The organism is Paracoccus jeotgali (assembly GCF_002865605.1).
Lineage (GTDB): Bacteria > Pseudomonadota > Alphaproteobacteria > Rhodobacterales > Rhodobacteraceae > Paracoccus > Paracoccus jeotgali.
Window position 1 is genome coordinate 2,343,851 of record NZ_CP025583.1, and the last position, 454,818, is coordinate 2,798,668.

Annotated in this window: 411 protein-coding genes, 2 tRNA genes, 3 pseudogenes and 1 riboswitch (2 of these 417 only partly in view); of the genes and pseudogenes, 180 read left to right on the plus strand and 236 right to left on the minus strand. The window is 67.5% G+C overall.

All coding sequences use genetic code 11. The features are described 5' to 3' along the window. Positions 1–267, minus strand: the start of a protein-coding gene (gcvT, locus tag CYR75_RS11425; protein ID WP_225972703.1) for a glycine cleavage system aminomethyltransferase GcvT. The gene continues 864 nt to the left of window position 1, outside the view; 267 of the gene's 1,131 nt are visible here — the first part of the coding sequence; the start codon lies at positions 265–267; the stop codon falls past the left edge of the window. A gap of 122 nt (positions 268–389) precedes the next feature. Continuing rightward, a riboswitch (glycine riboswitch) is annotated at positions 390–478 on the minus strand. A gap of 92 nt (positions 479–570) precedes the next feature. Between gcvT and CYR75_RS11430 the strand changes: the two genes are divergently transcribed. The 3 genes from CYR75_RS11430 (at position 571) to rlmH (ending at position 2,926) form a co-directional block, all read left to right on the plus strand. Further along, positions 571–1,908: a mechanosensitive ion channel family protein gene (locus CYR75_RS11430; protein WP_101500153.1), complete on the plus strand. Its 1,338-nt coding sequence runs from the start codon at positions 571–573 to the stop codon at positions 1,906–1,908. Between the two features lie 111 nt (positions 1,909–2,019). Beyond that, positions 2,020–2,403 carry a ribosome silencing factor gene (rsfS, locus tag CYR75_RS11435; RefSeq protein WP_101500154.1) on the plus strand — a complete coding sequence of 128 codons (384 nt, stop codon included), beginning with the start codon at positions 2,020–2,022 and terminating at the stop codon, positions 2,401–2,403. A gap of 55 nt (positions 2,404–2,458) precedes the next feature. After that, the gene (gene rlmH / locus CYR75_RS11440; RefSeq protein WP_101500155.1) at positions 2,459–2,926 is read left to right on the plus strand and encodes a 23S rRNA (pseudouridine(1915)-N(3))-methyltransferase RlmH; all 468 of its coding nucleotides are present in this window, start codon (positions 2,459–2,461) and stop codon (positions 2,924–2,926) included. 81 nt (positions 2,927–3,007) lie between these two features. Here the strand turns inward: rlmH and CYR75_RS11445 are convergent, their stop codons facing one another. The 3 genes from CYR75_RS11445 to CYR75_RS11455 form a co-directional block, all read right to left on the minus strand. Next, positions 3,008–3,751, minus strand: coding sequence for a hypothetical protein (locus tag CYR75_RS11445; protein ID WP_225972704.1), 744 nt, complete (start codon positions 3,749–3,751; stop codon positions 3,008–3,010). Between the two features lie 65 nt (positions 3,752–3,816). Next, the gene (locus CYR75_RS11450) at positions 3,817–4,617 is read right to left on the minus strand and encodes an undecaprenyl-diphosphate phosphatase (RefSeq protein WP_101500156.1); all 801 of its coding nucleotides are present in this window, start codon (positions 4,615–4,617) and stop codon (positions 3,817–3,819) included. Between the two features lies 1 nt (position 4,618). Then, positions 4,619–5,605, minus strand: coding sequence for a complex I NDUFA9 subunit family protein (locus tag CYR75_RS11455; RefSeq protein WP_101500157.1), 987 nt, complete (start codon positions 5,603–5,605; stop codon positions 4,619–4,621). Between the two features lie 182 nt (positions 5,606–5,787). Between CYR75_RS11455 and CYR75_RS11460 the strand changes: the two genes are divergently transcribed. Beyond that, positions 5,788–5,872, plus strand: a tRNA-Leu gene (locus CYR75_RS11460). Between the two features lie 118 nt (positions 5,873–5,990). On the opposite strand, the gene CYR75_RS11465 is transcribed toward CYR75_RS11460, so the two are convergent. From CYR75_RS11465 to CYR75_RS11510, 10 genes are all read right to left on the minus strand, one after another. Next, a tRNA-Arg gene (locus tag CYR75_RS11465) sits at positions 5,991–6,067 on the minus strand. An 87-nt stretch (positions 6,068–6,154) separates the two neighbouring features. After that, positions 6,155–7,366: a cysteine desulfurase gene (locus CYR75_RS11470; RefSeq protein ID WP_101500158.1), complete on the minus strand. Its 1,212-nt coding sequence runs from the start codon at positions 7,364–7,366 to the stop codon at positions 6,155–6,157. A 3-nt stretch (positions 7,367–7,369) separates the two neighbouring features. Continuing rightward, entirely contained in the window at positions 7,370–7,963 is a 594-nt protein-coding gene (locus CYR75_RS11475) for a Yip1 family protein (RefSeq protein ID WP_101500159.1), read from the minus strand. Further along, on the minus strand, positions 7,960–8,466 hold the full coding sequence (locus CYR75_RS11480) for a hypothetical protein (protein ID WP_225972705.1): 507 nt from the start codon (positions 8,464–8,466) through the stop codon (positions 7,960–7,962). The genes CYR75_RS11475 and CYR75_RS11480 overlap by 4 nt, the downstream gene beginning before the upstream one ends. Continuing rightward, on the minus strand, positions 8,445–9,761 hold the full coding sequence (locus CYR75_RS11485; protein ID WP_101500161.1) for a SufB/SufD family protein: 1,317 nt from the start codon (positions 9,759–9,761) through the stop codon (positions 8,445–8,447). The genes CYR75_RS11480 and CYR75_RS11485 overlap by 22 nt, the downstream gene beginning before the upstream one ends. Further along, a complete protein-coding gene (gene sufC, locus CYR75_RS11490; protein ID WP_101501018.1) occupies positions 9,761–10,516 on the minus strand; it encodes a Fe-S cluster assembly ATPase SufC in 756 nt (251 codons plus the stop codon). Before sufC ends, CYR75_RS11485 begins: the two co-directional genes overlap by 1 nt. A 22-nt stretch (positions 10,517–10,538) precedes the next feature. Then, positions 10,539–11,162 (minus strand): SAM-dependent methyltransferase, encoded by a 624-nt coding sequence (locus tag CYR75_RS11495; RefSeq protein WP_225972706.1) that lies wholly within the window; start codon positions 11,160–11,162, stop codon positions 10,539–10,541. A 149-nt stretch (positions 11,163–11,311) separates the two neighbouring features. Continuing rightward, entirely contained in the window at positions 11,312–12,832 is a 1,521-nt protein-coding gene (gene sufB / locus CYR75_RS11500) for a Fe-S cluster assembly protein SufB (protein WP_101500162.1), read from the minus strand. Between the two features lie 12 nt (positions 12,833–12,844). After that, on the minus strand, positions 12,845–13,903 hold the full coding sequence (locus tag CYR75_RS11505; RefSeq protein WP_101500163.1) for a cysteine desulfurase family protein: 1,059 nt from the start codon (positions 13,901–13,903) through the stop codon (positions 12,845–12,847). Next, positions 13,900–15,189, minus strand: coding sequence for a bifunctional phosphopantothenoylcysteine decarboxylase/phosphopantothenate synthase (locus CYR75_RS11510; RefSeq protein WP_225972707.1), 1,290 nt, complete (start codon positions 15,187–15,189; stop codon positions 13,900–13,902). Before CYR75_RS11510 ends, CYR75_RS11505 begins: the two co-directional genes overlap by 4 nt. 114 nt (positions 15,190–15,303) lie before the next feature. Between CYR75_RS11510 and CYR75_RS11515 the strand changes: the two genes are divergently transcribed. Further along, positions 15,304–16,830, plus strand: a complete 1,527-nt coding sequence (locus tag CYR75_RS11515; RefSeq protein WP_101500165.1) for a YifB family Mg chelatase-like AAA ATPase — start codon at positions 15,304–15,306, stop codon at positions 16,828–16,830. Between the two features lie 210 nt (positions 16,831–17,040). Here CYR75_RS11515 and gshB read toward each other — a convergent pair whose 3' ends face one another. The 3 genes from gshB to rsmI form a co-directional block, all read right to left on the minus strand. Then, positions 17,041–18,000, minus strand: a complete 960-nt coding sequence (gene gshB / locus CYR75_RS11520) for a glutathione synthase (protein WP_101500166.1) — start codon at positions 17,998–18,000, stop codon at positions 17,041–17,043. A 71-nt stretch (positions 18,001–18,071) separates the two neighbouring features. Then, the gene (locus CYR75_RS11525) at positions 18,072–18,545 is read right to left on the minus strand and encodes a YraN family protein (RefSeq protein WP_318778985.1); all 474 of its coding nucleotides are present in this window, start codon (positions 18,543–18,545) and stop codon (positions 18,072–18,074) included. Next, on the minus strand, positions 18,545–19,438 hold the full coding sequence (gene rsmI, locus CYR75_RS11530; protein WP_101500167.1) for a 16S rRNA (cytidine(1402)-2'-O)-methyltransferase: 894 nt from the start codon (positions 19,436–19,438) through the stop codon (positions 18,545–18,547). The genes CYR75_RS11525 and rsmI overlap by 1 nt, the downstream gene beginning before the upstream one ends. A 109-nt stretch (positions 19,439–19,547) precedes the next feature. On the opposite strand from rsmI, the gene CYR75_RS11535 reads away from it, so the two are divergent. Genes CYR75_RS11535 through murJ form a run of 3 tightly spaced genes read left to right on the plus strand, consistent with a single transcriptional unit; the run spans position 19,548 to position 25,052 of the window. Continuing rightward, positions 19,548–20,738 carry a penicillin-binding protein activator gene (locus tag CYR75_RS11535; protein WP_101500168.1) on the plus strand — a complete coding sequence of 397 codons (1,191 nt, stop codon included), beginning with the start codon at positions 19,548–19,550 and terminating at the stop codon, positions 20,736–20,738. Between the two features lie 2 nt (positions 20,739–20,740). Next, on the plus strand, positions 20,741–23,521 hold the full coding sequence (locus CYR75_RS11540; RefSeq protein WP_225972708.1) for a [protein-PII] uridylyltransferase: 2,781 nt from the start codon (positions 20,741–20,743) through the stop codon (positions 23,519–23,521). Between the two features lie 4 nt (positions 23,522–23,525). Further along, positions 23,526–25,052: a murein biosynthesis integral membrane protein MurJ gene (murJ, locus tag CYR75_RS11545; protein WP_101500169.1), complete on the plus strand. Its 1,527-nt coding sequence runs from the start codon at positions 23,526–23,528 to the stop codon at positions 25,050–25,052. Positions 25,053–25,061: 9 nt separating this feature from the next. On the opposite strand, the gene CYR75_RS11550 is transcribed toward murJ, so the two are convergent. From CYR75_RS11550 to CYR75_RS11585, 8 genes are all read right to left on the minus strand, one after another. Further along, the gene (locus tag CYR75_RS11550; protein ID WP_101500170.1) at positions 25,062–25,805 is read right to left on the minus strand and encodes a cytochrome c biogenesis CcdA family protein; all 744 of its coding nucleotides are present in this window, start codon (positions 25,803–25,805) and stop codon (positions 25,062–25,064) included. Positions 25,806–25,946: 141 nt separating this feature from the next. Further along, positions 25,947–28,736: a ribonuclease E/G gene (locus CYR75_RS11555; protein WP_101500171.1), complete on the minus strand. Its 2,790-nt coding sequence runs from the start codon at positions 28,734–28,736 to the stop codon at positions 25,947–25,949. A 391-nt stretch (positions 28,737–29,127) separates the two neighbouring features. Further along, on the minus strand, positions 29,128–30,456 hold the full coding sequence (locus tag CYR75_RS11560) for a sigma-54-dependent transcriptional regulator (RefSeq protein ID WP_101500172.1): 1,329 nt from the start codon (positions 30,454–30,456) through the stop codon (positions 29,128–29,130). A 14-nt stretch (positions 30,457–30,470) separates the two neighbouring features. Continuing rightward, a complete protein-coding gene (locus CYR75_RS11565) occupies positions 30,471–32,264 on the minus strand; it encodes a sensor histidine kinase (protein WP_404825373.1) in 1,794 nt (597 codons plus the stop codon). A gap of 200 nt (positions 32,265–32,464) precedes the next feature. Then, positions 32,465–33,133, minus strand: a complete 669-nt coding sequence (purQ, locus tag CYR75_RS11570) for a phosphoribosylformylglycinamidine synthase subunit PurQ (protein WP_101500173.1) — start codon at positions 33,131–33,133, stop codon at positions 32,465–32,467. A gap of 345 nt (positions 33,134–33,478) precedes the next feature. Continuing rightward, entirely contained in the window at positions 33,479–34,690 is a 1,212-nt protein-coding gene (locus CYR75_RS11575) for an NADP-dependent isocitrate dehydrogenase (RefSeq protein ID WP_101500174.1), read from the minus strand. A gap of 95 nt (positions 34,691–34,785) precedes the next feature. Next, positions 34,786–35,400, minus strand: a complete 615-nt coding sequence (locus tag CYR75_RS11580) for an HD domain-containing protein (RefSeq protein ID WP_101500175.1) — start codon at positions 35,398–35,400, stop codon at positions 34,786–34,788. A 5-nt stretch (positions 35,401–35,405) separates the two neighbouring features. After that, a complete protein-coding gene (locus tag CYR75_RS11585; RefSeq protein ID WP_101500176.1) occupies positions 35,406–36,065 on the minus strand; it encodes an alpha/beta hydrolase in 660 nt (219 codons plus the stop codon). Positions 36,066–36,282: 217 nt separating this feature from the next. Here CYR75_RS11585 and CYR75_RS11590 point away from each other — a divergent pair, with 217 nt between their 5' ends. Together CYR75_RS11590 and CYR75_RS11595 are read left to right on the plus strand one after the other, a co-directional pair. After that, positions 36,283–36,747 carry a Fe-S cluster assembly transcriptional regulator IscR gene (locus CYR75_RS11590; RefSeq protein WP_101500177.1) on the plus strand — a complete coding sequence of 155 codons (465 nt, stop codon included), beginning with the start codon at positions 36,283–36,285 and terminating at the stop codon, positions 36,745–36,747. 242 nt (positions 36,748–36,989) lie between these two features. After that, the gene (locus tag CYR75_RS11595) at positions 36,990–37,862 is read left to right on the plus strand and encodes a ferredoxin--NADP reductase (protein ID WP_101500178.1); all 873 of its coding nucleotides are present in this window, start codon (positions 36,990–36,992) and stop codon (positions 37,860–37,862) included. Positions 37,863–37,914: 52 nt separating this feature from the next. Here the strand turns inward: CYR75_RS11595 and CYR75_RS11600 are convergent, their stop codons facing one another. After that, positions 37,915–39,123, minus strand: coding sequence for an acyl-CoA dehydrogenase (locus tag CYR75_RS11600; RefSeq protein ID WP_101500179.1), 1,209 nt, complete (start codon positions 39,121–39,123; stop codon positions 37,915–37,917). A 160-nt stretch (positions 39,124–39,283) separates the two neighbouring features. Here CYR75_RS11600 and CYR75_RS16435 point away from each other — a divergent pair, with 160 nt between their 5' ends. Then, the gene (locus CYR75_RS16435) at positions 39,284–41,503 is read left to right on the plus strand and encodes an OmpA family protein (RefSeq protein WP_225972709.1); all 2,220 of its coding nucleotides are present in this window, start codon (positions 39,284–39,286) and stop codon (positions 41,501–41,503) included. A gap of 51 nt (positions 41,504–41,554) precedes the next feature. On the opposite strand, the gene CYR75_RS11610 is transcribed toward CYR75_RS16435, so the two are convergent. Then, on the minus strand, positions 41,555–42,190 hold the full coding sequence (locus tag CYR75_RS11610; RefSeq protein WP_101500180.1) for a DNA-3-methyladenine glycosylase family protein: 636 nt from the start codon (positions 42,188–42,190) through the stop codon (positions 41,555–41,557). Continuing rightward, positions 42,181–42,819 (minus strand): GntR family transcriptional regulator, encoded by a 639-nt coding sequence (locus CYR75_RS11615; RefSeq protein WP_101500181.1) that lies wholly within the window; start codon positions 42,817–42,819, stop codon positions 42,181–42,183. The genes CYR75_RS11610 and CYR75_RS11615 overlap by 10 nt, the downstream gene beginning before the upstream one ends. Before the next feature lie 99 nt (positions 42,820–42,918). On the opposite strand from CYR75_RS11615, the gene CYR75_RS11620 reads away from it, so the two are divergent. The 3 genes from CYR75_RS11620 (at position 42,919) to CYR75_RS11630 (ending at position 45,102) form a co-directional block, all read left to right on the plus strand. Next, entirely contained in the window at positions 42,919–43,581 is a 663-nt protein-coding gene (locus tag CYR75_RS11620; RefSeq protein ID WP_101500182.1) for a pyrimidine 5'-nucleotidase, read from the plus strand. Positions 43,582–43,654: 73 nt separating this feature from the next. Then, positions 43,655–43,861, plus strand: coding sequence for a hypothetical protein (locus CYR75_RS11625; protein ID WP_158644644.1), 207 nt, complete (start codon positions 43,655–43,657; stop codon positions 43,859–43,861). A gap of 23 nt (positions 43,862–43,884) precedes the next feature. Further along, positions 43,885–45,102, plus strand: coding sequence for a UbiH/UbiF family hydroxylase (locus CYR75_RS11630; RefSeq protein WP_101501024.1), 1,218 nt, complete (start codon positions 43,885–43,887; stop codon positions 45,100–45,102). 69 nt (positions 45,103–45,171) lie between these two features. On the opposite strand, the gene CYR75_RS11635 is transcribed toward CYR75_RS11630, so the two are convergent. Beyond that, positions 45,172–45,486: a DUF1476 domain-containing protein gene (locus tag CYR75_RS11635; RefSeq protein WP_101500184.1), complete on the minus strand. Its 315-nt coding sequence runs from the start codon at positions 45,484–45,486 to the stop codon at positions 45,172–45,174. A 188-nt stretch (positions 45,487–45,674) separates the two neighbouring features. On the opposite strand from CYR75_RS11635, the gene purC reads away from it, so the two are divergent. The 4 genes from purC to CYR75_RS11655 all read left to right on the plus strand — a co-directional run bounded on the left by purC (position 45,675) and on the right by CYR75_RS11655 (position 48,169). Then, on the plus strand, positions 45,675–46,439 hold the full coding sequence (gene purC, locus CYR75_RS11640; RefSeq protein WP_101500185.1) for a phosphoribosylaminoimidazolesuccinocarboxamide synthase: 765 nt from the start codon (positions 45,675–45,677) through the stop codon (positions 46,437–46,439). Positions 46,440–46,449: 10 nt separating this feature from the next. Further along, a complete protein-coding gene (gene purS / locus CYR75_RS11645) occupies positions 46,450–46,689 on the plus strand; it encodes a phosphoribosylformylglycinamidine synthase subunit PurS (protein ID WP_101500186.1) in 240 nt (79 codons plus the stop codon). 79 nt (positions 46,690–46,768) lie between these two features. Then, positions 46,769–47,425, plus strand: a complete 657-nt coding sequence (locus tag CYR75_RS11650) for an alpha/beta hydrolase (RefSeq protein WP_101501025.1) — start codon at positions 46,769–46,771, stop codon at positions 47,423–47,425. A gap of 144 nt (positions 47,426–47,569) precedes the next feature. After that, positions 47,570–48,169 (plus strand): HNH endonuclease, encoded by a 600-nt coding sequence (locus CYR75_RS11655; RefSeq protein ID WP_101500187.1) that lies wholly within the window; start codon positions 47,570–47,572, stop codon positions 48,167–48,169. 6 nt (positions 48,170–48,175) lie between these two features. On the opposite strand, the gene CYR75_RS16240 is transcribed toward CYR75_RS11655, so the two are convergent. Beyond that, complete coding sequence (locus CYR75_RS16240) at positions 48,176–48,343, minus strand: hypothetical protein (protein ID WP_192876654.1); 168 nt, start codon at positions 48,341–48,343, stop codon at positions 48,176–48,178. A gap of 122 nt (positions 48,344–48,465) precedes the next feature. On the opposite strand from CYR75_RS16240, the gene CYR75_RS11660 reads away from it, so the two are divergent. Further along, entirely contained in the window at positions 48,466–49,545 is a 1,080-nt protein-coding gene (locus tag CYR75_RS11660; protein ID WP_101500188.1) for a PA0069 family radical SAM protein, read from the plus strand. Here the strand turns inward: CYR75_RS11660 and CYR75_RS11665 are convergent, their stop codons facing one another. Then, entirely contained in the window at positions 49,546–50,025 is a 480-nt protein-coding gene (locus tag CYR75_RS11665) for an Lrp/AsnC family transcriptional regulator (protein ID WP_101500189.1), read from the minus strand. Further along, positions 50,022–50,477 carry an Lrp/AsnC family transcriptional regulator gene (locus CYR75_RS11670; protein WP_101500190.1) on the minus strand — a complete coding sequence of 152 codons (456 nt, stop codon included), beginning with the start codon at positions 50,475–50,477 and terminating at the stop codon, positions 50,022–50,024. Before CYR75_RS11670 ends, CYR75_RS11665 begins: the two co-directional genes overlap by 4 nt. 128 nt (positions 50,478–50,605) lie before the next feature. On the opposite strand from CYR75_RS11670, the gene ilvC reads away from it, so the two are divergent. Beyond that, a complete protein-coding gene (ilvC, locus tag CYR75_RS11675) occupies positions 50,606–51,628 on the plus strand; it encodes a ketol-acid reductoisomerase (RefSeq protein ID WP_101500191.1) in 1,023 nt (340 codons plus the stop codon). Positions 51,629–51,676: 48 nt separating this feature from the next. On the opposite strand, the gene gndA is transcribed toward ilvC, so the two are convergent. The 3 genes from gndA to CYR75_RS11690 form a co-directional block, all read right to left on the minus strand. Beyond that, the gene (gndA, locus tag CYR75_RS11680; RefSeq protein WP_101500192.1) at positions 51,677–53,089 is read right to left on the minus strand and encodes an NADP-dependent phosphogluconate dehydrogenase; all 1,413 of its coding nucleotides are present in this window, start codon (positions 53,087–53,089) and stop codon (positions 51,677–51,679) included. A 140-nt stretch (positions 53,090–53,229) separates the two neighbouring features. Next, positions 53,230–54,141, minus strand: a complete 912-nt coding sequence (locus CYR75_RS11685) for an SDR family NAD(P)-dependent oxidoreductase (protein WP_101500193.1) — start codon at positions 54,139–54,141, stop codon at positions 53,230–53,232. Then, positions 54,141–55,091 carry a DUF1295 domain-containing protein gene (locus CYR75_RS11690; RefSeq protein WP_101500194.1) on the minus strand — a complete coding sequence of 317 codons (951 nt, stop codon included), beginning with the start codon at positions 55,089–55,091 and terminating at the stop codon, positions 54,141–54,143. Before CYR75_RS11690 ends, CYR75_RS11685 begins: the two co-directional genes overlap by 1 nt. A 433-nt stretch (positions 55,092–55,524) precedes the next feature. Between CYR75_RS11690 and CYR75_RS11695 the strand changes: the two genes are divergently transcribed. Genes CYR75_RS11695 through CYR75_RS11705 form a run of 3 tightly spaced genes read left to right on the plus strand, consistent with a single transcriptional unit; the run spans position 55,525 to position 58,680 of the window. Continuing rightward, a complete protein-coding gene (locus CYR75_RS11695; protein ID WP_158644645.1) occupies positions 55,525–57,204 on the plus strand; it encodes a class I adenylate-forming enzyme family protein in 1,680 nt (559 codons plus the stop codon). A gap of 48 nt (positions 57,205–57,252) precedes the next feature. Further along, complete coding sequence (locus tag CYR75_RS11700; RefSeq protein WP_158644646.1) at positions 57,253–57,684, plus strand: acyl-CoA thioesterase; 432 nt, start codon at positions 57,253–57,255, stop codon at positions 57,682–57,684. Positions 57,685–57,723: 39 nt separating this feature from the next. Beyond that, the gene (locus tag CYR75_RS11705; protein WP_101500197.1) at positions 57,724–58,680 is read left to right on the plus strand and encodes a winged helix-turn-helix transcriptional regulator; all 957 of its coding nucleotides are present in this window, start codon (positions 57,724–57,726) and stop codon (positions 58,678–58,680) included. A gap of 32 nt (positions 58,681–58,712) precedes the next feature. Here the strand turns inward: CYR75_RS11705 and CYR75_RS11710 are convergent, their stop codons facing one another. The 4 genes from CYR75_RS11710 to CYR75_RS11725 all read right to left on the minus strand — a co-directional run bounded on the left by CYR75_RS11710 (position 58,713) and on the right by CYR75_RS11725 (position 63,752). Beyond that, complete coding sequence (locus CYR75_RS11710; RefSeq protein WP_101500198.1) at positions 58,713–59,468, minus strand: SDR family NAD(P)-dependent oxidoreductase; 756 nt, start codon at positions 59,466–59,468, stop codon at positions 58,713–58,715. A gap of 2 nt (positions 59,469–59,470) precedes the next feature. Beyond that, positions 59,471–60,916: an aldehyde dehydrogenase family protein gene (locus CYR75_RS11715; RefSeq protein ID WP_101500199.1), complete on the minus strand. Its 1,446-nt coding sequence runs from the start codon at positions 60,914–60,916 to the stop codon at positions 59,471–59,473. A gap of 92 nt (positions 60,917–61,008) precedes the next feature. Further along, positions 61,009–62,505: a carotenoid oxygenase family protein gene (locus CYR75_RS11720; protein ID WP_101500200.1), complete on the minus strand. Its 1,497-nt coding sequence runs from the start codon at positions 62,503–62,505 to the stop codon at positions 61,009–61,011. Positions 62,506–62,552: 47 nt separating this feature from the next. Further along, positions 62,553–63,752, minus strand: a complete 1,200-nt coding sequence (locus CYR75_RS11725) for an acetyl-CoA C-acyltransferase (protein ID WP_101500201.1) — start codon at positions 63,750–63,752, stop codon at positions 62,553–62,555. Between the two features lie 209 nt (positions 63,753–63,961). On the opposite strand from CYR75_RS11725, the gene CYR75_RS11730 reads away from it, so the two are divergent. From CYR75_RS11730 to wrbA, 9 genes are all read left to right on the plus strand, one after another. Then, complete coding sequence (locus tag CYR75_RS11730; protein ID WP_101500202.1) at positions 63,962–65,701, plus strand: class I adenylate-forming enzyme family protein; 1,740 nt, start codon at positions 63,962–63,964, stop codon at positions 65,699–65,701. Further along, the gene (locus tag CYR75_RS11735; protein ID WP_101500203.1) at positions 65,698–66,531 is read left to right on the plus strand and encodes an alpha/beta fold hydrolase; all 834 of its coding nucleotides are present in this window, start codon (positions 65,698–65,700) and stop codon (positions 66,529–66,531) included. Before CYR75_RS11730 ends, CYR75_RS11735 begins: the two co-directional genes overlap by 4 nt. A gap of 40 nt (positions 66,532–66,571) precedes the next feature. Further along, complete coding sequence (locus CYR75_RS11740) at positions 66,572–67,582, plus strand: TRAP transporter substrate-binding protein (RefSeq protein ID WP_158644647.1); 1,011 nt, start codon at positions 66,572–66,574, stop codon at positions 67,580–67,582. 36 nt (positions 67,583–67,618) lie between these two features. Next, positions 67,619–68,149, plus strand: coding sequence for a TRAP transporter small permease (locus tag CYR75_RS11745; protein WP_101500205.1), 531 nt, complete (start codon positions 67,619–67,621; stop codon positions 68,147–68,149). Then, positions 68,139–69,449 carry a TRAP transporter large permease gene (locus CYR75_RS11750; protein ID WP_101500206.1) on the plus strand — a complete coding sequence of 437 codons (1,311 nt, stop codon included), beginning with the start codon at positions 68,139–68,141 and terminating at the stop codon, positions 69,447–69,449. The genes CYR75_RS11745 and CYR75_RS11750 overlap by 11 nt, the downstream gene beginning before the upstream one ends. Further along, on the plus strand, positions 69,446–70,402 hold the full coding sequence (locus CYR75_RS11755) for an NAD(P)H-dependent flavin oxidoreductase (protein ID WP_101500207.1): 957 nt from the start codon (positions 69,446–69,448) through the stop codon (positions 70,400–70,402). Before CYR75_RS11750 ends, CYR75_RS11755 begins: the two co-directional genes overlap by 4 nt. A gap of 115 nt (positions 70,403–70,517) precedes the next feature. Beyond that, positions 70,518–71,726, plus strand: a complete 1,209-nt coding sequence (locus CYR75_RS11760; protein WP_101501026.1) for a multidrug effflux MFS transporter — start codon at positions 70,518–70,520, stop codon at positions 71,724–71,726. A gap of 289 nt (positions 71,727–72,015) precedes the next feature. After that, on the plus strand, positions 72,016–72,435 hold the full coding sequence (locus CYR75_RS11765; protein WP_101500208.1) for a DoxX family protein: 420 nt from the start codon (positions 72,016–72,018) through the stop codon (positions 72,433–72,435). 84 nt (positions 72,436–72,519) lie between these two features. Continuing rightward, on the plus strand, positions 72,520–73,110 hold the full coding sequence (gene wrbA, locus CYR75_RS11770; protein WP_101500209.1) for an NAD(P)H:quinone oxidoreductase: 591 nt from the start codon (positions 72,520–72,522) through the stop codon (positions 73,108–73,110). A 73-nt stretch (positions 73,111–73,183) separates the two neighbouring features. On the opposite strand, the gene CYR75_RS11775 is transcribed toward wrbA, so the two are convergent. Together CYR75_RS11775 and CYR75_RS11780 are read right to left on the minus strand one after the other, a co-directional pair. Beyond that, positions 73,184–73,798, minus strand: a complete 615-nt coding sequence (locus CYR75_RS11775; RefSeq protein WP_158644648.1) for a hypothetical protein — start codon at positions 73,796–73,798, stop codon at positions 73,184–73,186. Further along, positions 73,710–74,249, minus strand: coding sequence for an FUSC family protein (locus CYR75_RS11780; RefSeq protein WP_101500211.1), 540 nt, complete (start codon positions 74,247–74,249; stop codon positions 73,710–73,712). Before CYR75_RS11780 ends, CYR75_RS11775 begins: the two co-directional genes overlap by 89 nt. Positions 74,250–74,500: 251 nt before the next feature. On the opposite strand from CYR75_RS11780, the gene CYR75_RS11785 reads away from it, so the two are divergent. The 3 genes from CYR75_RS11785 (at position 74,501) to CYR75_RS11795 (ending at position 76,699) form a co-directional block, all read left to right on the plus strand. Next, positions 74,501–75,463 (plus strand): pirin family protein, encoded by a 963-nt coding sequence (locus CYR75_RS11785; protein WP_101500212.1) that lies wholly within the window; start codon positions 74,501–74,503, stop codon positions 75,461–75,463. 80 nt (positions 75,464–75,543) lie between these two features. Continuing rightward, a complete protein-coding gene (locus tag CYR75_RS11790) occupies positions 75,544–76,218 on the plus strand; it encodes an alpha/beta hydrolase (RefSeq protein ID WP_101500213.1) in 675 nt (224 codons plus the stop codon). Between the two features lie 115 nt (positions 76,219–76,333). Beyond that, a complete protein-coding gene (locus CYR75_RS11795; protein WP_101500214.1) occupies positions 76,334–76,699 on the plus strand; it encodes an MliC family protein in 366 nt (121 codons plus the stop codon). 141 nt (positions 76,700–76,840) lie between these two features. Here CYR75_RS11795 and CYR75_RS11800 read toward each other — a convergent pair whose 3' ends face one another. Continuing rightward, complete coding sequence (locus tag CYR75_RS11800) at positions 76,841–77,773, minus strand: ring-cleaving dioxygenase (RefSeq protein WP_101500215.1); 933 nt, start codon at positions 77,771–77,773, stop codon at positions 76,841–76,843. Positions 77,774–77,883: 110 nt separating this feature from the next. On the opposite strand from CYR75_RS11800, the gene CYR75_RS11805 reads away from it, so the two are divergent. The 3 genes from CYR75_RS11805 (at position 77,884) to CYR75_RS11815 (ending at position 80,134) form a co-directional block, all read left to right on the plus strand. Beyond that, entirely contained in the window at positions 77,884–78,783 is a 900-nt protein-coding gene (locus tag CYR75_RS11805; RefSeq protein ID WP_101500216.1) for a LysR family transcriptional regulator, read from the plus strand. Between the two features lie 55 nt (positions 78,784–78,838). Continuing rightward, complete coding sequence (locus tag CYR75_RS11810; protein WP_101500217.1) at positions 78,839–79,291, plus strand: MarR family winged helix-turn-helix transcriptional regulator; 453 nt, start codon at positions 78,839–78,841, stop codon at positions 79,289–79,291. A 63-nt stretch (positions 79,292–79,354) separates the two neighbouring features. After that, the gene (locus CYR75_RS11815; protein WP_101500218.1) at positions 79,355–80,134 is read left to right on the plus strand and encodes a VOC family protein; all 780 of its coding nucleotides are present in this window, start codon (positions 79,355–79,357) and stop codon (positions 80,132–80,134) included. 85 nt (positions 80,135–80,219) lie between these two features. Here the strand turns inward: CYR75_RS11815 and CYR75_RS11820 are convergent, their stop codons facing one another. Genes CYR75_RS11820 through pobA form a run of 10 tightly spaced genes read right to left on the minus strand, consistent with a single transcriptional unit; the run spans position 80,220 to position 89,066 of the window. Continuing rightward, the gene (locus CYR75_RS11820; protein ID WP_101500219.1) at positions 80,220–81,539 is read right to left on the minus strand and encodes a TRAP transporter large permease; all 1,320 of its coding nucleotides are present in this window, start codon (positions 81,537–81,539) and stop codon (positions 80,220–80,222) included. Next, the gene (locus tag CYR75_RS11825) at positions 81,536–82,051 is read right to left on the minus strand and encodes a TRAP transporter small permease (protein WP_101501027.1); all 516 of its coding nucleotides are present in this window, start codon (positions 82,049–82,051) and stop codon (positions 81,536–81,538) included. Before CYR75_RS11825 ends, CYR75_RS11820 begins: the two co-directional genes overlap by 4 nt. A gap of 15 nt (positions 82,052–82,066) precedes the next feature. Continuing rightward, positions 82,067–83,092, minus strand: coding sequence for a TRAP transporter substrate-binding protein (locus CYR75_RS11830; RefSeq protein WP_101501028.1), 1,026 nt, complete (start codon positions 83,090–83,092; stop codon positions 82,067–82,069). Positions 83,093–83,114: 22 nt separating this feature from the next. After that, a complete protein-coding gene (locus tag CYR75_RS11835) occupies positions 83,115–84,395 on the minus strand; it encodes a lyase family protein (RefSeq protein WP_101500220.1) in 1,281 nt (426 codons plus the stop codon). Next, positions 84,392–85,225, minus strand: coding sequence for a BKACE family enzyme (locus CYR75_RS11840; protein WP_101500221.1), 834 nt, complete (start codon positions 85,223–85,225; stop codon positions 84,392–84,394). The genes CYR75_RS11835 and CYR75_RS11840 overlap by 4 nt, the downstream gene beginning before the upstream one ends. A 9-nt stretch (positions 85,226–85,234) precedes the next feature. Then, positions 85,235–85,927 carry a protocatechuate 3,4-dioxygenase subunit alpha gene (locus tag CYR75_RS11845; protein WP_101500222.1) on the minus strand — a complete coding sequence of 231 codons (693 nt, stop codon included), beginning with the start codon at positions 85,925–85,927 and terminating at the stop codon, positions 85,235–85,237. A 2-nt stretch (positions 85,928–85,929) separates the two neighbouring features. After that, positions 85,930–86,652 carry a protocatechuate 3,4-dioxygenase subunit beta gene (gene pcaH, locus CYR75_RS11850; RefSeq protein ID WP_101500223.1) on the minus strand — a complete coding sequence of 241 codons (723 nt, stop codon included), beginning with the start codon at positions 86,650–86,652 and terminating at the stop codon, positions 85,930–85,932. Further along, positions 86,649–87,116: a 4-carboxymuconolactone decarboxylase gene (pcaC, locus tag CYR75_RS11855; RefSeq protein ID WP_101500224.1), complete on the minus strand. Its 468-nt coding sequence runs from the start codon at positions 87,114–87,116 to the stop codon at positions 86,649–86,651. Before pcaC ends, pcaH begins: the two co-directional genes overlap by 4 nt. After that, positions 87,109–87,897: a 3-oxoadipate enol-lactonase gene (gene pcaD, locus CYR75_RS11860; RefSeq protein WP_101500225.1), complete on the minus strand. Its 789-nt coding sequence runs from the start codon at positions 87,895–87,897 to the stop codon at positions 87,109–87,111. The genes pcaC and pcaD overlap by 8 nt, the downstream gene beginning before the upstream one ends. Next, the gene (gene pobA, locus CYR75_RS11865; protein WP_101500226.1) at positions 87,897–89,066 is read right to left on the minus strand and encodes a 4-hydroxybenzoate 3-monooxygenase; all 1,170 of its coding nucleotides are present in this window, start codon (positions 89,064–89,066) and stop codon (positions 87,897–87,899) included. The genes pcaD and pobA overlap by 1 nt, the downstream gene beginning before the upstream one ends. Positions 89,067–89,166: 100 nt before the next feature. Between pobA and pcaQ the strand changes: the two genes are divergently transcribed. The 3 genes from pcaQ to CYR75_RS11880 all read left to right on the plus strand — a co-directional run bounded on the left by pcaQ (position 89,167) and on the right by CYR75_RS11880 (position 91,698). After that, the gene (pcaQ, locus tag CYR75_RS11870) at positions 89,167–90,081 is read left to right on the plus strand and encodes a pca operon transcription factor PcaQ (protein WP_101500227.1); all 915 of its coding nucleotides are present in this window, start codon (positions 89,167–89,169) and stop codon (positions 90,079–90,081) included. Positions 90,082–90,189: 108 nt separating this feature from the next. After that, positions 90,190–90,543 (plus strand): hypothetical protein, encoded by a 354-nt coding sequence (locus CYR75_RS16245; RefSeq protein ID WP_192876655.1) that lies wholly within the window; start codon positions 90,190–90,192, stop codon positions 90,541–90,543. 150 nt (positions 90,544–90,693) lie between these two features. Then, entirely contained in the window at positions 90,694–91,698 is a 1,005-nt protein-coding gene (locus tag CYR75_RS11880; protein ID WP_101500228.1) for a rhodanese-like domain-containing protein, read from the plus strand. A gap of 315 nt (positions 91,699–92,013) precedes the next feature. Here the strand turns inward: CYR75_RS11880 and CYR75_RS11885 are convergent, their stop codons facing one another. Together CYR75_RS11885 and CYR75_RS11890 are read right to left on the minus strand one after the other, a co-directional pair. Beyond that, the gene (locus CYR75_RS11885) at positions 92,014–92,478 is read right to left on the minus strand and encodes a DUF302 domain-containing protein (protein ID WP_225972710.1); all 465 of its coding nucleotides are present in this window, start codon (positions 92,476–92,478) and stop codon (positions 92,014–92,016) included. A 1-nt stretch (position 92,479) separates the two neighbouring features. Beyond that, positions 92,480–92,929, minus strand: coding sequence for a thioredoxin domain-containing protein (locus CYR75_RS11890; RefSeq protein WP_192876656.1), 450 nt, complete (start codon positions 92,927–92,929; stop codon positions 92,480–92,482). Between the two features lie 100 nt (positions 92,930–93,029). Between CYR75_RS11890 and CYR75_RS11895 the strand changes: the two genes are divergently transcribed. The 10 genes from CYR75_RS11895 to CYR75_RS11940 all read left to right on the plus strand — a co-directional run bounded on the left by CYR75_RS11895 (position 93,030) and on the right by CYR75_RS11940 (position 102,024). Next, entirely contained in the window at positions 93,030–93,767 is a 738-nt protein-coding gene (locus tag CYR75_RS11895; protein WP_101501030.1) for a cytochrome c biogenesis CcdA family protein, read from the plus strand. A 139-nt stretch (positions 93,768–93,906) separates the two neighbouring features. Next, positions 93,907–94,395 (plus strand): sulfur oxidation c-type cytochrome SoxX, encoded by a 489-nt coding sequence (soxX, locus tag CYR75_RS11900; protein WP_101500229.1) that lies wholly within the window; start codon positions 93,907–93,909, stop codon positions 94,393–94,395. A 45-nt stretch (positions 94,396–94,440) separates the two neighbouring features. Beyond that, positions 94,441–94,896 (plus strand): thiosulfate oxidation carrier protein SoxY, encoded by a 456-nt coding sequence (gene soxY / locus CYR75_RS11905; RefSeq protein WP_101500230.1) that lies wholly within the window; start codon positions 94,441–94,443, stop codon positions 94,894–94,896. A 35-nt stretch (positions 94,897–94,931) separates the two neighbouring features. Next, on the plus strand, positions 94,932–95,261 hold the full coding sequence (gene soxZ / locus CYR75_RS11910; protein WP_101500231.1) for a thiosulfate oxidation carrier complex protein SoxZ: 330 nt from the start codon (positions 94,932–94,934) through the stop codon (positions 95,259–95,261). A gap of 73 nt (positions 95,262–95,334) precedes the next feature. Then, a complete protein-coding gene (soxA, locus tag CYR75_RS11915) occupies positions 95,335–96,198 on the plus strand; it encodes a sulfur oxidation c-type cytochrome SoxA (protein WP_101500232.1) in 864 nt (287 codons plus the stop codon). Between the two features lie 67 nt (positions 96,199–96,265). Then, the gene (gene soxB, locus CYR75_RS11920) at positions 96,266–97,957 is read left to right on the plus strand and encodes a thiosulfohydrolase SoxB (RefSeq protein WP_101500233.1); all 1,692 of its coding nucleotides are present in this window, start codon (positions 96,266–96,268) and stop codon (positions 97,955–97,957) included. Positions 97,958–97,993: 36 nt separating this feature from the next. Then, positions 97,994–99,292, plus strand: coding sequence for a sulfite dehydrogenase (soxC, locus tag CYR75_RS11925; RefSeq protein ID WP_101500234.1), 1,299 nt, complete (start codon positions 97,994–97,996; stop codon positions 99,290–99,292). Beyond that, positions 99,276–100,094 carry a c-type cytochrome gene (locus tag CYR75_RS11930; RefSeq protein WP_101500235.1) on the plus strand — a complete coding sequence of 273 codons (819 nt, stop codon included), beginning with the start codon at positions 99,276–99,278 and terminating at the stop codon, positions 100,092–100,094. Before soxC ends, CYR75_RS11930 begins: the two co-directional genes overlap by 17 nt. A gap of 57 nt (positions 100,095–100,151) precedes the next feature. Continuing rightward, complete coding sequence (locus CYR75_RS11935) at positions 100,152–101,075, plus strand: MBL fold metallo-hydrolase (protein WP_101500236.1); 924 nt, start codon at positions 100,152–100,154, stop codon at positions 101,073–101,075. A 1-nt stretch (position 101,076) separates the two neighbouring features. Further along, positions 101,077–102,024 (plus strand): MBL fold metallo-hydrolase, encoded by a 948-nt coding sequence (locus CYR75_RS11940; protein ID WP_101500237.1) that lies wholly within the window; start codon positions 101,077–101,079, stop codon positions 102,022–102,024. Here the strand turns inward: CYR75_RS11940 and CYR75_RS11945 are convergent. Next, positions 102,002–103,093, minus strand: a complete 1,092-nt coding sequence (locus tag CYR75_RS11945) for a YeeE/YedE family protein (protein WP_101500238.1) — start codon at positions 103,091–103,093, stop codon at positions 102,002–102,004. The two genes, CYR75_RS11940 and CYR75_RS11945, sit on opposite strands and share 23 nt — an antisense overlap. A gap of 220 nt (positions 103,094–103,313) precedes the next feature. Between CYR75_RS11945 and CYR75_RS11950 the strand changes: the two genes are divergently transcribed. Both CYR75_RS11950 and CYR75_RS11955 read left to right on the plus strand, forming a co-directional pair. Then, positions 103,314–104,030 carry a DUF421 domain-containing protein gene (locus tag CYR75_RS11950; protein WP_101500239.1) on the plus strand — a complete coding sequence of 239 codons (717 nt, stop codon included), beginning with the start codon at positions 103,314–103,316 and terminating at the stop codon, positions 104,028–104,030. Between the two features lie 96 nt (positions 104,031–104,126). Beyond that, a complete protein-coding gene (locus CYR75_RS11955) occupies positions 104,127–105,599 on the plus strand; it encodes an MFS transporter (protein WP_101500240.1) in 1,473 nt (490 codons plus the stop codon). 8 nt (positions 105,600–105,607) lie between these two features. Here the strand turns inward: CYR75_RS11955 and CYR75_RS11960 are convergent, their stop codons facing one another. The 8 genes from CYR75_RS11960 to CYR75_RS11995 all read right to left on the minus strand — a co-directional run bounded on the left by CYR75_RS11960 (position 105,608) and on the right by CYR75_RS11995 (position 113,254). Continuing rightward, positions 105,608–106,804, minus strand: coding sequence for a baeRF3 domain-containing protein (locus CYR75_RS11960; protein WP_101500241.1), 1,197 nt, complete (start codon positions 106,802–106,804; stop codon positions 105,608–105,610). Between the two features lie 26 nt (positions 106,805–106,830). Beyond that, complete coding sequence (locus tag CYR75_RS11965) at positions 106,831–109,446, minus strand: cation:proton antiporter (protein ID WP_101500242.1); 2,616 nt, start codon at positions 109,444–109,446, stop codon at positions 106,831–106,833. A 277-nt stretch (positions 109,447–109,723) separates the two neighbouring features. Next, positions 109,724–110,521: a DUF1217 domain-containing protein gene (locus CYR75_RS11970; protein ID WP_101500243.1), complete on the minus strand. Its 798-nt coding sequence runs from the start codon at positions 110,519–110,521 to the stop codon at positions 109,724–109,726. After that, positions 110,518–110,919 carry a flagellar biosynthesis repressor FlbT gene (flbT, locus tag CYR75_RS11975; protein WP_101500244.1) on the minus strand — a complete coding sequence of 134 codons (402 nt, stop codon included), beginning with the start codon at positions 110,917–110,919 and terminating at the stop codon, positions 110,518–110,520. Before flbT ends, CYR75_RS11970 begins: the two co-directional genes overlap by 4 nt. After that, entirely contained in the window at positions 110,916–111,287 is a 372-nt protein-coding gene (gene flaF / locus CYR75_RS11980) for a flagellar biosynthesis regulator FlaF (RefSeq protein WP_101500245.1), read from the minus strand. The genes flbT and flaF overlap by 4 nt, the downstream gene beginning before the upstream one ends. Positions 111,288–111,381: 94 nt before the next feature. Continuing rightward, on the minus strand, positions 111,382–112,578 hold the full coding sequence (locus CYR75_RS11985; RefSeq protein ID WP_101500246.1) for a flagellin: 1,197 nt from the start codon (positions 112,576–112,578) through the stop codon (positions 111,382–111,384). 155 nt (positions 112,579–112,733) lie between these two features. Continuing rightward, positions 112,734–113,030 carry a hypothetical protein gene (locus CYR75_RS11990; protein WP_101500247.1) on the minus strand — a complete coding sequence of 99 codons (297 nt, stop codon included), beginning with the start codon at positions 113,028–113,030 and terminating at the stop codon, positions 112,734–112,736. Beyond that, positions 113,027–113,254, minus strand: a complete 228-nt coding sequence (locus CYR75_RS11995) for a rod-binding protein (RefSeq protein WP_101500248.1) — start codon at positions 113,252–113,254, stop codon at positions 113,027–113,029. Before CYR75_RS11995 ends, CYR75_RS11990 begins: the two co-directional genes overlap by 4 nt. An 80-nt stretch (positions 113,255–113,334) precedes the next feature. On the opposite strand from CYR75_RS11995, the gene CYR75_RS12000 reads away from it, so the two are divergent. Further along, positions 113,335–114,921 (plus strand): flagellar hook-length control protein FliK, encoded by a 1,587-nt coding sequence (locus CYR75_RS12000; RefSeq protein WP_158644649.1) that lies wholly within the window; start codon positions 113,335–113,337, stop codon positions 114,919–114,921. A 21-nt stretch (positions 114,922–114,942) separates the two neighbouring features. Further along, positions 114,943–115,614, plus strand: a complete 672-nt coding sequence (locus CYR75_RS12005; RefSeq protein ID WP_101500250.1) for a flagellar hook capping FlgD N-terminal domain-containing protein — start codon at positions 114,943–114,945, stop codon at positions 115,612–115,614. A 36-nt stretch (positions 115,615–115,650) separates the two neighbouring features. Here CYR75_RS12005 and CYR75_RS12010 read toward each other — a convergent pair whose 3' ends face one another. Together CYR75_RS12010 and CYR75_RS12015 are read right to left on the minus strand one after the other, a co-directional pair. Next, positions 115,651–116,535 (minus strand): SDR family oxidoreductase, encoded by an 885-nt coding sequence (locus tag CYR75_RS12010; RefSeq protein ID WP_101500251.1) that lies wholly within the window; start codon positions 116,533–116,535, stop codon positions 115,651–115,653. A 485-nt stretch (positions 116,536–117,020) separates the two neighbouring features. Continuing rightward, positions 117,021–118,013 carry an LLM class flavin-dependent oxidoreductase gene (locus CYR75_RS12015; protein ID WP_101500252.1) on the minus strand — a complete coding sequence of 331 codons (993 nt, stop codon included), beginning with the start codon at positions 118,011–118,013 and terminating at the stop codon, positions 117,021–117,023. Between the two features lie 93 nt (positions 118,014–118,106). Here CYR75_RS12015 and CYR75_RS12020 point away from each other — a divergent pair, with 93 nt between their 5' ends. From CYR75_RS12020 to CYR75_RS12035, 4 genes are all read left to right on the plus strand, one after another. After that, a complete protein-coding gene (locus CYR75_RS12020) occupies positions 118,107–119,585 on the plus strand; it encodes an AMP nucleosidase (protein ID WP_101500253.1) in 1,479 nt (492 codons plus the stop codon). A 177-nt stretch (positions 119,586–119,762) separates the two neighbouring features. After that, entirely contained in the window at positions 119,763–120,059 is a 297-nt protein-coding gene (locus CYR75_RS12025; RefSeq protein WP_101500254.1) for an HU family DNA-binding protein, read from the plus strand. A gap of 125 nt (positions 120,060–120,184) precedes the next feature. Next, positions 120,185–121,072: a DMT family transporter gene (locus CYR75_RS12030; RefSeq protein WP_101500255.1), complete on the plus strand. Its 888-nt coding sequence runs from the start codon at positions 120,185–120,187 to the stop codon at positions 121,070–121,072. A 78-nt stretch (positions 121,073–121,150) separates the two neighbouring features. Further along, entirely contained in the window at positions 121,151–122,245 is a 1,095-nt protein-coding gene (locus tag CYR75_RS12035; protein ID WP_101500256.1) for an IS110 family RNA-guided transposase, read from the plus strand. A 308-nt stretch (positions 122,246–122,553) separates the two neighbouring features. Here CYR75_RS12035 and CYR75_RS12040 read toward each other — a convergent pair whose 3' ends face one another. The 9 genes from CYR75_RS12040 to mutM form a co-directional block, all read right to left on the minus strand. Beyond that, a complete protein-coding gene (locus CYR75_RS12040; RefSeq protein ID WP_225972712.1) occupies positions 122,554–122,955 on the minus strand; it encodes a GNAT family N-acetyltransferase in 402 nt (133 codons plus the stop codon). A gap of 201 nt (positions 122,956–123,156) precedes the next feature. Then, positions 123,157–123,882 (minus strand): outer membrane protein, encoded by a 726-nt coding sequence (locus CYR75_RS12045; RefSeq protein WP_101500257.1) that lies wholly within the window; start codon positions 123,880–123,882, stop codon positions 123,157–123,159. Positions 123,883–124,058: 176 nt separating this feature from the next. Next, a complete protein-coding gene (gene gyrB, locus CYR75_RS12050) occupies positions 124,059–126,497 on the minus strand; it encodes a DNA topoisomerase (ATP-hydrolyzing) subunit B (protein WP_101500258.1) in 2,439 nt (812 codons plus the stop codon). Positions 126,498–126,598: 101 nt separating this feature from the next. Further along, positions 126,599–127,708: a DNA replication/repair protein RecF gene (gene recF / locus CYR75_RS12055; RefSeq protein WP_101500259.1), complete on the minus strand. Its 1,110-nt coding sequence runs from the start codon at positions 127,706–127,708 to the stop codon at positions 126,599–126,601. Continuing rightward, positions 127,705–128,823, minus strand: a complete 1,119-nt coding sequence (dnaN, locus tag CYR75_RS12060; protein ID WP_101500260.1) for a DNA polymerase III subunit beta — start codon at positions 128,821–128,823, stop codon at positions 127,705–127,707. The genes recF and dnaN overlap by 4 nt, the downstream gene beginning before the upstream one ends. 107 nt (positions 128,824–128,930) lie before the next feature. Further along, positions 128,931–130,292, minus strand: coding sequence for a chromosomal replication initiator protein DnaA (gene dnaA, locus CYR75_RS12065; protein ID WP_101501031.1), 1,362 nt, complete (start codon positions 130,290–130,292; stop codon positions 128,931–128,933). Positions 130,293–130,812: 520 nt separating this feature from the next. Then, positions 130,813–131,082, minus strand: coding sequence for a 30S ribosomal protein S20 (gene rpsT / locus CYR75_RS12070; RefSeq protein WP_101500261.1), 270 nt, complete (start codon positions 131,080–131,082; stop codon positions 130,813–130,815). Between the two features lie 149 nt (positions 131,083–131,231). Then, the gene (locus tag CYR75_RS12075; protein ID WP_101500262.1) at positions 131,232–132,008 is read right to left on the minus strand and encodes an enoyl-CoA hydratase; all 777 of its coding nucleotides are present in this window, start codon (positions 132,006–132,008) and stop codon (positions 131,232–131,234) included. A 76-nt stretch (positions 132,009–132,084) separates the two neighbouring features. After that, positions 132,085–132,927 carry a bifunctional DNA-formamidopyrimidine glycosylase/DNA-(apurinic or apyrimidinic site) lyase gene (gene mutM, locus CYR75_RS12080; protein WP_101500263.1) on the minus strand — a complete coding sequence of 281 codons (843 nt, stop codon included), beginning with the start codon at positions 132,925–132,927 and terminating at the stop codon, positions 132,085–132,087. Positions 132,928–133,003: 76 nt separating this feature from the next. Between mutM and ubiE the strand changes: the two genes are divergently transcribed. Together ubiE and ubiB are read left to right on the plus strand one after the other, a co-directional pair. Continuing rightward, positions 133,004–133,759, plus strand: a complete 756-nt coding sequence (ubiE, locus tag CYR75_RS12085; RefSeq protein ID WP_101500264.1) for a bifunctional demethylmenaquinone methyltransferase/2-methoxy-6-polyprenyl-1,4-benzoquinol methylase UbiE — start codon at positions 133,004–133,006, stop codon at positions 133,757–133,759. Next, complete coding sequence (gene ubiB, locus CYR75_RS12090; RefSeq protein WP_101500265.1) at positions 133,756–135,291, plus strand: 2-polyprenylphenol 6-hydroxylase; 1,536 nt, start codon at positions 133,756–133,758, stop codon at positions 135,289–135,291. Before ubiE ends, ubiB begins: the two co-directional genes overlap by 4 nt. A 4-nt stretch (positions 135,292–135,295) precedes the next feature. Here the strand turns inward: ubiB and CYR75_RS12095 are convergent, their stop codons facing one another. The 7 genes from CYR75_RS12095 to mutL form a co-directional block, all read right to left on the minus strand. Continuing rightward, a complete protein-coding gene (locus CYR75_RS12095; protein WP_158644650.1) occupies positions 135,296–135,919 on the minus strand; it encodes an SH3 domain-containing protein in 624 nt (207 codons plus the stop codon). 5 nt (positions 135,920–135,924) lie between these two features. After that, positions 135,925–136,641 carry a VIT1/CCC1 transporter family protein gene (locus tag CYR75_RS12100; RefSeq protein WP_101500267.1) on the minus strand — a complete coding sequence of 239 codons (717 nt, stop codon included), beginning with the start codon at positions 136,639–136,641 and terminating at the stop codon, positions 135,925–135,927. A 9-nt stretch (positions 136,642–136,650) separates the two neighbouring features. Continuing rightward, positions 136,651–138,567, minus strand: a complete 1,917-nt coding sequence (gene dxs / locus CYR75_RS12105) for a 1-deoxy-D-xylulose-5-phosphate synthase (RefSeq protein ID WP_101500268.1) — start codon at positions 138,565–138,567, stop codon at positions 136,651–136,653. Between the two features lie 22 nt (positions 138,568–138,589). Then, positions 138,590–139,456: a polyprenyl synthetase family protein gene (locus tag CYR75_RS12110; protein WP_101501032.1), complete on the minus strand. Its 867-nt coding sequence runs from the start codon at positions 139,454–139,456 to the stop codon at positions 138,590–138,592. Then, positions 139,456–139,689 carry an exodeoxyribonuclease VII small subunit gene (locus CYR75_RS12115; protein WP_101500269.1) on the minus strand — a complete coding sequence of 78 codons (234 nt, stop codon included), beginning with the start codon at positions 139,687–139,689 and terminating at the stop codon, positions 139,456–139,458. The genes CYR75_RS12110 and CYR75_RS12115 overlap by 1 nt, the downstream gene beginning before the upstream one ends. A 117-nt stretch (positions 139,690–139,806) precedes the next feature. Continuing rightward, entirely contained in the window at positions 139,807–140,178 is a 372-nt protein-coding gene (locus tag CYR75_RS12120) for a DUF3775 domain-containing protein (RefSeq protein ID WP_101500270.1), read from the minus strand. 66 nt (positions 140,179–140,244) lie between these two features. Beyond that, the gene (gene mutL, locus CYR75_RS12125) at positions 140,245–142,077 is read right to left on the minus strand and encodes a DNA mismatch repair endonuclease MutL (RefSeq protein WP_101500271.1); all 1,833 of its coding nucleotides are present in this window, start codon (positions 142,075–142,077) and stop codon (positions 140,245–140,247) included. A gap of 130 nt (positions 142,078–142,207) precedes the next feature. On the opposite strand from mutL, the gene CYR75_RS16250 reads away from it, so the two are divergent. Continuing rightward, a complete protein-coding gene (locus CYR75_RS16250) occupies positions 142,208–142,384 on the plus strand; it encodes a hypothetical protein (protein ID WP_192876657.1) in 177 nt (58 codons plus the stop codon). Positions 142,385–142,440: 56 nt separating this feature from the next. On the opposite strand, the gene CYR75_RS12130 is transcribed toward CYR75_RS16250, so the two are convergent. The 7 genes from CYR75_RS12130 to CYR75_RS12160 all read right to left on the minus strand — a co-directional run bounded on the left by CYR75_RS12130 (position 142,441) and on the right by CYR75_RS12160 (position 151,307). Further along, positions 142,441–143,754, minus strand: coding sequence for a M16 family metallopeptidase (locus tag CYR75_RS12130; RefSeq protein ID WP_101500272.1), 1,314 nt, complete (start codon positions 143,752–143,754; stop codon positions 142,441–142,443). After that, positions 143,751–145,403: a M16 family metallopeptidase gene (locus CYR75_RS12135; protein WP_101500273.1), complete on the minus strand. Its 1,653-nt coding sequence runs from the start codon at positions 145,401–145,403 to the stop codon at positions 143,751–143,753. Before CYR75_RS12135 ends, CYR75_RS12130 begins: the two co-directional genes overlap by 4 nt. Before the next feature lie 91 nt (positions 145,404–145,494). Beyond that, positions 145,495–146,001: a DUF3035 domain-containing protein gene (locus CYR75_RS12140; protein WP_101500274.1), complete on the minus strand. Its 507-nt coding sequence runs from the start codon at positions 145,999–146,001 to the stop codon at positions 145,495–145,497. 52 nt (positions 146,002–146,053) lie between these two features. Then, on the minus strand, positions 146,054–146,773 hold the full coding sequence (gene lspA, locus CYR75_RS12145; RefSeq protein WP_318778986.1) for a signal peptidase II: 720 nt from the start codon (positions 146,771–146,773) through the stop codon (positions 146,054–146,056). Beyond that, positions 146,773–148,362 carry a bifunctional phosphoribosylaminoimidazolecarboxamide formyltransferase/IMP cyclohydrolase gene (gene purH / locus CYR75_RS12150; protein ID WP_101500275.1) on the minus strand — a complete coding sequence of 530 codons (1,590 nt, stop codon included), beginning with the start codon at positions 148,360–148,362 and terminating at the stop codon, positions 146,773–146,775. Before purH ends, lspA begins: the two co-directional genes overlap by 1 nt. A gap of 33 nt (positions 148,363–148,395) precedes the next feature. Beyond that, on the minus strand, positions 148,396–150,075 hold the full coding sequence (locus CYR75_RS12155) for a heparinase II/III family protein (RefSeq protein WP_101500276.1): 1,680 nt from the start codon (positions 150,073–150,075) through the stop codon (positions 148,396–148,398). A gap of 8 nt (positions 150,076–150,083) precedes the next feature. Further along, complete coding sequence (locus CYR75_RS12160; protein ID WP_404825374.1) at positions 150,084–151,307, minus strand: RsmB/NOP family class I SAM-dependent RNA methyltransferase; 1,224 nt, start codon at positions 151,305–151,307, stop codon at positions 150,084–150,086. 150 nt (positions 151,308–151,457) lie between these two features. Here CYR75_RS12160 and CYR75_RS12165 point away from each other — a divergent pair, with 150 nt between their 5' ends. Beyond that, the gene (locus CYR75_RS12165) at positions 151,458–151,631 is read left to right on the plus strand and encodes a DUF1674 domain-containing protein (protein WP_101500278.1); all 174 of its coding nucleotides are present in this window, start codon (positions 151,458–151,460) and stop codon (positions 151,629–151,631) included. A 37-nt stretch (positions 151,632–151,668) separates the two neighbouring features. Here the strand turns inward: CYR75_RS12165 and folD are convergent, their stop codons facing one another. The 12 genes from folD to CYR75_RS12225 all read right to left on the minus strand — a co-directional run bounded on the left by folD (position 151,669) and on the right by CYR75_RS12225 (position 164,530). Next, on the minus strand, positions 151,669–152,547 hold the full coding sequence (gene folD, locus CYR75_RS12170; protein ID WP_101500279.1) for a bifunctional methylenetetrahydrofolate dehydrogenase/methenyltetrahydrofolate cyclohydrolase FolD: 879 nt from the start codon (positions 152,545–152,547) through the stop codon (positions 151,669–151,671). Positions 152,548–152,958: 411 nt separating this feature from the next. Continuing rightward, positions 152,959–154,860, minus strand: a complete 1,902-nt coding sequence (ftsH, locus tag CYR75_RS12175; RefSeq protein ID WP_101500280.1) for an ATP-dependent zinc metalloprotease FtsH — start codon at positions 154,858–154,860, stop codon at positions 152,959–152,961. A 57-nt stretch (positions 154,861–154,917) separates the two neighbouring features. After that, positions 154,918–156,177, minus strand: coding sequence for a tRNA lysidine(34) synthetase TilS (gene tilS, locus CYR75_RS12180; protein ID WP_225972713.1), 1,260 nt, complete (start codon positions 156,175–156,177; stop codon positions 154,918–154,920). Further along, the gene (locus CYR75_RS12185) at positions 156,167–157,186 is read right to left on the minus strand and encodes a tol-pal system YbgF family protein (RefSeq protein WP_101500281.1); all 1,020 of its coding nucleotides are present in this window, start codon (positions 157,184–157,186) and stop codon (positions 156,167–156,169) included. Before CYR75_RS12185 ends, tilS begins: the two co-directional genes overlap by 11 nt. 2 nt (positions 157,187–157,188) lie before the next feature. Further along, on the minus strand, positions 157,189–157,749 hold the full coding sequence (locus CYR75_RS12190) for an OmpA family protein (RefSeq protein WP_225972714.1): 561 nt from the start codon (positions 157,747–157,749) through the stop codon (positions 157,189–157,191). Positions 157,750–157,770: 21 nt separating this feature from the next. After that, a complete protein-coding gene (gene tolB, locus CYR75_RS12195) occupies positions 157,771–159,225 on the minus strand; it encodes a Tol-Pal system protein TolB (protein WP_158644651.1) in 1,455 nt (484 codons plus the stop codon). Then, positions 159,222–161,057 (minus strand): hypothetical protein, encoded by a 1,836-nt coding sequence (locus CYR75_RS12200; RefSeq protein WP_101500283.1) that lies wholly within the window; start codon positions 161,055–161,057, stop codon positions 159,222–159,224. The genes tolB and CYR75_RS12200 overlap by 4 nt, the downstream gene beginning before the upstream one ends. Before the next feature lie 4 nt (positions 161,058–161,061). Beyond that, positions 161,062–161,511, minus strand: a complete 450-nt coding sequence (locus tag CYR75_RS12205) for an ExbD/TolR family protein (protein WP_101500284.1) — start codon at positions 161,509–161,511, stop codon at positions 161,062–161,064. 4 nt (positions 161,512–161,515) lie between these two features. Then, complete coding sequence (gene tolQ / locus CYR75_RS12210; RefSeq protein ID WP_101501036.1) at positions 161,516–162,214, minus strand: protein TolQ; 699 nt, start codon at positions 162,212–162,214, stop codon at positions 161,516–161,518. An 83-nt stretch (positions 162,215–162,297) separates the two neighbouring features. Next, complete coding sequence (gene ybgC / locus CYR75_RS12215) at positions 162,298–162,699, minus strand: tol-pal system-associated acyl-CoA thioesterase (RefSeq protein ID WP_101500285.1); 402 nt, start codon at positions 162,697–162,699, stop codon at positions 162,298–162,300. Further along, entirely contained in the window at positions 162,699–163,487 is a 789-nt protein-coding gene (locus tag CYR75_RS12220) for an inositol monophosphatase family protein (protein ID WP_101500286.1), read from the minus strand. Before CYR75_RS12220 ends, ybgC begins: the two co-directional genes overlap by 1 nt. 116 nt (positions 163,488–163,603) lie before the next feature. After that, on the minus strand, positions 163,604–164,530 hold the full coding sequence (locus CYR75_RS12225; protein ID WP_101501037.1) for a LysR family transcriptional regulator: 927 nt from the start codon (positions 164,528–164,530) through the stop codon (positions 163,604–163,606). 83 nt (positions 164,531–164,613) lie between these two features. Here CYR75_RS12225 and metF point away from each other — a divergent pair, with 83 nt between their 5' ends. Then, positions 164,614–165,471: a methylenetetrahydrofolate reductase [NAD(P)H] gene (gene metF / locus CYR75_RS12230; protein WP_101500287.1), complete on the plus strand. Its 858-nt coding sequence runs from the start codon at positions 164,614–164,616 to the stop codon at positions 165,469–165,471. A gap of 60 nt (positions 165,472–165,531) precedes the next feature. Here metF and CYR75_RS12235 read toward each other — a convergent pair whose 3' ends face one another. The 7 genes from CYR75_RS12235 to CYR75_RS12265 form a co-directional block, all read right to left on the minus strand. After that, the gene (locus CYR75_RS12235) at positions 165,532–166,599 is read right to left on the minus strand and encodes a DUF2235 domain-containing protein (protein ID WP_101500288.1); all 1,068 of its coding nucleotides are present in this window, start codon (positions 166,597–166,599) and stop codon (positions 165,532–165,534) included. An 86-nt stretch (positions 166,600–166,685) separates the two neighbouring features. After that, positions 166,686–167,828 carry a type III PLP-dependent enzyme gene (locus tag CYR75_RS12240; RefSeq protein WP_225972715.1) on the minus strand — a complete coding sequence of 381 codons (1,143 nt, stop codon included), beginning with the start codon at positions 167,826–167,828 and terminating at the stop codon, positions 166,686–166,688. A 118-nt stretch (positions 167,829–167,946) separates the two neighbouring features. Next, on the minus strand, positions 167,947–168,525 hold the full coding sequence (locus tag CYR75_RS12245) for a hypothetical protein (protein WP_101500290.1): 579 nt from the start codon (positions 168,523–168,525) through the stop codon (positions 167,947–167,949). A 145-nt stretch (positions 168,526–168,670) separates the two neighbouring features. After that, positions 168,671–169,528, minus strand: coding sequence for a metal ABC transporter permease (locus CYR75_RS12250; RefSeq protein WP_101500291.1), 858 nt, complete (start codon positions 169,526–169,528; stop codon positions 168,671–168,673). Next, the gene (locus tag CYR75_RS12255) at positions 169,525–170,382 is read right to left on the minus strand and encodes a metal ABC transporter permease (protein WP_101500292.1); all 858 of its coding nucleotides are present in this window, start codon (positions 170,380–170,382) and stop codon (positions 169,525–169,527) included. The genes CYR75_RS12250 and CYR75_RS12255 overlap by 4 nt, the downstream gene beginning before the upstream one ends. Continuing rightward, a complete protein-coding gene (locus tag CYR75_RS12260) occupies positions 170,379–171,254 on the minus strand; it encodes a manganese/iron ABC transporter ATP-binding protein (protein WP_101500293.1) in 876 nt (291 codons plus the stop codon). The genes CYR75_RS12255 and CYR75_RS12260 overlap by 4 nt, the downstream gene beginning before the upstream one ends. Beyond that, positions 171,254–172,144, minus strand: a complete 891-nt coding sequence (locus tag CYR75_RS12265) for a metal ABC transporter substrate-binding protein (RefSeq protein WP_225972930.1) — start codon at positions 172,142–172,144, stop codon at positions 171,254–171,256. Before CYR75_RS12265 ends, CYR75_RS12260 begins: the two co-directional genes overlap by 1 nt. Positions 172,145–172,317: 173 nt before the next feature. Between CYR75_RS12265 and CYR75_RS12270 the strand changes: the two genes are divergently transcribed. Both CYR75_RS12270 and CYR75_RS12275 read left to right on the plus strand, forming a co-directional pair. Next, positions 172,318–172,749 (plus strand): Fur family transcriptional regulator, encoded by a 432-nt coding sequence (locus CYR75_RS12270; RefSeq protein ID WP_101500295.1) that lies wholly within the window; start codon positions 172,318–172,320, stop codon positions 172,747–172,749. A 99-nt stretch (positions 172,750–172,848) separates the two neighbouring features. Next, complete coding sequence (locus CYR75_RS12275; protein ID WP_101500296.1) at positions 172,849–173,871, plus strand: aspartate-semialdehyde dehydrogenase; 1,023 nt, start codon at positions 172,849–172,851, stop codon at positions 173,869–173,871. A gap of 27 nt (positions 173,872–173,898) precedes the next feature. On the opposite strand, the gene CYR75_RS12280 is transcribed toward CYR75_RS12275, so the two are convergent. From CYR75_RS12280 to ribA, 3 genes are all read right to left on the minus strand, one after another. Beyond that, positions 173,899–174,957 (minus strand): DNA topoisomerase IB, encoded by a 1,059-nt coding sequence (locus tag CYR75_RS12280; protein ID WP_101500297.1) that lies wholly within the window; start codon positions 174,955–174,957, stop codon positions 173,899–173,901. 62 nt (positions 174,958–175,019) lie between these two features. Next, positions 175,020–175,574: a L,D-transpeptidase family protein gene (locus CYR75_RS12285; protein WP_225972716.1), complete on the minus strand. Its 555-nt coding sequence runs from the start codon at positions 175,572–175,574 to the stop codon at positions 175,020–175,022. Beyond that, positions 175,571–176,629, minus strand: a complete 1,059-nt coding sequence (gene ribA, locus CYR75_RS12290) for a GTP cyclohydrolase II (protein ID WP_101500298.1) — start codon at positions 176,627–176,629, stop codon at positions 175,571–175,573. Before ribA ends, CYR75_RS12285 begins: the two co-directional genes overlap by 4 nt. A 127-nt stretch (positions 176,630–176,756) precedes the next feature. Between ribA and CYR75_RS12295 the strand changes: the two genes are divergently transcribed. Next, on the plus strand, positions 176,757–177,443 hold the full coding sequence (locus tag CYR75_RS12295) for a response regulator transcription factor (RefSeq protein ID WP_101500299.1): 687 nt from the start codon (positions 176,757–176,759) through the stop codon (positions 177,441–177,443). 313 nt (positions 177,444–177,756) lie between these two features. Here CYR75_RS12295 and CYR75_RS12300 read toward each other — a convergent pair whose 3' ends face one another. Next, positions 177,757–179,067 carry an MFS transporter gene (locus tag CYR75_RS12300; RefSeq protein WP_101500300.1) on the minus strand — a complete coding sequence of 437 codons (1,311 nt, stop codon included), beginning with the start codon at positions 179,065–179,067 and terminating at the stop codon, positions 177,757–177,759. Positions 179,068–179,196: 129 nt separating this feature from the next. On the opposite strand from CYR75_RS12300, the gene CYR75_RS12305 reads away from it, so the two are divergent. The 4 genes from CYR75_RS12305 to CYR75_RS12320 all read left to right on the plus strand — a co-directional run bounded on the left by CYR75_RS12305 (position 179,197) and on the right by CYR75_RS12320 (position 181,828). After that, positions 179,197–179,982, plus strand: coding sequence for an exodeoxyribonuclease III (locus CYR75_RS12305; RefSeq protein ID WP_101500301.1), 786 nt, complete (start codon positions 179,197–179,199; stop codon positions 179,980–179,982). A gap of 63 nt (positions 179,983–180,045) precedes the next feature. Then, complete coding sequence (gene trxA / locus CYR75_RS12310) at positions 180,046–180,954, plus strand: thioredoxin (protein ID WP_101500302.1); 909 nt, start codon at positions 180,046–180,048, stop codon at positions 180,952–180,954. Further along, on the plus strand, positions 180,951–181,589 hold the full coding sequence (locus CYR75_RS12315; protein ID WP_101500303.1) for an LON peptidase substrate-binding domain-containing protein: 639 nt from the start codon (positions 180,951–180,953) through the stop codon (positions 181,587–181,589). The genes trxA (CYR75_RS12310) and CYR75_RS12315 overlap by 4 nt, the downstream gene beginning before the upstream one ends. Continuing rightward, positions 181,586–181,828 carry a Trm112 family protein gene (locus CYR75_RS12320; protein ID WP_101500304.1) on the plus strand — a complete coding sequence of 81 codons (243 nt, stop codon included), beginning with the start codon at positions 181,586–181,588 and terminating at the stop codon, positions 181,826–181,828. Before CYR75_RS12315 ends, CYR75_RS12320 begins: the two co-directional genes overlap by 4 nt. A gap of 84 nt (positions 181,829–181,912) precedes the next feature. On the opposite strand, the gene CYR75_RS12325 is transcribed toward CYR75_RS12320, so the two are convergent. Then, on the minus strand, positions 181,913–183,139 hold the full coding sequence (locus CYR75_RS12325) for a UbiH/UbiF/VisC/COQ6 family ubiquinone biosynthesis hydroxylase (protein ID WP_101500305.1): 1,227 nt from the start codon (positions 183,137–183,139) through the stop codon (positions 181,913–181,915). A gap of 122 nt (positions 183,140–183,261) precedes the next feature. Between CYR75_RS12325 and CYR75_RS12330 the strand changes: the two genes are divergently transcribed. The 4 genes from CYR75_RS12330 to CYR75_RS12345 all read left to right on the plus strand — a co-directional run bounded on the left by CYR75_RS12330 (position 183,262) and on the right by CYR75_RS12345 (position 189,133). Next, on the plus strand, positions 183,262–184,590 hold the full coding sequence (locus tag CYR75_RS12330) for an amidase (RefSeq protein WP_101500306.1): 1,329 nt from the start codon (positions 183,262–183,264) through the stop codon (positions 184,588–184,590). A 78-nt stretch (positions 184,591–184,668) separates the two neighbouring features. Further along, positions 184,669–185,850: an aminotransferase class I/II-fold pyridoxal phosphate-dependent enzyme gene (locus CYR75_RS12335; protein WP_101500307.1), complete on the plus strand. Its 1,182-nt coding sequence runs from the start codon at positions 184,669–184,671 to the stop codon at positions 185,848–185,850. Between the two features lie 2 nt (positions 185,851–185,852). After that, the gene (locus tag CYR75_RS12340) at positions 185,853–188,447 is read left to right on the plus strand and encodes a DNA translocase FtsK (protein WP_101500308.1); all 2,595 of its coding nucleotides are present in this window, start codon (positions 185,853–185,855) and stop codon (positions 188,445–188,447) included. A 23-nt stretch (positions 188,448–188,470) separates the two neighbouring features. Next, positions 188,471–189,133 (plus strand): DUF2268 domain-containing putative Zn-dependent protease, encoded by a 663-nt coding sequence (locus CYR75_RS12345; protein WP_101500309.1) that lies wholly within the window; start codon positions 188,471–188,473, stop codon positions 189,131–189,133. A 35-nt stretch (positions 189,134–189,168) separates the two neighbouring features. Here the strand turns inward: CYR75_RS12345 and CYR75_RS12350 are convergent, their stop codons facing one another. From CYR75_RS12350 to CYR75_RS12365, 4 genes are all read right to left on the minus strand, one after another. Then, on the minus strand, positions 189,169–190,077 hold the full coding sequence (locus CYR75_RS12350; RefSeq protein WP_101500310.1) for a hypothetical protein: 909 nt from the start codon (positions 190,075–190,077) through the stop codon (positions 189,169–189,171). Positions 190,078–190,123: 46 nt separating this feature from the next. Continuing rightward, positions 190,124–193,237: an efflux RND transporter permease subunit gene (locus CYR75_RS12355; protein WP_101500311.1), complete on the minus strand. Its 3,114-nt coding sequence runs from the start codon at positions 193,235–193,237 to the stop codon at positions 190,124–190,126. A 36-nt stretch (positions 193,238–193,273) separates the two neighbouring features. Next, a complete protein-coding gene (locus CYR75_RS12360) occupies positions 193,274–194,641 on the minus strand; it encodes an efflux RND transporter periplasmic adaptor subunit (protein WP_101500312.1) in 1,368 nt (455 codons plus the stop codon). Between the two features lie 158 nt (positions 194,642–194,799). Next, the gene (locus CYR75_RS12365; protein ID WP_101500313.1) at positions 194,800–195,261 is read right to left on the minus strand and encodes an Lrp/AsnC family transcriptional regulator; all 462 of its coding nucleotides are present in this window, start codon (positions 195,259–195,261) and stop codon (positions 194,800–194,802) included. Positions 195,262–195,360: 99 nt separating this feature from the next. Here CYR75_RS12365 and putA point away from each other — a divergent pair, with 99 nt between their 5' ends. Continuing rightward, a complete protein-coding gene (gene putA / locus CYR75_RS12370) occupies positions 195,361–198,810 on the plus strand; it encodes a bifunctional proline dehydrogenase/L-glutamate gamma-semialdehyde dehydrogenase PutA (RefSeq protein ID WP_101501039.1) in 3,450 nt (1,149 codons plus the stop codon). Positions 198,811–198,941: 131 nt separating this feature from the next. Here putA and CYR75_RS12375 read toward each other — a convergent pair whose 3' ends face one another. From CYR75_RS12375 to CYR75_RS12425, 11 genes are all read right to left on the minus strand, one after another. Further along, entirely contained in the window at positions 198,942–199,904 is a 963-nt protein-coding gene (locus CYR75_RS12375; RefSeq protein ID WP_101500314.1) for a dihydrodipicolinate synthase family protein, read from the minus strand. Between the two features lie 104 nt (positions 199,905–200,008). Then, entirely contained in the window at positions 200,009–200,710 is a 702-nt protein-coding gene (locus CYR75_RS12380) for a GntR family transcriptional regulator (protein ID WP_101500315.1), read from the minus strand. 35 nt (positions 200,711–200,745) lie between these two features. Beyond that, positions 200,746–201,789, minus strand: coding sequence for a trans-3-hydroxy-L-proline dehydratase (locus CYR75_RS12385; RefSeq protein WP_101500316.1), 1,044 nt, complete (start codon positions 201,787–201,789; stop codon positions 200,746–200,748). Further along, positions 201,789–203,483: a cis-3-hydroxy-L-proline dehydratase gene (gene lhpI, locus CYR75_RS12390; RefSeq protein WP_101500317.1), complete on the minus strand. Its 1,695-nt coding sequence runs from the start codon at positions 203,481–203,483 to the stop codon at positions 201,789–201,791. The genes CYR75_RS12385 and lhpI overlap by 1 nt, the downstream gene beginning before the upstream one ends. Then, entirely contained in the window at positions 203,480–204,481 is a 1,002-nt protein-coding gene (locus CYR75_RS12395) for a 4-hydroxyproline epimerase (protein WP_101500318.1), read from the minus strand. The genes lhpI and CYR75_RS12395 overlap by 4 nt, the downstream gene beginning before the upstream one ends. A 4-nt stretch (positions 204,482–204,485) precedes the next feature. After that, positions 204,486–205,715: an NAD(P)/FAD-dependent oxidoreductase gene (locus tag CYR75_RS12400; protein WP_101500319.1), complete on the minus strand. Its 1,230-nt coding sequence runs from the start codon at positions 205,713–205,715 to the stop codon at positions 204,486–204,488. A gap of 9 nt (positions 205,716–205,724) precedes the next feature. Beyond that, complete coding sequence (locus CYR75_RS12405) at positions 205,725–206,447, minus strand: amino acid ABC transporter ATP-binding protein (protein WP_101500320.1); 723 nt, start codon at positions 206,445–206,447, stop codon at positions 205,725–205,727. Then, positions 206,440–207,093 carry an amino acid ABC transporter permease gene (locus CYR75_RS12410; RefSeq protein WP_101500321.1) on the minus strand — a complete coding sequence of 218 codons (654 nt, stop codon included), beginning with the start codon at positions 207,091–207,093 and terminating at the stop codon, positions 206,440–206,442. The genes CYR75_RS12405 and CYR75_RS12410 overlap by 8 nt, the downstream gene beginning before the upstream one ends. 10 nt (positions 207,094–207,103) lie before the next feature. Further along, positions 207,104–207,769, minus strand: coding sequence for an amino acid ABC transporter permease (locus CYR75_RS12415; RefSeq protein WP_101500322.1), 666 nt, complete (start codon positions 207,767–207,769; stop codon positions 207,104–207,106). Positions 207,770–207,846: 77 nt separating this feature from the next. Continuing rightward, a complete protein-coding gene (locus CYR75_RS12420; protein ID WP_101501040.1) occupies positions 207,847–208,656 on the minus strand; it encodes an ABC transporter substrate-binding protein in 810 nt (269 codons plus the stop codon). 217 nt (positions 208,657–208,873) lie between these two features. Continuing rightward, complete coding sequence (locus CYR75_RS12425; RefSeq protein ID WP_101500323.1) at positions 208,874–210,388, minus strand: aldehyde dehydrogenase (NADP(+)); 1,515 nt, start codon at positions 210,386–210,388, stop codon at positions 208,874–208,876. A 100-nt stretch (positions 210,389–210,488) separates the two neighbouring features. On the opposite strand from CYR75_RS12425, the gene CYR75_RS12430 reads away from it, so the two are divergent. Then, positions 210,489–211,511 (plus strand): Ldh family oxidoreductase, encoded by a 1,023-nt coding sequence (locus tag CYR75_RS12430; protein ID WP_101500324.1) that lies wholly within the window; start codon positions 210,489–210,491, stop codon positions 211,509–211,511. A gap of 77 nt (positions 211,512–211,588) precedes the next feature. Here the strand turns inward: CYR75_RS12430 and CYR75_RS16440 are convergent, their stop codons facing one another. Next, on the minus strand, positions 211,589–213,667 hold the full coding sequence (locus CYR75_RS16440; RefSeq protein ID WP_225972717.1) for a Hint domain-containing protein: 2,079 nt from the start codon (positions 213,665–213,667) through the stop codon (positions 211,589–211,591). 369 nt (positions 213,668–214,036) lie between these two features. Between CYR75_RS16440 and CYR75_RS12445 the strand changes: the two genes are divergently transcribed. Then, positions 214,037–215,359: an aspartate aminotransferase family protein gene (locus tag CYR75_RS12445; protein ID WP_101500325.1), complete on the plus strand. Its 1,323-nt coding sequence runs from the start codon at positions 214,037–214,039 to the stop codon at positions 215,357–215,359. Here CYR75_RS12445 and CYR75_RS12450 read toward each other — a convergent pair. After that, positions 215,356–215,862 carry a cell wall hydrolase gene (locus tag CYR75_RS12450; protein WP_101500326.1) on the minus strand — a complete coding sequence of 169 codons (507 nt, stop codon included), beginning with the start codon at positions 215,860–215,862 and terminating at the stop codon, positions 215,356–215,358. The genes CYR75_RS12445 and CYR75_RS12450 overlap by 4 nt on opposite strands. 309 nt (positions 215,863–216,171) lie before the next feature. Between CYR75_RS12450 and CYR75_RS12455 the strand changes: the two genes are divergently transcribed. From CYR75_RS12455 to CYR75_RS12465, 3 genes are read left to right on the plus strand one after another with little or no spacing between them, the layout of a single operon-like run. After that, positions 216,172–217,230, plus strand: coding sequence for a methionine ABC transporter ATP-binding protein (locus CYR75_RS12455; protein WP_101500327.1), 1,059 nt, complete (start codon positions 216,172–216,174; stop codon positions 217,228–217,230). Next, on the plus strand, positions 217,220–217,894 hold the full coding sequence (locus CYR75_RS12460; protein WP_101500328.1) for a methionine ABC transporter permease: 675 nt from the start codon (positions 217,220–217,222) through the stop codon (positions 217,892–217,894). Before CYR75_RS12455 ends, CYR75_RS12460 begins: the two co-directional genes overlap by 11 nt. A gap of 37 nt (positions 217,895–217,931) precedes the next feature. Further along, positions 217,932–218,708 (plus strand): MetQ/NlpA family ABC transporter substrate-binding protein, encoded by a 777-nt coding sequence (locus CYR75_RS12465; RefSeq protein ID WP_101500329.1) that lies wholly within the window; start codon positions 217,932–217,934, stop codon positions 218,706–218,708. Between the two features lie 209 nt (positions 218,709–218,917). Here CYR75_RS12465 and CYR75_RS12470 read toward each other — a convergent pair whose 3' ends face one another. From CYR75_RS12470 to CYR75_RS12480, 3 genes are all read right to left on the minus strand, one after another. Then, positions 218,918–220,675 (minus strand): ATP-binding protein, encoded by a 1,758-nt coding sequence (locus tag CYR75_RS12470; RefSeq protein ID WP_101500330.1) that lies wholly within the window; start codon positions 220,673–220,675, stop codon positions 218,918–218,920. Beyond that, positions 220,672–222,111, minus strand: a complete 1,440-nt coding sequence (locus CYR75_RS12475) for a 5-oxoprolinase subunit B/C family protein (protein ID WP_264080889.1) — start codon at positions 222,109–222,111, stop codon at positions 220,672–220,674. The genes CYR75_RS12470 and CYR75_RS12475 overlap by 4 nt, the downstream gene beginning before the upstream one ends. 112 nt (positions 222,112–222,223) lie before the next feature. Continuing rightward, complete coding sequence (locus tag CYR75_RS12480) at positions 222,224–222,982, minus strand: LamB/YcsF family protein (protein WP_225972718.1); 759 nt, start codon at positions 222,980–222,982, stop codon at positions 222,224–222,226. Between the two features lie 146 nt (positions 222,983–223,128). Between CYR75_RS12480 and CYR75_RS12485 the strand changes: the two genes are divergently transcribed. Then, positions 223,129–224,334 carry an alpha-hydroxy acid oxidase gene (locus CYR75_RS12485; protein WP_101500331.1) on the plus strand — a complete coding sequence of 402 codons (1,206 nt, stop codon included), beginning with the start codon at positions 223,129–223,131 and terminating at the stop codon, positions 224,332–224,334. On the opposite strand, the gene CYR75_RS12490 is transcribed toward CYR75_RS12485, so the two are convergent. Next, complete coding sequence (locus CYR75_RS12490; protein WP_101500332.1) at positions 224,331–224,849, minus strand: gluconokinase; 519 nt, start codon at positions 224,847–224,849, stop codon at positions 224,331–224,333. The two genes, CYR75_RS12485 and CYR75_RS12490, sit on opposite strands and share 4 nt — an antisense overlap. 213 nt (positions 224,850–225,062) lie before the next feature. Here CYR75_RS12490 and CYR75_RS12495 point away from each other — a divergent pair, with 213 nt between their 5' ends. From CYR75_RS12495 to CYR75_RS12505, 3 genes are read left to right on the plus strand one after another with little or no spacing between them, the layout of a single operon-like run. Next, on the plus strand, positions 225,063–227,243 hold the full coding sequence (locus CYR75_RS12495; RefSeq protein ID WP_101500333.1) for a glycosyltransferase family protein: 2,181 nt from the start codon (positions 225,063–225,065) through the stop codon (positions 227,241–227,243). Then, positions 227,240–228,316 carry a hypothetical protein gene (locus CYR75_RS12500; RefSeq protein ID WP_101500334.1) on the plus strand — a complete coding sequence of 359 codons (1,077 nt, stop codon included), beginning with the start codon at positions 227,240–227,242 and terminating at the stop codon, positions 228,314–228,316. Before CYR75_RS12495 ends, CYR75_RS12500 begins: the two co-directional genes overlap by 4 nt. A gap of 18 nt (positions 228,317–228,334) precedes the next feature. After that, complete coding sequence (locus tag CYR75_RS12505; protein WP_101500335.1) at positions 228,335–229,144, plus strand: Stf0 family sulfotransferase; 810 nt, start codon at positions 228,335–228,337, stop codon at positions 229,142–229,144. Positions 229,145–229,146: 2 nt separating this feature from the next. Here the strand turns inward: CYR75_RS12505 and CYR75_RS12510 are convergent, their stop codons facing one another. From CYR75_RS12510 to glpD, 11 genes and pseudogenes are all read right to left on the minus strand, one after another. Then, positions 229,147–229,956, minus strand: a complete 810-nt coding sequence (locus tag CYR75_RS12510; protein ID WP_101500336.1) for a Stf0 family sulfotransferase — start codon at positions 229,954–229,956, stop codon at positions 229,147–229,149. A 93-nt stretch (positions 229,957–230,049) separates the two neighbouring features. Continuing rightward, entirely contained in the window at positions 230,050–232,569 is a 2,520-nt protein-coding gene (locus CYR75_RS12515; protein ID WP_101500337.1) for a glycosyltransferase, read from the minus strand. 112 nt (positions 232,570–232,681) lie between these two features. Then, positions 232,682–233,829: pseudogene (locus tag CYR75_RS12520) on the minus strand (iron-containing alcohol dehydrogenase). Positions 233,830–233,834: 5 nt separating this feature from the next. Next, the gene (gene glpK, locus CYR75_RS12525; protein WP_101500338.1) at positions 233,835–235,325 is read right to left on the minus strand and encodes a glycerol kinase GlpK; all 1,491 of its coding nucleotides are present in this window, start codon (positions 235,323–235,325) and stop codon (positions 233,835–233,837) included. A gap of 78 nt (positions 235,326–235,403) precedes the next feature. Further along, positions 235,404–237,125 carry an ABC transporter substrate-binding protein gene (locus tag CYR75_RS12530; protein WP_101500339.1) on the minus strand — a complete coding sequence of 574 codons (1,722 nt, stop codon included), beginning with the start codon at positions 237,123–237,125 and terminating at the stop codon, positions 235,404–235,406. A gap of 68 nt (positions 237,126–237,193) precedes the next feature. Continuing rightward, a complete protein-coding gene (locus CYR75_RS12535; RefSeq protein WP_192876658.1) occupies positions 237,194–237,619 on the minus strand; it encodes a DUF2160 domain-containing protein in 426 nt (141 codons plus the stop codon). Positions 237,620–237,634: 15 nt separating this feature from the next. Further along, entirely contained in the window at positions 237,635–238,438 is an 804-nt protein-coding gene (locus CYR75_RS12540; RefSeq protein ID WP_101500340.1) for a carbohydrate ABC transporter permease, read from the minus strand. After that, positions 238,438–239,325 carry a carbohydrate ABC transporter permease gene (locus CYR75_RS12545; RefSeq protein ID WP_101500341.1) on the minus strand — a complete coding sequence of 296 codons (888 nt, stop codon included), beginning with the start codon at positions 239,323–239,325 and terminating at the stop codon, positions 238,438–238,440. The genes CYR75_RS12540 and CYR75_RS12545 overlap by 1 nt, the downstream gene beginning before the upstream one ends. Further along, entirely contained in the window at positions 239,325–240,410 is a 1,086-nt protein-coding gene (locus CYR75_RS12550; RefSeq protein WP_101500342.1) for an ABC transporter ATP-binding protein, read from the minus strand. Before CYR75_RS12550 ends, CYR75_RS12545 begins: the two co-directional genes overlap by 1 nt. 1 nt (position 240,411) lies before the next feature. Continuing rightward, entirely contained in the window at positions 240,412–241,494 is a 1,083-nt protein-coding gene (locus tag CYR75_RS12555; protein ID WP_101500343.1) for an ABC transporter ATP-binding protein, read from the minus strand. A gap of 55 nt (positions 241,495–241,549) precedes the next feature. After that, a complete protein-coding gene (gene glpD / locus CYR75_RS12560; protein WP_101500344.1) occupies positions 241,550–243,163 on the minus strand; it encodes a glycerol-3-phosphate dehydrogenase in 1,614 nt (537 codons plus the stop codon). Positions 243,164–243,359: 196 nt separating this feature from the next. Here glpD and CYR75_RS12565 point away from each other — a divergent pair, with 196 nt between their 5' ends. Continuing rightward, positions 243,360–244,133, plus strand: coding sequence for a DeoR/GlpR family DNA-binding transcription regulator (locus tag CYR75_RS12565; protein ID WP_101500345.1), 774 nt, complete (start codon positions 243,360–243,362; stop codon positions 244,131–244,133). A gap of 163 nt (positions 244,134–244,296) precedes the next feature. Here the strand turns inward: CYR75_RS12565 and cueR are convergent, their stop codons facing one another. From cueR to bhcR, 3 genes are all read right to left on the minus strand, one after another. After that, positions 244,297–244,737: a Cu(I)-responsive transcriptional regulator gene (gene cueR, locus CYR75_RS12570; protein ID WP_101500346.1), complete on the minus strand. Its 441-nt coding sequence runs from the start codon at positions 244,735–244,737 to the stop codon at positions 244,297–244,299. Between the two features lie 13 nt (positions 244,738–244,750). Further along, the gene (locus CYR75_RS12575; protein ID WP_264080923.1) at positions 244,751–247,168 is read right to left on the minus strand and encodes a heavy metal translocating P-type ATPase; all 2,418 of its coding nucleotides are present in this window, start codon (positions 247,166–247,168) and stop codon (positions 244,751–244,753) included. 184 nt (positions 247,169–247,352) lie between these two features. Then, on the minus strand, positions 247,353–248,204 hold the full coding sequence (gene bhcR, locus CYR75_RS12580) for an HTH-type transcriptional regulator BhcR (RefSeq protein WP_101500348.1): 852 nt from the start codon (positions 248,202–248,204) through the stop codon (positions 247,353–247,355). Positions 248,205–248,354: 150 nt separating this feature from the next. Between bhcR and CYR75_RS12585 the strand changes: the two genes are divergently transcribed. Further along, positions 248,355–251,426 (plus strand): glycosyltransferase, encoded by a 3,072-nt coding sequence (locus CYR75_RS12585; protein ID WP_101500349.1) that lies wholly within the window; start codon positions 248,355–248,357, stop codon positions 251,424–251,426. A gap of 263 nt (positions 251,427–251,689) precedes the next feature. Here CYR75_RS12585 and CYR75_RS12590 read toward each other — a convergent pair whose 3' ends face one another. The 3 genes from CYR75_RS12590 to hisD all read right to left on the minus strand — a co-directional run bounded on the left by CYR75_RS12590 (position 251,690) and on the right by hisD (position 255,629). Next, positions 251,690–253,159 (minus strand): nucleobase:cation symporter-2 family protein, encoded by a 1,470-nt coding sequence (locus CYR75_RS12590; protein ID WP_101500350.1) that lies wholly within the window; start codon positions 253,157–253,159, stop codon positions 251,690–251,692. Between the two features lie 258 nt (positions 253,160–253,417). Continuing rightward, entirely contained in the window at positions 253,418–254,197 is a 780-nt protein-coding gene (locus CYR75_RS12595; RefSeq protein ID WP_101500351.1) for an SDR family NAD(P)-dependent oxidoreductase, read from the minus strand. Positions 254,198–254,315: 118 nt separating this feature from the next. Next, a complete protein-coding gene (gene hisD, locus CYR75_RS12600; RefSeq protein ID WP_101500352.1) occupies positions 254,316–255,629 on the minus strand; it encodes a histidinol dehydrogenase in 1,314 nt (437 codons plus the stop codon). Positions 255,630–255,948: 319 nt separating this feature from the next. Between hisD and nhaC the strand changes: the two genes are divergently transcribed. Together nhaC and CYR75_RS12610 are read left to right on the plus strand one after the other, a co-directional pair. After that, on the plus strand, positions 255,949–257,307 hold the full coding sequence (gene nhaC / locus CYR75_RS12605) for a Na+/H+ antiporter NhaC (RefSeq protein WP_101501044.1): 1,359 nt from the start codon (positions 255,949–255,951) through the stop codon (positions 257,305–257,307). 85 nt (positions 257,308–257,392) lie between these two features. Continuing rightward, the gene (locus CYR75_RS12610) at positions 257,393–258,172 is read left to right on the plus strand and encodes an SDR family oxidoreductase (RefSeq protein ID WP_101500353.1); all 780 of its coding nucleotides are present in this window, start codon (positions 257,393–257,395) and stop codon (positions 258,170–258,172) included. A 384-nt stretch (positions 258,173–258,556) separates the two neighbouring features. On the opposite strand, the gene CYR75_RS12615 is transcribed toward CYR75_RS12610, so the two are convergent. The 6 genes from CYR75_RS12615 to CYR75_RS12640 all read right to left on the minus strand — a co-directional run bounded on the left by CYR75_RS12615 (position 258,557) and on the right by CYR75_RS12640 (position 265,998). Continuing rightward, positions 258,557–259,630, minus strand: coding sequence for a flagellar basal body P-ring protein FlgI (locus CYR75_RS12615; RefSeq protein WP_404825375.1), 1,074 nt, complete (start codon positions 259,628–259,630; stop codon positions 258,557–258,559). Between the two features lie 23 nt (positions 259,631–259,653). Then, positions 259,654–260,667, minus strand: a complete 1,014-nt coding sequence (locus tag CYR75_RS12620; protein ID WP_101500355.1) for a flagellin — start codon at positions 260,665–260,667, stop codon at positions 259,654–259,656. Positions 260,668–260,669: 2 nt separating this feature from the next. Next, the gene (flgK, locus tag CYR75_RS12625) at positions 260,670–262,127 is read right to left on the minus strand and encodes a flagellar hook-associated protein FlgK (RefSeq protein WP_101500356.1); all 1,458 of its coding nucleotides are present in this window, start codon (positions 262,125–262,127) and stop codon (positions 260,670–260,672) included. 12 nt (positions 262,128–262,139) lie between these two features. Then, positions 262,140–263,501, minus strand: coding sequence for a flagellar hook protein FlgE (locus CYR75_RS12630; protein WP_101500357.1), 1,362 nt, complete (start codon positions 263,499–263,501; stop codon positions 262,140–262,142). 82 nt (positions 263,502–263,583) lie between these two features. Then, complete coding sequence (locus tag CYR75_RS12635; RefSeq protein WP_101500358.1) at positions 263,584–264,339, minus strand: flagellar motor protein MotB; 756 nt, start codon at positions 264,337–264,339, stop codon at positions 263,584–263,586. A gap of 66 nt (positions 264,340–264,405) precedes the next feature. Continuing rightward, positions 264,406–265,998, minus strand: a complete 1,593-nt coding sequence (locus CYR75_RS12640; RefSeq protein ID WP_101500359.1) for a GMC family oxidoreductase — start codon at positions 265,996–265,998, stop codon at positions 264,406–264,408. Positions 265,999–266,115: 117 nt separating this feature from the next. On the opposite strand from CYR75_RS12640, the gene CYR75_RS12645 reads away from it, so the two are divergent. The 4 genes from CYR75_RS12645 (at position 266,116) to CYR75_RS12660 (ending at position 270,206) form a co-directional block, all read left to right on the plus strand. After that, positions 266,116–266,799 (plus strand): paraquat-inducible protein A, encoded by a 684-nt coding sequence (locus CYR75_RS12645; RefSeq protein WP_101500360.1) that lies wholly within the window; start codon positions 266,116–266,118, stop codon positions 266,797–266,799. Positions 266,800–266,888: 89 nt separating this feature from the next. Then, positions 266,889–267,515 carry a paraquat-inducible protein A gene (locus CYR75_RS12650; RefSeq protein ID WP_225972934.1) on the plus strand — a complete coding sequence of 209 codons (627 nt, stop codon included), beginning with the start codon at positions 266,889–266,891 and terminating at the stop codon, positions 267,513–267,515. Beyond that, positions 267,516–269,561: a PqiB family protein gene (locus CYR75_RS12655; RefSeq protein WP_101500362.1), complete on the plus strand. Its 2,046-nt coding sequence runs from the start codon at positions 267,516–267,518 to the stop codon at positions 269,559–269,561. A gap of 3 nt (positions 269,562–269,564) precedes the next feature. Further along, positions 269,565–270,206, plus strand: a complete 642-nt coding sequence (locus CYR75_RS12660) for a PqiC family protein (protein ID WP_101500363.1) — start codon at positions 269,565–269,567, stop codon at positions 270,204–270,206. Here the strand turns inward: CYR75_RS12660 and CYR75_RS12665 are convergent. The 3 genes from CYR75_RS12665 to CYR75_RS12675 all read right to left on the minus strand — a co-directional run bounded on the left by CYR75_RS12665 (position 270,203) and on the right by CYR75_RS12675 (position 274,145). Continuing rightward, positions 270,203–270,994 (minus strand): 3'(2'),5'-bisphosphate nucleotidase CysQ, encoded by a 792-nt coding sequence (locus CYR75_RS12665; RefSeq protein ID WP_101500364.1) that lies wholly within the window; start codon positions 270,992–270,994, stop codon positions 270,203–270,205. The genes CYR75_RS12660 and CYR75_RS12665 overlap by 4 nt on opposite strands. Beyond that, complete coding sequence (locus CYR75_RS12670; protein ID WP_225972719.1) at positions 270,981–272,333, minus strand: TldD/PmbA family protein; 1,353 nt, start codon at positions 272,331–272,333, stop codon at positions 270,981–270,983. Before CYR75_RS12670 ends, CYR75_RS12665 begins: the two co-directional genes overlap by 14 nt. 90 nt (positions 272,334–272,423) lie before the next feature. Beyond that, positions 272,424–274,145, minus strand: a complete 1,722-nt coding sequence (locus CYR75_RS12675; RefSeq protein WP_158644652.1) for a DUF2125 domain-containing protein — start codon at positions 274,143–274,145, stop codon at positions 272,424–272,426. A gap of 294 nt (positions 274,146–274,439) precedes the next feature. Here CYR75_RS12675 and CYR75_RS12680 point away from each other — a divergent pair, with 294 nt between their 5' ends. Further along, positions 274,440–275,450, plus strand: coding sequence for a TRAP transporter substrate-binding protein (locus CYR75_RS12680; RefSeq protein WP_101500367.1), 1,011 nt, complete (start codon positions 274,440–274,442; stop codon positions 275,448–275,450). Positions 275,451–275,788: 338 nt separating this feature from the next. Here the strand turns inward: CYR75_RS12680 and CYR75_RS12685 are convergent, their stop codons facing one another. From CYR75_RS12685 to CYR75_RS12695, 3 genes are read right to left on the minus strand one after another with little or no spacing between them, the layout of a single operon-like run. Beyond that, a complete protein-coding gene (locus tag CYR75_RS12685) occupies positions 275,789–277,285 on the minus strand; it encodes a fumarate hydratase (RefSeq protein WP_101500368.1) in 1,497 nt (498 codons plus the stop codon). Continuing rightward, positions 277,282–278,298 (minus strand): LysR family transcriptional regulator, encoded by a 1,017-nt coding sequence (locus tag CYR75_RS12690; protein WP_101500369.1) that lies wholly within the window; start codon positions 278,296–278,298, stop codon positions 277,282–277,284. Before CYR75_RS12690 ends, CYR75_RS12685 begins: the two co-directional genes overlap by 4 nt. Further along, positions 278,295–279,035 (minus strand): class I SAM-dependent methyltransferase, encoded by a 741-nt coding sequence (locus CYR75_RS12695; protein WP_101500370.1) that lies wholly within the window; start codon positions 279,033–279,035, stop codon positions 278,295–278,297. The genes CYR75_RS12690 and CYR75_RS12695 overlap by 4 nt, the downstream gene beginning before the upstream one ends. A 165-nt stretch (positions 279,036–279,200) precedes the next feature. Here CYR75_RS12695 and CYR75_RS12700 point away from each other — a divergent pair, with 165 nt between their 5' ends. The 5 genes from CYR75_RS12700 (at position 279,201) to CYR75_RS12720 (ending at position 284,660) form a co-directional block, all read left to right on the plus strand. Continuing rightward, on the plus strand, positions 279,201–280,556 hold the full coding sequence (locus CYR75_RS12700) for an MmgE/PrpD family protein (protein ID WP_101500371.1): 1,356 nt from the start codon (positions 279,201–279,203) through the stop codon (positions 280,554–280,556). A gap of 106 nt (positions 280,557–280,662) precedes the next feature. Then, the gene (locus CYR75_RS12705; RefSeq protein ID WP_101501045.1) at positions 280,663–281,823 is read left to right on the plus strand and encodes an acyl-CoA dehydrogenase family protein; all 1,161 of its coding nucleotides are present in this window, start codon (positions 280,663–280,665) and stop codon (positions 281,821–281,823) included. Next, the gene (locus CYR75_RS12710; RefSeq protein WP_101500372.1) at positions 281,823–282,929 is read left to right on the plus strand and encodes a CaiB/BaiF CoA transferase family protein; all 1,107 of its coding nucleotides are present in this window, start codon (positions 281,823–281,825) and stop codon (positions 282,927–282,929) included. The genes CYR75_RS12705 and CYR75_RS12710 overlap by 1 nt, the downstream gene beginning before the upstream one ends. Further along, on the plus strand, positions 282,926–283,765 hold the full coding sequence (locus CYR75_RS12715) for an FAS1-like dehydratase domain-containing protein (protein ID WP_101500373.1): 840 nt from the start codon (positions 282,926–282,928) through the stop codon (positions 283,763–283,765). The genes CYR75_RS12710 and CYR75_RS12715 overlap by 4 nt, the downstream gene beginning before the upstream one ends. Before the next feature lie 112 nt (positions 283,766–283,877). Then, complete coding sequence (locus CYR75_RS12720) at positions 283,878–284,660, plus strand: HpcH/HpaI aldolase/citrate lyase family protein (protein ID WP_101500374.1); 783 nt, start codon at positions 283,878–283,880, stop codon at positions 284,658–284,660. 210 nt (positions 284,661–284,870) lie between these two features. Here CYR75_RS12720 and CYR75_RS12725 read toward each other — a convergent pair whose 3' ends face one another. From CYR75_RS12725 to CYR75_RS16080, 16 genes and pseudogenes are all read right to left on the minus strand, one after another. After that, positions 284,871–285,758 (minus strand): dihydrodipicolinate synthase family protein, encoded by an 888-nt coding sequence (locus tag CYR75_RS12725; protein ID WP_101500375.1) that lies wholly within the window; start codon positions 285,756–285,758, stop codon positions 284,871–284,873. 84 nt (positions 285,759–285,842) lie between these two features. Then, complete coding sequence (locus CYR75_RS12730; RefSeq protein WP_101500376.1) at positions 285,843–286,175, minus strand: cytochrome C oxidase subunit IV family protein; 333 nt, start codon at positions 286,173–286,175, stop codon at positions 285,843–285,845. Then, entirely contained in the window at positions 286,172–286,816 is a 645-nt protein-coding gene (locus CYR75_RS12735) for a cytochrome c oxidase subunit 3 (RefSeq protein WP_101500377.1), read from the minus strand. The genes CYR75_RS12730 and CYR75_RS12735 overlap by 4 nt, the downstream gene beginning before the upstream one ends. Then, on the minus strand, positions 286,813–288,447 hold the full coding sequence (gene ctaD, locus CYR75_RS12740) for a cytochrome c oxidase subunit I (RefSeq protein WP_101500378.1): 1,635 nt from the start codon (positions 288,445–288,447) through the stop codon (positions 286,813–286,815). The genes CYR75_RS12735 and ctaD overlap by 4 nt, the downstream gene beginning before the upstream one ends. Next, positions 288,444–289,376 (minus strand): cytochrome c oxidase subunit II, encoded by a 933-nt coding sequence (coxB, locus tag CYR75_RS12745; protein WP_101500379.1) that lies wholly within the window; start codon positions 289,374–289,376, stop codon positions 288,444–288,446. The genes ctaD and coxB overlap by 4 nt, the downstream gene beginning before the upstream one ends. Beyond that, positions 289,373–290,125: a thioredoxin domain-containing protein gene (locus CYR75_RS12750; RefSeq protein WP_101500380.1), complete on the minus strand. Its 753-nt coding sequence runs from the start codon at positions 290,123–290,125 to the stop codon at positions 289,373–289,375. The genes coxB and CYR75_RS12750 overlap by 4 nt, the downstream gene beginning before the upstream one ends. After that, entirely contained in the window at positions 290,122–290,511 is a 390-nt protein-coding gene (locus CYR75_RS12755) for a hypothetical protein (protein ID WP_101500381.1), read from the minus strand. Before CYR75_RS12755 ends, CYR75_RS12750 begins: the two co-directional genes overlap by 4 nt. Then, a complete protein-coding gene (locus CYR75_RS12760) occupies positions 290,504–291,541 on the minus strand; it encodes a hypothetical protein (protein WP_101500382.1) in 1,038 nt (345 codons plus the stop codon). Before CYR75_RS12760 ends, CYR75_RS12755 begins: the two co-directional genes overlap by 8 nt. Beyond that, positions 291,538–292,053, minus strand: a complete 516-nt coding sequence (locus CYR75_RS12765; RefSeq protein WP_101500383.1) for a c-type cytochrome — start codon at positions 292,051–292,053, stop codon at positions 291,538–291,540. Before CYR75_RS12765 ends, CYR75_RS12760 begins: the two co-directional genes overlap by 4 nt. Beyond that, the gene (locus CYR75_RS12770) at positions 292,050–292,586 is read right to left on the minus strand and encodes a DUF3341 domain-containing protein (RefSeq protein WP_101500384.1); all 537 of its coding nucleotides are present in this window, start codon (positions 292,584–292,586) and stop codon (positions 292,050–292,052) included. The genes CYR75_RS12765 and CYR75_RS12770 overlap by 4 nt, the downstream gene beginning before the upstream one ends. Continuing rightward, the gene (gene nrfD, locus CYR75_RS16445; RefSeq protein ID WP_225972720.1) at positions 292,583–293,428 is read right to left on the minus strand and encodes an NrfD/PsrC family molybdoenzyme membrane anchor subunit; all 846 of its coding nucleotides are present in this window, start codon (positions 293,426–293,428) and stop codon (positions 292,583–292,585) included. The genes CYR75_RS12770 and nrfD (CYR75_RS16445) overlap by 4 nt, the downstream gene beginning before the upstream one ends. A 31-nt stretch (positions 293,429–293,459) precedes the next feature. Then, a pseudogene (nrfD, locus tag CYR75_RS16755) lies at positions 293,460–293,951 on the minus strand (NrfD/PsrC family molybdoenzyme membrane anchor subunit); the annotation flags it as partial. Next, a complete protein-coding gene (locus CYR75_RS12780) occupies positions 293,948–296,872 on the minus strand; it encodes a Fe-S-cluster-containing hydrogenase (RefSeq protein ID WP_101500385.1) in 2,925 nt (974 codons plus the stop codon). The gene CYR75_RS12780 and the pseudogene nrfD (CYR75_RS16755), both read right to left, overlap by 4 nt. After that, positions 296,856–297,515: a cytochrome c3 family protein gene (locus tag CYR75_RS12785; protein WP_101500386.1), complete on the minus strand. Its 660-nt coding sequence runs from the start codon at positions 297,513–297,515 to the stop codon at positions 296,856–296,858. The genes CYR75_RS12780 and CYR75_RS12785 overlap by 17 nt, the downstream gene beginning before the upstream one ends. 146 nt (positions 297,516–297,661) lie before the next feature. Further along, complete coding sequence (locus CYR75_RS12790) at positions 297,662–300,133, minus strand: membrane-bound PQQ-dependent dehydrogenase, glucose/quinate/shikimate family (protein WP_225972721.1); 2,472 nt, start codon at positions 300,131–300,133, stop codon at positions 297,662–297,664. Positions 300,134–300,501: 368 nt separating this feature from the next. Continuing rightward, on the minus strand, positions 300,502–301,107 hold the full coding sequence (locus CYR75_RS16080) for an SWFGD domain-containing protein (RefSeq protein WP_158644653.1): 606 nt from the start codon (positions 301,105–301,107) through the stop codon (positions 300,502–300,504). Between the two features lie 204 nt (positions 301,108–301,311). Here CYR75_RS16080 and CYR75_RS16085 point away from each other — a divergent pair, with 204 nt between their 5' ends. Together CYR75_RS16085 and CYR75_RS16090 are read left to right on the plus strand one after the other, a co-directional pair. Further along, positions 301,312–302,181, plus strand: coding sequence for a hypothetical protein (locus CYR75_RS16085; RefSeq protein ID WP_158644654.1), 870 nt, complete (start codon positions 301,312–301,314; stop codon positions 302,179–302,181). Between the two features lie 229 nt (positions 302,182–302,410). Further along, positions 302,411–302,569 carry a hypothetical protein gene (locus CYR75_RS16090; protein WP_158644655.1) on the plus strand — a complete coding sequence of 53 codons (159 nt, stop codon included), beginning with the start codon at positions 302,411–302,413 and terminating at the stop codon, positions 302,567–302,569. Positions 302,570–302,750: 181 nt separating this feature from the next. Here the strand turns inward: CYR75_RS16090 and CYR75_RS12800 are convergent, their stop codons facing one another. Further along, positions 302,751–303,311: a sigma-70 family RNA polymerase sigma factor gene (locus CYR75_RS12800; protein ID WP_101500388.1), complete on the minus strand. Its 561-nt coding sequence runs from the start codon at positions 303,309–303,311 to the stop codon at positions 302,751–302,753. A 402-nt stretch (positions 303,312–303,713) separates the two neighbouring features. Here CYR75_RS12800 and CYR75_RS12805 point away from each other — a divergent pair, with 402 nt between their 5' ends. The 3 genes from CYR75_RS12805 to CYR75_RS12815 all read left to right on the plus strand — a co-directional run bounded on the left by CYR75_RS12805 (position 303,714) and on the right by CYR75_RS12815 (position 306,446). Further along, entirely contained in the window at positions 303,714–304,718 is a 1,005-nt protein-coding gene (locus CYR75_RS12805) for a BON domain-containing protein (protein WP_101500389.1), read from the plus strand. A 171-nt stretch (positions 304,719–304,889) separates the two neighbouring features. Next, positions 304,890–305,384, plus strand: coding sequence for a YciE/YciF ferroxidase family protein (locus CYR75_RS12810; protein ID WP_101500390.1), 495 nt, complete (start codon positions 304,890–304,892; stop codon positions 305,382–305,384). Between the two features lie 327 nt (positions 305,385–305,711). Then, a complete protein-coding gene (locus tag CYR75_RS12815; RefSeq protein ID WP_101500391.1) occupies positions 305,712–306,446 on the plus strand; it encodes a pseudouridine synthase in 735 nt (244 codons plus the stop codon). A gap of 367 nt (positions 306,447–306,813) precedes the next feature. On the opposite strand, the gene CYR75_RS12820 is transcribed toward CYR75_RS12815, so the two are convergent. The 3 genes from CYR75_RS12820 to CYR75_RS12830 all read right to left on the minus strand — a co-directional run bounded on the left by CYR75_RS12820 (position 306,814) and on the right by CYR75_RS12830 (position 309,361). Further along, on the minus strand, positions 306,814–307,779 hold the full coding sequence (locus CYR75_RS12820; protein ID WP_101500392.1) for a cation diffusion facilitator family transporter: 966 nt from the start codon (positions 307,777–307,779) through the stop codon (positions 306,814–306,816). A 116-nt stretch (positions 307,780–307,895) separates the two neighbouring features. Further along, a complete protein-coding gene (locus tag CYR75_RS12825; protein WP_101500393.1) occupies positions 307,896–308,450 on the minus strand; it encodes a nucleotidyltransferase family protein in 555 nt (184 codons plus the stop codon). Further along, entirely contained in the window at positions 308,447–309,361 is a 915-nt protein-coding gene (locus CYR75_RS12830; protein WP_101500394.1) for an XdhC family protein, read from the minus strand. The genes CYR75_RS12825 and CYR75_RS12830 overlap by 4 nt, the downstream gene beginning before the upstream one ends. Positions 309,362–309,429: 68 nt before the next feature. On the opposite strand from CYR75_RS12830, the gene CYR75_RS12835 reads away from it, so the two are divergent. From CYR75_RS12835 to CYR75_RS12845, 3 genes are read left to right on the plus strand one after another with little or no spacing between them, the layout of a single operon-like run. After that, positions 309,430–309,948 carry a 2Fe-2S iron-sulfur cluster-binding protein gene (locus CYR75_RS12835; protein WP_101501047.1) on the plus strand — a complete coding sequence of 173 codons (519 nt, stop codon included), beginning with the start codon at positions 309,430–309,432 and terminating at the stop codon, positions 309,946–309,948. Further along, entirely contained in the window at positions 309,945–310,925 is a 981-nt protein-coding gene (locus tag CYR75_RS12840; protein WP_101500395.1) for an FAD binding domain-containing protein, read from the plus strand. Before CYR75_RS12835 ends, CYR75_RS12840 begins: the two co-directional genes overlap by 4 nt. Then, entirely contained in the window at positions 310,925–313,144 is a 2,220-nt protein-coding gene (locus CYR75_RS12845; protein WP_101500396.1) for a xanthine dehydrogenase family protein molybdopterin-binding subunit, read from the plus strand. The genes CYR75_RS12840 and CYR75_RS12845 overlap by 1 nt, the downstream gene beginning before the upstream one ends. A 14-nt stretch (positions 313,145–313,158) precedes the next feature. Here CYR75_RS12845 and CYR75_RS12850 read toward each other — a convergent pair whose 3' ends face one another. From CYR75_RS12850 to CYR75_RS12860, 3 genes are all read right to left on the minus strand, one after another. Next, complete coding sequence (locus CYR75_RS12850; protein WP_101500397.1) at positions 313,159–313,425, minus strand: hypothetical protein; 267 nt, start codon at positions 313,423–313,425, stop codon at positions 313,159–313,161. 72 nt (positions 313,426–313,497) lie between these two features. Further along, the gene (locus tag CYR75_RS12855) at positions 313,498–314,403 is read right to left on the minus strand and encodes an AEC family transporter (protein ID WP_101501048.1); all 906 of its coding nucleotides are present in this window, start codon (positions 314,401–314,403) and stop codon (positions 313,498–313,500) included. Positions 314,404–314,747: 344 nt separating this feature from the next. After that, on the minus strand, positions 314,748–315,299 hold the full coding sequence (locus tag CYR75_RS12860) for a DNA-3-methyladenine glycosylase (RefSeq protein ID WP_101500398.1): 552 nt from the start codon (positions 315,297–315,299) through the stop codon (positions 314,748–314,750). A gap of 98 nt (positions 315,300–315,397) precedes the next feature. Here CYR75_RS12860 and CYR75_RS16645 point away from each other — a divergent pair, with 98 nt between their 5' ends. Next, complete coding sequence (locus tag CYR75_RS16645; RefSeq protein WP_264080891.1) at positions 315,398–315,529, plus strand: hypothetical protein; 132 nt, start codon at positions 315,398–315,400, stop codon at positions 315,527–315,529. A gap of 146 nt (positions 315,530–315,675) precedes the next feature. Here CYR75_RS16645 and CYR75_RS12865 read toward each other — a convergent pair whose 3' ends face one another. The 10 genes from CYR75_RS12865 to CYR75_RS12910 form a co-directional block, all read right to left on the minus strand. Then, entirely contained in the window at positions 315,676–317,208 is a 1,533-nt protein-coding gene (locus tag CYR75_RS12865) for a VOC family protein (RefSeq protein WP_101500399.1), read from the minus strand. Between the two features lie 151 nt (positions 317,209–317,359). Continuing rightward, positions 317,360–318,550, minus strand: coding sequence for an MFS transporter (locus CYR75_RS12870; protein WP_101500400.1), 1,191 nt, complete (start codon positions 318,548–318,550; stop codon positions 317,360–317,362). A 375-nt stretch (positions 318,551–318,925) separates the two neighbouring features. Then, positions 318,926–320,320 (minus strand): bifunctional enoyl-CoA hydratase/phosphate acetyltransferase, encoded by a 1,395-nt coding sequence (locus CYR75_RS12875; RefSeq protein WP_101500401.1) that lies wholly within the window; start codon positions 320,318–320,320, stop codon positions 318,926–318,928. Between the two features lie 7 nt (positions 320,321–320,327). Continuing rightward, positions 320,328–322,166 carry a PHA/PHB synthase family protein gene (locus CYR75_RS12880; protein WP_225972722.1) on the minus strand — a complete coding sequence of 613 codons (1,839 nt, stop codon included), beginning with the start codon at positions 322,164–322,166 and terminating at the stop codon, positions 320,328–320,330. A gap of 461 nt (positions 322,167–322,627) precedes the next feature. Further along, complete coding sequence (locus CYR75_RS12885) at positions 322,628–323,740, minus strand: ABC transporter permease (RefSeq protein ID WP_101500403.1); 1,113 nt, start codon at positions 323,738–323,740, stop codon at positions 322,628–322,630. A 4-nt stretch (positions 323,741–323,744) separates the two neighbouring features. After that, entirely contained in the window at positions 323,745–326,477 is a 2,733-nt protein-coding gene (gene rbbA, locus CYR75_RS12890) for a ribosome-associated ATPase/putative transporter RbbA (RefSeq protein ID WP_101500404.1), read from the minus strand. Then, a complete protein-coding gene (locus CYR75_RS12895; protein ID WP_101500405.1) occupies positions 326,474–327,541 on the minus strand; it encodes an HlyD family secretion protein in 1,068 nt (355 codons plus the stop codon). The genes rbbA and CYR75_RS12895 overlap by 4 nt, the downstream gene beginning before the upstream one ends. 244 nt (positions 327,542–327,785) lie before the next feature. Continuing rightward, on the minus strand, positions 327,786–333,809 hold the full coding sequence (locus tag CYR75_RS12900) for a translocation/assembly module TamB domain-containing protein (RefSeq protein ID WP_101500406.1): 6,024 nt from the start codon (positions 333,807–333,809) through the stop codon (positions 327,786–327,788). Next, a complete protein-coding gene (locus tag CYR75_RS12905; RefSeq protein ID WP_101500407.1) occupies positions 333,809–335,725 on the minus strand; it encodes an autotransporter assembly complex protein TamA in 1,917 nt (638 codons plus the stop codon). Before CYR75_RS12905 ends, CYR75_RS12900 begins: the two co-directional genes overlap by 1 nt. Positions 335,726–335,806: 81 nt before the next feature. After that, positions 335,807–336,733: a glucokinase gene (locus CYR75_RS12910; RefSeq protein ID WP_101500408.1), complete on the minus strand. Its 927-nt coding sequence runs from the start codon at positions 336,731–336,733 to the stop codon at positions 335,807–335,809. A 116-nt stretch (positions 336,734–336,849) separates the two neighbouring features. Between CYR75_RS12910 and ahcY the strand changes: the two genes are divergently transcribed. Both ahcY and metK read left to right on the plus strand, forming a co-directional pair. Then, positions 336,850–338,238: an adenosylhomocysteinase gene (ahcY, locus tag CYR75_RS12915; protein WP_101500409.1), complete on the plus strand. Its 1,389-nt coding sequence runs from the start codon at positions 336,850–336,852 to the stop codon at positions 338,236–338,238. Positions 338,239–338,242: 4 nt separating this feature from the next. Beyond that, the gene (gene metK / locus CYR75_RS12920; protein WP_101500410.1) at positions 338,243–339,430 is read left to right on the plus strand and encodes a methionine adenosyltransferase; all 1,188 of its coding nucleotides are present in this window, start codon (positions 338,243–338,245) and stop codon (positions 339,428–339,430) included. 62 nt (positions 339,431–339,492) lie between these two features. Here metK and CYR75_RS12925 read toward each other — a convergent pair whose 3' ends face one another. The 3 genes from CYR75_RS12925 to hrcA are packed head-to-tail and all read right to left on the minus strand — an operon-like array spanning position 339,493 to position 341,743. Further along, positions 339,493–340,116 (minus strand): ATP-dependent Clp protease proteolytic subunit, encoded by a 624-nt coding sequence (locus CYR75_RS12925; protein ID WP_101500411.1) that lies wholly within the window; start codon positions 340,114–340,116, stop codon positions 339,493–339,495. A gap of 29 nt (positions 340,117–340,145) precedes the next feature. Beyond that, a complete protein-coding gene (locus tag CYR75_RS12930) occupies positions 340,146–340,682 on the minus strand; it encodes a nucleotide exchange factor GrpE (RefSeq protein ID WP_101501049.1) in 537 nt (178 codons plus the stop codon). A 5-nt stretch (positions 340,683–340,687) separates the two neighbouring features. Then, entirely contained in the window at positions 340,688–341,743 is a 1,056-nt protein-coding gene (gene hrcA / locus CYR75_RS12935) for a heat-inducible transcriptional repressor HrcA (RefSeq protein ID WP_101500412.1), read from the minus strand. 62 nt (positions 341,744–341,805) lie between these two features. On the opposite strand from hrcA, the gene rph reads away from it, so the two are divergent. Genes rph through CYR75_RS12955 form a run of 4 tightly spaced genes read left to right on the plus strand, consistent with a single transcriptional unit; the run spans position 341,806 to position 344,646 of the window. Next, positions 341,806–342,516, plus strand: a complete 711-nt coding sequence (rph, locus tag CYR75_RS12940) for a ribonuclease PH (protein ID WP_101500413.1) — start codon at positions 341,806–341,808, stop codon at positions 342,514–342,516. After that, a complete protein-coding gene (gene rdgB, locus CYR75_RS12945) occupies positions 342,513–343,124 on the plus strand; it encodes an RdgB/HAM1 family non-canonical purine NTP pyrophosphatase (RefSeq protein WP_101500414.1) in 612 nt (203 codons plus the stop codon). The genes rph and rdgB overlap by 4 nt, the downstream gene beginning before the upstream one ends. Positions 343,125–343,140: 16 nt before the next feature. After that, complete coding sequence (hemW, locus tag CYR75_RS12950) at positions 343,141–344,292, plus strand: radical SAM family heme chaperone HemW (RefSeq protein ID WP_101501050.1); 1,152 nt, start codon at positions 343,141–343,143, stop codon at positions 344,290–344,292. Beyond that, entirely contained in the window at positions 344,293–344,646 is a 354-nt protein-coding gene (locus CYR75_RS12955) for a YbaN family protein (protein ID WP_101500415.1), read from the plus strand. Here CYR75_RS12955 and CYR75_RS12960 read toward each other — a convergent pair. The 8 genes from CYR75_RS12960 to CYR75_RS16095 all read right to left on the minus strand — a co-directional run bounded on the left by CYR75_RS12960 (position 344,643) and on the right by CYR75_RS16095 (position 351,967). Beyond that, positions 344,643–345,512: a ParB/RepB/Spo0J family partition protein gene (locus CYR75_RS12960; protein WP_101500416.1), complete on the minus strand. Its 870-nt coding sequence runs from the start codon at positions 345,510–345,512 to the stop codon at positions 344,643–344,645. The genes CYR75_RS12955 and CYR75_RS12960 overlap by 4 nt on opposite strands. Next, positions 345,509–346,243 carry a ParA family protein gene (locus CYR75_RS12965; protein ID WP_404825353.1) on the minus strand — a complete coding sequence of 245 codons (735 nt, stop codon included), beginning with the start codon at positions 346,241–346,243 and terminating at the stop codon, positions 345,509–345,511. Before CYR75_RS12965 ends, CYR75_RS12960 begins: the two co-directional genes overlap by 4 nt. A 37-nt stretch (positions 346,244–346,280) precedes the next feature. Further along, positions 346,281–346,883: a 16S rRNA (guanine(527)-N(7))-methyltransferase RsmG gene (gene rsmG / locus CYR75_RS12970; RefSeq protein ID WP_101500418.1), complete on the minus strand. Its 603-nt coding sequence runs from the start codon at positions 346,881–346,883 to the stop codon at positions 346,281–346,283. Next, a complete protein-coding gene (mnmG, locus tag CYR75_RS12975; protein WP_101500419.1) occupies positions 346,877–348,718 on the minus strand; it encodes a tRNA uridine-5-carboxymethylaminomethyl(34) synthesis enzyme MnmG in 1,842 nt (613 codons plus the stop codon). The genes rsmG and mnmG overlap by 7 nt, the downstream gene beginning before the upstream one ends. 3 nt (positions 348,719–348,721) lie before the next feature. Continuing rightward, positions 348,722–349,981: a tRNA uridine-5-carboxymethylaminomethyl(34) synthesis GTPase MnmE gene (gene mnmE / locus CYR75_RS12980; protein WP_101500420.1), complete on the minus strand. Its 1,260-nt coding sequence runs from the start codon at positions 349,979–349,981 to the stop codon at positions 348,722–348,724. Between the two features lie 6 nt (positions 349,982–349,987). Then, entirely contained in the window at positions 349,988–351,259 is a 1,272-nt protein-coding gene (gene rho, locus CYR75_RS12985) for a transcription termination factor Rho (protein ID WP_101501051.1), read from the minus strand. Positions 351,260–351,373: 114 nt separating this feature from the next. Then, positions 351,374–351,820 carry a CopD family protein gene (locus tag CYR75_RS12990; protein ID WP_101500421.1) on the minus strand — a complete coding sequence of 149 codons (447 nt, stop codon included), beginning with the start codon at positions 351,818–351,820 and terminating at the stop codon, positions 351,374–351,376. A gap of 9 nt (positions 351,821–351,829) precedes the next feature. Beyond that, a complete protein-coding gene (locus CYR75_RS16095) occupies positions 351,830–351,967 on the minus strand; it encodes a hypothetical protein (protein WP_158644656.1) in 138 nt (45 codons plus the stop codon). A 218-nt stretch (positions 351,968–352,185) separates the two neighbouring features. Here CYR75_RS16095 and CYR75_RS12995 point away from each other — a divergent pair, with 218 nt between their 5' ends. The 4 genes from CYR75_RS12995 to CYR75_RS13010 all read left to right on the plus strand — a co-directional run bounded on the left by CYR75_RS12995 (position 352,186) and on the right by CYR75_RS13010 (position 355,320). Beyond that, positions 352,186–353,046 (plus strand): shikimate dehydrogenase, encoded by an 861-nt coding sequence (locus tag CYR75_RS12995; protein ID WP_101500422.1) that lies wholly within the window; start codon positions 352,186–352,188, stop codon positions 353,044–353,046. Continuing rightward, complete coding sequence (coaE, locus tag CYR75_RS13000; RefSeq protein WP_101500423.1) at positions 353,043–353,642, plus strand: dephospho-CoA kinase; 600 nt, start codon at positions 353,043–353,045, stop codon at positions 353,640–353,642. Before CYR75_RS12995 ends, coaE begins: the two co-directional genes overlap by 4 nt. Further along, on the plus strand, positions 353,635–354,354 hold the full coding sequence (dnaQ, locus tag CYR75_RS13005; RefSeq protein ID WP_101500424.1) for a DNA polymerase III subunit epsilon: 720 nt from the start codon (positions 353,635–353,637) through the stop codon (positions 354,352–354,354). The genes coaE and dnaQ overlap by 8 nt, the downstream gene beginning before the upstream one ends. A gap of 102 nt (positions 354,355–354,456) precedes the next feature. Beyond that, positions 354,457–355,320, plus strand: a complete 864-nt coding sequence (locus CYR75_RS13010; protein WP_101500425.1) for a YihY/virulence factor BrkB family protein — start codon at positions 354,457–354,459, stop codon at positions 355,318–355,320. Here CYR75_RS13010 and CYR75_RS13015 read toward each other — a convergent pair. Next, complete coding sequence (locus CYR75_RS13015) at positions 355,317–356,429, minus strand: THUMP domain-containing class I SAM-dependent RNA methyltransferase (RefSeq protein WP_101500426.1); 1,113 nt, start codon at positions 356,427–356,429, stop codon at positions 355,317–355,319. The genes CYR75_RS13010 and CYR75_RS13015 overlap by 4 nt on opposite strands. Beyond that, complete coding sequence (locus tag CYR75_RS13020) at positions 356,426–357,229, minus strand: response regulator (protein WP_404825376.1); 804 nt, start codon at positions 357,227–357,229, stop codon at positions 356,426–356,428. Before CYR75_RS13020 ends, CYR75_RS13015 begins: the two co-directional genes overlap by 4 nt. 93 nt (positions 357,230–357,322) lie before the next feature. On the opposite strand from CYR75_RS13020, the gene CYR75_RS13025 reads away from it, so the two are divergent. The 9 genes from CYR75_RS13025 (at position 357,323) to trxA (CYR75_RS13065) (ending at position 369,800) form a co-directional block, all read left to right on the plus strand. Beyond that, entirely contained in the window at positions 357,323–357,469 is a 147-nt protein-coding gene (locus tag CYR75_RS13025) for a NepR family anti-sigma factor (protein WP_101500428.1), read from the plus strand. 2 nt (positions 357,470–357,471) lie between these two features. Then, positions 357,472–358,062 carry an RNA polymerase sigma factor gene (locus CYR75_RS13030; RefSeq protein WP_101500429.1) on the plus strand — a complete coding sequence of 197 codons (591 nt, stop codon included), beginning with the start codon at positions 357,472–357,474 and terminating at the stop codon, positions 358,060–358,062. A 6-nt stretch (positions 358,063–358,068) separates the two neighbouring features. Further along, positions 358,069–359,853 (plus strand): histidine kinase dimerization/phosphoacceptor domain -containing protein, encoded by a 1,785-nt coding sequence (locus tag CYR75_RS13035; RefSeq protein WP_101500430.1) that lies wholly within the window; start codon positions 358,069–358,071, stop codon positions 359,851–359,853. A gap of 70 nt (positions 359,854–359,923) precedes the next feature. Next, the gene (locus CYR75_RS13040) at positions 359,924–360,982 is read left to right on the plus strand and encodes an aldo/keto reductase (protein WP_101500431.1); all 1,059 of its coding nucleotides are present in this window, start codon (positions 359,924–359,926) and stop codon (positions 360,980–360,982) included. Beyond that, on the plus strand, positions 360,964–362,397 hold the full coding sequence (gene tsaE, locus CYR75_RS13045; RefSeq protein ID WP_101500432.1) for a tRNA (adenosine(37)-N6)-threonylcarbamoyltransferase complex ATPase subunit type 1 TsaE: 1,434 nt from the start codon (positions 360,964–360,966) through the stop codon (positions 362,395–362,397). Before CYR75_RS13040 ends, tsaE begins: the two co-directional genes overlap by 19 nt. Beyond that, positions 362,385–363,065, plus strand: a complete 681-nt coding sequence (locus tag CYR75_RS13050) for a nucleotidyltransferase family protein (RefSeq protein ID WP_225972724.1) — start codon at positions 362,385–362,387, stop codon at positions 363,063–363,065. The genes tsaE and CYR75_RS13050 overlap by 13 nt, the downstream gene beginning before the upstream one ends. Then, the gene (addB, locus tag CYR75_RS13055; protein ID WP_101500433.1) at positions 363,055–366,009 is read left to right on the plus strand and encodes a double-strand break repair protein AddB; all 2,955 of its coding nucleotides are present in this window, start codon (positions 363,055–363,057) and stop codon (positions 366,007–366,009) included. The genes CYR75_RS13050 and addB overlap by 11 nt, the downstream gene beginning before the upstream one ends. A 1-nt stretch (position 366,010) precedes the next feature. Beyond that, a complete protein-coding gene (addA, locus tag CYR75_RS13060) occupies positions 366,011–369,400 on the plus strand; it encodes a double-strand break repair helicase AddA (RefSeq protein ID WP_101500434.1) in 3,390 nt (1,129 codons plus the stop codon). A 79-nt stretch (positions 369,401–369,479) separates the two neighbouring features. After that, complete coding sequence (gene trxA / locus CYR75_RS13065; protein WP_101500435.1) at positions 369,480–369,800, plus strand: thioredoxin; 321 nt, start codon at positions 369,480–369,482, stop codon at positions 369,798–369,800. Positions 369,801–369,831: 31 nt separating this feature from the next. Here trxA (CYR75_RS13065) and CYR75_RS13070 read toward each other — a convergent pair whose 3' ends face one another. Then, a complete protein-coding gene (locus CYR75_RS13070; RefSeq protein ID WP_101500436.1) occupies positions 369,832–370,719 on the minus strand; it encodes a hypothetical protein in 888 nt (295 codons plus the stop codon). Between the two features lie 92 nt (positions 370,720–370,811). Between CYR75_RS13070 and hslV the strand changes: the two genes are divergently transcribed. The 4 genes from hslV to CYR75_RS13090 all read left to right on the plus strand — a co-directional run bounded on the left by hslV (position 370,812) and on the right by CYR75_RS13090 (position 375,574). After that, a complete protein-coding gene (gene hslV, locus CYR75_RS13075) occupies positions 370,812–371,375 on the plus strand; it encodes an ATP-dependent protease subunit HslV (RefSeq protein ID WP_101500437.1) in 564 nt (187 codons plus the stop codon). A 67-nt stretch (positions 371,376–371,442) separates the two neighbouring features. Further along, on the plus strand, positions 371,443–372,747 hold the full coding sequence (hslU, locus tag CYR75_RS13080) for an ATP-dependent protease ATPase subunit HslU (RefSeq protein WP_101500438.1): 1,305 nt from the start codon (positions 371,443–371,445) through the stop codon (positions 372,745–372,747). Between the two features lie 98 nt (positions 372,748–372,845). Next, complete coding sequence (locus tag CYR75_RS13085; RefSeq protein WP_225972725.1) at positions 372,846–373,025, plus strand: PLD nuclease N-terminal domain-containing protein; 180 nt, start codon at positions 372,846–372,848, stop codon at positions 373,023–373,025. 233 nt (positions 373,026–373,258) lie between these two features. Beyond that, complete coding sequence (locus CYR75_RS13090) at positions 373,259–375,574, plus strand: glycosyltransferase family 2 protein (protein ID WP_225972726.1); 2,316 nt, start codon at positions 373,259–373,261, stop codon at positions 375,572–375,574. A 38-nt stretch (positions 375,575–375,612) separates the two neighbouring features. Here the strand turns inward: CYR75_RS13090 and CYR75_RS13095 are convergent, their stop codons facing one another. From CYR75_RS13095 to CYR75_RS13145, 11 genes are all read right to left on the minus strand, one after another. Beyond that, positions 375,613–377,196 (minus strand): glycosyltransferase, encoded by a 1,584-nt coding sequence (locus CYR75_RS13095; RefSeq protein WP_101500441.1) that lies wholly within the window; start codon positions 377,194–377,196, stop codon positions 375,613–375,615. Next, the gene (locus CYR75_RS16705) at positions 377,189–377,878 is read right to left on the minus strand and encodes an LbetaH domain-containing protein (protein ID WP_101500442.1); all 690 of its coding nucleotides are present in this window, start codon (positions 377,876–377,878) and stop codon (positions 377,189–377,191) included. Before CYR75_RS16705 ends, CYR75_RS13095 begins: the two co-directional genes overlap by 8 nt. Further along, positions 377,875–378,993 carry a DegT/DnrJ/EryC1/StrS family aminotransferase gene (locus CYR75_RS13105; RefSeq protein ID WP_101500443.1) on the minus strand — a complete coding sequence of 373 codons (1,119 nt, stop codon included), beginning with the start codon at positions 378,991–378,993 and terminating at the stop codon, positions 377,875–377,877. Before CYR75_RS13105 ends, CYR75_RS16705 begins: the two co-directional genes overlap by 4 nt. Next, positions 378,993–381,149, minus strand: a complete 2,157-nt coding sequence (locus CYR75_RS13110; protein WP_101500444.1) for a rhamnan synthesis F family protein — start codon at positions 381,147–381,149, stop codon at positions 378,993–378,995. Before CYR75_RS13110 ends, CYR75_RS13105 begins: the two co-directional genes overlap by 1 nt. Before the next feature lie 232 nt (positions 381,150–381,381). Next, positions 381,382–381,597: a formate dehydrogenase subunit delta gene (locus tag CYR75_RS13115; RefSeq protein WP_101500445.1), complete on the minus strand. Its 216-nt coding sequence runs from the start codon at positions 381,595–381,597 to the stop codon at positions 381,382–381,384. A 54-nt stretch (positions 381,598–381,651) separates the two neighbouring features. Further along, entirely contained in the window at positions 381,652–384,579 is a 2,928-nt protein-coding gene (gene fdhF, locus CYR75_RS13120; RefSeq protein WP_101500446.1) for a formate dehydrogenase subunit alpha, read from the minus strand. Next, positions 384,576–386,108, minus strand: a complete 1,533-nt coding sequence (locus tag CYR75_RS13125) for an NADH-ubiquinone oxidoreductase-F iron-sulfur binding region domain-containing protein (protein WP_101500447.1) — start codon at positions 386,106–386,108, stop codon at positions 384,576–384,578. The genes fdhF and CYR75_RS13125 overlap by 4 nt, the downstream gene beginning before the upstream one ends. Beyond that, entirely contained in the window at positions 386,105–386,578 is a 474-nt protein-coding gene (locus CYR75_RS13130; protein ID WP_101500448.1) for a formate dehydrogenase subunit gamma, read from the minus strand. Before CYR75_RS13130 ends, CYR75_RS13125 begins: the two co-directional genes overlap by 4 nt. Before the next feature lie 81 nt (positions 386,579–386,659). Beyond that, positions 386,660–387,547 carry a LysR family transcriptional regulator gene (locus CYR75_RS13135; RefSeq protein WP_101500449.1) on the minus strand — a complete coding sequence of 296 codons (888 nt, stop codon included), beginning with the start codon at positions 387,545–387,547 and terminating at the stop codon, positions 386,660–386,662. 218 nt (positions 387,548–387,765) lie between these two features. Further along, positions 387,766–388,779, minus strand: a complete 1,014-nt coding sequence (locus CYR75_RS13140) for a Gfo/Idh/MocA family protein (RefSeq protein ID WP_225972727.1) — start codon at positions 388,777–388,779, stop codon at positions 387,766–387,768. After that, positions 388,773–389,735, minus strand: a complete 963-nt coding sequence (locus CYR75_RS13145) for an MDR/zinc-dependent alcohol dehydrogenase-like family protein (RefSeq protein ID WP_225972728.1) — start codon at positions 389,733–389,735, stop codon at positions 388,773–388,775. The genes CYR75_RS13140 and CYR75_RS13145 overlap by 7 nt, the downstream gene beginning before the upstream one ends. Positions 389,736–389,961: 226 nt before the next feature. Between CYR75_RS13145 and CYR75_RS13150 the strand changes: the two genes are divergently transcribed. From CYR75_RS13150 to CYR75_RS13275, 27 genes are all read left to right on the plus strand, one after another. Continuing rightward, entirely contained in the window at positions 389,962–391,065 is a 1,104-nt protein-coding gene (locus tag CYR75_RS13150) for an NAD-dependent epimerase/dehydratase family protein (RefSeq protein ID WP_101500452.1), read from the plus strand. Continuing rightward, complete coding sequence (locus CYR75_RS13155; protein WP_101500453.1) at positions 391,062–393,071, plus strand: SDR family NAD(P)-dependent oxidoreductase; 2,010 nt, start codon at positions 391,062–391,064, stop codon at positions 393,069–393,071. The genes CYR75_RS13150 and CYR75_RS13155 overlap by 4 nt, the downstream gene beginning before the upstream one ends. An 11-nt stretch (positions 393,072–393,082) precedes the next feature. Beyond that, positions 393,083–394,156 carry a glycosyltransferase family 4 protein gene (locus CYR75_RS13160; protein ID WP_225972729.1) on the plus strand — a complete coding sequence of 358 codons (1,074 nt, stop codon included), beginning with the start codon at positions 393,083–393,085 and terminating at the stop codon, positions 394,154–394,156. Position 394,157: 1 nt separating this feature from the next. Continuing rightward, entirely contained in the window at positions 394,158–395,267 is a 1,110-nt protein-coding gene (locus CYR75_RS13165; protein WP_101500455.1) for a CgeB family protein, read from the plus strand. Continuing rightward, positions 395,264–396,355, plus strand: a complete 1,092-nt coding sequence (locus CYR75_RS13170; RefSeq protein WP_101500456.1) for a CgeB family protein — start codon at positions 395,264–395,266, stop codon at positions 396,353–396,355. The genes CYR75_RS13165 and CYR75_RS13170 overlap by 4 nt, the downstream gene beginning before the upstream one ends. Continuing rightward, positions 396,352–397,443 carry a CgeB family protein gene (locus tag CYR75_RS13175; RefSeq protein WP_101500457.1) on the plus strand — a complete coding sequence of 364 codons (1,092 nt, stop codon included), beginning with the start codon at positions 396,352–396,354 and terminating at the stop codon, positions 397,441–397,443. The genes CYR75_RS13170 and CYR75_RS13175 overlap by 4 nt, the downstream gene beginning before the upstream one ends. Before the next feature lie 19 nt (positions 397,444–397,462). Next, positions 397,463–398,479: a UDP-glucuronic acid decarboxylase family protein gene (locus tag CYR75_RS13180; RefSeq protein ID WP_101500458.1), complete on the plus strand. Its 1,017-nt coding sequence runs from the start codon at positions 397,463–397,465 to the stop codon at positions 398,477–398,479. Beyond that, complete coding sequence (locus tag CYR75_RS13185) at positions 398,479–399,222, plus strand: TIGR04290 family methyltransferase (RefSeq protein WP_101500459.1); 744 nt, start codon at positions 398,479–398,481, stop codon at positions 399,220–399,222. The genes CYR75_RS13180 and CYR75_RS13185 overlap by 1 nt, the downstream gene beginning before the upstream one ends. Positions 399,223–399,243: 21 nt before the next feature. Further along, the gene (locus CYR75_RS13190) at positions 399,244–399,513 is read left to right on the plus strand and encodes a hypothetical protein (RefSeq protein ID WP_101500460.1); all 270 of its coding nucleotides are present in this window, start codon (positions 399,244–399,246) and stop codon (positions 399,511–399,513) included. 536 nt (positions 399,514–400,049) lie between these two features. Next, entirely contained in the window at positions 400,050–401,054 is a 1,005-nt protein-coding gene (locus tag CYR75_RS13195) for a TRAP transporter substrate-binding protein (RefSeq protein ID WP_101500461.1), read from the plus strand. Next, a complete protein-coding gene (locus CYR75_RS13200; RefSeq protein WP_225972730.1) occupies positions 401,054–401,644 on the plus strand; it encodes a TRAP transporter small permease in 591 nt (196 codons plus the stop codon). Before CYR75_RS13195 ends, CYR75_RS13200 begins: the two co-directional genes overlap by 1 nt. A gap of 28 nt (positions 401,645–401,672) precedes the next feature. Continuing rightward, a complete protein-coding gene (locus tag CYR75_RS13205) occupies positions 401,673–402,977 on the plus strand; it encodes a TRAP transporter large permease (protein WP_101500462.1) in 1,305 nt (434 codons plus the stop codon). A gap of 12 nt (positions 402,978–402,989) precedes the next feature. Continuing rightward, on the plus strand, positions 402,990–403,409 hold the full coding sequence (locus CYR75_RS13210) for a VOC family protein (RefSeq protein ID WP_101500463.1): 420 nt from the start codon (positions 402,990–402,992) through the stop codon (positions 403,407–403,409). Between the two features lie 220 nt (positions 403,410–403,629). Then, on the plus strand, positions 403,630–404,838 hold the full coding sequence (locus CYR75_RS13215; RefSeq protein WP_101500464.1) for an aromatic ring-hydroxylating oxygenase subunit alpha: 1,209 nt from the start codon (positions 403,630–403,632) through the stop codon (positions 404,836–404,838). Further along, positions 404,838–405,803, plus strand: a complete 966-nt coding sequence (locus tag CYR75_RS13220) for a PDR/VanB family oxidoreductase (protein ID WP_101500465.1) — start codon at positions 404,838–404,840, stop codon at positions 405,801–405,803. Before CYR75_RS13215 ends, CYR75_RS13220 begins: the two co-directional genes overlap by 1 nt. A gap of 11 nt (positions 405,804–405,814) precedes the next feature. After that, complete coding sequence (locus CYR75_RS13225) at positions 405,815–406,714, plus strand: NAD-dependent epimerase/dehydratase family protein (RefSeq protein WP_101500466.1); 900 nt, start codon at positions 405,815–405,817, stop codon at positions 406,712–406,714. A 27-nt stretch (positions 406,715–406,741) separates the two neighbouring features. Further along, a complete protein-coding gene (locus tag CYR75_RS13230) occupies positions 406,742–407,347 on the plus strand; it encodes an NAD-dependent dehydratase (protein ID WP_101500467.1) in 606 nt (201 codons plus the stop codon). Between the two features lie 24 nt (positions 407,348–407,371). Next, positions 407,372–408,550: an oxamate carbamoyltransferase subunit AllG family protein gene (locus CYR75_RS13235; RefSeq protein ID WP_101500468.1), complete on the plus strand. Its 1,179-nt coding sequence runs from the start codon at positions 407,372–407,374 to the stop codon at positions 408,548–408,550. Then, on the plus strand, positions 408,547–409,836 hold the full coding sequence (locus tag CYR75_RS13240; RefSeq protein WP_101500469.1) for an amidase: 1,290 nt from the start codon (positions 408,547–408,549) through the stop codon (positions 409,834–409,836). The genes CYR75_RS13235 and CYR75_RS13240 overlap by 4 nt, the downstream gene beginning before the upstream one ends. 34 nt (positions 409,837–409,870) lie before the next feature. Further along, positions 409,871–410,761, plus strand: a complete 891-nt coding sequence (locus tag CYR75_RS13245; protein ID WP_158644657.1) for a LysR substrate-binding domain-containing protein — start codon at positions 409,871–409,873, stop codon at positions 410,759–410,761. Positions 410,762–410,851: 90 nt separating this feature from the next. Continuing rightward, the gene (locus CYR75_RS13250) at positions 410,852–411,670 is read left to right on the plus strand and encodes a universal stress protein (RefSeq protein ID WP_101500471.1); all 819 of its coding nucleotides are present in this window, start codon (positions 410,852–410,854) and stop codon (positions 411,668–411,670) included. Between the two features lie 363 nt (positions 411,671–412,033). Continuing rightward, a complete protein-coding gene (locus CYR75_RS13255; RefSeq protein ID WP_225972731.1) occupies positions 412,034–412,795 on the plus strand; it encodes a gluconate 2-dehydrogenase subunit 3 family protein in 762 nt (253 codons plus the stop codon). 11 nt (positions 412,796–412,806) lie between these two features. Then, entirely contained in the window at positions 412,807–413,310 is a 504-nt protein-coding gene (locus CYR75_RS16465) for a GMC family oxidoreductase (protein ID WP_225972732.1), read from the plus strand. 60 nt (positions 413,311–413,370) lie between these two features. After that, positions 413,371–414,564 (plus strand): GMC family oxidoreductase, encoded by a 1,194-nt coding sequence (locus CYR75_RS13260; RefSeq protein WP_225972733.1) that lies wholly within the window; start codon positions 413,371–413,373, stop codon positions 414,562–414,564. A 6-nt stretch (positions 414,565–414,570) separates the two neighbouring features. After that, positions 414,571–415,923, plus strand: coding sequence for a cytochrome c (locus CYR75_RS13265; RefSeq protein ID WP_101500473.1), 1,353 nt, complete (start codon positions 414,571–414,573; stop codon positions 415,921–415,923). A 173-nt stretch (positions 415,924–416,096) separates the two neighbouring features. Continuing rightward, entirely contained in the window at positions 416,097–416,684 is a 588-nt protein-coding gene (locus tag CYR75_RS13270; RefSeq protein ID WP_101500474.1) for a DUF2231 domain-containing protein, read from the plus strand. A gap of 282 nt (positions 416,685–416,966) precedes the next feature. Beyond that, entirely contained in the window at positions 416,967–417,605 is a 639-nt protein-coding gene (locus tag CYR75_RS13275; protein ID WP_101500475.1) for a hypothetical protein, read from the plus strand. Between the two features lie 134 nt (positions 417,606–417,739). Here CYR75_RS13275 and CYR75_RS13280 read toward each other — a convergent pair whose 3' ends face one another. The 5 genes from CYR75_RS13280 to CYR75_RS13300 form a co-directional block, all read right to left on the minus strand. Next, a complete protein-coding gene (locus CYR75_RS13280) occupies positions 417,740–418,039 on the minus strand; it encodes a PRC-barrel domain-containing protein (RefSeq protein ID WP_225972734.1) in 300 nt (99 codons plus the stop codon). Positions 418,040–418,266: 227 nt separating this feature from the next. Further along, positions 418,267–419,397, minus strand: coding sequence for an NAD(P)/FAD-dependent oxidoreductase (locus tag CYR75_RS13285; protein WP_101500477.1), 1,131 nt, complete (start codon positions 419,395–419,397; stop codon positions 418,267–418,269). After that, positions 419,397–420,125, minus strand: coding sequence for a methyltransferase domain-containing protein (locus tag CYR75_RS13290; protein WP_225972735.1), 729 nt, complete (start codon positions 420,123–420,125; stop codon positions 419,397–419,399). Before CYR75_RS13290 ends, CYR75_RS13285 begins: the two co-directional genes overlap by 1 nt. After that, positions 420,122–421,186, minus strand: coding sequence for a type III polyketide synthase (locus CYR75_RS13295; protein WP_101500479.1), 1,065 nt, complete (start codon positions 421,184–421,186; stop codon positions 420,122–420,124). Before CYR75_RS13295 ends, CYR75_RS13290 begins: the two co-directional genes overlap by 4 nt. A 140-nt stretch (positions 421,187–421,326) precedes the next feature. Next, positions 421,327–422,082, minus strand: a complete 756-nt coding sequence (locus tag CYR75_RS13300) for a phosphatase PAP2 family protein (RefSeq protein ID WP_158644658.1) — start codon at positions 422,080–422,082, stop codon at positions 421,327–421,329. Between the two features lie 339 nt (positions 422,083–422,421). On the opposite strand from CYR75_RS13300, the gene CYR75_RS13305 reads away from it, so the two are divergent. From CYR75_RS13305 to CYR75_RS13320, 4 genes are all read left to right on the plus strand, one after another. Further along, positions 422,422–423,048: a PepSY domain-containing protein gene (locus CYR75_RS13305; RefSeq protein WP_101500481.1), complete on the plus strand. Its 627-nt coding sequence runs from the start codon at positions 422,422–422,424 to the stop codon at positions 423,046–423,048. 59 nt (positions 423,049–423,107) lie between these two features. After that, positions 423,108–423,779, plus strand: a complete 672-nt coding sequence (locus CYR75_RS13310) for a winged helix-turn-helix domain-containing protein (protein WP_101500482.1) — start codon at positions 423,108–423,110, stop codon at positions 423,777–423,779. After that, on the plus strand, positions 423,776–425,098 hold the full coding sequence (locus CYR75_RS13315) for a sensor histidine kinase (RefSeq protein ID WP_101500483.1): 1,323 nt from the start codon (positions 423,776–423,778) through the stop codon (positions 425,096–425,098). The genes CYR75_RS13310 and CYR75_RS13315 overlap by 4 nt, the downstream gene beginning before the upstream one ends. A 140-nt stretch (positions 425,099–425,238) precedes the next feature. Then, positions 425,239–425,718 (plus strand): VOC family protein, encoded by a 480-nt coding sequence (locus CYR75_RS13320; protein WP_192876723.1) that lies wholly within the window; start codon positions 425,239–425,241, stop codon positions 425,716–425,718. 187 nt (positions 425,719–425,905) lie between these two features. Here the strand turns inward: CYR75_RS13320 and CYR75_RS13325 are convergent, their stop codons facing one another. Both CYR75_RS13325 and CYR75_RS13330 read right to left on the minus strand, forming a co-directional pair. After that, the gene (locus CYR75_RS13325; RefSeq protein WP_101500485.1) at positions 425,906–426,529 is read right to left on the minus strand and encodes a glutathione S-transferase family protein; all 624 of its coding nucleotides are present in this window, start codon (positions 426,527–426,529) and stop codon (positions 425,906–425,908) included. A 113-nt stretch (positions 426,530–426,642) separates the two neighbouring features. Then, positions 426,643–427,548, minus strand: coding sequence for a LysR substrate-binding domain-containing protein (locus CYR75_RS13330; protein ID WP_101500486.1), 906 nt, complete (start codon positions 427,546–427,548; stop codon positions 426,643–426,645). A gap of 139 nt (positions 427,549–427,687) precedes the next feature. Here CYR75_RS13330 and CYR75_RS13335 point away from each other — a divergent pair, with 139 nt between their 5' ends. Genes CYR75_RS13335 through CYR75_RS13350 form a run of 4 tightly spaced genes read left to right on the plus strand, consistent with a single transcriptional unit; the run spans position 427,688 to position 431,949 of the window. Then, on the plus strand, positions 427,688–428,983 hold the full coding sequence (locus CYR75_RS13335) for a hypothetical protein (RefSeq protein WP_225972736.1): 1,296 nt from the start codon (positions 427,688–427,690) through the stop codon (positions 428,981–428,983). Positions 428,984–428,997: 14 nt separating this feature from the next. Then, positions 428,998–429,960 (plus strand): Bug family tripartite tricarboxylate transporter substrate binding protein, encoded by a 963-nt coding sequence (locus CYR75_RS13340; RefSeq protein WP_101500487.1) that lies wholly within the window; start codon positions 428,998–429,000, stop codon positions 429,958–429,960. Positions 429,961–429,965: 5 nt separating this feature from the next. Further along, a complete protein-coding gene (locus tag CYR75_RS13345; protein WP_158644659.1) occupies positions 429,966–430,448 on the plus strand; it encodes a tripartite tricarboxylate transporter TctB family protein in 483 nt (160 codons plus the stop codon). Positions 430,449–430,461: 13 nt separating this feature from the next. Next, the gene (locus tag CYR75_RS13350) at positions 430,462–431,949 is read left to right on the plus strand and encodes a tripartite tricarboxylate transporter permease (protein WP_101500489.1); all 1,488 of its coding nucleotides are present in this window, start codon (positions 430,462–430,464) and stop codon (positions 431,947–431,949) included. 30 nt (positions 431,950–431,979) lie between these two features. Here CYR75_RS13350 and CYR75_RS13355 read toward each other — a convergent pair whose 3' ends face one another. Further along, positions 431,980–433,332: an ATP-binding protein gene (locus CYR75_RS13355; protein ID WP_101500490.1), complete on the minus strand. Its 1,353-nt coding sequence runs from the start codon at positions 433,330–433,332 to the stop codon at positions 431,980–431,982. Continuing rightward, positions 433,329–433,988: a response regulator transcription factor gene (locus CYR75_RS13360; protein ID WP_101500491.1), complete on the minus strand. Its 660-nt coding sequence runs from the start codon at positions 433,986–433,988 to the stop codon at positions 433,329–433,331. The genes CYR75_RS13355 and CYR75_RS13360 overlap by 4 nt, the downstream gene beginning before the upstream one ends. Before the next feature lie 143 nt (positions 433,989–434,131). Here CYR75_RS13360 and CYR75_RS13365 point away from each other — a divergent pair. The 8 genes and pseudogenes from CYR75_RS13365 to CYR75_RS13400 all read left to right on the plus strand — a co-directional run. Further along, positions 434,132–434,440: pseudogene (locus CYR75_RS13365) on the plus strand (PepSY domain-containing protein); the annotation flags it as partial. Positions 434,441–434,780: 340 nt separating this feature from the next. Continuing rightward, the gene (locus CYR75_RS13370; protein WP_101500493.1) at positions 434,781–435,887 is read left to right on the plus strand and encodes a transporter substrate-binding protein; all 1,107 of its coding nucleotides are present in this window, start codon (positions 434,781–434,783) and stop codon (positions 435,885–435,887) included. Beyond that, positions 435,884–436,474 (plus strand): ANTAR domain-containing protein, encoded by a 591-nt coding sequence (locus CYR75_RS13375; protein WP_158644660.1) that lies wholly within the window; start codon positions 435,884–435,886, stop codon positions 436,472–436,474. The genes CYR75_RS13370 and CYR75_RS13375 overlap by 4 nt, the downstream gene beginning before the upstream one ends. Further along, positions 436,471–437,370: an ABC transporter permease gene (locus CYR75_RS13380; protein ID WP_101500495.1), complete on the plus strand. Its 900-nt coding sequence runs from the start codon at positions 436,471–436,473 to the stop codon at positions 437,368–437,370. The genes CYR75_RS13375 and CYR75_RS13380 overlap by 4 nt, the downstream gene beginning before the upstream one ends. Further along, positions 437,370–438,290, plus strand: a complete 921-nt coding sequence (locus CYR75_RS13385; protein WP_101500496.1) for an ABC transporter permease — start codon at positions 437,370–437,372, stop codon at positions 438,288–438,290. Before CYR75_RS13380 ends, CYR75_RS13385 begins: the two co-directional genes overlap by 1 nt. Before the next feature lie 20 nt (positions 438,291–438,310). Then, a complete protein-coding gene (locus CYR75_RS13390; protein WP_101500497.1) occupies positions 438,311–439,936 on the plus strand; it encodes an ABC transporter substrate-binding protein in 1,626 nt (541 codons plus the stop codon). Further along, complete coding sequence (locus tag CYR75_RS13395) at positions 439,926–440,870, plus strand: acetamidase/formamidase family protein (protein WP_101500498.1); 945 nt, start codon at positions 439,926–439,928, stop codon at positions 440,868–440,870. Before CYR75_RS13390 ends, CYR75_RS13395 begins: the two co-directional genes overlap by 11 nt. After that, the gene (locus CYR75_RS13400; protein ID WP_101500499.1) at positions 440,867–442,645 is read left to right on the plus strand and encodes an ABC transporter ATP-binding protein; all 1,779 of its coding nucleotides are present in this window, start codon (positions 440,867–440,869) and stop codon (positions 442,643–442,645) included. Before CYR75_RS13395 ends, CYR75_RS13400 begins: the two co-directional genes overlap by 4 nt. A 105-nt stretch (positions 442,646–442,750) precedes the next feature. Here the strand turns inward: CYR75_RS13400 and CYR75_RS13405 are convergent, their stop codons facing one another. Then, on the minus strand, positions 442,751–443,362 hold the full coding sequence (locus CYR75_RS13405; protein ID WP_101500500.1) for a helix-turn-helix transcriptional regulator: 612 nt from the start codon (positions 443,360–443,362) through the stop codon (positions 442,751–442,753). 479 nt (positions 443,363–443,841) lie between these two features. Here CYR75_RS13405 and CYR75_RS13410 point away from each other — a divergent pair, with 479 nt between their 5' ends. The 6 genes from CYR75_RS13410 (at position 443,842) to CYR75_RS13435 (ending at position 449,193) form a co-directional block, all read left to right on the plus strand. Further along, the gene (locus CYR75_RS13410; protein ID WP_225972737.1) at positions 443,842–444,648 is read left to right on the plus strand and encodes a zinc-binding metallopeptidase family protein; all 807 of its coding nucleotides are present in this window, start codon (positions 443,842–443,844) and stop codon (positions 444,646–444,648) included. 78 nt (positions 444,649–444,726) lie between these two features. Further along, the gene (locus CYR75_RS13415; protein ID WP_101500501.1) at positions 444,727–444,984 is read left to right on the plus strand and encodes a hypothetical protein; all 258 of its coding nucleotides are present in this window, start codon (positions 444,727–444,729) and stop codon (positions 444,982–444,984) included. A 178-nt stretch (positions 444,985–445,162) separates the two neighbouring features. After that, positions 445,163–445,468: a PepSY domain-containing protein gene (locus tag CYR75_RS13420; protein ID WP_101500502.1), complete on the plus strand. Its 306-nt coding sequence runs from the start codon at positions 445,163–445,165 to the stop codon at positions 445,466–445,468. 79 nt (positions 445,469–445,547) lie between these two features. Next, positions 445,548–446,018 (plus strand): DUF2271 domain-containing protein, encoded by a 471-nt coding sequence (locus tag CYR75_RS13425; protein ID WP_101500503.1) that lies wholly within the window; start codon positions 445,548–445,550, stop codon positions 446,016–446,018. Between the two features lie 12 nt (positions 446,019–446,030). Beyond that, entirely contained in the window at positions 446,031–448,238 is a 2,208-nt protein-coding gene (locus tag CYR75_RS13430) for a PepSY domain-containing protein (protein ID WP_101500504.1), read from the plus strand. Next, positions 448,219–449,193 (plus strand): FAD:protein FMN transferase, encoded by a 975-nt coding sequence (locus CYR75_RS13435; RefSeq protein ID WP_101500505.1) that lies wholly within the window; start codon positions 448,219–448,221, stop codon positions 449,191–449,193. Before CYR75_RS13430 ends, CYR75_RS13435 begins: the two co-directional genes overlap by 20 nt. A 104-nt stretch (positions 449,194–449,297) precedes the next feature. On the opposite strand, the gene CYR75_RS13440 is transcribed toward CYR75_RS13435, so the two are convergent. From CYR75_RS13440 to CYR75_RS13465, 6 genes are all read right to left on the minus strand, one after another. Next, complete coding sequence (locus tag CYR75_RS13440; protein WP_101500506.1) at positions 449,298–450,563, minus strand: TRAP transporter large permease; 1,266 nt, start codon at positions 450,561–450,563, stop codon at positions 449,298–449,300. Further along, a complete protein-coding gene (locus tag CYR75_RS13445; protein ID WP_101500507.1) occupies positions 450,560–451,108 on the minus strand; it encodes a TRAP transporter small permease in 549 nt (182 codons plus the stop codon). Before CYR75_RS13445 ends, CYR75_RS13440 begins: the two co-directional genes overlap by 4 nt. 68 nt (positions 451,109–451,176) lie before the next feature. Then, the gene (locus tag CYR75_RS13450; RefSeq protein WP_158644661.1) at positions 451,177–452,133 is read right to left on the minus strand and encodes a TRAP transporter substrate-binding protein; all 957 of its coding nucleotides are present in this window, start codon (positions 452,131–452,133) and stop codon (positions 451,177–451,179) included. Positions 452,134–452,191: 58 nt separating this feature from the next. Then, entirely contained in the window at positions 452,192–452,851 is a 660-nt protein-coding gene (locus CYR75_RS13455) for a flavin reductase family protein (RefSeq protein WP_101500509.1), read from the minus strand. Positions 452,852–452,874: 23 nt separating this feature from the next. Further along, positions 452,875–454,692, minus strand: a complete 1,818-nt coding sequence (locus CYR75_RS13460; RefSeq protein WP_101500510.1) for a nitrilase-related carbon-nitrogen hydrolase — start codon at positions 454,690–454,692, stop codon at positions 452,875–452,877. Positions 454,693–454,696: 4 nt separating this feature from the next. Further along, positions 454,697–454,818, minus strand: partial view of a fumarylacetoacetate hydrolase family protein gene (locus tag CYR75_RS13465; protein ID WP_101501056.1) — the final stretch only. It continues 808 nt past the right edge of the window; only the last 122 of its 930 coding nucleotides appear in the window; the start codon falls outside the window, past its right edge; its stop codon occupies positions 454,697–454,699.

Consider the following 454,818-nt stretch of genomic DNA (forward strand, 5'->3'; position numbering starts at 1 on the left):
GGGCAGATCGACCAGATTGGCGGGCACCAGCGTTTCCAGCACCGCCGCCGCATCCGCCGCCTGCCCCGAGGGCGCGCGCAGCAGGATCTGGCCCATATGGCTGACATCGAACAGCCCGGCCTGATCGCGGGTGTGCAGATGCTCGTTCAGCACGCCCATCGGATACTGCACCGGCATGTCCCAGCCGGCAAAGGGCATCATGCGCGCGCCAAGCGCCACATGCAGATCATGCAGGGGGGTCTGTTTCAGGGTGTCGGTTTCGGTCACGGCATCCTCCTTGCGCCCGATTGCGCGGTTTGGCTGCCCCCTCTGTCCGTGCCCGGCCTTTGCGACCATGGGCGCCTGAGATCGTCATCCTTCGGCGGGCCAAGCGGCCTCTCTTCAGAGTTCATGCGGAACCGGTCCTGCTGCCTGAGAGTTTACCGGGGCGGTTGCTCCTTCGGCCCCGGCTCTGGCCGAAGTCTCCCGAATTCCGCGGACAGAGGTAGCCTTGGCCCGCCTTGCTGGCAAGGGGAATCGTCAGTTCGGCAGGGTCTTGCCCGCCGCGCCTTGCACCTGTCTAATCGCCTGATGAACGAACCCGCCGCCACATCCGACCAGATCATCGACGCGGCCGGAGGATTCTGGCACCAGCTCGACCTGACCTTCCGGCTGATGCTGCTGCCGTCGCGGATCAACCAGATCTGGACGGTGCTGTTCCTGATCGTGCTGGCCCATCTTCTGGCGTGGCTGCTGGCGCCACGGCTGCGCAAATGGCTGCGCCGGCGGCAGGGATGGCCGAAATGGCGGCTGCGGACCGGGCTGATGGTGGTGCAGCGGCTGCGGCTGATCCTGTTCTCGGCCATGGCCTGGACGGTGGTGCTGGTGATGCGCCAGATCACCTGGCCCTCGTTGAGCCAGCTGATCGCCGAGGCCGCGACCATCGCCACCGCGATCCTGGCCATCGCGTTCCTGGCCCGGCTGATCGTCAATTCGCTGTTTCGGCGCGTGGTCCGGTGGGCGGCGTGGATCTGGGCGGTGCTGTATCTGCTGGGGCTGACCGATGCGACCTATCGGCTGCTCGACAGCCTCGCGCTTGGCATCGGGTCGTTCCGGCTGTCGCTGCTGACCGCGCTCAAGGCGCTGGCCGTGATCACATTGCTGATCGCGGGCTCGCGGCTGATCACGCGGGCGGTGTCGCGGCGGCTGTCGACCTCGGCCTCGCTGACGCCCACCATGCAGGTGCTGGTGACCAAGCTGGTGCAGGTCATCCTGATCACGCTGGCCTTCGCCATCGGGCTGCGCGCCATCGGCGTCGATCTGACCGGCATCGCGGTGTTTTCCGGCGCGGTCGGCGTGGGCCTGGGCTTTGGCCTGCAAAAGGTGGTCTCGAACCTAGTTTCGGGGATCATCATCCTGCTCGACAAGTCGATCAAGCCCGGCGACGTCATCAGCCTGGGCGACACCTTTGGCTGGATCGACGCGCTTGGTGCGCGCTATGTCAGCGTCGTCACCCGCGACGGCAAGGAATACCTGATCCCGAACGAGGATCTGGTCACCAGCCAGGTGGTGAACTGGTCCCATACCAACGACTTTGTCCGGCTGGATGTCGAGTTCACGGCATCCTGCGGGGACGACCCGCACAAGGTCAGCAAGATCGCCATCAACGCCGCCCTGACCGTCAAGCGTGTGCTGGCGCAGCGCACCCCCGTCTGCTGGATCACCGGGCTGGAAGAGGGGCGCATCCAGTATGTGCTGCGGTTCTGGATTTCGGACGCGCAGCGGGGTCTGACCAATGTGCGCGGGCAGGTTTTTCTGGCGCTCTGGGATGCGTTTCAGGACAACGGCATCACCATTCCCTTCCCGCAGCGCGAGGTGCGGTTGCTGAACGACGACCCCTCGCCGCCGAAATTCATCGCAGGCGATTGAGAAAACCGGCATCAATGCTATATTGGGGGTGTCCCGGCGCCGGGGAGAACAGGCGCGATGACCGGAGGATGAACCCTGTCCCATCATGTCCAATCGGCCGATCAGCCGAATGTGACCGCCGCGCCGCAGGATCTGACCAGCGACGAAATTCTGGCGCGTATTCTTGGCTCGCTCGACGATGACAAGGCCGAAGACGTCGTGACGATCGATCTGCGCGGACGCTCTGCCATGGCCGATCACATGGTGATCGCGTCGGGCCGCAACGCGCGCCATGTCGCCACCATCGCGGAAAAGCTGACCCAGCGTCTCAAGGATGCCACCGGCCGCACGGCCCGGATCGAAGGCAAAGAGACCGGCGATTGGGTGCTGATCGACACCGCCGATGTCGTGGTCCATGTCTTCCGACCCGAGGTCCGCGACTTCTATCAGCTTGAAAAGATGTGGATGCAGGGCGATCAACTGCAATCCCTGCGCAGCCCCGCCAACCCGGCCTGAGCATGGCCGCTTGGGCTGCGCCGACCGTGCTGGCGCAGCCGGGCGGCGTTGACGCATGAAGATCACCCTGATCGCCGTCGGCCGGATGCGCGCCTCGCCCGAGCGCGCCTTGCTGGACGACTACCTCGACCGCTTCGCCAAGACCGGGCGCGGGCTGGGCCTGCCGCCCGTGCAACTGGTCGAAATCGACGACCGGCGCGGCGCAGGCATGGCAGGCGAGGCCGCGCTGATCGAGCGCGCTTTGCCCGCCGGTGCCTTTCTGATTGCCATGGATGAACGGGGCGAGCAGCCCTCTTCCCCCGAATTTGCCGCGCGGATCGCGGGCCTGCGCGATCAGGGCCGCGATCTGGCGCTGCTGATCGGCGGCGCCGATGGGCTGCTGCCCGCGCTGCGCGACCGCGCCGACTGGCAGATCAGCCTGGGCCGGATGGTCTGGCCGCATATGCTGGTCCGCGCCATGCTGGCCGAGCAGCTTTACCGCGCCGCCAGCATCCTCGCCGGCCAGCCTTATCATCGAGAGTGACGGCGGCGTGCCCTTGGTGTGGGGCCGGCACCCGTGGCCCTGCGCTTGCCGCGCTGTCATCACTCACCCGATGACCCGCACCTAGGACGCGCTGTCCCCGCCCCCGGCCCGCACCATCTGCATCTCACAGCCGAACAGCGGCGTCGTCGCGCCAAAGCCGGGATCGCCGGGGCCGGCAAAGCTGATCGGGCTGTCATTCGATTCGGTGACGGTGCCGGTCCAGTCCTCGGACCGCTCGATCCCGCCATAGAACCGGCCATGCGCGCGGCTGACGAATTGCTGGCCGCTGGCGGCGATCAGCAACTCGCCCTCGCTCGAAAAGGTGCGCAGGTCGAAGCTGGTCAGTTCCAGCGTTTGCCCGTCGATCTCGACCGCCTCGCCGGTCAGGACATCGCGGCCGATATGGCGCAGCCGCTCGCCATCGCTCGACACCGTCCAGAAGTCGAAATCGTCGCGGCCCTCGCGCTGCAGCGTGCTGAACGAGGCGTGATCCGCCGCATCCGGCGCCAGCACATCGCGCAACCCGCTGCGCAGATCGGTCAGCTCCAGCCACCGCGTCTCGGCATCGATGTGCGAATGAAAGCTGGGGCCGTCGCTGTCGAAATGGGTGACGTGCTGGTCGCCCGCGGGGTCGGCCTCGCAGATGAAATGCTGCGAGACGGTGCAACTGCGGTTCTGCACCGTCAGGGTCAGACGGCAGCCCTCGGGCGGGGTGAACCCCGCCGCCCCCGCCACCCCCGGCAGCAGGACCGCCAGCAGCAGGCCGCGCTCGACAAGAGGCGCGGGCGAAAGGGGGGAGTCGGTGTCAGGGGATCGGATCGGCATGGGTCACCCGCTATCTGGTGGCTCAGTCTGACGCCATGGCGGGGCGGTGACAATGCCGGACAGCGTCAGCCGCCAAGCGCCATGGCCAGCAGCGCCGCCGCGCCGACCCCGATCCGCCACCAGGCGAACAGCGCATAGCCATGCCGCGAGACATAGCCGAGCAGCCATTTCACCACCACGATGGCGGCCAGAAAGGCGCAGACAAAGCCGATGACGATATTTCCGGTCGCCTGCGCGTCCAGAATCTCGCGGTTCTTCATCAGATCATAGGCGAATGCCCCGGCCATGGTCGGCATCGACAGAAAGAACGAAAACTCGGCCGCCGCGCGCTTGCCTACCCCCAGCAGCATCGCGCCGACGATGGTCGCGCCCGAGCGGGAGACGCCGGGGATCATCGCCAGACACTGGATGAAGCCGATGGCGATGGCGGTTTTCAGCGGGATGCTCTCGGTCTCGGTGACGCGGACCGGGGGCGGGTTGCGGTCGACCAGCAGCAGGATCACGCCGCCCACGATCAGCATGCTCGCGATCAGGACGGGGGTCTCGAACAGCACTGTCTTGATGATCGGATGGGCCAGCACGCCGACGACCACCGCCGGCAGGAAGGCCAGCAGCACCGCCCAGATGAAGCGACGCGCCTGCGGGTCATGCGGTGCGGCGCGAAAGATCCCCCACAGCCGCCCCGCATAGACGCCCAGGATCGCGAGGATCGCGCCCAGCTGGATCAGCACCTCGAAGGCGCGGCCGGGGCTGTCGAAGCCCAGGAAATAGCCGGCCAGCAGGACGTGGCCGGTGGATGAGACGGGGATGAACTCGGTCAGGCCTTCCAGCAGGCCCAGCAGCGCAGCAACGATGGAGTTGGTCATTCTACCGCGGGCGCAGGTTCTTCGACGAGGCGGTGATCGCCGCATACTGCCCGCCGGGGCGGAAGCGCCACAGATAGTCGCCGATCACCGCGTCGGCGTCGATAGGCTTGATGCCCAGCTCGGCAAAGCCGCGCGCGCCCGGCGAGACCACGTTGTCGTGGCGCAGCAGCCGGACCTGATCGCGGGTCAGGATGCGGTTGGTCAGCAGCCCGCCGGTCAGCATCGCGCCGATATCGAAAACCCCGCCGACCAGCCCGGCCAGCCAGAAGGGCAGGTTGATCACCAGACGGCGGCGATAGATCTCGCGCAGGACCTGGCCGACGATCTGCCGCACGGTCAGGATGTCGGGGCCGCCCAGCTCATAGATGCCGGGCGCGGCCTCGCCCGTCGCGCCCATCTCGGCGGCGCGCGCGACATCGTCGACAAAGACCGGCTGCATCTTTGTGTTGCCGCCGGTGATGGCGACGACCGGACCCATGCTCGCCATGCGGCCAAAGCGGTCATAGATGCCGCCTTCGGGGCCGAACACGACCGAGGGGCGCAGGATCATCGCGGTGGGGAAATGCTTCAGCACCTCTTCCTCGCCCTGCGCCTTGGTGCGGGCATAGGTGCTGTTGGAATCGGAGTCCGCGCCCAGGGCCGAGATCTGCACCAGCCGCGGCACGCCCGTTTCCGCGGCGATGCGGGCGACGCGGCCCGCGCCTTCGCTCTGCACGGCCTCGAATCGGTTGCGGCCCTCATTGACCAGAATACCCACGCAGTTGATGACCGCATCGGCATCGGCCATGGCCGCGCGCACGGAAAGGTCGTCGCGAATGTTGCACGGCACCGGCTCGACCTGACCGACCGCGCCATAGGTGCGCACGAACAGCGCCTGGCTGGGGCGGCGGACGGCGACGCGGACGCGCCAGCCAAGCTGTGCCATGCGGCGCGCGATCTGGCGTCCGACGAACCCCGAGCCGCCATAAATCGTGACGATCTTCGACATCAGCTGGCATCCTTTTCCTTGGGCTTGCCCCCGCTGATAGCGCGCCACGCAGGGCCGGGCAAGCGCGACCCCCTGACGCGGCGGCCCGCTTCGCCAAGTTTCCGCCGACAGCCGCGAGATTTTTTCGCAAAGCCCGTTGACACCCCCCGGCACCCAGTCTAATCACCCGCCTCACGACACCTGCCCAGGTGGCGGAATTGGTAGACGCGCACGGTTCAGGTCCGTGTGCCGCAAGGCGTGGAAGTTCGAGTCTTCTCCTGGGCACCATCGTTCTGACAAGCCCCTGCCTCGGCGGGGGCTTTTCCATTGGTGCGACGCGCAAAGCCGCGACGAATCGCCACGCGCCGCGCGGGGGCATCAATATCAGGGGATTGTGGGGCTGATCTGGCGCACCCGACAGGATTCGAACCTGTGACCTCTGCCTTCGGAGGGCAGCGCTCTATCCAGCTGAGCTACGGGTGCGTGCGCGCCTGATTAGCCGGTATCCGGGGCCGCCGCAATGGGAAGCTGGCGAAAAAGGCGGGCTGACCATTGCGCCCGCGTGCGCCCTCAGGCGAAGAGTTCGCGGCTGAATTGCAGCCCATCGACCAGCGCATCGACCTCGGCCAGGGTGTTGTACATCCCGAAGCTGGCGCGGGCGGTGGCGGTGACGCCCAGAAAATCCATCAGCGGCATGGCGCAATGACTTCCGGCGCGGACCGCGATGCCGCGCTTGTCGAGAATCGTTGCGATGTCATGGGCATGGGCGCCCTGCATGGTGAAGGAAAAGATCGCCCCCTTATCCGGCGCGTCGCCCTGAACCTGCAGCCAGTTCAGATCGCGCAGCCGGTCGCGGGCGTGGTCGCGCAAGGCGCGCTCGTGCGCGGCGATGTTCGCCATCCCCAGGCCCATCAGATATTCCAGCGCCACGCCCAGACCGATCTGGTTGACGATGCCGGGGGTCCCGGCCTCGAACCGCAGGGGCGGGTCGGCATAATCGACGGCGTCGCGGGTCACGGTGCGGATCATGTCGCCGCCGCCCATGAAGGGGCGCATCTCGGCCTGACGCGCGCGGCTGATCCAGATCGCGCCCGACCCCGACGGCCCGTAAAGCTTGTGCCCGGTCACGCAGTAGAAATCGGCGCCGATCACCGCCAGATCGACGGGCATGTGAACCGCCGCCTGACTGCCATCGACCAGTAGCGGCACATCTGTCCCACGCGCCACGGCCGCCACATCGACCACGGTGCCGGTGACGTTCGACATATGGGTCAGCGCGATCAGCCGGGTGCGCGGGCCGACCGCATCCAGCACCTTTTGCGCGGGCAGGCTGCCATCGGCGTCCGGCTCGATCCATTTCAGCACCACGCCCTGCCGCTCTCGCAGGAAGTGCCAGGGCACGATATTGGCGTGGTGTTCCAGCACCGACAGCACGATCTCGTCCCCCGCCTGCAGGCGCGGCGCAGCCCAGCCATAGCTCACCAGATTGATCGCCTCGGTCGCGCCCGAGGCGAAGACGATCTCATCCTCGTGCGGGGCGTTCAGGAAGCGCGCGATGATCCCGCGCACGGCCTCGTAACGCTCGGTCGAGAGGTTGGAGAGATAATGCAACCCCCGGTGAACATTGGCGTATTCGTCCTGATAGGCGCGGGTGATGGCGTCGATCACGACCTGCGGTTTCTGCGCGCTCGCCCCGTTGTCCAGATAGACCAGAGGCCGGTTGTTCACCTGCCGCGACAGGATCGGAAAGTCGGCGCGAACGCGGTCGATGTCGAAGCTCATGTCTCAGGTTCCAGCACTAGGATCGGGCAGCACGCCAAGCGCACCGGCCAGCACGCTGAGAAACATCAGCGTCATCAGCCCGGTCGCCAGCATGCCCAGAAAAACCAGGCCCGCACTGGAAAACCCGTGCAGCGCCTTGATCAGTTGAACGCTCATCCACATCACCGCTAGCACTGCGATCAGCCCCAAGACGCTGCCGCCAAGGGGGAACAGCAGCATGATCAGCAGTTGCACCACCTGCGCGACCAGCAGCACGGTTTCCAGCCACATCACCACCAGCAGCGAGGTGCCAAAGCTGCCGCGCCCGCCAAAGGCCCGGCCCACCGTCGCAATCAGCCATGCCGCCAGCGCGATGCCCACGAACTGCAGCGCGGCGCGGGGGATGGGCGCGATCTCGGGCAGGTTCATGCCGCCATCGCCCAGGAAGGGGAAGGCGCGCATCACCAGCGTCGCCATGATCGACGACAGCGAGACCAGCACGACCAGCGCCATCCACCGGGCCGAGACCGGCAGGTTCAGCCCGTGCAACTGGCGCAGCGCCAGTTCCGGCTGGCGCAGGCTGTTGCGGAGAAGTTGAAGAAATCCGTCGAAATTCATGCGGCCCTCGACAGGGCGCGCAGTCCGGCGGCCCAGATGAACAGAAATCCCACGCCGGCGAGCAGCCGGGTGGCGAACAGGGCCGTGCCGGGGCCGATCAGCCCCTCGACCAGACCGGACAGCAGCATCGCGGGCGCAATCGCCAGCAGCGCCCAGAACAGCGCCAGACGCGAATCGGGGCCGCTCAGCCGCGATCCGGTCAGCCCGGCCACGGCGGCGACCAGCCAGGCCGCCGCATAGGCCAGCAGCGGCATCACGAAAATCACCGCCATGACCGCCCCCGCCATGCGCCCGCCAAGCGGCACCGAAGGGTCGAGCGCGGCCGCGCGGGCATGGCCCGGCGCCTGCGCGATCAGGAAAATCAGCATCGCGCCCATCAGCAGGGCGACCAGCGTGCCCTCGCCCAATGGCGACAGCTCGCGCACGACCTGTCCCGGCCTGCGCCAGCTGGCCAGGATTCGCGGCGCGATGCCGGGGCGGCTCATGCGTGCCGGGTCAGCCATGCGTCCAGACGTTCGCTGATCTGTTCGCGCAGGGTCTCATCCTCGATCTCGGCCAGGGCGTCGGCCAGGAAGGACAGCACCATCAGCACGATGGCCCGCGCGCGCGGCAACCCGCGCGAGCGCATGTAGAACAGCATCGTCTCGTCGATGGCACCGGTGGTCGAGCCGTGGCTGCACTTCACGTCATCGGCATAGATCTCAAGCTCGGGCTTGCCCAGAAACTGGCTGTTTTCGTCCAGCAGCAGCGCTTGGCTGATCTGATAGCCGTCGGTTTTCTGCGCGCCGGATTCGACAAGGATCTTGCCCTGAAACACGCCGCGAGCACCGTTCTTCAGCACCTTCTTGTAGACCTGACGCGATTCGCAGCGCTCGCCGGCATGGGTGATGAACACCGTGTCGTCATGGTGGAAATCGCCGCGATTGGCGTCGCCCAGCACGGCGGCCGCGACATGGGCCACGGCGTCGTCGCCAAGGATGTCCAGCACGGTTTCATAGCGCATCATGGTGCCGTTGACCGACAGCGCAAAGGATTTGAAATGCGCCTCGGTCGCGATGCGGGCGAAGATGCCGCCCCAGCTGTGCTTTTCATGCCCGGCGCGCTTGGCGCTGACATGGTGAAAGCGGGCCTGCGGGGCCAGATCGACCTCGATCATGTGGTTCGAGCGCGCGCCGCTCATCCCGGTTTCCAGCAGCGTCATTTCCGCGCCGGTCTCCAGACGGATGACATGGTGGAAATAGACATCGGCCGTGTCGTCGCGGCGGCGATAGATCAGATGGACCGGGCGCGTGGGCTTGCCGGTGACGCGGATCAGCACGCCTTCGCGCGCGGCCGCGGTGTTCAGCGCCGCCATCGGGCGGGGCACGCGCTTCTGGCTTTCCGCCTCGAGCGTGCCAAACAGGTCCGCGGCCCAGTGATCGGCCTGATCCTCGGCCGCGCGCAGGGTCGAGATTTCGATCCCCTCAAGGCTCAGATCGTCCGATTCGGCCGCGTCGAACACGCCATCGACAAAGACCAGCTTCAGCCGGTCGAGATCCTCGAACAGCGGGCGGTCGGGGCCGGGACCGGCGACGGGCAGCGGCGCGGGGCTTGCGGCGTTGAAGCTGGTCGGGTCGGTATAGCGCCAGTATTCGTCGCGCCGACCGGGCAGGCCCTGCTTGCGCAGGCGTTCCAGCGCGGCGGCCCGTGCCTTGGCGGTGAACCCACCCCGCGGCAGGTCGAGCGCGTCCAGACGCGCCTCTAGCAGCCGATCCGCGTTGGCGTCGCGCGGTCGGGTCAAAGCAGCCAGCGCCGTCATCAACTCACCTCCGCCAGAAGATCGGCATAGCCGTTCTGCTCGACCTCGAGCGCCAGTTCCGGCCCGCCCGATTTCACGATCCGCCCACCGGCCATGATATGCACGACGTCCGGTTTGATGTGGTCCAGCAGGCGTTGATAATGGGTGATGACCAGAAAGCTGCGCTCGGGGCTGCGCAAGGCGTTCACCCCGTCCGCAACCAGCCGCATCGCGTCCACATCAAGTCCCGAATCGGTTTCGTCCAGGATGCACATGCGCGGTTCGAGCATGGCCATCTGCAGGATTTCGTTACGTTTTTTCTCACCGCCCGAGAAGCCGACATTGACCGGCCGCTTCAGCATGTCGGCGTCGATGTTCAGCGCCTTGGCCTTTTCGCGGATCAGCTTGAGGAACTCTGCCGCCGACAATTCCTCCTCGCCGCGCGCCTTGCGCTGTGCGTTCAGCGCGGTGCGCAGAAAAGTCATGTTGCCGACGCCGGGGATCTCGACCGGGTATTGAAAGGCCAGAAACAGCCCGGCCGCCGCCCGCTGCTCGGGCTCGAGGCTGAGCAGATCGACGCCGTCCAGCGTCGCCGTGCCCTCGGTCACCTCGTAACCGCCGCGCCCCGACAGCACATAAGAGGTCGTCGACTTGCCCGAGCCGTTCGGGCCCATGATCGCGTGCACCTCTCCGGCCGGGATTTCCAGCGTCACCCCTTTCAGGATCTGCTTGTCCTGATCTTCCAGTTCTGCGTGCAGGTTTTCGATTTTCAGCATGTTCGTTCCCATCTCGAAGTGTTCAGCGCGGATCGGCATAGCTGCCGGCCACCCGCGTCATCAGTTGCGGCGGTATTGTTCGTGGCGTCAGCTCGAACACCGCCATGCGCCCTGCCATCTTGGACAGGGGGCAGATTTCCTCGACCCAGTGGTACTCGGGCCGAACCCCGTAATCATCGAACAGCAGCGTCACCGGCGCCGTGATCCGCGTAGCCGCGGCGACAAAGCAGGCCGTGCGGAAGCGTCCGTCGATCAGGATCAGGTCTGGGTGAGCGAACCCGTCCACATCCCAGATCTCGTGCGGATAGCGGTGATAGGTCTTGAACCCGCTGTGATCGAGCGGCCGCCCCCAAGCCTGCGTGGCGCCGATATCCGCGTGATGGACATGGAAGCGGTCCGGCGAGAACTCATTCGCCAGCTCTTCCCTGATGTTGTTCGCCCAGTCCCGGTCGCTTTCCACCGAAAACACCCGCCCTGCCCCCAGCCGCAGCGCCTCGAAGGTCGAGCCGCCGCTGCCATATTCCAGCACCGTCATCCCCTCGCGGATATGCGCGCGGAAGCAGGCGGCCTCGGCCTCTGGCAGGGTCAGGGTAAAGGCCGGCGGGTTCTCGGCCGGGACGGTCGGGGTCTCGTGAACGTCCATCATGGCGAAATCCGCGCCAAGCCAGTGCCGCCCGCTGCGGGCGAGGACGTCTGTCCCGCGCCCAAGGCGCGAGATCCCCCGGCCCGGAGGCAGGGGGATGTCACGTGAGACAAGATCGCGAGATCGGGCAAGCTGGTTCTCCTGGACGATGTTTAACCGACGGAACCTTCCAGCGAGATCGCGACCAGCGATTGCGCCTCCATCGCGAATTCCATCGGCAGGGCCTGCAGCACCTCGCGGCAGAAGCCGTTGACGACCAGCGCCACCGCTTCCTCTTCATCCATGCCCCGGCTGCGGCAATAGAACAGCTGATCGTCATCGACCTTCGAGGTCGTGGCCTCGTGCTCGACCCGGCTGCTGCTGTTGCGCACCTCGATATAGGGGACGGTATGCGCGCCGCATTTGTCGCCGATCAGCAGGCTGTCGCATTGCGTATAGTTGCGGCTGTCTGTGGCGCGAGGGTGCATGGACACCAGCCCGCGATAGGTGTTCTGCGCGCGGCCCGCCGAGATGCCCTTGGACACGATGCGCGAGCGCGTGTTCTTGCCCAGATGGACCATCTTGGTGCCGGTATCGGCTTGCTGCATGTTGTTGGTGATGGCGATGGAATAGAACTCGCCCTGGCTTTCGTCGCCGCGCAGGATGCAGGACGGGTATTTCCAGGTGATCGCGCTGCCGGTTTCGACCTGCGTCCACATCACCTTGGCGCGGGCCTCGCGGCAGTCCGCGCGCTTGGTGACAAAGTTGTAGATCCCGCCCTTGCCTTCCTCGTCGCCGGGGAACCAGTTCTGGACGGTGGAATATTTCACCTCGGCGTCTTCCAGAACGACGATCTCGACGACCGCCGCGTGCAGCTGCGCGACGTCGCGCTTGGGCGCGGTGCAGCCTTCCAGATAGCTGACATGGCTGCCCTTGTCGGCGATGATCAGCGTGCGCTCGAACTGGCCGGTGTTTTCGGCGTTGATGCGGAAATAGGTCGACAGCTCCATCGGGCAGGTCACGCCCGGCGGGATATAGACAAAGCTGCCATCCGAGAACACGGCGCTGTTCAGCGTCGCGTAATAGTTATCGGATTGCGGCACCACGCTGCCCAGATATTTCTGCACCAGCTCGGGATGTTTGCGGATCGCCTCGCTGATCGAGCAGAAGATGACGCCGGCCTTGGCCAGCTCGTCCTGGAAGGTCGTCCCAAGGCTGACCGAATCGAACACCGCATCGACCGCGACGCGGCGGCCATCGGCGGGGGTCGCCTCGGCGCCCTCGACCCCGGCCAGGATCATCTGTTCCTGCAGCGGGATGCCCAGCTTTTCATAGGTGGCGAGCAGCTTGGGGTCGACCTCGTCCAGCGATTTCGGCTTGACCGCCATGCTTTTCGGGCGGGCATAGTAATACTGGTCCTGAAAGTCGATCTTGGGATAGTTCAGCATCGCCCAGCTCGGCTCGGTCATGGTGACCCATCGGCGATAGGCGGCCAGCCGCCATTCCGTCATCCATTCGGGCTCTTCGTTCTTGCGGCTGATCAGGCGCACGATGTTCTCGGACAGGCCCTTGGGGGCATAGTCCATCTCGATCTCGGTTTCCCAGCCGTATTTATAGCTGCCCATGCTCGCGACGGTCTCGACCGTCTCGCGATCGACGCCTTCGCGCACTTCAAGATCGGTGTTCACGTTCATCATTTGTCCTTCCTATGCCCAAACCGCAGCCTGACCATTCCTGTCGCGCCAGCGTGAATACGCTTTTTCCCACGCATCCGCAAATCGGTTCACCTGATCGTCGCCCACCATCGGGCTGATCGAGATGCGGATCGCGGACTGCGCCAGCTCGTCATCGAAACCCATCGCCTGCAGCGTGCCACTGGCCCTGATCTTGCCCGACGAGCAGGCTGAACCCGCCGAGATCGCAAAGCCAGCCAAGTCCATCTGCATGACCTGGGTCTCACCTTTCCAGCCTGATGTAAGAAGACAGGTCGTGTTCGGCAAGCGCCGCGCGCCAATTCCGACAATTATTGTCGATTTCGCTGCGTCACGCAAGCGCGCCTCCAGCAGATCGCGGCGCTTTTCGGTCTGTTCCCACAGCCCCGCATCCAGATCGCGCAGGCTGGCGGTGGCGGCGGCGGCGAATCCCAGGGCGCCAATCAGGTTCTCGGTCCCGCCGCGCCGGCCCTGTTCCTGACCCCCGCCACGGATGCGGGCAGTGATATCGTGGCCCTTTTTCAGGATCAGCGCCCCGACGCCCTTTGGCCCGCCCAGCTTATGGGCGCTGACGAAACCGGCGGTGATGCCCAGCCAGTCGAAGGCCAGCGGGATCTTGCCAAAAGCCTGCGTCAGATCGCTGGAGGCCAGCCCCTGCGGCAGATCCTGAATGACGCCGGTCTCGTTATTGGCCAGTTGCAGCGTCGCCCGCACCGGGTCGGGGACAGTCACGATGCCGTGCCGGTCGACCGTCAGGCTCTCCTCGCACCACGCCTTCACCGCGCTGTGCTCGACGGGGGCGCAGGCAATATCCTGCCCGGCCAGCACCATCGCCGCCGCCTCGGTCGCGCCCGAGGTAAAGACCACATCCGCCGCCTCGGCCCCCAGCGCGGTGGCGAGTTCCTCGCGCGCGCGCTCCAGCGCCATCTTGGCCGCCCGCCCCTCGGCATGGACCGAGGACGGATTGCCGGTCAGGTCCATCGCCGCCAGCATTGCCGCCCGCGCCTCGGGGCGCAGCGGCGTGGTGGCGTTCCAGTCCAGATAATCTCTCATGCCAATGCCTCTGCGATGCGCCCGGCCAGCTTGCGGGCGACCTCTTCTTTGCTCATCCGGGGCCACGCCTCGGCCCCGCTTTCCGAAATCAGCGTCACCGTGTTGTCGGCCCCGCCAAAGGTGCCGCTGCCGGTCGAGACGTCGTTCGCCACGATCCAGTCGCAGCCCTTGCGGCGGCGCTTGGCGGTGGCGTTGTCGACCACGGCGTCGGTTTCGGCGGCGAAGCCCACGACCAGACGCGGACGGTCCGGGCCGCTGCGGCTGACCCAGGCGAGGATGTCCGGGTTCTCGGTGAATTCCAGCACCGGCATCCGGCCCGAACCGTCCTTTTTCATCTTCCGGTCGGCCTCGTTGGCGACCTTCCAATCGGCCACCGCCGCCGCCATGACGGCGGCATCGGCGGGCAGCGCGGCCTCGACCGCGTCCCGCATCTGGCGCGCGGTCTCGACCCGGATCACCTCGACGCCGTTCGGCGCGGCAACCTCGGCCGGGCCGGTGATAAAGCTGACCCGCGCCCCCAGATCGCGCAGCGCCGCGGCAATGGCCGTCCCCTGCGCCCCCGAGGAGCGGTTGCTGATGAAACGCACCGGGTCGATCGGTTCCTGCGTCGGCCCCGAGGTCACGACCACATGCCGCCCGCTCAGCGGCCCGACCTTGATCTCTGGCCCCAGCCGCAAGGGCGCGGGGCGCGCGGCATCGTCGCGGGCGGCTATCGGTTTCGAGGGCGGCGCAAGGCTCAGCGCCTCGCGGATCGCCTCGACGATTGCCTCGGGTTCCGCCGCCCGGCCGGGCCCGTATTCGCCGCAGGCCATGTCGCCGTCATCCGGCCCCACCACCAGCACCCCGTCGCCCTGCAGCGTCGCCAGATTGCGCTGCGTCGCCGGATGCTGCCACATCCGCACGTTCATGGCGGGCGCAATCAGCACCCGCTTGTCGGTCGCCATCAGCAGGGTCGAGGCCAGATCGTCGGCATGACCATTGGCCATCTTGGCCATCAGATCGGCCGTCGCCGGCGCGACCACCACCAGATCGGCGTCGCGCGACAGCTGGATATGGCCCATCTCGGCCTCGCGCGTCAGGTCGAAAAGGTCGCGGTGAACCGGCTGCGCCGCCAGCGCCGCCGCCGACAGCGGCGTCACGAACTGCTCGGCCGCGCGGGTCAGCACCGGCACCACCTCGGCCCCCAGCCGTCGCAGCTCGCGGATCAGCATCAGCGATTTATAGGCCGCGATCCCGCCGCCAATGATCAGAAGAATCCGGCTGCCCTGCATTCGCGCCCCCATCATGCTGCCCTTCGCAGATATGCGACTGGCCCGGCCACGGCAAGGAAGCGATGCCCGGTCCCGGTTAACCGCCCGTTAACCAATGCCGCGCTAGCGTGCGGCGAAACGGGGTAGAGTATGGTCGCAATCGCATATTCGGTCGCCTTTCAGGGGATCGAGGGCCGCCTGGTCGAGGTGCAGAGCGCGGTCAGCGACGGCCTGCCCGGCTTTACCATCGTCGGCCTGCCCGACAAGGCGGTGTCCGAGGCCCGCGAGCGCGTCCGCGCAGCCTTCGGCGCACTCGCCATCGCGCTGCCCTCGCGCAAGATCACGGTGAACCTCTCGCCCGCCGATCTGCCAAAGGAAGGTTCGCATTTCGACCTGCCCATCGCGCTGTCCGTGCTGGCGGCGCTGGAGCTGCTGCCCGCCGAATCGCTGGAGGGCGTGGTGTCGCTGGGCGAGCTGGCGCTGGACGGGCGACTGGCCCCCGTCACCGGCGCCTTGCCCGCCGCCATGACCTCGGCCGAGGATGGACGCGCGCTGATCTGCCCCGCCGCCTGCGGCGCCGAGGCGGCATGGGTGGGCAGCGTCCCGGTCTTTGCCGCAAGCCATCTGCGCCAGGTCCTCGACCATCTGGCCGAACGCGCACCCCTGACCCCGGCGCTTCCGGGTCAGGTCGCCGCGCCCCCACGCCCCGGCGATCTGCGAGACGTGCGCGGGCAGGAACGCGCCAAGCGGGCTCTGGAAATCGCCGCCGCGGGACGCCACCATCTGATGATGATCGGCCCGCCCGGCGCCGGCAAATCCATGCTCGCCTCGCGGCTGCCGGGCCTGATGCCGGAACTGAGCCCGGCCGAGGCGCTGGAGACCTCGATGGTCCATTCGCTGGCCGGGCTGCTGGAAAACGGCGGCATCCCGCGTCAGCCGCCCTTCCGCGACCCGCACCACACCGCCTCGATGGCCGCCATCGTGGGCGGCGGACGGGGCGCGCGTCCGGGCGAGATCAGCCTCGCGCATAACGGCGTGCTGTTCATGGACGAGTTTCCCGAGTTCTCGCGCCAGGTGCTGGACACGCTACGCCAGCCCATCGAAACCGGCGAGGTCGTCGTCGCCCGCGCCAACGCCCATATCCGCTACCCCTGCCGCTTCCTGCTGGTGGCGGCGGCGAACCCCTGCCGCTGCGGTCACCTCGCCGACCCCTCGCGGGCCTGCGCGCGGGTGCCGGTCTGCGGTCAGGATTATCTGGGCCGCGTTTCAGGGCCGCTGATGGACCGATTCGACCTGCGGCTGGAACTGCCGGCGGTGGGAATGGTCGATCTCGACCTGCCGCCCGCAGGTGAGACGACCGCCGAGGTCGCCGCACGCGTCGCCGCCGCGCATCGCGTGCAGCTAAAGCGATTCTCGGGGCTGACCGAGGGCAGACGCGTGTTGCGAACCAATTCCGACGCCCCCCCGCCGCTGCTGGAACAGATCGCCGCCCCGGATGCCGACGGGCGAGAGCTGATCCGCCGCGCCGCCGACCGCCTCGGCCTGACCGCCCGAGGCTATCACCGCATCCTGCGCACCGCCCGCACCATCGCCGACCTCGCCGAGAGCGACAAGGTCCACAGCGACCACCTCGCCGAGGCGATCAGCTTTCGGCTGCCGTTCCTGCCGGGTGGGTGAGGGGTGGTCAAGGCCGTGGAGTTTCTCGGTGGTGTTTGAAGCCGCACATGCGACGCTGAGCACGGGCATAGCCGCCGGATCTCGACACGCTGCGCATGCCCATCGACGACGGGGACATAATGGCCGACGAGCGGGGGGCGAAGATTCGGAATTAAAACGGAATCCGGCTGACCGGCCCGGCCCGCTTCGACTTCACCTCGGCCCTCGTCTTCAGTCTCGGATTCGGCGCTTCTCCAGCCGCGCCTCGATCGCGTCCCAGATCAGCGCAGCCGCGTTGATCCCGTCGAACCGTTCCAGTTCCAGCAGCCCGGTGGGTGAGGTGACGTTGATCTCGGTCAGCCAGCCGTCGATCACGTCGATGCCGGTGAACAGCAGGCCTTTTTCGCGCAGCGTCGGCCCGATGATCTCGCAGATCTCATGCTCGCGCTCGGTCAACTGAGTCTTTTCGGGCCGCCCGCCGACATGCATGTTCGACCGCGCCTCACCCGCGGCCGGAACGCGGTTGATCGCGCCGACAGCCTCGCCGTCGACCAGAATGATCCGCTTGTCGCCCTTGGATACCGCCGCCAGATAGCGCTGCACGATCACCGGCTCTCGGTTGACGCCGCCGAAGAACTCGATCAGCGCCGACAGGTTCGGGTCCTCGGGCCGCAGATGGAACACCGCCGCCCCGCCATTCCCGTAAAGCGGCTTGACGATGATGTCGCCGTGGCGGGCCCTGAACTCGCGGATCAGGTCGAGGTCGCGGGTGATCAGCGTCGCCGGCGTCAGCTCCGGAAAATCCAGAACCATCAGCTTTTCCGGGCAGTTCCGCACCCAGAACGGATCGTTGACGACCAGCACATCCTCGCTGACCCGGTCCAGAAGATGGGTCGAGGTGACATAGCCCATGTCAAAGGGCGGGTCCTGACGCAGCCAGACCACATCGAAGCGGCCGAGATCGACCGTCTGCCACTCGCCGAAGTCGACATGATTGCCCTGCTCGGCCTTCAACGACACCGGCCGGCCCACGGCCTTCACCCGACCCTCATCATAGCTCAGCCGGTCGAAGGTATATTGAAACAGCCGGTGCCCCCGCGCCTGAGCCTCGATCCCGATGCGAAAGGTGCTGTCCGCATCGACCGAGACATGCTCGATGGGGTCCATCTGCAGGGCGACATTCAGGCTCATGGCGGCATCCTTTTGCTGGTTGCCGACTTGTCGGACGAACGGCGTCGCAGTTCAACCCGCTTCAGAGCTCGTCAATCCGCGCAGAAGGCGTTTTCGATGATCTGGACCCGGCCGAACTGATCCACCAGAGCCGCGTCGAGCCGCATGGCGGTCAACTGCCCGGTTGGCAGGCTGCCGCAATATTCGCAGGCCGCGAGGCAGATGCGGTCCATCTGCCGTCGATTCAATCGCAGCGCCGCCCGGTCGAAATCGCGCGCCGCCTTCACCTCGACAAAGACGTGGATGCCATCCTTGCGCAGGATGAGATCCACCTCTCCCGCCTTTCCGCGCCAGCGCGTCGCCAGCAAGTCATACCCCGCCTGCGTGTAGCGGTCGGCAACGGCCCCCTCGGCCAGCAGGCCGGATTGATAGGCGGTTCGCCCCCGCGCCTGCCGGTTCGCGGACGGCTTCCGGGTCTTGGGCACAGCCGGCAGTCGCTTTCGCGCGTCTGTCGGCAGGATCACCGGCATCACCGCCACCCTGTCGAAATCGAATGCCAGTTGCATCACCGTTCCCTTTCGATGGAGAGGCCCAGTTGATACGCCTCTCGCTTCGGTATCCCGTATCGTTCCGCCACCACCGCCGCCGCGTCGCGCAGAGACATCTCGTCAAGCAAGCCTCTCAGGGCGCTTTCCAGATCGCCCTCATCCACGACCGTGGCGCCGGCCCGGTCGATCAGCAACACGACCTCTCCCCGCAGCCCCGCCTGCGGAATTTGCTGCATGACCTCGCTGGCGGGACCGCGAAACACCTCTTCAAATTTCTTCGTCAGTTCCCTGCACACCACTGTAAGGCGATTCGGGTCAATCTCGCACAAAATTTCCAATGTTTGCTTAATGCGCCGCGGGCTTTCGAAGATAATGGCCGTCGCATCCGTCGCCATTAGCTTTTCCAGCCAGTCGCGCCTTGCTGCCTTGGGCTGGGGCGCGAAGCCGGCGAACAGAAAACGGTCGCTCGGCAGGCCCGCGACCGCCAGAGCGGCAAGGATGGCCGAGGGGCCGGGCACCGCGTGGACGCGGCCGCCCTGGCTGATGCAATGCCGCGCCAGCCGAAAGCCGGGATCGGCGACCAGCGGCGTTCCGGCCTCGGAGCAATAGGCGACGGACTGTCCCGCCTCGATCAGGGACAGCACCGTGTTCGCCTGCTGCTCTTCGTTATGGTCATGGATCGCGATGATCCGCCGGCCCTGCAGCGGGATGCCGTGGATGCTCAGCAGATGCCGCAGCGTCCGCGTATCCTCGGCCACCAGCACATCCGCCGCGTTCAGCACATCAAGCGCGCGCAGCGTGATGTCCCGCGCCGTCCCGATGGGGGTCGAGACGAGGTAGAGCCCGGGGTCGAGCGGCGTCGCCTCGATCCTCGCTGGCAGCACCTGGGGATGTCGGTCGAGGGGTGTCATCGGGGCGCTCCTGCGCTTGGGTGCCTCGCGTTGCCAAGGCGGGGGCGAATGAATAACCTGCAGCAACAGCCAGACTTGCCACAACTCGGGACATAGGGAAATCACCGTCATGCTCAGCTTTGCCAAGCGAATCACCCGCCGGGCGCTTCAGGTTGCAGGTGTCCTGGGGGTCGGCGCCGCCCTGGCCGCCTGTGCGCCCACCGGCCTCGGGCGCGCAGGGCCCGGCATCGGGCCGCAGATCGACCCCGCGCAGCCGGTTCAGGTCGCCTTGCTGGTCCCCGGCGACACCGGGAACGCCGATCTGGACTGGCTGGGCCGGTCGCTGGCGAACTCGGCCCGGATGGCGGCGGCGGATGCGCGCGGGGCGCGGATCGATCTGCGCGTCTACAAGACCACTCCGTCGGAAGCCTCGGCCGTCAGCACCGCCGAACAGGCCGCCGCCGAGGGCGCCAAGATCATCCTCGGGCCGCTGTTCGCGGAATCCGCCAATGCCGTCGGCAAGGCGGTGAAGGACAACAATCTCAACGTCCTCTCCTTCTCGAACAACCCCGACATCGCGGGCGGCAACGTCTATGTGCTGGGCAACACCTTCCAGAACGTCGCCGACCGGCTGGTCAGCTATGGTGTCCGGCAGGGGCTTCGCCGCTTCCTGATGATCTATGAAAACGATCCCGCCGGCCAGATCGGCGCGGGCGCCATCCAGAGCGCCATTGCGCGCAACGGCGCCACCCTGACCGGCCGCCAGCAGCACGCACTGTCGCAAGAGGGGATCGACGCCGTCATCCCGGCGATCAGCGCCGCTGCCAAATCTGGCCAGATCGACGCCATCTTCATGACCGCGAACCAGCAGGCGGTGCTGCCCTATCTGACCGACAAGCTCTATGCCGCGGGCGTCACCTCGCGCACGGCGCAGATGATGGGGCTGACCCGCTGGGACACGCCGGCGGCGCGTCTGCAACTGCCGGGCGTTCAGGGCGGCTGGTTTGCGCTGCCCGACACCGCGCTGCAGTCGCAGTTCACGGCGCGCTATCGCAGCGCCTATGGCGAGGCCCCGCACGAGCTGGGATCGCTGGGCTATGACGGGGTCGCGGCCATCGCGGCGCTGGTCGGGTCGGGCAACAAGAACGCGGTGAACACCGCCGGGCTGACCCGCTCGGCCGGGTTCTCGGGCGTCAATGGCGTCTTCCGGCTTCGCGCCAACGGCACCAATGAGCGCGGCATGGCCATCGCCACGATCAACAACGGCAGGGTCGTCGTCATCGATCCGGCCCCGCGCAGCTTCGGCGGGTTCGGCTTCTGATCTTGACCCCGGCCGAAGATAATCTGCCGCAAAGCGCCCCGGCCCTGCCCGGGGCGCATTCCATATTCGACCCCGACCGCTTTCTGCCCGCGCTCGATCAGCGCCTGTCGGGCCTGCCCGACGCCCGTGCCATCCGGGCCGAGACGGTGGCCACGCTGCAGGCCGCACGCGATGCGGCGCTGTCGGACATCGTCGCGGGCTTTGCCACCCATCCCCGCGCCGCGCGTGAAACCGTCCGCGCCATCGCCAGCCTGACCGACGCCGTCGTCATCGCCATCCACCACGTCGCCACCACGCAGCTGCATCCCAGCCAAAGCCCGACCGAGGCCGAACACCTGGCCGTGCTGGCCGTCGGCGGCTATGGGCGGGCGGAAATGGCGCCCCATTCCGACGTCGATCTGCTGTTTCTGACGCCTTACAAGACCTCGGCCTGGGCCGAGAGCGTCGTCGAATCCATGCTCTACATGATGTGGGACATGCGGCTGAAGGTGGGCCACTCCATCCGCAGCATCGACGATTGCCTGCGGCTGGGCGGGCAGGACATGACCATCCGCACCTCGCTGGTCGAACACCGCCTGATCGCGGGCGAGGCGGTGCTGGCCGAGGATCTGCGCGAAAGGCTGTGGTCGGACCTGTTCGCCGACACCATCCCTGAATTCATCGAGGCAAAGCTGGCCGAACGCGACGCCCGCCACAAGCGGCAGGGCGGGCAGCGCTATGTGCTGGAACCCAACGTCAAAGAGGGCAAGGGCGGGCTGCGGGACCTGCAGACGCTCTACTGGATCGCGAAATACATCCACCGGGTCGAGCGCGCCGCGCAGCTCGTCGATCTGGGGTTCTTCAGCCGCGACGAGCATCTGAACTTCTGGCAGGCCGAGGATTTCCTGTGGGCCGTGCGCTGCCACCTGCACCTGATCGCGGGGCGGCTGACCGATGTGCTCAGCTTCGACATGCAGGTCGAGGTGGCCCGGCGGATGGGGTATGAGGACCGCCCCGGCCGCCGCGCGGTCGAGCTGTTCATGCAGGATTACTTTCGCCACGCCACCCGCGTCGGCGACCTGACCCGGGTCTTTCTGACCGCGCTGGAACAGCACCACGTCTTTCAGCAACCGCTGCTGAACCGCATCTTTCGCCGCCGCCGCCGGCTGCGGCCGGGCTTTACCGAGCAGGCCGGACGGCTGGCCTATGAAGACCCCGAAACCGCGCTGAAAGACCCGCTGAACATCCTGCGCCTGTTCGAAGAGGCGCTGCGCACCGGCATCCTGATCCATGCCGACACCATGCGGCAGGTCGCCGCCAATCTGGACCTGATCGACGACCGCACCCGCGAGAACCCCGAGGCGGTGCGCATCTTCCTGGACCTGCTGCTGAAACACGGCAATCCCGAACGCGCCCTGCGGCGGATGAACGAGCTGGGCGTGCTGTCGGCCTTCATCCCGGAATTCGAACCCATCGTCGCGATGATGCAGTTCAACGTCTATCATCACTATACCGTCGACGAACACACCATCCAGTGCATCGCCGCCCTGTCGCAGATCGAGCAGGGGCAAGAGGCCGACGATCTGCCGATCTCCAGCCGCATCACCGCCGCGCCCCTGAACCGCCGCGTGCTGTATCTGGCGGTGCTGCTGCACGACATCGGCAAGGGCCGGCCCGAGGATCACTCGATCCTCGGCGCGCAGATCGCGCGGCGCGTCACCGGCCGCCTGGGCCTGCCCGCGGATGAGGTCGAGACGGTCGAATGGCTGGTCCGCAACCATCTGCTGATGTCGGACGTGGCGCAGAAACGCGACATCTCGGACCCGCGGACCATCCGCGACTTCGCCAAGGCGGTGAAATCGCGGCGGCGGCTGGATCTGCTGCTGGTGCTGACCGTCTGCGACATCCGCGGCGTCGGCCCCGGCACCTGGAACAACTGGAAGGCCGTGCTGCTGCGCCAGCTTTACGAACAGACCGTCACGGTGCTGGAAAACGGGATGGAGGCGCTGAGCCGCGATCAGCGGCGCGAGGACGCCAAGCGCTCGCTGCGCCATCTGCTGATCGCGCAGGGCTGGGACCCCAAGGCGATCCGCACCGAAACCGGCCGCCATTATGCGAATTACTGGCAAGGCCTGCCGACCGACACCCACGCCGTCTTTGCCCGGCTGCTGCGCGGTCTGGGCGATGACGAGATCCGCATCGACCTGCATCCCGACCCTGACCGCGACGCCACCCGCGCGGCCTTTGCGCTGGTCGATCATCCCGGCATCTTCTCGCGGCTGGCCGGGGCGCTGGCGCTGGTCGGGGCCAATGTCGTCGATGCGCGGACCTATACGTCGAAGGACGGCTTTGCGACGGCGGTGTTCTGGGTGCAGGATGCCGGCGGGCATCCCTATGACGTCGAGCGCCTGCCGCGCCTGCGCAAGATGATCGACCGCACGCTGAAGGGCGAGGTCGTCACCCGCGACGCCTTTGCCGACCGCGACCAGCTGAAGAAGCGCGAGCGGGCCTTCCGCTTTCCGACCCATGTCTCTTTCGACAATGACGGCAGCGACATCTATACCATCATCGAGGTCGACACCCGCGACCGTCCCGGCCTGCTGCATGACCTGACCCGGACGCTGGCCGCGAACCATGTCCAGATTGCAAGCGCGGTCATTGCGACTTATGGCGCGCAGGTGGTGGACACATTCTATGTCAAGGATGCGTTCGGGCTGAAGCTGCTTCAGCCGGCCCGCCGCGAGGCATTGGAACAGAAACTGCGGCAGGCGATCCGCGAAGGCGCAGAACGGGCAGGAGCGTAAGCCGATGAAGACTGGACTCGTGCGCGGCTTTCTGGCCGTGGGCAGCTGGACCTTTCTGTCCCGGCTGACCGGCTTTGTCCGCGACATGCTGATGTTCGCATGGCTGGGCACCGGCCCGGTCATGGACGCGTTTCAGGTCGCGCTGTCCCTGCCCAACATGTTCCGCCGCTTTTTCGCCGAAGGGGCGTTCAACACCGCCTTCGTGCCGCTGTTTTCCAAAAAGCTGGAAGGGGGCGACAAACCGCAGGCCTTTGCCCGCGATGCTTTCTCGGGCCTCGGCTTCGTGCTGATCCTGTTCTGCGCGGTGGCGCTGATCACCATGCCGCTTCTGGTGGTGGCGATGGCGGCGGGCTTCATCGGGGATGAGCGGTTCGCCCTTGCCGTGCAATATTCGCGCATCACCTTTCCCTATATCCTGCTCATCTCGCTCGCCTCGATGATCGGCGGGGTGCTGAACGCCAATGGCCGCTTCACGGCGGCGGCGGCGGCGCCGGTGCTGCTGAACCTGCTGTTCGTGGTGGCGATGCTGCTGGGCCGCTGGCAGGGCTGGGATCTGGGGCTGACGCTGGCCTGGGCCACGCCCATCACCGGGCTGGCGCAGCTTGGGCTGGTCTGGTGGGACGCGCATCGCACGGGGTGGAGCTTTCGGCCCACCATGCCGCGGCTGACGCCCGACATGCGGCGCCTTCTGACCATCGCCCTGCCCGCAGTCTTTGCCGGCGGCGTGGTGCAGGTGAACCTGCTGGTCGGCCGTCAGGTCGCCTCGCAATTCGAGGGGGCGATTTCCTGGCTCTCGGCCTCGGACCGGCTGTATCAACTCCCGCTGGGCGTGGTCGGGGCGGCGGTGGCGGTGGTGCTGCTGCCCGAACTGTCGCGCCGCCTGCGCGCCGGGGACGAGGCGGGCGGCCAGCAGGCGCTGTCCCGCGCGACCGAGTTCGGGCTGTTCCTGACCTTGCCCGCCGCATTTGCCATCGCGGTGATCGCCGGGCCGATGGTCTCGACCCTGTTCGAGCGGGGGCGTTTCGACGCCTTCGACACGCTGCAGACGTCGCGCGCGCTGGTCGTCTATGCGCTCGGCCTGCCGGCCTTTGTCATGCAGAAGATCCTGCAACCGCTCTATTTCGCGCGCGAGGATACGCGCACGCCGTTCCGATTCGCGCTGATCTCGATGCTGGTGAACGCCGTCGTGGCCTTTGGGCTGATGCCCTTTATCGGCTTTCTGGCCGCCGCGATCGGGACCACGGTAGCCAGCTGGTTCATGGTCGTGCAGCTTTGGTGGGGGACGCAGGACATGGGTCAGGCGACACGGTGGGATGCCCGTCTGCGCCGGGTCGCGCCGCGCATCGTGCTGTCTTCGGCGGTGATGGCGGGGGTGCTGTGGGTGCTGAACGGCTGGACCGACCGCGTGGGCATGGCCCGCCTGCCGGAACTGGCGCTGCTGGTGCTGGCCGGCGCCGGGGTCTATTTCCTGATCAGCTTTGCAGTGCGGGCGATCACGCTGGCCGATCTGCGCCGCAATGTGCGGCGCTAGGCGCAGCGATCAGCCCAGAGTGGCGAGGCCGGGAAAGGTTTCCAGCATCCAATAGGACAGGTCCGCCATGCGCCCGCTGACCAGCATCAGCCCCACGGCGATCAGCAGCACGCCCATCACCCGCTCGATCATCTTCATATGCGGCTTGATCCGGTTCATCAGCCCGATGGCGCGGTTGATGAAGATCGCCGACAACAGGAACGGGATGCCAAGGCCAAGCGCATAGACCGCCAGCAGCGCTGTCCCGCGCGTCGCATTGGCGTCGGTGGCGGCCAGCGACAGGATCGTGCCCAGCAGCGGCCCGATGCAGGGCGTCCAGCCAAAGGCAAAAGCCAGCCCCAGCACATAGGCGCCAACCGCCGAGCCGCCCTGATCGCCGGTTTCCAGCCGCGCTTCCCGGTCCATGATCGGGATGCGGAAGACATGCAGGAAATGCAGGCCCATGACGATCACCGCCACGCCCGCGATTCGCGCCAGCCAGGTCTGATAGTCAAGGAAGATGCGCCCGAAGGTCGAGGCGGCAAAGCCCATGATCAGGAACACCGTCGACAGCCCCAGCACGAACATCAGCGCGGCAGGCACCGCGCTGCGCTCGCCCGCCTTCAACCCGTTGACGCCGACCCCGGTCATATAGGCCAGATAGGGCGGCACGATGGGCAGCACGCAGGGCGACAGAAACGACACCACGCCGGCCAGCAGCGCAACAAGGGCAGCGGGCATGAAGGCCGCGTCTATCAGGTCAACTCCGAACATGGCGGGACACTAGCCCCGATCCGCGGCGCAAGGCCAGAGGACAGTCGGTCACAGTCGCGTTTGGAGAGGGCGCGGGCGGTCGAAACGCAAAAGGCCCCGCCAGTGTGGCGGGGCCTTGCCAGGGTCTGATCTGGTCGCGGATCAGCCGACCGACCACCATCCGCGCCGCTTGGGCTGGCTGGATTGATCGGCCTCGGCGGGCTCGTCGGCCTCGGCCATGTGTTCCGGCTTGACCCCGTCGCCTGTGGCGGCCTCGGCGCTGTCAGCGGCCTCGGCTTCGGCGTCGGCTTCGGCGCTGTCAGCGGCCTCGGGTTCAGCGTCGGTCGAGGCGTTCTCTTCGACCGCAAGCTCGGCGTCAGGCTTGGCGCTTTCCTCGGCTTCCGAAGCGGCGGGCGTATCGTCTGCCTGCTGCGCCTTTGGCGCAGCGTCGGCAGGCTTGTCCTCGGCCGCCTCCGGCTTGGCGTCGGTCGAAGCTGCTTCCTTCACCGAAGCCGCCTGCTCGCGGTCATCACGCTCAGGTGCCGACACAGCGTCCGTCTGCGCCGCGTCCTCGCCACGCTTGCCCTCATCCGCCTTGTCGCTATCATCCGCGCTTTGCGTCTGCGCGTCCGTCGCGGCTTTGCTGGTCGGGCGGGTCCGGGTGCGGCTGCGGCTGCGCGAGGGCTGCGGCTCGGCCTTGGCGGCAGGCTTGCTGTCGGCCTTGGCCTTGGCCTCGGTCCCCGCGTCGCTGTCAGCTACCTCGCGCGCGGCACCGTCACGGCTGTCGCCGTTCTCGGTCTCGTCACTGTCGTCGCCATTGTCGTCGCAGTCCTGATCGCTGCCATTGCCGTTCTCGCCATCGCCGCGACTGCGACCGCCGCGACGGCGGCGGCGGCGGCGCTTGCTGCGGCTGCCATCGCCGTTCTCGCGGCCCGACTCGCTGTCATCGCCCGAATCGTCGCTGTCCTGATCGCCGTTTTCGGCGGTAGCCGTGTCGTCCTCATCCTCGAGATCCGTCTCGTCGTCATCGTCGATCTGCGCCATCAGCTGCGCGGTGGCCGAGACGACGGGGCTGGTGACTTCTGCCACCTGCCGCGTGGCGGTCTTGAACTTCTCGACCGCGAAATCGGGCGAGATCAGCACCGGATCAGCCTCGACCCGGACCGACATGCCGTAACGTGCCTCGATGGTGGCAATATGCTCGCGCTTGGCGTTCATCAGGAAGTTCGCGACCGCGACCGGGGCCTTGACCAGAACCTCGCGGGTGCGCTTGCGGGTGCCCTCTTCCTCGATGGCGCGCAGGATGGTCAGCGCAAGGCTGTCATCGGACCGGATCAGCCCTGTGCCGTGGCAATGCGCGCAGGGCTGCGTGGTCGATTCCAGCATCCCCGGCCGCAGGCGCTGGCGGCTCATCTCCATCAGGCCAAAGCCCGAGATGCGGCCGACCTGAATCCGCGCCCGGTCGGTCTTGAGCCGATCCTTCAGCCGCTTTTCGACGGCGGCGTTGTTCTTGCGCTCGTCCATGTCGATGAAGTCGATGACGATCAGCCCGGCCAGGTCGCGCAGGCGCAGCTGCCGCGCCACCTCGTCGCAGGCTTCGAGGTTGGTCTTGGTCGCCGTGTCCTCGATCGAGCCTTCCTTGGTCGCCCGGCCCGAGTTCACGTCGATGGCGACCAGCGCCTCGGTCACGCCGATGACAATATAGCCGCCGGATTTCAGCTGCACGACCGGGTTGAACATGCCCGCCAGATAGCCCTCGACCTGATAGCGCGCGAACAGCGGCATCTGGTCGGTATAGTGCTTCACGTTGCGGGCGTGGGACGGCATGATCATCTTCATGAAGTCCTTGGCGACGCGGTAGCCGCGCTCGCCCTCGACCAGCACCTCGTCGATCTCGCGGCTGTAGAGGTCGCGGATCGTGCGCTTGATCAGGTCGCCTTCCTCATAGATCGGCGCCGGCGCGACCGAGGCAAAGGTCAGCTCGCGGATCTGCTCCCACAGCCGCATCAGATATTCATAGTCGCGCTTGATCTCGGTCCGGGTGCGCTGGCTGCCGGCGGTGCGGATGATCAGCCCGGCGCCCTGCGGCACGCGCAGCTCGCCCGCGATTTCCTTCAGCTTCTTGCGGTCGGCGGCGTTGGTGATCTTGCGGCTGATCCCGCCGCCGCGCGCGGTGTTGGGCATCAGCACGCAGTAACGCCCGGCCAGCGACAGATAGGTGGTCAGCGCCGCACCCTTGTTGCCGCGTTCTTCCTTGACCACCTGGACCAGCATGATCTGCCGGACCTTGATCACTTCCTGGATCTTGTAGCGGCGGGCGCGGGCCTTGCGCGGCGGGTTGATCTCTTCGGTCACATCTTCGTCAGCGACCGATTCGATGCTGTCATCCTTCTGGTCGGCATTGTCGCGGCCGCGTCCGCGGTCGCCCTTGCCGCCATCATGGCGCGAGTCGTCGCCATTCCGGTCGTCAGCCGAATCGCCATCCTCGGCGCCTTCGACCGGGGCCGAATCCTCGGCGCCGGGATCGACGACCTGCATCCCCGGCACATCGTCGGACGAGACGGCGGGATCGCGCTTGTCGGCCTTTTCGGCCCGCGCGGGGCGGCGCGAGCGGCGCGACGAGCCGTTTTCGCGGGCGGTTTCCTCGGCCTCGGCGGCCTCGGCATTGGCGCGATCCTCGTCCAGCAGCGCCTGACGGTCGGCGGCGGGGATCTGGTAGTAATCGGGGTGAATTTCCGCGAAGGCCAGGAAACCATGCCGGTTTCCGCCGTAATCCACAAAGGCGGCCTGCAGCGAGGGTTCGACCCGCGTCACCTTTGCCAGGTAGATATTGCCAGCAAGCTGTCGCTTGTTGACTGTCTCGAAATCAAATTCCTCGACTTTGGTTCCGTCCACCACGACGACCCGAGTTTCCTCGGGATGCGTCGCGTCGATCAGCATTTTCTTTGCCATTGTTGATACTTTCGCGCAGCGAAGCGTGCCGACGGGGGACCGGCGGCAGGGGTCGGCTGCGATGTGATGGGGACGCGGTGGCGGCGACCAAGGCCCTGACAGCGGGGTGGCCCCGCTGCAGTTCGGCCTGATTCTGTCGCGCGCGTTGCATCGCGTCTGTTACCTCTTGGCTTCGGGCAGAACCGCGAAGCAGCTTGTGTCAGCCCCGCGCGGATGCGCTGAAGGGGCGGTTTTCTTGGCGAAGGACGGGCATGGTTTAGCTGTCCGCTTCGCTGCGAAACTGATGGCGACGTCGATCAACCGGCGGTTGAAATCACGCGCATAACCCGAACATAAGGGGGAAGGACCCGAAAGTTCAATGCCAAACTGCGTCAGGCTGCGACCAAACGTCCTAGAGATAGTCACCCCGGGCCAGCCCATACTTGGCCATCTTTTCGTTCAGCGTCCGGCGCGGCAGGCATAATTCGTCCATGACCGCGGCGATGCTGCCCTTGTGGCGGCGCATGGTGTTGTCGATCAGCATCTTCTCGAAACTCTCGACATATTCCTTCAGCGGCTTGCCCTCGGTGGTGGTCGCCTGGGCCTGATCCTCGTCGCCCTCGCTCATCAGAAGCGAGGTGATCGAGCCGCTGCCCCGGCGGTTCTGCAGCACCGCGCGTTCGGCCACGTTGATCAGCTGGCGGACATTGCCCGGCCACGGTGCCTGCAAAAGCTGCGCGGCCTCTTGGGCGTTCACCTGCGGCGGCTCGCAGCCATATTCATCGGCGAATTGCTCGGTCATGCGGGTGAACAGCGCGAGGATATCCTCGCCCCGCGCGCGCAGCGGCGGCACCGTGATCTGCAGCGCCGAGAGGCGATAGAACAGGTCCGGGCGCAGCAGATCCTCGGGCTTGCGGCCATCGCCACGGGCGTTCGAGATGGCGATGATGCGGGTCTCGGCGGGGCTGGCCTGATCGGCGATGAAGCCCAGCAACCGGGCCTGCAGCGCGTCGGGCAGCGCCTCGATATCCTCGAGACACAGGGTGCCGCCCCGCGCCTCTTCCACGGCGGGGATCATGTCCTCGGCCGGGCCGAACAGCCGCGCCGACAGCTTTTCGGCGTCAAAGGCCGCGCAGGCCACCGGCACGAATTTGCGCGAGGCGCGCGGCCCGACGGCGTGCAGCGCATGGGCGACCAGCGTCTTGCCGGTCCCGGTCTCGCCGTCGATCAGCACATGGCCGTCGGCCTGCCCGAGATCGAGGATATCCTCGCGCAGCCTTTCCATCGCCGCCGACTGGCCGACCAGCTTGGACATGACCTGCTGGCCTTCCGACAGGTCGCGGCGCAGCGCGCGGTTGTCCAGCGTCATGCGCCGCGTCTGCGTCGCCTTCTTGGCCAGTTCGGTCAGCCGGTCAGGCTTGAACGGCTTTTCCATGAAATCCATCGCCCCGATCCGCATCGCCTCGACCGCCATCGGCACGTCGCCATGACCGGTGATCATGATGACCGGCAGCGCCGAATCGATGCTCATCAGGCGTTTCAGGAACGCCATGCCGTCCATCCCCGGCATCCGCATGTCCGAGATGACGACCCCCGGCCAGTCCGGTCCGATCTCTTTCAGCGCCTCTTCGGCCGAGGGATAGGTGACGGTGTTGAACCCCGACAGGACCAGCCACTGGCTGATCGATTCGCGCATATCGGGTTCGTCGTCCACGATGGCGATGCGCAGGGTCTTGTTCATGCTGTCATTCCTTTTCATTCCGCCGCAAGCGTGCTGGGCGCACCCCGGCTGGCCGGATCATAAAGCGGCAGGACCAGTTCAAACACCGCGCCGCCGTCATCCTCGGCATTATGGGCGGTCAGGCGGCCGCCGAAATCGGACACGATCCCGGACGAGATGGCCAGCCCCAGCCCGGTGCCCTCGCCCGGTTTCTTGGTGGTGAAGAACGGCTCGAACAGATTGTCCAGATCGCTGACCCCCGGCCCGTTGTCGCGCACGGTGACAACGGCATTGGCGCCGGTTTCGATCCCGATCTCGATCCTTGCGTCGCGAACGCCCTTGGTGGCGTCGACGGCGTTGCGCAGCAGGTTGATGATCACCTGTTCCAGCCGGATGCGGTCGCAATAGACCATCACCGGGCGGCGCGGCAGGTTGCGCACGATGCGCACCGGGCGGGCGCGCAGCTGCGGCTCCATCATGGTCAGCGCGTTCGATACACCGGCCCGCAGATCGACCGGTTCGAACGCCTCGCCACCCTTGCGGGCATAGGATTTCAGTTGCCGGGTGATGCTGCCCATGCGGTCCACCAGATCGTCGATGCGCTGGAAACTGGACAGCGCCTCCTCGGACCGGCCGCGATCCAGCAGCAGGCGCGCGCCGGCCAGATAGGTCTTCATCGCGGCGAGGGGCTGGTTCAGCTCGTGGCTGACGCCCGCCGACATCTCGCCCAAAGCCGCGAGTTTCGAGGATTGCTGCACCGTCTGTTCGGCGACGCGCAATTCGCGCTGCATCCGCTCTCGTTCGGCGATTTCACGGGTCAGCCGCGCGTTCAGCGCCCGCAGATCGGCCGATTCGCGCATATAGGCGACCGAGCGCCGCTGCGCGCGCCGCGACAGCACATAAAAGATCGCGGCGGCCAGCATGGCAAAGCCCGTGGCCTCCATCGCCAGCACGGCAAAGACCCGTTCCCGCGTGGATTCATAGGTCGAAAAGCTGTACATCCGCCAGCCGCGGAAGGGGATGCGGGTTTCGGTCTGCATCACTGCGCGGCCCTTGACCCAAGCATCGCCGGGCGGGGTCGTCCAGTCGCTGGTGACCTGAAAGGCGCGCTCGATCGCGTTGGGCGCGGGCCGCAGGGCCAGCGCCTCGTCCAGCGGCAGCCCGCGCCAGCGCCCCTCGGTCGACAGGATCACCTGCCCGGTCGAATCCGTCACCGCCACCGCGTCGGAAATCCCGGCCCAGCTTTGCTCGAGCCGGCTGAGATCGGTGCCGACGACGATCACCCCCAGCGTCCGCGAACTGTCGGCGATGACGCGGGAATAGGTGAAGTCGAAGCCGCCATGATCCGAGGGCGAGACGGTGAACACCGTGTCGCGCGACCGCATGGCATCGACGAAATAGGGCGCGGCCACGAAATTCGCCCCAAGAATCTGCCGATCCGTCGCCGCCACCGTCCGCCCCGAGGCATCCAGAAGCCGTATCGAAGCCGCCCCGATTTCCTTCTGCGCGGTGATCAGCCTTGCCGAGGTGGTGGCGAAATCGCCCGAGGACAGCGCCGAGATCAGCGCCGGGTCGCGCGCCAGCATCATCGGCACGACCGAATTGCGCTGCAGTTCCGACTGCAACTGCCCGGAATACAGCGTCCCGCGCAGTTCGGCCCGGACGCGGGTGTTTTCGGAATAGCGCTCGGTCAGCCAGGCGCTGCTGGACCACATCACCGTCCCGGCCAGCAGCAGCAGGATCGCCAGCGCAAACCGCAGCAGCCAGGGGTTCGCCGCAGCATCGCCCTCGACCCCGCGCGCGGGGCGATCATCCTGTGGCGGGGTCAGGGGCAAGAGAAACCTTTTGCTGCGTGGGCCAATCGCACCAATCTAGGATCAGCGGACGCCGGTGCCAAGCGGGTGTCGGCCATGCGGGTTTCGCGCGACTTGGCGCGGGCGCTGCGAGGAAAGCGGGTGCGGGTCTCCCAGGCTCGGCTATGGCTCACGCGGCTGCGGTCCACGCGCGGCGGCGATCCCGGCGCCCGGCCTCAGGCCGCTTGCAGCGAATCGACCAGCCCCGCGAACATCGCGGTGCCGTCGGTGCCGCCATGGGCGGGGTCCACGGCGCGTTCCGGGTGGGGCATCATGCCCAGCACGCGGCGGTTTTCGGACAGCACGCCCGCGATATCCCCGACCGAGCCGTTGACCGGATCGGCATAGCGGAAGGCGATCCGGTCCTGATCCTGCAACTGCTGCAACCCCTCGGGGCCGATCTGGTAGTTGCCGTCGTGATGGGCAATCGGGATCGAGAGCGTCTGCCCCTGCTGATAGCCGCGGGTAAAGGCGCTGTCGGTCGTCACCACCTGCAACCCCACCGGCCGCGAGATGAAAGTCAGGCCAGAGTTCCGCATCAGCGCGCCGGGCAGCAGGCCAAGCTCGGTCAGCACCTGAAAGCCGTTGCAGACCCCCAGCACATAGCCGCCCGCCTGTGCATGGGCGCGCAGCGCGCGGGCGATGGGCGATTGCGCGGCAATCGCGCCGCAGCGCAGATAGTCGCCAAAGGAGAACCCGCCGGGGACGGCGACCAGATCGGTGCCGGGGGGCAGCGCGTCGTCCTTGTGCCAGACCTGCGCCACCTCGGCGCCGGCGGCGGCCAGCGCGACGCGCAGGTCGCGGTCGCAGTTCGATCCGGGGAAGGTGATGACAGCGGCTTTCATGGCGCAGGCTCCGGTCCGGGGGATGAAACGGGGAATCGGGCGTTATCCGCTGTCAGATAGCGTGCCGGACCCCGCAGGGGAAGGGGCGGGTGGATTATTCGCGGGGGGAGCTAGCGACGGACGGGATCGCCGGGCGGGGGTCTGAGGCCAGAGGCAGCCAAGGGCGTGAAGCGCGATGGTGCTGGAAGCCTTCGCGAGAACAGGGCGCGAGCCATGGGGCAGACGAGTGAGCCGCGATTTAGTGCTTGAGGGGTTAAGACGCTAGAAACAGTCCCGCCAACCCCGACACATCAAAAGGCCGGGCGCGATGGCCCGGCCTCTCTTGTCACTCAGCCGACTGAAATCTCAGGTCAGCGCCTTGTTCAGATACTCGTCGACCTTTTCCAGATAGCCCATCGTCGACAGCCATTTCTGGTCCGGCCCGACCAGCAGGGCCAGGTCTTTGGTCATGTAGCCATCCTCGACCGCCTGCACGGTGACCTTCTCCAGCGTCTCGGCGAAGGTCATCAGCGCCGCGTTGTCGTCCAGCTTGGCGCGGTGCTTCAGCCCGCCCGTCCACGCATAGATCGACGCGATCGAGTTGGTCGAGGTCTCGTTGCCCTTCTGATGCTCGCGATAGTGGCGGGTGACGGTGCCGTGGGCGGCCTCGGCCTCGACGGTCTTGCCGTCCGGGGTCATCAGCACCGAGGTCATCAGCCCCAGCGAGCCGAAGCCCTGCGCCACCGTGTCGGACTGCACGTCGCCGTCATAGTTCTTGCACGCCCAGACATAGCCGCCGTTCCATTTCAGGTTCGAGGCCACCATGTCGTCGATCAGGCGATGCTCATAGGTGATGCCGGCCTGCTTGAACTTGTCCTCGAACTCGGCCTCGTAGACCTCCTGGAACAGATCCTTGAAGCGGCCGTCATAGGCCTTGAGGATGGTGTTCTTGGTCGACAGATAGACCGGGAACTTGCGCAGCAGCCCGTAATTCATGCTGGCGCGGGCGAAATCGCGGATCGAGTCGTCCAGGTTGTACATCGCCATCGCCACGCCCGAGGACGGGGCGTCGAAGACCTCGCGCTCGATCGTCTCGCCATCTTCGCCGACAAAGCGGATGGTCAGCTTGCCGGGGCCGGGAAAGCGGAAATCGGTGGCCTTGTACTGGTCGCCATAGGCGTGACGGCCGACGACGACGGGCTTGGTCCAGTGCGGGACCAGACGCGGCACGTTGCGGGCGATGATCGGCTCGCGGAAGATCACGCCGCCCAGGATGTTGCGGATGGTGCCGTTGGGGCTGCGCCACATCTTCTTCAGGCCGAATTCCTCGACCCGCGCCTCGTCCGGGGTGATGGTCGCGCATTTCACGCCGACGCCGTATTCCTTGATCGCATGGGCGGCATCGACGGTGATCTGATCCTCGGTGCGGTCACGCTCTTCGATGCCCAGATCGTAATATTTCAGGTCGATGTCGAGATAGGGCAGGATCAGCTTTTGCTTGATGAAATCCCAGATGATCCGGGTCATCTCGTCGCCGTCCAGCTCGACGACGGGGTTGGCTACCTTGATCTTCGACATGGGACGTCCCTTTGCTTCAATGGCGGTTCCGCGGCGGTATAGCCGGTTCGGCCAAGAAACGGAAGATGGTATGCATTTGTATGCGGTGCGCGCGCCTAGCCGAAGAAGGCGCGCACCCGTTCATGCAGATGCGCCCAGACCTCGGGCAGGCCGCGGGTGATCCGGCTGCCGACGCGGGTCTCGATATCGGCCTGCGTCACGCCGAAACGCCGCCAGCCGACCCCGTTCGAGGCCAGGTTCTGGACCAGCGGCTGCGTTCGGTCCAGCGATTTGGCGAAGACCGCATCGGGGGTCTGCGCCTCTTCGAATTCCTGCCACAGCGCCAGAAAGGCGGAACCCTGCGGATCGGGCAGCAGGCCAAAGATCCGCTCGGCGGCGCGGGCCTCGGCGGCCTTGACCTCGGGCGCGTCATGGGCCTGACCGTTGGCAGCGTGCAGCGGCACGTCGCCCACGTCGATCTCGACCAGGTCATGCAGGATCAACATGCGGATGGCGCGGTCGACATTGACGCCGGGCTGGGCCTGCCCCTCCATCACCATCGCATAGAGGGTCAGGTGCCAGCTATGCTCGGCGCTGTTTTCCTGCCGCGACAGATCGTTGAGCGTATTCGCCCGCTCGACCGCCTTCAGCCGGTCGGCCTCGACCAGAAAGTCCAGCCGCTGCGCCAGCTCGTCGCGTGGCGCAGCCTGTCCGTTCAGGGCCGACGGCATCGGCCCTACCGCGAGGTTTCGGTAAGGCGCCGGCGCACATAATTCTGCACCGTGTCGATCATCGGGGCCATATGCGCCTCGTCATCGCGGAAGAAGTGGTCCGCGCCTTCGATGACCTCGTGGCTGATGGTGATGCCCTTCTGCTCGCGCAGCTTGCCGACCAGCGCCTCGGTATCCTTGGCCGGGGCCACCCGGTCGGCGCTGCCGTTGATGATCAGCCCCGAGGCCGGACACGGCGCCAGAAAGCTAAAATCATACAGGTTGGCCTGCGGCGAGACGCTGATGAAGCCGGTGATCTCGGGGCGGCGCATCAGAAGCTGCATCCCGATCCAGGCGCCAAAGCTGAAGCCCGCGACCCAGCAATGCTTGCTGCTGGGGTTCATCGCCTGCAGGTAATCAAGCGCGGCGGCGGCGTCGGACAGTTCCCCGATGCCCTGATCGAACTCGCCCTGCGAGCGCCCCACCCCGCGGAAGTTGAAGCGCATGACGGTGAAGCCGATCTTGTGAAAGGCATAGTGCAGATTATAGACGACACGGTTGTTCATCGTGCCGCCGAATTGCGGGTGCGGGTGCAGGATGATCGCGATGGGTGCGTCGGGCTTGGGCTGGGTATGATAACGGCCTTCAAGGCGGCCATCGGGACCGGCAAAGATCAATTCGGGCATGGGATCCTTCGCGAAACGGTTTTCCTGACGCAGTTTTCTTGACGCAGGCAGGGGCGACAACTATGGCAGACCTGAAGATGTGGGTCTGTTGCGGCCCGCGCAAGGGGGTCGGGTCGGGTGGCAGTTAGCCCAAGGCCCGTGCCCGCGTCAACATTGCCGCTAAGCCGGGGCGGCCGGTCTGCTGACCCGCGCCCCGTGCAGATCATGGGGTTCTGGCATGAAACTTTCGACCAAGGGGCGTTATGGGATGGTGGCGTTGGTCGATCTGGCGCTGCAGCCCGAGGGCCAGCTGACCTCGCTGGCCGAGATTTCCGAACGTCAGGACGTGTCGCTGGCCTATCTGGAACAGCTTTTCGTGCGGCTGCGCCGGGCCGGGCTGGTGGAATCGGCGCGCGGGCCGGGGGGCGGCTATCGGCTGGCCCGCCCCGCGACCGAGATCCGGGTGTCCGACATCATGGCGGCGGTGGATGAAACCGTCAGCGCGCTGCATGTCGGTGCCGGGGCCTCGGGCGGGGTGTCGGGGTCGCGGGCGCAGACGCTGTCGAACCGGCTGTGGCAAAGCCTGTCGGCGCATGTCTATGTGTTTTTGCACAACGCCACGCTGGCCGATGTGGCGCGCAACACGCTGCTGCCCTGCCCGGCGGTGCCGAATATCCTGGCCGTGGTGGACGATCAGTCCTGATCGCGGCGGGCTGGCGCGGGAACATCACGCCGCGCGGGTGGTTTCGGAACGCTGTCAGCGGCTTGCGCGGATCGGCGGGATAACGGCCTTATCCGCGCCGCCCCCGTGACAGATCGGGGAAAACCGTTCTAGAAATCAGGCAGAGGTCGGGCGGCGCGCGCCGGTCGACCGGGACAATATGCCACCTCGCCCGGCCTTCAATCATGGGCCGCCTTGCCTTACATGTTGCAGCAGGACCGCAGATGACACTGGATTTCGCCGTGAATGACGCCCCCGCCACAAGCACTGCCACGACCACCCCCGCCCCGAACCGCGGAAAGCCGACCCTGCCCGACGCGCAGACGGTGACGGCGGTGCGGCACTGGACCGACTGGCTGTTTTCGTTCCGCGTCACGCGGCCGCCCAGCCTGCGCTTTCGCTCGGGCGAGTTCGTGATGATCGGGCTGCTTGGCGATAACGGCAAGCCGCTGCTGCGCGCCTATTCCATCGCCTCGCCGAACTGGGATGACGAGCTCGAGTTCTATTCGATCAAGGTGCCGGACGGGCCGCTGACCTCGAAACTGCAGCATATCCAGGTCGGGGACGAGATCATCCTGCGGCCCAAGCCGGTCGGCACGCTGGTGCTGGACGCGCTGCTGCCGGGCAAGCGGCTGTGGCTGCTGGCCACCGGCACCGGGATCGCGCCCTTTGCCTCGCTGATGCGCGACCCGGAAAGCTATGAGCGTTACGAGCAGGTGATCGTCATGCACACCTGCCGCACCGCCGATGAACTTGCCTATGGCGCCGAACTGGTCGAGCAACTGCGCGACGACCCGCTGCTGGCCGAGATGTATGGCGAGGATTTCCACAAGCGGCTGCTCTATTACCCGACCACGACGCGCGAGGACTCGCCCCGGATGGGCCGGATCACCGACAACCTGACCTCGGGCAAGGTGTTCGCCGATCTCGACCTGCCGCCGATGGACCCGGAACATGACCGCGCGATGATCTGCGGCAGCCTGGCCTTCAACATCGACGTGAAAGCGGTGCTGGAAGGCTTCGGCCTGCGCGAGGGCGCCAATTCCGAGCCGCGTGAATTCGTCGTCGAAAAGGCCTTCGTCGGCGAAGGCATCTGATAGCGTAGATCAAACCGGCGCCGGAGGCTGACCCCCCCGGCGCCGAGCGCCGTCAGAAGAACGCCTGCAGCCCGGTGATCGCCCGGCCCAGGATCAGGGCGTGGACGTCGTGGGTGCCTTCATAGGTGTTGACGGTTTCCAGGTTCACCATGTGGCGCATGACCTGGAACTCTTCGGAAATCCCGTTGCCGCCATGCATGTCGCGGGCCATGCGCGCGATGTCCAGCGCCTTGCCGCAATTGTTGCGCTTGACGATCGAGATCATCTCGGGCGCGGCCTGGGCCTCGTCCATCAGCCGGCCGACGCGCAGGCTGGCCTGCATCCCCAGCGCGATTTCTGTCATCATGTTGGCCAGTTTCAGCTGCTGCAACTGGGTCTGGGCCAGCGGCTTGCCGAACTGGTGGCGGTCCAGCCCGTATTGACGCGCGGCGTGCAGGCAGAACTCGGCCGCGCCCAGCACGCCCCAGCTGATGCCATAGCGGGCGCGGTTCAGACAGCCGAACGGGCCCTTCAGCCCCTCGACGCCGGGCAGCAGCGCGTCCTCGCCCACCTCGACATTGTCCATGACGATCTCGCCGGTGATCGAGGCGCGCAGCGACAGCTTGCCGCCGATCTTGGGCGCCGACAGCCCCGGCATCCCCTTGTCGAGCACGAAGCCGCGGATCTTGCCGCCATGGGCCTCGGACTTGGCCCAGACCACGAAGACATCGGCGATGGGCGAGTTCGAGATCCACATCTTCGACCCGTTCAGCACATAGCCGCCCTCGGTCTTCTTCGCCCGCGTCTTCATGCCTGCGGGGTCCGAGCCGGCATCGGGTTCGGTCAGCCCGAAGCAGCCGATATATTCGCCGCTGGCCAGCTTGGGCAGGTATTTCCGGCGCTGTTCGTCCGAGCCATAGGCAAAGATCGGATACATCACCAGCGACGACTGCACCGACATCATCGAGCGATAGCCGCTATCCACCCGCTCGACCTCGCGCGCGACCAGGCCGTAGGCCACGTAAGACGCGCCGATGCCGCCGAATTCCTCGGGCACGGTGACGCCCAGCAGGCCCATCTCGCCCATCTCGCGGAAGATCTCGGGGTCGGTCGAGGCGTCGCGATAGGCGTCGATGATGCGCGGCTGCAGCCGGTCCTGCGCATAGGCGCGGGCGGCGTCGCGGATGGCGCGCTCGTCCTCGGTCAGCTGATCGTTCAGGCGGAACGGGTCTTCCCAGTCGAAACGGCCCAGATCCGGCGCGTCTTTCGGTTTCAGAGCCATCTGCGGCCTCCCTCATGTGACGTTGCCTTTGGGATAAGGCGGCGGCGGCAGTGACGCAAGCGCGGCGGCGCGATCACGCCCCGATCACGGCCATTTTGGGAACGATGCCGGTCCGGCTCCGTTACAGTCGCGACACCATCCCAGCATGAATGAGGAAGATATGCCCCGTCTCACTGCCAATTCGACCGCCATGGCGGCGATTCTGTCCCTGGGGCTTGGTCTGCCTGCGCATGCCCAGCCGGTGCTTGACGCAGCGCAGGCCCGCACCCAGCACGAGGCCCGCGTGCAGAAGATGCCGGGGCTGAGCCAGCTTCTGGACGCCGAACTCGCGGCCGGGCTGAACGCGGACCGGCTGCAATGCCTGGACGGCGCGCCGCGTCCCTGTGCCGACGACGTGCCGCTGATCACCCCTGCCGGCGTGGCCGTGCAGTTGAGCGATGCGGGCGACATCATCCTGGCCCCCGGCCCGACCCAGCCCTATCTGGTCGCCGCCGGTCAGCCGACGCCCCGCGACGGCAACCTGAAGTCGCTGGCCGAGGCGCGCTTGTCCGACGTGCGCGCCGCCGCCGCCAAGGTGCTGCCCGCGCAGGCCGAGGCCGCCCCCGAACCGGCGCCCGAGCCGGAGCCGAAGGCTGCCGCAGCACCGGCCCCGGAAGCTGCCCCGGAACCGCAAGCGCAAGCCGCGCAGCAGGCGCCAAAGGATGACGCCGAAAAGGTGCTCGACGCCTTCACCAACCCCGACGCGCAGACCGATTCTGCGGGTCTAGTCGATCTGGACGCCCCCGCGCCGCAAGCCAAGGCCGAGGCCGCGCCCAAGGCCAAGCCCGCGCAGCAACCCGCGCCAGAGGCACCGGCCAGCGTCGATGACCTGGCCGCCAAGTTGGCCGCCGCGGCCAAGGGCGAGGGCAAGCCCGCGCAAAAGCCGGAACAGCAGGCCGAACAAAATCCCGCCGATCCGCAGCCGACGCAGACCGCGACCAAAGACAGCCATGCCGATGCCGAACCCCGCCTGCCGGTGGACGAGGCGCAGCGCCTGAAGGCTGTGCGCGCCGATAACATCCCCATGCTCAGCGCCCGCCTGCAGCAGGAGATCGACGCCGGTCTGACGGCGGATCAACTGACCTGCAGCGACGGCTCTGCCCGGCCTTGTGCCGACAATGTCGCGCTGGTCAGCCCCAAGGGCATCAGCGCCGAGGTGGCCGAGGATGGCAGCCTGATCGTCGCCCCGATCAGCAAGCAGCAATACACCGTCGGCGAAGGCGGCAAGCTGCAGGCCCGCGGCTCGAACACCGAGGCCGCGAAAGAGGCCGCCGAGGCCACCGCCCCCGATGCCGAGGCGCTGAAGCAGGCCGGCAACGCCCAGCCGCAGGGCGAGGTGGTGACCGAGAACCTGGCCGAGAGCAATGTCCGCAGCTCGTCCGAGGATTTCGAGACCCAGCTTGCCGACGCCATCCGCAAGGCCGCCGATCAAAGCGCGCAGCCCAAGGAAAGCAGCGAGCGCGGCAGCGATCTGGCCAAGCTGGCGATTGCCGGTCTGGGCGCGCTGGCCGTCGGGCAGATGCTGAACGGCAACCGTCAGGTGGCGCTGAACACCGGCGACCGGGTCATCGTCACCCGCGAGGATGGCAGCCAGCAGGTGCTGAAGGACGACAACACCCTGCTGCGTCAGGCCGGGAACGAGGTGCGGACCGAGAACTTTTCGGACGGCTCGTCGCGCACCGTGGTCACACGGCCCGACGGCTCGCAGGTGATCACCATCCGCGCCGCCGATCTGACGGTGCTGCGCCGGGTGCATGTGGCCCCGAACGGGACTGAAACCTTGCTGATCGACGAATCGGTCGACGTGCCGCCGGTGCGGATCTCGGAATTGCCGCCCGCGCCCCGGCCGCAGTCGAACACCGCCCCCACCAGCGAGGCCGCGCTGCGCGAGGCGCTGGCGCGCGAGGCCGCCGTCAGCCGTGGCTTTACCCTCAGCCAGATCCGCTCGATCCCCGAGGTGCGCAACCTTGTCGCCCCGGTCGATATCAGCGCGATCACCTTCGAGACCGGCTCGGCCGCGATCCAGCCCGATCAGGCCAAGCAACTGGCGACGCTGGGTCAGGTCCTGCAGGAAAAGATCCGCGCCAACCCGCGCGAGATGTTCCTGATCGAAGGCCATACCGATGCCGTGGGATCGGCCACCTACAACCTCGCGCTGTCGGACCGTCGCGCGGAATCGGTGGCACTGGCGCTGTCGGAGTATTTCGGCGTGCCGCCTGAAAACATGGTCGTGCAGGGCTATGGCGAGGAATATCTGAAGATCGAGACCCAAGCGGCCGAGCGGCAGAACCGCCGCGCCAGCGTCCGCCGGATCACCGATCTGCTGGCATCTTCCCGCTAAGTCTGGCGCACGGCGCTTCAACGGACCCCGCTGTCATGGCGGGGTCTTTTGCTATCCGGCACCTTGGCTCGACACCCCCTGCCGCCCCTTGGCCCGCGCGTAATAGGCCCACAGCGCCCGCGCCGCGACGCCGCGCCATGGCCGCCACGGCTCGGCCAGTTGTTGCAGGCCGCGCGCGTCGGGACGGGCGGGCAAATCGTAAAGCAGCCGCGCGGCCTCTTGCAGGGCCAGATCGCCGGTGGGGAAGGCGTCGGCGCGGCCAAGCGCAAAAGCCAGATAGATCTCGGCCGTCCACGGCCCGATCCCCGGCAAGGCGGTCAGCGTGGCGACCACCTCGGCGTCGCTGGCGTCGCGCAGCGCGAGCCAGTCCGGCTGTGCCGCGGCGATGGCGGTCAGATAGCGCGCTTTCGGCCCCGACAGCCCGCAGCCGCGAAGCGCCTCGGCCCCGGCGGCGCGGATCGCGTCGGGCTGGGTCAGCCCGGCCGCCTGCAGCCGCGCCATCATCGACTGCGCGCGGGCCACCGAAATCTGCTGCCCCAGAACCGCCTCCAAGATCGCGCCGAAGCCGTCGCTGCGGCGGCGCAGGGGCAGGTCCAGTTCCGGCAGCGTCCGCGCCCAGACCGGGCAAGCGGCGGCCAGATGCGCACGGCCCTCGGCCAGGTCGTCATGACTTTCGATCAGTCGCAAGACGGGCCGATATCGCGGCGGGCATCCTCGCGCAGGCGGGTCTCGAACGCTTTCGAGATATGCGCCCGCAATGCCGTTTCGGCGGCGGCGGCGTCGCCTGATTGCAGCGCCTCGACGATGGCCTGATGCTCGGCAAGCGCGACCTTGGGCCGCCCCTCGATCGCCAGCGAACTGCGCGCCATCAGCGCCATGTTGCGGTGCACCACGTCCAGCTGCTGAACCAGATAGCGGTTATGTGAGGCCAGGTGGATCTGGTGGTGAAAGCGCCGGTTCGACCGCGCCAGCGTCTCGGGATCGTCCAGCGATTGCAGGTCGTCATCGACCATGGACTGCAGCACGCGCAGCTCTTCCGGCGTGGCGTGACGCGCGGCCAGCCGTGCCGCCAGCGCCTCAAGCTCGGCGCGGACGGTGTACAGCTCGGCCAGCTGGTTGTGATCCAGCGTCGCCACGATCAGCGAGCGGCCATCGCGCTTGACCATCGACTGCGTCTCCAGCCGTTGCAGCGCCTCGCGCACCGGGGTCCGCGAGACGCCGAACCGCTCGGCCAGTTCGGATTCGACCAGCCGGTCGCCGGGGGCGTAAAGCCCCTCGTCGATGGCGTCCACGATCAGGGAATAAGCGTCCTTCATATCAGCCAGTTGCGAATATGGCGGCGGGAATTGCAAGGCCCAAGCCCCGCGCCGCTGCGGCATTGTCAAGCGCAGGGCGGCGGCGTAGAACCCCCGGCCATGGCTTTCGATCACGTCACCACCTGGATCTTCGATCTGGACAACACGCTTTACCCGCCCGAGGCGGCGCTGTTTTCCCAGATCGAGGCGCGCATGACCGCGCATGTCAGCCGCCTGCTGGGCGTCGACGCGCCCGAGGCCGACCGCCTGCGCGCCCATTACTGGCGCGATTACGGCACCACGCTGGCCGGGCTGATGGCGCGGCACAAGATCGACCCCCACGCCTATCTGCTGGACGTCCACGACATCGATTTCTCGGTGCTGGACCCCGACCCGGACCTTGGGCACGCCATTGCCGCCCTGCCCGGCCGCAAGATCGTCCACACCAATGCCGACGCGCAATATGCTGGCAAGGTGCTGGGCCGGCTGGGGCTGGACGGGTTCGAGACCGTGATCGGCATCGGCGAGGTGGATTTCCACCCCAAGCCCGATCCGCGCGCATATGCCGCGGTGATCGCGGCGACCGGGCTGGACCCCAGCCGCGCCGCCATGTTCGAGGATGACCCCCGCAACCTGCAGGTTCCCGCAAGCCTCGGAATGGAAACGATTCTGGTGGGCGAAGGCCGCCTTGGCCCCGACGCACCGGCGGGGAACGGCCAGCACGGCGCCCATGTCCGCCACCACACCCGCGACCTGACCGCCTTTCTGCGCGCGCTTGTCTGAGCGGCCCCGCTCTGGCAATATTTGCGGCTGACCGAGACCCTCTGCAACCGCCCCTAATCGAGTGGAGCCGATCATGACCGAACACGCCATTTCCGACGACCCGCAGGCAACCTATGCCGAAAACCGCCTTGCCGCGCGCATCCTGACCGTGATCCTGATGCTGGCCGTGCTGGCGGCGGTGACGGTCGCGGTGTTCGGGCTGCCCGCGCTTGGCATCATCGGGCTGATCGGGACCGCCGTGGTCTGGGCCGGGCTGCTGGCCATCACGCTGGGGAACTAGGACCGGTGGCTGCCTCGGGGGCCGTGACAAGCGATTCCACCGCCCGCCGCAACGCGCCGGAACAGACCGATGTGCTGGTCTCGGGCGGCGGCATCGCCGGGCTGATTGCGGCCGCGGGCTTTGGCGCGGACGGGCATCGGGTGATCTGCGTCGATCCGGCCCCCCCGATCACGGTCGAGGGCGCGGCGGGTTCCGACCTGCGCAGCACCGCCTTTCTGCACCCCTCGATCCGGCTGCTGGAACGTGCCGGGCTGTGGCAGCGGCTGCGCCCCCACGCGACCCCCTTGCAGATCATGCGGATCATCGACGCGGGCGGAGCCGAGCCGGTGGCCCGGCTGACGCGGGAATTCGACGCCGCCGACCTGTCCGACGAGCCATTCGGCTGGAACCTGCCCAACTGGCTGCTGCGCCGCGAGATCGCCGCGCGGCTGGACGAGATGGACAATGTCAGCTTCCGCCCCGGCACCGCCACCGCCGGTCTGACCGCCCGCAGCGATGCGGCGATCGTGACGCTGTCCGACGGCAGCCGCGTCTCGGCGCGGCTGGTGGTGGGCGCGGATGGCCGCAACAGCGCCATCCGGCAGGCCTTGGGGATCGGCGTCCGCACCATCCGATACGGGCAAAAGGCGCTGGCATTCGCGGTGACGCATGAGCTGCCGCACCACAACGTCTCGACCGAGATCCACCGCTCTGGCGGGCCGTTCACGCTGGTGCCGCTGCCCGACCGCGAGGGCAAGCCCTCCTCGGCCGTCATCTGGATGGAGCTTGGCCCCGAGGTGAACCGCCTGATGGAGCTGCCGCCCGAGGCGTTTACCGAAGAGCTGAACGCCCGCTCGACCGGGGTGCTGGGGCGGCTGACGCTGGCCACGCGGCTGACCGCCTGGCCGATCATCAGCCAGATCGCCGACCGCTTCACCGGCCCGCGCACCGCGTTGGTCGCCGAGGCCGCCCATGTCGTCCCGCCCATCGGCGCGCAGGGGCTGAACATGAGCCTCGCCGATCTGACGCTGCTGCTGGACCTGTCGCGCGACGATCCCGGCAGCGCCGACAGCCTGAACCGCTTTCAGCGCCGGCGCTGGCCGGAAACCCGGCTGCGGGTGGCTGGCATCGACGCGCTGAACCGCGCCAGCATGATCGCCCCGCGCCCGCTGCGCGACCTGCGGGCGTTGGGGCTGGGCGCGATCTATGGCATCGCGCCGGTCCGCCGGATGATGATGAAGGCCGGGCTGAACGTCACTTGACCCGCGAGCGGCGACGCCAGCAAAAAGGCCCGGCGCAATGGCCGGGCCTTTCCGTATCCGTCGCGGCGATCAGATCTCGTCAATGACCTGCTGGCGGGCCACGTCGACCAGTTCGGCCATCTTGGCGCGGATCTGTGCCTCATCCGCCTTGCCGTCCAGATCGGCGGCGAGCTTGCGGTAGACGTCCTCGTCGCCGGGCTCTTCGAAGTTGCTGGCCACGACGGACAGCGCATAGGCATGCGCGTCCTCGCCGGTCTTGCCCAGCAGTTCGGCGGCCCATTCGCCCAGCAGACGGTCGCGGCGCGACTGCGCCTTGAACTGCAGCTCGGCATCATGGGCGAATTTCGCCTCGTAGGAACGTTGGCGGTCGTCAAAGGTGGTCATTCGCAGCTCCTTAGCGTTCGATGTCTTATATGGTGTTCAGAACCAGCCTATCACAAGTCCCCCGGTTGGTCCCCCCGCCCGGTCCCCCCGTCCCGTCCCGTCCTGCGGTGCCGCGCCCAGTATTGCCGCGCCTGCGCTTTGCGCCTATAGCCGGGGAAATCGTTCGGTCCCGAAAGGATGGCGCGTTCATGGCACCCCGGCGCAAGAAAGTTTACGAAGGCAAGGCCAAGATCCTTTACGAAGGCACCGAGCCGGGCACGCTGATCCAGTATTTCAAGGATGACGCGACCGCCTTCAACGCCCAGAAAAAGGCCACGGTCGAGGGCAAGGGCGTGCTGAACAACCGCCTGTCCGAGTTCTTCATGAACGGGCTGACCAATATTGGCGTGCCGAACCACTTCATCCGCCGCATCAACATGCGCGAGCAGCTGATCCGCCAGGTCGAGATCATCCCGCTCGAGGTGATCGTGCGCAACTTCGCCGCCGGCAGCCTGTCCAAGCGGCTGGGTCTGGAAGAGGGCACCGCCCTGCCCCGCCCCATCGTCGAATACAGCTTCAAGAATGACGAGCTCGGCGACCCGATGGTGTCCGAGGAATACATCATCGCCTTTGGCTGGGCGAGCCAACAGGATCTGGACGACATCGTCAGCCTTGCGCTGCGGGTCAACGACTTTCTGTCGGGCGTGTTCTTCGGCGTCGGCATCAAGCTGATCGATTTCAAGATCGAGATCGGGCGCATCTGGGACGGCGATTTCATGCGTCTGATCGTCGCGGACGAGATCAGCCCCGATTCCTGCCGCTTGTGGGACGCCAAGACCGGCCAGAAGCTGGACAAGGACGTGTTCCGCCGCGACCTTGGCAGCCTGACCGACGCCTATACCGAGGTCGCGCGCCGGCTGGGGCTGATGCCCACCAACGCGACCCCGATGAACAAGCCCACGCTGATCAACTAAGGTGCCAGAGATGAAAGCCCGCGTGACCATCATGCTGAAGGACGGTGTCCTCGACCCCCAGGGCGAGGCGATCCGCCACGCGCTTGCCGGCCTTGGCCACAAGGGCGTAGACGGGGTGCGGCAGGGCAAGGTGATCGAGCTGGACCTGACCGCCACCGACGCCGATGCCGCCCGGACCGAGGTCACCCGCATGTGCGAGACCCTGCTGGCCAACACCGTGATCGAGAAATACGCGGTCGAGATCCTCTGACCGCCGCGCCGGGGCGGGCCTGTGCCCTTGGCCCCGCGGCGCCCGATCCGACCACCCCCCGTTCAGCAAGGAGATGACGATGCCTCGCGCCCTGAAATCCGACCGCAAGGGACCGGCCAAGGCCCGCCAAGCCATCATCTTCCTGCATGGCTATGGCGCCGACGGCACCGACCTGCTGGGGCTGGCCGATGTGCTGTCGCCGCATCTGCCCGACACCGCCTTTTATGCCCCCGACGCGCCCGAGAAATGCGCCAACAACCCCTTTGGCTTCCAGTGGTTTCCGATCCCGTGGCTGGACGGCTCGACCGAGGCGCAGGCCCGCGAGTCGATGACGAAATCCATCGCGGACATCAATGCGTTCGTCGACAAGGTGCTGGCCGACGAATCGCTGACCCCGGACCGGCTGGCGATCGTCGGCTTTTCGCAGGGCACGATGATGGCGCTGCATGTCTTCCCGCGCCGCCCGCAGCCCGTCGCCGGGATCGTGGGCTTTTCGGGCCGGCTGCTGTCGCCCGACACCATCGCGACCGAGGCGGTCAGCCGCCCGCCGGTGCTGCTGGCCCATGGCGATCAGGACCCGATGGTGCCCTTTGCCGATCTGGCCGTCGCCGCCGATGCGCTGAGCGCCGCGGGCTTTACCGTGCTGACCCATGTCATGAAGGGCACCGGCCACGGCATCGCGCCCGACGGTCTGGGCGTGGCGCTGAACTTTCTGCGCGACCGGCTGGATATGTGACGGGGGTCGGGCGGCTGACCGCTGACAGCCGCCAACGGCCCGACCGCTGACCCCGCCCAAAAAACTGCAATCCCCCGCTTGTGCGAGGCTTCTGGCTATCTATAGTCGGTTTTGCCGGCACAGGCCGGACTGACGGGGTTGCGAATGCTCGACGACCACCACCCGGCAGAGTTTCAGTCGCAATTGCTGCGCCAATCCTCTGCCCTCGGATATTGTCCCGCGCTTGTGCTGAATGCGGATTACAGGCCATTGTCCTATTACCCGCTGTCGCTCTGGTCCTGGCCCGAGGCGGTCAAGGCGGTGTTTCTGGACCGAGTCAGCATCATCGCGGAATATGACGAGGTCGTGCGCAGCCCCAGCCACGCCATGCGCATCCCGTCCGTCGTGGTGCTGCGCGACTATATCAAGCCGCGCAAGCGGGTGGCCTTCACCCGCTTCAACCTGTTCCTGCGCGACGGGTTCGAGTGTCAGTATTGCGGCTCTCGCGGGGAACTGACCTTCGACCACATCGTGCCGCGCAGCCGGGGCGGGGCGACCAGCTGGGAAAACGTCGTCGCGGCCTGCGCGCCGTGCAATCTGCGCAAGGCCAACCGCTCGCTGCGTCATTCCGGGATGAAGCTGCGCCGCAAGCCGGTGATACCGAACTCGGAACACATGCACAGCGTGGGCCGGCGCTTTCCGCCGAATCACCTGCACAAAACATGGCTGGATTTTCTGTATTGGGATGCCGAGCTGGAAAGCTAGGCGGGCCTAATGCGGCTGATCGTCGGTCCAGGCCAGATGCGCGACCCCGGCCCCGATCAGCGCGACAAGCGCCACCGCGACCACGGACACGCCATTGGCCAGGCTGACCCAGATCGTCGTCGCCGCCGCAAGAATCACGGCCGCGAGCATCAGCAGGAAATGTGGAAGTGGCATGGGCACCCTCCTTGTCTTGCCAATATGGGGTTTGGCTGCGGGATTGGAAAGGGGCTGCGACAGGACGGCGGCGTGACGGCGGCGGGATGGACATTGTTCGCTGTCTGTTCTAGCCTTCCCCCATGCTGCCACCCCGCAATCCCGACGAAACGCTGAAGGCCCGCGGCGCCGATACGCGCCCGGCCAACCGCTTTGACCGCCTCTCGACCGAGCGCGAGCATGACGGCTGGGACATCCCCGAGGAAACCGGCCTGCTGCGGACCGAGGTGACCGAGGAGCGCCCCCGCAGCATCATCGCCCGCAACCGCTCGCCCGATGTGCCCTTCGACCGCTCGATCAACCCCTATCGCGGTTGCGAGCATGGCTGCATCTATTGCTTTGCCCGGCCCAGCCACGCCTTTTGGGGGATGTCGCCGGGCCTCGATTTCGAGACGCGAATCACCGCCAAGACGCATACGGCAGAGCTGCTGGCGGCCGAGATCGCGCGCCCCTCCTATCGCGTGGCCCCCATTGCCTTCGGGACCAACACCGACCCCTATCAGCCGATCGAGGCGAAGCGCGCGATCATGCCCGCCCTGTGGCGCGTCCTGCTGGACTGGAACCACCCCGCCAGTCTGGTGACGCGCGGCCAGACCGTGCTGCGGGACCTGCCGCTGCTGGCGGACATGGCCTCGCGCCAGTTGCTGCATGCGGGCGTGTCGATCACCACGCTCGACGCCGATCTGGCCCGCGCGATGGAGCCCCGCGCCCCCACCCCCGCCACGCGGCTGCGGATGATCCGCGAACTGGCGGGCGCGGGCGTGCCGGTGCGCGTCATGGTCGCGCCGGTCATCCCCGTCCTGACCGAGCCAGAAATCGAGCGCATCCTGACCGCCGCCCGCGAGGCCGGCGCGACCCATGCCAGCACCATTCCCCTGCGCCTGCCGCTTGAGGTCGCACCGCTGTTTCGCGACTGGCTGCACCGCCACCGGTCCGACGCGGCGGCCCATGTGATGAACCGGATCCAGGCCATGCGCGGCGGCAAGGACAATGATTCGCGCTTTGGCCACCGGATGCGCGGCGAGGGGATCGAGGCCGAGCTGATGCTGCAACGCTTCCGCCTCGCCAAGAAGCGGCTCGGCTATTCCGAGGTGACGCCCAAACTCGACTGCTCGCGCTTTGCGCCGCCGCCCGCGCCGGGGCAACAACTGGCGCTGTTCTGATCAGGCTGGTGGCGGCTCGGTGTCGCTGCCCAGCGGGCCGGGCCGGCGTTCCTCGGACAGCAGCACATTCGCCTCGACCTGGCCGATGCCGGGCAGGGTCATGATCCGGCGCCGCAGGATGCGTTCGAAATCCGCGATGTCGCGGGCAAGGATGCGCAGCCGATAGTCGAACTGCCCCAGCACATGCTGGACGGTCTGAACCTCGGGGATGGCGGTCACGGCGCGTTCGAACTCGTCAAGGCTGGTGCGCCCCTTGGTCGCCAGCCGGATGCCCAGAAACACCGTCACCCCGAAACCCAGCGCGGCGGTGTCGATCTGCACCCGCTGCCCGGCGATGATGCCGTGATCCTGCATCCGCCTTATGCGCCGCCAGATCGCCGGCTGGGTCAGCCCCAGCGCCCGACCCACCCCCGCCGCGCCAAGGGTTGCGTCCCGCGACAGCAGGCGCAGGATCGCCAGATCGGTCGCGTCCGGCGTCATAGCGGCAGGGCGTCGCTGTGCTTGACCGTCGTCACAAGCATCAGCGCGTCGCTGGTTTCGACATGGGGCAGGGTCAGGATGCGGCTGCGATAGATCTGCTGCCAATGCGCCATGTCGCGGGCGATGACCGACAGGCGAAAATCGACGCTGCCCAGAAAGGTCTGGATCTCGATCACCTCGGGCACTTCGCGGGCGGCCTCGGTGAAATCGTCGAACGCGCGCGGGCTGGACTTGTCGAGGGTAAAGCGCAGGCTGACCTCGACCTCATACCCCATGCGCCGCCAGTCGATCTGCACGGTCTGGCCCCGGATCACCCCGCTTTGCCGCATCTTGTCCAGCCGGCGCCACAAAGTCGCCTGCGTCACGCCCGCACGCTCGGCCAGTTCCGTCATCGGCTGGTCGGGATCGGCGAGATACTGGCGCAGGATGCGGCGGTCGGTGGCGTCGGGCATGATCTATCGATGTTGGGCTGGAACCCGGCATGATTATTCCGTCTGACGCCTGCTTTCTGCGAAGAATGAACGGAAATCAAGTCCGATCCGGCCTACACATCCTCAACACCAACGGAAAGGACGATGACATGCGCGTTTATTACGACCGCGACGCCGATGTGAACCTGATCAAGGACAAGAAGATCGCGATTCTGGGCTATGGCAGCCAGGGCCACGCCCATGCGCTGAACCTGCGCGATTCCGGCGCCAAGAACGTGGTCGTGGCGCTGCGCGAGGGGTCTTCCTCGAAAGCCAAGGCCGAGGGCGAAGGCTTGCAGGTCATGGGCATTGCCGAGGCGGCGAAATGGGCCGACCTGATCATGTTCACCATGCCCGACGAGCTTCAGGCCGAGACCTACAAGAAATACGTCCATGACAATCTGCGCGAAGGCGCCGCGATTGCCTTTGCACATGGGCTGAACGTGCATTTCGGGCTGATCGAGCCGAAACCCGGCGTCGACGTCATCATGATGGCCCCCAAAGGCCCCGGCCACACGGTGCGCGGCGAATACGTCAAGGGCGGCGGCGTCCCCTGTCTGGTCGCGGTCCATCAGGACGCATCGGGCAAGGCGATGGATCTGGCGCTGTCCTATTGCTCGGCCATCGGTGGCGGGCGTTCGGGCATCATCGAGACCAATTTCCGCGAGGAATGTGAAACCGACCTGTTCGGCGAGCAGGCGGTGCTGTGCGGCGGTCTGGTGGAACTGATCCGCATGGGCTTCGAAACCCTGGTCGAGGCCGGATACGAGCCGGAAATGGCCTATTTCGAGTGCCTGCACGAGGTCAAGCTGATCGTCGACCTGATCTATGAGGGCGGCATCGCCAACATGAACTACTCGATCAGCAACACCGCCGAATATGGCGAATATGTCAGCGGCCCGCGCATCCTGCCCTATGACGAGACCAAGGCCCGGATGAAGGACGTGCTGCGCGACATCCAGACCGGCAAGTTCGTCCGCGACTTCATGCAGGAAAACGCCGTCGGCCAGCCGTCGTTCAAGGCCACGCGCCGGATCAATGACGAGCACCAGATCGAGCAGGTCGGCGCCAAGCTGCGCGAGATGATGCCGTGGATCTCGAAGGGCAAGATGGTCGACAAGGCCCGCAACTAAGGCGGGCAAGTCACGACAGCAAAGGGCGCCCCGGTGGCGCCCTTTTCGCTAACCGGCGCCCCAGGGGCCGTGCGGCACGTCCTGCCCGTCGATCCGCACAAAGCCATGCGCGCCAAAGAAATCGCGCTGCGCCTGTATCAGATTGGCCGAGCCGCGCGGCGTCCGCATCGCATCGAACCATGACAGCCCCGCCGACAGCGCCGGCACCGCGATGCCTGCCTGCATGGCCGCCGCCACCACCCGCCGCAGCGCCGGTTCGGCATGGATCAGCTTGGCGCTGAAGAATGGCGCAAAGATCAGATCATCGTCGGGCGAATTCCGCAGCGCCTCGGCCATGTCGTTGAGCATGGCCGAGCGGATGATGCACCCGGCCCGCCAGATTTCCGCGATCACCGGCAGCGGCAGATTCCAGCCGAACTCGGTCGAGGAGGCGGTCATCATCTCGAACCCCTGCGCATAGCAGAGGATCTTGCCCGCGATCAGCGCCTGTTCCAGATCGGCGGCGGGCAGCGCGTCGGGCGGCAGGCGCTGCGGCAGCGCGCCGAAGGTCTGCGCCCCCCGCGCCCGCGCCTCTGGCCGGGCCGAGATGTTGCGGGCGGCGACGGCGGCCTCGATCACCGGGATGGCGACGCCCAGCTTTTGCGCCTCGATCGCGGTCCAGCGGCCGGTGCCCTTCTGCCCGGCCACGTCCAGAATGACGTCCGGCATCGGCTGGCCGGTCAGCGGATCGACGGCACGCAGCACCTCGGCCGAGATCTCGATTAGATAGGATTCCAGCGGACCGCCGTTCCATCCGGCGAAGATGTCGGCGATCCGGGGCGCGTCCAGCCCCAGCCCGTCGCGCATGATGGCATAGGTTTCGGCGATCATCTGCATGTCGGCATATTCGATGCCGTTATGCACCATCTTGACGAAATGCCCGGCCCCGCCCGGTCCCAGCAGCGCCGCGCAGGGCTCGTCCTGAAACCGCGCCGCGATGCTGCGCAGCAGGGGGCCGACGCGCTGCCATTGCCGCGCCTCGCCACCCGCCATGATCGAGGGGCCGTGCCGCGCGCCCTCTTCCCCGCCCGAAACGCCGATGCCCATGAAGTCGTAACCCGCGCCACGGCTGTCGTGAAAGCGCCGCTCGGTGTCCAGATAGTTGGCGTTGCCCGCGTCGATGATCAGGTCGCCGGGGTCCAGCAGCGGCGCGAGGGCGGCGATCTGCTGGTCCACCACCTCGCCCGCCGGCACCATCAGGATGATCGCGCGGGGCGGCGTCAGCGCGTCCACAAGCGCCTGCAGCGTCGGCGCGCCGGTCAGCTTCGACGCGAGCGGGCCGGCGGTCTTCAGGAACTGCTGCGTGACGGATTCGGTGCGATTATGGACCGCGACCGGCCAGCCCTTTTCGGCCATGTTCAGCGCCAGCGCCGCGCCCATCGTTCCAAGGCCGATCAGCCCGATCCAAGGTGCCTTGTCCATACCCGTCCCCTTTCGCGATCCCTTGCCAGTCTCATGCGGAAACGCCCACCTGACCAGCCCGGTTTCGCACGGGGCGGAAACGCAATGCCCCGCCCCGAGGAACGGGGACGGGGCATGGTCTGCCAAGCGGGGCTAGCGTGTCAGGCGGGGGTCCGCGGTTCGAACCCACATTCGACCAGCAGCGTGTCGAAGGCCCGGTTCGAGCTGGGATGGGCCTTGCGCGGCGCGTCCTTCAACTGCTCGATCATCGCGTCAAAGCCGTTCTCGCGCGCCAGGCTCACCGTCTCGGCCGTCTCGACCATGCGGAAACGCCCGCCGCCCGCGACCAGAATGCTGCCATTGACGGAACAGCCTTCGCTGGCCAGCCACAAGACCAGCGGCGCCACGCGCTCGGGCACGAACGCCTCGGCCATCGCGCCCTCGATATGCCCCGCGGTCATCGGCGTCGCCGCATAGGGCGAAACGCCGTTCACGCAGATGCCCTTGCTGCCGCCTTCCGCCGCCAGCGTGCGGACCAGACTGTCCACCGCGCTTTTCGAGGCGCCATAGGCGCTCATCCCGTGCTGGCCGTAACGTCCGGCGCTGGAGCTGGTCATGATGACGCGGCCATAGCCCTGCTCGCGCAGGATCGGCCAGGCGGCGTGCATCAGATGCAGCGTGCCCAGAAAGCCCACATCGAACACGCTGCGGAATTCGTCGAGGGTCAGCTTGTGAAAGCTGCGCGCCTGCGGTGCGGCGGCGTTGGCGACCACGATATCCAGCCGCCCAAAGGCCTCCATCGCGCGCGAGACCATGCTGGTGCCGCTGTCGGGGTCCTGCACCGCCGACCAGTCGGCGACGGCGCGGCCGCCCGCGGCCTCGATCTCGGCCACGGTCCTGGCGGCCGAGGTGTCCTCATCCGCCTCGCCGGGGTGGCGGCGGTTGTTGACCACCACCGCGGCCCCGGCGCGCGCCAGTTCCAGCGCATAGGTCCGGCCCAGCCCCTTGCCGGCGCCGGTGACGATGGCGACGCGGCCGGACAGGTCGGGGCGATCTTGTGCTGCGCTGGTCATCACGACTGCCCCCCGTTGCGACGCGGCGTCAGGCGCGGGAAGAACATTGGCACGCGGCGGACATAGTCGTCCCAGGCCTCGCCACGGGTCTTGCGCATGTGCCGCTCATTGCCGGGCGTGGCGGAACCCCAGCCCATGAACCAGGTGGTGTAGATCGGGCCGATGATGCTGACCCAGCCCCAGGGATGCGCCAGCGCGAACATGAAATAGCCGAACCAGACCAGCGATTCGCCGAAATAGTTGGGGTGACGGCTCAGCGACCACAGGCCGCGATCCATGATCCCGCCCTTGTTGGCCGGATCGGCCTTGAAGGCGTTCATCTGCGAATCCGACACGACGAGGAAGATGAACCCGACCAGCCACACGGCCACGCCCAGCCAGTCCGTCCACTGCATCGTGACGTCGCCGGCGACGGCGGTAAAGGCGAAGGGCATGCACCAGATCCAGATCAGGATGCCCTGCAGCATGTAGACGGCGAAAAAGCTCCAAGCCGGCCAGCGCGAGCCGAAGCGCTTGCGATGGGCGGCGTAGGGCTGCTGCTCGGTGTCGAAATTGGTGCCGAAGGCGTGCAGGACCATGCGCAGCATCCACACCACCATCAGCCCCAGCACGACGATCAGCCGCATGGTCATCTGCGGCGCGGCCAGCAGGACCATGGTCAGCGCGATGCCCAGGCTGATGCAGGGATAGACCACGTCCATGATGCTGTGGTTGCGCATCGCCATGCCGATGCTCCACCCGATGGCGCCCAGAAAGAACATGGCGACGCCGCCCCACAGCCAGACGCCCACCGGCTGGGCCAGTCCGGGCGGCGCGAGGCTGTAGACCAGCAACCCGATGCCGGGGACGAGCATGTGGGCATAGCTCCAGTTGCGGCCGCGCGCCTCGGGCGGCATGACCAGCCGCCAGGTGACGGCGAAAATGATCCAGATGACGAACGCGTAAATCATGTGATGGCATCCTCTTTCAGGCAGAGACGGTGAAAGGGACCGCCAGCGGCCCCGGTTCTGAATGCGGCAGCATCAGGCCCGCGCCGGGCGCGGGCCTTGCGGTCCAGGAAGCGATTCGGTGAAGCAAGCATCGAAGACCCTCCCCGTATCCGTGCTTTTCGCAGCCCATGATACAGATAACGAACCTTTAAGCAAGGGGGCGGAATTTCAGGGATGAGGCGTGGCCGAGGCGGCTACCGGTCGGCGCGGGTGGGGACATCTCCACTCTAGCCCCTGCCATGCAGCGGCTAAAGGCCTCATCCTCGCCCCCTGACCCGCTGTCCTCCGGCATCGCCGGAACCCGCCGCCCCAGCGCCGCCAGTCAACATTCCCATTGTTTCAGTCTGTCTAATGAACTAGAAACGAATCATCTGGTAGCGAAAAGGTGAACGCCTTGGACGATTCAAGACAGATCCTGGTCCTGCAGGACCTCTTGGCCCGCAATCGCCGCGACTATGCCGATAACGAGTGTCTGGTGGACCCGATCGACCGCGCCCGCATCGCCGATGGCGAGGCCAAGCGCCTGACCTGGGCCGAGTTCGGCGCCCGCGTCGACCGCGTTGCGCTGACGCTGTCGCGTGCCGGGCTGGGCAAGGGCGATGTGGCGCTGCTGGTGGCGCCCACGCTGCACGAAACGCTGGTCGCGCAGCTGGCCTGCATCGAGCTGGGCGCGCTGGTCGCCTCGATCCCCGTCCAGTATCGCGAGAACGAGGTCGAGGCGCTGATCGCGCGGCTCTCGCCCAAGGCGCTGATCGGCTATGCGCGGCTGGGCAAGCACGCCAATGCCAGGATGCTGGCCGAGGTCGCCGACCGAAGCGGCGCGCAAGCCGCCGTCCTCGCCTTTGGCGCCGATCTGCCCGACGGCGTGATCCCGCTGGACAATGACACGCCGCTGAGCGACGCCGAACAGGCCGAACTGGACGCCATCCGCGAGGCCGTCGATCCGCAGCCCGACGATCCGGCCTTTCTGGTCTTTACCTCTGGCACCTCGGCGCGGCCCAAGGCGATTGCCCGCACCCACGCCCAGACCCTGACCACATCCAGCTTTCTGCAGGACGTGGCCGACCTGCCGATGGGCGGCTGTTTCCTGTCGCCCCGGATGCTGAACACGGTCGGTTCGCTGGCCAACGGGCTCGCCTCGTGGCTGCATCTGGCGGCGCGGATGGTCCTGCACCACCCGTTTGATATCGAGGTCTTCCTGCGCCAGATCGCGCAAGAGCGGCCGCAGGTCACAAGCTGCCCGCCCGCCATCCTCAACATGATCCTGCGCCGCATCGAAGAGGGCGAGACGCTGGATCTGGACGGGCTGAAATACATCACCTCGGGTTCCGCGCAGCTGAATCCCGCGCTGTTCCGCGAGTTCCGCGAGCGCTTCGGCATCAGGCTGGTCAACGTCTATGGGTCCAGCGAGGGCGCGATGCTGATCTCGTCCGACAAGGACATCCCCGACGAAGAGACCCGCGCCCATTGCTTCATGAGCCATGCCAAGGGTCAGCCCGGATCCTGCCTGCCGGCGCTGACCGGTACCCAGACCCGCATCGTCGATCCCTCGACGGGCGAGGAAATCACCGCCCCCGATCAGGTGGGCGAACTGCGCCTGAAGGGGCCGGGGATGCTGGCAGGCTATTGGGACGATGCGGATCTGACCCGCGAGTCCTTCGACGACGAGGGCTGGTTCCGCACCGGCGATCTGTTCACCTTCTCGGGCGATCAGGGGCAGTATCTCAGCTTTGCCGGGCGGCTCAAGAACATCATCCTGCGCGGCGGGCTGAACATCTCGGCCGAGGAAATCCAGAACCTCGCCGCCACCCACCCCGCCGTGGCCGAGGCGGTGGCCGTCGCGGTGCCGGACGCCAAGCTGGGCGAAAAGGTCGGGCTGGCGGTGGTCCTGCGCCCCGGCCACCAGTTGACGCTGGACGAGCTGAACCGGCATCTGCGCGATGTCCGCAAGGTCGCGGTCTTCAAGCTGCCGGAATATCTGAAAACCCTCGACGCGCTGCCGACCATGGCCAGCGGCAAGACCGATATCCACGCGATCCGGGCGCTGTTGCGGGCCGAGGCCGCGACGGACTAAGACAGAATGGCGGACCCGACCCGCCCGTTTCCACAGCCAAGGTCCCCCATGCCCGAACGATCCGACCAGCCAAGCCCGCTGCCCTTCCTGACGCATGAGGCGCTGCGCTTTCGCGACATGGACCCGCTGGGGCATATCAACAACTCGGTCTATGCGACGCTGCTGGAACAGAACCGCGTGGCCTTCCAGTGCGAGCCCGGCGGATTCCGCGAGGCCCAGGGCCAGACCGCCGTGCTGGCGACGCTGACCATCGACTTTCTGCGCGAGATGCGCTGGCCGGGCACGGTCGAGGTCTCGCTGGGGATCTCGCGGATCGGGCGCAGCAGCTTTGATTTCCAGCAGCAGATCGTGCTGGACGGGCAGTTGATCGCCCGCGGCCGCTGCACGCAGGTCTTGATCGACGAGGGGTTGCGCAGCGCGGTGCCGCTGTCGGAGGAGCAGAAACAGATGCTGACGCGCTGGATGATCGACGCCGAATGATCGAGGCCCACAGATCGAGCAGCGCAGGAAAGGGACGTGATGGATCAGGCCGCGCACGAGTTTGACGACGACAGCACGCTGGTCGCGCGGTTCTCGGTGGTGCGGGCGCTGGCGGTGGTCGGCGACACCTGGACGCTGCTGATCCTGCGCGCGGCCTTCAAGGGCACGCGGCGTTTCTCGGACTGGCAGAACGATCTGGGCATCCCCAAGGCGGTGCTGACCAACCGGCTGGACCGGCTGGTCGAGGCCCGCGTCTTCCGCAAATCGCCGGTCAGCAAGGGCGGCAAGCGGATGGAGTATTATCTGGACGAGGCCGGGCTGGACCTGTGGGAGACGCTGGTCGCCATGGTCCGCTGGTCGCGCCGCTGGTACTGGCCGCAAAGCGATGACGGGCTGTGGTTCCGCCATCGGCTGTGCGGCGAAAGATGCGACGTCATCCTTAGCTGCAATGTCTGCGCGCAGCCGCTGACGCCGTTCAACACCTATGCCGAACCCGGCCCCGGCGAGGGGCTGGAGCCGCGGATCGAACCGCATTCCCGCCGCCGCGCCAATTCCGCCATCCGCCACGGGCAGGACGCGCTGGGTTCGGAAGAGGCGCTGACCCTGTTCGGCGACATGTGGGCGCCGGCCATCGTCGCCAGCGCCTTTCGCGGCGGCCGCCGGTTCAACGATCTTGTCGCCTATCTGCGCATTCCGCCGCTGGTGCTGTCCATGCGGCTGAAAGAGCTGATCGAGATCGGCGTGCTGGCCCGCCGCACCATCGACGACAGCGAACGCTACGAGGCGTTTCACCTGACCCGCAAGGGCTTGGACCTGTTTCCCTATATCGCGATGATGGCAAAATGGGGCGACAAGTGGCGCGACGATCCCAGCGGCGTGCCGCTGGTGTTCCACCACCGCGATTGCGGCCATGAATACACGCCGCTCTATCGCTGCTCGGCCTGTGGCGAGCGCATCCGCCGTGCCGATCTGGATATCCTCGACACGGGCTGGTGACGGGTTTTGGACCGGCGGTCGCGACCTCTGCCCTAGACCGACAGCCGCATCCCGCCGGTCGCCTCGACGATCTCGCCCGTGACCCAGCCCGCGTCTTTCGAGGCCAGAAACACCACCGGCCCGGCCAGATCGGCAGGCTCTCCGATCCGGCCCATGGGGATCAGATCGACGACCGAGGTATAATTCGCCTTGGCCGAAAACGGGTGGAAATCGGATTCGACCAGCCCCGGTGCCACCGCATTGACGCGGATGCCCTCGGGCGCGAGCTCGCGGGCCAGCGCGCGGTTAAAGGCATCGACGCCGCCCTTGGCAGCGGTATAGGCGATGCCGCCAGGCACCCCGCCGACCCGCGTCACGGATGAGCTGATATTGACGATGGCGGGCGCGTCGGATTTGCGCAGCAGCGGCAGCGCGGCCTGACACATCAGCATCTGCGAGGTCAGGTTGATCGCGATGACGCGGTTCCAGTCGGCCAGCGGCATGTCCTCCAGCCGGTTCTTCAACGGCGAGGCCCCGGCGCAGTTGACCAGCACATCCAGCCGCCCGGCATGGTCCTGTATCTGCGCGGCGATGGCGCGCACCACCTCGGGGTCGGTCAGATCGCCATCGGTCTGCAGCGTCCTGGCGCCCTTGTCCTGCAACTCGCGGGCCACCGTCTCGGTCGCGTCCTGCTGGTTCAGCCCATGCAGCACCAGCTGCGCCCCGGCCTCGGCGAAACGATGGGCGATGGCGCGCCCGATCCCCGAGGCACTGCCCGTCACCAGAACGATCCGGTTGCTGAAATCCATCGTCAGTCTTCCTTCTGCAAGGTTTCGAACCACCAGGGCGAGGCGCCCGGATTGCGGTTCACCAGGATCGCCTGCTTGCGCAGAAACCTCTTGAGCGCGTCGCGCCCCAGCCGCGACCCGCCAAGGCCAGAGCCGCGGAACGCGGTCTTTTCCGCCACCAGCCTGTCGCCCATCAGCATCGGCGCGATCCCGGCATCGTTGATCGAGATACCGCCGACCCACAGCCGCCGCGCCACGGCAATCGCCTCGGCTTCCGGCCCGAACACGGCACCGCTCAGGCCATAGGTCGAATCATTGGCCAGCGTGACCGCCTGATCGACGCTGTCATAGGCCATGACCGGCAGCACCGGGCCAAAGGTTTCCTCGCGCATCACCAGCATGTCATGGGTGACATCGGCCAGCACCGTGGGCGGGCACCATTTCGCGCCGTCGCGGTCGATGATCCGCCCGCCGCAGAGGATGGTGGCGCCCTTCTCCACCGCATCCTGCAGATGCCGTTCGATGATCTCGGCCTGCGGGGCGAAGGTCAGCGGCCCGATCTCGCCCTTGGCCGGATCGGGGTGGCTCAGCCGCAGCTTGCCCACCTTGTCCAGCAGCAGATCCAGAAAGCCGTCGCGGTCGGCGCGGGGGACATAGATCCGCTCGATCGAATAGCATTGTTGGCCGCTGCCAAGCGTCGCGCCATTGGCGATGGCGGTCGCGGCGCGGTCCAGATCGGCGCCGGGCAGGATCACCGCCGGGTCCTTGCCGCCAAGCTCGGTAAAGCAGGGGATGAATCGCTGCGCCGCCTGCACGACGACCTTGCGCCCGGTCGCGGTCGAGCCGGTGAAGCAGACCAGATCGCTCTGCTCGACCACCGCCGCACCGATATCGCCCGCGCGGCGCAGATAGGCCAGCACATCGCGCAGGTCCGGCACCTCGTCCAGGATGCGATCCATGACGTCGATAAAGCGCGGCGTCACCTCGGACGGTTTGACCATCACCGCCGCCCCGGCCAGCAGCGCCGGGACCGCGTCCATCAGCGACAGCGCGAGCGGGAAATTCCACGGGCTGATCACCCCGACCAGCGGATAGGCCAGATAGCCGGCCTGCGACGCGATGCCGGGAAATTCGGTGTCGTGCAGTTCCTCGGCAAAGGTCTCGGCCGCGATGCGCGACCAGCGCTCGACCCAGAAGCCGACGGCGGACAGCTCGATCCCGGTTTCGAAGCGCCGCCCGGTGTCGGTCTCGACGGCCCGGTGCAGCGCGTCGCGGTGACGCTGGATGGCGTCGGTCAACTGCGTCAGAACTGCGGCGCGATGCGCCACGCCGGCCTGTTCCCAAGCCGGTTGCGCGGCGCGCAGCCGTTCAGCCACCGCCGCCACGTCTGCCGGCGTATCGGGCAGGAAACTGTAATCGCGCGCGCCAGTGCGGGGGTTGCGCACCTCGATCGCGGATGCTGCGGTCATCTGTGCAAGCCTCTCGGGGGAGGACGGGCGCACCCGTCAATCGCTGGATGCCCCGCCACCTTGCGGCGGCGGGGCAGGTTCACCCTGCCGGATCAGTCCGCCAGGCTGACGCCGTTTTCATACAGCATGTGCGGACCGGCCCAGAAGGCATGGGCGCCGGTCGGGATGTGATAGGGCATGATGATCCGGCAGATCGGCCCCTTGTCGATATTGGCGGCATCGAACAGCACACATTCGCCCTTGCCGGTGTTCACATTGGTCACGAAGGTCACGACGTAGCCGTCATCCTCGGATTTCGAGTTCAGGCGCGGGGCAAAGGGCGCCTCGCTGACGAACTCGCCCTTGGGCATCATGAAGGTCTGGGTCTGGCCGGTTTTGACGTCGTATTTCTTCAGCCCGTCCAGCAACCACGACCCCGGCTGCGGCAGCGCGTTGTAGCTGTAGCGATAGTCGCGGCCGTTATGCAGGCCGTTGATCATCGGAAACTCGGTGATGGTGTCGTCCAGCCGCTCTTCCTTCGTCTCGCCGGTGCGCATGTTGAAGCGCCAGCGATGCATCCGGGTTTCGGTCGTGTGCATGTCCAGCATCCGGTTCAGACGCTCGTAGCCCTCTTTCGGCAGGTCGGACATGTCGGGGATCGGGTTGCCGATGATGCAGCCGTCCATGACGATCTCGTCGCCATCCTCATAGGTGTTGGACAGGTGCAGCATATAGCAGGGTTCGGCCTCGAACCACTTCACGTCCTCATTGGTGCCAAAGCGCGGGATCACCCCGAAGCGCGAGGGCACGTCGCGGTGGAAGCCCAGCCGATGCTTGCCCTGCTTCAGCCCCTCGTGGTCGAAATACAGCGGCAGGTCGTGCAGCACGCAGTAATTCTCGGTCATGCCCATGTCATGCGGCCAGCGCGGGCCGGGCAGGTCGATGGGAACATAGTGGACAAGGTTGTTCTCGGCATCGACGACGCCGTAATTCATGAAGGGCGGCTCTTCGGCGAAGTTGAAGAACATCATGTGGCCGCTGTGCTCGTCCACCTTGAAGTGCGAGCAGATGCCGCGGTCGCCAAGCGCCTGCGCCCAGTTCTCGTCCGGTCCCAGCGTTTCCAGCGTGCGCGTGTCCAGCCGGTAGGGCTCGGAACATTGCGACATGGCGACGATGATCTTGCCGCCATGGACGATGACGTCGGTGCCGGCATTGTCCTTCATCTTGCCGATGCTGCCCCAGCCGCGACGGACCGCCTTGCGCGGCTCGATGATGCCGGGCCACAGCGACTTGCCGGCGGCGCGTTCGGCGAGCAGGCCCGTGGTCATGGTGAAGCGGTTGCGGTATTCGACCTTGCCCTCGTTGAACCAGACGGCATGCAGCATACTGTCGCCGTCAAAGGGGTGATAGCGGCCGATGGGTTCGTGGATCTGGTTGTGGCCGTTGCGGACATACATGCCCTGCAGATCCTTGGGGATCTCGCCCACCACCTCGAGCTCGGGGCCCTTTGCGGTGTATTCCAGGTCGATGGGCTTGTGCGGCCCGTTCAGATAGGGGTTGTCGTTCGGGAATTTCACGGTCGAATGACCGTGATCGAAGATATGGAGCATGGTATTCTCCTGCTACTGGAAGACGCGCCCTTGGGGCGGGTTCGGTTTCAAGTTGGGATACGTTCGATCACGGCAGCCGAGGCGACCCCGGCTGCCCCCGCGATTGCGACCAGTCCATAGCGCAGATCGCGGGCGTCCATTTCGTCCAGCAGGGTGCCGACCAGCATCGCGCCGGTCGCCCCCATCGGATGGCCAAGCGCGATCGAGCTTCCGTTGACGTTGAATTTGTCCAAGGAAAGATCGAAGGCGCGGATATAGTGCAGGGTGACGGCGGCAAAGCTGTCGCGCACCTCCCACAGGTCGATATCGTCGGCGCTTAGCCCGGCGCGCTGCAGGGCAAGGCGGCTGGCATCCACGGCGCCGGTCTGGGTGATGGCGACATTCGCCTCGGCGGTGGCGAGGATGCGGGCGCGCGGGGTCAGCCCGTGACGCTTCGCAGCATCTTCGCCCGCCATCAGCACCAGCGCCGCGCCATCGGCCATGGCCGGGGCGTTGCCGGCATGGTGGACATGCACGATCCGGTGCAGATCGGGAAACCCGCTCAGCAGGGCTGCCACGTCCGATGCGTCACCGACCTTTTCAAAGACCGGGTCCAGCCCGGACAGGCTTTCCGCCGTCACGCCGCTGCGGATGGTTTCGTCCTGATCCAGCAGCACCGCACCGCTGGCATCGCGGACCGGGATGATCGAGGTGAAGGCCCCGCGCGCCCGCGCCGCCTCGGCCCGCTGTTGCGACAGCGCGGCATAGGCGTCGCAATCGGCGCGGCTGATGTCGTGCTGCGTGGCGACCAGATCGGCGCCCAGCACCGGATGAACGGACCGCGCCGACCGCGCGACATCCTTATCCGCGAACAGCACCCCATTGTCGGAAAACATCGGGGTGCGGGACATCATCTCGACCCCGCCGCCCAGCACGACGCTGTCATTGACCTGCGCCTGCGCAGCCGCCGCATTGACCGCCGACAGGCCCGAGGCGCAGAAGCGGTTGATGGTGGCGGCGGGCACCTCGTCCGGCCAGTTCGCCCGCAAGGCCGCGACCTTGCCGATGTTCGAGCCCTGATCCCCGGTCTGGGTGACGCAGCCGATCAGCGCATCGCCGACCAGCGCCTCGACCCCCGGATGACGGGCGGCAATTTCGCGGTAAAGCCCGGCCAGCAGGTCGGCCGCCCGCAGGCTGCTGAGCGCACCGCCCCTGGTGGTGCCACGGCCGCGCGGCGTTCGGATCGCATCGATGATGACAGTCTGCATAACGCGCCGCCCTCCCCAAGAATCGTCGCTGTTGCTTCATTAGATGAAGTTTCGACTATGAATGTCAAGCCCGCATGTCGGCCAGAATAAACCTGCCTTACTTTAGCGCATATAACGACAAAAATGATAATAGTCGTAGAAAGCACCTCTGAATTGGTCTATCTACTGTAGTCAAGCGATTCGACATTACAGGGAAGGGGGGCCCGTTCATGTGTTCAGCAGTCCAGACCCGTCACGAGGATGTTTCCGCAACGCCGCTGCTGCTTGGCGAGCTTTTGTTGCGGCGTCGCGCCGATGCGGCTGACCGCTGCGCGCTGATCGACCCGCCCGACCGGGCGCGCGTCACCGACGGCCCGGCACAGCGCCTGACCTGGCGCGAGGTCGGCGAGCGGGTGGACCGCCTGTCGCTGGCGCTGCTGGATGCGGGCGTCCGCAAGGGCAGCATGGTCCTGAGCCCTGCGCCCACGGTTCACGAAACCATCATCGTGCAGCTTGCCATCCTGCGTCTGGGCGCGATCTGCGCCCCGGTGCCGATCCAGTATCGCGAACACGAGCTGGCGCGGCTGATGGATGTGGTCGAACCCGACGCGATCGTGGGCTTTGCCCGGCTGGGCAAGTGCGCGCATATGCAGATGCTGCAGATGCTGCATGATCTGGTCGCCAAGCGCGGGAAGGATATTCCCCTGCTGGCTTATGGCCCCGACCTGCCCGACGGCGTCATCGCGCTGGACCCCGATGCGGCGCGGGCGCCCGATGACGCGGAATTGCAGCGGCTGGCGCGTTACGACGCGGCGCTGCAGCTTGGTCCCGACGACACGGCGATGATCGTGTTTTCCTCGGGCAGCGAGGCCTCGCCCAAGGCGGTGCGCCGCAGCCACAGCAACCAGATGCACCAGCGCCGCTTTCTGGCCGATATCGGCGGCTTGCAGGACGGCGCGTGTTTTATGTCGCCCCGGATGCTGAACACCATCGGCGCCATCACCACCGGGCTGGTGCCCTGGCTGGAACTGGGCGGCCGCATGGTCCTGCACCAGCCCTTCGACATGGAGGTGTTCCTGCAGCAGATCCGCGACGAACGCCCCGAAATGACCAGCGCCCCGCCCGCGATCCTGCAGATGATCCTGCAGCGCGACGACGCGGGCGAGGCGGTCGATCTGTCCAGCCTGCACCACATCACCTCGGGCTCGGCGCAGCTCAGCCCCTCGGTCGTGCATGCCTTCCGCGAGCGGTTCGGCATCGACATCGTCAATGTCTACGGATCAAGCGAAGGCGCGCTGCTGGTCTCGTCCGAGGCCGACATGGCAGCGCCCGAGGATCGCGCCGCCTTCTTCCCGGCCTACGGCTGGAACGGCTTCCGCTCGGCCCTGCCCTGCGCGACCGAGGTCGAGACGAAGCTGGTCTCGCCCGACACCGGCGAGGTCATCACCGAACCCGGCGTGCCGGGCGAGTTGTGCGTCCGCAGCCCGCTGGTCTTCGACAGCTACTGGAACGACCCGGCCCGCACCGCCGCTGCCTTCGACGACGAAGGCTATTACCGAACCGGCGACCTGTTCGAACACGCCGGCGGCGGCAGGCCCTATTACCGCTTTGTCGGGCGGCTGAAGAACATGATCGTGCGCGGCGGCATGAACATCTCGGCCGAAGAGATCGAGGGGCTGCTAATCGACCACCCCAAGCTGCGCGAGGTCTGCGTGGTCGGCCGTCCCGATCCCAAGCTGGCCGAGATCGTCGCCGCCGTGGTGGTGCCGAAACCCGGCCAGTCGGTGACGCTGGACGAATTGATCGCCTATCTGCGCGATGACTGCCATGTCGCCGTTTTCAAACTGCCCCAGCACCTGACCGTCATCGAACACATGCCCCGCGCCGGCGGCGGCAAGGTGGATATCGGCGCGCTGCGCGACCTGGTCGCCACGGATGCGCGCAAGGAAACCGAAAAGGAAACGACATGAGCAAGATCCGACTTCCCGACCACAGCGTCAGCGGCAGTGGCGACATCACCGTGTTTCTGCTGCACGGCGCCTTTGGCGCCAAGGAATACTGGTTCCGCCAGATCGAGGCGCTGACCCATGCCGGCTACCGCGTCGTCGCCTGGGACGCGCCCGGCTATGGCGTCAGCCCGATGCCCGCCGATTTCAGCGTCGAGGCCGCCGCCCGCGCCGCCGAACACCTGATCCGGGCCGAGGGCACCGCCCGCAACGTCGTGCTGGGCCACAGCATGGGCGGGATGATCGCGCAGCGCTGCTACAGCTATTGCCCGGACCTGATCGACGGTCTGGTGTTGTCGGCGACCAGCGCGGCTTTCGGCAAGTCCGACGGCGACTGGCAACAGGAATTCGTCCGCGCCCGCGTGGCGCCGCTGGACAATGGCATGACCCTGCCCGAATTCGCGCCCAAGATGATCGCCGCGATGCTGGCCCCCGGCTCGGCCGGTCAGGACATCGACCGCGTCATCAGCGTCGTCAGCCTGATGCGCGAGGACACCTTCCGCGCCGCCGTCCAGGCCATCACGCAGTTCGAGGGCCGCGACGTGCTGCCCATGATCGAGGTGCCGACGCTGTGCATCTCGGGCGGTCACGATCTGGCGGCGGCCCCGCCCAAGGTCATGGAAAAGATGGCCAGCAAGATCGCGGACGCCGAATATCACTGCATGGAGCATGTCGGCCATTTCGGCTGGGCCGAGGATGCCGACGGCTTCAACAGGATCCTGATCGATTTCCTTGACCGCAGGGTCAAGGCTGCGGCACGCGATGTCGACGACCTCGCCACCGCGATGCACTGACAGAACCGACGACAAACTGAACCCCAAGGGAGGACTTGGAATGGGTAACCACTGGACCAACATGATCGCGGCTTTTGCCTTTGGCGGCGCTGCGATCGCCACCACCGCCGCCTATGCAGAGCCGAAAGAACTGAGCTTTGCCACCTACATCCCCGCCAGCTCGTCGTTCATCGTCGACGATCTGGTGCCGTGGACGGAATGGGTGAACGAGCGCGCGAACGGCGAATTCAAGATCAAGGTCTATGCCGGCGGCACGCTCAGCCGCGACCCGAACCAGCAGGACAAGCTGGTCAAGGACGGCATCGCCGACATGGTCGCGATCGTCCCCGGCCGCTCGCCGGGCGAATACCCGAACTATGCGATCTTTGAACTGCCCGGCTTTGCCCGCAGCGCCGCCGAAGGCACGCAGGCGGCGTGGGAGCTGTACAAGGAAGGCAAGCTGGGCCAGCACGATCAGATCCAGATCGTGTCGATGTGGATGGCCGAGCCGGGCATCCTGTTCTCGTCCAAGCCGGTCGAATCGGTCGCGGATTTCGAAAACAAGCGCGTGCGCGTGGCCGGCGGCACCCAGACCGACACCATGCTGGCGCTGGGCGCGATCCCGCAGCCGGTCAAGGCCAGCGAGGTCGCCGAGGCGATCAGCCGCGGGATGCTGGACGGGGCGCTGGTCGACTGGACCGTGGCCGACACCTTCCGCGTCCACGAGGTGACGAACCACGTCTACAACATCCCGATGGGCTCGCTGCCCTTCCTGCTGGCGATGAACGTGGACACCTATGCCAGCCTCTCGGACGAGGGCAAGGCGCTGATCGACGAGGCCGGCGAGGAATGGATGCGCCGTCAGGGCCCGTTCTTCGGCGAAGAGGGCAAAGAGGTCCGTGCCAAGCTGGAAGCCAGCGGCAAGCACACCGTCGTCGACGCGACCGAGGAGCAGATCCAGCTGCTTCTGGAAAAGACCAAGGCGCTGCGCGAAGACGTCGCCAGCCGTGTCGAACCGGGCCTGATCGAGGCCTATGACGAGAAGCTGCAGAAGTTCCGCGCCGGCAGCTGATCCGGCACGGGGACGAGGAAAAACGGGAGGTCGAGGATGTCCAATAACCTGCTCTTGCGCGTCGAGAAGTGGTCGGAGGCGATCAGCAAGCCGACCGCGATCATCGGGGTCGCATTCCTGCTGCTGGCTTCGGGCCTGACCATCGCGGATGTGGTCAGCCGGTGGCTGTTCGGCAAGCCGCTGATCTTCGTCCCTGACCTGTTCGGTCTCAGCATCATCCTGGTGGTGGCGGCCACCTTCCCCACCGGGGTGCTGCAACGCAAACACGTCGCCATCGACTTCTTCGGCACCTGGCTGGGGCGGCACGCCTCGCGGATCCTCGATTCGCTGGCCGCGCTGGCCACCGCGCTGTTTCTGGCCGTGCTGGCCTGGCAGGTGACCGAGGTCGCGATCAGCAAGGCGGCCGAGAACGACTATACCTATGTCATGCGCCTGCCGACCGCCCCCGTCTGGTGGCTGGCGGCGATCATCATCTGGATCAGCGTGCCGATGCAGTTCGTCGTGTTCCTGCTGCAACTGGTCCACAACAAGTCCAAGCCTGCCGAGGACCTTACCCATGTCGAATGAAATGGTCGGCCTGATCGGCGTCGGCTCGCTGATGCTGATGATCGTGCTGCACATCCCCATCGGGGTCTCGATGGCCATCGCCGGCGCCGTCACCTTCGCCTTTCTGCGCAACTGGGACGCCGCCTTCTCGGTCATCGGGACCGAGGCGACCTCGGCCATTGCCAGCCCCGATCTGGCGCTGATCCCGCTGTTCATCCTGATGGGCAACTTCGCCGCCGGCGGCGGCATGGCGCGCGACGTCTATCGCCTCGCCTTCGCCTTTGTCGGGCATCTGCGCGGCGGTCTGGCGATGGCCACCATCGGCGGCTGCGCGGGCTTTGGCGCGGTCAGTGGCTCGTCCATCGCCACCGTCACCACCATGACCAAGGTGGCCTATCCCGAGATGACCCAGCGCGGCTATTCGGAACGCCTCGCCGGGGGCAGCATCGCCGCCGGCGGCACGCTGGGGATGCTGGTGCCGCCCTCGATCATCTTCGTGCTGTATGGCATCCTGACCGAGAATTTCGTGCTGACGCTGTTCACCGCAGCCATCGTGCCCGCGATCATCGCGGTGCTGATGCACTTCATCGCCATTCAGGCCTATCTGCGCCTGTCGCCTGAATCCGGCCGCTCGGCCGAGCGGACAAGCTGGTCCGGGCGCCTGCACGCGCTGCGCGGGGCGTGGACGGTGCTGCTGCTGGCGGTTGTCGTCGCGGGCGGCATCTATTCCGGCATCTTCACCGTCACCGAATCCGCCGCCGTGGGCGCCGTGCTGTCGATGGCCATTGCCCTGTTCCGGGGCGAGATGAAGATGCGCTCGTTCTGGGCCGCGCTGCACGACACCGCCGCCACCACCGCGATGATCTATGTCATCGTGATCGGCGCGGGCATCTTCAGCTATGCCATGACGCTGTCGCTGCTGCCCGAGACGCTGGTCAACTGGATCGGCGGGCTGCCGGTGCCGCCGCTGGTCATCATCGCCATCCTGATGATCTTCTACATCATCATGGGCGCGATCTTCGACACCATCTCGGCCATGGTGCTGACGCTGCCCTTTGTCTATCCGGTCATCCTGCAGCTGGGCTATGACCCGATCTGGTGGGGCGTCATCATGATCATGGTGATCGAGATCGGCATGATCACCCCGCCCATCGGCATCAACGTGCTGGTGATGAACGCGATGCTGCCGGGATCTTCGCTGGGCACCATCTATCGCGGCATCGTGCCCTTCCTGATCGCGGATCTGGTGCGTCTGGTCATCCTGATCCTGATCCCGGCGCTGTCGCTGTATCTGCCGACGATCATGGGGATGCCGAGATGACCGAGCGTTTCGGAAACCCAACCCTGCGCGACGAACTGCCGGGCCGGCTGCGCTACAGCCTGCCGGCCATCGTCGCGCCGATGTTCCTGGTCTCCAGCGGCGAGATGGTGGCCGCGGCGGCCCGCAACGGCGTCATCGGCGCCTATCCCTCGCTGAACGCGCGCAGCAGCGCGGGCTTTCGCGAGGTGCTCCAGACGCTGGACGCAGCGCTGGCCGGGGCAGAGACGACGGCCTATGCGGTCAATCTGGTCACCCACCGCTCGAACCCCCGCTTTGCCGAGGATATGGCCGTCTGCGCCGATCACCGCGTGCCGCTGGTCATCACCGCGCTGGGCAGCCCGACCCCGGCGCTGGGGCCGGTGCATGACTATGGCGGGCTGGTCTTTGCCGATGTGAACTCGCCCGCGCTGGCCCGCAAGGCCGCGGCCGCCGGGGCGGACGGGCTGATCCTGGTCTGCTGCGGCGCGGGCGGCCATACCGGCACCATGAGCCCCTTTGCCTTCGTGGACGAGGTGCGCCGCTTCTTCGACGGCCCGCTGGTCGTCGCGGGCGGCATCGGGACCGGGGCTGCCATCCGCGCGGTCATCGGCATGGGCGCCGATCTGGCCTATATGGGCACGCGCTTTCTGGCCGCGCAGGAAAGTCTGGCGGTGCAGGATTTCAAGCAGATGGTCATCGACTGCGGCTTTGACGACATCCTGTGCACCGACGCGATCACCGGGGCGCTGGCCAACAAGCTGCGCCCCAGCCTGGTCCGCGCCGGCATCGACCCGGACACGCTGCAATCGGGCAAGGCCTTCGATCTGTCGGGGCTGGAAAGCTCGGTCAGCAAATGGAAGGATTTGTGGTCGGCCGGGCACGGCATCGGCGCGGTCGCGGCGTCCGAAACCACGGCCGAGATCATCGACGAACTCGCCTGCCAGTTCGCGGCCACGGCTGCCAAGGCGGCCTGAGCTCCACCCGCTTGCAGCGCGCCGCGCGACGGGTCATCACACACATGCTTCACGGGCGACCGCGCTGGTCATGGGCCGAAGCGTCAGTCACAAGGACGGTCGCGCATTGAACAAGATGTCAGCCAGCCAGCTTTCGCCCGCCCCCGTCGCGCCGATCATGTCCGCGCGCCGAGTCAGCCTGATGGCCGCGATGTTCGTCGCCATGGGGCCCATCGGCATCGCGCTCTATACCCCCGCCATGCCCGCCATTGTCGAGGCGCTGGGCACCAGCAGCGGCATGGTCAAGCTGACGCTGACGCTTTATTTCGCGGGCTTTGCCTGTGCGCAGCTGATCGTCGGGCCGCTGTCGGACGCGCTGGGCCGGCGGCCGGTCATCATGGCGTTTCTGGGGCTGTTCGTCGTAGCCTCGCTGTTCGCGCTGATCGCGCAGTCCATCGAGACGCTGATGGCGGCGCGGCTGGCGCAGGGGATCGGAGCTTCGTCCGGGGTCGCCATCGCCCGCGCCGTGGTCCGCGACCTGTTCGAGGGCGAGGAATCGTCGCAGATCATGAACACCATCGGCATCATCCTGGCCATCGCCCCGGCGTTGTCGCCCACCATCGGCGGCTTCATGGTCACGCTGTTCGGCTGGCGCTCTATCTTTGTGCTGATGAGCGTGATCGCCGTGATCGTGGTGCTGATCACCCGGCGCTTCCTGCATGAAACGGTGGTGGCGGACCGATCCCGGCTGAACATCGGCGCGCTGTTCCGATCCTACGGCACGCTGCTGGGGAACCGGCATTTCATGGCCTCGTCGCTGACCATCTCCGGCTCGAACGGGGCGATCTATGCGCAGGCGACGATCCTGCCCTTCATCCTGATCGACGAGCTTGGCTTTTCCTCGGCCGAGTTCGGGCTGGCGATGATCATGCAGTCGGGCAGCCTGTTCGTCGCCGCCATCATCATCCGCCAGTTGATGAAGCGCCACAGCGCCGACCGGCTGGTGGCGCCGGGGCTGGGGCTGATCGTGGTGGCCAGCCTGATGTTCCTGACGCTGCTGTTCCGCGAGCCCAGCCTGATCGGCGTCATGGGGCCGGTCGCGATCTATGTCTTCGGCATCGCGGCGGTCATGCCGGCCAGGTCGACGGCGGCGCTGGCGCCGTTTCCCTCCATGGCCGGGGCGGCCTCCTCGCTGATGGGGTTCCTGCAGATGGGCGCGGGGCTGGTCGCAGGCTCGGTCGCGGCGCTGTTCGGCGACCCGGTGACGCCGCTGGCGGTGCTGATCCCGCTTTTGGGGCTGCTGGCCTGCCTGTCCTATGCCGTCTATTGGACCCGGCCCGCCTGATCCCGCGCCCACGATCCGCTGTGAGCCCGCGCAGCGCCGGGTCGCCACTCCACTTGGCCCCGCGCCATTATTGCCGCCATTGCAACAATAAATGCGATATTTTGCCTATTCAGGCACATGGTGCGCCAGTCTATATCTGCTGACAACCAAGCCGGCGCGCGTGCCAAGCGAACCATCCCACCTCCTGCGGGTTGTCCTCTGACAGACCTAGGCAGGGCGCAGGATCGGTCCCTGCGAACGCGCCGGCCCCACCCTCAACCCCGTCCCCGGACGGAGAAAGGCCCTCGACATGATCGACCGCCCCGCCGACCGCTATCTTGAACCCGTCTGGACCGCGCGCATGCTCAGCGTGCTGCGGATCGTTTCGGCGCTGATCTTCTTTGCCCATGGCACGCAAAAGCTGCTGGGCTTCCCGGCGATGGAAAACCCGCCCACCGCCTTTACCCTGGGCTGGATCGCTGGCCTGCTGGAGCTTGTCGGCGGCGGGCTGCTGGTCATCGGGCTGTTCACCCGCCCGGTCGCCTTCGTCCTGTCGGGCATGATGGCCGTGGCCTATTTCATGGTTCACTTCCCGCAAAGCTTCTTTCCGCCGCTGAACCAGGGCGACGCGGCGATCCTGTATTGCTTCGTCTTCCTGTATCTCGTCTTTGCCGGTCCCGGCCCGTGGAGCGTGGATGCCATGCGCAACCCGACCACCGCGCGGCCCTGACCCGCATCACCTCGGCACAGACGGCGCAGCCGGTCTGCCCGTCTGCGCCCCACCCCCCTCACTGACCACCCAAGGAGAGTATCCATGACTGTCAAGCTCGCCATCATCTATTATTCCACCTATGGCACCAACCATCAGATGGCCTCGATCGCCGCCGAGGCCGCCAAGGCCACCGGCGCCGAGGTGCGGCTGCTGAAGGCCCCCGAAACCGCGCCGCAGGATGTCGTCGCCGGCGTCGATGCCTGGGCCGCGCAGGCGGAAAAGACCGCCGACATCCCGACCGCCACGCCCGAGGATATGGAATGGGCGAACGCCTATCTGATCTCGGCCCCGACGCGGTTCGGGATCATGGCGAGCCAGATGCGCGCCTTCATCGACACGCTGGGCGGGGTCTGGTCCAAGGGCGGGCTGGCGAACAAGCCGGTCTCGGCCATGACCTCGGCGCAGAACACCCATGGCGGGCAGGAAACGACGCTGGTTTCCTTCTATACCACCGTCATGCATTGGGGCGGCTTTGTCGTCGCGCCGGGTTACACCGACGAGGCGATCTTCAAGGCCGGCGGCAACGCCTATGGCTATAGCCACACCCAGGGCGCCGAGTTCACCGACGAGGTGAAAGCCGCCATTGGCCACCAGACCCGCCGCCTGATCGAGGTCGCCGGCAAGCTGAACTGAGCCCGCAGCGCCAGCCCCGACGGGCTGGCGCATCCGGCGCGATCCTGACCGGTCGCGCCGGACGGGCTGCCGGTCAGGCCCGGCCGCAGAACTCGGCCGAGACCTCGATCCCGTCATCCAGATCGCGGCGAAACTGTTCGAGCGCGAAGCCGAGGTTGAAGATCCGGCCCAGCTCCTCGGTCGTCAGCGATTGCGCCGATCCGTCGCCGCGCATCTCATCCACCGCCGCGCGATAGGCCCCGACCGCCTCGGCCAGCGTCTCTGTCGCCTCGGGCGCGGGGTCGTTGTCCAGACAGCGGGCCATGCGCCGCAAGGTCGCCGCCCCGCACAGCGCCGCCTGACGCCAGGGCCCGGCCACATGATCATGCAGCAGATCGCTGCCCCCGCCCCGCGCCGCCCGCCGCAACATGTCCACGTCATGCCGTATCCGCCGCAAGGTGCGCAGCAATCGCTGCCCATCGGGAAGCTGCCCCAACCGGACCCGCTGCTCATGCCCCGCCTGATCCACGAACTCGGCAAGATCGCGCAGGCTTTCGCGCACCCGCCCGGCCAGTCTGCCCAGATCCGCCTGACTGGCCTCGCCTCCGGCGGCAAGGGCGTCAAGCTGGCGGGCCAGCAGCCGCGCGACCTCGGCCCCGGTCTTGCCGATGGACCGCGAGGCCCGCGCCGGCATGATCGCCACGGCCACGAACAGCCCCCACCGCACAGCCCAGACCGACGCCGAAGATCCGCGACACGGCCAGGTCCAGCGGGTTCATCTCGATCCCCGGTCGGCCCAGCAGAACCACGGCGGCGGTGATCAGCGCGATCCGGTAGCCGGGCGACAGCGACGCCACCACCGACAGCGGCGCCAGCGTGATGGCGAGCGCCGCGACATAGGTCAGCGCGTCCTCGGGCCGCAGCACAAAGGCCACTGCGGCGGCGAAACCCGCGCCCAACAGCGAGCCCAGAAACTGCTCGACCGCCATTTTCAGCGAGCCGCCGACATTGCTTTGCGTGACCATGACAGCGGTGATGACGGCCGACAGCTCGACCGACAGCCCAAGCGCATGGACCAGCCCCAACGCCGCGATGCCGGCAATGGTCATCCGCGCCGCATGGGCCAGCATCCACCGATTTCGAGACAGAAGCCGCATCATCGCCCGGCTATAGCCCAAGCGAACAGGTCAGGAAACGGCGAACGACGCCGACCACCCCGGACCCGGACAGCCGGAACAAGCGCCTTCCATCGCCCCGCCATCGCCCGCAGGATCGGATCGGCAGGCCAGGACGTTGACCCCCGCGCGGCCCTCGCCGCGACCGCTTTTGCCCTCGCGCAACCAACATCGTGACGACCCAACATCAGACCACGCCCCATCAGCCTCAACCCACATAACAAGGAGCACCACCCATGAGCTGGACCCCCTGCCCCGACCCCGTCCTGGGCGACAAGGATGGCGTCAACGCCATCGAGACCCTCATCATCCCCCGCGCCGTCGATCTGGGCGAGATGGAGGTCCGCCGCGCCCTGCCCTCGACCAAGCGCCAGATGGTCGGCCCCTTCATCTTCTTCGACCAGATGGGCCCGGCCGAGTTCCTGACCGATCAGGGCATCGACGTGCGCCCGCATCCGCACATCAACCTCGCCACGCTGACCTATCTGTTCGAGGGCGAGATCCTGCACCGCGACTCGCTGGGGACCGAGCAGACGATCCGCCCCGGCGCCGTCAACTGGATGCGCGCCGGCAAGGGCATCGTTCATTCCGAGCGGACCTCGGAGGACCGCCGCAAGAACGGGCAGCGCCTGTTCGGCATCCAGACCTGGATGGCCCTGCCCGAAGAGCAAGAGGAATCCGCCCCCGAATTCATCCATTACGGCGAGGGCGAGCTGCCGGTGATCGAGGCGGACGGCATCAAGGCCCGCATCATCGCGGGCCAGATGTTCGGCAAGACCTCGGCCCTGCGCACCGCCTCGGAAACGCTCTATGGCGATGTCGAGATGCAGGCCGGCAGCCAGATGCCCATTGATGCGGGGTACGAGGAACGCGCCCTCTATACCATCTCGGGCGAGATCGAGATCGCCGGCGACCGTTTCGAACCCGGCCAGCTTCTGGTGCTGCGCCCCGGCGACGCGATCACCGTGCGGGCGCGGTCGAATGCGCGCTTCATGCTGTTCGGCGGCGCGCCGATGGGCGGTCCGCGCTATATCTGGTGGAACTTCGTGTCCTCGCGCCCCGAACGGATCGAGGCGGCAAAGCAGGAATGGGCGCGCGGCCGTTTCGACACCGTGCCCGGCGATGAGGAAGATTTCATCCCGCTGCCGGAAAATCAGGGCAAGCCGCGCCGCGCAACGGGTGGCGTGTTCTATCCCTGAGCAGCATTGACCCTAATAGGGCCAAGGGGCGGGATCGGACTGGTCCGGCCCCCGGCCCGGTTTTCGGAAAGGCAGACGACATGACCGACGATCCACATGGCCAGACCCGCATCCTGTCCGCCGGCGCCCCGCTGGCGCAGGCAAGGCTGGCGATGATCATGCTGCATGGCCGCGGTGGCTCGCCCGAGGATATGTTGGGGCTGGCCCACCATCTGGGCATCCCCGACATCGCCATCCGCGCCCCCGAGGCGGCGGGGAATTCCTGGTGGCCCGACAGCTTTCTGGCGCCCCTGACCCGGAACGAGCCGTGGCTGAGTTCGGCGCTGAACCGCGTGGCCGGCATCGCCGAAGCGCTGGCGGCGGACGGTTTCGGGCCGGATCGGACGGTGGTGCTGGGCTTCAGCCAAGGCGCCTGTCTGGCGGTCGAATACGCCGCCCGCGCGGGCACCCCCTTTGCCGGGGTCGCCGGTCTGTCCGGCGGGCTGGTCGGCACCGCCGACGGAACCGGCCCGCGGCTGCCCGAGCTTTATGACCATGTCGAAAAGACCTTCGACTATTCCGGCCGTCTCGACGGCACGCCGGTTCTGCTGGGCTGCCATCAGCGCGACCCGCATATCCCGCTGGCCCGGATCAGGACGACGGAAGAGGTGCTGAACCGCATGGGTGCGCGGGTGACGACGCAGATCTATCCCGGCGCGGGCCACGGCATCATGGCCGACGAAATCACCGAATTGCGGGCCATGCTGAACGGCTGACCCGCGCAGATCCCGGCCGACCAAATAAGCGTGAGGCCGGGCGCAGCCCCTGATATCCCCCGCCGATCCGGGCTAGGAAGGCGGAAGACGACAATGAAACAAAGGAATTATCCCCATGCGTATCGCCCTTTCCGCCCTTTTCCTGCTGGCTGGTGCCGGCGTCGCCTCGGCGCAGGCCAATGTCTCGGTCACGCTGACCCCCGGCTCGCTGGATAACGTGCAGTCCCACAGCTATGCCTGCGGCGAAGGGCAAAGCGCGATGCCGGTCCAGTATGTGAACGCGGGCGCGAACGCGCTGGCGATCCTGCCCATCGACGGCGAGCAGCGGATCTTCGTCAACGTCGTGTCGGGTTCGGGCGCGAAATACGTCTCGGGCGCGCATGTCTGGTGGACCAAGGGCGACAGCGCGACGCTGGAAAACGAGATGGAAGAGGGCAGCAGCATCGAGTGCAGCGTCACCGACGCCCAGCCGGCGCAGTAAGCGCTGCGGCTGGTCCGGTGCGGATTTACGCCCGCATCGGACACGCCTGAAACAGCAAAAGGACCTGCGTTTGCGCGCCGGTCCTTTTCGTTCTGGACGATGCCGCTGTTCGACGGGGCGCTGCCGCCCCGCACTCGGCGCTTAGTCCGTGATCGGCGTCAGCGTTTTCTCGATCTGCGGGCGCAGATGGGCGTGCTGGTCGGGCAGTTTCAGCGCCTCGCCCAGATGGGCCACATCCTCGTCGCGGTCAAAGCCCGGCTCGTTGGTGGCGATCTCGAACAGGATGCCGCCGGGTGTGCGGAAATAGATCGCCCAGAAATAGTCGCGGTCGATCACCGGGGTCACATGCGCGCCCGCATCCAGCAGCGCGCGGCGCACCTCGGCCTGTGCGGCGCGGTCGGCGACGGCAAAGGCGACGTGATGGACCGATCCGGCGCCCTCGCGGGCACGTTCGGCGTCGGGCAGCACCTCGAGATCGACGATATCGGCGCCGTTGCCGCCCTCGATCCCCATGCGGATCAGCGCGCCGTCACGGGCAAGTTCCTGATAGCCCATGAACTTCAGCAGCTCGGCCGTGGCCTCGCCGTCGCGCAGGCGCATGGTCACGCCGCGAAAGCCGTGAACGCCGCGATCCGCCGGCACCGGCCCGTGGCCAAAGGGGGCGCGGCTGTCGTCCGGCACCTCGACCAGCGCAAAGCCGTCGCCATCCGGACCCGGGAACCGCAGGCGCTTTTCGCCGAAGCGGGTGTCATCCTGAAGCCCGCCGACCCCGGCCGCCGTCAGCCGCTCGCGCCAGTAGTCCAGCGCGCCTTCCGGCACGGCGAAGGCGGTTTCGGACACCTCGCCCGTGCCGCGGCGGCCCTTGGCGATGTGCGGGAACGGGAAATAGGTCATGACCGAGCCGGGCGTGCCGACATGGTCGCCGTAATACAGGTGATAGACGTCCGGCGCGTCAAAGTTCACGGTCTTTTTCACCCGACGCAGGCCGAGCAGCTTGGTGAAGAAATCGTTGTTCTCCTGCGCGTCCGCCGCCATCGAGGTGACGTGATGCAGGCCCTTGATCTGGTTGAGCATGACAGGCTCCTTGCTGAAGGAAGTGTTGATCCGAATTTAGGGGATCGGGGCACCCAGCAGAACAGGTATAATCTTGCATTGATTGTTGCGTCTGGCGTAACGCTAGTCGCATGGGAGAGTTGGAATCCATCCGCGTGTTTCTGGCCGTCGCCGCGCAGCAAAGTTTTGCCGGGGCGGCGCGGCAGCTTGGGCTGACCCCGGCCTCGGTCACGCGCACCATTGCCGCGCTCGAGGATAATCTGGGCGTGCAACTGTTGGTGCGCACGACGCGCAAGGTCTCGCTGACCTCGGCGGGGGCCGTCTATGCAGCGCGGGTGGCGCCCCTGGCCGAAGGGCTGGCGCAGGCGTCCGAGGCCACGAGCGAGGCGCATGGGCTGACCGCCGGGCGCATCCGCATCAGCGCGCCGGTGTCGCTGGGGCTCGAGGTGCTGCCCACGGTGCTGACGCAGTTCGCCACGCTGCATCCGCAGACCCATGTCGCGGTCAGCCTGTCGGACAGCTTTGTCGATATCGTCGAGGACGACTATGACCTCGCCATCCGCATCTCCGGCCCGCCAAGCGACAAGTCGACGATCTGGCGCAAGATCATGCCGGTGCCGCGGGTTCTGGTCGCCTCGGCCGCCTATCTGACCGCCAAGGGCGCGCCGCGCTCGCCCGATGATCTGTCGGGCTATACCTGCCTCAGCTATGGCGCCGACGCCCGCGAAGAGGTGTGGGAGCTGTCGCGCGGCGCCAGCCGCCGCAGCCACAAGGCGCGCGGCACCTTCAGCGTCAACAATGGCGATCTGCTGGCCCGGCTGGTGCTGAATGACGAGGGCATCGCCCTGCTGCCGCGCTTCATCGTGGCGCGAGAGCTGCAGGCCGGGCGGCTGGCGCAGGTGCTGCCCGAATGGTCGACGCCCGACGTCTGGCTGACGCTGTATTACCCGCCCTATGACCAGCTTCCCCTGCGCGTCGCGACATTCTCGGATTTCTTCGAGACGCATGTGAAGGAAACCTGCCCGCTGTAGCGGTGGCGCGGTAAGCCAGCTTGATTTTCGCCGTTTGATTTGATATCAAATGAATATGAGTGAGGCCAATTCCAACCTGCTGCCGCTGGAAACCGTACTGCAGATCCGAGACAGCTGCCTGTGTCTGGCGGTGCAGCGGGCGGCGCGGCGGCTGGCGCGGCGCTTCGATACCGTGTTGCGGCCCTACGGGCTGACCAACGGGCAGTTCTCGCTGATGGTGGCGCTGAACCAGCCCGCGCCGCCGCCCATCGGCCGGCTCGCCGGCTTGCTGGGCATGGACCCGGCCACGCTGACCGCCGCCGTCAAGCCCTTGGCGCGGCGCGGCCTGCTGACCGTCGCGCCCAACCCCGAGGACGGGCGCTCGCGCCTGCTGCAGATCACGCCCGAGGGGGTGGCGCTGATGCGCAAGGCGGTGGTGACCTGGCAAGAGGCCCATGACGAGGTCGAGGCGCAGCTTGGCCCCGACCTCGCCCGGACGCTGCGCGCGGGGCTGGCGCGGATCGACTAGAACCGAACGACCGCGACGGCAGCCGCGCGGTGCGGCCGCCCGCATGACAGAGGGAGCGAGACGATGCAGAACACCCAAGGCATGCCGATCTGGTACGAATTGATGACCAAGGACCCCGGCGCGGTGCAGGATTTCTACCACCGGGTGATGGGCTGGACCTTCGAACCCATGCCAGACGCGCCCGGCGGCGATTACCACGTCGCCAGCATCGACGGCACCTCGGTCGCCGGGCTGATGCAGATGCAGGACAGCCCGCAGGCGATGTGGTTCGTCTATCTGGGCGTCCAGGACGTCGATGCCTCGGCCGCCAAGGTGCAGGCGCTTGGCGGGCGGGTCGAGCAGGCGCCGACCGACATCCCCGGCGTCGGCCGCTTTGCCTTCTGCGCCGATCCGCAGGGGGCGTATTTCTATCTGATGCGCGGCGACAGCGACCAGCGGAGCGAGGCTTTCGCCACCGCCACGCCCGGGCATTGCAGCTGGAACGAGCTGATCACCAGCGATCAGCGGGCGGCGCTGTCCTTTTACGGCCAGCTTCTCGGCTGGGAAAAGGGCGACGCCATGCCGATGGGCGAAGCGGGCGATTACACCTTCCTGATGCTGGACGGGCAGATGATCGGCGCGGTCATGGACAGCCCCGATCCCGACGCCGCGCCCTATTGGAACTTTGCCTTTCAGGTGCCCGAGATCGACGCCGCCGCCGAGGCCGTCCGCGCGGCGGGCGGGGTCGTGCGGATGGGGCCGACGGATCTGCCGGATGGGCAGATGTGGCTGGTCCAGATCACCGATCCGCAGGGGGCCGAACTGATGCTGACCGGGCCGCGAAAAGCGTCCCAGTCGAGCTGACGACGACCGCCCGCCGCCGCGGTTCATCCGACGGCGGGCGGTGCTGACGTGCCAGGGCCACGGCAGGGGCGTTCACGCGGCCCTGCTATCCCAGCAGCCGTCCCAGCCCCAGCGTGATGATCGGAAAGGCCAGCAGCACGCCGATGCGGATCACGTCGCTGATCAGGAAGGGCAGGACGCCGCGAAAGCTCTCCCACATCGGCACATCCTTGGCCATGCCGTTGATGATGAACACGTTCATCCCGACCGGCGGCGTGATCAGCCCGACCTCGACCACCACCACGGCAAGGATGCCGAACCAGATCAGCGTGTCCTCGCGCGTCATGCCGAAATCCAGCCCGCCGATGATCGGATAGAAGATCGGGATGGTCAGCAGCAGCATGGACATCGAATCCATGACGCAGCCCAGCAGCAGATACAGCACCAGCATCGCCATCAGCACCCACATCGGTGACATGCCCGATTGCGAGATCGCGTCGGCCAGCAGCATCGGCGTCCGGGTCTGGGCGAGGAAGGCGTTGAAGGTCTCGGCCCCCAGCAGGATCAAAAAGATCATGGCCGAGGTTGTGGCCGTGCCGCGCAGGCAGGCCATCATCCCGTCCAGCCGCATCCCGCCATGCAGGATCGCCAGCACGCCGGTGCCAAAGGCGCCCACGGCGGCGGCCTCGGTCGGGGTGAACCAGCCGCGATACATGCCGACGATGACCAGCGCAAAGATCAGGATCAGGGTCCAGGTCTCGCGCAGGGCCATCAGCCGTTCAGGCCAGGTGGCGCGGGGACCGGCGGGGCCGTCCTCGGGGTGGCGGCGCACGAAGATGGCGACCGCGACCATATAGCCGACCGCCGCCAGCACGCCCGGCACCATGGCCGCGATGAACATCTTGGCGATGCTCTGTTCGGCCATCAGCGCATACAGCACCAGAATGACCGAGGGCGGGATCAGGATGCCCAGCGTCCCCCCCGCCGCCAGCGAACCGGTCGCCAGCGCGCCGCTGTAATTATACCGCTTCATCTCGGGCAGCGCGACCTGCCCCATCGTCGCCGCCGTCGCCAGCGACGATCCGCAGATCGCTCCGAACGCCGCGCAGCCGCCGATCGAGGCCATCGCCAGCCCGCCCTTGCGATGCCCCAGAAACGCCGCCGCGGTGCGATAGAGCGCCCGGCTCATCCCGGCCTTGGTGGCGAATTCGCCCATCAGCACGAACAGCGGAATGACCGACAGCGAATAGGTCGAGAACTGGTAATAGGTCGAGGTCTTCAGGAACGCGAGCAACGGCCCGCTGCCGGTATACAGCCCATAACCGCCGATCCCCACCGCCAGCATGGCGACGCCGATGGGAATGCGGATGGCCATCAGCCCCAGCAGCACGGCGAACCCGGTCAGCCCGGCGGCGATGCCGGTCATGCCCGCACCAGCCGCAGATGGCCGATCATGGTCGCGGCGCAGGTCGCGGTCAGCAGCATCATGGCCGGGATCACGACGATGAAGCTGTACCAGATCGGGATGCGCAGGACCATGGACTGCTCGCCATAGCGGTGCATCTCGATCCCGCCCAGCGACAGCCGCCACAGCAGCAGCGCGGCGATCAGCAGATAGACCAGATCGCCCAGCGCCTCGAGCAGATGGGTCATGCGCGGCCCGGCCTTCATGGTGAAGAAATCGACCAGCACATTACCGCCCATCGACTGGCACCAGGGTAGAAAGCAGAAGATGGCGATGGCGCTGCCGATCTCGACCAGTTCGAAATCGCCGGGGATCGGCTTGCCCAGCGTGCTGCGCAGGGTGACGCTGGCGACGGTCATCAGCATCATCGCCAGCAGCACCACGCCCCCGAACCCGGCAAAGACCCGGCAGAGCGTCGCCAGCCAGGACGGCAGCGGCACGGGATGAGCGTGTTCGGTCAGTGTCTCGTCCATGCCGCTGCCCATCGCTTACTTGCCCTGCGCCTTGGCCAGTATGGCGCGCGCGTCGTCCAGCATCGCCGCGCCGTCATGGCCGGCCGCGTCCATCGCCGCCACCCAGGCGTCGGTGACGGGCTGGGTCGCCTGCTTCCACGGCTCCAGTTCGGCCTCGGGGATGACCACGATTTCATCGCCCGCCGCAACGGCCTTGGCGCGCTCTTCATCCTCGGCGGCGTCGAAGGCCTCGCCGGCCAGCTTGGCCAGCGTGGCGCCGGTGGTGTCGTCGATCACCTTCTTCAGATCGTCCGGCAACCCGTCATAGGCGGCCGGGTTCATCACCAGCGCCATGACCGAGGTCGACAGCCCGCCATTCTCGGCCCCGAACTCGGTATGGTCGCGGGTCACGCTTTCGATCCGCAGGCTGCCGAACACCTCCCACGGGATCACCGCGCCGTCGATGACGCCGGTGGTCAGCGCCTGCGGCACCTCGGGGACGGGCATCCCCACTGCCGTCGCGCCCAGCGCGTTCAGACCGTCGGTCATGGTCCGCGAGGGGGCGCGGATCTTCAGCCCGGACAGATCCTCCATCGTCTTGATCGGCTTGTCCTTGGTGTGGAACTTGTAGGCGGCGGGGGCGTGGATCAGCAGCGGATGCACGTCCTTCAGCTCATCGCCCAGGTATTTCGCCTGAAACTCCTGCAGGGCCGCCGTCGTCTCGCTGGCCGAGCCGGACATGAAGGGCAGCTCGAACACCTCGGAGACCGGGAAGCGGCCGGGGGTATAGCCCAGCAGCGTCCAGGCCACGTCCACGATGCCGTCGCGGGCCTGATCGTAAAGCTGCGGCGGCTTGCCGCCCAGCTGCATCGAGGGGAAAATCTGCACGTCGATGCGGCCGCCGGATTGGTCCTCGACCATCTTTTCCCAAGGTTCCAGCACGCCCTTTTGCATCGGCGCATCGGCCGACAGGAAGTGGTGGACGCGCAGCGTCACCTCTTGCGCGGCGGTCATGCCGGCCATCGCGGTCAGCGCGACGGTGGCGAGAAGCAGTTTCTTCATCTTCAGTCCTCCCATGTTGTCTTCAGCTTCGGGCTTGCGCGGCGGCATCGCCCGTGTTTCGTTCGGGCGCAAGGATCGCAGCCCAGTCCCGGTCCGGCGCCAGCCCCGCCAGCGCCTCGGCCAGCGTCGCCGCCTGCCCCGACGCCAGTTGCGCCAGCGCCTGCCGGACGATGTCCAGCGCCGCCGCGCGCGGCATGTCGGCGGTCAGATGAAACCCCGCCGCCTCGGCCAGCATGGCGCCACGATCGGCGGCGAAACCGGCGTCGATCCGGTCAGCGTCGGGCCGCAGGGTCTGCGCGAGTTCCCCCGCCAGCCGCAGCGCGGCGCCGGTTCGCACCACCATCTGCGGCAGGGTCTGCCATTCGATTCCCAACGCGCTGCCGTCGCGTTCCTGCGCGTGGACCATCGCCTGATGCAGCATGCCCACCGCGCCCGCGTTCAGCCGCGCAAGCGTCACCAGCGCCTCGGCCGCGACGGGGTTGGATTTCTGCGGCATGGTGGACGAGCCGCCACCGCGCCCGGCCTGCACCTCGGCAATCTCGGACTGGCCCAGCAGGATCAGGTCGGCCCCGATCTTGCCCAGCGACCCGGTCACCAGCGCCAGCCAGCCGCCCAGTTCCACCACCGCGTCCCGCGCCGCGTGCCACGGCACGTCATGCGCGCCAAGCCCGAGTTCTGCCGCCAGCGCCGCGCGCACCGGCTGCATCCGCTGACCCAGCGCCGCCCCGGTCCCCGCCGCGCCGTGCAGCGAGACCGTCAGCAGCCGCGGGCGCAGCTGTTCCAGCCGCTGCAGATGCCGCCGCAGAGGCGCGCGCCAGACGGCGATCTTGGCGCCCAGCGTCGTCGGCGCGGCGATCTGGAACCGCGTCCGCGCGGCGATGGGTTGCTCGGCGAAGTCGCGCGCCTTGGCGGTCAGGGCGCGGTCGAGCGTGACCAGCCGCGCCTCGATCACCCGCAGCGCCGCGCGCAGTTGCAGGATCAGCGCGCTGTCCTGAATGTCCTGCGAGGTCGCGCCGAAATGCACCCAGTCGGCCTCATCCGGACAGGCCGCCTTCAGCGCGCCCACCACCGCCTGCGCGGGGATGCCCGCCTGTGCGACGGCATCCATCAGGCTCGCGGGGTCGGGCGTCAGTTCGCCTGCGGCCGCGTCGATGCGGCGGGCGGCCTCGGCCGAGATGACCCCCAGCCGGCCCTGCACGCGGGCCAGCGCAGCCTCGACCGTCAGCATGGCGGCGATGGCGGCGGGCGCGTCCATCGCGGCCGACAGTTCGGCATCGCCAAAAAGACCGTCGGTCAGGTTCATGCCGGGCGCAGCCCCAGGATCTGCCGGGCCTGCTGCGGGGTGGCGACGGGGCGACCGTGATCCTCGCACAGCGCCACCGCCCGCTGCACCAGCGCCGCGTTCGACGGCGCCAGCGTCTGACGGTCGAGGCGGATGTTGTCTTCCAGCCCGGTGCGGACATGGCCGCCGGCGGTGATCGCCCATTCGTTCAGCACGATCTGCTGCGCCCCGATCCCGGCCGCGCACCAAGGCGCGTCCTCGCCGAACAGGCGCTGAACGGTGCGGACATAGAAATCGAACACCTCGCGGTCGACCGGCATGGCGTTGCGGACGCCCATGACGAACTGCACATAGGGGGTCTCGGCGATCTGCCCCTCGCGCCACATGCGGGCGGCCTGAAAGATATGCGACAGATCGAAGGCCTCGATCTCGGGCTTGATGTCATGGGCGATCATCTCGGCCGCCAGCCACGCCACCAGATCGGGCGGGTTTTCGTAAACGCGGGTCGGAAAGTTGTTCGACCCCACGGACAGCGAGGCCATGTCCGGCCGCAGCGGCAGCATCCCGCCCCGCTCGCGCCCGGCCCCGGACCGGCCGCCGGTGGACAGTTGCACGATGATGCCGGGGCAGTGCTTTTCCAGCCCCTCTTTCAGCGCGGCGAAACGGTCGAGGTCGCTGGTGGGGCGGCCTTCGTCGTCGCGGACATGGCAATGGGCGATGGCGGCGCCGGCCTCGAACGCCTCTTGCGTGCTTTCGATCTGCTCGGGCAGGGTCACGGGCACGGCGGGGTTGTCGGCCTTGGTCGGAACCGAGCCGGTGATCGCCACGCAGATGATGCAAGGCTTGGTCATGGCACCCCCTCAGATGTCGAAGAACACGGTCTCGGACTCCCCCTGCAGGCGGATCTCGAAGCGATAGACCGCCACGCCGTCCCGCTCGCTGCGGGTGGCGATCAGGGTCTCGCGGCGGTTTTCCCATTCGATCAGGTTCAGCACCGGATCGACGGCGTTGGCTTGCGCCTCGTCACTGAAATACATCCGCGTGTTCAGCCCGATATTGATGCCCCGTGCGACGATCCACAGGTTCAGATGCGGCGCCATCGGCGCAAAGCGGTCCTCGACCCGGCCCTGCCAATCGGGATGGGTGTCGCGCACCCGCCCCGCCACGCTGGAAATCATGCGCCCGCGCGGCTCGACCGGGCCGGGCTTGACGGTGTCGAACCCCCATTCGCCGCTGTCGAAATTGGTGATGACGCGGCCCCAGCCGCGAAACCCGTCCTCGACCGGACCGCCGCCCTGCGGGTGGGCGTAATGGCCCTGCGAATTGGCCTGCCAGACCTCGATCAGCGCGTCCTTGACGGGGCTGCCGGTGCCGTCCAGAACCACGCCCTCGACCCGGATGCGCTCGCCCTTGGCGTTCGGCCCGGCGATGTCGTGGCCCAGCTCGCGGCGATAGATGTCAAAGCCGGCCGCACCGGGGGCCAGCCCGATATGGACGAAGGGCCCGGCGGTCTGCGAGGCGGTTTCGCGCAGGTAATACAGCGGTTGCGGCATGGTCAGTTCCCCTCGAGCCGGTTTTCGAACATCGTCGAGCGGCGGCCGCGCAGCACGATGTCAAAGCGATAGGCCAGCGAATCCAGCGGGATGCTGGCGTTCATGTCCAGCCGCGCGATCAGTTGCTCGACCGCCTCGGGGTCCGGGATGGTCTGGACGATGGGGCAGAGCGGGATCAGGGGATCGCCCTCGAAGTAAAGCTGCGTGATCAGCCGCTGCGCAAACCCCGCGCCAAAGACCGAGACGTGGATATGCGCCGGCCGCCAGTTGTTGACCCAGTTCCGCCACGGATAGGCGCCGGGCTTGACGGTGCGAAAGAAATAGCTGCCGTTCTCATCCGTCAGCGTCCGCCCGCAACCGCCGAAATTCGGGTCGATGGGGGCCAGATAGCTGTCTTTCTTGTGGCGATAACGGCCACCGGCATTGGCCTGCCAGATCTCGACCAGCGTGTTCGGCACCGGACGCGCGTTCTCGTCCAGAACCCGGCCATGGACGATGATGCGTTCGCCGACCGGGTCGCCGGTCTTGGCGTAGTTCTTGATCAGGTCGTTATCGATGGGGTCGATGTCGTCATGGCCAAAGACCGGCCCGGTCACCTCGCTGCGCGAGTTCTGCAGCGAGATCAGCGCCAGACGCGGGCTGCGCGCGACCGAGGTCTTGTAGTTCGGCGTCAGCGCCGGGGGCTGCAGGCGGCGGTCGCGCTGATAGAATTCGGCGTCGCTCATGGTCGGTCCCCTGTTCTGGCGGTATCTGTGCTGGCGGTATCGGTGCTGAGGGCATCGCTGTCGGCGTCCATCTGGGCATAGGTCTGCTTGGCCAGCTTCAGCGCGTGATTGGCGCGCGGCACGCCGGCATAGATCGCCACATGCTGGAACGCCTCGAGGATGTCGCGGCGCGAGGCGCCGGTGCGGGCGGTGGCGCGGACATGCATCGGGATCTCTTCGAAATTGCCGGTCGCCGCCAGCAGCGCCAGCGTCAGCATCGAGCGTTCGCGCCGGCTGATCCCGTCGCTGGCCCAGACCGTGCCCCAGGCCGCGCGGGTGATCAGGTCCTGAAACGGCCCGTCGAAATCCGAGGCATCGGCCTGCGCGCGGTCGACATGGGCGTCGCCCAGTACCTCGCGCCGGACCTGCATCCCGCGGGCGTGCCGGTCGGACAGCGCTGCACCGGACGAGTGCGGCTCAGACATGGCCGATATCCGTCAGGAAGCGGGTCAGGATCGCTGCATATTCCGCCGGCTTTTCCACGCAGGGGATATGGCCCGCGCCGGGGATCACGTCGATTCGCGCATCCTTGATCAGATCGGCCGTGCCCTGCACCGTCTCGGGCGGGATCGAGCCGTCCAGCTCGCCCGCGATCAACTGCACCGGCAGGTCCAGCTTGGCGGTGCTGTCGCGCAGATCGGCGGCTCCGATGGCCTCGCAACAGGCGGCATAGCCCTCCAGCGGCTGGCGTTCCAGCATCCGCTGCCAGGGTGCCGCCGCGCCGCTGGCGATGAAGCCGGGCGAGAACCAGCGCTCCATCGTGGCAGCGCCGATGCTGTCCAGCCCGTCGCGGCGGATGGCGTCCACGCGGTCGCGCCACATCGCCTCGTCCCCGATCTTGGCGGCGCTGTTGGAGATCACCAGCCCGCGCAACAGATCGCCATGCCGCGCCGCCAGCGACTGCCCGATCAGCCCGCCGATGGACAGCCCGACAAACACCACCTCGGACAGATCCAGTTCCCGCACCAGCGCCGCCGCGTCATCGGCCAGCTGCTCGATGCTGTAAGGCCCCGGCGTCTGCTGTGACAGCCCGTGCCCGCGCTTGTCATAGCGCAGCGTCCTGACGCCGTCGGGCAGATGCGGCAACAGCGCATCCCAGACCCGCAGATCGGTGCCCAGAGAGTTCGCGAACATCACCACCGGCCCGGCCTTTGGCCCGTCCAGACGGTAATGCAGATCGACGCCGTTCACGCTTTTCGTATCCATCAGTAAGGCAACCCCACATAATTCTCCGCAAAAGCCTTCTGCTGCGCCTCGTTGTCGCGCAGAAAGGCAAGATCGGCGCGCTGCATCTTGAGGTCGAACGGGCTTTGGTCCGGGTAGCGGTGCAGAAGCCCGCTGAACCACCAGCTGAACCGCTCTGCCTTCCAGACCCGCAGCAGCGCGCGCTCGGAATAGCGGTCGATCCCCTCGCTGTCGCCGCTGTCATAAAACTGCCGCAAGCCGTGATAGAGATAATGCACATCGCTGGCGGCGGTGTTCAAGCCCTTGGCCCCGGTCGGCGGCACGATATGGGCCGCGTCCCCGCACAGAAACAGCCGCCCCCAGCGCATCGGCTCGGTCACGAATGACCGCAGCGGCGCGATGGATTTCTCGATCGCCGGGCCGGTCACCAGCCGGTCGGCGACCTCGGGCGGGATGCGGCGCTTGAGTTCCTGCCAAAAGGCCGCATCGGTCCAGTCCTGCGGATGATCGGACAGCGCGCATTGGATATAATAGCGCGACAGGTTCTCGTTCCGCATCGAACACAGCGCAAAGCCGCGGTCGGAATTGGCATAGATCAGTTCGTCATGGACCGGCGGCGTGCGCGACAGCACGCCCAGCCAGCCAAAGGGATAGGTCTTTTCATATTCGCGCCGCACACTCAGCGGGATCGCCTGACGCGAGACGCCGTGAAACCCGTCGCAGCCAGCGATGAAGTCGCAATCGATGCGGTGGTTTTCCCCGTGCTGGTCATAGGTGACATAGGGCTTGTCGGTATCGGCGTCGTGGATGGTGACGTGATCGACCTCGAACTCGGTCCGGGCGCCCACGGCCGCGCGGGCGTCATACAGATCATGCGTCAGTTCGGTCTGGCCATAGACGGCGACCGGGGTTCCGGTCAGCGCCTTGAAATCGATGTGGAACATCTCGCCATCGACGGCGATCTGGGTGCCGTCATGGACATGGCCTTCGGCATGCAGGCGGTCGGCGACGCCGGCTTCCTCCATCAGGCGGACGAGGCCGGTTTCCAGCACACCCGCGCGGATCCGGCCCAGCACATAGTCGCGGGTCTTGCGTTCCAGCACCACGGCCTCGATCCCGCAGCGGTGCAGCAACTGGCCCAGCAACAGCCCCGACGGCCCGCCGCCGATGATGACAACCTGTGTGCGCATGCTCCCCCCGAAACCGCAATCTGGCTGTCCCAAGGCTTGCATGTTGAAGCCGACAAGTAAAATGAGATGATTGCAGCAATACTTGTCGAAATGGGTAAGCATGGACCGCCGTATCAAGATCCGCCACCTGCAGGCCCTGACCGAGATCATCCGTCAGGGCAGCCTCAAACGCGCCGCCGAAACGCTGTGCCTGACCCAGCCCGCCATCTCGCGCACGCTGTCCGAGCTGGAGGACATCGTCGGCGCCGCGCTGCTGAAACGCGGGCGCGGCGGCGTGGCGCTGACCGCCGAAGGCGCGTTCTTTCACCGCTTCGCCCAAGCCAGCCTGACGGCGCTGGAACAGGGCCTCAGCGGGCTGGACGCCGCCGGGCGGGAGGGCGCGATGCAGTTGCGGATCGGGGCGCTGCCCTCGGTCGCGGCCCGGCTGATGCCCGACGTCGCCACCGCCCTTGGCCGTCTTGCCCCCGATCTGCGGCTGAGCATCGCCGAGGGCGCGCATGGCCAGATGATCGCCATGCTGCATTCCGGCGATCTGGACCTGCTGATCGGGCGGCTGGGCGATCCGGCCTCGATGCAGGGGCTCAGCTTCACGCAGCTTTACCTCGAAGATGTGGCGGTCGTGGTGCGCCCCGGCCACCCGATCCTGTCCGACCCCGATCTGCGCCGCATCGGGCAGTTCCAGGTCATCTATCCGCCACCCAGCGCCGCCATCCGCCCGCTGGTCGAACGGATGCTGATCGCCAGCGGCGTGACCGTGCCGCCGAACCGGATCGAGACGGTGTCGGGCGCGTTCGGGCGCGTCTTCACCCAGCAGGCGGATGCGGTCTGGTTCATCTCGGCCGGGGTGGTCGCGCGCGAGGTGGCAGATGGGCGGCTGGTGCGCCTGCCCATTGCGACCGGGCTGACGCAGGGGCCGGTCGGCCTGATGACCCGCGCCGAGGGCGATGAGAGCATGGCGCAGCGCCTGTTCGTGCAGGCCCTGCGGCAGACGGTGGCGCGGCTGGGGCTGGCCTGACGGGTGGGGCAGCGGCCCCCGACCGACCGTCCGTGGAACGCGAGGCCATGCTGGCGGGTTGACCCCCCACACCGCAGCCACGCGGCGACAAACGGCAAGGAGATCCCCATGGCGAATGCAGACAGCAAGAAATACGGCGCCGGTCAGCAGGATCAGGGCAAGGGCGACGGCAGCGGCGGCATGAGCCCGCTGCGCCCCGACACGCCGCTGACGACCGAGATCCTGTCCCCGCGCGACACCTCGCGCCACTCGAAACAGCGCGGGCTGGACTCGCCCTATGTGCAGAACGAGCAGCGCCACCCCAATGTCGACAATCACCCGCCGGGCCAAGGCCCCGCCGGCGATGTCGACCGCGAAAAGCTGGCCGACGAGCGTCCGTCCGACGACAGCGAGCACCTGCCCAAGGGCGGCGTCGAAGCCTCGCCGGATGACAGCGACGACAAGGACGACAGCAAGAAGTGACGCAGGACGGGCCTGGCCGCGCATGGGACGCGGCCGGCCCGGCCATGCGGCACCTGACCCGGCAGGCCTGACGCGGCCACGCCGGGTTTGATTTTTGTCAGGACTTGGCGAAAGATGGGGTCAGTCACCCTTCAAGCAGGAGTCTGGACCATGACCCCCTCTTTCGTGATGAAAGCCGTCGCGGGTGCCGCGATGTCCCTTCTTGTCGGGCTGTCGGGTCCGGCGCTGGCGCAGGATGCCCCCAACCCCCCGGTCCGCGTCGGCATCACCGCCGACATGCCCGAGGCAAGCTGGCAGGGGCAGGACGGCCAGACCGTCACCGTCTCGCGCGACCAGACCCCCGGCGCCACGCTGACCGGCGACTGGGCGCTGATCGGCCATGACTGCCCGCCCTTCTGCATCCAGCCGATGACCCCCGCGCCCGGCGTGACCACGGTGGGCGAGCTGGAGCTGATCGAGGCGATGAAGGAAGGCGACACCATCCTCGTCGATGGGCGCACACCCGACTGGTATGCCGGCGGCACCATCCCCGGCGCGATCAACATCCCCTATACCCAAGCGATCGAGCGGCTGGCCGAGCTGGGCTGCGAGCCGGATTTCGACGGCAAGTTCGACTGCGCAGAGGCAAAAAAGGTCATCCTGTTCTGTAACGGCATCTGGTGCGGCCAGTCGCCCACCGCGATCCGCGCGATGATCAGCGCAGGCTTTCCGGTCGAGCAGATCCATTACTATCGCGGCGGGATGCTGGCATGGCGCCTGCTGGGCCTGACCGTCGAAGGCGGCGGCACCCCCGCACCGACCGACCCCATCGCCGTGCAGGACGTGACCCCCGCCGAGGCCGCGGAACCCGGCGTGGCGCAGGAAGGCGCGGCCGAGGACGGCCTGCCCCAGAACCCGACGCTGGACTCGACGCCTGACATGACAACGGCCGAGGAGAACCCGGTCACTGACGGCCGCACCGAAGAGGCCGCCGAGACCGGCGAGGCCCCCGTCGAAGGCGAAGCCACCGCTGCCACGCCAGAGGATGTGGGCGGGTCGGCGGGCGCGGAGACGCCGAATGGCGAGACACCGGAAGCAGACGCCGCAGGGAATGCTGCCGCGCCGGACAGTCAGTCGGATGCCGCTGCGCCGGATGCCCCAGCCCCGAGCAACTGAAGCCCGCTGCGCGATGCCAGCAGCCCGGACGGGCTGCGGCAGGCGCGATGAGCAGAGCGGAGAGGACCAACCCTTTTCCTGCACATCAAGGCAGGCGGCGAGGCAAATATAACGGGCGCAGCCATCAAGGCTGCGCCCGTCTCTTTGCTTCAGATCAGCTTATGGCAGTCATGCCGCGAAACAGCATTGGCGGAAGCCGCAGGCTGTCTGCCGACCGACAGGCAACCCCCCTAGCCACCTGCCGTCACCTCGCTCATGCGGCCAACGCCGGCAGCTCTACCTCTGCACCGTCTCACACCCGCCAGCCTGCGCCGCCTATTCCGTCGCCGTGTCCACGATCCGGGTCAGCAGCTCGTCCACGCCCTTCATGCTCTCGGGCGCGTGCAGGCGGTGGCCGACGACGACCTTGCCGGGCGCGGCCACGGCCTCGTAGACGAAGATGCCATAGGGGCAATACTGGATGTTGGCGATGTCGGCCTCCATCGCCTGACGCGACAGGATCGCCGAGCAGAAGTTGAAGGTGTCGGCCTCGACATACAGCTCTTTCGCACCGCCGACATCCTCGCGGGTGCGGGCCAGCATCTCGCCGACATGGTTCACGCTGTCGATGACAAGCCCCTCATTGGTGATCGCCTGCTCGACCGCGAAGGCGACATCGGCAAAGCTGCCATCGACCTCTTTGGTGTAGATCCCGGCCTCTTGCGCATGGGCGAGGCCCGCGCCGACGACCATGATCGCGGCCAGTGCCGCAGAGGCGACCCTTGTGGTGTTCAGGCTCATATCACTCCTCCGTTGGTTGTTGGTTCTCTGCTTGCGGCGGTGGCGCGTCGGCGGGCGTCCAGCCGGTCTCGGCCAGCATCCGGTCCAGCAGCACCCAGAAGAACTCGTCGCCGGCATAGCCTTCGATGCGCGACACCTCGGTCCCGTCATCGGTCAGCACGAAGGTCGGCGTAAAGACCGGCGCGCGGCCGGTCAGCACGGTGCCTTCGGGCAGCGGGTCCCTGATGTCCAGACGGTGCAGCGGGGCCGAGAGGCCCTCGGGCGTGCGGGGATAGGCGGGGCCGATCTGTTCGTTCCACAGCTTGCAATAGCTGCACCCCTCACGCTCGAACATCAGCAGTTCCAGCTCGCCCGCCGATGCGGCGCCAGCGGCGGTCAGCAGCGCGCAGGCGGCCAGCCAGCGGCGAAGGCCACGCCCGGACGGCAAAGATGCGCGGATTGCCTGATACACCTGCCCCAGCCCCGTTGACCCCAGCCTCGTTGACGCAATGGACAGAGTGTCGCAGCTTTGCCCCAAGGTCGCAAGCCGGCCGCAAAACCCGGAGGCCATGATGCCAGAGATCACCTATGGCGGCGCGATGCTGGCGGGGCTGCTGTCCTTCCTGTCGCCCTGCATCCTGCCGATGGTGCCGTTCTACCTCAGCTATCTGGCCGGGCTGTCGATGGGCGAGCTGCGGGCCGAGGGCGGGCTGCAGCCGGGCGCGCGCGGGCGGCTGGTGGTGGGCGCCACCGCCTTTGCGCTTGGCGTCACGACGATCTTCGTGCTGCTGGGGCTGGGGGCGACGGCGCTTGGTGCGGCGTTTTCGCAGTATCAGTCCCAACTCAGCTATGTCGCGGCGGCGATCCTGCTGCTGTTCGGGCTGCATTTCCTGGGCGTGATCCGCATCCCGCTGCTGAACCGCGAGGCGCGGATCGATAGCACCCCCGCGCCCGCCACCCTGCTCGGCGCCTATCTGATGGGGCTGGCCTTCGGCTTTGGCTGGACGCCCTGCGCGGGGCCGGCGCTGGCGGCGATCCTGTTCGTCGCCTCGGGCATGGGCGAGGTCTGGCGCGGCGGCGCGCTGCTGCTGGTCTACGGCTTGGCGATGACGCTGCCCTTCGTTATCGCGGCGGCCTTTGCCCAGCCGTTTCTGGCGTGGCTGTCCCGGCATCGCAGCATCGTGGCTTGGGTGGAAAAGCTGATGGGTGTCATGCTGATCCTGTTCGCCGTGCTGATCGCCACCGACAGCGTCAGCCATATCGCGCAGTTCCTGCTGGACCGATTCGATTGGAGCGCGACGACATTGTGACGCAGGCGCCCTGCGACGCTGTCCGGGTTCCGCGCCGGATCAGGGAAAGTTTACCTCGCATCCGCTGTCTGCAAGAATGTCAATTGCATCCGTGGCACGATCTGCGTAACTTTGTCGCAGAGAGGATTGGGAGGTCCGCATGTTTCGTCTTGCCCTTACGCGCCCTGCGTGTGCGGCTGCGCTTGTGGCGCTGGCCGTCGCACCTGCCCTTGCCAGCGATCCGCCGGCCCCGTCGGATGTAGTGTTCGACTCCGGCTCGGTGGCCTCGTCGCTGACCGGCCAGCCCGGCGATGTCGACGAGGGCAAGCGCATCATGTCCACCAACTCGCTGGGCAACTGCGTGGCCTGCCACGAGATCAGCGCCATGCCCGAGGTCGATTTCCAGGGCAATGTCGGCCCGTCGCTGGACGGCGTCGCCGACCGCTATGACGAGGCGCATCTGCGCGGGCTGGTCATCAACGCCAAACAGACCTTCGAAGGCACGGTGATGCCGGCCTTCTACAAGAACGAAGGCTTCATCCGTCCGGGCGAGGGCTATACCGGCAAGGCCCCCGACGGGCCGCTGTCGCCGATCCTTGCCGCCCAGCAGATCGAGGACGTGCTCGCCTATCTGCTGACGTTGAAATGATCGCCGCGCCCCGCGCGGCGCTGCCGACCAAAGAGGAGTGACTTCATGAAACTGAACCGACGCGACGCATTGATCCTGGGCGCCGGCGGTCTGGCGGCCGCGACCCTTGCCGGCCCCGTGCTGGCCCAGGACGCGGCCCCGGCTGCGGCCCAGACCCCCACCAAGTCGGTCGAGGAATGGATCGCCGAATTCACCGGCGGAAGCGAGGTCCAGGAGGGCGGCGTCACCCTGACCGCGCCCGAGATCGCCGAGAACGGCAACACGGTCCCGATCTCGGTGTCCGCCGAGAACGCGGCCGAGATCCTGGTCCTGGCCACCGGCAACCCGACCCCAGGCGTCGCGACCATCAAGTTCGGCCCCGCCGCCGGCGCGCGCCAGTTGGCGACCCGCATCCGTCTGGCCGAAACCCAGGACGTCATGGCCATCGCCAAGCTGGAAGATGGCAGCTTCAGGCAGGCCAAGTCCAATGTGAAGGTGACCATCGGCGGCTGCGGCGGCTGACCCGTCCCTTACGACCGAATTTCAGGAGATAGAGCATGGCGAAAAACGTCAAACCTCGCGTCAAGGTGCCGAAAAGCGCCAAACCGGGCGATGTGATCACGCTGAAGACGCTGATCAGCCACCCGATGGAATCGGGCCAGCGCAAGGATGCCGACGGCAACATCATCCCGCGCGAGATCATCAACCGCTTCGTCGTCGATTTCGCCGGGCAGAACGTCGTCGATGTCACGATGGAACCGGCAATCTCGACCAACCCGTATTTCGAATTCGAGGTGAAGGTCGATCAGGCAGGTGAGTTCACCTTTACCTGGTATGACGATGACGGGTCTGTCTACGAAGAAAAACAAAGCATCGAAGTCGCCTGACCCATGCCCGGGATGCCTTGGCGGCATCCCGGCGCGCAGGATCGTCAGGACGGGCCAACCGGGGGGAACCGCAATGAAAAGCAGAATTGTCGCTTCAGCCTTTGCTGCGGCACTTGTCTCGGCATCGGTCACGGCGCTTGCCGATCCGATCGAGGACACGCAGATCGAGATCAATGGCGGCGAGGTGGTGCTGCCGACCCGCGCGCCCGCGCCGGAGTTTCTGAAGGACACCTTCGACGAGGTTCTGTCCGGCTGGCTGTATCGCGACCCCGACACGCGGGCGATGGAAACCGACGATTTCGAGAATCCGGGCATGATCTTCGTCGATCAGGGGATCGACCTGTGGAACGCCGTGGACGGGTCCGAGGGCAAGTCCTGCGCCAGCTGCCATAACGAGATCGAGGACAGCATGAAGGGCGTGCGCGCCCATATGCCCAAGATGAGCGAGGCCGGCGACGATCTGTGGTCGCTGGAAAACTTCGTCAACAACTGCCGGGTCGAGCGCATGGGCGCCGAGGAATGGGGCTGGAACAGCGCCGAGATGAAGAACATGACCTCGGCCATTTCGCTGCAGTCGCGGGGCGATCCGATCGACGTGGCGATCGACGGGCCCGCCGCCGAATGGTGGGAAAAGGGCAAAGAGATTTACTACACCCGCTATGGCCAGCTCGAACTCGGCTGCTTCAATTGCCACGAGGAAAACGCCGGCAACATGATCCGCGCCGACCACCTGTCGCAGGGCCAGATCAACGGCTTTCCGACCTATCGGTTGAAGGATGCCGGGATCGTCTCGATCCATCAGCGCTTCACCGGCTGCGTGCGTGACACCCGCGCCGAGACCTTCAAGCCCGGCTCGCCCGAGTTCCGCGCGCTGGAGCTGTATGTCGCGTCCCGCGGCGCCGGTCTGCCGGTCGAGGGGGTCGCGGTCCGCCACTAAGCGCCCCGACCGGGACAGGACGGCTTGTCAACGCCCGCATCGATGCGCGGCGAGAAGAGGTTTGACGATGATTACCAAGCGCGAATTCATGCAGGCGGCACTGGCCACCACGGCGCTGTGGGGCGCCTCGGGCTATGGCCGCTGGGGCCGGCTGGCGGCGCAGCAGACCCTCAGCCAGGACAAGCTGCTCGAGTTCGACGATTTCGGCAATGTGACGCTGATCCACATCACCGACGTCCACGCCCAGCTGAAACCGATCTGGTTCCGCGAGCCTGCGGTGAATATCGGCGTGGGCGACGCCAAGGGCCGCCCGCCCCATGTCACCGGCATGGATTTCCTGCAGATGTTCGGCATCCCGCCCGGCAGCCCCGACGCCTATGCGATGACCTGTGAGGATTTCGTGGCGCTGGCGGCCGAATACGGGCGGATGGGCGGCATGGACCGGGTCGCCACCGTGGTCAAGGCGATCCGCGCGGCGCGGCCGGACTCGATCCTGCTGGATGGCGGCGACACCTGGCACGGCTCTTACACCTCGCTCAAGACGCGCGGGCAGGACATGGTCAACGTCATGAACGCGCTTGGCGTGGACGCGATGACCAGCCACTGGGAATGGACCTATGGCACCGAGCGCGTGAACGAGATCGTGGGCGAGCTGCCCTTCCCCTTCCTGGGCGCGAACATCTTCGACGTGGAATGGGACGAGCCGGCCTTCGAGCCCTACAAGATCTTTGAAAAGGGCGGCGTCAGGATCGGGGTGATCGGTCAGGCCTTCCCCTATATGCCCATCGCCAACCCGCGCTGGATGTTCCCCGAATACAGCTTTGGCATCCGCGAGGAACGGATGCAGGCGGTGGTGGACGAGCTGCGCGAGGAAGGCGTCGATCTGGTCGTCTGCCTGTCCCACAACGGCTTCGACGTCGATTACAAGATGGCTGGCCGGGTCAAGGGAATCGACGTGATCCTGTCGGGCCACACCCATGACGCGGTGCCCGAACCGGTGCTGATCGGGCAGACGGTGATGATCGCGTCAGGCTCGAACGGGAAATTCGTCAGCCGGCTGGATCTGGACGTGCGCGACGGGCAGATGCTGGGCTTCCGGCACAAGCTGATCCCGATCTTTTCCGACGTCATCCAGCCCGATGCCGAGATGGCCGCGCTGATCGACAGCGAACGCGCGCCCTATCAGGCCGAACTGGACGAGGTGGTCGGCAAGACCGAAAGCCTGCTGTATCGGCGGGGCAATTTCAACGGCACCTGGGACGATCTGATCTGCGACGCCATGCGGGCCGAGCGGGACACCCAGATCGCGCTGTCACCCGGCGTCCGCTGGGGGCCGTCTCTGGTGCCCGGCGACGACATCCGGCGCGAGGATATCCACAACGCCACCTCGATGACCTATGGCCAGTGCTACCGCACCGAAATGACCGGCGAGACGCTGAAAACGGTGATGGAGGATGTGGCCGACAACATCTTCAACCCCGACCCCTATTACCAGCAGGGCGGCGACATGGTCCGCGTCGGCGGCATCGCCTATGCCATCGACCTGTCGAAGCCGATGGGGCAGCGCATCTCGCGGCTGACCCTGTCGGATACCGGCGAAGAGATCGAGCCGTCGAAATCCTATACCGTCGCCGGCTGGGCCAGCGTCAACGAGGACACAGAGGGGCCGCAGATCTGGGACGTCGTCGAAAGCCATATCCGCAAGACCGGCACCGTCAAGCTGCAGCCGCGCGACACCGTCACGGTCTCGGGCATCTGACGCCCGGCCACACCACCAGCTAGCAAGAGGTTCGACATGACCGAAAGTCCTGACGGACGGGCCAAGCCCCACAGCACCGACCGCCGCCGCTTCCTGACCCGCAGCCTGGCCACCGGCGGCGCACTTGCCACGGCGGGGCTGGTGCCGGCGCGGGCGATCTCGCAAACCGCGCCCGATCCGCTGATCACCGAGGTTCAGCCCTGGGCGCAGTATCTGGGCGACGGGGTGGACGTCTATCCTTACGGCATGCCGATCGAGTTCGAAAGCGACGTGATCCGCCGCAACGTGCCCTGGCTGACGGCGGAAACGGCCTCGTCCATCAACTTTACCCCGATCCATCAGCTTGACGGCATCATCACGCCCAACGGCCTGTGCTTTGAACGCCACCATGCCGGGTCGATCGAGCTGGCCAAGGAGGATTACCGCCTGATGATCAACGGGCTGGTCGATCAGCCGCTGGTCTTCACCTATGCCGATCTGGAACGCTTCCCGCGCGAAAACCGGATCTATTTCCTGGAATGTGCGGCCAATAGCGGCATGGAATGGGCCGGGCCGCAGTTGAACGGCGCGCAGTTCACCCACGGCATGATCCACAACGTCATGTATACCGGGGTGATGGTCAAGGATCTGCTGGCCGAGGCCGGCGTCAAGACCGAGGGGAAATGGCTGCTGGCCGAAGGGGCGGATGCCTCGGCCATGACGCGGTCGGTCCCGATGGACAAGGCGCTGGAAGACTGCATGGTCGCCTTCAAGATGAACGGCGAGGCGCTGCGCAAGGAACAGGGCTATCCCGCCCGGCTGGTCGTGCCGGGCTGGGAAGGCAACATGTGGGTGAAATGGCTGCGCCGGCTCGAGGTCGGCGACCAACCTTGGGAACAGCGCGAAGAGACGTCGAAATACACCGACACGCTCGAGGATGGGCGCTCGCGTAAATGGACCTGGGTGATGGATGCGAAATCCGTCATCACCTCGCCCAGCCCGCAAATGCCCATCCGCCACGGCAAGGGGCGTCTGGTCATCACCGGGGTCGCCTGGTCCGGCCGCGGCACCGTGTCCGAGGTGCATGTGACCACCGATGGCGGCGTCAACTGGCATCAGGCGCGGCTGTCGGGGCCGTCGCTCGACAAGTCCATGCACCGTTTCTATTACGAGATGGACTGGGACGGCCGCCCCATGCTGCTGCAATCGCGCGCCGTCGATTCCACCGGCTATGTGCAGCCGACCAAGGATGTGCTGCGCAAGTTCCGGGGTCTGAACTCGATCTATCACAACAACGGAATCCAGACCTGGGCGATCAGCGCCGATGGGGAGGCCGAGAATGTCGAAATTTCCTGAATTCGTTCTGGGGCTGGCGCTGTCGCTGGCGCTGACCGGGGCAGCGATGGCGCAGGACGCGCCCGACACCGCCGACGCCGCCACCGATGCGCTGAACCTGACCGAGGCCAACGCCGCCGAGGTGAAGGCCGCGACCGAGGCCGAGGCTGACGACGCCGCCGCTGACGACGCGGCCGGCGGCGAGGGATCGGGCGCGGGCAAGGTGCTGCATCTTGGCCGCGCGGCGCTGCCCGAAGAGGTCGCAGCCTGGGACATCGATGTGCGCCCCGACGGTACGGGCCTGCCCGAAGGTCAGGGCAGCGTCGAGGATGGCGAGGTCTTGTTTTCCGACACCTGCGCCTCGTGCCACGGCGAATTCGGCGAAGGCGTGGACCGCTGGCCGACGCTGGCGGGCGGCATCGGCACGCTGGCCGATCAGGACCCGGACAAGACGCTGGGGTCCTATTGGCCCTATCTGTCCACCGCCTATGACTATATCCACCGCGCCATGCCCTTTGGCGACGCGCAGTCGCTGGAACCGGACGAGATCTATGCGATGCTCGCCTATATCCTGAACATGAACGACATCGTGGACGACGACTTCGTGCTCTCGCGCGAGAATTTCCTGACGGTCGAGATGCCGAATGCCGACGGCTTCTTCCGCGACGACCGGGACGAGGTGGAACTGCCCGAGCTGACGCAGGCGCCCTGCATGGAAAGCTGCAAGGACACCGCGCCCGAGATCACGCGCCACGCCAGCATCCTCGACGTCACCCCGGACACGCCGGACGACGGCGCCGAGTCGCCGCCGCCGATGCAGTAACGGGATGCGGGGCGCGCGCCGGTCGTGCCCCGCGTCTTTATCACAAGGGGGAAAGCCATGATCGTGACCCGCCGTGTCGTGCTTGCCGGATCGGCAGCCCTTGCCGCAGGCGCCGTGCTGCCTGCGACCGCCCGCCGCGCCTGGGCGGTGACGACCTGGAAAAGCGATGGGCTCCAGATCGACAGCGCCTCGGACGGGCATCTGGAATTTCCGCCCGAATTCGCCTATGCGACCTTCCCCGAGGCGCAGCGCGCCGATCTGATCGCGCAGTTCGACCTGCCCGATGGCGTGGTCGAAAGCCCGCTGAACGTGACGCTGCTGCGCCAGGGCGACCGGGTGATCCTGTTCGATGTGGGGTCTGGTCCCGACTTCATGCCCACCGCCGGGCGTCTGGTCGATGCGCTGGCGGCCATCGACGTCGCGCCCGAGGACGTGACCGATGTGATCTTTACCCACGGCCATCCCGATCACCTGTGGGGGCTGCTGGATGAGTTCGACGAACCCAGCTTTCCCGACGCGCGGCTGGCGATGGGCAAGGCCGAGTTCGACTATTGGACCGACCCCGCGACCGTGGACACGATCGCCGAAGATCAGCTGTCCTTCGCCGCAGGCGCGATGCGCCGGCTGCAGGCGGTGGCCGACCGGATCGAGACATTCGCCGACGGGGACGAGGTCGCGCCGAATGTCCGCGCCGTCGGCACGCCGGGCCATACCCCCGGCCACATGTCTTTTGCCATCGGCACGCCGGAAGACGGGCTGTTCGTGCTGGGCGATGTGGCCACCACAGTGGTCAGCGTCGCCTATCCGCAGATCGGCGCGGGCACCGACCACGACCCCGACCTCGCCGCCCGGACCCGCGCGGCGGTGCTGGCGCGGCTGGCGGATGAGGGGTGGACCACGCTCGGCTATCACCTTCCGCAGGGCGGCATCGGCCGCATCCAGCGCGACGGCGATCGCTTTACCTATGTTGCAGGAGCCTGAAATGCGCGCAGCCCTGACCCTTGCCCTGTCGCTGCTGGCCGGTGCGGCCTTTGCCGACGACACGCCGGACAAATACCCCGAGTCGGTTCTGTATGACAAACCGGTCGAGGTCGCGCCGGGCGTCTACAGCGCCATCGGCGCCACCCAGCCGCCGACCTATGAAAACGCCGGCCACAACAACAACCTGTCCTTCATCGTGACCAGCGATGGTGTCGCGGTGGTCAATGGCGGCGCGTCCTGGAAGCTGGCCGAGGCGCTGCATCACGAGATCGAGCAGGTCACCGACCAGCCTGTCAAGCTGGTCATCAACGAAAACGGTCAGGGCCATTCCATGCTGGGCAACAGCTATTGGGCGGCGCAGGGCGTGCCGATCCTCGCGCATGAGGACGCGGCCGAAGATTTCGCCGAGATGCAGGGGCCGCAGGGGCTCGAGGCGCTGAAATCCTATGCCCGCGAGAACGCCGAGGGCACAACCATCGTCGCCCCGACCGAGACCTTCACCGACCGCAAGGAGATCCAGATGGGCGACACGCGGATCGAGGTGCTGCATCTGGGTCCGGCCCATTCGCCCGGCGATACGCAGGTCTGGCTGCCCGACCAGAAGGTGCTGATCGCGGGCGACATCGCCTTTTCCGAACGGATGCCGCCGATCTTTCAGGGCACCTGCACAAGCTGCTGGATCGAAACCTTCGAGACCAAGCTCGAACCTCTGGGGGCCGAGATCATCGTGCCGGGCCACGGCGCGGCCACCGATCTCGACACGGTGCGTCAGGGGACGGTGGGTTATCTGAAGGATCTGCGCGAGAAGATCGGCGCCCATATCGAAGAGGGCGGCGATCTGGCCGGGGCATACTACGTCGACCAGTCAAACTGGGAATATATGGACACCTTTGAAGAGCTGGCGACCAAGAACGCCGGCGTCGTCTTCACCGAGATGGAGTTCGAGTGAACCCCCGCGGCGGACGCACCCCCTCGCGTGGCTGATCGACCAGCCAGTCGGTCACCACGCCGCCGACCCACATCGAAATCAGCGCCACCCAGGCCGTCAGCGCAAAGATCGAGCTGCCGCTGACGCCGTTCCCGATGGAACAGCCGCCCGCCAGCATCCCGCCGAACCCCATCATCACCGCCCCCGCCATGGCGCGGCGGGTCTGGCCGGGGCTTTCGAAGGTCTGAAAGCGCAGCTCCCCCACAATGGTGGCGGCAAGGAACGAGCCGATGAAGACGCCGGGGACAAGCCCGATCTCGAAGCTCCAGTTGCCGAAGGGTTCGAGCATGGCCATCAGCGTGTTGGCCGACGGGCCGGTGAAGGTGATCGAAGAGACCGTGATCGGCTCGAACGCGACCTGCGACAGGCTGAAGGTCAGGAAATAGCCGATGGCGACGGTGACGCCCACGCCCGCGCCAAAAAACAGGATGCCGGTGGAAATCCGGTTCCGCCGCGCCAGATACAGCGCGAGGATGGCGGTCAGCAGGCCCAGCATCAGCCCCGACCAGTCCGGCAGGCCCAGCACCCGCATCAGGTCCAGATTGCGCCCGCCCGGCGTGACCCACAGCGCCGCCAGATCGATGCGCGCCCCGCTCATCCAGCCGCGCAGCGCCATCTGCGCGCTGACCGCAAAGATCAGACCGGACAGGATCGAGCGCAGGTTGCCGGTCGCCGCCAGCACCAGCAGCCGCCCCGGACAGCCGCGCGCCAGGATCATCCCCGCGCCAAAGATCAACCCGCCTATCAGCGCCCCGCTGAGACTGCCGGTCACCGCCATCATCCGCGCATCGGCAGGATGAAACCACCCATTCAGCCGCGCGACCTGCACCCAGACCACGGCCGAGGAAAAGGTCAGCAGCCAGACCGCCATGCGCGGCCCCAGACGGCTGCGGGCGAACTCCACGGTCGCGGCGCGCAGGCAGAAGGCCGAGCGCTGCGCCGCGACCCCGAACAGGATGCCGACGAACAGCCCGATCAGCGCCGAGGCCGGATAATCGCCGACCAGATCGGTGAAACTGGAAAGATCCATGACGATCCCTTCGCTCGCGCCGCCAAATGCCTTCTTGCGCGGTGGCCGCGACCCCGCGGCCGGTTGCTGCAATTGTCGGGTCTGGGCGTCCCGGTTTCAAGTCCCGCGCGACGGACCGCCCCTGATGCGCGGCGACAGCGGCAAATCTGACCCCGCGAGTCGAACGAAACCCCACCGACAGGAGTTTGCCGCGTAAGCAAGCGCAAGAATGGCGGCCTGAATGTCTGAAACCATCGTCCCTTTCGAAGCCGGCCGGATGTGGGTCGGGGCAGAGCCGTGGCTTTTCTATCTGGAAATCGTCTTCCGCAGCACGATCGGCTATCTCTACTGCATCCTGCTGATGCGGGCGCTGAACGGGCGGACGGCGGCGCAGGTGTCGAAAATCGATCTGGTGCTGGTCATCGCGCTCGGCTCGGCGGTGGGCGATCTGACGCTGTATAATGACGTGCCGATCCTGCATGCGCTGACGGTGGTGACGGTCATCATCTCGCTGACCAAGCTGATGGACCTCGCCCAGCAGAAATCTGAGACGGTGAACCGGGTGCTGTCCGATCCGCCGGTGGTGATCATCAAGCACGGCGTCATCGACCAGAGGGGCCTGAAGTCGCAGGATCTGAACGCGCTTGAGGTGATGGAGCAGCTACGCCTGAGCGGGGTCCGCAATCTGGGCCAGGTCGAATGGGCCTTTCAGGAGGCGAGCGGCGCCTTCAGCGTCTTTTTCCACGACGAGCCCGAACCCGGCCTGCCCATCGTCCCCCCGCATGATCTGGCCCCCGCCCCGCCCGAGTTTCCGTCGCCCGACGCGGGTGAGGACGCCTGCTGCCAGAAATGCGGCGCCATCGTCAGCGATGACGGCACCGGCGGCAACCTGCCCTGCCCCAATTGCGGCGCGCAGAAATGGACCCGCCCCGTCACCGCCGAGCGGCGGCAACGATAAGCGCCGCTGCCTGAAGGGGTGGCCCATGCCCCGGAAATTCGTTAGCCCATGAAGACGCGGGCCTCGGCCCCGCCCCCTACAGAAAGTCCCGGAAGCATGGCTTCATCCGAAAAGACCCTCCGCCGGTCGGCGGCCACGGACGACCCGACCGCCGATCCGGTGCGGTGGCGCATCCTTTTCGTGCTGCTGGTCACGATCTTCATGACGCTGGTCGGCGTCAGCATCGTCAACGTGGCGCTGCCGTCGATCCGGCAGGGTTTGAACGCCTCGCAGGCCGATCTGCAATGGGTGCTGTCGGGCTATGCGCTGACCTTTGGCGTGGTGCTGGTCGCCGCCGGGCGGGCCGGCGACATCATGGGCCGGGGCGGGCTGTTCCTGATCGGGGTCACGATATTCACCCTCGCCTCGGTCGGGGCGGGGCTGGCGCCCAGTGCCGAATGGCTGAACGCGTCGCGTTTCGTGCAGGGCATCGGCTCCGGCCTGCTGAACCCGCAGGGGCTGGGGATGATCCAGCATTACTTCCGGGGCGAGGAACGCGGCCGCGCCTTCGGCTATTTCGGCACGGCGGTGGGCTTTTCGGTGGCCATCGGCCCGGTGCTGGGGGGCTTCCTGATCCAGCTTGGCGGGCCTGATCTGGGCTGGCGGCTGACCTTTCTGGTCAACGTGCCCATCGGTCTGCTGGCCATCATCCTGGGCCTGATGTGGTTTCCCCGCCCGCTGATCGAGCGGCTGCCCCGGACCGGCAGCGGGCTGCGCTCGCTCGACCCGGTGGGTGCGCTGCTGCTGGGGGCGGCGGTGCTGGCGATCCTGTTCCCCTTTGTCGAGGCGGGCGGCGGTCCTGCGGTCTGGCTGCTGCTGCCGCTTGGCCTGCTGCTGGTCTGGCTGTGGGTGCTGTGGGAGCAGCGCTATGTCCGCCTCGGCCTCAGCCCGATGGTCGATCTGAAGATCTTCGCCACCCGCAGCTATACCAACGGCATCACCATCATGACGCTGTATTTCATGGGCATGACCAGCGTCTGGGTGCTGGTGGCGCTGTATGTGCAAGAGGGCGACGGCCGGTCAGCGCTGCAGGCCGGGTTCTTCGGCGTCCCGGCGGCGCTGCTGGCGGCCTATACCGCGCATTGGGCCGGCAGCCGGGTCGCCCGGCTGGGGCGGATGCTGATCATCGGCGGGCTGCTGCTGGCGCTGTTCGGGCTGGCGCTAAGCGTAGCGGTGGTGGTGCTGCACGAAGCCGGCCATCTCAGCGTGTGGTGGCTGATGGCCTCGCTGTCCTTCATCGGGGTGGCGCAGGGGGTGGTGATCAGCCCCAACCAGACCCTGACCCTGGCCGAGGTGCCGCTGGACTATGCCGGCAGCTCGGGGGCGATCATGCAGACCGGGCAGCGGATCGGAACGGCGGTGGGGATTGCGCTGATTACGGCGGCGAGCTTTTACACGCTGTCGATGTCGTCATGGTCGACGGCGATCATCGTGGGCTTCGGGCTGATCGGGGTGATGGTGGTGCTGGCGCTTCTGGTCGCGCTGCGGGATGTGCGCCTGCGGCCCGCGCGGGGCCGCAGACGGTTCTAGGCGTCGGTTCAGGTCGGATAGCGATAGCTCGCCGCCATCATGGTGTCGGGGTTCGCCTCGCTGCTCAGCGGGAAGACGTCGCCGCCCTGCCGCAGCGTCTCAATGATGGCGCGGTCGACCAGATCCTCGGGGCCGTCCTCGGATGCGGTGGCCTTGTAGCTGTCGGGATCGACGCTGCCGCGCATCGTGGCCTCGGGCCGCACGAACAGATGCGCGATCCGGCCTGACGCGGCGGCGGTCACGATGTCCAGCGGGTCCTTGCTGGCCTCGCCATCCTCGCGGCCCAGCGACATCGCGATCTCTTCCCAGACCTCGTCACGGCGGCGCGCGACCTCTTGTTCGAGGCAGGCATTGGCCTCTTCGCGCAGCTTCTCCTCATCCATCTCGCGCGGATGCAGGGTGATGCCGTTTTCCAGCAGGAAGGGGTATTCGCTGTTGTCGCGCAGCATCCCGTACAGCCGTTCATCCGCGGCGATGATCAGCGGCACGTTGGTTCCGCTCAGGTGATGCTGGGCGGCGTTGATGACGAGGTTCGCGTAATGGCGCATCTCGCCTTCCTTGTCCTCGCGCCAGTCATGGCCACCGACGCTGTAATGCGGCACGCCCTGCGGACCGCCACGGCCGGTCGCCATCGCCGCCTCGCCCCGCAGGCTGCCGGGCACGCCGGAATCCTCGAAGCCCTCGATATTGCCCTTTTCCTGCTGGTCGGTGAACTTGCTGATGTCATGCAGCGAGTTCGGCATGTCCGGCACATCCTGCCGGGTCAGCACCCCGCCAGAGGATTGGTAAAGGCAGGTTTCCTCTTGGCTGGCGGCCAGAATGGCGTGGTCGGGCCGCTGGTCCAGATCGCCCAGCAGCGGGGCCAGCCGGAACGCCTCGCCCAGATGCACGCCGGTTTCGACAAAGCGGGCATCGATGATCTCGGTCCGGTCAGGCGCGATATAGACGGCGATGCGGCGGTCATGGCCGCCGACGACGTCGTCGTAATCGAGCGCGTCGAGCCGCTGCCGGATCGCCTCGACCGCGTCCTTCGGCCCCTCGCAGGCGTCGAGCGCGTCATTCGCCTCGGATTTGGTGTTCTTCAGCGAGATCCGGATGTGGTTGTGATTGCCGCCCCCACGGGCCACGTCCATGAAAAGGCTGAGGCAGAGCGGAGCCTTATGCTCCGCCAGGTCGCGCAACAGGTTGTCGTTCAGCGGTCGCATGAGCTCTCCTGACATTGTTCAAGTGTTCAGGAACCCAACTTTTCCCCGACACCAACAGTTCCGCCCGCGGCATTATGTCTGGCCGGGGGGTCGGCTTGCGCCTCGGCCCCGGCCTCGGGCTGGTTCTGCATCGACAGCTTGCGCACCTTGGGAGAAAGCTGTTCGGGCGTGATCCCACGCTTGCGGGCGCTGTCGAAAAAGGCCTGCTGGATGACCTTGCTGCGCTTCAGCAGGCGCAGAAAGCGGTCCTCGTCCAGCACCAGCAGGGTCGTGGGCGCGATGGCACGCACCTCGACCCGCTGCGGGCGGCGCATCAGCAGGCCCATCTGCCCGAACATCTCGCCGCGCCCCAGCCGCCAGGACTGCCCGGCAAAAGACAGCTCGACCGCGCCGGACGCGACGAAATACACTCGCCTCGCGCCATTGTCGCGGTGCAGGATGACCTCGCCCACGCTGACATAGCGGGTCTTCAGGGCGTGGGCGAGGCGCATCAGAACCGCGTCCTCCATCTCGGAAAACAGCGGGAAGCGCCGGGCGAGTTCGATCTTTTGCAGCGCCAGATCCAGCGGCGGCGCGGCCTCGGCCCGGTCGCGCCGCGCGCCGATGTCGCGGGTCAGGGCGCTGTGGACCTCTTCCCCGATCAGCCCGTCTTCCAGCAGCGTGTCATATTCCCGCTCTTCCAGACGCAAGGCGGTGCGCCGGATGATCCGCCGCTCCATCTCTTCGGCGTAGCCGGGGAATTGCAGGCGCAGCCCGTCCAGCGATTGCTCGATCAACTCGATGCGGCGATCCAGCATCACATGCAGCAATTCGGCCACACGGCGGCCATGGATCCGCCGGATGCGCCCGTCGATGAAGGCGTGAAGGTCGCGCAGGATCAGCCGCTGCGACAGCAGCAGCCCGAACCGCGTCGCGGTGATGTTCGCCAGCGGCGTCGACCAGTTGAGACGATTGTGCAGAAAGATCGCCGGCCGCAGCCACAGGCCAAAGCCCAGACTGCGCCGCGCCGCCATGTTGTAGCCGCTGCGCCCGTTGAACCGCGATGCCTCGATCAGCGCATCGGCATCGGATAGCAGCCGTTCCGACAGCGCCGACGAGATCGTCCGGTCGCGAAAGCGGTCAACGATGGCATCCCGCTCGGCGCTCGACAGCGCGATCAGACCCAGCGTGACCCGGTCGCGGTCGGGAATGTCGGTGGCATCATCGGCGGATTTCACCGCCACATCCAGCCGCTCGCCAAAGCGCTTGGCCTCGGCCCGGACGGTTTCCTTGGTCAGATCATAGCTTTCGGTGACCTTGGCCAGATCGGCCCGCACCGTCTGCAGCGCCACCGCGATGACCTGATGATACAGCGCGTTGTCCAGCCGCGACAGCTTGTCGAGGCCCAGCCAGCCGATGACCCAACGCAGCGTCGTGCCCTGAACGAGCAGCGTGAACAGCGTGAACCCGGTGGCGAGGATCGCGACCTGCCGCTTGATGTCGACCGGCACCAGCGCGCTTTCGGTCACCGCCAGCGCCAGCGACAGCGTGACCGCGCCCCGCAATCCGCCCCACAGGATGGCGACGCGGTAGGGGCGCTGGACGACCGGCGACAGGCCGAGCCGAGTCAGCAGCGGCAGCAGCAGGTAGAGGATCAGCGCGCGGGCCGCGATGGCGGCGGCGACGACAACCATGATCAGCCCCAGATCGCGCAGCTGCACCGATTCCAGCATGCGCGGGATCAGCAGCGCGGCCAGAACGAAGATCAGCGCCCCGGCCCAATGCGCCAGCAGGTCCCAGACGTCCTGCAGGTTCTTCCAGGTCGGCGGCGGCAGGCGACGCGGGCCGGTCAGTTGCAGTGTCATCGCCGCAATCACCACCGCGATCACGCCCGAGGCCCCGACGCTCTGTTCTGCGACGATATAGGCCAGATAGGGCAGCGCGATGGAGACAGAGATCACCGCAAGCTCGTATCGCGCAAACATGGTCATGATCCAGATCGCGATCCGTGCCGCCAGCCATCCCGTCACCACGCCACCCAGCAGCAGAACCGGAAACCGCGCCAGGGCATCCTGCACCGACGGATCCGGCATCCCCGCCCGGACATATTCCAGAAACAGCGCCGCCAGCGCGATGGCGGCGGCGTCATTGAGCAGGCTTTCGCCCTCGATGATCCGCGCCAACCGCCGCGGCGCCGAGATCGAGCGGAAGATGCTGACCACCGCCGACGGGTCGGTGGTCGAGACGATCGCCCCGACCAGCAGCGCGGACGACAGCGTCAGCGAACTGACCCAGGCCAGCGAATAACCGACCACAAAGGTGGCAACAAAGACCGCCACCACCGCCAGCACCAGAATGGGTACCCAGTCATCCGCCATCCGGCGCAGGTTCAGCCCCAGCGTGACCTGAAACACCAGCGTCGGCAGGAAGACGTACAGGAAGACGTTCGAGCGGATCGGCAGAGCGAGAATGGCCTCGGCCACCGGGTTCAGCGCGTCGGTCAGGTCGGTGTGCAGGAAAAACGCAGCGGCCACCCCGATGAGGATGCCAAGGCAGGCGATGATCACGGCGTAGGGCAGGCGCAGATAGCTGGCCAAGGGCTCGGCCGCGCCGATGAACAGGAAAAGCGACGAGATGATGGTCGTGATCAGGATGATGTTCATAGGGTTGAGATACCAGAAAACCCTGATCCGGAAAGATGTAATGGTCGGTTAATCCGGCTGGCCAAAGACTGTGGGGCGAGGGTGCGCGAACGGCGGTCACTGCATCACCTTCAGGCAGCCGCGGCCACTACATCTTCTTGTCAAGAAGGCCGACCTGAAGCCGACCGTGGAAGCCGGTAAGCGTCACCAGTCGGATATTTACCGTATCCAGTGCCGCGCCTAAGCTGATAGCGAGGCAAGCCTCGATCTCTGCCTGGCAACACTTCGAAACCTCTGCTCACCGCAGCCGGGACGAACCCAGCAATGTCAAAGCTGTCGAATATCTGTTCGACGAGGAATCGAGCCTCACCGCGCTGCGCGCGAGGAAGGTTCGGACCAGCTTTTCGACCTGCGCCTTGTCGCTGAAGGCCGCCACTGAATCGGTGCCCATCACGCGCCGCGCGGCTGCCTTGAACTCGGCGTGTTGGCGGTCGATGGGCATTTTCGCGTAGGAGCTTGAAAAGCCGAATGCGCCCTCGAACACCTTGCGAAGGCGGGTGTTGCCGATGATCTCGAACCATTTGGTGTCGTTGCTGGACGGACTCGCCGACAACTCGGCAAGCTCGCGCCGCGCGCTCAGGGCGAGGCGCAGATTTCCGTCGCTCTCGCCGACCCGAGCTTCGAACTCCCGCTCGACAAATTTCGACACGATGCGATCTGCGAAGCCCTTTTCCTGTGGCCGCTGTCCGCCAGCGCCAAAGCCAAAGGCCTCGGCCAGTTTGCGGTAGCTTTTATCGGCCAATCGGTTGGCGAGGCTCTTGTCGTCGTCCAGATCGCTTTCCAGGATCTTGCGGATGAAGGCTTTATTTCCGACATCGGCCTCGAGCCCGAAGGCACCCAGCGACAGCTTCAGCAGCTTATAGTCGGACAGCAGGTCGTCAGCCGAGCCGACCGAGGCGATGCGATCCCGGTAGTGCTGCGAGGCTTGCCGGATCTGGCCCTCCTGCGCGACCATCTGGCGTTGTCGGTCGCCGGTGCGTGACAGCAGGCTCCACCCCGCCACCCCGCCGCCGCCGGTAAAGGGCAGGATGGTCATCCGGCGACCGCGAGATAGCGGCTTTCCCGTGGCAGCAGATCACGCAGCGATCGCAGCGCGCGATAATAGTTGCCGTCGAGGACCGCGCGGGTGGCGGCGGTCAGGAGATTGCGGCTGTCGCGGTCGTCGAAGACCAGCGTCAACTGCTCGATCCCCTTCAGCAGGATCTTTCGCCCTTCCGCAGCCGGGCGATCACCGGACAGGATCAACTGCGCCTCATAACAGACACGGGCCACGGGGGTGTTGCTGTCATCGGGGTGAATGGCGTCGCGCAGACGAAGGATGTTGGCGTCGGGCGTGCGGACGGCGATCCGCGTCCGGCGGTCGCCATTCTCGATCACGGCGCCGTTGATCAGCACCCGCTCATTCGGGGCGAGTTTCAGGATCAGGCCGCTCATGACGTTGCCTCGGTCCCGTTCAGGCCGCGGATCGTGCTGCGGTTGATCTCGAGCAAGGCATCGACCGACACGGTGCCCATCCGCAGCTTGCTGCTGTGGCCGACAACGAACCCGGCCAGCGAGATCAGCGCCGCGCGCAACCCCTCTGGCAGGCGGTTGCCGTCCGAGGCAAGGTCGGTCGCGGCCGTGGTCCAGAACCTCTCATTGTCATGAATTGCCGCCATGAAACGCGCGGGATCGCGGGCCGCGGTTTCGGCTGCCTGGGCAAGTCGGTTGGTCAATCGGGACAGCAGCCTTGCCTCGGCATCGCGGGCCGAGGCGACCGTGTCGAGCGCCACGCCATAGCCGGTTGCGGCATATGCATTCATTCTGGTTTCTCCTTCAAGAAAATCCCGCTCGGGCCGGACAGAGCTTTGCGTTCAGGCAAGGGTGCGGGGGCGCCCGAGGGCGCCCCCGTCAGCTTTAGCGGAACAGGGACAGCAGGGCCTGCGGCGCCTGGTTCGCAATCGACAGCGACTGGGTCGCCAACTGCTGCTGAACCTGAAGCGCCTGCAGCCGCGCCGAGGCCTCTTCCATGTCCGCGTCGACAAGCGCGCCGATCCCGGTCTTCATGGCGTCGGTCAGCTTGCCGATGAAGTCGCGCTGTGTCTCGATCCGCCCCTGGGACGAACCGAACGAAGCCGCCGCATCCACCGCGACCTTCATAAGCCCTTCGATATCTCGCAGGGCAAGGGCCGCACCGCCCGGTTCGGTGACGTCGATGCTTACGAGATTGCCGAGACCACCCCGATTGACATTCATTCTGACGTCGAAGTCGCCGCCGCCAGTGCCTGCGTCGAAAGAGAACTGACCGCCGGCTTCTGTCAACGTGCCTCCCACTCCCGCGTTGCTCTTCTCGGTGTTGAGCTTGCCGACCAGAGCCGCCGCAGTATCGCCGACTTCGACAACGCAGCCGAACGACTTCCCGTTGACGGTCATCTCGATCCGGTCACCGGCCAGAATCGCTGACAGGTCATTCTGATTTGCGCTGGCGCTCGTCAACGCAATCGCTCCGGCCCCACCTTGGAAGGCCAGCGCCGCGCCAAGGTTGACCGCGCCGCCACCGTCAGTCGCTGTGACGGCGTCGCTCCGGAGTTGCGCAGACCGCAAATCTGCCGTCGCGACCGAGATCTTTCCGGCCGTGACGGTGCCATCTGCGGCCCGGTCCAGCGACGACGTCACCTCCATCGGGCTGGCGGTGGTGCCGTTCAACAGGTTCTTGCCGTTGAACTGAGCGGTTCCGACGATCGAGCCGATTTCAGCCTTCATGGCGTCGATGTCGGTCTGGATCTTCGCACGGTCCTCGGCCGAGGTCCCCGCCTCTTGCGCGGCGATGATCTTGGTCTTCACCTTGCCGAGCAGATCCGCGACGGATTCGGTCGCGGCGCGGGCAACGCCCACCGTCGACTGGCCGATCGACAGCGTCTGGTCGATGGCCTTGAACGAGCTGACATCCGTCTCCATCGTCTTGGCGATGGCCCAGATCGCGGCATTGTCCTTGGCCGTGTTGACGTCCTTGCCGGTCGAGATCTGATCCTGGGTCTTTGCCAGGTTCGCGTTGATCCCCTTGAGCGTCTGCAGCGCAACCATTGCGCCATTATTGGTCAGAATGCTGGACATCTTGTCCTCCTTCTCTGGTGTTTACCATTTCGTTCCGGCCATTCTGACCACGGGTTTCCCCGATGCGTTTCAACATGTCTCAGCTTTAGCCGATGAGTTCCTTCCAATCCATTAAATTGACCCCTTGCATCCGACCGTATTAGATCGAGTTTTACTCAATATCGGCCAATCGAATTCGCGGTCGTTTCGACCTTTCGCGGCCGCCCGGCGCTGTCATAGGTCTTGACCGACTCTCGCAGCGTGATCGCCGCCGAAACCAGCGCGATGGCTTCGGCCACACCCTCGGACGCGGCACGGGAAAGCGTGGCCAAGCGTTCCAGCGGGCCGCGAAGATCCTCGTCCGACGCGGCGATATCGTCCCGCAGCGCCTCAATGATTTGCAGTGCAGCGGCCGGATCGCCTGACAGCAGCGCAGATTCGGCTTGCTGAAGCCTTCGGGTCAGTCGGCTCATGCCTGGACCCTCAGGCCCAGATCCAGCCGCTGGGACAGGGCCGCCGCGTATTCCTGGTGCAGGAATGAGCGGAATTGTCCCTCGGCGCTGCCGCCAGAGAATTCGCCGCCGCTCGAGTCGGGGGCGATGTATTTCAGCATTTCTTCAAGAAACGCCTGCTCAAGCCGTGGCGCCGGCTGTGTCTGAATTGAATTGAATTCTATCTTTTGCGAAACTTGCACCATGCCTCCGATTCTTTAAGGTAATTCATTCATAGGCCGACGTCGGTAAATATTCGGTAACCGGTTGCTGTTATGCCAAAGCCATGGATATGAGAATCACATCTGCGGATCGGGCGATGGCTGCCTGGAAAACGGCGGCGCCGGTCGATGGGCTGGGGTCGGGCGCGTTTCTCGCGGTGTTGGCGGGGGTCGCGGCCGTGCCATGTGGTGATGCCGAGGCGGCTGCGCCTGCTACTGGCGAGGGACTTGGGGAAGTGGGTGAGGCGGAGGAAGCCGTGGAGCTAGCGCCGCCTGCGGAGCCGGACGGCGCTGGTGGTGTTGAGGGCGAGGTCGAGCCGCTGCTGGCATGGGCGCCGATGTCGCCGGGGGTCCAGCCGGGAAGGCGGGAGGCGGGCGCTGCTGGCTTGTCTGGCGGCGGCGCTGGACTGCTCGCGGCAGACGGCAGTGTCGGTCGCGAGAGGGCAGCCTCTTTGAGCGACGCCGATGGGAGGCGGACAGAGGATGCCAGCCGGATCGCACTATCGAACGACAGGATCGTCCTCACAGAACGGCGGAACGAGATTGACGAGAGGGTCGGCCAAGAGGCGCTCGATGCCGCGCCTTCTCCGGCGCGGGCACAGGATATCGAGCATGCCATGGCCTTTGACGAGGACTCTACCTTGCCTGTTCAATGGGAAGCGGAGAAGGCACCTCTCGCCCAGACAGCAACGGCCCCTGTAGACCGGAACCTCGAAGGTGCGCGGGATGCTGAGAGCCCGCAGAAACCGGACCTTGAGACTGAATTCGCCACACAGGCCCCAGCGAGAGCCAAGCCGCAAACCATAGAAGCTGTGCGGGGGAGCGTCCCGCCTCCTGCATCTCCGCTAGGGTTGCCCGCCCAGCCCCCTATGGAGGCCACGCTTGTGGCGGAGAGGCAGCTGGAAACTCTGGCAAGCGGACACGATGGACACGAGATCGAGACCCCGCTCCTGTGGCACACTCGGCTAGTGGGGGCATCGCAGAGCGAGAAGATACAGGATACGCAGTCAGATAATCTGATAGAGGGACTCCCGACCGCGCAAACCTCCCCTCAGAAGATGAGCCGATTCGTCGCCTCGCGGCCCCATGTCTTGGACAGCTCCTTTTTTAGCGCCTTGAAACAGGCGGCCCCTTTCCAAAGCGGACACGACACGACCTTGCTGGAAAAGAGTGTCGCCCTCGGGGAGGCCGGGAGGATGTCGCATCTGATAGCGACTTTCACGCCGTCACCCGGCACCGCAGCTGCCAACACAGCAGCGCCCGTTCACCAGCAGATCGCCAGCGCCATAGTGGCCGCGACCCCCGATTCGCCAGAGACGGAGCTGTTGCTGGCACCGGAGGAACTTGGCAAGCTGCGTTTCGTCTTCGGCCAGGACGATGGCGCATTAACCATTCTCATCACGGCCGAGCGGCCCGAAACGCTCCAGTTGATTCGCCGCAATGCCGATGCGCTGATCCAGGAGCTCAACCAGCTCGGCCTGACCGACGCGACCGTCGACTTTGGCGACAGAGGTTCGAGAGATCGCGACCATCCCGCTGCCAAGGGCAGCCCGAGCGACACCGATCCGCTGGCGGTGCAACAAGTGCCGGCGCAGCCGGCCGACAAGCCGCCCATGCCGCTCCGCTTCGGGCGGCTCGAACTTCGCCTTTGACATCAGCTTCAGGACATCAGCATGACGACAGGAATCTCCGCGACGACCGGCGCCTCTTATACCGCCCCCGGCAGCACCAAAGCCGCGGCGGGTTTTGCGGGGGGCGATTTCGAGACGTTCCTGAAGATGCTGACCGCCCAGATCCGAAATCAGGACCCGATGAACCCGATGGAGGGGTCGGATTTCGCGGTTCAGCTTGCGACCTTCTCGGGCGTCGAGCAGCAGGTGAAGACGAACGACCTGTTGTCGCAGATCGCGGGACAGACGGGGGCCGAGTCGCTGGTCGCCTATTCCGACTGGATCGGTCGGCAGGTGCGCAGCAGCGGACAGGCGCATTTTGGCGACAAACCGCTGGTCATGGATATTCGCCACGATCCGATGGCCGACCGCGTCGTTCTGGTCACCTTGGACCGATTCGGACGCGAGGTGTCGGCCGAGGATATCGGGGCGGGTCAGGGGCTGATCGAATGGTTCGGGCGCGACACGGCCGGCGCCAAGCTGCCAGAGGGGCTGTATAGCTTCGCCATCGAAAGCTATCGCGGCGACAAGCTGCTGGGACGCACCGATGCCGCGACCTATGCCACCGTGACCGAGGTGCAGCGCAGCGGCGGCAAGCTGAGCTTTACGCTGGAAGGCGGCGCGACCGCGACGCTGGACCAGATCGACGCAGTTGCAGCGGGTGGGTCGGAGTAGCAGGTGTCCGCAGCGACCTCGCCCGCGAACGGGCCGTCACTCAGTCCCTTCTGTGCCCTTCTCGGCTTCAAGAATCGCGGTCAGCCCGCTGTCGAGATCGGGGTAGCGAAGGTGATAGCCCAGCTGCGTCTTCATCCGATCATTCCGCACGCGCTTGGAATCCGCGTAAAAGCTGCGCGCCATGGCCGACATCTCGGCCTGTTCAAATGGCTCTTCTGGCGGGGTCGGCAGGCCCAGCATCTCGGCGGCGCGGCGGATCGTTTCTTGCGGGGGGGCGGGTTGGTCATCGCAGAGGTTGAAGATCTCGACGCCGACGGCCTGTTCTGCAATCGCGCGCGTGATGGCTGTCTCGACCGCGCCGGCGATGTCTTCGGCATGGATGCGCGAGAAGATCTGGCCTGGTTTGACGATGCAGCGGGCGGTTCCGGCGCGGAGTTTCGCGAAGGGGCCCCGTCCGGGGCCGTAGATTCCGGCAAGTCGAAAGATGTTCAGCGGCCAGCCGGCGCGGCGGGACAGATCGGCCCAAGCGGCTTCGGCCTCGACTCGGGCGCGGGCGCGGGCGCTCGACGGGGACGGCTTTGTCGTTTCGTCCACCCACGCGCCGCCGTGATCGCCATAGACATTGGTCGAGGACAGGTAGCCCACCCATTTCGGCGCGGCCTGCGACAGATCCTGTGCAAACTCGCGCAGCACCGGGTCGCCGGTGGAGCCAGGTGCAACCGAGGTCAGGATCGCGTCGGCGCGGGATATGTGGTGGCGGACGGCGTCGCTGTCGCGGGGCCAGATGATCTGTTCGATGCGGTCATCGCCGAAGCCTGCGGTTGCGTTTCGGGTGGTGCCGGCGACGGTCCAGCCTTTCGCCAGCAGGCGCGGGGACAGGAAGGACGCGGAGTAGCCATGTCCCAGTATCAGAAGATGCATCGGTCCTTACCATTCTTTCCCGGTAATCCGCGTCAAGTCTTTGGCGGAACGAGCGAACCTCGCGCGGATGCGGCTGCGATGCAAGCGGGCGGCAGAAGGGGGTGTATCGCGAGGCAAATTGGCGGACAAGCGTCTCGGGCCCGCGCAGAGGCGACGCCTATGTGTGACAGCGCGCCCCGTCCGAACCAGTCATGGGCCGCTCCCATGGCCCGGCAAGGTGACGCGAGGCGTAGACGCTCAGAGACAGAAACCGCTCGACCGAAACCTCCCCCCTCTCGGGGGACTGCGGTTGGAGCGCTGCCGGGCCCGGTGGCGGGAGCCTCTTCGGGAGTAGCGGAGTGGTCACGATCTGAAGAGTCCGCGAGACGCGCCAGCAAGCGGAAACTGCTCACGGCCGTCGCCCGAAGGCGTGGGGCCGTCCCAAGGCGGCCTCCATAAGCCGCCTCGAAACCCGCAAACCGGGTCGCGGACCAAGGGCGAGCGCTTCAGCCCAGCCCCTCCATCACGTCCGCGGCCAGCCGGAACGACTCCTGCCGGGCTTGCGGGTCGTGGATCTGACCGGTCAGGATAACCTCATCGGGCCGGTATTGCGCGACAAGCGCCGAGAGTTGCGCGCGCACGGTGGCGGGGCTGCCGACTGCGCTGATCTTCAGCGCCTGCTCGACGCCCCTCTGCAGCGCGGGCGTGATCTCGGCCAGATCTTCCGTCGGCGCGGGCAACCTGCCGGGGCGGCCAGAGCGGAGCCGCGCAAAAGCCAACTGCTGGCTCGATTGCAGATAGCGCGCCCGCTCGTCCGTCTCGGCGGCGATGACGTTGATCGCCAGCATGAAGCGAGGCCCCTCCTCCGCCTCGGCGCGGCCGGCGGGCTGGAAGCGCTCGCGATAGACCTGCGCGGCGTCATCCAGCGCGGCCGGGGCGAAATGCGAGGCGAAGGCGTAGGGCAGGCCCAGATAGGCGGCCAATTGCGCGCCGAACAGCGACGATCCCAGCATCCAGACCGGCACATGCGTCCCCTGCCCCGGATGCGCCTGCACCGCCTGATCGGGCGCGGCGTCGCCAAGATAGCTCATCAACTCGACCACATCCTGCGGGAAGTTCTCGGCCATTTCGGGCGATTTCCGCAGCGCGCGAAAGACCGCGCCATCGCCGCCCGGCGCGCGGCCCAGACCCAGATCGATGCGGTCGCCGTGAATGGTCGCAAGCGTCCCGAACTGCTCGGCGATCGACAGGGGCGAGTGGTTGGGCAGCATGATGCCGCCGGCGCCGACGCGGATGCGGCGGGTATCCCCGGCGATATGCCCGATCAGGACCGAGGTCGCGGCCGAGGCGATCCCCGGCATGTTGTGATGTTCCGCCAGCCAATAGCGGTGATACCCCAGCCCGTCGGCCATCTGGGCCAGCGCCACGCTGCTGGCGATGGCCTCGGCAGTGGTGCTGCCCTCGGGGACAGGGGCAAGATCCAGAATAGAATAACGCATTGATCTTCCTTTCCCGACCTATCTGGGCACGCGAGGCCCGACTTGCCAGTGCCGGCGCCGACTGGCAGTCTTGGGCAACAGACGAGGGTCCAGATGAACCACAAGCAGCTAAGGCTGGAAACGCCGCCTCTGGTCGAGCGGGAATATTTCACCGATCCCCAACACGCCGTCGACCGGCTGCGCGGGCTTTACGATCAGGCCGCGAATTTTCTGACCCAGCATTTCCTGCGTGCTTTGGGCGGCGAGGCGCCGCAGGCCCGCTATCGCGCCTTCTACCCCGAGGTGCGGCTCACCACGACTAGTCACGTCAAGGCCGATTCGCGCCTCGCCTTCGGCCATGTCACCCTGCCCGGCACCTATGCCGCCACGATCACCCGGCCCGATCTGTTCGCCAATTACCTGCGCGAGCAGTTCGCGCTGCTGATGCGCAATCACGGCGTCTCGATCGGGGTCGGGGTCAGCGACACGCCGATGCCGGTTCATTTCGCCGTCGCCACCCGCACCGATCTGAACGTCCCGCAAGAGGGTGTGCTGGATTTCAGCCTGCGCGATGTCTTCGACGTGCCGGATCTGAACACCGTGAACGACGACATCGTCAACGGCGTCGCGGTGCCGGCGCCGGATGGCACCCAGCAGCTTGCGCCCTTCACCGCGCAGCGGGTGGATTATTCGCTGGCCCGGCTGTCGCATTACACCGCCACCGCGGCCGAGCACTTCCAGAACTTTGTGCTGTTCACCAACTATCAGTTCTATGTCGACGAGTTCGAGGCCTTTGCCCGCGCCGCGCTGGCCAATCCGTCGCTCGGCTATACGTCCTTTGTCGCGCCCGGCAACCAGATCATCGACAGCCCCGATGGCGAGATCCTGCCGCTGCCCAAGATGCCGCAGATGCCTAGCTATCACCTGAAACGCGAAGGTTCGCAGGGGATCACGCTGGTCAATATCGGCGTCGGCCCGTCGAACGCCAAGACCGCCACCGATCACATCGCAGTGCTGCGGCCCCATGCCTGGCTGATGGTCGGGCATTGCGCGGGGCTGCGCAACAGCCAGAGCCTGGGCGATTTCGTCCTCGCCCACGCCTATCTGCGCGAAGACAATGTGCTGAACGACGACCTGCCGGTCTGGGTGCCAGTCCCGCCCTTGGCCGAGGTGCAGGTCGCGCTCGAAGAGGCGGTGGCCGAGATCACGCAGCTACAAGGCTACGAGCTCAAGCGGATCATGCGGACCGGCACCGTCGCCACCATCGACAACCGCAACTGGGAGCTGCGCGACCAGAGCGGGCCGATCCACCGCCTGTCGCTGTCGCGCGCCATCGCGCTCGACATGGAAAGCGCCACCATCGCCGCCAACGGCTTCCGCTTTCGCGTCCCTTACGGCACGCTGCTCTGCGTCAGCGACAAGCCGCTGCATGGCGAATTGAAGCTGCCGGGCATGGCAACCGATTTTTACCGCACCCAGGTCTCGAACCATTTGTTGATCGGCGTGCGCGCGATGGAGAAGCTGCGCGACATGCCGCTGTCCCGCATCCATTCGCGGAAATTGCGCTCTTTCCACGAAACCGCGTTCATGTGAGGCAGTTGACGCAGCGTCAACCTGCGCGGAATCGGCAGAAAAGACTCTTTCCGCCCAGAGTTCCGGACAAAGCGCAGAAAAACGGTTGAAATGCGCGGCAAAACCTTGTGTAGCAATGCAATACCGCAAGTTGCGGTAGCAGATTTTCCCCACGCGGGATAACGAGGAGACAGACATATGGCCCAAGCCGTCAAGCCGATGACCAAGACCCAGCTCGTCGCCGCACTGGCCGAGGAAATGGACAGCGACAAGAAATCTGCGGCAGCCGCGCTTGACGCGATTGCGGCGGTCGTGACTCGCGAAGTGGCGAATGGCGGTGCCGTGACCCTGCCGGGCATCGGCAAGGTTGCCTGCCGCGCCCGCCCCGAGCGTCAGGTCCGCAACCCGCAGACCCAAGAGATGATGACCAAGCCCGCCGACAAGCAGGTCAAGGTCACCGTCGCCAAGGCGCTGAAGGACAGCGTCAACGCCTGATCTCTGTCCCGGGCGCGCGCCCGGCGATGGACTGGGACCGGGCCGTCCGTCAGGGCGGCCCTTTTCAAATCGCGGCTCGCGCCGGCTGACCCCATCGCGACCCGCCGACCGGGGGCAAAAGCGGCATGGACGTCAAGGCCATTCTCATGGGTCTCGCCTTTGCGGTGATGTGGGCGTCGGCCTTTACCACCACGCGGATGATCGTGGTGGCCGCACCGCCGCTGACCGCGCTGGTCATCCGCTTTGCCATTTCCGCCGTTCTGGGGATCATGCTGGCCCGCGCCATGGGCCAAAGCTGGCGGCTCAGCCGAGCCGAGTGGCGGGTTCTGATCCTGTTCGGGATCATGCAGAATGCGCTGTATCTGGGCCTCAACTGGATCGCCATGCAATGGGTCGAGGCGGCGGCGGCGTCGATCATCGCCTCGATGATGCCGCTGCTGGTGGCGTTCTTCGGCTGGCTGTGGCTGGGCGAAAGGCTGCGGATGCCGGCGGTGATCGGGCTGGCGATGGGCGTCGCCGGCGTCGTGCTGATCATGGGCGTCCGGCTGCAGCATGGGCTGAGCCTGTTCGGCGCGCTGCTGTGCCTGATCGCGGTCGTCGCGCTGACCGTGGCGACGCTGGTGGTGCGCGGCTCGGGCGGCAGCCGCAACATGATGATGATCGTGGCGCTGCAAATGGCTGTCGGGGCCGTGGTTCTGGCGCTGCCCGCGGCGCTGCTGGAATGGGGCCGCCCCATCGACTGGAGCTGCCAGCTTATCGTCGCGTTCCTCTACACCATCCTCGCCCCCGGTCTGGCGGCGACCTTCATCTGGTTCCAGCTCGTCAACCGCATCGGCGCGGTGCGGGCCGCGACCTTCCACTTTCTGTCGCCGATCTTCGGCGTGGCCATCGCCGCCCTGCTGCTGGGCGAGCGTTTCGGCGCCAGCGACGTGATCGGCGCGATCATCATTGCGGTGGGCATCCTGCTGGTCCAGACCGCGAAACTGCCGCCCGCCACCGCGACGTCGCGCTGAAACAAAAAATACCGTGCTGGACGGCGTTGCGCGTAGCTGCTGCGATGCCGGGGTTCTTCAAACAAAGGAGATTCCAGCATGGTCAAGAAAGCAACGCGCCTCGTCCGCTTCGTGGAAGCCGTCGAAGACCAACCTGTCGTCGTCGGTCTCGACGTTCACAAAAAGACCTATTCCGTCGCACTGTTCTCGTCGCAGGACGGTCAAGTCGAGAGCTATACCTGTCCGGCCGGAGAGGCGGCGCTCGCCGCGCAGCTTTCGGGCTTGGGCTGCAAGATCGAGCATGTCGTTTATGAGACAGGGCCAACCGGCTTCGCCTTGGCGCGAACACTGGTGGCCGCCGGATTCAAGGTGTCCGTAGTCGCCGCGTCGCGCATCCCGCGCGGATACGCTGCGGCGGCGAAGAACGACAGGCTGGATGCGGTAAAGTTGGCAACTTACTTCGCGCGAGGATTGCTGCGCTCCGTCGCCATTCCAACCGTCGAACAGGAAGGCTACCGGGCGCTCGTGCGGCGACGGAAGCGTGTTGCGGAGAGCCGGGGCAAGATCAAGCAGAAGATCAAGGGCTTCCTGCTCGCGTCCGGCATCGGTGAACCGCAGAGCATCCAGAAGTGGTCTCTGGCCGCTTCGGCAGACCTGTCGGCATTGGATATGCCGCCGGAACATCGAATGTCGCTGGCTTCTATGGTGCGCGAGTATCTGTTCCTACTCTCCGAAGACAAGATGCTGCGCGCCGAGATCAGGACGGCAACGAAGCGGATGCACGCAGAGCGGTTCGCGCATCTGACATCTGTCGTCGGGGTGGGCGAGACCGCGGCATCGAACTTCTTGGCCGAGCTGTTCTCTCCCGAACGGTTCAACCGCCCCGAGGAAGTGACCTCCTATCTCGGTCTCGCACCTGTGGTCAGCCAGAGTGGTGGCAGTCAGGCCCGCGCCAGGATCAGACCCGTGGGTCAGAAACGGCTACGCGGCATTCTCATCGAAGCCGCATGGCAATGGACGTGGCGAGACCCCGAAGCCAAGGAACTCTACAATCGACATTTTGCGAAGCATGGGATCGGGCAGAAGGCCATCGTGGCCGTAGCCCGCAAGCTCGCGATCAAGCTTTGGCGCATGGCGGTAGAAATACCGCCCGCGTCAATGGAGGGTGCCGCGCGCGGGGCCTGGTCGGGATAACCGACAGTAAAAAAGGGCGGCACCCTCATCGACCGGCGCGTACCGAAAGCGGTACTTGGTGATCCTGCATTTTGACAGGCACGAATAAGAAAAGGCTTACGCAAGCCGGTAACAGCTCTGGCATGGCCTCAATTCTGTGGCGCGACACGCACGCAGGATCGGTTTTTGCGGCTATAGGCAAGGTCGGCAGTGCGGGACGGAGCAGACATTGGCGATGTCACCGATGAACCATGATCAGCTCGTCCACTTCGTTGCCATCGTCGATCAGTGCCGCGGGAATTTTCCCTACCCTCTCGAAGCCGTGCCGCTCATAAAAAGCGAATGGCCCTGGCATTGGTGTGGTTGACGTTCAGTTCGAGTTGGCGCACGCCGCCTTCCTTCGCAAAGCCCATTACGGCTTGGAGGAGGTCATTCGCCAAGCCGGATCCACGCTCGCTTTCGCGCAAGTAGACCATCATGATTGTTGCGCGGTGAGACCGTTTTTCCCCGCGCTGGCGCATCAGGCCCATGATTCCAACAGGTTCCTCACCCTTCAGCATCGCAAAGACAGGGATCTTCATTCGATCAAGCCACTCTTCGTCTGGCAGGGACGACCAGTCTGCGAAGGTGTTGGCAAATGCTGTCGGCGCCATCTTCAAGGACTCCAATCGGATCGCTTTGAAGACTGCTAGATCTTTAGCTTCCAGTTTCACTACCCGCACATTCTCCATGGCTTCCCCCTGTCTCGCGAAAGACAACTTCAAGGATGGCAACTAAGGTCGCAAGGCCTTCAACTTCCGGAAAGCGCTCGAAGCTGCCATTCGAAGGTGGATTTAGCACCCGCAGCATCGCTGGTCAGGCTTGACAGTACTCCACATAAGAAAGGCCGCGCCCCGAAAGGCACGGCCGGTCTGTCAGCAGGATCGACCGGATCAGAAGCGGTAGTTCAGACCCAGCTTGATGTTGTGGTAGTCGGGCGTCATCTCGGTCGAATAGACCCCGTCGCCCAGATTGGTCTTGCCGAAATTGGCGTATTCCCACTCGCCCGTCAGCGAGAGCTTGTCGGTCATCTTGCGCTCAACCCCGAAGCCGACGATGTAGCCGGTCGATTTCTCGCCATCACCGACCAGATCGATGACGCCATCGGTGCTGCTGGCGCGATAGTCGTAATCCGCGCGGGCGACGCCCAGGATGCCGTAGAACAGCGTGTCCTGCGGGGCGTTCAGCACGCCGGTCTTGACGCGCAGCGCGAGCACCGAATTGATCTCGTTTCCGGCCTCGTATTCCGCGGTCGAGAAGCTGTCCTCGATCGAGCCGCCCTCATACCCCAGTTCCGCGCCCATCACCCATTCGCGTGTCTGACCGGTGAACTGCTTGCGATAACCAACCCGCAGCCCGGCATTGGCGCCCGAAAGCTCCAGCTTGCCCGGCGTGGCGAAAACGTCGTTGTTTTCGGCATAGCCGACGCGGTCATCGCCGGCGAAGGCATAGCCGATGCTGGCCCCGACATAGGCGCCGGTCCAGTCCTGCGCGATCACCGGCACGATGGGATCGACGACCTCGACAGTGGGTGCGACAAAACCGCCGGCAAAGGCGGCGGGCGCGGCCAGAAACGCGGCAGCGCCGGCCAACCGGGAAATGAAACCAGAACTCATCATGAACCTCACTAGCAGAGTGTCGCGATTCGCGAAAATCTCGATGGAATGTAACGCTGAACGCTAAAGAAGCCGTTACGCGCTGGCAATCTGTCCTGTCGGACAGGTCGATGTGCGGCCCAATCGACGCCGGACTGCGGCAGTTTTATCACGATCCGCCGCAGCCTGACGCTGCTTTGCTACACGTCCAGGTTCTCGACGCTCAGCGCGTTCTGCTGGATGAATTCGCGCCGCGGTTCGACCAGATCGCCCATCAGCTTCGAGAAGATGTCTTCGGCGTCCGAGATATCGTCGATCTTGACCTGCAGCATGGTCCGCGCCTCGGGGTCGAGCGTGGTTTCCCAAAGCTGCTCGGGGTTCATCTCGCCCAGACCCTTGTAGCGCTGCAGCGACAGGCCCTTTTCGCCTTCCAGCAGGATATAGGACAGCAGCCCCAGCGGGCCATAGATCGGCACCTCGCGGTCCTTGCGCAGCAGCGTCGCCGGTTCGGCATAGACCTCTTGCAGACGCTCGGTCATGGCCGAGAGACGCCGCGATTCGGTCGAGCGCAGCAGCGGGCCGTCCAGCACGCGCGCCTCTTCGACGCCGCGCAGCACCCGCGTCACGGCGATGCCACCATCCTCGGTCGCCTGCCCGGTCCAGCCGCGCTCGTATTCCTCGGCGATCAGGTCCAGCCGCCGAGCCACCGCCTCGGCGGCCGCGCCGGCGTCGCTTTGGATGCGTTCCTGCTGCAGGGCGCCGGCGATGGCCGCCTGCTCGATCACATGGGGCGGGTAATGCGTCGGATAGGAGCGCAGGATGCGGCGCACCGTACGGGCTTCCTCGATGACGCGCAGCAGGTCGTTGCGCGACAGGATCTCGCCCGAACCAAGCCGTAGCGCCGCCCCGTCGGAACCCTGTTCGATCAGGTAATCTTCCAGCGCGGCCTCGTTCTTCAGATAGACCTCGGACCGCCCGCGCCCGACCTTGTAGAGCGGCGGCTCGGCGATATACAGGTGCCCGGCCTCGATCAGTTCGGGCATCTGGCGGAAGAAGAAGGTCAGCAGCAGCGTGCGGATATGGGCGCCGTCGACATCGGCGTCGGTCATGATGATGACCTTGTGATAACGCAGCTTCGACAGGTCGAATTCGTCCCGCCCGATGCCGGTGCCAAGCGCGGTGATCAGCGTGCCGACGCTTTCCGACGACAGCATCCGGTCAAAACGCGCGCGTTCCACGTTCAGGATCTTGCCCCGCAGCGGCAGCACGGCCTGATCCTTGCGCGAGCGGCCCTGCTTGGCCGAACCGCCGGCCGAATCGCCCTCGACGATGAACAGTTCCGACAGGGCCGGGTCCTTTTCCTGACAATCGGCCAGCTTTCCGGGCAGGCTGGCCACGTCCATCGCGGTCTTGCGGCGGGTCAGGTCGCGGGCCTTGCGCGCTGCCTCGCGAGCCAGGGCGGCCTCGACGATCTTGCCGAGGATCTGCTTGGCGTCGGCGGGGTTTTCCTCGAACCACTCGGAAAGTTTCTCGCCGACCAGCCCCTCGACCGCCGGGCGCACTTCGGAACTGACCAGCTTGTCCTTGGTCTGGCTGGAGAATTTGGGATCGGGCACCTTGACCGACAGCACGCAGGTCAGCCCTTCGCGGGCGTCATCGCCGGTGAAGTCGATCTTTTCCTTGCGGGCGATGCCGCTTTCCTGCGCGTATTTCGTGATCACACGGGTCAGCGCGCCGCGGAAGCCGGCCAGATGGGTGCCGCCGTCGCGCTGCGGAATGTTGTTGGTAAACGGCAGGACCGTCTCGTGATAGCTTTCGTTCCACCACATCGCGACCTCGACGGAAATCCCGTTGCGCTCGCCCTGGATGAAGATCGGCTCGGCCAGCACCGGGGTCTTGGACCGGTCGATGAACTTGACGAATTCGCGGACGCCGCCCTCATACAGCAGTTCGGTCCGCACCGGCTCGGCCGGGCGCTCGTCTTCGATGATGATCCGCACGCCAGAGTTCAGGAACGCCAGCTCGCGCAGGCGGTTTTCCAGCGTCTTGAAGACGAAATCGCGGTTCGAGAAGGTCCCGTCCGGCCGATCCTCGCGGGACGAGGCCATGAAGCGGACCTCGGTCCCGGTCTCGCCCGGCGCGGCATCGCCGACGACGCGCAGCGGTTCGACCGTGTCGCCGTTTTCGAAGCGGACCAGATGTTCCTTGCCGTTGCGCCAGATCCGCAGCTCCAGCCAGTCCGACAGCGCGTTCACGACCGAAACGCCGACGCCATGCAGACCGCCCGAGACCTTGTAGCTGTTCTGGTCGAATTTCCCCCCGGCATGAAGCTGGGTCATGATGACCTCGGCCGCGCTGACGCCCTCGGTCGGGTGCAGCGCGACGGGGATGCCGCGACCGTTATCGCGGACCGAGACGCTGGAATCGGCGTGAATCTTGACCTGCACATAGTCGGCATGACCGGCCAGCGCCTCGTCGATGCCGTTATCGACGACCTCGTAGACCATGTGATGCAGGCCGCTGCCGTCATCGGTGTCGCCGATATACATTCCCGGCCGCTTGCGGACTGCTTCCAACCCTTTGAGAACCTTGATCGAATCCGCGCCATATTCGGCGGACGTCGGGATGGTGTCTGTCATGCCTGAAAATTCCTGTGCAACTGCGTCAGATATAGGCAATCGGGCGGGTAAAGTCACGGCCAAGACACCGTATTTCGTGGTAAAATCGCGGGTTTGCGCCACTAGTTGAGGTGACTGCCGCCGCCCGCCTCATCCGGCGTCCGAACCAGCCGGCTGACACCGTGGACATCGCGCGCCACCGACAGCATCTGAGCCTGCGGCGCGATGGCGTCGAAAAGCTCTGGCCCGGTGCCGGTCAGCATGGTCTGCGCGGCCAGCCGCCCGATTTCGTGATACAGCGCCGCCCGCCGCTCGGCATCCAGATGGGCCGCGACCTCGTCCAGCAGCAGCAGCACCGGCAGATCTGGCAAGGCGCGGGCATTGGCGAGGATCACCGACAGCAGCAGCGCCTTTTGCTCGCCGGTCGAGGACAGCGCCGCGGGCATTTCCTGCGGCCCCCAGACCGCCCCCAGATCGGCGCGGTGGGGACCGGTCAGGCTGCGCCCGGCGGCCAGATCGCGGGCGCGCATGGCGGCCAGACGACCGGCGATGTCGGCGGCGTCGGGATCATCGGCGAACCCCTCGCCCGGCAGCAGCGACAGGGTGGCGGCGGGGAAATCCGGCGATTGCGCCTGCGCCGCCATCACCTGTTGCAGGGCCGACAGGCGGTGCCGCGTGATCCGCGCGCCCGCCTCGGCCATCTGGCCCTCCAGCGCGCGATACCAGCCCGGATCGGTGATCTGGTCGCGCAGCAGGCGGTTGCGTTCGCGCATGGCCTTGTCATAGGCCAGCGCGGCCTCGGCATGGGCGGGGTGAAAGGACAGCGTCAGCCGGTCCAGAAAGCGCCGCCGCGTTTCCGGCGCGTCGGTCCACAGCCGGTCCATCGCCGGCGTCAGCCAGACCACCCGCAGCAGGTTGCCAAGGGCCGTCTGCGGCGCGGGCTTGTCGTCGATCCGCACCTCGCGGCCATTGCCGGGCAGGGCCTGCGTCTCGATCTGGCGGCCATCCAGCACCGCGCGGATGCGCCAACCGGCGCCCACGCCCTGCCGGGCCTGATCGGCGGGCGCGGCACCGCGCATCCCGCGACCCGGCGCCAGCATCGAGGCGGCTTCCAGGACATTCGTCTTGCCCGCCCCGTTCGGTCCCGCAAGCACCACCGGCCGCGCGTCCAGGTCCAGATCCAGATGCGGCCAGGACCGGAACTGCGCCAGCGTCAGCCGGCCAACGCTCACACGCGCATCGGCATGACGACATAGACCGCGGACAGATCGCTGCCCTCGCGGATCAGGGCGGCGTCGCCCGAGCCGTTGAACAGGAACACCGCGTTCTCGCGGTCGATCTGGGCGGCGATTTCCTGCAGGTATTTCGCGTTGAAGCCGATTTCCATCGCCTCGTCGCCATAGGCCACGGCCAGCTCTTCCTCGGCCGTGCCGGCGTCGGGGGCGTTGACCGACAGCACCACCCGGTCCAGTTCGAGCGCCAGCTTGACGGCGCGGGTCTTTTCGCTGCTGACGGTCGCCACGCGGTCGACGGCGCGGGCGAAATCGCTGGCATCGACCTCCATCTTGCGGCTGTTGCCCGAGGGGATCACGCGGGTGTAGTCGGGGAAGGTGCCGTCGATGACCTTCGAGGTCAGCGTCAGCGTGGGCGTCGCAAAGCGGACCTTGGTGTCGCTGACCGAGACCGCGATCTGCGCCTCGTCATCATCCAGCAGCTTGCGCAGCTCGGCCACGGTCTTTTTCGGCACGATGATGCCGGGCATGTCGCCCGCGCCCTCGGGCAGGGGCGCGTCGATCCGGGCCAGCCGGTGGCCGTCGGTCGCCACGCAGCGCAGCACCTGACCGTCCTCGGCCTGGGCCACATGCAGATAGACGCCGTTCAGGTAATAGCGGGTTTCCTCGTTCGAGATGGCGAATTTCGACTTGTCGAACAGCCGGCGCAGAACCGGCGCGGGGGCCGAGAAATTGGCCGAATATTCGGCATTGGCCATGACCGGAAAATCCTCGGTCGGCAGGGTCGCCAGCGCGAAATTCGACCGCCCCGCCTGCACCGCCAGCCGGTCGCTGCCGCCATCGACCGACAGCGTCACCAGCGAACCGTCGGGCAGCTTGCGCGCGATCTCGTTCAGCATCTGCGCCGAGACGGTGGTCGCGCCCGGACGTTCGACATGGGCCGCGGTGCGGTCGACGACCTCGGTGTCCAGATCGGTGCCGCGAAAGCTGACGCCGGACTCGGTCGCCTCGATCTGGACGTTGGCCAGGATCGGGATGGTGTGGCGACGCTCGACGACGGACCCTGCCTGCGCCACGGCCTTGACCAGATCCGCCCGTTCGATCGAGAATTTCATCTTCAGTCCCCTGTCATGCGCTTCGCTGTCTGGCGCATATTCCGGCGCAGTCAGGCCGGCTTGGCCAGCCGGGTGAATGTCTTGAAAAACGGTGCCGGAATCAACCCTCAAGCCTCAAGGGCGCGGCGCAGCAATTGCACGTCCTCGGCAAGGCTGTGATCCTCGGCGCAAAGCTCTTCGATCTTGCGGACACCGTGCATGATGGTGGTGTGGTCGCGCCCGCCGAAGCGGCGGCCGATCTCGGGCAGGCTGCGGGTGGTCATCTGCTTGGCCAGATACATCGCCACCTGACGCGGCCGGGCAATGGTGCGCACCCGCTTTTGCCCGACCAGATCGGACAGGCGGATGTTGTAATGCTCGGCCACGCGGCGCTGGATATCCTCGATCGAGACCTTGCGATCGGATGACCGCAGCGTGTCGACCAGACAATCCTGCGTCAGATCCATGTCGATCTTGCGTCCGACCAGGCTGGCAAAGGCGAACAGCCGCTGCAGCGCACCTTCCAGCACGCGGACATTCGAGGTGATGCGGTGGGCGAGAAATTCGAGCACGCCCGGTTCGACGCAGAGCCCGGCATATTGGCCGCGCAGCGAATCGGTCTTGGATTGCAGGATGCCCAGACGCAGCTCGTAATCGGTCGGGTGCAGGTCCACGACCAGCCCGCATTGCAGGCGCGACTTGATGCGGTCTTCCAGATCCTTGATCTCGCCCGGCGCGCGGTCGGCGGAAATGACGATCTGCTTGCCCTGATCGACGAGCGCGTTGAACGTATGGAAGAATTCCTCTTGCGTCGATTCCTTGCCGGCGATGAACTGGACGTCATCGACCATCAGCACCTCGACGGTGCGGAACATCTCCTTGAAGTCCATGACGGTCCGCTCGCGTAGCGCCTGCACGAAGCGGTACATGAACTGCTCGGCCGACAGATACAGCACCCGGCTTTCGGGGCGGCGGGCGCGAACCTCGCTGGCGATGGCGTGCATCAGGTGGGTCTTGCCCAGCCCGACCCCGCCATAGAGAAACAGCGGGTTGAAGGTCACCGCACCGCCTTCGGCCACGCGGCGGGCGGCGGCATGGGCCAGCTCATTGGGCTTGCCGACGACGAAATTGTCGAAGGTAAAGCGGGCGTCCAGCGGCGCCGACATCTCGGGCTCGACTGGGGTCGGGCGGGCCGCATCGCTGCGCTTGCGGGGCGCGGTCGCACGGGGCGCGGTCGCGACACGGAAGCTGAGACGGGTGACCGGCGCGCCGGCATGGACGAGCGCATCGCGGATCGCATCGGCATAGTGGCGCTGCACCCAATCCGAGATGAAGCGCGTGGGCGCCGCAATCGCCGCCTCGTCCGCCTCGATCCCGCCCAGATCCAGCGGCGCGATCCACGCCGTGTGATTGTTGCTGCCAACCCTGTCCCGAAGCCAATCGCTGGCCTGCACCCAAACGTCCTGCATTGTTCTTGTCTCGTCCGTCATGCTGTCCCCGTGGCCGGCCGCCTGTGTTTCAGTGCGGCGCGGGCGTTCGTTCACCTTGGGGTCAGGCATCAGGACAGACGCCACGGCCAAGGGCCATGTTGCCTGTCCAGCCCGGACAGAATCACGCGACGGTTGCAGAAAGCTGGCAGGCCTGCTGCGGAAGTTGCGTGGACCGGATCTAACGGTCTGTATCTTCGTGGTTTTCTTCCGGCCCGTTTGCCGGGACGTCCACGAGGTCCCCCAAGGCGAGGTGAATCGCAGGGATGAAGCTAGCCCTTCCGCCCCGCGCCCTGCAACCGATCTTCGCGCTTGACATGATCTTGCCCCAGGCGAATCCCCGGGCCCCGTGGCAAAGCCGTCGCAAATCCATGGGCTTGCCGCAACTTCCTGAATAGGTTGCATTTTGCGGATGCTGACACGCAAAAGGGCGCATCCTGCGATGCGCCCTGTTCACTGGCTGAAACCAGCCCATGCTGGCCCCGATCGGGCAGAATCAGACGCTCTGCCGCAGGGGGATCTGTTACTGCGCGGCCACAGCCTTGACGCGTGCCGACAGGCGCGACATTTTCCGCGCGGCGGTGTTCTTGTGGTAGACGCCGCGGGTCACACCGCGCATCAGTTCGGGCTGGGCGGCCTGCAGCGCGGCCTTGGCGGCCTCGGCATCGCCGGCGGCGATGGCTTCCTCGACCTTGCGCAGATAGGTGCGGATGCGCGAGCGGCGGGCCTTGTTGACAAGGGTGCGGCGCTCGGCCTGGCGGGCGCGTTTCTGGGATTGGGGCGTATTGGCCATGGGTGCGGTCCTGTCTGGTTCTGTTCAAATCCGGTAACGCAAAAGCCCCATGGCGCCGTCCGGACGGACGGTCATGATTCTTGCCAAAGCGGGCCCACGCGCATGTAGCCCGGCGCTATACAGCGACCGGGCGGAAAAGCCAAGCGCTATCAGCGGTCGCGGAATTGCGGCTCGCGCTTTTCAAGAAAGGCGGCCATGCCTTCCTTCTGGTCCTCGGTCGCGAACAGGGCGTGGAATAGCCGACGTTCGAACTGCAGACCCTCGCGCAGCGTGGTTTCATAGCTGCGGTTGACGGCCTCTTTGCCGGCCAGAACCGCCATCTGCGATTTCTCGGCGATCTTGCGGGCCACCGCCATCACCTCGGACAGCAGCTTGGCCGTCGGCACGACGCGGCTGACAAGGCCCGAACGCTCGGCCTCTTCGGCGTCCATGAAACGCCCGGTCAGGGTCATTTCCATCGCCTTGGACTTGCCGACGAATCGGGTCAGGCGCTGGGTGCCGCCGATGCCGGGGATGACGCCCAGATTGATCTCGGGCTGGCCGAATTTCGCGTTCTCGGCGCAGATGATGAAATCGCAGGCCATGGCCAGTTCCGCCCCGCCGCCCAGCGCATAGCCGGATACCGCCGCGATGATCGGCTTGCGGATGCGCAGGATGGTGTCGGTCGAGTCTGCGAACATGTCCTCGCCATAGACATCGACAAAGGATTTCTCGGACATTTCCTTGATGTCGGCCCCGGCGGCAAAGGCCTTTTCGCTGCCGGTGATGACGATGCAGCGGACCTTGTCGTTGGCGTCGGCCTCGGTCAGGGCGGTGGCCAGTTCCGCCAGCAGGGCCGAGTTCAGCGCGTTCAGCGCGTCGGGCCGGTTCAGCCGGATCAGCGCCACGTAATCGGCGATCTCGACGGTGATGTTGTGGTAAGCCATGAAAGCGCCTCGCGGTTGCGGTTGGGCCTCGTCCTATCAAAACCGCAAGGCTGTGGCCAGACCCGGCGCAGGGCCGCTAATGCTGGCAGCGCGGGCAGAAAAAGCTGGACCGGCCGGACTGCACGATGCGCCGGATCTGGCCCGGACAGCCGGGGCGCGGACAGGGCGCGCCCTCGCGGTCATAGACGCGGAAACTGTGCTGGAAATAGCCCAGCTCACCACTAGCTTGGCGGTGATCGCGCAGCGACGACCCGCCCGCCGCGATCGCCTCGGCCAGCACGTCCTGGATATGGCCCGCCAGTGCGTCCAGCCGCGCCCGCCCGATCCGCCCGGCGGCGCGGCGCGGGTCGATCCCGGCCCGGAACAGCGATTCCGAGACATAGATATTGCCCAGCCCCGCCACCACGCGCTGATCCAGTAGCAGCGCCTTGACCGGCGCGCGCCGCCCGGCAAAGGTTGCGGCCAGCACCGCGCCGGTGAAGTCCTCGTCCATCGGCTCTGGCCCCAGCCCGGCCAGCAGCGGGCCGCCATCGCCGCGCACCAGATCGACCATGCCGAAGCGGCGGGCATCGTTCAGCGTGATGCGGGTGCCGGCGTCGGTTTCGATGACGACGTGATCGTGTTGGGGCAGGATCGACGGGTCGCGGTGGAACTCGCCCACGCCCGCGCCGTCGATGACGATGCGCCCGGACATGCCCAGATGCAGCAGGATCGAGGCATCGCGGTCCAGATCCAGCAGCACATATTTCGACCGCCGCCGCAGCCCCGTCACCCGTGCCCCGGTCGCCACCTGCACCAGATCGGGCGGGAACGGCCAGCGCAGCCCGGCCCGGTTCAGCACCAGCCGTTCGATCCGCGCATCCTGCAGATGGGGCAGCAGGCCGCGGCGGACCGTCTCGACTTCGGGCAGTTCTGGCATCTTCGGTGCTTTCGTCGCATTGTTTCCGCGGGAGTTCGGCTTTAACTGTGCCCCCAACCCTCGGACGGCAAGAGCAATGAGCGATAACAAACCCCACGGACAGACCCATTTCGGCTTTCAGACCGTGGACGAGGACCAGAAGGCGGGTCTGGTCCATGGCGTGTTCTCGCGGGTCGCCTCGCGCTATGACGTGATGAACGACCTGATGAGCGTCGGCGTTCACCGGGTCTGGAAGAACGCGATGATGGACTGGCTGGCCCCGCGCGATGGCCAGCATCTGCTGGACATGGCGGGCGGCACCGGCGACATCGCCTTCCGCTTTCTGGACCGCGCGCCCGGCGCCCGCGTCACCGTCTGCGACATGACCGAGAACATGCTGATCGAAGGCCGCAAGCGCGCCCAGGCGCAGGCGCTGGCCGACAGGCTGGGCTGGGTCACCGGCGACGCGATGGCCCTGCCCTTCGCCGATGGCAGCTTCGACCGCTATACGATCAGCTTCGGCATCCGCAACGTCACCCGCATCCAGGACGCGCTGACCGAGGCGTTTCGCGTGCTGCGCCCCGGCGGCCGGCTGATGGTGCTGGAATTCAGCCAGCTTCCGGTGCCGGCGCTGCAATGGGCCTATGACCGCTATTCCTTCAACGTCATTCCGGTGATGGGCCAGATGGTCGCCAATGACCGCGACAGCTATCAATATCTGGTCGAATCGATCCGCCGCTTTCCCGATCAGGACAGTTTCGCCGGGATGATTCGCGACGCGGGGTTCGAGCGGGTGCAGTATCGCAACCTGTCGCTCGGCATCGCCGCGCTGCATTCCGGGTGGAAATTGTGAGGGGGCCGCACAATATCTGGCGGCTGATCCGCACCGGCGCGACGTTCGAGCGGACCGGCGCGATGGGCGTGGCGCTGGATGCCATGCAGGCGCCGCGCAATGTCCGCGTGGCGGCGCGGGTGCTGGGCTGGCCCTTCCGCTGGCTGGGCTATGCCGGCGATCCGGCCCTGCCGCCGGTCACGCGGGCGATCACCGCCCTCGGCCCGGCCTATATCAAGTTCGGCCAGATCATGTCGACGCGGCCCGATGTGGTCGGCGCCGATCTGGCGCAGCAGCTTTCCTATCTGCAGGACAAGCTTCCGCCTTTCCCGACCGACATCGCGCGGCAGATGATCGAGGCCGATTTCGGCGCGCCGCTGGACACGCTGTTCAGCGAATTTTCCGCCCCCGTCGCCGCCGCCTCGATCGCGCAGGTCCACCGCGCGCGCCGCGCCGATACCGGGGCCGAGGTCGCGGTCAAGGTGCTGCGCCCGAACATCGTGACCGCCTTTTCCCGCGACATCGACGCCTTCCATTTCGGCGCCGATCTGATCGAGGCGCTGTCGCCCTCGACCCGCCGGCTGCGCCCCAAGGATGTCGTCAGCCATTTCGAAGGCGTCGTCAATGGCGAGCTGGACCTGCGGCTGGAAGCCGCCTCGGCCTCGCTTTTCGCCGAAAACACCCGCGACGACGCGCATTTCTCGGTCCCGAAACCGCATTGGGAGCTGACCTCGCGCCGGGTGCTGACCAGCGACTGGGCCGAAGGGATCTCGCTGGGCGAGGTGGGGGCGATCCGGGCGGCGGGGCATGACACCTCGGCGCTGGCCGAACGTATCCTGCAGCTGTTCCTGTCACATGCGCTGCGCGACGGGTTCTTTCACGGCGACATGCATCAGGGCAATCTGAAGGTGGGCGCCAATGGCGACCTTATCGCCTATGATTTCGGCATCATGGGCGAGATCGACGAATACACCCGCCGCATCTATGCCGAGATCCTGATGGGCTTCATCCGCCGCGATTACGAGGGGCTGGCCCATGTCCATTTCGAGGCCGGCTATGTCCCCCGCGACCGCGATCCGGCCGCCTTTGCCCGCGCCCTGCGGTCGGTGGGCGAGCCGATCTTCGGGGCCGAGGCCAGCCGCATCTCGATGGCGAACCTGCTGGGCTATCTGTTCGAGGTGACGGAACGCTTCGGAATGCAGACCCGGACCGAGCTGATCCTGCTGCAGCGCACCATGGTCGTGGTCGAGGGCGTCGCCCGCTCGCTCGATCCGAACCTGAACATCTGGAAGACGGCGCGCCCGGTGGTCGAGGATTACATCAAGGCCAATCTCGGACCGCGCGCGCTGGTCACCGACAGCCGCAAGATCCTGCGCACGCTGCACCGCGCCATGCCGCTGATGCCGGTGCTGATCGAGGACGCGATCTGGCGCGCCCGCCAGCGGGCCGAGGCACCGCTGACCCCGCCGCCGCGCCGCTTCAACTGGCGCTCGGCCAGTATCGGGGGGGTGGTCACGGCGGCCGTCCTGCTGGTGGCAGCGGCGCTAAGCTGACGCCCTAGCGCGCGCCGATGCGGCAGCAGCCGGAATACATCTGCAGCGGCGCCGCCCCGTCCTGCACCAGCACCGTCGCCTCTAGTCCAAAAGCCATGTCCGACATCCCGTCCGAGCATTGCTTGGGCGTGATCGTCGCCGCCAGCACGCTTTGCCCGTCCCGCGCGAACAGCCCGCGATGCGGGTCGCGCGCCCAGCCGGTGCCACGGATCTGAACGCCGGGCCAGTCGCGCTGCGCGTCCGGCGCGCGCCAGGCCAGCCGGTCCCCCTCGATGGTAAAGGACCAGAACGGCTCGGTCCCGCTGCAGATCAGCGTCGCGGGGACGCGGTCCTCGGCCCAGACATCGGTGCGATACTGCAGAAACCGCATCGCGACCCAGCCCGCACGCTCGCCCGTATTGACCTGCCCCCAACGGCCCGAGGGATCGAGAGCGGTGATCTCGACCTCGGTCGCATCGGGCGGCAGGCTGCCGACGATCTCGGCGCTGGCATTGGGCTGGCTGCGGATGTTCAGCACATCGTCTGCGGCCACGTCCGCCACGTCGAACAGCGTCGGCAGCACATATTCCGGCGTCGCCAGCGCCGGACCGGCGGTCAGCGCGAGCATCAGCACCAAGGCTCTCATCATGTCGTTCATCCTATCGCGACGCCGAAAATCCGGCCGATGACGGCGGTGATGCCCATGGCCGCCGCCCCCCAGAACACCACCCGCAAGACCGCGCGGCCCATCGGCGCGCCCCCGGCCCGCGCCCCGGTCGCGCCCAGCAACACCAGCGCCAGCAGCGTGGCCCCCAGCACCACCGGCAGGATGGCGTGGAACGGCGCGACCCAAGCCCCGATCAGCGGGATCGCCGCCGCCAGCGTGAAGGTCGCGGCCGAGGCCAGCGCCGCCTGCAGGGGGTTGGCCGACAGCACGTCCGACAGGCCCAGCTCATCCCGGACATGGGCGGCCAGCGCGTCATGTTCGGTCATCTCGCGCGCCACCAGCATCGCGGTTTCCGGCGACAGCCCGCGTTCCTCGTAGATCTCGGCCAGTTCGATCAGCTCGGTTTCCGGGTCGTCGCGCAGGGCGGCCAGTTCGCGCCGGATATCCGCGCGCTCGATGTCGGACTGGCTGGACACCGAGACATATTCCCCCGCCGCCATCGACAGCGCCCCCGCCGACAGCCCGGCGACGCCGGCCAGCAGCACCGCCTCTCGCGACGAACCGGACGCCGCCATCCCGGCCAGCAGCGAGGCGACCGAGACGATGCCGTCATTCGCCCCCAGCACCGCCGCCCGCAGCCAGCCCGAGCGCGAGACGTAATGCGGATCGTCGGGATGCGCGTCGGCGTGGGTGTAACGTGACATGGCGGGCGCTCAGGCGCGGGCTGGCAGGCGGGCGGCGCCCAGCACGTCCAGCACCCGCGCCTCGATATCGGACGCACTCATCGCGGCCGAGGCATACATCGCGGCCGGGCTGTCATGGTCGATGAAGGTATCGGGCAGCACCATCGAGCGGAACTTGAGGCCGTTGTCGAACACCCCCTCATCCGCCAGAAGCTGCGCGACATGGCTGCCGAAACCGCCGACGGCGCCTTCTTCAATGGTGATCAATGCCTCGTGCTCGCGGGCGAGCGACAGGATCAGATCGCGGTCCAGCGGCTTGGCAAAGCGCGCATCGGCGACGGTGGGAGCGATGCCGCGCGCCTGCAGCGCCTCGCGGGCGGCCATGACCTCGGCCAGACGGGTGCCAAAGGACAGGATCGCGACCCGCGACCCTTCCGCCACCATGCGGCCCTTGCCGATTTCCAGCGGCGTGCCGCGTTCGGGCATCTCGACCCCGGTTCCCTCGCCGCGCGGAAAGCGGAAGGCGATGGGGCCGTCATCATGCGCGGCGGCGGTGGCGACCATGTGGACCAGTTCGGCCTCGTCGGCGGCGGCCATGACGACCATGCCCGGCAGGCTGGCCATGAAGCCGATATCGAAGGCTCCGGCATGGGTCGCCCCGTCCGCGCCGACCAGCCCGGCGCGGTCGATGGCAAAGCGCACCGGCAGACGCTGGATCGCCACGTCATGCACGATCTGGTCATAGCCGCGCTGCAGAAAGGTCGAATACAGCGCGCAAAAGGGTCGCATCCCGCCAGCCGCCAGCCCCGCCGCGAAGGTCACCGCGTGCTGTTCGGCAATGCCCACATCGAAGCAGCGGCGGGGGAACTGCTCGGCAAACAGGTTCAGCCCGGTGCCGTCGGGCATGGCGGCGGTGATCGCCACGATCTTGTCGTCCCGCGACGCCTGATCGATCAACGCCTTGGCGAAGACCGAGGTATAGCTGGGCGCGTTCGATTTCGACTTGGCCTGCTCGCCCGTGATCACATCGAAACGGGCACGGGCATGGCCGCGATCCGCCGCGCCTTCGGCAGGGGCATAGCCCTTGCCCTTGCGGGTGATGGCGTGGATCAGCACCGGCCCGGTGGCGCGCTGCTTGACCGTCCGCAGCAGCGGCAGAAGCTGGTCCAGATCATGCCCATCGACCGGCCCGACATAGGAAAAACCCAGCTTTTCGAACAGGGTCCCGCCCAAGGCCATGCCCTTCAGCACATCCTTGGCCCGGCGCGCGCCCTCTTGCAGGGGCGAGGGCAGCAAACCGACCGCGCCCTTGGCGATGGATTTCAGGTCCTGAAACGGCGCCTCGGAATAGAGCCGCGTCAGATAGGATGACAGCGCGCCAGTGGGCGGAGCGATCGACATTTCGTTGTCGTTCAGGATGACGAACAGCCGCTTGCCCAGATGGCCCGCATTGTTCATCGCCTCGAAGGCCATGCCGGCGGACATCGCACCGTCGCCGATCACCGCGACCGCGTCGCCGGGATCGCCGCCAAGCTCGCGCGCCATGGCAAAACCCAGCGCTGCGCTGATCGAGGTGCTGGAATGGCCCGCGCCAAAGGGGTCATAGGGGCTTTCGCTGCGCTTGGTAAAGCCGGACAGCCCGCCGCCCATCCGCAGCGTGCGGATGCGGTCGCGCCGCCCGGTCAGGATCTTGTGCGGATAGCACTGGTGGCCGACATCCCAGATGATCTTGTCGCGCGGCGAATCGAACACCGCATGCAGCGCCACGGTCAGTTCCACCACGCCCAGCCCCGCGCCCAGATGGCCGCCGGTCACGCTGACCGCGCTGATCGTCTCGGCGCGCAATTCATCGGCGAGCTGCTGCAGTTCGCGGTCCGACAGGGCCTTGAGGTCCGAAGGCAGCCTGACCCGGTCCAGAACCGGGGTTTGGGGTCGATCTTGGCTCATCGCGCGGCCCTTTCCGGGGCGTTCAGCTTTCACGGTCGATAACGAAACGCGCCAGTTCTTTCAAGTTTCCGGCCTCGTCGCCATAGGGCTGCAGGGCCGCGATGGCCTTCTCGACCAGTTCCTTTTCGCGGGCGCGGGCAGCGTCGAGGCCCAGCACCGACACGAAGGTCGCCTTGCCGGCGCGGGCGTCCTTGCCGACGCGCTTGCCGGTGGTGTCCTCGTCGCCGGTCACGTCCAGGATGTCGTCATGGATCTGGAAGGCGAGCCCCAGCTTGGCGGCATAGACGCGCAGCGCCTCGGACGGCGCGCCGGCGATCATCGCGCCCGACACGGCGGCAAAGGCGATCAGCGCGCCGGTCTTGGCGACCTGCATCCGGGTGATCCCGGCCACGTCCAGCGGGATTTCGGCCCCCTCGGCGGCGATGTCCATCATCTGCCCGTAAACCATCCCCGCCGGCCCGACGGCATGGGCGAAGGCCGCGATCAGCTTGACCCGGGTCTCGGCGCTGCCGATGGCGGGGTCGGTCAGCATCTCGAAGGCGAGGGTCTGCAGCGCGTCGCCGGCCAGAATGGCGGTCGCCTCGGACCATTGCACATGGCAGGTCGGCAGGCCCCGGCGCAGATCGTCATTGTCCATCGCCGGCAGATCGTCATGGGCAAGGCTATAGGCGTGCAGCGCCTCGACCGCGCAGGCGACCGGCAGCGCGGCCTGATCGCTGACCCCGTGCAGCCGCGCCGATTCCATCACCAGAAACGCCCGCAGCTTTTTCCCGCCAAGGCAGACATAGCGCATCGCGTCGGTCAGCTCGCCACGCGGCAGGGCCGACATGGCGGTGTCCAGTGCGGCCTCGACCTGGGCGCGCACCTCGTCCATCCGCTGCTGCAGCATCACAGCCCCTCGGCCGGGGTGGTGCCGGTGGGCTGGCCCTGCGCCAGCGTGATCCGCTCGACCCGCTCTTCGGCCTCGCGCAGGCAGGCTTCGCAGCGGGCGCGCAGTTCGGCCCCGCGCTCATACAGCCGGATCGATTCGTCCAGCGAGGCGCTGCCGCTTTCCAGCCGCGACACCACGGCCTCCAGTTCCTTCATCGCGTCCTCGAAGGACATGGTCGCGATTTCCGTCATTCCGCAGCCCTTTTCAGCAGTCCGTCCGGCAGCCCGGCGGGGCTGCCTGCAATGGCGGTCTTTTAGACCCCTTCGCGCCGCGAGGCCACCGAAAGCTGCGCCGGGGCGGGATGGCGCCTAGACCGGGCGGTGCAGGTCGTCGACCTCGTCCCCGGGCGAGATGCCAAGCGCCTCCATCCCGGCTTCCAGATAATCGGCCAGACGCGGCTCGCCCATCAGGTAATCCTCGGTCGGAGAGGTCTTTTCCGATTTCGCGGTGGCGATCGCCTCGTCCAGATCGCTGGCGTCGAAGCTGTCGCGCCCGACCCACATCACCGCCGTCAGCGAGGCCTGTTCGTCGTCGTTCAGCCCGGCGATGAATTCCTGCAGCTCGGCCCGGACCCCCTGCCCGGTGCGGTGCCCGCTATGCGCCCAGGCATTGACGCCGCTGTCATATTCGCGGGCGCGGACGATGACATGCGCGATCTTGTCGGCGGTGATTTCCAGCATCTCTGCCCCCTTGTTGCGGCGGCCAAGGGCGCGCCGGACCAACTGTTGCCGCCCCGGCCCGCGCCGTCAATCCTTGCGCCCGAACAGACGCTCGATATCCGGCAGCGACAGTTTGACCCAGGTCGGGCGGCCGTGATTGCACTGGCCGGACCGTGGCGTGCGCTCCATCTCGCGCAGCAGGGCGTTCATCTCGTCCGCCGTCATGCGCCGCCCCGACCGGACCGAGCCGTGGCACGCCATCGAGGACAGCACCGCATCAACCCGCGCCCGCAGCCGGTCCGAGGCGCCCTGATCGGCCAGATCGTCAGCGATGTCGCGGATCAGCGCGGCGGCATCCAGCCGGCCCAGCAGGGCGGGGATCTCTCGCACTGCGACGGCATTGCCGCCGAAGCTTTCGACATGCAGGCCAAGCCGGGCCAGATCCTCGGCGACGGCAAGGATACGGGCGGCGCAGGCTTCGGGCAGTTCCACGATTTCGGGGATCAGCAGCGCCTGGCTGGCGATGCCGGTCTGCTCGGCCTGCACCTTCAGGCGTTCATAGACCAGCCGTTCATGGGCGGCGTGCTGATCGACGATGATCATGCCGTCGGCGGTCTGGGCGATGATGTAATTCTGGTGCAGCTGCGCCCGCGCGGCCCCCAGCGGCGCGTCGGTGCCGCCCTCTGGCGCCTCCTCGACCCGGCCCGAGGGTGCCTCGGCAAAGCCGTCAAAGCCGGGATCGCCGCCGAACCCCTGCGGCGCCTGCCCGGCCATCGCCGTGCGAATCGCACCGGTCGAGGGGCGATACTCCATCTGATAGCCCCGGACCATCGGCCGGGCGGAGTCGCTGCGAAACGCCGCCAGCGTCGCCGCGCCTACCGTGTCCGAGGCCCGCCGCGATTCCCCCGCCAGCCGGTGCCGCAGGGTGCTGACCACCAGCCCGCGCACCAGATCGGGCTGGCGAAAGCGGACCTCTGCCTTGGCGGGGTGGACGTTCACATCGACGAAATGCGGATCGCAACCGACAAACAGCACCGCCGCCGGGTGACGCCCGCCGGGCAGCACGTCGAAGTAACCAGCCCGCAGCGCCCCGGTCAGCAGCTTGTCACGCACCGGGCGGTTGTTGACGAACAGGTGCTGCGCCACCGCCGCTCCGCGCGAATAGGTGGGCAGCGCCGCGAAGCCTTGCAGGCGCACGCCCTCGCGCTCGGTGTCGATGCGGATGGCGTTCTCGATGAAGTCCCGGCCCATGACCCGCGCCAGCCGCGCATGAAGCGCGTCGAACAGATCGCCCGGCTCGGGGTCGGCGCGAAACAGCAGGCGGTCGTCGTCATGCAGGGTGAAACCCACGCCCGGCTCGGCCATGGCAAGGCGGCGCATGACCTCGACCACGGCCTGCGTCTCGGCGCGGGTGCTGCGCAGGAATTTCAGCCGCGCGGGCGTGGCAAAGAACAGGTCGCGCAGCTCGACCGCCGTGCCGCGATTTCCCGCCGCCGGGCGAAGCGGCTGCATCCGGCCCGCCGTGACGCCGATCTCCGCCCCCTCGGCCCCTTCGGCGCGCGAGGTGATGGTCAGCCGCCCGACCGCCCCCAACGAGGGCAGCGCCTCGCCCCGGAACCCGAAACTGTCGATGGCCAGCAGGTCGCTGCCGTCGATCTTGGACGTCGCATGACGCGCCAGCGCCAGCGGCAGGTCCTGCGGCGTCATCCCGCAGCCGTCATCGACAACCCGGATCAGCGCCTTGCCCCCGTCCGAGATGGTGACGTCGATCCGCCCCGCCCCGGCGTCAAGCGCGTTCTCGACCAGTTCCTTGACCGCCGAGGCCGGGCGTTCAACCACCTCGCCCGCCGCGATGCGGTTCGCGGTGCTTTCGTCAAGCTGGCGGATCACCCGGGATATATGGCGGCTGTGCGTGTTCATGCCACAAGATCTAGCAGGCAGCGCCGGGCGGGCCAACAGATTCGGTGCCAATTTCGTGTGGCCGGGAACCGCTTTGCCCCCGGCGCGCGTTTTACCCCGACAACACGCCATTGATCAGCAGGAGACGACCATGTCCAGACTAGCCGCTTTGGCCCTTTGCGGGTTCGCGCTGACGCTGTCGGCCTGCGGGCCCAACACCGCCACCCGCGCCACCACCGGCGCCGCCACCGGGGCCGTCGTCGGCGGGCCGGTCGGTGCCGTCGCCGGCGCCGCGCTTGGCGGCAGCGGGGCCGTGCAGGTCAAATAGACCGCGCGTCACGTCAGACGAAAACGCCGGGCCCTCGGGTCCGGCGCTTTTCTGTGTCAGGGGCTAACGCCCTCGGGCTGACCGACCAACACGATCTGCAACCGGTCCGGGTCCAGAACCTCGGCCGCGATGCGGGCCACGTCCTCGGCGGTGACCGATTCGATCTGCGCGTTGCGGGTGTCGGGATAGTCGATGGGCAGGCCGATCAGCTGCATCCCGGCCAGAATCCCCGCGATCTTGCCATTCCCGTCCCAGCGCAGCGGATATTCGCCGGTCAGATAGGTCTTGGCGTCCGCAAGCTCCTGATCGGTGACGCCGCCCTCGGCCATCTTGGCCCATTCCGCGCGCAGCAGGGCCAGCGCCTCGCCCGCGCTCGCGTTCGAGGCCGCCATCCCGCCCCGCCAGCTTGACCCGCTGACCCCGTTCGACAGCGCGGTCGAGACGCCATAGGTCAGGCCGCGCTTTTCGCGGATCTCCTCCATCAGCCGCGAGGAAAAGCCGCCGCCGCCCAGGATGTGATCGGCCAGGTAGGCGGAGAAGTAATCGGGGTCGTCCAGGCTTACGCCCGGCTGGGCAAAGGCAAACACCGTCTGCGGGCTGTTCCAGTCGATGACCATGACCCCGCCCTGCGGCGCAAAAGTGGCCTGCGCCGGCAGCGGCGCGGTCGCGGTCTGGGGCAGGCCGTCCAGCATGCGGTCGATCAGCAGGCCCAGTTCCTCGGCGTCGATATCGCCAGCCGCACCCACGATCACACGATCCCGGGCCAACACCCGGTCCTTGGCGGCGCGCAGATCATCGGGCGACAGCGGCATGACCGAGTCCGCCGTGCCGTTGATCGAGCTGCCATAGGGGTGGTCGCCCCAGATCGCCGCCGCCAGCGCCTTGGCGGCGATGGCGTTGGGGTCGTTTTCCTCGGCCCGGATCACGGCCATCACCTGCCCCTTGACGCGGGCCACGGCGGCATCGTCGAAACGCGGTTCAGTCAGCGCGGCGTTGACCAGATCGGCGCCCTCGTCGCGGGTCTCGCTCAGCAGCCGGATCGAGACGGTCAGCGCGTCATCGCCCACGTCGAACCCGATCCGCGCGCCCAATGCCTCGACGGCCGAGGCGTATTCGGTCGCGTCCATCTCGCCCGCGCCTTCTTCCAGCACATGCGTCATCAGGTTGATCGCACCGCGCTGGCCTTCGGGGTCGACACTCGCACCGCCGCGAAAGGCGAGGTTGATGGCGGCGAAGGGGATCGAGTGATCCTCGACCAGCCACGCCTCGACCCCGGAGGGAGAGGTGACGCGGGTGATGTCCGTCGCCTGCGCCTGCAGCGCGAAGACAAGGCCGCCGACAAGCCCGAGGGCGAAACGCTGAAAGATCATTGCGGCACCCCTTCGGTTGCGGCTTCGGGCGAGGGTTCGGGATCGGGTGGGGCGTCCGAAGCTGCGTCGGGGTAAGATTGGGCGTCCGGGGCTGGATCGGGGTCAGACCGTGCGTTCGAAGCTGGATCGGCGTCAGAACCAGTCGCCCCGTCCGTCACTGGCTCAACCGGCGACTCGGCGGCGCTGTCCGATGTGGCGTCGGACGCGGCATCGGTGGCGGGATCGGCTGGCTGGTCCGTCACCACCTCCGCCGCAGGCGCGGCACCAACTTCCCCCGGAACCCCAGCCGGGGCCGCGTCGGACGCCATCTCCAGCGCGGCATCGTCGCTCTGCGGCAGCAGCCAGCCGGTCACCGTGGCGGTGCTGTCCAGCACCAGCCGGGCGGCGTCCATCACATCGGCCTCGGTCACCTGATCCAGCAGGTCGGGCCAGTCGTTCACGTCCTCGATCGTCAGCCCGGTCGCCAGCCCCTGACCGTATTGATAGGCGCGGCCATGGGCCGAGTCCTGCTGATAGATCTGCGCCGCGCGAAGCTGGGTCTTGACCCGCTGAAGCTGCTCGGGGTCCGGCCCACGTTCCAGGAACCGCGCCAGCGCCGCGTCGAACGCCGCCTCGGCGTCCTCGGGCGACTGACCGTCCACCGGCGCCAGCGAGAACCGGAAGCTGGTCGGATCGACGGCGAACCCGTCATAGCCCGCGCCCGCATAGAGCGCCTGCCCGGTCAGCACCAGTTCGCGCCCCAGGACCGAGGTCTGGGGCGAGCCGCCCAGCAACTCGGCCAGCACCGTCAGCGCGGCGGCGGTCTGCTGATCGCCGGGATCGCGTTCGGGCACCAGCACTGTCCGCACCATCGAAGGCTGCGGCACGCGCGGGTCGTGCATGGTCAGACGCCGCGGGGCGCGCTGCTCTGGCTCTTGCGGGCGGGCCTGCCGCTCGACGCCGGGCTTGGCGGGGATGTCGCCATAATGGGTCTGCGCCAGCTCGCGCGCCTGCTCGGGCGTGACGTCGCCGGCGAGGATCAGGATCGCGTTGTTCGGGGCGTAATGGCTGTCATACCAATCCAGCGCATCGGCGCGGGTCAGCCCCACCATCTCGGCGCGCCAGCCGATCACGGGGCGCCCGTAGGGATGGTTAAGATATTGCGAGGCGCCGCGTTCCTCGGCGAACAGCGCGGCCGGGTCGCTGTCGGTGCGCTGCGCGCGTTCCTCGAGCACGACCTGACGCTCGGCCTGCCAATCCTCTTCGCCGACGCGCAGGTTCTGCATCCGGTCGGCCTCCATCTCCATGATCAGAGGCAGGCGGTCGCTGGCGATGCGCTGGAAATAGGCGGTGAAATCATAGCTGGTGAAGGCGTTGTCCATGCCGCCATTGGCGGTCACGGTCTTGGACAGCTCACCGGGGGCCAGCTTTTCGGTGCCCTTGAACATCAGGTGTTCCAGGTAATGCGCGAGGCCGGTCTTGCCCGCCACCTCGTCCGCCGACCCGACCTTGTACCAGACCATCTGCACCACGACCGGGGCGCGGTGATCCTCGATCACCACGGCTTCCAGCCCGTTATCCAGCGTGAAATGGCTGATGCCCGCAGGCATCTCGGCCCAGACGGGCAGCGCGGTCAGGGAAAGCAGAGCCGTCAGGCCAGGCACACGCATGGGCAGTCCTTTCGCTTGTGACAAAGGCAGGGCGAGCATGCCCAGTCCCGGCCCCGCGACGCAAGTCACGACCCGGTGACGGCGCGCGGCCTTACGGCGCGGGCGGGGCCGAGGGCGTCTGCGCGCCGGCGCGGCGCCAGCGCTCATGCTCGGCCCAGCTATCCAGCGTCATCGACTGATAGGCGCGGTAATAGACATCGGTCCGCGCCCAGGTTTCCAGCAGCCGGCGCGAGTTCCCGGCCCGCAGCGCCACGTCTTCCTGCGCCAGTTGCGCCCGGATCGCCGGGTTGACCCCCAGCCGCGAGCTGTAATTGACCAGCGCCACATCGGCCGCGCCGATGCCCTGATTGACCAGGCTTTGCGGGTTGCCGCCAAGGGCCGCCACCGCATCGCCGCGCGGGTTGGGGTCGGTGATGTTGCCGCCGCCGGGCGTGGGCGGGGGAAGCTGGTTCAGATCGTCGGGCATCATCAGCGCGCGCGTGGGCAGGATCGCGAATTCGTCCGGCGTCGTGCGTCCGGCGCGGATGTTGTGAAGCTGCGGATCGTTGGAACAGGCCGCCAGCGCCGCCGTCCCGATCAATGCCCAGATTGCCCGCATTCCGGTCCCCCGTTTCATGTCGCTGCCGTTCTAACCGGAATTTGCGGTGCCGTCACGGGTTCTTGTCGGCAGCCCCGGCCTTGCCGCCGGGGGGCCACAGGATCAGGCCGAAGGCCCCGGCAAAGATCGCAATGTCAGCCACGTTGAAGCTGTAGGGGTTGCGCCAGGCCGGCAGCGACATGTTCAGGAAATCCGCGACCGCGCCATAGGTCAGCCGGTCGATGACATTGCCGATGGCCCCGCCGACCAGCAATCCGGCGGCGGCCTGGGCAAAGGCGCGGGGCCGGCTGCGCCAGACCCAGGCCACCACCCACAGGCAGACCCCCAGCGCCACCGCGATCAGCACCCAGCGCATGATCTCTTGCGAGGACGAGAACAGGCCGAAATTCACCCCCTGATTCCACGCCATGCGCAGGTTGAGAAAGGGCGGGAACAGGTCGATCTCGCGCACGCGGTCGAGGCGCAGCAGGTGGACGACGACATATTTGCTGATCTGGTCCAGCAGCAGGACGACCCCCGCCACCCACAGCATCACCCGCAGCGAGACCGGTGCCTCTGGCGCTTTCGCACCCGTCCCGGTCTTGCCGCGCGGGGTCTTGGCGGCGCACTTGGCCGCGGTCTTGCGTCCCGCGCCGCCTGCCGTCTTGGCGGCGGCTTTCGTCGCAGGCTTGGCCTTGGCCGTGGCCGGTTTGCGCGGCTTGGCGGGGGCCTCCGCCGCCTTGCGGCCCGTTCCGGTCGCCCCGCCCGCTGGCTTGTCGCTGTCCTCGGCCATCAGTGGCGGAAATGCCGCTGGCCGGTGAAGACCATCGCCAGCCCCAGGGCGTCGGCGGCGGCAATCACCTCGGCATCGCGCATCGAGCCGCCAGGCTGGATCACCGCCCGCGCCCCGGCCTCGGCCAGCGCCTCGACGCCGTCGGCAAAGGGGAAGAACGCGTCCGACGCCACGGCAGAGCCGCTGGTCAGCGGCTGGGGCAGCGACAGCGCCTGCGCCACGTCTTGCGCCTTGCGCTGCCCGATCCGGGTCGAATCGATCCGGCTCATCTGGCCGGCGCCGATGCCGACCGTCGCCAGATCGCGGGCATAGACGATGGCGTTGGATTTCACATGCTTGGCGACCTGCCAGGCGAACAGCAGATCGTCCAGCTCTTCCGGGCTGGGCTGGCGCCGGGTCACGACGCGCAGATCGTCGCGGCCGACGCGGCCATTGTCGCGCGACTGGACCAGAAAGCCGCCTGCCACCTGCCGGAACGCGGTGCCGCTGGCAGCGGGGTCGGGCAGGCCGCCGGTGGTCAGCAGGCGCAGGTTCTTGCGCTCGGCAAAGACGGCGCGGGCATCCTCGGTCGCGTCGGGCGCGATGACGACCTCGGTGAAGATCTCGGTGATGGCGCGGGCGGTGTCGCCATCCAGCGTCTGGTTCAGCGCGATGATGCCGCCAAAGGCGCTGGTCCGGTCGCAGTCGAAGGCGCGGCGATAGGCCTCGGCGGCGGTGTCGGCGCGGGCGACGCCGCAGGGGTTGGCGTGCTTGATGATCGCGCAGGCCGGGCCTTGGGCGGGGTCGAATTCTGCCACCATTTCAAACGCGGAGTCGGTGTCGTTGATGTTGTTATAGGACAGCTCCTTGCCCTGCCATTGCCGGGCGGTGGCGACGCCGGGGCGGCTCTGGCCGCTGACATAGAAGGCCGCGCGCTGGTGCGGGTTCTCGCCATAGCGCAGACCTTGCGCCAGCGTGCCGGAAAAGCTGCGGCGGCGCGGGGCCTCGTCGCCGATGGCGTCGGCCATCCAGTTCGACACCGCCGCGTCATAGGCGGCGGTCCGTGCATAGGCGGTCTGCGCCAGCCGCTGCCGCAGCGCCAGATCGGTGCCGCCCTTGGCGCGAAGCTGCGCCAGCACGGTGTCGTAATCCTGCACATCGACCACGACGCTGACAAAGGCGTGGTTCTTGGCCGCCGCGCGGATCATCGCCGGGCCACCGATGTCGATATTCTCGACGCAATCGGCATGGCTGGCGCCCTTGGCGACAGTTTCCTCGAAGGGATAAAGGTTCACCACCAGCAGGTCGATCATCTCGATCCCGTGCTCGGTTGCCGCCTGCTGATGGGCCGCGTCATCGCGCAGCGCCAGCAGACCGCCATGGACCACCGGATGCAGCGTCTTGACGCGGCCGTCCATCATCTCGGGGAAGCCGGTGGCGTCCGAGACATCGCGCACCGTCAGCCCGGCATCGCGCAGCGCCGCCGCCGTGCCGCCGGTCGACAGGATCTGGACCCCGGCATCGGCCAGCGCGCGGGCGAAATCGATCAGCCCGGTCTTGTCCGAGACCGAGATGAGGGCGCGTTTCAGCGGAACGATGTCGTGCGGCATGTCTGTCGGCCTTTGGCTGGTGCGGATCGCCGACTAGCTAGCGCCTGCCCGCATGAAGGTCCAGCCGATCTGCACCGCCTCGGCGCGCAGATGATGGGCCAGCACGATCTGGATCGAGGGGCGCGGATCGGGCAGCCCGGTTTCCAGCCAGGCCGAGGGTTCCAGCCGCAGCGCGGCGACCAGATCATGGCTGAAATACCACTCTTCCCCGCCGGGCAGGACCAGCCGCACCGCGTCGCCCTCCTGCCACGCCTCTATATCGGGGTGCAGGTGAAAGCGGATCTCGAAGCCGATGCCGTCGGGGCGGTTGGCCAGCAATTGCTCCAGCCGGCCCTGTCCCGCGATGTCCAGCGCGGCCAGCGTATCCTCGCCGCTGAAGTGATCGCCGCTGGCGGACAGGTAAAGCTCGCGCAGATGGGTCAGGCCGTGCGTGCCGACCCAGCCGTCATGCCCGGCCAGGATCGAGGCCGCCTCGCGCGGGGGCGGGGCGGGCGCGTCGGGGGGCAGCAGGTTGCCGTCGGCGTCGCAGGGACCGGCCCAGACCTGTTGCGGCAGCAGGGTCAGCCGCTCATGCCCCTGCGCGTCGGGGGGCAGCAGCTTGGCGGAACTGAGGCCCGACAGGCTGAGCGTCGAATGACACGCGGTGGCGCGGCTGGCACGGGCCCAGGCCTCGCCGAACAACCGGCCCGAGCCGCAGCTGACCACGATCGGATGCCGGGCCGAGGTGAACTCGATCCCCAGCGTCGAGGCATGGGCATGGGCGGCCGCCGGTCCGGCCGGGGGCGCGGCGGCGTCCAGGATCACCGTCGCCCGCGCCCGCGCCAGCCGGGCGAAGCCCATCGCATGCCCGCTGGCGGTCACGGCGGGCCCCGACGCCGCCCGCAGGCTGTGGTCCAGCCGTCCCGACACGCCGCGCCCGCCGCCGTGAAAGCGCGGCAGGGCACCGTCGGCGTGGCGTAGCGCGCGCAGGATCGGCGCGATCTCGTCAATGGCGGCGGTGATCGGGGGTGGCAACGGCAGTCCGGCCTCGGCCGCCGTCTGCTTGACCCAGGCCAGCAGCGACAGGCAACCCAGCAGCAATTCGGGCGAGCGGCTGCGCAGCACGCCCTGATGGATGCTGGCATCCAGCGCCTGCGCCAGATCGTCCAGCGCGGGGGCGGCCTGCGCCTCGGCGCCCTTCAGCAGCATGGCGGCGATGGCGCGGCCCGACAGCGCCTCGATCTGCGGCAAGCCAACGGGCGCCTGATGCCGCGACAGCCAGTCAAGCTGGCGGTGCAGGCTGTCAAAGATCGGCTGCGCCTGTTCGCGCGACAGCCCCGGCAGGATCTGGCCCGAGTGAAACAGCCAGCGCAGCACCCGGCGCCCGGTCACATCGGCCCGCCATGCCGGGTCGGTTGGCCCGGTCACGCCAGCGTCATCTGCCGTTTCGGGCGGGTCGCCGAACGCCGCCAGCCAGTCCAGCACGCGGCGCTGCGCCATGTCGCGAGCCTTGGCGTTGCCCACCGCCGCCAGATCGTCCAGCCAGCCAAAGCCGTGCAGCTCCGCCGCCGTGTCGGGCGGCAGCGCCGGGCTGCCCGCGGCAAAGGGATCGCCGGTGATGCTGCCGCCGGTCAGCCGCAGCGCGCCGTCCAGAATCTCTTGCCCGCGCCGGGTCGAGCCGAGGCTGCGCGGCTCGGGCCTGCGGGTGAAACCATAGGGGCGGGACTGGGTCATGGCGGTATCTAGCGGGGCGCCAGCGGCTTTCGCAAGCCGGCGATGAAGAACCCGTCCATGCCGCCCAGATCGGGCCAGTGATCGGGCCGCAAGCGCAGCCCGCCCTGCGCGGTCAGCCAGTCGGGCGCGATGCCGGGCAGGTCCACCGGCAACACGCTCAGCCCCGGATGCCGCTGCAACGCGGCGGCAAGCTGGTCCTCGCCTTCGACCGGCAGCAGCGAGCAGGTGGCAAAGACCAGCCGCCCGCCCGGCGCCAGCAGGCTTAGCGCGTGGTCGATCAACTGCGCCTGCAACGCCGTCAGCCCGGCCAGCGCCGAGCCGTCGCGGATCAGCGGCAGGTCGGGATGGCGGCGGATGGTGCCGGTGGCCGAACAGGGCGCGTCGAGCAGGATGGCGTCGGGCGCGCGGTCGGGCGTGAATTGCAGGGCATCGCCCACGACCACCTCGGCCGAAAGCCGGCAGCGGGTCAGGTTCTCGTGCAGGCGCGCCAGCCGCGCGGCCGACAGATCGACCGCCGTCACCTGCGCCCCGGCCGCCGCGATCTGCAGCGTCTTGCCGCCCGGCGCGGCGCAAATGTCCAGCACATATTCGCCCGGCTGCGGGTCCAGCAGCCGCACCGCCATCGCTGCCGCCGCGTCCTGCACCCACCAGTCACCCTCGGCAAAGCCCGGCAGGGCACTGATCTGCCCCGCCTCGCGCAGGCGGTAGCTGCCGCTTGGCAGCTTTTCGCCCGGCGCAGTGCGGCCGGGCTGGGCGGTCATGTCGAGGGGCGCGCCCTGCTGATGCGCGGTCTCGATCGCCAGCGCCACGTCTTCGCCCCAGGCGGCGATGACGGGGTCGCGCAGCCAGTCGGGCATCATCTCGGGCGGCAGCGCGGCCCATGCCTCGCTTTGCCCGGCCACCTTGCGCAGCACGGCATTCACCATCCCGGCGGCGGCGCAGCCCTTGGGCCCCATGCCGCGCACCAGATCGACCACGGCGTTGACGACGCCATGCGGCGCCTCGCCCAGTTCCAGCAGCTCGACCACGCCAAGGCGCAGCGCGTCCAGAACCTCGGGGCGGGGCTTGCGGGACAGAAGCGGGACCAGCAGCGCGTCGGCGCGGTCGATGTTGCGCAGCACCGCCAGCGCCAGCCGCTGCCCGCGCGCCCGCTCGGCCGGGTCCAGCCGCGCCAGCGCGGTCGGCTGATCCGACAGCGACAGCCCCTGCCCGACGCCCGCCAGCAGGCGCAGCGCGCCCTTGCGCGCGGCATCGACGCGCGGCGGCGGGGTCGCAGCCTGCCCCGGCGGGCGCTGCGAGCGTGGTTTGCGTGCTGGCGGCTTGTTCAAGTCGTGCCCTTTCCCTAGATCAATCGGTGATACCGCAACGAAAGGCTGCCCGCCATGACCGACAAAAGCGATCTGCCCCCCGAAGCGCAACGCGCCCTGGCCGAGGCCGAACAGCGCCGCCAGCAGGCCGCGCCGCTGAATCTGCCGAAAGAGCTGGGCGGCCGCAACGGACCCGAACCGGTCCGCTTCGGCGATTACGAGAAAAAAGGCATCTGCGTCGACTTCTAGGACGCGGCTTGCCTGAACCGCTTTGCGTGCAGCCGGCTTACGGCGTTAGCCCCTCGGGGTCCGGCAGCCCGTTGGCGCGGCAGCAGGCGGTCAACGTGTTGGCCAGCAGGCAGGCGATTGTCATCGGCCCGACGCCGCCCGGAACCGGGGTCACGGCACCGGCGACCTCGGCCACGCTGTCGTAATCCACATCGCCCACCAGCCCGCTTTCGGTCCGGTTGATGCCAACGTCGATGACGGTGGCGCCGGGCTTGACCCAGTCGCCCCGCACCATGCCGGGCCGCCCAACCGCCGCCACCACGATATCGGCGGCGCGGGTGATCGCGGGCAGGTCGCGGCTGCGCGAATGGGCCACGGTGACGGTCGCGTTGTCGGCCAGCAGCAGCGCCGCCATCGGCTTGCCGACGATGTTCGAGCGGCCGATCACCACCGCGTTCAGCCCCGACAGATCGCCCAGCCGGTCGCGCAGCAGCATCAGGCAGCCCAGCGGCGTGCAGGGCACCATCGCCCGCTGCCCGGTGGCCAGCCGCCCGGTATTGGCGACGGTAAAGCCGTCCACGTCCTTTTTCACCGCGATGGCGTTGATGATCTCGGTCTCGTCGATGTGGTCGGGCAGCGGCAGTTGCACCAGAATCCCATGCACCGCCGAATCCGCGTTCAGACGCCCGATCAGGGCCAGCAGATCGGCCTGCGTCGCCTCGGCCGGCAGGCGATGTTCATAGGAATTCATCCCCGCCGCCACGGTCTGCTTGCCCTTCGAGCCGACATAGACCTGGCTGGCTGGATCGTCGCCCACCAGCACCACCGCCAGCCCGGGCACGAGATCGTGTTCGGCCTTCAGCGCCGCCACCTGCTGGGCGATCCGTTCGCGCAGTTCCGCCGCGAATGCCTTGCCGTCGATGCGTTCCGCCACCATGTCAGCCCCCGAAAACCAGTTGATGCGTTGACCAAAGCGCCGATTTCGGCGTGGCGGTGTCATGCCCGCTGCACCGCCGCCGCGCAACCCGTATCGACGGCCAGGGCGTGGCAAAAATGCCGCGGCGCCGAATCCCGAAACTGAATCGGAACCCTGCGAGAGCGCGCACGTTGGACCGTACAAGGTCAGGAATGAGGGTCGAAGGCGCCAGTGACGCCGGGACTTCAGGACCAATGAAAGGGCAGGCCATGGACAGGCTTGGAATGATCATAAATATCGGGTTTGCGCTGATGCTTGTGGTCGGCGTGACGGTGCTGATGGTCTTGTAAGGACCACGTCACTTGAGGGCCCACAATCGAGCGTGATGGAAAAACCCCGGTCGCAAGAACCGGGGTTTTCCCATGGCGGCGCTTACGGCTGCGGCACGGGTGCCGCCGGTTCGGGCGCCGGACCGCTGCGGCCCGCGCGCGGCACCGCGCCCACCTGCGGAATGCCCGAGGACGGGGTGTCGTCGTCGCCGTCCAACGGCTCGCCACGCACGACCTTGCCGATCTGCTCGCCGGTAAGGGTCTCGTATTCCAGCAGACCCTGGGCCAGCCGATCCCATTCCTCGGATTTCTCCTGCAGGATGCGATAGGCTTCCTGATAGCCTTCCTCGATCAGGGCATGGACCTCTTGCTCGATCAGCTCCTTGGTCGCGGCCGAGACCGAGAAACCGCCGGTGCTGCCCGAGTAACCCTCATGCGCCTCGGCATAGTCGATGCTGCCGACCTTGTCGGACATGCCCCAGCGCATCACCATGGCCCGCGCCAGCGCGCTTGCCTGCTGGATGTCGCCCGCCGGACCGTTTGAAACGCCCTCTTCCCCGTATTTGATGATCTCGGCGGCCTTGCCGGCCATGGTCATGGCCAGCTTCTGCTTGGCCTCGTCCTTGTGGAAGTTCAGGCGGTCCATCTCGGGCAGGCTGACGACCATACCCAGCGCGCCCCCGCGCGGGATGATCGTGGCCTTGTAGACCGGGTCGCATTTCGGCAGCGACAGCCCGACGATGGCGTGGCCGGCCTCGTGATAGGCGGTCTTTTCCTTCTGCTCGGGCGTCAGCACCATCGAGCGCCGCTCGACCCCCAGCATCACCTTGTCCTTGGCGTTTTCGAAATCATCCATGGTCACGAAGCGCCGCCCGATGCGCGCGGCGGTCAGCGCGGCCTCGTTCACCAGGTTCATCAGATCGGCACCCGAGAAGCCGGGCGTGCCGCGGGCGATGATGCGCAGATCGACGTCCGGGCCTTGCGGCACCTTGCGGGCGTGAACCTCGAGGATCTTCTCGCGGCCCTTGATGTCGGGGTTCGGCACGTGGATCTGGCGGTCAAAGCGGCCGGGGCGCAGCAGGGCCGGGTCCAGCACGTCCTTGCGGTTGGTGGCGGCGATGATGATGACGCCTTCATTGGCGTCGAAACCGTCCATCTCGACCAGAAGCTGGTTCAGCGTCTGTTCGCGTTCGTCATTGCCGCCGCCGATGCCGACACCGCGGGCGCGGCCGACGGCGTCGATCTCGTCGATGAAGACGATGCAGGGCGCGGATTTCTTGGCCTGCTCGAACATGTCGCGGACCCGGCTGGCGCCGACGCCCACGAACATCTCGACGAAATCGGAACCCGAGATGGTAAAGAACGGCACGCCTGCCTCGCCCGCAATGGCGCGGGCCAGCAGCGTCTTACCGGTGCCGGGCGGGCCGACCAGCAGCGCGCCTTTCGGGATCTTGCCGCCCAGACGGCTGAATTTCTGCGGGTTGCGCAGGAACTCGACGATTTCTTCCAGCTCTTCCTTGGCCTCGTCGATGCCGGCGACATCGTCGAAGGTCACGCGGCCATGCTTTTCGGTCAGCATCTTGGCGCGGCTTTTGCCGAAGCCCATCGCGCCGCCCTTCCCGCCGCCCTGCATGCGGTTCATGAAGAAGATCCAGACCCCGATCAGCAGGATGAAGGGCAGCCAGACGCCCAGCAGCGACATGAAGCCGGACTGCTGCTGGCGCTCGACCCGCACCTCGACCCCGTTGGCGATCAGGCGGTCGGCGATTTCCTCGCCCTGCGGGCGGATGGTGGTGAACTGCTGGCCGTCGCTGGTCTTGAAGCTGATCGTCTCGCCGTCGATGGTGGCGTTCGAGATCTGCTTGTTGTCCACGCGGCTGATGAACTCGGAATAAGAGAGCTGCCGGCTGTTCATCTGCGACGACCCGTCGCTGAACAGGTTGAACAGCGCGAGGATCATCAGAAACAGGACGACCCAGAAGGCGATATTTCGTGCATTACCCAAAGGGCGATCCTCCGGCGGGGATGGTTTGTGCTGAAAATAGGGATTCGGGGGCGGGGTTCAATGCCCAAGCAGGATTCGGCGGAAATCGGTCAGCTCGCGCAGGGGCGCGGCGGTCAGGCCGGGCGCGGGTGCCAGCGACGGGGCGAACAGGTCGTCGCCGCGCCGGATCGCGGGCAGGGCTTGCGCTTCCAGATGGGTCAGCCCCGCCGCGCGCCAGTCAAAGCGGTGGGCGTCGGGCCCCAGCGGGCCGACCACATCGCCCGGTAACAATCCCGACAGCCGCCAGCGCCGGTCCCAGTCCAGCGTCGGGTGCTGCGCCGTGACCCGCGCCGCCGCGGCCGGTTCGCGGTGAATCAGCAGCATGTGGGCCGGGTCCAGCACCGCGCCCCCCAGCGTCGCCCGGCGGTTCTGCGCCAGCTTGGCCAGCGCATGTTCCACCGCCGCCCGGCGCGGGGGATAGTCGGCGCCGGTGACAAAGCGCAGCCCCGCCAGCAGCAACCGGCGGCGCTGTTCGGGCGGCAGCGCGTCCAGCGCGTCACGGTCCAGCAGCAGGCTGCCGGCGCGGGTCAGGGCGCTGTCGGCAATCCCTGTCAGCCCCGCATCCAACGCATCCCGCGCCGCGGCAAGATGCCGCGCCGACAGCGCCAGCATCGCGGGGTCGAGGCCAAGCTGCCCCATCGCCAGCCGCAGCCGGGCGCGGTGAAAGCGCGGGTCGCTGTTGCTGGGGTCCTCGATCCACGTGACGCCGATGCCGCGCAGCCAGTCGCGCAGCTCGTCGCGCCCCAGATCCAGCAGCGGCCGCAGCCAGATCACGCCGCGATCCTGCCGCCGCTCGGCCATCCGCGCCAGCCCGTCGATGCCCGCCCCGCGCGACAGCCGCATCAGCAGCGTCTCGGCCACATCGTCGCGGGTGTGGCCGGTGGCAACCGCCGCCAAGCCCTGCGAGGCCGCCCAATCGGCCAGCAGCGCCAGCCGCGCCTTGCGGGCATTGCCCATCAGATTCCCCGTGGCCTCGCCGCCGGACCAGTTCAGCACCCGATGCGGGATGCCCAGCCGCTGCGCCTGTGCGCCCGCCATCGCGGCCTCGGCCGCCGAGCCGGGGCGCAATCCGTGATCGACACTCGCCGCCGCCAAGGGGACGCCGCGCGCCGCGGCCCAGCGATGCGCCAGATGCAGCAGCGCGACGGAATCGCCGCCGCCTGACAGCGCGATGCCGAAGCCCCCCGGCAGATCGCCCGCCAGCCGGTCCAGCGCGGCAAAAGCCCGCCGCGTCAGCGCGTCGTGTCGTGGGTCGGTCGCCTCTGGCCTAGCCGTCACTGTCCGCGACCGTGCCGCAGGATGCGGCCTTGGACAAGGCGGGCGCCTCGGCGGCCTCGGTCGTGCCGGGGAAGCGGCGCGTCAATTCGTCAAGATACAGGCAGGCATCCTGCGCCGCGCCCAGCGCGGGCATCAGCCGCGCCAGCGCCAGCAGGCTGGCCGGCGCCGACGGCCCGTCAGGCGCGGCCGAAAACGCCATCAGATAGGACGAGGCCGCCGCCCGATCCTGCCCCTGCCCCTGCTGCGCAAGGCCCAGCAGATGCAGCGCATCCGCCGTCAGCGGACCGCCGGCATGGGCCTCGGTCAGGTGGGTCAGGCGGGTGATCGCCAGCGGCCATTCCTGCGCCGCGATGGCCTGCCGCGCCTCGGCATATTCGCGGGCCTCTTCCTCGGTCGGCGGGGTGGCGCCGCTGGGGGGCGCGCTGATCGGCGGCAGGGTGCTGGCGCTGACGCCGCCCTCGGCCGCGGGTGCCGGGCTGCTGCCGGTCAGATTGGGCAGACCGGGCAGCGCTGCATTGCCGCTGCCGCCCAGTTCGGCGGTCATCAGGCTGCCCAGATCGCAGTTCGGGTCCATCTCGCACAGGCGAAATTCCAGATCGCCGACGCGGTTGCTGCCGTCGGCCACCACCTGCCGGATGCGGTTGGCGAGTTGCTCGGTGCGGTCGGTCAGCGCGGCGATCTGCGCCTCCATCGCGTTCATGCGGTCGATGGCGCTGTCGCCGCCCGCCGCCGCAAAGCCCTGCGCGCCCGAGGCCAGCAGTTCAGCCCGCAGCGCCTGCAGATCGGCGGCTACGGCGCGCAGGCTGGCCTGCATATCGGCCAGCGTCGCGGCATCGGGCTGGGCCGCCGCCTCGGCGCGCGGCTCGGCCCCGTCGAGGTTGCCCAGACCCTGCGCCAGTTCGGCATCGTCCAGCACGATCGCGCCCTGCTGCGCGTGCAGCGGCGCGGCCAGCATCAGCGCGGCCGCGACCGCGGCCGATAGCCCCCGCCGTGCCCTGCCCCGGCCCATCCTCAGACCCCGGCCGCGGGCGGCACGACGACCGTCACCGCGCGGCGGTTGCGGGCGAGGCAGGACGCCTCGGAGGCGCAGATCGCGGCGGGGCGTTCCTTGCCATAAGAGACGGTGCGGATGCGGGCGGACTCGACCCCTTTCGACACCAGATACTCCTGCACCGAGGTCGCCCGCCTTGCGCCAAGCGCGAGGTTGAACTCTCGGGTGCCGGGCTCGTCGGCATGGCCCTCGACCACGGCGCCAAAGCCTGCGTTCTGCGCCAGCCATTGCGCCTGACGGGTCAGCGTCGCCCGCGCCTCGTCGCCCAGAACCGCCTGCCCCTCGTTGAAATAGACGGTGGTCCCGGCCGCCGCGAAATCGGTGCCGGGGGCGATGGTCTGCGCGCCGGGCAGCAGGTTGCCCGGCCGGTTCACGTCGCCGCGATAGATCGCGCCGCCATCGGCGGCCGTGCTGTAGGGATCGCGCACCCCGGCCTGCATCACCACGCCGTCATCGGGCGGGGTGCAGGCGGCCAGCGACAGGGTCGCGGCAAGAACGGGCAGGATCAGGGTCAGACGCATCGATCGGCTCCTCGGCCGCTATCAGGGCAAAAGCGGCCCCCAGGCAGGGTCAGAGGCCGCGATGTTCAGCGCCACAGGTCGCATGTTTCGTCCGGTGATGTCCACCGAATGCAGCCGCCCGCTATCCTCTCCATCGGTGAAGCGTGTGAAGATCAACACACGTCCGTTGGGCGACCAGCTTGGCCCGGCATCGCGCCATGCGGTATCCTCGGCAGCGGCGTCCTCGGGCGCGGGGATCTCCTGCTGCACCGCCTCGGGCGGCAGGTCGGTCGCCTCTTCAAGCGCCTCGCTCAGCGGGTCGGGGGCTTGGAGCCCCGGCGCGACCGGCCCGGACAGGATCTGTTCGTCGGACCCGTCCGGGCGCATGATGCCGATGATCGAGCCGGTCCCGGTCTGGCGGGTAAAGGCGATGCGGTCGCCGCGCGGCGACCAGGCCGGCTCGCCATAGGCGCCCTCGCCCCCGAACGAGATCCGCGTCGGGTTCGATCCATCCGCCCGCATGACGTAAAGCTGCGAACTGCCCGAGCGGTCGCTTTCGAACACCAGATGCTGCCCGTCCGGCGACCATGACGGCGCAGTGTCGATGGACGGCCCCTGCGTCAGCGGCTTGGCGAAGCTGGGATTGTCCACCTGCATGATCCAGATGTCGGTATTGCCCGCCGTCTCGCGCGAGAATGCGATCCATTTGCCGTCGGGCGAATAGCGCGGCGCAAAGCTCATCGCGCGGGGGTCGCGGGTCAGTGGCATGGAGTCAACGCGACCGAGGTCCAGCGACATGATCTGCGCCGTGCCGGTGGCGAAATCGGTGTAGAGGATGGTCCGCCCGTCAGGCGAGAAACGCGGGCTCAGCACCAATTCGCCCGGTTCGGTCAGCCATTGCACCCCGGCCCCGTCCTGATCCATCACCCCGATGCGGGTGACGCGTTCGGTGGCCGGGCCGCTTTCGCCGACAAAGGCGATGCGGCTGTCGAAATAGGGGCTTTCGCCGGTGATCCGGGCATAGATCTGGTCCGCGATCTTGTGCGCGGCCCGGCGCCAGCCCTCGGCCGGGGCGTCGAACTGGATGCCGTCGCCCAAAGGCTGCCCGGCGAAGACGTCGAACAGCCGGAACGCGACCGAGACGCTGCCCTCGGCCTCGACCACGCGGCCGGTCACCACCGCCTCGACCTGCGTGGCCTTCCAGGCGATATAGTCGATGCTGCGCTCGAAATGGGTCTCGGGTGTGTCGCCGTCCTGCGCGATCTCGAAAAGGCCGGTCATGGCCAGATCGGCGGCGATGACCTCGGTGATCTGGTCGCGCAGATCCTGCGCGCCAGCCTCGGCCTCGAAGCGCAGGGCGATAGGCATGGGGCGCTGAACGCCCTGCGTGATCTCGATCCGCAGCGGGCCGTCCTGCGCCTGCGCCGGGGCCGGCGGCAGGGCCGCCGCCAGCAGCAGGGCCGCGATGGTGGCGAGCGAGGCGAGGCGCCGGGTCATTCGATGGCCTCGACACCGGCGGGGGTGAAGGTCATTTCGACATCGTCCCATTCATTATACTTGTCGGCGGGCAGGTCATAGCCCGACCCTTGGCAGCGCAGGATGGCGCGGCGGGCGGCCTCGAACGCCTGCTGGCGGGTGCCGACGGGGTCGATGGGTTCGCCGACAAGGCTGAAGCTGTCGGCGTCGACGGTCCCGTCGCGGTTCATGCGAAAGCCCACGACGACGCGCGCCTCGGCGGCCTCGGTCGCGATGGTGGCGAGGTTCCAGCAGGATTGCACGGCGTCGCGGAAGCCGTCCTTTTCAGACTGCGTCATCGGGACCGAGGCGATCTCGACCCCCTCGGCGCGGGGCAGTTCGGACGGCCGCACCTGGCCCATCGCATCGGCCAGCGCGTCGTCGAGGATCTCGGCCTCGATCGGGGCGGCCCCGGCCTCGTTCAGCGCATCGGTCAGCACGTCGGACCCGCCGCCCTCGCCCTCGCCTTCGGGCGCGTTGCCGTCGAAGGGTGAGGGCATGGCCTCTTGCGCGTCTACGGCGGCCTGTTGCAGCCGCTGCTGTTCGGCCAACTGCTCGGCCAGCGCGTCGATCCGGGCGATCTCGGCCTCGGCGGCGGCCTGACGGGCGGCCTCGGCCCGTTCCTGCGCCTCGCGGGCGAGGCGCTCGCGCTCCTGCCGCGCGGCCTCGGCCTCGGCTTCACGCTGGCGCTGCGCCTCGGCCTGACGTTCGGCTTCGGCTTGGCGTTCGGCTTCGGCTTCGGCGGCGCGTTCGGCTTCCGCCTGACGCGCGGCTTCGGCGCGACGCTCGGCTTCGGCGCGGCGCTCGGCCTCCGCCTGACGCTCAGCCTCCGCCTGCCGCTCTGCTTCGGCTCGGCGCGCGGCTTCTGCCTCCGCCTCGCGTTGCTGCCGTTCAGCCTCGGCTTGGCGCTGTTCGGCCTCGCGCTCTGCCTCTGCCTGTTCGGCGGCCTCGGCGCGGCGCGCCTCTTCAGCCTGCCGCTCGCGTTCCTGTCGGCGCTGTTCTTCGGCGGCGGCCTGCTGTTCCGCCTCGGCGGCGCGGGCGCGGGCAAGGCGGTCCTGTTCCTGCGCCGCTTCGGCCTCGGCCTCGGCGGCGGCGATGCGGGCCGCCTGATCCTCGGCCGCCTGCCGGGCGAGGGCTGCGGCCAGCCGTTCCTGTTCGGCGGCCTGCGCTGCGGCCGCCGCCTGCGCCTGACGCGCGGCCAGCGCGGCCTCGCGCAGGCCGGGCGGGCTGTCAGGGGGCCGGGCGGACCGGGCCAAGGCCAGCGGGGATTGCGGCGGCGCGGGCTCGGCCGGGCGGTCGGGGGCAGCGGTGTCGGGCTGCCCGTCCGGCGTCACGGCGCGGTCGGCCGGGGCGGCATCGGCGGCGGGCGCGGGGATCGCGGGCGCCAGCGTCGCCACATCGACGGGCGCCGGCGGCTGCTGCACATCGCTCAGATCCGGGGCGGGTTCGGTGATCGCCTGCGGCTGCTGCAGGACTGATGCCGCGCTGTCCGGCGTCGGCGCATCCAGCGCCAGATCCGGGCCTTGGGGCGCGGTCGTATCGCCCGGCGCCTGCGGCTGTTCGGGGGCGTTGCCATCGGCGCGCCCGGCCTCGCCCGCGCCGCGCGACCGGGCGGCCAGTTCCTGAAATTCGGCATTCGAGATGGTCGAGACCGCCGTCATCTGCGGCGCCGGGTTTTCCCGCGCCGCAAAGATCGCGCCGCCCAGCACGGCCCAGATCACCAGCAGCGTGTGGCCCACGCCCGACACCCACAGGCCCGCCCGCTCGGCGCGGTCACGGCCCGGCGGGCGCTGCTGTTCAAGCGGGTCCAGCATCGGCCTAGCCGTCCATCCGTGGCCCGCCGGTATCGGTGACCAGCACGATGTCGTTGAACCCGCCGGCATTCAGCGCGCCCATCAACTGCACGACGCGCGCATAGGGGATCGCGCCGTCGGCGCGCAGATAGATCCGCGTCGAATTGCGCCCCGCCGCCAGTTCCCGCAACCGCGAGACCAGGGCGGCCTCGTCCACCTCATCCTCCATCAGGCGCAGCGCGCCCTGGGCGGGCAGCGAGATGGTCAGCGGCTCTTCGGGTTCGGCGGCGACGGCGTTGGCGGCGGTTTCGGGCAGGTTCACCGGCACGCCCACGGTCAGCAGGGGCGCTGCCACCATGAAGATGATCAGCAGCACCAGCATCACGTCGACAAACGGCGTCACGTTGATTTCGGCCATCGGTTGCCGGCGGCTGCGGCCGCGGCGTCCGGGGCGGGCGCGGGACTGGACCTGCATGGCCTTACCCCTCGTTCAGCTGGCGCGACAGGATGGTCGAGAATTCGTCGGCAAAGTTTTCATAGGTCGCGCCCAGACGGTCGGCATCGGCGATGAACTTGTTGTAGAAGATCACCGCAGGAATCGCCGCCAGCAGGCCCAACGCGGTGGCCAGCAGCGCCTCGGCAATGCCGGGGGCGACGACGGCCAGCGAGGTGTCCTGCGCGATCGCGATCTGCTCGAACGCGGTCTTGATGCCCCAGACGGTGCCGAACAGCCCGATGAACGGCGCGGTCGACCCGATCGAGGCCAGCCAGGACAGCCCGCGCGACAGCCGCGCCTCTTCCCGGCCGATGGCCACGTTCATCGAGCGGTCGATGCGGCTTTGGGTGCCGGGGATCATCGCCCCGACCTCGTCCTGCGACTTGCGCCATTCGCCCATCCCGGCGGCAAAGATCCGCTCGGCCGGGCCGCGCGGGGTGGCGCCGATCCGGTCATACAGATCGTCCAGCGGCTCACCCGACCAGAAGGCGCGGTCGAAACGCGCGGCATCGGCGCGTGCGGCGGTGAATTTCAGCAGTTTCTGAACGATCAGCGCCCAGGACCAGAAAGAGGCGAGGATCAGCAGCACCATCACGATCTTGACGATCAGCGAGGCCCGCATGAACAGCGCGACCAGCGAGAAATCGATCGGCTGCGCGGCGGCTGAAGCGAGTTGTTCCATGTTCTGCCCGTAATTGCTGGCCATTTCCGGCCCTTGCGCGGGCTTCTAGCAGCAAATCGGCCGCACGACCAACGAAATGCAGTTCAATTTCGCATGAGTTCCGACAGCGCCGCCGCCAGTCCCGCAGGCAGCCGGCGCGGGCGCATGTCGGGGCCCAGACAGGCCAGCGTGACGCGGGCCGCGAACAGCACGCGGTCAGAGCGGAGCACCTGCTGATCCAGTTCGATCCGGGCCGGGGTCAGGCGCAGCGGCGCGGTGGTCACGGTCAGCGCATCGTCGAAACGCGCCGGGGACAGGTAGTCCGCCTCGACCCGGCGGACGGCAAAGACCGCGCCCTCGACTTCTTTCAGGCGGGTCTGGTCGATGCCCACCTCGCGGATCCACTCGGTCCGGGCGCGTTCGATAAATCGCAGATAGTTGGCGTAATAGACGATCCCGGCCAGATCGGTGTCCTCGTAATAGACCCGGACCGGCCAGCGATGCATCAGTCGCGCGCCCGGATGATGCCGGCGAATTCCGAAAACAGCGCCGTGTTGCCGCAGACGATGTTGCGCGCGTCCTGCACCGGCCCGTCGCCGCGGATGCTTTCGACAAAGCCGCCCGCCTCGCGGACCAGGATGATCCCCGCCGCCACATCCCAGGTGCTGATCCCGCGTTCCCAATAGCCATCATAGCGGCCCGCCGCGACATAGGCGAGGTCGAGCGCCGCCGCCCCGAATCGGCGCACCCCGGCGCAGAAGGGCATCAGCGCGCCCAGATCGCGCAGCGTCGCGGGCAGCGTGCTGCGCCCGCCAAAGGGGATGCCGGTGGCAAAGATCGCCTCGATCATCTGGCGCCGACCGGACACCCGCAACCGCTGCCCGTTCATCCAGGCGCCATTGCCCTTTTCGGCGGTGTAAAGCTCGTCCTTGGCAGCGTCGAAGATGACCCCCGCCACGATCTCGCCCTTGTGCTCCAGCGCGATCGAGACCGCCCAATGCGGCAGCCCGTGCAGGAAGTTCGTCGTGCCGTCCAGCGGATCGACGATCCAGCGCCGGGTCGGGTCTTCGCCATCCTCGGCCCCTGTTTCTTCGCCCAGCCAGCCGTAATTGGGCCGCGCGTTGCGAAGCTCGTCCTTGATGATGCGTTCCGCCTCGCGGTCGGCGCGGCTGACGAAATCGCCCGCGCCCTTGACCGAGACCTGCAGGTTCTCGACCTCGCGAAAATCCTTGATCAGGCTGCGCCCGGCCTTGCGGGCGGCCTTGATCATCACGTTCATATTGGCGCTTTGCATCCGGCGCTCCTGCAATCGGCATGTCGGGTTTGGTCCGCGTTTACGCGCGACGCGGGCGAAAGTGAAGCCACCGCCTGCATCGCCCCCGCATCATGGCCGTCGGCGGGGTGCCGCCGTCACCGCACCGGATCGCGCCCGGCGCGGCGTGCGCCCCGGATCGCCTCGTCCCGCGCCAGTTCCAGCACATGCTGCATATAGGGCAGCGCCAGATCGCCCTCACGCAGGGCGGCATAGGCGCGGCGGCGCAGGCCCTGTGGGCCAAGGCGCAGAAAGGCCAGTTCGGGATTGTCGGCGTGGCGGTCCAGCACCCAGTCTGGCATCACCGCGACACCGCGCCCGGCGGCGACCAGCATCAGCGTCACATCGGTCAGCTCGACCTGCCGGACGGCGCGCGGCTCGACCCCCGCCGGGGTCAGGAATTGCGAGAAGACGTCCAGCCGGGCGCGGTCCATCGGATAGACGATCAGGTTTTCGCGACCCAGATCCTCGGGCTGGACGAACCCCTTGGCCGCCAGCGGATGATCGGCCGCCGTCACCAGCGTTGGCGCGTAATCGAACAGCGGCTGAAAGGTTATGCCGGGCAGTTCCTCGGGGTCCATCGAGACGACCAGATCGACCTCTTCGCGCAGCAGCGCCGGAAGGGCGTCGAAGGCGAGGCGCGCGCGGATGTCCAGATCGACCTCGGGGAAGCGGTGGCGAAAGCGGTCCAGCACCGGCAGCAGCCAGTCGAAACAGGCGTGACATTCCAGCGCGATGTGCAACTGGCCGACCCGGCCCTCATTCACGCCGCGCAGCTCTGATTCGGCGGCCTGGACTAGCGGCAGCACCTGCTCGGCCAGCCGCAGCAGCCGCTTGCCGGCGGCGGTCAGGCGCATGGGCCGGGCGCGGCGGACGAACAGCTCGACCCCGACCTGTTCCTCCAGCGCCTTGACCTGATGCGACAGCGCCGATTGCGTCAGGTTCAGCACCTCGGCGGCGCGGGCCAGCCCGCCCTGATCGTGAATGGCGCGGACGCTGCGCAGATGGCGGAGTTCAATATGCATCGGTTTCATGATAATCATGTGGAATATGAATTTGTCTCACGCAACGCCGCGTGGCACAAGAGAGAGGAATGAAAGGACGTGCCATGACCTCGCCCGCGATCAGTTTCGAGTTCTTCCCCCCGCGCAATCTGGACGCGTCGTTCCGGCTGTGGGACACCGCCCGCGCGCTGGCGCCGCTGCAGCCGGGCTTCGTCTCGGTCACCTATGGCGCCGGCGGCACGACCCGCAAGCTGACGCATGAGGCGGTGACGGCGCTGTCCAACCATTACGGGCTGAACGTGGCGGCGCATCTGACCTGCGTCGATGCCAGCCGCGAAGAGACCATGCAGATCGTCGACGACTACGCCGCCGCCGGCGTGCGCGAGATCGTGGCGCTGCGCGGCGACGCGCCCAAGGGACAGGCGGCATGGGCCGCGCATCCGCAGGGCTTCGCCTCGTCGGTCGAGCTGATCGAGGCGATTGCCGAACGCGGCGACATGACCATCCGCGTCGGCGCCTATCCCGAGCCGCACCCCGATTCGGGCGGGTCGAGCGCGGCGGATGTCGAGTTCCTCAAGCGCAAGATCGACGCGGGCGCGACCTCGGCCATCACCCAGTTCTTCTTCGACGCCGACACCTTCTTCCGCTTTCGCGATGCCTGCGCAGCGGCGGGTATCGACGCACCGATCCTGCCCGGCATCCTGCCCATTCAAGGCTGGGCCGGGGCGCGGAAATTCGCCGCAAGCTGCGGCACCTCGGTCCCCGACTGGGCCATCGCCGCCTTCGACGCGGCCGGAAAAGAGGGCGAGGCCGCGCTGGCCCGCGATCTGTGCACCACGCTTTGCGGCAAGCTGCTGCAAGGCGGCGTGGACGGGCTGCATTTCTATACGCTGAACAAGCCCGACCTGACGCTGGCGGTCTGCGCCGATCTGGGACTGGCCAAGCCGGTGATGGCGGCCTGAACGGGCGCTAAGGCTGACGGCCCGCGACGAACGATCTGATTGCCGCGGCGGCTCCCGCCCCTACCGCAGCAACCGCCCCGCCCGGCGGATCTGGCGGTCGCGGCGGCGGGCTTGCAGGCGGGTGCCGTGTTTGGTGACCGGTGGTTTCAGCGCGCCGGTCAGGATCGCGGTGCCGTCATAGGGGCGCGGGACGCTGTCATGCAGCCGCTCGCTGGGGTCGATCCCGGCCACCCGGGGCGAGCGGGCCAGAAACGCCTTGCCCCAGCCCCGCCAGTTCCCGACCGAGGGCGCGTTCACGTCGCAATCCAGCCCCACGCGCCAGCTCTCGGGCAGCGGCAGACCGGCGTTTTCCGCCTGTTCCAGCATCCACACCAGCGGGATGTTCGCGAGCGGCCGCGCGGCGGCAAAGCCGCTCAACTGCCCGCCGATATCGGCGTGACAGCCCCGGAACCATGTCTGCGTGATCGAGCCGGGCGGCCGTTCGGTGCTGTCCCACAGGATCGGCTGGAACGCGGCCCGCGTCTCGTCCAGCGCCAGCGCCTGCGCGCCCAGCACGACATTCTGACCCAGATGCTGATCGTGAAAGCGAAAGCGCGGCTCGGTCATCATCCACAGCACCGGCAGCCGCACGCCAAGCGCCATGACGGTATCGAAGACGCCGACCATGTCGATTTCGACCTCGCGGTGGCACAGCCGCGCGCACAGCGCCTCGCGCTGCTCGGGCGGGCCCTGATCGCGATACAGCCGCCAGACCGAGCGGATGTTACGCTCGGTCGCGTCCTCGGCGCGCAGCAGGCCGATCTGGCCGATCATCGCCGCCAGCGAGCGCGCGACAAAGGCCCCGCGCGAATAGCCCAGCAGAAAGATCGGATCGCCCGGCCGCCAGTTCGAGGCCAGCCAGCCATAGGCATCGCGCATCCGCGCCCCGATGCCGTGGCCCATGGCGATGCCGGGCAGGCTGCCCCATGCCTCGAACTGCTGCCCGGCCGAGTATCTGACCCGCAGGCTTGCCCCGCGCAGGGGCCGCAGCAGCCGATAGATGCGCCCGACATTGGAATTCCGCCCCTCCATCAGCGAGGCGAAGGTGCCGTCGAGCAGCACGACATGGGTCACGGGCGGGCGGTTCATCCGGGCAGGTTAGCAACGATTCCTTGACGCCTCATGAAAGCCGCCGGGCCGCGGCCCGGCAAGGCCAATCGGCGCGGGGATGGGGGTCAGGCCGCGATTTCCAGGCTCATCGCCGTGGCCCTTGCCATCTCGCCAAAGCCGTTGAAGCGGGTGTTGGTGACCACCGAATAGGCACCGGCGCCGTGAAAAACGACGTAATCCCCCTCGGCAATGGCGTCGGGCAGGACCATATCGCCGGGCAGGCGGTCGACACTGTCGCAGGTCGGGCCGAAGATGACGCGGCCCATCTCGTCGCCGCCGCGCGGGGTGCCGTCGGGCCGCAGCACGTCGACGCGGTCGATATTGCCGATGACCGGCAGTTCGGCCAGCCCGCCATAGACGCCGTCATTCAGGAACACCGCCGTCCCGTCCCGCACCGCCTTGACGCGGGTGATCAGCGAAAACGCGTCCGCGCACAGCCCGCGCCCCGGCTCGCAGACCAGCGCCGGGGCGTCGTCGCCGAACACCTCGGCATTGGTGCGCCCGATCAGATCGAAGATAGCCTCGAGGTCCGGCAGCACGCCGTGGACACGATGCGAGGGGAAGCCGCCGCCCACATTCAGACGATGCGCGCGGGTGCCCGCCATGTCGCAGATGTCGCGGGCGGTGCGGATGTAATGCTCCCACGCGCCGGGGTCGGTGCATTGCGTGCCGGGATGGAAGGTCAGCGAGGGCGTAAAGCCGGCCTCGGCCACCCGCGACAGAAGTTCCGCCGCCAGATCCGGCGTAGCGCCGAATTTCGAGCCGAAGTCATAGATCGCACCGGTGACCGGCAGCTTGAAACGGGGCGAGATCTCGCACCCCTCGGGGGGCACCATCTCGATCAGCTTGGCCAGTTCGCTTTCGCTGTCGACCGACCACGCCTTGACGCCGGCCTTGACGGCGTGCGCGATCTCGGACCGGGCGCGGACGGGATTGTGGTAATGGCGCGCGGCACCGGGCGCGAGGCGGCCGATCAGGTCGATCTCGGCCGGCGAGGCGACGTCGAAGCCGCCGATGCCGGCGCCCAGCAGCGTCTGGATCACCGCCTCGTCGGGGTTGGCCTTGACGGCATAGGTCACCAGCCCCGGAAACCCGTCCAGAAAGCGTTTCGCGGTCTGTTCCAGCACCGAGGGCGCAAAGACCATGACCGGGTCGTCAGGCTGGGATTTGCGGATGATTTCGGCAGGGTCCTGCCAGACGGTCTGCATGATCTTTCCTGCCCTTTCCTGCATCGCGGCCCGGTCCGGAATACGACAGAAACCGCCTCAGTTCAAACACGAACGCCCCGGCCGTGGCCGGGGCGTGCCAGTTTCACATAGCGGACAATCAGTCGTTGCCGTAGATGTCTTCAGCCGCTTCTTCGCGGTTTTCCAGCGCTTCCTGGCTGAGCGCCGAGACCACGGCGACGCGGTCCTCAGTGACGATGATGGTCACTTCTTCGGGGTTCAGAACGACTTCCTTTTCGCCGATCCCAAGAAAGCCGCCGACTTCGGCAATGGTGCCGACGACATTGCCACGGTTGTCGATGACGAGGTCTTCGATCTCGCCGATCTTGTCCCAGTTGTCGTCGATGCGGTCATAGACCATGTTGTCGTCCCAGACGGCAGCGCCGGTCGTGTCGACGCTGTAGACATCGACGCCCTCCAGGGCCGAGGCACGCAGCAGGCCGGTGCGCATGGCCTCTTCCGGTTCGGTCGCAGCCGCATCGGCCGAGGGGATGTCGGTCGTGCCGCCAGCGCCCATCGGGGTTGCCGCAGCATCGGCGGGCGCGGTGGTGGTCGCGGGCGCCGTCACCACAGGCGCGGTGGCATCTGCCGGGGCGGCAGGATCGGCGGTGGTGGTCTGCGCGACGGCAGCGCCGCCGAGGGTCATGATCATGGCGGTGGTCAGGCAAAGATTTTTCATGTGTGGTCCTTTCCAGCTATCTGCCCTGTCAACACATGGCGGCGCGATATGGTTTCATGGTTTTGCAGAGAGCGGCCGGGAAAGGGCATGGGCGCGAGCCGCCGAAACCGCAGCGGCCCGCCTTGGGGGCCGCTGCGCAAGGCGGTCACTTGGGGCTGACGCCGGCCGGATCCAGCGTGGTTTCGCGGCGGCGGTTCAGGGTGATCCGGCGCAGGAAGGCCAGGATGAACACCGCCGTCAGCAGCAGGATGATGGTCGCCGCCGGGCTGCTGTCCAGATAAAAGCTGGCATAGGCCCCGCCCAGCATCCCGAACAGGTTCACCGCCACGGCGACGGCCAGCATCTGCCCGAAGCGGTGGACCAGCAGGAACGCGATCGCCCCCGGCGCGATCAGCAGACCCACGGCCAGGATCAGCCCGGTCGCCGACAGCGTGGCCACGATGGTCAGCGACAGGATGGTCAGCAGCCCGTAATGCAGCAGGCCCACCCGCAGCCCGATGGCGCGGGCCTGTTGCGGATCGAAGGCGTGCAGCATCAGGTCCTTCCACTTGAGCAGCAGCGCCGCCGTCACCCCGGCCGAGATCAGCCCCGCCGTCCGCAGGTCCGCAGGCTCGACCCCCAGCATGTTGCCGAACAGGATGTGGTCCAGATGCACATTCGTATCCAGCGCCACATAGGCCACGATCCCCAGCCCGAACATGCCCGAAAAGACGATCCCCATCACCGTGTCCTGCTTGATGCGGCTGTTATCGGCCAGAAAGCCGGTCGCCGTCGCGGTCAGCATCCCGGCGGCGAAGGCGCCCAGGATCAGCGGCAGGCCCAGCACATAGGCCAGCACGATCCCCGGCAGCACCGCATGGCTGATCGCATCGCCCATCAGCGCCCAGCCCTTCAGCACCAGAAAGCAGGACAGCAGCGCGGTCGGCGGCGCGACCAGCAGGCAGATCAGAAAGGCGTTCTGCATGAAGGGAAAGCCGAAGGGCTGCAGCAGCGTCTCGATCATGGCGTCACCCTCAGCGCCTCGCGGGCGCGGCGGCGGGCGGCCAGCAGCCCGTGTTTCGGCGCCACGATAAACACGACCAGAAACAGCGCGGTCTGCAGCAGCACGATCACCCCGCCGGTCGCGCCGTTCAGGAAATAGCTGGCATAGGCGCCCAGAAAGCTGGTGGCGGCGCCGATGGCCACGGCCAGCGCGATCATGCGGCCAAAGCGGTCGCACAGCAGATAGGCCGTCGCCCCCGGCGTCACCACCAGCGCGATGACCAGAAACGCACCCACCGTCTGCATCGCGGCCACGACACAGGCCGACAGCAGGGCAAAGAACAGCCCCTTCAGAAACCCGACCCGCAGGCCGATGGACCGGGCATGGCTTTCGTCGAAGAATACCACCACCAGATCGCGCCATTTCATCAGCAGGATCGCAATCGAGGTCAGCCCGATCACCGCAAGCTGGATCGTGTCACTGGCCGAGATGGTCAGGATATTGCCCATGGTGATGGTCTGCAGGCTGACCGAGATCGGGTTGATCGAGACCATGAACAGCCCCAGCCCGAAGAACGCGGTAAAGATCAGCCCGATCACCACATCGACCTTGAGGCCGGATCGCTCGGACAGAAACAGCATCGTCGCCGCCGCCAGCCCCCCCGACAGGAACGCCCCCGCCGCCAGCGGCAGGCCCAGCAGATAGGCCCCGGCCACGCCCGGCACGACGGAATGGGACAGCGCGTCGCCGATCAGCGACCAGCCTTTCAGCATCAGAAAGCAGGACAGAAAGGCGCAGACCGCGCCCACCAGCGCCGAGACCAGCATCGCGCTGGTCATGTAGCCATAGGAAAACGGTTCCAGCAGCGTGGTCATGACACGTCCTCGCGCCGCTGGACGCGCTCGCCGTAATGGACCAGCGGGCGCTCGTCGTCGGAAAAGATGGTGACGGTGCGGTGGTCCTCATCGTCATGCAGCGCGTCGCCGCCCAGCGTGAAGTGACGCAGCACGCCGCCGAACGCCTTTTCCAGATTCTCGCGGGTGAAGGTGGTCTCGGTCGGGCCGTAGGCCAGCACCGTGCCCTTGACCAGCACCACGCGGTCGCAGAATTCGGGCACCGACCCGAGGTTGTGGGTCGAGACCAGCATCACCCGCCCCTCGGCCCGCAGCTCGCCCAGCAGGCGGATGATCTGTTCCTCGGTCTTGACGTCGACGCCGGTAAAGGGCTCGTCCAGCAGGATCACCTGCCCGTCCTGCGCCAGCGCGCGGGCCAGAAAGACCCGCTTTTTCTGGCCGCCCGACAACTCGCCGATCTGGCGGTGACGATAGTCCTGCATGTTGACGCGGACCAGCGCGGCCTCGACCGCCTCGCGATCCGGCCGCGAGGGGATGCGCAGGAAGCCCATCTTGCCATAGCGGCCCATCATCACGACGTCCTCGACCAGCACCGGAAAGGACCAGTCAACATCCTCTGATTGCGGGACATAGGCGACAAGGTTCTGGCGCAGCGCGTCGGCGACCGGCATCCCCAGCAGGCGGATCTCGCCGCCCGCAGCGGGCAGAAAGCCCATGATCGCCTTGAACAGCGTCGATTTGCCGGCGCCGTTCACCCCCACCAGCGCCGTCACCGTGCCGCGCGGAATGGCAAAGCTGGCATGGCGCAGCGCGGTCAGCCCGTTGCGATAGGTCACGGTCAGGTCGCGGGCCATGATCCCGCCCGCATCCGTCAACTGTTCGGCATCACGCATCACTTGGTTTCCTGACTGGCACCCGAAAGCCCCTCGGCAATGGTCTGCGACGTGACCCGCAGCAGATCCAGATAGGTCGGCACCGGACCGTCCGCGGCGGACAGGCTGTCCACATACAGAACGCCGCCATAGGAGGCGCCGGTTTCCCGCGCGATCTGCTGGGCCGGGGCCTGATTGACCGTGCTTTCGCAGAACACCGCGGGAATGTCGTTTTCGCGGACGGTGTCGATGACATGGCGGATCTGCTGCGGCGTGCCCATCTGGTCGGCGTTGATCGGCCACAGATACAGTTCCTTCATGCCGAAGTCGCGGGCCAGATAGGAAAACGCCCCCTCGCAACTGACCAGCCAGCGGCGATCCTCGGCGATGGCCTCGATCCGGGCGCGCAGCGGGTCGATCTGGTCGCGGATGCGCTGTTTATAGTCCTGCGCATTGGCCCGATAGGTCTCGGCATGGGCGGGGTCGTGTTCCGACAGGGCGGCTGCGATGTTGTCGACATAGATCATGGCGCTTTCCAGCCCCATCCAGGCATGCGGGTTCGGCTGCCCCTCATATCCGCCGGCGGCGACGGGGATCGGCTCGATCCCGTCCGACAGCGTGACCGAGGGCACATCGCGCAGATTGCGCAGGAATTGCTCGAACCACAATTCCAGATTCATCCCGTTCCACAGGATCAAATCAGCGTCCTGCGCGCCCAGAATATCGCGCGGCGTGGGTTCATAGCCGTGGATCTCGGCGCCCGGCTTGGTCACCGACACCACATCGGCGGCATCGCCCGCCACCTCGCGCGCCATGTCGGCCAGAACGGTGAAGGTGGTGACGACCTTCAGCCGCCCATTCTCGGCCGCCTGCGCGGCGCCGGTCAGCAGCAGACCCAGTGCCACCGCCATCGCCCCGCGCGCCGCCATGTTCCGTTTCGACATTATGCCCTCCGCTTTTGCCTGTCGGCTTCTGTAAATGCAATTCATTCGCAACAGTCAAGCGCAAATGAGAAGCAGTCGCAGTTCCTTGCCAAGCCGGGGCCAAGGGGCTAGATCTGAGGCTAGCAAGGGAACCGCCGCCGATGACCGTAGAGACGACCGATTTCGCCAAGGCCCTGCGCGAGGCCGGGCTGCGCGTGACGCAGCAGCGCATGGTCGTGCTGTCGGTGCTGACCGGCACCTCGGACCATCCCAACGCCGATGAATTGCTCACCCGTGCGCGGGCGGTGGATGAAACCGTGTCGCTGGCGACGGTCTATCGCACGCTGTCGGCGCTTGAGGATGCCGGGCTGATCCGCAAGCTGTCGCTGGAAAACGAGCCCTCGCGCTATGAGATCGCGCCGGCGCTGGATCACGACCACCTGGTCGATATCGACACCGGCGAGGTGATCGAGCTGCCCAGCGAGGATGTCCACCGCCTGCGGGTCGAGCTTGCCGCCCGGCTGGGATACGAGGTCATCAGCCAGCACACGCTGATCCGCGCCCGCAAGATCACGACCCCGCCGCAGGGATAGGCCACGCCGCCGCCCCGCCCGTTTCCGCCCGCTTTCGCGCTTCGGCCTTTCGCGGCGGCCGCACCGCGCCTATATCCGGCGCAATTATAGGAGTTTCCGATGGGCTATAGAATCGCCGTTGCCGGCGCCACGACCGATATCGGCCGCGAGATCCTGAACATCCTGGCCGAGCGCGGTTTTCCTGCCGACGAGGTGACCGCGCTTGCGCCGCGCAAATCGCTGGGGACCGAGGTCAGCCTTGGCGACGAGACGCTGAAGACCCGCGATATCGAGGGGTTCGATTTCACCGGGCAGGATATCGCCCTGTTCGCGATGGATGCCGACAACGCGCATAAATACGCCCCCATCGCGACCCGGCAGGGCTGCGTGGTGATCGACGCGTCCTCGGCCTATCGCATGGACCACGCCGTGCCGCTGATCGTCCCCGAGGCCAATTCCGATGCCATCGCCGGCTATCGCGAGCGGATGATCCTGGCCAGCCCGGCGCCGATGACGGCCCAGCTTGCCGTGGCGCTGAAGCCGCTGCATGACCGCGCCCGCATCCGCCGGGTGGTCGTGGCGACCTATCAATCGACCATGACCGCCGGCAAGGCGGGGATGGATGAATTGTGGAACCAGACCAAGGGCATGTATGTGCCGGGACAAGAGGTCGAGCCGTCGGTCTTTCCCCGCCAGCTGGCCTTCAACGTCATCCCGCAGATCGGCGCCTTCATGGAAGACGGCGCCACCGATGCCGAGTGGGAGCTGAAATCCGAGATCAAGAAGCTGCTCGGCAGTTCGGTCCGCGTGGCCGTCACGGCGGTCCGGGTGCCGGTCTTTGTCGGCGACGCCGCCGCCGTCACCATCGAGTTCGAGGATTTCGTCGATGAGGACGAGGCCCGCGACCTGCTGCGCGAATCGCCCGGCCTGATGCTGATCGACAAGCGCGAGGATGGCGGCTACGTCACCCCGGTCGAGGCGGTGGGCGATTTCGCCACCTTCGTCAGCCGCGTCCGTCAGGACAGCACGGTGGAAAACGGGCTGTCGCTGTGGGTCGCCTCGGACAGCCTGCGCAAGGGCTCGGCGCTGAACATGGTCCAGATCGCGGAACTGCTGGGCCGCGACCATCTGCGCAAGGGATAGGGCTAGGGCTAGGGCGCCGCGCCCGCGTCAGGCGGACAGGCGCTTTTTCAGAAACTTCAGCACCTGCACCTCATCGGGGTGCAGGTCGGTGCGGCGCAGGTCTTCGGCGATGTCGCCTTGCAATTCCAGCTTCAGATCATCGGCCAGATAAGCGTCGATGATCTGCGGATGGACGTAACATTTGCGGCAGATCGCCGGCGTGTTCCCCAGCCGCGACGCCACCCGCGCAATGGCGTCGCGGACATTGCGCTTGGCCACGGCCTCGCTGTCGGCGGAATCGTATTCCGACAGCGCCAGCGCGGCCAGTAGCGTGCCGGTCCAGGTGCGGAAATCCTTGGCGGTGACGTCCTTGCCGGAAATCTCGCGCAGATAGTCGTTCACATCGGTGGAACTGACCTGCCGCCGCTCGCCATCCTCGTCGAGATACTGGAACAGATGCTGCCCCGGAATGTCCTGCATCCGGCGCATGATCCGCGCCACGCGGCGATCGGCGATGCCCACATCCCACTCTTTCCCCGACTTGCCGCGAAAGCGGAAGCGCACCTGCGAACCCTCCAGCTTCAGATGCCGGCTGCGCAGCGTGGTCAGCCCGTGAGAGCGGTTCTCGCGCGCGTAATCGGCGTTGCCGACGCGGATCATCGTGTGTTCCAGCAGCCAGACGGCCGTGGCCAGCACCTTTTCCTGCGTCATCTTGCGGCGCGACATGTCCTCATCCACGCGGCTGCGGATCGTCGGCAGGGCAGCGGCAAAGTCCAGCATGTGTTCGTATTTCGCGCTTTCGCGCAGCTCGCGGAAGTCGGGGTGATAGCGGTACTGCTTGCGCCCGCGCGCGTCGCGGCCGGTGGCCTGGATATGGCCGCGCGGGTCGGGGCAGATCCAGACATCGGTATAGGCGGGCGGGATCGCCAGCGCCTCGATCCGGCGGCGCAGTTTCGGGTCGCGGATGGTCTTGCCCGCGGGGTCGCGATAGCTGAAGCCGGTCCCGGCGCGGTGCCGGGTGATGCCGGGCATGTCGTCGCTGACATGGATCAGACCTGCGGTCTCGGCGGCATCCTTGGGATCGATGATCGGGCTATCCTTGGGCATGTCGCTGATCCGGCAAAAGGGGTCCTATGCGCTCAACGCGGCCGGGTCGCTCGGGTTGCCGGTCAGACCTTGGTGACGACTGCCCCGCGTCTGGCATGGGAAAAGCGCGGGATGGCCGGGGGCACCAGCAGGCGGGTGCCGGGGGCGGCATGGGCGGCGAGATGCAGCAGATCGGCGCGGGCCACGGCGATGCAGCCCGCCGTGGCAAATCCGGGCCGCCGCCATTGATGCAGAAAGATGGCCGAGCCCCGCCCCGCAAGCGGTTTTGGCCAGTTCCAGTCGATCACCAGCAGCACGTCATACAGCGGATCGGGCCGGCGCAGCGCCTCGTGGCTGGCCCGCAGCGGCGCGCGGCGGTGCAGGTTATAGCCCGGATCGGCGGGATCGTCGCACCACAGATCGCCCGGCCCGATGGGCCGCGCCCAGGGCGCGGGCGCGGGCAGACGGTCGGGGCGATACCAGCACTGCGCGATCCGGTGCAGCCCGGCGGGTGTCGCGCCGTCGCCCTCGCGTTTCTGCGCCGTCACGCCGCCCCGGCCGACGGTGCAGGGCATCGTCCGGCCCCGGAACCGCAATCCCTGCGGGGTCAGCACCAGATCGCCGGCCGCCGGCGTCACAGCAGATGCCCGGATTTCGCCGCCTTGGTCGCCAGATAGGCGCTGTTGAAGCGGCCCGGCGGCAGGATCAGGGGCACGCGCTCGACCACCTCGATGCCGTGGCTGCGCAGCATGTCCATCTTGCGCGGGTTGTTGGTCATCAGCCGGACCCGGTCGAAGCCCATCTGGCGCAGGATGCCGGCGCCGATGCGGAAATCGCGCTCGTCATCCTCGAACCCCAGCCGGTGGTTGGCATCGACCGTGTCGAAGCCCTGATTCTGCAACGCATAGGCGCGCATCTTGTTGGCCAGCCCGATGCCGCGCCCTTCCTGGTTCAGATACAGCAGCACGCCCGACTTTGCCGCCCCCATCGCCGCCAGCGCGGCATGAAGCTGCGGGCCGCAATCGCATTTCAGGCTGCCCAGCACGTCGCCGGTGAAGCAGGCCGAGTGCAGACGCACCAGCGGCGCGAGGTTGCGGTCGGGCGCGCCGATCTCGACGGCGTAATGCTCGGTCCCGCCATCCTCGGGGCGAAAGACGTGCAGCCGCGATTCCTCGGCCGCGAGCAGCGGCAGGCGGGCGGCGGCGGCGGGATGCAGCAGCGATTCCTGCGCCAGCGCGGCCAGACAGGCGGCGGGCGAAAGCTGCGCCAGACCGGCGGGGGCCTTGGCACGGACCATCACGACCGCCGGCAGAAGCTGCGCCGATTTGGCCAGCGCAATGGCGGCCAGATGGGCCTCGGTCTCGCCGCCGCGGTCGGTCCGGAAGGGGCCTTTCAGCGGCGTCATCAGATCGGCCGAAGGGTCGGCCACCGCCCGCAGCCAGCCCAGTTCGGCGTCGCGCGGCACGATAATCCGCGACAGCGTGCCGTCATAGACCGGGATCTTCAGCGTCTCGGCCCGGCGCGCGGTGATCGCCATGACGGCGTCGCCCAGTTCCAGCAGCGCGGCCAGCCGGTCGGGCCGCAGCGTCTCGACCGCGGCGGCCGTGTAATCGCCCATGCCCACCGCCAGACCCATCCGCAGGTCGGCGCGTGCCCGCGAAATCTGTTCGGTCAGGGTCGGTAGCAGGGTCATCTTGAAACAAACTGAAACATCTTGCGCCCCTGCGACAATCCCGCGTGAGCCGGGGGCAACATCGCTGGACGCGGCCCGCAGCGCAAGCCAGCTTATCACCAAATCTCACGAATAACGGAGGGTTGGCATGGCCGGTCTGAAAAAGATACTGCTGGTGGACGACGAGGACGACCTGCGCGAGGCCCTGGCCGAGCAGATGATCGCGACCGAGGATTTCGACGTCCACGAGGCCGCCACCGGCGCCGAAGCGGTCGAGAAATGCAAGGGCGCGCTGTTCGATCTGGTGGTGCTGGATGTGGGCCTGCCCGACACCGACGGGCGCGAGCTGTGCAAGCGGCTGCGCAAGCAGGGCGTCAAATGCCCCATCGTCATGCTGACCGGCCACGACACCGATGCCGACACGATCCTGGGCCTCGATTCCGGCGCCAACGACTATATCACCAAGCCGTTCAAGTTCCCGGTCCTGCTGGCCCGGCTGCGCGCGCAGCTGCGGACCCATGAACAGTCCGAGGACGCGGTCTTCCGCCTTGGCCCCTATACCTTCAAGCCGTCGATGAAGATGCTGATCGACGACAAGGACCGCAAGATCCGCCTGACCGAGAAGGAAACCAACATCCTGAAATACCTGTATCGGGCGCAGGATGCGGTGGTGGCGCGCGATGTGCTGCTGCACGAGGTCTGGGGCTATAACGCCGGCGTCACGACGCACACGCTGGAAACCCACATCTATCGCCTGCGCCAGAAGATCGAGCCCGACCCCTCGAACGCGCGCCTGCTGGTCACCGAAAGCGGCGGTTATCGGCTGGTCACCTGACGATGTGACATTGCGGGGAACCTTGCCCGGCGACCGGTGTTGTCCCCGCGAAGCCCAGGTGCCGGGGATGCGGCGCCACCTCTCTCTCTCGAAGGGCCCCGGCATCGCCGGGGTCTTTTGCGTTTCCGGGGTCGGCCACCCCCCAGATCGGCAGTTTCCCGCGCATCGCAATTTCGCCGAAATGGCCCCGGAACCGGGGGGCGGGATCGGGGTTATGCCCTCGAAGCCCAGTGACCGGGGACGCGGTCACACCCTCCCTGTCTCGACTGGCCCCGGCGCAAGCCGGGGCTTTCTTTTTCTGCGGGCCCCGCGGTCAGCCCAGGGCCTTGTCGCGGGTCTCGGTCCGGACCAGCAGCAGCGCCAGCGCCGCGATGGCCAGCAGCGCCGCGAAGACGCCGATGGCGAAACCAAAGCTGCGGGCAAAGGCAAATGTCAGCAGGGACGGCGCCAGCACCCCGCCCAGCCGCGCCACCGCCGAGGCCGTGCCCATGCCGGTGCCGCGCAGGTTGGTCGGGTAAAGCTCGGGCGTGAAGGCATACAGCGCGCCCCATGTCCCCAGCAGCGCAAAGCTCATCACGATCAGCGAGGCGGCGACCAGCGTCGGGTTCAGCGACAGCGTGAACAGGAAACACGCCAGCGCGGACAGCAGCAGAAAGCCCATCAGCGTGGGCCGGCGGCCCCACCGCTCGACCCCGTAAGCGGCCAGCGCATAGCCCGGCACCTGCGCCAGCGCGAGGATCACGAGGAAGCCATAGCCGCGCACCCAGCCCATGCCCTCGCTGGCCAGCCAACCGGGCACCCAGACAAAGACGCCGTAATAGGACAGCGAGACCAGGAACCACACCACCAGCACGCCGATGGTGGGCATCCGCAGGCTGCCGGCGAATATCGAGCGCGGCGCACCGGGCGGCGGCGGGGCCAGCCGCAGCGTCACCTCGGGCCCCAGCGGCGCGGCGCCGTTGCGGGCCAGCACCCGGTTCACCACCTGTCGCGCCTGATCTGGGCGCCCGGCCTTCAGCAGATACATGGGCGATTCCGGCACCCACAGGCGCAGGAAGATCCCGATCAGCGCCGGCAGCGCCGCGACCACAAAGATCCAGCGCCACGGCGCGGTGGCGCCCTGCGTGGCCGCGATCCATGCGGTCAGCGCCACGATGATGGTGCCCACGGCCCAGAACCCTTCCAGCAGCACCAGCCAGCGGCCCCGGTTCTTGGGCGGCAGGAACTCGGCCATCATCGCGTAATCCACGGGCAACGTGCCGCCGACCGCGACCCCGGTCAGGAACCGCAGCACCAGAAGCGAGCCGAAGCCCGGCGCAAAGGCCGAGGCGAGGCCAAAGATCGCATCCGCCGTCACCGTCGCCAGCAGCACGTTGCGCCGCCCCCAGCGATCCGCGACCCGGCCAAAGACGAAGGCGCCCAGGAACATGCCCAGAAAGAACAGTGTCCCGATCTGCAGCGCCGCCGCCCGTTCCAGCCCGAAACTGGCCGCGACCGAGGGCGCGGCAAAGCCCACCGCGATGACCTGCATGGCATCCGCCGCCCAGACCAGCCCAAAGATCCCCAGCAGCCGGATCTGGAACGGTCCCGCCCCACCCCGCGCCAGCGCGTCGTCGATTGTCATTCGCCCATCCCCCACCTTGTCTGGCCCGTGGTTTTAACGCCCGAAGCGCCCCCGGCAAGGGGTTTTGCCGCGATCTCGACAGTTGGGGAATGTATCGCTAGTCTGCGCGCCCTGACAGAAAGGCCGCCCATGTTCAGCATTGCCACCTGGAATATCAACTCGGTCCGGTTGCGCGCCGGGCTGGTCGAGCGTCTGCTGCGCGACGAGGCGCCGGATGTGCTGTGCCTGCAGGAGATCAAGTCTCCGGTCGACAAGGTGCCGCTGGAGGGCTTTGCCGCGGCGGGCTATCGCTACATGGTCGCGCGCGGGCAAAAGGGCTATAACGGCGTGGCGATCCTGTCGCGGCTGCCGCTGCAGGATGCGGGCGACCGCGACTATGCCGGGCTGGGCCACGCCCGCCAGGTCGCGGCGCGGCTGGAGAACGGCGTCACCATCCACAACTTCTACGTCCCCGCCGGCGGCGATATCGCCGACCGCGAGCAGAACGTGAAATTCGGGCAAAAGCTGGATTTCCTGACCGAGATGCGCGACGTCTTCCACGCCGAGCGGCCGCAGAAATCCATCCTCGTCGGCGATCTGAACATCGCCCCGCGCGAGGATGACGTGTGGTCGCACAAGCAACTGCTCAAGGTCGTCAGCCACACCCCGGTCGAGGTCGAGCATCTGGGCGCCGCGCAGGACGCCGGCGGCTGGGTGGACATCACCCGGCAGGACATTCCGCAGGGGCAGCTTTACTCCTGGTGGTCCTATCGCGCCCGCGACTGGGACGCGGCGGATCGCGGGCGGCGGCTGGATCACATCTGGGCCACGCCCGATATCAGCAATGCCGGCCATGGCAGCCGCATCCTGCGCCCGGTGCGCGGGTGGGACCAGCCCTCGGACCATGTCCCGGTCTTTGCCAGCTTCGATCTGTAACCGCCCCTTTCGCCTGTCGCCCGGACGCCCCATATTGGCGCAAACACAGATGCAGAGGTTCTCATGCTGATTGGACAAGCCAGCGACGCCCCGCAGACCGGCGCCTATATCAAGGACGTGACCGAGGCCGATTTCATGGCCGAAGTGATCGAGAAGTCGATGGAGGTGCCGGTCATCGTCGATTTCTGGGCGCCGTGGTGCGGCCCCTGCAAGACGCTCGGCCCCCTGCTGGAAGCCGAGGTGACGCGGGCCAAGGGCCGGGTCGTCATGGCCAAGGTCAATGTCGATGAAAACCAGATGATCGCCGGGCAGCTGCGCGTGCAGTCGATCCCGACCGTCTTCGCCTTTTACAAGGGCCAGCCGGTCGATGCGTTCCAGGGCGCGCTGCCGCAGGGCCAGATCAAGCAGTTCGTGGACAAGCTGACGGCGCTGTCCGGCGATGATGGCGGACTGGCCGAGGCGCTGGAAGCGGCGGAGGCGATGCTGGCCGAGGGCGCGCATGACGACGCGGCCGAGACCTTTCAGGCCATCGTCGGCGAGGAGCCCGAGAATGCCGAGGCCTGGGGCGGGCTGATCCGCGCACGGCTGGCGGGTGGCGACGCCGATGCCGCCGATCAGGCGCTGTCGCAGGTGCCCGCAGCCATCGCCAAATCCGCCCCGGTCGAGGCCGCTCGCGCGCAGATCCAGCTCGCCCGTCAGGCCGCCAGCGCCGGGCCGCTGGATGACCTGCGCGCCAAGGTCGAGGCCGACCCCGCCGACCAGCAGGCGCGGTTCGACTATGCCACCGCGCTGCACGCGGCCGGTCAGGTGGAAGAGGCCATCGACCAGCTGCTCGACGCGTTCCGCCGCGACCGCGAGTGGAATGACGGCGCGGCCAAGGCGCAGCTCATCACCATCTTCGATTCGCTCAAGCCAACCGACCCCATCGCCCAGAAGGGCCGCAGGCGGCTGTCCAGCCTGATCTTCTCATGAGGGCGCGGTCCTTCGACCTGCCCGAAACCCTGCCGCTGTTCGTGCTGCCGGGCGCGGTGCTGATGCCGCGCAGCCGCCTGCCGCTGAACATCTTCGAGCCGCGCTACCTGCAGATGGTCGAGGACGCGCTGCGCAGCCCGCACCGGATGATCGGCATGATCCAGCCGCTGGACGAAAGCGGCGAGACGCTGGCGCGGATCGGCTCGGCCGGGCGGATCGTGGCGTTTTCGGAACAGGATGACGGGCGCTACATGATCTCGCTGGGGCAGGTGTCGCGGTTCCGGCTCGAATCGGTGCAGGACGGTTTTGCGCCCTATCCGCAGGGCAGCGCCGACTGGTCGGATTTCGACAGCGATCTGGGCGGGCCGGAAAGCGATCCGGAGTGGAACGGGCCGCTGTTTCTGGACCTGCTGCAGCGCTACATGACCGCCTATGACCTGTCCACGAACTGGGAGGCCGCGCGCGAGGCCGAACCGGAACTGCTGGTCAACTCGCTGGCGATGATGCTGCCGCTGGATGTGCAGGACAAGCAGGCCCTGCTCGAGGCCGAGACCCTGGGCCAGCGCCGCGAATTGCTGCAGGGGCTGCTGGAATACGAGCTGCGCGGCGGCGAAAGTGACGAGGTGATGCAATGACCGACCGGCCCGAAACGCCGCAATTCGACCGCCACATGCTCGAGGCGCTGGTCTGCCCGGTGACCCATGCGACGCTGCATTACGACGCCGCGCGGCAGGAACTGGTGTCGCCCACCGCCGGCCTCGCCTTCCCGATCCGCGCCGGCATCCCGATCATGCTGATCGACGAGGCCCGGCAGATCAAGGCCACCGACCCCGAGCCGCCGACGCTGCCGACTGGTGAGTCGCAGGGCGAGTGACGCTGCCGCCGGGCGTTTGCGCCCGGCAATGCTCTGACGGTCATGGTGGTGCGGCAAAGGCGCGAGCCGCCGGCCCGCAGCCGTCTACAGCGGCCGCCCCGCCAGCAGGCGCGGCATCGGCTGCTGGGTCAGCCCGGCGGCCTGCCGCATAAAGCGGCGGCGCAGGCCGGGCAGCGCATTGACCGCCCCCATGCCCAAGCCCCGCGCCAGTCGCAGCGCCGGGTTGGCGTTGGTGAACAGCGCGTTCACCCCGTCCATCCCCAGCGCCAGCGCGGTCGCGTCAAAGCGCCGCCAGCCCTGATAGTGCTGCAGCGTCGTGGCGAAGCCGATATCCTCGCCCCGCCGCGCCGCCTCGACCAGCGTCTCGGCCAGCGCGGCCACATCGCGCAGCCCCAGGTTCAGCCCCTGCCCGGCAATCGGATGGACACCATGCGCGGCATCCCCGATCAGCGCCACGCGGTCGGCGATATAATCCTGCGCCAGCGTCAGCCCCAGCGGATAGGAAAAGCGCGGCCCGGCCAGCGAGATCGCGCCGGTCAAAGGCTCAGTCTGCTCGGCCACCACGCCCAGAAAATCCTGATCCCCCAGCGCCGCGATGGCTTTTGCGCGCGGGCGGGTCAGCGACCAGACGATCGACACCTTGTCGCCGCGCAGCGGCAGCACGGCCAGCGGGCCGGTGGGCAGAAACACCTGCCAGGCGGTGCCCTCATGCGGCTTGGTGATCGACAGCGCGGCGACCAGCGCTGTCTGGCCGTAATCATGACCGACGCGCTTGATCCCGGCCCGCTCGGCCACGCCCGACCGGCGCCCATCGGCCCCGACCAGCAGCCGGGCGCGCAGGTCTTGCCCGTCCGACAGCGTCACGGTGACGCCGGCGGCATCGACCGACTGGCCGGTGACGCTGGTCTGCGGCAGATGGGTCAGCCGCGCCTCCATCGCCGCCAGCAGGGCGCGATACAGGAAGCGGTCCTCGACCATGTGGCCCAGCACGCCCTCCTCGATCTCGGCGCTGTCGAAGAACAGGCCCAGCGGATCGACTTTGGCGCCCGACGCGCCCGCCTGCCGCGCCACCACCTTGCGGATCGGCTGCGAATCCGCCGCCAGATCGTCCCAGATCCCGATCCCCTGCAACAGCCGCACCGAGGCCAGCGCCAGCGCATAGGCGCGCCCGTCAAAGGCATCATCGGCGCGCTGCCGCGAGGGCGCGGCATCGACCACGGCCACGCGCAGCCCGGCATCGGCCAGCGCCAGCCCCAGCGCCGGGCCGTTCAGCCCGCCGCCCGCGATCACGACATCATAATCCTTGCTCATGACCCCTGTTCTAAGCCCGGCTTTCGGCTGCGTCCATGCGGGAAAAGATCATGGACGCAGGCGGCGGGGCGGATTAGCGTCCTGAAGGGGCTGGAACATGGCGATCAGGGGGCGCGGCGGCGATGGAATGGCTGACAGCGACGGCATGCGAACAGGGGCGGGCGATCATGGCGGGGCTGGTTTCGCCCATCGACTTGACCGACGCCTATCTGGACGCAGCGGACCGCCACCCCGACCGTGACCTGATCTATGCCCGGCTGACGCCGGAGCGCGCGCGCTCGGCCGCCATTGCCGCCCATGACCGCGCCCGTCACGGGGTCCGGCGCGGGCTGCTGGACGGGGTCGCGATCAGCCTCAAGGACAATATCGACACCGCCGGCACGCTGACCGAGGCCGGCTCGGCGCTGCTGGCGGACCGGGTGCCCGACGCCGATGCGGCGCTGGTCAGGAACGCCGGGCTGGCCGGGATGGGCTGTCTGGGCAAGACCCACATGACGGAACTGGCCTTCAGCGGGCTGGGGCTGAACCCGATCACCGCGACCTCGCCCAACGCACTCGATCCCGCGCTGGCGCCGGGGGGGTCCAGTTCCGGCTCTGCCGTGTCGGTGGCGCTGGGGCTGGCGGCGGCGAGCATCGGCACCGATACCGGCGGCTCGATCCGCTTGCCGGCGGCGTGGAACGGGCTGGTCGGCTTCAAGCCGACGCCGGGGGCGGTGCCGATGGCGGGGGTGGTGCCGCTATGCGCGCGCTTCGACGTGGCTGGCCCCTTGGCCCGCAGCGTCGAGGACTGCGCCGAGATCTTCGCCGCCCTGACCGCCAGCCGCGCGCCCGACCTGACCGAGGCCCGCCCCGCCGGGCTGCGCCTGCTGGTTCTGGACGGCGTGCCCTTTGACGATGCGCGCGAGGGGCCGGTGGCGGCATTCGAAGAGGCGGTCGAGATGCTGTCCCGCGCCGGCGCCCTGATCAGCCGCGCAAACCTGCCCAGCGTGGCCGAGGCGATGGCCCTGTCCCCGACCCTGTTCGCGCCCGAGGCTTACGGAACCTGGGCCGCCCATATCGAGGCCGCGCCCGAGGCGATGTATCCGCCAATCCTGACCCGCTTCCGCGCCGGGGAAAAGGTCAGCGCCCCCGATTACGTCGCCGGCTGGATCACGCTGAACCGGCTGCGCGCCGATTGGGCCGCCAGCGTCGCGGGTTTCGACGCGGTGATCCTGCCCAGTGCCGCCAACCTGCCGCCCGACCGCCAGTCGCTGCTGGACGATGCCGATTTCTTCGCGGCCGAGAACCTGCTGACGCTGCGCAACACCCGGATCGGCAACCTGCTGGGCCTGCCCGCCATCTCGATCCCGACCCAGCGCCCGGCCTGCGGGCTGATGGCCATGGGTCCGGCGGGCGGCGACCGGCACCTGCTGCGGACCGCGCGCGGGATCGAGGCGGCGCTGTCGGCCTGATGCGGCTGGACGCGAGCGCCGCTCTTGTTGTAACCTTGGGTCAAAACAGGGCGCAACGACCCTGATCGAGAGGCAGTCATGGCACAACCCGAGCGGTTTTCGAACCTGCCGGAATACGCATTCCCGCGCCTGCGCAACCTGCTGAACGGGGTCGGACCCGGCGGCGAGCCCGTCATCATGACCATCGGCGAGCCGCGCCACCCGATGCCCGATTTCGTGGCGCCGATCATCACCGAGACGCTGCACCTGTTCGGCAAATACCCCCCGAACGAGGGCACGCCAGAGCTGCTGGACGCCATCGCGGGCTGGGTGCAGCGCCGTTACGGCGTCGATCTGTCGCCCAGCCGCATCACAGCGCTGAACGGCACGCGCGAGGGGCTGTTCAACGCCGCCTTGGCGCTGTGTCCCGAACAGAAGGCCGGCGACCGGCCCGCGATCCTGATCCCGAACCCGTTCTATCAGGTCTATGCCGTCGCCGCCGCCGCGGTCAGCGCCCAGCCGGTCTTTGTCCCGGCCACCGAACAGACCGGATTCCTGCCCGATTACGCCGCGCTCGACCCGTCGCTGCTGGACCGGACCGTGATCGCCTATATCTGCTCGCCCGCCAATCCGCAGGGCAGCGTGGCCTCGGACGCCTATCTGGAACGGCTGCTGGAACTGGCGGACCGGCATGATTTCCTGGTCTTTTCGGACGAATGTTACTCTGAAATCTACCGCGACACCCCGCCGCCGGGGGCGCTGGCGGTGGCTGACCGGATGGGGCTGGCCGACCGGGTGGTGATCTTCAACTCGCTGTCGAAGCGGTCGAACCTGCCCGGCCTGCGCTCTGGCTTCGCCGCCGGAAGCGAGGCGAACATCGCCGCGCTGCGCCGGCTGCGCAGCTATTCCGGCGCGCCGGTGCCGCTGCCCGCGCAGGCGGTCAGCGCCGCCGCCTGGGCGGACGAGGCGCATGTGGACGCCAATCGCGCGCTGTATCAGCGCAAATACGACCTCGCCGACCGGTTGCTGGGCAATGTTCCCGGCTATCGCGGCCCCGAGGCCGGGTTCTTCCTGTGGCTGCCGGTCGAGGATGGCGAGGCAGCGGCGGTGACGCTGTGGCGCGAGGCGGGGATTCAGGTCCTGCCCGGCGCCTATCTGGCGCGTCAGGTCGGGGACGAAAATCCGGGGCAAGGCTATATCCGCGTGGCCCTGGTCGCGGACGAGGACACCACCGCAAGGGCGCTTGGCCTGTTGCGGCAGACGATCTATCGGGGGGCTTGAACATGGCAAGCTGGCAGGCAAAGGGGCGCGACCCCCTGTTCGACCAGAACACGCAGGCGGCGCTGGAACGTCGCGGCAAGGAACTGATCGGCGCCGGGCTGGTGGTGCTGGCGGCGGTGCTGGCCTTGGTGCTGTATAGCTGGTCGCCCGACGATCCCAGCTTTCTGGCCGCCACCGATCAGCCGCCGGTGAACCTGCTGGGCCGCTTTGGCGCCTATCTGGCCGCGCCGCTGATGATGATCGCGGGCTATGGCGCCTGGGGCCTGGCGCTTGGCGCGCTGGTCTGGGGCCTGCGGCTGATGATCCATCGCGGCGAGGAACGGCTGATGCGCGCCGGCTTCCTGCCCATCGCCGTGGCCATCGGGTCGATCTATTGCGCCTCGCTGGTGCCGCCCCCGGGGTGGGAGGAGAATTTCGGCCTTGGCGGGCATTTCGGCGACATGATGATGGGCGGGGTGATGACGCTGCTGCCCTTTGGCCCCGCCGCCTCGCTGAAGGTCGGCGCGGTGATGATGGCCTTCGCCTCAGTGGTGTTTTACGGCTTTGTGCTGGGTTTCGACATGGCCGAGGCGCGGCGTCTGCTGCGCTGGCTGCTGGTCGGGCTGCTGACCGCCTTCGATCTGATGCTGCGCCTGCTGGGCCGCGGCGCGACCGGCGCGGTGGGCGCGGCGCAGGGCATCGCCAAGCGCGGCCGCAGCCGTGGCGAGACCCGCAGCGAGGCCGAGCCCCCGATCCACCGCCGCCGCATGGCGGAACCCGAGGCCGAGTGGGCGGCGGATTCCGAACTGGTCGAGCCGCTGGCCCATGACGCGCAGGCCCCGTCCTCGGACGAGGTGTCGGCGCGGATCACCGATGTCATCTCGCGGCGCGGCAGCAACCTGCTCAGCTCGGTCACGCAGCGGCTGAACGCGCGCCGCGCCTCTGGCGAGCTGCCCGACCCGCTGCCCCCGCCCGAACCGCCGGTGACGCCGCACCCCTTTGGCGCGGAGACCCCGCGCGTCGTGACCCCGGCGCAGAAACCCGCCGCGCCCTCGCGTCAGGCCCGCGCCGAGGCGCAGCCGGCGCTGCGCTTCGACGACAGCGCCAGCGATTTCGAATGTCCGCCCCTGTCGCTGCTGACCGCGCCCACCACCATCGAACGCCACCAGCTGTCCGACGAGGCCTTGGGCGAGAATGCCCGGATGCTGGAAGCGGTGCTGGACGATTACGGCGTCAAGGGCCAGATCACCGCCGTCCATCCCGGCCCTGTGGTGACGCTGTATGAACTGGAACCGGCCCCGGGGCTGAAGGCCTCGCGCGTGATCGGGCTGTCGGACGACATCGCACGGTCTATGTCGGCGCTGTCGGCGCGGGTCAGCACCGTGCCCGGCCGCACCGTGATCGGCATCGAACTGCCCAATGCCCGCCGCGAAAAGGTGCTGCTGCGCGAGATCCTGTCGGCCAAGGCCTACGGCGACACCGGCTTTCCGCTGCCGCTGGCGCTGGGCAAGGATATCGGCGGCGGCCCGGTGGTGTCCAACCTCGCCAAGATGCCGCATCTGCTGATTGCCGGGACCACCGGCAGCGGCAAGTCGGTCGCCATCAACACCATGATCCTGTCGCTGCTTTACAAGCTGACGCCCGAGGAATGCCGGCTGATCATGATCGACCCCAAGATGCTGGAACTGTCGGTCTATGACGGGATTCCGCATCTGCTCTCGCCCGTGGTGACGGACCCGAAAAAGGCGGTGGTGGCGCTGAAATGGGTCGTGGCCGAGATGGAGGAGCGTTACCGCAAGATGTCCAAGATGGGCGTCCGCAACATCGAGGGCTATAACGGCCGCGTCCGCGAGGCGCTGGCCAAGGACGAGATGTTCCGCCGCACCGTCCAGACCGGCTTTGACGAGGACACCGGCGAACCCGTCTTCGAGACCGAGGAATTCCAGCCCGAAACCTTCCCCTATATCGTCGTCATCGTGGACGAGATGGCCGACCTGATGATGGTCGCCGGCAAGGAAATCGAGGCCTGCATCCAGCGTCTGGCGCAGATGGCGCGGGCCAGCGGCATCCACCTGATCATGGCCACGCAGCGCCCCTCGGTCGATGTCATCACCGGCACGATCAAGGCGAACTTCCCGACCCGGATCTCGTTCCAGGTCACCTCCAAGATCGACAGCCGCACCATTCTGGGCGAGCAGGGGGCCGAGCAATTGCTGGGTCAGGGCGACATGCTCTACATGGCCGGCGGCAGCCGCATCACCCGCGTCCACGGCCCCTTCGTCAGTGATGAAGAGGTCGAAGAGGTCGTCAACCACCTGAAATCCTTTGGCCCGCCCTCGTATAAATCCGGCGTGGTGGACGGCCCTGAAGACGACGTTGCCAGCGACATCAACGCCGTTCTGGGCCTTGGCAACTCGGCCGATGGCGATGACGTGCTGTATGATCAGGCGGTGATGATCGTGGCGCGCGACCGCAAATGCTCGACCAGCTATATTCAGCGCAAGCTGGCGATCGGCTATAACAAGGCCGCACGCATCGTCGAGATGATGGAGGAACAGGGCGTGGTCAGCAGCGCAAACCATGTCGGCAAGCGCGAGGTTCTGGTCCCCGAGGTCTGATCCGGCCCCGCCCGCCCCACGCCATGGTCTATCACCTGCATTTCCTGAACGCGCGGAACGCGCTGATCGGGCTTCTGTCCGAGGCCCGCGCCGCCACGCGCGAGGCCGTGGCGCGGTCATGCGAACATGCCGACCTGCCGCCCTTCGATCTGGTGATTTGCAGCGGTGACGAGGTGATGACCGGCTGGGGGATCGGCGGCTATGCGCCCGCGCCGGGCCAGATTCAGATCACCATCGACCCGGCGCGCTTCTCGGCCGAGATCTTCATCCGGACGCTGGTGCATGAATTCCACCACCTGATCCGCTGGGACGGGCCGGGTTATGGCAAATCGCTGGGCGAGGCCCTGGTCAGCGAGGGGCTGGCGGGGCATTTCGTCCGGCAGGTGCTGGGCGGCGCCGCCGACCCCTGGGACGCGGTGAATCCGTCCGACGGGCTGGCCCGCCGCGCCGCGCAGGAATGGTCGCGGCGCGATTACGACCACGCGGAATGGTTCTTTGGCAGCGGCAAGATCCGCCGCTGGTCGGGCTATGGTCTGGGCCACCGCCTGATCGCCGAACACCTCGCCCGCCACCCCGAGGCGAACGCCGTCACCCTCGCCCACACCCCCGCCGACAGCTTCCGCGCCGCGCTGCGCAAGCTGAACGCGAGCGAGGCCGAGGAGACGCCTCCCGCTGACGCGGAGTAAGGGCGGCGGGCGTCTGAGGACCCCTCGCGCGACCCCTAGCGCCCCGCGTTGAGCAGCGCCATGATCGAGGCAGGGGTCACGTTCGGCCGATAGCGCGCGGACACCGCCGCCTCGACCAGCTCGACCCCGAAGGTCTCGCGCACCCAATCGACATGCGCCTGCCCGTCCTGACGCACCTTCGCCAGAGTCGGCTCGGGCAGGGTGAACTTGCTGTCGGTCAGCTCAAACACCAGATGGCGCGGAAAGGGCGGGCGGCCGTTTTCCTGCGTCATGCGGCGGTGCAGGTCGCACAGGATCGCCGCGTCCATGGTCAGCCCCTCATTCGCCCGCTCGACCGTCAGTGCGTCGGTCAGCTCCGGCCGGCCAAGGATCGACATGAGGTTGCGTAACAGCCCCTGCGACGCGGCCGCCGAGAAATCGACCACGCGCAGGTTCGCGACCCCGAAAACCGCCGAAAACGCCCCAAGGATGCTGCGGATCGGCGGCACGGGGGGTGCGGCAATCACCTCGGCAAGGCTGCGGTCATTCATCTTGATCATCTGCTGCGCCAGCGAGATCGCCGCATTGACCGGGTGCCGCAGGTAGCAGACGACGACCGGCGAAAACCCCATCGCGGCCAGTCGGTCCCGCAGCCTTTCCGCCCCCGCCCTGCCGAGGCCCGCGAAATACTCGCTGGACAGGATCACGTCGCCGCTGGCCGCAGCGGCCTCGTCCCAAAGACGCTGCGCCCGCGCGTGCGGGTCGCCATCGTCATAGACCTTGAAATAGTGATGCGCCGCCCCCTGCGGGTGGAGGGTCGCCAGAAGCTCCGCGTGATCCGATCCATGCCCCGGATAGCACAGCCCCGCCGCCCCCAGCCAGTCGCGCGACCGGGCAAGGCTGCGCTGGATCGAGGTGGTGCCGGTCTTCGACAGGCCGATATGGACGAAAGCGGTGCGGCTCATGCTGCGTCCTGACCTTGCGGAAACGGCGGGACCGGCGGCGAGGCCGTCACGCCGCCGATTCGTCGTCCACCTGATCCTTGCGGCCCAGCAGGCGGCGCATCAGCACATAGAAGAGCGGCGCGAACAGGATGCCCAGCACCGTCGCCAGCAGCGTCCCGCCCAGCACCGTGGCGCCGATGGCGTTGCGACCATTGGCCCCCGCGCCGGTGGACAGCGCCAGCGGCAGCACGCCCAGCGAGAACGCGATCGAGGTCATGATGATCGGGCGGAAGCGCTGCCGCGCGGCCTCGACCACGGCGCGATACAGCGGCACCCCGGCCTCGGACTGTTCGCGGGCGAACTCGACGATCAGGATGGCGTTCTTGCCGGTCAGGCCAATCACGGTCAGCAGGCCGACCTGAAAGAACACCCCGTTGTCGAAGCCGCCCAGGACCGCCCCCAGCAGCGCGCCCAGCACGCCGATGGGCATGACCAGCATTACCGCCAGCGGGATCGACCAGCTTTCATACAGCGCCGCGAGGCACAGGAACACGGCCAGCAGCGACAGCGCATACAGCAGCGTGGTCTGGTCGCCGCTTTCGCGCTCTTCCAGCGACAGCCCGGTCCAGGCGACGCTGAAGCCGTCGGGCAGCTGGCTGGCCAGACGCTCGATCTCGGCCATCGCGTCGCCCGAACTGACGCCGGGCATGGTCGAGCCCTGGATCTGCATCGCCGGCGCGCCGTTATAGCGGCTGAGACCCTGCGGCCCGAAGGTCCATTCCCCCTCCGCAAAGTTGGAAAACGGCACCAGCCCGCCGGTCGCGTTGCGCACCCGCCACTTGTCCAGATCGGTCGGCACGGCGCGGCTGGATGCCTCGCCCTGCACATAGACCTTCTTGATCCGGCCCCGGTCGATGAAGTCGTTCACATAGGCGCCGGTCCAGGCGACCTGCAGCACATTGGCCACATCGGTCGCGGTAATGCCCATGGCACCGGCCTTGCGCCAGTCGATGTTCAGCCGGTATTGCGCCGCATCCTCCAGCCCGGTGGGGCGGGTCTGGGTCACCAGCTCGCTTTGCGCGGCCATGCCCAGCAACTGGTTGCGCGCGTCCAGCAACTGCTCGTGCGTCTGACCGCCGCGGGCCTGCAGGTAGAAGTCGAAGCCAGAGGCGTTGCCAAGCTCGATCACGGCAGGCGGCACGATGGGGAAGACCATCGCGTCGCGGATGCCCGACAGCGCCGGGAAGGCGCGGCCCGCCACGGCCTGCACCGATTGCGAGGGGTCGGGACGCTCGGACCAGTCCTTCAGCCGCACGAAGGCCATGCCGACGTTCTGCCCCTGACCGGCAAAGCTGAAGCCGGTGACGCCGAACATGGAATCGACCACCTCGGCCTCTTGCGTCAGGAAATAATCCTCGACCTGCTGGACGACAGCCTGCGTCCGCTCGACCGTGGAGCCGGTCGGTCCCTGGATCAGCACGAACATGATGCCCTGATCCTCGTCGGGCAGAAAGCTTTGCGGGGTGCGGATGAACAGCGTCACCATCAAGGCGACCAGCAAGGCAAAGACCACCAGCACCCGCAGCGGCCGCCGCACCATCCAGCCCACCGCGCCGGTATAGCCGCGCGTGGTGGCGTCGAAGCCGCGGTTGAAGATCCCGAACAGCCCGCGTTTTTTCGCGTGGCCCGGCTTCAGCAGCGAGGCACACAGCGCCGGCGTCAGCGTCAGCGCGACCACCACCGACAGCCCCATGGCCGAGACGATGGTGATGGCGAATTGCTGATAGATGACCCCGGTCGAGCCGCCGAAAAACGCCATGGGCACGAACACCGCCGACAGCACCAGCGCGATGCCGATCAGCGCCCCGGTGATCTGGTCCATGGATTTTCGCGTCGCCTCGCGTGGGGGCAGCCCCTCTTCCTCCATGATCCGCTCGACGTTCTCGACCACCACGATGGCGTCGTCGACCAGCAGGCCGATGGCCAGCACCATGGCCAGCATGGTCAGCGTGTTGATGGTGAACCCCAGCACCGCCATGATCCCGAACGTCCCCAGCAGCACGATGGGCACCGCCAGCGTGGGGATCAGCGTCGCCCGCAGGCTTTGCAGGAAGACGAACATGACGATGAAGACCAGGACCACGGCCTCGATCAGCGTCTTGACCACCTCCTCGATGGAAATCGCGACAAAGGGCGTGGTGTCGAAGGGCACGACATATTCGACGCCCTCGGGGAAAAAGCGGGCGAATTCGACCATCCGCTCCTTGACCCGCTCGGCGGTGTCCAGCGCGTTGGCGCCGGGCGCCAGCGACAGCGCCATCCCGGCCGAGGGGCGGCCGTTATAGCTGGCATTGGCGACATAGGACTGGGCGCCGATCTCGATATCGGCCACGTCCTGCAACAGCACCAGCCCGCCGTTTTCCTCGGCCCGCAAGACGATCTGGCCGAATTCTGCCGGGGTGGACAGCAGCGATTGCGCGGTGACGGTGGCGTTGAGCTGCTGGCCCTCGACCGTGGGCAGACCGCCGAAGGAACCCGCCGAGATCTGCGTGTTCTGGGCCGACACCGCGCCGACCACATCGGCGGGCGCGATTTCATAGGCGGCCATGCGCTCGGGGTCGAGCCAGATCCGCATGGCGTATTGCGCGCCAAAGACCTGCACCCGGCCGATCCCCTCGATCCGGCTGAGGTCGTCGACGAGGTTGGTGACCAGATAGTCGGACAGGTCGGTTTCGTCGTAATTCTCGTCCCCGATCAGGCCGATGACCATCAGAAAGCCGGTGGTGGCCTTTTCGACGGTGACGCCCTGGCGCTGCACCGGCTGCGGCAGCAGCGGCAGGGCCTGGCTCAGCTTGTTCTGGACCTGCACCTGCGCGATATCGACATCGGTCCCGGTCTCGAAGGTCAGCACCGTGGACGACGTCCCGGCCGAGGTCGAACTGGACGAGATATAGCGCAGCCCGTCCAGCCCGGTCATCTGCTGTTCGATGACCTGCGTGACGGCGTTGGCGACCGTATCGGCCGAGGCGCCGGGATAGTTGGCGCTGACCGTCACCGAGGGCGGCGCGATCTGCGGATATTGCGCGACCGGCAGGGCGCGCACCGCCAGGATCCCGATGCCCATGATGATGATCGAAATCACCCAGGCAAAGACCGGACGATCAATGAAGAAACGGGCCATGTCGCTTGCTTTCCAATCGGCTGTCTGACGCCGGCCTTATGGCTCGGTCGCCGGGGTGTCTGCCGGGGTCTCTGCCGGAGTGTCTGTCGCGCTGTCGCTGGCGGCTTCGGCGGCCGCTTCGGTCGCGCCCTCCGTCGCCGGGGCGGCACCCTCTGCGTCGGCATCGCCGGTCGCGGCGTCGGGCGCGGTGGCCGCGTCTGCCTCGGCTTCGGCCTCGGTGGGCGGCTCGATCGGCGGTGCGGCGGCGGCGGGCGGGGCTGCGTCAGGCGCGGCGCGTTCCTCGGGCGTCACCGTGACGCCGGGTCCGATGCGCTGCAACCCGGCGACGACCAGACGGTCGCCCGCCGACAGCCCCTCGCGCACGACCCACTGGTTGCCGTGATCCTGCACGATCTCCAGCGGGCGTTCCTCGACCACGTTCTCGGCGTTGACGACATAGGCGATGGGACGGCCGCGCCGGTCGCGGGTCACGCCCTCTTGCGGGGCCAGCACGACATCGGTCAGCAGCGCCTGCGGGATATCCGCCAGCACATACATGCCCGGCAGCAGCAGCCCGTCGGGATTGGCGAATTCCATCCGCAGGGTGACGACGCCGGTGGTTTCATCGACATGCGGCTCTGCCCCGGTCAGCGACCCGGTATGTTCATAGATGCTGCCATCGGCCAGACGCAGCGAGACGTGATGCCCGGCGCCCTTGGGCAGCGAGGCCGCGGCCCCCTGCCGCTGCCAGCGCACGATATCGGCGGCCGATTGCGTCACGTCCACCAGCACCGGGTCGATGCGGCGGATCACGGCCATGGGCATCTGCTGCCCGGCGGTCACCAACTGCCCCTGCGAGGCCTGCGCCAGACCGATCACCCCGTCCAGCGGCGCCGAGACGGTGGTGCGTTCCAGATCCAGCTTGGCCACATCCAGCGCCGCCTGCGCGGCCTTGACCGCTGCCGCCGCCGCGTCGCGGGCGGAGATGGCGCTGTCCTCGGCCTGCTGGGTGGCGACGCTGCGGTCGCGCAGCGTGCCGATGCGCTTGGCGTCGCGCTCGGCCGCGTCGGATTGCGCCTGCGCCTGCGCCAGCGAGGCCTCGGCCTGCGCCACGGCGGCCTCATAGGTGCGGGGGTCGATACGATACAGCGGATCGCCCTGCTCGACGACCCGGCCCTCGTCGAACAGACGCTCGATGATGATGCCATTGACCTGCGGCCGCAGTTCCGCCTCGGCCGAGGCGGTGACGCGGCCCGGCAGCGACGAGGTCAGCGTGACGTCATCGGCCTGCAGCGTGACCACCGTCACCTGCGGCGGCGGCGGCGCACCACCCGGTGCCTGCGCCTGTGCGGCGCCCGCAAGCCCCGCCCATCCTGCCAAGATCACGATGCCGGCGCGCAATCCCGCCTGTAATGCGTTCGTCATGTCAGAACCGCCTGATGATAGCTTCATGGCGCGCACACGCCCGGGAAGGCGAGAAAACACGGCCCTCGCGGTTTCTATGCCCCTTCGGACCCAAGGGCAATGCCCGCTTGACGCGCAATGCTGCCCTTGCGGCAACCGGGGCGCGGGCGGGATCGGGGTCAGATTTCGGTCCAGCTCTGCTCGACCACGGCCTCCATCGCGACGAAACTGGTGGTGGCGTGGACATGCGGCAGGCCCGAGATGCGGTCGGCCATGATCTGCCGGAAATGCGCCATGTCGCGCGACCGGACCTTCAGCAGATAGTCGAACCCGCCCGCGATCATGTAACATTCCTCGACCTCGTGGATGGTGCGGACGGCGTCGTTGAACTGTTCCAGCGCCTTTTGCCGCGTATCGCTCAGCCGCGCCTCGACATAGGTGACATGGGTCAGACCCAGCGACAGCGGCGACAGGATCGCGCGATAGCCCTGGATCAGCCCGATCTCCTCCATCTGGCGGATGCGCTGCGCGACCGGGGTCTTGGACAGCCCGACCCGCCGCGCCAGTTCGGTCATCGGGATCCGGGCATTGGCGACCAGTTCCGCCAGAATGCGCCGGTTGATGCTGTCCAGCTCTTGCATGACCTTAAAAACCCGTCCGATTCAGTCGTTCCGGCTGATATTCTGCGCCAGATTGGCCGCATCGTCCATGCGCGATACGCTATCACCCTGTCCGACATGATGGAGAAGCCGATGCCTGCCCCCGATCTCGACCGCTTCAGTGCTGATGCCAAGTTCCGCCCCGCCGGTCCGCTGCTGGCCGAGATGGTGGCCGCGGCCGACCTGTCCGCCGACCGCCGCGCCCGGATCAGCGCGCAGGCGGCCGAGCTGGTGCGCCGCATCCGGGGCGAGGACAAGCCCACGCTGATGGAGCATTTTCTGGCCGAATACGGGCTGTCCACCCGCGAAGGCGTGGCCCTGATGTGCCTGGCCGAGGCGATGCTGCGCGTCCCCGACCGCATCACCATCGACGCGCTGATCGAGGACAAGATCGCGCCCTCGGACTGGGGCAAGCATCTGGGCGAGGCGTCGTCCTCGCTGGTCAACGCCTCGACCTGGGCCTTGATGCTGACCGGCAAGGTCCTGGATGACGACCAGCCAGGCGTCGTCGGCACGCTGCGCGGCGCCATCCGCCGGCTGGGCGAGCCGGTGATCCGCACCGCCGTCGGCCGCGTCATGCGCGAGATGGGCCGGCAATTCGTGCTGGGCCAGACCATCGAACAGGCGCTCGACCGTGCCCGGACGCTGGAGGCCAAGGGCTTCAGCTACAGCTATGACATGCTGGGCGAGGCCGCGATGACCGCCGCCGACGCCGCCCGCTATGCCCGCGAATATGCGGCCGCGATCAAGGCCATCGCGAAATCCTGCGACAAGGGCTCGGTTCAGGCCAATCCGGGCATCTCGATCAAGCTGTCGGCGCTGCATCCCCGATACGAGGTCGCCCAGCAGGACCGGGTTCTGGCGGAACTGGTGCCGGTGGTGCGCGATCTGGCGCGGCAGGCGCGGGCGGCGAATATGGGCATGAACATCGACGCCGAGGAGCAGGACCGGCTGGTGCTGTCGCTGCGCGTCATCCGCGAGGTGCTGGCCGACCCGGAACTGGCCGGCTGGGACGGCTTTGGCGTGGTGGTGCAGGCCTATGGCAAGCGCGCCGGGATGGTCATCGACTGGCTGCACGAGCTGGCGCAACGGCTGGACCGCAAGATCATGTTGCGGCTGGTCAAGGGCGCCTATTGGGATACCGAGATGAAGCGCGCGCAGGTCGAGGGGCTGCCCGATTTCACCCTGTTCACCAGCAAGGTCGAAACCGATGTCAGCTATATCGCCCATGCCCGCAAGCTGATCGGCTATGCCGACCGCATCTATCCGCAATTCGCCACCCATAACGCCCACACCGTCGCGGCGATTCTGGATCTGGCCAAGGGCGTCGATTACGAATTCCAGCGCCTGCACGGAATGGGCGAGCGGCTGCATGACATCGTCATGGCCGATCACGGCACCCGCTGCCGCATCTATGCCCCGGTCGGCGCGCATCGCGACCTGCTGGCCTATCTGGTCCGCCGCCTGCTGGAAAACGGCGCGAACTCGTCTTTTGTCCATCAGATCATGGACGAGGATGTCCCGGCGACCGAGATCGCCGCTGACCCCTTTGCCGCGCTGGACCATGCCCACGCCCCCGCCGCGCTGCTGGCGCCCGAGGCGCTGTTTCAGGGGCGGCCGAACTCTCGCGGCTTCGATCTGACCGACGACGACACGCTGGCGCGGATCGACGAGGCCCGCCGCGCCGCCCGCATCGCCCCCGATCAGGGGCCGCTGACGGTGTCGGACCCCACGGGCGAGAAACGCGCCATCGCCAACCCGGCGACGGGCGAGGTTCTGGCGCAGGTGCTGATGGCCGATGCCGACACTGCCCGCCGCGCCGTGGCCGATGCGCAGCCTTGGGATGCGCCCCCCAGCGAGCGTGCCCGCGTGCTGCACCGGGCGGCGGATCTGTATGAAGACGAATTCGGCGCGATCTTTGCCCTGCTGGCGCAAGAGGCCGGCAAGACCCTGCCCGACGCGGTGGGCGAACTGCGCGAGGCGGTCGACTTCCTGCATTATTACGCCAGCGAGGGCGAGGCCCGGACCGAGAGCCCGCGCGGCGTCATCGCGGCGATCAGCCCGTGGAACTTTCCGCTGGCGATCTTCACCGGCCAGATCGCGGCGGCGCTGATGGCCGGCAACGCGGTGCTGGCCAAACCGGCCGAGCAGACGCCGCTGATCGCGGGCCTTGCCGTCTCGCTGCTGCACAAGGCGGGCGTGCCGCGCACGGCGCTGCAATTCCTGCCCGGCGATGGCGGCACGGTGGGGGCGGCGCTGACCTCTGACCCCGGTGTGAACGGGGTGGTCTTCACCGGCTCGACCGAGACGGCGCGTCTGATCGCGCAGTCCATGGCGCAGCATCTGGCGCCCGGCGCGCCGCTGATCGCGGAGACCGGCGGGCTGAACGCGATGATCGTCGATTCGACCGCGCTGCCCGAACAGGCGGTGCGCGATATCGTCGCCTCCAGCTTCCGCTCGGCCGGTCAGCGCTGCTCGGCGCTGCGTTGCCTTTATCTGCAGCACGACGTGGCCCCGCAGGTGATCGAGATGCTGACCGGCGCGATGGACGAACTGACGGTGGGCGACCCCTGGCCGCTGTCCACCGATGTCGGCCCGGTCATCGACGCCGAGGCGCAGCAGGGCATCGACAGCTACCTCGACGCCCGCGCCAACCGCATCCTGCACCGCCTCGACCGGCCCGAGGGCGGGCATTTCGTCGCCCCGACGCTGGTGCAGGTGGACGGGATCGCCGATCTCGACCGCGAGGTGTTCGGCCCGGTCCTGCATGTCGCCACCTATCGCGCCCGCGATTTCGATCAGGTGATCACGGATGTGAACGCGCGCGGCTATGGGCTGACCTTCGGGCTGCACACCCGCATCGACAGCCGCGTGCAGGAGGTCGCGGACCGCATCTGCGTCGGCAATACCTATGTGAACCGCAACCAGATCGGCGCCATCGTCGGCAGCCAACCCTTTGGCGGCGAGGCGCTGTCGGGCACCGGCCCCAAGGCGGGCGGGCCGAACTATCTGCCCCGCTTCCTGGCGCCGCAGCCGGCCCCCCAGCCTGCATCGCAGCAGGATGGGCAGCCGTGCGGCCAGCCCGAGGGCAAGGCCGATGAAGCCGCCATTCAGGCCGCGCTGTCACGCCTTGGTTCGGGCGAGGCCCTTGGCCGCCGCATCATGCCCGGCCCGACGGGCGAGCTGAACCAGCTGACCGCCGTCACCCGCGCGCCGCTGCTGGCGCTTGGCCCCGGGGCCGAGGCGGTGGCCGCCCAGATCGCCGCCGTCGAGGCGCTCGGTGGTCGCGCGGTGGCGGTCCAGGGCGCGCTGCCGCCCGAGGCGCTGAACCGGCTGACCGGCTATTCCGGGGTGATCTGGTGGGGCGATGCCGACCATGCCCGCGCCTTGGCCTGCCTGCTGGCCGACCAGTCCGGCCCGATCCGCCCGCTGATCACCGCCATGCCCGACCTCGCCCATGTCTCGCACGAGCGGCATCTGTGCGTCGATACCACCGCCGCCGGCGGCAATGCGGCGCTGATGGCGGGGTGAGCCTGTCGTCCGGCGTGGGCAAGCGCCGGACGGACCTTGCCGGACAGACCACGTGACCCTGACCGCCAGCACAAACGGAAACGGCGCCGCCCCGACCGGGCGGCGCCGCTGCATCACGCATCAGCCCTCGATCAGGCCGCGTATTTCTGGACCGCGCCGCCCTGCTTGCACCAGTCGGCATACCAGCTGTCGAACAGCCGCAACTGCGCCTCGGCAAAGTTGCGCTGGCTGTCGGACAGGGCGTCGGTCTCGATGAAATGGGTGGCGAATTCCTTGTGGCCGCGCATCACCATCAGATGCTTGTAATACAGCACCAGATTCGGCCCCTCGTCAAAGGTGGACAGCACCTTCAGCGCGTCGTCCAGCTCGCGGGCGCGGGCGCGGGCGTCGGCATCGCCGGCGGCGGCGGCCTTGCACAGCGCCACCAGATGCAGCACCTCGCGCGGCAGCACACAGCCGATCCCGGTGATCGAGCCGGTCGCGCCGCAGTTGACGAAGCCGTGATAGACGCAGGTGTCGACACCGACCATCAGCGTCACATCCTCGTCGCGGCTGGTGATGGTCTCGGCGGCATAGCTCATGTCGGCGGCGCCGCCGAATTCCTTGAAGCCGATCAGGTTCGGATGCTCGGCGCGCAGTTCGAAGAACAGGTCGGCGCGGGTCGCAAAGCCGTAATGCGGGCTGTTATAGATCACCGCCGGCAGGTCGGGCGCGGCGGACAGGATCGCCTTGAAATGGTCGCGCTGCGCCGCGATGGACCCGCCCCGCGACAGCACACGCGGGATCAGCATCAGCCCCTGTGCGCCGACCTTGGCGGCATGGGCGGCATGGGCCACGGCCATGCGGGTGTTGACCGCGCCGGTCCCGACCATGACCGGGACGCCGGCCTTGACCAGACGCTCGACGCCTTCCATCCGCTCGTCATCGGTCAGCAGCGGCCAGTCACCCATCGAGCCGCAATAGACGACGCCGGACATGCCGGCCTCCATCAGCATCTGCGCCTCGCGCACCAGACCGTCGAAATCCGGGGTCCGGTCGGGGTTGCAGGGCGTCATCAGCGCCGGGATCGTGCCCGAAAAGATGGTGGCGTTCATCAGATCTCTCCTGTCGGTGGCGGGCCGCGCGATGCGCCCGAATCATAGGCTCAGGACAGATAATACATCGTGCATTTTATTTGTCGACAGATTTAAGGCCGGCCCTAGAGCGGCATCGGCCGCCGCCGGTCCTCGGCGATCAGGCGCTGGATCTTGCGCACGATCTGGTCGGCATGCTGGCTGGACAGCGCGTCGGCGCGGTCGATATCGCGGGCCTCGATGGCGGCGATGATGTCGTCATGTTCGGTGACATAGACCTGCGGCAGACGATCCTCGAAGGACGAATAATAGATCCGCAGGATGCGCCGCCCCTCGTCCAGCAACCGGCTGAAGAGGCCCGCGTAATAGGGGTTGCGCGCGGCGTCGCCGATGGCGGCGTGAAAGTCGCGGTTGGTGGCGATCATCGCCAGCGCGTCCTGCGCCTCGACCGCCGCCGCGAAGTCGCGCTGATGGGCGCGGATGGCGGCCAGATCGGCCTCGGTCCGGTATTCCGCCGCCAGCCGGCCGGTCACCCGATACATCAGCGTCAGCGCGTCGAAAAAGCTGTGCAGGTTCAGAAAGTCGATGTTCGACACCACGGTCGAGCGGTTGGGCAGGGTCGTGACCAGCCCCTCGCCCGCCAGCCGGACCAGCGCCTCGCGGATGGGCGTGCGCGACATCGACAGGCGCTCGGCCAGCTGGATCTCGTCGATGGGGCTGCCGGGGGGCAGGGTCAGGTCGATGATCTCGTCGCGCAGGATCTCGTAGACATAGCGGACGCCTTCGCCCCGCTTGCGCTCGGGCAGGGTCTGATCGGGTTTGGTCATGGCGGTCTCTTGCGATTTAGGGAAGGGGCGGGGCGTCAGCGCGCGCCCCAGCTATCGGAAAGCCGATAGCCTTGCGGCCAGGGGTCGTCGGGGTCAAGCATGTGCTGGTGGATGCCGGTGATCCAGCCCCGGCCCGAGATTTCGGGCAGGATCGCCGCGCGCTCGCCCAGCGTCGTCGTGCCCACGATCCGCCCGCCAAAGCTGGACCCGATCAGCGAGGTGGCGGTCAGGTGGTCGGCCGCCGTCATCTCGCCCCGCGCATGCAGCAGCGCCATCCGCGCCGACAGCGCCGTGCCGGTGGGCGAGCGATCGACCTTGCCGGGCTGGATGGCGACGGCGGCGGTCGTCTGCAGATCAAGACCGCCCTCATGCGTCTCGCGCTGCGTGATCGGCCCGGCGAACAGGCAAAAGCTGAAATGCCGCCAGTCGGGCAGCGTCGGGTGGCGGAACTGCAGCTGCGCATTGGCGGCATTGGTGATCCGCACGCCCAACCGGGCGATGTCATGCGCCTCGTCCGGGGTCATGGCGAAGCCCATCGCGGCGGCGTCCACGACCACGAAGCTGTCGCCGCCAAAGGCGGTGTCCACGGTCAGCGAACCCACGCCCTCGACCTCGATCCGCTGATCCAGATCGCCGGCAAAGCTGGGCAGGTTCTGCACAAAGATGCGCCGCGCCTTGCCGTTGTCGCATTCGGCCCGCACCCGCACCAGCCCGCCGGGGGCTTCCAGCACCAGATGCGTTTCGGGCTCCTGCATCGGGATCAGCCCGCCATCCAGCAGCACCGTCGCCACGCAGATCGAGTTCGAGCCGGACATCGGCGGCGTGTCCTCGGGTTCCATGATGATGAAGGCGGCATCGGCCTGCGGGTCTTTCGGCGGCACCAGCAGGTTGACATGGCGAAAGACGCCGCCGCGCGGTTCGTTCAGGACAAAGTTGCGCAGGCGCTGATCGCTGGCGATGTGGCGGCTTTGCTCCCAGATGGTCGCGCCGGGGGGCGGCAGGACGCCGCCCACGATGACGTCGCCGACCTCGCCCTCGGCATGGGCCGAGATGACATGGATGGTCTTGCTGCTGCGCATCAGGCGGTCCTTTCATCGGCGCGAAGCCATTCCGGCAGGTCGGCGGCGCGCTCGGTCAGCGCGGCCTGCGCGCAGTCGCGCAGACTGCCGAAGCGCAGCTTGCGGCCCGACAGGCCCGGCCCATAATGAGCGTATTTGCCCGAATTGGTCATCACGGCGGTGGTGTCGGGCGGAAACACCGGCTCGGTCATGGAACACCAGCAGAGATCGGGCAGCAGCTGCACGCCCGCCTTGTGCAGCGCCTCGGCGGTGCCATCGGCCAGCTCTGCGATCACGCCGCGCCCGGTGGTCACGATGGTCGGCACCTGCACGCGCTGCCCGTCCAGCAGCGCGGCGAGGCGGCGACATTCGCGGGCCGAGGCGTGGGGGCTGCCGATGGCGACGAGATCGACCCGGCCGGGGCCGTGGTTCAGAGACTGCCAGGCGCGGGCCAGATCGTCGCGGCTGACGGCGTGGTGCGGCGCCTCGGGCAGCGGCGGCAGATGCGCCTCGGGCGTCACCCCGGCCACATGCAGCATCGGCGCGGCCGAGGTGGTGCCGAAGGCCGCGCAGATCGCGCGCAGATCGTCGGTTGAGGGCTTCAGCCCCTCCAGCCCGCGCAGCAGCGGCACCGCGTCCGGCGACAGCAGCCCCGCCAGATGCCCGACCAGCGGCCACAGCGCGTCATCGGCGGCGTCCGGCGCGGCGATCTGCAAGACGCAGCCGGGCCGCCGCGCCGCGTCCAGATAGACCCCGGCCAGCGGCGCGCGCCCGGTCAGCGCGATGCAGAGGTCGAGATAGTCGGGATGCTTGGGCGTCCGTGCGCCCAGCACGGTATTGGCATAGACGACGGCGTTCGATTCCGCCCAGGCGATCATCTCGCCCGCTTTCGGCAGGTCATCCAGCTGATAGGGCGCGCAGGTAAAGCTGGGGCGGCAGCCCATCGCGGTATAGGCATCGGCCAGCCGCGCCGCCTGTCCGCCGAAGACCGGCGGCACGCCTTGCTGCTGCCAGTTCTGGCGGTCGACCGAGATCGCGTTGATGGTCGTGGGAATCCGCACCTGCGCCCCCATCGCCGCCAGCTTTTCGGCAAAGATCAGATTGGCCTGATTGGCGAGGATGGTGCCGTCGACATGGCCGCGGGTCACGTCGATCAGCCGCGACGCCCCCTGCAGGCGCGCCATGCGCAGGATCACCTGCATGGCCAGCGCCGCAGCCGGCCCGGCCTCGCCCGCCAGCACGGCGCGGTCGGTGGGGGACAGCGCGGGTTCGGGCTGCGCCGGCTCGGTCAGGGGCAGCGTCACGGGGTCGGCGCCATGGCCGATGATCGCGTCCTCGGTGATCTCGATGCTGTCGCAGCGGGACAGGCGCGTGAACGCCTTGGGCCCGGCCCGCAGCACCGGGACCGGGCGGTCAAAGACCAGCGCCGCGACCAGGGCGCCCAGCGTCGCCACGTCCTCGTGCTCGGCAAAGATCAGCGCGGCGGGGGCGCAGCCGTTCAGCGCCAGTTCCAGCATCGTCCCCGACCCGGAGCACGACCCCCGGCTGTTCGGCATCAGCACCACCCGCCCCGCCATCGCCTCGCCACAGGCCGGGTGCTGGGCGTCGATCACCCGCCCGCTGTCAGGATCGACCCCGCCCCAGAAGCTGAGGCCGGTCTGCATCGCCAGAACCGGCCCCCGGCCGGTGCCGGGCAGGATGCGGGACGCGGTCATGACACGACGAAGCCATGCGCAAACGGGTCGCGGTCGTCGATGAAGATGGTGTTGTAACCCGTCATCCGCGCCCAGCCCGCGATCGAGGGGATGATCGCGGGGCGTCCCGCGACGGTGGTTTCAGCCTCGACCCGGCCCTTGAAGATGCTGCCGATGATGGATTCGTGCCAGAACTCGTCCCCCGGCTTCAGCGTGCCGCGCGCCGCCAGCTGCGCCATGCGGGCCGAGGTGCCGGTGCCGCAGGGGCTGCGGTCGATGGCCTTGTCGCCGTAAAAGACGGCGTTGCGGGCATGGGCGCCCGGAACCGTCGGCGCGCCGGTCCACAGGATATGGGATAGCCCGTTGATCGCCGGATGCTCGGGGTGGGTGAATTCGTATTTCTCGTTCAGCGCGGCGCGCAGGCGGGGCGACAGCCCGACCAGCTGAGTGGCGGTGAAATCGGCCATGTCGCGAAAGCTGTTCTGCGGCTCGACAATGGCGTAGAAATTGCCGCCGTAAGCCACGTCCACGACGACCTCGCCCAGACCTTCAACCTGCGCGGTCAGCCCCTCGGCGTAAAGAAAGCCGGGGACGTTGGTCAGCCGCACCTCTTCGACAAAGCGGCCGTCCTGGCGATAGGCGATGTCGACGCGCCCGGCGGGGGTCTCGATCGCCAGCCGGCCGGGGCTGCGCGGGTGGATCAGCCCGTTCTCGATCCCCATGGTTATGGTGCCGATGGTGCCGTGGCCGCACATCGGCAGGCAGCCCGAGGTCTCGATGAACAGCACCGCGATGTCGCAATCCTCGCGCGTCGGCGGATAGAGGATGCTGCCCGACATCATGTCATGGCCGCGCGGCTCGAACATCAGCCCGGTGCGGATCCAGTCGTAGTCGCGCAGGAAATGGGCCCGCTTTTCCAGCATGTCGGCCCCGCGCAAAGGCGGCGCACCGCCCGCGACAAGGCGGACCGGGTTGCCGCAGGTGTGGCCGTCGATGCAGGAGAAGGTGTGTGTCGCCATGGGATCAGAACCGCGATGCAGCAAAGGGTGAAATGTCGATGGCGGGCGGCTGGCCGGTAACCAGATCGCCGACCAGCCGGGCCATGGCGGCGGATTGGGTCAGCCCCAGATGGCCGTTGCCAAAGGCATAGATGACGCGGTCGCCCGCGCGCGAGGGGCCGATGACCGGCAGCGTGTCGGGCAGGGTCGGGCGGAAACCCATCCATTGTCGCCCGTTCGAGGTGTCGAGTTCGGGCAGGAACGCCTTGGCCTTGTCCAGCATCGCCTGCGCGCGGCGATAGTTCGGCGGCGCCTCTAGCCCGCCCAGTTCGACCGCGCCGCCGACGCGGATGCCGTCATCCAGCCGCGTGACCATGAAGCCATGCCCGCCAAAGGTCAGCTGCACCCGCAGATCGACCGCGTCCACCGGCAGGGTGGTGTTATAGCCGCGCTCGGTCTCCAGCGGGATGCGGTCGCCCAGACTGCGGGCGATGCGGTGGGAATGGGCGCCTGCCGCCAGCACCACGCGCGGGGCGGCGGGCTGGCCGTCGATATGAACCATCTCGCCAACGACCCCCAGCTGGCTGACCGCCGCCTGTTCCAGCCGCCCGCCCTGCCCGACAAAGCGTTCGGCCAGCGCCAGCGTGTAATCCTTGGGGTCCGAAATCGACCAATAGGAGGGCGTAAAGGTGCCGCTGATGAAGCGCGGGGCAAGGCCGGGCTGGATATCGTCCATCTCGGCCCGGGTCAGGTGGCGAAAGCCGATGCCGTGGCGTTCGCGCGCCTCCCATGCGGGCAGGTTGGCGCGGAACTCGCGCTCGGATTCGTAGGGCTGCAGGTTGCCGTATTTGCGCAGCAGGTTGCTGTGGCCATTGGCCTGCAGGAACGGTTCCAGCTCGGTCCGGGCCAGATCCATCAGGGCGGTCTGCGCCTCGGTCGAGTGGCGCATCCGGCCCGGCAGCGAGGCCATGGCGAAACGCATCATCCACGGCGCGATCCGCGCCGCATAGCGCGGCGGCACGGTCAGCGGCCCCAGCGGGTCCAGCAGCCAGCGCGGCGCCTTCATCAGCGTCGCGGGCGAGGCCAGCGGCATGATCTCGGAAAAGGCAAAGCAGCTTGCGTTCCCGGCCGAGGCACCGGCCGCCGGCCCCTCGCGGTCGATCACCGTCACCGACAGCCCGCGCCCCTGCAGGCCCAGCGCCGCCGACAGACCGACGACGCCAGCGCCGATCACGATCACATCCGGTTGTGACATGGCGAACCCCTAATGCGTCGCGGCCAGGAACTTTTGCAGCTCGGGATGGGCCGGGCTGCCGAAAAGCTCGGCCGGGGGGGCGATTTCGGCCATCACGCCCTGATGGAAGAAGGCCACCCGGTCGGACACCTCGCGGGCGAATTTCATCTCATGCGTGACGCAGATCATGGTCATGCCCTCGGCCGCCAGCAGGCGCAGCGTGTCCAGCACCTCGCCCACAAGCTGCGGGTCCAGCGCCGACGTCACCTCGTCGAACAGCATGTAATCGGGCGACATGGCCAGCGCGCGGGCGATCGCCATGCGCTGCTGCTGCCCGCCCGACAGCCGGCCCGGATAGACGTCCAGCTTGTCGGCGAGGCCGACATGCGTCAGCTGCTTGACCGCCATCTCTCGCGCTTCTTCCTTGGACTGGCCCAGCACCTTGCGGGGGCCCAGCATGACGTTCTCGATCACGCTCAGATGCGGAAAGGCGTTCCATTGCTGGAAGACGATGCCGATCTTGCGGCGCAGCTTGTTGAGGTCGGTGGACTTGGCGTGAACCTCGGTCCCGTCGACCAAGATGCGGCCGGAATCGATGGGCTCCAGCCCGTTGATGCAGGTCAGCAGCGTCGATTTGCCCGATCCCGAGCCGCCGATCACGGTCAGCACCTCGCCGTTCTGCACGGTCAGGTCGATGCCCTTCAACACCTCGAGCGTGCCGAAAGATTTGCGGACGTTTTCGATCTCAATCATTGGACCACCGTCTTTCGAGATAGCCGCCGAACCGCGCGACGGGGAAACTGATGATGAAATAGAACGCGCCGCAGATGGCCAGCAGCAGCAGCGGTTCCTGAAGCCGGGTGATCAGGATCTGGGTCGATTTCAGCAGCTCGGTCACCTGCACGACATAGACCAGCGCCGAATCCTTCATCACCCCCAGCGCCAGCCCGATCCAGCTTGGCAGCGCCACCCGCGTCGCCAGCGGCATGACGATGTAACGCATGTCCTGCCCCCAGCTCAGCCCGATGGACCGGGACGCGCGGCGCAGGGTCAGCGGCACCGATTCGATCCCGCCGCGCACGATCTCGGCGCAATAGGCCGAGCAATACATGGTCAGCACCATGCAGGCGACGGTCAGCCCCGACAGCCCCAGCTTCAGCACCATGCCGAGGAAGGCATAGGTCAGCACAAGCTGGATCAGCAGCGGGATCGACCGGAAGATGTCCAGCACAAAGGTCAGCGGCGCGGCCCAGACCGGGCCGATCTGATAGCGGATCACCCCGAACAGGATGCCCAGCACGGTGCCGAAAAAGACCGAGATCACGGTGACGAAGATCGTCATTCCGGCGCCCTTGGCCAGAAAGATCAGGTCGTTCGCGTTGATGGCGGTATCGAACATCGCGGCCCCCTTAATACCGGAACAGGCGCCGCGCGAGCAGGCGCGCACCGATCTGGATGATCTTGACGATGAAATAGAAGATGACTGCGGCCAGCGCGAACAGCTCGAAGGTGCGGAAGGTCAGCGCGTTCAGATCCTGCGTGACGCCGTACAGATCCTTGTTCAGCCCCACCGTGACCCCGAGCGAGGTCATCAGCACGGCCCAGACCATCTGATTGGTGATGGTCGGAAACGAGATCCGCAGCATCTGCGGCACGACGATGTAACGGAACGCCTGAATCCGCGTCATGCCCAGCGACCAGCCGGCGCGGGCCTGCGTGTCGGGAATGCCCTTCAGCGCGCCGCGGAAGTTCTCGGCCAGATAACCGGCATTGTTGAAGGTGATGCCCAGCAGCAGCGAACTGTAGGGGCTAAGATGCAGGCCCAGCCCGGCCAGCCCGAAATGCGCCATATAGATCTGGAACAGCGCCGGCGTGTTGCGCGCGACCTCGACCCAGGTGGTGGCGATGCCCTTCAGGACGCGGCTGTTGGATTGCCGGAACAGGGTCAACGTGATGGCCAGCAGGATCCCGATGACCATGGACAGGATCGCGATCTGCATGGTGACAAGCGCACCATCCAGCATCTGCGGAAGCTTGGCGTAGGCCTGCTTCCACTGGAAGGTATAATTGAACATGACGGCCCCAAGGCGTTCGCGTGTCAGTGGTGCCGGGCGGCGGCGCGCGGGGCGCGCACGCCGCCCGGGTCAGCCCGTCAGCGATAGACGCCCTTGATGGTCAGGTCGGCAGGTTCGCCCTCGCCCACCCACTTTTCATACAGCTCGGCATAGCGGCCGGTGCGGACCTGCTGGTGGATGAACAGGTTCAGATAGTTCAGCAGCCCCTGTTCGTTGCGCAGCGTGATCAGGGCCACATAGTCGGGCACCATCGGCGCCTTGTCGACGACGCGGATGCCGGGGAAGTTGCCGGATTTCACATTCGCCTCGGCCACTTCGACGGTCGAGACGGTGGCGTCCAGCTGGCCCTGCGACAGCGCCAGGAACACGTCGGCCTGGTTCTGATAGGGCCGGAACTCGCCCTCGCCCCACTCCTTGATCTTGCCTTCCAGCCAGATCGCCTCATAGGTGCCGGCGGTGGCGCCGACGGTCTTGCCCTTCATGCCTTCCCAGTCGGTCATCTCTACGCCTTCATTGGCGACGACGGCGTTTTCAAAGGCGTAATAGGGGATGGTGAAGCCGACCGTCTTGGCCCGTTCCAGCGTGTCCGAGGTCGAGGCGACGCCCACATCGACCTGACCCGAGACCAGCGCCGGGATGCGTTCAGGGAAGGTCGTCTCGACGATTTCCGCCGTCACGCCCAGCGCGGCGGCCAGATCGTTGCAGTAATCGACGTCGAAGCCCTGCGGATTGTTGTCGGCATCGCGCGAGCCCATCGGCGGAAAGTCCAGCACCACCGCGCAGCGCAGCGTGCCCGAGGCGATGATGTCGTCCAGCTTGTCGGCCATGGCCGGACCCGCCAAGGCGGTCGCGGCGAAGGTCACAGCAGTAATGACTGCCTTTTTCATTATTGATTCCTCCCTTTCGGTGATCGGGTCGAGATCGACCGATTCCACCCCGTTTTTATCACGTCTGCCGATCCGGAAATCAAACAAAAAATACAACGTGTATGCAGATTGGCCGGACATCAGGACGGGCCGCGAGGCCAGCATCGCCGAGGCGGACGTCAGGCCGCGCGGATCGGCCGGGCAGGCGGGGAAAGCCTCGACTGCCCGGCCGTATGGGTCAAGCCAGATCTTCGGGCAGGATCGAGGCGGGGATGTTCTGATAGCAGACCGGGCGCAGGAAGCGCCGGATGGACAGCGTGCCGACCGAGGTCGCGCCGAAATTGGTGCTGGCCGGATAGGGGCCGCCATGGACCATGCTGTCGGCCACCTCGACCCCGGTGGGGAAGCCGTTGGCCAGCACGCGCCCGGCCTTGCGTTCCAGGATCGGCAGCAGGCGGCGGGCGTCATCCGCGTCCGCGTCGTCCATGTGGATGGTGGCGGTCAACTGCCCCTCCAACCCGCGGGCCAGGCTCTCCATCTCGTCCGCGCCGCTGACGCGGATCACCAGACCCAGCGGGCCGAACACCTCTTCGCCCAGCGCGTGATCCTGAAGATAGGTCGCGGCGTCGGTTTCATACAGGTTCGGCCGCGCCTCGCGCCCGCTGCTGTCGGTGGTCAGCACCGGCGTCACCGCGTTGCGGGTGTCGAAGCGCGCCTTGCCCTCGCGATAGGCCTTGGCAATGCCGTCGGTCAGCATGACCTGCGCGTCGGTCTGCTGCAGCGCCTGACCCGCGGCGGCGACAAAGGCGTCGCCCTCGGCCCCCTGACCGATCACGGCGATGCCGGGATTGGTGCAGAACTGACCCGCGCCCATGGTCAGCGACCCGGCCCAGCCCTGCCCGATCTCTGTCCCGCGCGCGGCGGCGGCGTGGGGCAGAACGAACATCGGGTTCACGCTACCCAGCTCGCCGAAAAAGGGGATCGGCTCGGGCCGCGCGGCGCACAGGTCGAACAGCGCCCGCCCGCCGGCGAGGCTGCCGGTAAAGCCCACGGCCTTGATCAGCGGATGCTGGACCAGCGCCTGTCCGACCTCGCGGTCGCCGCCCTGGATCAGGCTGAAGACGCCCGCGGGCATCCCCGTGCGCTCGATGGCGGCCTTAATCGCCTCGGCCACGATCTCGCCGGTGCCGGGATGGGCCGAGTGGCCCTTGACCACCACCGGGCAACCCGCCGCCAGCGCCGCCGCGGTGTCGCCACCGGCGGTCGAGAAGGCGAGCGGAAAGTTCGACGCCCCGAACACCGCGACCGGGCCGATGGGCCGCTGCACCATCCGCAATTCGGGACGCGGCAGGGGCTGGCGGTCGGGCAGGGCCGCGTCGATGCGGCGGTCGAGATAGTCGCCCTTGCGGATATGATCGGCGAACAGCCGAAGCTGGCCGGTGGTGCGGCCGCGCTCGCCCTGCAGCCGCGCCTCGGGCAGGCCGGATTCCTGACTGCCGATCTGGGTGATCGCCTCGGCGCGGGCCTCGATCTCGTCGGCGATGGCGTCAAGGAAATCGGCACGCGCGGCCCGGCTGGTCTGGGCATAGTCCCAGAACGCGGCCTCGGCCGCCTGACAGGCGCGGTCAACCAGCTTGGGCGAGCCAACGGAAAAATCATGTGCGGGGCCATGCGCGGGCTCGGACCGGAACTGCGAGGCCCCCGCCACCCATTCGCCAGCAATCAGGTGTTTGCCATGAGGGTCAAAGCTCATCTTCGGTCTCCATTTTTTCGGATCTGGGGCAGGGTCGAGTTGCCCGACCTGCATACATGACGTATACATGCCTCGCAACCAGCAGAGCGAAGGCCGTCCCATGCCGGATACGACCCTGACCATTGACGAGTTGACCCAGCTTGTCACCCGCATCTTTCTGAACGCCGGGGTGACGCCTGCACAGGCCGGGCCGGTGGCGCAGGTGATCGTCGCGGGTGAACGTGACGGCTGCAAATCCCACGGCGTCTATCGGATCGAGGGGTGTCTGCGGACGCTGGCGGCGGGCAAGGTGCAGGGGCAGGCGCAACCGGTGCTGCAACAGGATGAGGGCGCGATCATCCGCGTCGATGCCGGCGGCGGGTTTTCCCCCGGCGCCTTCGATCTGGGCGCGCCGCTGCTGGCCCGGCGGGCGCAGGATCTGGGCATCGCCGCGCTGGTCATCAACAATTGCACGCATTTCTCGGCCCTCTGGCCGGAGATTGAGGCGCTGTGCGATCATGGCGTCGCGGCGCTGGCGATGTGCCCCAGCTATTCCACCGTCGCGCCCTCTGGCGGAAACGCGCCGCTGCTGGGCACGAACCCCTTTGCCTTCGGCTGGCCCCGGCCCGACAAGCTGCCCTATGTCTTCGACTTCGCCACCTCGGTCGCCGCGCGTGGCGAGATCGAGCTGCACCGCCGCGCCGGCACGCCTCTGCCCGAAGGCTGGGCGATCGACCGCGACGGCCAGCCCACCACCGACCCGCAAGAGGCGCTGGACGGGGCGATGCTGCCCTTTGGCGGGCACAAGGGCTCGGCCATCTCGACCATGATCGAGCTGCTGGGCGGGGCGATGATCGGCGATCTGACCAGCCGCGAGACGCTGGATTACCTTGGCACCACCGACTACCTGCCCCATCACGGCGAGCTTCTGATCGCGCTGAGCCCCGAACGCTTCTCGGCCGGGCGCCCCGGCGATCCCTTCGCGCGGGCCGAGACGCTGTTCAAGGCGATCTCGGGCCAAGGCGCCCGCCTGCCCTCGCAACGCCGCTTTGCCGCGCGCGAGGTCTCGCAGCGCGACGGCATCACCCTGAGCGGCGAGGAAATGGCGCGGCTGACCCGCCTGCTGGACGATCCGCGCGTCTAGCCGCCGCTATTGTCAGGCTGACCAACGCAAAAGGCCGGCGCTGAACGCCGGCCTTTCCTGTTGTCACGGTCGCTCGCTTACATCAGCAGCGGCTTGGCGTTCTGCGCGTGACGAACCGCCAGCTTGCGGCCCATCCGCCCCGACACCAGCATCCGCGCCGACACCGCCTCGGCGTGGTTCTGGGCCAGTTCCGGGAAGATCGCCATGATCTCGGCCAGTGCCTGCGGCCCGACCGAGCGCAGCGCCTCTTCGCCGGTGAACATCGATTCGGTCTCGGCGCCGTTCGACAGCACGATCTGGTGGCGGTCGAACAGGAAGTGGACATAGGTCACGCTGTCCAGATCCGTCGCGATGTCGATCCCGTCCAGCTGCACCAGCTGCTTGGCCGCGACCAGCACCTCGGCCGCGCCGAACATCTTCATCGCGATGCGCGAGCGCACGAGGATCCGGTGCTGCGGCGAAACGATCAGGTCGCTATGCGGCAGGCCATCGCCCAGCGCCCCGGCCCGGATACGGATCGGACGCAGGTTCGGATAGGCGGCCAGCGTATCGGCATCCAGATGCCGCTTGCCGATCCAGCGGATCGCCTGCAGCCCGTCATCGCGCGTCTCGACCAGATCACCGACCTGCAGATCGCCCGCGGCAACCTCGTCACCGTCAGCCATGATCAGCGCATCGGCACCGAAGCAGACGACGTTGGTGTTGTCCCAGGTCAGATCCTCACCGTCGACGGCGTTCCCGCCGTTCTGGATCCGCATGTCGCCGATGACGTTCAGCACGCCGTCTTCCTGATCGGCACGCAGCCAGCCCAGGGGGTTGCCGTAGGTATTTTCCGGGTTCGCCGCGTTCCATTCCGCGAGGGTCTGCTCGTTATACCACTTGCTCAGGTCAACGAAGTCGTTGTTGTCCTGCCCCGTCCCCAAGACGATGTCGCCGTCTTCGATATTGCCGCCGGTGGCGACGTTGAAGTCCTTGATCAGGACACCGTCGCCCGCCACGAAGGTATCGAAACCGTCGCCGCCTGTCAGCGTGTCCTTGCCCTCGCCGCCATCGAGGAAGTCATTCCCCTTGCCGCCATCGAGCAGGTCGTTACCCGCGCCGCCATACAAGACGTCGTTGCCCTCCCCGCCCTTCAGCGTGTCGTTCCCGGACTCGCCATACAGCGTGTCGTTGCCGGCGCCGCCAAACAGAAGGTCGTTCCCGGTTCCGCCATACAGGACGTCGTTGCCGGTGCCGCCATCCAGAAGGTCGTCTCCGGTGCCGCCATACAGGACGTCGTTGCCGTCTTCGCCGTAGAGGCTGTCGTCACCGCCCTGGCCATAGATGGTGTCGTTGCCGGTGCCGCCATACAGAACATCGGCGGCGTTATCGTCGGGTCCGACCACATTTTCAGGGCCGTGGCCATAGATCAGATCATTACCAGCCCCGCCTTCGACGGTGTCAGCGGCGAGACCGGCATAAACGGTGTCGTTACCGGCGCCGGCGCGGATATGGTCCATATTTCCGGTGTGACCGGGCAGGATCGCGTCGTTCGAATCGACGCGGTCGCCGCGGGCATCGACATAGCCGGGCACCATCAGATCGTCATCCGCCGTGCCATCGACAAAGCCGTCACGGAACAGCAGCGGCACGCGATCCGTCGAGACCTGGGCAAAATTGGTGACGAAGCTGGGCTCGTTCTTGAATTTGATCGAGCGGATCGGATGCGAGACCAGTTCCCCCTGCCCCTCGTCATCGCCACCCGACAGTGGCGCCAGCAGGAACATGTCGCCATTCGTCATCTGCAGGACGCGTGCGGTGATGGTGATGGTCTGGGTCTGACCGCCGCCCAGTTCCTGCACGACCGTCACACCGGTGACGACGACACCGGCATCAGCCTCGCTGGTATAGTTCTGGCCAGCGCGGGTATAGGTGATGTTGTCTCGGGGAGCGGGGTTGTTGTGGTCGAAGGAGACGCCGTTTCCGCCGTTATTGTCGTTCAGCGACAGGTTCGTGCTCTGCGCGAACAACGGGCTGCCTTGCGTCCCGATGGTCTTGCCGCCGAGGACGTTATTGACCGCACCCTGACCGACGATCCCGTCGTTGCTGCCGCCGTTGAAGGTGTCCATCCGGGTCGCATTGCCCAGATAGAGTGACTGATACTCAGTTGACGCCATGACAAACCCTTATCCCTGTGGCGATACACGATCCGCGACAGCGCAATAAGAGTTTGGAAAGGCCAGCCAAAAACCGCCGGCAACTCGCAACTACATACCACAGACTACTCGCCACGAACGTGACCGAATCGATGGGGCAACGCCCCGGTAACACTGACTTTGTTACAGCCGGCCTTTCCGGCGAGCAACTGTTTTCATTGCCCTTTTACCTGTCCTTTTAGACAGTCTTTAATCAAGATGCCGCGGGACCGCCCATTGGTCGGACAAACCCACCACTCGGCCCGCCTCTGGCCCTTGCGAAACGCGGCGCGGGGTGAAACCTTGCGGCCAGTTCACTCGCGCCAAAAGCCGCCCCGGAAGGAACCTGACATGACCCATATCCTGCATCGCAGCATCGGCCCGGATCTGCCGCGCGCCGTTTCCGGTGAGGGCGTCTGGATCGCCGACGCGCAGGGGAAGCGCTACCTCGACGGATCGGGCGGGGCGGCGGTGACCGCTCTCGGCCACGGCAATGCCGAGGTGCTGGACGCGATGCGGCGGCAGATGGACGCCATCGCCTATGCCCACACCTCGTTCTTTACCACCGATGCCGCCGAATCGCTGGCGGATCGGCTGGTCGGGCTGGCGCCGGGGGGGCTCGAGCATGTGTATCTCGTCTCGGGCGGGTCCGAGGCGGTCGAGGCGGCGCTGAAGATGGCGCGGCAGTACTTCGTCGAGATCGGCCAGCCGCAGCGCCGCCACATCATCGCGCGCCGGCAAAGCTATCACGGCAACACCATCGGCGCGCTGGCCACCGGCGGGAATGAATGGCGGCGGCGGCAGTTCCAGCCGATCCTGCCGGAAACGCATCACGTCTCGCCCTGCTACGCCTATCGCGACATGGCGGCGGGCGAATCGCCCGAGGAATACGGCGCGCGGCTGGCGGTCGAGCTGGACGAGACGATCCGGCGTCTGGGCGCGGATGAGGTCATCGCCTTCGTGGCCGAGCCGGTCGTCGGCGCCACCCTGGGCGCGGTGACGGCGGTCCCCGGCTATTTCCGCGCCATCCGCGAGGTCTGCGACCGCCACGGCGTGCTGCTGATCCTGGACGAGGTGATGTGCGGGATGGGCCGCACCGGCACCATCTTCGCCCATGAACAGGAAGGCATCGCCCCCGATCTGGTCACCATCGCCAAAGGTCTGGGCGGCGGCTATCAGCCCATCGGGGCGGTGATGCTGTCCGACCGGATCTATCGCGCCTTCGCCGAGGGCTCGGGCCTGTTCCAGCACGGCCACACCTATATCGGCCACCCGATTGCCGCCGCCGCCGCCGACAAGGTGGTCGAGATCATGGCCCGCCCCGGCATGATGGAAAACGTGCAGGCGATGGGCGAGCGTCTGCAATCGGGGCTGGAATCGCGGCTGGGGCAGCACCCCAATGTCGGCGACATTCGCGGGCGCGGGCTGTTCCGGGGGGTCGAACTGGTCGCCGACCGCGACAGCAAGACGCCGCTCGATCCGGCGCTGAAGACCCATGCCAAGATCAAGAAAGAGGCGATGGCCCGCGGGCTGATGTGCTATCCGATGGGCGGCACCATCGACGGGGTGCGCGGCGATCACGTCCTGCTCGCCCCGCCCTATATCATCGCCCCGGAGGAGGTCGACATCCTCGTCGACCGCCTCGGCGACGCGATCGAGGCGGTGCTGGCCTAGCGGCGGCGGGTGATGCCCTCGATCGGGGGCAGCGGCACCGGCTGGCTGACCCGAATGGCGGGGCGCTTTTCGTAGAACGCGTTGCCGCCGGTGGTCACGACATAATGCATGTTGTCATAGCCGAAGCGATGCGTCGCGGCGTGGAAATACTGGGCGTTGCCGGTCAGCGGGTGACGCTCGCCGCGCAGGACGGACCGCGCGGCCTCGCGCACCAGCGGCAGCGAGCGGTCGTTCATCTTCCGCGTCATGATGCCGGGCGCGAACTGGTTCTTTTGCCCGACCACGCCGCAGACGCTGCGCGGGAAATCGGGCGATCTGACCCGGTTCATCACCACGCTGCCGACCGCGATCATCCCGTCCCGGCTCGAGCGGTTCGATTCGAAATACATCGCCCGTTCCATGCAATCCTGCGGCGAATGGCGGCGGCCAAAGCCGCAGCCGGCCAGCACCGCCGTCCCCAGCAGCAGACACACCGTCAGCCGCCGTCCCGATAGCCATGACATCACGTTCCTGCCCCTTGTGCTTTCTTGCCCGTCGCGGCCCTTTTTCACCGGGCCTTGCCGGCACGCTAGCAGCCGGAATGGTTCGCGTCCAATCACGCCACGCGGTTTCAGGCGGCTGTCGCGGCTTTCCGCCGCAATCCGAAACGCCGTCGCCGGGCCGCGCAGGGCGCCGGAATGTCCGCCCTTTCCCGATCCCCCCGCCGCGACGTGCCTTGCCTTTCCCCGCCCATCCGGGCTAGGCCGCGCTGCCCGCAGGCTTTCGCCGGCGGGGCTTTTCCGTTTCCGTTCAACGCCTGACAGATCGAGACCATGTCCACCTCTCCGCAAACCGGCGCAGCCATCCGCTTCGAGAAGGTGGGAAAATCCTTCGAGACCGCCTCGGGCCGGGTGGCGGCGCTGCAGGATGTCAGCCTCGACGTGGCGCCGGGCAGCATTTGCGGGATCATCGGCCGGTCCGGCGCGGGCAAATCGACGCTGCTGCGGATGGTCAACGGCCTTGAACGCCCGACCGAGGGCAGCGTGCTGGTCGCCGGTCGCGATGTCGGACGCGCCAAGGGGCCGGCCCTGCGCGCGATCCGGCGCGAGGTCGGGATGATCTTTCAGCATTTCAACCTGCTCGCCTCGCGCACCGTCTATGGCAACATCGCGCTGCCGCTGGAAATCGCCGGCGTCCCGGCCAGCCGCATCCGGCCCCGCGTCATGGACCTGATCGCGCGGGTGGGCCTGCAGGCGCAGGCGGACCGCTATCCCGCCGCGCTGTCCGGCGGGCAGAAGCAGCGCGTCGGCATCGCCCGCGCGCTGGCGACCGAACCCAAGGTGCTGCTGTCGGACGAGGCGACCTCGGCGCTCGACCCCGAGACCACGCAGACGGTGCTGGCGCTGCTGCGCGACATCAACCGCGATCTGGGGCTGACCATCCTGCTGATCACCCATGAAATGGCCGTGCTGCGCGACATCGCCAGCCACATGGCGGTGATCGAGGCCGGACGCATCGTCGAGGCAGGCGAAACCTATGACGTCTTTGTCCGGCCCAACCACCCGACGACGCGCAGCTTCCTGTCCGGCGTCACCGGCATCACCCTGCCCGCCTTCATCGCCGGCAAGCTGGAAACCGCGCGGCCGGGCGGTGCCTCGGCCGAGGTGATTCGCGTCACCTTCGCCGGGCATCACGCCACCGACCCGATGCTGGCCCGGCTGACCTCGGAACTGGGCGTGGCGGTGAACATCCTTGCCGGCGCCATCGAGGAAATCGGCGCCCGCCCCTTCGGCAACCTGCTGATCTCGGTCGAGGCGGCGCAGGGGGCCGAGGCCCGCGCCTATCTGGAACGTCACGGGCTGCTGACAGAGGTGCTTGGCTATGTCCGCTAACCTGATCGCGCTGCTCTACAGCGCCACATTGCAGACGCTTTACATGGTCGCGGCCTCGGCGGTGCTGGGCACGCTGGGCGGGCTGCCGCTTGGCGTGTTCCTGGCCACCTCGCAGCGGGGCGAGCTGCTGTCGGCGCCGGCGCTGAACCGGGGGCTGGGGCTGGTGGTGAACGCCGCGCGCTCGGTCCCCTTCATCATTTTGGTGGTGGCGATCATCCCCTTCACCCGCTGGGTCGCCGGCACCTCGATCGGGACCACCGCCGCCATTGTGCCGCTGACCATCGCCGCCATCCCCTTCATCGCGCGGCTGGTCGAGAACGCCATCCGCGAGGTCGATGCCGGCCTGATCGAGGCCGCCCGCGCCATGGGCGCCACGCCCTATCAGATCATCCGCAAGGTGCTCGTCCCCGAGGCGCTGCCCGGCATCACCCTGGGCCTGACGCTGGCCGTGGTCAGCCTGATCGGCTATTCCGCCATGGTCGGCGCCGTCGGCGGCGAGGGTCTGGGCGATCTGGGCATCCGCTATGGCTATCAGCGCTTCATGCCCGATGTGATGCTGGCCGTGGTGGTGATCCTGATCGTCATGGTCCAGCTTGTCCAATCGGCCGGCGAATGGCTGGCCGCCCGCGTCGACCGGCGCGCCCCGCGCAATCGCGGCCACTGATGTCCCGTCACCTGATCCCTGTAACAAGAGGTTTCCCATGCTCCGCCTGACCACGCTGATTTCCGCCCTTGCCCTCGGCGCCACCGCCGCCATGGCCGACGACATCAAGGTCGGCGTCTCGCCCGGCGAACATGCCGAGATCATGGAAGAGGTCGCCCGCATCGCCGCCCCCAAGGGCCTGAACATCAAGGTCATCGAGTTCTCGGACTATGTCGTTCCGAACCAGGCGCTGGCCGATGGCGATCTTGAAGCCAACAGCTTCCAGCACCGCCCCTATCTGGAAAACCAGATCAAGGATCGCGGCTTTGAACTGGTCGAGATCGGCACCACCATCACCACCCCGATGGGCATCTATTCCGACAAGCTGACCGACATCGCCGAGCTGCCGCAGGGCGGCAAGGTAGCGATCCCGAACGACCCCACCAATGGCGGCCGCGCCCTGCTGCTGCTGCAGGATCTGGGCATCATCAAGCTGGCCGAGGGCACCGGGCTGGTCCCCAGCCCGCTCGACGTGACCGAAAACGCCAAGGAGCTGCGTTTTCTGGAACTCGACGCCGCTCAACTGCCGCGCGCGCTGGCCGATGCGGATGTGGCGATCATCAACACCAACTATGCGCTCGCCTCGGGCCTGAACCCCAAGACCGACGCTATCGCGATGGAAAAGCCCGACAGCCCCTATGTGAACATCATCGTGACCCGCAAGGGTGACGAGGACGCGCCTTGGGTCGCCCCCCTGCTGGACGCCTACCACTCGCCCGAGCTGAAGGCGTTCATCGAGGAGAAATACGAAGGTTCGGTCCTGACCAGCTGGTGATCTGACACGCGCGCCCGGCGGCACTGTCCGCCGGGTGGCTGATAGGCTTCGCGTCGCGCCGTGTCACGGCAGCGGGTCGCGCGGGCGGCAATAGGACAGCGGGCGGCGGTGAGGCGCGCAACGGACCGCCCGGCCACTCCCGCGCCCCCTCACAACTCTCAATCTTCCCTGCCTCGGCGGCAGGCAACGGCGCCCGGCCGCCACCGCGTCTATGCCTCGCTGACCCGCCCAAAGACCTCATCTGCCGACACCTCTGCCCCCTCGGGCAGCTCATGGTGCAGGACGCCTGCGAGGGACGCGGTCTGCGGCATCTCCATCTTCATCGCCTCGATCACCGCGACCTGCTGGCCGCTGGTGACGCGCTGCCCATTCCCCACGAGCCAGCGCGCCAGCACGCCCGCCACCGGGGCCTGCAAGCCCCCCCGATCCAGCGTCGCGTCACGCGGCGCTTTCGGCGGGGTCGCGGCTGGGGTTGCGCCGAGATGCTGCGCCAGCCGTGTCAGGGCCGCGGCGGAAAACCCGATGTCGCGGCGCTGGCCGTCGATCTCGACCGGCAGGCGCAGCAGCATGTCCTCGGCCTGCGGGACGCGCAGCGCGGCGGCCAGGCTGTCGGCAAACTCCTGCTCGATCCAGCCGGTATGGACGGCGAAGGTGTCCTGCCCGTTGAAGGCAGGCGCGTCCAGCACCGCGCGGGCAAAGGGCAGCGTCGTGGCCACGCCCTCAATCCGGAACTCGGCCAGCGCGCGACGGGCGCGGGACAGGGCCTCGGCGCGGGTCGGGCCGGTGACGATCAGCTTTGCGATCAGCGAATCGAACGCCGCCGGGACGGTTTCTCCGGCGCGCATCGCACTGTCCACGCGCACCCCCGGACCTGCGGGCGGGTCGAACCGCGTCACCCGCCCCGGCGTCGGCAGAAAGCCCCGGCCGGGGTCTTCGGCGTTGATGCGGAACTCGATGGCATAACCGCGCGGGGCGGGCATGTCGGGGATGTCCAGCGGGCGGCCCTCGGCGATCAGGAACTGCGCGGCGACGATGTCGATGCCGGTCACCTCTTCGGTGACGGGGTGTTCGACCTGCAGCCGGGTATTAACCTCAAGAAAGCTCAGCACGCCATCCTCGCCCAGCAGAAACTCGACCGTCCCGGCCCCGCGATAGCCGGCATGGCGGCAGATATCGCAGGCGGCCCCGGCGATGCGCTGCGCCAGATCGTCGGGCATGAACGGGGCGGGGGCTTCCTCGACCAGCTTCTGGTGGCGGCGCTGCAGCGAGCAGTCGCGCAGACCCAGCACCGCGACCCGGCCGTGATGGTCGGCCAGCACCTGCGCCTCGATATGGCGGGGACGGTCGAGGAAACGCTCGACGAAACAGGCGGGGTTGCCGAACGCCGCCTGCGCCTCGCGCGATGCGGCGGCGAGGGCGGGGGCAAGCTCTGCCATCTCGCGCACCACCCGCATCCCGCGCCCGCCGCCGCCGGCCGCTGCCTTGATGATGACCGGCATTCCGTGGCGGGAGGCGAAATCGTGCAGCGCCTGCGAGTCCGGCAGCGCCCCCTCGCTGCCGGGCAGCAGCGGCGCGCCGACCTCGGCCGCGATCCGGCGGGCGGCCAGCTTGTCGCCCAGCGCCGCGATGGTGTCGGCATCGGGGCCGATCCAGACCAGCCCGGCCTTGGTCACGGCGCGGGCAAAATCAGGGTTCTCGGACAGGAAACCATAGCCCGGATGAACGGCATCCGCGCCGGCGCGGCGGGCGATGTCGATCAGCGCGGGGATGTTCAGATAGGTCTCTGCCGGGGTCGCGCCGGGCAGGGCAAAGGCCGCATCCGCCAGCCGCAGCCAGTCCGCGCCGGCATCGGCATCGGCATAGACGGCGATCCCCTGCCGGCCGGTGTCGTGGCAGGCGCGCAGCACGCGCAGCGCGATCTCGCCGCGATTGGCGATCAGGATGCGGCTCAGGCGGGGCTGGCTCATCGGTCGGGGCTCCGGGGGCTGGGGGTGATGGGGGCAAAGCCGCTGCGGGCGTGAAAGCGCAGCGTGGTGCCGGGCGCGGCCTGCGCCACGCGGTCCAGCACGGCGTCGGCGATGACGGCGATGACGGGATAGCCGCCGGTGACGGGGTGATCGGCCAGAAACAGCACCGGCAGGCCGGAATGGGGGATCTGGATCGCGCCGCGCGGGGTCGCCTCGCTGGCGAGTTCGCTCTGGTCGCGCCGCGTCAGCGGTTCGCCCGACAGCTGCGTGCCGATCCGGCTGATCCGGGGCGAGACCTGCCAGTCCTGCGCCAGAAAGCGGGCGAGCGTCTCGGCGTCGAACCAGTCCGCGCGCGGCCCCAGCGTCACCGGCACGTCGATGACGCCCGACTGGGTAGGCGCAGGCGCAAGGGAGGGCAGCCCGACCGCATCCGCGTGACCCGCGCCCAGCCCGACCCGGTCGCCCGCCACCAGCGGCGCGGGGCCGATCCCGGCCAGCGTGTCGCGCGCGGCGCTGCCCAGCACCGGGGCCACGTCGAAGCCCTTGCGCGCGGCGAGATAGGTGTAGACGCCGCCTTCGGGCATGATCCGCAGCTCATCACCGGCATCGAGCGCGAAGGCCTGCCCCGCCGGCAGCGCGGTGCGGTCGTTCAGCAGCAGCCGTGCAGCCCAGCTGACCGCCAGCACGGCGGCACATTCGGCGCGCAGATGCAGCGGCGCGGTGATCTCGATGGCCGGACTGCCGGGCGGGTTGCCGACCAGCCGGTTCGCCTCGCGCAGCGCGGCGCGATCCGCGGCACCGGACCGGCCGATACCCTGCGCGGCAAGGCCGGGCCGGCCGAGATCCTGAAACAGCGCCGGCAGACCCGCCGCCAGCACCAGAAGGCCGGGCCCGTGCGGCTGCGCCTGCCGCGCCGGGGGCGGCGGCGGTTCGGGCAAGGTCTCGCAAGGCACGAACTGCACCTCGTCCCCCGGCTGCACGGCGGCAGGGGTATCGCGCCCGAGGTCCCACATCGGCAGCGAGGTCCGGCCAATCAGCTGCCAGCCGCCGGGGCTGGCCTGCGGATAGACGCCGGAAAAGGCACCGGCGAGGCCCACCGACCCCACCGCCACCGCGCGGCGCGGCGTGCTGCGGCGCGGCACGTCCAGCGCCGGATCGCCGCCGGTCAGATAGCAGAAGCCGGGGGCGAAGCCGCCGAAGGCGGCCCGCCAAGGGGTGCCGGAGTGGCGGGCGATGACCTCATCGCAGCTCATCCCGGTCAGGGCCGCGACCTCGTCCAGATCCGGCCCGTCATAGCAGACCGGGATCGAGACGCGGCGTCCGGCCCGCTTAGGCACCGGCGCGGTTTCGGCATCCAGCACGGCGCGCGCCAGCCCGGCGGCACCGGTCAGCGCCGGATCGAAGCGCAGGAACAGCGTGCGGGCGGCGGGGATCATCTCGCGCAGGCCGGGGGGCGGGCGGCGGTCACCCTCGCATGCAGGGCCAGAACCTGCGGCAGGTCGTCCATCTCTACCAGCATCGCCTGCTCGCCTGCGGACAGAAACCGCATCAGGCGGCGCCGGCAAACGGGGCCAGCGCGACGCCATGGGCGTCAAACAGCCGCCGGATCGCCTGCGCGGCCGCGACGGCGGCGGGGCTGTCGCCATGCAGGCAGATCGAGTCGCCCTGCAGGCGCAGCGCAGATCCGTCCTCGGCGGCAATCTGCCCCGTCTCGACAAAGCGCAGCATCCGTTTGGCGATCTGGTCGGGGTCGTGCAGGACCGCGCCGGGCCGGTCGCGCGGCATCAGGCGGCCATCGGGCAGATAGGCGCGGTCGGCAAAGATCTCGGCCACCGGCCGCAGCCCGGCGCGTTCGACCATGGCCAGCACCGGCGCACCGGCCAGCGCCAGCAGCGGCAGCGCCGGATCGACGGCGCGGATGCCGGCGATCACCGCCTCGGCCTGCGGCCCGCCCCAGGCGATGGTGTTATACAGCGCGCCATGCGGCTTGACATAGGCCACCCGCGTCCCCGCCGCCTGCGCCAGCGCCGACAGCGCGCCAATCTGATAGATCGTCTCGGCGGTCAGGTCGCGCGGCGCCACATCCATCTGCCGCCGACCGAAACCGGCGAGGTCGTGATAGCCGACATGCGCACCCACGGCGACGCCCCGCGCCGCCGCCAGCCGCAGCGTGTCCAACAGCCCGGCCGGGTCGCCGGCGTGAAAACCGCAGGCGATATTGGCCGAGGTCACGACGGCCAGCATCGCGGCATCGTCGCCCATCTTCCAGGCGCCGAAGCCCTCGCCCATGTCGCAGTTCAGATCCACCCGCGCCTCCTGCCCGCCTGCGAGGTCAGACTGGCCGCTTTGGCGCGGAAATGCCAGTCTTTGCGCAGCACGCGCCAGACGGCTAGGGGCGGTGATTCGGCAGACAGGACGGCAGGATGGGCAACGACACAGGGGCAGGGGGCTGAATGCGGCAGGGGGAACCGAACCCGATCTCGATCTCGCGGCACAAGGCGCCGAGACTGCCGGCGCGGCTGCGGCCGATGCTGTCGCTGGCCGATTTCGAACGGCGCGCGGAACGCCACCTGCCCAAGTCGATCTTCGGCTATGTCAGCGGCGGCGTGCAGGACGATCTGAGCCTGAACGACAACATTGCCGCCTTTCGCCGCATCACGCTGCGCCCGCGCATCCTGCGCAACGTCGCCCAGCGCAGCCTGCAAACGACGCTGTTCGGCCAGACCCTTGAGCTGCCCTTCGGCATCGCGCCGATGGGATTCTCGGCGCTTGTGGCCTATGATGGCGACGTGGTGCTGGGGCGCGGGGCCCGAGCGGCGGGCAGCATCGCCATCTGCTCGGCCGCCTCGCTGACCCCGCTGGAGCGTGTCGCCGCCGAGGCCGAAAGCCGCTGGTTTCAGGCCTATATTCCCGGCGACCGGGCGCGGATCAGCGGGCTGCTGGATCGGCTGCGCCGCGCGGGGTTCGATCATCTGGTGGTGACGGGCGACGTGCCGGTGGCCGGGAACCGCGAAAACAACGCCCGCAACGGCTTTGACGCGCCGCTGCGCTTTACCCCGCGCCTGATCTGGCAGGGGGTGACGCATCCGCGTTGGGTGCTGGGCACGCTGGCCCGCGAGATGGCGCGGCGCGGGATGCCGCATTTCGAGAATATGGAGTCGGTGCAAGGCCCGCCGCTGTTTTCCCGCGACCTCGTCCGCTCGAAGATCGGGCGGGAAGAGCTCGACTGGGACGATCTGCGCTATATCCGCGACATCTGGCCGGGGCGGCTGGTGGTCAAGGGAGTGCTGCATCCCGATGACGCCCGGCTTGCGCAGGATTGCGGCTGCGACGGGATCATCGTGTCGAACCATGGTGGGCGGCAGTTGGACGGCGCGATTACTGCCATCGACGCCTTGCCCCAGATCCGCGCCGCCGTGCCCGACATGACGGTGATGCTGGACGGCGGCATCCGCCGGGGCAGCGATGTGCTGAAGGCGATGATGCTGGGCGCGGATTTCACCTTTGTCGGGCGGCCCTTTCTGTTCGCCGCCGCCTGTTTCGGCGAGGCGGGCGTGGCGCACGCCTTCGCCCTGCTGCGTGACGAGATCGACCGCGACATGGCGCTGCTGGGGATCACCACGCCGATGCAGATGCGCGAGGTGGCGGGCCCAGATTAGGGCGGCCAGAGGCCCCGGACCGCCTGTTCGACCTGCGCCGCGACCGGCAGCGCCAGATCGACGAAGACGCAATCCTCATCCGGCCCCGGCAGTTCCAGCGTGGCCAGTTGCGAATCCAGCAGTTCGGGCGCAAAGAAATGCCCGCGCCGCGTGGCCAGCCGCTGGATCAGCAGCGCGCGCGGCCCGTGGACCATGACCAGCCGCAGCCGCCCCGCACCCCCGCGTAGAACCTCGCGATAGCTGCGTTTCAGCGCCGAACAGGCCAGCACGATCTGGCGCCCCTCATGGTCCGCGCGGCGCAGCTCTGCCGCCAGCGCCGCCAGCCACGGCGCGCGGTCGGCATCGGTCAGCGGGATGCCCGCCGCAATCTTTCGGATATTCGCGGGCGGGTGAAAGGCGTCGCCCTCGATGAACTCACGCCCCAGCTTTGCAGCCAAGGCGCGGCCGGTGGTGGATTTCCCCGCGCCCGAGACGCCCATCACCACGATCTGCGCCAAGGGTGCCGCGCCTGCCATGCCGCCTCGCCTTCCCGCGCCCGACCGCCCCGGCCTGCGCCACCCCATTAACCCCGCCCCCAGCCGCCACCGCAAGCGCGCATGGCTTGAGATCACCCGCCCATCTGATCTATACGCGCGAGGTCGGGCCAGCCGCCTCGCGCATGTCCCCGCCATGGGGCGGCCCAGCAGGCGGCGGGATCGCGCAGATATCTGGCCAATGGGACGTCCGGCATGAACCCGAAAGCGATCTTGCAGAAACTGGCGGCCAAGCGACGTGAGCGCGCCCAGATCGGCCAGATCGCGCCGCTGATCGACCGCGACTATTACCTGACCCAGAACCCCGATGTCGCGGCGGCGGGAATCGACCCGGTGCTGCATTACCTGCGCGAGGGCTGGCGCGAGGGCCGCGACCCCGCGCCCGAATTCTCGACCGCCGCCTATCTCGCCGCCCATCCCGAGGCCGAGGCGCAGAACCTCAACCCGCTGCTGCACAAGCTGGCGCAGGCGGCGGCGCTGCCCGCCTATGAACCCACGGCAGACGAGATCGCCCTGGCGCGGGACGCCTTTGACGCCGATTTCTATCTTGCGCAGAACCCCGACATCGCCCGCGCCGGGCTGGACCCGTTGCTGCATTACCTGCGCACCGGCTGGCGCGAGGGCAGCGACCCGCATCCGGATTTCTCGACCGACGGCTATCTGTCGATCAACCGCGACGTCGCGCAGGGCGGCCAGCATCCGCTGCTGCATTACCTGCAATATGGCCGGGCCGAGGGGCGGCTGCTGCCCACCCCGCTTGAACACCGCGCCGGGACCATGCCCGGCATCGCCGCCATCCGCGAGGAATTCGACGCTGCGTTCTACCTGAGCCAGTATCCCGATGTGCGCGAGTCAGGCGCCGATCCGGTCGAGCATTACTGGCTGACCGGCTGGCGCGAGGGGCGCGATCCCACGCCCGAATTCTCGACCCGGCATTATCTGGAGAGCAACCCCGACCTGCTGACCGCGGCGCTGCCGATGAACCCGTTCTGGCATTATCTGGTCAGCGGCCGGGCCGAGGGCCGCGCCCCCCGCCATCCCGGCGGCGAGAGGGTCGAGCGGCTGCGCCACATGCTGCCGCTTGAAGACGAGATCGCCGCCCGCCCGGCCAAGCCCGCCCCCGACGCGCTGCTGAGCGGGGCCGAGATCGCGGCGCTGATCCTGAAACCCGGCGCGGCCCCGGATCGGCTGATCTTTGCGCTTGGTCATGACAACTACCTGCGCGTCAGCGGCGGCGTGCAGTTCTGCATCCACCGCGAGCAGCAGGTCGCCAACGATCAGGGCGCGGCCTATCTGAACCTGCACCCGTGGCGCCCGCTGCCCCGGCTGGCGCATGATCCCGATCCGCTGATGGGTCTGGTGCTGAACGGGGCCGAGATCGGCGTCGCCCCGGTTTCGGCCGTGGTCATGGCGGCGCGGCTGATCGCGCCGCGTCTGGATGATCTGCGCGTGGTGATCCACCAGCTTCTGGGGCATCTGCCGGAGCAGGTGACACGGCTGATCGCCGCCACCGGGCGGGGCGAGGCGTGGCTGTGGCTGCACGACTACATCACGCTCTGCCCCAGCCCGGCGCTGCTGCGCAACGGCGTCAGCTTTTGCGGCGCGCCGCCCGTCACCTCGACCGAGTGCGGCCTGTGCCGCTTTGGTGCCGAGCGGATCAGCCATCTGGACCGCATCCGGGCGCTGTTTCAGGCGGCGCGCATCCATGTCGTCGCCCCCTCGCAGGTGGCGCTGGATCTGTGGCGGCGGGCGGGCGATCTGCCTGCGGCCTCGGAAACCGTGCTGCCGCACGCGACACTGGCCGGCCCCGATCCGGTGGACGCGCCCGAGGACGCGGGCGACCCCCACCCGATCACTCTGGGGTTTGCAGGCATCCCGCTGCCGCACAAGGGCTGGCCGCTGTTCGAAAACCTGCTGATCCGCCATCGCCGCGACCCGCGCTTTCGCTTCGTCTATTTCGGCGTCGGCGAGCCGTCCCTGTTCGCGGCCGAGCGCGTGCCGGTCCATGTCACCGCCGACGCGCCCGATGCCATGATCGACGCCATCGCTGCGTCGGGTTGCGACCTGATCCTGCATTGGGCCAGCTGTCACGAGACGTTCTCGCTGTCGACATACGAGGCCATGGTCGGCGGCGCCTTCGTCGTCACCAATGCCGGTTCGGGCAATGTCGCCGCGGTCGTCCGCCGGACCGGACGCGGTGTCGTGCTGGCGGATCAGGACGATCTGACAGCCTTCCTGAATGACGGCCGCGCCGCGCGACTGGCCGCCGCCAGCCGGGCGAGCCGCGCCGCCGGTCTGCCGCAGCGCCGGATGGGGGCGATGATCCATGACCTGTGGCAGCGCGCCGACCCTGCCGCCCGCGAGGCCCGCAGATGAGCATCCACGCCTTCACAAGCTGCTCTTACAGCTATCTCAACCGCGCCCGCGTGCTGGCGAAAACGCTGAAACAGCAGCATCCGGACTGGGTGTTGTGGCTGGTGATGACCGACAAGCCGCCGCCCGGCTTCGACCCTGACCCCAAGGCCTTCGGCTTCGACGCCATGCTGACCGCCGAGGATCTGTTCGGCGACGAGACCGAAAGCTGGCTGTTCGGCCACGACATTGTCGAGGCCTGCACCGCCGTCAAGGGCCGCGCCTGCGTGCATCTGCTGGATCAGCCCGGCTGCGAAAAGCTGTTCTATTTCGACCCCGACATCGCCGTGCTGAACCCGATGGACGAGGTGGTGGCGCTGCTGGACGACCACGCGATCGTGCTGACCCCGCATCAGGTCGAGGCCGAGCCCGCCTCGCGCCCCCTCGCCATCCGCGACAACGAGATCGAGTCGCTGCAATACGGCGTCTTCAACCTGGGCTTCATCGCGCTTGCCAATGATGCCGAGGGCCGCCGCTTTGCCGCCTGGTGGGACGACCGGCTGCATGACTGGTGCCATGACGACCTGCAACTGGGCATCTTCGTGGACCAGAAATGGTGCAATCTGGTGCCATGCTTCTTCGACCGGGTGAAGGTGCTGCGCGATCCGGGCTATAACGTGGCAAGCTGGAACCTCAGCCAGCGGCGCATGTCCTATGACGATCAGGGCCGGGCGCTGATCAATGGCCGGTCGCTGCGCTTCTATCACTTCACCAAGCTGGGCGCGGTGGGCGACATGATGACTCAGCGCTATGCCGGCGACAATATCGAGATCTACGAGCTGTGGTGGTGGTATCGCCATCAGGTCGCCGCCGCCACCAGCGACCGCATCCCGCCCGGCTGGTGGCATTACGGCCATTTCGACAATGGCGAGACGATCCCGAAATCCGCCCGCATCCTCTATCGCCGCGACAAGCAGCTGCAGGCCGACTATCCCCGGCCGCTGACCACCGGCGCGGGCAGCTTTCACGACTGGCTGCGGCGCGAGACGACGCTTTTGTCCGAAACCCCCGACCCAGGCCGCTTTGCGCCGGTCTGAACCAGAACGAGGGCCGCGATGAGGACCACCGATTTTCTGATCAAGGGCAATGTCCACGAAACCGGCATTGCGAGCCATTTTCAGGGCCGCACCCGATACCGCGTCGACACGCCGCTGTTCCCGACCCCGCTGACGGTGCTGCTGTTCACCAATCGCTGCGGCTCGAACCTGTTCGGCGACTATCTGCGCGGCACCGGCCGCATCGCGGGCCTGACCGAATCGCTGAACCATCAAGAGGTCGTCCGCCGCGCCACCGCCAGCGGGATCGCCAACTATCCCGACTATTTCGCCAGCCAGGTCAACGAGGCGCTGCAGGACGGGCCGACCCATTACGGCGTCAAGGCCAGCGCCGGGCAATTGGCCATGCTGCAGCGCTGGAACATCACCGGCATGTTCAACGGCTTGGTGGTGCTGCGGGTGGTGCGCGAGAACCTGCTGGCGCAGGCGGTGTCGATGCTGATCGCCAGCCAGACCGGGAAATGGGCCAGCTTCGTCACCGGCGCGGACAAGGCGCCGCCGGAATATGATTTCGACGGGATCGTGAAGTGGCTGAACCGCTTCAATCAGGAAAACGGCGCCGGGCAGTTGCTGACCGCGTCCCTCGGCGTGCCGCATCTGACCGTCACCTACGAGGTGTTTCGCGATGACCCGCTGCCCTGGGTGCAGTCGGCGCTGCGCCTGCTGGGTCAGGATGTGGATGGGGTGACAGTGGCGCCGCCCTCGCTCAGCAAGCAGGCCGACGCCACCAACCACGCCTTCCGCGAGCGGTTCCGCGCCGATCTGGTCGAGCGGATGCGAGGCGGCGGGCCGGAACTGGGCCTGATCTGACGCTAGGGATGCAGCGCCAGCAGCGCCGCGCGGTCCTGATCGACGCGGCGCAGCAACTCGGCCTGTTCGGCGCGGAACCGCTCGGCAAAGGCCTGGTTCTTGTCGGTGCCGATCTTGCGGTGGCGCGAGGACAGCTTGACCGTCTGCGGCAGCGTCACGCCCAGGTTTGCGGCGAAATCGCGGGTTGCCGTCTCTGCCCCGTCGCGGGTGATCTGCTCATAGGACAGCCGCACGGGTCGCAGCGCGTGGGCGGCGATAATCGCCTCGATTCCGGCCTCGGCCTCGCGAATGCGGTTGACCCACCAGGCGATCTGCTCGGCATCATATTCATGCGCGGCGTCGCTTTCGGCAATCGTCGCGTCGTCGCTGATCGCGGAATGGCTGACGCTGGTGCGGACCATCTTGTGCATCGAGATCGCCTGCGCGACGATATCGCGCCGGATCAGAAAAAAGAACGCCGCCGCCGGAAACCGCTGCAGGAACGCCTCGGGGCTGCCGAACAGGCGGGTCATCTGGTGATAGGTGATCTCGGCCCCGAAGACATCCCCCTTGGCCTGCGAGCGGGTGACGGCGGTGACGAACTGGTCCAGATCGCGCGCCCCGCAATGGCGGCTGGCGATCAGGATATGTTCGGGGTTGAACCACTCTTTCGGGATGCCCATCGCGCCGGTCTGGGTCAGCAGGCTGTTCAGCCATGTGCTGCCGCTGCGCGGGGTGAACAGGATGAAATAGGTTTTCGCCGGGGCGGGGCGGCTGGACCAGTGGTGATAGGTGCTCTGGTCGGCCTCGGGGTCGAAAAACTGGGGCGGCATAGTTCATCCTTGGCGGGGTCGCTGCCCGTCTTTAGCCGAAGCGAAGCGGAGCCGCACTAGGCCCGGCCGATTTTCTTGTCCCGAATCCGCGTGCTAGCTGGCAGTCATCGAATCGACCATGGCCTGCAGATCGCCCGGCCCCTGCGGGATCGGCAGCACGCCGCCCTGCCCCCGCTCGGCCGCATGGCTGGCCACGCTGTCGCCCTGCGCCCCCAGATCGAAGGCCCAGACCGGCAGACCGGTGGCCAGACATTCATGGGTGGTAAAAGAAAACGTCTCGGGCACGATGGACGGGATCAGCCAGCAGGTGATGCCATAGCGGGACACGAGCGCCGGGATGTCGGCGGGCTTGTAATGTCCGTGCACCCGCGCCGAGGGCGCCAGCGGATAGGACGGATCGACGCTGCCGATCACCGCCAACTGCGCCTGCCCGCTGCGTGCCAGCAGCGCGGACAGGTCGCGCAGCACCGTCGCGCCCTTGTGCAGCCCGATATTGCCCAGCACCCCGATCACCGGCGGCGCATCCGGCGCGGGCTTGGGCAGTTCCGGCACCACATGCAGCATCCGGTGCGGCGTGACGGCGATCTTGGCCGCATGGTCGGGATAGGCCGCGGCGACGATGCCGGCGCCGTTATCGGAAAACACCTCCAGCCGATCCGCGCGCGCCATCAGCCGCCCCCACGCCGCGCGCCATTGCGCCAGCGTCACGCGCTGGCCGTCCGGCGTCACCAGCTCATGCGCGGGGTCGGTGTTGGTTTCGGCCTCGGGCACGCCGCGATAGACCTCGTCACTGTCCAGCAGCGTGTAAGAGGGGCTGAGCGGGAAGTAGTCGTGAAACAGCACCTCGAGCCGGTCGCCCGACCCCTGACACAGCGCCAGCAGGATGTCCGGCAGCGACATCGGATCGCGGTCGCCGACGCCGCAGGAATAGATCACCGTCTTCTCCGGCACGAGGTTCAGCAGATGCAGCATCAGCTCGGTGTCGTCCGTCTCGGCGCGGGTGACGCCGATGGGGGTCGCAAGCTCGATCTGCCAGCGCGACAGCCCGCCGACGCGCAGCATGACCGGCGTATCCCCCGCCTTCAGGTCCAGCCGCGCCCGGCGCGCCGCGTCATGTTCGGCCCCGCCGCCCATGTCATGGACCAGATAGACCCGCACCCGCCCGCCTTTTCCCCGTGCATCCGGCCCGCGCGTCGCCGCCCAGGCCAGACCCCAGGCCAGCCGCGAGGCCAGCAGCGGGTCGTTGCGGATAAAGCTTTGCACCTGCGCGTCGAATTGCGGGTAGCGGGTCGAGATCACGACGCTGTTCTGCCGCATCAACTGCTGCTTGGCCTCGGACCCGAACGAGACGCCGCCGCGATGTTCCACGAACAGCCCGCCCAGCCCCAGATTGCGCCCACCGCGCAGCCGCGCCCGCTGGCACCAGTCGACCTCTTCGCCATAGCCCTTGCCGAAGCTGGTGTCGAATTCCGGCAGGGCGCGCAGATATTCGACGTTCATCGCCATGCAGAAGCCGACGCCCGTCGGCGCCTCGGCGCGCTGCCCGGCGCCCAGCCGGTCGGCCAGCAGCGCGTCCATCGCGTCCAACTGACCCGGCGCCAGATCGCTGCGCTTGGTGATGACCGGCGCGTTGAAGATCTCGGCATCGTTCGACATCGGCGTGACGCTGGCGACATCGGCGGAATGGCGGATCGGCGCCAGCAGACGGCTAGCCCAGCCCTGCGGGACCAGCGCGTCGGCGTTCAGCAGCACGACATGGCCGCCATCCACCAGCGCGGTCTGGAAGCCGCGATTGACCGACTGGATGAAGCCCAGATTGCTGTCATTCTCGAGCAGCGTGACCCGGCTTTCGTCCTGCTGGCCCACCCAGTCGCGCAGCCACGGCCGGACGCGGGGATCGGGTGAGGCATCCTCGATCAGGATCAGGTGAAAGGGCAGGTCAGTGTGGCGCAGCACCCGGCCCAGAACCTCGGGCAGCAGGTCAAAGCCGTCATAGATAGGGACGATGATGCTGATCCGCCCGCCGGGCAGCCCCGGCAGCGGCCGGTCGTCGTCGGGCGCAAAGGCCTGCGCGTCGATGCGGACCGGGCGGGACTGGTCGTTCAGGCCGAGTGCGGCCTTGATCCTGACCGCACTGGCCGCGTCGCGGCGGCGCAGCCAGGCGAGCGCGGCGGGCGAGGCGCGGATCACGTCGCGGGCAAAGGGCGGGATCTGACGCAGCCGCATCAGCGCCAGCTCGCGCCGGCGGATGGCGGCGATGGGATAGACCAGCGTCTCTGCCCCGCGCCGGATCCACACGCTGGCCGGCCCGTCGGCGAGGGGCAGTTCCAGAATAAAGCCGGAATTGTCGCCCGCCATGTCGCCGAACATCGACCGCACGTCGCGCCGGCTGATCGAGGGTGCGGATTCGACCTGCTGTTCGGCGCTGCCAAGGCCCACCCGCTCGGCCACGGCCCAGCCCTTGACCCGCAACCGGCCGTCCTCGACCATGATATCGTCGACCTGCCCGATCCGTCTGCCGCTGCGGTCGAGGATCATGAAGCCGGGCTTGCGCAGCCGTCCATGCCGACGGGCATAGCGGTTGAAGACACTCAGCAGCAGTCTCGACAGCATGGGGTCCGCCCGTCTTCAGGAACGCCGCGTCACTTGACAGGGCGGTGGTCGTGCTATGACGAATCCGCCGCTGCGGTGCAACCGGGGGACAGCGGGAAATCGCCTTGCCGGCCTATGCCGCCTGCGCCAGAACCTCGCACAGATCGGCTGGCGGCAGATCGACCGGGTTGCCCTTGAACGAGGAACTCTGCCGCGCGGCCTCCGCGACCTGCTGGTGCTGCGCTGACGGCAAGCCCTGCGCCGTCAGGCCGGGCAGGCCATTGTCCCGCGCCCAGCGGGCAAGGGCGCCGGGGGCATCGCCGCCCGCCACGCCCAGCACACCGCCCAGCAGATCGCACAGCACATCTAGCCGCCGGGCCGCCTCGCCCGTCGCGCGGCGGCGGTTCATCGCGATCACCGGCCCCAGCAGCGCGCCGCAGATCGCGCCATGAGCCGCGCCCGTCACCCCGCCGATGACGCCCGCCAGCCCATGCACCGCGCCCAGCCCGCCATTCGCCAGCGCCATCCCGCCCGACAGGCTGACCCAGGCCATGACATCGCGCGCCGCCGCGTCCTCGGCCTGCATCAGCCGTTGCAGCGAGGTCAGGCCGGGCGCGATCACCGGCCATGACAGCGCGTCTGTAAAGGGCGTCGCGCGGCACGAGACGAAGGGCTCGATCACCTGCGCCAGCGCGTCGAGGCCCGATCCCAGCGTCACCGCCGCAGGCGTCCCGTCGGTCAGCGCCGGATCGACAATGGCAAGCCGGGGCAGCATCCGCGCATCGCGCAATGAGACCTTGCGGCCGTGGTCGGGCAGGCCGATGACGGCGTTGCGGGTCGCCTCGGCCCCGGTACCGGCGGTCGTCGGCAGCGCCACGAAGGGCAGCGGATCGGCGGTCAGCGGCAGCGCGCGGCCCACCACCTCGAGATGGTCGAGCGGGTCGCCCGGCGCCGGGATCAGCGCCGCCAGCGCCTTGCCCATGTCGATTGCCGCACCCCCGCCAGCGCCGCCACCCACAGCGGGTCGGCGCGGCGCGCGGTGGCCAGCGCCTCGGTCAGCATCGGCAGCGTCGGCTCTACCGCGCAGGGCAGCGCGGTGACGCAGACGCCCTGCGCGCGCAGCGCCGTCAGCAGCCATTCGGCCCGTGACGGATCGGCGCCGTGGACGATCAGCCCGCGATCGCCAAGCGCCGCGATCAGCGCCGGCGCCTGCGCCGCCTGACCCCGCCCGAACAGGATCTGCCCCGGCAGGGCGATGGAAAACGGGCCCGCCGCCAGCATCACGCTCACGTCGCGGCGATGGTGGCGGCGACGGCGCGCTGCCAGCGGGCGTATTTGGCGTCCCGCGTCTCGGCCTTCATCTGTGGGGTGAAACGCCGCTCGAGCTGCCAGCTTTCGGCAAAGCCCTCCTGATCAGGGCAGACCCCGGCGCGCATCCCGGCCAGCCAGGCGGCACCCAAGGCGGTCGTTTCGGTCACCGTCGGGCGGTCCACCGGCGCGCCCAGGATATCGGACAGAAACTGCATCCCCCAATCCGAGGCGACCATCCCGCCATCGACCCGCAGCACATCCGGCTCCGATCCGCCCGGCCAGTCCGCGCGCATCGCCTCGAGCAGGTCGCGGGTCTGGAAGCCGACGCTTTCCAGCGCCGCCCGCGCGAATTCGGCCGGGCCAGAGTTGCGGGTCAGCCCAAAGATCGCCCCCCGGCTTTCCGGCCGCCAATAGGGCGCGCCGAGCCCGGTGAAGGCCGGCACCAGCACCAGATCCTGCGTCGGATCGGCAGCCTCGGCCAAGGGCTGCGTTTCGGCGGCGTGGCGGATGATCTGCAACCCGTCGCGCAGCCATTGCACCACCGCGCCCGCGATGAAAATCGAGCCTTCAAGCCCATACGTCGTGCGCCCGTCCAGCCGCGACATGATCGTGGTCAACAGCCGGTTCGAGGACGCGACCATCTGATCGCCGGTGTTGAGCAGCGCAAAGCACCCCGTCCCATAGGTCGATTTCAGCATTCCCGGCTGGAAACACGCCTGCCCCATCGAGGCCGCCTGCTGATCGCCCGCGACGCCCAGAATCGGGATCTCGCGCCCGAACAGGTCGGGGCGGGTGGTGCCGAAATCGGCGGCGCAGTCCAGCACCTCGGGCAGCAGCGCGCGGGGGATGTCCAGCAGCGCCAGCAATTCGTCGTCCCAGCAGTTGCGGCCGATGTCGAACAGCATGGTGCGCGCGGCGTTGGTGGCGTCGGTGACATGGCGCTTGCCGCCGGTCAGGTTCCAGATCAGCCAGCTATCCACGGTGCCAAAGGCCAGCTCGCCCCGTTCGGCCCGCGTCCGCGCGTCCGGGATGTGATCGAGCAGCCATTTCACCTTGGTGCCCGAGAAATAGGGGTCGAGCAGCAGCCCGGTCCGGGCCGTGATCATCGGCTCATGCCCGTCCTGCTTCAGCGCCTCGCAGATATCGGCGGTGCGGCGGTCCTGCCAGACGATGGCGCGGTGCAGGGGCTGGCCGGTGGCGCGATCCCACAGCAGCGTCGTCTCGCGCTGGTTGGTGATGCCGATGGCGGCGATGTCGCGCGTGCCAAGCCCGGCCTTCTCGATCACCGCCCGCGCGGTCGAGGCGGTCGTCGTCCACAGATCCAGCGCGTCATGTTCCACCCAGCCCGCCTGCGGGTAATGCTGCGGAAACTCTTCTTGCGCGGTGGCGACGGGATGCAGCCGGGTGTCGAACAGGATGGCGCGGGACGAGGTCGTGCCCTGGTCGATGGCAAGGATATGGGTCATGGCGCGGGTCCGTTCGGCAGGAAAATCGGTCCGGGGCGGGCGGGTGTTGCCCGCCCCGGTGTCAGGATCGTGCCCGGCTTATTGCCAGGACTTGATCAGCTCGTCATAGGACACGGTTTCGCCCTGCGGCTTTTCGTTGTCCAGCTTGGCCACCGGTGCGCCTTCGGCATCCAGCCATTCCTGAGGGTCCTTTTCCTCATTCAGCTTCGGGCCCAGATCGCCCTGCACGCCAGCCCGTTCCAGCCGTTCCAGCACGCGTTCCTGTTCCGCGCACAGCGAATCGAGCGCCTCTTGCGGGGTCTTGGCGCCCGACAGCGCATCACCGATGTTCTGCCACCAAAGCTGCGCCAGCTTGGGATAGTCGGGGATGTTGGTGCCGGTGGGCGACCATTGGGTGCGGGCGGGCGAGCGGTAGAACTCGATCAGCCCGCCCAGCTTGGGCGCGCGTTCGGTGAAGGATTCGTCCTGCACCGTCGATTCGCGGATGAAGGTCAGCCCGACATGGGATTTCTTCACATCCACCGTCTTCGAGGTGACGAACTGCGCATACAGCCACGCCGCCTGCGCGCGATCGACCGGGGTCGATTTCATCAGCGTCCAGGACCCCACATCCTGATAGCCGATCTTGGTCCCCTCGCTCCAATAGGCGCCGTGGGGGCTGGGGGCCATGCGCCATTTCGGGGTGCCGTCCTCGTTCATGACCGGGGTGCCGTCCTTGACCATGTCGGCGGTAAAGGTGGTGTACCAGAACATCTGCTGGGCGATATCGCCCCGCGCCGGGACCGGGCCGGCCTCGCCAAAGGTCATGCCCATCGCCTCGGGCGGGGTATAGGCCTTGAGCCAGTCGATGGCCTTGGTCACCGCATAGACCGCCGCCGCGTCATTGGTCGCGCCGCCGCGCGCCACGCAGGACCCGACCGGACGCGAGTTCTCGTCCACGCGGATGCCCCATTCATCGACCGGCAGGCCGTTGGGTTCCCCCTTGTCGCCCATCCCGGCCATCGACATCCAAGCATCGGTATACCGCCAGCCGAGGCTGGGGTCCTTCTTGCCATAGTCCATGTTGCCCCAGACCTTGGTCGGGCTGCCCTCGACATAGGACATGTCGCGGCCGGTGAAGAACTCTGCGATATCCTCGTAAGCCGACCAGTTGACCGGGACGCCCAGATCGTAGCCATAGGCGGCCTTGAAGTCCGCTTTCGTCTTCTCGTCCGAGAACCAGTCATAGCGGAACCAGTAGAGGTTCGCGAACTGCTGGTCGGGCAGTTGATACAGATCGCCATCGGGCGCGGTGGTGAATTTGAGCCCGAGGAAATCGTCCAGATCCAGCGTCGGGCTGGTGAAGTCCTTGCCCTCGTTCTCCATCCAGTCGGTCAGCGAGCGGGCCTGCTGATAGCGCCAATGGGTGCCGATCAGGTCCGAATCGTTGACATAGCCGTCATAGATGTTCTCGCCCGTCTGCATCTGGGTCTGAAGCTTTTCGACGACGTCGCCCTCGCCGATCAGGTCATGCGTCACCTTGATCCCGGTGATCGCGGTAAAGGCCGGGGCCAGCACCTTGGATTCATATTCATGCGTGGTGATGGTTTCCGAGACCACCTTGATGTCCATCCCCGCCAGCGGTGCGGCGGCGTCGATGAACCACTGCATCTCCTGTTCCTGCTCGTCGCGGGTCAGCGTGGACAGGTCCCCGATCTCGGCATCCAGAAAGGCCTTTGCGGCCTCCATATCTGCCCAGACCGGCGCGCCTGTGACCATCAGCGCAAGCGCCATGGCCGTAGCCGTGTATTTCCGTGTCATTCTTCCCTCCCTTACAGATCTTCATGTGCCCGGGACGTGGTGCCGCCCCCCGGACCCTTTGGCGGTCGTCATACCCAGCGAAACACCGCCGCTGCATAGACGAGGCACAGCGTCAGCCCCCACCAGACCGGGGGACCAAAGAAGAACAGCCAGCCAAGGCAGATGAAGGCCGAGCCCAGCAGCGTGACGAACAGCCGGTCGCCGCGCGTGGTGTCGATGCCCAGAATCCCGCGGCGCGGGGTTTCGGGAAAGCGCACGCCGAGGATGGTGAAGACGATCAGCAGCGCGGCGATGCACCAGAAGAACAGCGCCACCGGGAATGTCCAGGCCATCCAGCCGCCGGGGATCATGGACCCGGTCCAGTCGCGCACGCCGTCCCGCACCGGCACCGCGCTGATCAGAAAGACCAGCGTCCCGCCCAGCAGCAGCGCGGCCCCGGCATAGATCGCGGGCCAGGTGCCGCGCGCTGGCTTGGTCGTTTCGGTTAGCGACATCGCAGCCCCCTTTGCCTAGACGCGGCCAAGGGCAAAGCCCTTGGCGATGTAGTTTCGCACGAACCAGATCACCAGCGCGCCCGGCACGATGGTCAGCACCCCGGCCGCCGCCAGCACACCCCAATCCATCCCCGAGGCGCTGACCGTGCGCGTCATGGTGGCCGCGATGGGCTTGGCATTGACCGAGGTCAGCGTCCGCGACAGCAGCAGTTCCACCCAGGAGAACATGAAGCAGAAGAACGCCGCCACCCCGATCCCGGAGGCGATCAGCGGCATGAAGATCCGCACGAAAAACCGCGGGAAGGAATAGCCGTCGATATAGGCGGTCTCGTCGATCTCGCGCGGGACGCCGCGCATGAAGCCCTCCAGAATCCACACCGCCAGCGGGACGTTGAACAGGCAATGCGCCAGCGCCACCGCGATATGGGTGTCGAACAGCCCGACCGAGGAATAAAGCTGGAAGAACGGCAGCGCGAAGACCGCCGGCGGCGCCATCCGGTTCGACAGCAGCCAGAAGAACAGGTGCTTGTCGCCCATGAAGTTGTAGCGGCTGAACGCATAGGCCGCCGGCAGCGCGACCGTGATCGAGATGACCGTGTTCAACACCACATAGATGATCGAGTTGACGTAACCCATATACCAGCTGGGGTCGGTCAGGATGGTGCGGTAATTGCCGAAGGTCAGGTTTTCGGGAAACAGCGAGAAGGTGCCGATGATCTCGGCATTGGTCTTCAGGCTCATGTTCAGCAGCCAGTAGATCGGCAGCATCAGGAACAGCAGATAGAGCGTCATGACGATGGCAGAGCCGCGGATACGCATCACACCTCCTCCGGGATGTCAGAGGGGTTGCGGTCCATGTTGGTCATGACCGTATAGAAGACCCAGCTGACCAGCAGGATGACCAGGAAATACATCAGCGAGAACGCCGCCGCCGGCCCCAGATCGAACTGCCCCACCGCCATCTTGACCAGATCGATGGACAGGAAGGTGGTCGAGTTGCCCGGCCCGCCGCCGGTGACGACAAAGGGTTCGGTATAGATCATGAAGCTGTCCATGAAGCGCAGCAGCACCGCAATCAGCAGCACACCGCGCATCTTGGGCAGCTCGATATAGCGAAACACCGCCCAGCGGCTGGCCTGATCGATCCGCGCCGCCTGATAATAGGCCTGCGGAATGGATTGCAGCCCGGCATAGCACAGCAGCGCCACAAGGCTGGTCCAGTGCCAGACATCCATGACGATGACCGTGGCCCAGGCATCGAACGGGTCGGCGGTATAGTTATAGTCGATGCCCAGCCGCGCCAGCGTGTGACCCAGCAGCCCGATATCGGTGCGCCCGAAGATCTGCCAGATGGTGCCGACGACGTTGAACGGGATCAGCAGCGGCAGCGCCATCACCACCAGCACAAAGCTGGACCAGACGCCCTTCTTGGGCATGTTCAGCGCGACCAGGATGCCCAGCGGCACCTCGATCGCCAGGATGATGGCGGAAAAGATCGCCTGCCGCCCCAACGCCCCGTGCAGACGCGACGAGTGGATCATCTCGTCGAACCATTCCAGCCCGGCCCAGAAGAACTGGTTGCTGCCAAAGGTGTCGTTGAAGGCATAGTTGACGACCGTCATCAGCGGCAGCACGGCCGAGAAGGCGACGATGACCAGCACCGGCAGCACCAGAAACCACGCCTTGTTGTTCCAGGTCTTTTCCATCACGCGACCCTTTCGCCCACCGGCGCAACGCGCCAGTCGTCCGCATAGAGATTGATCCGTTCCGGCAGAAAAGCAACGCGCACATCGGCCGGCACCGGCTGGCCTTCGGGCACGACGATGTTGAAGGGCGCGCCCGCCACCTCGCCGCGCAGCAGGCGGTGGCGCCCGGCATCCTCGACCCGGTGGACACGCAGCGCCAGCCCTCCCGTCGTCGTCAGCCGGGCATATTCGGGGCGGATGCCGATCTGCACCCGGCCCGGTGGCACGGGGTAATCCGCGCCCAGCGGCACGCGCTCGCCATTGGTCAGCACCGCCTCGGCCCCCTCGATCCGGGCGTCCAGAAAGTTCATGCCGGGCGAGCCGATGAAATAGCCGACAAAGCTGTGGGCCGGGGTCTCGAACAGATCCTGCGGCGTGCCCATCTGGACGACGCGGCCGTCATACATGACCACCACCTTGTCGGCGAAGGTCAGCGCCTCGGTCTGGTCGTGCGTGACATAGATCATCGTGTGGCCGAACTCGCGGTGCAGCTGCTTGAGCTGGGTCCGCAGCTCCCATTTCATATGCGGGTCGATGACGGTCAGAGGCTCGTCGAACAGGATCGCATTCACATCCTCGCGCACCATGCCGCGGCCAAGGCTGATCTTCTGCTTGGCATCCGCCGTCAGCCCCTGCGCGCGGCGCGACAGCATCGATTCCATGCCGATCATCTCGGCGACATGCTGGACGCGGGCGGCGATGTAGTCCGCCGCCATGCCGCGATTGCGCAGCGGAAAGGCCAGATTGTCGCGCACCGTCATGGTGTCATAGACGACCGGAAACTGGAAAACCTGGGCGATGTTACGCTCGGCGGTCGCGGCGTCGGTCACGTCGCGGTCGTCGAACAGAACCCGCCCCTGACTGGGCCGCAGCAGGCCCGAGATGATGTTCAGCAGCGTGGTCTTGCCGCAACCGCTCGACCCCAGCAGCGCATAGGCGCCGCCGTCTTCCCAGACGTGGTCCATCTGTTTGAGCGCATAGTCATCCTCGGACGACGGCTGGGGCAGGTAGCTGTGGGCGAGGTTCTGCAGCGTGATCCGGGCCATGTCAGGCAGCCCTCGCATAGGCGGCGGGCGCGGCAAGCCGGCCCGCATCGTCGAACAGATAGACATGCGCCGGGTCCAGCCACAGCGTCACCGGCTGTTTGCGGGGCAGGTCGTGCACGCCGTCGACCAGCGCCACCCAGCGGTCGTCGCCCCGGGTGACATGCAGGAATGTCTCGGACCCGGTGATCTCGGTCACGTTCAGCAGGCAATCCAGCGCGATGGCGCTTTCGGCGTGACGCGACAGACGCAGGTGATTGGCGCGAAACCCGGCGCGATAGCTGCCGTCGGGCACCCCCGCCGGCGCGCTCGCCTGCGTGGCCACCCCGTCCAGCCGCAACTGGCCCGCCTGCAGGCTGGCAGGCGCGAAATTCATCGGCGGATCGCTGAAGACCCGCGCCGTCACCGCGTCCTGCGGCTGGCGATAGACCTGCATCGTCGGGCCGAACTGGGTCACCCGGCCCTCCCACAGGGTCGCGGTATTGCCGCCCAGCAGCAGCGCCTCTTCGGGTTCGGTGGTGGCATAGACGAAGATCGCGCCCGAGGCTTCGAAGATGCGCGGGATCTCGACCCGCAGCTCTTCGCGCAGCTTGTAATCGAGGTTCGCCAGCGGCTCGTCCAGCAGCACCAGCCCCGCGCCCTTGACCAGCGCGCGGGCCAGCGCGCAACGCTGCTGCTGCCCGCCCGAAAGCTCCAGCGGCTTGCGCGGCAGCATCGGGGTCAGGCGCAGCATTTCGGCGGTGTCGCGCACCTTGCGGTCGATCTCGTCCCGCGGGCGGCCCATGATCCGCAGCGGCGAGGCGATGTTTTCATAAACCGTCAGGCCGGGATAGTTGATGAACTGCTGATAGACCATCGCGACGCCGCGATCCTGCACCCGCTGCCCGGTCACATCGACGCCGTCCCACAGGATGCGCCCGGTATCGGGCCGGTCCAGCCCGGCCATCAGGCGCATCAGGCTGGTCTTGCCCGACAGGGTCGGCCCCAGCAGGACGTTCATCGTGCCATTTTGCAGGCTGAGGCTGGTCGGGTGGATGTGAACCCGACCCGCGACCACGCGCGATACGCCCTGCAGTTGCAGCGTCATTCCCTCGCCTCCTCCCTTTGCCAGCCGCCTTAGATGGCGTCCGGCACCCGTGTCGTTACCCGGCCGCCCGCGCGGGCAGGGCCTGCGTCAGATAGTCGTCCAGCGCCGCGACCTGCGCGGGCGTCAGATGCAGCCCCAGCTTGGTCCGGCGCCACAGGATATCATTGATGCCGCGCGCATATTCGCGCGAGATCAGCCAGTCGATCTCGGCCCCGGTCAGGGTCGCGCCGAAATCGGGGCCCAGATCGGCGGGCGTCGTGGCCGTGCCCAGGATCAGCCGCGCCTCGGTCCCGTAATTGCGGACCAGCCGCGTGGCCCACGCCTCGGTCAGGAACGGATAGTCGCGCCGCAACCGGTCGATCAGGTCGGCCACCCCGTCGACCGGGAAATCGCCGCCCGGCAGGGGCACGCCCGCCGTCCACTTGCCGCCCGCCTGCGGGAAATGCGGGGCGAGCCGCGCCAGCGCGCTTTCGGCCAGCCGCCGATAGGTGGTGATCTTGCCGCCAAACACGTTCAGCAGCGGCGCGCCGCCAGCCTCGTCAATGCTGAGCACATAGTCCCGCGTCGCGGCGGTGGCCGATTTCGCGCCGTCATCATAAAGCGGCCGCACGCCCGAGAAGGTCCAGACCACATCCGCCGCCGTCACCGGTCGGGCGAAATACTGGCTGGCGAAATCGCACAGATAGTCCCGCTCTTCATCGGTGCAATAGGCCTCGGACGGGGGGCCGTCATGGTCCTGATCGGTGGTGCCGATCAGGGTGAAGTCCTGTTCGTACGGGATCGCAAAGATGATCCGCCCGTCGGTGCCCTGAAAGAAATAGCTGCGGTCATGGTCGTAAAGCCGCGGCGTCACGATATGGCTGCCGCGCACCAGCCGCACGCCCTCGCGCGTGTCGATATGGGCCACGTCATGGACCACCTGCGCGACCCAAGGCCCGCCGGCATTGACCAGCGCGCGGGCGCGATAGGTGGCGGGGCCGTTCGGGCCGTCGGTGGCGATCAGCCAGATGCCGTTGTCGCGCCGCGCCTCGATCACCTCGGTCCCGGTCAGGATGGTCGCGCCGCGGGCCTCGGCATCGCGGGCGTTCAGCACCACAAGCCGCGAATCCTGCACCCAGCAATCGCTGTATTCATAGGCCAGCCGGAAGCCCGGCTTCAGCGGCTTGCCGGCGGGGTCGGTCCGCAGGTCCAGCTTGCGCGTGCCGGGCAGGATCTTCCGCCCGCCCAGATTGTCATACATGAACAGCCCCAGCCGGATCAGCCAGGCCGGGCGGCGGCCCTTCATCCACGGCATGACCAGCGACAGCAGACGCGAGGTCGGGGTGTCGCTTTCGAACCGCATATCGGGCGAATAGGGCAGCACGAACCGCATCGGCCAGCTGATATGCGGCATGGCGGTCAGCAGGGTCTCGCGCTCTTCCAGCGCCTCGCGGACCAGCCGGAACTCGAAATACTCAAGATAACGCAGCCCGCCATGGAACAGCTTGGTCGAGGCGGACGAGGTGCCCTGCGCCAGATCGCCCTGCTCGGCCAGCACCACGGACAGCCCGCGCCCGGCGGCATCGCGCGCGATCCCGCAGCCATTGATCCCGCCGCCGATCACGAACAGGTCCGAAATTCCGCTTGCCGCCCTGTCGGTCACATTGCCCCCGTCGAACGCAGATGCCATGGCAGACAGCGTTAGCCCATTCGTCGTGCCGGTCAAGGAAAATCATTCGCAAATGTTCGTTTTTAGCACAAGCGAACATTTTGACGCTGCATCGCGGCGCATATTCGGGCGATTTATCTGATCCGCGGCATGGATTTGCGCTTGAAGGCGCGTTTCCGCTGGGTCACGATTTACGAAGACAAGGCGAGGTGGCGACATGGCGCTCAGCATCCGGCAGAACGAGATCCTGGAACTGGCCCGGGCCGATGGCCGGGTGCTGGTCGACGATCTGGCGCAGCGCTTCGACGTGACGCTGCAGACCATCCGGCGCGATCTGGGCGATCTGGCCGAGGCCGGGCTGCTGGACCGGGTCCATGGCGGCGCGGTGCCGCGCATGGGCATGGTCAATCTGGGTTACGAGGCGCGGCGGCGGCTGCATTCCGACGCCAAGACCGCCATCGCGCAGGCCTGCGCCGAGGCGATTCCCGACAATTCCAGCCTGATCCTGAACATCGGCACCACGACCGAGGCCGTGGCCCATGCGCTGCTGAAACATTCCAACATCACCGTCATCACCAACAACATGAACGTGGCCAACATCCTCGCCGCCAATCCGGGCTGCGAGATCATGGTCGCGGGGGGCGCGCTGCGCCGCTCCGATGGCGGTCTGGTGGGCGAACTGGCGACCCAGTTCATCGAGCAGTTCAAGGTCGATTACGCCATCATCGGCACCTCGGCGCTGGATCTGGACGGCGACATGCTGGATTACGATCTGGCCGAGGTGCGGGTCAGCCGCTCGATCCTGCGGCAGGCGCGGCAGAGCATCCTGGTGACGGATCATTCCAAGCTGGGCCGCTCGGCCCCGGCGCGGATCGCGAGCCTGTCCGAGATCGACCGGCTGTTCACCGACCTGCCCCTGCCCGCGCCGCTGGCCGACCGCTGCCGCGACTGGGGAACCGAGGTGACGGTCTGCCCGGTCGCCGGGGATTAGGGGCAGGTGACGGGCGGGATATGCCGCGATAGGGCGCTATCGGACAGGTCAGACGCGCCCATGACAGGTCAGCGGGACGTCAATCTGGGTCAACGCTGCTGTCAAGGTTGCTGCCAAGCGTCAACCTCACCTTGACGAACCGCCCGACACGACCCGCCGCGCCTCACCCGCGAACCGCACCCCGCCGGGGGCGCAGGGTCAGATCCTCATCCGGCGCGTCGCTTTCCAGCCGGTTCAGGATCGGGCAGTCGGGGCGGTGGTCGCCATGGCAGGCGGCGGCGAGGTCTTCCAGCGTGTCGGTCATCTCTTGCAGGCTGCGGATGCGGGCCTGCAGGGTCTCGATATGGGCGCGGGCGATGGCCTTGACCTCGGCGCTGTGGCGCGACTGATCGCCCCACAGTCCCAGCAGATCGGCGATCTCCGTGCCCGAGAAGCCCAGATCGCGCGCCCGGCGGATAAAGCGCAGCCGGTGAATGTCGGCGGCGCCATAATCGCGATACCCCGAGGCGCTGCGCGCGGCGGGCGGGATCAGCCCGGTCGATTCGTAATGGCGGATCATCTTGGCCGAGATGCCCGACGCCTCTGCGGCCTTGCCAATATTCATCGCCTGCCCCCTCTCAGCCCTGCACCGGCGCCTGAAAACCGCGCAGGCGCAAGGCGTTGCCCAGCACGAAGACGCTCGACAGCGCCATGGCCCCGGCGGCAAAGACCGGCGACAGCAGCAGGCCAAAGGCCGGATACAGCGCCCCCGCCGCGACCGGGATCAGCGCGGTGTTATAGGCGAAGGCCCAGAACAGGTTCTGCCCGATATTGGCCATGGTCGCCTTGGACAGCGCGATGGCCGCCGGCACACCCGACAGGCTGCCCGAGATCAGCACCACATCGGCGGCCTCGATGGCGATGTCGGTGCCGGTGCCGATGGCGATGCCGACATCGGCCTCGGCCAGCGCGGGGGCGTCGTTGATGCCGTCGCCGACAAAGGCGATCCGGCCATGCCCCTCGCGCAGCTCGCGCAGGGCCGAAACCTTGCCGTCCGGCAGCACCTCGGCCACCACCTCGTCGATGCCAAGGCGGTCGGCGATGGCGCGGGCGGTGCGGGCGTTATCGCCGGTGATCATCGCGACCTTCAGCCCCAGATCATGCAGCGCGGCAATGGCGTCGGGCGTGCTGTCCTTGATCGGGTCGGCGACCGCGATGATCGCCGCCAGCCGCCCGCCGATCGCGGCGTAAAGCGGCGATTTCCCCTCGGCCGCCAGCCGTTCGGCCGTCGCGGCAAAGCCCGAGACATCCAGCCCAAGCTGCACCATGAAGCGATCCGCGCCGATCTGGACCATGTCCGCCCCGATGCGTCCCGCCACGCCATGCCCGGTGATCGAGTTGAACTCGGTCACCTCGGGCAGGGTCAGCCCCCCGGCTTCGGCGGCGTCCAGCAGGGCGCGGGCGATGGGGTGTTCGGACCGCGCCTCGACCGCCGCGACGGCGGCCAGAACCGGCGCGCGGTCAAAGCCGGGGGCGAGGTCGAGGTCGGTCAGGGCGGGCCGCCCCTCGGTCAGGGTGCCGGTCTTGTCGAAGGCCACGACCTTGGCGTCGCGCAGCAGTTGCAGCGCCTCGCCCTTGCGAAACAGCACCCCCATTTCGGCCCCGCGGCCGGTCCCGACCATGATCGAGGTCGGCGTCGCCAGCCCCATCGCGCAGGGGCAGGCGATGATCAGCACCGCGACCGCATTGACCAACGCGAACCCCAGCGCCGGGGTCGGGCCGAACAGCATCCAGACGGCGAATGTCAGCGCCGCCGCCGCCATGACCGCGGGCACGAACCACATCGTCACCCTATCGACCAGCGCTTGGATGGGCAGCTTGGCGCCCTGGGCGGCCTCGACCATGCGGATGATCTGGGCCAGAACCGTGGCGCCGCCGACGGCGGTGGCGCGAAAGACAAAGGCGCCGGTCTGGTTCACCGTCCCGCCGGTGACGATGGCGCCGGCGGATTTGGCGACCGGCAGCGGCTCGCCCGAGATCATGGATTCATCAACATAGCTCTCGCCCTCGATCACCTCGCCATCGACGGGGATGCGCTCGCCGGGGCGGATCTCGATCAGATCGCCGGTGCGGACGCTGTCGATACCGGCCTCGATGCTCTCGCCGTCGCGGCGGATGCGGGCGGTGCGGGGCTGCAGCCCGACCAGATGCCGGATCGCCTGCGAGGTGCGGCCCTTGGCGCGCGATTCCAGCAGGCGGCCAAGCAGGATCAGCGTCACGATGACAGCGGCGGGTTCGTAATAGACGTTGACGGTGCCGGCGGGCAGCAGCCCCGGCGCGAAGGTCGCAACCAGCGAATAGCCATAAGCCGCCAGCGTCCCCACCGCGACCAGAGAGTTCATGTCCGGCGCCCCGCGCAGCAGCGCCGGCAGCCCGGCGCGCAGGAACCGCATCCCCGGCCCGAACAGTACCGCCGTGGTCAGCACCAGTTGCAGATACCAGCTTGTCTGGGTGCCGATGGTCCGGGCGATCAGGTGATGCAGCGGCGGGTAGATGTGGGCGCCCATTTCCAGCAGAAACACCGGCAGCGTCAGCACGGCAGCGATGGTCAGGTCGCGGCGCAGGGCGGCGGCCTCGGCCTCGCGGCGGCGATCGGCATCGTCGCGGGTGTCGGCGCCGCTGACGACCGGGGTGGCGGGATAGCCCGCGCGTTCCGCCGCAGCGATCAGCGCGGCGGGGTCTGCGATGCCCTCGACCGTGGCGCGTTCGGTGGCGAGGTTGACGCGCGCCGAGGTCACGCCCGGCACCGCCTGCAACGCCCGCTCGACCCGGCCCACGCAGGACGCACAGGTCATGCCTTCGACCGAAAGCTGCACCTCGGCGGCGGGGACGGCATAGCCGCTGCGCTCGACCGCGGCGATCAGTTGGGCGGGGTCCAGCGCGCTGTCCGGCGTCACATGTGCGCTTTCGGTTGCGAGGTTCACCGCCACCTCGCCCACGCCCGGCACCGCCCGCAGCGCCTTTTCGACGCGCCCGACGCAGGACGCGCAGCTCATCCCGCGAATCGGCAGGGTCAGCGGGGCCGCAGGGCTGGCAGAGGCCGCAGTTGAGGGGGTTTTCGGATGGGCGGGGGCGTTCATTGCCGTCTCCTTGAGATGCGCGACAGTGGGGTCGGCCTCTCACATAAGGTTTCCAACCGTTGTAAGGTCAAGACCCTGTCGGCCTTTCCCTGTCCGCCCGCTAACCCTCCGCTGCGGGCTTCGGCTCGCCCCCGATGGCGAGGCTGAGTTCCGTGGCCGCCGCGATCACCGCCCGGCTCAGCCGCTCGATCTGGTCCGGCGTCACCCGGCTGGTCGGCCCCGAGACCGACAGCCCGGCCACCATCTCGGCCTGGCTGTCAGGCACCGGGGCGGCGATGCAGCGCATGCCGATATTGCGTTCCTCGTCATCGACGGCATAGCCGCGCTGCCGCACCAGATCCAGCTCGGCCTCCAGCGCGGCGGGGTCGGTCAGGGTGCGCGGGGTGAAGCGTTCCAGCCCCATCTGGCTCAGCAGCCGCTGGCGGCGGTCGGGCGCCATCCAGGCCAGCAGCGCCTTGCCGATCCCCGAGGCATGGGGCGGCGACAGCGTGCCGGGCGGAAAAAAGGCTCGGATGCTGGCATGGGTCTCGACCTGCGCGATGAACAGCACGCCGCCTTCATGCGCGATGCCCAGATTGGCGGTCTCGCCGGTTTCCTCCATCAGCGCGCGCAGGATCGGACGGGCGCGTTCGGCAAGGCTGGTCCGGCGCAGAAAGCGCGACCCGATGACAAAGGCCCGTGCGCCAATCTGCCAAAGCTGGCCGGCGGGGTCGAACTCGACCAGCCCGCGCCCTTCCAGCGTCAGCAGGATGCGATAGAGCGTCGCGGGCGACTGTCCGGTTTCGGCCGCCAGCGCGCCGAGGCTGCGGCCCGGCCCCTCGCTCAGCGTTTCGAACACCGCCATGGCGCGGTCGAGCGACTTGATACGGTTCTGCGCCACGCTGTCGCCCCAGCCACGCGGCCGTCCGCGCGGGCGCCGTTCGGGGCTGGGGGTGGGGTCGGTGTCGGTCATCGGCGCGGTCCTGCAGTGGTCGGGCGCAGTATAGTGCCGCGGCGCGGTCGGGCAAAGCCGCTTCGGGCGCGCGGCTTGTCGGCGGCCCGGCGCGCCGATACTGCTGGGGTCCGGACGCCCTGCCGCCGCCCCATCTGGACGGAGTTGACCATGCCCCGCAATCTTCTGTCCCGTCTGCTCCGCCCCAGGCCCGCGCCGCCCTTCGCCTCCAGCGGGCATATCGACCGTCTCCTTGGGGGCCAGGTGCAGGGCTGGGTCAAGGCGCGGCAGGGCGACGGGCCGGTGACGGTCGATCTGCTGATCGACGGCGTGCTGGCGGTGGCGGGCATCCACGCCGGGCTGTTCCGCCGCGACCTGCTGCAGGCCGGGATCGGCGGCGGGCGCCACGGCTTTGCCTGCGATCTGCCGGCGGAGGCCGCGCGCGATCTGGCCGGGCGCACCGTCCTGCTGCGGCAGACCAACACGGGAGAGGTGCTGGTCCGCCAGCCCATCACCCCGCAGATGCTCGCGCCCCCGGCGCACCCCGCCCCGCCCCCGGACACCAGCGGCTATCCCGATATTCAGGCCGCTCTGGACGACCTTACCCCCCACCTTCTCAGCGGCTGGGCGCTGGATCGCGCCGCGCCGGATCGCCGCTTTCAGATCCAGATCTGGCTGGACGGCCTGCCGCTCGCCACCATCCGCAACGATCTGCCCGGCCCGCCCGACGCTTACGGCCAGCCGCGCCCGCATGGCGGCTTTGCCTGTCCGCTGCTGCTCGACTGGCTGGAACCCGGCGAACACGCGCTGACCGCCAGCTTCCCCGACGGCACCCATCTGACCCGCAGCATCACCGCCGGCGGCAACCGCCCGCCCCGCCACCGGACCGCGCCGGTCCCGACCTCCGAGGCCGCGATCATCGTCCCCGTCTTCAACGCCTATGACGACGTCACCCGCTGCATCGCGCGCCTGCAGCGCCACACCCCGCCCGAGATCGAGATCCTGCTGATTGACGATGCCTCGACCGACCCGCGCATCGCGCCGCGTCTCGCCCAGGCGGCGGCCGATCCCCGCATCCGCGTGCTGACCAATCCCCGCAATCTGGGCTTTACCCGCACCGTCAATCGCGGGCTGGAGGCGGTGGGGCGCAAGCATCCGATCCTGCTCAACAGCGATGCCCGCGTCACGCCGGGCTGGGCGCATGGGCTGCTGCGCGCCGCCACCTCCCACCCCCGGATCGCCACCGTCACGCCCATGTCCGACCGCGCCGGGGCGTTCTCGGCCCCGCGCAAGGGGGACCAGAACGACCTGCCGCCGGGCGTGGACGAGATCACCTTTGCCCGCGCCTTCCGCGCCCGCTCGCTGGGGCTTTACCCGCTGGTCCCGACCGGGAACGGGTTCTGCATGTTCATCAACCGCGCCTGTCTGGACCAGATCGGCGGCTTCGACGCCGAAGCCTTCCCGCGCGGCTATGGCGAGGAGAACGACTTTTCCATGCGCGCCGGACGGGCCGGCTGGCGGCATGTGATCGACGACCGCAGCTATGTCTTCCACGCCGGATCGAAGAGCTTTGGCGACAGCAAGGCGGCGCTGATGCAGGCCGGGCGCGAGACGCTGGCGGCGCGCTATCCCGACTATGGGCAGGCGGTGCGGGTGTTCTCGCACGGGGCCGAGATCGCGATCGCCCGCCACCGCGCCGCGCTGGCGCTGCGGGATTGCAATGACGCGCGGGCCGGGCGGCCGAGGGTATTGTTTCACGTGAAGGGTGGGGTATCGGATCGGCTGGCGCAGACGCTGGAGGACGCTATGGAGCCGTGGGTTCTGGCGCAGGAACCGGAACGGATCGCGCTGCACAGGTGGCAGGGCGGGCGGTGGATCGAGACGCATAGCTGGATGGCCGAGGCAGGCTCGGCCGCGCAGCGCGACGCCGCGCTGCAGGACTGGCTTGAGGAGATCCTGCCCGACATCCTGCACCTGCTCGATCCCACCGTGGACAGCCTGCCCTTGCAGCACTTTGCCCGCGAACGCGGTGTCACGGTCGTTCTGTCGGTGGAGGGTCCAACAGGTTCCGGCGCGGAACAACTGGCCCGCGCCAGCGATGCGGTCCTGACCGCCGCGCCCGTGCCGTGGTCGCTGACGGTGCCGGTGTTCACGGTTCCTGAACCGTTGGCAGAAGTCTTGCCGCACGCCAACTCAGCCCCGCAGCAAGACCACCGTCTCGGCCTGCTCGCCTCGGCCTGGCGCGAAGTCTATCGCCACCTGGGCGGCAATCGCGATCCCCGACCGCTGCTCGCCGTCGTTACCGACGCTGGCCCCGACGCGCAGGACTCGCCCCTCGCCATGCGGACGGTCAACGCCGATCACCGGCCCTGCCTGTTTCTGCACATGACCGCGAGTGATCTGGTCCAAGCCCTGCGGGATGACCTGATCGACGGCGTGATCACGGACGGCGCGGCGGCAGGGGCGCTGCCGCTGATGCAACAGCGCGGCATCCGCTATCTGCTGCATGTCGAGGATGCGCCGTCTCCGCATCCCCTGATCGACACCGCCGCCACCCTCACCACCGCCAGCGCGGCGGCGCTGCCCTCGCTGCGCGCGCGGAACGCCAACGCAACGCTGCTGCCCGACCGGCTGGACGACAGCGCCTGGCGCGGAACGCTGCCGGCGCGGGAGCGGGACGGGATGGTGCGGGCGCTGTGTCTGGGAAGGGGTCTCGCTTCGATTGCGACGGCCGTGGCCGAGGTCGCGCGGCATGATCCTGCCTTCCGGGTGGGCGTGATTTCGCCCGACACCGAACCGCTGCCGGATTGGGCCGAGCGGCTGGAGCCCGCTGCCGAGGCGCCGGTCCTGATCCCATGGCTGCGGCGGCAGGCGGCCTCATTCGACCTGATGCTGGTGCCGGAGGACGGCAGAGCGGGCGAAGCACGCTGGGCGGTGCTGGCGGGGGCGGCGATGGGGCTGCCGGTGCTCGCGGCGGCAGGGGTTGCCGATGATATGGCGGCTGATCATGTGCCAGGCCTGCGGCGGGTCGAGCAGCGGCCCGGCGCATGGGCCGATGCTCTGGCGCTGGCCGTTGACGATGTGCGGCGCGGGGCGTTCGACCGTGACGCGATCAGGGGTGAGGCCCTGTCGCGGCTGGGGCTGCGCCAGACGCTGCCCGAATTCGACGCGCTGCTGCTGGCTCTGGCGCGCCCGCCGGGCAGAGGGCTGGCGGTGCTCGCTCCCGCTGCGGATGAAAGGTGAATCCAGCCGAGGCGGAGCGCAGACAGGGCGCGGACCTGGATGAGACTGGCAAGGGTCGCGCGGGGGCAAGCAAGCCCATTCGCTTGGGCATCTGTCTGGCCCGTTCCACCAAGCGGTGCGGCTTCCGGTGGACGCGGCGGCATCAATCGACCGCGCCACTCACCCGAATCTCACACGCCACCACGACAAAGCCGCTTCTCGACGTCAGCGAATTACCCACCCCACCACGGGCCGCGCGCCCCCGCGCCACGGCCCGCCTTCGCTCAATGCGCGTCGCCGGGGATCAGCGTCACCTCCTTGCCCTCGGCGTCGAAGATCTTGCCGTCCAGCATATAGTCGCCGTCCCGCAATTCAGCGATGTCGGCATAGCGCAGCATCCGCTCGGTCGCCGCGCCGAAGACCGAGGGCTGGTCCGGGTTGCCCGCCGCCCATTCGTTGAACAGCAGGTTCAGCACGATCGCCATCAGCGCCGACGAGCTGATCCCGGAATGGAAGATCGTCTCGAACCACACCGGGAACTGGTGGTAGAAGGTCGGCAGCACGATCGGAATGGTCCCGAACCCGATCGAGGTGCCGACGATGATCAGGTTCATGTTGTTCTTGTAGCTGACCTTGGACAGGGTGCGGATGCCGCTGGCCGCGACGGTGCCGAACAGCACCACCCCCGCGCCGCCCAGAACCGGGGTCGGGATCGCCGCAACCACGCGCCCCAGCACCGGCAGCAGCCCCAGAATGACCAGGATCAACCCGCCCGTCGCCACGACGAAGCGGCTTTTGACGCCGGTGATGGCGACCAGGCCGACATTCTGCGCAAACGCGCTCTGGCTGAACGAGCCGACGACGGGGGCCAGCATGCTCGACAGCATGTCGGCGCGCAGGCCGTCGCCCAGACGACGCGAATCGACCTTGCTGCCGACGATCTCGCCCACCGCGAAGATATCCGCCGAGGTCTCGACCAGGATCACCACGATGACGATGAACATCGAGATCGTCGCCGCGATGCTGAAGGTCGGCCAGCCGAAGTGGAAGATATCGGGCAGCGCCATGATCGGCCCCTGCGCCACGCGCGAGAAATCCGCGGCCCCGGTCACATAGGCGATCAGCGTCCCCGCCACCAGCGCCAGCAGGATCGACAGGCGCGAGATGGTGGCGTTGCCGACCTTGCTCAGCAGCAGCACGATGGCCAGCGTGACGCCGGCCAGCATGATGTTCGCCGGGCTGCCGAAATCGGGCGCGTCGGGACGGCCGCCCATGGCCCAGCGGCCGGCGACCGGCATCAGCGTGATGCCGATGGTGGTGATGACGATGCCCGCCACCAGCGGCGGGAAATAGCGGGTGACCTTGGCGAAGACCGGCGTGATCAGCAGCCCCAGAAACGAGGCCGCCATGACCGCGCCGAACACCGCCTGAATGCCGCCATTGCCGGAGATGGTGATCATCGTGGCGACGCTGGCGAAGGACACGCCCTGCACCAGCGGCAGCTTGCAGCCGAAGAACGGCAGACCGATGGTCTGCAGGATCGTGGCCACGCCGCCGGCGAAAAGCGAGGCGGTGATGAGCAGGCCGATATCGTCGGCGTTCAGCCCGGCCGCCTGCCCGATGATCAGCGGCACGGCGATGATCCCGCCATACATGGTCAGAATATGTTGCAGCCCGTAAACGACGTTGGCGGCAAGGCCCAGCCGCTCATCCTCGGGCCGAATCGGCGCGTCGATGTAAGAATTTGAAACCAACTATTTTCTCCCCCTTAGTGCCCGGACCGCGCAAAAGCGGCCCGGAGCCAGAGGTTAACGCGCCGCTGGGTGTTGCGAGAAACCGGAAAGACTTGAAGCTTTCTATGATTTTTCCGGAAAATACTGGGGTTCAGGTGAGGCCGCGGGCGGTCGGCGCGTGGCGCCGTCGGTGAAGATTAAGCGGCTGGTCCCGAGGGTTACCGGCCCCTCAACGCCGGGCGCAGCGACGGTCAGCCATTCCTGGCCTGCCCACCACGATCACTCCGCCGTCCAGCCCCCGTCGATCATCAGCGCGGTGCCGGTGATCAGCGCCGAGGCGTCCGAGGCGAGATAGACGATGCCGCCCATGATATCCTCGACCTCGCCCACCCGACCCAGCTTGATCTTGCTTTCGATCCAGGCGCGCCGTTCGGGGTTCTGCAGGGTCTGCGCGCCCATCGGCGTGTTGATGAAGGTCGGGCACAGCGTGTTGATGCGGATGCGGCGCGGGCCCCATTCGACGGCCATCGCCTTCACCATACCTTCCAGCCCGTGTTTCGTGGCGCAATACAGCGCCCGGTCGATGCCGCCGACATGGCCCATCTGGCTGCCGATATGGATGATCGAGCCGGGCTGTCCCGCCGCGATCATCTCTTTCGCCGCCAGTGTGGACAGGAAATAGGCCGAGCGCAGGTTGACGCCCATCACCGCGTCGAAATCCTCGGGCGTGGTCTCGGTCGCCGCCGTGTGGCGCGCCAGCCCGGCCGAGTTCACCACCACGTCGAAGCGCCGCCTCTGCAGCGCGTTCTGCAGCGCCGACAGGTCGGTCTGGTCCAGCGCCAGCGCCTCGGCCGACAGCCCTTTGGCCTGCAGCGCCTGGACCATCCGGTTCAGCGGGTCCAGCCGCCGTGCGGCGCAGACGACATGGGCGCCCGCCTCGGCCAGCGCCACGGCGGCGGCCTGCCCGATGCCGGACGAGGCGCCGGTGACAATTGCGGCGCGCCCGTCCAGACGAAAGGACGGGGTGCGGGGCAAGCTGATGGGCTGCTGTGGAGTCATGCGGCGGCTCCTGCGGGTCGGGCTGGGATATGGGTGTGCAGCGCGCAGGTGGGATCGTCCAGCCCTTGTCCAAAGCTGGCGTCAAGGCCGCTTCGGCCCGGAACCCTGCGATCCACCATCACTCCGCCGCCCCGCCATAGGGCACGTCCTGCCCGCCATAGCGTCGGACGCGGATGTTGCACTGCTCGGCATGGCCGACAAAGCCCTCCAGCAGGCACAGCCGCGAGCCATAGGCGCCGATCATCGCCGCCGCCTCGTCCGTGGTGATGCGCTGATAGCTGTGCGTCTTCAGGAACTTGCCGACCCATAGCCCGCCGGTATAGCGCCCGGCCTTTTTCGTCGGCAGCGTGTGGTTGGTGCCGATGACCTTGTCGCCATTGGCGACATTGGTGCGCGGCCCGAGGAACAGCGCGCCGTAAGAGTGCATGTTCTGCAGATACCAGTCATCGCGGTCCGTCATCACCTGCACATGCTCTGGCGCGATGTCGTTGGCCACGTCCAGCATCTCTTGATGCGTGTCGCAGAGGATCACCTCGCCGTAATCCTGCCACGACACCCCGGCGGTGCCGGCGGTGGGCAGGATCGTCAGCAGACGCTCGATCTCGGCCAGCGTGCCCTCGGCGAGGCGGCGGGAGTTGGTGACCAGCACGGCGGGCGAGTTATAGCCATGCTCGGCCTGACCCAGCAGATCGGTGGCGCAAAGCTCGGGATCGGCGGCGGTGTCGTCGGCGATCACCATGGTCTCGGTCGGCCCGGCGAACAGGTCGATGCCGACTCGCCCGAAAAGCTGCCGCTTGGCCTCGGCGACAAAGGCGTTGCCGGGGCCGACCAGCATATGCACCGGCTCGATGGTCTCGATCCCCAGCGCCATGGCGCCGATGGCCTGGATGCCGCCGAGGACATAGATCTCATCCGCGCCGCCCAGATGCATGGCGGCGATCACGCCCGGATTGGGCCGGCCCTGAAAGGGCGGCGTGCAGGCGACGATGCGGGGCACGCCCGCGACCTTGGCCGTCGCCACCGACATATGGGCCGAGGCGACCATGGGAAACTTGCCGCCCGGCACATAGCAGCCAACCGACTGCACGGGAATGTTCCGGTGCCCAAGGATGACGCCGGGCAGGGTCTCGACCTCGATATCCTGCATCGAGTCGCGCTGCGCTTGCGCGAAGCGGACCACCTGTTCCTGCGCGAACTTGATATCGGCGAGCTCGCGCGGGGACAGCTCGGCGATCAGCGCGTCGATCTCGGGCTGCGACAGGCGGAAGGCGGCGGGGGCGTAATTGTCGAACTTCTCGCTCAGCTCGCGAACGGCGGCATCGCCCCGCGCCTCGATATCGGCCAGCGTGGTGGCGACGACGGCGCTGGTGCGGGCGTCCTCCTCCTGCCGCTCGGTCTCGGGCTTGCCACGCTTGAGATAGGTGATGGTCATGGTCTGGTCCTGACGGGTTGGCCGATGGGCGCGGGTGACGCGGCTGCGTCAGGTCCGGGCGCCGGTGTCGGGCGGTGGCTGCGTTGGGTCGAGAGTAGGCGGCGCGTTCCGGTCGTGGCAAGACGCGTTGACGCTGGGGCCGGCGACCCTGCCGGAAAACCGGCGACCGGCGGTTTTTGCTCTGGGCGGCGGCGCGGAGTCTGCATATCCTGCCGCGAAACAGGCGGTTGCACCCCCCAACCGCCGAACCGCCAGAGGTGACGCCATCGACAGACAGCCCAGTTTCCTGCACGCCGCCCTGACCTTCGGCGCCATCGTCATGGTGATCGGCGTCGGCCTGTTCGGGCTGAACGCCAGCCTTCACGGCCTGATGCTGATCTGCCTGACCATCGCCGCGCTCAGCGCCTGGTTGCTGTATCGCGAGGGCTTCGGGCCGATCCGGGCGGCGATGAATACCGGCATCGCGGGGGCGCTGCCGGCGATCTACATCTTCATCCTGATCGGGGTGCTGATCGCGGCTTTCATTCAGGCCGGAACGGTGGGCGCGCTGATCTATTACGGGCTGCAGATGATCTCGCCCGCCGTGTTCCTGCCCACTGCGACCATCCTGTGCGTGTTCATGTCGATCGCCACCGGCACAAGCTGGGGCACGGTCGGCACCGCCGGCATCGTGCTGATCGGCATCGGCGAGGCCATCGGCATCCCGCTGCCCATCGTCGCCGGGGCCATCGTCTCGGGCGCGGCCTTCGGCGACAAGATGTCGCCGGTCTCGGACACGACCAACCTCGCCGCGATGTCGGCGCGGGTCGATCTGTATGGCCACATCCGGTCGATGACCTATACGACGATCCCGACGCTGATCCTCGTGCTGGTGGTCTTCGCGCTGATCAACACAAGATACGCCGATAACACCCTGCCGCCCGAGAGGCTGGCGGCGCTGATGCAGGCGTTGCAGGGGCTGTATCACATCAACTTGCTGTGCCTGCTGCCCTTTGCGGTGATGATCGTCCTGATCGCGCTGAAGGTGGCGGCAGAGCCCGCGATGATCGCCGCCGCCGCCATGGCCGCGCTGCTGGCGATCTTCATGCAGGGGGCCGATCCGGTCGCGGTGCTGAACGCCCTTTACGGCGGCGGCAGCGGCGAGACCGGGATCGAGTCGCTCGACAATCTGCTCAGCCGGGGCGGCATCGTCTCGATGATGTGGACGCTGTCGCTGGCGCTGATGGCGCTGGCGCTTGGCGGGATCCTCAGCGTCTTTGGCTTCCTGCAGGTGCTGATCGGCGCCATCGTCCGCCGCGTCCGCTCGGCCTTCGGGCTGGTCACGGCGACCATCGCGGGCTGTCTGGTCGGCAACATGACCATGGGCGAGGCCTACATGTCGATCATCCTCGGCGGGCAGCTGTTCGGCCCGGCTTATGATGACTGCGGTGTGGACCGGCGGGTGCTGTCGCGCTCGCTGGAAGAGGGGGCGACCCTGACCACCGGCCTGATCCCCTGGACCACCGGCGGCGCCTTTTTCGCCACCACGCTGGGGGTGAGCGTGGTGGACTATGCGCCTTGGGCGCTGCTGAACTGGATGAACCCGCTGGTGGCGATCCTGTTCTCGCTGCTGGGCATCGGGCTGTTCCGGCGCCACGCGGCGCCGGATCGTGCTGCAGCACTCGCGACCTCGGACTGACCCGCCGGCGGCCAGCGGGCTGCGGCGGCTGGACATTTCCGCGCGTTCAGGCTTCGCTGCGGCCGAAGCAAAACAGGAGGGCCGGATGGATCTGGGCATCAAGGACAAACGCGCCATCGTCTGCGCGGCATCGAAAGGTCTGGGCCGGGGCTGCGCCGAGGCGCTCGCCGCCGAGGGCGTGTCGCTGGTCATCAACGCGCGCGGCGAAGAGGCCCTGCACCAGACCGCCAGGGACATCGCCGACCGCTGGAACGTCGAGGTCATCCCCGTCGCTGGCGACATCACGACCGAGGCCGGGCGTGAAAAACTGCTGGCCGCCGCCGGTTCGGTCGACATTCTGGTGAACAACGCCGGCGGCCCCCCGCCCGGCCACTGGACCGACTGGACGCGCGACGACTTCATCCGCGCCATCGACGCCAATCTGCTGTCGGCGGTGGCGATGATGCAGGCCTGCGTACCGGGAATGATCGAGCAGGGCTGGGGCCGCGTGGTCAACATCACCTCGGCTGCCGTCCGCTCGCCCATCGCGATCCTCGGCCTGTCGAATACGGCCCGCACCGGCCTGACCGGCTTTGTCGCCGGCATGTCGCGGGACGTGGCGCCGCAGGGAGTGGTCGTGAACAACCTCCTCCCCGGCCTGCACGCGACCGACCGCGCCGCCAGCCTCGATTCCGGCATTGCGTCCCGCGACGGCATCTCGATCGAAGAGGCCCGCGCCCGGCGTCAGTCGACCATCCCCGCCGGAACCTATGGCGACCCGTCCGACTTCGGCGCCGCCTGCGCGTTCCTCTGCAGCCAGCAGGCCCGGTTCATCATCGGCCAGAACCTGATGCTGGACGGCGGCGCGCTGAACGTGACGATCTGATCTCCGAGGAAGGAGGAGCGGCGGCTGATGGCGGCGGTGTTTCTCACCCCTTCGCCTATGCTTTGACCACCATTCATGACCACGTCTTCGAGCATCTGCTGCATCTGAACCCCATCAGACAGTTCTTGGTGCGGCTGTGACGCTGGTCAGACTTCTAGCTCTCGGTCATAGCCCCAAGGCTCCATCGGGCGGGCGAGGGTGCGCCGTTAACCTGCTTTACTGAAGCAGCCCCTTCATCTCGTTAACCAGGTCACCTCTGCACCGACATTCGCGATCCATTGCGCAGCGCCGCTGCTCATCTACCGCCGCTCACCGCAACGAACTTAACCCGTCACCTTGCAAACCTGACTCAGCTCACGCGCCGATAACTCCTGTTGATCACAGTCAATTCACCACGAGCTCCGCATGCAGCGCACCCGCCGCGTTAATTGCTTTCAGAATATCGATCAGATCGCGCGGCGACACCCCCAAGGCGTTGAGCCCCGCCACCACATCCGACAGCGACGAACCTCCCTGAACCTCGGCAAATCCAATCCCTGCCTCTTCGGTAATCTGGGCCGCGCTCTCCGTAATGGTCACCGTTTCTCCGTCCGCAAACGGATTGGGCTGCGACACGACCGGCGTCTCTTGGACGCGCAGGGTCAAGTTGCCTTGAGAGACGGCAACGCGAGACACGCGTACATCTTCGCCCATGACGATCGTCCCGGAGCGATGATCAACGACAACCCGCGCTCGTCCGTCAGTCTCGATCAGGATATTCTCGATCTGGCTCAGCAGCCGCGCCGGATTGTCGTCGCGACCGGCGAGATCTAGCGCCACCGTCCCTGCATCGACCATTGCCGCAATGCGACCGACACCGCTCGCGTTAACAGCTCGTTCGATCCGGGCGGCCGTCGTAAAATCAGGCTGCTTCAGCGCCAGCCTGATATTGCGCAGTGTCGAGAAATCGAAATTCACCTCGCGCTCAATTCGCGCACCCGACGGGATCGAACCCGCCGTCGGGACGCCCTGCACAACCGAGGCATTCTCAGCGCGAGCGGCCACCCCACCGGCGATGACCGAACCCTGCGCGACCGCATAGACATCCCCATCGGCCGCGCTCAGCGGCGTCATCACCAGCGTTCCTCCCATCAGGCTCTGCGCGTCGCCAATGGCCGACACCGTCACGTCGATCTGGCCCCCGGCCCGCGCGAAAGGCGGCAGGACCGCCGTGACCATGACAGCCGCCACGTTTTTCGGACGGAACTGGTCAGAGCTGACATTGACGCCCAGCCGCTCCAGCAGGGTGACCATCATGTCTTCGGTATAGGGCGCGTTGCGCAGGCTGTCGCCGCTGCCGTTCAGGCCCACCACCAGACCATAGCCCACCAGATCGTTGCCGCGCACCCCGTCGAAGGCCACGACATCCTTCAGGCGCACGGTCGCGGCATTCACGCTACCCAGCGCCGATCCCAGCATCAGGATCAGGATGACCACCAGCCTCACAGGAACTTCGCCAGGCTGAGGTTCGACAGGCGCGAGGTGAGTGCGAACAGCGCCTCGAGCTGCGTCTGCGCCTGGACCAGATGACTTCCTGCCTCATAGCTGTCGGCGCTGATCAGGTTCGACCGCTCGATCCCCAGATGCGTCGCGAGACTGTCGAGCCGCTGCGTCGTGCGCTCGATCCGCTGCTGCGTCATCCCCACCTCGGATCGCGCCACCGAGAGATGCGTGTTGCCCTGCGTCAGCGCCAAAGCGGCGTCGTCCATCAACTTTGACTGCTCGGTGTGGTTGCCAGTCAGTGTGCCGTCAGCGGCGAGGGCACCAAGCACCATTCCGCGCAGCACATCGCGAACGCCTTGGTCATTGGCCGTCTGATCGAACCGTGCCGTCGAGGATTGATCGAGCAGGAACTCGGGCGCCGGCTGGTGCGAGCCGCGATAGGATTGGTCTGCGAACCCCCCAGCCCCCGGGGGCGCGTCGAAGAAAACCTTGAGCCTGTCCGACACCTCAGCCGCCGTGCTGGCGCCCGCAACGACGGTAAGCGCCTGCGCCATCAGCGCCTCTGCCGAGACCAGTGGCGGGGTCATCGATTGCGCGCCCGACAGCACATATTTGCCAGCGGCGGAACCGTTCACCGCCGCAATCGCTGACCCAAGCTGGTCGCGTGCGGTATTGGCGACCACCTGCAGGCTAGCCGGCGAGGCCAGCATGCCGCCGGACAGCATCGGCGCCGCCGCATCGTCGGCGATCTGCTGCAGCGTCCCGAGGGCGGCCTGGATCGCAACACCAGTTGCAGAGGCCTCGGCGCCGACGCGACGAAAGCTGTGCGACTGGCGCAGACCATGTTCGATTTCCGCCAACCCGATCAGGTCGCCGTTCAGATGCTTCGGGATGTCGGATTTGACCCCCGTCGTCACCTCTTTGGACAGGCGCTGGATATCCGATCTGAGCGCGGCGTTCGAGTTGCGCAGCGTGAAGGCGCGGGACAGGTCGCCGACAGAGACAAAGTTCATGATCAGATCCTCAGAATATTGTCGAGCATTTCATTGACCGCCTGAATGACCTTGGCGTTGGCGGCATAGGCTTTTTCGAGCTGCAGCAGCATCTCCATCTCGCGGTCGCTATCGACTGCATCAGCGAACAGGGCACCCTGCAGCGAGTCGTGCAGCGAGGCGTCGTGCGTCTTGCGCGCCTCGCTGCGCAGGCGTGATGTGCCGGTTTCCGTTATCACTGCGGCGGCGAGGCCGTGGAGATTGCCCGAGGAAATTGCCGCCTGTCCGGACGCATAGGGGCGGGCTTCGTCCATCCCGGTTGCGAGGCCGGTGATGATTATCGAATTACCCACCTCGCCGGGCGCGAGCGCATTTACCCCATCGCGCACGCGCCACAGTTCTCCGCCCTGACGGGGGTCGATATTGGCGTTGAGGCGCAGACGTGCGGCGAGGCCCTGCTCTTTGCTGGGGTCTAAACTGGTCCCGGCGTCGGTGAACAGGCCGGGCGCGCCGGCGAGGATTGACGGGTCGACGGTGGGGTCGGCGAAGCGGTCATGCAGTTCCCGCGCGATTGCATCCACCCTTGCCTGCGCGGCCGGGCCATATTCGTCACGGATGCGGAACTGTTCGATCAGTGACCCTCCCGAAAGCTGGTTTAGCTGGGTCGCAGAGGCGATCTCTCCGTCAATTGAGAGCCGACCGAGCAGAGCCGAGCTTTCGTCGATCTCCGGGGTCAGCTTGCCGGTCGGCTGGAAACCAAATGATAGCGGCTTGTTGCTGTCCAGCAGCGCGAGCCCGCCCGCGGTGAAGATGGCGACACGGCCGTTTTCCCTCGGGAGCTCCCGGATCGGGACGATCTGCGCGATCCGGTCGATCACCGCCTGACGCGCGTCGTTCAGCGAGGAGTCGTCGCGGCCATTGGCTCGCTCGGCGATGATCTTCTGGTTCAGCCGCGCGACCTCGGACAGATCATCGTTCAGGCTTTTCACTTGCGCCGCGATCTGGCGATCTGCGCTGCTTCTGCTGTCCTGGATCGAGTCGCTGATCGTCCGCAGCTTGCCCGCGATGTCGCCGGCCGCGTCCACGACCCCTTGGAGCCGTATCTCGCTGTCTGGCCGGCTGGCGGCGCTGGTCAGCGCAGAGGACAGGTCGGACATCAGCGTGGTCAGCGAGCCGGTTTCTCCGGGGAGGCCGATGCTGGCCTCTAGCTTGGCGAAGAAGGCGTGATGGGCGCTGGATTGGCCGAGTGCCGCGCTGGAATGACGAAAATCGGCGAGCACCGCGTTTGAGACGATCCGCTGGACCGACGCGATCTGCACGCCGCCGCCATTGCCCGCATTGACCCGCGGCGACAGTTCGAGCTCGCGACGCCCATAGCCCGGCGTCAGCGCGTTGGCGAGGTTCGAAGAGACGACCTCGGTCCCGCGCGCTGCTGCGGTCAGGCCGCTGACGGCGTTGTTGAGGGCGTTCGCGATGCTCATATCTGTCGGGTCCTATCGCTTGATATTGGTGGTTTCCTGAAGCATTTCGTCGACGGTCTGGATGACCTTGGCGTTCGACGAATAGGCCCGCTGGGTCTGGATCAGATCAGTCAATTCGGCCGCGACATCTGTGGTCGAGCCTTCGCGCGCATAGCCCACGACCGCGCCGGTCGGGCCGTCACCTGCGTCCCACAAGAAGAACGAGCCGGATTCGGGCGAGACCTGATAGGTCTGGTTGTTGAGCGAGGTCAGACCGTTCGGGTTCGGCACATCGACCAGCGGGATCTGGTAGATGGTCCGGATGAAGCCGGTGTCATAGGTCGCGCGGATATAGCCGTTCTCGTCGACCTCGACCGCGGTGAGGTTACCGACGGGAGAGCCGTCCTTGGAGATATTCGTGGGCGCGAAATTGTCGCCGAGTTGCGTCAGCCCGTTGGGGTCACCCAGCTTGCCGATGGTGATCCGCATCGGGTCGCCTGGATAAGACGAGGTCCTCCCGACGAGCACCTCGAGCGAGCCAGTCACCGGATCATAGTCGGGATGCGCCGCGCCGCCGCCCTCCAACACCTGCGCCAGTGTGCCGCCGCGGGTCTGGTCATTGGCAAAGACCAGCGTCAGCGTCTTGATCACGCTTTCGTCGTTTGGTGTCGCAGGGTCGTCCTCGGTTGCCGAGTCGCGGATCTGCATTGTCCAGGTGTTCGACATGCCGCTGGCATGTGAGGTGTCTGGCACAAAGCTGACATTCAGCGATTGCGAGGTGCCGAGATTGCCGAAATATTCGATCTTGGAGGTCAGCGGATCGGTGGGGGCGCCGGCCTCGGTCCCGGTGGCGGGCAGGTTGATGCCCAGCGACATGCGGGTGGTGGGATCGCCGGCGGTCTGGTTGGCGTTGATCATCACCGGCTGCAGGCCGCCCATGGTGTCGCGCGGCATCAGGGGAATGGTGCCATCGGCATTGGCGGGCCAACCCAGCAGCACCAGGCCCGAGTCGGTGCGCAGCACGCCGCTGGCGTCGGTGCGGAAACTGCCGGTCGTGGTCATCATCATCGGCTTGTCACCGAACTGGCTGTTCATCGAGACCGAGGGGATCACCGGCAGCATGCCGCGCCCGGAAATCGCCAGATCGGTCGGGTTCGAGGTCGCCACCAGCGTCCCGCGCTGATCGATCAGCCGCGCGGTCGAGGCCCGGACGCCGCCGGCGGAATAGACCCCCGCGCCGCGCGCCTGATTGATCACCATGCCTTCGAAATCCGAGATCATCCGCTTGTAGCCGAATGTCCCGGAATTCGCGATATTGTCCGAGATTGTCGCCAGACGGGTCGCATTGGCCGCCAGACCGGCCACACCGGCATTCAGCGAAGACGAAATCGACATCCAGTCACCCTTTATGTGAGTCGTTTCAGGAAAACTGCGCCAGAAACCTTAAGATCAGCCTAATTCGCGCCGGCGCCGGCGATCATTTCAGCAGGATCACCTCGATCCGGTTGTTGGACGCGGCGGCAGGGTCGGCGGGCAGGGCGTGCCGGTCGGCGTGACCGGTGACGCGCTGGATGCGTTGCAGGGGCAGGCCGCGCGATTCGAGCAGCAGCCGCACCGCATCGGCGCGCTGATAGGACAGATCCCACATCGGTGAGCCGCTGAGCATCGCCGGATAGGATTTCACATGCCCCGCAATGGCGATCTGGTTGCGCGTGCGCGAGATGACGCGCGCCACCACCCCCGACAATTGCCGCAGCGCCAGCGAAGGCTGGGCGCTGTCCTCGTCGAACAGCGGCTGATCGACCAGATCGCCCAGTTGGATCACCAGACCTTCGTCGGTCACGCGGGTCACGACATGGCGCAGGATGTTCTGCATCTGCATCGATTCGGCGCCGATGCCGTTCAGTTCGTTCTGGATATGGTCATGCAGCGCGTCCAGCGGGTTCAGCGCCTTGGCGGTCTCGGCGCTTTCGCCGCGGCCCTGCCCCTCGGTCTCGCCATCGCCGCCCTGGCCAGAACTGCTGCGGATCAGGGTCGGGTTGAAGTAATCGGCCAGCCCCTCGCGCTGCTGTTCCGTGGTGGCGTTCAGCAGCCACATCAGCAGGAAGAACGCCATCATCGCGGTTACGAAATCCGCGTAGGCGACCTTCCAGGCGCCGCCGTGATGACCTGCCTCTGGCTCTGCGGAGATCCGTTTGATCACCACAGGCGCATTGCCCTTGCGGCTGGACATCCCGCACCTCCGTTCCTTTGACAGAGGCGAGTTTTACCCTTTGGCGTCTAATTCCAAGTTAACAGATCAAATGCCGCGCAATTCCTGCAGGATCATCTCGGCCGCCTTTTCCGCGATCATGATGGTCGGAGAGTTGGTGTTCCCCGACACGATTCGCGGCATGATCGAGGCATCGACCACGCGCAAGCCGCTGACTCCGCGCATTTTCAGCGTCGGATCAAGCGGCGCGTCCGGGTCCGCACCCATCCGCACCGTGCCCACCGGATGAAAGATGGTCGAGCCGATCCGGCCCGCGGCCTCGGCCAGTTCGGCATCGCTGTCGCCGCACTCGCCGGGGCTGAATTCTTGCGGGGCATAGCGCGCCATGGGCTGCGCCTGCATGATCCGGCGGGTCAGCCGAATGGCGTTCGCGGCCGTCACCCGGTCGCTTTCGGTCGAGAGGTAATTCGGAAAGATTTCAGGCGGTTGCATGGGATCGGGCGAGACGATCCGGACATGGCCCCGGCTGTCCGGGCGCAGCGGCACGACCGAGGCGGTGATCGCCGGGAAATCGTGCAGCGGCTCGCCAAAGGCGTCCAGCGACAGGGGCTGGACGTGATATTCCAGATCCGGCGTCGCCATGTCGGGGGTCGAGCGGGCAAAGGCGCCAAGCTGGCTGGGCGCCATGCTCATCGGGCCGGATCGGAACAGCGCGTATTCCGCCGCAATTCGAGCCTTGCCATGCCAGGTCGCGGCCATGCGGTTCAGGGTCTTGGCGCCCTCGACCCGCCAGGCGCAGCGGATCTGCAGATGGTCCTGCAGGTTCTCGCCCACCGGCGCGTCGCGCAGCACCCCGATGCCGTGCTCGCGCAGCAGATCGCCCGGTCCGATCCCCGAGAGTTGCAGGATCTGCGGCGAGCCGATGGCCCCGGCGGCGAGGATGACGTTGCGGGCGCGGATCACCTCGGGGCGGTTGTCGTCGATCAGCTCGACCCCGGTCGCGCGCCCGCCCTCGATAACGATCCGGCGGACATGGACATGGGTGCGGACCTGCAGGTTGGGCCGCTTCAGCGCCGGGCGCAGGAAGGCGCCGGCGGTCGAGACGCGACGCCCGCGCCGCTGGTTGACCTTGAAATAGCCCACGCCCTCGGCGTCGCCGGTGTTGAAATCGGGGATCTGCGGGATGCCGGTCTCGGCCGCCGCGCGGGCGAAATCGTCCAGCACCTGCCAGCGCAGGCGCTGGCTTTCGACGCGCCACTCGCCGCCGGCGCGGTGGTGTTCGCTGTCGCCGTCCATGTCGTCCTGCGACTTCAGGAACAGCGGCCGGACGTCGTCCCAGCCCCAGCCGGTGCAGCCCATCTGGCGCCAGTTGTCGTAATCCTGCGCCTGTCCGCGCAGATACAGCATCCCGTTGATCGAGCTGCATCCGCCCAGCACCTTGCCGCGCGGATATACCAGCGAGCGGCCGCCCAGACCGGGCTGCGGCGCGGTCCGATAGCACCAGTCGGTGCGCGGATTGCCGATGCAATACAGATAGCCGACCGGGACGTGAATCCACGGGTAGTTGTCGCGGCCCCCGGCCTCGAGCAGCAGGACGCGGGTGCCGGGGTCGGCGGACAGGCGGTTGGCCAGCACGCAGCCGGCGCTGCCCGCGCCGATGATGACGAAATCCGCGTCCAATGCTGCCTCCAACGCTTCGGGAAAGAACTGTCGTATTCATGGCGCAATCACGGGGCTTTGTCACCCGCGCCCGCGATCGCCGCTTGATGCGCCGCCCGCCTGCCCTATTCTGGCGCGATGTTGCAGCAGGACGAGTTTGACCTGAAGACCGGCGCGGGGCTGATTGCCTGTCCGCGCTGCGATGCCCTGCATGTCGAGGAGGAACTGCCCGAAGGCGTGACCGCGCAATGCATCCGCTGCGGCCATGTGCTGGCCCGGCCACGGGCGGGGGCGTTTTCGCAGATCATCGCGCTGGCGGTGACGACGCTGGTGCTGGTGCTGGCGGCGGTGTTCTTTCCGTTTCTGGAAATCTCGCGGATGGGGTTCGGGCACGGCACCTCGCTGTTCGGGGTGGCGCTGGCCTTCGCCGACGGGCTGCTGGCGCCGCTGGTGCTGGCGGTGCTGGTGCTGGTCATCGGGCTGCCGGCGGCGCGGGCCGGGCTGCTGGTCTATACGCTGCTGCCGCTGGCGCGGGGCCGCAAGCCCTATGCCCATGTCGCCCGCGCCTTTCGGCTGTCGGAGCAGATGAAGCCCTGGTCCATGGCCGAGATCTTCATCATCGGGACCGGGGTGGCCATGGTCAAGGTGGGCGGGCTGGCGCGGATCAGCTTTGGCCCGGCCTTCTGGGCCTTTGTGGCGCTGGTCTTTGTCAGCATCGCCAGCCGCAGCTTCATGTGCGCGACGACGATCTGGGACGCGATCGAGGATGCCGGCGCCCCCACCGATGGCCGCGAAAAGATCGAAGGAACCCCCGGCGCATGACCGATCTTGACGCGCCGGGGATCGGTCGCGCCAGCGACGGCCCCGCCCCGCATGACCACGAGGCCCCGCCCGACCACGAGGCGCCGATCATGACCGCGCACCGCGCCGGGCTGATCGGCTGCCGCGGCTGCGGCCGCGCCTGGCCCGAGACCCGCACCGTCTGTGCCCGCTGCGGCGCGGCGCTGGTGCCGCCGGACCGGCGCGGGCTGCAGGCGGTCTGGGGTTGGCTGCTGGCCGGGATGATCTTTTACATCCCCGCCAACATGCTGCCGATGATGCGGACCAGCTCGCTGGGCGGGCTGGGCGGCGGCGGCGATGCGACGATCATCGGCGGGGTTCTGCAACTGATGGCGCATGGCGACTGGCCCATCGCGGCGGTGATCTTTGCCGCCTCGGTGCTGGTGCCGGTGGGCAAGTTCGTGGCGATCATCTGGCTGGCGCTGGTGGCGGGACGGCCCGCGACCTACAAGGACGCGCATACCCGCTTGCAGGTCTATGAGGTGGTCGAGTTCATCGGCCGCTGGTCGATGATCGACGTCTTTGTCGTCGCCATCCTGTCGGCGCTGGTGCAGCTTGGCTTCGTGGTCTCGATCAAGCCCGGCACGGCGGCGGTTTCCTTTGCGCTGTCGGTTGCCTTTACCATGCTGGCAGCGCAAAGCTTTGACCCGCGCCTGATCTGGCGCGGACTGCCGCTTCGCCGTCGCAAGGACCGCTGAATGACCGACCCCACCGTCCCGCGACCGGCAAGCCCGGTGCGCCACACCGCCGCCCGCGCCGCCCAAGCCGGCATCTCGCTGGTCTGGCTGGTCCCGATCCTGGCGCTGGCGGTGACATTGGGGCTGGCGTGGAAAACCTATGCCGCGCGGGGCGAGCTGATCTCGGTGGTGTTCCGCGACGCGACCGGCATCCAGCCCGGCGAGACGGCGCTGAAATTCCGCGAGATCACCGTCGGCAAGGTCGAGGCCGTGCGCTTTACCGAAGACCTGCGCAGCGTCGTCGTCGATGTCCGCGTGGACAAGGACGTGGCCCCTTATATCGACGAAGGGGCAGAGTTCTGGATCGTGCGCCCGACGGTGTCGGCGCAGGGCATCTCGCGTCTCGACACGGTGCTGTCGGGGGTGTTCATCGAGGGGTTCTGGGACTCGGTCAAGGGTGCGCCCGCGACGCGGTTTCAGGGTCTCGACAAGCCGACGCTGACCCGGCTGGCGGGCGAGGGGACATGGGTTATCCTGTCCTCGACCGGGGCCAAGGGGCTCGCCGAAGGCGCGCCGGTCACCTTTCGCGGGCTCGAGGTCGGGCGGATGCAGAACCTGCGCCTGTCCAAACAGGACGAGACGGTGCTGGCCGATGTCTTCATCGAATCCCCCAATGACGAGCGGCTGACCACGGCCACGGCGTTCTGGGACACCTCGGGCTTTTCGGTCACCTTCGGCGCCAAGGGGCTAAGCCTGAACGTCGATTCGCTGTCCAAGCTGGTGCAGGGCGGGGTGGCGTTCTCGACACTGGCGACGGGTGGCGATCCGGTCCAGCCGGGGCATGTCTTTCGCCTGCAACCGGATGAAGAAACCGCCCGCGCCAGCCTGTTCGGCTCGGGTCAGGACGATCTGCGGCTGACGCTGCTGGTCGCCAACGACATCGCCGGGCTCGAGACCGACGCCGATGTGCTGTATAACGGGCTGGTCGTGGGGCGGGTGACGGAACTGGCCGTCGCCGTCGACGACACCCTGCCCGAGGAGGACCGCATCCGTCAGCGGATCAGCTTTGTCATCGCGCCGGGGCGGCTGGGGCTGAAGGCCGGCAGCAGCCATCAGGACGCGCTGCAATTCATATCCGAACGTGTCGCCAAGGGGCTGCGGGGCCGCGTCGTCTCGGCGGGGCTGCTGGGGACCGGCATGGCGGTGGAACTGCTGGACGAGCCCGCCGCGCCCACGGCACAGCTTGATCTGGACGCGCAGCCCTATCCGGTCCTGCCCTCGGTCGCGCCGCAGATTTCCGACCTCAGCGCCTCGGCAGGCGGGCTGATGAAGCGGATCGGCAGTCTCGATATCGAAGGTCTGCTGAAATCCGCGACCAATGCGCTGGACGCGATCACACGGGTCGCGGCCTCGCCCGACACTCAGGCCGTGCCCGAGGCGCTGCGCCAGACGCTGGACGAGGCGCGCGCCGCCGCCGCCGATCTGCGCGCCATGACCGGCGACCTGCGCGAGGCCGAGGCGGCGGCGACGCTGGCGCGGATGCTGGACGAGGCCAGCGCCGCCGCCGAGGCGGTGCGTCTGGCCGCCGCCGATGTGCCCTCGATGGTCACCGAGATCGACAGCGCCGCCGCCAAGTTCGGCGAGATCGGCTTTGCCGAAATTTCCGCCGAGGCCGAGGGCATCCTGTCGGACCTGCGCGCCATGCTGGGCAGCGAGGATGCCGAGCAACTGCCGCGCAACCTGTCCGACACGCTGCAGGCGGCCTCGGGCCTGCTGAACGATCTGCGCGACGGCAACGCGGCGGGCAGCCTGAATGCGACGCTGGATTCCACCCGCGTCGCCGCCGATGAGGTCGCCGCCGCCGCCAAGACCCTGCCCGACCTGTCGCAGCGCTTCCAGCAGCTTGCCACCCGCACCGAGCGCGTGGTCGAAGGCTATGGCGAGAATGGCGCCTTCAACCGCGAGGCGCGGGCGATGCTGCTGGAACTGGGCCGCGCGGCCAGTGCCTTCGGGGCGCTGGCGCGGACCATCGAACGAAATCCTCGGGCCTTCATTCTGGGACGCTGATCCATGACCATTACCGCCTTTCGCCTGTCCTCGACCCTGTTGCTGGGGGTGCTGGCGCTTGCCGGCTGCGACGGGTCGCGGACCGAACGCTATCTGATCGACCCGCCGACGGCGCCGCGCGTTGGCGGCGACCAGCTCGGCTCGGCCGAACTCAAGACCGTTTCGCTGCCCGATTACGCCGCCGCCGACCCCATCGCCTGGCAGGATGGTGGCGGCGCGGTGCGGGCCAGCAGCAAGGTCATCTGGGGCGACAAGCCCGAGCGCGCCTTTACTGTTGCGCTGGCGCGGATCGTATCCGAAAGCTCTGGCGCGTCGGTGATCGCCGAGCCGTGGCCGCTGGCCTCGCCGCCGCAGCACAAGCTGGATGTGCGGGTCGAAAAGGCATTGGCGGGCAGCGACGGGTTCTATCGCCTGTCGGGCCGCTATTTCGTCTCGGCCGAGGGGACGGGCGCGGGCACGCATCACACCCGCAGCTTCGACGTGGCGGTGCCGGTCGATCCCGAGAACCCCGCCTCGGTCGCGCAGGCGGCCAGTCAGGCGCTGGTGCTGCTGGGCCAGCAGATCGCCGGGCTGGGCGGGCCGGGCACCACGATCATCGCCAAGCCGCCAAGCGACCCTTACGCCGACCTGCCGCCGCTGTTCTAGACGGGCCTGATAGGCGCGACCATCGCGCCGCGCAGTTCCGCGTGCAGCGCGGGCGCGGCGATGACGATGCCATCGACCCGGGCGTCGGGCGAGTTGAACTGCATCGCGCGGCCGTGGCGGTTCGTGACGCGGGCACCGGCGCGTTCGGCGATCAGGCTGCCGGCGGCGATGTCCCACTCCCACGCGGCGCGGAAGGACAGCGTCGCGTCGAACCGCCCTTCGGCCACCAGACACAGCCGCCACGCCAGCGAGGGGCGGAAGCTGCGCTTAAAGGGCGGCGCCTGATGGTCGCGCCAGAAGCCGGGCTCCATCACCGGGCGGCCGGCCAGAATGTCGGCGGTCTCGAGTGTGGCCTCGCGGACATGGATCGGCTGACCGTTCAGGGTCGCGGGACCGTCCGGGACGGCGGCATAGGTCAGCCCGAGGATCGGCAGATGCACCACGGCGGCCGTCACCCGGTCGCCCGTCGTGACCGCGAGCGAGTGCGAAAACCCCTGCTGCCCGTCGATGAAGGCCCGCGTCCCGTCGATGGGATCGACGATGAAGCAGCTTGTCGCATCCAGACGCGATGGCTCGTCGGGGCTTTCCTCGGACAGCCAGCCGTGATTCGGCCGCGCCCCGGTCAGATGGTCGCGCAGGAAGTCGTTGACCGCCAGATCGGCCTCGGACACCGGGCCGGCGCCGTGGTCCTTTTCCCAGACCTGCGGCTCTTGCCGCCAATAGCGCTGCGCGATCTCGCCCGCGCCCCTGGCCGCATCCAGCAGCAGGGTCAGGTCAGGCGCCGGCAACGGTCATCCCCTCGACCAGCAGGCTGGGCACGCGGATGTTGCGCCAGGCGCGGGCGTCATTGGCGGGGGTCAGCCGCATCAGCATCTCGCGCAGATTGCCGGCGATGGTGCATTCATTGACCGGATGGCTGATCTGCCCGCCCTCGACCCAGAACCCCGCCGCGCCGCGCGAATAATCGCCCGTTGTCGGGTTGATCGAGGCCCCCAGCAGCGAGGTCACCACCAGCCCGCGCCCCATCTCGCGGATCAGCGCGTCGCGGCTGGCACTGCCTTCGGTCATCGCGACATTGGTAATCCCGGGCGAGGGAGGCCCGCCGATCCCGCGCACCGCGCTGGCGGTGCTTTCCAGCCCCAGCTTGCGCGCGCAGCCCAGATCCAGCGTCCAGCCCTGCAGCACGCCGTCGCGCACGATGTCGCGGGGCTGGGTCGGCAGCCCCTCAGCGTCGAACAGGCGCGAGGCCGACATGCGCGGCAGATGCGGGTTTTCCTGCAGGGTGATGCCGTCGGGCAAAATCTGCATCCCCATCGCGTCGCGCAGCCAGCTTGCACCGCGCACTATGGCGGTGCCGTTCACCGCCGCCAGCAGATGCCCGATCAGCCCCGAGGCGATTCGTTCATCATAAAGGATCGGGAACGCCCCGGTCGGCGGCTTGCGCGCCCCGGCCCGCGCCGCCGCGCGTTCGCCGGCAAGCTGGCCGATCTCCTCGGCCGAGGGCATGTCGCTGGCCCAGATCCGCCCCTCGCCAGCGTGGTCCCGCTCCATCCCCAGACCCTCGCCGCTGATCGCGGTGCAACTCAGCCCGTGCTGGCTGCGCAGATGGCCGCCCTGAAATCCGTTGCTGGCGGCGATCCAGCTGTCGCGGCGCATGTGGCTGGCGCTGGCGGCCTCGACGGTGCGGACGCCGGCGATAGCCAAGGCGGCGGCCTCGGCCTGCATGGCCAGCGCCTCGAGCGTTGCCGGGTCGGGCTCGGGCGACGGGTCGAACAGTTCAAGCCCCGCGGCATCGCGCTGCACCGCCAGCCGGTCGGGATCGGCAAGGCCAAGGCTGTCATCCACCGGCGCCGCCCGCGCCATGGCGACCGCGCGCCGCGCCATGGTGGCGATCGTCTCGGCGCTGTGGTCGGCGCCCGAGACGATGGCCTGCCGCCCGCCGATCAGCACGCGCAGGCCGATCTCGACCCCCTCGGCGCGTTCGGCATGTTCCAGCCGCCCGCCGCGCACCTCGATCCCCGTCGCGGTCGCGCTGACGGCAATGGCCTCGGCCTCGTCGGCGCCTTCGTCACGCGCGGCGCTCAACAGGCGGTCAGTCAGGTCTTGCAGCATCCATACCCCGATCATCTGGCAACCTGCCGGGCCGCGTCAGCGATCCGGCAGGGCAAGCGGGCCGCCGCAGCGCCCCGCCCCGTTTCCGTGTCCGTTGGACCGGCGTTACCGCACCTGCTGCCCATTGGCAAAGACCTGACCGCCCTCGCGGAACTCGATCTCGGTGGTCATGGTGTCGGCGGCCTGCGGGTCGGGCTTGGCGAACATGCCCAGCATCATCGGCAGCATCGCCGCCTGTTCGGCCGGGATCAGCCCTGAGGCCTGCAGCTTTTGCGTCAGCGCCTGGATGCCCTGGAAGCGGCCGGTGATCGTGCCCACCGGTTCCGAAGCATCGCCGTCCGGCGTGGTCAGCTTGCCCTGGAATTGTGCCGAGGCGCCCATCAGCGCCAGCGCGACATTGTTGAGGCTCAGATCCGCCATGGTGAAGGGGGGCGACATCTCGTCGATGATCGCCTCGCGCTGCTCGTCGGTCAGATCGGGATCGTCCAGCGCCTCGGCCCGGTGCATATGCTCGGAATCGAACAGGTCACGCTCCATCACGACATTGCCGCTGACGTCGATATCCAGTTGGGCCGGATCGCGGGGCAGGGCCATGTTGGGGTCGAAGATCGCCCAGACCTGATCCTTGAGCACAACCTGATCCAGCAGGTAATGGAACGAGAAGGGCTGCGGATCGCTGCCGGCCGAAACCGGAAGCTCGACCTTCAGGCTGGCGGCTGCAAGCTCATACCCGACCGGGACCGGCACATCCGGCACGGTGAAATCGGCGCTCCCCGGCCCGCTGCTGACCGCATAGCTGAGGCGGGTCTTGTCCATCCCGACGCCGATCTTGATGTCCCGGCTGTCCATGTTGATGCGGACCGGCTGGCGCTGACCCTCGTCATCCACGGTCTGCATGTCGATCGCGCCGCTGATCTTGCTGAAGGCGATGTCGGAGGCCAGCGAGAACCCGTCCTGCAGCATCTTGGCCATGTCCACATCGGCGCCGAACCCGGCGGTCGAGGATACCTTGCTGTCCGCCGTCATCCCGGTCAGCAGAAAGTTCCCGGTGCCCTGCGCGTCCTCGTCGTCGATCTTGAAGTCGATGGCGATGCTGGTCGCGTTCAGCGCCTGCACCAGCCCGGAGGCATCGGTGCTGTCGACGCGGTCGTGGCCTTCCAGATTCTCGATGGTCATCCGCAGCGGCTGGCTGACGGTCAAGCCGTCCTGCATCTCGATCTCGGTCACGACGAAGTCGGTGCGCGGGATCAGATAGGCGTAAAGCACCGCGTCGCCGTCCTCGCTGACGGTGATGTCGTCGCTGGTGAAACGCATCTCGAAATTGACCTGCCGGGGCGGCTGGTGGTCGTCGTAATCATCCTCGGCCTCGGCGCTGTCCTCGGGTTCGGCGGCCGCATCGGGCGCGGCATCTGTGTCGGGCGCGGTGTCGGTGGCAGCGTCGTCCGTGGCAGCCTCGGCTTCGACGTCGGCTTCGACGGCATCATCCGTGGCAGCCTCGACCTCGCCCTCGCTCACCTTGTCGAAGGTCATGATTCCGGTGGCGACGTCGGCGATGTTCATCTTGACCGCCCCGTCGCCGGTCGCGCTGAGGATCAGGTTGCCCATGTCGATGACGGTCTGCGAGCCCTCGGCCTTCTGGCTCAGCACCAGATCGCGCACGGTCAGGACATCGCCCGCCTCTTCCACCGCGCCGGTCTGGACCGTCAGCCCATAGCGGTCGTAATAGGCGTTCAGGTTGTCCCAGACCGATTTCGGCGTAATCTCGGCCAGGGCCGGGCTTGCCGAAAGGATCATGCCAAGGGCTGTCGCGGCGCTGAGTCGTTTCATGATGTCACCTTGCAAATCTATCCATGTCGAATTTCTGATAGCCAACGCAGCAAACCCTATCCGGGTGCCAGCCCATCGTCCAGAAACCCTTGCAAGGATGCCGGGATCGTCAGCTTCGGCGCTGGATATGGGACGTCGGCGGCCGGATCAGGCGGCACCCGGCGCCCGCCTCACATAACGCAAAGCTATGGAGAATAGAATTTTCATATATTTGAAGTATCGTTCCCCGCTCGGCAGAACGGTCGGGTGAGGACGCGGCGGGCACAGACCCCGCCCGGTAAGGGAGGAAAATCCATGACGGCAATTCGGACCATTTTCAAGGCGGTGGGCGCGGCGACGGCGCTTTCGATCTGGCTGGCGATGCCAGCGGTGGCGCAGGATCAGATCACCATCAAGTTCAGCCATGTCGTCGCCCCCGACACCCCCAAGGGCAAGGGCGCGGAAAAGTTCAAGGAACTGGCCGAGCAATACACCGACGGTCAGGTCAAGGTCGAAATCTACCCGAACAGCCAGCTCTACAAGGACAAGGAAGAGCTTGAGGCGCTGCAACTGGGCGCGGTCCAGATGCTCGCGCCCTCGCTGGCCAAGTTCGGCCCGCTCGGCGTGCCCGAGTTCGAGCTGTTCGACCTGCCGATGCTGTTCAAGGACCGCAACGATCTGGTCAAGATCACCGAGGGCGAGGTCGGCCGCCAGCTGATGTCCAATCTCGACGCGAAGGGCGTCACCGGGTTGGCCTATTGGGACAACGGCTTCAAGATCATGACCGGCAACTTTCCGGTGAACATGCCGGATGACTTCCTGGGCCGGAAGATGCGCATCCAGTCGTCCAAGATCCTCGAGGCGCAGTTCGAAGCGCTTGGCGCGGTGCCGCAGGTCATGGCGTTTTCCGAGGTGTATCAGGCGCTGCAGACCGGCGTCGTGGACGGCACCGAAAACACGCCCTCCAACACCTACACCCAGCGCGTAAACGAGGTTCAGAAGTTCGCCAACGTCTCGAATCACGGCTATATCGGTTACGCGGTGATCGTGAACAAGAAGTTCTGGGACGGGCTGCCCGAGGATGTGCGCGCGGAACTGGACAAGGCCATGGCCGAGGCCACGACCTATGCCAACGATATCGCGCAAGAGGAAAACGAGGCCGCGCTGCAGGCCATGCGCGACGCCGGCACGACCGAGTTTCACGACATGACCGAGGACGAGCGCGAGGCCTGGTTCAAGGTGCTGCGCCCGGTCCATGACAAGATGGCCGACCGCATCGGCAAGGATCTGCTGCAGCAGGCCTACACCGCGCTCGGCATCGAGTGATCGGTCAGGGATTACGCTGACCTCGGGCGGGGGCGCGTGGCGCTCCCGCCTTTTTCCCAAGCCTGGGCGGCGCTCTCGGGGTCGAGTGATCCGTCAGCGATTGACATGGCATCGGGCGGGGCGCGTGTCGCTCCCGCCTTTTTCCATAGCGCCGAATGCTGCGCGTCCTTGCCCGCTTCAAAGAAGGTTTCGGTGGATTGACGGCATCTCAGACGGCTGGCTCATGCGCAGCGTTGGAAGGCATCTGACACGACTGCCGCTCGGCCCGGCGCTGCTGGGTAAGCCATCCGCGGCCCCGTCCCGCGCTTCCCCCGACCAATCAGCTCGCGCCTGACCCGCTACCCCATCCTCCGCCACGCCGCCGGGCCGGTCTGGTGCAGCGAGGTGCCGCTGGCGTCCACCGCGACCGTCACCGGCATGTCGCGAACGGTGAATTCGTGGATCGCCTCCATCCCCAGATCCTCGAAAGCGACGACCCGCGCCTCGCGGATCGCTTGCGAGACCAGATAGGCCGCACCCCCGACCGCGATCAGATAGGCGGCGCCGTTGCGGGCGATGGCGGCGACGGTTTCGGCCCCGCGCTCGGCCTTGCCGATCATCACCAACACGCCCAGTTGGTCCAGCATCATGTCGCTGTAACGGTCCATCCGGGTCGAGGTCGTGGGCCCGGCCGGGCCGACCACCTCATCCCCCACCGGATCGACGGGGCCGACGTAATAGATGGCGCGGTCGCGGAACTCGACCGGCAGGGGCTGCCCCTCGGCCAGCATCCGCTCGATCCGCCGATGGGCGGCGTCGCGGCCGGTCAGCAGCCGGCCCGACAGCAGCAGCGACTGGCCCGGTTGCCAGGACGCGATCTCGTCGCGGGTCAGGCGGTCCAGATCGACGCGGCGCGCGGCCTTCCAGACATCGCCCAGATCGAGGTCGGGCCAGTCGTCCAGATCGGGCGGCGCCAGCCGCGCCGGGCCGCTGCCGTCAAGGGTAAAGCCCACATGCCGCGTCGCCGCGCAGTTCGGGACCAGCGCCACCGGCAGCGAGGCGGCATGGGTGGGAAAGCTGCGGACCTTGACGTCCAGCACGGTCACGATCCCGCCCAACCCCTGCGCGCCGATCCCCAGCGCGTTGATCCGGTCGATCAGCTCCAGCCGCAGCGCCTCTTCCGGCGTGGCGGGGCCACGGGCGCGCAACTCGGTCGCATCGATGGGTTCGGACAGCGCCTGTTTGGCCATGACCATGGCCTTGTCCACGCTGCCGCCGATGCCGATGCCCAGAATCCCCGGCGGGCACCAGCCCGCGCCCATCTTCTGCACCGCCTCGACCACCCAATCCGCGACATTGGCCGAGGGGTTCAGCACGGCGAATTGCGACTTGTTTTCCGACCCGCCGCCCTTGGCCGAGACGTCGAAGGCGACCGCCGCGCCCGCGACCATTTCGACCTGCAGCATGGCCGGGGCGTTGTCGCGGGTGTTCTCTCGCCGCCCGAAGGGATCGGCCACGACCGAGGCGCGCAGCGGGTTGTCGTCATGGCGATAGGCCCGCCGCACGGCATCGTCGACGATCTCTTGCAGGGGCCGGTCCCAGTCCAGCGGCGCCTTGACGCCGATCCGGGCGGTGACGTTCACGACGCCGGTATCCTGACAGATCGGCCGGTGCCCGACCGCCGCCATGCGCGAATTGACGAGGATCTGCGCGATGGCGTCCCGCGCCGCCGGGCTTTCCTCGGCCGAGAAGGCGGCGGACATGGCGCGGATGAAGTCGGGCGGGTGGTAATAGCTGATGAATTGCAGCGCGTCTGCGATGCTGTCGATGACATCGGCTTCGGTGATCCTGTTCATGGCTGATCCTTCTGCCCCTGATCCTTCTGGCCCTGATCCCTTTGACCGCTGGCGTCGGCTTGATCGGGCGAGGTGATCTGCGCGCCGACCCAGCGCCCGGTCCGCGCCAGATCGCGCAGGGTTTCGCGGGCCAGCGCCAGCACGACCGAGACCGCATTCGTCATCGGCCGGCTGGCGGAATGGGCAAGGTGGATGCTGCGGACCACGCGCGGCTCGGCGATGGTCCAGCGGCGCAGGCGCTGCTGCGCGACCTCGGCCGCGATGGCGTTTTCGGGCAGCACGGAATAGCCCAGCCCCTCTTCGACCAGCGCCTTGATGTTGCCATAGGAATCGACATCGATGACGGTGTTCAGCGGCGCCGACGCGGCCTCGGCATGGCGGTTCAGAAGCTCGCGCAGGCCGTGGCCCTTGCCGGGCAGGATCAGGGGCAGCCGGGCGGCCTGGGCGAAGGGCAAGGCGCTGTCCACCGGCGGCAGCGTCTCGCCGCGCAGCCCGGCGGCGGGGCCGAAAAATTGCAGCTCTTCCTCGAGCAGGGGTTCGGTCTTGATGCCGTGTTCGTCGGCGGGACCGTAAAGCACCGCCAGATCGACGCGCTCCTCGCGCATCCATTCCAGGATAAAGCCGCTCATCGCCTCGGCGATGCGCAGCTTGATCTTGGGATAGCGCAGATGCACCCCCCGGATCAGCGGCACGGCGAGGATCTGGCCGATGGTGCCGGGCACGCCCAGCCGCACCTCGCCCTCGGGGTCGTTCTGGTGGTCGCGGATCTCTTCCTCGGCCACGGTGAACTGGTCGAGGATGATGCGCGCATGGCGCAGCAGGATGTTGCCCGCCTCGGTCGGCTGCACGCCGCGCGGGGTGCGAAACAGCAGCGCGGTGCCGAGATTGGCCTCCATGTTGCGGATATGCAGCGACAGGGCGGGCTGCGCGACGCGCAGGAAGGTCGCCGCCCGCGACAGCGAGCCATGTTCGACAATGGCCACGAAATAGCGCAGCTGCCGCAGGTCGATCATCGCGGCACCCCCGCTGGCGGGGTCAGCGTCCAGCAGATCATCGGCTGGACCAGCACCGCCAGCCCGTTCACGCTGCGGATGTTGTCGCGCCAGGCGCGGGCCAGCAGGGGGGCGTTCCGCCGCGCCACCTCGACCCGCTCGGGCAGGACGCGGGCCAGATAGGCGATGAAATCGTCCAGGCCCGCGAACCGGCTTTCACGGTTCCAGCGCCGCAGGTCGCGCAGCACCAGCCGCTCGGCCGAGATCAGCGCCTCGATCGCCGCGGCGGACTTGGCGCGCAGGGCGCTTTCATCCTCGACCGGGCGCATGGCGCGGAAAAAGCTGCCCTGCGCCAGCGGCTCGATCACCAGCAGCGCACCGCCCGGGCGCAGCACCGACGCGGCTTTGAGCAGCGCCGCCTGCATCCGGTCCGGCGCGACATGGTGCAGGGAATTGACGAAAAAGGCCGCGTCGAACTCCCCCAGCGCGGGGGTCAGCTGTTCTGCCGCCAGAAGATGAAACCGCGCGCCCGGCACCGACCGCCGGGCCTGATCCAGCGCGGCGGCGGAACTGTCGATGCCGGTCAGCGCATGACCGTCGACCGACAGCGCGCCCAGGATCGCACCATTGCCGCAGCCGATGTCCAGAACCTCGCGCGCCCCGATCTGGCGCAGGGCCGCGCGCAGGACCGCGATCGTGTCGTCATTGGTGCGGCCCTCGCTGATCGTCGCCACCGCTTCGGCCGGGGAAGGTTGCATGGGAAAGACCTTTTGTGACAGGCCCAGAAAGCACGCCCGGCCCCGAACATCAAATAGCGATTGCGGTGTCCGATATATCGGAAAGCTATCGCGGGCTAGGCAAGCGCTATTGGACAAGCCATCCGCTTTCCGCTCATCTGCCGGGCAGAGGCGAAGGGGAACGACATGGCGATCACGCAGACATTGGCGGAATTCAGCGTCCGGACCGACCGGGCGCAGATCCCGGCGCAGGTCACTGCGCGGGCGGCAAGCCTGATGACGGATTTCACCGGCTCGATCATCCGCGCGGCGGCGGATTCGGACTCTAGCCCCGCGATCCTCGCCATGCTGGACCGGCTTGGGCTGGCGGCCGAGGGGCCGTGCACGGTGCCCGGCCTGCAGCGCCGGTTTGCGCCGGGGGCGGCGGCGCTGCTGAACGGGGCGTTCGGGCACTCGCTGGATTTTGACGACACCCATGCCGACAGTTCGCTGCATCCCAGCGCCCCGGTCATCCCCGCCGCCCTCGCCGTGGCCGAGATGACCGAGGCGTCGGGCGCGGATCTGCTGGCCGCCATCGTGATCGGGTTCGAGGTCTGCTGCCGCATCGGCATGGCGCTGGACCCGACCTCGCATTACGCCCGCGGCTTTCACCCCACCGCCACGGCCGGCACCTTTGGCGCAGCCGCCGCAGCGGGCCGCCTGCTGAAGCTGACGCCGGAACAGACGGTCTCGGGCTTCGGCGTCGCCGCAAGCCAGGCCTCGGGCTCGCTGCAATTCCTGCAGAACGGGGCGTGGAACAAGCGCTATCAGGTGGGCGAGGCGGCGATGAAGGGGCTGATGGCCGCGACGCTTGCCGCCGAGGGCTTTCTGGGCGCGACCGAGGCGCTGGAGGGCAAGCACGGTTTCCTGAACGCCTATAGCGACCTGCCCATGCCCGAACGCGCGGTCGAGGGGTTGGGGTCGGTCTGGGAAACCCTGCGGATCGGCGTGAAGCACTATCCCGCCTGCCGCTATACCCATGCAGCCGTCGATGGTCTGCTGGCGTTGAAACGCGACCACGGCTGGACCGCCAGCGATATCGACCGCATCCGGGTCGGGCTGCATCGCAACGGCGTGGCGCTGGTCGGCGCGCCCCTGGCCGAAAAGCAGCGCGCCCGCAGCATTGTCGAGGGGCAGTTCTCGATGCCCTTCGCGGCGGCCGTGGCGGTGCTGCGCGACCGCTTCGGCTGGGACGATTACGACCTGCTGGGCAACGCGGAGGCCGAGGCGCTGGCCGGTCGGGTCGAGGTGGTGCAGGACGACTCGCTTGAGGGGCTGCGCCATCCCTTCGGCGCGGTGCTGGACGTGACCGCACAGGGCCAGCCCTTTCACCTGCGCATCCCCGACCCCTCGGGCGAACCGGAAACCTTCCCCGACGACGGCCAGATCGCGCAGAAGTTCCTGTCCCTGACCGCGCCGGTGGGCAATGGCGCGGAACAGCTTTGGCTGGCGCGGCTGGGCTCGGTGGCGGAGGCGCCGAACATGCGCGGCTATCTGGCCTGACGGCGGCCCATAACATTTCCGTCTCGGCTGCATAGACAACATATATTTGATATATCGTCGCCGGTCCGCCAGATTGCCCCAAACGCCGGCAAGGGAGAGCTTGATGATGCAGACAGTCGCTGACGATTACCAGGACATCCGCGACGCGGTGCGCGCCCTCTGCGCCGAGTTCCCGGACGAATATCACCGCAAGATCGACGAGGCCCGCGGCTATCCCGAGGAATTCGTCGAGGCGCTGACCAGGGCCGGCTGGATGGCCGCGCTGATCCCCGAGGAATATGGCGGCTCGGGCCTTGGCCTGACCGAAGCCTCGGTCATCATGGAAGAGATCAACCGCGCGGGCGGCAATTCCGGCGCTTGCCACGGCCAGATGTACAACATGAACACGCTGATCCGCCACGGGTCCGAGGAACAGCGCCAGACATACCTGCCCCGCATCGCCTCGGGCGAGCTGCGCCTGCAATCCATGGGCGTGACCGAACCCACGACCGGCACCGACACCACCAAGATCAAGACCACCGCCGTCAGGACCGGCGACAAATACGTCATCAACGGCCAGAAGGTCTGGATCAGCCGGGTGCAACATTCCGACCTGATGATCCTGCTGGCCCGCACCACCCCGCTGGCCGAGGTCAGGAAGAAATCCGAAGGGCTGTCGCTGTTCCTGGTCGACATCAAGCAGGCCACGCAATCGGGCATGACCGTGCGGCCGATCCTGAACATGGTGAACCACGAAACCAACGAGCTGTTCTTCGACAATCTGGAAATTCCGGCGGAAAACCTGATCGGCGAGGAAGGCCAGGGCTTCAAATACCTGCTGACCGGGCTGAACGCCGAACGCGCGCTGATCGCGGCGGAATGCATCGGCGACGGCTATTGGTTCATCGACCGGGTGACGAAATACGCGGGCGAACGCGTCGTCTTCGGCCGCCCCATCGGCCAGAACCAGGGCGTCCAGTTCCCCATCGCCGAAGCCTTCATCGAGGTCGAGGCCGCCAACCTGATGCGTTACGAGGCCTGCCGCCTGTTCGATCAGGGCAAGGCCTGCGGCGCGCAGGCGAACATGGCCAAGTACCTCGCCGCAAAAGCCTCGTGGGAGGCCGCGAATGCCTGCATCCAGTTCCACGGCGGCTTCGGCTTTGCCTGCGAATACGATGTCGAGCGCAAGTTCCGCGAAACCCGGCTGTATCAGGTCGCGCCGATCTCGACGAACCTGATCCTGTCCTATGTGGCAGAGCATATCCTTGGCCTGCCGCGGAGCTTCTGATGTCGACGCTGCCTCTGGACGGGTTGAAGGTCGTGGCCATCGAACAGGCGGTGGCGGCCCCCTTTGCCACCTCGCGTCTGGCCGATGCCGGGGCGCAGGTCATCAAGATCGAACGGCCCGAGGGCGATTTCGCGCGCGGCTATGACGATGTGGCCAAGGGGCAGGCCAGCTATTTCGTCTGGCTGAACCGGGGCAAGGACAGCGTGGCGCTGGACCTGACCCGGCCCGAGGACAAGGACGAACTTGCCCGCCTGCTGGCCGATGCCGATGTGCTGGTCCAGAACCTCAAGCCCGGGGCGCTGGGGCGGCTGGGCTTTGGCTTCGACCGGCTGGCGGCGGATTATCCGCGCCTGATCGTCTGCTCGATCTCGGGCTATGGCGAGGACGGTCCGATGGCCGACCGCAAGGCTTATGACCTGCTGATCCAGGCTGAATCGGGGCTTTGTTCCATCACCGGCGGCCCTGAAGAGCCGTCGCGGGTCGGCGTGTCGCTGGTCGATATCGCGACCGGGGCCACCGCCCATGCCGCGATCCTCGAGGCGCTGATCCGGCGCGGGATCGACGGCAAGGGCGCCAATATCCAGATCTCGATGTTCGACGTCATGGCCGACTGGCTGACCGTGCCGCTGCTGAACCACGAGGGCGGCAAGTCGCCGCGCCGGCTGGGCCTCGCCCATCCCTCGATCTCGCCCTACAGTGCCTTTACCTGCCGGGACGGCAAGCAGATCCTCATCTCGATCCAGAGCGACCGGGAGTTCGCCAAATTCGCCGATCTGTTCATGGACCGGCCCGAGATGGCGCGCGATCCGCGTTTCGCCACCAATGTCGCGCGGGTCCAGAACCGGCCCAAAACGGACGCTGCCGTGGCCGCGGCCTTTGCCGGCATGACCGCCGCCGAGGCGACCAAGCGGCTGATCGCCGCCGATGTGGCCTTTGCCTCGGTCAACGACATGGCCGGTCTGTCGGACCACGCGCAGCTGCGCCGGATCGCGGTCGAGACGCCGAACGGCCCGGTCAGCTATCCCGCCCCCGGCGCGATGTTCGTGGGCGAGCCGCGCCATTATGGCGCCGTCCCCGCTTTGCCGGAACGAAAGGTGACGTCATGAGCGAGGTGGATATCGACCATCTGCGCCAGTGGATCGGCCGCAGCGAGGTCCGGCAGGAACTGCTGACGCCGGCCATGGCCGCGCGCTTCAACGCGACCTTCGACCGCGGGGATGAGCCCGCCAATGGCGAGATCGCGCCGTCGATGATCCATCTGTGCCTCGCCCCCCCGGCCGCGCCGACCGGCGAGTTGGGCGAGGACGGCCACCCCGCGCGCGGTGGGTTCCTGCCGCCGGTGCCGCTGCCGCGCCGGATGTGGGCGGGCGGCGCCTTCACCTTCCACGACGATATCCTTGTGGGCGAGACGGTCGCACGCCACTCGTCCATCCAGGACGTGACGCTGAAACAGGGCCGCAGCGGCGCGCTGTGCTTCGTCACCGTCAACCATCAGATCACCGCCGATAGCCGTCCGGTGCTGACCGAGCGTCAGGACATCGTCTATCGCGACATCGACCCGCCCGGCCGCGCGCCGCGCACACCGCCCGCCGCCGCGCCCGGCCGGCATCGCAGGGTCATCCCGCCCTCGCCCGCGCTGCTGTTTCGCTATTCCGCGCTGACCTTCAACGGCCACCGCATCCATTACGACCATCCCTATGTGACGGGCGTCGAGGGCTATCCCGGCCTGATCGTCCACGGCCCGCTGCAGGCCACCCTGCTGCTGCACTTCGCCGAAACCCTGCGCGGCGCGCGCCCGGCAGGGTTCGCGTTCCGCTCGCTGTCGCCGCTGTTCGATACCGCCGATTTCACCCTGAACGCGGATGAGGATGCCGACGGCCTGCGCCTGTGGACCGCCTATGCCGACGGCCCGGTGGCGATGGAGGCGCGGGCGTCATGGTAGAGGGAGGGCTTGCTTGCCGGTCCGCCGCTGTGTTGGAACTGGGCGCAGAGGGACCGGGTTTCGTGCTCTGGCCCGCCGCTATTGACCGCATCACGCCCAAGGCACGGCCGTCATGCTAGCCCACATCCGCGCGCCGCTGTTCGTCCCCGCCGACCGGCCCGAGCGCTTTGCCAAAGCCGCCGCGAGCGGGGCGGATGCGATCATTCTCGACCTCGAAGACGCCGTTGCCGCCGATGCCAAGCCCGAGGCTCGCGAGATGCTCGCGGCGGATTTCACCGATCTGCCGGTCTGGGTCCGCATCAACCCGCCCGCCACGCCGTGGCATAAGGCCGATCTGGCCGCCGTCGCCGCCCTGCCCTGTGCCGCCGTCATGCTGCCCAAGGCCGAGGACGCCGCGACCTGCACCGCCGTCGCCGCCGCCACCGGCAAGCCGGTGGTCGCGCTGGTCGAGACCGCGATTGGCCTCGCCAACTGCCGCGCCATTGCCACCGCCGAGGGCGTCGCCCGGCTGGCCTTCGGCTCGATCGACTTCTGCGCCGATCTGGGCTGCGCGCATGACCGCGACGTGCTGCTGCCCGCGCGCTGGGAGCTGGTGCTCGCCTCGCGTCTGGCAGGGATCGCCGCGCCGCTGGATGGGGTGACGGTCGAGCTGAGCGACCCCGCGATCAGCCATGACGACGCCCTGCACGCGGTCGCGCTGGGGATGAGCGGCAAGCTGTGCATCCATCCCAAACAGATCGCTGCCGTGCTGCGCGCGTTTGCGCCCACGCCCGCGCAGATCGACTGGGCGCGGCGGGTGCTGGCCTCGGGCGACGGCGCGGTATCGGTGGATGGCGCGATGGTCGATGAGCCGGTGCGGATCAGGGCGCGGGCGATTCTGGCGCAGGTGGAGTGAGGCGGCGGTCGGCCTTTAGCGGCTGACGCGGCGGCAAGGTCGAAAGGGTGGTGTCCGTGGCGACTGAGTTTGCTCCCCTGATCCTGGCCAAAGGCGAGACCAAGGCGCGCGACGCTTTCAGAGGGTAGCGCCGTGGGCGCCTCACGCGCGGATCGACACCAACGCAGCGCCCACGCCTGCGACGCGCCGTCTGTCACGACAGCGCCCCCACTACAACAACCCAAGCCGCCCCATCGCTTTCCCCAGCTCTGCCAGCTCGGCTTCGGTCAGGGCGCGCTGCGGGGGCAGCGGGTCGCCGCAGTCGAGGCCCTGCAGGCGCAGCCCAGCCTTGATCGCGGCGGCGAGGTTGAACCGGGCGAACGCCTCGTTCAGCGCCCAGAGACGCCGTTGCAGGGTCATCGCCTCGTCCCACTGGCCGTCGCGGCACAGCTCATACAGACGGACGCTCTCGGCCGGGGCGATGCAGGACGGGCCCGCCATCCAGCCCAGGCCCCCGATCAGCATCACCGCCGCCGTGATATGGGCCGAGGCGGCGAAAATCCCGATCCGCCCCTCGGTCCGGTTCATGATGCTGAGCAAGCGGCCGGTATTGGTCGAAGCATCCTTGAGATAGCGGATCCGCGGGTGATGCGAGAGCCGCTCGATCACCGGCAGCGACAGGTCCGAGCGCTGAAAGTTCGGGTTGGTATACAGCGTCACCGGCAGGTCGGTCGCATCGGCGATGGCGGTGAAATAGCCCGCAACCCCGTCATCGCTGACCGGAAAATACGCCTCGAGCACGGCGAGGATGCCGTCCGCCCCCAGCTTGTGCCACGCCCGCGCCTGCGCCACCGCATCCGCCGTCGTGGTCGCGGCGACGCCCGCGATCACCGGCACCCGTCCCGCCGCAGCCGCGACGACGGTTTCGACCACCTGCGCCTTGCGGCGAAAATCGAGATAGGCGAACTCTCCCGTCGAGCCGAGCGGGGCGAGGCCGTGCACCCCCTGCTCGATCAGGCGGTGGGTCAGCCGGGTCAGGGCGGCCACGTCGATCTCGCCCGCCGCATCGGTTGGACTGGGCAGATAGGGGATCACCCCGAAAAACGCGTGGTCTGGCATGTCTCATCCTGTCTGCGGGGCCGGGTTGCCCGGAACCCTGTCGCAGTCCGGCCGGGCTGGCAAGGCGGCACGGTCAGGCGCGGCTTACCGCACCGACAGATCCGGCACCCGCGGCGCGGGGTTCACGGGGGTGTCGACCGTGCGTTCGACGATCTCGGGGCGGGTCAGATAGTCGGTGAAGGTCAGTCCGAACATGATCGACAGCCACAGGATCAGCACCCCCGCCGCCAGCCGGTTCAGCGGGCGGCCGCGCAGCAGCTTCATATAAACCAGCATGATCAGCGCCGCCTTGGCAGCGGCGATGCCCAGGCTGACGACGATATTCGCAGCACCCATCGGCACATGGGCCAGCGCCACCGTCGCCGCCAACAGCAGCCCAAGCGCCAGCCAGGTCAGGATCGCCCGGCGCAGCGTCATGGCAGCGCCCGCCCGTGCAGATAGAAGAAGGCAAACAGAAACACCCAGACCACGTCGATGAAATGCCAGTAGAGCGCCAGCGCCGTCACCCGCTGGCCCCGCTTTTCCGCCGCGATGCGCGGCCACAGCGCCGCCGCCCCGCCGACCAGCGTCAGCCCGATCAGCAGATGCAGCGCGTGCAGCCCCGTCAGCGCGAAATAGAGGCGAAAGAACAGCGCCGCCGCCTGCGGGTCGCGGCCGCCATAGCTGAAATTCAGGCCCAGAAACGGCACCAGCCCCTTGCGGTATTCCTCGAACCACTCCCAGAACTTGATGCCCAGAAAGGCGGCGCCCAGCAGCGCGGTCAGCACCAGCAGCAACCTTGCGTGGCGGCGGCCGGCCTCGGCCGACATCTCGGCCAGCGCGATGGTCAGGCTCGAGGTCAGCAGGATCGCGGTGTTCAGCGTGCCGAGCCACAGCGAGGTCTCGCGCGCGGCCTCGGCGAAGGTCAGCGGGAACTGCCAGCGCGAGATCAGGTAGACAAGGATGAAGGCGCCAAAGATCAGCGTCTCGGACACCAGAAACACCCACATGGCGAAATCCTGCGCCTCGCGCTCTCGCGCCCGCGTGGCAAAGGCATCGCTGTCGACGCTGTCCTTCACGGCTGGCCTCGATCGGGTTGGCCTCCGTCGGGTTGAACCGGGGGCGGCGGGTAGGCATAGGGCGGCTGGTCGCAGACCGGCGGTTCCTCGAAATTATGCGCGGGCGGCGGCGAGGCGGTCTGCCATTCCAGCCCCGTCGCCTGCCACGGATTGCCGCCGGCCCGGCGGCCCCGGAACACCGACCAGGTCAGATAGAACAGCGGCATGAGATAGCTGGCCGCCAGCACCACCGCACCGGCCGAGGACAGCGCGTGCCAGGTCTGGAACTCGGACGGGTATTCGTAATAGCGGCGCGGCATCCCCTGATAGCCCAGCACGAATTGCGGCGCGAAGGTCAGGAAGAAGCCGATGAAGCTGAGCATGGCGGCGGTCTGGCCCAGCCGCTCGGGATACATCCGCCCTGTCATCTTGGGCCACCAGAAATGCAGCCCGCCCATGAAGGCGCTGACCGCGCCACCGACCATGATATAGTGGAAATGCGCGACGATGAAATAAGTGTCGGTGACATGCACATCGACCGCCGTCGCCGCCAGCATCAGCCCGGTCAGCCCGCCCATGCCAAACAGGAACAGGAAGCCCAGTGCATACAGCATCGGCGCCTCGAAGGTGATGTAGCCGTTGCGCAGGGTAAAGGTCCAGTTGAAGACCTTGATCGCCGAGGGCACGGCCACGCAATAGCTCATGAAGGAAAACAGGATGCCGGCATAGACCGACTGGCCCGAGACGAACATGTGATGCCCCCAGACCAGAAAGCTGAAGGTGGCGATCCCCATCGAGGAATAGGCGACCAGCCGATAGCCGAACAGCGGCCGCTTGGCGAAACAGGGCAGGATCTCGGACACCACGCCCATGCCGGGCAGGATCATGATATAGACCGCCGGGTGCGAATAGAACCAGAACAGGTGCTGGAACAGGATCGGATCGCCGCCCTGCGCCGGATCGAAGACGCCAAGGCCCAGCACACGCTCCAGCACGATCAGCAGCAGGGTCGCGGCCAGCACCGGGGTGGCCAGCAGCATGACAAGGCTGGTCGCATACAGCGTCCAGACAAAGATCGGCATCCTGAACCAGGTCATGCCGGGGCAGCGCAGCTTGTGGATGGTGACGACGAAATTCAGCGCCGAGGCGATGGTCGAGAACCCGGCGAAGAACACCCCCATCGCCGCGATGCTGACCCAGGAATTCGACAGGCTCGACAGCGGTGTATAGAAGGTCCAGCCGGTATCGACCCCGCCCAGGATCAGCGCCCCAAAGGTCCAGATCCCCGCGAACAGGAAGATATACCAGCTGAGCAGGTTCAGCCGTGGAAAGGCCAGATCCCGCGCCCCGATCATCAGCGGCAGCAGGAAATTGCCCAGCGTGTTGGGGATCGAGGGGATCAGGAAGAACCAGACCATGATGACCCCGTGCAGGGTGAACAGCCGGTTATAGGTCTCGGGGCGGACCAGATCGCCCTTGGCGGTGAACAGCTCGATCCGGATCAGCGTCGCCGCGGCCCCGCCGATCAGGAAGAAGCCCAGGATCGTGAACAGGTACAGCCACGCCACCCGCTTGTGGTCGGTCGTCGTCAGCCAGTCGAGTAGGCCCCAGCCCTTGCCCAGATAGCTCTCTCCGGCGGTCCGGTCGGTCATGGCGCGTCCTCCGCAAGGCTTTCGATATAGGCGACCAGGGCCATCGTCTCGGGATCGTCCAGCAGCCCGCCATAGCTGGGCATCACCGGCCGGAACCCGGCCACGATGTCGCGTTCGGGCCGCAGGATGGAATCGCGGATATAGTCGCGGTCGGCGATCACCACCCGCCCGTCGGACAGCCCCACCGGGCGCATGAACAGCCCGCTGAGGTTCGGCGCCTCGATGGGGCCATCGCCTTCGTGACAGCCCGAGCAGCCAAGCGCGGTGAACAGCCGCTCGCCGCGCCGGATCAGCGTCTCGCCCTGCGGCTGGGCGTCCAGCCAGGCCGCGTATTCCTGCGGCTCCATCACTACGATCTCGCCGCGCATGCCGGAATGTTCCAGCCCGCAATATTCGGCGCAAAACAGGCTGTACGTGCCGGTCCGCGTCGGCGTGAACCACATCCGCGTGGCGCGTCCCGGCACCGCATCCTGCTTGATCCGGAAGGACGGGACATAGAAGGAATGGATCACGTCCTCGCTGGCGAGTTCGATCTCGATGGGGCGGTCGACGGGGATGTGCAGGCTGTTGATCTCGCGCTGGCCGTCGGGATGCTGCATCTTCCACATCCACTGCTTGCCGATGGCGGTGATCTGCAGCGCGTCGGGCGGCGGCCGGTTGCGGTCGATATACAGCCGCGCCGACCAGCCGAACAGCACCAGCGCGATGACCACCGCCGTTCCGGTCCAGATCAGGTCGAGCCGGAAGTCATGGCTTTCGCGGCCGCTGCGCGAATGGGTCGTGCCGACGCGGAAGCGGATCAGATAACGGATGATCAGGAACCCCATGATCAGCGTCAGCAGCCCGGCAAACGCGACCAGCGAGGCAAAGAGGAAATCGACCTCTCGCGCGTGTTGGGACGGGGCGTCGGGGAACAGGTTCTGGATCATCGCCGCTCTCGCCTCAGCATCAGGGCTACGCCCGCGGCGATCAGGATCAGCATCGCCACCCCGGCGATCCGCAGGCTGCCAAGCGCGGTCCTCGCGATCCGGCCCACCGCCTGATCGATGCCCGAACACAGCAGCACGATCCGCTCGCGCAGCCCGCCGACCTTGCCGCGCGCGGCGTCCGACAGCGCCGAGCGCAGCGCGGCGGCGGTGAAGTCGAAGCCAAAGAACACCTCGGACAGCGCGCCCTCTGGCGTCAGGACGGCGGTGGCGACGGGATGAACCAACACCTCGCCGCCGGGGCGGACATAGCTCTGCATCCGCAGCGGCGCGGTCAGCGCGGTCAGCGCCTCGGGCTCGCCGGTCAGAAAGCGCCAGTTCGACAGGTCCACATCCGGCACCACCTGTTGCAGCTTGTCGCGCATCTGCGCGGCATCGGCGGGGGTCTCGGTCGGGTCGAGGCTGGTGAACAGGACGCGCGGCGGGGGCTGCATGTCGGACAGCGTCTCGGCCAGCTCTTGCTGCAGGATACCGCAGATATTGGTGCAGCGGTGATAGCCGGGCAGCAGCAGGGTGCCTTCGTTCGTCAGCAGATCGGCGACGGCGTGGCTCTGCCCGTCCGCGTCACGCAACACCGCCGTCATATCGACGCGCGCGCCGATCAGCGGTTGCACGTCCTGCGCCCGCGAGGCGCCGCTGCACAGCGCGAGGATCAGCAGCACAAGCTGCAGAAGGCGAGAGGGCCGCATCATGGGATCGTCCTCGCGCTGGGGGTGGCACCGGGACAGGCGGCGCCCTGACACTCGGTCGCGGCGGGCGGGACGGTGGCGCGGTGGCCTTGGGCGACCAGACGCATGGCCTGCTCGATGGGGATGACGCGCAGGCCCGGCCCGGCCTCAGCCCTGCGTGTCAGCGCCTGACGCTTCTCGGCCTCATAAGCCGCCAGATCGGCGGCGGGCGAGATCTGCAGCGTCGGCTCGGGCTTGGCGGCGCGGTCGAATGCCCAGGGCGGGTCCGGGCTGAAGAACAGCAGCAGGCCAAAGGCAGAGCCGGCGATGAACACCGCAAAGCCCAGCCCCAGCAGCCACATGGTGCGGGGGGCCACGTCACGGGTCTCGACCTGCAGGCGGTCAGGCATGGCGGACCTCCCCCCTTTGGCGCAGGCCGAGCGACGCGGCGGCAAACCACGCCAGCCCGAGGGCGATCACCGCCAGCAGGTCGATCAGATGGACCAGCTCGACATGTTCGGCAAACGCGGGCGCGCTGCGCCACCACAGATCCACCGCCTGCCCCAGCAGCAGCACGCCTGCAGCAGCGGCCACCGCATCGGGCCGCTGCTTCAGCCGGGGCGAGGCCATGGCCGCGATCACCACCGCATGCCAGCCGATCGCCAGCCACAAAACGACCCCGAACCCGCCCTGACTGCGCCGCAGATACCACGCTATCTCTTGCGGCAGATCGCCCGACCAGATGATGAGATACTGCATATAGACCAGATACAGCCACACCATCGCCCAGCCGAGCATCAGCATCCCGCAATCCGCCAGCCGGTCGCGCGCGCCATCGCTGGCCCACAAGATCAGCGTCCCGAACGCCATCGCCGCCACGACGCCGCCGGTGGCGTGGATCGGCGGATAGGCGGTCGAGTAGAACTCCGGCTCAAACGCCAGCAGCCAGTCGATGGACAGGATCGAGACCGCGAAGGCATAGACCATCAGCAGCGTCGCCGCCCCCGCCGCGCCCCAACGCTGCCGCAACGGCCCGGCGGCGACCCAGCAGATCAGCAGGAACAGCAGCAGCACCACCACCGTCCGCGCCTGCAGGAAACCGACGTCCAGATAGGCGAGCTTGCGGGCCACCGTCTCGGGCAGATCGGACGGCTGGGCCCCGGCCCAGGGAAACAGGCCGGGCGCGGTCAGGATCAGCGGCAGCCAGGCCAGCGCCGCCACCGGCATCGCCGCCGCCGCCGCCCGCAGCCCCGGCCCCATCGCCAGACCCCAGCGCCCGCCGGTGATCGCGTGGATCAGCAGCAGCACCGCCGCCCCCAGCGAGACGCCGGTCCAGAAATGCGCGGCAAAGACCCAGGCCCGCAGCACCGCCGCCATCGGGCCCAGCCCGGCCAGCGCCGCCAGAGCCACCGCAGCAAGGGGGAACAGCAGCGGCATCATTCCTCCCCCTCCGCCAGACCTGCGTCGGCGAGCGCAACCGGGGTGCGCTGCGACAGTTGCAGCGCGCGGATATAGGCGATGATCGCCCAGCGGTCGGCGGGCGGCACCCGGCTGGCATAAGAGAACATCACCCCATAGCCGTTTGTGATCACATCATAGAAATGCCGGTCCGGCGCCCGAATCAGCCCCGGATCGTGATACGAGGGCGGCGGGGGAAAGCCGCGCCGCACGATCATGCCGTCCCCGTCGCCGGTCGGGCTGTGGCAGGGCGCGCAGAACACGTCATACCGCTCTCGCCCGCGTTCCAGCATCGCCAGCGGGATCTGGTCCGGCAGCGCGTCGGGGACGGGCGACAGGTCGGCATGACGCGCGACGGTCCCCTCGGGCGGCAACAGCGCGGCGGCGTCATGGGGAAAGCCCAGCGCGCTGGACACTGGGTCCAGACGCGGCATCTGGGCCATGTCCTGCTTGCATCCCGCCAGCAGCATCAGGATCAGGACCGCGCGCCTCATGGTCCCACCTCGGCGATGTCTTGGGCCTTGGCCTCGGTCAGGGCGCGGGTCAGCGCTTGGGCGTCGTATTGCGGGTCGCTGCCCCGGATGACGACGACAAAGCAGTCCTCAGCGGCGAAATCCACCGCCGTGAAATCGAAGGCCGGATGATGATAGGCGGGCAGGCGGCACAGCACCAGAAAGCCCAGGAACGCCGCCAGCGTGCCGCCCAGCACCCCGCCCTCGAAGGCCAGCAGGGCAAAGGGCGGCCAGGCATGCAGCGGGCGGCCGCCGACATTGATCGGATAAGCGACCATGGTGGAATAGACCGGCAGCGCATAGGCCGCCACAGCCCCCAGCAGCGCGCCCAGCAGGATCAGCCAGCCGATGGGCGAGGGCCTCAGCCCCAGCGCGCTGTCCAGCTCGTCCACCGGATAGGCGGTATGGGCCTGCAGGTCGGAATACCCCTGCGCCCGCAGGTCGCGCACCGCCGCCAGCAGCGCATCCGGCCCGGCAAAGGCCGCGAAGATGCCATAGGGGCGCGGCGCGGTCATTTCCGCTCCTCCACCCGCTCGGCGAGTTCAAAGATCGACAGCGCCGGCAGGATGCGGATGAACAGGAAGATCAGCGCAAAAAACATCCCCAGCGAGCCGAAAAGCAGCGTGAAATCCAGCCAGCGCAGCGATTGCTCGCCCCAGGCGGCGGGCAGAAAGCCGCGCGACAGGCTGGAGGTGACGATCATGTAGCGTTCCAGCCACATGCCGACATTGACCACGATGACCACGAACCACAGCACCAGCGGCCGCGCCCGCACCGCCCGCCACATCAGCAGCGGCAGGGCGCCCAGGTTGAACGCCAGCGTCGCCCAGTAGAACGGCGCATAGGGGCCGGACAGGCGCGCCGATATCATCATCCGTTCGGACGCCTCGCCCGAATACCAGGCGAAAAACGCCTCGTTCGCGTAGGAGTAGGCGACGATAAGCCCCGAGGCGATCATTACCTTGGCCCCCAGATCAAAGTGGCGCTGCGTGATCACATCGCCCAGATCGAAGAAATGCCGCAGCGGAATGGCGATGGTCAGCACCATGGCAAAGCCGGAATACAGCGCCCCCGCAACGAAATAGGGCGGGAAGATGGTCGAGTGATAGCCCGGCGTGATGGCGATGGTGAAATCCAACGAGACGACGGAATGCACCGACACCACCAGCGGCGTCGCCAGTGCTGCCAGCGCGAAATAAGCCGCCTGATGATGCGTCCAGTGCCGCGCCGAGCCGCGCCAGCCAAGGGCGAGGATGCCATAGCTGACCTGCTTGAACCGCGTCTGCGCCCGGTCGCGCAGCACCGCCAGATCGGGGATCAGCCCCCAGATACCAGAACACGATGGACAGGATGCCATAGGTCGCGATGGCCGCGAAATCCCACACCAGCGGCGAGCGCCATTGCGGCCAGGGCATATGCGTCACCGGCAGCGGCATCAGCCAGTAAAAGAACCACGGCCGCCCCAGATGCAGGATCGGGAACAGCCCGGCCATGGCGACGGCGAACAGCGTCATCGCCTCGGCAAAGCGGTTGATCGAATCGCGCCAGGGCTGGCGCATCAGCAGCAGCACGGCAGAGATCAGCGTGCCCGCATGGCCGATGCCGATCCACCACACGACATTGGCGATCATCGTCCCCCATGCGACGGGGATGTTGATGCCATAGGCCCCGACCCCGACCGAGACCAGATAGGCGATGGAATACAGAAACATCAGCGCCAGCGCGGCGAAGAAGGCAAACCCCCACCAGAACCGCCTGGGCAGCCGTCCCTGCAGCACGATGGACCCGATCTGTCGCGTGATCTCGGGCGCCGAGGGCTTGCCGCGGATCAGCGGCGCCTGTTCCGGTCGGGCGGGATCGGGGCGCGAGGCGTCAGTCATCCGGGTCCTCCGCCGCAGGCTGCTCCGGCAGGGCCGGGTTGGGGTTCTCGATCCGGGCCAGATAGGTGGTGCGCGGCCGGGTGTTCAGATGCCCCCAGCAGCGCGTAATTCAGCGGATCGTCGCGCAGGTGCCGCACGTCGGATGCCGGATCGTTCAGGTTCCCGAAGCGGATCGCCTGCGTCGGGCAGGCCTGCTGGCAGGCGGTCACCACCTCGCCATCGGCGATGGGGCGGCCGTCGATGTCGGCCTCGATCCGCGCGGCCTGGATGCGCTGCACGCAATAGGTGCATTTCTCCATCACCCCGCGCGAGCGGACGCTGACATCGGGATTCATCACCGGTGCCGAGGGCGCGGCGGTGCCCTGAGGAAACGGCTGATACAGATGGAAATTGAACCGCCGCACCTTGTAGGGGCAGTTCTGGGAACAATAGCGCGTGCCGATGCAGCGGTTATAGACCTGCGCGTTCAGCCCGTCATGGGTGTGGACGGTGGCGTTGACCGGGCAGACCAGTTCGCAGGGCGCTTTCTCGCAATGCATGCAGGGAACGGGCTGGAAATAGGTGCGCGGATCGTCCTCGGGGCCGGCGTGATAGCGGTCGACGCGCAGCCAGTGCATCTCGTGTCCGCGGGCGCATTCCTCGGGCCCGACGGTGGGGATGTTGTTTTCCGCCTGACAGGCCGCGACGCAGGCATTGCAGCCGATGCAGGTGGTTTGGTCGATGACCATGCCCCAGGCCTCGTCCTTGTACTGCCAGTCTGGATACAGCGACTGTTCGGGCGGCGCGGGGTGGCCGGCATGGACCGCGTCGGGGGCGTCCAGCCATTCGGTCAGGCTGGCATGGCGGACCGGATCGCGGCCCTCCATCGCGTGATGGTGCTGGGTGGTGATGATGTCGGTCTGCATGTCCAGCGGGGTCAGTTCGACCCCCGCCGACCACGGCGCGTCGCTGCCCCGCAGGCGATAGACGTCGGTGCCGCGCGGGGTGCCGTCTTCGCCCACCGGGCGGCCATGGCCGAGGGTCAGGGTGATCGTGTCCGCCGGATGGCCCGGCTGGACCCAGACCGGGATCGAGATCTCGTGCCCTCCCCGCCGCAGCAACACCACGCGCCCCGAGGCCAGCCCCAGCCGGTGCGCCGTCGCGGGCGCCATGGCGGCGACGTTGCCCCAGACGATCTTGGTCAGCGGCCGGGGCAGTTCCTGCAGCCAGACATTGGTGGCAAGGCTGCCATCGCGCAGGAAGGGGTCGGGGACAAAGCGCAGCTCCAGCCCGGCGGGCGCGGGCGCTTGCGGAAGGGCGCCAAGCGCCTGCGGCAGGGGGCGGCATTGCGGGGAAATGGGCGCGACCTTGGTCCCCGCGATCACGCCGCGCTGCAGCGCCTGCTGCCAATCGGCGGGCGACAGCCCCTGATCGGTCCAGTGGCGCATGACCAGATCGCGCGGGCTGGTCCGCACCTCGCCCGCCAGCGCGGCCAGCACCTGCGCTGGCGTCCGGCCATCATACAGCGGCCGGATCAGGGGCTGGATGATCGAGGCGGTGCCGTCAAAGGCCCGCGCATCGCCCCAGCTTTCCAGCACATGCGCCGCCGGGATGTGCCAGTCGCACAGCGCCGCCGTCTCATCCAGATGCGTGCCCAGATGGACGCTGAGCGCGGCGTTCCCCAGCGCCGCCCGCAGGTCCAGATCGCCCGGCGCGGTATAGGCCGGGTTCGATTGCAGGATCAGCAGGGTGTCAATGCCGCCGCTGTCCAGATCCGCGACCAGATCCGCCAGATCGCCGGTATCCTCGGCCATGAAGGGCGCCTGCGGCAGCAGGTCCAGCGTGCGGCCCAGGCTGCCGAGGCGCTGGTTCAGGGTCAGCGCCAGCTCTTGCAACGCGGGCGGCAGATGCGGGCCGGGCAGGACCAGCGCGGCCTCGCCCCCCCGGCGCAGGTCGTCGGCGAGGCCGTCCAGCAGGGCGACGGGCACGGGCGCCTCGGGCGCGCCCTGACCGGCGAGGCGGGCGCCGAGCGCGGTCAGCACCGCGCCGGCCTCGCTGGGCTTGACGGCCCAGCGGTGGTCGGCGGCGGCGCCGGTCAGGGTCGGCGTCGTCTCGACCGCGTAAAGCCGCGACATCCGCGCCGGATCGCGCCCCGCCCCCGCCCGCCGGCGCGTCTCGGCAAAGGCGCGGGCATGGGCCAGCTTGCCCGGCCCCTCGCCCAGCAGATCGGCATCAAGGCTCAGGATCACCCGCGCCTCGGACAGGTTCGGCCGCAGCAGTACGGACTGGCCGCACAGATCCACGTACCCGCTGCCCAGCGGCGCGTGCCGGTAAAGCCGCAGCCCCGGAAAGGCCCTGCGCAGCGCGTCCAGCCGCGCCTGCAGGCTGGGCGAGGTCGAAACCCCGCCAAGGATCGCCACCCCGCGCCCGCCCTCGCGCCGCATCTGCTGCGCGATCTGCGACAGCAGGGCATCGACATGGGCCATGCTGCTGGTCTGCCCCGCCCGCTGCGGCGCGCGCGAGCGGGTCGGGTCGAACAGGTCCAGACAGGCCGCCTGCATCACGGCATCCGTGGCCCCCAGCGAGGCGGGGTGGTCGGGATTGCCCTCGACCTTGGTCGGTCGCCCCTCATGACTTTCGACCAGCGCGCCGATGCCGAAGCCGTCGCAGGGCAGGGTCGTGGCATAGAATTGCGGATTGCCGAGGATCAGCCCCTCGGGCTGGTCGATATAGGGCAGGATGGTTTCCTCGGGCGGGGAACAGGCGGTCATGCCGCCCAGCGCCATCGCCGCGCCCATGAACTTCAGGACCGAGCGCCGGTCCGGCCCCTGCGCCAACCGCTCGGCCAGACCAGGAAACTCGTCCAGCAGCCGCGCCTCGGGCGGGCTGTCCCGCTCTTCGCGGCTGCGCCACAGGGGAAGGGGGCTACCGGTGACAGACATAGCAATCGGTCAGGCGGTCGGCGTGGGGGATGTCGTAGGCGTCCAGCAGATATTCGGCCAGCTCGCGCCGATCCGTGTCGGGCTGCCAGTCCATCAGGGTGATCGCCTCGGGCGGGCGCAGGTTCGGGCCGGGGTCGCGGTGGCAGTCGAGGCACCATTGCATCGTCAGCGGCGCGCCCCGCGCGGTCAGCGGCATCTGGTCGATCCGCCCGTGGCAGGACATGCAGCCGACGCCGTTATTGACGTGGATCGCGTGGTTGAAGAACACGTAGTCCGGCAGGTTGTTCACCCGCTGCCAGGCGACCGGCTGGCGATCGGTAAAGCTGTCGCGGATCGGGGCGAGCAGTTCTGCATCGGTCCAGATCTGCGAATGGCAGGTCATGCAGGTCTCGGTCGGGGGCAGCCCGGCAAAGGCGGACTTCTCGACCCCGGTGTGGCAATAGCGGCAGTCCAGCCCCAGCCCGGCGACGTGATGCTGATGGCTGAACGGCACCGGCTGCTGGGGCGCGCGACCGACCAGCGTGGCCCAGGACGACCGCGGCAGCACGACCAGCAGGATCACCGCCACCGCCGCCAGCACCGCCGCCGTGGCAAGGACGATCTGCGTGATCCCATTGGCTTTCGGGCCGAAGATCTGTGCCATGATAACGCCTCAGTTATGTCCGGCAGGCCGAGAGTATGAGGCCCCAACGACTGACGGCGGCGTGAGGTTTCGTGATCTTTTCCCCTCGGCCCCGCCGAACCGCCACAAGAGGGCGGCCGGGGCGGGGTCGCCGCCCCGGCGCGCGCTTACTGTTCGGGCAGCGCATAGGCGATCACTTCGTCGCCGACCTCGGTTTCCATGAAGTGATGGCCGCCCGGATAGATCACCACATATTGCCGGCCCCCGGCGGCATAGGTGATCGGCGTCGTCTGCCCGCCCGCCGGCAGGTCCACCGCCCACAATTCCTCGCCGGTTTCGGTGTCGAAGGCGCGGAAGCGGTTGTCGGTGGTCGCGGCGATAAAGGTCAACCCGCCGCCCGTGGTGATCGGCCCGCCATTGTTGGGCGTGCCGATGGTGAAGGGCAGACCCGAGGGGATGCCGAAGGGCCCGTTGTTCCGGGCGCTGCCAAAGGGGTGGTCCCACAGTGTCTCGCCGGTCGACAGGTCGATGCCCCGGATCCAGCCATAGGGCGGCTGCTTGCACAGCAGCCCCGTTCCCGGCACCCGCCAGCCGGCATTGACCCAGGCCGCATAGGGCGAGCCCTTCATCGCCGCGTATTTGCCGTTATCGGGGCTGAACGAGCTGACGCCCTTCTGCTCGGCCTCGTCGCGCGGGACAAGCTGAGTATAGTTCGGCATGTCGTTGTAGTTCATCAGCAGGATGCCGCGTTCCGGGTCGACCGAGGCGCTGCCCCAATCCGACCCGCCATTATAGCCGGGATACTGGATGAACGGCCGATCCGCCGAGGGCGGGGTGAACTGGCCGGTGTAATGGGCGCGGTGATACTGGATGCGGCACCACATCTGGTCGATGGGGCTCATCCCCCACATGTCGGTTTCCTTCAGGTCCGGCTTGGTCAGCGCGGCATAGGTGGAATAGGGCTGGGTGGGCGACATGTAGTCGGTCTCGGCCCCGCCGGTGGTCGTCACCTCGCGTTCCTCGACCGGGAACAGGCTTTCGCCGGTGCGGCGATCCAGCACATAGATCTGCCCCTGTTTCGACGGCAGGATCAGCGCCGGGACGGTGCCATCGGCGGTCGGGAAATCGACCAGCGAGACCTGACTGCCAAGGTCGTAATCCCAGACATCGCGATGAACGGTCTGAAAGTGCCAGACATCCTCGCCGGTCCGCACATCGATGGCGACGAGGGACGAGGAATATTCGTTCTCGGCCTCGCTGCGGCTCGGCCCCCAATAGTCGGACGAGGCGTTGCCGAGCGGCGCATAGACATAGCCAAGTTCCTGATCGCCGGCGGCGTTGGTCCACATGTTCGGGGTCGAGCGGGTATAGGTCTCGCCCTCGGCAGGCTCGCCCACGGCGCCGCCCTGACCCAGATCCCAGGCCCACAGAAACTCGCCCGTGACCACGTCATAGCCCCGGATCACGCCCGAGGGCGCGTCGGCCTCCTCGTTATCGCTGACTTGCGCGCCCATCACCACGACGCCGCGCACGATGGTCGGCGCGGCGGTGTTGGCGTACCAGCCGGGCACCGTGCGCCCCAGCCCGTCGGTCAGATCGACCATGCCGTTATTGCCGAAGCCGGTGCAAAGCTGGCCGGTATTGGCATCGACCGCGATCAGCCGCGCATCCAGCGTGCCCATGACCAGCCGCTCGGTGCAGAGCGCGTCGGGGTCGGCCTGAGGCTGGACGTGATAGGCGACGCCCCGGCAGGTCGCGCCATAGGGGATGGCATCGGCCGGCACATGCGGGTCATAGAGCCAGATCTCTTTCCCGCTGCCGGCATCCAGCGCGATGATCTGGTTCATGGGTGAACAGACGAACAGGCTGTCCTTGACCTTGATGGGGGTGTTCTCGGGGGAATAAAGCCCCTCGGTGTCGCCTTGGGGCAGGTCGCCGGTGTGAAAGCTCCACGCCTTTTCCAGCTTGGCGACATTGCTCACGTTGATCTGATCGAGCGGCGAGTGCCGCAGCGCATGCTCGGACCCGCCATAGACCGGCCAATCCTCGCCCACCGGCGGCAGCACATCGGGCTGACGTTCGGTGGTGGCGGTGTCGGCCTGCGCGTTGTCGGCAGGTTGTGCCTCGGCCGCCGGATCTCGCGGCTCTGCGGCTGCCTCATCAGCCGGCGCGGTGGCTGCCGGGGCCGCGTCACCGGGCTGCGGCGTCTGCGCCCCTGCGTCACCGCCGCCCAAGGCGACGACGACCACCGCCAGCGCCACCGACGCCGCCACACCCATCGGCTGGCGCAGTTCCTGCCGGCGGCGCAGGGCGGGCCAGGCGATGGCAACGAGGATCAGCAGCACCGTCGGCGCGACGATCCGCGGCACCAGCGCCCACCAGTCATACTCGGGCTGCCAGCCGTCCAGCGTGACCTCCCACACGGCCCAGACCAGCGTGCCCAGCCATGTCAGCGCGTAAAGCCACGCCCCCTCGCGATACCGCGCGATCAGCATCAGCCCCGAGGCGATCAGCAGCACGCCGGCAATCGCATAGTACCACGACCCGCCGAGCGAGATCAGATAGACCCCGCCCAGCGCAAGGATCAGGCCGATCACCGCCAGCAGCGCCCCGAGGATTGCGGCATACCAGCCCCACACCCCCCGGTGTCGGCTGTGGTCGATTGATGATGAAGTTGAAGCTGACATGGCATCCTCCCATTTCTCATGGTCGCCCCGCGCCGCTTTGATTGCGTGTTTTACCCGGTAACGGCGGGTTTCCGCCTGTTGTTCCTGAAAAATGACCGGCGGCAGGGGCGCTGCGCCGGTTTCAGCGTCGGGCGAGGCACCGCGCCGCCGACGATATCGCGCTGATTTTCCCTGTCGTTTTGACCGCCCGAACCCACCGCGCCGCGCCGCTTTCACACCCTCGCGATCCGGCGGAACGGCGGGCGGCCGGCAAAACGAAACGGGCCCCGCCGTGTCGACGGGGCCCGTATGCCTGTGTCGGTGTCCTTAGAGAGCCGTGCTTACCAGTCGTCGCGCCAGCGGCGGCTGCCATACCCGCCCCGGCGGTAGTCGTCGTCATCGCGATACGAGCCGCGCTGAGCGTCGCGGCGGCGGTCCATCTCGCGGCGGTACTCGGCGTCATCATCGCCCATCCAGGACGCGACCTCGTCGCCCGCGCGGTCCATCCAGTCGCGGTCGCGGCGGCCATAATCCCCGCGCTCGCCCCGATAGGCGCCGCCATAGCCGCCGCGATAGCCGCCACGATAGTTCCGGTCGCCGCGATAGTCGAAGTCGTCCCGGTCGCGATAGCCGCGGTCCGAGCCATAGCCCTGGCCCTGGTTATAGCCATAGCGGCCCTGGTCATAGGGACCGTAATCCCGGCCATAGCCACGGTTTTCATAGCGGGTCTGCCCCGGCTCCATCGGGCGGGCGTAGGAGCTGCCCTGCGACATCTGATAGTCCCGGTCGCGGGCGCTGTAGCCGCGCCGGTCGTCGCGCGACCAGTCGTCGTCGCGGCCATAGCGACCGCTGGCGTAACGATCGTTCGAAGAACGGTCGTTGGAATAGCGGTCATTGGAACGGCGCCAGTCGCGGTCCTCGTCTCTCCAACCATAATCGGGCATCATGTCCTCCTGTTTTGTGACAAACATCGTGCGGACTGCCTGCGACAGTCGGCCCCTAGAACCGGCGCGGGCGGGAAATGTTCCCGGATGCGTGTCGCCCCGGTTGCGAGGGCGGATCGGACGGCCTGGATCGCGCGGCGGGCTGGAACAAATCGGCGCCATCCCGGTTCGCCAACCCTCACCACCACATTGGAGGAGGAACACGAGATGACCACATGGTTCAAACTTGGCGCGACCTCGGCGGCCTGCATCCTTGCGGCCGGCATGGCCTCGGCCCAGACCAGCACCGACACAGCCACGACTGACACGGCGACCACGGACGCGGCCACCACGGATACGGCCACCACGGGCACGGCGACCACCGACCAGAGCGCGACCGACACCCCTGCAGGCAGCACCGACATGGCCGCAGGGTCGAGCGGCAGCGCCTCGGGCATGTCGGGCGGGACGTCGGCCAACGACGTCATGTGCCGCGACATCGTGATGCTGGACACGGAAATGGTCCCGGCGACGCTGTATTTCATCGCCGGTTATCACGAGGGCAGCAAGCGCGGCGACGCGGCCGACATGGACGCCACCAGCGCCACAACGCCGCTGGCCGGCACCGGCTCCGCGAACCTCGACAGCACCGCGACCGATAACGCGAGCGATACGGCAAGCGACGCGGCAGGTGCTGCGGACACGAGCGCCACCGACACCAGCACGGCGGCCAGTTCGAGCGACAGCACCGCGACGGGAACGGACATGGCGGCTGACACGAGTGCGGCCGGCGCAGCCGATACCGCTGCGACGGATACCGCTGCCGACACCGCTGCAACCACGGGCACCGATGCGACGGCCACGACCGCGACCGATAGCAGCGCCGCCGACACTGCCGCCACCGACACCGCCGCCACCGACACCACGCCGACGGACAGCGCGGGCGACTCGGGCGCAAGACTGGCGAGCATGACCGGCTTTTTCGAGATCCCGGTCGAGAACATCATCACCGTCTGCACCGACGCCCCCGACCGCAAGGTCAGCGACGTCGTCAACGAACATCGCAGCACGGACGAGGCCGATAAGGCCAATCAGTAAGCGCGTTCCGGGGCCGCCCTTATCGCGGCCCCGTTCGTCCTTGAAGCGGCTTGGCCGCCGATGTTCTAAAAGGCCATTGACGCCCCACGGAACCCGGCCGCGCCCCTTCCATTGATCTGCCTAAAATCCTACAGATTTTCTTGCCGCCGCCCCTATCGCCGTGTTATCATTTGTTAATCGGCGTCAGAGAGGGCAGGACGCCGCTTGGGAAGGTCAAAGGCGGTCACAGATGTCGGAGCAGGATCGAGACGCGAAACCCCCGCCAGAGCGCGACGGCGCGGACCGGCTCTCGCCGCTATTCGTGACGCAGGACGCGGTGCCGCTGCGGCTGAAACGCCTCGCCTATCTGCTGGAAGAGGCCTTGGCGCAGGCGCGTCGGGCGAATTGAGCGGGGGTTGAGGGGTTTCGTTCTGCTAATCCTTCCGACCGCATCGCCAGCCGCACCTCCCCGCTGCTAAGACTGACAAAGACAAGGCGGGTTCTCTGCCGACGCTTCGACTGACGCTCGCTGCCGCCACACCCCCAAACTGCCGCGACCGCGCCAGACCGGCGCCGATGCGAACCACATCTCACGGCTCCGTTTTCTCCAGCACCCGGCGCAGCATGCTGCGCGCGCGGCTGATCCGGCTCTTGATGGTGCCGATGTCGCAGTCGAGGATCTCGGCGGCCGAGGCATAGCTTTCGCCCAGCACCGTCACCAGCACCAGCGCGCTGCGGTAATGGCTGGGCATCTGTTCGAGGACGGCGACCATCTCGGTGAATTGCAGGCTCGATTCCTGGCTCGGCGGCGTCTGCGGCAAGGCCGAGGCGCAATCCGCCGCCCCCGTCGTCTCGCGCTTGGCGCGGTGGATGTTGTTGTAGAACCGGCTGCGCATGATGCGGAACAGCCACGCCCGCATATTGGTGCCGGGGCGATAGCTGTGGGCATATTCGATGGCCCGCAGCAGCGTTTCCTGCACCAGATCGTCGGGGTCCTGGTCGCGTCGGCACAGCGACCGGGCAAAGGCACGCAGCGAGGGGATGTAGGAAACGATATCGTCCGAGGCGCCGTCCTGCTGCGCCGGCTGTTGCGCGGCGGCGGGACGGGCGGATCGGTTGGGGTCAGAGCTCTCGGCGGCGGGAACGCCCATGCACTTTCTCCGAAATGACGCAGGGCCTCGACGGCAAATCAGGGGAGGCCGATAAAAAAGGGGGACGCGCAGCCCCCCGTTTCGGTTCCCTCGATGGCTGTGGTGATGGCTGCTTGCGGGGGCGGGGAGAGCTGCTTTGGCCGGCGCCCCGGCGGTAGGCGACTGCGCTCGCGAGGCGGGATTGCTGGGGCCGGCGCGGCATGTGCTGGGCGGGAAACGTCTCCGGCAACTTCATCGGTGTCAGCTCGACCGACAACCGATCACGTCCCACACCCTGTAAGCACCTTCCAATGCAAGAATCCGCTCCCTCTTCCACCCCTCGCTTGCTGATCCGGGAACATTTCGCCCCTCTTCCGGTTACTCGGACCTCACCAAATCTGGCTGCATTGAAGGAGGACGATCATGCCCAATCAGTATTACCGCGGATCCCGCCGAGACGATGACCGCTATCAGGACGACCGCTATCGCGACGACATGCGCGGTGGCTATGGCGGCCACTGGGACCGCGATGATGATTATCGCGGCGGTGGCCGGGGCGCGGGCTATGGCGGCGGTCGGGATTCCGATTATGGCTATGGCGGCTATGGCGACCGGGGACGCGGCGGCGATTACGGCCGCGACGAGTACCGGCGCGGTGGCGATGACTGGGGCGGGCGCGGATGGTCCGACCGGGACCGCGACCAGCGCGGCCGCGACATGGATGAAGACCGCTATGGCGGCCGCTCGGGCGACCGGATGCGCAGCATGGAACGCGGCGGCCATTCTGCGCATCTCGAGCGCGGGAGCTACGGGCGCGGCGATTATGGCGGCGGCGATTACGCGCGCGGCAGTTCCGGCGGCGGCGACTATCGCGGCGGCGGCTATGGTGGCGGCTACGGCAGCGGCGGCTACGGCGGCGGCGGTTATGGCGGCGGCTATGGACGCGGCGGCTCGGGCCGGGACGACTATCAGCGCGGCCAGTCCGGCTGGGGCGACGATCATCGCTCGGGCCGCGACCACAATGACGGCGAGCATCGCGGCAAGGGGCCCAAGGGCTATACCCGCAGCGACGACCGCCTGCGCGAGGACGTCTCGGACCGGCTGATGCATGACGGACAGGTCGACGCCTCGGACATCGAGGTCAGCGTGAAGGATGGCGAGGTGACGCTGAAGGGCACTGTCGACAGCCGCCAGGCCAAGCGCCGCGCCGAGGATTGCGTCGAGGACTGCCCCGGCGTTCAGCAGGTCCAGAACATGCTGCGCGTGAAGGACCGCTCGGACCGCGACTCCGACTCGGATTCGCAAAGCGGCTCGCAAAGCGGTTCGCAATCGGGCAGCCAATCGGGTTCCCAGTCCGGCAGCCAGTCCAGCGCGTCGGGCTCGCGGTCTGGCTCGCAAGGCTCGCAGCAGGGCAAGTCGCAGTCCTGACCTGCCCGCGCCGACCGGAAAGCCCCGCACCAGCTGCGGGGCTTTTCCCGGCCTCGGCGCCATTCCGCGCCCGGTCCGGAAACCGCCCGGCGAACAGGAACCGGCCCCGCCGCCAGGCGTTTCCCAACCACATCACGACATCATCACATCCCCAATCAGGAGCATCCCGCGATGGCCAAGGAAAAGACACTGGTCGACCTGTTTCACGACACGCTCAAGGACATCTACTACGCCGAGCGCAAGATCCTGAAATCGCTGCCCAAGATGAAGCGCGCGGCGCAGTCTGAGGATCTGAAAAAGGCGTTCGAGAAGCACCACGAACAGACTGAGGGCCAGATCGAGCGCCTGCAGCAGGTCTTTGAAATCCTCGGCAAGACGGCCCGCGGCAAGACCTGCGAGGCGATCGAAGGCATCCTGACCGAGGGCGAAGAGATCATGGAGGAGTTCAAGGGCTCTCCCGCACTCGATGCCGGGCTGATCTCGTCGGCGCAGGCGGTCGAGCATTACGAGATCACCCGCTACGGCACGCTGAAGCGTTGGGCGACCGAGCTAGGGATGAAGGACGCCGCCAAGCTGCTGGACCAGACGCTGCAGGAGGAGTCCACGACGGATGAGGATCTGACCAAGCTGGCGGAAAGCTCGATCAACGAGCATGCGAAGGCCTGAAGCGGTTTAAGGGCGAGGTGAGAGGGGCTGCGTTCAGCGATGGACGTGGCCCTTTTTCAATGGGTTGGCGCTGAGGGGCCGCGGACCGGTCGGGGCCTGCGGTGTTTTCTAAGGATCGCGCGGGTGGCGGTGCGGGATTGAGTATTTGGGCAAAGAAGAAGCGAAGTGTTCACTTTTGCCCGATATTCCTGCTTTGGCTGTAGAGGCTTGAGAGGAACTGAGCGCCGGAGAAGTCGCAGTTGTGTGACGCCCGCCTGACTTGCAAGCGAGGGTGTGGGAGGCTGATGCTGCATAGGGCCTCTTCGCAGGCGGAACAGGTTGGACAGCATGAGAAAAATGGTAACGTCTCGGGTCGATAGGCTGCTGTCGGCAATGGGGTACGGCTCGCGCAGCGAGATTGCGCGGCTGGCGCGGGCGGGGGGGATCGAGCTGGACGGCGTGGTGCTGACGGATGTGGCGGCGCGGGTTGCGCTCTCGGATGATCTGCCGGTGCGGATGAGTGTGGGGGGGCAGCCGCTCGACCCGCTGCCGGGTATGGTGATTCTGCTGAACAAGCCGCTTGGGATGACGTGTTCGCACAAAGAGGACGGTCCGCTGGTGCATGACCTGCTGCCGGATCGCTGGCGGCGGCGCAGGCCTCCGGTCTCGACCGTGGGGCGCCTGGACAAGCAGACGAGCGGGTTGCTGCTGCTGACAGATGATGGCGATCTGCTGCACCGGATCATCAGCCCCAGGCGTCATGTCCGAAAGACTTATCGCGCGACCCTCGCGCGACCTCTGACGGGGCGGGAGGGTGAGGTGTTTGCGTCGGGGAGCTTGCGTCTGGAGGGCGACGAGAAGCCGCTGGCGCCGGCGGAGTTGCAGGTGATCTCGGACCGCGAGGCGCGCCTGACGATTACCGAGGGGCGCTATCATCAGGTGCGCCGAATGTTCGCCGCGGTGGGAAATCATGTTGAGGCGCTGCACCGGGAGTCGGTGGGGGCGCTGACGCTGCCTGCCGATCTGGCGCCGGGTGAATGGAGGCTGTTGGGTGAGGACGAGGTGGGATTGGTTTTTCAGTAGGTCCGGAATGCTAGCGAACTTACTGGCTGGCGGGCCTGACCGGCGGTAGCTTTTGCGTTCGCGGACAATGAGCTTGTGACGCTTGAAGCGTGATTAAGTTGTTATTGGCGCGGTTTTCTTGTGTTGGGAGCAAGATCTTAGCGACACCTAACGCTCTTTGACGCTGGGGGGCTATTCGCGCGCAAGATGAGACCCCGAGCCGGATAGGGCGAGGGTGTGATTATAGGCTACTCTGCTGCACCTTGAGGAGGCTTAACGCGACCCTTGGCAATCTGCTGACCAACAAGAGGCTGGCCCAAGCGCAGATCAAACGCTTTCCGGTAGCCGCCCTCCGTCACCTTGGACCTTCCGCCCAAGCCCGCCACCCTCACCCCCGCCGCGACATCGCGTGGTGACCGGCTTGCGACTGGACTTCGAAATACAGCTTTTGCACGATGGGGTAGCGTTTGCGGATGCGGCGTTCGGCTTCGGTGACGATTTCCTCGATCCGCTGCGAGGTGACGTCGTCCTTGAAGTCGATGCTCATGGTCAGCAGCACGTCATAGGGGCCGAAATGCAGGCTGCGGATGTCGTTGATCGCGATGATCTCGGACACCCCGGACAGGCCCGAGCGGATCGTGTCGATGATCTCGGGGTCGGTCGATTCGCCGATCAGCAGCCCCTTGACCTCGACCGCCAGGAAGAACGCCGTCACCGCCAGCAGGACGCCGATCCCGATCGAGGCGAGGCCGTCCCAGATCGGGTTGCCGGTCAGCCAGGACAGGGTCAGCCCCGCGGCGGCGATCAGCAGGCCCAGACAGGCGGCGGCGTCCTCGGCCAGCACGACAAAGATGGTGGGGTCCTTGATATCGCGCAGGTCGCGCCACAGGCCGTGGCCCTTGCGCATCTGCTGGAACTTGCTGACCGCGACCGAGAGGGAATAGCCTTCGAACACCAGCGAGATCGCCAGCACGCCATAGGGGATCCACGGCACGCCGCCGGGTTCGTGGCCGCCATGCAGGATGGCGCGGATGCCCTCATACGCCGACAGTCCGGCGCCGAGGGCGAAGATCAGCACGGCGACGATGAAGGCCCAGAAATAGATCTCGGCGCTGTAGCCGAAGGGGTGGGCGTGGTCGGCGGGGGTCTTGGCGCGGGCGAGGCCGAGCAGCAGAAAACCCTCATTCGCGGTGTCGATGCTGGAGTGGATGCCCTCGGCCAGCATCGCCGATGAGCCCGAGAGCCATGCCGCGATGAACTTGGTCACCGCGATCCCGCAATTGGCGATCAGCGCCGCATAGACGGCGGCCTTGCCGCTGTCGGTGGGGTCGCTCGCCGTCTTCACATGTCCCATGGCCACGCCTTTTGCCTTGCCTCGTGGGGCGGAACGTCGAAACGGCGCGGGGGGTTCACGGATTTTTGGGCGGGGCTTGCGGGAGCGGGTGGGGACGTCGCGGCAGAGGGCTGCTATCAGGCCCGATCAGCCAGATCCTCGGGCCGGTCCACGTCGATCAACGCCTCGGCAGGGGCCTCGACCGCGTTGGCCCCGCGCAGCAAGGCGCCCGCGCCACGGTCCCCGGTGATGCCTCGCAGTTGCGGGAACACCGGCGCGGGGAAGCAGGCGGGAACGCCGATGCGGCCGTCGGGGTGGCGGACGCCGCTGGGGCGGTCCCCGCAGCCGTCCAGCACCGCCGCGATGACCGCGTCGGGCAGGGCCGGCATGTCGGCCAGCAGGATCAGCAGCCGTGCCGCGCCCTGCCGCTCGGCCCAGGCGACTGCGGCGCCCAGGCTTGCCGCCTGATCGTCGCCCTGCGGGGCCAGCGGCTTCAGCCCCGGCATCAGCGTGGTGACCTGCGAATCGCGGATGACCACCGCGCGCAGATCGACCGGCGCGCGCCGCAGCGAATCCGCTGCCCAGCTTGCCAGCGGCCGCCCGTTCCACAACGCCAGCAGCTTGTTCCCGTCCCCCCAGCGGCGCGAGTGGCCCGCCGCCAGCAGCACGCCCGCCGTCAGCGGCGCTGTCACGGCGACGCCTCGGCCAGGATCTCTGCCAGCACCGAGACCGCCAGCACCTTGGGATCGCGGGCCGAAGGGATCAGCCCCATCGGGCCGCGCAGCCGGGCCAGATCGGCGTCGGCCACCCCCATCTCGCGCAGCGCGCGCAGGCGGGTCTGGTGGCTGCGCAGACTGCCCTGCGCGCCGATATAGAAGGCCGGGGTGGCGAGCGCACGGGCGAGCAGCGCGGGCTCTCGGTCGTGGTCGTGGTAGAAGAGGGTGACGGCGGTCCATGCGTCGGCCTGCATGGCATTGTTGACCGCGACGCCCTGCGCGGCGGCGGCGCGGACGGTGGCGTCGTCATGGCTGGCCACTGCGGCCGGATAGCCGGCAGCGCGGCAAAGCGTGGCGAAGACCACCGCCTCGACCCCCGCGCCCCAGACCAGAAACCGCGTCTCGGGCCGGATCTGCAGCTGAAAGCCGGGACCGTTCAGCGCGATGCGGCCGAGGTCCAGATCGATGCCCAGCACGGCCTGTTGCCGCGCGACCCGCGCGGCGACCGCCTGCCGGATCGGATGGGGGTCGGTGACCGGGATCAGCGCCACGTCCAGCCCGCCGCCGCAGGGCAGGACCAGATCGCGGAAGGGCGAGCCCTCGCCATAGCGCAGCCGCCTCGGCTGTCCATCCGCCGCCACCTGCGCTGCCTGCAAAGCCAGATCGGCGTCGATGCAGCCAGAGCTGAGCTGCCCGACCGCCCCGCCCGAAGCCGGGAAGGCCATGATCGTGCCGGGGTTGCGGTAATGCGCGCCCGCGACCCCCGTGATGACCGCCAGCACGCCGCCATCCGTCAGCGCCCGCAGCGGGTCGCCCATGGGGTCGGGCGCCGCCGTGACGGGCGCGGCGGCGGGACTGGCGGTCAGGGTCGGGGCAAATTCGTTCATCTTCGGTGGAACACGACAGCCCGCAAGGTTGTTCCCCGACAGTGACCCAGCCGCAGGAGATTTCCGTGATCGATGTCAGCTTTACCGTCAACGGCGCGCCAAGGGCGCTGCAACTGGACGATGCGCGGGTCACGCTGCTGGATGCGCTGCGCCAGCATCTGGACCTGACCGGCACCAAGAAAGGCTGCGATCACGGCCAATGCGGGGCCTGCACAGTGATCGTCAACGGGCGGCGGATCAACTCCTGCCTGACGCTGGCGGTGATGCATGACGGCGACGAAATCACCACCATCGAGGGGATCGGCACGCCGGGCGACCTTACGCCGCTGCAACAGGCCTTCATCAAGCATGACGGGTTTCAATGCGGCTATTGCACGCCCGGTCAGATCATGTCCGCCACCGCCATGCTGGACGAGATCCGCGACGGCATGCCCAGCCAACTCAGCGAGGATCTGGGCCCGCCCCGCCTGACCCGCGACGAGGTCCGCGAGCGCATGTCCGGCAATCTGTGCCGCTGCTCGTGCTATCCCAACATCGTCGATGCCATCTGCGAGGTCGCGGAGACCGGCACCGGGGGCGCGTCATGAAGCGCTTTGACTTTACCCGCGCCGGAACGCCCGCCGACGCCATCGGCAGCGCCGCGCGGATCATCGCCGGCGGCACCAATCTGCTGGACCTGATGAAGCTGCAGGTGGAAACGCCCGAGCGGCTGATCGACATCAACCATATCGGCCTTGACCGGATCGAGCCTTGCGCCACGGATGCGGGCGAGGGGCTGCGGATCGGGGCGCTGGTCCGCAACTCGGATCTGGCGGCGGATCAGGCGGTGCGGACGGGCTGGCCGCTGCTGTCCAAGGCGATCCTCGCCGGAGCCAGCGCGCAGCTTCGCAACCGGGCGACGACGGGCGGCAATCTGATGCAGCGGACGCGCTGCTATTATTTCTATGACACCGACGCGCCCTGCAACAAGCGTCAGCCGGGGTCGGGCTGCGCGGCCATCGGCGGCGTCAACCGCATCCACGCCATCCTCGGTGCGTCCGAACACTGCATCGCCACCTATCCCGGCGACATGGCGGTGGCGATGGCCGCGCTGGATGCCGTGGTCGAGGTCGAGGGGCCGGACGGCAAGCGCGACATCCCGGCGACCGAGTTTCACTGCCTGCCCGGCGACACGCCGCAGCGCGACAACCGGCTGGAACCGGGCGAGCTGATCCTGGGGGTGCGCCTGCCGCCGCCGCTGCAGGGCAAGCACATCTATCGCAAGATCCGCGACCGGCGGTCCTATGCGTTTGCACTCGTCTCGGTCGCCGCGGTGGTCGGGATGGATCAGGGGCGGATCGGAACAGCGCGGCTGGCCTTTGGCGGTGTCGCCGCCAAGCCATGGCGCGTGCCAGAGGTCGAGGCGATGCTGACCAAAGAGGCCCCCTCGCCCGAGCTGTTCGCCCGCGCCGCCGATCTGGTGCTGCAAGACGCCAAGGGCCAGGGCGACAATGATTTCAAGATACCGCTGCTGCGTCGCAGCCTGATCGCGGTGCTGACCGACGCCACGCAGGAGAACGGCTGATGACCGACCCGATCGAAGTCTCGCATGGCCAAAAGATGGATTCCCGCGATCAGGAAAACCTGCTCGACCGCACCGCGCAGGGGATCATCAGCACGCCGATGGACCGTCCCGATGGCCCGCTGAAGGTCAGCGGCACGGCCACCTATGCGGATGAGGACCATCCTCCCGGCACCGTCTTCGGCTGGCTGGTCCGCGCCACCGTGGCCAAGGGCTGGGTCACCGGCTTCAACACCGGCGAGCTGCGCGACATGCCCGGCGTGCTGGCGGTGATCCGCGACGAACGCATGATCCGCAACCCGGCGCAGGGCGGGGCCGGCAAGGCGCCCTATCAGGGCCCGGCCGAGATCTTTTACAAGGGCCAGCCGGTGGCGCTGATCGTGGCCGAGACCTTCGAACAGGCCCGCGATGCGGCCCTTGCCGCCCGGCCGGAATATCTCGACCAGTCCGACAAGGCCACGCTGACCCCGGACGGCGCCGAGTATGAAACCCCGCCCGAACAGCAGCAAAGCCAGGGCGATCTGGATCAGGCGATGCGCGACGCGGCCTTCTCGGTCGATGTGGAATACTCCACGCCCTCGATGAGCCATGCGGCGATGGAGCCGCATGCCGCCGTCGCTTGGTGGCAGGACGGGCGGCTGACCGTGCGTGGCAGCTATCAGATGCTGCACACCAATGCGCAGGAACTGGCGGATTCGCTGGGGCTGGACATCAAGAAGGTCCGCGTGCTGTCGCAATATGTCGGCGGCGGCTTCGGCAGCAAGCTGGGCATCAGCCACGAGGCGGTGGCCGCCGCCATCGCCGCACAAAAGCTGAACCGCCCCGTCGCGGTGGCGCTGCATCGGCGGCAGGTGTTCGAAACCACCACCCGGCGCAGCGAAAGCCGCCAGCGGGTGCGGCTGGCCTGCGATGCGCAGGGGCGGATGACCGGCGTCGGGCATGAGGTCTGGGTCTCGAACCTGCCGGATGAAAGCTTCAGCGAGCCGGTGACACAATCGACCAGCTTCACCTGGGCGGGCGAGAACCGCGTCATCGGCCATCACATCGGGCGGCTGAACCTGACCGCCGCCGGCTCGATGCGGGCACCGGGCGAGGCCATCGGCGTGCCCGTGACCGAGGCCGCGATGGACGAGCTGGCCGAGGCGGCGGGCCTCGACCCGGTCGAATTCCGGCTGCGCAACATCCCCGAAACCGACCCCTCGACCGGCAAGCCGTTCAGCAACCACCGCCTGGCCGACTGCATCCGGCGCGGCGCCGAAAGTTTCGGCTGGTCGCGCCGCCCGAAACAGCCGGGCAGCCTGCGGCAGGGGGAATGGCTGATTGGCATGGGCATGTCGGCGATCATCCGCGTCCACATGATGGGCCCCAGCAGCGCCCGCGTGACGCTGAACCCCGATGGCAGCGCGCTGGTCGAAACCGACATGACCGATATCGGCACCGGCAGCTATTCCATCCTGACCCAGATCGCGGCCGAGATGCTGGGCCTGCCGCCGGACCGCGTGACGACGATGCTGGGCGACAGCGACCTGCCCGCCTCGGCCGGGTCGGGCGGCTCGCAAGGGGCGGGCTCGGCGGGCAGCGCGGTGATGATGGCCGCCAAGGCGGTGCGTCAGAAACTGGCCGAGCGGATGGAGTGCGACCCCGACGAGATGACGCTGAAGGACGGCATCGCCATCGCCGCCAACCGCCGCCGCGGGCTGGCCGAGATCCTGGCCGGCGATACGCTGCAAGGGACCGGGACGATCCAGAAGGGCCAGACCTATCAGGACACCCGGCAGGCCTCCTGGGGGGCCGAGTTCTGCGAGGTTGCGGTCAGCAGCGTCACCGGCGAGGTGCAGATCCGCCGCCTGACCGGCGTTTTCGCCGCCGGTCGCATCCTGAACGCCAAGACCGCACGCTCGCAATGTCTGGGCGGGATGATCTTTGGCATCGGACAGGCGCTGCTGGAAAGTGTGCAGACCGACCCGCGCGACGGCGGCTTCGTCAACCGCGATCTGGCGGAATATCACGTCCCCGCCAATCTCGACGTGCCGGATATCGAGATCGAGCTGCTGATGGACGACCGCGACGCCTATTCGAACCCGATGCAGGCCAAGGGGATCGGAGAGCTGGCAACCTGCGGCACCGCCGGCGCCATCGTGAATGCGATCGCCAACGCCACCGGCCACCGCTTCCGGCATTTCCCGATCACGCTGGACAAGGTGCTGGAAAAGCTGGGTTAGGCGGACTCGGCGGGTCAGTCCGCCGGATCGCGGGGGAACAGCGGAAACATGTCCTCGCCGAACTGATGCAGCCGCGTGTGGTGACGCCGGCACAGCCAGCGGACGTTCAGCGGCTGGTCGTAATGATCGTGATGCGCGTCGACCGATGCCGCGCCGCAGACCTCGCAGCATTCCTTTTGCAGCACACCAGCGTTCAGGGCCCGCTGCACGGCCAGATGGGCGCTGTATTTGCGGGGGTTGGTGCGGCGCCAGTTCGCCTGTCGGGTCAGGCTGTCGACCATCTCTCACCTGCGGCTTGGATCGCGGTTGCACCCAGTATAGCCGCGCCGGCCGTTTTTGCCAGTCCCGCACCCTCAGGCCCCGAAGGCCAGCAGCACCAGCGGGATCGTCAGCGCCGAGGCGAGGGTCTGCGCCGTCACCAGCCCGGCCATGAACGGCCCGTCTCCGTTCAGCTGCCGGGTCAGGATATAGGCCGTGGGCGCGGTGGGGATGGCGGAAAAGACCACCAGCACCAGCGCCTCGATCCCGTCCAGCCCCAGCACGCGCCCCGCCAATGCCGCCAGCGCCGGCATTGCCAGCAGCCGCAGCATGGTGTCGCCCAGCACCGGCAGCCCGTCCTGCCGCAGCGCCCGGGGTTGCAGCGCCGCACCCACGCACAGCAGCCCCAGCGGCAGGCTCGCCTGCGCGACCAGCGTCAGGAGTTGGTCGCTGCCGAAGGGCAGGCCCAGCCCCGACAGCGCCAGCGCGATGCCGACGATACAGGCGAGGATCAGCGGGTTGCGGAACACGATCCGCAGCAGCATCATGACCGAGGTCGCGGCGCCACGCTCGGTCAGCGCCAGGATCGACAGCACATTGACCAGCGGCACCGCCACCGCCAGATAGACCGCCGCCCGCCCAAGCCCGTCCGGCCCCGCAAGGCTCGCGACAATCGCCAGCCCCAGATAGGTGTTGAAACGGATCATCCCCTGCAGCCCCGGCCCGAAACGCGCCGCAGGCGTGGGGCGCGCCAGCCGCAGCAGCGCCATCGCCCCCGCCGCGAGGCAGATCGTCCCCACCGCCGCGCCCCCCATCCGCAGGATCGCCGGATCGCGCAGCGGCGCGTCCACCAGGCTGGTGACCAACAGCGCGGGAAACAGCAGGAAATAGTTCAGCCGCTCGGCCGAGGGCCAGAAGCTGGCGCCGGGAAAGCCGCTGCGCGCCAGCACGAAGCCGAGGCAGATCAGCGCGAAGATCGGCCAGATGGTCAGAAATATCACGTTTGCGTCCCGCTTGCAGATGTGGCGCTTGCTGGCGCGCATCAAGCCTCGCCAGCGGCAAAGGGGCAAGCGGGTTTCTGAGAGGGGGCGGCGAGAGCGAATACGCTGCTTCTAGTGTTAGGTTATTGCTCACTCAGGCGTAGAGGGCATCGGCGCGATCCGGTTGATTTCGAGTGAGGAGTGGACCGCCGAAGCAGGCGACAAGGCCAAAGCGAACGTGGGTCTGCATTTGGCTGATGAGGTAAAGAGCGACGCGGCGGGCGCAGAGGCAGACCGCGAAGCCCGTCCCCCCGAGCCGTTCAGCCCGACCCCCGGGACCTCACCTCACCTCACCTCACCTCACCTCACCGAAACGGCCTGCTCAACCCCTTCGCCCCGGCCAGCCCGAACCGCCACGGCCGGTCCTGCGCCTTCAAGATGCCGATGCGGGTGCCGACCAGCAGCTCGGGCGTCGCCTCGGGCAGAACGATGGACAGCGCGCCGCCGTCAAAGGCCCGGCCGTCATCCTCGGGCGTGATCCCCAGCGCCTCGGTCAGCCGCCCCGGCCCGCTGCACAGGGGCGCCCGGCCGCGCCGCATCTGCATCGCCTCGACCCCCGTCTGCGGCAGCAGCGCCCGGATCAGTGCGGCTTCCCCCGGCCGGGCGACGACGTTCAGGCACAGATGGATGCCATAGGAGCGGTAGACATAGGCGTGGCCCGGCGGCCCGAACATCGCCGCATTGGCCCGCCCCGGTCCGCGAAAACTGTGCGAGGCGGGGTCATCCTGGGTATAGGCCTCGGTCTCGATGATCGTCCCGCCGACGCCGCGCACCAGCAGCTCGGCCCCGATCAGCCGCAGCGCCAGCCCGACCGCGCCCAGCCCCTGTATCTGATCCGCGAGTAAGCCGCCCGCCATCCTGCCCCGCCTTTCGCTGCCTTCTATACCCAGTCCGGCGAAAACCGGCTAGGATGGCTGTGTCTGTGACATGTGTTCGAGTTGTAAATGGTGATCTCATGGTTCGTCTTGCCTGCCTCGCGCTGCTGCTTCTTGCGGCCTGCGCGCCAGAGCCCCCGCCCTGCCGCTATGGGTGCATCAGCTCGCTGATGGAGTGGGAGGAGGGTTACGCGCCGTTTCAGGTGGAGTGAGTTGATCCGTTGTCGCAGCTACGGCGCAGAGGAATCACCGCTACGTCAGCGTTGCCCGAAACGTGTCCGGGCGTGGGGCGACGGTCATCAGAGCACCGCGTAAATCCTGCGTCCCGCTGCCAACTCAGGCACCCCGCCCAGCGTCCTCACCCTCGCCCCTCGCGCGCCGCAAGCCAGTTGCCGGCGATCTCTGCGTCCTCCGGCGTCAGGGCGTGTTGGGCGTCGATGACCGGGTTCTCCAGATCCGCGCCGGCGTCGCGTAGGGCTTGGGCCAAAGCGGGTGCCATGCGGCCAAAGGGATCGTCCGCGCCGGTGATCAGCAGCGCCTCAGTGCCGGTCAGGTCGGGGCGGGGCGGGTCGTCCAGCACCTGGAGGCCGCGCAGCAGGATCGCGCGGCGGATGGTGCCGGGATGCAGTTGCAGGACCGCACCCAGCAGGTTCGCGCCGTTGGAATAGCCCAGATAGCTCATCCGCCCGGCGTCGAGGCCATAAGCCCGCTCGGCCTCGGCCGCGAAGACGACAAAGGCCTCGGCCTCGGCGCGGATGTCGGCCTGGTCATAGCTGACCGCGTGATAGCGGCGGAACCAGCGGTTGATGCCTTCCTCGGTCGAGCGGCCGCGCACGCCCAGCAGCGTCGCGCGCGGGTTCAGCCGATGGGCGTGCGGCATCAGATCAGCCTCGTTCCCGCCGGTGCCGTGCAGCAGGACGATGGTGCTGCCATCGGGATCGGCGGGGCGGTGAAAGCGGTGGATGAAGGGCAGGTCGCGGATCGGGAAGCGGTCCTCGCCCGGCCGCGCGAATTGCGGCAGCATCACCCGCAGGTCCTGCTCGCGCGCGGCCTCGTGCGGGGGCAGCATCAGCGTCTCGCCCAGCCGCTCGGGCGGTTCGTCCACGGCAAAGCCGGGCCCGTCGGTGGCGTATTCCAGCAGCGTCCCGGCCGGCTCGCGCATATAAAGCGAGGTGAAATATTTTCGGTCGTGGATCTCGGAGGTCTCGATCCCCGCCAGCCCGTCGCGCATGACGCGCAGCGCGACCGTATCCGGGGCGCGGAAGGCGACGTGATCAACGATGCCCGCGCCGGGGATGCTGGGCACAAAGCCCGAGGCGTCGCGGATGTCCACCACGTCGCGGTCCGATGCCAGCCGCTGAATCCCGCCCTCGGCACTGTGCGGGGCATAGCCGAAGCGGTCCAGAAAGGCGGTGGTCTGGTCGGGGTTTTCGGACAGCAGGGTGACGCTGTGCAGCCGGGTGGGCGCGTTCGCATCGTGCAGGGGCGCGGGGGCGGGGCGGTCGATGCCGACCAGCTTGACCACTAGCCCGTCCGGGTCGCGCAGCCGCAGCACCGGGGCGCCGAATTCGCGCATCGGCCCCTCGACCGGGACGCCGGCGCGCATCGCGCGGGTCAGCCAGTCGCCCAGGCTCGCCGGCGGGATCGCCAGCGCGATCTCCGAGATTTGCCCATGCCCGACGCGGCCGCGCCCTGCGGCCTCCCACACCAGAAACGAGATGACGGTGCCGGGGCTGCCCGCTTGGTCGCCATAGAACAGGTGCAGCTGCTCGGCATCTTCGAACCCGCCGGTCTGCTTGACCAGCCGCAGCCCCAGAAAGCCCGCGTAGAAGTCCACATTCTGCTGGACATGGGCGGTGATGCCGGTGACGTGATGGATGCCAGAGGTCATGTCAGACCCCCTTCGGCGGCGAAAAGCGTGGTCATGGCGATGTTCCTTGCGGTCTGCGACGTCTCAGGCTGCAATCTGGTATCCTGCGTGCGAAATTGCCCGTGGCGCAATCCCGAAAACGGCGTTCGTGGCGGCCGAACAGCCCCCGCGCCTACCACTCTGCCCGCGCGGCCACGGCGGCGACGATCAGCGTGATCATCCCGCCCGCGACAAAGGGCGCGCCGACCGAGATCGCCTCGGCCAGCACCGCGCCCAGAAACGGCGCCGCCAGCAGCGCGGTCATGTTCGCCGCCTCGCCCAGCGCGGTGACCGAGGCCATGCGGTGATCGGGCACCTCGTTCTGCAGCACGACGCGGATCGGCACCACCGACATGGCCGAGACGAAGCCCAGCACCAGAAAGATCGCGACCAGCACCACCGCAGCGAGTTCCGCCCCCAGCAGCTCCGCCCCGCCGAGGATCAGCAGCACGACCGAGGCGACCGCCGTCCCCGCCGCCACCCAGTATTGCGGCCGCCGCAGATCCGGCAGCAGGGTGAACACGACCGAGCCGAGCACGCCCCCCGCCCCGCTCGCCGCCAGCGCATAGCCCAGATGCTGGGGCGCGAAACCTAACTCGCGGGTCAGCGGCGCGATGAAGGTGTCATAGATGAACATGGCGAAATAGCTGGCCGCCATCATCAGCACCACGGTGCGGATGATCGGGTTCTGCCGCACCACGTCCCACCCCGCGCGGACGCCTGCAAACATGGTTTCGGGGTCGTGATCCGTCGCCGGCCGCCGGATCGGGGCCAGCCGCATCGTCAGCACCGCCGCCAGAGCGGAAATCCCCGCGTTCAGCATGAACACGCTGCCGGGCGCGAGCCAGATCAGCAGCGTCGCCCCCGGCCCCGGCGCCACGACCTTGGACGCCTGGTTGATGGCATGGCTCAGCCCGTTGGCCGAGGCGCGCTCGGCCCTGTCGGTCAGCGCCTGAATGGCGGTCTGCTTGGCCGGGGTGAAGAAGCTGTCGACGCAACTCCGCAGCGCGATCAGCGCCAGCAGCAGCGGCCAGTCATCGGCCAGAAAGAACGCCGCCGTGGCCGCGCCGCGCCCCAGATTGCTGACGATCAGCACCGCCCGCACCGACCAGCGGTCGACCAGCGCCCCGGCAAACGGCCCGACCAGCAGATAGGGCGCGCCCATCGCCACCGCCAGCAGCGCATAGGCGATGCTGGGCGCCTGCCAGACAAAGGCCAGCAGCGCACCGATGGCCACGAAATCCAGCCAATCCGCAAAATCCGCCGGCACCTGAGCGGCCAGCAGCTTGCGCAATTCGCCATTTCCCAAGACGCGAGGGAGCATGTGTCGCCATGAAAAGGGCTTTCGTGGCGAGAGATGTAGCGGGGGATGGGGCAGGTGGGCAAGGTGCTTGCGCAGGGTGCGTGAAGTTGGATGACGCCTGATGTGCGGGAGCGATCCGAACCGTGCCGAGCGAGACTGTGCGGCGCCTCTGAAGGCGGATCAGGGCCATCGCCCTGACCCAGCGAATTGGACAGTCGGAAGGGCTGGCGCAGGTCGGAAAGTTCCTTTTAGAACATTCGGCGGGTCAGCTTCACCACACACCGTTGTTGTCGCACCCCGGATCAGGCTGTCACCGGCTCGTCTTGAAGCCACTGGACGATCAGCCCCGCCCGCAGCCGTTACCGCGCGCGCCTCAGGCGGCAGACAGCACCACCCTCACCCCACCGCTTCCGCCTTGCGGATCACCGCCAGTTTCGCCAGCGCCGCCGAGGCGATGCGGGCGGACAGCGGGTCGGCGCGGCTGGTCAGCACGATGGGCACGCGGGCGCCCAGCACCAGCCCGGCGGCGGTCGCGCCGGCGAAATAGATCAGCTGCTTGGCCAGCATGTTCCCGGCTTCCAGGTCCGGGACCAGCAGGATGTCGGCCTGCCCGGCCACGGGCGAGACGATCCCCTTGGTCGCCACCGATTCCGGGCTGATCGCATTGTCGAAGGCCAGCGGCCCGTCGACCAGCGCGCCGGTGATCTGCCCGCGCGCCGCCATCACCGTCAGCGCGGCGGCGTCGAGCGTGGCGGGCATGGTCTCGTTCACCGTCTCGACCGCCGCCAGCACCGCGACCTTGGGCTGTTTCGCCCCCAGCAGGCGCATCAGATCCACCGCGTTCTGGCAGATGTCGCGCTTGTGGTCGAGCGTCGGCTGGATGTTGATCGCGGCATCGGTGATGATCAGCGGCTTGCCATAGGCGGGCACGTCCATGCCATAGATATGGCTGATCCGCCGCTCGGTCCGCAGGCCGCCGGTCTTGGACACCACCGCGCCCAGCAATTCGTCGCTGTGCAGGCTGCCCTTGATCAGCACCTGGATCTCGCCCCGCGCGGCCATCTCGACGGCGCGGGCGGCGGCGGCGTGGCTGTGCTCGGTATTCTCGATCACCATCCCGTCCAGCGAGACCCCGGCCTCGTCGGCGGCGGCGCGGATCCGCGCCTCGGGACCGATCAGGATCGGGTCCATCAGCCCCTCGTCGCGGATCTCAATGGCGCCCATGATCGCGGCTTTCGAACAGGGATGCACCACCCCCGCCGTGACGGGCGGCAGCGCCCGCGCCTGCTCGATAAAACTCATGTAGCGGCCGGGGTGGTGGATCACCGCCTTGGGCAGCGGGCCGGGATGCCATGTGACCGGGGTCTTGGGCGCCAGCACCAGCGCGTCGCCTTCCAGCACCGTCTCGCCCTGCTGATTGGTGCAGATCGCGGCCAGACGCACGCGGCGCGTGTCGGCCATCAGCTCGACCACCTCGAGCGAGGCGGTGATGGTGTCGCCGGGCATGACCGGGCGGCGAAAGCGGATTTCCTGCCCCAGATAGATCGTCCCCGGCCCCGGCAGACGCGTCCCCAGCACGGCCGAGACCAGCCCCGCCGTCCACATCCCATGCGCGATGACATGGCCGAACGGCCCGTCGGCGGCGAAAGCGGCATCCAGATGCGCCGGGTTGTTGTCGCCCGACAGCGCCGCGAACAGCGAGATATCCTCGGGGCCGACGCTGCGGGTCAGTTCGGCCCGGTCGCCGATCCGAAGCTGATCGAAGGTGCGGTTGGTCAGCGTCTGGGTCATTGCGGCCTCATTTCTGGTGAACATAGCTGCCGGGCGCGTCGCAGATCGCCGCCCCCATCGCAGGCGGCGCCACGGGGGTCGAGGACCGGCTGGCCAGCCACGCCTGCCAGGGCAGCCACCACGACCCCTGAACCGGCTCGTGGCGATCCATCCAGGCCTGCTCGGACAGCAGCGGCGCACCGCGCTTGCGGGTGGCCAGGCGGTAATGGCGGCGCGGATGGTCGGGCGGGGTGACGATGCCGGCATTATGCCCGCCCGAGGTCAGCGCGAAGGTCGCCTCGCAATCGCTGAACTGGTGGATCTTGTAGACCGATTCCCAGGGCGCGACGTGGTCCCGCTCGGTCGCGACGGCAAAGACCGGGACGCGGATGTTCTGCAGCAGCACGGTCTTGCCATCGACCGTGAACCGCCCCGAGGACAGCTGGTTTTCCAGATAGAGCCGGCGCAGATATTCGCTGTGCATCCGCCACGGCATTCGGGTGCTGTCGGCGTTCCAGGCCATCAGGTCGAACATCGGCGAACGCTCGCCCATCAGATATTCGCGCACCACCCGCGACCCGATCAGATCGTTCGAGCGCAAGAGCTGGAAGGCACCGGCCATCTGGTCGGCGGACAGATACCCCCGGCTCCACATCATGCTGTCGAGGAAATGCAACTGGCTGGGGTCGATGAACAGCGCCAGTTCACCGGGTTCGGTGAAATCGACCTGCGCGGCCAGCAGGGTCATGCTGGCCAGCCGGTCGTCGCCCTGCCCGGCCATGGCCGCCGCCGCGATGGACAGCAGCGTGCCGCCAAGGCAATAGCCGACGCCGTGCACCTTCTGATCTGGCTGGATTTCGCCGATCGCATCCAGCGCCGCCATCACGCCCATCTGGCGATAATCGTCCATCTCGAGATCGCGATCCGAGGCGTCGGGATTGCGCCACGAGATCACGAAGACCGTGTGACCCTGCCCGACCAGCCATTTGATCAGCGAGTTTTCCGGGCTGAGGTCGAGGATGTAATATTTCATGATCCAGGCCGGAACGATCAGCACCGGCTCGGGGTGGACCTTGTCGGTGGTGGGCGAATACTGGATCAGCTCGATCAGGTGGTTGCGGTAGATGACCTTGCCGGGCGTTACCGCGACGGTCTGGCCAGGCACGAAATCCTCGGTTCCGACCGGGGGGCGGCCGGTGGCGATGCGGGCCTGATCCTCGGCCAGGTTCTTCCAGCCTTCAAGGAAGTTCATGCCGCCGGTGGCCAGGGTGCGGGCGATGACCTCGGGGTTGGTCAGCGGGTTGTTCGACGGCGACAGCATGTCCAGCATCTGCTTGGCCACGAAGGAGACCACATTCTCGCTGTGCTGGGTCACGCCGGGGACGTCGGTGGTGACATTGTGCAGCCATTGCTGCTGCAGCAGGAAGGCTTGCGCGAACTGGTTGAAGGGCGGCTTCGACCACGCCTCATGCGCAAACCGGCGGTCGCCGGGCAGCGGCGCGATGACAGGCGGGGTCTCCGGGTCCACGGCCGAGGACCACAGCCACGCCGCCAGCCGCCGCCATTTCCGCGCGGCCTTGAGGCCCAGCTCCATCTGCTTGCCGGGGGCCGAGGCGAGGTGAAAGGCCCAGTCGAAATAGGCCGTCGCCAGCGCGCCGGGCGAGATCCCGGCGGTGACATGGCTGAGATTGGCGGCCCGCATCCGGTCGAAGGCCTGAAAGACCTCGGCGCCGAGCGGGTCGGTCTCGCCCGCAGTCGGCTGCGGCAGTGGGGTGGGTTGCGGGATAGTTGCGGGGAGGGCGGTGGGAGTCGCGGGCTGGCTCTGCGCGGGCGCGGTGGCCTTGGGTGCCGGCGTCGGCTGCTTCACCGGCGAGGGCGTGGCGTCTGCGGATGGGGACGGCGCGGGACTGGAGTGGACAGACTTGGACGCCTCGGGCGCAGGTTTCGCCGGCTCGGGTTTGACCGGCGCGGCGGTGGATGCCGCCGGGGCGGCAGCGGGCGTGGATTGGCTGGCTGCGGCTCTGGGTGCGGGCTGCTTGGCGGACGCGGGGCGCTTGGGCGATGTCTGCTTCGCTGCCGTGGCTTCGACCGCCTTACCGGCCACCGGCGCGGGGTCCGTGGCCGCTTTCCGCGGAGTCTTGCCCGGCGCGGTGGCCGCCTTGTTTTCCGACGACACCGGCGCCGCCTTCACCGCTTCGGGCGACGTGGCCGGCGCGGGGGACTTCCCGCTCGGCTTTGCACTCTCACGTTTCTGGGCTTTCTTCGCCATGTCTCGTCCTTTCGGTCAGTTTTCGATCTCGCGAGGGCCTGCGCCCCCGCCCGGTCCCCTTATTGCAGGAAACCACGGAAGCGCCGCAGCGCCAGCATGAACAGCACCGTGCCGATGATCGCAAGCGCCAGGAACTGCGGCCAGACCGTCGCGATGCCCGCCCCGCGAAACAGGATGCTTTGCGAGAGCATGACGAAATGCGTGTTCGGCGCGGCCAGCATCAGCGTCTGGATGAATTCGGGCATGGATTCGCGCGGGGTCAGCGCGCCCGACAGCACCTGCAGCGGCAGCAGCACCAGCATCATCAGCAGCGCGAATTGCGGCATGGTGCCCGCCACCGTCGCCAGATAGACGCCCATCGCCGTCATCGCGAACAGCATCAGCACCGCGCCGGCCAGAAACAGCGGCAGCGAGCCGGCGATCGGCACCGCCATCACCCCCTGCACCACCACCGTCAGCGCGAAGGCCGAGGCGAGCAGCACGACCCCGCCCATCGACCAGATCTTGGATAGCATGATCTCGCCCGCCGTGACCGGCATGACCAGCAGATGCTCGACGGTGCCATGCTCTTTCTCGCGGATCAGCGCGGCGCCAGTCAGGACCAGCGACAGCATGGTGATCGACTGCATGACGCTGGTGATCGCGCCGAACCAGACCGGATCGAGCGAGGGGTTGTAGCGCGCCCGCAGCGCCAGCCCCACCGGCAACGCCGTGGGCGCGCGGTGGCCGGCGACATGTTCCGACACCTCGGCGGTGACGATCTGCTGGATATAGCCGCTGCCGGTGAAGGCCTGGCTCATCCGCGTGGCATCGACGTTCAGCTGGATCGCGGGCGCCTTGCCGGCCAGCACGTCGCGGGCGAAATCGGGCGGGATGTTCAGCGCGAAGGTATCCTCGCCCGCATCCATGCGCCGGTCCATCTCATCCGCCGTGATCAGCTTGGGCGGCAGGAAATTGGGCGGGTAGAAGGCCGAGATGATGCGCGAGGAGAGGTGCGACTGATCCTCGTCCACGATGGAAATGGTGGCGTTGGCCAGCGCCTCGGGCGCGGCATGGGACGAGGTCCAGATCGACAGGCTGAAGGCATAGACGATCAGCAGCAGCATGATCGGGTCGCGCAGCAGGCCGCGCAATTCCTTGATGCCGAGGTTCCAGATGTTCCGGACATTCATGGCCTCACCTCGCCTGCTTCTTCAGAAACAGCATCGCAGCCCCCAGGATGACCGGCACGGCCAGCGCCATGGCCAGCATCGGCTGGATCATCTCGGCCAGACCGAAGGCCTTGGAAAACGCACCGCGGGCCACGGTGACGAACCATGTCGTCGGATAGATGGTGCCGATGACCTGCCCGAACCCTGCCAGTGAGGACACCGGGTCGATCAGCCCGGAATAGGAGATCGCCGGGATCAGCGTCAGCAGCGCGGTCGCAAACAGCGCCGCAACCTGGCTGGCGATGAAGACCGAGACCAGAAACCCCAGCGCCGTCGTCGCGGTGACATAGACCAGCGCGGCCAGCGTGAACCCGGCCAGACTGCCGCTGAAGGGCACGCCGAACAGCATCCGTGCCATGACCAGCATCAGAAAGAAGTTCAGCATCCCGATGGCGATATAGGGCAGCTGCTTGCCGATCAGGAACTCGAACCTTGTCACCGGGGTGACGTAGAAGTTGATGATCGAGCCAAGCTCGCGTTCCCGCGCCACTGACAGCGTGGTCAGCATCGCCGGGATGATCAGCAGCAGGATCGGGATCACCGCCGGGACGATGGCGATGATCGAGCGGACGTCGGGGTTATAGCGATAGCGCGTCACGAGCTCGAAATTCCCCGCCAGGGCGGCGGGGCCGAAACTCTCGCGGATGTGGCGCTGGATCCAGTCGGCATGCATTCCCTGCACATAGCCCTGCACGGTGTTGGCGCGCTGCGGGGCGGCGCCGTCATACCAGGCGCCGACCTCGACATCGCGACCGCGCGCGATATCGGCGGCGAAACCGGGCGGGATCTCGACCGCCAGCGCGATCCGGCCCGCCCGCATCTGGGCGTCCAGATCGTCGTAAACGGTCAGCGCCGGCTGTTCGTGGAAATAGCGCGAGCCGGCAATGTTCTCGATATAATCGCGGCTGGTGGTGGTGCGGTCGCGGTCCAGCGCGGCAAAGGACAGGTTCTCGACATCCATGTTGATGCCATAGCCGATGACGATCATCAGCAGCAGGCTGCCGATCAGCGCCATGGCCAGCCGGATCGGGTCGCGCTGCAGTTGCAGGCTTTCCAGCTGCGAATAGCTGAGCAGACGCCGCATGCTGAACCGCGCGGGCGGGGCGGCCGCCATTGGTGCAGCCGGGGCCGGGGCTTGCGGCGCAGGGGCGGCTTCGCTTTCGCCGATGGCCTCTTCCAGATAGTCGATGAAGGCGGCCTCCAGCGTGGCATGCCCTTTGGACGCGGCAATCGCCTGCGCGGTGTCGCTGACCAGCACCTTGCCGGCATGCATCAGGCTGATCCGGTCGCACCACTCGGCCTCGTTCATGAAATGGGTCGAGACAAAGATCGTCACCCCGTCATTGCGCGACAGTTCCGCCAGAATCCGCCAGAACGCGTTGCGCGCGACCGGATCGACGCCCGATGTCGGCTCGTCCAGGATCAGGATCTCCGGCCCGTGGATCATCGCCACGGCCAGCGACAGGCGCTGGCGGATGCCCAGGGGCAGCGCCTCGGGCAGGCTGTGGGTCACGGCGCCCAAGCCGAAGCGGTCGATCATCGCCTGCACGCGCCCGGGAATCGCGGCCTCGGGCATGGCGAACAGGCGCGCGTGCAGTTCAAGGTTCTGCAGCACCGTCAGTTCGGAATAGAGGGAAAACGCCTGCGACATGAACCCGACGCGGCGGCGCACGGCAAGGTCGCGGGCATCGACCTCATGCCCGAACAATTTGGCCCGACCCTCGGTCGGTTCCAGCAGGCCGGTCAGCATCTTCATCGTCGTGGTCTTGCCGCAACCGTTCGAGCCCAGAAACCCGAAGATCTCGCCCCGCCGGATGCGGAACGAGACGTTGTCGACGGCGGTGAAGTCGCCGAACCGCTGGGTCAGCCCCTCGGCCTCGATGGCGATTTCCTCGCTGCCGCCGGTGCGGGGCGGGATGACAAGCGCCGCGTCCCGGCCCCGGTCGGCCTCGGGCAGCAGCGCGATGAACGCCTCGTCAAGGTTCTTCGCGCCGGTCCGGGCCAGCAATTCGGCGGGCGTCCCGGTGGCCAGCACCCGGCCCGCGTTCATCGCCACCAGCCAGTCGAAATGCGCGGCCTCCTCCATATAGGCGGTGGCGGTGATGACGCTCATCTGCGGGCGGTCGCGGCTGATGCGGGCGATCAGGTCCCAGAACTGACGCCGGGCCAGCGGGTCCACGCCGGTCGTCGGCTCGTCGAGGATCAGGAAATCCGGGTCGTGAATCAGCGCGCAGCACAGCCCCAGCTTCTGCTTCATGCCGCCGGACAGTTTCGCCGCCGGACGGTCGCGAAAGGGCAGCATCCCCGTCGCGCCCAGCAGATCGGCGCTGCGGCGGGCGCGTTCGGCCTTGTCATGGCCGAACAGGCTGCCGAAGAAGTCCAGGTTCTCCTGCACCGACAGCGTCGGATACAGGTTCTTGCCCAGCCCCTGCGGCATATAGGCGATGCGCGGCCCGGCCTGCCGGCGGTGCCCGGCGTCGCGCATGTCGCCGCCCAAGACCTGCACCTCGCCCTGCTGGATCACCCGCGCCCCGGCCAGTAGCGACAGCAGGCTGGATTTGCCGACCCCGTCCGGGCCGATCAGCCCGACCATGCGCCCGGCGGGGATGTCCAGCGTCACATCATCCAGCGCGGTCACATCGCCATAACGCAGGGTCAGGTTGCGGACCTGCGCGACCGGGGCGGCGGGCGCGGTCATGTCACGACATCGGCAAGCGCATCGGGCCATTCGGCCTCGGGGTCCAGCCGGATATAGGCCATGCCGGGCAGGCCGGTCTTGACGTGTTCCAGATAGCGGGTCAGCAATTCCGGTTCGATCCGGGCGCGGACGCGGAACATCAGCTTTTCGCGCTCATCGGCGGTCTCGACGGTCTTGGGGGTGAACTGCGCGACATCGGCGACATAGGAGACGGTCGCCGGAATCACGAGATCGGGCGCCGCGTCCATGACCAGCCGCACCTCGGCGCCCGCCTGCACGCGCCCGGCCTGCGACGTCGGCAGGAAGACGGTCATGTAGACATCGCCCAGATCCACGAGGCTGAGGATGCGCCCGCCCGAGCCGACGATCTCGCCCTCTTGCGCGATCAGATACTGGATGCGCCCATCGCGGGGCGAGGTCAGCGTCGCGTCATCGATGGCCGACGAGATGACGTCGATGGACGCCTTCGCGGCCTCGATCGCGGCCTCGGCATCGACCACCTGAGCCTTGGCGCTGCTGATCCCGGCTTCGGCTGCGGCCTTCTGCGCCTCGGCCGAGGCGACACCGGCCTTGGCCTGACGGTCGCGGGCCAGATCGTCGTCCAGCACCTGCTGCGAAACGGTGTTGCTGTCGCGCAGCTGCGCCGAGCGGGCATAACGCTGCGCCGCCGCATCCGCCATCGCCTGCGCCTGATCGACAGAGGCCGCCGCCGCGCGCTGCTGCGCCTCGGCCTGCGCGACAAGGGCGGTCGCGGTCTGGACGCCGATCTCGGCCCGACGCAGCTGCGCCTCGGCCTGGCGGCGCTGCGCGTTCAGCTGCACCACATCCATCTGCACCAGCACATCGCCCTGACGGACGAAATCGCCCTCGGACGCGGTGATCTCGGCAATGCGGCCGCCGGTCAGGGCGGCGATGTCGATCTCGGTCGCCTCGATCCGGCCATTGGCGGCGGCAAAGCCGTCGGGCAGGTCGGGCGCCTGCAACTGCGTCCAGCCGAGATAGGCGGCAATGACCGCGACCAGCAGGATCAGGGGCGCAAAGCGTTTCAGATTGGATTTCGGCATTCCCGTCTCCTCGGTCCAATGCGTTTGCCCCGATGGCCGGGACGGGTCAGCGCGCAGCGGCAGCGCCGACCGCCAGATGGAATGCCATGCCGCAGCAAGTCAACACATGCTGACAAGCTGGGGCCTGCGAGGGCTGCAAATCAAGACCTGCGACCCGATGCCGCAACGCAGCATCGAGGTGGCATTTGCGCCAGGGCAACTTTTCCCGACCCCCGCCGTTCGCTGGACTTGGGCCGCCCCGGCGTCAGTAATCCCGCTCGAACGCGATGCCGATCGACGTGTCGCCGTCGCTGCCGACCGAGCCGCGGGCGGTCAGGGACTCGGTCAGGTCGAGGTTCAGGTTGATCTGCGTCTCGCCGTCGCCGTTGACCTCGACATCGGTATAGACGTTGCGGGACAGGTATTTCCCGGCCCGGACGGCGACATTGCCCTCATCGTCTACAGTCAGGTCCAGATCGTCCAGCCCGGCGGCCTCGCGGATATTGCCGACCACGCCGATGCCGCCACGCCCGGCCAGCACCGCCACCGCATTGGCCAGCTGGGCGGCCTGCAGGGCGCTGATCTGGTCCAGACCGCGCCCAAACAGCAGATAGGACAGCACCTCTTCCTGCGGCAGTTCGGGGACCGATTCAAAGGTGATGTCCGGCTCGCGCAGATCGCCGTCGATGATGATGCGGGTCAGGATGCCGCCCTCGGTATGGGACGCCACCAGCCGCATGACGGGGACGAGGCTGCCCTGCAGCTCGATCAGCCCCTCGGTCAGGTCGAAGCGTTTGCCCAGCAGATCGACGCGGCCCCGGATCAGCGATAGCTGGCCGATGGGGATGGGGGTGCGGGCGTTGCCGGTCAGGCGCATCTCGCCGCCCAGTTCGGCATCGACGCCACGGCCGCGGATAAAGACCTGGTTCGGGGCGCGGATGGTCAGGTCGAAGCGCGCCGGATTGGCGGGCGGGATCGCGGCCGGGCCGCCAAGGCCGGCGGCCTGGGCGGCGGCGCTGCCATAGGGTTCTATCCCGGCCTTGGCGCGGGTGGCGGCGGCCTGCCAACTGTCGTTGCGGTGGATGATGTCGGGGATCGCCTTGGCCCCGCCGAGACCGGTCGAGGGGATGCGGATTTCTGCATGCAGGATGTTGATGGTGCCGCCGACCAGCGGGCCGTCGGCGGCACGGCCGGTCAGCGTCACGGTGCCGTCGGCGGTCAGCTCATACAGGCTGGGGTCGCGGATCACGGCGCTGTTCAGCCGCGCAGTCAGGTCCAGAACCGGGCTGCCCGACCGCAGATCGACATTGCCATCGACGCTGACGCTGCCCCCGGCGGACAGGCCGCCGCGCAGATCGACCGCGATCAGCCCGCGATCGAGCCGCGCCGAGAGGTTCAGCCCCTGCAGCGTCAGGCCGATGCGCGGCTCGGCCAGCCGGCCATTGTCGAGGTTCAGCGTGCCGCTGAGCGCGTCCAGCCCCGGCTCGCCCTGCATCCGCAGATCGAAGCGGACCGGCCCTTCGACGCTGCGGGTGCGCAGCAGCGGGTTGACCAGCGCGGCATCGCCCACCCCGGACATGCGCAGATCGGTCGCCGTCCCGGCCAGCAGCCCGGCGACGCGGGCGCGGGTGCCGCCGGGGGCGGTCAGGTCCAGCTCGATCCGGTTGCCCTCGGGCGTCTGACGGATGGTGCCGACCGCCTGCGCGGGACCGTTCAGGCCGGGCACCAGCGCGGCCAGATCGGCCAGCCGGGCATCGACATTCAGCGCCTCGACCGGGTTGCCATTGGCGATCACGCGCAGCTGCGGGTTGCGCGCGTCGAGGTTCTGGATGCGCAGCCCGCTGGCGTCCTGAATCGCGGCCAGTTCCAGCCGCGTCGTCCCGGCCAGCAGCCCGTCGAGGCGCGGATTGCCGATGCCGAGGCCGGTCAGCTCGCCCTGCGCGGTGATGCGGCGGGCATCGCCCGGCTGATCGACGACGCGCCCCTCAATCCGGGCGCGGCCGCGCAGCGTCGGGCTGACAAAGCCCAGATCGGCCGCGTTCAGCGTCGCCCGCAGATCGGTGCGACCGCCGCCGACCAGCCCCTCGGCCGTGGCGGTCAGGCGGGCGTTGCGGGCCTGCGCCTCGTCGATCCGGATGGTGCTGCCGCTGCGGATGCCGCGCGCCGAAAACCGCGTCTCGCCCTGCAGCGCGGCATCGGCCGGGGCGGTGCCGGTGGTGATGTCCGTCCCGGTGCCGCTGATGGTAAAGTTCTGCACCCCGCCCTGATCGCGCAGCACGGCCCGCGCCCGGACCGAGCCGCCGAAGCCTTGGCCCAGAAAGCCCAGATCGCGGCTGACGGCGTCGGCCTGAAAATCCGTCTGGCCGTCCCCGATGCTGCCCTGCCCGGACAGGCTGAGCTGCGCGTTCTCGGCCTGCAGCTTCTGTATATCCAGCCGTCCGCCCCTTTGTTCGGCCTGCACCTCCAGCCGCGTCTCGCCCTGCAAGGCGGCATCGGCCTGCGCCTGTCCCAGCCGCAGATCGCGCCCGGTGCCGGTCAGGCGATACTGGCGCGCGCCGTCCTGATCCTGCAGCGTGACCTGCGCCTGCAGCGCGCCGCCAAAGTCGCGGCCCAGAAAGGACAGGTCGCTGGCGTCCAGCTGCGCGGTCAGATCGCTCTGCCCCTCGCCGAAGCGGCCCGAGGCGTCGGCGGACAGCTTGGGATGGGCGATGGTCGCGGTGTCGAGCGTGATCACCCCGTCCTGTTCCTGCCCCGTCACCTCGATCCGCGTCTCGCCCAGCAGGGCACTGTCGGCGCCGGCCTGGTTCAGCGCCAGATCCTGCGCGGTGCCGGTCAGCGAAAAGTCGCGGGCGCCGTTTTCAGCGTCGGTCAGCCGGGCCTGCGCGTTCAGCGCGCCCGACATGCCCAGCCCGAAGGCGCCAAGGTCGTTCAGCGCCAGCTGCGCCTGCGCGTCGGTGCCCTGCGGCCCGATCTGACCCGAGGCGACGATGCTGTTGCGCGCGGACGCAAGCTCTGCCCGCTCGATCACATAGGTGTCGCCGCGTTCGACGGCGGCGATGTCGATCTCGGTCCGGCCGGTGCCGCTTTGCGCGCCGATCTGACCCAGCGAGAGATCGTTGCCATGGCCGCTGACCGTCAGCCGCCGCGCGCCGTCGCCGATATCGGCAAAGCGGGCGTCCACGTCCAGCGAGCCCTGAAGCCCCAGCCCCAGCGAGGCGAGGTCGCGGACGACGATCTGCGCCGTGGCATCGGTCTGCGCCTGCCCGATCTGGCCCTGCGCGCTGATGTCGAGCTGGTCGTTGGTGATCCTGGCCCGGCTGACGTCAATCGCGCCGTCGCCTTCCTGACGCGCGGCAATGTCGATCCGGGTCGTGCCGGTCAGCGCGGCGTCGGTCTGCTGCTGGCCCAGACGGATATCCTGCCCGGTGCCGGTGATCTCGACCGCGCGGGCGCCGTCGCTGTCGGTGGTCAGCCCGGCGTTGATGTCCAGCGACCCCTGCCAGCCCCGACCCAGCGCGGCGAGATCCGCGATCTGCGCCTGCGCCTGCCCGTTGATGGCCCCGTCCGCGACAGAGCCGCTGGCCTGCGCCTGCAGCCTTGGGTGGCGCAGATCGAAGCTGTCCAGCCGCAGCGTCCCGTCCGGCGTCTGCTCGGCGCTGATGGTGATGTCGGTTTGCCCCGGCAGGGCATTCTCGGCATCCGGGCCCAGCGCGAGGTCCTGCCCCGTCGCCTCGACCCGCAGCGCGCGGGTGCCCTGCGGCCCCTGCGTCAGCACCAGATCACCGGTCAGTGAGCCGTCCCAATCGCCCGACAGCGCCGCCAGCGAGTCGAGCGTCACATTGCCGGTCAGGTTCGTGCCCGAGCCAGAGATGCTGCCCTGCGCGGTGGCGATCAGGTCGCGATTGGTCAGCCGCGCCTGATCCAGCAGGATCTGGTCGCCCGTTTGCGTGGCCTGGGCGGAAAACTGCGTCTCGCCGGCCAGCGCGTTGTTCAGGTTCGGCTGCCCCACGCGAAGATCTGTGCCGTTGCCGTCGATGGTGATCTCGCGCACACCGTCGCGGGTGGCGATTTCGGCATGCGCGTTTAGCCGCCCGCCGAAGGTCTCGCCCAAAGCCGCCAGATCGCTGAAATTCAGGTCGAACTGCCCATCGACCTGCGTGCCGTCGATGACGCCGCCGCCGGTCAGGGCAAGCTGGTCGTTCTGCAGCGCCAGCTCGGTCACGGTGAACCCGCCATCGGCGCTTTCCAGCACCGTCGCGGTCAGGTCGGACGTGCCGGCAAAGGCGCCATCCAGCGCCGCGACCCCGGTCTTCAGCCCCGTCGCCTGCCCGTCCAGCGTCACCCGGCGCTTGCCGTTCTCGCCCACCACATGCGCCTGCGCCTGCATCGCGCCCTGCAGCGCGGGGTCGATGTCGGACAGCGTCGGGACGTCGAAGTCAGCCGTCAGATCGGTGAAAGTCGAGGTCACCTGCCCCTGCGCGGTCAGGGTGATCCGCTGCGCGTTGATCGCCAGCCGACGCAGTTCGGTCCCGTCCTGGCTGCGGCCCGCGGACAGCGCGATCTGCGATTCGCCGGCCAGCAGCCGGTCGAGCCGTGGTTCGTCCACACTCAGATCGCGGCCGGTGACGGTGCCCTGCACGTCAAAGGCGCCAGTCAGCACCTGAAAAAACCCGGTCAGATCGGCCGAGGCGCTGCCACCCAGCGGGCGACCGGCCAGTTCCGACAGGTTGGACAGATCGTCATGCCGCGCGGTCAGGTTGTCGCTAGACAGCACGATCCCGCTGGTCAGCCCGTCCAGCGTCAGCCCGCCCTGCAGCCCGTAATCCTTGCCGGTGATCTGCATGTCGGACAGCACCAGCACGTCGCCGGGGGTGAAGTCGAAACCGGTGGTGCCGGACAGCGTCTCGCCCAGAACCTTTTGCAGGCGTTCGTCGACCACGTTGATGCCGCTGGCGTCGAAGCCGATCTGGCCATCGACCTGTTCCAGCGTCTCGCCCTGCGCCAGCCGGACCTGCCCGCTGCCGTCCAGATCGAGCCGCTTGACCCGCATCTGCGCCCGGTCGATCTCGCTGAGCCAACCCTTGAGCTGCCAGCCAGAGCCTTGGCTCGCGTCATAATCGACGTCGAGACTGCCGGACAGCACGTTGATCGGCGGGTTCATGAAGGGGATTGTGACCGGCAGCACCTGGGCGCCGGCCTCTTCCCCGAAATCGACGGACAGGTCCAGCTTTTGCGGGGCGTTGCTGTCATTGGTGGCCAGTTGCCCGCGCAGTTTCAGCGCGTCGGTCTGCAGCGCCAGCTCGTCCACCACAAGCCGGCCCGACATGGCCCGCCAGCCGGTGGCGGTGATGCGGGTGTCGCCAGCGAAGAAATCGCGGTTCTGGGGCGGCAGCAGCGGCGCCAGATCGCCGCCAAGGTCCAGCGAAAAGCTGTTGCCGGGCGCGCCTTCCGGCCCCTGGGCGGTCTGGAACGCCAGTTGGCCGCTGACCCGTTCGACCCCGTCCGTCGCCAGCCTGATATCGGCGGCGAAATCGCCCAGCGGGCCGTCGCCCTTGATCCGGCCGCTGACGGCGGGGCGGCCCTCGATCCCGGCGAGGCGGGAAAAGATGCCGTTCGGGTCTTCGTCCAGCTCCAGATCGACATGCAGTTCTCGGCTGTCATTGTCGAAGCTGCCCTTGAAGGTGAAGATCCCCCTGTCGCCATCGACGCGGCGGATTGCCACATCCGCCTGCCCCTCGCCCCCGGCCAGCGACATCGAGCCGTCGATGGTGATCGCGGCCTCTTCCCCCAAGAGCGGGCTGCCCAGCTCCACGCGCTCGGCGTTCAGATGCTCGATCTGGATCGCGACCGGCAGTTCCGGCAGGTTGAAGCTGCGGGCCTCGGCGCGGCTTGGTTCCTCGTCCTCGTCCTCGGACACCGGGCCGCGCGGGATCTCGATCAGCGCGGCCTGCAGCTCGCCCACCTCGACGCGGCCGCGCAGCAGGGCCGAGCGGGTCCACTGGATCGCGCCGTCATGCAGGACCAGCCAGACGCCCTTGTCGTCGGCGACGCTGATCCGGTCAAAGGTCGCCCGCGACGACAGCGCGCCGCGAAAGCCGTCGATCCGCACCGTGCGCCCGGCCCCCGACAGGCGGTTCTGCACGAAGCGGGTCAGAAAGCCCTGATCGTCGTCGGTCTGTTCGGAAATCTCGGCCACCGTCTCGGCCGCGGCGGGCGTCTGCGCGGGGCTGGGGGCGGCTAACGGCATCAGCGCCAGAAAGGCCAGCGGTGCAAGGAAGCGACGGATCATCAGAATGCCTGTCCCAGGCCCAGGTAAAGCTGGACCTTGCTGTCTTCGTCATTGCCGTGGATCGGCGTCGCCACGTCGAAGCGAAGCGGCCCGATGGGCGTGTCATAGCGCACCCCCACGCCCGCGCCCGCATGCCATTTCGTCTCGCCCTTCCAGGCGCCGTCATCCCAGATCTGGCTGGCATCCAGAAACGCCACCGCGCCGATCTTTTCGCGGACCTGAAACCGGGCCTCCATGCTGGCGTTCACAAGGCTCTGGCCGCCGACATAGGCGGTTTCGGTGGTGTCGGGGATGGGGACGCGGAAGCCGAGGGATTCGAAGGGCTGGCCCCGGACGCTGCCGCCGCCGCCGGAAAAGAACAGATAGTCGGGCGGGGTGTCGATGATCGTGGGGCCAAGGACGGTGCCGGCCCGGCCGCGCGCGGCGAAGGTCAGGCGGTCATCGGTCAGCATGCTGCGATAGACCCGCGCCTCGCCGGTCAGTTGCGCGCCCGAGCCCGTGCCGGAAAACCCCTTGAAGGGCGTCGCGCCGCCTTGCAGGTAGAAGCCGCGCTTGGCGTTCTTCAGATCGTCGCGGCGGTCCCAGGTGATCTTGCCGGGCAGCGAGACGACGCGGTAATCGTAACGCTCGCTGCCGTAATTGATCCGCTGGCGGACGAAGGCCACGGCGATGTCTGCGGTCAGGCGGTCGCTTTTGATATAGTTGAAGCCCAGCGCAAAGCTGCCGCTGCGCAGGTAGTAATCGGGCTCGTTATCTTCGGACAGTTGCAGGTCGATATAGCCGGTCGTGTCGGGGCTGAGCGTGGCCGGGCGGTCGATGCGCATCCCGAAAGAGTAATCCCGCCCGTCGCCATCGACCTTGATGTCGCTGATCGCGGCCTCGATGCGGAACCGCTCGCCCCCGCCCAGCAGGTTGCGGTGCAGCCAATAGGCCGACAGCGAGGCGCCATCGACATTCGAGATCTCGAAGGCGGCGCCGATCCGGCGCGGCTTCTGCTCGACCACCTTCAGGTCGATATCCATCGAGTTGTCGGGGTTCAGATTGTCGGCCTCGACCAGGGTGATGGCCGAGAACACGCCGGCGCGGCGCAGGCGCTTGCGGACGGTTTCCAGCTCGTCAGGATCGAAGGGGCGGCCCTCGGGGTAGCCGGCGATCTTCAGCAGGCGGCGGGTCGAGAGGCGTTCATTTCCGCTGGCATGAAGCCGTCCGAAGGTGACCGGCGGGCCGGGGCGCAGCGCGACTGAGGATTCCAGCGCGGCGGCGTTGTGGTCGGCAATGATCTGCTGGCCTTCGACACGGGCCTTGGCGTGGCTGGCGTCGCGCCAGTCGCGGATCGCTGATGTCGTGGCGCGCTTGATGATGCCGGTCCCGGCGGTCTCGCCCACGGCATAATCCGGGTCGGGCCGCGTGCCGGGCGCCAGCGGCGCCAGTTCGGCGCGGGCGAATTTGAACCTTGGGCCGGGATCGACGGCGATGACCACCTTGCCCACATATTTCGGCGCATCGAGCGGCGCGATCCCCGCCGCCTCGACCCCGTCGAGGGTGATGTTGATGATGGCCGAGAAATACCCCTCGTCATACATCACGCCCAGCACGCGCGCATAATCGCCGCGCGCGGCGGCCAGCATGTCCTGCCCGGTGTTGCGATCCTCGGCCAGCGCGCCGGCGACCAGCGAGGCGCTGCGGACCGGGTCGCGCAGGTCGTCGTCGCCATCGACGATGACGACGTCCAACTCGACCGGCGGGCCGAGCACGCGGCCTTCCTCGGTCGTGACGGGCTTTTCACCGCCGCCGCCGAACAGGCGCGACAGGCCGGAAAAAGGGTTCGAGGATGAGGCGGATTGCGCGGCGGCCTGCGACATGACCCCACCCATCACCGTCAGCGCGATGACCACCAGCTTTGCGGTCTGCCTCATTCCTGCCCCTCTTGCTCTTGCGGGGATGTTCGCAGCATCGGGTTGGAAAATCCAGCCGCCGCGCACGCGGATTGGCAAAAATCAGGTGAGCGCGACAAGACAGCCATTCAGCGCCGCCATGTCGTCGCGGATGACCAGCAGCGGCGTGTCCTGCGGGATGTGGCGCATCTGCGGCTGGGACAGGAAGGCGGCGGCGATCCGGTCGGCGCGGCTGGTCAGGCTGCGGGCCACCGATCCGGCCAGCCACAGCCCGTCCAGCGGCATGAAGCGCAGCGCGTATTCGCGCAGCAAAAGGCCAAACAGGTCGCTGAGCAGATCGAGCGTGGCCGTGGCCTCGGCCTCGCCCGCCTCGGCGGCTTCGGACAGGGCGCGGGCGCCGATCGCGGACCCGCCATGCAGGCAGCGATGCAGCCGTTCCAGCCCGCGCCCGGCGAAGGTTTCCTCGGTGGACGAAAAGCCGCGCAGCGCGTCGGCCCCGATCCGGTCGGCCAGCGCCTGCGCGATGTTGGCGGGCAGGCGGGTGTGGCCTTCCTCCGCCTCGCGGCAGACGATCCGGCCATCGGGGGCGCGCTGAACGGCGCAGACATTCAGCCCGGTGCCCACGCCCACGACCAGCGACTGCCCGTTCCGCGCCCGGTCGGCCGGGGCGGGGCGCAGCACAGCCTGACCCGTGGCGGGCAGGCTGGCCGAGGCATAGCCCAGCGCCATCAGGTCGTTGATCAGCCGCACACGGGGGGCACCGGTCATGCGGGCCAGACCGGATTCCGAGATCTGCCAGTCGCGGTTGGTCATCCGGGCCTGACCGCCGCTCACCGGGCCGGCCACCGCGATGCAGACTGCGTCCAGCCTCGGCTGTCCCTGGGCCTGCAAATACGCCTGCAGCACCTGACCGAAGCTGGCGTGGTCGCGGTCGCGGTAACGGATGATGCTGTCCCGGTCGACGCCGCCATCCCGCGCCAGCGCCAGCCGCGCATTGGTTCCGCCCACATCCGCCAGCAACTTGGTCATGTCCCGCCCCCGTTTTCCAAAGCGTTAGGCCAGCCCATGACAGCGCGCAAGCCGGCCGGGTCGATTGATCCGGCCCCCGTGCGGTGGTATGGCGCAACATCATCAAGGGGCCTGAAATGACCGATTATATCATCAAAGACATCGCGCTCGCCGATTTCGGCCGCAAAGAGCTGGACATCGCCGAGACCGAGATGCCGGGCCTGATGGCGCTGCGGGCGGAATATGGCGAGGCCAAGCCGCTGCAGGGCGCCCGCATCGCCGGCAGCCTGCACATGACGATCCAGACCGCCGTGCTGATCGAGACGCTGACCGCGCTCGGCGCCGAGGTCCGCTGGGCGTCGTGCAACATCTATTCGACGCAGGACCACGCGGCGGCGGCGATCGCGGCCTCGGGCGTGCCGGTCTTTGCGGTCAAGGGCGAGACGCTGACCGAATACTGGTCCTATACCGACCAGATCTTTCAGTTCGAAGAGGGCGCGAACCTGATCCTCGACGATGGCGGCGACGCGACCATGTATATCCTGATGGGCGCCCGCGTCGAAGCGGGCGAGGACGACCTGATCGCCGCCCCCACCAGCGAAGAGGAAGAGGCCCTGTTCGCCCAGATCCGCACCCGGCTGGCCGCCAGCCCCGGCTGGTTCACCCGTCAGCGCGACATGCTGCAGGGGGTGTCCGAGGAGACCACCACCGGCGTTCACCGGCTGTATGACCTGCATAAGAAGGGGCTGCTGCCCTTCCCGGCGATCAACGTCAACGACAGCGTCACCAAGTCGAAATTCGACAACAAATACGGCTGCAAGGAAAGCCTGGTCGACGGCATCCGCCGGGCCACCGACGTGATGATGGCGGGCAAGGTCGCCGTCGTCTGCGGCTATGGCGATGTCGGCAAGGGCAGCGCGGCCTCGCTGGCCGGGGCCGGGGCGCGCGTCAAGGTGACCGAGGTCGATCCGATCTGCGCGCTGCAGGCGGCGATGGACGGGTTCGAGGTGGTGACGCTGGAAGACGTGGCCGACAGCGCCGACATCTTCGTGACCACCACGGGCAACAAGGACGTCATCCGGCTGGAGCATATGCGCCGGATGAAGGACATGGCCATCGTCGGCAATATCGGCCATTTCGACAACGAGATTCAGGTCGCCAGCCTCAAGAACCACAAATGGACCAACATCAAGGATCAGGTCGACATGATCGAGATGCCCTCGGGCAATCGCATCATCCTGCTGTCGCAGGGCCGACTGCTGAACCTGGGCAACGCCACCGGCCATCCCAGCTTCGTAATGTCGGCCAGCTTCACCAATCAGGTGCTGGCCCAGATCGAGTTGTGGACCAAGGGCGATGAATACAAACCCGGCGTCTATATCCTGCCCAAGCATCTGGATGAAAAGGTCGCGATGCTGCATCTGGACAAGGTCGGCGCGAAGCTGACGAAACTGTCCTCGGAACAGGCCGACTACATCGGCGTCCCTCAGGAAGGCCCGTTCAAATCGGACCATTATCGGTATTGAGAGCATGAGCGAATACAACATCTTCACCTCGGAATCCGTGTCCGAGGGACATCCCGACAAGATCGCCGACCAGATCTCGGACGCGGTGCTGGACGCGATCATCGCCGAAGACCCGCGCGCCCGGGTGGCCTGCGAGACCATGGTCAAGACCGGCGTCGCCATCATCTCGGGCGAGATCACGACGACGGCCTGGGTGGATCTGGAATCCATCGTCCGCGGCGTGATCACCGATATCGGCTACAACTCGTCCGAGGTCGGCTTCGACGGCGCGACCTGTTCGGTCATCAACATCATCGGCAAGCAGTCGCCCGAGATCAATCAGGGTGTCGACCGCTCGACCATCGAAGAGCAGGGGGCCGGCGATCAGGGGCTGATGTTCGGCTATGCCTCGGACGAAACCGATGTGCTGATGCCGGCGCCGATCACCTATGCCCACCGCCTGGTCGAGCGGCAGTCGCGCGTCCGCCGCGACGGCACGCTGCCCTGGCTGCGCCCTGACGCGAAATCGCAGGTGACCTTCCGCTATGACGATGACGGCCGCCCGGTCGCGGTCGACGCGGTGGTGCTGTCGACGCAGCACAACCCCGAAATCGGCATGGACGATCTGCGCGAGGCGGTGATCGAAGAAATCATCAAGCCGGTGCTGCCCGCGCATTGGCTGTCGGAAGGCACGAAGTATTTCATCAACCCGACCGGCAAATTCGTCATCGGCGGGCCGGTCGGCGATTGCGGGCTGACCGGGCGCAAGATCATCGTCGACAGCTATGGCGGCATGGCGCGGCATGGCGGCGGCGCGTTTTCCGGCAAGGACCCATCCAAGGTCGACCGCTCGGCCGCCTATGCGGGCCGCTGGGTGGCCAAGAACATCGTCGCGGCGGGGCTGGCGAAGCGCTGCGAGATCCAGATCAGCTATGCCATCGGGGTGGCGGAACCGACCTCGATCTCGCTCAACTGCTTCGGGACGGAAACCGTGCCGGTGGCAAAAATCGTCCGGGCGGTGCGCGAGGTGTTCGACCTGCGGCCCTTCGCGATCATCCGCGAGCTGGACCTGCTGCATCCGATCTATCGCCCCACGGCCAGCTATGGGCATTTCGGCAAAGAGCCGGGGCCGATCAGCTATGGCGGTCGGACCTGCCGGGGCTATACTTGGGAGGAAACCGATATGGCCGAGAAGCTGAAAGCCGCGATCTGAGGTTCGCGGGCTTGATGGAACAGGGGCGGCGCTGAAAGGCGCCGCCCCTTGCCGCTGCGGGTCTATTTCAGCTCGCCAACCGAGGTGATGACCTGACCCAGCAGGCCGTAGTCCAGCGCTTCCTGGGTGTTCAGCCAGAAATCGCGATGGGTGTCCTTCTCGATCCGCTCGATGGTCTGGCCGGTGGCGTCGGCAAAGATCTGGTTCAGACGCTCGCGCATCAGCCGGACCTGTTCCGCCTGGATCATCATGTCGCTGGAGGTGCCGCGGATCCCGCCCGAGGGCTGGTGCAGCAGAAAGCGGGTGTTGGGCAGGCAATAGCGGTTTTTCCGCGAGGCGCCGACAAAGATCAGCGCCCCGGCCGAGGCGACCCAGCCCGAGCCGATGCAGCGCACGGTGGGGCGGATGAACTGGATCATGTCGTGGATCATGTCGCCGGATTCGACGTGACCGCCGGGCGACGAGATCAGCAGGTTGATCGGCGCGTCGCTTTCCTCGGCCAGCGCCAGCAGATGGGCCACGGTTCGCTGCGCCAGCTTGTCGTTGATCTCGCCGGCGACGATGACGTTGCGCGATTTGAAATACAGCTTGCCGATATTGCCGCTGTCGGGCAGCCCCAGACCGGGCTCGGCCGGTCGCTGCTCGCGCTCATCCTCGTCTTCGTCGTCCAGAACGAATTTCGGCATGTTAACCTCTTGCTTGAAAACGGACCGGCTCAGGCCGGTTTGAACGAGCTGACGCCGACCTTCGCGGGACGCAAAAGCCGGTCGTGGATCATGAAGCCGGGCTCCATCAGCTGGATGATCTCGCCCGCCGTGGTGCCGGGCATCGGGGCCTCGAACATGGCCTCGTGGAATTGTGGGTCGAAGCGGGTGCCGTTGTCCGGGCGCAGCACAGTGATGCCGTGCTTGCCGAAGACGTTGCCAAGCTCGCGCAGGGTCAGTTCGACCCCTTCCAGCAAAGCGGCGTGATCGGCGCGCTGTTCCTCGGGGACGGCCTCGATGGCGCGGTGAAGATGGTCGTAGATGGGCAAAAGGTCGCGGGCGAGGCGCGAGCCGCCGTATTGCTCGGCGTCGCGGCGATCCTTTTCGGCGCGCTTGCGGGCGTTTTCGGAATCGGCCAGCGCGCGCATCAGGCGGTCGCGGAACTCGTCACGCTCGGCGGTCAGGCGCTCGATCTCGTCGCCGGGATCGGCCAGCGGATCGGTGAAATCCTCGTCGAGGGGCAGGTCGTCGGTGTTTTGCTCGCTCATCATCCTCATCCTTTCGGGCCGGACAGGATACGTCCGACCAGTTGCGCCGTGTAATCCACAATCGGCACGATACGTCCATAGTTCAGCCGCGTCGGTCCGATCACGCCCACGGCGCCAATGATCTTTCGGTCGGAGTTCATATAGGGAGAAACTACCAGAGAGGAACCCGAAAGTGAAAAAAGCTTGTTCTCGGAGCCGATGAAGATGCGGACCCCGTCGCCGCCTTCGGTCAGGTCGAGAAACTGCGCGATGTCGCGCTTGCGTTCCAGATCGTCGAACAGGTGCCGGACCCGGTCCAGATCGGCGGCATCGGCATCCAGCAGATTGGCCTGACCGCGCACGATCAGCCGGGCGTCGGAATCGTCGCCGTCCCAGGCGGCGAAGCCCTGCTCGATCAGTTCGGCGGCGAGGCTGTCGATTTCCTGCCGCCGGCGGGCGATCTCGCGGGTGATGTGCTGGCGCAGCTCAGTCAGGGTCCGCCCCTCGGCCAGCGCGTTGAGAAAGTTGCCCGCCTCGCGCATCGAGGAGGGCGTCTGGCCGGGCGGCGGGGTGAAGATGCGGTTCTCGACCTGACCGTCGGAGAAGACCAGCACCACCAGGGCGCGGTCATGGGCGAGGCTGACGAACTCGATATGGCGGATCGGCGCCTCGTGCTTCGGGGTCAGGACCAGGCTGGCGCCATGGGTCATGCTGGACAGCGCGCCGCCTACGCGATCGAGCAGCGAGCCGACGTCGGGCGCACCGGCGCCCAAGGTCTGCTCGATCATTTCGCGGTCGGAATGGGCGACGGGATCGACCTCCATCAACCCGTCGACGAACAGGCGCAGGCCGCTTTGGGTGGGCTGGCGGCCGGCCGAGACATGCGGGGATTCCAGCAGGCCCATGAACTCGAGATCCTGCATGACGTTGCGGATGGTGGCCGCGCTGATCTTTTCGGCCATGCCGCGGGTCAACGTGCGCGAGCCCACCGGCTCACCCGTGGCCAGATAGGCTTCGACCACGCGGCGGAACACCTCGCGCGAGCGGTCGTTGAGTTCGTCGAGCAGGTGGCGGTTGGTCATGCGGGCTTGCGTCCCTCCGGTGCTGGCCTGTATCTGAACGCCGAATGAGGAAAGGAAATCCGATGCGTCCCTCTGGCCGGAACTTAAGCGAAATGCGGGCAATTACAATCGAGACCGGGGTCATGCGGCATGCCGAGGGTTCCTGCCTGATCCGGGTCGGCGACACGCAGGTGCTGTGCAGCGCGTCGATCGAGGAAAAAGCCCCGCCCTTTCTGCGCGGGACCGGCAAGGGCTGGGTAACGGCTGAATACGGCATGCTGCCACGCGCGACCAACACGCGCAACCGCCGCGAGGCGGCGACGGGCAAGCAGGGCGGAAGAACGGTTGAGATTCAGCGCCTTATCGGAAGGTCGCTGCGGGCGGGCGTCGACCTGCGGGCGCTGGGGGAACGGCAGATCGTGGTCGATTGCGACGTGATCCAGGCCGATGGCGGCACGCGCTGCGCCTCGATCACCGGCGGTTGGGTCGCCCTGCGGCTGGCGATGAACCGGCTGGTCGAGGCCGGGATGGTCAGCAGCGACCCGATGCTGGATCACGTCGCCGCGGTGTCCTGCGGCATTTACGCAGGGCAACCGGTCGTCGATCTGGATTACGCCGAGGATAGCGAGGCGGGGACGGATGGTAACTTTGTCATGACCGGGACTGGGCGGCTGATCGAGGTGCAGATGTCGGCTGAGGGTGCGACATTCTCGCGCGACGAGATGGGGGCGCTGCTGGATCTGGCGGATGCGGGCGTGGGCGAGTTGGTGGCGGCGCAGAAGGCGGCCCTGTGATGCGACGCTTTGAAGGCCAGCGGCTGCTGGTTGCGACCCATAACGCCGGCAAGCTGGACGAGATGCGGGCGCTGCTGGCACCCTACGGCGTCGAGGTCGTGGGCGCGGCCGAGATGAACCTGTCCGAGCCGGTCGAGACCGAGGACAACTTTGTCGGCAACGCCCGTATCAAGGCCCGGGCGGCGGTGGCCGCGACCGGGCTGCCGGCGCTGGCCGATGACAGCGGGATCAGCGTCGATGCGCTGGACGGTGCCCCGGGCGTCTATACCGCCGACTGGGCCGAGACGGGCTCGGGGCGCGATTTCGGCATAGCGATGCAGCGGACTTGGGACGCGCTGGAAGAGCGGGACGCGCCGCACCCCCGTCACGCGCAGTTCCGCTGCACGCTGGTGCTGGCCTGGCCCGACGGGCACGAGGAGGTCTTCGAGGGGGTCCTGCCGGGGCAGGTCGTCTGGCCACCGCGCGGGGCCGAGGGGCATGGTTATGATCCGATCTTCATGCCGGACGGCAAGGACCGGACCTTGGGCGAGTTGACCCCTGACGAAAAGAATGCGCTGAGCCATCGCGCCATTGCGGTGCAGAAGATGTTGCAGGCATGCTTTGCCTGAGCCGAGATCGGTTTTGGTGGAGGATTGGCGGCATGGGGGCTTTGCGCTCTATGTCCACTGGCCGTTCTGCACCTCGAAATGTCCCTATTGTGATTTCAATAGCCATGTCGCGGGGCAGATCGACCAGCAGCGATGGGCGCGGGCCTTTAGGTCCGAGATCGCGCGGATTGGTGCGGCGACGCCGGGGCGGGTGCTGAACAGCATCTTCTTTGGCGGCGGGACGCCCTCGCTGATGCAGCCCGAGACGGTGTCGGCCGTGATCGAGGCGGCGCGGGCTGTCTGGCCCTTTGCAAATGATATCGAGATTTCGCTGGAGGCAAATCCGGGTAGTGCGGATGCGGCGCGGTTTCGTGGCTATGCGGATGCAGGGGTGACGCGGCTGTCGCTGGGGGTTCAGGCACTGAGTGACGCGGATCTACGGCGCCTGGGGCGGATGCATAGCGTTTCGGAGGCGCGGGCGGCGTTCGATCTGGCGAAGGCGGCGTTCGATCGCGTCAGCTTCGATCTGATCTATGCGCGGCAGGATCAGGACGCCGCGGCGTGGCGCGCGGAGTTGCGCGAGGCTGTGGCGATGGCGGTGGACCACCTGTCGCTTTATCAGCTGACGATCGAGCAGGGGACGGTCTTTGGCGCCCGCCATGCGGCAGGGCAATTGCGCGGGCTGCCGGAGGATGATCTGGCGGCGGATATGTATTTCGAGACGCAGGAGGTTCTGTCCGGGTTCGGCATGCCGGCCTATGAGGTCTCGAACCACGCGGCGGCTGGGTCGGAATCGCGGCATAACCTGACTTACTGGCGGCAGGGCGACTGGGCGGGCGTGGGTCCGGGGGCGCATGGGCGCTTGACGCTGTCTGACGGGCGCTATGCCACGGTTGCCGAGCAGGCGCCGGGGGCGTGGCTGAAGCGGGTCGAGCAGCAGGGCGCTGGGGATGTGGTTTGCGACCTGCAGACAGCGGATGACGAGGCGACGGAGTATCTGCTGATGTCGATGCGCCTGACCGAGGGGATGGATCTGGCGCGGTATCGGGCCAAGGGCGGGCGGCTGGACGATGCGCGGGTGGCGCAAGTGGTTGACGATGGGCTGTTGTCCATCAGCGCTGATCGTGCCGTTGCGACGGCGGCGGGTCGGCCGCTGCTGAATTATGTCCTGCGGCAGATGGCCGGCTAGATGCGCCTGATTTATCTGAGCATTGGTTGGCTGGCGGTTGGCATTGCCGTTCTGGGCGCCTTCCTGCCGATCCTGCCGACGGTGCCGTTTCTGCTGATCGCGCTATGGGCCTTTGGTCGTTCGTCAGAGCGGCTGCACCAGAAGCTGCTGAACGATCCAGTCTTTGGGCCGGACATCAAGCGCTGGCAGGAGCGGGGGGCGATCCGGCGTCCGGCCAAGATTCTCGCGCTATCGGCGATGCTGGGCAGTGTTCTGCTCGCGGCGTTGCTGGGTGTGTGCCCGCCGATCCTTGCGGTGCAGGCGCTGGTTCTGGCGTCGGTGGCCGTGTTCATTGCCACCCGGCCCGAAAGCTAGGCGGTTCCGGCGAGGATCTGGCAGAGCCGGTCCAGCTGGTCGAGATCGCGATAGGTGATCGTCATCTGACCGCCCTCGGTCCCGACATGCTTGATCTGGACGCGCATCTTCAGCGTGGCGGACAGATCCCCTTCCAGCGCACGCGTGTCGGCATCCTTTTCCGCCTTGGGTGCGGCTTTTCCTGGCTTCTGCGTCTTTTCCCGCATCAGTGCCTCGACCTCGCGGACCGAGAGGTCCTTGTCGATGATGCGGCGGGCGATCTGGGTGGGGTTTTCCGCAGTGACCAGAGCCCGAGCATGACCGGCGGTCAGTTTCTCTTCCCGAACCCAGTCCTGAACCTGATCGGGCAGGGTCAGCAGACGAAGAAGATTGGCGATGTGGCTGCGGCTTTTTCCAAGCGCCTCGGCGAGCTTTTCCTGGGTGTGACCGAACCGCGTCATCAGCTGCCGATAAGATGCCGCTTCGTCAATCGAGTTCAGGTCGGCGCGCTGGATGTTCTCGATGATCGCGACCTCGAGCATCTCGGCATCCGAAAACTCGCGGATGATGACCGGAAGCTCGTGAAGCTGCGCGATCTGCGACGCTCGCCAGCGGCGTTCCCCGGCGACGATCTGGTAGAGGCTTCCGTCGTCGGGGTGGCGGCGGACGATCAGCGGCTGAATGATACCGCGGCTGCGGATGGATTCGGCCAGTTCGTTCAGCGCTGCAGGATCGAAGATGCGGCGCGGCTGATCGGGGTTGGGGGTGACCTGCTCGATGGGCACCAGCGTGGCGCCAGGGGAGCCTGCCGGTGCATCGACGGGCTGAAGATCCGCCATCAGGGCCGACAGGCCGCGCCCGAGGCTGCTTCGCTTTGTGCTGGTCATGCGCACATCTCCTTTTGGCGCGACAGGAACTCGGCGGTCATGGCTTGGTAGGCCCGGCTTCCGGTGGATGAGGGGTCGTAGATCGTCACCGGCAGGCCGTGGGACGGCGCCTCGGAAATGCGCACGTTGCGGGGGATGACCGAGCGGTAGACGAGTTCGCCCAGTGTCGCCCTCGCATCGGCCTCGACCTGCTGAGACAGGTTGTTGCGGCCGTCATACATGGTCATCACGACGCCTTCGACGCGCAGGGTCGGGTTGGCGTTCTGGCGCACCTTGCGGACAGTCATGAGAAGCTGCGAGAGGCCCTCGAGCGCGTAGAACTCGGCCTGGAGCGGGACCAGCACGGAATTGGCTGCCACGAGGGCGTTAACGGTGAGCAGGCCGAGCGCGGGCGGGCAGTCGATAAGGACGTAGTCATAGCTGTCGCCCTGCCGCAGCGCGTTGCTGAGCAGGTTGATGCGATCCTTGCGGCTGGAAAAGTCGATATCGGCCGAGCTGAGGTCGGGCGTCGATGACACGAGCGACAGGTTTTCGATGCCGGTCGGTGCGGCGGATTCGCTCAGGCTGAACCGGCCCGACATGAGATCGTAGGAACTGTGGTTTCGGTTGCCCGGATGGCAGCCGACGCCGGTCGAGGCGTTGCCTTGCGGGTCGAGGTCGATTATCAGCGTCCGCAGCCCGCTGGCTGCGAGGCTGGCGCCAAGATTTACGGCTGTGGTGGTCTTGCCCACGCCGCCTTTCTGGTTTGCAATGGCGACTACGCGCTGACTATTCACGGCGTTGGATCTCACTGATTTCCAGAATTGCTGCGTCCGGATCGGTGGTGCTGTCATGGGTGGCGAGGTCAAAATCCCAGTGGCGGTGCGCTTCAGCGACTTCGTCGCGCCAGTTCCTGCCCTTATGTAGCAAGGCACGGCCATGGGGGGCAAGCTGCGTGTCGAGCATCGGCAAAAGATCGGCGAGAGGGGCCAGCGCCCGGGCGCTGGCGAAGTCGTATGAAGATTCGGGCAGCTGTTCGATTCGCTGGTTCAGGATCTTGAGCTTCGGAAGATCGAGTTCCCGTCGGCAGGTGGAGAGGAACGCCGCCTTGCGTTTGTCGCTTTCGACGAATGTGATCTGGAGGGGGAGTTCCCGTGCGATGATCGCGATGACGACCCCGGGAAGTCCACCGCCGCTACCGAGGTCGATCCAGTTGCCTTGGGGTTCTTTTGTGAGAGAGAGGATCTGGGCTGAATCAATGATATGGCGTTTGCCGAGGTCTGTCAGGGTGGACGGCGCAATAAGGTTGATTGACGGATTCCACTTGATCAGGAGATCTTCATATTGGCGAAGCAGATCCCCCGTTTCACGTGAAACACTAGCTTCTAGCATGCCTTGGCCCGAGCCTTCGCCAACAGGAGCAGAAGCGCAGCAGGGGTCATACCTTCGATGCGTGACGCGGCTGCGATTGTGCTGGGCCGATACTGCTTCAGCTTTGACAAAAGTTCGTTGGACAAACCGGTGACGTCATCATAGCTGAGGGCGTCGAGAGCAGTTGCTTCGTCACGCTTCAGGGATTCGGCCTGCCGGGCTTGCCGCTCGACATATTGCGAATAGGTCGCGTCGATCTTAAGCTGCCGCGAGATAGCCGCGTCAGGAACAGTCAAGGCGGGGTCGACCTGTTGAAGCTGGTCGATGTCCACCCCAGCTATGGACAGAAGATCGTAAGCCGACCTGCGTTTGCCGTCTGCACCCGTCGACAAGCCAGCCTGCTTGAGCTGCTTGGGACCGATCAGGGCTGACCGATATGTCTGCTCAGCGTCGTTCAGCATTTTCATCTTTACGTCGAACGCCTTCGCGCGGCGAGGACCGACGCTGCCCACTGTGACGCCCTTTGGCGTAAGTCTTTGATCGGCGTTGTCGGCGCGCAAGGAAAGACGATATTCGGCACGAGATGTGAACATGCGGTAGGGTTCTGTCACCCCGCGCGTCACCAGGTCATCGATCATGACGCCGATATAGGAGTCAGCACGCGAGAAGCGAATCTCTTCCTCACTGGCAGCATTCATGCCTGCGACAATGCCCTGTGCGGCGGCCTCCTCATAGCCCGTCGTCCCGTTGATCTGACCGGCGAGATAGAGGCCGCGAACCGACCTCAATTCGAGTGTAGGGTGAAGCTCCCGCGGATCGATATAGTCATACTCGACCGCATAACCCGGCTGAGCGATCACAACCTGTTCCAAGCCTGGAAGCGCCCGCAAAAACCTTTCCTGAATCTGAATGGGCAAGGACGTGGACAGCCCATTCGGATACACCAGATCGGTCGTCAGTCCCTCTGGCTCCAAAAACACCTGGTGCGAGGCCTTGTCCGGAAACCGGGCCACTTTGTCTTCTATCGAAGGACAGTAACGCGGACCCTTTCCCTCAATCCGACCGCTATACATGGCCGACTTTTCAAGGTTATCCGCGATGATCTGATGCGCGTGCTCGTTGGTGTGCGTAATGCCGCAATCCAGCTGGCGCAGCGCGGTGCCTTCGGTGAGGAAGGAGAGGTAGGTGGGTTCAACGTCCGCCGGCTGCATCTCCAGAACGGCCCAGTCGATGGATCGGCCGTCGAGCCGAGCCGGTGTCCCAGTCTTCAAGCGTCCCAGACGCACGCCCAAATCACGGAAGACGGCAGCTAATGCGGATGAACTGCCGCTCGCCCAACGTCCCGCCGCGTGAGACTGCTCGCCGATGTGGATGCGACCATTCAAGAATGTGCCCGTCGTCAGAACGACCCGGTTGCAGGAGATAGTGTGATCGCCAACGACGACGCCGTTTACCGTCTCCGCTTCAATGTTCAGATCGCGGACCTCACCATAGATGATGTCCAACCCCGGCAACGCACTCAGCGTCTGTTGGGCAACAGCTGCGTAAACCTGCCGATCAACCTGCGCCCGCGGCCCCTGCACAGCCGGACCCTTGCTGCGGTTCAGCAACCGATATTGGATCGCAGCCGCATCGGCGAAACGCCCGATCAGACCGTCCAGCGCGTCAACCTCGCGCACGAGGTGACCCTTGCCCAAGCCGCCGACAGCCGGATTACACGACAACTTGCCGATGTCGCCACGATCCAAGGTGACCAACGCCACCTGCCGCCCCATGCGAGCCGCAACTGCCGCAGCCTCGACACCCGCATGTCCAGCGCCGACAACAATGACATCGTAATGTTTCACGTGGAACAAACCCTATTTGCCGACGCAGAATTCCCGAAAGACAACGTCAAGATAGTCCTCGACATCCAGTTTGCCAACCAGCCTGAGCAGATGGCGGTTCGCCTCCTGGACCGCCTCCGCCACAATCTCCGGCGGCGCACTTATCTCAATGTCCAGAGCCTCCGCCGCCATTCGGATCGCCTCGGCCTGCCGTAGATGGCTGCTCAATCCCGTCCCGAGCAAACGGTCGTTCAGCCCTTCGAAGATCCGCTTCAACAACTCATCCACGCCCCGCCCGGTCACGCTCGAAACCGCCTCTGGATCTCCCGTCAGATCACCCTTCGTCTCCACAAACAGATCCCCCGCGCGCTCCAGCCCGCGCGCGGCCTCCGTCACGTCACCGACAAACAGTCGCATATCCGCCGCCTCGGCCCGCGCCCGCGCCCGCTCGATCCCCAGACCCTCGACCAGATCCTCGGTTTCCCGCAGTCCCGCCGTATCCAGGAAGGTCACCGGCAGCCCAAATATATCCGCCCGGAACTCAACCACATCCCGCGTTGTCCCCGCGACGGGGGTCACAATCGCCACATCCTTCCGCGCAATCGCATTCATCAGCGACGACTTGCCGGCATTCGGCGCCCCAACGAGCGCGACCTCAAACCCCTCCCGCAACCGCTCCCGCACCGGGAACCCCTCCAGCTCCGCGAGCAGCCGCGTCCGCACCGACTGCAGCTCCCGCCACACCCCATCGGCCACATCGTCCGGAATTTCTTCATCCGCGAAATCAATCGCGGCCGTCAGCATCGCCCCCGCCCGCAGCAGCGCCTGGCGCCACATCTCGACCTCCTCGCCCAGCTTTCCGCTGCTGGTGGAGGCTGCCAGCTTCCGCTGCGCCTCGGTCTCGGCCGACAACAGATCCGACAGCCCCTCGACCTCCGCCAGATCCATCTTGCCGCGGGAGAACGCCCGCAGCGTGAACTCCCCCGCCTCGGCCCGCCGGCATCCCGCCTCTGACAATGCGCGCTCAAGCCGGCGCACCACGACCGGCGCCCCATGTAGATGGAATTCAGTGCTTTCTTCGCCGGTAAAGCTCGCTTCTGCGTCAAAGCGGATCACCAGGCCCCGGTCGATCAGATCATCGCCGTCCCGGATCGCACGGTAATAGCAGAACCGCGCCGCCTCCAGCCTGCCCGCAAGACGCTCCGTCACCCGCCGCGCGTCAGGCCCGCTCACCCGGACGATGGAGACCCCGCCACGTCCCGGCGGGGTCGCTTCTGCAAAGATCGTAGTCACAACACATCACGCATTCATCGAGTCGAAGAATTCCGAGTTGTTCTTGGTCTGCTTCAGCTTCGAGATCAGAAACTCGATCGCATCCGTCGTCCCCATCGGGTTCAGGATCCGGCGCAGCAGATAGGTCTTCTGCAGATCGCGCGAATCGACCAGCAGTTCTTCCTTGCGCGTCCCCGACTTCAAGATATCCATCGCCGGGAAGACCCGCTTGTCGGCCACCTTGCGGTCCAGCACGATCTCGCTGTTGCCGGTGCCCTTGAATTCCTCGAAGATCACCTCGTCCATGCGCGAGCCGGTATCGATCAGCGCCGTGGCGATGATCGTCAGCGAGCCACCCTCTTCGATGTTCCGCGCCGCACCAAAGAACCGCTTCGGCCGCTGCAAGGCGTTCGCATCGACGCCGCCCGTCAGCACCTTGCCCGAACTCGGCACGACGGTGTTGAACGCCCGCCCCAGCCGCGTGATCGAATCCAGCAGGATCACCACGTCACGCTTGTGCTCCACCAGCCGCTTGGCCTTCTCGATCACCATCTCGGACACCGCAACGTGCCGCGAGGCCGGTTCGTCAAAGGTCGAGGACACCACCTCACCCTTCACCGAGCGCTGCATATCGGTCACTTCCTCGGGCCGCTCGTCGATCAGCAGCACGATCAGATAGCATTCCGGATGATTGCGCTCGATGGAATGGGCAATATTCTGCAAAAGCACCGTCTTACCCGTCCGCGGCGGCGCCACGATCAGCGAGCGTTGGCCCTTCCCGATCGGCGCCACAAGATCGATGATCCGGGCCGAACGGTCCTTCAAGGTCGGGTCCTCGATCTCCATCTTCAGCCGCTGATTGGGATAAAGCGGCGTCAGGTTATCGAAAGCGACCTTGTGGCGCGCCTTGATCGGGTCCTCGAAATTGATCGATTCGACCGTGGTCAGCGCAAAATAACGCTCATTGTCGCCCGGCCCGCGGATCACGCCCGAGACCGTATCGCCGGTCCGCATGCTGTGCTGCCGGATCATGTCCGGGCTGACATAAATGTCGTCCGGACCGGGCAGATAGTTCGCCTCGGGCGAGCGCAGGAAACCGAACCCGTCCTGAACGACTTCGAGCACCCCGTCCCCGCCGATCGCATAACCATCCTCGGCATGCTCTTTCAGGATCGAGAACATCATCTCGCCCTTGCGCATGGTCGAGGCGTTCTCGATCTCCCACTCTTCGGCCATCGCCAACAGATCTTTCGGGCTTTTCGCCTTCAGATCGGCAAGGTTCAAACGCTCTTCGCTCATCGGATCACCGCAATGCCCGCCGGGCATATTCCATTGTCATGAGAAAACCCACGCCGGACGGCGGGATCGTTGCCGGTCGGGTTAGCGCAGCCGCACCGCCGAGTCAATCCGCCCTCAGAACTTCACGATCACCGCAAGCACGATCCCGACCATCAGCAAGGTCGGCACCTCATTCATCAGCCGATAGCGCCGCCCCGGCAGCCCCCGTCCCTCGGCCAGCGCGCGCCGCTGCCCTGCAAGCCACATGTGAAACCAGGTCATCCCCAGCACACCCGCCGCCTTGATCCAGGGCCAGATCATCGTCCAGTCAACGATCCCCGGCGTCAGCACCAGCGCCAGACCGCAGATCCAGGCGACGATCATCGCCGGGTTCATGATCAGCCGCAGCAACTTGTCTTCCATGATCGCGAAAGACTGCGCCGGTTCGCCCGCCCCCTCACCACGTTCGGCGTGATAGACATACAGCCGTGGCAGATAGAACAGCCCGGCCATCCAGGACAGGACCGCCATCACATGCAGGGATTTCACCCAAGGATAGATCGAGGCGAGAAAATCGAACATGCGACACTCTTAATCATAAAAGAAATAGAGAAGATAGAAGATGATGTTAGTAGGTCCTGTGGGCAACGGAATATCAGCCATTCCCGCCATTTCATCCACAGCTTTGCACACGGTCTTTCCGTCAAAACCGAAAGCGAAATCAGCCACCTGACCCCGATTCGCCCGATCTTGTCCCCAGACTGGGCATAACGCACCCGCAGGCGTGAACATGGGGATAATCTGCGCCCGTTCCCGGTCGGTTCACGGCGCTTTTCCACCGCGGTTTCGATGCACCATTTCCTCCCGCCATTTCTCCACAGCATTGTCCCGACCCACCGATCTCATTGCCGCTTCCAACCCAGCCGGACACCGGCTATCCAGAACAGATGACCGACGTGCAGGATACCTCGACCGAAAGCCTGCCCAGCCAGACCCCGCTTGCGGGGGTGATCGGCTGGCCGATCTCGCAGTCCCGCTCGCCGCGCCTGCATGGGCACTGGCTCAGCCGCTACGATCTGCCCGGCCATTACATCCCGATGCCGGTCCGCCCCGAGGACCTGCTAGAGGTGCTTCAGACCCTGCCGAAGCTGGGTTTTGTCGGCCTCAACGTGACCATCCCGCACAAGGAAGCGGTGCTGCAACTGGCTGATGTGGTCACCGACCGCGCATCGCTGATCGGCGCGGCCAATACGCTGATCTTCCGCGACGATGGCAAGATTCACGCCGACAATACCGATGGATACGGCTTCATCGCCAATCTGGTCCAGAACACGCCTGACTGGCAGCCGGAACGCGGCGCGGCGGCGGTGATCGGCGCCGGTGGCGCGGCGCGGGCGGTCGTCGCCTCGCTGCTGGAACGCGGCGTGCCGGAACTGCGGATCACCAACCGCACCCGCCTGCGTGCCGATCAGATCAAGGCTGAATTCGGCGCCAAGCTGGTCGTCTATGATTGGGCGCAGGCCGGCAACATGCTGGAAGGCGCGACCACGGTTGTCAACGCGACCTCGATGGGGATGGTCGGCAAGCCCCCGCTGCGCGTGCCGCTGGACGCCCTGTCGCCGGGGGCCGTGGCGACGGACCTCGTCTATACACCCCTGATGACCGATTTCCTGACCGAGGCGCAGGCGCGTGGTTGCCATATCGTCGACGGGCTCGGGATGCTGCTGCATCAAGCCGCGCCGGGCTTCGAACGCTGGTTCGGCCGCCGGCCCGAGGTTGATGCTGCACTGCGGCAGGCCGTGCTGTGACCTATCGGCTGGGCCTGACCGGGTCGATCGGCATGGGCAAATCGACCGCCGCCGCCATGTTCGCGGAACTGGGCCACCCGGTCTGGGACGCAGATGCGGCGGTCCACCGCCTCTATGCCCTAGGCGGCGCCGCGACCGAACCTGTCGGAGAGGCATTTCCCGACGCGATAACTCAGGGTGCCGTCAACCGACACTTGCTCAAGCAATCGATCGCGAAAGACGCAACCGCCCTAAATCGCCTCGAATCCATCGTCCACCCGCTCGTCGCTGCCGACCGCCAGCACTTCATCGCACAGGCCGCAGAGGCTGGCGCACCGCTGGTCGTCCTCGACATCCCGCTGCTGTTCGAGACCGGGGCCGAGGCCATGCTGGACGGCGTTGCCGTTGTCTCCACCGATGCTGCCACGCAGAAAGCGCGAGTCATGGCGCGACCCGGCATAACGGCTGAGACCCTCGATCTGATCCTGTCGCGGCAGATGCCGGACGTCGAAAAGCGAAAGCGCGCCGACTGGGTCATTCCCACCGACACGCTGGACGGCGCCCGCGCCGCCATCCGCGCCATCTGCGACGACATCCTGGGACAATCCGATGCGTGAGATCGTTCTCGACACCGAAACCACCGGCTTCGACCCCGACACCGGCGACCGTCTGGTCGAGATCGGCGCGGTCGAGCTGCTGAACCACCTGCCCACCGGCCGCAATTTCCACAAATACATCAACCCGCAGCGCGAGGTGCCCGCCGACGCGGTGGCGATCCACGGGCTGACGACGGAATTTCTGTCCGACAAGCCGCTGTTCGAGCATGTCGCCGACGAGTTTCTCGACTTTATCGGCACGGACGCCAAGCTGGTCATCCATAACGCCGGTTTCGACATGAAATTCCTCAATGCCGAGCTGGGTCGCATCCGCCGCCCCGTTCTGCCCTGGGCGCGGGCGCTCGACACGCTGGCGCTGGCCCGGCAGAAATTTCCCGGCGCGCAGAACTCGCTCGACGCGCTGTGTCGGCGCTTCGGGATCGACAACTCGGCCCGGACCCTGCACGGCGCGCTGCTCGACAGCGAGATCCTGGCCGACGTCTATCTGGAACTGATCGGGGGCCGTCAGCCCGACCTGATCCTTGCCCCCGCCCAGCAGCGCCAGCCGACCCCCGGCACCGCCAGCCCCACACCGAGCCGCGCCACCCGGCAGCGTCCGCGCCCCCTGCCGCCCCGGCTGCACCCGCACGAGGTTGAGGCGCACGCCGCCTTCATCGCATCCATGGGCGAAAAAGCCGTCTGGCTGCGGTTTCGCGTCACGACCAAAGGTTGATCTTGCCCGCTTAACTGCCGATGCTGCACCCAGCCCAACAAGGATGCCGCCATCGAACGACTTCTGGATATCTGGCAATTCATCCGCGCCATCGGCGAGCGTATGGACAAGATCCATATGGGCCTGATCGCCGCGGGCGTGGCGTTCTATGCGATGTTTGCCGTGTTTCCGGGTCTGGCTGCGATCATCGCGCTGTGGGGGCTGTGGTATGACCCCCATGTGATCGACAATTACCTGCACGTCGCCGACGAATTCGTTCCCGACGAGGCGATGGACATCCTGCAGACCCAGATCGAGGCGCTGACCTCAAGCGAGCCGACTCCGCTCGGCTGGGCGTCGATCCTGTCCTTCGCGATCGCCACCATCGCCGCGCGGGCGGGCGTGGATGCCTTGGTGCGAGGGCTGAATGCGGCTTACGGGGTGCGGTCGCATTCGACGCTGACCGGCTTCATGCTGGCCTATGTGCTGACGCTGGCGATCGTGGGCGTGGTGCTGCTGGGGCTGGCGACCATCGTCGTGGTGCCGCTGCTGCTGACGCTGCTGACGACCGGGCCGCTGCGGGCGTGGCTGCTGGCCGGGCTGCCCTGGGCCGCGATGTTCCTGATCGTGCTGATCGGGATCGGTATTCTCTATCGCTATGGCCCGAATGTCCGTTCGCCCCGCACGCCGATCTTCACCTGGGGCTCGCTGATCGCGGCGCTGGTCTGGGGCGCGGCGTCACTGGCGTTTTCGGCCTATCTGGGCAGTTTCAACAGCTATAACCGCATCTATGGATCTATCGGCGCGGTGGTGGCGCTGCTGATGTGGTTCTATCTGGCGGCGTTTTCGGTGATGCTGGGGGCGCTGTTCAATGTCGAACTGAACCGGTCGCGCAGACTGGCAGCGGCCCGCGCCGCGCGTGCGGCCTCGCAAAAAGCCGCCGAGGCCGCGAAAGAGCAGGCCCCAGCCGAGGCGCAATCGGGCTAGAGCGGCCCCGCCTGATACAGCCGCACCTTCAGCCCGCCATGCGCGACGACCGGCCCGGTATCGGTGAATGACAGCCCCGTCGCCCGCGCCAGAGCGGGATCGGCAGTCACGATCCCGACCCGCCACCCGGTAAAGCGCGTCCGCAGCACCTCGCCCAGATTGGCGTAAAGCCCGAACAACGGCCCCTTGTTGCCGATCCGTGCGCCATAAGGCGGGTTGACGATCACCAGCCCCGGCGGCCCGTCAGGCGGCATCGCGTCGGCGATGGCACCCTGCTCGAAATGGCACAGATTGCCCACCCCGGCCCGGTCCGCATTCGCCCGGCTCATCCGGATCGCGCCCGCGTCGCGGTCCCCACCGCTGAAGCGGATCGAAACCTCGCGCAGCGTCGCAGCACCTCGCATCGCGTCCCACGCCGCCGCATCAAAGCTGGCGAAATCCTGAAACGCAAAGCGCCGTGACCGCCCCGGAAACAGCCCGCGCGCCATTTCCGCCGCCTCGATCACGAAGGTCCCCGAGCCGCACATCGGATCAAAAACCGGCATTGTCCCGTCGAACCCGCATTGCCGCAGGAATCCCGCCGCCATCGTCTCGCGCATGGGGGCCTTGGCGACGGCTTCCTTGTGGCCGCGCTTGTGCAGGCTCTCGCCCGAGGAATCGAGGCTGATGACGGCCAGATCATCCTCGATCCGCAGCTTGACCGTGACGGCGGCCGCGGCGGCTTCCTGAACGATGGGCGCGCCGACGGTGGCGGCAATCGCGCCCTCGATCCGTTGGGCGGCGGCGCCGGCGTGATAGATGCGCGATTTGCGGCAGGTGGCCTCGACCCTCACCGGCAGGTCGGGGCGCAGCAGACCTGCCCAGTCCAGCTTGCGCGCCCGCTTGTCCAGTTGCGCCAGATGCAGCGCGCGAAAGCTGGCGACGCGCACCAGCACCCGGCTGGCGCAGCGCAGCACCAAATTGGCGCGCCAGACCTCGAGCCAGTCGCCCGTTGTCTCGACCCCGCCGGGGACGATCAGCGGCGCGGCAAAGCCTGCCTCGCGCGCCTCGTCGGCCAGCGGCTGTTCCAGACCCGGCGTGGCGACCAGAAAGATGCCGAGATCGCTCAGCTCGCTTCCAGACCTTCGGTCGAGGCAAAGAACATCGCCTGCGACACCGCCGAGCTGACCTGATCCTCGGTATAGGGTTTCGAGATCAGGAAGGCCGGCTCGGGCCGGTCGCCGGTCAGCAGACGTTCCGGGAAGGCGGTGATGAAGATCACCGGAATGTCGCCCAGCGTGCCCAGCAATTCGTTGACCGCATCGACGCCCGACGAGCCGTCGGCCAGCTGGATATCGGCCAGGATCAGGTCGGGACGGCTGCGCCCGGCCAGTTCGATGGCCTGATCATGGGTGCGCGCAATGCCGGTGACCTCATGGCCCAGGGCCTGCACGATGCCCTTCAGGTCCATCGCGATGATGGTCTCGTCCTCGATCACCATGACGCGGCCGGTGACGGATTTCGCCATCTCGTCCATGGCGATGCGGACCAGTTCGCTCGCCTCCGCGTGGTCGATCTGCATGATCTCGCCGATCTGGTCGAAGCGCATCCCCTCGATCGAGTTCAGCAGCAGCGCCTCGCGCGAGTTCGGCGTCAGCCCCGCCAGATGCGCCTGCGCGCGGCGGCCACGCTCGCCCCCATCGGCATCGGCGACCGGCTGCCCGCTGGAGGTCCAGATGGCGTGAAAGGCCCGGAACAGGCCGACGCGGGGGTCGAGCCCGTCCAGCACGCTGCGGTCGGTCAGGATGGCTTCCAGGGTCGCGGCGGCGTAATTGTCGCCCGCGCTCTGGCTGCCGGTCAGTGCCCGGGCGTAGCGGCGCAGGAAGGGCAAATCGCGCCCGATGGACTTGGCAAGCTCGGCAGAAGACATGTAAACCTCGATTGTCATGGCACTCGATGGAACCTGTCTGATGGTCTATCGGTTGAATGCGGTGCGCACAAGATTGTCGGGATTAACAAAAAAATGACGAACAAGCGGGACGAACGCAAGAAGGCGGCGTTGGACAAACAGATCGACCAGAACCTTCGACGAGTGTATGAAGAAGACGTATCGGCGGAAATCCCGGACCGTTTCCTGGCCCTGCTCGAGAAACTTCGCGAGCAGGAGTAGTCATGACCAAACCGCAAAACAGGTCGCAGGATGCCATGTCCGGCGACACCCCGCGTGACGAGCTGGTGAATCACCTGCCCGCGCTGCGTGCGTTCGCCCTGTCCCTGACCCGCGACGGATCGGCGGCCGACGACCTGGTGCAGGATACCATCGTCAAGGCGTGGACGAATATCGAGAAGTTTCAACCCGGTACCAACCTGCGCGCATGGCTGTTCACGATCCTGCGCAACACCTTCTATTCCGCCCGGCGCAAGACCCGGCGCGAGGTGTCCGACACCGACGGCATCCACGCCGCCAAGCTGTCCACCCGTCCCGAACATGACGGGCGGCTGGCGATGAATGATTTCCGCGCCGCCTTCCAGCATCTGCCCGACGAACAGCGCGAATCCCTGATCCTGGTCGGTGCGCTGGGCTTTTCCTATGAAGAGGCCGCCTCGATGACCGGTGTCGCTGTCGGCACCGTCAAGTCGCGCGCCAATCGCGGCCGCCGCCGGCTGGCCGAGCTGCTGCACCTCGCCGACGGGGAAGAGCTTGAGATGACCGACCGCAGCACGTTGGCGGCGATGTCCGGCAACTCTCCTGTCCTGCGCTAGGCGGTCATGCTGCGAGGTCTGGCCGAGTCTCTGCAATTCACCAAGGGACTTGGCTTTCGTCTGGCTGCGCTGCTGTCGGTGGCGATCCTGCCCATCGGGCTGATGTCGCTGATCCAGACCATGTATCTGTCGGGCGAGGCCGAGCGTTCGGCCCAGATCGCCATTGTCGGGCGCACCGGCGCGGCGGCGGCGGGCGAACGCGCGCTGCTGCAGGGTGCCTTGGGCACGGCGGATGCGCTGGGTCCGGCGGTGCTGCGGTCCATCGACAACCCCGCCGCCTGTTCCGAGATGATGAAAAGCTTTGTCGAGCGTGGCGCGACCTATGTCTATGCGGGCTTCACCTGGCTTGACGGCACCAATGAATGCAATTCGGGCGTGGAGGCGCGCGACCTGTCCGACAGCCCGCTGTTTGCCTCGTTCATCGCCAACCCCACCACCATGGTCAGCCCGATGGAGCGGGGGCCGATCAGCGGGCGGCGCGTCGTCGTGGTCGCGCAACCACTGTATCGCGACCGCGAATTGCTGGGCTATGTCGCGGTGTCGCTGGCCCATGACCTGCTGAAATCGACCCATGGCGCCCTGTTCGGCAGCGAGGGGGCGCGCACGATCACCTTCAACAGCCAAGGCGAGATCCTCGCCGCCGATGACGGTCTGGCCGAGGAGATCCAAGGCGCGCTGCCCCGCAACGAGACCCTGCGCAGCCTGATCTCGCGGACCGAGACGACCTTCACCGCCACCACCGCCAGCGGCGACGAGCGGGTGTTTTCGGTCGTGACCGTGGTGCCGGGGCTCGTCTATGCCTTGGGCAGCTTCAGCGCGTCCGAGGCCGGGGTGCAGGGCTATCGCGTGACCAAGCTGACCGCGGTGCTGTTCGCCGTCTCGCTGTGGGCGGTGTCGCTGGGGGTGGCCTATTACGCCGTCTATCGGCTGGTGCTGCGCCATGTGCGCGAGCTGCGCAGCCAGATGCGCCGCTTTGCCGTCGGCGACCGCGCCGTGCCGCCGCGTATCATGGACGACGCCCCGACCGAGATCGCGGATGTGTCGCGCACCTTCCACAACATGGTCCGCATCCTGAACCGGGACGAGGCCGCGCTGGAAGCCGCCATCGACGAAAAGACCGTGCTGCTGAAAGAGGTGCATCACCGGGTCAAGAACAACCTGCAACTGATCGCCTCGATCATCTCGATGCAGGGCAGGGTGATTGTGCACGAGGATGCCAAGCGGGTGCTGCGCTCGGTGCAGGACCGGGTGGCCTCGCTCGCCTCGATCTACAAGAACCTGTATCAGGCCGAGCATCTGGAATCGGTCAATGCCGACCGGCTGATTTCGGAGATCATTAACCAGATGTCTCGGGCGTCCATTTCGTCGGATGCCCCGCTGCGCGTCGATACCAGCATCGAACCGCTGATCCTGCAGCCCGATCAGGCCGTGCCGCTGACGCTGCTGACCAACGAGGCGTTCACCAACGCGCTGAAATACGCCGGCGTCCCCTCGGGCGAGACCGAGGCGTGGGTGCGGGTCACGCTGGAGCGCGTCGATGCGACCCATGCCCGGCTGAACGTCACCAACTCGATCGGGCACAGCGAACGCCCACCCGCCCACGGCACCGGCCTTGGCAGCCAGCTGATCGAAGCCTTCGCGATGCAGCTTGACGGCGTTCCCGACATCATCGAGGGCGAGCGTGAATACACCCTGACGCTGCTGTTCCGCATCGAGGCCATCGTTCCCATCCAGCCCGAGGAACGCACCGTTGTGCTGACCTCGGCCGCCCGCGTCGGCGCGCGGCACTGAACGCCCGCGCCGGGGTTCCCATCCCCGACCGCTGCATATACCTTCGCGCCCGAACCGAACCGGAGACACCATGAAACGCGACATGCTGGGCCAGAGCGATATCGAGGTCAGTGCCTTCTGTCTGGGCACGATGACCTTCGGCAACCAGACCGACCAGGCCGAGTCCCACGCCCAGATCGACCGCGCGCTGGACGCCGGCATCACCTTCCTCGACTGCGCCGAGATGTATCCGGTCAACCCGGTCCGCGACGAAACCGCCGGCCGGTCGGAAGAGATCATCGGCAACTGGATCGCCCGCAGCAGCCGCCGCGATCAGGTGCAACTGGCGACCAAGATCACCGGCAATGGCAGCGTCGTGCGCGACGGCGCAGGCTATGACGGCGCCGCCATCACCGCCGGGATCGAGGCGTCGCTGCGCCGCCTGCAGGTCGAGACCATCGACCTCTACCAGCTTCACTGGCCCATGCGCGGCAGCTATTCGTTTCGCCAGAACTGGGGCTATGACCCCTCGGGTCAGAACCGCGCGCAGACGCTGGACCACATGGCCGAGGTGCTGGACGCGCTGGCCGCGGCCCGGCAGGCAGGAAAGATCCGCGGCTTTGGGCTGTCCAACGACACCGCCTGGGGCACCACCCGCTGGATTGACGTGGCCGAGGCGCGGGGCGCGCCGCGCGTGGCCGCGATCCAGAACGAATATTCGCTGCTGGCGCGGCTGTTCGACACCGATCTGGCCGAAGTGTCGGTGAACGAAAACGTCACCCTGCTGGCCTATTCCCCCCTCGCCGCCGGGCTGCTGACCGGCAAGTATCAGGACGCGGCCATGCCCGCGGGCAGCCGCGCCGCCGTCGATCTGGCCTCGGGCGGGACCGGCAAGCTGGGCGGGCGCAAGACGCCGCGCGCGATGCAGGCGGTCGCGGCCTATCACCAACTGGCCCGCGACCACGGCATCGACCCGATCCACATGGCGCTTGCCTGGCTGCGGACGCGGCCCTTTCACACCATCCCTATCCTGGGCGCGACCACGCTGGACCAGCTTTCGCATCAACTGGACGGGCTGGAGACGCAGATTTCCCCGGCGCTGCGGCGCGCCATCGACGATCTGAACCGCCAATGGCCGCTGCCCTACTGAACTTCACCGCGGATGCGGAACTGCTGCAGGGCTTTGCCCGCGCCCTCGCCCCCGATCTGCGGGCGGGCGATACCGTGCTGCTGGACGGCCCGGTCGGCGCGGGCAAATCGCATTTCGCCCGCGCCCTGATCCGCGCGCGGCTGCAGAATCCGGGCGAAGAGGTGCCAAGCCCGACCTTTACCCTTGTCCAGACCTATGACGGCCAGCCCCCGATCTGGCACGCGGATCTGTACCGGCTGACCGATGCCTCGGAAATCGACGAGCTGGGGCTGACCGACGCCCTGCCCGAGTCCATCGCGCTGATCGAATGGCCCGACCGCATGAACCCGCCGCCGCCCGAGGCGCTGCGCATCGACATCCTCAGCCTGCCCGACCCCGATCGCCGTCAGGTCGCGCTGTCGGGGCCCGAGGATCTGGGCCGCCGCGCCCGCCGCGCCGCCGAACGCGCGGTTTTTCTGCAGCGCGCGGGCTGGACCGGGGCCGAGATCGCGGCTCTGGCCGGCGATGCCTCGGCCCGGCGCTATTTCCGGCTGACGCAGGGCGACCGGACGGCCGTGCTGATGGACAGCGACCGCGCCACCGTCACCCCCTATCTTTCCATGACCGACTGGCTGGCGGGGCGCGATTTCACCGTGCCGCAGATCCTCGCCGCCGATCCCGAGGCCGGGCTGGCGCTGATCGAGGATTTCGGCGACGCGCCCATCGCCCGCGTCATCGCCGACGACCCGGCGCAGACCGCGCCGCTGTATGACCGCATCGCCGGGATGCTGGCGCGGCTGGCGGGGTTTGATCCCGCGCCCGATCTGCTGGTGCTGGACGGGCCGGAAATGGCGCGGCAGCTTGAACTCTTCGCCGAATGGTACCCCGCCGCTGCCGGCGCCGATGCCGAGGCGATGTCGGCCGCCCGCGCCATCGCGCCCTGTTTTGCCGCGCTGCATGACCGGCTGTGCGCCGATGCGGCGCCCGTCACCGGCTTGCGAGATTGCCATGCCGAGAACATCTTTCTGACCCCGGACGGGCGGTTGGGTCTGATCGACTTTCAGGACGCGGTCGCGGTACATCCGGCCTATGACCTCGTCTCGGTCCTGCATGACGCGCGCCGGGCGATCCCGGCCGAGGTCGAAGAGGCCGCGATTTCGCGCTTCCTGCGCGACACCGGCTTCGACCGCGCGGCGTTCGAGCCCGCCTTCGCGCTGCTGGGCGTGCAGCGCAACCTGCGGATTCTGGGCATCTTCACCCGGCTGTGCCTGCGCGACGGCAAGCCGCGCTATCTGCGCTTTGTCCCGCATCTGTGGTCGCTGATCGAGCGCGAGCTGACCCATCCCGCACTGGCCGATCTGGCGGCGCTTGTCCGCCGGCTGCCGGTACCCGATCAGGACGTCATCGAAAGGATCCGGTCGCAATGCACCCGCTGATGATCTTCGCCGCCGGCAAGGGAACGCGCATGGCGCCCCTGACCGACAGCCGCCCGAAACCGCTGATCGAGGTCGGCGGCCGGACCCTGCTGGACCGCGCCATCGCGCTTGGCCGCGATGCCGGGGCCAAGCCCATCGTCGTCAACACGCATTACCTGGGCCAGCAGATTCGCGACCATCTGCAGGGCAGCGATGTCGTGATCTCGGACGAGGCCGACAAGCTGCTGGAAACCGGCGGCGGGCTGCGCAAGGCGCTGCCCTTGCTGGGGGCGGGGCGGGTGATGACGCTGAACCCGGACGTGATCTGGACCGGGCCGAACCCGCTGCCGGCGCTGTCCATGGCTTGGGACGCGGCGCGGATGGATGCGCTGCTGATGCTGGTCCATGCCGACCGCGCGCGGGGCCGGATCGGCGGCGGCGATTTCAGCCTCGACCACACCGGGCGGATCACCCGGGGCGGCGATCTGGTCTATGGCGGCTGCCAGATGCTGCGGACCGACCGGTTGGGCAGCATCGCGGAAGAGGTGTTTTCGCTGAACCTGCTCTGGGACCGCATGATCGAGGATGGCCGCGCCTATGGCATCACCCATCCCGGCGGCTGGTGCGATCTGGGCCGCCCCGAGACCATCCCCATCGCCGAAGCCATGCTGGCCGAAGATGTGGTCTGACTGGCAGGGCGGCAGCTTTGCCCTGCCTCCCGGCGCGGATTTCTGCCGGGGCGTGGTGGCGGGGCTGATGGCGCGTGTCGCCGGCAAACCGCCCGAGGCGCTGGCCGAGGTCACCATCTATGTCAACGCCGGCCGCACCCTGCGCAGCCTGCGCGAGGCGTTCGACGACCACGCCCGCCAGCACGGCCCGATCCTGTTGCCCCGGCTGCGCCTGATCGCCGATCTGGGCGCGGGGATGCCGGGCGAACGCGCGGCGCCGCTGGCCCGGGTGCTGGATCTGGGGCGGCTGGTCTCGCGGCTGATCGCGCAGCAGCCGGGGCTGGGGGCCGGGCAGTCGGTGCCCGATCTGGCGCAGTCGCTGGCCGATCTGATGACCGAGATGCAGTTCGAGGGCTGCGACCAGTCCAGCCTGTCCGACATCGACGCCCGCGACCATGCCGCCCATTGGCAGCGCAGCCTGCGCTTTCTGCACATCGCGGCCGGCTTCTATCTGGGCGAGCCGGTGCAGGATCAGGCCGCCCGCCAACGCCACGCGGCGCAGGCGCTGGCCGATCTGTGGGCGGCAGGCCGCGATCTGCCGCAGGCGCCGGTGATCGTCGCCGGCTCGACCGGGTCGCATGGCGCGACGCGGCTGTTCCTGCAGGCGGTGGCGGCGGTGCCGCTGGGGACGGTGATCCTGCCCGGCTATGATTTCGGGCAGCCGGACAGCGTCTGGGACTCGCTTGGTCCGCAGGCCGAGGATCACCCGCAGGCCCGTCTTGCGGCGCTGCGGGGTGGCGGGGTCCAGCCTTGGCACGCGGGCCAAGACGCCCCCGCGCCCGGTCGCAATCGACTGGTGTCGCTTGCCTTGCGTCCCGCGCCGGTCACCGATCAGTGGATCAGCGAGGGGCCGGGGCTGGCCGATCTGGCCGGCGCGACGGCGGGCCTGACCCTGATCGAGGCCGACCAGCCCCAGCAAGAGGCCGACGCCATCGCCATCCTGATCCGCGACGCCGTAGGCCGCCAGCAGCCGGTGCGGCTGATCACCTCGGATCGCGGGCTGGTGCGGCGGATCGCGGCGGTGCTGGATCGCTGGGATCTGCAGATCGAAGATTCGGCGGGCGAGCCGCTGCAACTGTCGGCGGCGGGGCTGTTCCTGCGCCATGTCGCGGGGCTGTTTGTCCAGAAGGTCACGGTGGATGTGCTGCTGACGATCCTCAAAGACCCGGTCACCGCCACCGGCGGGCCGCGCGGCGACGTGCTGCGCCACACCCGCGATCTGGAGTTGCGGCTGCGCCGGCACGGCCCGGCCTTCCCCGACGCGGCTGCGCTGCGGGAGTGGGCCGATGGCGGCGACGCCTCGCGCAAGCTGTGGTGCGAATGGCTGGCCCAGGCGCTTGATATGGTCAAGGACGGCAGCGACCGCACGCCGCAGCCGGTGCCGGACCGGCTGGCGGCGCATCGGGCGCTGGCCGACTGGCTGGCAGCCGGGCCGGGGGGCAAGGCGCAGAGCTCGCGGCTGTGGAACCGCGCCGACGGGCAGGCGGCGCAGGCGGCGCTGCGGCATCTGGCCGACCATGCCGACCGCGCCCAGCCGATGACGCCGCGCGAATATGCCGATCTGATCGACACCCATCTGGCCCGCCACGCCGTGCGCGGCAGCGATCAGGGCCACCCGCTGATCCGCTATTTCGGCACCCGCGAGGCGCGGACCGAGGCCAACCGCTCGGACGGGGCCGTTGTCGTGCTGGCGGGGCTGAACGAGGGCGGCTGGCCGCAGGCGCTGGCGCCCGATCCCTGGCTGTCGCGGCTGATGCGCCAGCAGGCCGGGTTGACCCTGCCCGAGCGGCAGATCGGGCTGGCCGCGCATGACTTTCAGCAGGCCATCGCCGCGCCGCAGGTGGTGCTGACCCGCGCCCGCCGCGATGCCGAGGCCGAGACCATCCCCTCGCGCTGGCTGAACCGGCTGACCAACCTGATGTCCGGGCTGACCGATCAGGACGGCCCGGCGGCGCTGCAGGCGATGCGGCAGCGGGGCGGCACATGGCTGGCGCTGGCCCGGCAGATGGCCGAGCCGCGTTACCGGCTGGACCCGGCGCCGCGCCCGGCCCCGGTGCCGCCGGCGCCGGCCTTTGCCGCGATCTCGGTCACCGGCGTCGCAAAGCTGATCCGCGACCCCTACGCCGTCTATGCCGACAAGGTGCTGGGGCTGCGCGCGCTGGACCCGTTGCGGCCTGAACCGGACGCCTCGCTGCGCGGACAGGTGCTGCACATGATCGTCGAGCGTCTGCTGACGCCCCCGCCCGCCGCCGGCACCTCGGCGCAGGCGCTGCGGGCGCGGTTTCTGGCCATGACCGCCGAGGTTCTCGCCCAAGAGGTGCCTTGGCCCGCCGCCCGCGCCTTCTGGCAGGCGCGGATGGAGCGCATCGCCACCCGCATCGCGAGGGACGAGGCCGAGCGTCTGCAATCGGCCCGCCCGCTGGTGGTCGAGGCCTCGCACAGCCTGCCGGTGCCGGGCCTGACCCTGCGGCTGACCGCGCGGCCCGACCGCATCGACCTGCTGGACGGCGGCGCGATGGCGCACGTCTATGACTATAAAAGCGGCAATCCGCCCACGGACGCGCAGATGGAACATTTCGACAAGCAGCTTTTGCTGGAGGCCGCGATGGTCGCCAAGGGCGCCTTTCCGGCGCTTGGCCCGGTGACGGTTCAGGGCGTCAGCTATATCCAGCTTGGTGGCGAGGGCGCGACCCATCCGCGCAAGTTCACCCCCGAAGCGGCCGAGGAAACCTGGCAGAAATTCGTCATCCTCGCCGGGCGCTATCTGCGCGGCGAGTGCGGGTTCGCGGCGCGGCGGGCGCTGCAGAAATCCGGCGACCGCAGCGATTACGACCACCTGTCGCGCTATGGCGAATGGGGCACGGGCGACGCGCCGGTGCAGATGCGGGTGGGCGATCATGGTTGAGATGCAGGCCGCCAACGCCGCCTCGCAGCGCCAGATCGCCTCGGCCGATCCGACGCGCTCGACCTGGCTGACCGCCAATGCCGGCTCGGGCAAGACGCGGGTGCTGACCGACCGGGTGGCGCGTCTGCTGCTGGCGGGAACGCCGCCGGAACGGGTGCTGTGCCTGACCTATACCAAGGCCGCCGCGACCGAGATGCAGAACCGCCTGCTGCAACGGCTGGGCGAATGGGCGATGCTGCCCGAGGACCGGCTGCGCCACGCCCTGCGGGAACTGGGCGAAGGCCACGCCCCCGACCTTGCCACCGCGCGGCGGCTGTTCGCGCAAGCGATCGAGACGCCGGGCGGGCTGAAGGTCCAGACGATCCACAGCTTCTGCGCCTCGCTGCTGCGCCGCTTCCCGCTCGAAGCCGGGGTGCCGCATGGCTTCACCGAGCTGGACGACCGCAGCGCCACCCTGCTGCGGGCCGAGATTCTGGACGAGATGGCCGAGGAAGGCGTGGCCGAGATCGCCGACATCACCGCGATCAGCGGCGGCGACAATCTGGACGCGCTGCTGGCCCGGATCGCGCGGATCGGTGCGCCCGACATAGACCCCGCCGCGATCTGGCAGGCGGTGGGCCTGCCGCCGAACATGACGCAGAAGGCGCTGCTGGCGCAGGTCTTCACCGGGGTCGAGGGCGATCTGTTCCGCGCCCTGTTCCCCCTGCTGGCGACCAGCGGTAGCAAGGACAACACCCTGCTGAACAGACTGGTGCAGGGCGATTGGGACGCGCCCGGCATGGCCGAACTGGTGATCCTGGAAGGGTCGCTGCTGTATGGCGCGAAAGCCAAGATGCCCTTCGGACCCAAGATCGACGATGTGCCGACCAAGGCAATTCGCGCGGCCTTTGCCGCCCACATGCCCGACCTGAACGATCTGATGGAACGCGTGGCCGAGACGCGGCCGCGGCGGATCGGCTTTGACTTCGCGCAGCGCGCCACCGCCCTGCACCGCTTTGCCCGCGCCTTTTCGGCGCGGGTGCAGGCGCGCAAGGCGGCGGCGGGGTGGCTGGATTTCGACGATCTGATCACCCGCGCCTCGCAGCTTTTGTCCGATGCGACGATGGCGCAATGGGTGCTGTTCCGGCTGGATGGCGGGATCGATCACATCTTGGTGGACGAGGCGCAGGACACCTCGCCCCAGCAATGGCGGGTGATCGAGCAACTTGCTGCTGAATTCACGGCCGGCGCCTCGGATCGGCTGCGGACGCTGTTCGTGGTGGGCGACCCCAAGCAGTCGATCTATTCCTTTCAGGGCGCCGATATCGAGGTCTTTGAAAGCCGCCGCGACCAGTTCGGGGCGGCGTTCCGGCAGATCGAACGACCGATGCAGCAGCTGGATCTGGAATATTCCTTCCGCTCGTCCCCCGCGATCCTGCAGGCGGTGGACGCGACATTCGCGGGCGCGGCGGGCACCGGTCTGGGCCAGCGCAGCCTGCACCGCGCCTTTCACGGCGACCGCCCCGGCCGGATCGACCTGTGGCCGCTGCCCGAAACGCCCGATCAGCCCGAGGAATCGGGGTGGGAGGAACCCGTCGACCAGCTTGCCCCGGATTCGCCCCCCTCGCTGCTGGCGGCCGAGATCGCGGTTCAGGTCGCGGCGATGCTGGACCCGGTCAGCGGCGCCTCAATCACCACGCGGGCGGGCGAGGTCAGGCGGGTGCGGCCAGGGGACATCCTGATCCTGGTTCAGGGCCGCACCGCGTCGCTGTTTTCCGAGATCATCCGGGCGCTGAAGGCCGCGGGCCTGCCCGTCGCCGGGGCCGACCGGCTGCGGCTGGCGGCAGAGCTGGCGGTCAAGGACATCCGCGCCATGCTGAACTTCCTCGCCACGCCCGAGGATGATCTGTCGCTGGCCGCGCTGCTGCGCTCGCCCCTGATCGGGCTGGACGAGGACGCGCTGTTCCGCCTCGCCGCCGGGCGGACCAAGGGCGAATATCTGTGGTCGCGGCTGCGCGAGTCGGACCACGCCGCCGCCCGCGCGCTGCTGAGCGACATGATCGACCACTCGGCGCTGCGGCCTTTCGACCTGATCTCGCGGCTGCTGAACCGCCATGGCGGGCGCGAGAAGCTGCTGGCCCGGCTGGGGCCCGAGGCGGAGGACGGCATCGACGAATTGCTGACCCAGGCGCTGGCCTATGAGCGGACCGAGGTGCCCTCGCTGACCGGGTTTCTGGTCTGGCTGTCCACCGATGACGTCGAGGTGCGGCGGCAGCCCGGCTCTGGCGCGGGGCTGATCCGGGTGATGACGGTGCATGGCTCGAAAGGGCTGGAAAGCCCCATCGTCATCCTGCCCGACACCAAGAAGCGTCAGGCCTATCGCCCGCCCGAGGTGCTGCATCCGCGTGACGGCGTCCCCTTCATGGCCGGGCGATCGGGCGAGCGGCCCGATTTCGCGCAGGCCGAGGTGGACGAGGCCGCGCGGCTGGACGCGGAAGAGCGGCGGCGGCTGCTTTACGTCGCCATGACCCGCGCCGAAAGCTGGCTGATCGTCGCCTGCGCGGGCGATGCCGGCGCGCCGGGCGAAAGCTGGTATGCGACGATCGAGGCCGGGCTGGAGGAATGCGGGCTGACCGAAAGCGGCTGGGATTGCGGGCTGGGCCCGGTCCGGCGCTTCGCCTTTGGCGACTGGCCGGATGTCGCGGCGGAATCGGATGCCGACACCCAGGCGCTGCCCGCGGCGGCCGATTGCGGCTGGCTTTACACCCCGCCCGCCCCGGTCCCGCACCCGCCTGCCGTGGTGACGGCGACCAGCCTTGGCGGGGCCAAGGCGCTGCCGGGGCCAGAGGGCGACGACCCGGCGCAGGCGATGCTGTTCGGCACAAGGTTCCACCTGCTGCTGGAACATCTGCCGCAGACCCCGCGCCCCGACTGGCCGCGTCGCGCCCGCGACCTGCTGTCGGGGGCCGAGGGCGGCATTCCGGACGCAGAGATGCTCGACCGCCTGGTCGAAGACCTTGCCGCGGTGCTGGACGCCCCCAGCCTGTCGCAGGTTTTCACCCCGCCCGACGGCGCGCGGACCCTGTCCGAGGTCGAGCTGTCGGCCGATCTGCCGGGGATCGGGCTGCTGCGCGGCGTGGTGGACCGGCTGATCGTGATGCCCGACCGCGTTCTAGTCATCGACTACAAGACCAATGCCACGCTGCCCGACCGGCCGCAGGACACGCCCTTGGGCATCCTGCGCCAGATGGCGGCCTATCGGCGGGCGATTGCCGGCATCTATCCGGGGCGCGAGGTTCAGGCGGGGGTGCTGTGGACCGCTGGCCCGCGCCTGATGTGGCTGCCCGACGCGGTGCTGGATGCCAGCCTGAGCGGTGCCGCGCCGGACGAAAGCGCGGCGGGCCGACCTTGACCGGGGCCGGGACCGTCCCTAGCTGTTGACACAACACACCCCGCCGGCCCCTGCGCCGGCCGCATGCAGGAGAGTTATCATGGCCACCAAACCCGTCTCGGACGCGCAGTTCGACGCCGAAGTCCGCAAATCCACCACGCCGGTCGTCGTGGATTTCTGGGCAGAATGGTGCGGCCCCTGCCGCCAGATCGGCCCGGCGCTCGAAGAATTGGCGGCCGAATACGGCGACCGCGTCAAGATCGTCAAGGTGAACGTCGACGAGAACCCGGAAAGCCCGGCGGCGCTTGGCGTGCGCGGCATCCCGGCGCTGTTCCTGTTCAAGGACGGGCAGGTGGTGTCGAACAAGATCGGCGCGGCGCCCAAATCGGCGCTGAAGGCCTGGATCGACGAGAACGTCTGATCCGATAGAGGACAGCACAAGCGGGCGGCGGTCAGATCGGCCAGCCGCCCCTTTTCATGGCCGCGCGGATCTGCGCCTCGGCCGCCTCGCTGCCCGCGTCGATGGCCTGCAGCTTGAGGAACCAATACAGATAGCGCGCGTAATCGGCCCGGTGATCGGGCGCGCGGGCCAGCGCCTCGGCCACGCCCAGATCGGCCACGTTCAGCGCGATGTGGTGGAAATCGACCTGCCCGAACAGAACCACCGGCCGGGCCAGCAGATAGGCGTCCATCGCCACCGCGCTGTTTTGCGTGACCACATATTCCGCCGCCGGCAGCAGCGCCCGGCTGTCGCGGCCGATGGTCAGGTTCGAATAGGCGCGGCACAGTTGGTCCAGCGCGGTCAGGTCGCCGGCGGAATAATCCTCTCTCGGATGCAGGGTGGCGATGCAGCGCTTGCCGGTCTCAGCCACCGCGCGCAGCATCTCGACCGGGGTGGTCGCTTGAAAGGACCGCCGCTGCCGCAGCCGGCCCTGCAGCGCGATCAGCACATGCGCGGGCGGGGCGGGGCGCAGACCCGGCAGCTCTTTCTGGCGCAGGCGGTGGATGAACTGCCGCGCGGCCTCGCGGTCGATCTCGGCCGGGACGAAACGCGCCTGCGCCACCGGCCAGCGCCAGCGTTGGGCCAGCCGCTCGATATGCCAGAAGGGATAGTAATAGCAGCGCCGAAAGATCAGCGCGCGGGGATGCGTCGGGCCCTGCATGTGATGCAGCGCATAGCTGCCGGCGGGGGGCGGCGCGGTGGTGGCGGGGGCCAGATCGGCCTGCCAGCCCAGGGCTTCGACCGCCGCCATGATCCGGTTCGCGAAATTGAACCGCCCGGCCTGCGCCGGGGCCAGCATCTCGTCATCCAGATGAATCGTCAGCGATTTTTCGACCATCCGCGCAGGCTAGAACCGGCACCCGCCGACCGCAATGGCTTGCCGCAGGGCCGGTGCGGACCTATCTCAACCCCAGACAAAAGGAGAGACCGATGGCAGAGGACAAATTCCCCGGCTGGCACGGCACCACCATTCTGGCGGTGCGGCGCGGCGGGCGCGTGGTGGTGGCGGGCGACGGCCAGGTCAGCGTCGGCCAGACGGTGATGAAGGGCACGGCGCGCAAGGTCCGCCGCCTGGCGCCGGGTGGCCGCGACGTGGTGGTGGGCTTTGCCGGCTCGACCGCGGATGCGTTCACGCTGCTGGAACGCCTTGAAAAAAAACTGGAATCCGCGCCGGGCCAGTTGCAGCGCGCCTGTGTCGAGCTGGCCAAGGACTGGCGCACCGACAAATATCTGCGCAATCTGGAAGCCATGCTGATCGTCACCGACGGCGCGCAGATCTATGTCGTGACCGGCGCGGGCGATGTGCTGGAACCCGAACATGACGTCGCCGCCATTGGCTCGGGCGGGAACTATGCCCTCGCCGCCGCGCGCGGGCTGCTCGAGACCCAGCTGGACGCCGAACAGGTTGCCCGCAAGGCCATGCAGATCGCCGCCGATATCTGCGTCTATACCAATGGCAGCCTGACCGTGGAAACCATCGCGCCCGCCGCCTGAACCGCCGACCGGCGTTGAAAACGCCGCGCGCGCCCATATCTGCTGGCGCAACCTGACAGGAGCCCCAATGACCGACCTTACCCCCCGGGAAATCGTGTCCGAGCTTGACCGCTTCATCATCGGTCAAAAGGATGCCAAGCGCGCCGTCGCCGTGGCGCTGCGCAACCGCTGGCGCCGGCGGCAACTGCCCGACGACCTGCGCGACGAGGTCTATCCCAAGAACATCCTGATGATCGGCCCCACCGGCGTCGGCAAGACCGAGATCAGCCGCCGCTTCGCCCGGCTGGCGCAGGCCCCCTTCATCAAGGTCGAGGCGACCAAGTTCACCGAGGTCGGCTATGTCGGCCGTGACGTCGAACAGATCATCCGCGACCTGACCGACGCCGCCATGGTCGAGACCCGCGACCGGATGCGCGAACAGGTCAAGGCCCGCGCCCACAAGGCCGCCGAGGACCGCGTCATCGCGGCGCTGGCCGGCGAGGGCGCGCGCGAACAGACCCGCGCCATGTTCCGCGACAAGCTGAAGCGGGGCGAGCTGGACGACACCCAGATCGAGATCGAGATGCAGGACCACTCGAACCCGCTGGGGATGATGGAACTGCCCGGCCAGCAAGGCGGCGGCATGGGCATGATGGACCTGTCGGGGCTGATGAAGGCCTTTGGCGGCCGCCGGATCAAGCGCAAGATCACCGTCGCCGAAAGCTATGACCTGCTGATCGCGGAAGAGGCCGACAAGCTGCTGGATGACGAGGCGGTGAAGGCCGCGGCGCTGGAATCGGTGCAGGAAAACGGCATCGTCTTCATCGACGAGATCGACAAGGTCTCGGCCCGGTCCGACGCCCGCGGCGCCGATGTCAGCCGCGAGGGCGTGCAGCGCGACCTGCTGCCGCTGATCGAGGGCACGACCGTCAGCACCAAATACGGCGCCGTGCGGACCGATCACATCCTGTTCATCGCCTCGGGTGCGTTCCACGTCTCGAAACCCTCGGACCTGCTACCCGAACTGCAGGGCCGCCTGCCCATCCGGGTCGAGCTGCGCGCCCTGACCGAAGAGGATTTCGTACGCATCCTGACCGAGACCGACAACGCCCTGACCCGCCAATACACCGCGCTGATGAGCACCGAAGGCGTCACCGTCAGCTTTGCCGAGGACGGCATCGCGGCGCTCGCCCGCATCGCCGCTGAGGTGAATGGCAGCATCGAGAATATCGGCGCGCGCAGGCTTTACACGGTGATGGAGCGGGTCTTCGAAGAGCTGTCCTTCGCCGCCCCCGACCGAGAGGGCGAAAGCGTCACTGTCGATGCCGAGTTCGTCGAACGCCATCTGGGCGACCTGTCGCGGTCCAGCGATCTGTCGCGCTACGTGTTGTGACGATCCGGGGTTCTGCGGCCGCAGCGGAACCCCGCCAATCCCGCCGGGGTTGAGACAGGCACGTCGCCCGTGGCGACCCCACAACAATGGAGCACACCATGTTTTCAGGTCTGATCGGGCTGATCATCTTCGTCCTCGACGTCTGGGCCATCGCCCAGATCATCAATTCCGGCGCCGAGCGGAACCAGAAGATCATCTGGGTCCTCGTCGTCGCCTTCCTGCCGGTCATCGGCCTGATCGCGTGGTATTTCGCCGGTCCGAAGGGCGCGGCGGGGTAGCAAGGGCGCGGGTGGCATTTCGGCCATTCGCAACTGGCGGGGGTAGGGCCGGTCCTTTGCGGACATCTCGCTGGCCCTCATCCGAGCGCTGCGGCAGGCAAGGCCACCACCCCGACAAGCGCGGGTTGCATGCGCCCGACCCCTCTCGCGGTGCTTGCGTCATTCGGCAAAGCTGATTACCCCAACCCGGACAGCCTGACCGCCGCTCTGGGGCCTTGATGACGGGTGACAACTTGACCGGACCGCACATCCTTCGACGCACGCTGGTGACGACGCCGCTGGCCGAGATCTGCGGCGACGCATCGGTCGAGGGGCGGCTTTGGGACGCCATCGCGCTGCCCTCGGGCGAGGCGCGGGTCTATCTCGGCACCGACGCCCAGGCCGCGATCGCGCCGTTCGATGACGCCGCGCCGACCTGCCGCGTCGTCTCTGGCGCGCCGCTGATCAGCGCGCCTCTGGGGGCTGACAAGCAGATCGAGCTTCCGCTGCTGAACGGCCCCACCCGCATCGCGCCCACCCCGGACGAGGGCGGGCTGATGGCCGGGCGCGATGTGCTGCTGGGGCATTGCAACCACGAAACCCCCGCCGTTCTGCGCGACTGGCTGATCTGGCATGTCCGGCACCACGGGGTGACGGGCGCGCTGATCCTCGACCGCTCGGCCCCCGGCGACGCCGACCGCCGCGCCGCAGAGCTCGCCGCGCTTCTGGCCGAGTCCGCTGCCGAACCGGAGCTGACCGACGCCCTCGCGAAACTGCGTATCCTGTTCGTGGACGCCGACACCCCCCTTGGCGCACCGGATCAGGGCGCCGAAAGCCACCCTTTCCACGCCGCCGACGCCCCCGGCAAGGACCGCATGGACCGGCCCGACCCAGATCCGTGGCGCGCGCCGCTGGCCCATCCGCTGATCCTCGATCTGCTGCGGCATCGCTATCTGTCGCGCGCCCATGGCATCGCCAATCTTGAACCCTGCGACCTGCTGCCCCGCCCGCAGCCCGGCGAGGGAACGGTCTTCGACGCCGCCCGCCTCGCCCCCGCCGGCATCCTGCCCCTGCAGGGCGAGCGCATCTATCCGTGGAGCCTGCGCAAGGGGCAGGAGGCCGCGTTTTCCGACCATATCTGCCGCCGCTTCGACGCCACCGGCCGCATCCGCCGCTGGTGCATCGCGCCGGTGCGCCTGCCGCAGGGCACGATCTGCATCATGACGCGCATCCTCGGCACCAGAAGCGGGGCCGCTGCGCGCCCCTTCTGGCGCTTCATGGCGCTGCGCCATGGCGGCGACGATCCCAGCAAGGTCGGGCAGATCGTGCCCAAGACCTCGCTGGTCGAAGACCCGGACCTGCTGGCGCTGTCCGAGGATCTTGGCGGCAGCCCGATGCGGCAGCCGACCGATGACGCGCCGGCGGCCGTGGTGGCGGCGCCGGACCCCCAGAATGCCGAGGTCGCCATCGTCACCACGATGAAGAACGAGGGGCCGTTCATCCTGGAATGGCTGGCCTATCACCGCGCCATCGGGGTCAACCGCTTTCTGGTCTATACCAATGACTGCTCGGACGGGACCGACGGCTTCCTCCGCCTGCTCGACCGCAAGGGCTATGTGACCTGGCGCGACAACCCCTATCGCGACTCGGGCATGAAACCGCAGCACGCGGCCCTGAACGCCGCCAACAGCGAGCCGATCATTCAGGGCGCCGACTGGGCGATCTGCATGGACGTGGACGAATATATCGCCATTCACACCGGCGACGGCACCCTGCCCGCGCTGTTCGAGGCCGTGCCCGATGCCAATGTCATCTCGATCACCTGGCGGCTGTTCGGCAATAACGACATCGACGCCTATCGCGACGGATTCATCACCCAGTCCTTCACCCGCGCCTCGCGCGAGTTCTCGCCCCGCCCGCATCAAGCCTGGGGGTTCAAGACGCTGTATCGCAACAACGGGCTGTTCAAGAAGCTGGGCGTCCACCGGCCCAAGGGCCTGATCCCGCAGGCGATCAGCCGGGTGAGCTGGGTCAACGGCTCGGGGCGCGAGATGCCGCAGGACCAGTGGCGCAACGCCTGGCGCTCGCATACCGGCACCTACGGTTACGATCTGGTGGCGCTGAACCACTATGCCGTTCGCTCGGCCGAGAGCTTTCTGGTCAAGCGCGACCGCGGCCGGGTCAACCATGTCGACCGCGATCAGGGCATGGCCTACTGGTTCCGGATGAACCACAATGTCGTCGAGGATACCCGGATGCAGCGGATGCTGCCGCTGCTGCAGGCCGAATATGACCGGCTGCTGTCCGACCCCGAGATCGCCGCCATGCATGAAAGCTGCGTCGCCGCCCATCGCGCCAAGATCGCCGAGCTGAAGACCGACCCCGCCCAGCAGGCTTTCCACGCCGCCCTGACCAGCCAGCGCACCCGCAGGCTGTCGCGGCTGCACGGGCATTTCGGCGCGAATGTCTATCTGGCCGGGCCCGAGGCGATTCCCGACGACGTCGTGGCCCGCGAGCCCGAGGAGGATTTCTTCTTCACCGTCGAATATGACGGCGAGGCGCAGCATTAGCGGTCTTTTCCGGCGGCGGTGCCGGGTCAGCGGGATCGTCAGTTCGCCTGCGCCCGAGTCAGAGCATCGGCAAGCCGGGAAAAATAACCGCCCATATCCGAATGCGCTCGCACATAGCGACGGCGCGCGCGGCGGCGGGTGGCGGGTTCATCGACCCCGGCGAGGCAGGCTTTGACGTAACCCGCCAGATCGCCCGCCGCGACGATCTCGCCATGGGGCGGGATGCGATCTTTCAGCGCGATGTCATGGTCGTAGGCCACCACCTTCGCGCCCATGGCGGCGGCGTGGACGGCGGTTGCGGGGCCTGGGTCCTGCCGCGAGGTCAACAGATAGGCATCGGCGAGGCGATACCACGAGGTGTAGTCCTCGACAAAGCCGGGCAGGTGCAGGTCAAGCCCGGCCGCAATGGCCTCGCGCGCCAATTCGCCTGCCCATTGGTCCAGATTGCCCAGCCAGACAAAACGCGCGCCGGGCAGCTCCTGCTGCAATGCCTGCGCCGCCTGCAGGAACAGATCGAAGCCCTTGCGATGATCGGCATGGCCCGCGCCGATGAACAGCGCCTTTGGCCGCCCGATCAGGCGCCGGGTCCGGCGGGCGCTGGCGAGGTCCAGGGGCGGCAGCATGATGCCGGGCTGGATGACCTGCATCGGGCCAAGCTCTGCCTGCAACCCCGCTGCCATTGCGTCGAAGGACGCGACCAGTTCCGCACCTGCGTCCCGCGCCTGCTGCAGCGGCGCGATCAGGTTTTGCGCGTGCAAATAGGCCGGCATTTCGTGGATCAGCACCAGAGACCGACAGCGCGGTGCCAGACGGACCGCCAGCGGCGCGGCGGCGGCGCTGTTGACCAGCGCGGGAAGTTCGGGCGGCAGGGCCTGCACCAGCCCGTCGAGGTCCCAGCCCTCGACCAGAATCACCGTCGGTGCCATGGCCACAAAGCGCTGCGACAGCGGCCCGCCGCGATCCAGCAGGAAGACCGGCTGGAAACCACGCTGCATGGCGTGCCGGGCCAGATCCAGCGTCAGGATTGGCACCCCGGCGGGCTGGGCGTCATGGGCGACGAACAGCATCGGCCGGGTCAGCGGGCTTAGCAGCGCCTCCATCCGGGCGCGGCTTTCTTCGGTCGTGCGTGGCACCGGACGGGGCAGAAAGCCCTGCGCCCGACCCACGGTGGCGAAGTGGCGGAAGGCGTGTGTCTCGCCCGTCAGCAGATAGCGGCGGGCATAGAAGCGTGGGTCGAACAGGACCGAGGGGCGCCGGCCTTCGGCGTCGCCGTGGCGGATGAAATGCAGCGCGGCCTCTGCCCCCAGCCCCGACAGGTCCGGGTGGGTCGAGAGGTAGAATTCCGGGTCGATCATCGGGTGCGGCTGGCGCATCTCGCCCCTGCCGATGCGGGTCAGCATGTCCTCGACCGCGGTCGCCGCGCCAGACTCCTGCCAGTCGGGATAGCGCTGCTTATAGTCGCTGGTCGAGAAATAGGGCGAGGGGTCCAGCCCGGACCGGTCGCCCTCGGTCAGGAAATGCGCCAACGGATCGTCCGGGCGCTGCGGCAGTTGGGCCGCGTAGAATTCGGCATCGAAGATCGCGGCATCCGTCAGTGCCGCAGCGCCGGGCAGGTCAGTCATGCAGTATTCGCCAGAGTTTGCGCCATTTCGGCATCGGCATCGCCGGGTTGCCGCTGACGCGAACGCCGGGGGCGACGCTGCGCGTGACCACCGCGCCCACCCCGACCACCGCGCCGTCGCCGATGACCAGCGGTCGCGTGCGGGTGCCGTTGGCGATCACCGCATGCGGCGCGACATTGACGTGGCGGCCGATCTTCACATGGCCGAGGACAGAGCTGTTCACCCCGAGATTGCTGAAATCGCCCAGCTCGACATCATGGGCCACGAGCGTCGCCAGCACCTGCGCCCCGGTGCCGATGGTGACATCCGGCCCGATCCGCGTGAAGGGCGCGCATTGACAGCCGGGGCCATAGATGACCCCCGGATCGACATGGCGCTGCCCCCGCGCGATCCCCGTCGCCAGCGTCGCGCCCTCGGCTTCCAGACGGCGGAAAACCGCCTCGCGCAGCTTCGTGTTGGCGGCGGTGACAAGCACCGGCAGATCGGGGAATTCCTGCGCGCGGCGATCCATCGAGATGACGGGTATCTGCAGCGACGGGTGAACGAAGCCGTTCTCGATATCGTCGATCAGCGCCCTCAGGCGGGTGTCGGGCCAGGCATCCACCATGCCGCGCATGAGCATGAGCGAGGTTCCGCGCGCCCCGAAAACGACAAAATCGGTGAACTCCGAGGTCGATTTCATGGGTCCGCCGTCTCTGCCACTTTCCGGGTGATCGCGGCGATGCGCGCCACGTCGTCGCCCGTGACCTTCCCGTGAAACGGCAGCGAGATCAAGCGTGGCGCCAGTGACGGCGCCACCGGCTCACCAGAAACGGTGACGATCCGCGCGTCGGGCAGGCAGGTTCCCTGACCGCTCAGCAGTGGGAAGTGGTCGCGGGCCAGAATGCCGCCTTCGGCCAGCGCCGCCAGCAGCCGCATCCGCTTCGGCGGTGGCAGCATCAGGCTGTAATAGATCAGCCCCGGACGCACGCCGGGCTGCGCGGCAAGGGGGGTGACGCCGGGAATGTCCTGCAAAGCCGCGTCATAGGCCGCGCGGAGGGCGTCCCGCGCGGCAATCTCGGCCGGCAGCAGCGGCAGCACGGCGAGCCCCATCGCGGCGTTGCATTCGGACATCTTGGCGTTGGTGCCGTGCTGCGTCATGCGCCCGCCCTGCAGGCCAAAGTTCCGCAACCGGGCCAGTTGCTCGACATCCGCCGCCGGACCGGCGACCGCGCCGCCCTCGGCGCTGTGCATCAGCTTGGTCGCGTGCAGGGAAAAGGCCGACAGATCGCCGAAGGACGCGACCGACCGGTCGTGGACCGTCTGGCCGAAGGCGTGGGCGGCGTCATAGACCAGCCACAGCCCGCGCCGCCGGGCCAGATCGTCGAAGGCCGCGACATCGCAGATATGGCCGAGGAAATGCACCGGCAGGATGGCGGCGGTCCGGGGCGTGATCGCGGCCTCGGCCGCGCGCGGGCACAGCGTCAGCGTGACGGGATCGACATCGGCGAAGATCGGGCGGAACCCGCACCAGCGGATCGCCTGCACGGTGGCGGCAAAGGTCAGCGGCGTGGTGACGATCTCGGCCCCCTCGGGCAGCCCGCCCATCCGCAGCGCCAGCATCAGCGCCATGGTCCCCGACGAGACCAGCCGGCCGGGTGCGCCCAGCAGGCCTTGCATCTCGCTTTCAAGCCGTTGATGCAGCACGCCGCCATTGGTCAGAAAGCCCGCATCCAGCGCCTCGGACATCAGCCGGGTCAGGGCGTCGGCCCGCGGCATCAGGGGCTGGCCTGCGACGACGAGAGAGGGGCGTTCCATCACAGCGCCCCCGCCGTCAGCGCGTCCAGCACCTCGCGGTTGGACCGGTAGCGGCACTGGAACCCGGCATAGAGATTGCGGCTCGACGGGGCGACCAGCAGCGTGCGCCGGCCGGTCCAGTTGCAGACCACGCCGATCATCCGCTCGATGGCGTGGGCCAGCGTGCCGTCGACCTGCCCCTGTTCGGGCGGAAAATGATCCGGGCGCAGCCCCAGATCCAGCAGCGGCCGCAGCGTTTCGGTCCGACCCCAGAACATCGAGCCGACGGGAAAGCGCGGATGCTTGTCGATCTCGGCCTGCGGCATCTCCACGCGAAAGGCCAGTTCGCGCCCGATTTCGGTGTTGGCCGCCCAATGCGCCGCCGACAGCACGGATTTGAACACCACCGGCGCCAGCAGCCCGATATCGGGCACCGACTGGAACAGCGACAGGATGCGGTTGATCTGCGCGTCCTCGGGCAGCAGGCAGTCGAGGCAATGTTCCAGCCATTGATCCAGCCGGGCAGAGTGGGGCGATTTCTTGCCATGCAGATGCAGGACCAGATCGTGCCGGTCATAGGCGTCGCGAAAGCCGTAGAGCTTGGGGCAGATATCGCGGCCCCGGTTCGGCAGCACGCGGATATCGGCCTGCGGAAAGACCGTGCGGATGTGGTCGGCCTTGGCTGGCGTGTCGGTCGAGATATAAAGCTGGAAATCCGCCGCGATCCTGTTGATCCGCGACGCGAAGACCGGCGCCAGATCGTCATAGAACAGGTGCAGGAACACGCCCACCGGCCGGTCCAGCCTGGGCTGATTGCGGCGTGGCCACAGCGCCAGATGGCGCTTGTTTTCCTCGCGCGCGTAGCCGTCCGGGGCGTGCGCCCATAGCGGTTCGCCGCGCATGTGGTGGACCTGCAGCGCGTCGCCGCGCCGGCGGTCCTTCATCATCGCGGCGTCGCTCGCGTCCAGCACCCGCCGGGCCTGCGCGAGGATCTGCAGATCGTCGCAGGTCAACTGCTGGGGGTCGGACAGCGCCAGATCCTGCGCCCGGCGCTGCGCGTGCATCAGCGGGTGGATGACGCCTTCGGGTGCGGCGGGCGGGGACAGGGCGACGCCGCCTCGGCGCGGGTATTCCAGCGCGGCGAAGATACGCACGATCTCGCGCGCCGCGCCCAGCATGGCCTGCCGCTGATCCCCGGCCGATTGCGTTACATCGGCCAGCAGCAGCGGCGGGGCCGTGCCGTCGGACCGGGGGTGGAAATGCGCGCGTGCGACCCTGCCGGCGGCCAGCAGCGTGCCGGCATCCTCGGCCAGCCGCGCCGCCACGGCCGCGAAGCTGTAGCGCGAGACGATGCGCCGGTGCCGGTCCAGCCGGGCCTCGCGGTCGGCGCCTGGCTGGGACAGGATGTGGCGGATCAGCGCCGTCAGCTCTGGCCCCGGCGCCTGCTGGATCAGCTCGGGCAGGTCCGGATCGTCGAAGCCCTGCACCGGGTCCGAGATCACCACCGCCCCCGAGGCGATGGCGTCGAAGCTGCGATTGCTCATCATGCCCGTCAGCGCCATGTTCGGCATGTGGTCGTTCAGCACGATCCGCGCCGAGGCATAGACCTGCGCCAGCTCGTCATAATCCAGATGCGCCCCGCGCCAGAGCCGGTCTGGGATCACGCCCTTCCACCCCGGCCCCCAGACATGGACGTCGATCCCGGCCTCGATCGCCATCAGCACCGACTTTCGCGGCGCGCGCGGCGCATAGGCGCCGACAAAGACCACCGGCAGCTCGGGCGCGCCGTCCGGGCGGCGATCCGGGTGGAAATGGCCATGCTCGGTGCTTTGCTGAAGGTAATGCGCCCCGCCCGGCAGCCCGGCCAGCCGCTGCGCCATGAATTGCGAGGCGATATACAGGTGTTGATACCGCCCCAGCAGCGCCGCCGTCATCACATTGGGCGGGCTGATGATCCACAGCAGGTTCGGCACGCCGACGATTGGTTCCTCCAGCAGCGGCCCGGCGATGCGCAGCACGACGTCATCGCTGGAAAGCTGCGGGGTTTCCCCGCGAAAGAACAGGTGCGAAGGAATACCCCGCGCCTCGAGCGCCCGCTGCAGCCCCTCGGCATATTGCAGATCGCCCCACCCCTTGGCGTTGCTGCGTTTCGCACAGATGCTGATGTTGAATCTCATGACACCGCAACCGGTTAACACTTTGTCGCCGCTGAGGATGTCCGGCGGCACTGCATCGGGTGGCCCCTGATCCCAAGGGTGCTGCAGATGATAACTCGGTAAAGTGAATGAATCGTTGGCGCAAGCGTGGGTTTAGTGGGGGCCGCCTGGACTCGGCTTTGCAGAGGCTCGCTTGGCCGAAACCGCGGGCAAGAGAGCGCTGACCCCTACTGTGAAAGCCAGCGCCCCGCTGTCACCCCTCGCCCCTCAACGCCTCGACCGCCGCTTGTGCGACCGGGTGGATCTCGTGTTCTCCCGCAGCGGCGATCTGCAGAAGCTGGCTGCGCATCTCGGGCGCCCAGAAGTCGCGCAGGTGGTTGGTGACGCCGGGCACCTGCCGCGCGGGCGGTTGCGAGGCAAAGAAGGCGGCGATCTGGTTGACCATGTGGACGAGCTTGTCAGGCGACATTGTTCCGGCCTCTGCTGCCGATTGAGGGGTCGGGGGCTAGGCCCCCCGCTGCATCTATTCCGCCGCCGCGATCCGGCGGGATAGGGCGGCCTGGGCATTATAGTCCTGTTGCCAGCCGGTCGGTCCGTTCGAGGGCGACACCTGCACCGCCGTCACCTTGTATTCCGGGCAGTTGGTCGCCCAATCGCTGTAATCCGTGGTGACGACATTTGCCTGCGTGTCGGGGTGGTGGAAGGTCGTATAGACCACCCCGGGCGAGACGCGGTCGGTGATCCGCGCCCGCAGCGAGGTCTCGCCCGCGCGGGAGGCTAGCTTGACCCAGTCGCCGTCGTGGATACCGCGCTGTTCGGCGTCATGGGGGTGGATCTCCAGCAGGTCTTCGTCGTGCCAGACCATGTTCTCGGTCCGCCGGGTCTGGGCGCCGACATTATACTGCGACAGGATGCGCCCGGTGGTCAGCAGCAGCGGAAAGCGCGGGCCGGTGCGTTCGTCGGTCGCCACATATTCGGTGATGATGAACCGCCCCTTGCCGCCGACGAAGGCGTCGACATGCATCAGCGGCGTGCCATCGGGCTGCGCCTCGTTGCAGGGCCACTGGACCGAGCCCTGCTCTTCCAGCCGTTCATAGGACACGCCGGCAAAGCTGGGCGTGGTGCGCGCGATCTCGTCCATGATCTGGGTCGGGTGGGTATAGGTCCAGCCGGCGCCCATGGCGTTGGCGAGAAGCTGCGTCACCTGCCAATCGGCATAGCCGTTGCGGGGCGCCATCACCTTGCGGACGCGGTTGATGCGCCGCTCGGCATTGGTGAAGGTGCCTTCCTTTTCCAGAAAGGTCGAGCCGGGCAGGAAGACATGGGCGTAGTTCGCGGTCTCGTTCAGGAACAGGTCGTGGACGATCACGCAATCCATCGCGGCAAGGGCGGCGGCGACGTGTTTGGTGTCGGGGTCGGATTGCAGGATATCCTCGCCCTGGCAGTAGAGGCCCCGGAAGCTGCCGGCCGCGGCGGCGTCGAGCATGTTGGGGATGCGCAGCCCCGGTTCCGGGTCGATGGCGACGCCCCATTCCGCCTCGAAGATGGCGCGGACCTCCGGGTGTTTGACATGCCGATAGCCGGGCAGCTCATGCGGGAACGAGCCCATGTCGCACGAGCCCTGCACATTGTTCTGGCCGCGCAGCGGGTTCACGCCGACGCCGGGGCGGCCGATATTGCCGGTCAGCATGGCGAGGTTCGCGATCCCCATGACGGCGGTCGAGCCCTGGCTGTGTTCGGTCACGCCGAGGCCGTAATAGATCGCCGCGTTCCCGCCGGTGGCGTAAAGCCGCGCCGCGCGGCGCAACTCGGCGGCATTGACGCCGGTCAGCAGCGCCGTCGCCTCGGGGCTGTGGCGCGGGTCGCGGATGAACTCGGCATAGCTCTGGAACTCGTCCCAGTCGCAGCGGGCGCGGATGAACGCCTCGTCATACAGATCTTCGGTGACGATGACATGCGCCATGGCGCTGATGACGGCGACATTGGTTCCGGGTTTCAGGGGCAGGTGATGGGCCGCATGGACATGGGGCGATTTCACCAGATCGATCCGCCGGGGGTCGATGACGATCAGCCGGGCGCCTTCGCGCAGGCGCTTCTTCATCCGCGAGGCAAAGACCGGGTGCGCGTCGGTCGGGTTGGCGCCGATCACCACCATCACATCGGCATTTTCAACGCTGTCGAAATCCTGCGTCCCGGCCGAGGTGCCGAAGGTCTGGCCCAGGCCATAGCCGGTGGGCGAATGGCAGACCCGGGCGCAGGTGTCGGTGTTGTTGTTGCCGAAGACGGCGCGGGCCAGTTTCTGGACCAGATAGGTTTCCTCGTTCGTGCAGCGGCTCGAGGTGATGACGCCGATGGACTTGCGGCCATGGTCCTGCTGGATCGCCCGCATCCGCTCGGCGGCAAAGCGCAGCGCCTCGTCCCAGCCGACCTCGCGCCAGGGCTGGTCGATGCGGTCGCGGATCATCGGGGACAGGATGCGGTCCTGATGGTTGGCATAGCCATAGGCGAAGCGGCCCTTGACGCAGCTATGGCCGCGATTGGCCTTGCCGTGGCGATAGGGGGTCATCCGCACCAGTCGGTCGCCGTTCATCTCGGCCTTGAAGCTGCAACCGACGCCGCAATAGGCGCAGGTGGTGATGACCGACCGGGTGGGCGTGCCCAGTTCCGCGACCGAGCGTTCCTGCAGCGTGGCGGTCGGGCAGGCCTGCACGCAGGCCCCGCAGCTGACGCAGTCCGAGGTCAGGAAGTCGTCGCCCGCCATGCCGGCCGAGACGCGGCTGTCGAAACCGCGCCCGGCGATGGTCAGCGCGAATGTGCCCTGCACCTCGTCACAGGCGCGCACGCAGCGCGAACAGAGGATGCATTTCGACGGGTCATAGGTGAAATAGGGGTTGCTGTCGTCGGCGGGGATGTAATCGGGGTTGCCGGGATCGGTCGCCGGTCTGCGGCTGCGCGCATCGCCCTGCGCCAGCGTGCCGAGGCCCGAGGGATCGTAATGGTTCCGCCCGGTCTCATAGCGCATGTCGCGCAGGCCGACGGCGCCGGCCATGTCCTGCAACTCGCAATCGCCATTGGCCGAACAGGTCAGGCAGTCCAGCGGATGGTCCGAGACGTAAAGCTCCATCACCCCCTTGCGCAGGCGGCGCACCTTGTCGGTCTGGGTGCTGACCACCATGCCGGACGCGACCGGCGTGGTGCACGAGGCGGGCGTGCCGCGCCTGCCCTCGATCTCGACCACGCAGAGGCGGCACGAGCCGAAGGCCTCGATATTGTCCGAGGCGCAGAGCCGCGGCACCTCGATCCCGGCCAGGGCCGCCGCGCGCATGACGCTGGTGCCTTCGGGGACGGTGATCTGAAACCCGTCGATGGTCAGGCTGACCGTTTCGGTCGCGCGGGATGCGGGCGTGCCCAGATCGCGGTCGCTGCCCCAGGGAATGACAAGGTCTTTCATGGCACGGCCTCTTTCGTGGTGGCGGCGAAATCGTCGGGGAAGTGCTGCAGCGCGGACATCACCGGATAAGGCGTAAAGCCGCCAAGCGCGCAGAGCGAGCCGTCCTTCATCGTCGCGCACAGATCGGTCAGCAATTCGATCGCATCCGCGTCGCCCCGGCCGATGCGGTCGATGGTCTCGATCCCGCGGACCGAGCCGATGCGGCAGGGGGTGCATTTCCCGCAGCTTTCCACGGCGCAGAACTCCATTGCAAAGCGCGCCAGCCGCAGCATGTCGGCGCTGTCGTCGAAGACGACGATGCCGGCATGGCCGATCAGCCCGCCCTGCCCGTCGAATTCCTCGTATCCAAAGGGCGTGGCGAAGCTGGCGGGCGGCATATAGGCGCCCAAGGGGCCGCCGACCTGCACCGCCTTGACCGGCCGTCCGGATGCGGTGCCGCCGCCGATGTCGTTGACCAACTCCCCCAGTGACATGCCAAAGGCGGTTTCGAACAGCCCGCCATGTTTGACATTGCCGGCGATCTGGATCGGGATGGTGCCGCGCGACCGGCCGAGGCCGAAATCGCGGTAGAACGCGGCCCCGCGCTGGAAGATGACCGGGACGGTGGCCAGCGAAATGACGTTGTTGACCACGGTCGGCAGGCCGAACAGCCCCTTCAGCGCGGGCAGCGGCGGCTTGGCGCGGACCTCGCCGCGCTTGCCTTCAAGCGAGTTGAGCAGGCTGGTCTCCTCGCCGCAGACATAGGCCCCGGCGCCGACGCGCAGTTCCAGATCGAAGGCGCGGTCGGAACCCAGCACCGACGGCCCCAGCAGACCTGCGTCGCGGGCAATCGCGATGGCCGCGTCCATGACCCGGATCGCGTCGGGATATTCCGAGCGGAGATAGACATAGCCCCGCGTCGCGCCGACCCCCAGCCCGGCGATCACCATGCCCTCGATCAGGGTGAAGGGGTCGCCTTCGATGATCATGCGATCGGCAAAGGTGCCGCTGTCGCCCTCGTCCGCGTTGCAGACGATGTATTTCTGCGCGGCCTTCGCGTTCAGCACGGTCTGCCACTTGATGCCGGTCGGAAAGCCCGCGCCGCCGCGACCGCGCAACCCGCTTTCGGTCACCTCGGTCACGATGTCCTCGGGCGTCATCGCCAGCGCCCGGCGCAGGCCGGACAGCCCGCCATGCGCCTGATATTCCGTCAACGACAGCGGATCGATCAGCCCGCAGCGGGCGAAGGTCAGCCGGGTCTGGCGGGCGAAGAAGGGAATCGCCTCGACCGGGCCGAGCGCCAGCGGGTGATCGGCAAGGCCAGCGTCGAACAGGCTTGCCACGTCATCGGCGCCGACCGGCCCGAAGGCGGTGCGGCCGGCCTCGGTCTCGACCTCGACCAGCGGTTCCAGCCAGATCATGCCGCGCGTGCCGTTGCGGATCAGGGTGATGTCGATGCCCCGCCGCTGCGCCTCGGCCCGGACCGCCGCGGCGACCTCATCGGCGCCAAGGGCGCGGGCGGCGGCGTCGGCGGGGACATAGATCCTCATGGCGTGGCCTCGGCCAGCAGCGCGCGCATCCGGGCGGCGCTGATCCGGCCATGGACGCGGTCGCCGATCACCGCCGCCGGTCCGCAGGCGCACAGCCCCAGGCAATAGACCGCCTCGACCGTCACCGCGCCGTCGGGCGTCGTTTCCTGCCAGTTCAGCCCCAGATCGGCCAGCACCTCGGCGGCGACCGCCGCGCCGCCGACCGCCTGACAGGCCTCGGCCCGGCACAGCTTGACCACCCGGCGCCCGGCCGGCGCCTCGCGGAAATCGTGATAGAAGGACATGACCCCGTGCACCTCGGCGCGCGAGATGTTCAGCGCCTCGGCGATCAGCGGCAACGCCGCCTGCGGCACATGGCCGAAGGCGTGCTGGATGGCATGAAGGATCGGCAGCAGCGGCCCCTCCATCCCCCGATGGTCGGCGATGATGGCGGCGATGTCGTCGCGGGACGGTGTCTGATCGGCTGGCATTGGCTTCCCCCTCGTCTGACAGGCTTGCCGCACGGTCATCTGCTTATCAATATCGCTTTTCCGTTAACCGATAGGCGTTTCCTATTCAGGCTCGGCCATCGCCCGCGCCATCTGCAGCAGCGCCTGCAGGATCGGCGTGTGCGGCTCTCGGTGCGGCGCGATCAGGCCGACGGCGTGCTGCGGGCGGTTCTCGCGGATCGGGATGACGCGAAGACTGCGCCCGATGGCAAGGTATTGCGACAATTGCCGGGGCAGCACCGTGGCCCATGGCCCGGCCTCGACATGCGCGATCAGCGCCAGCGTCGAGTTGGACTGGATCGTCACCTCGGGCCGCACCCCGGCCAGATGCAGGCTGTGATTGATAATCCGCCGGTTCTGCATGTCCGGCGTCAACAGACACAGCGGCACCCCGGACAGATCGCCCCAGTCGATGACCTGCCGCCCGGCCAGCCCATGCCCGGCCCCGCAGATCAGGTGATATTGCTCGCGGTAGAGCGGCACCGCCGTCACCCGGCCCAGAGGTTCGTTGTCGAGATATGAGATCCCGGCATCGGCCTGCAGGTTCTCGATCAGGCTCAGAAGCTCGACCGAGGTGCAGGACCGCAGGATGAAGCGGACATTGGGATGCGCCTCGGCAAAGCGGACGGTCAGTTGCGAGGCCACCGTCAGCGCGGTCGGGATCACCGCCAGCCGCACATCGCCCGCCAGACCGTGCCGCGTGGCGCGCATCTCGTCGCGCATCCCGCGCACGTCGCCCACGATCCGCCGCGCCCATTCCAGCACGCGCTGCCCCTCGGGGGTCAACCCGCCAAAGCGCGAGCCGCGCCAGACCAGCAACACCCCCAGCTGCTGTTCGAGCTGCTTGATCCCCGCCGACAGGCTGGGCTGGGTGATGCCAAGGCTGTCGGCGGCGCGGCCGAAATGCTCCTCTCGGGCGAGGGCGATGAACATGTTCAGCTTGTCGAGCAAGGCGTGTCTTTCGTGCGAAGGCCGGTGAGGTCGCAGTCTAACAGAGATCCGGCGACTTCGCATCCGGCGCCAACCGCCGGCAACGGATCATGAGTGACGAGGTGCGGGTCGCGACGGGGTGCGGGTTGGAAAGGGCCTGACCCGAGACTTGCGCGGTGAAGCGGATCAGGAAGCGCAGTCAGGCCAGCATTGACGACGCATCGCCGCCAACAGCCGCCCTATTCCGCCAGCCCCGCCGCATATACCCGGTCGATGATCCGCGAAAGCTGCACGAACTCCTCGGCGGCGGGGTCGAAGCCGGGGGACTGCGCCAGCCGCCTTGCCCAATCCGCGAGCGCGCGTCCGCCCCAGTCGTCGGGCGGCTCGGCCAGCGGGCGGCTGCTGGTGCCGCTGTGGTGGTGGGCGTCGAAGTCGAAGAACGAGCCGTTCCGGTTCCGCATCGACACGCCGCCTTGCGTGCCGTGGAAATCGGCGCCGATCACCGCGTCCTGCCCGGCCGAGAGGTTCCACGAACAGGCGATCCGCACCGCCGCGCCCGAGGCAAGCTGAAGGGTAGCGATGCCGTAATCCTCGGTCTGCGCGCGCGAGGTCAGGGGCTGTCCGCCCGCGAAAAGCTGCGCCGAGACCTTGGTGACGGGCGGGAAATCCAGCACCCACAACGCCAGATCGACCAGATGCACGCCCAGATCCATCACGCAGCCCCCGCCCGAGAGCGCGGCGTCATAGAACCACGGCTTGTCGGGGCCATAGGCGTTGTGGAACACCAGATCGGCGGCGAAAATCTCGCCGACCGCGCCGCTGCGCACCGTGTCGCGCAGCGCCTGCATGGCGGCTGTGTGGCGATAGCAGAGGTCGAGGCCCAGCAGCCGGTCCGCCTGCCGTGCGGCGGCGACGGCGCGCGCGGCCTCGTCCGCGTCGCGACCCAGCGGCTTCTGGCAGAACACCGCGACGCCGCGATCCAGCGCGGCAATCGTCTGCTGGGCATGCAGCGCGCTGGGCGTGGCGATGACGATGCCGTCGCAGCCGGCGGCCAGCAGATCGTCCAGATCGCGCCCCTGTGCGGCAGCGGGGGCAAGGGCTGCGGCCTCGGCCAGACAGTCGCCCGACGGATCGGCGAGGGCCGCGATGTCGACCAGCCCGGTCTCGGCCAGGGACTGCATCCGGCTCCGCCCGATCCAGCCGAGGCCGAGAAAGCCCAGACGGGGGCGCTTGGTTGACGGTCTTTCTAGCATTCCACCCATGCCTTCACGAATCCTTCGGGCTTGTCCCGGGTGGCATCCAGCGCCGCGCCAAGGTCGGCCAGCGGATAGCGGTGGGTCAGCAGGGGCGCGATGTCCAGCCTGCCCTCGGCCACGGCACGGACGGCGCGCTGCATCCCGGCGACATAGGTTGCCGGGTCGCGTTCATGGGCGTTGATGACGTCCAGCCCGCGCCAGTTCCAGGACTGCATGTTCACCTGCCGCGGCCCGTCCTGATGATAGCCCGCGATGACCAGCCGGCCATGGGTGCCGACCAGCTCGCTGGCCAGATCGAGCGGCCATTGCAGGCCCACGGCCTCGATCGCGACCTCGCAGAAGGCGCCATCGGTCAGGGTGCGGACCTCTTCGATGATCTGGTAATGGTCGATCATTTCGATGGTGCGCGCGGCCCCCATGCGCCGGGCCAGCGCCAGCGATTCCGGCCGGCGCGAGATGGCAATGACCTCGGCGCCCTCATTGGCGGCCAGCCGGGTCAGGGTGGCGCCCAGAAAGCCGATCCCGATGATTGCCACCCGCATCCCCGGCTTGATGCCGCTGCGCGCAAAGATGTTCATCGCGCAGCCCAAAGCCTCGCCCGGGAAGGGGCCGTCCAGTTCCGGCGGCAGGACCACGACCTGATCGGCAGGGGCGAGATCGTAACCCGCATAGCTGTGCTGGCCCAGAAACGCGACGCGGTCGCCGGCCTGCAGCCCCGTCACCTCGGCCCCCAGCGCGTCGATGCGGCCCCAACCCTCATGCCCCGGCGCGCCGGGCTCGGTCGGAAACTGCATCCATTCCGGCCCCGCCCATGGCCCCAGATTCGAGGCGCAGACGCCGCAGCCTTCCAGCTTGACGCGCACCTGATCGGGACCGGGTTGGGGAATGGGCATCTCGACCAGATCGAACTGGCCCGGTCCGGTCAGCCGGGCGGCCTGCATCGTCTCGGTCATGTCAGGCAGGGCGTGGAATGGCGGGGGGCGAGGTCGGTCATGTATCTTCCGCTTGTTCTGCAAAATCGGTTTCGCGGGAAACGTGACCCGTCCCCCGCCGCGATGCAACGACCGATTTCGCCGCAAGTTCCTGTCACTGATGTCGAAGCTGCCGTTGTGGAACCATTTTTCAGGTCGCGGGGTTCGGGATCGACTGGTGCGGGAAAAGCACGACAAGGGGGATGGTGTGACGAAAGTTCTTATTACCGGCGGCTGCGGGTTCATCGGACGGCATGTGGCGCAGGAGTTGCAGCAGCATGGTCACGAGGTGCGCGTCTATGATGCGCTGATCGAACAGGTCCACGACGGCGCCGCCGCGCTTCCCGACGATGTCGATTTCATCCGCGGCGACATGCGCGACGCCGACAGCCTGCGCGGCGCGCTGAAGGGCTGCGAGGCGGTGCTGCATCTGGCGGCAGAGGTCGGCGTCGGCCAGTCCATGTACGAGATCGCGCGCTATGTCGGGGCCAACGATCTGGGCACCGCCGTCCTGCTCGAGGCGCTGCTGGATCACCCGGTCGAACGCATCGTGGTCGCCTCGTCGATGAGCGTTTATGGCGAGGGGCGCTATGTCACCGCCTCGGGCGAGACGGTGGATACCGCCCGCCGCGATGCCGAGGCGGTGCGGGGCGGGCGCTGGGACATTCCGGGCCCGGACGGCCAGCCCCTGCAGGCGGTGCCGACGGATGAGACGAAGCCGGTCGATCTGGCCTCGATCTATGCGCTGACCAAATACGCGCAGGAACGCCAGGTGCTGATCTTTGGCGACACCTACCCGCCCGAGGCCGTGGCGCTGCGGCTGTTCAACGTCTTCGGCGCGGGGCAGGCGCTGTCGAACCCCTATACCGGCGTGCTGGCGAATTTCGCCTCGCGTCTGGCCAACGGCGAGCGGCCGACGATCTTCGAGGATGGCGCGCAGCAGCGCGACTTCGTCCATGTCGAGGATGTGGCCCGCGCCTTCCGTCTGGCGCTGGAGACCCCCGGCATCGGCGGCGAGGTCTTCAACATCGGCTCGGGCCACGCCTACAGCATCGCCCGCGTCGCGGAATTGCTGGCGGCCGAGATGGGCCGGCCCGATCTGGAACCGGAAATCCTTGGCCGCTCGCGCGCCGGCGACATCCGTAACTGCTTTGCCGACATTTCCAAGGCAAGGGAGCAACTGGGCTTTGCGCCCGAACGCCGGCTCGAGGATTCGCTGGGCGATTTCGTCGAATGGGTGCGCGGCCAGACTGTCATCGACCGCGGCGCCGAGATGCGCCGCGAACTCGAGGCGCGGAGGCTGGTATCATGACCGCCGACGCCTTCGGTTTTGTCGAGTGGTTCCGCCCCGGCGAGCATGAGCGTGTCGAGACCGTCCTGACCCAGATGCGCGCGACCGGCGCCACCTATCTGCGCACGCATCTGTCCTGGGCCGAATATCACGCGCCGGGGGGCGAGGCCTGGTATGACTGGCTGCTGCCCCGGCTGGGTCGCGAGATCGACCTGCTGCCCTGCGTCCACTATACCCCGCCCTCGCTGTCGCGGACCGGTCGCGCCTCTGGCCCGCCCTGGGATCTGAAATCCTACGCCGATTTCCTCGACATGATCATGACCCGACATGGCGAGCATTTCACCCATATCGAACTGTGGAACGAGCCCAACAACCTGCTCGACTGGGACTGGCGGATCGACCGCGATCACCAGCTGTTCTGCGAGATGGTCGGGGGCGCCGCGCATTGGATCAACCAGCGCGGCTGGAAGGCGGTTCTGGGCGGCCCCTGCCCCTTTGACCCGGTCTGGCTGGACCTGATGGGCCAGCGCGGCCTGCTGGCCGAGATGGCCGCCGTGGGCCTGCACGGCTTTCCGGGCACCTGGGACAGCGAGGAAGGGTCGTGGCATGGCTGGCAGGCGGTGCTGGACGAGACCCGCGAGATCCTGAACCGCTATAACCCGCAGGCCGAGATCTGGCTGACCGAGACCGGCTATTCCACCTGGCGGCGCGACGAGGCCGAGCAGTTGCGGCGCTTTGTCGATGCGCTCGATGCCGGGGCGGACCGGATGTACTGGTATGGCTGGGCCGACCTGCCGGACGATATCGCGGTGCAGGAAGGGCTGTGGTTCGATCTGCGCCACTATCACATGGGCGCCGTCGATGCGCGTGGCCGGCCCAAGCTGCTGGCCCGGCTGCTGACCGCGGGCGGGGTGGACCGGGTGCGCGAGGTGACGCGCCTTGCCGCGCCGGGGCTGTCGGGTGCGGTCAAGCCCGTCGTCATCACCGGCGGCAGCGGCTTTATCGGCAGCAATCTGGCCGACAATCTGCTGGCCGAGGGGCGCGAGGTGATCGTCTATGACAACCTCTCGCGGCCCGGCGTGGAACAGAACCTGCATTGGCTGGCCGAGCGTCATGGCGCGCGGCTGCATCCGGTGCCGGCCGATCTGGCCGACATGACCTCGCTGCGGGCTGCGGTGCGCGATGCCGACAGCGTCGTGCATCTGGCGGCGCAGACGGCGGTGACGACCAGCCTGACCGACCCGCTGCAGGATTTCGAGATCAACGCCCGCGGCACGCTTAACCTGCTCGAGGCCGTGCGCGCCACCGGCCGCCGCGTGCCGGTGCTGTTTGCCAGCACCAACAAAGTTTACGGTGCGCTGGAAGACGTGGCCATGGCCGAGCATGACGACCGCCATCTGCCCGAGGACCGCGACCTGCGCGACAACGGCATCGGCGAGGGCCGCCCGCTGGATTTCTGCACGCCCTATGGCTGCTCGAAAGGCGTGGCCGACCAGTATGTGCTGGACTACGCCAAATCCTATGGCATCCCGGCGGCGGTGCTGCGGATGAGCTGCATCTATGGCCCGCGCCAGTTCGGGACCGAGGATCAGGGCTGGGTCGCGCATTTCCTGATCCGCGCGCTGGAGGGCCGCGAGATCTCGATCTATGGCGACGGCAAGCAGGTGCGCGACGTGCTGCATGTCGATGACTGCGTGGCCGCCTATCGCGGGGTGCTGGACAATATCGACGCGCTCAGCGGCATGGCCTTCAACCTCGGCGGCGGGCCGCGCAACGCGGTCAGCCTGAACGCGGTGCTGGATCAGATCGCGCGCCTGACCGGACAGCCCTGCGACGTCAGTCGCCATGACTGGCGGCAGGGCGATCAGCTGTGGTTCGTGGCCGATACCGGGCTGCTGCAAAGCCGTGTTGGCTGGCAGCCGCGCATCGGCTGGCAAGAGGGTCTGGGCCAGCTCGCCGACTGGCTGCGCCAGAACCGCAGCTTTCCCGCGAAAACGGCGGCAGAGCGGCGGGCGATGGCCTCATGACACGGGTGCTGATGACACTCGACGCCGTGGGCGGGGTCTGGCGCTATGCGCTGGACCTGGCGCGCGGGCTACGCGAGCGGGGTGACGAGGTGGTGTTTGCCGGCTTCGGCCCGCCGCCCAGCCCGGCTCAGCGGGACGAGGCCGAGGCGGTCGGCGTCCTCGACTGGGGCCGCGCGCCGCTGGAATGGATGGTCGCGGACGCCGCGGGATTGGCCGATGTGCCGCGCGAGATCGCCGCGATGGCCCGGCGCCACCGGGCGGAATTGCTGCATCTGAACCTGCCCGGACAGGCGGCGGGGCTGGATCTGGACCTGCCCATCGTCGCCGTCTCTCATTCCTGCGTGGCGACGTGGTTTGGCGCGGTCCGGGGCAGCGCGTTGCCGCCGGACTGGGCGTGGCAGGCGCGGCTGGCGCGGGCGGGTTTCGACGCCGCCGATGCGGTCGTCGCGCCCTCGCGCGCCCATGCTGATGCCCTGACCGCGTGCTATGGACCCATCGACCGGCTGCAGGTGGTGCATAACGCCAGCAACGCCCCCGCCATCCGCCTGCCGCAGCGCCCCATCGTGGCCGCCGCCGGGCGCTGGTGGGATGAGGGCAAGGACGCAGCAACACCGGACCTTGCCGCAGCCGAAATCCGCTGGCCGGTCCACATGGCCGGCCCGACCCGCGGCGACAATGGTGCGCAGGTGACGCTGCACCACGCCACGGCGCTGGGGTCGCTGCCCCATGCGGACACGCTGGCGCTGGTGCAGGGCGCGGGCATCTTCGTCTCGCCCTCGATCTATGAACCCTTTGGCCTCGCCGTGGCCGAGGCGGCGCGCGCCGCCGTGCCGCTGGTGCTGAGCGACATCCCCACCTATCGCGAGCTTTGGGGCGGGGCGGCGCTGTTCTTTGCCCCCCGCGACGCCGCAGCGCTGGCGGCGGCGGTCAGCCGGCTGATCGACGATCCCGCCCTGCGCGCCCGCATGGGGCAGGCGGCGCAGGACCGGGCCGCACGCTATTCGCTGGCCGCGCAGGTTCACGCCCTGGCCGCAATTCACGACCGGCTGCGTGCGGAACACGCCGCCGGGGCAGAGGTTCACTGACATGCGCTTTGTCCTCTACACTCATTCCCTCATCTCGGACTGGAACCACGGCAACGCGCATTTCCTGCGCGGCGTGATGCGCGAATTGCAGCATCTGGGACATCAGGCGCAGGCGCTCGAGCCCGAGCAGTCGTGGTCGCGCGACAACCTGATCGCCGAACAGGGCGAAGGCGCCATCGAGGCCTTTCACCGCGCCTTTCCGACGCTGCAGACCCGCCGCTATGACGCCGATACCCGGCATCAGGAGCTGCTGGACGGTGCCGATGTGGTGGTGGTGCATGAATGGACCGACCCGGCGCTGATCGCCGAACTGGGCGCGCTGCGCCGGGATGGCGCGCGCTTCACGCTGCTGTTTCACGACACCCATCACCGCGCCGTCAGCGCCGAGGGCGAGATCGGCGCGCTGGATCTATCGAATTACGACGGCATCCTCGCCTTTGGTGAAACCCTGCGCGAACGCTATCTGCGCGCGGGCTGGGGGCGGCAGGTGTTCACTTGGCACGAGGCGGCGGATGTGGCGCTGTTCCACCCGCTCGAGCAAGAGCCGCAGGCCGATCTGGTCTGGATCGGCAATTGGGGCGACGGCGAACGCAGCGCCGAACTGGCCGAGTTCCTGATCCAGCCGGTGGCGGCGCTGGGGCTGTCGGCCAATATCCGCGGCGTGCGCTATCCCGAAGAGGCGCTGGCCCGGCTGCATCAGGCCGGCATCGCCTATGGCGGCTGGATCGCCAATTCCGATGTGCCGCGCGAATTCGCCCGCCACCGCGTCACCGTCCACGTGCCGCGCGCGCCCTATGTTCAGGCGCTGCCCGGCATCCCCACCATCCGCATGTTCGAGGCGCTCGCCTGCGGCATTCCGCTGGTCAGCGCGCCCTGGGATGATTGCGAGGGGCTGTTCCGCCCCGGCACCGACCATCTGCGCGCCGGCAACGGGACAGAGATGCGCGAACATCTGTCCTCGCTGATCCACGAACCGGCCAAGCGCCGCGAGATCGCCGCCGCCGGGCTGGAGACGATCCAGTCCCGCCACACCTGCCGCCACCGCGCCCAAGAGCTGCTGTCGATCCTAGCCCAGCTCGGCATCCCCGCGCAGACGGAGAATATCGCATGACCAAGATCGCCTTTTATGGCTCCAGCCTGCTATCCGCCTATTGGAACGGCGCGGCGACCTATTATCGCGGCATCCTGCGGGCGCTGGCGGCGCGCGGTTATGACATCACCTTCTACGAACCCGACGTCCACGACCGGCAGCAGAACCGCGACATCGACCCGCCCGACTGGGCCCGCGTCGTGGTCTATGACGGCACCGTCCCCGCCCTGCGCGACGCGGCCGCCAAGGCCGCCACCGCCGATATCGTGGTCAAGGCCAGCGGCGTCGGCTTTCAGGACGACCTACTGCTGACCGAGGTGGTGGCGGCCGCCCGCCCCGATGCCCTGCGCATCTTCTGGGACGTGGACGCCCCCGCGACGCTGGCCGAACTGCACGCATCCCCGGATCATCCGCTGCGCGCGGCGCTGCCGGACCTCGATCTGGTGCTGACCTATGGCGGCGGGCAGCCGGTCATCGGCGCCTATCGGGCGCTCGGCGCGCGCGACTGCGTGCCGGTCTATAACGCGCTCGACCCCGACACCCACCACCCGGTGCCGCCCGAGCCGCGCTTTGCCTGCGACATGGCATTTCTGGGCAACCGCCTGCCCGACCGCGAGGCGCGGGTCGCGGCGTGGTTCTTTGCCCCCGCCGCCGCCTGCCCCGAGGCGCGCTTTCTGCTGGGCGGGTCGGGCTGGCAGGGGCACGGGATGCCGGACAATGTCCGCGCGCTTGGCCATGTGCCGACGCGCGATCACAACGCGCTGAACGCCAGCGCCCGGATGGTGCTGAACATCGCCCGCGACAGCATGGCCGAAACCGGCTTTTCCCCCGCCACCCGCGTCTTCGAGGCCGCCGGCGCCGGCGCCTGCATCGTCACCGACGCCTGGAAAGGGGTCGAGATGTTCCTGGAACCCGGCGAGGAGATCCTCGTCGCCCGCGACGGGCAGGACGTGGCCGATTTCGTGGCCCAGATCCTGCCGCCGGAGGCAGAGCGGATCGGCCGCAACGCGCTGGCGCGGGTGCTGAACGAACACACCTATACCCACCGCGCCGCGCTGGCGGACGATCTGTTCCGCGCCCGGCTGGCGGCGGCGAGGGAAACCGCATGACGGCGCCGCTGGACATCGTGATTCTGGGCCTCTCGCTCAGCTCGTCCTGGGGCAATGGCCACGCCACCACCTATCGCGCCCTGCTGCGCGGGCTGGCCGAGGAAGGCCACAAGGTGCTGTTTCTGGAACGCGACGTCCCGTGGTACGCCCCCCACCGCGACCTGCCTGACCCGGATTTCTGCGAGTTGCAGCTTTACGACGACCCGGCCGCCATGCTGGACCGTTACCGCGACCGGCTGACTCGCGCCGATGTGGTGATCGTCGGGTCCTATGTGCCGGACGGGGTGCAGATCATCGACGCGCTGCACGCGCTGAACCCGCGGCTTTTGTGCTTTTACGACATCGACACGCCGGTGACGCTGGACCGGCTGGATCAGGGCGACGAGGAATATCTGGCCGCGCGTCAGGTCGGTCTTTTCGATATCTATTTCTCATTCTCGGGCGGCGCGGTGCTGCAGCATCTGGAACAGCAGCGCGGCGCGCGCCGGGCCGAGGCGTTGTATTGCGCCGTCGATGCGGATCGCTATGGCCCGATGGACCTGCCCCAGAAATGGGATCTCGGCTATCTCGGCACCTACAGCCCCGACCGCCAGCCGACGCTGGAATCGTTGCTGCTGGAACCGGCGCGCCTGCTGCCCGACCGCCGCTTTGTCGTCGCCGGGCCGCAATATCCAGACGACATCGACTGGCCCGCAAATGTCGAACGGATCGAGCATCTGCCCCCGGCGCAGCATGTGGCCTTCTACAACGCGCAGGCGTTCACCCTGAACGTCACCCGCGCCGCCATGCGCCGCATGGGCTGGTCCCCCAGCGTGCGCCTGTTCGAGGCCGGCGCCTGCGCCACCCCCATCATCAGCGACGACTGGCGCGGGCTGAATGAGCTGTTTCCCGACGGCGAGGCCATTGTCATCGCGCAGGACACGCAGGACGTGGTCGCGGTGCTGACCGGGCTGACCGATCCCGCCCGCCGGGCGTTGGGAGAGAATGCGCGCCGTCGCGTGCTGGCCGGGCATACCGGCCGGGCGCGGGCGCGTGAACTGGCGCGCGTGCTGCACGGCGCGCGCGCAGACAGAATGGAGCGGACGTAACCCAAACAGGAGAGCGGCGATGAACATCAGACCCGAAACACCCGCGAAGAACACCATCCTCGTCGCCGGCGGCGCCGGTTTCGTCGGCTCGCATCTGTGCGAGGCGCTGCTGGAACAGGGGCACCGCGTCCTGTGCCTCGACAGCTTCGCCACCGGGCGAGAGGACAACATCCTGCCGCTGTGCAGCTATGACGATTTCCGCATGGTGCGCGGCGATGTGCGCGCAAGGCTCGACCTGCGCGAAACGGTGGACCGGGTCTATAACCTCGCCAGCCCCGCCTCGCCGCCGCAGTATCAGGCGGACCCCATCCACACCATGCTGACCAATGTGCAGGGCACCGCGCATCTGCTGGATCTGGCCCGCGATCACGGCGCGCGTTTCCTGCAGGCCTCGACCAGCGAGGTTTATGGCGACCCCGAGGTGCACCCGCAGCCCGAAACCTATCCCGGCCGCGTCAACTGCACCGGCCCCCGCGCCTGCTATGACGAGGGCAAGCGCGCCGCCGAGGCGCTGTGTTTCGACCATGCCCGCGCCGGGCTGGACGTGCGCGTGGCGCGGATCTTCAACACCTACGGCCCGCGGATGCGTCCCGATGACGGGCGCGTGGTGTCGAATTTCCTCGTCCAAGCGCTGCGCGGGCAGGACATCACCATCTACGGCAAGGGCCAGCAGACCCGGTCCTTCTGCTATGTCTCGGATCTGGTGGCCGGCCTGATCGCGCTGATGGAGGTGCCGACGGCGCCGAAGACCGCCATCAACCTCGGCAACCCGGAAGAGTTCACCATTCTCGAATTGGCGCAGCAGGTGCAGGCGCTGGTGCCCGGCGACGTGGATCTGGTGTTCCGCCCGCTGCCCACCGATGATCCCCAGCGGCGCTGCCCCGACATCTCGCGCGCGCGCGAATTGCTGGGCTGGGCCCCCAAGGTGTCGCTGGATCAGGGGCTGCCGCAGACCGCCGCCTGGTTCGCGGCAGCCGTCGGCGCCAAGCGCAGCCCCCAGGGCGCCGATGCGCCGCTGTCGCAGGTGCCGGGCTGATGGACGGGCGCGACGACCTCTCTCGCCAGATCGAGGCGCTGGGCCCGTGGTTCCACAACCTGCGCATCAACGGCATCCAGACCGCGCCCGACCATTTTCTGGGCGACTACCCCAGCTTCAAATGGCAGGGCTTCCGCCATGTGCTGCCCGAGGATCTAAGCGGCCAAAGCGTGCTGGATATTGGCTGCAATGCCGGCTTCTATGCGCTCGAAATGGCCCGGCGCGGCGCGGCCGAGGTGGTGGCGGTGGATTCCGACCCCCATTACCTGCGGCAGGCGCGCTTTGCCGCCGAACAGGCCGGCGCCGAGATCACCTTTCATCAGATGTCGGTCTATGATGTCGGCCGTCTCGGGCGGCGCTTCGATCTGGTGATCTTCATGGGCGTCCTCTACCACCTGCGCCACCCGCTGCTGGCGCTGGACCTGCTGCACGAGCATGTCGTTGGCGACCAGATGCTGTTCCAATGCATGCAGCGCGGCGCGCAGGATGTCGCGACGCTGGAGGAGGATTACGACTTCAACGACGACACGCCCTTCCGTAAGGAGGCCGCCCCGCGCCTGCATTTCATCGAGCACCGCTTTGCCGGCGACCCGACCAACTGGTTCGTCCCCAACCGCGCCGCGACCGAGGCCATGCTGCGCAGTTCCGGCTTTGCCATCGAGGCCCATCCCGAACCCGAGGTCTATCTCTGCCGCCGCACCGACCGCCCCGCCGCGACCGACCCCCCGCCGCCCATCGCCTAGACCAGAACCCAGGAGAACCCGATGACCACATCCCAGACCACCACCGACCACGACACCATCCGCAAATGGGCCGAGGCCCGCAACGGCCACCCCGCCCGCGTCAAGGACACCGGCGACAAGGGCGGGCTGCTGCGCATCGACTTCAACGAGCCCGAGGAACGGCTGGAAGAAATCTCGTGGGACGAGTTCTTCCGCATCTTCGAGGAGAACAAGCTGGCCTTCCTGTATCAGGACAAGCTGGAAGACGGCTCGACCAGCCGCTTCAACAAGCTGGTCGCGCGGGACGGTTGAGGCGCCAGGCCACTAGATCGCGCCGAGGCGGCGGTCGGCGGTGATGCTAGCGCCGGAGGGTCTGGCACGCTCGGCGCTGGTGCCGCTGGTGCGAGTCTTAGCGTGGTTCACGGCGCCGCCAATTCTCGCCTCGCCAAGCGTGCCTGCGCATCGCTGAATAATCGAAACGCCCTCGACCCATCTCACCGGCAACCCCCCAACTCTTTCCCAGCATCGCAGGACAGGTTTGCCGCCGAACCTGACCGCGCCGCACGATGCGTCTTTCAGCTCGTTATCTTCGTCCCTATCGCAAGATGACGCAGCGCCAGAGTCGGCCACGGACCGTCATCCGGCACAGGCTCGACCCCCCTGACCTCTCGCGCCCACACCATTAGCGCGAGATGAGAAAACCTCATCCGACTGTGAATTATAATTTCTGGCTGACTGCGGCAAATTGCCGCTAGCTGACCTACACAAGGTCTGTCATTCCCGCCCTGGGAGGAGCATCCAGCCTCGTCGGGACCAGATCTTCCAGCAGTGTTATAGGGGGGAAGTCAATGAATATTCTACATGTAATGGCAGTCGCCGGCAGCAGCATGCTGTTCTCGGTCGCAGCCGAGGCGCAGAGCATCGTCTGGGACATGCCCAACGAATACCCGGCCACGTCGCTGCAGGGAGAGACGGACACGTTCTTCTCGACCCGGCTGAGCGAGTTGAGCGGTGGCGACATCGCCATCACCCACCATTTCGGCGGGGCGCTGGGTTTTCGGTCGCGCGACCAGCTTGACGCGGTGGGCGATGGCGCGGTGCCGCTGGCCAACACCTTCATACCGCCGCTGGGCGGGCTGGACCCGCTGTTCCTGCTGATGTCGCTGCCGTTCCTGACCTCTGACCCGGACGACGCCAAGCGTCTGTTCGACGTCGCCGCACCGCATTACGACGATCTGCTGGCGACCTATAACCAGCGGCTGCTGTATTCCTCGCCCTGGGCGTCCAGCGGGTTGTGGAGCCGTGAGAAGATCGACAGCATCGAGGCGCTGCAGGGTCTGAAGATGCGCAGCTATGACGCCAACTCGACCAAGGTGTTCCGCAACAACGGCGCCTCGCCGGTGCAGCTGAGCTGGGCTGACATCGTGCCGCAACTGAGCGCCGGTGGAATCGACGGGGTGCTGACCTCGATCGAGGCGGGGCTGAGCGCCAGCTTCAACGAATACACCCCCAATTTCAATGCGCTGAACTATGACAGCACGATCAACATGGTGACCATCAACCTCGACGTCTGGAACGGCATGACCGACGAGCAGCGGGCGCTGGTCCAGCAGGCGGCCGACGAGACCGAGGCCCATGCCTGGTCCAATATCGATGCCGAGGTGGCCAAGGCCTATGCGCAGGGGCAGGAGGCCGGGATGACCATCATCACCACTCCGGACCCGGCGTTCCGCGCCGCGCTGGCCGAAGGCGCCCAGCCGGTCATCGATGCCTGGGTCGAAGCCGCAGGCGATGTCGGGGCGCAGATCCTGAAAGAGTATCAGGAAACCACCAAAGTCGCCGGTACGAACTGATGGCGACGACTGACATGCTTCAGGATCAGCAGGACGGTGGGACGGTGATCCCCACCGTCCCGCCGACCGCCATGCCGCGTCGGCTGACCCCGATCGGATGGTTCCGGGCCTTTGCCGGCGGTCTTTCGACCGTCGGGGGCATCCTTGCGGCGCTGATCATGGCCTTCATGACGCTGCATATCCTGTACGAGATCACGCTGCTCAGCTTCTTCAACAGCTCGACCTATGTGCTGGACGAATTCGTCGGCTATGGCGTCGCCGCCATGACCTTTCTTGCGCTGGGTGACGCGGTGTCCAAGCGCGCGCTGATCCAGGTCACCTTCCTGATCGACTGGGTCCGCGCGCCTGTCCTCAAGCTGATGCTGCGTCTGGCCTGCATCGGCCTGACCGGCGGGCTGGTCATCTTCCTGTCGCTGCAGTTCTGGAAAACGATCTCGCGCAACTTCGCGCGCGGCGCGACCAGCGAGACCATGGCGCAGGTGCCGTTGTGGATCCCCGAGAGCCTGCTGCTGGCCGGTCTGGTGATCTTTGGCATTCAGCTTTTGGCCGATGCGCTGGGGCTGTTCGAGAAACCCGAAAATCCGTTCTGACCGGACCCCACCTGAAAGCGAGGCAGACATGGAAGTTCTACCCAGCATCGGTATTTTTCTGGCGCTGATCGCCCTGTTCCTGTCCATGGGGGTCTGGGTCTTTGCCGGCCTGTTCATGGTCGCCATCGGCGCGATGTACTTCGTCGTCGACATGCCCCTGACCCAGATCGGCACGATTGCCCGGTCGATCACATGGCGCAGCGCCAGCGCGTGGGAGCTTTCGGCGATCCCGCTGTTCATCTGGATGGGCGAGATCATCTTTCGCACCGACATGTCGGACCGGCTGTTTCGCGGGCTGTCTCCTCTGGTTCAGTGGTTGCCGGGGCGGTTGCTGCACACCAACGTCATGGGCTGCACCCTGTTCGCCGCGGTCAGCGGATCGACCTCGGCCACCACGGCGACGGTCGGGCGCATCACCACCGGCGCCCTGGCCGAGCGCAGATACGACAACGCGCTGTCGATCGGGTCGCTGGCCGGTGCCGGCAGCCTTCGCCTGCTGATCCCGCCCTCGATCGTCATGATCATCTATGGCGTCATGGCCGAGGTCTCGATTTCAAAGCTGTTCATCGCCGGCATCCTGCCGGGGCTGATGATTTCCTTCCTCTATTCCTCTTACATCATGATCCGGTGCAAGCTGAACCCGGCGCTGGCACCCGATACCGGCACCAAGGTGCAGATGGGCGACATTCTGCGCGGGATTTGGGATCTGGCGCCGGTCGTCGTCCTGATCGTGATCGTGCTCGGCAGCATCTATAGCGGCATCGCGACCCCGTCCGAAGCCGCCGCCGTCGGCGTGCTGGCCACCGTCCTGCTGGTGCTGGCGATGCGCAAGCTGACGGTCGAGGTGATGATCGACGCGGCGATGAGCGCCGTGCGCACCTCGGCAATGGTCTGCACGATTCTGGTCGCCGCGGCCGTGCTGTCGACCGCCATCGGCTATGCCCATATCCCGCAGGAGCTGGTCGCGATCATCCAGAAGATGGCTTTGCATCCCTATGCGCTGCTGCTGCTGCTCGCGGTCTTCTACATGCTGCTGGGCTGCTTCCTGGACGGCATCTCGATCATCGTGATGACGCTGCCCATCACCCTGCCGCTGATCGTTCAGGCCGGCTTCGATCCGATCTGGTATGGTGTGTTTCTGGTGCTGATGGTCGAACTTGCAACGATGACACCGCCCGTCGGCTTCAACCTGTTCATCATTCAGGCGCTGACCCGTCAGCCCATCGGCAAGGTGGCCCGCGCGGCCTTCCCCTTCTTTCTGCTGATGGTTCTGGGCGTCGTCCTGATCAGCCTGTTCCCCGGCATCGCGCTGTGGCTGACGGCCTTTGTCTGACGGAGGATCGGAATGACACAGCAAACCCGCCCGCAATTCAGGCTCGATCACGTCATGATCCGCGTCCGGGATCTCGACCGCGCGCTTGGCTTCTATCGGGACATTCTGGGCATGAAGGTGGTCCGGCAGGTCGAATATGAGGGCGGCCGGTTCACCAACAGCTTTCTGGCCTTCGATGGCCAGCAGGACCAGACTGCGCTGGAGCTGACGTGGAACTGGGACCGGGACATGCCCTACGAATCGGGCGACGCCTGGGGGCATCTGGCGCTGGTGGTGCCCAACCTGGTCGGGGCGATGGACTACCTCGCGGCCTGCGATGTCCGGATCAAGACACCGCCGCGCCAGATGGCCCATGGCAGCCGGATGATCGGCTTTGTTCTGGACGCGGACGACCACCTTGTCGAACTGGTCGAACCGCTGACCGGCGCCTGAGCCGAACGCCTCGACGACCTCTCGCCGCTTTTTCCTGACCCGCACTGCTGCGCGCATCATCTGCGCGCAGCAGAAGCGTTTTGCGCCTGCCGTCCCCTTCCCGACGCATGAGAAAATCTCATCCATCCATGAGAACCCATCGGTTCCTCAGCGCCGGTCTGGAAGGCTAGCCTGACTAGAGAATTCAGAAGCATCCATGCACCTGCCAAGGATAGTAGACATGAACAAACCCCTGCGTGAATCCCCGATCTCGATCCGCGACTTCGACAGCAGCACGCTCGAGGCGGACAAGGTCATCGCCCTGCCGGCCGAAGTCTTCTCGACCGATGAGTTTTTCGAGTTCGAGATGAATGCGGTGTGGGGACATGAATGGTTCTGCGTCGGCCGTGCCAACGACATCCCGAAGCCCGGCGATTTCTATACCATTCAGGTCGGCAAGGACCCGATGATCGTGATCCGCAACCGCGACGGCGATGTCAGCGTCATGGCCAATGTCTGCCAGCACCGGGGCATGATCGTCGCGGAAAAGAAGGGCAATGTCCGCCGCCTGCGCTGCCCGCTGCACGCCTGGACCTATGATCTGAACGGTCAGCTGATCGCCGCGCCCGGCCTCAGCGACGATCCCAATTCGACCGTCGATCTGTCCGATATCTGCCTGCCCAAGATCCGCACCGAGATCTGGGAAGGCTTCATCATGATCACCATGGATGAAAGCCTGCCGCCGGTCAGCGAACGTCTGGGCAAGCTGTCGCGCCAACTCGCCAACTACAAGATGGCCGAGCTGCGGGCGCCCGATCCGATGGAGCTGGAAGAGTTCAACTGGAACTGGAAGATCTTCAACGACGAATGCTATCACTGCATGTATCTTCACTCCAGCTCGTGGGGCGACATGTACGAGCTGAACCGGGGCACCACCCTGGACGAGGCCGTCGAGTTCAACGACACCGAGCGCGGCATCACCTCCTACAACCTGTGCAGCCCGCACAAGGACGCGGCGCCGACCTATACGAAATCGGTCCTGCAACCCGCGATCGACAGCCTGACCGATCAGGAACGGACCCAGCTCAGCTATGTGACCGTGGCGCCGAACCTGCTGATCGTGGCGATGCCCGACAAGGTCAAGTATTTCATGTGGCTGCCGGTCGCGGCGCAGAAATCGCTGTATGGCGTCGGCTGGATGTATCCGGAAAGCACGCTCGCCCGCGAGGATTTCCGCGAGAATTACGATCGCGAGGTCAAGGATCTGGCGCCGGTGATGGAAGAGGATCTGTATGCCTGGAGCAGCTGCCAGACCGGCTATAACTCGAACTTCGCCAATCGCGGCCCGCTGGCGCCGGAAGAAGAGGTGATCAAGCGGCTGCAGACCTGGCTGGTCAACAAGTACCGCGCCGAGGACGCGCGCGCCCGCAGCGCCGTTGCGGCAGAGTGATGGAACAGCATCAGGAAATCCTGGTGCGGGTCTGTGCTCGCGACGCGTTGGCCGACGGCATCGTCGGCCTGACGCTGGCCCCGGTCGATGGCGGGCAGCTGCCCGAATGGACGCCGGGCGCGCATCTGGATCTGAAGCTGCCGCTGAAGGCCGATGACGGTGCCGAGGTGATCCGGCAGTATTCCCTGTGCGGCGATCCGCGCGACCGCAGTTGCTATCGGATCGGCGTGCTGCGCGAGGCTGCCGGGCGGGGCGGATCGGCCTATGTCCATGACCGGCTGGCACCGGGCGAGGTCATCCGCATCAATGCGCCGCGCAACCATTTCCCCTTCGAGCCGACGGCGCGGACGCTGTTCATCGCCGGCGGCATCGGGATTACCCCGATCCTGCCGATGGTCCGGCAGGCGGCGGCCGAGGGGCATGACTGGCAGTTGATTGTCGCCACCCGCGACCGCTCGCGTCTGGCTTTTGAGGCTGATTTCGCCGCGCTCGATCCGGCGCGGGTGACGTTCCACTTCCACGCCGAAAAGGGGTTGCTCGATCTGGACGCGGTGCTGGGTCCGCTGGGGGCGGAAACGACCGTCTATTCCTGCGGCCCGACCGGGCTGCTGGACGCGCTGACCCAGCGCAGCGAAGGCGCGCCGTGGCAGCTGCGGATCGAACGCTTTGCCGCGTCGGAACCCGTGGACACCGCGGGCAAGGGCTTCGACGTGATCTGCGCGTCCAGCGGCGAGCGGCTGCGTGTGGGCGAGGGGCAGACGATCCTCGAGGTGGTGCGGCCCGCCGGCTACAAGATCGAAAGCTCGTGCAAGGACGGGATCTGCGGCACCTGCGAAACCCGCGTGTTGCGCGGGATGCCCGATCATCGCGACAGCGTCCTGACCGCCGAGGAGCGTGCCGCGAACGATTACATGATGATCTGCGTCTCACGAGCGCAGGGCAGCGAACTCGAACTCGACATCTGAAAGAAAATGACATGACCAGGAAACGCGTTGTTGTCACTGGCGGCTCTGGCCGCGTGGGTCGCCACGTCATCAAGGCGATGGCCGCAGATCATGATGTGATCAATGCCGACCTTGCCCCGCCTCGGGACGGCCACGATCACGGCGCCCGGTTCATCCAGACCGATGTGATGGATCTGGATTCGGTCCGCGCCGCGCTGAAGGGGGCCGATGCGGTGGTGCATCTGGCGGGCCTCGACTACGACTGGGGCTGCGAGCCGGAACGCTATATCGACGTCAACGCCCGAGGCAGCTGGCACGTGTTGCAGGCAGCCGAAGAGCAGGGGCTTGGCAAGGTCGTGCTGTGTTCCTCGATCTCGATCTGCGGGCTGCAGGAGATGCGGCCCGACTGGGCGCCGCAATCGCTGCCCATCGACGAACGCCATGAAAACCGCCCCGTCTACCCCTATGGCGTCAGCAAGCAAGTGGCCGAGGTGATGGGCGAGAGCTTTGCGCGCAAGGGCAAGCTCGAGGTGATCTGCCTCCGCCCGCTGGCCGTGATCCTGCCCGAGACGCTGGGTCAGTATCTCGACTTTGTCGATGCGCCCGACCGGCACTGGCTGTTCTATTACATCACCGCCGAGGATCTGGCCCGCGCCTTCAAGGCCGCGGTCGAGGTCAGCGGCATCTCGTTCGACAGCTTCTACATCGGCGCAGACGACACCTCGCACAGCGAAGCGACGCTGGACTGGTACCGGCGGATCGTCGGGCCGCTGCCCGCCGATGTCGATGCGGAACGCTACCGCACCAATCCGCGTGCCGCGGTCTTCGGAAATGACCGGGCCAAGGCGCGGCTTGGCTGGGCACCGACCTCGAATTTCGACGCCATGCGCGCGGCCCATGAATCCGCACGGGTTCTGGAAGCGGCGCAGTAACAGACACTGAAAACGAAGGGACAGATCATGGATTACGTACGCAAGGGCAAGGTCGACTGGACTGGCGACAATCCCCCGCTTTACCTCAAGACCGATCCTGACGGCGATTGGAGCACGCTCGCGGTCTTTTTCCGCATCAACGGCTCGGATTACGGGCGCGGCAACATGACCCTGGTGATTCAGGACCCCTATGCAGACGAACCCGGCGACGCGGTCCGGCTGTGCGTGACGGACAACAAGCCGCTGGCGCGCTATCTGCTGGATGACTTCATCCGCAAATTCGCCCTGTTCCGCCCCGCCGGCAAGGCCATCGACGCGCTGGCAATCATCGACGGCGCCACCTTCTCGACCGAGGCCGATTATCCCGAACATGTGACCGAGATCGCCCAGTTCGACGGCCGCAGCGTGGCCCTGCGCTGGAGCGAGTTGGGCGAGATGTTTGCCGTCGCACAGCCGCCGCAGGACAGCCAGACCGGCGAGCACGAGATGTTCAGCGTCTTCCAGCCGGCCGGATCGGCCTCGGTCACGGTCGACGGGAAACGCCTGCCCGGCCAGACCGTCGAGCGCGATTTCTTCGACCGCCGGACCCAGTCTGCCGCACTTGCGCACAGCGAAAGCTGGATCCGGGCCTGAGCCCATCCGAAAAGGAGCCATGACGTGACCAACAGCCCCGCCGACACCATCGCCTTTGACCGGATCAACGCGGTTCGGCCGCAACTGTCGGGCATCGTCCGGCTTCGCGACCTGCCGAACGCCGAGGGCCGTTCTCTGCTGCATGCGGGACCGCCCTTTGCCTCCGTGGCCGAGATGCCGGCGCCGGTGCTGAATTCGCTGGCGATGGTCGCGTTGCGCGAAGGCTGGGCGGACGACGCGGCGGCCGCGATGCAGATGATCCGGTCGGGGGCGGTCCACATCGCCCCGGCGCAGGATCATGGCGTGCTGGTGCCGCTGGCCGGGGCGGTGGGGCCGTCGACGGCGCTTCTGGTGGTCTCGGACGCGAATGACCCGGTGCAGCGGCGGTTCAGCCCCATCAACGAGGGCATGGTTCTTTGCACCCGGCTGGGGATCGTTCACCCCGACCTGCCGGACCACCTGCGCTGGCTGGACGGTCCGGTGGCGGGCTGGATCGAGAGTGCGCTGGAACAGCCGATCGACCTGCACCCGGTGCTGCGGGACGCGCTGGCGCAGGGGGACGACTGCCACTCTCGCACCGTGGCGGGATCAGGGGCGCTGGTCTCGATGCTGGCCGAGCGGGATGGCAAGGGCGATCCCGACGGGCAGATCCGCGCCTTTCTGGACGCGTCGCCCGCCTTTGCGCTGAATGTCTGGATGGCGATGTGCGGGCTGATGGCCGCCGCCGCCGAAGGGTGCGAGGGCAGCGCGCTGGTGACCCGCGCCGGCGGCAATGGCCGCAGTTTCGGCTATCAAATCGCGGCCCGGCCCGGACACTGGACCATCGTCCCTGCCCCGGCCATCAACGGTCGCGTCGAACCCGCGCATCAGGGACGTCATGCCCTTGCGGCCCTGGGGGACAGCGCCTTGGTCGATTTCATGGGGCTTGGCGGTCAGGCGCTTGATAGCGCGCCGCAAGTGGCACAGGCGATGAAGGGGCTGCTGCCCGCCGACGCGGCCGAGCGACCGACAGCCATCCTTCAGGGCCGGATCGACGGGTTCGGGCGTCCCGGTGTCACCAATGCCGCGCGCGCCGCGGCGGCGGGTGTGGGGCCGATGGTCCTGCTGGGAATGATCGACGCTGCGGGCGAGGCCGGGCGGATCGGTGGCGGCTGCGCTGCGGTAGACGGATCGGTGATGGCCGAAAGCCTGGTCGCGGCATGAGCGGCGGCACCCCGACCGGCCTGACCGAGGCGCTGGCCCAGCTGCGCGACGGCAGGACCGACGCGCATGCCTACCTCGACACCTGCTATGACAGGATCGACGCGCGCGAGCCGCAGGTCGGCGCGTGGCAGTCGCTGCGCCCGCGCGAGGCGTGCCACCGCTGGCTGGACCACCATGCCGACTGGCTGGCCGGCACGCCACTGCGCGGGCTGCCCGTGGCGATCAAGGACATCATCGATACTGCCGACATGCCCACGACCATGGGCTCGGCGCTGCATGCCGACCGGCAGCCGGCGGATGACGCCGCCTGCGTGGCCGCGCTGCGCTCGGCCGGGGCGCTGATCCTGGGCAAGACCGTGACCACCGAATTCGCCTATTTCTCGCCCGGCAAGACCGCCAATCCCCGCGATCTGCGCTGCACGCCCGGCGGGTCGTCCAGCGGCTCTGCGGCCGCCGTGGCGGATGGCATGGTGCCGGTGGCTCTGGGGTCGCAGACCGCGGCCTCGGTCATCCGTCCGGCGGCTTATTGCGGGACCATGGGTTATGTCGCGACGCGGGGCCTGATGTCGCTGCGCGGCGTGCAGCCGCTGGCCCAGTCGCATGACTCTCTGGGCATCATGGGCCGCAATTTCGCGGATATCCGGCTGATCGCAGAGCTTCTGGCCGGCCCTCTGCCCACCCCTTCATTGCCGCTGCAGGGCTTGCACATCCTGCGCGTGCCGGGCGCGGCGATGGGTGACGTGTCGCCCGAGATGGAGGCGGCGATCGACAAACTGGCCGCGCAGCTGCGCGAGGCCGGTGCGACCGTCACCGATCTGGCGGATGACGGTCGCATCGCGCGTCTGGTCGCCCTGCATGGCGCGGTCATGGCCTTTGACGCCGCCCGGAACATGGCCGGCGAAGGCGCCCGGCCAGACGCGCTTAGCCCGCAATTCGCGGAGCTGCTGGAAACCGGCCGCGGGATTCCGCTTGCCGATCACGCCGCTGCCCAAGCGGAAATCCGGCAGCTTGGTGACTGGCTAGGGGCCGCGCGCGCAGGCAGCGCCGCGATTCTGGCCCCGGCCGCGCCCGGTAGCGCGCCCGAGGGCCACGCCGCGACGGGCGCCCCGCATATGAGCCGCGCCTGGCAGGCGCTTGGCCTGCCGGTGGTTACTTGGCCCGCCGATGTGGATGCGCAGGGGCGGCCATTGGGGGCGCAGCTGATCGGGCATCGCTGGCGCGACGCCGAGCTGCTCGAGCTGGGGCGAAAGACAGCTTTACTGACTCCGTCCCCAACATTACGCTGACGATAACGGGAATTTCCGTCCGGTGCTGATCAATGTGACCTACATCCCTCATTTGAACGCGCTGCGCACCTTCTCGGTCGCGGCCCGGCACCTGAATTTTACAACCGCGGCGACCGAACTGAACGTCTCGCCCTCGGCCGTCAGCCACCAGATCCGGCAGCTCGAGAGTTACCTGTCGACCAGCCTGTTCGACCGAACCGCGCGGCAACTGACCCTGACCGCCGAGGGCGAATTCCTGTTCCGCCGCCTCGACGATCCGTTCCAGAAGATCGGGCTGGCCATCGAACAGATGCGGACCCCGCTGAGCACCAAGAGCATCAGCCTGTTGTGCCGCCCGTTCTTTTCCAGCCTGTGGCTCGCCCCGCGCCTGCGCAGCCTGTGGACGACGCTGCCCGGCATCGACCTGAACCTGATCCACAAGACCAGTTTCACCCTCGCCGATGCCGAGACCGCGGACATCGCCATCCTCTGGGGCAAGGGAAACTGGCCGGAAATGACTTGCGAGCGGCTGGTCAAGGGCACGCTGACCCCGATCATGGGCCGCCAACTGGCGAAGATCGCGGGCGTCCCCGAAAAACCGTCCGATCTGGCGCGCTATACCCTGCTGCACGAGGAAAACCGGACCCATTGGGCGACATGGCTGGAACGCGCCGGGGTTCCCAACCTGAAAACCAGCGGTTCCGCGCTGGTGGACGACACCAATGTCCGGCTTCAGCAGGTGCTGAACGGGCAGGGCATCATGCTGAGCGACCCGGCCCTGCTGTCCGAGCTGCTGGCCTGTGGCGAGTTGATCCGCCCGTTCGATCTGACGCTGGGGGAGTATTCCTATTATCTCGCCTGGCCCTCCCGGCGACCGCCGGAGACGCGCGTCCGTCGCGTCATCGACTGGCTGCTCGCCGAGAGCCGGACCAATGCCAGCAACTGACGCACATGCCCTGCCACATTCGCAGACGGATGAAACAGAGAAGACGCAACCAACCGGCGGGCTTCAGCCCCGGGACAAGGAGACACAGGAATGAGCTTCAAGAACGTGCTGGTTGCCTATACCGGCCACGAATCCAGCATGGCCGCCCTGCGACATGCCATCAAGATCGCGGTCCACAATGACGGCTGGCTGACCGGGGTTCTGGGGCATGGGCAGCCGCCGCTCGAGCGGCACATGGCCGCCCATCTGCCCCACGACATTCTGGTCTCGCTGCGAGAGTTCGACCGCCAGCGGATCGACGAGGCCCGCCGCGTGTTCGAGACGACGGTCGAGAAGCACAACTGGTCGGACAAGTCCGCCTTCGTCGATCTGGATGTCGAGCATGGCGCACCTCTGGCGGATTTCGGGCGCACATTCGACCTGATCGTGATGGGCATGCACCGCACCGCCTCGGCCGAGCCGCATATGGCCGCCAGCCCCGACCTGATGGCCCTGCATAGCGGGCGGCCGGTGCTGGTCGTGCCCAGCAATTTCGACGCCCCGGGCCTGGCCGAGAACATGCTGCTGGCTTGGGACGGCAAGCGCGCCGCGGCCCGAGCGGTGGGCGACGCCATGTCGCTGCTGCGCGAGCGGGGGCGCGTCACGGTCCTGACCATCGGCAGCCAACCCGCGCCGGGGACCAGCCAATTGATCCAGAACCTGTGCCATCACGGCGTGGATGCCCGGCACGTCCACCAGCCCCGGAAAGGCCCGATCGCCCGCAGCATCCTGGAGGCCGCCGACACCGCCGGCGCCAAGGCGATCATCATGGGGGCGTTCGAGCACAGCAAGTTCTCGCAGGACCTGTGGGGCGGGGTCACGAGCGATGTGATGCGCGACGCGCATCTCCCGGTGTTCATGTCGCATTGACGGGGTGGGGCTGAGGCGGATGGGCGGCCCATTCCGAAAGTCGTGTAGCTCTCGGCGGTGTTATCCGCCGCAGCGCGCTTAATGGGTTCTGGCACAGGTAAAGAGGCGACGCGCTCCGACGCTAGGGATGATAGTTTGCGCGGCACGTTGATCACGGCAGCGCCTTGGCCACGCAGGCCGTCGAAGCGGCAATACCGCACGCCGCCGGCCATCGCTGCGTTGGCTGCCCCGATGAATGCGCTCCAGCATCAGCACCGCCAAGACCCGCGGCGACCCTCCGCTTCCTCGCAACCGGGAACCATCCCGCACCTCCCCGCGTTCATCACGTTCAATCACATTTTCAGCAGCACGAGAGGGCCCGACATGGCAGATCGTGATCGACCTCAGGGGTCGAAACCAGACCCCATGGCGCGGCACCCCGACGCGCACAGATGGGGAGAGCTGGACCGGCGGGCGTTTCTTGGCGCGACAGCGGGCGGCTCGGTTCTGGCGCTGACCGCTGCGCGCGTTTCGGCGCAGGAAGTCGAGGCCGTGCCGCTGGAGAATGTCGAGCGGCAGTTCTTTCAGCCCCATGAATGGGCGCTGATGCTCGCGCTGTGCGACACGCTCATTCCGGCTGAGGGCGAGGGGCCGGGCGCGCTGGAGGCACGGGTGCCGGTCTTCATCGACCGTCAGCTTGCCAGCTTCTGGGGGCAGGCCGACTGGTGGTATATGGAGGGGCCGCATTATCCCGACGCGAACCCGCTGCAAGGCTTCCAGTCCCCCCTGACCATGGCCCAGATCTTCCGCGGCGGGATCGAGCATTTCGATGACTGGTGCCGGGACAATCACGGCGGCGCACTTGTCGATCTGGACGCAAACGCGCGCCATGCCGCAGTGACGGAGTTGATGGACCACAAGACCGGCCTGCCGCCCGAGCTTCGCGACTTCCCGGATTTTCTGCTGACCAGCCTGCGGCAAGGCTATCTGTCCGACCCCCGGCACGGCGGCAACCATCAGATGCTGGCGTGGAAGCATGTGGGCTATCCCGGCGCGCGGGGCAATTTCCTGGAATGGACCGATCCGGCGCGGGACGACATGCCCTATCCGCTGGGCCCGGTGTCGATCGAGGGGGACCGGGGGTAATGGCACGAGAGATGCAAAGGAAGGACGTCGTCATCATCGGGCTGGGCTGGACCGGCTCGATCCTGGCGATGGAGCTGGCGCAAGAGGGGCTGGATATCGTCGCGCTCGAGCGGGGGCCGATGCGGCGCACCAATCCCGACTTCCGCTATCCGATCAATACCGACGAACTGACCCACGCGCATTATTTCACCCTGATGCAGCGGCCGCGCGAATCCACGCTGACCATGCGCCACACGCCCGACCAGCTGGCGCTGCCATATCGTCGCCTCGGCTCGTTCCTGCCGGGTCACGGGGTCGGGGGCGCGGGCGTCCACTGGAACGGCCAGAACTGGCGGCCCGAGGCGGCCGAGTTCCGCCTGCACAGCTATGTCACCGAGACCTTCGGCGCCGACATCATCCCCGAGGACATGCAGATCCAGGACTGGGGCGTCACCTATGACGAGCTTGAGCCCCATTTCGACCGGTGGGAGCGGCTGATCGGCTGCACCGGCATCGCCGGAAACCTGAATGGCTAGATCCGCCCCGGCGGCAACCCGTTTGAGGCGCCGCGCAGCGCCGAATATCCGCTGCCGCCCTTGCCGCAGGCCAGCGCGTCGCGGCGCTTTCACGAGGCGGCGGAAGGCTTGGGGCTGCACCCCTTTCCGCGTCCCGGCGGCAACGCGTCGCGGGCCTATACCAACGAATACGGGATGCAGCTTGGCCCCTGCACCTATTGCGGTTTCTGCGAGTGGTACGGGTGCTACAACTACTCCAAGGCCTCGCCGCAGACCTGCGTCCTCGACGCGCTCTATCGCCAGCCTAATGTCGAGATCCGCACCGATTCCAACGTGATGAAGGTCGAGTTGTCACAGGACGGCAAGCACGCGACCGGCGTCACCTATCTGGACGAGAACCTCGAAGAGGTGTTCCAGCCGGCCGATCTGGTGCTGATCTGCGCCTATTCCATCCACAACGTGCACCTGTTGCTGCATTCCGGCATCGGCACGCCCTACGACCCGGCCACGGGCGAAGGCGTGGTCGGACGCAACTATTCCTATCAGATGATGGGCGGGACCAGCTGCTTCTTTGACGATGCCGAGTTCAAGCCCTTTGCCGGCGCCGGCATCGAGGGCACCTGCGTGATGGATTTCGGCATCGAGCAGATCGATTTCGGCCGCGAGGGCTTTATCGGCGGCAGCTATCTCAGCGTCGGCCTGACCAACGGCCAGCCGATCCGCTCGATGCCGCTGCCAGAGGGGACGCCGCGTTGGGGGGCGGAATGGAAGCAGGCGATCGGGCAGTGGTACGGAAAATCGCTCAGCATCGGCAGTCACGGTTCGAACATGAGCTATCGCGACTGCTATCTGGATCTGGACCCGACCTATCGCGACCCCTTCGGGCGGCCGCTGCTGCGCATGACCTTCGACTGGAAGCCGAACGACATCCGCATGACCCAATTCATGAAGCGCCAGACCGAGGCGCTGGCCGAGGCCATGCAGCCGACCAGCTGGAATTCGAGCTACAAGGACGAAAACAGCCATTACGACATCCGGCCTTACCAGACGACGCATAATGTCGGGGGTGCGATCATGGGCACCGATCCCGCGACCAGTGCGGTCAATCGCTATCTGCAAAGCTGGGACGTGCCGAATGTGTGGGTGTCGGGGGCGTCGGCCTTTCCGCAGAACATCCAGTTCAACCCGACCGGGGCGGTCGGGGCCCTGACCTACTGGATGGCCGATGCGTTGCGGGATTACATCCGCGATCCGCGTCCCATGGGTGAAGGATGATCGGCTATGGTAACCTTTCTTCGCATTCTCGGACTGCTTGTCATCCTGGCCGTGGTGGCGGTGATCGGCCTGATCTTCTGGCCGCTGAACACCACCGAGGCGGACCGGATTACCCTGGCGCCCGACGTCATGGCCTGGCCCGACGTTCCGGCAGAGGACTATCCCCGGCTGGCCACCATCGCCGCCGATTGCAGCGCCTGCCACACGGCGGATGATGGCGAGCCCTTTGCCGGCGGGCGGGCCTTCCCGACGCCGATGGGGGTGATCTATGCCGCCAACATCACCCCGGACCCCGAGACGGGGATCGGTGACTATAGCCTCGACCAGTTCCGCGCCGCGCTGGTGGACGGCATCCGCGCGGACGGCGCACACCTGTATCCCGCGATGCCCTACGCCAGTTTCCGCAAGCTGGCAGAGCGCGACGTCGAGGCGATCTATCGCTACCTGATGGACAACGTGCAGCCGGTGAACGCGCCCGAGCGCGAGGTGCAGATGACCTTCCCGTTCAACATGCGCTTCGGCGTCCGGGCGTGGAAATGGCTGGCCCTGCCGAAACCCGGCTTTCAGCCGCCCGACGACCCGGTTCTTGCGCGCGGTGCCTATCTGGTCGAAGGCCCCGAACATTGCGGCGCCTGCCATACCGAGCGCAACATCTTCTATATCGAAAAAGGCTATTCCGCCGCCGACGCCGACTTCCTGATGGGCGGCGATCTGAATGGCTGGCCGGCACCCGCCTTGCGCGGCCCGGATGGTGCGCCCGCGCGCTGGTCGGCCGAGAACCTGCGGGCCTATCTGCAGGACGGCCGCAACGATCACAACGCCACCGCCGGCGAGATGACGCTGGTGACAGAGCATTCGCTGCAGCACCTTCCCGACAGCGACATCAACGCCATCGTCACCTATCTGCGTCATCTGGCGCCGAATGGTGGCGGGGACGAGCCGCCGCCGCTGCCCGACACCACCGCCGAACGCATGTGGACCGCCGCCGCAGAGGGAGAGACGGCAGCGCTGCTGGCCTCGGCCGATCCGGCCGCGCTGGATCTGGGGGCGAGGCTGTATCTCGACAACTGCTCTGCCTGCCACCTGATCGACGGCAAGGGTGCGCCGCGGGTCATTCCGGAACTCGACGCCAATCCCGTCGTCACCTCGGACGCGACCGAGGGGCTGCTTCAGATGATCCTGCATGGCGACACCATGCCCTCGACCGCAGGCGCGCCGCTGAAACTCGCCATGCCGGGCTTTGCCGACAGGCTGAATGACGAGGAAATTGCGGCGCTTGCCAGCTTTGTCCGCACGGCTTGGTCGAACGCGGCCAGCCCGATCACGGCCGAAGCGGTGTCGGAGTCGCGCGGCGAGTGACGCCGCGCAGATTGCCGACCTGCCTTGGGCGCAGGTCGGCAGCTGGCGCGCTCGCGCCGCATCTTCCGCCGTCCGGACTTGGCCCGGTGGCGGCCGGGTCTCGCGCGAGCTTTCCGACCGTCGCAGCGCGTGACCCCGGATCAGAACAGGCGCCGGTCGGTAAGGAGGAAATCATGGCCATCCGGCTTGAACAGATGCACCCCGCCGTTGTCCACTTTCCCATCGCCACGCTGCCCCTGGCGGTGGGTGCGGACCTGCTGGGGTCGCTGACCGATAACCCCTCGCTGCGCAGCTTCGGCCGCGGCGCGATCGCCGTGGCCGCCGCCGGCACGGTCGCCGCCGCCGTCACCGGCCTGATCGCGGGTGAAGAGGTCAATGTCGAAGGCCCCGCCCGCGACAAGCTGATGACGCACCGGAACCTGAACGCTGTGGTGACATTGGCCGCCACCTGCATGGCGTTCTGGCGCGCGAACAACGATCGCCCCGGCGCAGGCTATCTCGCAACCGGCGTCGCTGCCCTGGGAACGCTGGCCTACACCGCCTATCTGGGTGGCCAGCTGGTCTATGAAACCGGCGTCGGCGTCGGCCCCGCAGGCGGCGTCTACCGCGAGGACGCGCCCACGTTCGGCCCGCAAAGCCCGGGCCGCTTCATCGAGGCGGCGGCAGAGGATCTGCAGGCCGGCCTCGGCCACCTGATCGACGAGGTCGGCGAGGGGTATCTGGTGCCCTCCATCGCGGGAAAGCAGAACCCGACAAGTTGAACGCATGGGTGGGCCGCTGATTGTCGGCGCCGCGCGTGACGCGGAGAGGCATTTCCCCGACCCTGGGCGAGCGGCTTCGATTCCTCCAATTCAGGAACCATCCGCACGATCTTCGGGTTTCGTTGATGCACCAATTGGAAACCGGATCAGCGCCTCGCAGTCGAGGCCAGTCGGCATGGGACCAGATCCCGCCCGGCGCATCCGATCCGGCCCGGCCGCAGAGCGCCGGTAGCGGCCAGCCTCCCTGTCATGACCCGGCGCCCATCGAGAAGGAGAGACGATATGAGACCCCTCACGACAATCCTTGGCACGGCCGCAGCGCTGGTGGCCCTTGGCGGGGCCGGCATGGCCCAGCAGAGCGACGGCACCTGGCGAGCCGATCTCGCGCCCCTCAACGCCGAGGCGGCCGGCGGCGAGGCTGGCGGCACCGCGACTCTGGCGGTCTCGGGCGACACGTTGACCATCACGGTGGACGCCACGGGGATGCCGCCCGGAATCATGCACCTCCAGCATTTCCACGGCTTCACCGAGGGCGACGACGCATCCCGCTGCCCGTCACCCGAGGCTGATGCCAATGGCGACGGCGTCATCGACCTGATCGAAACCGAAGCACTCGCCGGGACGACCATGGTCCCCTTCCATGACGATCCGGTCAGCATGGCCATCGTCTCCGACAGCTATCCGGTGGCGGCGGACGACGGCACCTATCACTATGAACAAAGCGTCCCGCTCGCCGACCTCACCGCGGCGTTCAGCGAGGCATTCCCTGGTCAGGAACTCGATTTCGAGCGCCGCGTCGTGTTCCTGCATGGCGTCGCCGAGGACAGCCAACTGCCGGATACCGCCCAATCGCTCGGCGACGTGCCCGCGCATGTAACGCTGCCGATCGCCTGCGGAGAACTGCGGAAGGCGGAGAGCTGATCAAGGGACGGGATGGCGGCGACTCTCGGCGTCGTCACAATACCCGCGTCGGGAGATTTCCCGGAAGATCAGTCCAAAGCAGAGGGCGGTGGCGTCTGCGCCACCGCCTCGCAAAGGTGACTAAGAGCTGAACCTTAATGCCGATGCTCCGGCAGATCCGTCAGCTGGTCCTTGGTCATCGTGGTGGTGGCGTGGACGTTGCCGCTCTCGTCGCGCATGAAGTTGAGGTTCGCGACCGGAAGCGCCACCGGCTTCGCGCCGATCCCGAGGAAGCCGCCGACGTCGACCACGACCTGTGCCGACGGGCCGGTGCCGTGGAAATGCGAGACGTCGCCGATATGGCTATCGTCCGGGCCATAGACATTGGCGCCTTCCAGATTGGCCGAGGTCAGCTCTTCGGGGCGAAGGGGCGTATGCTTGGAATGATCCATCATGTTCTCCTGAAATTCTGGTTGCTGTCGCTCGATCAACGGGCGGCGGGCGTTCTGCGTTCCGTTCCCGCAGTGAATGCGGGCTCCGGGGCAGCGGCGGTGGCTGCCTCTGCGGCTGAAAGCTGCGCTGATCCGCGCAGCCTTTGGCGAGGCGTCAATGAATCCGATCGCGACACGGCCAGCCGGTTAACACGACGGCGAGGAGCGCACGCCGCTCCCACCCTCCCACGTCAACCGGACCCACGCGGCGACAGCATCCCGGCCTTTCCGCCCGTCCGCGCCCCTGCCGGAATGCGGGTCGCGCGCAGCATCCAGCGCATCAGCGTCGGGTGCAGCATCCCCCCGATGGCGGCTTGTGGGAACGGCGCCACCAGTGCCCGCGACAGCAGCGTGCTGCGGCGCACCTGCCCGGATAGGTCGCGGGCGAGGCGCTGCTGATACGCCTCGGCCCTGCGCCCGGCCGTGAAGAACGTCGCCGCCTGACGCGCGCTGTGAAGGGCGAGGGACATGCCCTCGCCGGTGAAGGAGGGGATGACCGCGGCCTGATCGCCCAGCCGCCACACCCCCTCGCTTTGCCGCTGCACGAGACCATAGGGGATGGCGGCGATGGCGAGGGGCCGGGCGTGCCAGGGCGTGGCACCGCTCAGCCGGGCCGCGAGGCCGGGGCAGGTTTCGCGAAGATGGGCCAGCAGCGCCTCCCACCGGCCACCCATCGCCGTGAAGGCCGCCTTGTGGATGACGAGGCACAGATTGGCGCGGTCGCCCTCGACCATCTGCAGACCGGCATAGCCCGAGGGGAAAAGATGCAGCTCGACGGTGCGTTCGAGGCTGCGCGAGTCGGCCAAGCGCCAATACATCTTGAACCCGATCATGTCCGGCTGCGGCCCCGGCGGTCGCCGCCAGCCGCGCAGATCGTGCTTGCCGGTGGCCAGAAACAGGTCGGGCGCCCACAGCGTCTCGCCCGCATCGGTGCCGACCTTCCAACCCGCGCCGGACCGCCGCAGCGTCGTGGCGCGAATGCCGCGCTGGATGCGGGCGCCCGCCGCTGCGGCACCGGCGAGCACCGCCTCGTCCAGCACCCGGCGGGACAGGCTGAGACCGGTGAAGGCGAGCGGGGTCGCGCCTCGCGATTGCCGCCGCTCCACCGCGACCGTCTCGATGGGCACGGCGCCAAGTGCGGCGAGGTCTATACCCAGCGCACGCAGCTCATCCTGCGCCTCGAAGCTGAGGAATTCGCCGCAGACCTTGTCGTGCGGCCCGCGCTCGCGTTCCAGCAATTGCACCTCGTGCCCGTCGCGGGCGAGCCATGTCGCCGCCGCCGCGCCGGCCAGCCCGCCACCGATGATCAGGACCTGCGGCATCAGACCGGCCTGATCCGGCTGACGCAGAGGCGAAAGGGGAACCAGCGGCGGATCTGGACGCTGTCGAGCGGTATTTCGGCTGCCCGGATCAGGGCGCGCCAATCCTCGGCGACAAAGCTGCGGGCGATGGAAACCGGGCCGTCATGGCGCACGAAGAGGTGCAGGCGCAGCGCGGCCGCCAGCGGCCCGAAACCGCGATGCGAGACGGGGTGGCGGTGCAGGTCATTGACGAACCAGCCGATGGCCGCCCGATCCTCCAGCCAGCGCAGAAAGCGGATCACATCTGCATCCGCCAGATGGTGCGTGAAGAGAGAGCTGACGATGACATCCGCCCGCCCCGGATGGTCGAAGACGTCGCCGGTCTGCCAGCGGATCGCGCTGTCCGGGCGCGCCTCTTGCGCGGCACGGGCCGACCAGGGGCTGAGGTCGAGGCCCGTCAGCTCGACCGCCACGCCCTTGCGCGCCGCCCATCCCTCGACCGCGCGCAGCAGATCGCCATAGCCGCTGCCCACGTCCAGAATCCGCAGCGAGCGGTCGACCTGCAGGCGTCCCGCCTGTCGCAGCGCGTCGAGGAAGGACAGCGTCGGCCGATAGCCGAGCGACAGCCGGTTGACCCGCGCCAGATCGCGCAGGCAGCCGCGAAAGGTCTGGTAATCGACGTCGTCGGCGTCCATCAACTCGGGTTCGGTCGAGCGGCGGGACAGGTCGCGGGCCATCTGACGCCTCACCCGGCTGCAGTGAACAGCAGCGTCTCGGCCGTCAGGCCGGGGCCGAAGGCCATGGCGCAGCCGCGCTGGCCCGGCCGCGCGCGGTCCATGATCCGGTCGAGAACGAAGAGGATCGTCGCCGACGACATGTTGCCGAAGCGCCGCAAGACCTCGCGCGACTCCGCCAGCGCTGCCGGGTCAAGCTCAAGCGCCGCCTGCACCGCATCGAGGACCGAGCGCCCGCCCGGATGCACCGCCCACAGGTCGATCTCTGCCACGGTCGCACCGTCCAAAATTCGGTCGCGGTCCAGCCGCAGCGCCGTGGCGACCGAGGCCGGCACCTGCCCGGACAGGAACATGTCGAACCCCTGATCGCCCACGGTCCAGGTGATCTGCTGACCCGCTTCGGGCAGCAGCGCGGCGTGGAACCGGTCGAGGCTGAGACCCGTCGGCTCGGCCGAGATCAGGGCGGCGGCACAGCCATCGCCAAAGACCAGAAAGCTCAGCACCTGTTCAAGATTGCCGGTCTGCTGCAGGTGCAGGGTGCACAGCTCGACGCAGACGACCAGCACCCGCGAATTGGGCTCGGACCGCACGATGTGCCGGGCCAGCTTCAGCGCGTTGATCGCCGCATAGCAGCCCATGAAGCCGATCACCGTGCGCTCGACCGAGGGGTCGAGGCCGCAGCGTTCGACCAGTTGCAGGTCAAGCCCCGGCGCCGACAGCCCGGTGCAGGAGACGGCGATGACATGGGTGACTTCGCTTGCCCGCGCGCCCAGTTCCAGCCCGGCCACGGCCTCGACCGCCAGATCCGCCGCGAAACGCTCGAACAGCCGCATCCGCGCGCCGGTCGAGGGGAACGCGCCCTGTTGGTAGATGCCTTCCGCGTCCACCGCATCCGGCCGATCCCCACCGGCAGGGGTCAGAACCGACCAGCGATGCTCGATCTGGCTTCGCTGGACCAGCCGCTTGAAGACCGGCAGGCTGCGGTCGTCGAGCAGCCCTTGGGCGAAATCGATGAAGGTCTGATGGACGTCATTCGCGGGAACGGCAGTCGATACGCGGTTCAGAAAAACGTCCATGGGCCTCGTCTCGTGCAGGGAAAGGAAAGGGCGATGCGGGGAAACCTCGGGTCGGGCGTGGGAAGGCGTCAACGCGCCAGCGCCCGGATCGCTCCGCCTTCGGCGGCGTTTTCACGGAGTTATGACCTCGGTCCAGCCTGTCAGCGGACGGCGGGCAAGGGTCGGGCGCGTCTTCTTTGTCGCGCGGTGGTTGCCCCATCGACGCGCTGGCCTCCCGAGACGTGCAAGACGCCGAGATAGATCGCGGGCACGACAACGCCCATCAGCAGCGCGGCAAAGATGATGTCGCTTAGGAAATGGCCGCCAAAGGCGATCCGCAGGATCGAGCCAAAGGCCGCGTAAAGGCTCGCAGCGGTGACAACCGCAAGGCGACCGCGCCAGCCGCAGCGGGGCCATAGCAGCAGCACCGCGATCAGCGCCACGCAGGTCACCGCGCTGCCCTCGCCCGAGACGAAGCTGCAATTCGACAGGCACTCGTGCGAGGGCAGCAGCGGCGATGAGAACAGGTGGTGGCCGCCGAACTCTACGATCTCGCGCGGGCGGGCGCGGCCCCAGAAGGTCTTGAAGATGCCATTCGCGACTAGCCCCGGCCCCAGCGTGTAAGCGAGCAGGGCGAACCCGATCTCGGCGTTCGTCAGCAGCGGCGACGCTGGCTTGAGCAGGTTGCGGATCAGCACAAGCGCGAGCCCGAGGATGGCACCATCGCTGGTCGCGATAAACGCATAGCGCAGCGCGATCCAGGGCGGGTCGTGGGCAATGGGAAAGCCCGCGGCATCGCCGAACAGATGGCTCGCGGCCAGATCGGCGCCGGGGAACAGGGCGAAGAACAGGGCAGCGGCCAGTAGCCCCAGCAGGGCGGTTTCGATCATGCGTCGGGCGAGCAGGTGGGTGGGCATAAGATCCTCATCAGCGGCGGGTCCCGCCATGCCGCTGGTCTGCGCCCGGCAGATGACGGGCGGCTCGGGGGCAGATTATTTTTCTGTAATGTCGGGGGGTGCGATGCGCGCAGGCGCGCCGTCAGGCGGGGCGCATGGCGGTATCCGTGTTCTGCACGGACGGATCGGACCGGCGGCCGGTGGGGCAGTTGGCGCCTGACCCATATCGCCCGTCCCCACACCGGCCTCGCGGGAACCTTACACACAGGTAATCCCGCGGCGATCTGTCCGTCAGACTGCATCGCCATCTTCAATTCACCGGCAGGCAGGACGCCCGCCGCAGCAAAAGGAAACCGACCCATGACACGCAGACCCATCACGCTTCTGGCCGCAGCCCTCGTCTCGACCGCCGCCCTGTCCGCAGGCGCCGCCTTCGCCGACAGCGACCAGCAGGAAATCACCCTGTTCCAGAACGCAGCCCATGACATGCGCGCCGCCATCGCGACCGCCGAGGACGCCACCGGCGGCAAGGCCGTCGAGGCCGAGTTCGACGAAGACGACGGCACCGGCATGTGGGAGGTCGAGACCGTCGCCGGCACCCGCCGCGCCGAGGTCAAGATCGACGCCACGACCGGGGCGGTGGTCAAGACCAAGGATAAGGGCGACATCGCCGACAAGGATCAGCCGGTCACGCCCGACATGCTGGGCGCGCCGCTGGCCGATCTGGTGACGAAAGCCGAGGCCGCCGGCGGCGGCAAGGTCATGTCCATCGACTATGAACACGGCAAACTGGCCGGGATCGAGGTCGAGATCGTCAAACCCGATGGCAGCCTGCAGGAGTTCATGATGGACCCCGCCGGTGGCACCCTGACCCCGCTGACCGCAGGGCAGGATGAGGACGAGGCTGGCGAAGCGGCTGCCGAGGGCGCAAACATGGGCCAGACCGCCCCGGGCGGCGGCGCCGGTCCCGCCGGCTCTGGCGGCTGACGCGCGAACACGGAACAACCGCCGGTCCCCAAGGGGGCCGGCTGAACAGGCGAGGGACCATGCGTATCCTGGTGATCGAGGACGACCCCACCACCGGCGACTATATCCTGCAGGGGCTGAGGCAAGAGGGGCATACCGCCGATCTGTGCCGCAATGGCCGCGACGGGCTGATCGCGGCGCAGACCAGCGATTTCGACGTGCTGGTGGTCGACCGGATGCTGCCCGATCTCGACGGGTTGTCGCTGGTGCGCACGCTGCGCGCGGCAAGGAACCTGACCCCGGCCCTGTTCCTGACCGCGCTTGGCGGCATCGACGACCGGATCGAGGGGCTGAACGCCGGCGGTGACGACTATCTGGTCAAGCCCTTCGCCTTTGGCGAGTTGTCGGCGCGGATCAACGCGCTCGCCCGCCGACCGCAGCTGCGCGAGGCCGAGGTGGTGCTGGCCGCCGGCGATCTGCGCATGGACCTGATCCGGCGCCGCGTCAGCCGGGGCGACGTCGAGATCGACCTGCTGCCGCGGGAATTCGCGCTGCTGGAATGTCTGCTGCGCCGCAAGGGGCGGGTGCAGACCCGGACCATGCTGCTCGAGGCGGTGTGGGATCTGGGCTTCGATCCGCAGACGAATGTGGTCGAAAGCCATATCTCGCGGCTGCGGGCCAAGATCGACAAGCCCTTTGCGACCGAGCTGATCCAGACCGTGCGCGGCGCGGGCTATCGGATCGACGCATGAACCGCTGGCGCGCGATCTGGCGCACCACGCCGATGCGGCTGACGCTGCGGCTGGTGGCGCTGTTCGTGCTGGTCAGCCTCGCCACCTTTGCCGCAGCCTGGTGGCAGAGCAACAAGACCCTGCTGGATGCCACGGAAACCGTTCTGGAACAGGAAATCGCCGAGCTTTCGGCGTCGCAGCAGCCCGACGGCATCGCGCGCGCCGTCCGCGCCGTCGCCGCCACCGCCGATCCAGACCATCTGATCCTGCGCTATGACGGGCCGAACGGACCGGTCGGCAACTACCTCGGCCCGCTGCCGCCGGGCGACCTGCGTCAGGCGGTGCTGGAGGATGGCGGCAACGACATCGACGGCACCTATATCCTGCGCAGCGCAGAGGTCGCGGGCGGGCTGCTGACGGTCGGACAGGATGCCGACGCGCTGGAAGAGCTGCGCGAGGTCTTTGTCCGCGTGCTGCTGTTCGCCATGCTGCCGACGGCGCTGATCGTGCTGACCGGCGGCATGCTGATCGCGCGGCGCGCGGCCAGCCGCTCAGCCACGATCGAGGCGACGCTGGCGCGGCTGACGGCGGGCGACTGGGCCGCACGGCTGCCGCCATTCGACGGCCCGCCGGACGATCTCAGCCGCGTGGGGGCGGGCATCGACCGGCTGGCGGCGGCGCAAGAGGCCTCGGTCGCCGCCTTGCGACAGGTGTCGGCCGACATCGCGCATGACCTCAAGACCCCGATCCAGCGGCTGTCGGTGCTGCTCGACCAGGCGCGGACGCTCTCGCCCGATCTTGCGCCGCTGGATCGCGCCGGGGCCGAGATCGAGGGCATCGTCGCCACCTTCGAGGCCCTGCTGCGCATCGCGCAGATCGAGGGCGGCGGCTCGCGCGCCCGCTTTGCGCCTGTGGCGCTTGGCCCGCTGGCGCAGACCATGGCCGATCTGTATGACCCGGCAGCGGAGGAAAGCGGGCATCGGCTGACGCTGGTCCTGCGCGATCCGGCGACGATCAGGGGCGACCGCACGCTGCTGGGGCAGGTCATCGCCAACCTGCTCGAAAACGCGCTGCGCCACACCCCGCCCGGCCCCGTCACCGTCACCGTCGAGGGCGCCACCCTGACCATCGCCGACCGCGGCCCCGGCATCCCGGACAGCGAGCGGCAGTCGGTGAGGCGCCGCCTGTATCGGCTGGACCGCAGCCGCTCGACCCCCGGCCACGGCTTGGGGCTGTCGCTGGTCGACGCCATCGTCAAGCTGCATGGCGGCACGCTGGAGCTGTCCGATCATGACCCCGGCCTGCGGGCGACGGTGCGGTTCGATGGGGCGCGGTTATGAGCGCGATCCGTCGCCCGGGCCTTGCAGGTCAGGCCGCGTCTGGATGAGCTTTGCCAGCCCCGGCTGCGGTGGCTAATTGCGCGACTCAGGTTGGTTTGGTATCAAGATAGCCTGCGGCCCGACCGCTGATGGAGACCCCGATCACCATTCCCCGCAACACCGTCTGCATCTGGTATGACACCGAGGCCGAGGCGGCCGCGCGCTTCTATGCCGCCACCTTCCCCGACAGCCATGTCGGTGCCATCCACCGCTCGCCCATGGACAACCCCGGCAACAAGGCGGGCGAGGTGCTGGTGGTTCACTTCACTGTGGCGGGCATCCCTTGCATCGGCCTGAACGGCGGGCCGATCTTTCCGCATAGCGAGGCCTTCTCGTTCCAGATCGCGACCGACACGCAGCAGGAAACCGACCGCTACTGGAACGCCATTATCGGCAATGGCGGGCGCGAGAGCGAGTGCGGCTGGTGCAAGGACAAATGGGGCGTCAACTGGCAGATCACGCCGCGCACCCTGACCGAGGCACTGGCGGCGGGTGGTGAGGAAGCGCGCCGCGCCTTTGCGGCGATGATGACGATGCGGAAGATCGACGTGGCCGCTATCGACGCCGCAAGGCGCGGGTGACGCGGCAGCCGGTTCGGACGGCGTAGAGGTGGCAGCCCTAGGCTGGAGCCATGGCTAGATCGAACCCGGTGAACGATCCGTCTCGCCCTGAGGGCTGAGGGCAGCGCGGAAGTCGCCATCGGACGACGCTTCAGCACCGTTCATCCCGCCGACAGACCGGCTGCGCCCGCCGCGCCATTCGCTGCCCTCAGCGCGGCATCTGCGCGAGCAGCTCTTCGTCGATCGCTTTTGCCGCCTTGTAGGCCGGGCGTTCGACCAGGCGGGCGCGGTAGGCGGTGAGGGCGTCGCGCTCGGGCAATGTCTTGAACTGAAGCCCCCAAACCACCGCGCTGCCGACATAGACGTCCGCCATGGTAAAGCGCGCACCGCAGACGTGGTCGTGAGTCTGGAACCAGTTCTCAAGCGCGGCCACCGTCCGATCATAGCTGCCGAATCCGACCATGATCTGCTGTTTCTCGGCAACCGCCCACCCCATCGCGCGGGCGGTGATCGCCTGCTCCAACGGGCCGGCGGCAAAGAAGAGCCAGCGGAAATAATCGGCTTTCTCGGCGTCGCTGGGCAGCAGTTCCGGCCTCTCGGCCTCGGCGAGGTAATGGCAGATCGCGGCCGCCTCGGTGACGACCCGGTCGCCGTCCGAATGGTGGTGGATGAGCGTCGGCACCTTGCCCATCGGGTTGGCGCGGATCAGCGCCTCGGGCTTGTCCTGCCACGGGACCATGACCGGATGGTAATCCGCCTGCGCCTCATGCAGCGCCCATCGCGCGATCTGCGCCCGGCTCATCGGATTGAAGAACAGCGTGTAATCGGCCATCTGGACCTCGCCTGACAAAGCTATGGCAGCAAGCACCGGCGCGATGACGTCGCCCGCCGCCGGCTTGCGCGGCTACCAGCCGCTGCGAACGCGCATCAGCTCTGCGTCCGAACCTACACGATTCGCTCGTCCGGGTCGATCATTTCGACCAGCATTTTGGTGAACGCGTCGCCCAGAAGCGAGGGCGCCAGCGACAGCGGGCGGACGAGCGAGACATCGACCCGGATCGACGGCCGCAGTTCCTTGATGATCAGATCCTGCGACATGGCGTTCGCGATGAACGGGTTGACCACCCCGACCCCCACGCCTGACGCCACCAGCGCGCAGATCGTGATCGAGGAATTGGTCTCGATGGCGGTATTTTCCGGCGCGCCCAGCCGGCGCAGGAACTCTCGCAACCGGATGACCATATCGTCGGAATCGTTCAGCAGGATCATCCGGTGTTCGGTCAGATCTTCCAGACTAACCCAGTCCTGCTGCGCCAGCGGATGGTCTGGCGGAACGATGCAGACGGCAGAGGTCGTGGCGATGACAAGGCTTTCGAACTTTGACGGGTCGACCTTGCCCGTGGTCACGGCCAGATCGATCAGGTTCTGCACCAGAAGCTCGGCCAGCTGATCGGTCGGCAGGGTCTGAAGGCCGACGAAGGTGCCGGGAAACTGGTCCAGAAACCGCTTGAACACCCGTGGCAGCAGACCAGAGGCGAGCGTGGGCGTGCTGCCGACCCGCAGCACCCCCGCGCCCGATTTCCGCAGAACGCCGACTGCCGTTTCGATCTTTTCCAGTCCTTCGAAATGCCGCCGCAACGATTCGTAAAGCTGCTGCCCTTCCCGCGTCGGGCGCAGTCTGCCTCGATGATGCTCAAACAGTTTCAGCCGGGTCGCGCGCTGAAAATCGGACAGCTTGCGGCTGATCGAGGGCTGCGTGGTGTTCAGAAGCGAAGCGGCGCTGGTGGTGGTCCCCGTCTCCATCACCGCCTTGAACGCCTGAATCTGGCTGAAATTCAATGGTCTTACCACGATGCGTCTCCGTGCCGGTCCGGGGGAGTATACCAGATGCGTATGGATATGTAGAGAAATAACATTATCCAGCATCCCCGCCGGCGGCTACTGTCACAGCCAACAGTTCGGTCATGACACTTTAACTTTCGAGGTATCCGTGAACCCAAGCCCTGATCTGTCGCGGTCTCCGTCGGATGAACCCTGTCCCGTAAAGCGGATAGGACGCGATCCCGGACACCACTTTTTCGGCTATTACGACAAGACCAACTGGGGGGCGCAGGACCGGCTTTTGCTGGGTCACCGGGTCGCTGATCGCGATTTCGAACTGACCCCCGAAACCGTGGCCGAGATCGGCTATTACGAGATGGCCGACGACAGCATCTTTCATGTCATCGGCTCGACCACGGCCTGGAACTGGCAGATGGGCAGTCAGCTGCAATGGCTGGATGCGACGGCCGGGCAGCGGCTGATCTATAACGTGCGGGCCGAGGGTGAGCTGTATCCCGGCTTTGGGTCGGTGATCCATGACCTGGAAACGGGCGAATCCCGCCTGCTGCAGACGCCGATCTCTGTCGCCGCACCGAACGGGCGCTACGCCGTGACGGTCGATTATCAGCGGCTGTATATCACCCACCGAACCATCGGCTATGTCGGCGAAAACGGTCCAAAGCGCGACCTGCCGCTGTGCCCGGACGATGACGGCATCCACCGCGTCGATCTGGAAACCGGCGAGACGCAGATGCTGATCAGCTATGCCGGGCTGAAGGCGCTGGATCACCGGCCGTCGATGGACAAGGCCATCCATTGGGTCAGCCATATCGAGATCAACCCGTCCTCGGACCGTATCCTGTTCCTTCATCGCTGGACCGAGCGCGTCGAGGATGAAACCTGCTTCCTGCATCGGCTGATCACGATGAACCCCGATGGCAGCGATGTGCGGATTCTGGAGTGTTCCGACCACCCGCTGCCGCAGCTGGCCGAGGATTTCGACCCCACCCAGGTCGGCACCTTCGACTATGAGAAATCCGAATACCAGATCTCGCACCCGCTGTGGCGCGATGACCGTCAAGTCATCGTCTGGGGGCCGCATGACGGGTCCATCCACTATCATCTGTATGAAGATGCGGATGACGGACAGGTGACGATCATCGGCAAGGGCATTCTGACCGAGAACGGGCACATGACCTATTCCCCGGTCGACACGCGCTGGCTGCTGACCGACACCTATCCCGACCCGGTGACCAATGAACGGGTGCTGATCCTGTTCGACGTGGACAACAACGTCCGCCACGATGTCGGCAGCTTTTACGCCGACCCGGCATTGACCAAGGACAACCGCTGCGACCTGCATCCCCGGTGGAGCCAGGACGGCCAGCGTGTCTGCATCGATTCCATGCACCAGCATGAGCGTCAGATGTATGAAATCGACGTTTCGTCGATCGTGAATAGCTAGGGAGGAAGAAGATCATGAAAATCATGAACAAAATTATGGCGGGGCTGCTGTTGGCCGGCGCTTCGGCCATGCCGGTGATGGCGGCGGATTTTCCGGAAAAGCCGGTGACGATGATCGTCGCCTATTCCCCCGGCGGCGGGAACGACACCGTTGCGCGGCTGATGGCCCAGCATATCGAGCCCTATCTGGGCACGCGCATGGTCGTCGAAAATCAGGCAGGCGCCGGCGGACAGGTAGGTTTCACCCGGCTGGCGCGGGCCAAGAATGACGGCTACACCATCGGCCTGCTCAGCGCGCCGTCGATCTTCATGATCGAACTGCTGCGCGAGGGCGTCGCCTTCTCGCAAGACGACTTCCAGCCAATCGCGAACATCCAGTCGGACCCGATCCTGCTGACCGTGAACGCCGATTCCGACCTGACCGATTTCGCCGCGCTCAAGGCGGAAATCGAAAGCAAGCCGGGCAGCGTCAACATCGCCGGCGATGGTCCGCAATCCAACGTCCACCTGCAGGCAGCGGCGTTTGAAAAGACGCTGGGTCTGGACATCAACTTTGTCAGCTACGCCGGCTCCGGCCCCTCGGCCACGGCGCTGCTGGGCAATGAGGTGCGGGCGGCGCTTTTGACGACCAGCTCGGCGCTGCAATTCGTCAATGCCGGCAAGGTCCGGGCGCTGGGCGTCTTCTCGCCGGAGCGTCATCCCAGCCTGCCGGATGTGCCGACGATCAGCGAGCTGACCGGCGAGAACATGCCCGGCGTCGGCACCGCCATTCGCGGTGTGGTCAGCCCTGCCGGCGTCGATGCCGACCGCGTCGCCCATCTGTCCGGCGCGTTCGAGCAGCTTTTGCAGGATGAGGCCTTCATCGCCGCCGCCGACAACGCCGGGATCGTGCTGACCTATATGGGCGCCGAAGAGTTCGCGGGCCTTCTGGACGAGACCATGGCTGACACGCGCCAGTTCATCACGCTGATGGAGTGATCGCTGTGGAAAACGAAACCTCTGCCGGCTCGCCTCTGGTCACGCGTGACAGGCTGTTTTCGGCCATCATGCTGATTGCCGGTGTCTTTCTGGTCGGCGAGGCGTTTTCCTATTCTTACAACTCGTCGATCTTCCTGCGCGTCATGGCGGTTTCGCTGGCGCTGGGGGCGGCGGTGCGGCTTTTGCTGTCCTTCCTGCGTCCGTCGTCTTCGGCGTCGGGCGCAGGGGCCGACAGCGTGGCCCCTGCCGCGACGGTCCTGATCCTGCTTCTGGGCTATGTTGCGCTGATCGGCGTGGTGGGCTTTTTCCTGTCCACCGCGATCTTCTGTCTGGCGGCGCTGGTCGGGTTCGGCCGCAGGTTCAGCTTGTCCTATGTGCTGATTTCGCTGGGCATCGCGGCCTTTATCTTTGCCCTGTTCTTTGCCGCTCTTGGCGTGGCGCTGCCGGACAGCACGCTCGACCTCGACCGCCACTTGATGATCTTCTGAGGGGACGCTGGCGATGCTTGACGGAATTACCATCGGATTTCTGACCGCTGTGCAACCGGCGATGCTGATCGCGGTGCTGCTGGGCGTGATCGGCGGCGTCTTCATCGGCATGCTGCCGGGCCTGACCAGCACCATGGGCGTGGCCCTACTGATCCCCGTCACCTTCGCCTTTCCACCAGAGGTCGGGCTGGCGCTGTTGGGCGGGATCTATCTCGCCTCGACCTTCAGCGGGTCGATCAGCGCCATCCTGCTGAACATCCCCGGCACCCCGTCCGCCGTGGCGACCTGTCAGGACGGCTATCCGATGACCCAGCAGGGTAAGGCCGGTCGGGCCATCGGGCTGTCGGTCTATGCGTCCTGTCTGGGCGGGCTGTTCAGCACGCTTGCGCTGCTGTTCCTGGCGCCCGCGCTGTCTGCCTTTTCGCTGATGCTGGGCGCGCCCGAATATTTCCTGCTCGCCGTTTTCGGCGTCACCATCATCGCCTCGTTGTCCGAGGGCGATCTGCTGAAAAGCCTGCTCAGTGGCGTGCTGGGCCTGATCGTCAGTGTCGTGGGGATGCACCCCATGACGGGCGAGATGCGGCTGACCTTCGGGATGCCCTCGCTTTACGACGGCGTGCCGCTGGTGATCTCGCTGATCGGCCTCTATTCCGTCCCCGAGGTCATCAGCATCCTGTCGGACAGGCAGGCGCGCGACGCCGACAACACCAAGAGCAGCTTCAGCGGCGCCTTCAAGACGCTGAGGGATGTGCTGGCGGACTGGCTGAACCTTGTGCGCTCCAGCGTGATCGGCACGCTGGTCGGGATCGTCCCCGGCGCGGGGTCGAGCATCGCCAGCTTCATCGCCTATGACGCGGCCAAGCGCAGTTCCAAGACGCCAGAAAAGTTCGGGCATGGGTCGGAAGAAGGTCTGATCGCGGCCGAGACCGCCAACAACGCGGTGACGGGCGGCTCGCTGGTGCCGCTGATGACGCTGGGCATTCCCGGCAACGCGGTGACGGCGGTGCTGATGGGCGGGCTGATCATTCACGGTCTGGCACCCGGCCCGATGTTGTTCGAGAACACGCCCAACGTGGCCTATGGCTTTATCTTCAGCCTGTTTTTCAGCAACATCTTCTTTGTCCCGGTGGGGCTGATCATCGCGCGCTACTGCGTCCGCGTGATCCTGTTGCCGGAAGAGATCCTCGCCACCGCCATTCTCGCACTGGCCACCATCGGGGCGTTCGCCATTCGCGGCCAGATCGGCGACGTGGTGATGATGACCGGGATCGGGTTCATCGGCTACATGTTCTCGGTCTTCGGTGTGCCGCGCGCGCCCATGGTCCTGGGTCTGGTCCTTGGGACGATGGCGGAATCGAACCTGTCGCGGGCGCTGACGCTGGTGCAGGGCGATGCCGGTGCGCTGCTGATGCAGTTCGTCACGCGGCCGTTTTCGCTGGCGCTGGTGCTTCTATGCGCGCTGTCGATCTATTTCGGGTTGCGGAAGCCGAAAGGGGCGTGAGGAGGCTGTAGCCGTTTCACGCCGGACGACCTACCGCGCCCGCGAGGGTTTAGGACCATCTGCCGGAAGCCGGACCGAGGCCCGGAAGCCTGTGGCCTCACCCGGCCGGGGCGACTCCAGAAGCACCTCGCTGCCGATCCGGTCGGCGATGGCGGCGACGATGGCGAGGCCGAGGCCGCTGCCATCGCTGCTGGCCTGCGCGCGTTCAAAGCGTGCGGTCAGCCGGGTCAGGGTCTCCGGCGGCACAACCGGCCCTTCATTGGCGACGATGAGCTGCCCTTCGGCGGTCAGCGTCACATCGACCGGGGCCGCGTCCGCGCCGTGGCGCAGGGCGTTCTCGATCAGGTTGCGGCAGAGGATGGCGAAGGCGTCGGGGTCGATGTCGGAGAGCACCTCCGTCTCGGGCAGGGTCAGCGCGATCCGGCCGGGCGCGACGGTCCGCGCCAGATCCTCGACCACCAGCCGCGCCACCGGCCGCAGATCGGCGCTGTCGTCCATCCGCAGCCGCCCGCCCTCGGCGCGGGCAAGCTGCATCAGCCGCTCGGAGAGCCGGGTCAGCCGCTTGAGCGTGGCCTCGATCTCGGCCGCGCGGGTCCGGGTCGTGGTCTCTGTCGTTTCCAGACCCAGCCGCTGCGCCTGCGCGATGGCCCCGGCGAGCGGGGTCCGCAGCTCATGCGCGGCATTGGCGGCAAAGCTGCGCTCGGCCTCGAAGGCGTCGCGCAGCCGCGCCAGCAGGCCGTTCAGGGTCGCGGCAAGCGGCGCGATCTCGGCCGGCAGATCCGCGGCGGGCACCGGCGACAGATCGCGGGCGCTGCGGGCGTCCAGCCGCGCGCGGAAGCGGCGCAGGGGCGTCAAGCTGACGCGGACCGCCAGCACGATGCCGCCAAGCGCCAGCGGCAGCATGACCAGCAGCGGCAGGATCAGGCTCATCCGGATCGAGCGCGCGACCGCGGCGCGATGAGCCAGCGGTTCGGCCACGGTGATGCGGATCGTGCCGGACAGCACAGCGTCGCTATACAGCCGATGCGTCGCGGTCTGGCGAAAGCCCTGCCCGTCATAGGCCGGGAAGGCGGCGGGATCGGCGGCGTGGGACTGGAGCAGGATCTGGCCTTCGGGGTCGCGGATGACATAGGTGAAGAATTCGTCATGCGCGCGGATCGGGGCCAGACGCTGCGTCACCTCATCCTCGTCGCGGCCGACGATCTCGGTCACGGCCAGCGGCAGGATGCGCTCGGCAGTTTCCTGCAGCGCGCTGTCGAAGACCTCGTCCAGCTCACCCCGCACGATCAGCCCGGTGACCGTCGCCGCCAGCAGCCACAGCACCGTCAGCACCAGCCCGACCGACAGCGCGAAGCGGGCCTGCAGGCTGCGCGGCAGCGTCACGGCTTGCCCAGCCGATAGCCCATGCCGCGTTCGGTCTGGATGATCGCGCCGCCAAGCTTCTTGCGCAGACGGCTGACATGGACCTCGATCGTGTTGCTTTCGACCTCGCTGTCGAAGGCATAGAGCTTTTCTTCCAGTTGCGGCTTGGAGAAAAGCTGCCCCGGCCGGGCGAGGAACGCCTCGAACAGCGCCCATTCCCGCGCCGTCAGCGCCACCGGCTTGCCGGCGCGGTGGATGCTGCGTGCGGCCAGGTCGATCTGCAGCGGACCGTGGACGATCAGCGGGTTCGGATTGCCGCTGTAGCGACGCGCGACCGAGCCGATCCGGGCCGACAGTTCCGCCAGGTCGAAGGGTTTCACCAGATAATCATCCGCACCCGCGTTCAGCCCCTCGATCCGGTCGGACACCTGATCGAGCGCGGTCAGGATGATGACCGGCGTCGCGTCGCCCCGCGCGCGCAGGGCTTTCAGAAACACGATCCCGCGCCCGTCCGGCAGCATCAGGTCGAGCAGGATCAGGTCATACCCCGCGCCGCGCATGGCATCGCCGGCGGCATCCAGACGCGTCACCCAGTCCACCGACTGCCCGTCGGCGGCGATCTGGTCGCGCACGGCGGCGCCAAGGGTGGTGTCGTCCTCGATCAGCAGGATGCGCATGTCGTTTCCGTTCGTTCCCGTTGCCCCTCTGTGACCCGGCCGGCTGACGGGAAGCTGAAGCGGCGGCGAAAGGCTGCTTCAGGCTGCTGTCAGCTTGGCCTGCCAAACAGCAAAGGACACGGCCGCAACGAGGAGTTTGGCCTATGAAGAAAACATTGACAATTCTTGGTTTTCTCGCGGTCTTTCCGGCCGGGGTGGCGCTGGCGGATGATGATTGCGCGGTCCCCATGGCCGACTGGCAGCCGCGCGCGGCCGTCGCGGCGCTGGCCGAGGGGAAGGGCTGGACCGTGCGGCGTCTGAAGATCGACGATGGCTGCTATGAGATCAAGGGCAGCGACGCCGAGGGCCGACGCTTCAAGGTCAAGCTCGACCCCGCCAGCCTGGAGATCGTCAAGTGGAAAAGCGAAGACGATGATGACGATGACGACGATGATCGCGAGGACAAGAAGCGCCGCCACGACACCCGCCGCCAGCCAGCGCGGACGATGACCGCACCCGTGGTCCTGCCCCCACCGAACGGGCTGCTGGGCAACGGCGCGCCCCCGGCGGCTGTCGTGAGGTAAGCGGCGGGCGGTGCGCCAAGGGCGGACCGCGTCTTGCAGCGCCGGACCGCCCCCTTGTCACAATCCTCCGACCGCGGGCGCCTCTGCGACAGCTTCTCGATAAGTCGGTTGCATTTTACGCAACTTTGCTGCTTACTGTCGTGAACAGAATGTAACGGCAATCGCGCCCGTCGACCTCGCATGAGGTGGTCGGGCTTTTTTTGCTGGCACGGGCTTTGGGGAGGGCAGTGTGCACAAGGTCGATATCGGTCTGGTCTTTTCCACCACCGGTCCCTATGGCGCGCTGGGTCGAAATGCGCTGGCCGGGGCGCAGCTGGCCATCCGCGAGCTTGCGGCGGATGACGCGGTCCGCATCGACGCGCATCACGTCGACCCGCAGGGCCGGCCGGAGCTTTACCGCAGCATGACCGCCGAATTGCTGGCCGAACGCGGGATCCGGCATCTGGTCGGCGGCATCACCTCGTGGAGCCGCAAGGACATGATCCCGGTCCTTGAACGCTATGGAGCATTGCTGTGGTATCCTTGCCCCTATGAGGGTTTCGAGGCGAATGACCATGTCGTCTATCTGGGCGGGTGCCCGAACCAGCATCTTCTGCCGCTGCTGGACCGGATGATCGCGGCCGGCCACCGGCGCGCCTTCCTGATCGGGTCCGATTACGTCTGGGGCTGGGAGACCCTGCGCATCGCCCGCGAGCGGTTAAGCGCGGCGGGGGTCGAGATCATGGGCGAGCAGCACATCCTGCTGGGCGACCGGGACTGTGCCGAGGCTGTCACGAGAATCGCCGAGACCGGCTGCGATCTGGTGGTGAATTCGCTGATCGGGCCGTCGAACCACGCCTTTGTCCGCGCCATGGCGCGGTTGACGCCGCGGCCGCAGCTGGTCAGCGCAAACCAGACCGAGGCCGATCTTGACGAGATGGGTGCCTCTGCCGACGGGATGCTGTCGATCGCGCCATGGTTCGACGCGGGAAGCGGCGAGGGCCTGCGCGGGGCAGAAGCCGGAGGCGCCCGCGCCTCGTGCTTCTTTGCGACAAGCTACGTCGCGATCCATCTGCTGGCGCAGGCCATCCGCAGTGCGGGCGACGATCACCCGATCCGGGTCTTCGACGCGATCAAGGATCGGCGGCTCGACACCGTTCTGGGCCCGCTGCGCATCGACCCAGGCAATCGTCATACCGAACTGACGCCGCGCATCGCGGTGGCGCAAGGCGGGCGGTTCGACGTGGTCGAAACCTTCGCCGCCCCGGTGCCGCCCGATCCCTACCTGATCCAGACCGGGCAGGCCCGCACCCCTCTGGCCCCGGCGGACCGCCCCAGCTTGAGGTTGGTCGAATGAGCCAGGCCATGACGCATTTCCTTGGTGGCCGCGCGGCGGTGCTGCACCCGGCGCCGCCGGTCTGCGAACAGCTGCACCGGCGGCTTGCCGCGCTGGGGATCGCCGCCGAAAGACGCTGGCCGGAACTGGGCGAGGGGGCCTTCGATCTGGTTCTGATCGATCTGGACACCGCCCATGACCGGCAGCTGCCCTGGCCAAAGGGCGCGGCACCGATGCCGATGGTCGGGCTGGTCGGGTCGGAAAGCCCCAGCCGCCTCAACTGGGCGCTGGCGCATCAGATCGACGCCTTCCTGCCGCAGACGGCGCTGGCGAACCTGTATTCCGCGCTGGTGGTGGCCAGCGCCCGCCATGCCGAGCGGCGCAGGATCGCGCAGGACGCGGCCGAGGCGGCGCGTCGCAACACCCTGCGGCTCGAGGTGATCCAGGCCGTCCAGACCATCATGCAGCAGGACCGCGCGGATGCGCCCCGCGCGCTGAAAAAGCTGCGCGCGCTGGCGATGGTGGAACGCTGCGCGCTCGAGGATGCGGCGCTGATGCTGCTGGGGCGCGGAAACGAACGGCGCAGCGGCGCAGGAGCGCAGAAATGACCGACACCCCCGTCGCCTCCGGCCCGGTCCCGGTTCGCAGCCGGATCGTCGAGGTCCTGTCGGCGCTGATGCGCCGCCCGCGTGCGGCCTTTGGCATGGCGATCATCGTCATCATGGTCTTTGCCGCGGTGTTTGCCGGGTGGATCATGCCGCATGACCCGTTCGAGCAGAGCTTCGACGGGCTGACGCTGTCGGGCGCGCCGCTGCCGCCGAACCGGCAGTTCTGGTTCGGCACCGACCTGCTGGGCCGCGACCTGTTTTCGCGTCTGATCCTGGGCACGCGCACCTCGCTGATCATCGGGGTGGTGGCGAACGGCATCGCCGTGATCGTGGGCGCGGGCGTCGGCATCACCGCTGGCTATTTCGGCGGCTGGATCGGCGCGATCCTGATGCGCTTCACCGATCTGATGATGGCGTTTCCGGCGCTGCTGCTGGCCATCGTGCTGGCAGCGATCTTTCAGCCCAGCCTGATGATCGTGGCGCTGGTGATCGCCATGGTGAACTGGGTGCAGATGAGCCGGGTGATCTATACCGAGACGCGTTCGCTGACCGAGCGGGACTTCATTCAGGTGCAACGCTCGATCGGCTCGGGGCATGTGCGGATCATCCTGCGGCATCTGCTGCCGCATCTGCTGTCGTCCATCGTCGTCTTCGGCACGCTGGGGATCTCGACCACGGTGCTGCTCGAGGCGACGCTGAGCTATCTGGGCGTGGGCGTGCGGCCGCCGATCCCATCCTGGGGCAACATCATCTTTGAAAACCAGACCTATTTCAGCACCGCGCCCTGGCTGGTCTTTCTGCCCGGAGCGGCCATCGTGCTGCTGGCGCTGGCGTTCAATCTGGTCGGTGACGCGCTGCGCGACATCCTTGACCCGACATTGAAGGGGCGTCACTGATGGCCAGCTATATCCTGCGGCGGCTTCTGCAATCGGCCCTGATCCTGCTGGGGATCACGCTGGTGACCTTCGTGCTGCTGTATCTGGTGCCTGCCGATCCGGCGCGTCAGATCGCCGGGCGTTCGGCCACGGCCGAGACGGTCGCCAATATCCGCGCGCAGCTGGGTCTGGATCAGCCGTTCTTCGTGCAATACTGGCGCTATCTGACCGGGCTTTTGCAGGGCGATCTGGGTCGATCCTATCTGCAGCGGACCGAGGTGTCGGAACTGGTCGCCTCGCGGCTGCCGGCGACGCTGCTGCTGATGGCGGGCGCGATCGCCTGCGAACTGGCGCTGGGGCTGACCATCGGCATCATCGCCGCGCTCAAGCGGAACTCGCGGCTGGATAACGGGCTGATGATCTTTTCCTTCATCTCGATCTCGGCGCCGCAATTCGTCGTCGGCATCCTGTTGCTGTATGTCTTTGCCGTCAAGCTGGGCTGGTTCCCGATCGGCGGCTATGGGACCTTTGCGCATCTGGTCCTGCCGGCGGTCACGCTGGGGTTTCTGGGCGGCGGCTGGTACAGCCGGATGATGCGGTCGTCGATGATCGACGTGCTGGGACAGGATTTCGTGCGCACCGCCCGCGCCAACGGGCTGTCGAAATGGCGCATCGTCCTGCGCCACGTCCTGCCCAACGCGATCCTGCCGATCATCGCCATGATCGGCATCGATATCGGGCTGTTCATGTCCGGCATCGTGGTGGTCGAAAGCGTCTTTGGCTGGCCCGGCATCGGTCAGCTGGCCTGGCAGGCGATCCAGCGGGTCGACATCCCCATCATCATGGGCGTGACGCTGGTCTCGGCCACGGCCATCGTTCTGGGCAACCTGCTGGCCGACCTGACCGCGCCGCTGATCGACCCGCGCATCAAGCTGAAATGACAACACGGAGGAGGAAGGACATGAGACATCTTTTGCTGGCGGGGGCCGCGACCCTTGCCCTGGCCGCGACCGGCGCCCTGGGCCAAAGCCTGCAGGACGCCAAGCAGGGCGGCTCGATGATCGTCACCTACAAGGACGACGTGTCCACGCTGGACCCGGCCATCGGCTATGACTGGCAGAACTGGTCGATGATCAAGTCGCTGTTCGACGGTCTGATGGATTACGAACCCGGCACGACCGAGCTGCGCAACGAGCTGTCCGAAAGCCACACGATCAGCGATGACGGCAAGGTCTTCACCTTTACCCTGCGCGACGGCCCGACCTTCCATAACGGGCGCAAGATCACGGCCGAGGACGTGAAATACTCGCTGGATCGCGTGACCGATCCCGAGACGAAAAGCCCCGGTGCGGGCTTCTTTGCGATGATCGAAGGCTTCGACGCGCAGTCGGCGGGCGAGGCGGACGGGCTGTCGGGCGTCAAGGTGCTGGACGACCGCACCGTCGAGATCACGCTGACCCGCCCCGACGCCACCTTCCTGCACGTCATGGCGCTGAATTTCGCGATGGTGGTGCCCAAGGAAGCCGTCGAGGAATTCGGCGACGATTTCGGCAAGAACCCGGTCGGATCGGGGGCCTTCAAGCTGGCGGAATGGACGCTGGGACAGCGCCTCGTGTTCGAAGCCTATGACGATTATTGGAACGAGGGCCTGCCCAAGATGGAGCAGATCACCTTCGAGATCGGGCAAGAGCCGGTGGTCGCGCTCTTGCGCCTGCAGCAGGGACAGGCCGACATTCCGGGCGACGGCATCCCCCCGGCGCAGTTCCTCGAGGTGATGAACGACCCCGAACAGGCCAAGCAGGTGGTCGAAGGCGGGCAGCTGCACACCGGCTATGTTACCATGAACACGCAGATGCCGCCCTTCGACAACAAGCAGGTGCGTCAGGCGGTCAACATGGCCATCAACAAGGACCGCATCGTCAAGGTCATCAATGGCCGCGCGATCCCGGCCAACCAGCCGCTGCCGCCGTCGATGCCCGGCTATGCCGAAGACTATGAAGGCTATGAGTTCGATCCGGAAAAGGCCAAGGAATTGCTGGCCGAAGCCGGCTTTCCTGACGGGTTCGAGACCGAGTTGTTCGTCTATAACACCGACCCCAACCCGCGGATCGCCCAAGCCATCCAGCAGGACCTGAAGGCCATCGGCATCACCGCCGAGATCCGCAGCCTCGCGCAGGCCAACGTGATCGCGGCCGGCGGCGAAAAGGATCAGGCGCCGATGATCTGGTCGGGCGGCATGGGCTGGATCGCCGACTTCCCCGACCCCTCGAACTTCTACGGGCCGATCCTGGGCTGCGGCGGGGCCGTCACCGGGGGCTGGAACTGGGCCTGGTATTGCAACGAGGAACTGGACGCCAAGGCGGCCGAGGCCGATTCCATCGTCGACCCGGCGCGGGCCGAGGAACGCCAGCAGATGTGGCGCGAGATCTATCTGCAGATCATGGAGGACGCGCCCTGGGCGCCGGTCTTCCACGAACAGCGCTTCACGATCAAGTCCGACCAGCTTGGCGGGCCGGACGAGATCTTTGCCGACCCGGTCCATATCCCCGTTCACTACGACTATGTGTTCTCGAAAAATGTGCAATAACTGCGACTACACCATTCACGGCGTGAACCATCACCACGGCTGGGACCGCTCGATCCCGCCGGTGGAAACCGTCGCGCCCGGCGTCAGCCTGTTCTTCGAATGTCTCGACAGTTCGGGCGGGCAGTTGAACCGTGACAGCGGGGTTGGCGACATCGCCAACCTCTCCTTCGACAGGGTCAATCCCGTCACCGGCCCGATCTATGTCGACGGCGCCGAGCCGGGCGACATCCTGAAGGTGGAAATCGCGGCCTTCCACCCCTCGGGCTGGGGCTGGACCGCGAACATACCCGGCTTTGGGCTGCTGGCGGATCAGTTCACCGACCCGGCGCTGAAGATCTGGACCTATGACACCGCGACCATGGCGCCGGCGCTGTTTTCCGATCTGGCGCGGGTCCCGTTGAAGCCCTTTGCCGGCACCATCGGCCTTGCACCGGCGGAGCCGGGGCCGCACTCGATCGTGCCGCCGCGCCGGATGGGCGGCAATCTGGATATCCGCGATCTGGCGGCGGGGACCACGCTTTACCTGCCGGTCGAGGTGGCGGGGGCGCTGTTTTCCATCGGCGACACCCACGCCGCGCAGGGCGACGGCGAGGTCTGCGGCACGGCCATTGAAAGCCCGATGAATGTCGAACTGAAGCTCGACCTGATCAAGCAGCAGGCGCTGCCCTTCCCGCGCTTCACGACGCCGGGGCCGGTGACCCGGCATCTGGACGCGAAAGGCTATGAGGCGACGACCGGGATCGGCAGCGACCTGATGTCGGGGGCGCGTGACGCGGTGTCGGGGATGATCGACCTTCTCTGCCGCGAACACGGGCTGTCGGCGACCGATGCCTATATGCTCTGCTCGGTCTGCGGCGATCTGCGCATCTCTGAAATCGTGGACCAGCCGAACTGGGTGGTGTCGTTCTATTTCCCGCGTCTGGTTCTGGAATGAACGCGGCGACCGACAACGCACAGGGCGCCCGCCGCCCTGTGCTGACCGTGCGCGACCTGACCGTGCAGGTGGCCACGACCGAGGGCGCGATGACCGTCCTCGACCGGCTCAGCTTCGATCTGTTCGCGGGCGAGACGCTGTGTCTGGCCGGGGAAAGCGGGTCGGGCAAGTCGATGACCGCGCTGTCGATCATGGGCCTGTTGCCAAAGCCGATGTGCCGCATCGCGGGGGGGCAGATCATGCTGGGCGATCTGGACCTGACGCAGCTGGACGACAGCGGCTATCGCAAGATCCGCTCGGCCCGGATCGCGATGATCTTTCAAGAGCCGATGACGTCGCTCAACCCCGTGCTGCGCATCGGCACCCAGCTGCAAGAGGTGCTGCTGGAGCATGGCCAATGCACCCGCCGCGACGCCCCGCAGCGCGCGCTGCAACTGCTGCGCGACGTCCGCCTGACCGAGCCGGAACGGCGCCTGCGGCAGTATCCGCACGAACTGTCCGGCGGGATGCGGCAGCGGGTGATGATCGCCATGGCGCTGGCCTGCGATCCCGAGATCCTGATCGCGGATGAGCCGACGACGGCGCTGGACGTCACCGTGCAGGCCGAGATCCTGGACCTGATCCGCGCGCTGCAGGCCGAACACGGCACCGCGGTTCTGATGATCACCCATGACATGGGCGTGGTGGCCGAAATGGCCGACCGCGTCATCGTCCTGCGCCACGGCGTTGTCGAGGAAAGCGCGGCGGTCGAGACGCTGTTTGCCGCCCCGCAGACCGCCTATGCGCAGGAATTGCTCGCAGCCGTTCCGCGTCTGGGTCACGCGCCGCCACGAATCGCCAAGCCCGCCAGCGAGTCCGTGCTGGACGTGCGGGATCTGGTGGTCAATTTCGACATTCGCGGCGGCATCCTCAACCGTCCCGTCGCGCGCGTTCACGCCGTCGAGGGCGTCAGCTTTTCCGTCGCGCGGGGCGAGACCCTGGCCTTGGTCGGCGAATCCGGCTGCGGCAAATCGACGATCGGCAAGGCCCTGCTGGGCCTCGTTCCGTGGCAGGGCAGCATCAAGGTCGCCGGGCGCGAGATGTCAGGGCTGTCCGCGCGGGGCCTGAACGAGGTTCGCCGCGACATCCAGATGGTGTTTCAGGACCCCGGCGCCTCGCTGGATGCGCGGATGACGGTGCGCGATCAGGTCGCAGAGCCGCTGAAGGTGCACGGGCTGTCGCGCGGATCAGAGCTGAACGACCGCGTCGAGTGGCTGTTCAAGCGCGTCGGGCTGACCCAGGATCAGCTGAACCGCTATCCGCATGAATTCTCGGGCGGGCAGCGGCAGCGGGTCTGCATCGCGCGTGCTCTGGCGCTTGGGCCAAAGATCATCGTCGCGGATGAAAGCGTCTCGGCGCTGGACGTGTCGGTTCAGGCGCAGGTGCTGGATCTGCTGCGCGAGTTGCAGGCCGAGGACGGGATCTCTTATCTCTTCGTCAGCCATGACATGGCGGTGATCGAGCAGATGGCCGACCGCGTCGCGGTCATGCGTCTGGGTCAGATCGTCGAGCACGGATCGCGCGAACAGGTGCTGCAAAGCCCTGCCCACGCCTATACCCGACGCCTGCTGGCCGCCGTCCCGGTCCCCGATCCCCAGCACCAACGCCCCCCGAAGGTCATCGAGGCACAAGACATGCCAAGCCCCATCCGCCCCCTCGGCGACCGCCCCCACCGCTGGCCGCAAACCGAGGTTGCGCCGGGCCATTGGGCCGCGATGCAGGAGGCGTCCGTTTAGCGACAGAGGTCAGTATGGCAGTCGGGCGGATCGCGGCTTATCGACTGCGAGGTCGCCTTCCATCCCGGTGTGCCGGACCTGATAAATCACCGCCGCCGCCCCCGCCTACAGCAGCCGCAGATCATGCGCCCGGCGCAGCGCCTCGGCGGTTGTCCGGGCGTTCAGGCGCAGGCGGGCGGCGGTCAGCCGCGCCTTGAAGGCGCTTTCCGAAATGCCCAGAGCGTCCGCCGCCTCGGCATATCGCTTGCCGCCCGCAATGCAGCGCAGTGCCTCGGCATGCGCCCGGCTCAGCGTCGCTGGCGGGTCCAGCAGGTGATGCAGCCGCTGGATCGTCGCCTCGATCGCCGGGATCTCTGCGTCCGAGAACTCGCGGTCCTCACGCGCGAAGCCCGCGACCGTCCGGGACGACAGCTCACCCACCGAGACCACAAGTCCAAAGCGCAACCCATGCAGCCCTGCCTGATGCAGCACACCGAACGAGTCCGGAATGGGAAGCGCGCTCCACCGGCAGCACCCGGTCGTCGACAGCGCCCAGGCCACGGTCGGATCGCGCAGGACCAGAGAGTGGTCGGCGTAGTACTCCTGCCATGCCTCGCTATAGGTGTTGAACCTGATCAGCGCCTTCCCGGAATTGATCCGAAAGCCGATATAATATCCACCGGGCGCCATCCGGTGGAGGCCGGGAAGGGCAGCCTTGATCTGTTGTTGCGCAGTCATGCCTTCGTGGAGCCAGAACCGCGCCCCAAGTCAAGACAGATTTGCGCTGACCCGCCCCGCCGGGGGAGCCAGCGCAGCTGCAATTCCAGCGCGGTTGCGGAAAAGCCGCCGGTATGGGCCCGGCGGCCTGCGCTACGGGCGCGAATGGCGGCCTTGACCCGACCCGGCGTCCCCTGTGCGGATCGGTTGCAGCCGCAGCTGGCCTTTCTGCGTCGCCCGTTCAAAGCGCACTGGACAAGCGATGCCGCTTTCCCGGAGACTGTAAGTCGACTGCGAGACGCAGTGCTGGATGCTGTCTCGCTGAACGCGCGCGAATCGGCGCAAGCCGCAGCAAGATGGTCCGGCGACGGTACCGAAAGACGACACCGGCCCGCAGCGCTGCGATCGAGCCAAAGCGCGCAGGCCGGGACTGCCCAAGGACGGCGGGCCTGCGGCTTCGCCACATGATCATCAGCTTCAGAACGGCAAAGGACAGCTTCATGCGTCACAAGGTACTCGCGATCGCCCCGATGGCACTGACGGCCCTGCTGATATCGGCGCCGGCCCGGGCACAGGACCAGAACCTCGTCACCTCGGCGATGCAGGGCATCGATCAGCAAGAGAGCGCGCAGTCCGCCGCGGCCAAGGACGAGCACCAGCTCTCGCCCGAACTCATGCAGCAGGTTGTCGCCAAGGTCGAGGCCGACAACGCCCGACAGGTCGAGATCTTCAAGGATCTGCACGAACATCCCGAGCTGGGCTTCATGGAAACGCGCACCGCAGGCGTGCTGGCCCAGGAACTCGAGGCGCTTGGCTTTGACGTCCAGACCGGGATCGGCAAGACTGGCGTCGTCGCCACGCTGACGAACGGCCCCGGCCCCACGGTCATGTATCGCGCCGACATGGACGCCAATGCCGTGGAAGAGGCCACGGGCCTGCCCTATGCAAGCAAGGTCCGCGCCAAGCGCGCGGACGGCACCGAATCCCCCGTCGCGCAGGCCAATCACCTCGCGGTTCCGCTGCGCGACCTGCTGGGTGAGAAGAACGTCGTGACCGAGTTTCCGCCGGCCACCGGCTCGGAGGATGTGCATCTGCTGCTGGGCGATTATACCGATGTTCCGTTCAACTTCCTGATCGTCGGCGTGGCCGATCCGGACGTGTTCGCGGCGGCGCTGAAGGAAGGCAAGCAGATGCCCTATTCCGCGCATAACCCGAACTTCATCGTCGATCTGGCGGCGATCCCGGTCGGGACGAAAATCGCGACCGTGGCCATGCTCAACCTGCTGGCCAAGGAGGCCGCGCCGTAACTGCCGCCTTTTGTCTCAACGAGTGAAGACGGGACAAAGTGACCACTGAACGGGGGTTTCTATCCTCCCGAGGCGATCATGCGCCGTGACCTGCTGGGTTGCGGCGCGACGGCGATGCTGCTGTCGTCGTTCGACCTGATCGAGCGACGTATCCATGGGAAATCCCGGCGAGCGAAGTCGACAACGACTGGCGCCGTGTCACCAAACGCGTTGCCTGTGTCCGACGCCGTGGCGGGCGATGTCGAGAGCCTGCGGGCGGGGCTCGACGCGTGGTTGCCGACCGCGCGCCGGATGACGGTGCCGGTCGCGGACCTGTGCCGAAGCGGGTGGCAGTGACGCGTGAAACTGCAATTCAGTCGTCACGCTAAGCCAGCCGACACACCACGCCCCTCAAGCCAAAACCATTCCCCTCACTGACGCCAAGCTGACAGCCTTTCGCCCGCCGCTTCAGCCGCGTGTCAGTTGCCGGGCGCAGGTTCATCTCATCCGACAACCGCAACCACGGAGATGAACCATGAAACGCACCCTCGCGACCCTTGCCCTGCTGGCGGCCCTGCCTGCGGGCGCTGCTCTTGCCGATGACGACTGCCGCGTTTCGGCCGAGCAGATGCAGTCCTGGGAGGCCGTGGCCGAGCTTGCCCGCGACTATGACTGGACCATCACCTCGATGGAGATCGATGACGGCTGTTACGAGCTTCTGGTCACCGATACCGGCGGCAACACGATCAAGGCCAAGATCGACCCCGCCACGCTGGATGTGGTCAAGGCCAAGATGAAGGCGCTCGCCCCCGCTCCGGCGGCTGCCGCGCCCGCCCAGTGACGCGCCGCGCCCCGGCCTCGGCGCTCAGTGGCCGCCCGGCGCCGGGGCCACGCCATCCACCCGCAGAAGGAACCCGCCCATGAAATCCCTTGCCGCCATGCTTGCCCTGTCCACCGCGCTGACGCTGCCCGGCCTCGCCATGGCGCGGCCCGTGACGCTGACCACGACGCTGAGCGATTATGGCGGCGACGGGGCTTATCTTGCGCTGTACGTCACCGACCCCGCGGGCGCCTATGTCGGCAGCCTGTGGATGGCCGGCGGCAAGTCGAAATATTACGAGCATCTGAGCGACTGGTATCGCGCCACGGGCGGCGACGCCGCGCAGATCAACGGCATCACCGGGGCCAGTGTCGGCGCGGGCCGGACGCTGGAAATCACGCTGGACCTCGCCGACGCGCTGTTCGACGCGGGTTATACGCTGCACATCGACGCGGCCGTCGAAGAGATGCGCGACAGCCCGAACGAGGTGGCGGTGCCGCTGACGAGCGCGGGCGCGGGCACGCCGACGCGCGGCCGCCGCTATATCGCCAGCTTCGCCTATGAGATGTGAGGCGAGGCCAGCATGATCCGCGCATTCCATCGCTGTCCGGGGCTGCTGGCCCTCGCGCTTGTCACCATCCTCGCGCTAAGCGGCGCGGCGTTGTCGGTCTTTCCGGCGGCCGAGCGGCTGGCCTCGCCGCAGGCCGAGGCCGGGCTGAGCGTCGCCACCCTCGCCGCCCGTATCCAGGCCGCCTATCCGGGGGTCGAGCAGATCCGCCGCCAGCCCTCGGGCCGGATCACCGCCTATTGGTTCGACGGCAACACGCCGGGCGCCGCGGTTATCGACCCGGCCACTGGGCAGGGTGTGGCCTCGGCCGATCCGAACCGGGCGCAGCGCTGGCTGACCCGTCTGCACCGCTCGCTCTTTCTGGGCGATGGCGGGCGCATCGCCATGGCGGCGGGGGCGGCGTCGATGCTGGCCCTGTCGCTGTCGGGCGCGGTGCTGGTCGCGCGGCGGGTCGGCGGCTGGCGGCGCTGGTTCGGGCGGCTGCGCGGGCCGCTGGCCGGGCGGGTGCATGTCGAGATCGCCCGCCTCGCCGTGATCGGGCTGCTGCTGTCCTCGGCCTCGGGTCTGTGGATGAGCGCCTCGACCTTTGATCTGCTGCCGGATGGCGGCAGCCCGCCTGCCTTTCCGACCGAGGTCAGCGGTGCGACCGGAGTCGCGCCCGATCGGATGCCGGTCCTGCAACAGACGCCGCTGGCCACGCTGCGCGAGTTGAGCTTTCCCGCGCCCGGCGATCCCACAGATGTCTTCACGCTGAAGACCGACCGTGGCACCGGGTATCTCGATCAGGGCAGCGGCGAGCTGCGCGGATGGGCCGATCTGACAGGGTGGTCGCGGGTGTCCGAGACGCTCTACATGCTCCACACCGGGCAGGGGGCGGCGCTGCTGGGGCTGGTGCTCGGGCTGATGGCGCTTGGCGTGCCCGTCATGGGCGCGACGGGGGTGCTGATCTGGCATGCCGGGCGTCGCGGGCGGCCGCGCATCCGGGGCAACCAGCCCGCCGGCCGGGCCGAGACGATCCTGCTGGTCGGCAGCGAAGGCGGCAGCACCTGGGGCTTTGCCGCGACCCTGCACGCGGCGCTGACCGCCGGCGGGCAGCGCGTCCATATCGGCCCGATGTCCGGCTTTGCGCCGGGTCGCTATGCACAGGCGCAACGGATCATCCTGCTCGCCGCCACCTATGGCGACGGCGCGGCTCCGGCCTCGGCCAAGGGGTTCCTCGACCGCCTGCGTGACACCGACGGCACGCGCGCCATCCCGCTGGCGGTTCTGGGCTTCGGGGATCGCAGCTTTCCGGCCTATTGCGCCTTCGCCAAGGCTGTCGCGCAAGAGGCGAGCGCCAAGGGCTGGCCCGAGCTTATGCCTTTCGACAGCATCGACCGCCAATCGCCGCAGGATTTCGCCCGCTGGGGCCGGGCGCTGGGGCAGGTGCTGGGGCTGGATCTGGCGCTGGCGCATCAGCCGGTTCTGCCGAAAACGGCGACGCTGACGCTGATCTCGCGCCGGGATTACGGTGCCGAGGTGCAGGCTCCCGCGGCGATCCTGCGCTTTGCCCTGCCGCGCGTCTCTGTCTGGCAGCGGTTGAGCCGGGGCGGCTTCGCCCGCTTCAGCGCCGGGGATCTGATCGGCATCCTGCCCGAAGGCAGCGCGGTGCCACGGCTCTACTCGCTCGCCTCCGGTCGCCGCGACGGGTTCATCGAGATCGTGGTGCGCAGGCATCCCGGCGGCCTCGCCTCGTCGCAGCTGACGGCGCTGGCGCCGGGCGACCGCGTGACCGCGTTTCTGCGCCGCAACCCCGCGTTCCGCCCCGGCCGAGGCCGGACGCCGCTGATCCTGATCGGCGCGGGCACCGGCATCGGTCCGCTCGCCGGCTTCGTGCGCGGCAATGCGCGTCGGCGGCCGATCCACCTGTTCTTCGGCCTGCGCGACCCGCAAAGCGATTTCTTCTATGACGAGGAACTACTCGGCTGGCGGGAGGCCGGTCGCCTGACCCGGCTGGTCACAGCCGTCTCGCGGGCCGAGCGGCCGCATCATGTGCAGGACGCGCTGCGCGGCGAGGCGGCCGAGATCGTCCGCCTGATCCGGGGCGGCGCCCGCGTCATGGTCTGCGGCGGGCGCGACATGGCCACGGGCGTGGCCGACGCGCTGGCCGAGATCCTTGCGCCGGCCGGGCTGTCGCCGGCGGCGCTCAAGGCCGGGGGGCGCTATGTCGAAGATGTCTACTGAACCGCTGCGCCACGCGCTGAACGGCCCGACCATGGGCAGCCACTGGTCGGCGCTGTTCTTTACTCAGGCGAATTTCGACGCCGCCCCGCTTCAACAGGCGCTGCAGGCGGCGGTGGATCAGGTGGATGCGCAGATGTCGACATGGCGGCCCGCCAGCGACCTGATGCGCCTGAACGCCGCGCCGGTGGGCGCGTGGGTGGCGGTGCCCGCGCAGCTGATGGCGGTGCTGCGTCTGGGGCTGAAGATCGGGCGCGCCTCGGGCGGGGCGTTCGATATCGGGATGGGCGATGCGGTGCGGGCCTGGGGCTTCGGCCCCGAGGCGGCGACCCCCGCTGGCATCCGCGCCGCGATGCAGGTCCGCCGCCGCCCGGCGCATGAGGTGCTGGAGCTTCAGGGGGACCGTGGGCGCAAGGCGGCGCCCATCGCGCTGGACCTGAACGGCGTTGCCAAGGGCCACGGCGTCGACCGCTTGGCCGAGACGCTGGCGGCGTTCGGCGTGTCCTCCGGCCTCGTCTGCATCGACGGCGAGATGCGGGCGATGGGCCTGCGGCCCGATGGCGCGCCATGGACCATCGCCGTCGAGGCGCCCGACCCCGACCGCCGCGCGCCGCATGCCGTCTTGGCGCTGCAGGACGCGGCGGTGGCGACGTCCGGCGACTATCGCCACTGGGTCGAGCTGCAGGGCCGCCGCCTGTCCCACACGATGGACCCGACCCGCGGCGCGCCACTGCCCGACCCGCCCGCCTCGGTGACGGTCGTCGCCCGCACCTGCGCCGAGGCCGACGCCTGGGCCACGGCGCTGATGGTGCTGGGGGTGGAGAAGGGCGAGGAGCTGGCACGTCGCCTCGGCCTCTGCGCGCTGTTCCTGCGGCGGGGCGGGGCGCGGGGGCTTCAGTCGTGCGGCGTGGGGCGATTGTTTATGCGGCATCCCGCCACGGACCTGCAGGCGGGGTGACGCGTGGGAGTAGCAGGTGCTTCCCGTTGTGGCGCCGTAGAGCGGCCGCAGGAAGACCCCTTGCTACAACTGACGGGGGAGCACTTCCTTCAGGCTCCTCACCCTCACAGCAGCCAAAGTGTCAGGGCCGGCCATAGGGCGATCAGGACCACGACCAGCATCGTCACCAGCACAAATGGCAGGATCTCGCGGACCAGCGTCAGGAACGGCAGATCCACCACCGCGACGGCGATATAGAGACCGGTTCCCACTGGCGGCGTCAGCAGACCGATGGTCAGCGTCATGCAGATCACGACGCCGAAATGGATCGGGTCGATCCCATAGATTGCGGTGGCCATCGGCAGCAGGATCGGGACCATGATGATCAGCGCCGCAATGCCATCCAGGAACGCGCCGATCCCGATCCCTAGCAGGAACACCAGCAGCAGGAAGACAGTCGCGTTCGACGTCATCCCTTGCAGGAAGGTCGCCAGCTCTTGCGGCACATGGGCATAGGTCAGCAGCCAGCCGAACACCTTGGCGGTCGCGATCAGGAACAGGACCAGTGCCGAGTTCAGGGCCGTTCGCGTCAGTATCCCCGACACGTCACGCCAATGCAGCGCCCGGTAGACCGCCACCCCCAGAATGACCGCGATTGCCGTCGCCAAAGCCGCGGATTCGGTCGGCGTCACGACCCCGAATGAAATCCCCAGCACGATCACCACAGGGATCAGCAGCCCGGCCGCCGCTGCGCCGAGAACTCGCCAGGGGTCGGCAGGCTGCGCCGGGGCAGCGTTTTCGCTGTGAACCGTCTGCCGGGGCGCGCGCAGCGTGACCAGCAGGACCAGCAGCGCAAACAGCAGGATACCGGGCAGGATCCCCGCGATGAACATGTCCGCCACCGAGACCTGAGCGATGACCCCATAGATGATGAAGATCATCGAGGGGGGGATGACCGGGCCCAGCATCCCGGCGGCAGCGGTCAGGGCGGTGGCAAAGCCGCGGCTATAGCCGTCCTGCTCCATCTCGGGGACCATCACCCGGGTCATCACCGCGATCTGCGCGGTCGCCGAGCCCATGATCGAGGCCAGCATCAGGTTGGCCGTCAGGCAGACGTAGGCCAGTGCATGCGGCAGGCGGCCCAGGATCAGCTTGGCGGCAGCGATAAGGCGGGTGGTGATGCCCCCGCTGTTCATCAACTCGCCCAGCAGGATGAAAAGCGGGATCGCGAGCAGGTCGAAGACCTCGAGCCCGCTGAAGAGGATCTGCGGAATCGCGTCCAGAACGGCGAAATTGCCGGTCGCGAACATGAAGACGAATGCCGCGGCGAGCAGCACGAAGGCCACCGGCATGCCGATGGCGAGCAGACCCGCGAACATCACGCCGGTCATGGTGCGCGCTCCAGCGTGGCGTGGACGGGTGGGCGGTCTTCAGGCGTCGGCGGCGTCAGGTGACGCAGCAGATTGGCCGCGGTATGCAGGGTCGCGAGGCTAAAGAAGATGGGCACGATGGCATAGAAGGGCCGCTTGACCATTCCCAGCGTCAAGGCCTGCTCGAACTGCATGGCAGGTGACTGCAGCCAGCGCCAACTGACCCATGCCAGCGCCACCACCATGCCGAGCACGATCAGATCGACGAGGATATGCAGCCCCCGGCGCAACCGTCGCGACGCCAGATCGGCCACAAAGGTCAGGGCGATCATCTCTTGTCTCGCGATGGTCGCGGCGATTGCCAGAAACGCCATCCAGATCAGAATGTAGACGGCTAGCTCTTCGGCGAAATAGATCGGCGCCGACACCGTATAGCGCATCGTGACATTGACCAGCAGCAGGGTCGAGAAGGCCACGATCAGGATCTGGCAAAGCCAGAGTTCAAGCCGCGCGAGCGCGTGACTGGACGCGGTCAGCGCCGTGGATAGCTGGCGGATCTGCCTCATGTCGCGGCTCTCCCTTGATGCTTGGCGGCGACCGGGCGGCGGCGTTGTCGTCGCCCGGTCGCGAGGTATTACTGGGCGATCTCGCTCTGGAACTTCGCGACTTCGGGGATTTTTTCAAAGGCGTCGTCAAAGGCCTTGTTCGCGGTGCTGAAGACGCTTTTTGCATCCTCCAGACGGACGACCTCGATCTCGCCTTCGAGCTGCGACAGAAGTCTCTGTTCGGTCTCGATCTGCAGGTCCGATGCCCAGGACAGCGTCTCGTCCAGAACCGTATCGAAGATTTCCTGCTGTTCCGCCGACATCTTTCCCCAAGAGTTCTCGTTGATCATCACAACGCCGGGGAAGGCCATGTGATTACTCACCGTCAGATGCTTGGCCACCTGCTGCAGCGACTGGCCGACCAGGGCATCCAGATCGATGTCGACGCCGTCCAGCAGGCCGGAATCGAGCGACTGATAGACGTCCGCCAGTTGCACCGGTGTCGGCACGGCACCCGCAGCGGCCCACCAGACCTGCATGCCGGGGAAGGGGGTGATGCGGATTTTCTTTTGCGCCAGATCGTCAAGCGTTGTCGCCGCCTTGTTGGTGGTCAGGATATGCCGCATGCCGGCGAACACATAGCCGAGCCCGCGTATCCCCTGCGGCTTCAACGTCTCGAGGATCTCCTGCGCGGTTTCGCCTTTCGAAGCGGCGATGGCCTCTTCGACATCGGCAAAGGCAAAGGGCGAGAACCAGGCGAGGAAGGCCGGTCCGCGCGCGCTTGCCGCTGCGGCGCTGACAATGCTCATGTCGAGGACGCCGACCTGCATCTGCTGCAGCAGATCGCTTTCGGGGCCTAGCTGGGCTGCCGGAAAGACCGAGATCTTGATCTCTCCACCCGATTTCTCGCCGACCTGTTCTGCCAGACGTTCAGCGGCCTTGGTCCAGACGTGCGAGGGCGGTGTGCCTGTGCCCAGCCGATATTCGACCGACTGGGCGGATGCAGCGGATGCGGCGAGGGACAGCGAGGCGCCGGCTGCGACCACGGCGAGCAGACGGGGCAAGTTCCGAAGGGATAGCATCGGTGGAGTCCTCCTGTTGAAGTCATTCATTCTTGGCATCGGCGCCCGGCATCGCGCCGGACTGCCAGTCGGCAAAGGTGGGGCGCGTCATCTGGAATAGGGCGGTGCTGCGCGCATACCAGCCGCTGCCATGCATCCGCGCGATCAGCTGCATGGCGGGGGTGTCGACATAGCCGCGTTCCGCGTCCAGCACGAAGGCGTCGTCGATGCGGATCGACAGGATGCGGCCGATGGCGATGGCCTGATGCGGGCCGGTCACCAGCGTCGAGAAGGTCTGACATTCGAAGGACACCGGCGCCTCGGCGATCTGGGGCGGCGCGACGTGGCGCGACGCCAGCGGCGTCAGGCCGGCGGCGTCAAGCTCGCTGAACCCGCGCGGGGCGTCCATGGTGGTGATGTTCATCTGCGCGGCCAGCGGCTCTGACACCAGGTTCACCACGAACTCGCCGCCGTCTAGGATGTTGGCGGCGGTGTCCTTGAATCCCTTGTCCGGATCAGCCAGCAGTCCCAGCACCAGCGTCGGCGGGGTGTGGCCCATGACGTTGAAAAAGCTGTAGGGCGCGGCGTTCACCGTCCCTTGCGGCGCCAGCGTGGTCACCCAAGCGATGGGGCGCGGCGTGACGGTCGAGGTCATCAGCTTGTAGCCGATTTTTGGATCGATCTGATCGAGGTCAAAATGCATGGATCGCCTCTGCCTTTGCTGGCTTAGGGCCGGTCGGTGTCGGATGCGCGGCGGACGGCGGGCTTGCGCCGGTCGTCGACCCGCAGCTCGAAGATGTCGGGCCGGGCGTAATGGCCGGTGACGTCGAAATCGTATTTGCCGCGCGTCACGAGGTCGGGGTCGATCTCGGCATAGAGGACCGTCTCGCCTTCGAAATCGGGGCCGGCGATGACCTTGCCGGTCGGGTCGATGATGGCCGAGCCGCCGCGCATCATTACCGTGTCGGGGTCGTCGCCCAAGGCCGATTCATGCGTGTCGGGATAGGCGCCGCGGGTGATGTACTGGCACGAGGTCAGCACGAAGCACCGCCCCTCTAACGCCACATGCTGCATGGTGGGCACCCAGGTGTCGCGGTCGTCGGCGGTCGGCGCGCAATACAGCGTGACGCCTTGGGCATACATGTGCATCCGCAGGGCGGGCATGTAGTTCTCCCAGCAGATCACGGCGCCGATGCGCCCCAGCGGGCTGTCGACCGCTTCCAGCGTCGAGCCATCGCCGAAGCCCCAGATCAACCTCTCGCCCGCCGTCGGCATCAGCTTGCGGTGGGTGTTGACCAGCCCGTTCGCGCCGTCGAAATAAAGCGCCGTGCAATACAGCGTGCCGCCATCGCGTTCGATGCAGCCGATGACGGCGAAGACGCCGGTCTCGGCCGTGGCGGCGGCGATGCTGGCGATTTCGGGGCCGTCCAGATCTACGGCGGCCTGATGATAGGCGGCAAAGGCCGCCCGGCCTTCGGGTTTGCGCAGGCCGATGGGGGCGCCGAAGCTGGCGCCCTTGGGATAGCCGCCCAGCACGGCCTCGGGGAAGACGATCAGCCGCGCGCCTTTTTCGGCGGCGTCGTGAATGGTGCGGACGATCTTGTCGGCGGTGGCCTTGGGATCGTCGGGGACAGAGGCGATCTGCGCGACCGCCGCGGTAAAGGGCGCCATTCGGGTCTCCTTGAAGATGGCCGCGCGGACCGCCGTGACGAGGGGCGAGTCCGGGTCCGTGAGGCTGAGAGCGATGTTGAAATGATTGTGCTCGGGCATGGCGATCGGGGTGGCGCGATGGCCCGCCTTGCGCCACGCGGAGACGAAATCCTCGGTCTGGCGCCGGAACTCGGACGTCTCGCGCCCGCCGACCGAGGCGATCACATGCGCCGTGCTGCGATCGGGGATCTGCGCCATGGGCGACAGATCGGCGATCTGGGCATCGGTAAAGCGCATCCAGTCATTGACCTGCGTGTGACGTAGCGGCGTCAGATCGTGCAGCCCGCTCAACGCCAGCGCGACGCCGATAATATCCTGCGGCAGGCCGAGGGGGTGCTGCCAGTCCGGCATCAGCAAGGTCCCGACCAGATGCCCGCCGGCGGATGATCCGCCAACATGAATGCGCGAGACATCCAGCCCGTAATCCGCGCCATGCCGGTAGAGCCATTGGATCACCGCCCGGACCTGACGCACGATCTCGTCAAGATCCGCCGCCGGTGCCAGCGTGTAATCGATCACGGCCACCGCGACGCCGGATCTGACCAGACCTAAGGCGGCAAAGGCGTTGTCCACGCGCGACCCGCCGCGCCAATAGCCGCCATGGATCCAGACGAAAAGCGGCCGGCCGGGTGCGGCGCCATACAGATCCAGCGCCTCGCCCGAGACCTCGTCATAGACCAGCCCGGCGTGGTGCGGCACCTCGGCGCTGACGATCTGACTGTGCCGGACATACAGCGCCTGCTCGTCATCGAACGACGCCACGCTGTCGCGGGCGTTGTATTCGCGGTCCAGCGTGGCGGCGTCCATGCCGTGATAAAGGGCGGCGGGGCTCATCCTATCAACGCTGTCCCACCGGGCCGATGGCCACGACCGGGTTGCGCAGGGTGCCGATGCCGTCGACGCCGCATTCGATGACGTCGCCGGGCCACATCCATTCCTGCGGATCGCGGCCCGCGCCGA

Excerpts from the sequence above, each read along its gene's own strand:
- CYR75_RS11795 (WP_101500214.1), top strand. The coding sequence starts at position 76,334 with ATGCGTATCGCCCTTTCCGCCCTTTTCCTGCTGGCTGGTGCCGGCGTC.
- CYR75_RS12420 (WP_101501040.1), bottom strand. The coding sequence starts at position 208,656 with ATGAAAAAGGCAGTCATTACTGCTGTGACCTTCGCCGCGACCGCCTTG.
- tolB (WP_158644651.1), bottom strand. The coding sequence starts at position 159,225 with ATGACCCGGCGCCTCGCCTCGCTCGCCACCATCGCGGCCCTGCTGCTG.
- CYR75_RS12840 (WP_101500395.1), top strand. The coding sequence starts at position 309,945 with ATGAAGCGCTTTGACTTTACCCGCGCCGGAACGCCCGCCGACGCCATC.
- CYR75_RS13360 (WP_101500491.1), bottom strand. The coding sequence starts at position 433,988 with ATGCGCATCCTGCTGATCGAGGACGACACCACCCTTGGCGCCGCCGTG.
- CYR75_RS12265 (WP_225972930.1), bottom strand. The coding sequence starts at position 172,144 with ATGGCGGTGGCACTGGGTCTGCTGCTGACCGGCGCCGCGCAGGCGGCC.
- CYR75_RS12995 (WP_101500422.1), top strand. The coding sequence starts at position 352,186 with ATGACCGACGTGCAGGATACCTCGACCGAAAGCCTGCCCAGCCAGACC.
- CYR75_RS12025 (WP_101500254.1), top strand. The coding sequence starts at position 119,763 with ATGGCCCAAGCCGTCAAGCCGATGACCAAGACCCAGCTCGTCGCCGCA.
- soxA (WP_101500232.1), top strand. The coding sequence starts at position 95,335 with ATGAAAAGCAGAATTGTCGCTTCAGCCTTTGCTGCGGCACTTGTCTCG.
- addA (WP_101500434.1), top strand. The coding sequence starts at position 366,011 with ATGCAGGCCGCCAACGCCGCCTCGCAGCGCCAGATCGCCTCGGCCGAT.
- CYR75_RS13310 (WP_101500482.1), top strand. The coding sequence starts at position 423,108 with ATGCGTATCCTGGTGATCGAGGACGACCCCACCACCGGCGACTATATC.
- CYR75_RS12010 (WP_101500251.1), bottom strand. The coding sequence starts at position 116,535 with ATGCATCTTCTGATACTGGGACATGGCTACTCCGCGTCCTTCCTGTCC.
- CYR75_RS13445 (WP_101500507.1), bottom strand. The coding sequence starts at position 451,108 with ATGAGGCAGATCCGCCAGCTATCCACGGCGCTGACCGCGTCCAGTCAC.
- CYR75_RS11945 (WP_101500238.1), bottom strand. The coding sequence starts at position 103,093 with ATGGATCTTTCCAGTTTCACCGATCTGGTCGGCGATTATCCGGCCTCG.
- dnaQ (WP_101500424.1), top strand. The coding sequence starts at position 353,635 with ATGCGTGAGATCGTTCTCGACACCGAAACCACCGGCTTCGACCCCGAC.
- CYR75_RS11620 (WP_101500182.1), top strand. The coding sequence starts at position 42,919 with ATGGCTTTCGATCACGTCACCACCTGGATCTTCGATCTGGACAACACG.
- CYR75_RS12785 (WP_101500386.1), bottom strand. The coding sequence starts at position 297,515 with ATGGCACAGATCTTCGGCCCGAAAGCCAATGGGATCACGCAGATCGTC.
- CYR75_RS11735 (WP_101500203.1), top strand. The coding sequence starts at position 65,698 with ATGAGCAAGATCCGACTTCCCGACCACAGCGTCAGCGGCAGTGGCGAC.
- hslU (WP_101500438.1), top strand. The coding sequence starts at position 371,443 with ATGACCGACCTTACCCCCCGGGAAATCGTGTCCGAGCTTGACCGCTTC.
- CYR75_RS11990 (WP_101500247.1), bottom strand. The coding sequence starts at position 113,030 with ATGAGCCGACTGACCCGAAGGCTTCAGCAAGCCGAATCTGCGCTGCTG.
- CYR75_RS11665 (WP_101500189.1), bottom strand. The coding sequence starts at position 50,025 with ATGACGCCGGACGCGACCGATCTGGCGATCCTGCGCCTGCTGTCGCGG.
- CYR75_RS12595 (WP_101500351.1), bottom strand. The coding sequence starts at position 254,197 with ATGACTCCACAGCAGCCCATCAGCTTGCCCCGCACCCCGTCCTTTCGT.
- CYR75_RS11880 (WP_101500228.1), top strand. The coding sequence starts at position 90,694 with ATGACCCCCTCTTTCGTGATGAAAGCCGTCGCGGGTGCCGCGATGTCC.
- CYR75_RS12770 (WP_101500384.1), bottom strand. The coding sequence starts at position 292,586 with ATGACCGCGCCGCGCCCCTATGGCATCTTCGCGGCCTTTGCCGGGCCG.
- CYR75_RS13425 (WP_101500503.1), top strand. The coding sequence starts at position 445,548 with ATGAAATCCCTTGCCGCCATGCTTGCCCTGTCCACCGCGCTGACGCTG.
- CYR75_RS11930 (WP_101500235.1), top strand. The coding sequence starts at position 99,276 with ATGTCGAAATTTCCTGAATTCGTTCTGGGGCTGGCGCTGTCGCTGGCG.
- CYR75_RS12715 (WP_101500373.1), top strand. The coding sequence starts at position 282,926 with ATGAGCGAGGTGGATATCGACCATCTGCGCCAGTGGATCGGCCGCAGC.
- tolQ (WP_101501036.1), bottom strand. The coding sequence starts at position 162,214 with ATGGAACAACTCGCTTCAGCCGCCGCGCAGCCGATCGATTTCTCGCTG.
- CYR75_RS13195 (WP_101500461.1), top strand. The coding sequence starts at position 400,050 with ATGAATATTCTACATGTAATGGCAGTCGCCGGCAGCAGCATGCTGTTC.
- CYR75_RS12460 (WP_101500328.1), top strand. The coding sequence starts at position 217,220 with ATGTCCGCTAACCTGATCGCGCTGCTCTACAGCGCCACATTGCAGACG.
- CYR75_RS12845 (WP_101500396.1), top strand. The coding sequence starts at position 310,925 with ATGACCGACCCGATCGAAGTCTCGCATGGCCAAAAGATGGATTCCCGC.
- glpD (WP_101500344.1), bottom strand. The coding sequence starts at position 243,163 with ATGGCATCTGCGTTCGACGGGGGCAATGTGACCGACAGGGCGGCAAGC.
- CYR75_RS12255 (WP_101500292.1), bottom strand. The coding sequence starts at position 170,382 with ATGACCACGCTGCTGGAACCGTTTTCCTATGGCTACATGACCAGCGCG.
- CYR75_RS12545 (WP_101500341.1), bottom strand. The coding sequence starts at position 239,325 with ATGGAAAAGACCTGGAACAACAAGGCGTGGTTTCTGGTGCTGCCGGTG.
- CYR75_RS12205 (WP_101500284.1), bottom strand. The coding sequence starts at position 161,511 with ATGCAGGTCCAGTCCCGCGCCCGCCCCGGACGCCGCGGCCGCAGCCGC.
- CYR75_RS12430 (WP_101500324.1), top strand. The coding sequence starts at position 210,489 with ATGCCGGATACGACCCTGACCATTGACGAGTTGACCCAGCTTGTCACC.
- CYR75_RS13435 (WP_101500505.1), top strand. The coding sequence starts at position 448,219 with ATGTCGAAGATGTCTACTGAACCGCTGCGCCACGCGCTGAACGGCCCG.
- CYR75_RS13265 (WP_101500473.1), top strand. The coding sequence starts at position 414,571 with ATGGTAACCTTTCTTCGCATTCTCGGACTGCTTGTCATCCTGGCCGTG.
- CYR75_RS13350 (WP_101500489.1), top strand. The coding sequence starts at position 430,462 with ATGCTTGACGGAATTACCATCGGATTTCTGACCGCTGTGCAACCGGCG.
- CYR75_RS12450 (WP_101500326.1), bottom strand. The coding sequence starts at position 215,862 with ATGTCATGGCTATCGGGACGGCGGCTGACGGTGTGTCTGCTGCTGGGG.
- CYR75_RS11730 (WP_101500202.1), top strand. The coding sequence starts at position 63,962 with ATGTGTTCAGCAGTCCAGACCCGTCACGAGGATGTTTCCGCAACGCCG.
- CYR75_RS11510 (WP_225972707.1), bottom strand. The coding sequence starts at position 15,189 with ATGATGGGGGCGCGAATGCAGGGCAGCCGGATTCTTCTGATCATTGGC.
- CYR75_RS12500 (WP_101500334.1), top strand. The coding sequence starts at position 227,240 with ATGAGCATCCACGCCTTCACAAGCTGCTCTTACAGCTATCTCAACCGC.
- CYR75_RS12325 (WP_101500305.1), bottom strand. The coding sequence starts at position 183,139 with ATGAGCAAGGATTATGATGTCGTGATCGCGGGCGGCGGGCTGAACGGC.
- CYR75_RS12505 (WP_101500335.1), top strand. The coding sequence starts at position 228,335 with ATGAGGACCACCGATTTTCTGATCAAGGGCAATGTCCACGAAACCGGC.
- CYR75_RS12685 (WP_101500368.1), bottom strand. The coding sequence starts at position 277,285 with ATGAACAGGATCACCGAAGCCGATGTCATCGACAGCATCGCAGACGCG.
- CYR75_RS13040 (WP_101500431.1), top strand. The coding sequence starts at position 359,924 with ATGAAACGCGACATGCTGGGCCAGAGCGATATCGAGGTCAGTGCCTTC.
- CYR75_RS13105 (WP_101500443.1), bottom strand. The coding sequence starts at position 378,993 with ATGGAACGCCCCTCTCTCGTCGTCGCAGGCCAGCCCCTGATGCCGCGG.
- CYR75_RS11710 (WP_101500198.1), bottom strand. The coding sequence starts at position 59,468 with ATGGATTTCAGCAACCGGATCGTTCTGGTGACGGGCAGTGCCTCGGGG.
- rbbA (WP_101500404.1), bottom strand. The coding sequence starts at position 326,477 with ATGACCGCGCCCGCCGCCCCGGTCGCGCAGGTCCGCAACCTGACCCTG.
- hslV (WP_101500437.1), top strand. The coding sequence starts at position 370,812 with ATGGCAGAGGACAAATTCCCCGGCTGGCACGGCACCACCATTCTGGCG.
- CYR75_RS12800 (WP_101500388.1), bottom strand. The coding sequence starts at position 303,311 with ATGGGCGTTCCCGCCGCCGAGAGCTCTGACCCCAACCGATCCGCCCGT.
- CYR75_RS13285 (WP_101500477.1), bottom strand. The coding sequence starts at position 419,397 with ATGCCGCAGGTCCTGATCATCGGTGGCGGGCTGGCCGGCGCGGCGGCG.
- CYR75_RS16080 (WP_158644653.1), bottom strand. The coding sequence starts at position 301,107 with ATGATGCCCGATTATGGTTGGAGAGACGAGGACCGCGACTGGCGCCGT.
- CYR75_RS12805 (WP_101500389.1), top strand. The coding sequence starts at position 303,714 with ATGCCCAATCAGTATTACCGCGGATCCCGCCGAGACGATGACCGCTAT.
- glpK (WP_101500338.1), bottom strand. The coding sequence starts at position 235,325 with ATGACCCATATCCTTGCCATCGACCAGGGCACGACCTCGTCCCGCGCC.
- CYR75_RS11685 (WP_101500193.1), bottom strand. The coding sequence starts at position 54,141 with ATGACCAGCGCAGCACAAGATCGCCCCGACCTGTCCGGCCGCGTCGCC.
- CYR75_RS12320 (WP_101500304.1), top strand. The coding sequence starts at position 181,586 with ATGACCGACCGGCCCGAAACGCCGCAATTCGACCGCCACATGCTCGAG.
- dnaN (WP_101500260.1), bottom strand. The coding sequence starts at position 128,823 with ATGAAATTCTCGATCGAACGGGCGGATCTGGTCAAGGCCGTGGCGCAG.
- CYR75_RS12585 (WP_101500349.1), top strand. The coding sequence starts at position 248,355 with ATGCCCCGCAATCTTCTGTCCCGTCTGCTCCGCCCCAGGCCCGCGCCG.
- CYR75_RS11815 (WP_101500218.1), top strand. The coding sequence starts at position 79,355 with ATGCAGAACACCCAAGGCATGCCGATCTGGTACGAATTGATGACCAAG.
- CYR75_RS11655 (WP_101500187.1), top strand. The coding sequence starts at position 47,570 with ATGCTCGACGACCACCACCCGGCAGAGTTTCAGTCGCAATTGCTGCGC.
- dnaA (WP_101501031.1), bottom strand. The coding sequence starts at position 130,292 with ATGACGGACGAGACAAGAACAATGCAGGACGTTTGGGTGCAGGCCAGC.
- CYR75_RS11615 (WP_101500181.1), bottom strand. The coding sequence starts at position 42,819 with ATGAAGGACGCTTATTCCCTGATCGTGGACGCCATCGACGAGGGGCTT.
- CYR75_RS13030 (WP_101500429.1), top strand. The coding sequence starts at position 357,472 with ATGACCAAACCGCAAAACAGGTCGCAGGATGCCATGTCCGGCGACACC.
- CYR75_RS12115 (WP_101500269.1), bottom strand. The coding sequence starts at position 139,689 with ATGACGGAAATCGCGACCATGTCCTTCGAGGACGCGATGAAGGAACTG.
- CYR75_RS12485 (WP_101500331.1), top strand. The coding sequence starts at position 223,129 with ATGCGGCAGGGGGAACCGAACCCGATCTCGATCTCGCGGCACAAGGCG.
- CYR75_RS12190 (WP_225972714.1), bottom strand. The coding sequence starts at position 157,749 with ATGCGTCTGACCCTGATCCTGCCCGTTCTTGCCGCGACCCTGTCGCTG.
- purC (WP_101500185.1), top strand. The coding sequence starts at position 45,675 with ATGGCACCCCGGCGCAAGAAAGTTTACGAAGGCAAGGCCAAGATCCTT.
- CYR75_RS12330 (WP_101500306.1), top strand. The coding sequence starts at position 183,262 with ATGGAATGGCTGACAGCGACGGCATGCGAACAGGGGCGGGCGATCATG.
- purH (WP_101500275.1), bottom strand. The coding sequence starts at position 148,362 with ATGCCGCACGACATCGTTCCGCTGAAACGCGCCCTCATCTCGGTCTCG.
- CYR75_RS13415 (WP_101500501.1), top strand. The coding sequence starts at position 444,727 with ATGCGCCGTGACCTGCTGGGTTGCGGCGCGACGGCGATGCTGCTGTCG.
- CYR75_RS11780 (WP_101500211.1), bottom strand. The coding sequence starts at position 74,249 with ATGATGCGGCTTCTGTCTCGAAATCGGTGGATGCTGGCCCATGCGGCG.
- CYR75_RS12670 (WP_225972719.1), bottom strand. The coding sequence starts at position 272,333 with ATGATCGGGGTATGGATGCTGCAAGACCTGACTGACCGCCTGTTGAGC.
- rho (WP_101501051.1), bottom strand. The coding sequence starts at position 351,259 with ATGAGCGAAGAGCGTTTGAACCTTGCCGATCTGAAGGCGAAAAGCCCG.
- CYR75_RS12690 (WP_101500369.1), bottom strand. The coding sequence starts at position 278,298 with ATGATCGACCTGCGGCAGCTGCGCTATTTCGTGGCCATTGTCGAACAT.
- cueR (WP_101500346.1), bottom strand. The coding sequence starts at position 244,737 with ATGAATATTGGCAAGGCCGCAGAGGCGTCGGGCATCTCGGCCAAGATG.
- CYR75_RS12930 (WP_101501049.1), bottom strand. The coding sequence starts at position 340,682 with ATGAGCGAGCAAAACACCGACGACCTGCCCCTCGACGAGGATTTCACC.
- lspA (WP_318778986.1), bottom strand. The coding sequence starts at position 146,773 with ATGGCCGAGGACAGCGACAAGCCAGCGGGCGGGGCGACCGGAACGGGC.
- CYR75_RS12885 (WP_101500403.1), bottom strand. The coding sequence starts at position 323,740 with ATGAATGTCCGGAACATCTGGAACCTCGGCATCAAGGAATTGCGCGGC.
- rlmH (WP_101500155.1), top strand. The coding sequence starts at position 2,459 with ATGAAGATCACCCTGATCGCCGTCGGCCGGATGCGCGCCTCGCCCGAG.
- CYR75_RS12355 (WP_101500311.1), bottom strand. The coding sequence starts at position 193,237 with ATGGCCCGTTTCTTCATTGATCGTCCGGTCTTTGCCTGGGTGATTTCG.
- CYR75_RS13165 (WP_101500455.1), top strand. The coding sequence starts at position 394,158 with ATGCGCTTTGTCCTCTACACTCATTCCCTCATCTCGGACTGGAACCAC.
- CYR75_RS11965 (WP_101500242.1), bottom strand. The coding sequence starts at position 109,446 with ATGAACATCATCCTGATCACGACCATCATCTCGTCGCTTTTCCTGTTC.
- CYR75_RS12040 (WP_225972712.1), bottom strand. The coding sequence starts at position 122,955 with ATGGAGAATGTGCGGGTAGTGAAACTGGAAGCTAAAGATCTAGCAGTC.
- CYR75_RS13175 (WP_101500457.1), top strand. The coding sequence starts at position 396,352 with ATGACGGCGCCGCTGGACATCGTGATTCTGGGCCTCTCGCTCAGCTCG.
- CYR75_RS12490 (WP_101500332.1), bottom strand. The coding sequence starts at position 224,849 with ATGGCAGGCGCGGCACCCTTGGCGCAGATCGTGGTGATGGGCGTCTCG.
- CYR75_RS12700 (WP_101500371.1), top strand. The coding sequence starts at position 279,201 with ATGGCGATCACGCAGACATTGGCGGAATTCAGCGTCCGGACCGACCGG.
- CYR75_RS11745 (WP_101500205.1), top strand. The coding sequence starts at position 67,619 with ATGTCCAATAACCTGCTCTTGCGCGTCGAGAAGTGGTCGGAGGCGATC.
- CYR75_RS12810 (WP_101500390.1), top strand. The coding sequence starts at position 304,890 with ATGGCCAAGGAAAAGACACTGGTCGACCTGTTTCACGACACGCTCAAG.
- CYR75_RS12780 (WP_101500385.1), bottom strand. The coding sequence starts at position 296,872 with ATGTCTGTCACCGGTAGCCCCCTTCCCCTGTGGCGCAGCCGCGAAGAG.
- CYR75_RS12710 (WP_101500372.1), top strand. The coding sequence starts at position 281,823 with ATGTCGACGCTGCCTCTGGACGGGTTGAAGGTCGTGGCCATCGAACAG.
- CYR75_RS16245 (WP_192876655.1), top strand. The coding sequence starts at position 90,190 with ATGGCGAATGCAGACAGCAAGAAATACGGCGCCGGTCAGCAGGATCAG.
- CYR75_RS12110 (WP_101501032.1), bottom strand. The coding sequence starts at position 139,456 with ATGCTGCAGCAGCGGATGGACGAGGTGCGCGCCCAGGTCGAGGCCGCA.
- CYR75_RS12815 (WP_101500391.1), top strand. The coding sequence starts at position 305,712 with ATGAGAAAAATGGTAACGTCTCGGGTCGATAGGCTGCTGTCGGCAATG.
- CYR75_RS11445 (WP_225972704.1), bottom strand. The coding sequence starts at position 3,751 with ATGCCGATCCGATCCCCTGACACCGACTCCCCCCTTTCGCCCGCGCCT.
- trxA (WP_101500435.1), top strand. The coding sequence starts at position 369,480 with ATGGCCACCAAACCCGTCTCGGACGCGCAGTTCGACGCCGAAGTCCGC.
- CYR75_RS12235 (WP_101500288.1), bottom strand. The coding sequence starts at position 166,599 with ATGAACCGCCCGCCCGTGACCCATGTCGTGCTGCTCGACGGCACCTTC.
- CYR75_RS11715 (WP_101500199.1), bottom strand. The coding sequence starts at position 60,916 with ATGACCGCAGCATCCGCGATCGAGGTGCGCAACCCCCGCACTGGCGCG.
- CYR75_RS12335 (WP_101500307.1), top strand. The coding sequence starts at position 184,669 with ATGGCACAACCCGAGCGGTTTTCGAACCTGCCGGAATACGCATTCCCG.
- CYR75_RS12900 (WP_101500406.1), bottom strand. The coding sequence starts at position 333,809 with ATGATCCGTCGCTTCCTTGCACCGCTGGCCTTTCTGGCGCTGATGCCG.
- CYR75_RS12120 (WP_101500270.1), bottom strand. The coding sequence starts at position 140,178 with ATGCTGGAAATCACCGCCGACAAGATCGCGCATGTCATCGTCCGCGCC.
- CYR75_RS12405 (WP_101500320.1), bottom strand. The coding sequence starts at position 206,447 with ATGATTGAGATCGAAAACGTCCGCAAATCTTTCGGCACGCTCGAGGTG.
- CYR75_RS11720 (WP_101500200.1), bottom strand. The coding sequence starts at position 62,505 with ATGCTCCATATCTTCGATCACGGTCATTCGACCGTGAAATTCCCGAAC.
- CYR75_RS13220 (WP_101500465.1), top strand. The coding sequence starts at position 404,838 with ATGGAACAGCATCAGGAAATCCTGGTGCGGGTCTGTGCTCGCGACGCG.
- CYR75_RS11495 (WP_225972706.1), bottom strand. The coding sequence starts at position 11,162 with ATGATGGACGTTCACGAGACCCCGACCGTCCCGGCCGAGAACCCGCCG.
- CYR75_RS13130 (WP_101500448.1), bottom strand. The coding sequence starts at position 386,578 with ATGCCAGCCGATCAGACACCGTCCCGCGACGACATCGCCGCCATCATC.
- soxX (WP_101500229.1), top strand. The coding sequence starts at position 93,907 with ATGTTTCGTCTTGCCCTTACGCGCCCTGCGTGTGCGGCTGCGCTTGTG.
- coxB (WP_101500379.1), bottom strand. The coding sequence starts at position 289,376 with ATGATCCAGAACCTGTTCCCCGACGCCCCGTCCCAACACGCGCGAGAG.
- fdhF (WP_101500446.1), bottom strand. The coding sequence starts at position 384,579 with ATGAAAGACCTTGTCATTCCCTGGGGCAGCGACCGCGATCTGGGCACG.
- CYR75_RS12250 (WP_101500291.1), bottom strand. The coding sequence starts at position 169,528 with ATGATCGAGACGCTGCTGCAGCCCTTCGGCTTTCCCTTCATGCAGAAC.
- CYR75_RS12200 (WP_101500283.1), bottom strand. The coding sequence starts at position 161,057 with ATGCTGGACCCGCTTGAACAGCAGCGCCCGCCGGGCCGTGACCGCGCC.
- CYR75_RS13295 (WP_101500479.1), bottom strand. The coding sequence starts at position 421,186 with ATGGACGTTTTTCTGAACCGCGTATCGACTGCCGTTCCCGCGAATGAC.
- CYR75_RS12365 (WP_101500313.1), bottom strand. The coding sequence starts at position 195,261 with ATGCAAGAGCTGGACAGCATCAACCGGCGCATTCTGGCGGAACTGGTC.
- CYR75_RS12515 (WP_101500337.1), bottom strand. The coding sequence starts at position 232,569 with ATGCTGTCGAGACTGCTGCTGAGTGTCTTCAACCGCTATGCCCGTCGG.
- CYR75_RS11985 (WP_101500246.1), bottom strand. The coding sequence starts at position 112,578 with ATGTCCAGCATTCTGACCAATAATGGCGCAATGGTTGCGCTGCAGACG.
- CYR75_RS11835 (WP_101500220.1), bottom strand. The coding sequence starts at position 84,395 with ATGAACCTGACCGACGGTCTTTTTGGCGATGCCGAACTGTCGGCCGCG.
- CYR75_RS12675 (WP_158644652.1), bottom strand. The coding sequence starts at position 274,145 with ATGAAACGACTCAGCGCCGCGACAGCCCTTGGCATGATCCTTTCGGCA.
- CYR75_RS16465 (WP_225972732.1), top strand. The coding sequence starts at position 412,807 with ATGCAAAGGAAGGACGTCGTCATCATCGGGCTGGGCTGGACCGGCTCG.
- CYR75_RS11470 (WP_101500158.1), bottom strand. The coding sequence starts at position 7,366 with ATGAGCTTCGACATCGACCGCGTTCGCGCCGACTTTCCGATCCTGTCG.
- CYR75_RS12135 (WP_101500273.1), bottom strand. The coding sequence starts at position 145,403 with ATGCGTGTGCCTGGCCTGACGGCTCTGCTTTCCCTGACCGCGCTGCCC.
- CYR75_RS12765 (WP_101500383.1), bottom strand. The coding sequence starts at position 292,053 with ATGAGGCGCGCGGTCCTGATCCTGATGCTGCTGGCGGGATGCAAGCAG.
- CYR75_RS11725 (WP_101500201.1), bottom strand. The coding sequence starts at position 63,752 with ATGCAGACTGTCATCATCGATGCGATCCGAACGCCGCGCGGCCGTGGC.
- CYR75_RS12830 (WP_101500394.1), bottom strand. The coding sequence starts at position 309,361 with ATGAACGAATTTGCCCCGACCCTGACCGCCAGTCCCGCCGCCGCGCCC.
- CYR75_RS11840 (WP_101500221.1), bottom strand. The coding sequence starts at position 85,225 with ATGACCAAGCCTTGCATCATCTGCGTGGCGATCACCGGCTCGGTTCCG.
- CYR75_RS12645 (WP_101500360.1), top strand. The coding sequence starts at position 266,116 with ATGTTGCAGCAGGACGAGTTTGACCTGAAGACCGGCGCGGGGCTGATT.
- CYR75_RS12455 (WP_101500327.1), top strand. The coding sequence starts at position 216,172 with ATGTCCACCTCTCCGCAAACCGGCGCAGCCATCCGCTTCGAGAAGGTG.
- CYR75_RS12075 (WP_101500262.1), bottom strand. The coding sequence starts at position 132,008 with ATGGCTTACCACAACATCACCGTCGAGATCGCCGATTACGTGGCGCTG.
- CYR75_RS12760 (WP_101500382.1), bottom strand. The coding sequence starts at position 291,541 with ATGATGCCGCTGCTGTTCCCCCTTGCTGCGGTGGCTCTGGCGGCGCTG.
- gndA (WP_101500192.1), bottom strand. The coding sequence starts at position 53,089 with ATGGACAAGGCACCTTGGATCGGGCTGATCGGCCTTGGAACGATGGGC.
- CYR75_RS11650 (WP_101501025.1), top strand. The coding sequence starts at position 46,769 with ATGCCTCGCGCCCTGAAATCCGACCGCAAGGGACCGGCCAAGGCCCGC.
- CYR75_RS12730 (WP_101500376.1), bottom strand. The coding sequence starts at position 286,175 with ATGACGCTGCGCCGGGCGATCCTGACCTGGCTGGCGCTTGGGCTGCTG.
- ribA (WP_101500298.1), bottom strand. The coding sequence starts at position 176,629 with ATGACCCTGCTACCGACCCTGACCGAACAGATTTCGCGGGCACGCGCC.
- bhcR (WP_101500348.1), bottom strand. The coding sequence starts at position 248,204 with ATGACCGACACCGACCCCACCCCCAGCCCCGAACGGCGCCCGCGCGGA.
- CYR75_RS13020 (WP_404825376.1), bottom strand. The coding sequence starts at position 357,229 with ATGTCTTCTGCCGAGCTTGCCAAGTCCATCGGGCGCGATTTGCCCTTC.
- murJ (WP_101500169.1), top strand. The coding sequence starts at position 23,526 with ATGAAGACTGGACTCGTGCGCGGCTTTCTGGCCGTGGGCAGCTGGACC.
- pcaC (WP_101500224.1), bottom strand. The coding sequence starts at position 87,116 with ATGTCTGAGCCGCACTCGTCCGGTGCAGCGCTGTCCGACCGGCACGCC.
- CYR75_RS12660 (WP_101500363.1), top strand. The coding sequence starts at position 269,565 with ATGACCATTACCGCCTTTCGCCTGTCCTCGACCCTGTTGCTGGGGGTG.
- putA (WP_101501039.1), top strand. The coding sequence starts at position 195,361 with ATGGAGAAGCCGATGCCTGCCCCCGATCTCGACCGCTTCAGTGCTGAT.
- CYR75_RS12850 (WP_101500397.1), bottom strand. The coding sequence starts at position 313,425 with ATGGTCGACAGCCTGACCCGACAGGCGAACTGGCGCCGCACCAACCCC.
- CYR75_RS13300 (WP_158644658.1), bottom strand. The coding sequence starts at position 422,082 with ATGCCCACCCACCTGCTCGCCCGACGCATGATCGAAACCGCCCTGCTG.
- CYR75_RS13455 (WP_101500509.1), bottom strand. The coding sequence starts at position 452,851 with ATGCATTTTGACCTCGATCAGATCGATCCAAAAATCGGCTACAAGCTG.
- CYR75_RS11740 (WP_158644647.1), top strand. The coding sequence starts at position 66,572 with ATGGGTAACCACTGGACCAACATGATCGCGGCTTTTGCCTTTGGCGGC.
- CYR75_RS11810 (WP_101500217.1), top strand. The coding sequence starts at position 78,839 with ATGAGTGAGGCCAATTCCAACCTGCTGCCGCTGGAAACCGTACTGCAG.
- CYR75_RS13140 (WP_225972727.1), bottom strand. The coding sequence starts at position 388,779 with ATGCTAGAAAGACCGTCAACCAAGCGCCCCCGTCTGGGCTTTCTCGGC.
- CYR75_RS13240 (WP_101500469.1), top strand. The coding sequence starts at position 408,547 with ATGAGCGGCGGCACCCCGACCGGCCTGACCGAGGCGCTGGCCCAGCTG.
- CYR75_RS12895 (WP_101500405.1), bottom strand. The coding sequence starts at position 327,541 with ATGCCGAAATCCAATCTGAAACGCTTTGCGCCCCTGATCCTGCTGGTC.
- CYR75_RS11515 (WP_101500165.1), top strand. The coding sequence starts at position 15,304 with ATGGTCGCAATCGCATATTCGGTCGCCTTTCAGGGGATCGAGGGCCGC.
- hrcA (WP_101500412.1), bottom strand. The coding sequence starts at position 341,743 with ATGACCAACCGCCACCTGCTCGACGAACTCAACGACCGCTCGCGCGAG.
- CYR75_RS13420 (WP_101500502.1), top strand. The coding sequence starts at position 445,163 with ATGAAACGCACCCTCGCGACCCTTGCCCTGCTGGCGGCCCTGCCTGCG.
- CYR75_RS12415 (WP_101500322.1), bottom strand. The coding sequence starts at position 207,769 with ATGTTCAATTATACCTTCCAGTGGAAGCAGGCCTACGCCAAGCTTCCG.
- flgK (WP_101500356.1), bottom strand. The coding sequence starts at position 262,127 with ATGAGCATCGCGAACGCCCTCAACAACGCCGTCAGCGGCCTGACCGCA.
- CYR75_RS12750 (WP_101500380.1), bottom strand. The coding sequence starts at position 290,125 with ATGATGCGGCCCTCTCGCCTTCTGCAGCTTGTGCTGCTGATCCTCGCG.
- CYR75_RS13380 (WP_101500495.1), top strand. The coding sequence starts at position 436,471 with ATGACCGACACCCCCGTCGCCTCCGGCCCGGTCCCGGTTCGCAGCCGG.
- CYR75_RS12240 (WP_225972715.1), bottom strand. The coding sequence starts at position 167,828 with ATGCAGACCGTCTGGCAGGACCCTGCCGAAATCATCCGCAAATCCCAG.
- CYR75_RS12350 (WP_101500310.1), bottom strand. The coding sequence starts at position 190,077 with ATGAGCCGCACCGCTTTCGTCCATATCGGCCTGTCGAAGACCGGCACC.
- CYR75_RS12870 (WP_101500400.1), bottom strand. The coding sequence starts at position 318,550 with ATGCTCCCTCGCGTCTTGGGAAATGGCGAATTGCGCAAGCTGCTGGCC.
- CYR75_RS12095 (WP_158644650.1), bottom strand. The coding sequence starts at position 135,919 with ATGATGAGAGCCTTGGTGCTGATGCTCGCGCTGACCGCCGGTCCGGCG.
- CYR75_RS11970 (WP_101500243.1), bottom strand. The coding sequence starts at position 110,521 with ATGACCATCCTGCCCTTTACCGGCGGCGGCGGGGTGGCGGGGTGGAGC.
- CYR75_RS13180 (WP_101500458.1), top strand. The coding sequence starts at position 397,463 with ATGAACATCAGACCCGAAACACCCGCGAAGAACACCATCCTCGTCGCC.
- CYR75_RS12705 (WP_101501045.1), top strand. The coding sequence starts at position 280,663 with ATGCAGACAGTCGCTGACGATTACCAGGACATCCGCGACGCGGTGCGC.
- CYR75_RS12165 (WP_101500278.1), top strand. The coding sequence starts at position 151,458 with ATGACCGACAAAAGCGATCTGCCCCCCGAAGCGCAACGCGCCCTGGCC.
- nrfD (WP_225972720.1), bottom strand. The coding sequence starts at position 293,428 with ATGGCATCCTGTCCATCGTGTTCTGGTATCTGGGGGCTGATCCCCGAT.
- metF (WP_101500287.1), top strand. The coding sequence starts at position 164,614 with ATGACCTCGCCCGCGATCAGTTTCGAGTTCTTCCCCCCGCGCAATCTG.
- rpsT (WP_101500261.1), bottom strand. The coding sequence starts at position 131,082 with ATGGCCAATACGCCCCAATCCCAGAAACGCGCCCGCCAGGCCGAGCGC.
- CYR75_RS12295 (WP_101500299.1), top strand. The coding sequence starts at position 176,757 with ATGGCCGGTCTGAAAAAGATACTGCTGGTGGACGACGAGGACGACCTG.
- CYR75_RS16250 (WP_192876657.1), top strand. The coding sequence starts at position 142,208 with ATGTCCAGACTAGCCGCTTTGGCCCTTTGCGGGTTCGCGCTGACGCTG.
- gyrB (WP_101500258.1), bottom strand. The coding sequence starts at position 126,497 with ATGACAGACACCATCCCGACGTCCGCCGAATATGGCGCGGATTCGATC.
- ctaD (WP_101500378.1), bottom strand. The coding sequence starts at position 288,447 with ATGACCGACCGGACCGCCGGAGAGAGCTATCTGGGCAAGGGCTGGGGC.
- CYR75_RS11955 (WP_101500240.1), top strand. The coding sequence starts at position 104,127 with ATGGCTTCATCCGAAAAGACCCTCCGCCGGTCGGCGGCCACGGACGAC.
- CYR75_RS12270 (WP_101500295.1), top strand. The coding sequence starts at position 172,318 with ATGACCGTAGAGACGACCGATTTCGCCAAGGCCCTGCGCGAGGCCGGG.
- CYR75_RS11480 (WP_225972705.1), bottom strand. The coding sequence starts at position 8,466 with ATGGCTGACCCGGCACGCATGAGCCGCCCCGGCATCGCGCCGCGAATC.
- CYR75_RS12395 (WP_101500318.1), bottom strand. The coding sequence starts at position 204,481 with ATGGCGACACACACCTTCTCCTGCATCGACGGCCACACCTGCGGCAAC.
- mutL (WP_101500271.1), bottom strand. The coding sequence starts at position 142,077 with ATGAACACGCACAGCCGCCATATATCCCGGGTGATCCGCCAGCTTGAC.
- CYR75_RS11705 (WP_101500197.1), top strand. The coding sequence starts at position 57,724 with ATGGATCAGGCCGCGCACGAGTTTGACGACGACAGCACGCTGGTCGCG.
- flbT (WP_101500244.1), bottom strand. The coding sequence starts at position 110,919 with ATGAGCGGCCTGATCCTGAAACTCGCCCCGAATGAGCGGGTGCTGATC.
- CYR75_RS12380 (WP_101500315.1), bottom strand. The coding sequence starts at position 200,710 with ATGACCAAACCCGATCAGACCCTGCCCGAGCGCAAGCGGGGCGAAGGC.
- metK (WP_101500410.1), top strand. The coding sequence starts at position 338,243 with ATGAGCGAATACAACATCTTCACCTCGGAATCCGTGTCCGAGGGACAT.
- CYR75_RS13070 (WP_101500436.1), bottom strand. The coding sequence starts at position 370,719 with ATGGTCGAAAAATCGCTGACGATTCATCTGGATGACGAGATGCTGGCC.
- CYR75_RS12495 (WP_101500333.1), top strand. The coding sequence starts at position 225,063 with ATGAACCCGAAAGCGATCTTGCAGAAACTGGCGGCCAAGCGACGTGAG.
- CYR75_RS13205 (WP_101500462.1), top strand. The coding sequence starts at position 401,673 with ATGGAAGTTCTACCCAGCATCGGTATTTTTCTGGCGCTGATCGCCCTG.
- CYR75_RS12720 (WP_101500374.1), top strand. The coding sequence starts at position 283,878 with ATGCTAGCCCACATCCGCGCGCCGCTGTTCGTCCCCGCCGACCGGCCC.
- CYR75_RS12130 (WP_101500272.1), bottom strand. The coding sequence starts at position 143,754 with ATGATCTTTCAGCGTTTCGCCCTCGGGCTTGTCGGCGGCCTTGTCTTC.
- CYR75_RS13050 (WP_225972724.1), top strand. The coding sequence starts at position 362,385 with ATGCACCCGCTGATGATCTTCGCCGCCGGCAAGGGAACGCGCATGGCG.
- rph (WP_101500413.1), top strand. The coding sequence starts at position 341,806 with ATGCGTCCCTCTGGCCGGAACTTAAGCGAAATGCGGGCAATTACAATC.
- CYR75_RS11475 (WP_101500159.1), bottom strand. The coding sequence starts at position 7,963 with ATGAATTTCGACGGATTTCTTCAACTTCTCCGCAACAGCCTGCGCCAG.
- CYR75_RS11785 (WP_101500212.1), top strand. The coding sequence starts at position 74,501 with ATGAGCTGGACCCCCTGCCCCGACCCCGTCCTGGGCGACAAGGATGGC.
- CYR75_RS12610 (WP_101500353.1), top strand. The coding sequence starts at position 257,393 with ATGGATCTGGGCATCAAGGACAAACGCGCCATCGTCTGCGCGGCATCG.
- CYR75_RS11535 (WP_101500168.1), top strand. The coding sequence starts at position 19,548 with ATGCTCAGCTTTGCCAAGCGAATCACCCGCCGGGCGCTTCAGGTTGCA.
- CYR75_RS13095 (WP_101500441.1), bottom strand. The coding sequence starts at position 377,196 with ATGACTGACCTGCCCGGCGCTGCGGCACTGACGGATGCCGCGATCTTC.
- CYR75_RS12655 (WP_101500362.1), top strand. The coding sequence starts at position 267,516 with ATGACCGACCCCACCGTCCCGCGACCGGCAAGCCCGGTGCGCCACACC.
- CYR75_RS12225 (WP_101501037.1), bottom strand. The coding sequence starts at position 164,530 with ATGCATATTGAACTCCGCCATCTGCGCAGCGTCCGCGCCATTCACGAT.
- CYR75_RS13115 (WP_101500445.1), bottom strand. The coding sequence starts at position 381,597 with ATGTCGCCTGACAAGCTCGTCCACATGGTCAACCAGATCGCCGCCTTC.
- CYR75_RS16085 (WP_158644654.1), top strand. The coding sequence starts at position 301,312 with ATGACCACATGGTTCAAACTTGGCGCGACCTCGGCGGCCTGCATCCTT.
- CYR75_RS12345 (WP_101500309.1), top strand. The coding sequence starts at position 188,471 with ATGGTCTATCACCTGCATTTCCTGAACGCGCGGAACGCGCTGATCGGG.
- CYR75_RS13390 (WP_101500497.1), top strand. The coding sequence starts at position 438,311 with ATGAGACATCTTTTGCTGGCGGGGGCCGCGACCCTTGCCCTGGCCGCG.
- pcaD (WP_101500225.1), bottom strand. The coding sequence starts at position 87,897 with ATGGATACGAAAAGCGTGAACGGCGTCGATCTGCATTACCGTCTGGAC.
- CYR75_RS11660 (WP_101500188.1), top strand. The coding sequence starts at position 48,466 with ATGCTGCCACCCCGCAATCCCGACGAAACGCTGAAGGCCCGCGGCGCC.
- CYR75_RS12905 (WP_101500407.1), bottom strand. The coding sequence starts at position 335,725 with ATGAGGCAGACCGCAAAGCTGGTGGTCATCGCGCTGACGGTGATGGGT.
- CYR75_RS11750 (WP_101500206.1), top strand. The coding sequence starts at position 68,139 with ATGTCGAATGAAATGGTCGGCCTGATCGGCGTCGGCTCGCTGATGCTG.
- CYR75_RS13145 (WP_225972728.1), bottom strand. The coding sequence starts at position 389,735 with ATGACCGAGACGATGCAGGCCGCCCGGCTGACCGGACCGGGCCAGTTC.
- CYR75_RS13170 (WP_101500456.1), top strand. The coding sequence starts at position 395,264 with ATGACCAAGATCGCCTTTTATGGCTCCAGCCTGCTATCCGCCTATTGG.
- CYR75_RS12960 (WP_101500416.1), bottom strand. The coding sequence starts at position 345,512 with ATGACCAGCACAAAGCGAAGCAGCCTCGGGCGCGGCCTGTCGGCCCTG.
- CYR75_RS13125 (WP_101500447.1), bottom strand. The coding sequence starts at position 386,108 with ATGAGGATCTATGTCCCCGCCGACGCCGCCGCCCGCGCCCTTGGCGCC.
- tsaE (WP_101500432.1), top strand. The coding sequence starts at position 360,964 with ATGGCCGCTGCCCTACTGAACTTCACCGCGGATGCGGAACTGCTGCAG.
- CYR75_RS16435 (WP_225972709.1), top strand. The coding sequence starts at position 39,284 with ATGCCCCGTCTCACTGCCAATTCGACCGCCATGGCGGCGATTCTGTCC.
- CYR75_RS12280 (WP_101500297.1), bottom strand. The coding sequence starts at position 174,957 with ATGCCCAAGGATAGCCCGATCATCGATCCCAAGGATGCCGCCGAGACC.
- CYR75_RS12530 (WP_101500339.1), bottom strand. The coding sequence starts at position 237,125 with ATGACACGGAAATACACGGCTACGGCCATGGCGCTTGCGCTGATGGTC.
- CYR75_RS11455 (WP_101500157.1), bottom strand. The coding sequence starts at position 5,605 with ATGTCGAAGATCGTCACGATTTATGGCGGCTCGGGGTTCGTCGGACGC.
- CYR75_RS13210 (WP_101500463.1), top strand. The coding sequence starts at position 402,990 with ATGACACAGCAAACCCGCCCGCAATTCAGGCTCGATCACGTCATGATC.
- CYR75_RS11595 (WP_101500178.1), top strand. The coding sequence starts at position 36,990 with ATGACACTGGATTTCGCCGTGAATGACGCCCCCGCCACAAGCACTGCC.
- CYR75_RS13255 (WP_225972731.1), top strand. The coding sequence starts at position 412,034 with ATGGCAGATCGTGATCGACCTCAGGGGTCGAAACCAGACCCCATGGCG.
- CYR75_RS12615 (WP_404825375.1), bottom strand. The coding sequence starts at position 259,630 with ATGCTGGGATCGGCGCTGGGTAGCGTGAATGCCGCGACCGTGCGCCTG.
- CYR75_RS13185 (WP_101500459.1), top strand. The coding sequence starts at position 398,479 with ATGGACGGGCGCGACGACCTCTCTCGCCAGATCGAGGCGCTGGGCCCG.
- rsmG (WP_101500418.1), bottom strand. The coding sequence starts at position 346,883 with ATGCTAGAAGCTAGTGTTTCACGTGAAACGGGGGATCTGCTTCGCCAA.
- CYR75_RS12555 (WP_101500343.1), bottom strand. The coding sequence starts at position 241,494 with ATGACGCTGCAACTGCAGGGCGTATCGCGCGTGGTCGCGGGTCGGGTT.
- CYR75_RS13190 (WP_101500460.1), top strand. The coding sequence starts at position 399,244 with ATGACCACATCCCAGACCACCACCGACCACGACACCATCCGCAAATGG.
- ilvC (WP_101500191.1), top strand. The coding sequence starts at position 50,606 with ATGCGCGTTTATTACGACCGCGACGCCGATGTGAACCTGATCAAGGAC.
- soxZ (WP_101500231.1), top strand. The coding sequence starts at position 94,932 with ATGGCGAAAAACGTCAAACCTCGCGTCAAGGTGCCGAAAAGCGCCAAA.
- CYR75_RS12245 (WP_101500290.1), bottom strand. The coding sequence starts at position 168,525 with ATGAAAAATCTTTGCCTGACCACCGCCATGATCATGACCCTCGGCGGC.
- CYR75_RS11895 (WP_101501030.1), top strand. The coding sequence starts at position 93,030 with ATGCCAGAGATCACCTATGGCGGCGCGATGCTGGCGGGGCTGCTGTCC.
- CYR75_RS12220 (WP_101500286.1), bottom strand. The coding sequence starts at position 163,487 with ATGCAAAGCGCCAATATGAACGTGATGATCAAGGCCGCCCGCAAGGCC.
- CYR75_RS12015 (WP_101500252.1), bottom strand. The coding sequence starts at position 118,013 with ATGCGTTATTCTATTCTGGATCTTGCCCCTGTCCCCGAGGGCAGCACC.
- CYR75_RS13250 (WP_101500471.1), top strand. The coding sequence starts at position 410,852 with ATGAGCTTCAAGAACGTGCTGGTTGCCTATACCGGCCACGAATCCAGC.
- CYR75_RS13230 (WP_101500467.1), top strand. The coding sequence starts at position 406,742 with ATGGATTACGTACGCAAGGGCAAGGTCGACTGGACTGGCGACAATCCC.
- CYR75_RS13405 (WP_101500500.1), bottom strand. The coding sequence starts at position 443,362 with ATGACTGCGCAACAACAGATCAAGGCTGCCCTTCCCGGCCTCCACCGG.
- sufB (WP_101500162.1), bottom strand. The coding sequence starts at position 12,832 with ATGAACGTGAACACCGATCTTGAAGTGCGCGAAGGCGTCGATCGCGAG.
- trxA (WP_101500302.1), top strand. The coding sequence starts at position 180,046 with ATGCTGATTGGACAAGCCAGCGACGCCCCGCAGACCGGCGCCTATATC.
- CYR75_RS12020 (WP_101500253.1), top strand. The coding sequence starts at position 118,107 with ATGAACCACAAGCAGCTAAGGCTGGAAACGCCGCCTCTGGTCGAGCGG.
- CYR75_RS16090 (WP_158644655.1), top strand. The coding sequence starts at position 302,411 with ATGTCGGAGCAGGATCGAGACGCGAAACCCCCGCCAGAGCGCGACGGC.
- CYR75_RS11550 (WP_101500170.1), bottom strand. The coding sequence starts at position 25,805 with ATGTTCGGAGTTGACCTGATAGACGCGGCCTTCATGCCCGCTGCCCTT.
- pcaH (WP_101500223.1), bottom strand. The coding sequence starts at position 86,652 with ATGAGCGACGCCGAATTCTATCAGCGCGACCGCCGCCTGCAGCCCCCG.
- CYR75_RS13395 (WP_101500498.1), top strand. The coding sequence starts at position 439,926 with ATGTGCAATAACTGCGACTACACCATTCACGGCGTGAACCATCACCAC.
- CYR75_RS11670 (WP_101500190.1), bottom strand. The coding sequence starts at position 50,477 with ATGCCCGACGCCACCGACCGCCGCATCCTGCGCCAGTATCTCGCCGAT.
- CYR75_RS12300 (WP_101500300.1), bottom strand. The coding sequence starts at position 179,067 with ATGACAATCGACGACGCGCTGGCGCGGGGTGGGGCGGGACCGTTCCAG.
- CYR75_RS13385 (WP_101500496.1), top strand. The coding sequence starts at position 437,370 with ATGGCCAGCTATATCCTGCGGCGGCTTCTGCAATCGGCCCTGATCCTG.
- pobA (WP_101500226.1), bottom strand. The coding sequence starts at position 89,066 with ATGCGCACACAGGTTGTCATCATCGGCGGCGGGCCGTCGGGGCTGTTG.
- CYR75_RS13215 (WP_101500464.1), top strand. The coding sequence starts at position 403,630 with ATGAACAAACCCCTGCGTGAATCCCCGATCTCGATCCGCGACTTCGAC.
- CYR75_RS13460 (WP_101500510.1), bottom strand. The coding sequence starts at position 454,692 with ATGAGCCCCGCCGCCCTTTATCACGGCATGGACGCCGCCACGCTGGAC.
- CYR75_RS13025 (WP_101500428.1), top strand. The coding sequence starts at position 357,323 with ATGACGAACAAGCGGGACGAACGCAAGAAGGCGGCGTTGGACAAACAG.
- soxC (WP_101500234.1), top strand. The coding sequence starts at position 97,994 with ATGACCGAAAGTCCTGACGGACGGGCCAAGCCCCACAGCACCGACCGC.
- addB (WP_101500433.1), top strand. The coding sequence starts at position 363,055 with ATGTGGTCTGACTGGCAGGGCGGCAGCTTTGCCCTGCCTCCCGGCGCG.
- CYR75_RS12385 (WP_101500316.1), bottom strand. The coding sequence starts at position 201,789 with ATGCGCAGCAGCAAGACCATCCATGTCATCTCGGCCCATGCCGAGGGC.
- CYR75_RS11885 (WP_225972710.1), bottom strand. The coding sequence starts at position 92,478 with ATGAGCCTGAACACCACAAGGGTCGCCTCTGCGGCACTGGCCGCGATC.
- CYR75_RS13200 (WP_225972730.1), top strand. The coding sequence starts at position 401,054 with ATGGCGACGACTGACATGCTTCAGGATCAGCAGGACGGTGGGACGGTG.
- mutM (WP_101500263.1), bottom strand. The coding sequence starts at position 132,927 with ATGCCAGAACTGCCCGAAGTCGAGACGGTCCGCCGCGGCCTGCTGCCC.
- CYR75_RS12650 (WP_225972934.1), top strand. The coding sequence starts at position 266,889 with ATGACCGCGCACCGCGCCGGGCTGATCGGCTGCCGCGGCTGCGGCCGC.
- CYR75_RS13270 (WP_101500474.1), top strand. The coding sequence starts at position 416,097 with ATGGCCATCCGGCTTGAACAGATGCACCCCGCCGTTGTCCACTTTCCC.
- CYR75_RS11950 (WP_101500239.1), top strand. The coding sequence starts at position 103,314 with ATGTCTGAAACCATCGTCCCTTTCGAAGCCGGCCGGATGTGGGTCGGG.
- lhpI (WP_101500317.1), bottom strand. The coding sequence starts at position 203,483 with ATGACCGCGTCCCGCATCCTGCCCGGCACCGGCCGGGGGCCGGTTCTG.
- CYR75_RS13430 (WP_101500504.1), top strand. The coding sequence starts at position 446,031 with ATGATCCGCGCATTCCATCGCTGTCCGGGGCTGCTGGCCCTCGCGCTT.
- CYR75_RS12535 (WP_192876658.1), bottom strand. The coding sequence starts at position 237,619 with ATGTCGCTAACCGAAACGACCAAGCCAGCGCGCGGCACCTGGCCCGCG.
- CYR75_RS13280 (WP_225972734.1), bottom strand. The coding sequence starts at position 418,039 with ATGATGGATCATTCCAAGCATACGCCCCTTCGCCCCGAAGAGCTGACC.
- rsmI (WP_101500167.1), bottom strand. The coding sequence starts at position 19,438 with ATGACACCCCTCGACCGACATCCCCAGGTGCTGCCAGCGAGGATCGAG.
- purQ (WP_101500173.1), bottom strand. The coding sequence starts at position 33,133 with ATGAAAGCCGCTGTCATCACCTTCCCCGGATCGAACTGCGACCGCGAC.
- CYR75_RS11765 (WP_101500208.1), top strand. The coding sequence starts at position 72,016 with ATGATCGACCGCCCCGCCGACCGCTATCTTGAACCCGTCTGGACCGCG.
- CYR75_RS12155 (WP_101500276.1), bottom strand. The coding sequence starts at position 150,075 with ATGACCCAGTCCCGCCCCTATGGTTTCACCCGCAGGCCCGAGCCGCGC.
- CYR75_RS11935 (WP_101500236.1), top strand. The coding sequence starts at position 100,152 with ATGATCGTGACCCGCCGTGTCGTGCTTGCCGGATCGGCAGCCCTTGCC.
- CYR75_RS12565 (WP_101500345.1), top strand. The coding sequence starts at position 243,360 with ATGGCGCTCAGCATCCGGCAGAACGAGATCCTGGAACTGGCCCGGGCC.
- CYR75_RS12630 (WP_101500357.1), bottom strand. The coding sequence starts at position 263,501 with ATGTCGATTTCGTCTTCGCTGAATGCCGGTGTGGCCGGTCTGGCGGCC.
- CYR75_RS11805 (WP_101500216.1), top strand. The coding sequence starts at position 77,884 with ATGGGAGAGTTGGAATCCATCCGCGTGTTTCTGGCCGTCGCCGCGCAG.
- CYR75_RS11590 (WP_101500177.1), top strand. The coding sequence starts at position 36,283 with ATGAAACTTTCGACCAAGGGGCGTTATGGGATGGTGGCGTTGGTCGAT.
- CYR75_RS11690 (WP_101500194.1), bottom strand. The coding sequence starts at position 55,091 with ATGATTTACGCGTTCGTCATCTGGATCATTTTCGCCGTCACCTGGCGG.
- CYR75_RS12755 (WP_101500381.1), bottom strand. The coding sequence starts at position 290,511 with ATGCCTGACCGCCTGCAGGTCGAGACCCGTGACGTGGCCCCCCGCACC.
- CYR75_RS13375 (WP_158644660.1), top strand. The coding sequence starts at position 435,884 with ATGAGCCAGGCCATGACGCATTTCCTTGGTGGCCGCGCGGCGGTGCTG.
- CYR75_RS12030 (WP_101500255.1), top strand. The coding sequence starts at position 120,185 with ATGGACGTCAAGGCCATTCTCATGGGTCTCGCCTTTGCGGTGATGTGG.
- CYR75_RS13160 (WP_225972729.1), top strand. The coding sequence starts at position 393,083 with ATGACACTCGACGCCGTGGGCGGGGTCTGGCGCTATGCGCTGGACCTG.
- CYR75_RS13085 (WP_225972725.1), top strand. The coding sequence starts at position 372,846 with ATGTTTTCAGGTCTGATCGGGCTGATCATCTTCGTCCTCGACGTCTGG.
- CYR75_RS12860 (WP_101500398.1), bottom strand. The coding sequence starts at position 315,299 with ATGGCGGGCGGCTTACTCGCGGATCAGATACAGGGGCTGGGCGCGGTC.
- CYR75_RS11845 (WP_101500222.1), bottom strand. The coding sequence starts at position 85,927 with ATGCCGCAACCGCTGTATTACCTGCGCGAAACCGCCTCGCAGACCGCC.
- CYR75_RS12305 (WP_101500301.1), top strand. The coding sequence starts at position 179,197 with ATGTTCAGCATTGCCACCTGGAATATCAACTCGGTCCGGTTGCGCGCC.
- CYR75_RS11525 (WP_318778985.1), bottom strand. The coding sequence starts at position 18,545 with ATGCAACTGGCATTCGATTTCGACAGGGTGGCGGTGATGCCGGTGATC.
- CYR75_RS12185 (WP_101500281.1), bottom strand. The coding sequence starts at position 157,186 with ATGGGCCGGGGCAGGGCACGGCGGGGGCTATCGGCCGCGGTCGCGGCC.
- CYR75_RS12865 (WP_101500399.1), bottom strand. The coding sequence starts at position 317,208 with ATGACCTCTGGCATCCATCACGTCACCGGCATCACCGCCCATGTCCAG.
- CYR75_RS13440 (WP_101500506.1), bottom strand. The coding sequence starts at position 450,563 with ATGACCGGCGTGATGTTCGCGGGTCTGCTCGCCATCGGCATGCCGGTG.
- CYR75_RS12275 (WP_101500296.1), top strand. The coding sequence starts at position 172,849 with ATGGGCTATAGAATCGCCGTTGCCGGCGCCACGACCGATATCGGCCGC.
- CYR75_RS12360 (WP_101500312.1), bottom strand. The coding sequence starts at position 194,641 with ATGACGAACGCATTACAGGCGGGATTGCGCGCCGGCATCGTGATCTTG.
- CYR75_RS11485 (WP_101500161.1), bottom strand. The coding sequence starts at position 9,761 with ATGACGGCGCTGGCTGCTTTGACCCGACCGCGCGACGCCAACGCGGAT.
- soxB (WP_101500233.1), top strand. The coding sequence starts at position 96,266 with ATGATTACCAAGCGCGAATTCATGCAGGCGGCACTGGCCACCACGGCG.
- ubiE (WP_101500264.1), top strand. The coding sequence starts at position 133,004 with ATGAGCGATAACAAACCCCACGGACAGACCCATTTCGGCTTTCAGACC.
- CYR75_RS11580 (WP_101500175.1), bottom strand. The coding sequence starts at position 35,400 with ATGCCGTCGGCCCTGAACGGACAGGCTGCGCCACGCGACGAGCTGGCG.
- flaF (WP_101500245.1), bottom strand. The coding sequence starts at position 111,287 with ATGAATGCATATGCCGCAACCGGCTATGGCGTGGCGCTCGACACGGTC.
- CYR75_RS12035 (WP_101500256.1), top strand. The coding sequence starts at position 121,151 with ATGGTCAAGAAAGCAACGCGCCTCGTCCGCTTCGTGGAAGCCGTCGAA.
- CYR75_RS11820 (WP_101500219.1), bottom strand. The coding sequence starts at position 81,539 with ATGACCGGCATCGCCGCCGGGCTGACCGGGTTCGCCGTGCTGCTGGGG.
- CYR75_RS11625 (WP_158644644.1), top strand. The coding sequence starts at position 43,655 with ATGACCGAACACGCCATTTCCGACGACCCGCAGGCAACCTATGCCGAA.
- CYR75_RS12475 (WP_264080889.1), bottom strand. The coding sequence starts at position 222,111 with ATGATCCCCGCCGCCCGCACGCTGTTCCTGCGCTTCGATCCGGCGCTG.
- CYR75_RS11430 (WP_101500153.1), top strand. The coding sequence starts at position 571 with ATGAACGAACCCGCCGCCACATCCGACCAGATCATCGACGCGGCCGGA.
- CYR75_RS12470 (WP_101500330.1), bottom strand. The coding sequence starts at position 220,675 with ATGAGCCAGCCCCGCCTGAGCCGCATCCTGATCGCCAATCGCGGCGAG.
- CYR75_RS12000 (WP_158644649.1), top strand. The coding sequence starts at position 113,335 with ATGGATATGAGAATCACATCTGCGGATCGGGCGATGGCTGCCTGGAAA.
- CYR75_RS12100 (WP_101500267.1), bottom strand. The coding sequence starts at position 136,641 with ATGTCACGTTACACCCACGCCGACGCGCATCCCGACGATCCGCATTAC.
- CYR75_RS12635 (WP_101500358.1), bottom strand. The coding sequence starts at position 264,339 with ATGTCCAGCCGCAAGGGCAATGCGCCTGTGGTGATCAAACGGATCTCC.
- CYR75_RS12045 (WP_101500257.1), bottom strand. The coding sequence starts at position 123,882 with ATGATGAGTTCTGGTTTCATTTCCCGGTTGGCCGGCGCTGCCGCGTTT.
- CYR75_RS12910 (WP_101500408.1), bottom strand. The coding sequence starts at position 336,733 with ATGACCAAGTTGCTGGCGGATGTGGGCGGAACCAATGCGCGGCTGGCG.
- CYR75_RS11940 (WP_101500237.1), top strand. The coding sequence starts at position 101,077 with ATGCGCGCAGCCCTGACCCTTGCCCTGTCGCTGCTGGCCGGTGCGGCC.
- CYR75_RS12140 (WP_101500274.1), bottom strand. The coding sequence starts at position 146,001 with ATGCGGGCAATCTGGGCATTGATCGGGACGGCGGCGCTGGCGGCCTGT.
- CYR75_RS12400 (WP_101500319.1), bottom strand. The coding sequence starts at position 205,715 with ATGTCACAACCGGATGTGATCGTGATCGGCGCTGGCGTCGTCGGTCTG.
- CYR75_RS16440 (WP_225972717.1), bottom strand. The coding sequence starts at position 213,667 with ATGGCGTCAACTGAGTATCAGTCACTCTATCTGGGCAATGCGACCCGG.
- CYR75_RS13305 (WP_101500481.1), top strand. The coding sequence starts at position 422,422 with ATGACACGCAGACCCATCACGCTTCTGGCCGCAGCCCTCGTCTCGACC.
- CYR75_RS12510 (WP_101500336.1), bottom strand. The coding sequence starts at position 229,956 with ATGCCGCCCCAGTTTTTCGACCCCGAGGCCGACCAGAGCACCTATCAC.
- CYR75_RS13035 (WP_101500430.1), top strand. The coding sequence starts at position 358,069 with ATGCTGCGAGGTCTGGCCGAGTCTCTGCAATTCACCAAGGGACTTGGC.
- CYR75_RS13225 (WP_101500466.1), top strand. The coding sequence starts at position 405,815 with ATGACCAGGAAACGCGTTGTTGTCACTGGCGGCTCTGGCCGCGTGGGT.
- pcaQ (WP_101500227.1), top strand. The coding sequence starts at position 89,167 with ATGGACCGCCGTATCAAGATCCGCCACCTGCAGGCCCTGACCGAGATC.
- CYR75_RS12955 (WP_101500415.1), top strand. The coding sequence starts at position 344,293 with ATGCGCCTGATTTATCTGAGCATTGGTTGGCTGGCGGTTGGCATTGCC.
- CYR75_RS12260 (WP_101500293.1), bottom strand. The coding sequence starts at position 171,254 with ATGCGTGATGCCGAACAGTTGACGGATGCGGGCGGGATCATGGCCCGC.
- CYR75_RS12340 (WP_101500308.1), top strand. The coding sequence starts at position 185,853 with ATGGCAAGCTGGCAGGCAAAGGGGCGCGACCCCCTGTTCGACCAGAAC.
- CYR75_RS12575 (WP_264080923.1), bottom strand. The coding sequence starts at position 247,168 with ATGAGCTGCGCGTCCTGCGTCGGGCGCGTCGAAAAGGCGCTGCGGGCG.
- gshB (WP_101500166.1), bottom strand. The coding sequence starts at position 18,000 with ATGAGCCTGAATGTCGCCCTGCAGATGGACCCCATCGAGCATGTCTCG.
- hisD (WP_101500352.1), bottom strand. The coding sequence starts at position 255,629 with ATGACCATCACCTATCTCAAGCGTGGCAAGCCCGAGACCGAGCGGCAG.
- CYR75_RS12680 (WP_101500367.1), top strand. The coding sequence starts at position 274,440 with ATGACGGCAATTCGGACCATTTTCAAGGCGGTGGGCGCGGCGACGGCG.
- CYR75_RS11505 (WP_101500163.1), bottom strand. The coding sequence starts at position 13,903 with ATGAGAGATTATCTGGACTGGAACGCCACCACGCCGCTGCGCCCCGAG.
- dxs (WP_101500268.1), bottom strand. The coding sequence starts at position 138,567 with ATGAGCCAAGATCGACCCCAAACCCCGGTTCTGGACCGGGTCAGGCTG.
- CYR75_RS11790 (WP_101500213.1), top strand. The coding sequence starts at position 75,544 with ATGACCGACGATCCACATGGCCAGACCCGCATCCTGTCCGCCGGCGCC.
- CYR75_RS13010 (WP_101500425.1), top strand. The coding sequence starts at position 354,457 with ATGGACAAGATCCATATGGGCCTGATCGCCGCGGGCGTGGCGTTCTAT.
- ybgC (WP_101500285.1), bottom strand. The coding sequence starts at position 162,699 with ATGCATCGCTGGCCGGTCCGGGTCTATTACGAGGACACCGATCTGGCC.
- CYR75_RS16240 (WP_192876654.1), bottom strand. The coding sequence starts at position 48,343 with ATGCCACTTCCACATTTCCTGCTGATGCTCGCGGCCGTGATTCTTGCG.
- CYR75_RS12875 (WP_101500401.1), bottom strand. The coding sequence starts at position 320,320 with ATGACCCAGACGCTGACCAACCGCACCTTCGATCAGCTTCGGATCGGC.
- CYR75_RS13275 (WP_101500475.1), top strand. The coding sequence starts at position 416,967 with ATGAGACCCCTCACGACAATCCTTGGCACGGCCGCAGCGCTGGTGGCC.
- CYR75_RS12410 (WP_101500321.1), bottom strand. The coding sequence starts at position 207,093 with ATGTTCGATACCGCCATCAACGCGAACGACCTGATCTTTCTGGCCAAG.
- CYR75_RS12925 (WP_101500411.1), bottom strand. The coding sequence starts at position 340,116 with ATGCCGAAATTCGTTCTGGACGACGAAGACGAGGATGAGCGCGAGCAG.
- CYR75_RS12620 (WP_101500355.1), bottom strand. The coding sequence starts at position 260,667 with ATGAACTTTGTCTCTGTCGGCGACCTGTCCCGCGCCTTCACGCTGCGC.
- CYR75_RS11960 (WP_101500241.1), bottom strand. The coding sequence starts at position 106,804 with ATGCGACCGCTGAACGACAACCTGTTGCGCGACCTGGCGGAGCATAAG.
- CYR75_RS12820 (WP_101500392.1), bottom strand. The coding sequence starts at position 307,779 with ATGGGACATGTGAAGACGGCGAGCGACCCCACCGACAGCGGCAAGGCC.
- CYR75_RS12550 (WP_101500342.1), bottom strand. The coding sequence starts at position 240,410 with ATGGCCCGGATCACGCTGCAGAACCTCGCCCACAGCTACCTGCCCCAG.
- wrbA (WP_101500209.1), top strand. The coding sequence starts at position 72,520 with ATGACTGTCAAGCTCGCCATCATCTATTATTCCACCTATGGCACCAAC.
- CYR75_RS11760 (WP_101501026.1), top strand. The coding sequence starts at position 70,518 with ATGTCAGCCAGCCAGCTTTCGCCCGCCCCCGTCGCGCCGATCATGTCC.
- CYR75_RS11560 (WP_101500172.1), bottom strand. The coding sequence starts at position 30,456 with ATGAACAAGACCCTGCGCATCGCCATCGTGGACGACGAACCCGATATG.
- CYR75_RS13410 (WP_225972737.1), top strand. The coding sequence starts at position 443,842 with ATGCGTCACAAGGTACTCGCGATCGCCCCGATGGCACTGACGGCCCTG.
- CYR75_RS12725 (WP_101500375.1), bottom strand. The coding sequence starts at position 285,758 with ATGCCAGACCACGCGTTTTTCGGGGTGATCCCCTATCTGCCCAGTCCA.
- CYR75_RS12445 (WP_101500325.1), top strand. The coding sequence starts at position 214,037 with ATGACCCATATCCTGCATCGCAGCATCGGCCCGGATCTGCCGCGCGCC.
- CYR75_RS11450 (WP_101500156.1), bottom strand. The coding sequence starts at position 4,617 with ATGACCAACTCCATCGTTGCTGCGCTGCTGGGCCTGCTGGAAGGCCTG.
- CYR75_RS12375 (WP_101500314.1), bottom strand. The coding sequence starts at position 199,904 with ATGAACGCCACCATCTTTTCGGGCACGATCCCGGCGCTGATGACGCCC.
- CYR75_RS11555 (WP_101500171.1), bottom strand. The coding sequence starts at position 28,736 with ATGGCAAAGAAAATGCTGATCGACGCGACGCATCCCGAGGAAACTCGG.
- CYR75_RS13325 (WP_101500485.1), bottom strand. The coding sequence starts at position 426,529 with ATGGCCGATTACACGCTGTTCTTCAATCCGATGAGCCGGGCGCAGATC.
- CYR75_RS11575 (WP_101500174.1), bottom strand. The coding sequence starts at position 34,690 with ATGTCGAAGATCAAGGTAGCCAACCCCGTCGTCGAGCTGGACGGCGAC.
- CYR75_RS12315 (WP_101500303.1), top strand. The coding sequence starts at position 180,951 with ATGAGGGCGCGGTCCTTCGACCTGCCCGAAACCCTGCCGCTGTTCGTG.
- folD (WP_101500279.1), bottom strand. The coding sequence starts at position 152,547 with ATGGTGGCGGAACGCATCGACGGCAAGGCATTCGCGGCGGAACTGCGC.
- CYR75_RS12005 (WP_101500250.1), top strand. The coding sequence starts at position 114,943 with ATGACGACAGGAATCTCCGCGACGACCGGCGCCTCTTATACCGCCCCC.
- CYR75_RS11585 (WP_101500176.1), bottom strand. The coding sequence starts at position 36,065 with ATGCCCGAATTGATCTTTGCCGGTCCCGATGGCCGCCTTGAAGGCCGT.
- CYR75_RS11635 (WP_101500184.1), bottom strand. The coding sequence starts at position 45,486 with ATGACCACCTTTGACGACCGCCAACGTTCCTACGAGGCGAAATTCGCC.
- CYR75_RS12990 (WP_101500421.1), bottom strand. The coding sequence starts at position 351,820 with ATGTTCGATTTTCTCGCCTCGATCTATCCTTGGGTGAAATCCCTGCAT.
- CYR75_RS11995 (WP_101500248.1), bottom strand. The coding sequence starts at position 113,254 with ATGGTGCAAGTTTCGCAAAAGATAGAATTCAATTCAATTCAGACACAG.
- purS (WP_101500186.1), top strand. The coding sequence starts at position 46,450 with ATGAAAGCCCGCGTGACCATCATGCTGAAGGACGGTGTCCTCGACCCC.
- CYR75_RS12540 (WP_101500340.1), bottom strand. The coding sequence starts at position 238,438 with ATGCGTATCCGCGGCTCTGCCATCGTCATGACGCTCTATCTGCTGTTC.
- CYR75_RS12465 (WP_101500329.1), top strand. The coding sequence starts at position 217,932 with ATGCTCCGCCTGACCACGCTGATTTCCGCCCTTGCCCTCGGCGCCACC.
- CYR75_RS11830 (WP_101501028.1), bottom strand. The coding sequence starts at position 83,092 with ATGAAGAAACTGCTTCTCGCCACCGTCGCGCTGACCGCGATGGCCGGC.
- CYR75_RS12695 (WP_101500370.1), bottom strand. The coding sequence starts at position 279,035 with ATGCAACCTTCCCCGGCCGAAGCGGTGGCGACGATCAGCGAGGGCCGC.
- CYR75_RS13400 (WP_101500499.1), top strand. The coding sequence starts at position 440,867 with ATGAACGCGGCGACCGACAACGCACAGGGCGCCCGCCGCCCTGTGCTG.
- CYR75_RS12425 (WP_101500323.1), bottom strand. The coding sequence starts at position 210,388 with ATGAGCTTTGACCCTCATGGCAAACACCTGATTGCTGGCGAATGGGTG.
- CYR75_RS13110 (WP_101500444.1), bottom strand. The coding sequence starts at position 381,149 with ATGAGATTCAACATCAGCATCTGTGCGAAACGCAGCAACGCCAAGGGG.
- soxY (WP_101500230.1), top strand. The coding sequence starts at position 94,441 with ATGAAACTGAACCGACGCGACGCATTGATCCTGGGCGCCGGCGGTCTG.
- CYR75_RS16705 (WP_101500442.1), bottom strand. The coding sequence starts at position 377,878 with ATGAAATCGACCTCGGAGTTCACCGATTTTGTCGTTTTCGGGGCGCGC.
- nhaC (WP_101501044.1), top strand. The coding sequence starts at position 255,949 with ATGGTGATCGGCGTCGGCCTGTTCGGGCTGAACGCCAGCCTTCACGGC.
- CYR75_RS11800 (WP_101500215.1), bottom strand. The coding sequence starts at position 77,773 with ATGCTCAACCAGATCAAGGGCCTGCATCACGTCACCTCGATGGCGGCG.
- CYR75_RS13315 (WP_101500483.1), top strand. The coding sequence starts at position 423,776 with ATGAACCGCTGGCGCGCGATCTGGCGCACCACGCCGATGCGGCTGACG.
- CYR75_RS16645 (WP_264080891.1), top strand. The coding sequence starts at position 315,398 with ATGGTTCGTCTTGCCTGCCTCGCGCTGCTGCTTCTTGCGGCCTGCGCG.
- sufC (WP_101501018.1), bottom strand. The coding sequence starts at position 10,516 with ATGCTGAAAATCGAAAACCTGCACGCAGAACTGGAAGATCAGGACAAG.
- CYR75_RS11700 (WP_158644646.1), top strand. The coding sequence starts at position 57,253 with ATGCCCGAACGATCCGACCAGCCAAGCCCGCTGCCCTTCCTGACGCAT.
- CYR75_RS13340 (WP_101500487.1), top strand. The coding sequence starts at position 428,998 with ATGAAAATCATGAACAAAATTATGGCGGGGCTGCTGTTGGCCGGCGCT.
- ahcY (WP_101500409.1), top strand. The coding sequence starts at position 336,850 with ATGACCGATTATATCATCAAAGACATCGCGCTCGCCGATTTCGGCCGC.
- CYR75_RS11825 (WP_101501027.1), bottom strand. The coding sequence starts at position 82,051 with ATGGACGAGACACTGACCGAACACGCTCATCCCGTGCCGCTGCCGTCC.
- CYR75_RS11755 (WP_101500207.1), top strand. The coding sequence starts at position 69,446 with ATGACCGAGCGTTTCGGAAACCCAACCCTGCGCGACGAACTGCCGGGC.
- CYR75_RS11600 (WP_101500179.1), bottom strand. The coding sequence starts at position 39,123 with ATGGCTCTGAAACCGAAAGACGCGCCGGATCTGGGCCGTTTCGACTGG.
- CYR75_RS13155 (WP_101500453.1), top strand. The coding sequence starts at position 391,062 with ATGACCGCCGACGCCTTCGGTTTTGTCGAGTGGTTCCGCCCCGGCGAG.